Origin of the sequence: Bacillus sp. lyk4-R2A-2, assembly GCF_030209735.1 — a bacterium.
Taxonomy (GTDB): domain Bacteria; phylum Bacillota; class Bacilli; order Bacillales; family Bacillaceae; genus Bacillus; species Bacillus pumilus.
In genome coordinates this window covers 401,699-800,664 of record NZ_JARVRK010000004.1, presented here as the reverse complement: position 1 = coordinate 800,664, position 398,966 = coordinate 401,699, and the positions used below count along the sequence as shown (strand labels likewise).

Here is a 398,966-nt window from a genome sequence, read left to right as displayed (position 1 = left end):
TTGAACCCGTTGCTCCCGTCGGGCCAGTTACTCCCGTTGAACCCGTTGCTCCCGTCGGGCCAGTTACTCCCGTTGAACCCGTTGCTCCCGTCGGGCCAGTTACTCCCGTTGAACCCGTTGCTCCCGTCGGGCCAGTTACTCCCGTTGAACCCGTTGCTCCTGTTGGACCCGTTACTCCCGTCGGGCCCGTTGATCCGGTTGGACCTGTTACTCCCGTTGAACCTGTTGATCCTGTTGGGCCAGTTACTCCGGTTAATCCTGTTGATCCTGTTGAACCCGTCGATCCGGTCGGGCCAGTTGATCCGGTTGAACCCGTTGATCCGGTCGGGCCAGTTGATCCCGTTGATCCGGTCGGGCCAGTTACTCCTGTTGGACCCGTTATTCCTCCACACATATTAAGCTGGGCACACATGCCTCTCACTTCTTTCAAACTGTGGAATCTTCAAGACATACACACTAATACTGATAATTGAGAGAAAAAGAAACGACAATACTTCCAGTCGAGGTCCCACCCGTAGCTACAATCCCAATGGAGTTAAGATCACTTAGCGTAATGGATCGACTCTCTCCTGGAGGTACAGTGAAATCTGGAACAGCCGCACCGTTGACCTCTAATGTCACAGTTGGAGCTACAGCCACGATTCCGTTGTTTTCCACCATAATGGTCCCGTTTATGACAAATGGTGTTCCATCCGTCCAGACGACTACTGGATCCGCTGCTGCTGCTAAATCGACTGTGAAGCATACCGCATCATTCACAAAGCCTGTTTGCTCATTACTACACCCGCCTAAAATAGCCATTTTAACCCTCCTTCAACCTATTCTTGATAGACTATGATCTAGTGATCTACGAAGATTGTGCGCTTATCCCAGACTCAAAGCCTTATTTTTTTCCTTTGTACCATGTTCAATTGAATGTCTAAACATGCTTGCACCTTTTCAGTGGTTTGATGATTGAAAATCAACATCATATCTTTTACAGTAATCGATCGACTTTCTCCTTTTTGAACACATATATCGTGACATGATTTTTTCGTTTGAATCGTGATAGAAACCGGCACATCTTGATCATCATGATGATGCAAAATCACTGTTGCTGCATTTGGTAATTTTGTTCCATTTCGCCAGATTTCAACCGAACTGGGCGATGTTGAAAAACCAAGAAGGAGGTGGTGAGGTTCTATGTTCTTTAAAATGATCGCATCATAGACTGGTTGTTCTGCTTCAATCATTCCGCATAAAAAAGAAAGATCAACAAGGATCTTTGAACTGGATCGATATAAAACTTTCTGACAGCACGCCGATCGCATGCAGCATGGAACAAGAAGCTCTAACACCACACAATTTTGTTCTTCATTGATGGAAATCAAGGAAAAATAGCAAGTCTTAAACACACTTTTTTCAAAGAACACCCATGAGTAGAAAGGTTCTCCATCTTCCATGAGTAGCAAAAAAGAAGGACTCATTGAACGCTTGTGAGTAAAGCTTTCATTTTTTGTTTGATTGTTTATCTCTTTCAGTTTACTCATCAACAGGTTTGTCACTTTCCATCAGCCCAATTCAATGCTGTATACAATCCATATGGTCTTTTATCATATGTGTCTTTGACTATTTTGTGCGATTCGCCTATAGATCAGTAAACTAATTATCAGCACAGCTTTTCATTTATCCAGTTTCTTTATATAATATGATCAATAACTTCCGCGCCTCAGTAGCTCTAGAAGGGAAGAGCGCCGTAAAACAAATTGTAGCTAGCGGGTCGCAAGGCAAGGGTTTCAGAAGCACCGAAAAGCACACGAGCTGAGACAGGTGAAATTCCTGTCGGTGAAATTCCGTAGGGAAGCGTGTTGCCCCTAGCCTATGCTTACGAAAGGAGTGCGGGTTCGAATCCCGTCTGAGGCTTATGAGGTCGATGGAATGGGAGGATAAAATATCATGCATGTGTTTGAAGAGTATGTAAGCAACATTGGTAACCCAGAGCTGAAGCAGCGCACGCAAGACATTTTACAATGGATTTTAGACACATTCCCTCAACTAGAACCAAAAATTGCTTGGAATCAGCCCATGTTCACAGACCATGGCACATTTATTATTGGGTTTAGCGTGGCAAAACATCACATTTCTGTCGCACCAGAAGGAAAAGGAATTGATCACTTTTCAGCTGACATTGTACAAGCGGGTTACGATCATGGAAAAAAGATGTTTCGCATGAAGGAAAGCTTACCAGTTGATTATCCTCTCCTAAAGAAAATCATCGAATTTAATATCGAAGACAAAGCGGATTGTACAACGTTTTGGCGAAAATAAAAAGTACCCCGATCTGAGCCATTATCAGATCGGGGCATTTTGCTGCAACATGTTATTTTGTTCTCTTCCTTACAACGTTCTGCTCAAGCCACTCATAACATGACAAGATGGCATTCACGCTCCTTTGACATATCGGCAAATAGACAACTGCAACCGCTATTAAACACGCTATAACAGCCCCTGCTAAGACATCAAAAGGATAATGGACACCTACCCATATCCTAGAAAAACCAACGGCGCACGCTATGATCAGCCAATAAACATGGCGTTTGTGAAAAAGCCAAAAGATCAGACATACAGAAAAAATAAAGATGGTATGATCACTCGGAAAAGAGTTATTCACTTCCTTTTGAATCAAAAGATTGACATGACTCATTTCGGCAAAGGGCTGCTGGTTGGAATAAAAAAATCCTGCAATTTTCCCAATTAACTCTGCCAATATGAAAGTAAGTCCAGCAGATACCACCATCCCCCTATTGGTTTCACTTCGATTTTGAAACCATATGAACAGACACGTGAGCGCTGCTAACAGCACAGTATATTCAGCTAGTCCAATGAATATCGGATTCAAATAACCATGATCGATACTGAGCTGATTCACCCACCTAAATAAATCTTCATTATATCGCTGCATCTCATTTCATTCCTTTTTCCTCGATTTATGATAAGGATAATTGAAATAAGATGACTCTTCCATCGATTGAACGAACAAACCATGGAACCATATGACATGTTTGTCACTTTGCTGTCACTGACATCATTTACTTACTGCTCTATAGAGAGTGATGCTGCCATTCCTTTTTTAGTAAAGCATATTGGTACGTGTTTTCATATTTAGGGGTGCCATCCTCATATGTAGTAAATGAAATAAACTCAAGAAAAAGGCCTTCTCTCCGCATGCCTAATCGCTCACATAATGCCTGCGAACGGACATTATCATCTTCTACATAGGCATAAAGCCGCCTTGCTGCCTTTTCTACAAATAAATAGGACAAAAGCGCCACAGCGCTCTCTCGTGCATATCCCTTTCCTTCATATGCTTCATTGAAATTCCAGCCGATTGAATACGTATCAGGATCCTCTTTTAAATGAAACAACTCACCGATAATCTGCCCACTTTCTTTTAAACAAACCGCTACATATGAATGGTCTTCTTTTCTCTTTTTCACTATAGCCAAAGCTTCTTCTAATGAAGAAATTCGATCAGCGAGGAAACAATTTACTCTTGGATTAGACAAGTACTCAAGCATCCCTGCTGCATCTTCATCGCAAAACGGTCTAAGCATTAAACGATTCGTTTCTAATTGATTCATAAATGACTCCTCACTTTTTTTGCTTTATTTCGTGTTTTCTAGTCTCTTCATATTTTAGATGACATGCACCAGCTTTGACAATCAAGTTATTCTGAAGTGTCTTCAAATAAACGAAACTCATAAAAAGCATTTTGCTATTAAATCATTTGGTCAAAACTGATAAAATAGAACTTATGTTTCTATTTTATGAAAAAGGGGTTACACGATATGATCAAAACAGTGGATGGCAACATTTTAGAGGCAAGTGAAGACATCATCTGTCACCAGGTGAACTGTAAAGGGGTCATGGGCGCTGGATTAGCCAAACAAATCAAAAGCAAATACCCCAATGTGTACAAAGAGTATAAAGAATTATGTACAGAACAAGGAGATGACTTGTTAAGCTCCGTTCAACTCATCACAACTAATGACGGAAAAACAATTGCCAACTTATTTGCTCAAACCGGATACGGAAGAAAAAGAATGCAAACGGACTACGATGCCTTACGCAGCTGCTTACAAAGCCTAAAAGACACAGTAACCCATTCAAATGAAAAGAAAAACCATACTTCCATCGCCATTCCCTACGGGATCGGCTGCGGACTGGCGGGCGGCGATTGGGCGATTGTGGAAGGCATGATTGAAGAGGTATTGGGTGGATGTGAAGTGACGGTTTATCGGTTTAGATAGAGGGAAATGAAAAATGTAATTAGAAGGGGAATTTGTTTTTCGATCTTTTTGCTTTCGTTGATCGGTTTCTTTGACATGCTAATCAACAACAATTGATTCCAATCACAATCAATATTTTTATTTTGTCGTAACATGTGTCTGTTTTGTTATTGAATAAAAGGAGTTATTATTTAATAAGAGCACCATTTCTGCATGAAATGGTGCTCTCAAAAGTTCTCTAGTTTTTATTTCTTTAATCTATCAAAATGAAATTTATAACAGCTTAAAGATTCAAAAGTTACTCCAATGTAGAAAGGTATTTTTCTAAATGTTTTTTACCAGAATTACTTTTAGGTATAATACCTAGATGATTATATTTCCAAATGGTTTTTCTTTCATGAGGGTTTGTATTCGAAAGATCATCATAATTAAATTCTATATTGAAATGTCCCGTTTCATTAAATATCATTGTGAAATTTGTCCAAGGCTCTTGACCACTTTGTTCAAACGCTCTCCTAAGTTCTTGGATACAGTCAACTAATTGATGCCATCTTTCTCTGTATTCATGTTCACTCACTTCAAACAATTCAGTGATCTCATGACTATATATCGGCTGATCATCATTTTCCTCAGGTAAAAAATAAAAGTAAGCAGTCTGTGAACCTTCAACTACCTCACCATATAAATACACCTTTATCCAATTGACAGGTATTGTCTTAACTACAATATCAACTATCTGTTTGTATACATATTCTAGTTCTTCTTCATTCATTATTTTTTCCCTCCATACACATTATCGAATCGTCTGATTTCCCATTCATCATCACCAATTTTATACTTAATATCAAAAGTTTCTGGACGTAGAGAATCAGCTTTATAGTTAGGTGTTATCTTTACTTTAACCTGATCACCATTTTGAAGAGCATCAGCCCATGCATTCTCAAGCTTTTTCCATTCACCTTTATTTAAATTCCCATTCATAGGCACAAGATTATCAATATCCCCAGACCCTTTAAAAATAGTTGCAATCAAGTGACCTCCGTCATCATCTAGTAATCTGTCAGGCTTGCCTGAATTAGATTGGGCGTATTGGTTTCTTTTGACCTCTCCGTATTTTAAATCACTTGCTTCAACTTTGACAATACGTCCGTAGTGATCGGTTGTGTAGGTGTAGCCTTGCTTTGTTGAATAAACGACATTTGGTTTTAATACTTTTTTACGTTTCCATCTCACATAGTGATCTCCGTAACTGACAACAGCCGGTGGTGATTTAGGTGCTGGTAATCGTCTGCCTGTCTTAGAGATTCCGTAGCCTGAATTGTTGTCGAGACGCTTTGCCATGGAGAGGAGTTTATTTTTAAGATTTTCCCCGTCAAAAACGTTATACGGTAGCTTCGGTCCACCAGCCATTTGAAACTTTGGTGAGTACGGCAATAGATTCGGAATAGAGACTCTGTCTAATGATTTTGCTCCTTGTTCAAGCCCTTTCTTCACTGTAGTTTTGGCCGCGGTTGTCCCTGTTTTTGTGATGGCTCCTGCCCCTTTGGAACCAAAGACGATTTCTGCTAGTGAACCAGTCGCATAGGCGAACCAGTGTGAACGAGAATACGCATCACCATCTATGACTTCTTTTTGGAATGAGTCTGAAATTGATTTTCCAATCGCTTTCGATGTTTCAATTGGATGAGAAACAGCCGTAATGACTGATTCTACGGCACCACCAGGGTCTGTCACAAGATCATATATTCCGGTCACTGTATCTTTGGCCACATCATATAGACCAACTGCAGCACCTTTTACACTATCAACGAATACCTCTGATGCTTCTTCCTGCGCTTTGATTTGGAGCAGCTGGCTGTAATACATTTTTTGATCGTAAGAAAGATTTTCATATCCAATTTCGTCTACAATCTCAAAGTATTTCGCTTCTGATATACACGAGGGATCATTGAGCTTTTCTTTCAATTCTTTAATTCTTCGTTTCTCTTTTTCTTCTTTTTTCACTTTTAAATATGCTTTCACCTGTGCATCGATTTTATCATGATTCTTGTACACATCTGTCTCATGAAATGCTTTTGCATCATAATACATGGGCTGAGCGTTCTTACCTTTTCCTGTAGCAGCCATCATTTTTGTATAAAAAGTTTTGAGGTGATTCTCAATCTCTTCTGACTTTGCGTATTCTGTTTTTAGCTCATGATCTATTTTATGTAAAGCATCAATTGTCTCTTTTCTTTTTTTGTTCGCATCGTCTAAATGTTCATTGACCTCTTTACTTGAAAATGTGTGTAATTCAATTAAATCACTGATATCGTCAAAAATAGTGGAAAGAGCTTCTTTTTGTTCCTTGACCATATCTTTATTATTTTGAATGCCTTGCTTCAATTGAGCATCTAGGAAGTGCTCATCAATAAATGTACTCCCGCCTAATGATTCATCATCCAGCTTTCCTTTCACTCCATCTAAAAAAGCCTTTTGCATATCGATAAAATCAAGATAAGTGTCTGTGTATAGTGCAAGATCATTATAAAAAGCTTTGATATTATCTGCACCTTTTCCAGTAAACTCATCACCTAATCCCGATACACCTTTTAATGCTTTTTTCACAAGTTTCATCTCTTCATGAAGCTCATGATAGGCCTTTGACCTCTGTTCGACAGCTAATAGTAAAGATGGAGCATCTAATATTTTCATATAAAAAAGACTCCTTTTATGGAATATTCTTTTACTAGAATACCATAAGGAGCCTGACACTTTAATCCACTTTATCGTTTTTTAACCAATTATCCTCCGTAGTGGTGGATTAAAACCCTATCGCTTTTATGAACCTGCACCTCTAGAGAAAAGTAACACTACCTCATTTTTAGCATCAGCTTGAGTTTGTTGTCCAACAGGCATTCCAAGAATTGTACCTAATAGCAAAGCAGTAGTAATCATCATCATTATTTTTTTCATGATCATATGACCTCCTTTCCTATAAGCGTACAAGATTTTAAAGCCAATTCCAAGAAGTAGTTACTTTCTTCATAAAGATTTAACTTCTTATAAATGGATGCAACATCAGGAGCTAGAGCCTCTATATCAACATATGCTTTTCTTTCTTCCAAAAAACATAGCCCTTTCTTGATATCCTCATAGCTTTCCCGTGGTGTTGTATAACATTTCTCAAGGATATTAAATTTCAAAATAAAGTTTGTGTTTTGCTGTTCTTTAGAAAAGGATTTCCCCTCAGCAACCCAACTTATTGCCTGATCCAACTGATTTGATTTATAGCTTGATCTTGCAAATTCATACGCACATTGTAAGTATGAAACAGGGGCTGACTGTTTTAGATCATCTGCGAAAATTGCTTTGTTAAAATATTCAATGGCTTCTATATGGTGGTCATCCTGAATTTTGAGAAATCCTAAATCATAATAAGCCAACGCTAACAATCTCTTATCATTCTTCTCAATTAGTCTATCAACACACTCCAAAAGCATTTTTTCAGCTTTGTCTAGTCTACCATCATCAATCAAATTCAGTGCCAACAACATATTACAGTTTATGGTCTGTATGCTGTAACCTTCATGACCTTTATAGATATCTTTTGCTGTTTGTAGATGATGGTGAGAAAGGAGCGTGACCTTATTGAAATAGTAGAGTGTGCCAATTTTATAATGGAACTCAGCCTTTTCAATTTCATCATGTACCTTGTCCAATTGTCTCTCAGCTACTCTAAATAGGACTAGAGCTTCTGAATAATTATTCCTTGCACTCTCGTACATACCTTTGAAAAGATAAAAGTAAAACCTTAGCATGTCATCTGTTTTGACTCTTTCGCTTTCTGTTATTGTTGGCTGCCCCACTAAATCTTCCATAAGTACCTTAAATCTATAATCAAGAATATTGAAATAGAGTAAAACATCTTGATTTTCTTCCATTTCGCCTAACATCTCTTGAATCTCATCCCTCAACTCTACTGCTTGTGAAACTTCCCTCTTTTTAATATGTAAATACCATTTGTTGAGAGTGTTTGCTACATCTACAGAGGAAATCAAACCCGACATCCCATTACCCCCTTGCTCTCATTTCCTTTGTATAATTTTAACACGATATTTACAACATATGTAAAGTCAAGGTGGTCATTTTAAAAGTTTTCGGTATCCCGCAAAATGCAAAAATACTAAATCTATAATAGGTATGTTTTATGAGAGTGCATTAAACTAGAAGCGACATGGCGGTAAAGAGTTAAACATAAGTATACTGTAACACAAGAAGTAACAGAGCTTTCTAAAGATGGATTTAGTACAAAAAAGAAGCGCAAGTTGATGCTTAAAACATGAAGAATTGCTTAGAAGTGATATTGAAGTTGATGGCGTAGAAACAACTTTAAAACATTTTCTTCCGGAACACTAATTCTCTTTGTAAATCTAGATTTACACCTCTTTTTCTTCTTTTTTGAATATAATTTGACCAAAATAAAAACCCCCTGAAGCCAATGGCTCCAAGGGATTTCCTGATTAATACTGAGACATATACTGATCGCGTTCCCATGGGTGTACTTGGGTGCGGAACATATCCCACTCGATTTCTTTTGATTCGATGAAGTGCTCGAATAAGTGATCGCCTAGTGCGTTGACCATGACTTCGTTTGATTTCAGCAGCTCAAGTGCTTCTGCAAGTGTTGCAGGCAGATCAGCGATGCCGTTTTCAAGGCGCTCTTCTTTGTCCATGACATAGATGTTTCTGTCAATTGGTGCTGGTGCGTCTAGTTTGTTTTTGATTCCGTCAAGACCTGCTGCAAGTAATACGCTTAATGCAAGGTATGGGTTTGCAGATGGGTCTACGCTGCGCACTTCTACACGTGTGCTGATGCCGCGTGATGCAGGGATACGGATCAGTGGGCTGCGGTTTTGTGCACTCCATGCCACATAGCAAGGTGCTTCATAACCAGGTACAAGACGCTTGTAAGAGTTCACCGTTGGGTTTGTGACCGCTGTAAAGCTAGTTGCATGCTTGACGATACCTGCGATAAAGTGTCTAGCCGTCTCGCTTAATTGTAAATCTGCTTTTTCATCAAAGAATGCGTTTTTGCCATTTTTGAATAATGATAGGTTACAGTGCATACCAGATCCGTTTACACCAAACAATGGTTTTGGCATGAATGTCGCATGAAGACCATGCTTTCTCGCGATCGTTTTGACAACGAGTTTGAACGTTTGAATGTCATCACAAGAACGGATGGCGCCTGCATATTTGAAGTCAATTTCATGCTGTCCAGGTGCTACTTCGTGGTGAGACGCTTCAATTTCAAAGCCCATTTCTTCAAGCTCAAGCACGATATCACGGCGGCAGTTTTCGCCTAGATCTGTTGGTGCAAGGTCAAAGTATCCACCTTTATCGTTTAATTCAAGCGTTGGCTCGCCTTTTTCATCTAATTTAAATAAGAAGAATTCTGGCTCAGGTCCAAGGTTGAAATCACTAAATCCTAGGTCTTCCATTTCCTTTAAGACACGCTTTAAGTTATTACGTGGGTCTCCATCAAATGGCGTCCCGTCCGGCTTGTAAATGTCACAAATAAAGCGTGCAACTTTACCTTTTTCTGCTGTCCAAGGGAATATAACAAATGTGTTGAGATCTGGGTATAGATACATATCTGATTCTTCAATACGTACGAAACCTTCAATAGATGAACCGTCAAACATACATTTGTTATCGAGAGCTTTTTCTAACTGGCTCACAGGAATTTCAACATTTTTAATCGTTCCGAGAATGTCTGTAAATTGCAGACGGATGTACTTTACATTTTCCTCATTTACTAATTTTACGATATCTTCTCTTGTGTATTTTGCCATTTCGTAAAACTCCTCCCCTACAAAAGGTAAAATTGTATAGCAATGCTTTTGCTAATTGGTTAACGGAAGAACCTTGACATATCCCCCTGCCTAAAGGTCGTTCCTTGTTGGAAACGTCCAGCCTGAATGAGTTCCTTCTTCAGTAGCTTCCTGAGTTCATCATCTGTCAAGTTGTGCTTCGCTGTGGATTTCTCCTCGGTCTTTGCATCAGACGCTGGATGTTCTGCCTCAGCATTGGCAAAAAGTTTTTTGATTCCTGCCATGTTTACACCTTGTTCGATGAGGTTTTTAATTTCTAGTAATTTATCAACATCATGGAAAGAAAATAATCGGCGATTCCCATCACTTCTTGCTGGAAATACTAAACCATTTTCCTCATAATAGCGAATTTGCCTTGCAGATAATTCTGTTAGCTGCATGACAATCCCAATTGGGAATAAAGGCATTGAGCGGCGAATGTTATCACTCATCTCAACTGTCTCCTCCTCTTTGCTTAAATTTATTATATGTCATGTTATATTATGTGTCAACATTATGTTAGGAATATTAACATGGATTTTTTTATCGAGCAGGTATGTCGATGAAACCTTGTTCCAATAAGGCATCTACAGCACTGCAAATCGCATTTTTCACATGGGCATACGTGAGTCCGCCTTGAACGTAGGCTGTATAAGGCGGTCTGATCGGTCCATCGGCTGACAATTCGATACTAGCCCCTTGGACGAAGGTGCCCGCTGCCATAATGACATCATCCTCGTAACCCGGCATATAGCTTGCATGCGGTGTGACGTGACTGTTGATCGGAGATGCATATTGAATCGCCTGACAGAATGCAATCATTTTGTTAGGATCACCAAATTCGACGGATTGAATTAAATCCGTTCTTTTCGCATTCCACGCCGGGTTCGTTTGGAACCCGAGCTTCTCAAGAAAACGAGCCGTGAACACTGCACCTTTTAAGCTTTGCGCCACAACATGCGGTGCTAAGAAAAATCCTTGATACATTTCCTGAAGCGCATAAAGCGAGGCACCCGCTTCACTACCGATGCCCGGAGATGTCATTCGATAAGAGCAAGCTTCTACCCATTTTTCTTTTCCAACGATGTAACCGCCTGTTTTGGCAAGCCCGCCGCCTGGGTTTTTAATAAGGGAACCCGCCATAAGATCCGCTCCCACATGACATGGCTCTTGTAATTCAGTAAATTCACCATAACAGTTGTCCACAAACACAATGATTTCTTCATTGATCTCTTTTACAAATGAAATCATTTGCTCGATTTCTTCTATTGTAAAGGAAGGTCTTGAAGCATAGCCTTTCGAACGCTGAATGCCGATCATTTTTGTTTTAGAGGAGATTGACTCTTTTACTTTGTCATAATCGACGGATCCATCTTGTCTTAAATCAATGGCCTTGTAATCAATCTGGAAGTCTTTTAATGAGCCTGTCCCTTCTTTGCCGCGAATCCCTACAATTTCTTCTAGCGTATCGTATGGTTTTCCCGTCATATAGATCAATTCATCGCCAGGTCTCAGCACACCGAATAATGCAATGGAAATGGCATGTGTGCCGGAAATGATCTGCGGACGCACAAGGCCGCTTTCTCCTCCGAAGACATTCGCATAAATTTTTTCTAGCGTGTCTCTTCCCATATCATCGTAGCCATATCCAGTTGTCGGGTTAAAGTGAGAATCACTGACTCTATGCTTTCGGTAGCTTTCAAGCACCCGCCACTCATTTTGTTCACTCTTTTGATCAATTTGCTGATGCATGTGAAAAATGTCTTGTTCTGTTTCTGCTGCTACTTTTTCTAAAATACTGCCGTGTTTTAATGTATGAAACATCTTGATTTAATTCCTTTCTTACAACATATACTTCTTGATTTGACCTAATATGGTCTGCTCCTCACCGCTAAACCCGGTGATGTCATAAAGTTCTGCTTCTTTTTGAAATTCTAGCGATTCCACGAGCGTTTCTGATTTTAATGCGGAGATGAGCTTTCCTTCATACGCTGGAATCTTCACATGATAGGGCTTTAAAAAGTTTTGTTTCAGTTCTGCCATAATATCCGCTTTTAATCGCTTTACATCTTCTTCGCGCCTCGCACTGATTAATAGATGACGATGCTTTGAAGATGGGATGAAATCCGGTCTGATTTGATCTTCTTTGTTATAAACCGTCAGCATTGGAATACGATCTGCTTCTAATTCCTCTAAAAGCTCATGAACCGTCCGTTCGTGACCTTCGTAATCCTCATTAGAAGAATCAATGACATGAAGCAAATAATCGGCTTCCTTCACTTCTTCAAGAGTGGAACGAAATGCCGCAATGAGTGTTGTTGGGAGGTCTTGGATAAAACCAACGGTGTCTGAAATCAGCACACTATAGCCAGATGCTAATGTCATCTTACGTGTCATTGGATCAAGTGTCGCAAATAGCAGATCTTCTTCATGGCTATCTGCATCTGTTAATTGGTTAAACAAAGTAGATTTTCCGGCATTCGTATACCCAACAATGGCAATTTGGAACACACCATTTTTCTTCCGGCGTTCCCGGTATCTTGTCCGGTGCTCTTTGACTGTAGATAATTGCCCGTTAATTTCGTGAATACGGTTTCGAATATGGCGTCTATCTGTTTCAAGTTTTGTTTCACCTGGACCTCTTGCGCCAATTCCTCCGCCTTGCCTTGAGAGGCTGATCCCTTGTCCGCTTAGTCTCGGCAAGGCATACTGAAGCTGGGCAAGCTCTATTTGCAGCTTCCCCTCTCTTGTCCGGGCTCTTTTTGCAAAGATGTCTAAAATCAATTGTGTCCGATCGATAATTTTCACATCTAAGGCAGTTGCCAAAGCTTTTAGTTGACTTGGAGACAGTTCGTCATTAAAAATAATGACATCACATTCGAATTCCTCGCAAAGCACTTCAAGCTCTTCTACTTTCCCTTTACCGATATATGTTGCGCTGTCTTGTCTATTTCTCTTCTGCGTCATTACGCTGACAGCTTCACCGCCAGCCGTTTTGGTTAAGGAAGCTAATTCTTCCATTGAGTATTGAAAGCGTTCATCCGTGACATGCGGCAATTGACAGCCGACAAGGATCGCTTTTTCTGTCATTTCATGTTCATTCAACGTCAGTTGTTTCCTTTCTGTACTTAAGTTTTCAGTAGTACCATCATACCAAACACACCACACGTATACCACTATTCGGATGGTTTATTTTAGTATCTCTTTATAAAAAGGATACGCCATTTTAAGTAGGCGTATCCTCTTTCATTTGGAGATCGTGACTTTTAATCGTGAGCAAATCTTTTTTATCATAATGATCCACAAGCAGGAGTCTCATCGCTTGGGTACGAATGGCCTTTTCAATCGTGTTTCGCACAAAACGGCCGTTGCTGAATTTTGCAGGACTCGTGGTGCTTTTAATGTGCATTAAGTAATCTCGCAGCTTCCATTCAGCTTCTTGAGTAAATATATATTCTCTGTCAGCCATCATCCGTTTGGCAATGTCCATGAGCTGATCGACGGTATAATCAGGAAAGCTGATATTGATTGGAAATCTCGATTGCAGGCCGGGGTTTAATGATAGAAAATGATCCATTTCCTTGGAGTAGCCAGCAAGAATGAGAATGAATTCGTGTTGTTTGTCCTCCATATGTTTGACTAGGGTATCAATCGCTTCTTTCCCAAAATCCTTTTCGCCTCCGCGGGCAAGAGAATAGGCTTCGTCGATGAACAAAATGCCGCCTAGTGATTTTTTAATTAAATCTCTTGTTTTTTGAGCAGTATGACCAATGTACTCGCCGACTAGATCTCCGCGTTCCGCTTCAATTAAGTGACCTTTTGAGAGGACATTCATTTCAAAGAAAAGCTTCCCGACAAGTCTTGCAACCGTTGTTTTCCCTGTGCCGGGATTCCCTTTGAACATCATATGAAGCGCTTGTTTACCTACCTTTAACCCTTGTTCCTGCCTTTTTTGATTGACAAAGATCCAAGCATAAATCTCTTTTATGTTTCGTTTCATTTCATCCATACCGACAAGGCTGTTCATTTCACGCTCTATTTCCCGTAAGATGCTGTGTTTTGCCTCATTTTTCTGCAAGGCTTCTAGGTATTCTGCCTCTGAATCTGCATCAACCAATACTTGTTTTTGTCCGTTAAGTATAATATTGATTTGGCCGTTGTTTTTATATGTGACAGCTCGCTCCAACGTATTCACCTCTCGCTCTTCTCTCTTTATTCTATTCGGGTGGAGCTGTAATCGTGACAATCGCCCGCTTAAGCCCAAGTTTGCTGTCAAAATGACCCGAGATTCCGAATATTGTAGGGATTTCTGCGGTTTCCCAGGAAATGATGTGCTATTTCCATTGTATTCATCCCATTTAGGCGGACAAACCAACAATTTGTTTTTTCTTAGAAAAATGTAGCTTTCTCATCACAAATTGTGCAGAAAAGAGTCTCAATGATTTCCGCATTTTGTACAGGCAATTTTTCTATTTTCTCATAAAATAAAGACGAGGTGATGAATAGATGGTGAAAATTTTTATTGATCCTGGCCATGGAGGAACAGATTCTGGAGCTGCTGCTAATGGACTTTTGGAGAAAAATATCACACTGCAAATCGCGATTTTATTGAGAGATATGTTGATTAGTGATTATGATGACGTTTCCGTCCGCTTAAGTCGTTCTATTGATCAATCCGTTACTTTGGCCCAGCGTACAAATGCGGCAAACAGCTGGGGAGCTGACTATTTCGTGTCTATTCATATTAATGCAGGCGGGGGCACAGGTTTTGAAAGCTATGTGTATCCTGGCGTTTCAGCACCAACCACCACGTATCGCAATGCCCTTCATGATGAAATTGTTCGCTCGGTGGATTTTGCCAACCGCGGCAAGAAAACAGCGAACTTCCACGTTCTTCGAGAAACTTCTATGCCCGCTATTTTAACAGAGAATGGTTTCATCGATACGACAGCTGATGCAAATAAGCTCCGCAACGCAACCTTCCTTCAAGGCATCGCTCGCGCTCATGCCACTGGATTAGAGAAAGCCTTTCAGCTGAAAAAAAAAGCTAGTAATCTTTATAAAGTTCAGGCTGGAGCTTTCAAGGTGAAAGCCAATGCAGATGAATTAGCAGCCACGCTGAAATCCAAAGGCTTTGACGCCTTCGTTGTATTAGAGGGCGGCATGTTCCGAGTGCAAGCCGGGGCTTTTCGTACAAAGCAAAATGCGGATGACCTCGTCGCAAGATTGAAACAGGCCGGTCATGACGCATTCGTTTTCCAATAACTGAAGCTTGTTATAACGAAATAAACCGGCTCAAGTCTGCTGCTGAGCCGGTTTATGATTGATTCCTTTATGCTAAAATGTTCACGACAAATTGAGACCACGTTTCAAGTCGATCGAAGTATTCAGGCTTTTTCAAATCGGATGCTTTCATCCATTTTCCTGAGATTTGATCTGTTTCTTTCACTTCTACATGAGCGCCTGGAGATAATTCAAGCGCCGATAACAGTCCAATGTGCACACGGCCGACACTGTTGTCATCATCATTAATTAAACCAAGGGTTTTCATCTCAAGTTTGTCTTCTTCTTGAATAGAAAGTTCCTCGTCTAGTTCACGATCCGTATTTTCTTTTAGAATTTCAGCAAAGTTTTTGCCTTCGATGAAATTCATGTGACCACCAAAGCCAAGAGATAACTTATGATGCAATCGAGTCTCTCCCCCGCCTTGAAGCCTTTCATATACATACACTTCGTCCTCACGCTTAATCACGACATAAGGAATCGGCTGCTTGAAGTCAGGATTTTCTTCCGCATCGCCTCTGCGCATCTGCTTGAAGTGCTCTTCGATTTCTTTCATAATGGTGTTGATTGTTTTCTCTTCACTATTCACACCATTAAACGCAAGCGTTTCGTTTTGGAATACGCGTGTGCGCGGTGCAACTAGTATGATTTCATCCATTTTTCCCATGTTCGGTAACCTCCAGTATGTAACGCATTATATGAAATGGCAAAAAGCCAAAACGAGTGATGCGTTTTGACTTTTACGCCTTACTTATGATTCATCTCCAAAGAAGAAGTCGTCATCTTTTAACGGCTCAACCGTTGCTTTTTTGTAGCCGTTCCCTTTCATTGAGAAGAAGTCATGCGATTTTGTTTTTGTATTGAGTCCGTTCAATACAATTGGATTGATCTCTTCTTCTTCAAAGTAAGGGGCAAATCCAAGGTTCATTAACGCTTTATTGGCATTGTAACGAATGAACTTTTTCACATCATGCGATAAATTGACTTGGTCATATATATCTTCCGTGTAATGAAGTTCATTTTCATAAAGCTCGTTCAAGAGGTCAATCGAGAAATCATATAGCTCTTTTTGCACGTCAGGTGTTTGTTTGTTGTAAATTTCTTGTGCTAATAATCCAACATATACACCGTGAATCGCTTCATCACGCAAAATCAAGTTGATGATTTCACCACTTTGCATGAGCTTTCCTTGTCCATAGAAATAAAGCGGGTAGTAAAAACCACTGTAAAATAGGAAGCTTTCTAAATAAACAGAAGCAACCATTGCTTTAAAGAGGGAAATCGGATCGTCCTTTTGAATCGAACGGTATAAACTGACAATCATATCTGCTTTCTTTTGCAAGAATTTATTCTTTTTGACCCATTCAAACACTTCACTGATCGTTTCAGTTGGTGCGAGTGTCATGAAGATATTTGAGTATGATTTCGCATGTACCGCATTTTCCATCATCGCCATAAAGTTTAATACCGCTTTACGCTGATGGCCTTCTACATGTTCAGCCACAATCGGCATCCCTGTATTTCCTTGTTCTGTATCAAGTAAAGTCAATCCAGCAAGTACCTTCATGTACGTATCTCGCTCTTTTTCACCTAGATATTTCCATGTTAAGAGGTCCCCGTTTAAGGAAATCTCTTCAGGAAGCCAGAACTGCTTCACATTTTGGTTGTAAAACATTTGTGTAAAATCATCTTCGTGTTTTGACCAGTTGGCTGCATCATAAATTTTTGTCACGTTAAACTCTCCTTTAATCAAACAACACAAGAAAGACAGCCTTCCTGCCCTGTATCCTTCGTTCTTGCATAATAAAGTGTCTTAATGCCTTTATGGTGTGCATACAGATCGATGCGGTTTAGGTCACGCGTTGTCATCGTATCTTTCAGGAATAGTGTAAAGCTGATTCCTTGATCGACGTGCTGCTGAATCGTTGCGATCATATCGACCACTTTAAACATATCCATATCGTACGCTTCTTTATAGAAGAACCAGTTTTGCGCTGAAAGACCTGGCATTGGGTAATACGTTTTGCTGTTGCCGTATGTTCTTTCTTCGATACGTTCCATAATTGGCATAACAGAGGCTGTTGCCGATTGCACATAAGAAATGGAACCTGTTGGTGCAATACATAAACGGTAGCTATGGTACATGCCATTTTCCGCTACAAAGTCTTTGAGTGCTGCCCAGTCTTCTTTTGTTGGAATGTGCATGCCTTCAAATAATGCTGCTGCTTTTTCTGTTTTTGGTGTGAAATCATTCTCCACGTATTTATTGAAGTACTCGCCCGTTGCGTAGCCAGAGCCTTCATAACGATGGAATGTTTCTCCTTTTTCTTTTGCAAGCTCACTTGAACGTTTAATTGAATAGTAGTTCACCATCATAAAGAACGTATTCGCGAAATCTCTTGCTTCTTCACTTTCATAGGCCATTTGGTTTTGAGCCAAATACCCGTGAAGGTTCATCGCACCAAGTCCGATTGATTTCATCGCTTTGTTCGCTTTTCGAACAGCCGGTGCGTTGCGAATATCTGTTGTTTCAGATACAAGCGTGAGTGAGTCTGTTGCTAGTTTGACCGTTTTTTCGATCGATTTGTTTTTCATGACATTCATGATATTTAATGAACCAAGGTTACAAGAAATATCAAGACCAATTTCATCTTCTTGATCATAGTCCGCGTAAGAAGAGACCTCTGAAGCTTGAAGCACTTCTGAGCAAAGGTTTGAGAATTTCACTCGTGAAATATGGTTTAATGCATGCTCTCTATTCACATTATCTTGGAACATGATATATGGATAGCCAGATTCTGAGCGAAGAACAGCCAATTTTTCAAGAAGCTTTCTCGGATTGACTTTTTCTTTTTTGATTTTCGGGTTTTCTACAAGCTCATCATACATTTCTTCCATGTCCATCTCATCAAGATGCTGTCCATATTCTTTATAGACTGTGTGCGGATAGAAGGTGTAAGCTGTTTTATCTTCTCTGGCAAGCTCAATAAATTTATCCGGGATGACGACACCGATGGACAATGTTTTCACACGCACATCTTCATCTGCAGAGATTTTTTTTGTATCTAAGAAATCATTAATATCTCTGTGGAAAATATTAAGGTAGGCACTACCTGATCCTTGTCTTTGTCCCATTTGATCTGCATATCTGAATGCATTATCAAGAAGCTTCATCACGCCGACGACACCTTTTGTCGCGTTTTCAACATCTTTAATTGCTTCGCCTTTTGCACGAAGCTTTGACAAGTTCAAGCTGACGCCGCCGCCTAATTTTGAAAGCTGCATTGAAATATCAATCGCTCTTGAAATATCGTTTAATGAGTCATTCACTTCAAGCAAGAAGCAGCTCACAAGCTCACCGCGTCTTTTACGTCCAGCGTTTAAGAATGTTGGTGTACTTGGCTGGTATTCCTGATTGATCATCAGTTCTACAAACTCAAGGGCTTTTTCTTTATCTCCGCCCGCAAAGAAAAGCGCTACAACTGAAATGCGGTCTTCATAGCGTTCAAGGATTTTCTTTTTATCATTTGTTTTCAGTGCATAGTCGTTGTAAAACTTAAACGCACTCATGAATGATGGGAATCTAAATTTCTTCGCATATGCAGCTTCGAATACCTCTTTAATATCTGCCATGCTGTATTGTCTTAAAAATTCTTCCTCATAGTAGTCGTTTTCTATTAAGTAATCAATCTTCTCTTCTAAGTTGTGAAAGAAGACTGTGTTTTGATTAATATAATCTACGAAATAACTATGTACAGCTTCTTTGTCCTTATCGAACTGAAACTTTCCTTCTTTTTGAATCATAATCTCGTTATTTAATTGTATCCACTTTGGAACCTGATTTTGTGACAATTCTTTCTACCTCCTGTGTAAACAATTCAACATCCCTTTTTGTTCCGCTTAGTTCAAAGGTGTGCAAAATAGGAACTTGATATTGTTTAGAAATCGTATCGGCGCTTTTGGCAAAATTATCTCCCCATACTTTGTTTCCACTCACCGCTACACCTAGTAAAAGGTGAGCATTTTTCTCTAAAAAGGATTGAGTAGTACTAGGGACTTGTCCAAATCCTGTCGTAAAGGTGACGAGAATAAACGGCGTATCCAAAAACTCTTCTCCAGTCAATTTTCGTTTGTCTGTAAAAGGGGTCTTGTCCAAAAAGCGTTGAACATTTCCTGTTTTTGAATCAAATACGATTTGAATCAATTCCATCACGACCTAGTTTTTAGTATTGTTGATCATTTCGTTATTCACTATATATAGTATACTATGTTTTTTCAAAACACAACATATAGATGTTCGAAACGAAAAAAATCAACCAACCCGGCCGAACATTCATAGCCGAACTCGTACGTTCAAATAAATAGAGCAGAACAGGATCTAAAAATAGACTGCTCTACTCTCTATTCAACTGAAACCGAAATCTATCATAACACGAAAAAAAATCGCTTAGTAGACTAGACTTTTTGTTTTATTTTTTGTAGGCATCGCACTGTAAATCTTCTGACACTTCTGTAATTTCCACTTCAACACCTAATTCTTTTAGCACCGCTTCAAGCGCAGAGACGATTGAAGCTTCTCTGACTAATTCTTTCCCATTTACAGAAACGCTTGTTCCATATTCAAAACAGGAGTCGTCTTCACAAGTTTGTTCCCAATGATTAATTTTAATTTTGTGTGTCATGAACTCATCCTTTTCTGTCTAGATGTCTGATGCATGATTATAGTGTAGCGACTTCACATTCATTTGTAAATTTACGTGCTTACTCTTCTACAGAATCGTCATCATCATCATAATCTTCGTCCCACTCATCTATGTATTTTGTTTTAATAAGGGTCAGTTCTCCCTCTTTTTCATCAAACCGGTACACATGTACTTCATCATCTTTCACAACAGCAAAGTGATTATTTTTTAGTGCAACAGCTGATTGTAATAGGCCATCTATATGTCCATGATCATCTTGATTAGAATAGTTATGCCAGCTTTCCTGTCTTGATTCAATGTTTGAAATGGCACATGATCCAAATAAGACAACAATCCCAATCAATAGAAGGATCACTCTAATCCTTCTTAATTCAAGCTCTGCATTTTCCATATCGCTTCCCTCACCTTTCTTCATATCCAATAAGGGATTATACGCAAAATAGACAGAAAGGTTTCACGGCATGCAAAATAGCCCCTCTGCACTGACAAAAAACGTAGCGGGTTCCGGCCGGTTTATTCGCAGATGCATGGGGCTATTAGGTCGAACATATCCTATTCTAATTCTAGATTTACATTCTTTTGAGGTGCAAATGTAGAAATGGCGTGTTTATAAATAAGCTGCTGCTTCCCTTCTGTTTCAAGCAGCACCGTGAAATTGTCAAAGCCTTTCACTTGACCGCGAAGCTGAAAGCCATTCAGTAAGAATACTGTAACAAATGTATTGTCTTTACGAATTTGATTCAAAAATTGGTCCTGAATATTAATCGGTTTCATGTTTCGTCCTCCTTGATTCTGATAACTACAGTTTCGCTTTAAGTCCAAGCTTTCCTGCTATATATGCGAAAATTTCCTCTTTTTTGTCTGAAAAGTGGCAAGGCGGTGTCATGTCGAACCAAGTGACATCCATTTTATTACGGAACCACGTGAACTGACGCTTCGCATATCTACGGGAATTTTGCTTTAATTGCTGGATAGCTTCATCAAGTGAGCAGTCACCTTGAAAATACGCATACAACTCTTTATAACCAATCGCTTGAACCGATTGACAATCCTTCAAGCCAGATTGATAAAGTGCGCTCACTTCCTCAATTAAGCCTTCATCTATCATCATATCAATTCTTTGGTGAATGCGCTCGTACAAAAGCTCTCGATCCATTTTCAGCCCAATGAAAGCTGTATCATAAAGAGGAACTTCTTGATGACCATTTTGCATCTCCGACATTTTCTGACCTGTTGTATGGATCACTTCCAGCGCCCGGATCACGCGGCGGACATTATTCGGATGAATGGCTTTTGCAGCATCAGGGTCTACTGCCTTTAGCTTTTCGTGCAGCTGAAGGGAGCCATGCTGCTGTTCAAACAGCGCCATTTCTTCTCTAAAAGCAGGGTCACTTTTCTCATCGGTAAATGTGTAATCATATAAAACAGATTGGATATACAAACCTGTTCCGCCGACGATCATGGGTGTTTTCCCTCTAGCGGCAATCTCTTTGATTTTCATACGGACTAGTTGCTGAAATTCAGCTGTAGAAAAGGATTCGTCCGGCTCTTTAATATCAATTAAGTGGTGCGGGACACCATCCATTTCTTCAGGGGTGATTTTAGCTGTTCCAATGTCCATTCCTTTATAAATCTGCATAGAATCACCACTGATAATTTCTCCATTAAATGCTTTGGCTATATGTATGCTCAGTTTTGTTTTGCCGACAGCCGTCGGTCCTACTAATACAATCACTGGTTGTTTCGTTTTTTTCATAACATCACTCTCTTTTACAAACTGCCTACAGTATAGCATAACTTCTCTTTCTCTCCTATATAATGCCCATCACCAGCCGAGTGGTTCATTTCCGACCACTTCATATGTTTTTCCTTTAAAACAATGGGTATGCGTTGGCCTCTCTTGATCTGGACTATAGACGACACCTCCGTATCGGATGGGGACAGGATCTGTATAAGCAGAATACGTGACCTCCTGGATTTCGTGATAATGTGTGCCATCGGCTCTTGGGATAGCAGGTCCTGTGATGCCATAGTATCTGTGAAAATGGCCTCTTTCAAAAGAGGTGACCCCGCGATAGTAATGCGTATGCTTGTCAGTACTGCTTCCATTTACAGGCTGAGAGATCCCTTCAATTAAATGATAATGCTCTTCTGTTATATCCGTTCGTGCTTTATAGGCATGAGCATGCGGCGGACAATTTGCCCAATCAGATGGATACAGGCCCATTTTTGACATTCCTCCTTATATTAGGCGGTCACCCAAACACATGTAGGCCATTTGAATACACTGATGTCAGTTACAGTGATTTTATGTGAGAGGAGCCTTTTTTTATGAATTATTTTGAATCACCACCGTTTATTCAAGAAGACATGAGAAGACCTTTTGGATTTGGACGCCCTGGGTTTGGTTTTGGAGGCCCAGGATTTGGGTTTGGAAGACCTGGATTTGGTTTTGGGAGACCTGGATTTTTTGGAGCTCCATTTTTAGGTGGTTTTACCGGAGGACTACTTGCTGGGTCCCTGCTTGCTCCAGGCTATGGCTATGGGTACCCTTATCCGCCTCCGTACCCGCCATATGGACCATACCCTTATTATTAAACATGTCTTTTAAGTGAAAACAACCTTTCATAAAATGAATCGATTGACACACTAGTTTTTCATGGGTTAACATTTACTTTACCGACCGTTCAGTAAAGTAGGTGTTTTTTTTATGTCTAAAACCAAAAAAGAGCAAATTTTTGAGGCAGCTGCTCGTACGATTTTAAAAGAAGGATTAAGTCAGCTTACCCTTCAACATGTAGCAGAGCATGCACATATGACCAAGGCCGGCCTGCTTTATCATTTTTCAAGCAAGGAAGAGCTCATCCAAAAAATGAATGAGCACGCGATTGTCTGCTTTCGTCAGCAGCTTGAGTCGTATCAGGAAACATACAAAAACGAAAAGGCTCCTTATGTACGTGCATATATTTTGGCGACATTAAATGATCTTGATATGCAAAACACGACCCAGTTATGTACAAGTATGCTGGCCACCATGTCATTTGATGAAGCGTTATTGAACCCTTGGCGTGATTTTTATGCAGAGTTCAAAGCGAAAGCAGCTGAGGAAATCAATGACCCTGCATTGAGCCAGCTGATCCGCCTTTCATGTGATGGAATATGGTTTTCAGAAATGTTTCAGCTTGAACCGCTGAACCGAGAGGAAAAAACCCTTTTACTTCATCGGATTTTACACCTATTAGAGGAGGGATAATCATGATCCTCGGATATCTTTTTCTAGCTGTGGCTATTTTTTCAGAAGCCATTGGCGCCGTGATGTTAAAATTCTCAAATGGCTTTACTCGCTTTAAGCCTAGCGCTGTCGTTGTTGCTGGGTATACACTTGCCTTTTATATGCTGTCATTGACACTGAATATCATTCCGCTTAGCATGTCTTACGCAACATGGTCTGGGGTTGGTACAGTCCTCACGGCTATTTTTGGCGTGCTTTTTTTCAAAGAAACCTTGAACCAAAGAGCAATCATTGGGATGGCGATGCTTGTCTCAGGAGTCGTACTTTTAAATATGTCATAAAGGATGTGAGAGATCATGAAAGGAATGCTCTATTTAACAGGGGCTATTTTGACAGAGGTTTTTGGCAGTACGATGCTGAAGCTTTCCCAAGGTTTTTCGCAACTGCTGCCGAGTATTGGGGTCCTGATCGGATTTGGGTGTGCCTTTACCTTCCTCAGTCTGGCACTTAAAACGATTGACCTTTCGTCTGCTTATGCAACATGGTCTGGCGTTGGAACAGCACTCACTGCTCTTATCGGACTCGTGCTGTTTAACGAAACCATTCACATAAAAGGCTTCATCGGTCTTGCACTAGTGATATGCGGCGTGATTGTCTTGAACCTGTCAAAAAAACAAAAGGAAGAAAACAAAGAACAAATCGATCAAACCGAATGGACGTCATAAAAAAAGTCATTTTCTCCATTTCATTAAGAGAAAATGACTTTTTGTTTTTACCCGCCGACTTGAATGGTTTCTTCTAAGGAAATGTCCACATTTCCTTGAACAGCTCTTGAGATCATACATGAGCTTTCGGCTTTGTGCGCGAGCTTGCGGGCCAGCTCAATATCTTGCGGAGAAGCAGAGGCTTTGAGGATGATGACAGGCCGGTGAATGATTTTTTCATATGTAAACACACCATTTGTCACATCTACGACAGCCTCAGAACTCATTGTGAGATCCTCTTTTTCTAATTGGCTCCGCTCCATCATAGCGGCAAGTGTAATAATATAACACGTAGCCGCTGCACCTAAGAGCATCTCATCTGGATTTGTTCCGATGCCGGGACCGTCCATTTCTTTTGGAATTGAAATCTTCGTTTTTAACTGTTCGCATGAGATTGTACCCACATCGTTACGCAGGCCAGGCCAGCTTGCCTGAAGATGAAAATGATGACGCGCCATATTCGTCTCTCCTTTTGTTATCACTTTTTATAGTGTAACAAGAATTCACGCTGCTTGTCTTAACATGTGCACCATCTTTATGTATATTCCTCATCCAGCACTGTCCGAATCGCCCTGACATACCGGTAGAACGTCTCGTTTTTTGTACTCGACCGCCGCCGAAAGTCAAAACTGTCAAATAAAGCTTCACGCTGACTTCTACTAATCTCTAACTGTACACTTTGCCCTGTTTTAGTAAGATTATTAATATTATGATTGCTTGTTCCGCTCAGGGTTGCGTGTGCGACAGCCAGTTCAGCAGAAAATCCGTTCCGCTCTAATGAGTTCACTATTTTTTCTGCACGGTCGTAATCTGTTCCGCCAACGAGCGTATGGTCAATGCCTTCCTCACCTTTGTATCCATGCACTGCTAAGATATAATCGTGTGCTTTTGCCTGCGCGACGCCGACTGGCTCATCAAAGTTTGTACTTGTCACATGAAGTTCTGACGCATTCTCTCTTAAACCTTCAAACAAATACGTAGAGAAATCATTATCGAAAAAATGGACGATCTCACTCACGCCGCCTTCAATTCTCCCACCATGGGGTGACATCACAAGAAGACGGCTTCCAGGCACTGGGTTGGCTGTAATTTGATAGCTGCTTGTTGATTCGTTTTCTTCCAGTTCTTTAAAATTGCGATAAATATCATTTGAACCGCTTTCGTCTTCCCCACCTGATGACAATGGCTCATCATGTTCCTGTGCTTGCATTGTATAATAAACGCCCCATCCGATCGCAAGCAGGAGAAGCAAAGCAAAAAACTTCTTCATTCCCGTTCTCCTTTAACAGATTTCTAAGCCGTTTCTATGATTTATATTGAATCATCATTTCTTTTCATTTTTTCCACTTTTTCTCTTCAAATTTGATCATAACACTCTAGATCATGAGATTCCTCAAAAATAAGATAATTGCATTTATATACACAGAAACGCCTCTCGTCTTTGAAAACAGAGTTAGAATAGTATGACAGACAAACGAAGTTATGTTTAAAATGACCTAGTTCTATCCAGTCTGTTTTCTTTAATTCGGCTTGTTTTTATATGGATTTGATTTTTTTCCTCTGTGACAAGTCACATTTGTATGAGCATTGACCCTGTCTAACCCCTCCTTTTTTTCTGCAAAATCGTTTGTTTCACCGGTTCTCTAAGAAGAACTCTCCCACCTATCATCGGCTGATTCTACATGTTTTCCACCTTTTTCTATTATTTTACAAAATGTAAGCGCTTTTCTTTTTCATCAGAAATGAGTAAGCCGCCAATATGAAGAAAAGAAGGGACAAGAATCCGAACAAAGCAGCTCTCATTCTCATAACGTAAGAGTGTACAAGAATGGATAGCTAGAATGGAGGGCATCACATGTTTGGATTTTCTATGGTGCAAATGGTCAGGACACATGCTAGTAAACTAGATCAGCCTTTAAGAGAGACCGTCCTTCACCTTTATAAACCTTTTAAATGGACGCCATGCTTTCTTCATCGTTTCTTTGAAGGAAGATTAAAGAAGAGAAAGAAGCTTCGTGTAATTATTGAATTTAAGGAAGACGCGGTCGAAGCAGGGATTCAAAGCACAAAACAACTCATGAAAAAAAGTAGAAAAACAAATATCAAACGGCACTTTTCACATATCGACTGCTGCGCTGCAGACATAACACCGGCCGCTTTAGAGGAGCTGTTAGCAAATGGTGAGCATATTCGTAAAATTTATTTAGACCGGAAAGTTCATGCACTTCTGGATGTGGCCACACAAGCTAGTCACGCGGATGAAGTCTTCCGAAACGGTACATCCTTAACTGGGGAAGGCATTACGGTCGCTGTCATTGATACAGGAATTTATCCGCATGAAGATTTAGAAGGAAGAATTCGCGATTTTGTGGACTTAGTCAAGCAAAAAACAAAGCCTTATGATGATAACGGGCATGGTACTCACTGCGCTGGAGATGTAGCTGGAGACGGATCGGCCTCAGATGGCTTGTACAAAGGACCTGCTCCAAAAGCTCATTTAATTGGCGTAAAAGTGTTAAATAAACAAGGGGCTGGATCGCTTTCTACTATTATAGAAGGGGTTGAATGGTGCATCCAGTTCAATGAAGATCACCCTGATGATCCGATTCATATTATGAGTATGTCACTAGGCGGAGATGCTCAGCGTTATGATGACGAACAGGACGATCCGATGGTGCGTGCTGTCAATGCTGCTTGGGATCAAGGCATTGTAGTATGCGTCGCAGCCGGAAACTCTGGTCCTAACAGTCAAACGATTGCGAGCCCTGCCGTCAGTCAAAAAGTGATTACGGTTGGCGCTTTTGATGACCGGAATACACCAGAATCAAACGATGATATCGTGGCACCATTTTCAAGCAGAGGTCCTACTGTTTATGGTGAGACAAAGCCTGATATCCTTGCACCAGGAGTAAACATCGTCTCTCTCAGATCACCAAGATCCTTTCTAGATAAACTCGACAAATCAAGCAGAGTCGATGATGATTACACGACGTTATCTGGCACATCTATGGCAACACCGATTTGCGCTGGTATTTGTGCTCTTCTATTAGAGCATTCACCAGATTTAACGCCCGATGAGGTCAAAACCCTGTTAAAAGAAAATACAAGCAAGTGGTCTGGGGATGATCCGATGATTTACGGGGCAGGTGCCATTGACGCAGAAAAAGCCATCAAAGAATAAATAAAAAAGCCCTTTACGTTGATTCGTAAAGGGTGTTGTTTTTGTCTGTTATTACGTGTGAAGTCTTTCATCTACTTGATCAGCTGACATGTTATGCTTCGTTCTCATACATCTCATCTCCTTTTTGAATGTGCGTACGCGCTTCGATCACAATCTCAAAAAAAGTGGAGGATTCCTTGTACATGTCGCGTTCCTTATAATAATTAGCCGCATCAAGTGCTAATTCCTCTAAATCAGCAAACATTTTTTTGCTTCGCAGTCCAAATAGTGCCGATCTTAATTGCTCACAGCTGTCTTTTTCTATATAAAGCGCCTGTAAAAATTGAAATTTCAACTGATAAATTTCATCTTCCAATAAACAAGCCTCGTTCATTCCTTTACGTATAGCCTCACCCGCCCGCTCGATATCTCCGAGTTTAAACCAGGTAAGAGCAAGTGAAAATAATGATTTGATCATCGTGGATGCTTGATCTTTTTGATAAAGGGAAATGGCTTGTTCAAAAAAGACTGTCGCTGTATGGTACGTTCCCATACTATAATGACAAGCTCCTAAGTTATTAAGAGCCATCGCTTTAAAATAAGATGTGCACTCTTTCCGCTCCATCGCTTCACAAACCTTTAACGCTTTTTCTAAGTAAGGAAGCGCTTTTTGGTGCTGACTCACATCAATACAATTACCTGCCATGACAAAATCACATTGAATGCTTCTTTTTCCATAAAGCTGATGTTTCTTATAAATGTCTCTCGCCTTTTTAGCATAATGCATGGAGAAATAAGTTTGTTTCATATGATAGTATACTTCAGCGATTTTATAGTAAAATTCCGCTTTTTCAATCTCATCTGTCACTAAGATCAGTTGATGTTCCGCATGCTTGTAATAGGAAATGGCCTCGATGTATCGGCGCTGGATAAACGCATACATTCCATGAAAAAAATGAAAGTAATAGCCAAGTAAGCCTGTCATCTCATCTTCTCCATCTTCCATTTCTTTCGGAAAAGAAACGGCTTGAAGTGTTTCACTCCCTGCATGGACTGGCGTTAAATGCTGAAGCATCAGTTGATGGCGAAAATCCATTAGAGAATAATATAGAAGCAAATCTTGATCCTCTTCCATCTCATGAATTTCTTCTTCAACAAGGCGCTTCATATCGTTTGCTTGTTCGACTTCAAATTTGCAAATATGCGTGTACCATTGATTGATCTTTACACCTACTTCGGAAGATGGTATTTTATGTGCCATCCACTTCAGCCCCATTCTATCATATCAAACTGATAACTATTATTTTACATAATTTATGTTTTTAAGGCAAATTGTAATTTATTGCATGATTTATGTTCATTTCGCATATTTCTATCTTTTTTACCAAGTTTAAATGGAGTACTTTTACCCATCAAAACGATTTTACTACGAAGTTGGGTCAAATTCTCTTAATACTTCTTTTAAAGCACGGATATAACGTCTGAATGCTTTTTTCTTTCCTTTTCTCGTATCAAAATGGTCGAAAAAAGATTCTCTCTGCGCCGTACTAATTTCTAGCTGAACGCTTTCACCACTTGCATTTCGATTATTAATATTTTTAGGATCTGTTCCTGAAAGCCGTTCGCCTTCTTGCACCATTTCTGCAGAAAATCCTCGATCTTTTAACTCTCGTACAACTGCTCTTTTCATTTTTTCGTTTGTCCCGCCAACTAGCGTGTGCTTTTTATCACTTTTATAGCCGTGGATGGAAATGGAGAAGGGATACGTTTTAATCATTTGGACCAATATCGGTTCATCAAACTTGGTGCTTGTAATATGCAAATCACGATTGTTGTCTTGTTTCGTTCCTTCAAACAAATACGTCGAGTATCTTTGTTGAAATGCTTCTACAATTTCACTTGTTCCTGGTTCAATTTCCCCTCCATGAGGAGAAAAGACGAGTAAATCACTTCCGCCCTTTTCGTGAAATTCTATTTCATACCCTTTTCTTTCATGCCGAATAAGCTGTTTAAAACTGTCGTATCGATCCCCTTTTTTTCGCTCTTTTTGATACTTTTCTACCTCTTCTTGATGTTGCTTTTGCTCTTTTTTTTCTTGAACAGAATGGCTGCATTTCACCATTAAAAGAGCACATAGGATCAGAAAGATGAATCCACATATCAGTAGCCTTTTCATTTCACCGCTCCTTTTCATTCTCTTAGGTGTCATCTTATCGCATTATTTTACTATCAATGGCTAACAGAATTCAAAGGTTGTCCGGCTCATTTAAATGAATCAGGAGAACTTTCCTGTTTTTTTATGCCGCTCTAGGTATTTCTGACTTCTTTGAATCATTCGCTGCTTGAATAAAAAACTGCATCGTATGACCTTATTTTAGCTTTAGTTAAAATCACCTACAAAAATGGACATGTTTTTCTGATTTCAAACAAAAAAGCCGCAAACAAAAGGGATGCCCTTCTGTTTACAGCCAATTATTGTATATCCATCATTAAATTCTTAGTTCATTCTCTAAAGCTGAAAGGACTTCATCTTGTGAAAGCCCTTGTGCAAGAGAAATTTCACTCACTAACATGCCTCTAGCATCTTCAAGCATCTTCTTTTCACTTGAATTTAATGCTTTCTTCTGATTTCGTCTCATCAGATCTTTGACAACGTCTGCACCGTCTTCGATCGCACCTGTTTTTAGCTTTTTCATATTTTCATCATATCTTTGCTTCCAAGTAAGCGTGTCGTCGTTTGTTTCTTCTGCAAAATTGTTCATCACAACTTTCAGCGTTGCTTGATCTGCTACCTGACGAATACCTAGTTGATTGATTCTGCCTCTTGGGATCATCATCTGCATATTCGGCATTTGAATCAGAAAATATTCCTCCGTCTTACCTAAAATCTCTTTTTCTTCCATTCCTTCAATCACACCGGCACCATGCATAGGATAAACAATTTTATCACCTATTTGAAACAAATCCGCCACCTCCGAAAGTATTCACAATTTGATTATAACACATTTCATCGTTGGATAAAAATTTATATTTTATCATGTTATTTTAGCACTAGTCAATTCTTTTCATTTGAATTTTTGAGAAAAAGCCTTTTTTTACAGAAGATGCGCCACCATCCAGTCCCCTTGTCTTATTCGTGCATATACTAGCATTGAGTCACATTTAGGAGGGATGACAATGTGCAAATGCAAGTGCAAACATTCCCACTCAAACTGTTATAAAAAGCATGACGATCATTGCCATGAGGACCCATGTAAAGAAAAAAAGTTTCATCATAAAAAAGATGATTGGTTTGAGAGCGATTTCTGGGATACTTCTAGAAGCTACGATCCCTATTATTACCCTAAAAGTGTCTGCAGCAGTTGTAAGAAGCGTCGTAGAAGAAGACATGGCTTCTCATATTAGCACCTGACGCTTTCAACTGCTTTTTGTTTTCCCGGCTGAAAAGCCGGTTTTTTTCATATGGATAGGCTCATGAAACGGATCATGCTCATAGGATATGGCAACCTGACATAAAGGATGAGATATCAAATGAACAATATGAATAGCCAAATGAATTATCATCACGAAGGAAATCCGTACCATACGTTTGAGAATGTGTATACAGCCAATCATGAGCATGTGGTCGCGCCAAACATGCATGATCATATGAATATGCCAAACCATTATCATACCGGTAAAAAGGATAAGTACAGCGGACATTATCCGCATCATCATTCAGCCTATCCGCCTTTTCCAAATCAGCATGACCCCTTTTCGCATGTTCCAATGAAGGATCACCATCATCATGGCCACTATGGTGGATATGGAATGATGCCATATCATCCATACGGATATCAAGATATGCATATGATGATGCCGAATCAGCAAATGCCAGGCTTTGGTTACGGAATGAACCAACCAAATGCGCATTTTCCCCGTTATTACTAAACAAAATGACAAAATAAGGGTATAATATACCATTTAATACCATGTAGGGATATGGTAACATTATAGGTAAATAATGGGTGTAATCATCTATTATTTACCTATATTCAACAAGGGGGAAGGAAGAAATGAAAAAAACATGGACGATGATCATGATGGGGATGCTCACATTGGTTATGGCGCTGTCAGTACCGCTTTCTGCATCTGCTGAAGGAGCCAAAACAGAGGAAAGCAAAGCATCAACCAATGCAAAACCAGCTGCCCTTTACGCAAAAATTACAGGTACAAGTAAGCAGGAATGGTCTTTTTCTGACATTGAACTAACGTACAGCCCAAATTCTATTCTAAGTCTTGGTGCGGTTGAGTTCACACTGCCAAAGGGTTTCCAAGCAACAACTAAAGACATTATGAACGGTAAAGCATTAAAAGACAGCTACATTTTGAACAACGGACAAACCGTCCGTATTCCGCTTAGATTGGATTTACTTGGAATTTCCAAATATACATTAAAGCTTTCACATAAAGTACTCCCTGCCGCAGGTACATATACGTTCCGCGCAGAAAATCGAGCAATTAGCATCGGTTCCACATTTTATGCAGAAGATACGATTGATATTAATACACGACCAGTTGTGGTCACACCGCCAGATCCGTGTGGATGCTAAATAAAAAAGCGCTCTAATAAGAGCGCTCCAAATGACAAAGGGCAAAATGATGTTTATTTTAGCCCTTTGTCTTCTTTTCAGTGTGATAGAAACCTTTGTAGCTTAGGAAGGACGAGTTCTGGCGCGGCTTAGCGGATTAGACATTCGTGAGCACCAGCTCGCGCAATAGTTTGTCTACACGCTGAGGTGCCTTAATAAGAGCGCTTTTTTTATTTGATCACATGACCCGTTTAAACATTTTCTCCATTTCATATGTCGAGTGATGAATGATGATCGGCCGGCCGTGCGGACAAGTGAAAGGGTCCTTTGTCTGCCTGAGTTCATCTAATAGGGCTTTGATTTCATCATTTCGCAAATGACGATTTGCTTTGATAGAGCCTTTGCAGCTCATCATGATTGCCGCTTCTTCTCTTAATTTTTTGATATCTACACGCTTCTCATCCAGCACTTGCTCAATAATCTCTTCGATCAGTTCAGCCTCTTCTCCTTTTGGAAACCACTGCGGATGCGACCGTACAATGTAGCTTCCTGAACCAAAAGGCTCTAAGAAGACACCCACTTTCGTTAGTATCTCTTTATGCTCTTCAATAATCAGCATATCGTTTTTCGAGTAATGGAATGTTAATGGGACGAGCATTTCTTGCACTTCCTGTTTGATCTCTCCTACCTTCTCACGATAATACTCATACTTGATTCGCTCCTGGGCCGCATGCTGATCAATAATATAAAGCCCACGTTCATTTTGAGCCAAAATATATGTGCCGTGCATTTGTCCGATGGGATACATCACAGGGACGCGTTCGTTTTCTGAAATGGCTTCTGCAGCATCTTCTCTTAGTTCTGACTCTTCATATTCTAGTGAAGCGGCGGATTCCTCTAACTGAACTCGCTCAGATGAGGCTTCTTCATAAACTACTGGTGATGATGGTTCCGTCTTCTCTTGATTAGGCATTCCGTATGCTTCGGTATGGCTTGTCTCATATAAGACCGATTCGAGCGGCTCCGGCTGATAGGATAGCGGCGTTTCCACCTCGCTTGTGTTTCCTTTTTTCGCATCAAAGGTTAAGGATTGCTGCTCATTTTTGATCGCTGGCATTGGTGCTTTTTTTGGCACCGAAGCACTTGGAATGAGCTGCTGCTTTTGAAATACGTCCTTAATTCCTTGCTTAATTAACTCATGAAGTTCCTGCTCTTTACTAAGTCTCACTTCAAGCTTCGAAGGATGAACGTTCACATCCACTAAAATGGGGTCCATCTTCATCTCTATAAATGTAATCGGGTGGCGGCCAATCGGTAGCAGCGTGTGATACCCTTCATGGACCGCTTTCACGAGCGGAAAATGCTTAACATATCTGCCGTTTACAACAGAAGACATATAATTCCGTGATGCCCTTGTCACTTCTGGCAAGGAGATATATCCTTTCACTTCAAAATCAAGTGATTGCACGTGAAGCGGCACCATTTTTTTCGCAACAGCTGTTCCGTAAATGGCCGCAAGCACATGCCGCACATCCCCGTTTCCATTCGTCTGAAGCAGGACTTTTCCTTGATGACGCAAGCGAATCGATACTTCTGGGTGAGCCAGCGCAATTCGATTGACGACATCTGATATATTGCCAAGCTCCGTATGAACGGTTTTCATGTATTTTAGGCGGGCCGGTGTATTGTAAAATAAGTTGGTAACGACGATCTCGGTACCGCGGCGACTAGAGGTTTTTTTCTCTGAAATGATCTTTCCGCCTTGCAGCACCAGGTGCGTTCCAGCTCCTTCACCAGTACTTGTTTTCATTTCTAGATGAGAGACAGATGCGATACTTGGCAGCGCCTCTCCCCTGAAACCGAGCGTTCTGACACGGAACAGGTCATTTTCATCTTTGATTTTACTCGTTGCATGGCGCTGAAAGGCGAGCTTACAATCTTCAGCATCGATTCCAACACCATTATCAATCATTCTAATAGAAGAAAGACCTGCTTCTTCTACATCGATTTCAATCACTGTACTACTTGCATCGATTGCATTTTCCATAAGCTCTTTTACGACAGAAGCTGGACGTTCGACTACTTCACCTGCAGCAATTTTATTGGATAGGTCATCGGATAACTGAATAATCTTTGCCATTTTGCTCACCTCACCTTACATTATAATTTCTTTTGCAATTCATATAGCTTAGTCATCGCTTCGAGCGGAGTCATATCCATTAGATTGAATGACTTTAATTCCTCGATCACCGCTTGATCTTTCTGTTTTAGAACTGGTTTGGTTTGCGGTTTTTCTTCTACTTCAAAGAAAGAAAGCTGCTGCTTTTCCTCTGCCTTTTCTGTTTTTGGAGCTGCAGATACGTGCGGGGTCACTTCATGTGATCCGCTCTCAAGCTCCGTCAAAATGGTCTGGGCCCTATCGATGATCGCATCAGGCAATTCAGCAAGCTGCGCTACATGAATACCATAGCTTTTATCAGCTGCACCCTCTTTGATTTGATGTAAGAAAACGACCGTGCCCTCATGCTCTTCAGCACGTACATGGACATTTTTCAGCTCGCTTAATTGAGATTCAAGAACTGTCAGCTCGTGATAATGTGTGGAAAAAAGCGTTTTGGCACCAATATGATCGTGAACAAATTCAATGATCGCCTGCGCAAGAGCCATTCCATCATAGGTGCTTGTCCCGCGTCCAATTTCATCAAATAAAATCAAGCTGTTTTTCGTTGCATGCACCATCGCATTTTTTGCTTCGAGCATCTCTACCATAAAAGTACTCTGACCAGAAATCAAATCATCTGCCGCCCCAATGCGTGTAAAGATTTGGTCAAAGATCGGAAGAGTCGCCTTCGATGCCGGCACAAAGCAGCCAATTTGCGCAAGAATGGAGATAAGCGCCATTTGTCTCATATACGTACTTTTCCCTGACATATTTGGTCCAGTAATGAGTAAGGTTTGCCGGCCATTTCCCATATGGCAGTCATTTGGTACATACTCCTGGTGATCCATCACTTTTTCAACGACTGGGTGACGACCATCTATGACATCTACCTCATCCTCTGAGAATTCTGGACGGATATAACGGCGTTTTTCACTGACAGTCGCAAAGCATTGAAGCGCATCCAGCTCACTCATTTGTTTTGCAAGCAGCTGTAATCTAGGAATATAACCTTTCACTTGCTCCCTGAGAGCTGTAAATAGTTCATATTCCAATTCGTTGATATTTGATTCTGCTTCAAGTATCAGTGCTTCTTTTTCTTTTAATTCAGGTGTGATATACCGCTCTGCATTGGCAAGCGTTTGTTTTCTTTCATAACGGCCTTCCTCCAGCAGATGTGTATTTGCGCGTGTCACTTCGATATAATAACCAAACACTTTATTAAACCCGACTTTTAAGGAGCGAATGCCGGTATATTCTCTTTCCTGCTGTTCAAGACGTGCAATCCAGTCCTTTCCGTTTCGGCTGGCATCACGGTATTCATCTAATTTTGCATTGTAGCCATCTTTAATCAAATTGCCTTCTTTTATCGTCATCGGCGGATTTTCATAAAGTGCATCTTCTAATAAATTAAGCAAGTCACCACAAGGATCAATCGCATTCGCTCTTGATTTTGCCATTTCCTCTGGCAGTGAGTGCACAAGCTCTTTAATGGCTGGTACTTGTTTTAAGGATTCCTTTAACTGAATGAGATCACGGGCATTTACGTTGCCAAATGCGACGCGGCCCGCTAAACGTTCGAGATCATATACTTGCTTTAACCGTTCACGCAGATCCTCTCGTTCAAAGAGATGGTCCATAAGAATTTGCACCATTTCCTGGCGTTCTTTAATGTGCGAAAGCCGAATTAACGGCCGGTCGATCCATTGCTTGAGCAGCCTTCCACCCATCGCTGTTTTTGTTTCATCTAACAGCCATAACAAAGAGCCCTTCTTGCTTTTTGAGCGGATCGTCTCTGTTAATTCAAGATTTCGTTTTGAGTAAAGATCAATTTTCATTGTTTGTTCGAGCTCAAACACTTGAACTTGCTGAAGGTGATCGAGACTTCTTTTTTGCGTTCTTCTTAAATAAGCATATAATGTCAAAAAGGCCGATCTTAGTTGCTCGCTCAGGCGGGACACGAGCCGCTCAGCTTCATCGATCAATTCATCACTATCTTCGTATGAAATGGTCGCTTGGCACCGATCCTTTAAGGTCTTGACTGTTTCCTCATCCAGCTGCTTTGACACCACAATTTCTTTTGCACCGACAGAATAAATTTCAGACACGACTTCATCTAATCGATCAATGAAAGCCGCCATGTTTTCACCAGTAGATAAATCGGAAAGTGCAAGTCCATATCCATTTTCAAACTTTGTCACAGAGGCAATGAAGTTGTTTTCATTTTCACTTAAGCCTTTACCATCCATCACCGTACCTGGTGTAATGAGTTGAACGACTTCTCTTTTGACTACACCTTTTGCCGTTTTAGGATCTTCCACCTGCTCACAAATCGCGACCTTGTAGCCTTTTGAAATCAATTGTTCTATGTATGCAGAAGCAGAATGATAAGGAACACCGCACATTGGTATGCTCCCGCCATCTCTGCTTGTTAGCGTGATTTCTAATTCTTGTGACGCTTCTTTTGCGTCATCAAAAAACATTTCATAAAAATCGCCTAAGCGAAAAAATAAAAAGGCATCTTGGTACTCTGCCTTGATTTTTAAATATTGCTGTATCATGGGCGTATAACTTGCCATATTTCTAATCCCTCACTATATTACATTCGAATTCATACCATCTTTCATTATAGCATATAAAATCACCTTTTTTCTCCTAGATAGGACACAAAAAAACTAGGGGGATATGCGCCCTAGTCATCAATTACTCTTCTGGATCACCCGCTAGAAATTCTGGATGAATATCCTCTAACTCCTCATCCACCTCTTCTTCCCACTCATGATCATCTTTTTCTTTCCAGCTTGAATTGACCTCTACAACAATTTTTGTTTCTCCTACCACTTCAGCAATGAATTCACGCTCTGCCTGAACGATAATTTTATTGCCGTTTGGAGAAATGGTCACTTCTAGACAATTCGGCTGCTGCAGCACTTTTGCAATCACTTCGTGCTCATCATCAAGGAAATTTTTATCTTTATATCTTAGTTTGATGATGTCTACATATTTCACCCGTTCTGTGACAACTTCTGTTTTTGTGTTATCAGCGTAAGAATACCATACGTTAATATCAAAGGTTCCTTCAATCTCAACAGTTTTACCGACCTTTTCAGCATCATACTTATGATTAATGATCCAACCACCTAGGATGCTGGTTGGTTTTTGCGATGGAGAAATGGTGTGTGTGCTTTGGGTGAATTTCCTCCCTTTTGCAACCACCGCTTTTGTAATAATTTCTCTGTATTCAGACATTCCGGCATGCCTCCTTGTTCTTGATCGTTTTATCTTATGCTGGGCATTCGTCTAGTGTGTCACGATTTTGAACTTCATGTTCAATTAAATTCATTTCTGTTTCAGTGTATGCATGGTTGCCCATAAACTTGCCTTGAAAATTGGAAAAGTTGGAGAGTGAGAGATTGGGGTTGACTGTAATGGTGTAATTTGATGTAATAAAGTTAGTAGCCCTTCTTTATATAGGGAGGGATTTTTGTGAAAGAGTTTCATATTATAATAAATATTTTTGGATTAAGCATTGAGTTTCAATTTAAATCTTCTAATCTGTAAAATCAATTCATTTTTAGTTTATAACGTATCACTATAATATTTTGAATAAATAAATCAATACATTTTTTACGAAATACAGGGCTACTGCATCAACATTTTGTTGTTGATGCAGTAGCAAAATACAAATTACATATATTCTATATAATAAAAACCCCGCATTTGCGGGGTTTTCTCATTTAATGGAGCAACTTGGTGATGAGTTTTTCACTTTTGAACCGGTTTCTCCTAATAAGAGGTCACCGCCGGTTGAAAGAATGATTTCATCTGTTACTTGATTAGAAATCGTATGCGCTACGAGCTGAAGCAGGGAATTGACTTCCACTTGTGATTCTTTGAATTCTTGAATCACTGGGATTTCATCCAGTTCTTCTTGCAGGGCATCGATTTTTTCTTCCACTTGCTTTAAGGCTTCATGTTTGCCGTAATGCTTTAAATTCACAGCTTGTTTTTGAAGCGCCTTAATTTGGTTAATAATCGTTGAAATTTTTGTATTTTCATTGATTTGCGCTTCTGCTTTCTTGAAGAAATCAACTTCTTCTGTTTCAGAAATCATTTTAGCGAGCTCTCTTGCGCGCTCGACAATCTCTTTTTTTGAATAAAGCGTCATTTTAATTCACCTCGATAGCTTCTCCAACCATTTCTCCGTCAAGAGACCAAGTTTTGGCTTGTGTGATTTTCACTTTGACGATGTTGCCAATCGCTTCTTTTGGTGCTTTAAAATTCACAAGCTTGCTTTTACTTGTATATCCGGCTAGGATTTCAGGGTTGTTTTTACTTTCACCCTCTACTAATACTTCGACAGTCTGCCCTTCATATTCCTTCATTTTTTTCGCAGAAATTTCATTCACGAGGGCATTCAGGCGCTGCAGACGTTCTTTTTTCACATGCATTGGCACGTTGTCTTGCATTTTCGCTGCTGGTGTTCCTTCTCTTGGAGAGTAAATGAACGTATAAGCAGCGTCAAACTCAACCTCGCGATAGAGGGAAAGTGTTTCTTCAAACTGCTCATCTGTCTCATTTGGGAACCCGACAATAATATCCGTTGTTAATGAAGCATTTGGCATCGCTTCTTTGATTTTGCGCACAAGATCAAGGTAACGCTCACGGTCATATTTTCTCGCCATAAGCTTCAAGACAGAAGAACTGCCGGATTGAACTGGCAAATGAATATGATCGAGAAGGTTCCCACCCTTAGCAAGCACTTCAATTAAGTGATCGTCAAAGTCACGCGGGTGGCTTGTTGTAAAACGGATACGCGGAATATCGATTTTACGTAGCTCATCCATCAAGTGTCCAAGACCATATTCCATGTCTTCAAAATCTTTTCCATACGCATTCACGTTTTGACCAAGAAGGGTAATTTCCTTATATCCTTCTGCCGCTAAACGTCTGACCTCTTGAATAATTTCGTCAGGGCGGCGACTTCTTTCCTTACCGCGCGTGTAAGGGACGATACAGTATGTACAGAATTTATCACAACCGTACATAATATTCACCCAGCCCTTAATTTTTCCTTGGCGGGCTCTCGGAAGGTTTTCAATGACATCGCCTTCTTTTGACCAAACCTCGATGACCATTTCTTTTGAAAGATAGCATTCAGATAACAGCTCTGGCAGGCGGTGAATGTTATGTGTACCGAAAATCAAATCAACAAATGGATGTTTCTTCAAAATACGGTTGACGACAGATTCCTCTTGAGACATACATCCGCAGACACCTAAAATTAAATCTGGCTTTTCACGCTTTAATGCTTTTAAATGACCAAGCTCTCCGAACACTTTGTTTTCCGCATTCTCACGAATTGCACAAGTGTTTAATAAGATGACATTTGCATCCTCCGTTGAGTTTGTCGGTTCATAACCAAGCGCCATAAAAATACCAGCCATCACTTCTGTGTCATGCTCATTCATTTGACAGCCATATGTGCGAATATAAAACTTGCGCCCGTTTCCTAACCCTTGAAAACGCTCGTCAATTTGAAATTGATTGTATTCGACTTCTTCTTTACCCCGTTTTTTTGCATCTTTTAAGGAAGGCGGAATGTACACAGCTTCAAAATACTGGCTATAGTCCTTCTCGGATTTTTTGTCCGATGAACTTACTTGTCCGCTCGCTTTTCTCTGCTCTTCATTCATGAATTTGTACTCCTTTCAAACCAAGCTCCACCCTACAGTATAGACTATTTTGTGATGAATTGAAAATAAATTCATATACAGTTTTTCTATAAAAAATGGCTATTCAGCAAGAAGGTCACAGCCAATCTCTTTATTAAAAAAAGAGAGCCTGCGCTCTCTCAATCAAGTATGTTCAGTTTTTTTGCTTCTTCTTCGATGATCGTCAGTGCACGGTCCAGTTCTTCTTTTGTGTGCTCTGCTGTGATGATGGCTCTAATTCTCGCTTTTCCTTTTGCTACAGTTGGGAAAGCGATGCCCTGGGCAAACACGCCTCGGTCTATTAAAGCCTTTGAAAAGCGGAACGTAAGAGCTTCGTCTCCAATCATGATTGGAATAATTGGTGTTTCTGTCGGAGCAACTTGAAATCCAAGGCTGACGACTTTTTCTTTGAAATAGGCGGCGTTTTCCCAGAGCGTGCTAATTCGCTCTGGTTCGTCTATCAGCACTTCAATCGCTTCTTCACACGCTCTAGTCACAGCTGGCGGATGTGAGGTGCTGAATAAAAACGGTCTTGCTTTATGCTTTAAATAATCAATTAAAACGGCTGATCCCGCTACATAGCCGCCGAGCACTCCGACAGCCTTACTAAGTGTCCCAACCTGAATATGCACTCTGCCGTCGAGTTTAAAATGGTTGACTGTCCCGCGGCCATTTTCACCAAGCACGCCCGAGGCATGTGCATCGTCTACCATCACAAATGCATCATATGCTTCTGCGAGCCTGACAATCTCAGGAAGTGGCGCAATATCTCCATCCATCGAGAACACACCGTCTGTGACGATGAGACGAACGCGGTAATTCATAGATTTCTTTAAAATTTTCTCAAGCTCTTCCATATTGGAATGACCATATACTTTTTTATCTGCTTTTGTTAACCGAATGCCGTCAATGATTGAGGCATGATTCAGTTCATCTGAAATCACAATATCATCTTTTGTCAGGATACTTGATAAGACCCCTTGATTGGTCGTAAAGCCTGATTGGAATACAAGGGCTGCCTCGGTCTTTTTAAATGCAGCGAGCTTTTTTTCAAGACGTTCGTGCATCGTCATTGTGCCAGCGATCGTTCGTACCGACCCCGTACCAGCACCGAATTGATCAATGGCCTCTTTTGCCGCTTTCATCAGCCTTGGATGTGAGGTGAGGCCTAAGTAGTTATTTGAGGAGAGCTGTATGACAGGTTGTTCATTTAATGTCACAGTGGATGATTGTTTTGAGTCAATCTCTTTCAATGTTTGGTGAGTGCCTTGCTGCTTCATTGTTTCCAGTTCATCTTGTAAATACGTGAATTCTTTCATCATTTCTTCCCCCTTTGATTTGATGGCATCATCAGTACGACCTTTCCGCACATCCCATTTCTCATGAGTTCAAATCCCTTTTCGAACTGTTCAAATGGTAGTGTATGGGTGACAACTGGCTTGACATCGATGGTATTTGTTCTTAATAACTCAGATACTTGACGCCACGTTTCAAACATTTTTCTCCCCGTGATCCCTTGCACGGTTAATCCCCTAAAAACAATTTGATTCGTAATGTCAATTGTCACTGGTCGTTCTGGCAAGCTTAGTATATTGATTTTCCCTCCATTTGCACAAGCTTCGAGAGCTTGATTAATGGCAACTGGATGTCCTGACATCTCGCATATCACATCTGCCCCCTCCATCCGCGTGAACTGCTTAATCACCTCAACAGGATCACCTTTTCCAATATCCACGATATGGTCTGCTCCCATTTCCCGGGCAAGATTCAGCCTGTATTCGTTTTGATCGACAGCAAACACTTGGACAGCACCGGAAGCATTCGCGACGGCGATCGCCATTAAACCGATTGGTCCGCAGCCAAAAATCGCCACTGACTTACCTGAAACAGGTGTGTGCAGCACTGTATGAACCGCATTGCCAAGCGGCTCTTGAATAGACGCAAGCTCTACTGGCATTTGAGCTGGATTGTGCCACACATTTTGTTCAGGTACTTTGACATATTCAGCAAAACAGCCGTCAATGTCTACTCCTAAAATTTTCGTTTCATTGCACAAGTGCTGTTGACCTGTTAAACACATAGAGCACTGATTACATACAACATGTGTCTCTGCCGATACAAAATCCCCTACTTTTGCACGTGAGACTTGCTTCCCCGTCTTGACAACTTCCCCTGTAAATTCATGTCCAAAAATGTAGGGCGCTTTAACTCTTCCCTTTGCCCAGTCATCCCAATTGTAAATATGCACGTCTGTTCCGCATATCGAAGTGGCTTTCACCTGAATCAATACTTCGTGATCTTTGATTTCTGGAATCGGCATCTCCATCAGCACCGCTCCGTAAGCGCTTTCTTTTTTAACAATTGCTTTCATCTTTCCACACATGACGTACAACCCCTTTGTTAAAAAACTTCTCCCAATGAGATTTTAACACGTCTTATTTTCGTCGTAAATACCATTGTCTACTGCAAAAAGACAAATGAACACTCCACATATTTTTTTGGATATTTTTCTAAAAAAAAAAGCAAATCCCCATAGAAAAGGAGATTTACTTTTTGATTCACCGTCTTTTTGAAACGGCAATATATAAGGCTGGCACAATTAATAGTGTCAAAATTGTTGAGAAAAAGACACCCGATACAATGCAGATTGCCAGCGGCTTAAAGAGCGGATCATTACTTAATGCTACAGGCATTAGGGCAACAAGTGCCGTAAATGCTGTTAGTAAAATTGGCCTAATCCTTGCTCTTCCCGCTTCAATGACAGCTGTCTGTTGATCGAATCCCTGCTTACGCCGCTGCTCAATAAACTCGAACAAGACAACCGCATTTCGGACCACGATACCAGCTAATGAGACAATTCCCATTGTTGCCATAAAGCTGAACGGCGTTTGTGTGACAAATAGTCCGATAACAGCTCCAGATATCGCTAAGTAAACCGTTCCTAGAACTAATAGTGGAAGCATCAATGAATTGAACTGGAAAGCGATGGTCACATAAATGAGAAGCAAGACAACCCCAAATAAGAGACTAATTTCAATAAAGAACTTGGTTTGATCTTCATTTTCTCCGCCTTGAGAAATAGCTAGATCCTTCGCTGCATCTGTTTTTCCTACTTGATCGACGACTTCTTTCATGTCGTCTTTAAACGACTCTGACGTGCCAGGGTACGCCTTCAGCGTAATGGTCGGAATTCCATTTTCATGTGGAATGCTTTCGTACTGCTCTGTTTCTTTTTCTTTTACATATCGGCTAAGTGGCTCGAGTGAAGGCATACCGCCTTCATTTGAATTCACAGGCACTTTTATTTTGTTTAGCTTTAATCCATTTTGATGTGTACCTACATCCTGTTTGACCACTAAATCGATATCTTTTGTTCCTTGTTTAAAGCTGCCTAATGGCATGCCTTCTGTCACAAGACCGAGCTGTCTGCTGACAAGCTGAGCGCTGAGGCCATCCTCTGCCATTCGGTCACGGTTTAGTTCAAAGGAGATCGTTTTTACCGGCTGATTGACATCGTCAGTGATCAAGCTCGCTCCTTTTTCTTTCATTTCACTTGTGAGCGTTTCTTTAACATCAATGAGCTTTGCAAAAGAGTCACCCGCAATGGTTACTGTCACAGGTGCACCAGTTGGAGGTCCTTGAACAATGGTTTTCATAAAGATATCAGCATCTTTAAATTTCTTACGCAATGGCTCTGTCATACGATCGATCAATTGTTTACTCGTCATCTGATCATTGTCTACTCTCACGACAACCTGGCCAGTATGATCACTTGCATTTGAGATACTTTCATTAAACAGGTTCGGTACACCGCCGCCTGCAAAGATCGCCGTCTCTTCAATGCCTTTCTGCTGTTTCATCTCTTGTTCTATTTTCTCTAATGTTTCATTTGTTTTGTCTAATGTTGTTTCACTTGGAAGTGTGACAGTGACAACCACTTCTTTCTTATTCGCTGCAGGGAAAAATTCAAATGGTGTGACGAAAATTAGTAAAAAGGCAAGCGTTGCAACAAGCAAACCACTTAAACCAATAAGCAGCGGACGCTTCACAATATTCGTCAGCACACGGTCTGCATAAAAATCAGCTAATTTTTTTAACGGTTTGCCTAGGAATCCTGGCTCTTTTTGAATTTTCTTGTTCTGTCTTTTTCGGTTCACAGTATATTGATAGACTGGCACTAGTGTCAGAGAAATTACCATAGACGCAAGTACAGTCGTTACGAGGACAGACGGTAATGCTCGTATAAATGAACCGTTTGCACCTGATAGGAAAACAAGTGGCAAGAAAGCAAACACAACCGCAAGTGTTGAGGTCAAAATAGACCCTGCAACTTCTTTGACCCCTGCAATCGTTCCTTTCAGCGGACTTTCATATTTTTTCATCTGCCTTAAAATATTATCGTTGACGACAATGGCATCATCGACAAGTATTCCTAGGGCAATGATAAATCCGATAATCGATATCTGATTGAGGTCCACTTGTAAAAATGGCAGCGGAATCGTTCCGATTGTGATTGATAATGGGATGGCAAGTGAAACGATGAACGCACCGCCAATGGTCAGACCAAGTGTGGTGACAACAATAACAGCGATGACCGCAACAATGGCTTCTTTTATCAAATCATTAAAAATGGCATCCACTTCACTTTTTTGTGAATAGTAGTTTACCCACTCGACACCACTTGGAAGCTGCTTCTCTTTCTCAATAACATGACTGACTTTGTCATACATTTTAGGAATATCAAGCCCTGGTTTGATATTGACTGTAAATGAATAGGCAGGCTTTCCGTTATACGATACAATGTCACTTTTCTCTTTTTCTACTTCTTTTAAGCTGCCAAGCTGACTGATTGTGACCGGTTCACGGTTCGTTTTGGAGAAAAGCTCAAGCTTTTTCACTTGATTCAAACGGTCGTAGGCATCGATGGACAGCTTAACCTTCTCGCCGCCTGTCCGAATGTCGCCTAGTGGAGATGTGTCAAATTCCTGATTGATGGCATTTGTGACATCCGTTACACTTAACCCTTCATCCTCCAGTTTACTTGAATCTAAGTTTAATACCGCTTGTTTGTCATTGAATCCTTTGATGACGACACTGTCTACCCCATTGATGTCCTCAACCTTTTCCTTCAACGCACGCAGCGATTCCTGACTTTTTGCTAAGTCTGCTGATTGACTTGCCACAGCCATATAAGAACCAACCGGCACGCTGCCAAACTCATCCTTTACATCAGGCTCCATCACTCCATCAGGAAAGGACGACGCAGCACTTGTGGTTTCGTTCTTAATTTGACTTGCCACCTTTTGAAAGTCGGCTTGATCATCAATTTCAAGCACAATATTTGAAAACCCAATGGCAGAAACAGAGCTCGTTTTCTCTACACCATTGATATCAGATATGGCTGATTCGAGCTTATTGGTTACATCACTTTCCACCTGTTTTGCATCCGCACCTGGGAACACGGTGGAAATCGTGATGATATTCGCTTGGAATTCTGGCAGTTCTCGCTTAGGAAGCTGCGTAAATAAATAGCCGCCAGCAATGAGAACAATAAAAAATAAAATAAAAACAAGCTTTCCTCTTTTCAAAAAAGCTTCAATCATTATTTCACCTACTTAAATATTTATTTTTGATGAAGTATTTTTAACTTAATCTTAATTTATCATCATGGTGAAAAAATGCAAGCTCTAATATGTCATTTTTATCTATTTCATGAACTGAATATGTTATATAAGAAATGTATAGTGGTAAACAAAAACAACCTGCTTACATGATGTAAGCAGGTTGAAAATAATAAAATTAGAATTATCGTGGCTCAACAATCAATTTGATGGCTGTTCTTTCTTCTCCATCGATAAGAATGTCAGTAAAGGCTGGAATGCATATCAAATCCACTCCACTTGGTGCAACAAATCCCCTTGCTATGGCTACAGCCTTGACCGCCTGATTCAGCGCTCCAGCGCCGATTGCTTGTATTTCCGCTGCACCGCGTTCACGTAAAACGCCTGCTAATGCTCCTGCTACTGAATTCGGATTTGACTTTGCTGACACTTTTAAAATTTCCATTTCTGCTCCCCCTTAAATTTACAATGGATAAGTGAGTGTTCATTAGAACAATCTTTGTTAGATGATGCTATTTTTTGAAAATCCATCCCCAAAATGTTTTTCAAAAATAGCAGGCTACCTACCATTTTTACTATATTCACGATAGAGGGCGCATATTCCTTCTTTCTGATTAATATTTTTCTGAAATAAATATGTGAACATTTATTCAAAGAAAATATGGTCATCATTTATCAAAATTCGATCAATTTTGACAGCTTTTTTCGACTGTTCGTCAATTTCTACGATTACTGCACTTAATGTCGTGCGTCCTTCCGCAATCTCAAAACGGACTGGAAGACTCGTTTTGAATCGTTTAATAATCGTCTCCCGATCAACACCTAAAATGCCATCATAAGGTCCTGTCATTCCCACATCTGAAATATACGCAGTTCCTTTTGGCAAAACGCGATTATCTGCTGTTTGAACATGTGTATGCGTTCCAACGACACATGATGCACGGCCGTCTGTATACCAGCCCATCGCTAGCTTTTCACTTGTGGCTTCACCATGAAAATCAATAAAAATGAACGGTGTACGTTTAGATGCTTCCGCAATTAACTCGTCTACTTTTTGAAATGGGCAGTCAAGTGGGGGTAAAAAAGTACGTCCTTGCAGGTTGATGACGGCTAATTCTTTCCCTTGTTTTTTGATAAACGTCAGACCTTTACCAGGTGTACCTTCTGGGAAGTTCGCCGGACGAACCATGTTGGCTGCGTCATCGATGAAATCAAAAATGTCTCTTTTATCCCATGTATGGTTGCCCATTGTGAGCACGTCAGCTCCTGCTTGCAGCAGTTCATGATAGATTTTTTCAGTGATCCCTTTTCCATGAGCAGCATTTTCTCCATTGACAATGGTAAAGTGGGGCTGATATTTCTTCTTTAGCTTTGGCAAGTATTCTTTCAGTGTGTCTCGTCCAGGTGAACCGACAATATCTCCAACAAATAATATTTTCATGCGCTTTGAACCCTTTCTCTTATAAATTGACTTCTTATCAGTGTTGCATATTTACACAAAAAAATAAAGCGGCGCTAAGCGCACCGCTCTATTTTGCATACTCTACTGCGCGAGTTTCTCGAATGACCGTCACTTTAATGTGACCAGGGTAATCGAGCTCGTCCTCAATCCGCTTACGAATATCCCTTGCTAGACGGTGAGCTTCAAGATCATTAATTGAATCCGGCTTCACCATAATACGTACTTCACGTCCAGCCTGTATCGCAAACGATTTTTCAACACCTTCATAAGATTCAGAGATATCTTCTAATTTCTCAAGTCTCCGAATGTAATTTTCAAGCGTCTCACTTCGTGCACCAGGGCGTGCTGCAGATAATGCATCTGCTGCCGCAACAAGAACAGCGATAATAGATGTCGGTTCTTGGTCACCGTGGTGAGAGGCAATACTGTTGATGACAACAGGATGCTCTTTATATTTCGTCGCAAGCTCAACGCCAATTTCTACGTGGCTTCCTTCTACTTCATGATCAATGGCTTTTCCAATGTCATGCAGAAGACCTGCTCGTTTTGCAAGCTTTGCATCTTCTCCAAGCTCTGAAGCCATGAGACCTGCAAGATGTGCAACCTCAATTGAATGCTTCAGGACATTTTGTCCATAACTTGTACGGAATTTTAAGCGACCGAGAATCTTGATGAGATCCGGATGCAGACCGTGAACTCCGACTTCGAATGTCGTTTGCTCACCCATCTCACGGATATAATCATCGACTTCACGGCGTGATTTTTCCACCATTTCTTCAATTCGTGCAGGATGAATGCGGCCATCCTGGACTAGCTTGTCCAGAGCTATCCTCGCTGTTTCACGTCTAATCGGATCAAAGCCCGATAGGATAACAGCTTCAGGTGTATCATCTATGATCAAGTCAATACCTGTTAACGTTTCTAACGTACGGATATTTCGTCCTTCACGTCCGATAATACGACCTTTCATCTCATCATTTGGAAGATTGACTACAGATACCGTCGTTTCAGCTACATGATCAGCTGCACAACGCTGTAACGCAAGTGAAAGAATATTTTTCGCCTTTTTATCAGCCTCTTCTTTCGCTCGGTTTTCAGATTCTTTCGTCATGACTGCAATGTCGTGGGAAAGCTCATTTTCAACTTGATCCAGAATGATTTGTTTCGCTTCATCTCGAGTTAAACTTGAAATACGTTCCAACTCGGCTTTCTGCAAACGAATCATATCATCCACTTTGCTTTCCATCTCTTCAATATGTTGTTGTCGTTCATTCAGAGAATGATCTCTCTTCTCCAACAGGGACTCCCGTTTATCTAAAGATTCATCTTTGCGATCAAGATTTTCCTCTTTTTGAAGTAAACGGTTTTCTTGTCTTTGAAGCTCATTACGTCTTTCACGAACTTCTTGCTCCGCCTCTACACGAAAGGAATGAATTTCATCCTTCGCTTCCAAGAGCGCTTCTTTCTTCAATGCTTCCGCATCACGCTTTGCATCCTCAACAATTTGTTCGGCCATGTTTCTTGCGCCGGATATTTTTGCTTCTGCAATGGTTTTACGAACAAAGTAGCCAACAACTAAACAGATTAGGCTCAGCAAAATGGAGATGATCGTAAACATCGTAGGCGACATATTTTCACCTCCTCTTGCTATGAACTTGGTTTTACAAATAAAGTGTCGGCATGTACATTGTTTTGTGTCTCAACATACAGGGCCTTCACAGGGAATGAGATCCTCACTGCCCTTGTCAAGTTTAAATTAGTTATCAATCATGTTAAGAAAAACAAGTGATACATTTCCATTGTAATTGTGTCGGAAATACTTGTCAAGCTTGCTATCTTAACGTTTGCAAAAGCAGATCAGAATTATTCTTGATTCAGCAGCTGATATATTATATTGTTCACTTGGCCCAGTTTCGTGTTATTTTGAATGTTTGACAACAATACAACAATGGTTTGTCCAGATTTGCTAAAGCTGTTCAAAATGTTGAAACCCGGCATGACACCATGGTTTGAATAGCTGCCGGGAGCAACATAAAATCCCATTCCGTATGTGGAGCTGCTTCCTGGCGTAAACATCTTTTTATAGCTCTTCTGCGAATACAGTTTGCCGTCTATCAGTGCTTGGTCAAATTTGCACATATCTATAGCACTCATATAAATATCTCCAGCACCATACAGCTGAGATAGATCAGGCATATACGGTGTAATCATTCTGCCGCCTTTCAGTTTATACCCTACAGCAGGATAAGGGTTTTTTTCATATGTTTTGTAAAAACCTGCATGCGTCATTCCTGCCGGTTTAAAAATATGATTCGTTATATATTGTTCATAGGACTCACCGCTTACTTTAGCAACAATATAAGCAAGAACAGAATAGTTGGAATCCTTGTATTCCCATACGCCCGGCTGACGATTAATTCCCTGACGTTCTATATCTTTTATTAAATTGTCCGGAGTAATTGCGCCGTTTCCTTCAATATGTCCGTTTATTCCCGATGTATGTGTAAGCAGATTTTTCAAGGTAATCTTTTGTCCGTTAGGGAAATGAGGTAAATACATGCTTACCGGATCACTTGTCTGAAGTTTCCCCTTTTCCTCAAGCTGCAAAATAGCGGTTGCTATCAGCGCTTTTTGTGACGAACCGACATAAAAAGATGTCAATGGATTATTTTGAATTTTTTGTTTACGGTCTGCATAACCAAAACCTTTATTTGTTACGATTTCTCCATTTTTAACCATCATGGCTGTTCCGCTGAAACCGATCTCATTTAAATAGCTGCTGATATTTTGATTGCGGTCTACTGTTTTGATTTGTTCCTCTGATTTTTTGACGGTTTTCTTTTTGACTTCTTTTTTCTGGCTAGTACTTGAAGCTGCTGCAGTTTGTTGAAACGGGTTGTTCTCTTCACTATTTCGATGAAGCACATTCCACATCGTTAAGTAAATCATCGCTGCTAAAAAAACAAGCACAAGTTTTCCCCTCTGATTTGGTTTTCTCTGTCTGCGTTTTGCAGTTCTACTGCGGGTTGGGCTTGTCATTACCTTTTCCTCCCAAAATAAATCCCATTTTATATTTTAGACGGATGAAGTACTGAAAAAGTTGTCGAAAGTTTTTTGCAAAATAAAAAAGGCTGAGTTTTTTCACCCAGCCTTTTGTATCATTTCATACTGATTTTATTTTTATTCTAATTCTTCTAGCGCCTCTTCAGCTTCCTGCTGCGCTACTCCGTTATTATCCAAGCCGTAATGTTCGCGAATTTGCTCCTGAATCATTAGCATGATATCTTTGTTTTCTTTCAGGAACTGTTTCGCATTTTCGCGGCCTTGTCCAAGACGTTCCTCTTGGTAAGAATACCAAGCACCGCTCTTTTGTACGATATCTAGTTCGCTTCCAAGGTCGATGATTTCGCCCTCTTTTGAAATTCCTTCACCGTACATAATGTCTACTTCTGCAATACGGAATGGCGGTGCTACTTTGTTTTTCACTACTTTAATTCTCGTTTTATTCCCCATAATGTCATTGCCCTGCTTCAGCTGTTCAGCACGGCGCACTTCTAAACGAACAGATGAATAGAACTTCAGCGCACGTCCACCTGGCGTTGTTTCAGGGTTACCGAACATGACCCCAACTTTTTCACGAATTTGGTTAATAAAGATGGCAATGGTTTTTGATTTATTAATGGCACCAGATAGTTTACGAAGTGCTTGGGACATCAAACGTGCTTGTAGACCAACGTGTGAATCACCCATGTCTCCTTCAATCTCTGCTTTTGGTACAAGAGCAGCTACTGAGTCAATAACAACAATGTCAACTGCACCACTGCGGACAAGAGCTTCTGCAATTTCAAGTGCTTGTTCTCCTGTATCAGGCTGAGAAAGTAACAACTCATCAATATTGACACCTAGTTTTTGAGCGTAAACTGGATCGAGCGCATGCTCTGCATCAATAAATGCAGCTTGTCCTCCCTGCTGCTGAACCTCGGCAATGGCATGAAGTGCTACTGTCGTTTTACCAGAACTCTCTGGACCATATACTTCAATAATACGGCCACGAGGATATCCACCTATTCCTAGTGCAGTATCAAGTGCTAACGAACCACTCGGTACTGTTGAAATACGTGTATCTGTTCGCTCTCCTAGTTTCATAATAGAGCCTTTACCAAACTGTTTTTCTATTTGTTTAAGAGCCATATCTAAGGCTGCTTGACGATCACTCATTCTATTGTTTCCTCCTTTATCAATTCCACTATCTATACTATACCTTGTTTCACGTCATTTGCCAAGAAAAAAACGAACACATATTCGATTTTTTCTTGGCAGATTTTTAAGAAAAGAGTGATTTCTATTAGAAAAAACACTCTTTTATAAAGGAGTAAACCTAACAAAAAACAAAATTAACTTTCTTTTAATAAATTGAGCAAGTGATGCAGTCCGTATTTCACAGCGCGCTTTCGAATGCCCGACCGGCTTCCTGTAAACATCCATTCAAACACGTCTGTATGGTCTTTCGTAGATAGCCCGATGAACACTTTTCCGACAGGCTGTCCCTCGTGGGTATCAGGGCCTGCTACACCCGTAAAGCTAATGCCAATATCACTTCCCGTAAGCTTTCTAGCACCTTCAGCAAGCTCTAAAGCACACTCTTTGCTAACAGCACCATGAGAAGACAATGTTTCCTCACGGCAGCCAAGCACCTGCTGTTTGACTTGGTTTGTATAACAAACGATACTGCCGCTTAAAATCGACGATGCACCTTCAAGATCTGTCAGCCATTCAGAAAACATTCCGCCTGTCAGGCTCTCAGCCGCTGCCACTGTTTTCCCGTGTTCGTGCAGAGCCTTGGAGGCTTCACGGACAAGTGATGTATCACCATACCCGTAGAAGTACTCTCCTACACGCGCTAAAATTTTCGCTTCCGTCTCTTTTAACAGACGCTCCGTTTCTTTTTCATCCTTATGCTTAGCCGTGAGCCTAAGTGTCACTTCACCGTCAGATGCGAGAGGTGCAATCGTTGGGTTGGTTTGAGCATCAATTAAATCTTCTAGGTCTGTTTCAAGCTGTGATTCACCGATTCCGAAAAAGCGAAGAACAACAGACACGATTTTTTCCTTCAAATCCAGTTTCTCAGATATCAGCGGCTTCGCCTCGTTCTCAAACATTGGATGCAGTTCACTTGGCGGACCAGGAAGAAGCATATAAAACGTATCGTTTTCTTGAATAAACATACCTGGAGCCATTCCAAACCGGTTCACGAGCACATCAGATCCTTCTAGGACGAGTGCCTGCTTCCGGTTATTCGGTGACATGTCTCGTCCAGTCTTTCGAAAGTATTCTTGAATGGATTCAAATGCTTCTTCATTTAGCACGAGCTCTTTTCCAAGCGTACTCGCGATGGTTTCTTTTGTTAAATCATCTTTCGTTGGTCCAAGACCACCTGAGAAGATAATAAAATTCGATCTTTCCTGCGCCACTTGAATGGCCCTTTTTAAACGCTCTGGATTGTCACCAACTGCTGTATGGTAATAAACATTCACACCAATTTCAGCCAGCTGTTTGCTGATGAATTGTGCATTCGTATTCGTAATTTGCCCTAGCAAAAGTTCGGAACCGACTGCAATAATTTCTGCTTTTCTCTCTGACTTCAAAGCGTACACGTCCTTTTTAGTTAGCATTCTTTAAAGCTTCCCAGTTTTTCACAAAGTAATCCCAGCCTGACACAACAGTGAAGAACACTGCTACCCACATCGCAAGGTCACCAAACGGGAATGATACAAGTTCGAACGGCAGGTTATGCAATAGAAGAGCTGAAATCGCAATGATTTGCGCCCATGTTTTCACTTTTCCAAGCATATTAGCTGCTACCACTTCACCGCCTCCAGCTAGTACAAGCCTTAGACCAGTTACAGCAAATTCACGGCTAATGATCACAATCGCCATCCATGCCGGCGTGAGGTTGTACTGAACAAGTATAATTAAAGCAGCTGAAACAAGCAATTTATCTGCAAGCGGATCTAAAAATTTACCAAAATTCGTCACTAAGTTCAGTTTACGCGCATAGTACCCATCAATCCAGTCCGTTGTCGAAGCAACAATAAACAGGATTGCTCCAACAAGATGTGTCACTTCGATGCTGACGTGACCAAAACGCGCAACGCCCCAATCTAAAGGTGCAAGCATAATAATCATAAAAACAGGGATCAAGGCGATCCTAGAAAGAGTTATTTTATTCGGTAAGTTAAACATGAATTTCAATCCTCCAATAAGCCATTTTTTTATGTATATATAATAGTAGGAACAAAAGAAAAGTCATCTACTTGCTTAAGATGACTTTTCCTTTCCTTTATTCACAATCACAATGTTTTGTGTCATGGTGTTCTTAGGGTCTAATTCGTACTTAAGCGTCTCGTCATTCACCTTAATATCAATTCCAGTCGCATTGCCTAGACGGATATCGACCTGAGAGAGCTCAGACAAGTCTGTTTTAAACGATTCGCCATCTTTAAGTTCACCCATTTTCAGCACTTTTCCAGATTCGTCTCTGACGCGCAGCCAAGAAGCTTTTGTAGCAGAAATGGTTAACTCCATCTCATCTGCGCCTGACACTTCATACGTTGTCGTTGAGCCTTCTGTATTCGCTGCCTTCAAAGAGACCGTTTCATCGTCTTTGGATGAATCCTTTGATGAGTCATCTTTTTTAGATGATTTTTCTTGATCATCTGACGAAGCTTTTTCTTTTTTCTTTTGATCCTTGGCAAGAGATGAATCCTCAGATACTTCATACTTAGATTCTGACTGCTGAGGAGCCGTCTGGTTGTTCTTCTGTCCGCTATCATGATTGACCGCCTGCACGATGACATAAATGATCGCGATGACCACAAGGACGCCTCCAATAATCAAGATGGTCGGCAGCAGCTCAAGCACCTTCGAGGCAGGCTTAGGCAGCTCTCTTTGCGGCTTAATATTTGATAATTTATCAGATACTTCATCGTTATATGTGCTCGGCACATCTTTACGAAATTCTTCGAACAATTGTTCAGGATTTAGTCCAACGGCTTCGGCATATTGTTTAATAAATGCTCTGACGTAAAATTTACCTGGAATAATATCATAGTTTCCTTGTTCGATTGCTAGCAAGTAGCGCTTTTGGATTTTGGTCACCGTCTGAAGATCCTCCAGCGACATCCCTTTTTCCTCTCTGGCCTCAATGAGCCGTTTTCCCAATTCAGTCAAAACAAACACCTACCATTACCATATTAAAAATCGAAGCCAGAAAAACCAGAATGATCAAACACTTGTGGTTCTTCAGCGTGCTCATATGTAATCTCTTCGTCTGCACTATTACGCAATTCAATGATATAGTCGAAATCATCCATTGTATATTCTGAATTTTGAATAAAGATGTCTGGATGCTCAACTACTTTTGTTGCCGGCAGTCTCATAATTTCTCTTAAAAGCTGCAAGTGCTTCTCAGAACCTCTTCGCGTCGACACAATCCCATCAATAATAAAGACGTTATCTGGGCTGTATTCATCCGCAATCAGCTGACTTCGGATCGTCTGTTTCAAAAGAGTCGACGATACAAATAGCCATCTCTTGCTGGCACATACACTTGAAGCCACAATTGATTCTGTTTTTCCGACACGCGGCATCCCGCGAATCCCAATCAATTTATGTCCTTCTTTTTTAAATAGTTCTGCCATAAAATCAACAAGAAGACCAAGCTCGTCCCTTTCAAATCGGAACGTCTTTTTGTCATCTGCATCACGCTGAATATATCTGCCGTGACGAACCGCTAAGCGGTCACGAAGTTTTGGCTGTCTTAATTTCGTTACTTTTATCGTTTCCATTGTATTTAAAATTGATTCAAGGCGCTTAATTTGATCTGTATGGTCACAGCGCAAAAGCATTCCGCGTCTTGATACATCAACACCATTAATTGTCACAATATTAATTGAAAGCATCCCCATTAGAGATGAAATGTCTCCTAAAAGTCCGGGACGGTTTACCTGTATCTCATATTCAAAATACCATTCGAGCTTTGCCAAATGATATTACCCCCTTCATTGTGGCAAATTTTTACCTTCCTATATCATAAAGCATTTTCACATTTTTAGAAAGCACAATGTTGTGAAACAGTTAAAATAAAAAGAGAGGCACAAACGACCCCTCTTTTTGTTTAGTGCGAGCTATTATTTTCAACCAGTTTGACCATCATATTGGCAATTGCGCGCTGCTCATCTTCTGATGCAACGCTCCAAAGGTCAGCAAGTACTCTTTCTTGCTCGTTCTTTGCTTCAACTTCGTTAGCTAAATATCCGCCAATTTCATACGCAAGGTTATTGATGGTATCATCTTTTAAGCCTTTATCCTGCGCATGATTTAAGCGGTCACCTAAAAAGTTTTTCCAATGGTCCCAGTTCTCAAGTACTGACATGTCGATTCCTCCATTCGAAAAGATGAATTACAGCCATAGCTTTTGTCATGGAGTTACGAATTATACACGTTATTTAACAGTACCAGCCTCCATTAACGGATAAAATTTGACCTGTCATATAACTTGACTGCTTTGAGGCGAGAAACCAAATGACAGCTGCAATTTCCTCAGGTGATGCAAGCCGGCCAAGCGGGATTTCTTCCTCCAGCATGTCAATATCTTCTTGTGTGAAGCTTTTCATCATGTCTGTATGGACAGCACCTGGCGAAACAGCATTTGCTCTAATTCCACTTGGGGCAAGCTCTTTTGCCAGACCTTTAATAAACGCATTTTGCGCCCCCTTTACCATGCTATACAGCACTTCACACGATGCACCTGTTTCTCCCCATATTGAGCTTACCGCAACAATATGACCTGCTTTTTTTTGAATCATGGCTGGCAATAGGTGCTGGGTGAGCTCATATGGACTTGTGACATGAAGCTGCACCATACTGGCTAATACGTCTTTTTCTGTATCTGTCACTAATCCGACATGACTCTTACCGCTATTTAATACAAGAATATCTGGACATACAGGCAGACGGCTGACGAGCTCATCTGCTCCGCCCGTTTTAGCTAAATCCGCTTGAACGACATGCGTCTGAATATGACATGTTTCTTCCAGCTCAGCGGCAAGCTGCACGGCTGTCTGTTCATTTTTGTGATAATGGAGTATCACATGGCAGCCTTCCTGGGCAAGCTTTTTTGCCGCAGCCTGCCCAATCCCGCCACTGGCACCTGTTATCAGCGCCCAACGACTCATCACATGGATTCCTACTTTCTATTTGAAATATCTATTCTTTTCGTTTAAATGGGAACCAGTTCGCTGATCCGAACAATTTCACCATCACAGGTACGAACAATGGTAGCACAACGAGTGCGTACAGCAAAAGTCCTGTGAGAACAAGTGTTGCAATCTGCAGGAGAGACAGCACTCCTGAAGGAAGCATGGCTGCAAATGTTCCTGCCAAAATAACAGCAGCAGACATAATGACAGAGCCCATATTCTTCATTGATTCGGTCATCGCAAACTGAATGTCTTTTGTTTTGTATTCATTGAACCTCTCCATTAAGAAAATCGAATAATCGACTCCGAGCGCCATTAATATGACAAATCCAAAGAATGGAACCGCCCAGTTAATGCCCGGATATCCGAAGAAATGAGTGAAAATAAATTCTGTCATTCCGATAGCTGTAAAGTAAGTCAAAATAAGTGAACCTACCAAGTACAGCGGCATCACAAGCGAACGGAACAGGATCACAAGGATGAGGAAAATACCGATCATCATGTAAAGAACCGTCTTATTGAAATCTTGGTCTGAAAGCTGTTTTAAATCAGCATTCATACTTGATACACCTGAAACGCCGAATGATGCATCTTTTAAATTCGTTTCAGGAAGTGCCCGCTCGACAGAAGCTTCTACTTGTTTGATCGTCGACATGGCTTCGTTGCCATATGGATTTTTTTCTAAAATGACATCAATCTTTGTCATCTTGCGGTCATCCGACATGTATGAATCAAACACTTGCTTGAATGCTTTGTTTTTCAGCACGTCTTTTGGGATAAACCAGCCGGCCATGTCTTGATCTGGTGCATTTTTCAGTTCGTCTAAGTAGTCACCTGCACCCATTAATCCGCTTGAAATTTTCTCTAAGCCATCGACGCTTTTGTTCAGCCCATCTGTCAGTTTGGTCAGGTTATCACCAAAGCCGCCAATCTTTTCTTTCATTTGTTTTTGACCATCAATCACTTGCCCGGCACCATTAGCAAGCTTTGGCATATTATCAGCTATTTGCCCTTGACCTTTAGACGTTTTATCCAATCCAGTTTCAATTGCATCTAAGCCAGCAACGAGTTCATCGATTTGACTCGTCAAAACTTTTTGCTGCTCTTTAGCTTTTGCGATAAAGGCATCCGCTGCTTCAAGCTGTTTTCTAGCTTCTTTCGCTTGTTTGGCATAGCTGTCTGCCTGTTTTGCGCCTTCTTGCAAGGTCGTAGAAAGTTCATTATATGAAGCTTTGATGGCTTGATACGATTGATTTTCTTTCACTTGCGGAATTTGTTTTTCAAGTGTACTAAATTGTTTATTTGCTTGTGTGATTAATGCTTTTACATCCGCTGCGGCAGAGGAGGACGTATCCACCTGCGCCAATGCTGCCTTTAATTCTTTGGAAATGCTTTTATATAGCGACACTTGCTGATTTACTTGTGCGACTTGAGTCGTTAATTCTTTTTTCGCACCTTTAATTTTTTCTTTAATCTGTGCAACACCGTTTTTGTTTTGATCGATTCCGCCTTGTAAATCTCTTAACGATTTTTCGATGTTTTGAATGCCTGTTTTCACTGATTCTGTACCAGAAATCAATTTGTTAATGCCTTTTCCAGATGATTTGATTTGCGGCGTTTGATCCTCAATGGATTGACTCATTGTCGTCAGTGCATCTTGGATTTTTTTCAAGCCTTCATTACTTTTATCAAGTCCGGTATTTAGTTCTTTTGCTTGTGATTTCACGTATAGATCACTCAGCCCTTTACCGACAGGACGTGTCGCACTTCTCACTTTACTTACGCCATCTGTTTGTTCAATTGCACGGCTGAGTTTTTCAACAGCAATCAGCCCTTTATTGTTGTCTAACAGATCAGCTGATTTCACGACAATCGTTGCAGGTAGAGCTTCTCCTGGTCCAAATTTGTCAGAAATCGTATTGAATGCATTGACTGATTCATATTTATTACCGATTTCATCTAAGCTGTTATAAGAAAGCGTTCCTTTATACATGAGAATGGGCGGAAGCGTAATGATTCCTACGATTAATAAACTGAAAAGTGGTTTTTTAAATGAAAAGCGTCCTGCTGTTTCCCACATTTTTGACTGCGGATGCGCAATATCACCTTTAATCGGCCAAAATAACACTTTTCCTAAAACCGCCATAAAGAACGGAACAATCGTGAGAAGCGCCACAATGAGCACAGCGACACCAACTGCTACGGCAACAGCCGATTTATAGAGCTGAAACTGTGCCAGGCCAATACATGTAAAACCGATGAGCACAGCAATTCCGCTGAATAAAACAGTCTTTCCTGCTGTTTTATACGTAATGAGAATTGCCTCAATTTTATCTTTACCGTGTGCGATTTCTTCTTTAAAGCGGCTGAGAAGTAGAATGCAGTAGTCCGTTCCTATTCCAAACATGATCGCGACCATGAAAATTTGGGTAAAGGTCGAGAGCGGGAAGTCGAGATATTTAACTAAATAAGCCACGATGGATTGACTCACCAAGTAAGACAAAGCTACTGCGACTAATGGAACGAAAGGCGCCACAGCTGATCTAAAGACAAGGACAAGAACGATAAGAATAAACCCAATCGTAATGAACTCAGTTTTCTTCAGACCTTCTTGCGAGCTTGTGATCACGTCATCATCAATTAACGGCTGTCCTGTCATTTCATATGTTAGATTTAAGCTCTTCAGCTTTTCATTGACTCTTTCTTTAAAATCGGAAGCTTTGATTTTGTTTGAGTCATATGTAACTGGAACAAGGAGCGTCGTGCGATCTTTAGAAAGCATCTGTTTTTTGATATCTTTATTGGCGTCAAAATAAGAAGTGATGTCCTCGACATGTAGATCTTGGTCCTTTTCTAAAATCTCCATTGCCTTTTTTAAAGATGTTTCTCTTTCTTTGACGATGTTCTTTTCTTGAAAGACAATGACAATTGATTTTTCTGTATCACCGTTTTCAGACATTTTCTTTAATAACTGATTTGCATATGAGGACGGATAGCCGTCTGGTACTGAAATTTGCCCTTTTTCTTTTGTTAATTGCGCCATATTAGGGGCGGTGATGAGTAACACTGCCGCTAATACGATCCATAAAATCGTGATCAGCCATCTACCCTTTATGATTGCTCTCATTAGTACTTTGTGCCTCCTCTTCGATGATTACTTGATAGATCTTTTCATATGTTTGAATAAATGATTCCATTTCTTTTTCTTCCAGCTTTTCAAAATAAGATCGAACGAGATCCTGAAGCTGCTTTTCCATTCGGCTGACCACATCTTTGCCCTCTGGCGTGACGTAAAGGTGAACATTTCTTCGATCGGCTTTATCGTGCTCACGGACAATATAGTTTTTTGTAAAAAGACGATTGGTCATGGAGGTTACCGCACTTTTATTCACATTGCATACATTTGCAAGGTCAGTAGACGTACATCCAGGATGTAAATTGATGTATCGAAGCGAGTAATACTGATCAAGCGTCAGCTCTTTATCAAGCTTTTCCGTGATCATACTCGATACCTTTTTTTCCATCATAAGATAGACGTCTGCATATCTCTGAATGAGCTGTGCAATTTTATTTTGTTCCATACGCTGCTCCTTTTTTAGTTTAAGTGTTTAACTATTAAAGAGTTTAACTAATGAACAAAATGATTGTCAATGAAAATCCATACAAATCACAGGCTTTTATTCATTAGAGACAAAAAAGACAAACTCATTTATCTGAGTTTGTCTCTCTTTATTTATTTGGTTTTCGGGACGACTTTGAAAACGGACATCCGTTCTTCATCAATTTCTTCCTCTAAAATTTGCTGAATGTCGGTTAATTGGATCTGTTCCAGCATAGTCACGACATCAAATAAGCTCATGTCTAAAAATGCATATCGGGTAAATTGGTTTGCAATGTATTCAGGAGAGTTCATCGCTTTTAAAAAGCTTCCGATTTTCTTCTTACGCGCGAGCTCAATTTTCTCTTCTGAGATCAAGTTCTTTGCTTGAAGAAGGGTTTCTTTTAATACTTTCGCCAGTTGATCAGGATCATTTGTGTCTCCGCCAACTGACGTGAAGCCAAAGCCGCCTTCTTCCGTATAATCGTAGCTGAAGGTCTCATCAATTAAACCTTTTTCATACATTTGTTCATATTGTAAGGAGCTTTTACCAAACAGTGTCTCTAAAATGAGATTCATTCCGAGCTCATGTTTTAGCAGCTCATTTCCTTTTTTATGAGGATTCTTTGTTTTCAAACCGAACATACATTTCGAGCCTTGTACGTTCATTGGAAGTTCGTATTCTTTTCGGTACACACCTTCAGGCTCATTGATGTCTTTTCGTTTGATCTCTGGCTGGTCTGTAAATGGCTTTTTCGCCTGATTTGCTCGAACTTGATCTAATATTTGCTTCGGATCAACGGGACCGACAACAAATAGAAGCATATTGCTCGGGTGATAGAACGTTTCATAGCATTCATACAAATGATCTTTTGTAATCGGAGCAATGCTTTCTACTGTTCCAGCTATATCAATTCTCACGGGGTGCTCTTGATATAGATTTTCAATCAGACCGAAGAATAAACGCCAGTCCGGATTGTCATCATACATGTTAATCTCTTGACCAATGATGCCCTTTTCTTTTTCGACCGTTTTTTCAGTAAAATAAGGTTCCTGAACAAAATCAATGAGTGTCTCAAGATTTTGTTCGACATTTGAGGTGCTTGAGAATAAGTAAGCTGTTCTCGTAAATGTCGTAAAAGCATTTGCGGATGCTCCTTGTTTACTAAATGTATGAAATACGTCTCCGTCTTCTTTTTCAAACAGTTTATGCTCTAAGAAATGGGCAATTCCGTCAGGCACTCGAATCATGTCTTCTTTGCCAAGCGGCACAAATTCGTTATCGACAGAGCCATATTTGGTTGTAAAGGTCGCATAGGTTTTGTTAAACCCTTGCTTTGGGAGCACATAGACGTCAAGTCCGCTCTCCATTTTTTCGTGATAGACCGTTTCTTGCAGCTGGTCGAATTGAATTGTTTTCACTGTCATGAAGCACCCTCCGTTCCTTTAAGAAAATAGGTCGTATCCCATTCGATTTTCTGACCCACTTTGATGATGTCCTCTTTTGTCACTCGGTCAAGTGCTTCTAAAAAGGAATCAAGCGTTTCCCCTGTTGGCACAACGGCATGCTGATACAGGTATTCCGCTGTCCCATAAGATGTATCGATCGTTTCAAGCAGCTGATTTTTGACGACAGCTTTTGTTTGGTCAATCGCTTCATCTGAAAAATCACCTTTTTGCATCGCTTCAAATTGTTCTTTAATGATGTCTACTGCCTGCTGATAGTTGCCGACTTCAATTCCTGACATGACCATCATCAAGCCTTTAAAGCTCTCAAGTCTAGACACAGCGTAGTACGCAAGACTTGCTTTTTCCCGAACATTGATGAATAGCTTCGAGTGTGAGAAGCCGCCGAATATGCCATTAAACAAATGCAAAGCCGGATAATCGTCATCTGCAATCGTCGTATGCGTGCGAAAGCCGATATTCAGTTTGCCTTGCTTTACGTCTTCTTCGTCGATGACTTCTTTTGCTTCTCTTTGCGTGCTTGCTGATTCAGCGTGTTGTTTGACCGGTTCTCTATTACTTGTTTTGAAGTATTGAGAGACCATTTGGCTGATGTCTTGTTCGTCTACATCTCCCACAACATAAAGATCAAGCTGATTTGTTTGAAGCGCATGCTTATATGCTTCAAACAGCGAATGAGCTGTGATCGTTTCGATATCTTCCATTTCTCCATTGACGTGCAGTGCATACGGTTCACCTTTGCACATTTCCTGCACAAGCCTTAAGTTCGAGTAACGCATTTTATCATCATACACTGCTTGAATTCGCTGTTTTAAAGTGCGTTTTTCTTGATCTACATATAATTGACTAAACGCTCCATTTTCAACATACGGATGGAATAGTAGATCAGATAGTAAGGCAATCCCTTTTTCTAGTAAAGGGGTTTGATCCTTTAAATATTTCTCATTCGCCATTTCCAGGCGGAAGGTAATGATGTGATTCTCCCCTTTTTTCGCCATGTCTGCTGAAACCGTAGCACCATAAAGCTCATCAAAATAAGCACGCAATTCTCCTGTTTTCGGCATTTTCTCTGTTCCTCTTAACAGCACATGCGGGAAAAGTGAACGCATGGTGACGTCATCTTTCGATAGAGGCGCAAGCATTTTAAAAAGGATTGTGACCGTTTTAAATTTTTCTGTTTTGACAATATGAGTATGAAGACCAGGTGTGTCTAGTGTCTTCTCTTGTAAGTACGTCATGAGAAACCTCCTTTGTTCATCCTATTTATTATGTATTAGAACATAGCTGATATATACGTAAAACAGCCATTTAATAGACATTATATCAATCAGAGGAAAGGATAGGAAATAAAAACGCCTCTGCTATAAGCAGAGACGCCGGTCGTTATTTCATTCTAAAAGGCCACCAATTCCATTTACCGAAAATACGAACCATGACCGGGATGAAGAGCGGTAATACAACAAAAGCATATAATAAAAGCCCAATGAGTATGACCGTTGCAATTTCAACAAGTGATAATACACCGGACGGCAGCATAGCAGCAAAGGTCCCCGCTAATATCGCGACTGCTGAAATAATGACGGAACCCATATTTCTCATCGCTGATATCATTGATGCTTGCACATGCTCTCCCTTCCATTCATTAAAGCGATCCATTAAGAAGATCGAATAATCAATGCCAAGGGTGACAAGAATGACAAAGCTGAAAAATGGGACAGCCCAGCTGAGACCGTCGTAGCCAAAAAATGTTTTAAAGATCCATTCTGTTAAACCGACGGATGTAAAATACGTTAAAATGAGTGAAAGTGTTAAGTATATCGGCATGACGATTGACCGTAATAATATAATTAAAATGATAAAGATGCCAACTAGCATGAAAATGACCGTTCGAATAAAGTCACCGTCAGATGTTTCTTTTAAATCTACATTTAAACTTGAGATACCAGACACACCGTAATTTGCATTCTTTAACCCGCTGACAGGTAAATATTGATCAAGGGTGTCCTCAATTTTCGCAACGCCTTTCATCGCTTCATTGCTGTATGGATTCACATTTAAAATAACTTCAAAGGTTGTTAATTTACGATCAGGAGACATATACGTATGAAAGATTTGCTTAAATTCAGGGCGTTTCAGCACTTCTTCTGGAATAAACCAGCCTGTTATTTCTTCATCTGGCGCTTTCTGAAGCTGCTTTAAATAGCCGTCCGCCTCTGTGAAGCCGCTTTTGACCTGCTCAAGCCCTTCAATACTTTCATCTAAACCATCTGTTAACAATGTGAGTTTTGATGAAAGCTGGCTAAATCCTTTTTTGATGGCTTTTTGACCGTCTGTCAGCTGGTCTGCGCCATCTTCAATTTTAGGCATTTCTTTAATCAATTGTTTTTGACCCTCATTTGTTTGATCAAGACCGGCATAAATTTGATCCAGTCCTTCCATGAGCGCTTGTACTTGACGTTTTACTTCTTTTTGCTTGCTTGATAGGCTTTGAATCACTGAATCTGCTTTCTTGATCTTTTCTTTAAAGACAGAGGCTTCCTCTTCATACAGACTCATTTGGTCCCCTGCTTGATCAAGCATTCCTTTTGTGTCTTTGAATACTTTCTTTATTTCTTTATATTCATCCATATCTTTTACTTCTGGAAGCCGTTTTTCAAGTGCTTCAAACGATACATTTTCATACGAACTTTTTACTTTTTTAATGGTGGTTATTAGCTGCTGATTTGATTTCGCATGACGTTCCAGCGTACTCACCATTCGTTTAAGCTCTTGAATCATCGCTTCACTGCTTCGATATTCTTGCTCTAATTCCTTTTTTGCTTCTTTGATTTTACTTCGAATGGTTCCGACGCCATCTTTACTGCGCCTCACCCCATCTTCTAAAGAGATCAGGGACACCCTTACTTCTCCAATGCCGCTTTTGATCGCTTTTGTTCCATCAATCAGCTGATCAATGCCTTTAGCGGATTCTTGAATTTTTGGTTTTTGTTTAAGAAGGGCAAGATTTGTTTCGGTCAAACCATCTGAAATTTTTCCGATTCCTTCATGGCCTTTTCCTAGTTCTCCGCCCAGCTCTTTTGCTTGAGAGGTGACGTAAAGCTGACTTAGCCCGTCCCCAACAGGCCGAGTGACACTGCGAACTGTTTTTACTTCGTCAATGTCATTTAATTTACGGGTCAGTTTTTCAATTATGACAATCTTTTCTTGGTTATCTAACTTATTGTCACTTTCAACAAGTACATTCAGGGGCAGCGCTTCCCCAAAGCCAAATTGCTCTGATATCGTATTAAATGCAGACACTGATTCATACTTTGTCCCAATCTCATTTAAGCTGTTATAAGAAAGAGTCCCGTCGTACATCAGAATAGGAGGCACCGTAATGAGTGCAACTAAACCTAGGCTGATCAGCGGCCTTTTAAATGAAAAACGCCCAGCCCATTCCCACATTTTACTTTGCGGGTGGCGAATGTTTTCTCTTTTAGATGGCCAGAAAAGGGATTTTCCAAAAACAGACATAAAAAAGGGAACGATGGTGACAAGGGCGATCAGCAGGATACCAACTCCAACAGCAACACTAACGGCTGATTGATACAATTGAAATTTGGCAAACCCAATGCTTGAGAAGCCGACTAACACGGCTAAGCCACTGAAAAGGACCGTTTTCCCTGCACATTTATATGTGATGATAATCGACTCTTTGACATCACGACCTTGACCGATTTCTTCTTTAAAACGGCTTAACAGCAAAATACAATAATCTGTTCCTATACCGAACATAATCGCTACCATAAAAATCTGAGTAAAATTAGATAGAGGAAATTGCATATATTCTACTAGAAAAGCCACAATACACCGGCTGACAGCATAAGAAATGCCGATCGTAATGAGCGGAACAACAGGTGCCAAAATCGATCTGAAAACAATGATTAAAATAAAGAAAATAAAAATGATCGTTATAAGTTCAGTTTTCTTCAGACCTTGTTGAGAGCTTTGAATGACATCTGAATCCACAAATTTTTGTCCCGTCATTTCATATGAAACATGATAGGGCTTTAAAACTTCCTCAATTTGTTCTTTAAGCTTCACAGCTTTTGTTTCGTAGTGGTCGAATTTGAATGGAACAAGAAGTGTACTTTTATCCTTTGATAAAAGTTGTCTTTGAATGTCCGGATCTACATGAAAATACGAAGTAATTCCGTCAACGTGGAGGTCTGGAGCATGTGTCATGAGTGCAGATAAAGCCTTTTTTAATTCCTGCTCTTTCTTTGGGAACAGATGTTGTTCGGAGAATACAATGACACCCGTATCTTTTTTCCCGTTTTGATCTGTGAGCTTATCCAATAAGTGAAGTGCCTCAGCTGTTGGTGTCCCCTCCGGAACCTTTAATTGCCCTTTTTCTCTTGTTAATTCCTCTAAATTGGGCGCAGTAATAAACAGAATCACAGCTGTTATCATCCACACCACTAATACAATCCATCTTGCTTTAATTATTTGCAACATAGCTGCTTCAAGCTCCTTCTAGTTCATCAATCAATTTGCTATATTTGAGCGTGTCTGAAGTGCTGACTGCGTCTCCTTCAACGTGCTAATGGCAGGATGACCTATTCAATTGTCTTTTCGTGTTGAAGAAACACACATTCATCATCACCACGCGAACTCAATTTCCGCCTAAAGAAGGACAGAAAATGAATGTTTTTGAACACCTCCCGTTTGGAATAATTTAAAAGATATTACTATACATTAGTTTAACTATCAAAATTTTACATGTCAATTTATAAAAAAGAAAAAAGATGGCAAAATACCGTCTTTTTTCTAGATTAAACCGTTTTTAATTGTTCACTTTCATCCTCTTCATCTGGCTGGATGAAGAAGATGACCAAAAATAGAGAAATAAGACTGCAAATGGTTGAGAGAATAAAAACGATGGAGTCCCCTTTATCCATGAGATAAGCGTAAATCGGAGGTCCTAAAGCGACACCGATAAAACGCATACTGCTGTAAAACGACGTAATGGTTCCGCACTGCTCTTTTTCAATTCCTTCTGTGATCAAGGCATCAAGTGCAGGCAGGACAATACCGATGCCAACACCGCCAATGCTTAAGCAGATAAACAATACATAAAAGCTGTGATTCCACCATAAAAGCATATAGGAAAGTGATAGCAAGGCCATGCCTACGATTAAAAAGATTCTCATTTTCCCTTTTTCTTTTCCAATTGTTTTCCCAGCAACGTATGAGCTGATGGATAGAAAAAGGAGCGGAATGCTAAGCAGGAGCCCTTTTTTGACACCCTTAATTTGATAAGCTGCCTCCAGGTTATCAGATAAGTAAAAAAGCACACCAAAAAGAAGAAACATAATAAAACCGCCAATTGCAAAAATGGCATACAGCCAGCGTCCCTCATGCTTAAATATGGTCTTTGTTGATTGTAAAAATTCTTTGAATGAAGGCGGGTCCTCCTCTTTTTTCGCGGATTCTACCATGAACAGTACCATGAGAAAGCTGATGATTGAGAAGAACGGAATAAACCAAAATGGCACAAACCAAAACCATGAAGCCAAAAGCGCCCCAATAATCGGGCTCAATACCTTTCCAGCTGTGTTAGAGGTTTCAATGGCGCCTAGTCCCGCACTGACTTCTTCATCATCATGAAACAAATCTCCAATAAACGGCATCACGACAGGTGCTGCCCCGGCTGAGCCAACACCTTGAAGGACCCTGCCAAATAGAATCCACATGTACGGTTCTTTCATGATCGTTGAGGCAACTGCTGCCACAGCCCCTCCAAGTCCTGCGATTAACAGACACGGCAGGAGTACCTTTTTTCGCCCGATTCGATCTGATAAATAGCCGGCGATCGGAATACATAAGATCGCGACAACGGAGTATACCGTAATAATGAGGGAGACTTGAAAGGAAGTAATGGAAAGTGTCTTTTCTATCTGTGGCAATACGGGAATGAGCATCGAGTTCCCAAGTGTCATGATTAAAGGCACTGATGATAATGCAATAATATTCTTTTTACTGACTGTTTTCTCGCCCAACATCATTCACCCAATTCTATATACTGTTACGTATTAGTGTGGCAAGTTTTACGGGTATTATGTATGGGCAAACAAAAAGCAACCGCTTATGAAAGCGACTGCTCGTTAAAATCGTTTACGTATCACATGAAAGCTGAATTTATCCGCTCGAAAATAATTAAGCGAGTATAAGACCGGCTGATCATCCTGATCATAGTGCATTTGTTTCAGTAGTAATAATGCTGTTTCAGGGTCACATTCTAGTATCGGTGAAACCTGATCGTGGTAGCCGATTGGTTCAATGTCAGCAACTGCATATTTTATCCCGCTATGTGGTTCTCTTCCAAACAGCTCAAAAAGAGACTCTTCTTCATGTGTAAAAGAAGCGGGAAGATGCTTGACCGGAATTTTATCTAAACAGTAAACCACGGGCTGTCCATCTGCCGTCCGAACGCGCTCCATTGAAAAAATCTCATCAGATTCATCACACTGAAAACGAATCACATCATTCTCTGTTGGTTCCCCTTCTTGGGAGGATAAAAAAATGGTACCAGGCGTCATATTGACCTGCTCTATCATTTTCGTGACACTTGCCAGCTGTTCTATGCCTGTTGAAAAGAGTGGTCTTGTGTTGACGAACGTACCCACACCATGCCTTCTAATTAAATATTTCTCTTCTTCTAATATACGAAGGGCTTCACGCAGTGTCGCTCTGCTCACGCCTAAAAGCTTTGAGAGCTCAAACTCAGAAGGCAGCTTTTCTTTTTCGGCATATACGCCTGATTGTATATCTTCTTTAATACGGTCAATCACTTTCAAATATAAATGGCGATTGTCTGTTTTGGTCGACATGTTTTCCCTCCGTCTAATCAATGCAAATGATAAGATGAGAAATCTCTATTCCGAGATAAGTTGAACATAACTATATCATGTTTTTGCAAATAAATAAATAGTCTGACTTCCAGTTAACATAATCATACTATCGTTCACTTCTTTTTTAGAAAGCTCTCTTCGATTTATGAAGAGAGCTCATCATATTGTTCTTTTGAAAGCAGGACTTCTCTCGGTTTACTTCCTTCATAAGGACCGACAACGCCTCGCTCTTCCATTGCGTCAATCAGGCGGGCGGCCCGGGTATAGCCGATGCGGAATCTTCTTTGAAGCATAGAGACAGAAGCCGTCTGCATGCCGATGATGAGTTCCACTGCTTCATCATATAAATCGTCATCCACAGCTGTAAGCTGATCCTGCGTTTCTTCAGTTGGAATCATTTCTTCTTGATATTGCGCTTTTTGCTGAGTGATCACATGGTCAACGACATGCTCTACTTCTTCATCTGATAAAAAGGCGCCCTGCACACGAACCGGTTTGTTTGCTCCAACTGGCAGAAACAGCATATCCCCTCTGCCGAGCAGTTTTTCTGCACCCCCCATATCAAGGATCGTCCTTGAATCGGTTTGCGAAGACACGCTAAAGGCGATGCGAGATGGGATGTTGGCTTTAATGACACCTGTAATGACATCGACAGAAGGTCTTTGTGTGGCAATAATTAAATGAATCCCGGCTGCACGAGCCATTTGCGAAAGTCTTGTAATAGAATCTTCCACATCTGAGGAAGCGACCATCATTAAATCTGCAAGCTCGTCTACAATGACGACAATATAAGGAAGTTCTGGCTGTTTCGCCTCTTCTGATTGATTCATTCGTTTAATGTAATCATTGTACCCTTCAATATTTCTTGTCCCCGTATGAGAAAATAATTCATAGCGGCGTTCCATTTCACTGACGACTTTTTTCAGTGCCTGTGAGGCTTTCTTAGGGTCCGTTACAACGGGAGCGAGCAGATGCGGAATGCCATTATACACATTTAGTTCAACCATTTTCGGATCAATCATCATCATTTTCACTTCATGAGGTTTCGCTCTCATGAGAATACTTGTGATAATGCCATTGATACACACACTTTTTCCGCTTCCTGTCGATCCTGCTACAAGTAAATGCGGCATTTTGTTCATTTCAGCGAGCACGGCTTCACCCGAAATATTGCGGCCTAGTCCAATCAGCAGCTTCGCATTTGGACGGTCATTTTGCTTCGATTCTAATACCTCTTTTAAAGAAACCATCGCAATTTCTGCATTAGGAACCTCAATACCGATGGCTGATTTCCCAGGAATCGGCGCCTCAATCCGAATATCTTTTGCGGCGAGAGCAAGAGCTAAGTCATCACTTAGATTGACGATCTTACTTACCTTCACGCCAACATCTGGATAGACCTCATATTTGGTAACAGCCGGTCCTAAGTGAACCTGTGTGACTTTTGCTTTGACGCCGAAGCTTTGAAACGTTTTTTCAAGCTTTCTTGCATTTTCATATATATTCTTCTTGTCTGTTTGCTGTCCTGAGTGCTGCGGCTCTGCCAAAATATCCAGTGACGGCAATTCGTAATCTTTGTTTTCAAGTTCCGTAAACGTCATCGGCGGCGCCTCTTTTGGTTCATCAGCTGAATCTGATGGAGCCGGCGTACTTTGCACAGATTCTTGAAGAGGCGAAGTCTCTTTTGCCGCCTGCTCTTTTTGAACGAGCGGGGTGAGAATGTCATCTCTGTCAGCAAAGCTTGAGATAATCGGCTGACTATTGTCAGGCACTGGCGCTTCCTCTTCCATTATGATCTGATCATCTTCGTCCTCTTCCTGAATACGAGACCGTTTTTTCTTTTGGGCCGTTTTCTGAGAGGGAGCGCTCTTTTTCGCCTGCCTGATTCCTTTCATATCTTCAACAAACGCTTTCCACTGCTTCACCATAAATTGCGAGACAGGCAGCGTCACTTTTTTCACCATTTCTTGAAGAGATCGATTTGTAATCAGCACAATTCCAATCAGCATCAGAACGATTGCCATGATTTGAGAGCCTGCTTGTGCAAATAAGAAATAAGAAGCAGCAAATAATACGGCACCGATCATGCCGCCTCCTAAATCAGGCGACCCCGTCTCACCTTTCATGTCCATCAAGAAAAGCTCAAATGTATTTCTGATCACACTTTGAGAGCCTATCGCACCCGCAGATGAAAGGTGCTGAAAGAGCTTCACATGAGACAAAAGCAAGATACTCGCAATGATGCAGTATAGACCTGCTTTTCTTCTTGTCAACATATCTGGGATTTGTTTTTTCCAGAAGATGGTCACGCCAAAAAGAAATAATCCGATAAGGCAGAGAATGAACCATTCACCTGCAAAGAATCGGAATAAATGTACGAAGGTTTGTCCAACGACGCCTAGCTGTAAAATGGCGATGATCGCTATGGCAATACAGACTAACCCATTTAATTCATATTTCAGTTTCAGCTGTTTATTTTGTTTTTTTCTCGTTTTCCGTTTTCTCTTTTTAGCCATACTCATCACCTTACTACGAAAGAAAATATAACCTACCGAAAGATCAGAAAGAAAGCAGCCTGGTTTTGGCTGCATCTTGTTGTAAGTTTTCCCTTTATTATAGCATAGAATCATTCATATGAGTCGGTTTGATTGGAGCCTAATTGTAACTTCAATCGCTTGCCTGGTGCAAGCTCTTGATTCAAAAAGTCCATTGGATTGGTGCTCATGACCTGAACGATTTCTGCTTCATCCTCTTTCATTTCAACCATAACTGGCACGCCTTGGATGTTTACCTGCTGAAGTTTGCGGTCTCCTTGTTCCTCTGCGTAAATGGCTTCATATGGCATAGGTGTGTATAAAATCATTGGATCAGCCCCTCGTTTTGAGATGCTCTTTCTCCAATCAGCTCGTTCAACTTTTTAATCGCTTGTCCTACACCGCCTACTTCATTCATGAGACCGTATTCTGCCGCTTCATGACCAACAACATTTGTTCCAATGTCTCTTGTCAAATTGCCTTTTGAGAACATGAGCTCTTTGAACTTCTCTTCTGTAATATTGGAGTGGCTTGTCACAAAGTTAATGACTCTTTCCTGCATTTTATCTAAGTATTCAAAGGTTTGCGGGACACCGATCACAAGACCAGTTAAACGCACAGGATGAATGGTCATCGTGGCTGTTTCCGCAATATAGGAATAGTCACACGATACAGCAATCGGGACACCAATGGAGTGGCCGCCGCCAAGTACAATCGATACAGTCGGTTTTGATAAAGACGCAAGCATTTCTGCAATCGCTAGTCCCGCTTCAACATCGCCGCCTACTGTATTTAAGATGATCAAAAGCCCTTCAATCTTTGGGTTTTGCTCTACTGCTACGATTTGCGGTATGACATGCTCGTATTTGGTTGTTTTATTTTGTGGTGGAAGCTGCATGTGCCCTTCAATTTGTCCAATAATGGTGAGGCAATGGATATTTGTATCTTGCGGCAGCTGTGGTATGGCTGTTTCACCAAGCTGCTGTATTTTGCTCATAATGCTGTCTTTTTCTTCTGGCTTTCGCTCAGGCTGCTGTTCATTTTTTTCGTCCATTTGTCTCCATCCTTTCCTCAAACTCTCCTCCTATTATGAACAAGAAGGCCATATTCAATCCGCATTCCTCGCACCACATCAAAAAAGCCCAAAGAGCTTATGCTCCTTGGGCTTTCTCATCATACTTCCATAATAATTGGAATGATCATCGGCTTACGTTTTGTTTTTTCATATAGGAATTGATTGAGTACGTCACGCATGGATTGTTTCAATGTTGACCATTCAACAATTGAGTTTTCCGTTTGCTCTTTGACAATCCCTTTGACCATTTCTGTCGCTTTCACAATCAGCTCTTCAGATTCTCTGACATACACAAATCCTCTTGTGATGATTTCAGGTCCAGAAATTAATTGTTTCTTTTGTTTATCGAGCGTAATGACGACAATTAAGATACCATCTTGAGACAATAGGCGTCTATCGCGTAACACAATGTTCCCGATATCACCAACGCCAAGACCATCGATCAAAATATTGCCTTGGTGAACTTTTTCACCAATCTTGACGTTCTGTCCTCTAAACTCCACAACATCCCCTTTATCAATCAAGAAAATGTCACTTCGTTTCATTCCCACTTCTTCAGCAACACGAGAATGTGCTTTTTGCATACGATATTCGCCATTCACCGGAATTAAATACTTCGGTTTTAGTAAGTTCAGCATGAGCTTTAACTCTTCTTGGCAGCCATGTCCAGAAACATGCACACGTTTTTGTGCAAAAATGACTTGTGCGCCGCTTCTTGTAAGGAAATCCACTGTTTTTGAATAGGTAAGTTCTTGTCCAGGAAGAGGTGTAGATGCAATCACAACCGTGTCATCTTTTTCAATATGAAGCTGTTTGTGATTTTGTTTCGCCATTTTTGTTAACGCAGCAAGAGGTTCTCCGTGGCTTCCAGCTGTCAGGACGACCACATCGTTTTTCGCCATTTTCTTCACTTCTTGAACTGGTACAAATAATTCTTCGTCTGCTGTGACATAACCAAGTTTGATCGCCAGCTGAAGAGTCGTCATCATATTCTTTCCTGCTACGGCAAGCTTACGGCCATTTTGATTTGTTGCATTAATGATCTGCTGCACTCGGTTAATGTTAGATGAAGATACAGCCACAATGACACGATTTTCAGCATTGTACATCGCATTTGAGATTTCGTCTTGGACGAGCGCCTCAGAAGGTGTATAGCCTGGTTTTTCAGCATTGGCACTGTCTGAAAGAAGTGCTAAAACGCCATTGTTTCCAATTTTCGCAATCTCTCCGATGTCACAGGCTTGGTTAAGCGCTGGGGTTTGATCAAATTTAAAATCACCTGTGCATACGATTGAACCAAGAGAGGTTTTGAAGCTGATCCCAACTGAATCAGGGATGCTGTGATTCGTTCTAAAGAATGATACCTTTGTTGTTTCAAACGTAATGACTGATTTTGCATGTACCTCACGCAAGTCAGCTTTTTGATTGAAGCCATACTGTTTTAATTTTTCTCGAAGTAACGCAAGAGTCAGCTTCGTTCCGTAAACTGGTACAGACAATTTGCTTAAGCAATGGAATACGCCTCCGATTGCTTCATCATGTCCGTGGGTAAGAAAAATTGCTTTCACCCGATCAGCACGTTCTGTTAAATAAGAGATATCAGGAATGACAACGTCAATGCCTAGCATTTCGTTTTCTGGATGCATCAAGCCTGCATCTACCACATATATGTCCGAATCAATTTCAATGACATATAAGTTTTTCCCGATTTCTCCAACGCCTCCAAGTGCAATAATTCTTACGTTCTCTGTATTTTTCTTTTTCAAAATTCTTATCCTCCTAGTCTCAAGCCCGTCCATCATCGCTTAATGCTATTATAACTGAATCTAATTTTAGAAAACAAGATGAAGTCACATTTTAAGAAAGTGTTTATGTATAAAAAACGGTCATACTCAGGGACATCTGAGAATGACCGCTTACGAAATCTTTTGTTTTGATCAGCTGTTTAAGACGCTGCTTAAATCCAGTCTCTCTTCTTCTGACAAAGGTAGAAGCGGAAGACGAACCGATCCGACATCTAGTCCTTTCAGCTGAAGAGCTGTTTTGACAGGCGTTGGATTTGGCGCTGAGAATAGCTGTTTCATGATTGGAAGCAGCTTTTGATGGATCAATGCGGCATTGGCCGTTTGACCTGAAGCATAGCTTTTCAGCATTTGCTGCATATCAAGCCCTACGATATGAGACGCCACAGAGACTACTCCTTTTGCACCAACAGATACAGCTGGAAGTGTTAAGCTGTCGTCACCTGAATAGACATCGAAATCCTCTGGTGTTTCTGCAATAATTTTTGTCATGGCATCAAGATCACCACTTGCTTCTTTGATTGCGACAATGTTAGGTATTTGCGCAAGCTTAATGGTTGTTTCTGGGGCTAATGACGCAGCCGTTCTCCCTGGTACATTGTAAAGCATGACAGGAAGAGATGTAGACTCGGCAATGGCTTTAAAGTGTGCATACATGCCTTCCTGTGATGGCTTGTTGTAGTAAGGTACGACAAGCATCACTGCATCAACGCCCGCTTCTTCTGCTTTTTTCGTTAGTTTGATAGACGCATTTGTATTATTACTGCCTGTTCCTGCAATGATTTTACAACGACCATTTGCTAATTTTACCGATTGCTGAAAAAGAGCGACTTTTTCCTCAGTCGATAAAGTTGGCGATTCGCCTGTTGTCCCTGCAACGACTAATGAGTCACTGCCGTTTTTTAACAAGTAATCAATGAGAATTGATAGCTTTTGGAAATCAATGTTGCCCTTTTTATCAAAAGGTGTAATCATAGCTGTTGCGATATTTCCGAAATTCATTTTTTTCACCTCATCATGATTCAATCACATTTATCTTGAAAGTTCAAACACTTCGTGCAGGGCATTGACAGCCGCTCTCATGTTTTCTTCGTTCACTAGCACCCAAATGGTCGTATGGCTGTCAGCCGATTGTAAAATCGGAATGTTTTGCTCGGATAGAGCCGATACAATTTTTGATGTGACACCTGGTACACCCATGATGCCTGCGCCAACAGCTGATACTTTCGCACAATTTGTTGTGACAATTGGCGTATAACCAAGATCTTTTAGGATCGAGGTTGCCTTTTCAGTCATTGCACCTGTCACGGTATACACAATCTCACTCGGTGTAATATTGAAGAAATCGACACTGATTTGTGCATTAGCCATTGCTTTAAAGACCTCTGTTTGGACGCTGTATTGCCCTTCTTTTGCCGGGACTTTGATTTGCGTCACATCATTGACATGTGCAATACCCGTAATGAGGCGGTCGTACACATCATGGCTCATTTTATCTGAGTAGTGTGACGTGACGAGTGTGCCCTCTTCATCAGAGTATGTTGAACGGACCCTCATTGGTACTTTTGCTTGCATCGCAATTTCGACAGCTCTCGGGTGAATGACTTTTGCTCCTTGATATGCAAGGTTGCAAATTTCTGTATATGTCACGACTCTGAGCGGCTTTGCATTTTCAACAATGCGGGGATCTGCCGTCATGACGCCTTCTACATCTGTAAAAATATCAATAAAGTCTGCCTGTAATGCAGCACCTAAAGCAGCTGCGGACGTATCACTGCCGCCTCGTCCAATTGTGGTCACGTCTCCATTTTTCGCGGCTCCTTGGAACCCAGCAACAACGACAACATCATGTTCAGATAGTGCCGCCTCGAGACGTTCGCACTTCATATCAATAATTTTCGCACTCGTATGTTCCTTATCTGTCACAAAGCCAGCCTGTGCGCCTGTCATCGCTACAGCTTTTAGCCCGTTTTCATTCAGCATGCTTGAAAACACAACAGCTGAAATATTCTCTCCGCAGGAAACGAGCAAGTCTTTTTCTCGATTTGTCATATGCTGCGCGCTGCCGTAAAGCAGACCAAGCAGCGTATCTGTCGCATAAGGATCGCCTTTTCGTCCCATTGCGGATACGACGACAACCGACTTATAGCCTTTCTCTTTTGCCGATAAGATATGTGCAAGTGCCCTTTTTCTACCTTGATCATCTTTGACAGATGTACCGCCAAATTTTTGGACAATTATTTTCACTGTTTTCACTCCAAGTTCATTCTGACGTAACAGAAGAGAGCAGGCGAAAGATGCCTAACTCTCTTCTGTTCGTCCTCATCATCCATTGAATGTTAAACTAATTTTAATGCTTTTAAGCTTTCTGCAATTTGAACGGAGTTCCATGCAGCGCCTTTTAGCAGGTTATCAGATACAATCCACATATGGAACCCGTTTGGACGGTCCAAATCTTTCCGAATGCGGCCGACAAATACGTCGTTTTTCCCAACAGCATCTGCAGGCATTGGATAAATTTGCTGAGACGGATCATCTTGCAGTGTAATGCCTGGAGCATCTTTTAGAATGGACTTGACGTCTTCAACTGTTGCGTCGTTTGATTCTAGTTCGACGTAAACAGATTCTGAATGTCCTGTTTCAATTGGAAGTCTCACACATGTTGCCGCTACTTCCAGCTCTGGCATATGCATGATTTTTTTCGTTTCGTTGATCATTTTCATTTCTTCAAATGTATAGCCATTGTCTTGGAATTTATCAATTTGCGGAATCGCATTAAATGCAATTTGATAAGGCATGACTTCCGGCTTCACATCTTCTTTATTTAAAATGGCTTGTGATTGGCTATATAGCTCGTCAATGGCTTCATGTCCTGCACCTGATACGGCTTGGTAAGTGGACACGATGACTTTTTTCATGCCATACGCCTGACGAAGCGGTTCTAATGCCGCTACCATTTGAATCGTTGAACAGTTAGGGTTTGCAATGATTCCTTTATGGTCATGCAAGTCTTTTTCGTTTACCTCTGGTACGACAAGAGGGATGTTTTCGTCCATACGGAAAGCACTTGTGTTGTCTACAACAATCGCACCTCGTTTGACTGCTTCAGGAGCTAGCGCCTTGGAAACATTTCCTCCAGCACTGAATAATGCAATACTTACTCCTTCAAAGCTTTCAGGTGTTGCTTCCTGTACAGTATACTCTTGACCTCTGAATGTCACTTTTGTTCCAGCAGAACGTTTTGAGGATAGTAGAGTCAGTGTATCCATTTCAAAATCTCTGTCAGCTAGTGTTTTTAACATTTGTTGACCGACAGCTCCAGTCGCTCCAACTACAGCTACATGCAATCCTCTTCCCATCAGTAAAACTCCTTCCGACCCATCCATGATTCTTTTCTTTCGGATGGCCATCCTATGACTTTTTACATTTTATTTTACCATAGAAAAGCAAGGCTTGAAGCATCTTTTTTGAATCTTTCATGATTTTCTAGTGAATCTATTATTCGCTTGGTCCAATTAAAATTGGCTGAATTTGTCTATGCTGAAGTGCCTCTTCTACTGTTTGAGAAAGCAAATCCATGTTCGCGACCATGGAGGTCGGTTTTTTAAATGGATCATCCTGGCCAAATGGAATAAAGAAAATATTTTTTGTCGACATCAGCCTCATCAGATTTGTACCATTTAAGCCTAGCGCATCATTTGTTGAAATTCCTAAAACGACAGGACGATGATTTCGAATGGTTGCTTTTGCAGCCATTAAAACAGGGCTGTCTGTCATGGCATTTGCGAATTTCGCCATCGAGTTCCCTGTTAATGGAGCAATGACCATACAATCAAGTGGCAGCTTAGGCCCGAGCGGCTCTGCTTTCACGATTGAGTCAATCGCCTTAAAGCCAGTCAGCTTCTCGATCCGCTCAATCCAGTCCGCCCCATCTCCGAATCTTGTATTCGTGTTCTGGACCGTATATGACACCACTGGACGCACTTCTGCTCCTTCTTTTACAAGTGCTTCGATCTGCGGATAAACAGCTTCGTACGTACAGTGGGAACCAGTTAAGCCAAAGCCGATTCTTTTCCCTTTTAATGTTGTCATGATTCCATCCCCCTTTTTTCCTCTGCAAGTTCACATAAGAGCCCAGAAAGCACTTTTGCAATGATTTGCCCCGCTGTCTTTGGTGCGACAATCCCCGGGAGTCCTGGTGCAAGAAGCGCCTTCACCCCGTGTTTTTGTGCAAAGTCAAAGTCTGTTCCTCCTGGGCGGGAGGCGATATCCAAAATGAGTGTCTTTGGTGTCATGCTGACGATGACAGATGAATCTAATACAAGGCTTGGAATGGTATTGATGATGATATCTACATCGGTTACTTCTTCTTTTAACCGGTCCATTGAAAATGGATCGAGTCCCATTTCAAATGCCCGCGCTAAATGCGCTGTATCTGCTGCCCCTACTTTTACATCCGCACCGAGTGCCCGAAATGTGCGGGCAATGGTGAGTCCTGTTCTTCCGAGTCCAAGAACAGCGACACGTGATCCATGAATCGTATAATCCGTTTGCTGAATGGCCATCATGATAATCCCTTCAACTGTTGGAATAGAGTTATATATGGCAATATCATCTCGCTCAAACAGCTTCACAAGTTTTCGGTTCACCTGCTTTGCCAGATTGTCTAAGTACGTATTAGAAATACCTGAGTACAGGGTACAATGGGCAGGGGTTCTTTCTAAATAAGTTGCTTCTAGTAACACCTGTTCATTTGAGAAAACTGTCGCGACAACACCTTCATCCGTTGCCCCTGATACTGGCAGGATCATACTGTCTACCTGTTCGAATGGAAGTTCTGACATTTTTAGCTTTTCAGCCCCAATAAATCCGTGATCCAGCTGATCAAATCCAACCAAAAACACTTTGGCATGCTGCTGTGACAGCTTGCGAATAATTTCAAGCTGCCTTGCATCTCCCCCGATCACCGCAACCGTTAAACCGCTCAACATACTGACCGTTCACCTTCTTTATTTAAAAAAGTCTGTAATATTTTCTGAATCTCCCTTTTAGCATATGAGGAGAGGATTCAGCCTGTGAACAAATCGAAGAGAGAAAAGAAAAAGAGCACCCATTTATGATGGATGCTCTTTTTCCCCGGGCGGCTGAAGTGCTTCAGGCACATCGAGAATGATCATATCTGATCCTATTTTTTGAATGTGATTCCACGGGACGCGGATGTCATTTCCTTGCTTTCGAAAGCCAAACCACTTCACGGAAGGTATGATGAGTGCTGTGATTTGACCGTTCTGTTCATTGATTTCAAGGTCGGTTTGTCCAAGCACGCCAAGCCGCTCCGCTCTTTTGATATCGACGATCTCTTTTCCTGACAGCTCACTTAGCCTCAAAATCGCATCACTTCCCTTCCGTATCATATATGCAGCCACAAGAAGAAATAGACCGTCCCGCTTTTGCAAGTTATGCATGATGCCAATTTGAATACCAAGCTGGTTTCAGTTGATGAAAGTGATCATGGTCTGCCAGCATTCTCTCCACTCGGTTCACCATATCTTGTACATGTTCAGTGTCATAAGAAAGCGTCCAAACAATAGAAGAAAAGCAGCTCATTGCTGTATAGATAGAAAAAAGAAGCCAAAAATCGTCTGTGGCCTGCGTATTTACATAGTGATCCAGTTGCCCTGCTGAAAACGGAATACTATTTTCTCGGCTAAATAAGGACAATTTATAAAAATCATGAACCGGATCACCCCAGTCAGATTGATCAAAATCAATGACGCCGGCATACTTACCTTCTTGTATGATGATATTCCCCAAATGAAAATCATCATGCTGGAATTGATTAGGTCTCGCCTTTACCGCATCAGCATGTGATTTGATAAAATCTAATACGAATTGCTCTTTCGTAAAGGTCACTCCACTTGATTGATAGGCATGTACATACCGTTCATGTTTCGCCATGACTCTCTCATCCCATGGCGCGACATGAGAAGGTGCGGGACATGTATGCATGAAATTCAGCTCTCTGCCTGCCCGTCTTCCGATTTCATACTGCTCTTCATTTGTAAGCAGACGGATGGATGCTCTAGCGTTCTCTCCTTCAATAAAAGAGAAAATACGATAGGTACAGTTAAGTTCAGGATTCATTCCAACCTCCATGACTTCAGAACATAGAAGCCCTCGATTTTTAAACTTTTGCTGAACTGAAGCTTTTCTTTTAAAATTAGTATATGTTTTGAGATTTGATAGCTTGAGCACCAGCTTTTCACTTGAGGATGTTGTGACGAGGTAAGTACGGTTTCCAGAAAAGCCAGATGTCATCGGCTGAAAGGAGATGGCTTGTGTCAGAAGCGGAGAGAGGAGTTTCAGTTTTTCACGTTCCATGTAAGCAGTGCCCCTTTCTACTTGATATACAATAAACGGCAGACCTCATAAGAAGCCTGCCGTGTTGTTTACATTATGATGGCTGATCACCCGTAGGACTAATAAGCGAGAGCGCATAATCCTCAGTAAAGATTCGTTTTGATAAGTTATTCACACCGTCTAAAGTGACTTTATTGATTTCTTCAATAATTTCATCAAGTGTACGATGTTTGCCAAGGAGCAGTTCATTTTTACCGTTTCGGCTCATCTTACTGTTTGTGCTTTCAAGACTGAGCATTAGGTTCCCTTTCATTTGCTCCTTAGAGTTTTCAAGCTCTTTTTGTGTAATTCCCTCACGCTTTAAGACGTCTAGCGTTTGTAAGATGGTTTCAGAGAGCAGGTTTAACTGCTTCGCTCCAGTCCCGCCATAAATCGTCAGCATGCCGTTATCTGCAAATGAACTGTGATAGCTGAAAACAGAATAGGCGAGTCCTTTGTCTTCTCTTACATCCTGGAACAAGCGGCTGCTCATGCTTCCGCCAAGAACATTATTTAAGACGATTAAGTCATAGATGCCTTTGTCTCCAGCTGGGAGGCCATTAAAGCCCATGCATAGATGCGCTTGCTCTGTTTCCTTTTTGCGTGTGAGCTTGTCATAGTGAAATTGCGGCGCTTCTACAGGCTGTTTTTTTCCTTTCGTTTCATACGAACCGAACAACTTTTCAACTTCACTAATGAATGTGTCATCCACATTCCCTGCAACAGAGATAACGACGCGGTCCGGCGTGTAGAATTCATCCATATAAGCTCTAAGAGAGTCACCGTTAAAGGTAGAAAGTGTTTCTTCTGTTCCTAAAATCGGGAACCCTAAAGAATGATCACCATAAATCGCTTTGCTCAACAGATCGTGAACGATATCATCAGGTGTATCCTCATACATTTTGATTTCTTCATATACTACATTTTTTTCTTTTTTCAGCTCTTCTTCATCAAAAGCAGAGTGGAAGAACATGTCGCTTAATACATCGAGGGCGTAGCCGGCATGTGAATCAAGCACCTTTGCATAGTAGCAAGTGTATTCTTTTGACGTAAAGGCATTTACTTGACCACCGATGCGGTCAAAGGATTCTGCGATATCACGTGCAGATCTCGTCTTTGTCCCTTTAAAGAACATATGCTCTAAAAAGTGTGAGATTCCGTTAATTTCTGGTGTCTCATGTCTAGAACCCGTTCCAATCCAGACGCCAATTGCGACAGATCTTACAGTGGGATTGTTTTCAAGTACAATTCTTACTCCGTTTTGGCATGTATACGTTTTGACCAAGTTTTGCTCCTCCTATTCAACAAACAGATCGGATCACGGATGTCTTTTTTCACTTAGGAGGTCAGAAACCGTTCCTAATTCATATCCTCTTTCCTTGATTTGAGTGATAAGTGCGTCAAGACTTTTCGCCGTCGAATCTGTTGGATGCATTAATATCATCGCCCCATTGTGAATTTTTCCAAGCACCCGTTTTTGTAGTACGTTTGGTGACGGTTTTTGCCAGTCAATGGTGTCTACCGTCCACATAATGGTTTCCATTCCTTCTTTTGCGGCAAGCTTCACTGTTTCTTCTTTAAAGCTACCGCTTGGAGGGGCGAACCACTTCGGTTTTTTTCCAAGGGATTCTTCAATTTGACGATTTGTTTTGGTAATCTGCTCTAATGCTCGTTCTCTTGTCAGTGTGCGCATATCTGGGTGATTGTATGAATGGTTTCCAATTTCATGACCATCTGCCACGATCTTTTTAGCAAGATCCGTGCTTTTTTTCACCCATTTGCCCTCTAAGAAAAAGGTCGCCTTGACCTGATGCTTTTCCAGTGTCTTTAACATCTTGATTAAATGCTCGTCACCCCAAGCCACGTTGATGAGGAAAGCATTCATTTTTTTATCTGGATGTCCCTTGTAAATGGGTTCAGCACCAAGTTCATGTAAATGAATAGAAGGTTTTGTTTCATTGAAAACAAGCAGCTTTTCATCAAATGACCCTTGTTTTTTCATTTTTTCATAAGAGGCATCGATATTGACCGTCTGTCCATTTAGACCAGGCATCTTTTTCCACACTTTATCAATCTTAGCATTTTGCGCCTTCACTTCATAGTCAGAAGACTTCGATTCAATCTCTTGATATAAAATATCTTTTGAAACAGATGCAACCTCAGCATGCTCTTTCATTGATTCAATATATGTAACAGCAGCCGGCTGCTTCATCGTTTGATATGACACGAGCAGTAAAAATACAAACACAATGAATGGTAACGTTTTTTTCAATGGTTGTCCCTCCCCTTTACCACAAATTATGATGGGGAGAAACAAGCTAGAACTATTGTTAGCGCAAGAAAAGAAAGAAGCCTGGTACGGATACCTGGCTTCTAACATATTTCATTAAGACTGTTTTTCTTCTTTTTCCTTTTCTTCACGTAAAACAGCTTTGCGAGAAAGGTTCACACGGCCTTGTTTATCGATTTCAGTGACTTTGACAAGTAATTCATCGCCAATCTTCACGACATCTTCTACTTTGCCTACACGATCAAGCGCAAGCTCAGAAATATGAACAAGTCCATCTTTGCCGCTGAAGATTTCAAGGAAAGCACCGAATTTTTCAATGCGTTTTACTTTACCTAAGTAAAGTTGTCCTACTTCAACTTCTCTCACAAGATCTTCAATGATTTTCTTCGCTTTTTGGTTCATGTCTTCTTCTGTAGAAGAGATAAAGATTGTACCATCTTGTTCAATATCGATTTTCACACCGGTATCTTCAATGATTTTATTGATTTGTTTACCGCTTGGTCCAATGACATCGCGAATTTTATCAGGATTGATTTTCATCGTTAAGATTTTTGGTGCATAACGAGACAACTCTCCTCTAGAAGCAGGAATCGTTGACAGCATGCTATCTAAGATTTCCATTCTTCCTTTTTTCGCTTGTTGGAGCGCTTCTTCCAAGATGTCTTTTGATAGACCATCGATTTTGATATCCATTTGAAGTGCTGTTACACCTTTTGATGTACCTGCAACTTTAAAGTCCATATCACCAAGTGCATCTTCCATTCCTTGAATGTCTGTCAGCACTGTGTAGTATTCACCGGATTTCACAAGTCCCATTGCAATCCCTGCAACTGGTGCTTTAATTGGAACACCCGCATCCATCATCGCAAGTGTGCTTGCACAAATACTTGCTTGTGAAGTAGATCCGTTTGATTCTAGTACCTCAGACACAAGGCGAACCGTATAAGGGAAATCTTTTTCAGATGGGATCACTGGTTCTAATGCCCGTTCACCTAGCGCTCCATGTCCGATTTCACGGCGGCCTGGGCCACGCATTGGACCTGTCTCACCAACACTGAATTGAGGGAAGTTGTAATGGTGCATGAAGCGTTTTGATTCTTCAACGCCTAGACCGTCAAGAATTTGCACATCGCCAAGTGCACCTAATGTACAAATACTGAGCGCCTGTGTTTGTCCTCTTGTAAATAGACCTGAACCGTGCGTTCTTGGTAGAAGTCCTACTTCTGAAGAAAGTGGACGGATTTGATCTACACCACGTCCATCTGGACGTACTTTCTCTTCAGTGATCAGACGACGAACTTCATTTTTGACAAGCTTGTTTAATACGTCTTTCGCTTGTTTAATTGTCGCTTCGTCGCGATCTTCTTCTGCAAATTTCTCAACCACAGCTTTTTTCACTGCACTGATTGCATCTTCACGTGCATGCTTCTCATGTACTTGAATCGCTTTCAGCAGGTCTGTTTCAGCAAGTGCTTTTACTTCGTCTGCTAACGTTTGATCTACTTCATATAGAGGAATATCGATTTTTGCTTTACCGACTGCTTTGACAATTTCCTCTTGGAATTCGATTAAACGTTTGATCTCTTGGTGACCATACATGATAGCTTCAAGCATTGTTTCTTCTGGTACTTCATCAGCACCAGCTTCGACCATGTTGATCGCATCTTTTGTTCCAGCGACTACAAGGTTGATGTCACTTTGTTCAAGCTGTTCTACATTGGGATTGATGATAAACTTTCCATCAACTCGTCCTACTGTAACGCCAGCGATTGGTCCCTCAAATGGAATGTCAGACACACATAATGCTAAAGATGAGCCAAACATTGCAGCCATTTCAGATGAACAATCTTGATCCACACTCATGACGATACTAATAACTTGTACTTCGTTTCTAAATCCATCAGCAAATAATGGACGGATTGGTCTATCAATTAAGCGGCTCGCAAGGATCGCTTTTTCACTTGGACGGCCTTCTCTTTTAATGAAGCCACCAGGAATTTTACCTACTGCGTATAATCTTTCTTCGTAGTTCACAGTGAGCGGGAAGAAATCAAGTGGTTTTGGTTCTTTAGAAGCTGTTGCTGAGCTAAGCACAGCTGTATCTCCGTAGCGTACGAGGACCGCTCCGTTTGCTTGCTTTGCAAGCTGGCCAGTTTCAACTGTCAGTTGACGTCCAGCCCAGTCTATGGTGAAGACATGTTTCTCTTGTCCCATTCTGAGAAAAACTCCTCTCTTATCTTGAAATTTTAGTTAATTCTTATTATGAACAAAATGATTTTCACATATCAATGTGAAAGGTGTATGTAGAAGGGTTTTTGCCATTCTTTCAACATTTTAACCATAAAATATTAGTGATTATACGATAAAAAAGCGGGAATCCTCCCGCTTTTTACGATTATCGACGTAAGCCTAGTTTGTTAATTAACTCACGGTAACGAGTTACGTCTTTATTACGTAGATACGTAAGAAGATTACGACGTCTACCTACCATTTTCAAAAGACCGCGACGTGAGTGGTGATCTTTCTTATGAGTACGTAAATGCTCGTTCAAGTTGTTAATTGATTCTGTTAGGACAGCGATCTGAACTTCTGGAGATCCAGTATCAGATTCGTGTGTTTTGAACTCACTAATTAATTGAGTTTTACGCTCTTGAGTAATAGCCATCCTGTTTCACCTCCAAATCATGTTAGCCCCATCTACCTCGCAACCGTCGGTGAAGTCGGCCTGCCAAGTAAGTGGTTTTAAAGCTACAGGAATAATCATACTAAAAATATGCTGAATTTGCAAATGGTAGAGCTGTTTTTCTATGAATTTTTTGTTTGCTTTCGCTGATGTTGAAAAAACTGAATCGCTTCTTCTTTATCTTGACTGATTTGAGCCGTTAACTCCTGGATTCCGTTAAATTTTTGCTCACTGCGAATGCGCTTGAACCACTGTAATTTAATCGGTTCACCATATATTTCTTCGTTAAAACCAAAGAGGTTTACTTCAATGGCAGGCTGATCAGGACGTTTTTCATAAAAGGTTGGTTTATAGCCAACATTACAAACACCGTCATACACTTTACCTTTCACTTCTGCTCTTACTGCATAAACTCCTGTTGGCGGAATGATATACTCAGCAGATAAACCGACATTCGCAGTCGGAAAGCCGATCGTCCGTCCTCGTTTATCACCATGAATGACAATACCGCGCAGCTGATACGGTTTTCCTAAAAGCTCACTCACATATTCAACATCCCCATTTTTCAATGCAGAGCGTATGAGTGTTGAGCTGACTTTTCGGTCTTGATTGGACAACTTAGGAACGATGGTGGCCGTGATACGCCCTTTTCCGTACTCATCGAAGGTTTCCATTGTGCCTGCACCAAAACGGCCAAACGTAAAATCAAAACCAGCTACTGCGTGCTTCACATTCAGCTCATCTAAATATTGATCGACAAACTCTTGAGGAGATAGCGCTGCAAAGCTTTCGCTGAACTGCACAATGTATAAATAGTCAGCGCCCAGTTGTTCGATGAAATCAATTTTATCCTCAAGCGGTGTAATTAAGTCCTTGGGTTCACGTGCTTTTTGCAAAACATGTGATGGGTGCGGATGAAAGGTCATGACCGCTAAAGCCAATCCTTCTTTTCTCGCAATGCTTTTTGCTGCGTCAATCACTTTTTGATGTCCAAGGTGAACACCGTCAAAATACCCTAAAGCCATAACAGACGGGTCTTGATCCTTTTGATTCAATGTATGTGGGTGTGAAATATGTATAGTCTTCACGAGATGGTCACCTTTTCTTTAAGATTGCTTGTCCTGAGATAAGATCTTCGCCGGCTTCATCAGATTCTGTTTGGTCGGGTGCTTCATATATATCGCCATACACCGGCCTGAAGGAGCAAAGACAGCGACACGATCTTCCTCTGCGAAATGAGCGAATTCATCAGGCATGGGCAGGACTGCACCGTTTTCCACTTTACTTGCTAATGTATCATTTATCTCCCATTTCGGCAAATGATTGAGCGCGCGCTCGATCGAGACAAGGTGCTCATCTACTGTGCCTTCTTCGCTTATATCTCGCAGCTCATCAAGGGTGATGCACTCATCTAGTGTAAAATCACCTGATCCTGTGCGAATGAGATGTGACATATGAGCTGGAAATCCTAATTTCTTTCCAATATCAACTGCTAAGGTTCTGACATACGTTCCTTTTGAACATAAAACGGTGAATCTAAATGATACTTTTCCATTTTCAAATAAAGCAGGTGTTGTCCGCTCGATACGGTGAATCGTAATCTCGCGGCTCGGCCGCTCAATTTCAATGCCTTCTCTTGCATATTCGTAGAGTTTTTTTCCGCCAATTTTCACAGCCGAAAACATAGGAGGAATTTGTTCAATGGTTCCTTGAAACTGTTTCAGCACAGCATCAATGTCTTCTTCTGAGATGGGGTTTTGCACCTTTTTTTCTTCTACGATCTCACCTGTTTGGTCTTCTGTTGTTGTAGAAAATCCAATCGTGATTTCTGCATCATACGTTTTCGATTTATCTGTTAAGTATTCGACAATCTTCGTTGCTCTTCCGATACAAATGGGCAGAACACCTGATACCTCGGGGTCGAGGGTGCCTGTATGTCCGACTTTTTTTGTATGTAAGAGCTTTCTCACTTTGAACACACAGTCGTGAGAGGTCATCCCTCTTTCTTTATGTAATAAAAGAACACCATTTACCATCTGCGCTCTCTCCTTTCGTAAACGATGAAAAAGGACAGACGATCATCGCCTATCCTTATTTCAACGTCTTATTCGTGATCTTTTGTGTTTAGTTCAGCAATTAGGCTTTCAATTCGGTTTCCGTAATCCACGGATTCATCGAATTCAAAGTGCAGTTCTGGTGTTTTGCGAAGTCTAATTCGATTGCCAATTTCAGAGCGGATATACCCTTTAGCCTTAGCAAGGCCTTTTAAGGTTTCCTCTCTTTTCTTCTCGTCACCGAGAACAGAAATGTAGACTTTGGCAATTTGCAAATCACCGGTTACTTCGACATCGGTTACAGTCAAAAAGCCGATTCTTGGATCTTTTAGCTTTCTGCCTAGGATATCGCCTAATTCTTTTTTCATCTGCTCACCCACGCGGGTTGCTCTCATACTCATGATCATATCACCTCTAATTAAAACCACTCAGTTTTCGTGATCGTTCGTTCAATTTCAGGAAAAGAATCAATAAAGCTTAAAACACGCTGCAATTCCTTTTCCACTTGAACCCGAGATGAGGAAATCACGGCGATTCCAATTGATGTACGCTGCCATGTGTCCTGGTAATCCATTTCAGCCATGGTTACATTGAATTTATGGCGCGTTCTTGTCAAAATACGCTGAAGAACCGCACGTTTTTCCTTCAGTGAGGAGGCATCATAAATGATGCACTCACATTCGGTATAACCGATCATTTTCTTTCGATTTCTTGCATAACAAATGATTCCAGAACATCGCCTTCACGGATATCATTGTATTTCTTAATGGTAATACCACATTCATAACCTTGTGAAACTTCTTTCACGTCATCTTTGAATCGTTTTAATACGTCGACTTCGCCTTCAAAAATAACGACGCCGTCACGGATTAAGCGGATACCACTATCTCTTGTGATCGTTCCTTCAGTAACATAGCCACCAGCAATTGTACCGATTTTAGATACTTTGAACGTTTGACGAACTTCAACTTGACCAATGACTTTTTCTTCATATTCAGGGTCAAGCATTCCTTTCATCGCCGCTTCAATTTCATCGATGACTTTATAAATAATGCGGTGTAAGCGGATATCTACGTTTTCTGTTTCAGCTGTGCTCTTCGCGTTTCCATCAGGACGTACGTTAAATCCGATCACGATCGCATTAGAAGCACTTGCTAAAATAATATCAGATTCTGTAATCGCTCCAACACCCGTATGGATGATTTTCACTTTTACGCCTTCCACTTCAATTTTTTGAAGAGCGGCCGTCAGTGCTTCAGCAGAACCTTGTACGTCTGCTTTCACGATCAAGTTGATATCTTTCACTTCACCTTGTTTGATTTGCTCAAATAGGTCATCTAGAGATAATTTCGCTTTGTCTGAACGCTGTTCATCAAGCTGTTTCGAAGCACGCGCCTCACCTACTTGACGAGCTGTTTTTTCATCTTTGAATACGAGGAACTGATCCCCTGCATTTGGTACATCGTTTAAACCAGTGATTTCAACAGGTGTAGATGGTCCTGCTGTTTTCACGCGGCGTCCGATGTCATTGACCATTGCACGAACGCGCCCAAATGTATTTCCAACAACGATTGGGTCACCTACTTGAAGCGTACCAGTTTGAACAAGAAGGGTTGCAACTGACCCTCTTCCTTTATCAAGCTCAGCCTCGATAACAGTCCCTTTTGCCGCACGATTTGGGTTGGCTTTCAGTTCTCCAACTTCGCTGACAAGAAGGATCATTTCGATCAATTCGTCAATGCCTTCACCTGTTTTTGCAGATAGAGGAACGAAGATCGTTTCGCCGCCCCAAGCTTCTGGTACTAGACCATGCTCCGTTAATTCCTGCATCACACGGTCAGGGTTCGCTGTTGGTTTGTCAATTTTGTTGACAGCAACAATGATTGGCACTTCTGCTGCTTTCGCATGGTTAATAGCTTCTACCGTTTGCGGCATCACACCATCATCTGCTGCCACGACTAGAATGGTTGTATCCGTTACCTCGGCACCACGTGCACGCATCATTGTAAAGGCTGCGTGTCCAGGTGTATCAAGGAACGTGATTTTCTTGCCGTTTTCTTCAATTTGGTATGCACCGATATGCTGCGTGATTCCACCAGCTTCGCCTTCAACGACTTTCGTCTTACGAATGCTGTCAAGAAGCGTTGTTTTCCCGTGGTCAACGTGTCCCATGATCGTCACAACTGGAGGGCGTACTTGCATATCTTCTTCTTTATCTTCCACTTCATACTTTTCAAGTTCAGTTTCTTCTAAAATAATGACTTCCTCTACTGGAACGCCATATTCAGAAGCGATTAGTTCAACTGTATCTTTATCCAGCTCTTGGTTAATGGTTGCCATTACACCAAGCATCATCAGCTTTTTGATAATTTCAGCTGTTTCTTTTCCAAGCTCTTCAGCCAGCTGGCCGACTGTCATTGAATTTGTAAATTCAATTTTTTCAGGAAGCTCTTTCTTAGGCTTCACAGGTCTAGCTTGTTGATGCTGCGATTTGTTATTCCCACCGCGTTTATTTTTGTTTTTGTTTTGGTTGTTGTTTTTTTTGTTTTTATTAAATTGATTATTCTGCACGTCATTCTTCTTTCTATCATTGTTTTTGTTAGATGATTGTTTTTTTTGTTCTGCGGGTTTCTCGTTAGTTGTCTCTTTTGCTTTGGCTTTTTTATAGATAGCGTCTAGCTTTTTCACAGTGTCGTCTTCAAGCGTCGCCATGTGGTTGTTCACTTCCACATTCATATCCTTAAGCGCTGCTATAATATCTTTACTTGAAACATCTATGGCTTTTGCGTATTCATATACTCTCACTTTAGCCATTCGTTCACCCCCAAATAAATTAATCGAGCAAGCTTATAAGCTTCTTAGCGAAGCCTTGGTCAGTGACAGCGACAACTACGCGAGCTTCTTTCCCAATAGAACGTCCGAGAACGGAACGGTCTTCAATTTTTCTAACCGGAACATTATAAAATTTGCATTTGTCAGATACCTTTTTCTCTGTGTTCGGTGAGGCATCTGCTGCAAGAAGAACCAGCTTAGCACGCGCATGTCTAACTTCTTTGATCACAAGATCTTCTCCTGACACGACTTTACGAGCTCGATTTGCTAGACCAAGCAAAGGATACCACTTAGAATCAGTCATTTGGTTTTTTCACCTTTTCAGCTAGTTCTAGTAATTCTTCAAATATGTGTTCGTCAATCTGTGTCTGAAATTGCTGCTGTAAACTGCGTTTGTTCTTTGCCGCAAGAATGGTTTCTTTATCGAGAGAAAGGTAAGCTCCGCGTCCGTTCTTTTTTCCAGTTGCGTCAACAGACACTTCACCTTCTTTAGAACGAACAACACGGATCAGTTCTTTCTTTGGTTTCATTTCTCCCGTCACGACACATTTTCTAAGCGGGATTTTTTTTCGGCTATTCACCTTTTACATCACCTCTTATTCGTCAGATTCCTCAGCTACTGGTTCAGCCTCTAAGAAAAGAGATTCAGAGTCTTCAGTTCTTGGGAAAATACCGAGTTCCCTTGCATCTGTTTCGCTTTTAATGTCAATTTTCCAGCTAGTCAGCTTTGCTGCAAGACGAGCATTTTGACCTCTTTTACCAATGGCTAACGACAGCTGATAATCAGGGACAATGACTGTTGTCGCCTTATCTTCTTCATTCACAATAACATCAAGTACTTTTGATGGACTTAATGCATTGGCAACAAATTCAACCGGGTCATTAGACCAATGGACAATGTCAATTTTTTCGCCTTTTAGCTCGTTGACAATTGCTTGTACACGCTGGCCTTTTGGTCCAACACAAGAACCAACTGGGTCAACATCAGGATCATCCGTACGAACAGAGATTTTAGAACGGTCCCCAGCTTCTCTAGCAACCGATTTAAGCTCTACAGTACCATCATAAATTTCTGGCACTTCAATTTCAAATAAACGCTTTAAAAGACCTGGATGTGTTCTAGACACATAAATTTGTGGTCCTTTTGTTGTTTTTTCGACTTTTGTAATAAACACCTTAATGCGGTCATGTGGTTTGTAGTCCTCATTTGGCATTTGTTCGTTGACCGGAAGAAGGGCTTCGATTTTGCCAAGTGACACGTAAATGAATTTACTGTCAATTCGCTGAACGATTCCCGTCATAATGTCTTCCTCGCGATCGATAAACTCAGTGTAGATCACACCTCGCTCTGCTTCTCTCACTCGCTGCGTCACCACTTGTTTCGCAGTTTGAGCTGCAATGCGTCCGAAATCTTTTGGCGTGACTTCAATTTCAACGACGTCACCTACCATGTAATTCGGGTTCATATTGGCTGCATCATCTACAGAGATTTCAAGGCGAGAATCATACACTTCATCTACAACATCTTTTCTTGCAAATACGCGAATTGTTCCCGTTTCGCGGTTTAAATCAACACGAACATTTTGCGCTTGATTAAAGTTACGCTTATATGCAGAAATGAGTGCAGCTTCTATCGCTTCAATAATAATTTCTTTACTAATACCCTTCTCTTTCTCGAGAACAGTCAGGGCATCTAACAACTCACTACTCATTTTTATGGTTCCCCCTTATATCAATGAAAAGGTTAATTGAACGAAACTGCTAATCTTGCGTTAGCTATTTTTTCGTATGGAATATTGATCTCTTTCTTTCTTGTCTTGATCTTCACTGTCACTGTTGCAATCTCACCATCAAAGCTTGTAAGCTCACCTTCAAATGCTTTTTCACCATCAATTGGTTCATATGTTTTCATGAAAACATTTTTTCCAAGTGCTTTTTCAAAATCAGCTTTTTTCTTTAATGGGCGCTCCGCTCCAGGAGAGGACACTTCAAGAAAGTAGTTTTGGCTAATCGGATCTGCCTCATCAAGCTTTTCGCTCAAGGCTTCGCTCACTTTGGCACATTCTTCGATATCGACGCCTTTATCAGAGTCAATAAACACGCGAAGGAACCAGTTTTGACCCTCTTTGACAAATTCAACATCAACGAGTTCAAGCTGTAAGCCATCTAAAATTGGCTGTACCATTTCGCTTACGACATCCACTACTTTTTTGCTCATTCTCTTCCTCCTTGTGCTTTCGATAAACGCTCTTATCAATCATTCTGCATAAAAACCCTGCTTTATGTGAGCAGGGGGAGCAGAAAACGGATGAATAATGTCGAGACAAAAATTGCCTGTTCAATACAAAAGAGCGGGTTTCCCCACTCTTGTCTCGGTAATCGTTAGCATTTCCATAAAAACTATACCATATCCAATTTTTTTATGCAAATGAAGTTCTTCCTTATAACAGGTACTCGTAAATCGTTTACTTTAAACCAATCATACCCCTCTCTTCCTTTATTATATATGCCAATATGAACAGAACGGGCTGGTGATAATCGCAGTTGTATACTATGGGCGAAGAACAGAACTCCCTATGAAAAATGATCTCCATCTGCACTAAATCATTTCTATGTCGAAAAAGCATTTTGTATTAAACAGAATGGTTGATATTTAATATAGAAGAAAAGAGTGTAAATGTTAAAGAAATAAGCAGGCTTCCATTTTAATCGCTTTGCCTTTGCTCCCTCATTTCAAAGAAAACCCTTCCAACTTGTTTCTAGCGAATAAAATTGAGAAAAAATTCACATCGAACTCCATGGAGAGTAGGCGGAATACTGTACTGATAACCTTAACATTACACATAAAGAAAGGACCATGTTTAGATGGAGTTATTTAGCCAGAATTTTTAATAAGCCACGCATGTAAAAGTACAGGTACTTTCTGCGTTGAACTGCTATATTGATCTGGAGCCTGTCTTAACGTTTGTTGTAAATTTCCATTTCCTATTAACGATAAAAATTCCATACTAAATGGGCTAAATCCTCCAATTATAGAAGTACCAATCTTATACATCATATCTTCTCTCGGTTTGGTAATATAGGTGAGTAACTGTTCAAACTCAGATAATGTCAACGAGGCATGATATTGATCATATATATACAGTTCTTCTTCTTTGCTCTGAACTGAACTCAATCCACTTTCTATACTATCTCGATTTAAATCAACAATATAAATCATAGATTCATTTGATAAATAAGGAAGTAACTGTTCTAATAATTCGATCGGATTTTCAAATAGCCCAAAACACAGATGTATTAAAATCACATCATAAATTTTAGCATGTGATGAAAAATTTTTTATATCTGTACAAATAAAATTGGCTTTTATATTTAATTTATTTGCAAAATGTATGGCTTCTTCAGATGAATCAATCCCAGTCAAATCAGCTAGAGGTAATTGCTTAGATATATACTCAAGCATCTGACCTTGTCCACATCCTATATCTAAAATAGAGACAGGTGTTTTTTTGAATGTTAGTTGATAATAAGAAATGAAAGTTTCAGCTGATAGAAATCGAGTAAATGGTGTTTCTCTATTATCATAATTTGAACTTATTTTTCTTTTATCTGGATCCAAAAACCATGACTGAGCCAGTGCTCTTTTTACTTCAAGCTCTTTGATTTTTTCTTGTATCATCACAGGGTTTACCACCTTTATAAAAGCCTCACCAGTCAGTTTCAGATAATACGGGAGGTTTCGTTTTGAATTCCTTTACTTTGAGAGGGTGAAAAAAATGAATGAATAAATTATGAGAAATATGAAATGCTATCGCTGCTAAAATCCCAAATGCAAAGTATGAAATAACTGTAATTAATGTAAAAAGAGACATATAAGCAGTTGACTTAGCACCGCCTAATGGTATATGCAGCAATATAAATCCTATCGAACTTACACAGATTGATATTGCAATAGATTCCCATAAATTCATTAATAAAGCCGGAAGAATAAAGCGCCAAATTACTTCTTCTGATAGAGCAGTCAATGGAAGAAAAACGATTGAATCAACATTGACAGCATATCTACCTTTAAATACAATCACTTTGTTTTTTATTTTCCATAGCACTGATGGTAAAAGTACTCCTAACAAAAAGAAAAATAAAATACCAAATACATTTTTACTATTCGAGACTTCAACAAAGAGTTCTTGAGAAAGCGCCCCACAGCATATAGAAGCTCCGATAATGGTGAGTCCATCATAGCTCCTCTGAGGTGTGATATATGTTGTTAGCCTTCGATTGGCTGTTGATTTATCTCTCATGATTTTGACAACCATTTTAGAACTTAAGGGACCCAAAAAGTGAATGAGGATCCCTAAAGCTGCTATCATTGAAATCATTTATTTAAGTACCCGCAATCAATGTATAAATCGGGGCATCATCTACCCCATTAAATCCACCGATCAATTCCATCAACTCATCATCGATAAACCCTCCGAACGGTCGACTATTAATCTTCTGTGCAGTAGATAGCATGATCATATTTTGCATGACATGTCCTGCCTCCATAAAAACAAAGCGATAAGAACGATGTCCATACTTAAATCGAGAACGCCAAAAATTAGCTGAAATGACTATAGCAAATGCAAAATCTTGAACTGATTCTTCTTGTAACATTATTTTCTCAAATTCTTTTTCGGAGTAATCACCCATTTTAGTCAATCCTCTTCTATACGGATCGAAATGATAAACACCTTTGTCTAAAGTATCCACTTTGTTGGCTACAATATATAGATCTAGAGGATAGAGCGCACCACCAGATGGTATAGGACGTCTAGGTCCTTCTTTACGCTCTACCAATCCATAACTCTTCTGTAAAACTGTTGAGAGTTGTTCTAATGAAACACTCCCCCCGCTAAAATAATCTGCACTTCTTCGTCCCTTAATGACATCGTCTAAAGATATATTTGTATTTAATGGTTTAGGTAGTGAAATTAATGGTAGGTCATCAAATCTTTTACTTGCATGTGTAGCAATCTTTTGCAAAGTTTGAGATCGAAGCAGTCCTGCAACACCAGGTGCGTCCCATGCCATTGAACCTCTATAGATTTTTGTTGCTTCAAACCAATTTTCAGAAGGATCATCAAACCGTAATGCTTCGTTTCCATACACAACATCAGCCAAATTAGTAGCATGTCTTTCAATACTATTCATATATTTAATCACCTTTCTACGATATTAAGGAAATGGATGCGGAATTGGATTCAGTTCTTCTAATTTAAAAGGTTTATCTACTAAACCTAATTGATAAGAATGTTTTAAAATTCGTTCTCCACCCAACATTCTACCTCTATATAGAACGTCAATCGGTTTATATCCAGGAATAATTGATTTTACGACATATGCACCAGCATCTTTTATATCAGGACTGGTTAAATCAAAAGTTGCTACATGATATCCTTGTTTTGATAAATGACTGACGAGACTAGTCCATAAGATATCTGGAGAACCATCATCAAACGGTGTATAATCATTAACATCCACTAATTTCTTACTCGCAGTTAAAAAATCAGCTTCTTTCACAATAGCTGTTCCAGCATAGAGTTTAATATGATCTTCAAAACTATTTATATCACGATGATAATCTACATCTACTAGCGCATTCCCTAATCGTTGTTCTGTTTTTACCCAAGTTCTTGTATACATTCCCTCTATTGCAGCTTTCTCACATGCTCTTTCAATTGAATGAGCAGAGGCAGCGCCAATAGCAAATGGAGCTAAATCTGTATGAGGATTTCTTATCACTGCCAAAATAGTAGGTACACCAGAAAAAACGGTCATATCTACTAAATGCAAATCAAGAGATGTAGGTTTAATATATCGTTCATAGAAATGTTTTAATCTAGGTGAAGTATTAATATCGATCTGCGGTAAACTTAACTTATTGTACCAAGTAAGCATAAATGCATCTCTTTCAATTGTTTCAAATAAACCTGAGATTGCCGCTTCTTGATATGTAATACCACATGCTAGTCCATTACTAGTTGCATGACCAATATTTGGGTCTCCTGGCCACTCAGTATAGTTTGCAATATGAATTAATTGAGCAGGCGTCCAAACTTCTTCATTATTTTCAGCAATATGACCTTTTCTCCACCATAATTTTGTATCTTCATTCCATACATTATGAGGAAAATTCGGATCTTCATATTGGGTGACAGCATACATTTCCCACTTATCAAAGCCAATTACTGATTTGTTTTCATTGATTAAGTCCTTTTGTGTTCCAAAACAAACTACATCAGAGTTTAAAGGTAAATAAGCTGCACTATATCTTTCTACCGTTTCACCTATAGCTGCTAATCTGGCTGCTGCTGGATTAGCAGACCCTCCCCCATTATAAGAATTAGATGGTACTCCAAATAAAATATTGCTGTCTGTACCATGCGCTCCATATGAATGACCCCATATATCATCAACGTCTCTGAGTTTTCTATACTCTCTACGGACTATCCCAACATAAGGATCCGCCAATTGGTCAAGTATCTCCCATGACTCTTCTAATGTTGTCCATTTATTAACCATAATTAATTTTTCACCTCACCATGAAACCAAACTTGAGGAAAACCGGTATCTGCAGCTGGAGAACACTTAGGGCATCTTGGTACTCTATAAACACGATGATTATGAACAGATACTCCCTTATCATCTAAATTAATTGTTGTAAATCCACCTGGTGTTGCACTTGGTGCGTAATCTTTTAAAGTGAGCCATTCTAGAATTAAATTACTTGCAATCCCGATTTGAACTAAATTAATCGGCATATGATAAACCGGCTTCTTTTCAGGATTTACAGGTTTGATTTTCATTAAGTCTGAACGCAGTACTTCGTCAGAAAAGTTCGCTGATTTTCGAAGGTTATAACAATGTAAACAAGCTGATTGATGTGGTATGAAAAATGGACCTACCCAAGATGTCTGTCCATCATATGGCACAATGCTTAACCAAGGTATATGGTCTTCTAATGCTAGGTCATTTATTTCTTCCAAAATCGGATCTAAATGAGATTTACCAATAGCAACCCTGATATTTGGTTGCTTAGTTATTTCTCCCTTAAGCACTACATGTAGCCCTGCCTCTTGCAAATGACGAATGAATTCTACAGCAACTGGATTGTGATCCTGCGCAATCACTTCAACAATCCCTGTTTTTAAACGATCTAGTATATCTTCAACCAATACTTGGCCACCGGCTCTTTCATAAGACAAAAGCGCGGTCAAATCAAAGTTCATATCAGTCTTAACACATATTCCATTCGCAACTAAAAATTCGAGGACATGTTTTAATTGATCACTCTCAATTTCAAAATTCTCCTCTAGCTCTTTAATTGAAACCCCATTATCTTTCGTGAGATGATTAGAAATTTCTTGAATAAATTCAATAATTCCTTCACCTTCAATTTTGGTGACAGTTTGCGCTTTTAAACCAATCAAACTGTCTTCTAATTTACCCAGCGTAACGTGTGGTGCTAATTTATATCTCGTGCTTTCTTGTTCTTTGACAAACATACATTATTCCTCCTTTAAGAATAACTAATTTGTATTTTTAAATAATTGTGCACTTGTTGGGGGATGACCAATTATTTGTTCTAGCGTTTTCGTAAATGGCTGTAATTGTTTTGAAGAAGAATATTCCTGAAATCCGACTAACCATTCTAATACATCTAAAGGCATATTATTTTGGGATAAAATTGTTATAACCTCTTCTTTACTTTTACAATATAATTCAATTTTCATGTCTAAATCCTTTTCAAAGATATCCTTAAGCCTACTCATACTTACTAACTCTGGCCCTGTTAAATCATATGCTTTTCCAGCGCGACTTCTAACATCTTTTTTAGGGATCAAACATGCCTTTATAACATCTATTGTATTAATCCAATTAACTCCCTCGGAAGAAAATGCAGTTATTAATTTTCCAGTAGCACCTGCCCATCCTCTATAAAGTTCTATATTGATATCAAGCGGTGAAGTCCTATAAAGTATACTATTCTGATAAATTTTCAATAAGTCACTTTCAAGAGAACCTAGTTCATCCTCGACATTATGCCTTCTATTAGATAAAAGAATTGTTTCCGTTTGAAAATCAGTATTATTTATAAAGAATTTTTTGTCATAACTGACCGCTCCGCCCAAATCAATAACTTGAACAGGGTAGTCGTCATAATCAACTTTCATCTTCTCTAAATAGACTTTTATTGGTTCTCTAATACCGACATAATGAATACTCATAAACAGCACTTCCCTCTTTTCTCTTTCTTATCTCTAAGTTAGATAAAATGATTAAACTTTTAACAGAAATAGTAATCTTCTTTTTGAGTTCTTCATAACATAGTTAACCTCGACTTTTTTCATACATTTACTTAACTTAATATCTAAATACCCAAAATAATTGATCCAAATTAACATCATCCCTCAATTAAAAAATAACATCTAGACCATATAATGACTTTAAATACATAAAATTTTAATTATAGTATTATTTTCCATGGTCATATTAAACCACACTTTTTTGGTGTTATCAATGTACTTTTCAGAAAATATAAAACTTTCACACTTAATTATTGACAAATAAAGACTTATGAACCATCATATGTAATATATCAACTACATAATCTATGTTGATAAATTTTATTTAAGGAGGTTTAAAGATGACTAAAATTACAATTCCAACTGCTTTGTCTGCTAAGGTACATGGGGAAGGTCAACATTTATTTGAACCAATGGCTGCGCGCTGCACTTGCACAACAATCATCTCAAGTTCTTCAACTTTCTAATCAACTTTAGGTTTTTTCGTAATATATATGATTGAAAAAACCTCCCACACACTTAGCGAAGCAGATTAGTTAGGTGTGTGGTCATCTTTTATTTGGAAAAATAGAAATTTTCCACACTCCTTAACGAAAACCTTGCATTTAACTCGCTTTTGTAAAGCTCCCTCTTATAATTAAACTAATTCTTGTACTTCAATTTAAATTCTCAACACAACTATTTCTCTTACATATATTTGAATTTCAACCCAAAGACACGGTGATCATGATACTAATGGGGTAATCTAGAGATAGAGGATAAAACAAAAAAGGCTATTGAGATTTTTCTCAACAGCCTACTACATTAACTATCGATTACTTTCACACCGCTTAAATCAGCCCCTTCTCCTTCTAAGATATGATAGGTCATTTTATCCATTGTCACTCCAATAAAATTTAATTTTTTAAACGTACATGATTTGAAATTAACATTTATTAATTTAGAATTCTCAAAAGAGATGTTTTTAAAATAACAATTTTCAAATGAAACATTTATTAAAGTTGATTCATCAATACGAACATTGGGTAAATGACAGCCATATAAAGATGAATTCGTTATCTCACAATGTTCAAAATGAGATTGAGTCAAATCACTCTTTTCAAAAGTTGATGTGGAAATTTTAGAATTGCTAACATTCATTTTTCTCAGATAACACCCATTAAATTCTGAATGGTTCATCACTTTTTGTACGATCGATAGCCCTTTAAAATCGCACAACTTATACTTAACATTTATAAAAGTCAACCAATCTAAATCAGCATTAACAAATATTTTTTTCACATGCTCTACTCGGTTATGATCATCAATATCTAATGTATTGACATCAATGCTTATTTCACCTGATTTCAGCTTTTCAATAAGCATATCCTGAACTTCTTCATCTTTTGTTCCAGCATTTTTCAGTTTTAATTTAACTTTTCCAAGCATCTCTAATAATTCTTTTTTCTTTTCTTCATATGTTTTGTCTTTTTTATATGGCCGAAAACAACTTTCAACATATAATTCTAACTTTTCACTTAACATTGCCCCACTCCTTTTATATAAAAAGACGGCTTACAAGTATTGATTTTTCGGTCAACGTTCTAGAAATAGACTAATTGAAGTTTAGATAAATCATTAAAATTTAAGTTAGTTTATGTGCATAACATTCAGCTGAAATTTTATAGCCTAGCCTCTGGCTCTCTTTATATATTTTTTATAACCAACCAACGAAAGAATAAATCCTAACAGTGTATAACCTATAAGGACTACTGTTACTAAGATCAAATTCTCCCCCCCGGGTAGTGTTGATACTGATTGCACTAAGCCTTGATGTGCCCAATACTGTGGGAAGAGCATTCCAATTATTTTTAAATAACTAGGTAATTGATCAAATGGAGTCCATAAACCACAAGCAACCGCTGTCCCTAAAGCAATCATGTTCGTCATCACTAAACCTGTATTCTCAGTTTTAGCAAATGCGGCGATGGCTACTCCCCATGAAGTGACTTGCATTGATAATAGGACAACTACTAAGAAATACGAGCTGTATTGTGTGATTTCAATACCATATAAGTAAACACCCAAAATGGTTAACAACAAAACTTGAAATAAAATGATGACAAAGAACGGAACACACTTTCCAAGAAAAAAATTATGCGGCTGTAAGGGAGTACTTGCCAGCCTTGCCACAATTCCTTTCTCTCGATCTTTTACAAAGCTAATTACAATTGAAATAATAACAAATGTGGAAAAAAACACACTCATTCCTGTAACCGATTGAGAAGCAACTAATGTTTTTTGTGCTTGTGAACTACCTGATGTAAATAATTCTATTAAAAGAATAATTGAAGCAACTGGCAACAAAATGGTCCAGAACAACAAAGATCGATCTTTCACTTGTTTTATGGATTCGATGCGGACTAATGGCCACATAAAAATCACTCCCGTTATATTAATTTAATTCGCTTTCTTATATCGCTTTAAAATAATCACATTTTTTAATTATTTTACCATTTATAGATGTATTTAATTATAATTAGTCAAATAATCTTAACTAACCTACTTATTATTTTAAATTGGAGGTTCACACAAGGTAATTCTGTTCGTTTGATGTATGCCTCTTAACTATGTCAATCACTCTTATAAGTTATATGAATTAAAATACGAGAGTGGTTTTCATTCATAAAGACATTTTTATTGGAATTGATCACGTAAATCTGTTCCTGTTAATTGAAAAAATACATCTTCGAGTCTAGGTCTGTACAAAGATAATTGTTGGGGAACCAATGATTCTTTTTTACTCAGTTTAGCCAAATCTTCTAAAGTTTCTAAGGGTTTTGTTGTTTTAACTAACACACCGCCTTGATAAGTTACAAAGTCATACCCGAGACTAGTTAATGTTTTATTAGGAATCATAGAATCAAAAAAGACAGATGTTTCTGCATAACGATTCAAAAGTTCACCTATTTTTCCTTCTTCAACAATTTTTCCTTTATCAATGAAAGCCACATAATCACATAAACTCTCTATTTCCTCCATATAATGACTAACATAGATAATAGTTCTTCCCTCTTCCTTCAATTTGTTGATTATGTCAAAAATATAGCGTCTTGATTGAGGATCTACCCCCACTGTCGGTTCATCTAAAAGAATTAACTCAGGGGCGTGCATGAGAGCGCAGCCAATATTCAAACGGCGTTTCATTCCTCCTGAAAAATGTTCAACTATATCATTTGCTCTTTCCCACAACCCTACATCTTTTAGTGTTTTTTCTACTCTTTCATCTAATTTCTTCCCTTTTAAACCATAGATCTGTCCAAAAAACTCCATATTTACTTTAGCTGTTAATTTTTCCTCCAAGCTGATGTCTTGGGGGATGTAGCCTAGCGCACTTTTAGACTCACCAACATGCTCAACTTTGCCTTCATAAGATTTAATTATATGAGATATAATTTTCATTAAGGTTGATTTACCAGAGCCATTTGGACCTATTAATCCATAACAAACTCCTTCTGGAATCGTTAATGTAATACTTCTTAACGCTTGGGAAGCTCCGTATTTTTTACTGACGTTTTCTATTTTCAACATTCGGCACCCTTTCCTTTCATCTCATTTATTTTTTAAAATGGCTTCAATAACACTCAAATATTCTTTGTAAGCGTGCTCTCCTAAATCTGTTATACTAACTATTGTTTTTGGTTTTTTATCCACAAAGGTCTTTGTAATTAGCACATAGCCAGCTTCTTCTAATTTTTTTAAATGCGAGCCCAAATTCCCGTCTGTTACAGATAAAGAACCTTTTAAGAAGGTAAAATCACATGTTTCATAAATCATTAATAAACTCATAATCCCTAACCGGACTTTTGGATGGATTAAATCATTTAAACTATTGACATTACTCATTTCCTTGTCCTTTTCTTTTTAAAATCACACCAGTTAATAACAAACTTCCTCCACCAATAAAAGCAAAAATAATGTTCATTAAACTAGGAAATAATAAAAATGTAGTTACACCTAAAACACTTAACCAGAACCCCATAATAAAAATCTCTTTAGCTAGAACAATACCTAAAAGTAAATACATTATGGATACCAATAAAACAATATAAAAGGGTAAATTATCTACTGTATATGGTAATAAACCAACACATATTAAAAAAATAAAGATACCTAAAATGATTCCAAGGCCAAGCCATGTGTATTGCAATTGAGTTCTTAAAAACAAGGGCATTGGTATCATTTTCCTTTGTTTAAAATATGTAGTTAAAGTGATAACCCAGCCCACAATACCTAAAACAAGCCAAAAGACACCTATAGTTATTGGATTAGCAAAAAGTAAAGGTATTGAATACCCCATTATCCAAATAAGGCCCCAAATGATAAAATAAATACTTGTTTGTTTACAATACTCTGTTTTATAGTTTGTAATCGTCTTGATATGAGATAAATTCTCTAATATTTCTGAATTATTCGATTTTTCATTCGGCATAAATAAACTCCTCTTCCACAAAGAACTCTGTACTACAGAGTATAGAATTAAATTTCCATTTAGTCAAGTTATTGGAAATGTTTTTTACAAATTAAGATAAAAAATAAAAATAACCACCTCCTTTTTTATGGGGAACGAAATCTCATAAATACCTTCTGTCACTTGATCCTTTCTGAAAACTTGGTTTAAGCAATATAAACAGCAAATGAAGTTCCTTATTCAGCAAGCATTCGCCATCAGTTCTTTTCGTTCATTCTTTTCGCATGTTCACTGATAAGGGCTGCCTCCCTGCTCCCTTTTATGATGCGGAAACCGTCATAATCGGGATAGAGAGAATCATCGTCTTGAATGCTTGTTAAAATCCAAAATTGACTACCAGCCCCTCCGAGCCGCTCAACCTCTGACAGCCAGCTTTGGTATACGTCAGGACGTGCTGATTGATTTTGATAGCCAAACTCTTCTAACACAACTGGTTTTCCGATTGTCTTCCCGCGGGTGATATGGTCTTCGATCCATTTCACTCCCCAAGCAGCAGACTTGTTCCAATGATCTGGGTACAGATGGTAGGTTCCATAATCGATATTAGAGAGAGCTGTCAAACGGTCCCAATCGACGCCTTCTCCGCCTCTGTAAAACCAATCTTCATGGCCTGGTATGCGAAAAAATCCTTCATCTCCTACTGCAACAAGATGGTGACGATCCAGCGATTTGACCCATGTACTCATTTCATCTGCCCATTTGACTAGTATATTACCCGTTGGATCTGACTGCACACGCGGCTCATTGGCTAGTTCCCAAGTCATAATAGCTGGATCGTCCTTATATTGAACACCTGTGTACGTATTCGTTCTTTCTAAAACATAACGCACATAATTTTTGTAAGCATGTTGAATACGAGGATCTGTATAAAAGGCATCATGTGATCCTGCATTGAACCACTTTACGTATTGATTCATCCCGCCAAAGTCATCCCAATTGTTCACTAGTGGGATGACAAGTTTTATTCCTTCCTGCCCCGCTTTATAAATCGCATAATCTAGTTTTTGAAAACCCGATTCTTCATAGACCCCTGGACTAGATTGTAAAACGGAGTTTTCTTGAGGGGCTCCGTCGTGAAATCCCCAAATACGTAAGACCTTTAAATTCATTGCTTTCATATCATCGAACACTGCATCTACCATCTTTTTAGATTTGTAATGGAAATAGTAATTATTTGTACCAGCAAAGTAAAATGGTTGATTGTTCAACGTAAATTGTGTGCCAGACGTCTGTACATAAGCGGCGGCTTTAATCGTCAGTGAAAACCATCCGGCCCATATAGCGACCACAAGTATGAAGAAGGACACTCTTTGAGTCCACTTTTTCATTTACATTCTCCTCACAATCTATCCTTCTTCAGGTATGATCACATCTAGCCGAAGTGGTGTTTGTTCATTTGAATCAAGTTCAATTGTCTGCTGTTTCAACAGTTTACTTTCTTTACCGATTCGAATCTCATATGTCCCGTGAAATGCTCGACATGTCACATTGCCATTAGCATCTGTTTTTTCAACTCTTTGTGTCGTCCACTCATTTAGAAGCTTTTCGTAACGTCTACCTGCTTCATTTAAAGACCAATCGTAATTCACGATGGCCGCATGCTCACCTCTCCAATGGGCACCTGCCCAAAATCCCCACATTAGCACTCCTTTTACGGCTGGATGACTAAATGCGACGCGATATAAAGCCTCTAGGTTATCCGCTCTTCTATTAGCGTCAGGGTGAACAGAGTCGTACTCTGTAACCCATATAGGAAGTCCAAGCTCAGCAAGCACATCGAGCCTCTCTTTTACAACGGCTGGATCGACCCGTTCTTCAAAATGCCCTTGTACACCAATCGCCTCAATAGGTGCGCCTAACTGACGAAGTTCATTGATATGTGCTTTATAAGCATGGTGCTCACCATATGAGATCACATTATAATCATTCACAAACAATCGTGCTTGAGGGTCAATTTTTTTCGTTTCTTCATACATCCATTTCCAAATATTTTTCCCGAAGCGGTCTTTAAAAAATGAACCATGCATCATTTCATTGTTTACATCCCAGTGACGGAATCTTCCTTTAAAGTGATTGCCCGCATGCTCAAGCCGGTTTTTCATGGCTTCATACACTTCGTGATTCGGTAGTGACCTCAGCCAGCTTGGATTGGCGTCCTCTACCTCCCAAAATAAAGCGTGCCCCCTTACTGGAAGTTGATGTTTATCTGCAAAATTCAGCATCGCATCTGCTTTTTCGTAGGTGATTCTCCCTCTTTCCGGCTCATTTGCATACCATTTTGCCTCATTTTCAAAAACAGCCCAATTAAAATGCTTCACAAAAAAATCGGCATATTGTTGATTAAATAACACTTGGTCATTCATCGCTGAACCAAATGCAAATTCATGCCTAATTTGCTTCAACTCAACCTCTATTCCTGCTATTGGCTTTTTATCGTGATTTGTGACGTTTATTTCAAGATCTCTTTGTCTATGCTCTGAGATTCGATCATTCGCCTCTTTTTTCCACATCAGATTGATCTGCTCATTTTCGCCCTTGTTTATTGATTGATGAAGAAAACTTCTTTCTTTGACCATGTAAAAACACCCTTATCTTCACTGTATTTATATTTCTTAAACAAACTGCCGGCTCAAAGAAACCGGCAGCTTAAATTTCACCTGCTAGTTGATTAGACGATGATATTCTGCGTAGGCAGTGGCCATATCCACTTGTGACCAAAAACGGTGATAGGTGAAAACCGGTGCCCCATTCTCCCATTTGCCTGTTGCTTCATTATATGAAGACTGATATTTACTCTCGAGTGAAGACCATGCTGGATCTTGTTTAATGTTTGGACGAAGATCAGCAAAACTCGTATAGACCCCATTACCTCCTCGCTGCGGATCAGAAGGAATAGTGCTTGATCCAGGAATCTGATTCCCTTGACCAAAGGTCCCGCTCCAACCATTTGGGAAATACACTTCTTTTTTAAAGAAGCGGTCATAGTCCTCTCTGTCTTCCTCTGTCACAATGCCCACGCCATCATTGTAATTCCACGCCACCTCAAGGAGCTGTGCGGCTGCATCTTTCGCTTTTACGCCAAGCGCTGTATAATCCCCTGTTTCTAGCTTAGTAGCAGCAGCAAAGAATGTTAAAGCCTTGACGAGACTCCCTAGTACGCCCGTATCCTGAGTTGGATCTTTTGTGACAGCTGTTAGGTTTGGATTTCCTGTTGCAGACTGGAATCCATTCCACGTGTCAGGCTGTCCGCTCCAAGCAATATTTCCAGGAAGCCAAAACTCGCCAGGTGCACTCGTTGTAGCAACAGCAGCATTTGTTCCTCCTAGAATTCTTTGTCCTTGGTCATCTAAGAAATACCCCTCTTCATCCGACACAGGACGGCTGCCGATAAAAATGTAATCTAATGCATAGTCGACCCATTTTGTGATACAAGATTTCGCCATTTGGACATTTTCAGAAGTTTTGTCTCCATCTTTCACAAAAATATAATAAAGCTCTGCTACGCGTTCCATCGGCCATGCCTGCATCCCGAACCAGTTATTAGAAGGTGGATCATGGTAAACAGGTGCATCCTCGTATGCCATATCGTAAAAAGTACTTCTTCCCGCCGGATATGCACTATAGTCTCCATTCCAGCTATTGGTTGCGCCTCCTGCTATCGCTCCCTCTTTTGATTGCAGCCATACATAAAATTCAAGCTGCCTTTTTAATGTTTTTTCCCAATCGCTTGCACCGGTAGCGGAAGATGGCTTTAAACCACCTTTGTCTGAGGACAAAGCATAAGCGGCGACAGGGTTTTGATACCCTTGGTGGCAGTGGCTCGCTCCGATACGCCATGACCAGTTTGCATAGTCGCCAAGTCCTCCGCCCCAAGAGGTATACCACGCCATTAAGTAATGACAGGCACCCTTTCCGTTTCCAGGGTACGGATTCCCTTGCTTGCCGCTTCCAATCGTTTGAAAATACTTATCGTACATACCGTAACGGAGAAAATCACCCATTTTTTTCGCTTTATCAAGATAGGTTGAATTATTGTAGCCGAGTTCCTTTGCCCAATACATCGCTTGTATTGCACGCGCATCAGCATCCGTCGCATTGGTATAGCGCCACTGAGCAGCTGGTGCTTGGTTTTCTTTTGTGAACAAGCTCATAAAGCCTTCATTTGGCTTCCCAAAAGATTGATCATCTTGTGATGGATGTGGGATCGCCTCCCATACAGATTCCTGCGGCCCGCGCTGGAACGTGTTTACATATGCGGCTGTATGTGATGGATTGAGTAAGTTCCCATATTTATACCAGTTATCGACATCAAGCAGCCAGTGCATTAAATACGTTTCATTCGTTCCATAGGTTGATTTCAATTCACCATCAATCGGATCTTGACCAGCAGGACGAGCTCCGCTCAGCTGACTAGGATATTGATCTGGATATGGTTTTTCCGCTGCGTATGTGGCTGGGCTAGAAGGATTGTAGGCGCTCATATGCGGCTGCTCATCATTTCCATCTTCATTTACTGGGATGATGTACTTCTCCATATTGTCCCAGGCTGCCTCTAATTTGCTCCAATCCCCTGTGTAATGTCCGTACAACACCTCTAGCCACAGCCAATAGCTATACGCTTCTGACGTTGTCATATGCCCATAATCAGGCGCTTCGCAAATAAGCGTCTCAATTGAATGATACGGAATTCCTTCTGATGAAAAATATCCATTCCCATCACTTTTAATTTGATGATAAAGCGTTAAAAACCGTTCTTTGTTTGACAAATCCTTCACCCTTTCAAAAAATCTTGATTTTTATTTGTCTGGAAGTGTACCAAATACTAAAGCACCATCATCAAAAACAGGAATTCTCGTTGTTTTTTGCATATTGGATGTTAAGCCTTGAAAGGAATAATCATTTGAGGCATCCCATATATTCGACCCATTTGGTGCAGATAATCGAAATTGTATTTCCTTCTTATGCTCTGATTCTCCTCCAGGAAAAATCGCTACGCCTGTAAAATCAATTTCTGCATAATACACGTGAGCTGATGCGTCATATACCTTGAGCGGAGATAAGGAAGCGCCTTCATTGTAGGCGGCTGTCACTTGAATATCTTTTTCAGTGAATCCCTTTGCAAAGACCTCACTCAGATTGACGTAATATCTAAAGGAGAGCGTTTGACTACGTCTCGCCGGCCATCCGGACCGGTTGTATAGAACCGCCTTTACTTGAGTAGATGTTGCATCGTTATTCATCACTGCTGCCTCTACAAAAAACTCATCCTCTGGTTGTTCTTGAGGCGGGAAATTGGGCAGCTTTGATTGCCCTTTTCCAAACAGCTGCACCATTTTGGCTATATTTCCTGTAAAAGCGGCATTATAGTCCGTCGCCACCTCGTTTGATACATAATCAGAGATGTCATCGTCATATTGATCCTGTGCATTTGGTCCGCCAACGAGCGCCCCATAAAGAGTGTGACGATGATTCGAAGGATTTGTCAGCTGATTAGACCATGAACCGTGTGCAGTTCGGTGGTGTGGATGCTTCGGCGGGTTCTGGCCAAACCCAACGACATAGCTTCTATTAAGCGGATTATCACCAAGCATATAGTGAGTTTGGTTGATCGCAAACGTTTGGTATCGATTCTTTTTTTCTTCATCTGACACCCAATCAGCGTAAACAAAGGCTAAAAATGCTGCATTTGCTGTATAACGAAGCGAGCCCCATTGATCAAGCCATGCCAAACCGCCAGGCGTATAAGTGATTCTTTCGACTTTTCCATTTTGAACAAAACCTGTGGTCCAGTAATCAAGATTACGCTCTGTCGATTCTATAAATCGATTCTCTTTCGTGATTCTGGCGAGTAAGATTTGCGAAGCAAAAAAAGTATTGTCCCAGGACATGGTAAACGTATAATCCCAATCCTTCGGCCATTCCTCTACTGCTTTTAATGCTTGATTTAAATAGGTTTCTTCATTTGTTGCCAAGTACAGCCAGATTCCGCCCCAAATGAGTTCATCAATATAGCCGCTCCATGAGTTGTAAAACGGCTGAGCGTTTGTGACACAATCTGTATACTCGCCGCGATACCTGTCCGCAAATGCATACAGCTGTTTCGCGTGCGTCAGAAGCTTTGCTGCATAAGGGGCATCTGTCTCTTTAAAAATGATAGAGCCCGCTGCTAAAGCTGCCGCAGTTTGTGCGGCCACTTCTGTTCCTGGACAATTTTCATCAATTTTAAAAGCTGGCCGGCTCATCGGCATCACTTCTGCCGGTCCCCACCAAGCATGATCAGCGTTCCCATCACCTACCTGCGCCCAAAACTCGTTCGGACCTGTATGAGCTTTCAAAAAATAATCTGTTGCCCACCTGATTTGATCGAGGATGTCATCAAGCAGTTCTGCCTCTTCATAGGCTTCTCGGTATTCATATACTGTCCATGCAAGCACAGCTGCTGAGTACGCCATTGGAAGTCCAAATTTCACATGATCACCTGCGTCATACCAGCCGCCAGTTAAGTCATGCCCTACATCCTTCCCGTCCTCTAGTCCAGAATCTCCCCGCCAGTTGAGACGGCTGCTTTTAGGCAGTTTTCCAGACCGCTGCGCTTCATAAAACAACAAGGATTTTTGAAGAACCTCTACATAGTTATACGATGCCATTTCTGTATGACTCACCCCTTCTATTTAGTCAAACATGAATAGACAAGCCACCTCCTTTGATTCAGAACGTGATTTGAACAGCTTTGAAAAGAATCAAATATGTTTCAAAAATAAGCATAGTAAACAGCAATCAGCTTTGCGCTCATCGAAGTTTTTTTCTCTTGATTCTTTCTGTGACTGTACCCAGAATGATCATATGTCGATTGAGAACATTTCAGACGGCGAAATTCTCTTTTTTGCTCTATTTGGGTAGAAAGAATGACATACAATCTCTTCTTTTAAAACATCACGCTAAATCAAGGTATATGAATGAATTAGAAAATGATTCCATTTGGTGGAAATTCTTTATTAGTTAACATAATAATATTATTGTATATATAAAAAAGAAACGCCCCTTTAAGGGCGCTCTTCATTGATCGCATTAAAACAAAGAAAGCTGGTTTTGATCAGGAAGTGCTTCTAAGCAGCCTTGACGATCTAAATATTCTAGAATCGTTTTCGACACTTTTCCGCGTTTTTGTAAATCCTCTTTTGAAAGGAATTCCCCATCTTGACGTGCGCGAACAATATTTAACGCAACGTTCGTTCCGAGTCCAGGGATTGAGTTGAATGGCGGAATTAATCCATCTCCATCAATGATAAACTCTGTTGCACTTGATCGATAGAGATCCACTTTTTTGAAATGGTAGCCTCTTTCACACATTTCAAGGGCAAGCTCTAGTACAGTTAATAGGTTCTTTTCTTTCGGTGAAGCATCTAAACCTTTTGAGTTAATATCGTCCATGACCGCTCGAATCGCATTCGATCCTTTTGTCATTGTTTCAATATCAAAGTCATCTGCACGAACGGTAAAATAAGCCGCATAGTATAAAAGTGCATGATGCACCTTAAAGTAGGCAATCCGTACAGCCATTAATACGTAAGCAGCTGCGTGGGCCTTAGGGAACATGTATTTGATCTTTTTACAAGAATCAATATACCAGTTCGGTACATTATTATTCTTCATTTCTTCTTCCCATTCAGGGGGAAGTCCTTTTCCTTTACGAACAGACTCCATGATTTTAAAGGCAAGTGACGGCTCTAAGCCCTGATAGATGAGATAGACCATAATATCGTCACGGCACCCAATCACTTCACTTAGTTCACACGTTTTATTGTGAATGAGCTCTTGCGCGTTCCCTAGCCATACATCCGTCCCGTGTGATAATCCAGAGATCTGAACAAGCTCTGAGAAGGTTGTTGGTTTTGTATCCTCAAGCATTTGCCGAACAAACCTTGTCCCAAACTCTGGAATACCGAGTGTACCTGTTTTACAGCCAATTTGCTCCTCTGTTACACCAAGAGGCTCTGTTCCTTGGAAAATTTTCATCACTTCTGGATCATCTGTTGGAATCGTCTTTGGATCAATTCCGCTTAAATCCTGAAGCATACGAATAACCGTAGGATCATCGTGCCCTAATATATCAAGTTTGAGCAAGTTGTCATGGATTGAGTGGAAATCAAAATGCGTCGTTTTCCAATCAGAACCTGTCGCATCTGCTGGAAATTGAATAGGTGAGAAATCGTAAATGTCCATATAATCCGGCACTACAATAATACCGCCTGGATGCTGGCCCGTTGTCCGTTTTACCCCTGTACAGCCTTGTACAAGCCGGTCGATTTCTGCGCCCCTCATATGAAGATTATGATCTCCAGCGTAGCCTTTCACGTAACCATATGCTGTTTTTTCTGCAACAGTACCAATCGTACCTGCTCGGTATACATACTCTTCACCGAACAGCTCTTTCGTATAGTTATGGGCAATCGGCTGATATTCACCTGAGAAGTTCAAGTCGATATCAGGGACTTTGTCTCCTTTAAAACCTAAGAACGTTTCAAACGGAATATCATGCCCGTCTTTTTTGTACGGCGTGCCACATTCCGGGCAGTCCTTGTCAGGAAGGTCAAAGCCTGAACCAACAGATCCGTCGTTAAAGAACTCGGAATGCTTACAGCTTGGACATACATAATGCGGCGCAAGCGGGTTCACTTCGGTAATCTCTGTTAAAGTTGCAACAAGAGATGAGCCGACAGATCCCCTTGAACCAACAAGATATCCGTCATCAAGTGATTTCTTTACAAGCTTATGAGAGATTAAGTAAATAACGGCGAATCCATGCCCGATAATACTTTTTAATTCTTTCTCAATACGGTCTTCTACGATTTTCGGCAAATCATCTCCATAGATGCTGCGCGCCATTTGATAGCTCATTTCCCGTACTTCTTCATCTGCACCTTCAATTTTTGGTGTGTATAGGTCATCTTTGATTGGTTTAATGCTTTCGACCATCTCAGAGACTTTTTTCGTATTCGTCACGACGATCTCTTTCGCTTTTTCCTCTCCTAGAAAGGAGAATGCTTCAAGCATTTCATCTGTCGTTCTAAAATGAACTTTTGGCAGTTCATGACGATTCAGCGGATTTGCTCCACCTTGTGATGAAATTAAGATTTTACGATAAATTTTGTCTTCTGGATGCAGATAATGCACATTTCCGGTTGCTACGACTGGTTTATTCAGCTTTTCGCCAAGCTTCACAATGTTTGTGATGATTTCTTTTAACGCACGTTCATCTCGAACAAGCTCCAGCTGTAGCAGATGCTGATACACTTCTGGCGGATGAACTTCTAAATAGTCATAAAATGCTGCAATGTCTTCAACCTCATCAGGTGATTTTTGCATCATCCCTTCAAACACTTCACCCTTATCACAGGCAGACCCAATAATTAAACCTTCTCGATATTTCTCAAGCTGTGAGCGCGGAATGCGCGGCACTCGGTAGAAATAATGAATATGAGAAAGAGAAACAAGCTTGAATAAATTTTTCAGCCCTGTCTCATTTTGTGCGATCAGAATGGCATGGTAAGGACGTGAGCGCTGGTAAGCATTAGACTGACCCATGTTTTCATTCAATTGATCGTGATAGGCAATATCCTTTTCAGCCGCATCTTTTAGCATTTTCAGCATGAGGTAGCCTGTCGCCTCTGCATCGTAAATGGCCCGGTGATGCTGCGTCAGTTCTATATCGAACTTTTTACAAAGTGTGTTCAGCCGGTGATTCTTAAATTCAGGGTAAAGGAATCGGCCAAGTTCCAGTGTATCAATCACAGGGTTTGACGCTTTATCTGTTTTTAACAGGCGTTTGTACGCTGTATTTAAAAAGCCCATATCAAAGCTTGCATTGTGCGCAACAAGGATATCTTGTCCAATCCATTCTTTGAAATCCCGTACGACATCGACGACATCTGGAGCATCTCTGACCATATCATCCGTGATACCTGTTAATTCGATCGTTGTCGCTGATAGTGGGTGATGAGGATTTGCAAATGCCTCAAAACGGTCAATGATTTCTCCGCCCTTTATTTTCACTGCTGCCAGCTCAATAATCGTGTCATACACAGCTGAAAGTCCAGTTGTCTCTACGTCAAATACAACATATGTTGCATCCTCTAACAAACGGTGCTCTGGATTATAGGCAATAGGTACTCCGTCGTCAACCAAGTTGATTTCCACACCATACATCATTTTGATGTCATGCTTTTTACTTGCTGCATAGGCATCTGGGAAGGATTGTACAACCGCATGATCCGTCAGAGCAATCGCTTCATGTCCCCATTTTTTTGCTTGTTCCACCAACTTGCCAATGCCAGTAACAGCATCCATTTGACTCATTGGGGAATGCAAATGAAGTTCGACACGCTTTTCACCCTCAGGTGCCGTATCCTCTTTCAGCTGAGGTTTCATTTCATTGACGTCATTGGCAATCATGACAAGGTCTCTGACAAACGTATCGTTTTGAATGCTTCCTCTTGCTTTGACCCACATGCCTTTTTTCAATGATTTCATCAGCTGGGCATCTTCTTTTTCTCTTGCAAACATTTTAATTAAAATACTGTTTGTATAATCTGTAATTTTAAAGATACAAAGCGTTCTGCCGCTTTTCAGCTCACGCGTTTCTGCATCGAATACGTAGCCCTGGACGGTGATTCTTCTTTCCTCATCCATAATACTATCAAGCGTACGAATTTCTTCATTGTCTTTAATTTGATAGCCAATCATGAGTGGGCCAGACGGACCTTCTTCCTGCTCCTCACTTTCCTTCTTCTCCATCTCAGTGAGGGCTTGCATCGCTCTTTCTTGATCTTCTGCAAGCTTTTGTTCTCTGAACTTCTGAATCTCTTGATCTGATACAAAAATTTCTGTATCAAATTGCAATTCTGGAAAGCCTACTTGTTTAAAAGCAGCCTGGAGCATTGGACTGTACTTCTTCTTGATGGCCAAAGCCTCTGTTTCGCTTTTCGTTTTGATGATGATTTTATGTCCAGACAGCGATGGTTTTTGCTGCTGAAGCAAGCTGATAATTGGAGGAGAAATTCCTTGAAGCTCTTCCACACAATGTGACCAATACGATTGAACGAGCTCTTCAGAGATGCTCGAATCATTGACTTCAATCGTGCAAGTGACTTGTGCAATATGAGAAAATGCATTTGTCAGCCTGCTGAGAAACATTGCATATACCTTGTAAGGCAAAAGCGCCTTAAATTTAAAAAGGAAATGCCACGTTTTCGCCGCCTTATGCACCGTCAATTTGACGATTTCTCCTTCTTCAAAGTAACGACTGAGGTCATCATCTGTCATTTGAATCTGATTGAGTAATATATGAAATTGCCGCCGTGTGATCGGTAATTGTTCATCCAAGACAGGACCCTCCTTTTGTCAATCAGAAAGGTACCTCTTTTCTACAGGAGGTACCTTCATTTTTTTGTTCGTTTTTTATGCTTGGCGTATAAAAGAAATCAGCTCATCAACAGATACTTCGTGTGATTCCCCTGATTTTCTAAACTTCACTTCAACAATGCCTTCTTCTGAACGTTTTCCGCAGCTAATGCGAATTGGCAGCCCAATTAAATCACTGTCTGCAAATTTCACGCCTGCTCGCTCCTGACGGTCATCGAAAAGTACGTCAAAGCCCTCATCTTCTAAGCGCTCGTATAACGTTTCAGCTAGCTCTTTTTGAGCATCGTTTTTCATATTTAATGCAAGGAGATGAAGGTCATATGGCGCAACAGCTTCCGGCCAAATGATTCCTTTCTCATCGTGATGCTGTTCAACAATCGCTGAAAGCGTTCTAGAGATACCGATACCATAGCAGCCCATAATCATTGGCTGCGCTCGACCATTCTCATCAAGGTACGTCGCATCCATTGACTCAGAATAACGAGTGCCTAGTTTAAAGACTTGTCCTACTTCAATCCCTTTAGCAAACTGGATTGTGCCTTCTCCATCTGGAGAAACGTCGCCTTCTTGGATCAAACGGAGATCTGTGAATTCTTTCACTGACACATCACGCGCAGGATTGACATTGATATAGTGATAATCCGCTTCGTTTGCACCTGCAACAGCATTTGTCATGCCTTTAACCGCAAGGTCTGCATAAATATCGACTTCTGCTTCCAGCTTCACTGGACCAACAAATCCAGGCTCTGTTCCAATGACTTCTAGTACTTCTTCGCGAGTAGCAAGCTCTACAAGCTGTGCTCCTACCAAGTTTTTCACTTTCACATCATTTACTTCATGGTCGCCTCTCGTCAGGATGAGAACATACGCATCATCTGCTTTAAACAAAACAGACTTGATACAAAGAGAAGGATCAACTTCTAAAAATCCAGCGATGTCTTGAATCGTTTTTGCTTGCGGTGTATGGACTTTTTCAAGTTCTTTGAAGTCCGCAGGATTTGCTTCTTCTCCTTGATATACAGCTTCAGCCATTTCAATGTTCGCAGCATAGGAAGATGTATCAGAGTATGCGATTGTATCTTCTCCTACTTCTGACAGTGCCATAAACTCATGTGTATCTTTTCCTCCCATTGCACCAGAATCTGCAATAACTGGTCTAAAATTAAGACCTACTTTTGAGAATACATTGGAGTAAGCTGTAAACATCTTGTTGTAAGTGTCATCAAGGCTTTCTGGTGAAGAATGGAATGAGTACGCATCCTTCATAATAAATTCACGTCCGCGCAGTAGCCCAAAACGCGGTCTCTGTTCGTCGCGGAATTTTGATTGAATTTGATAAAGAGTTAAAGGAAGCTTCTTATACGATTTCACTTCGCTGCGTACAAGTGATGTAATCACTTCTTCGTGCGTTGGGCCAAGTGCAAACTCACGGCCATGACGATCTTTCATACGCATCAATTCTGGACCGTATGTATACCATCTTCCTGACTCTTGCCACATTTCTGCCTGCTGCAGCACTGGCATTAACAGCTCAGCTGCTCCCGCCTTTTCCATCTCCTTGCGAACGATGGATTGAATATGCTGGATGACTTTATGAGCAAGCGGCAGATAATGATAGATTCCGCTTGTGTTTTGTCTAATGAACCCAGCTCTTACTAAGAGCTGGTGACTTTTTGCCTCAGCATCTGCTGGCACCTCTCGAAGAGTTGGTATGAAAGTCAGGGATTGTCTCATGTCGTTACACCTCATTTATGAAATAGGACTTCTCACAAAAACTCTTGTTTCCCGTAATGAGAAACAAGAGACATTGGTTTTATAAAAATAATCGCTGGATGTCATTCCACGTAACCACTAGCATTAACAGCATGAGGAATGCAACACCGATAAAGACAACAAGTGCTTCTTTCTCACGATTAATTGGTTTACCGCGAATGGCTTCAACAAACAAGAATAGTAAACGTCCTCCGTCTAGTGCAGGAATCGGCAATAAATTCACGATACCTAAGTTAATACTAAGGAACGCCGCAAACTGCATTAATGTTAACACACCTTGCTTAGCTACTTCTCCTGTCATGTCATAGATCCCAACAGGACCTGCTAACATATCTAGTGAAAATTGCCCTGTGACAATCTTTTGTAAGTTCGTTAAAATCAGACCTGCTGTTGAAATCACAGTCGTTCCTGAGGATGAAATAACCTTCAGAAATCCATTTTCCGTTGGCGGATAAGATCCGAAACGGCCAATGTTTTTTCCGTCTGCTTTCACAGCTTCTGGTACAACCTGCACAGTGCTTTCTTTGCCGTCTCGGTCAATGACGACATTCATTTTTTTCTCAGGGTTCTTTTGAACGGTTTGAACGACATCTGTCCAAGAATTCATTTTATCCCCGTTAATGGACACGATGTGGTCTCCCTGCATGAGTCCAGCTTCTGCCGCTCGGCCGTCTTTCGTCAGCTTGCCGAGTACAGGATCATCAACGGTGACCCCTTGAATAAACCCTAAAGCAACTAAAATCACATACGCCAAGATAAAGTTCATAATCGGTCCAGCTGCGATCGCTTTAATACGCTGCCATACCGTTTTTGATCCAAATTGACGATTGTACGGTGCGATTTGAATCTCTTCACCATCTGCAATATAAAAGCTTGTTTGACTTACATTGTAGCCAGTCAAAATATCTTCATTTCCAGCTTCATATCCTGAGATTCTCATGGCATGATCTAAATCAATCTGCTCAACTTCGATGACAAGTGCATCAGGATATTTTTCTTTATCATTTAAAATGATTTTTTCTACTTCATTTTGCTCATTGAATAAGAGCCCCACTGTATGACCTGGTTTAATTTCAATGACTTCAGGGTCCTCTCCTGCCATTTTAACAAATCCGCCAATAGGGAGAAGTCTAATGGTATAAACGGTTTCTTTTCGTTTAAAGGAGAAAATCTTCGGCCCAAAACCAATTGCGAACTCACGGCATAAAATCCCCGCTCGCTGCGCCATAATTAAATGGCCAAGCTCGTGGAAAAAAACGAGCGTTCCAAAAATAATAATAAACGCAATCACTGTATTCACGAACATACCACCTTATGTGAGGATTGATTGAACAAAGTCTCGTGTATCTTTGTCCACTTCATGGATATCTTGCAAACTAGGCGTTGAAATCACATGATGTCTGTTTAGTGCCTTTTCAATCAATTCTTCAATTTGCAGGAATGTTACTTTGCCTTTCAGAAATGCATCGACTGCCATTTCATTTGCTGCATTGAGCACAGCAGGCATTGTCCCTCCTATTTTACCTGATTCATAAGCAAAATGTAAGCAGCGATACCTGTCAAAATCCGCTTTTTGGAAATTCAATTGTCCAATCTCCCAAAGGTTCAATGATTTTGCTTCTGGTAATGGCGCCCTGTCAGGGTATGTGAGTGCATATTGAATGGGCACTCTCATGTCAGGTGTCCCTAACTGAGCCATGACGCTTTTGTCGTGAAATTCCACCATCGAATGGATAATGCTCTCTTTATGTAACAGCACATCAATTTGTTCATACGGTATATCAAACAACCAATGTGCCTCAATCACCTCGAGCCCTTTATTCATCATCGTCGCTGAATCAATGGTAATTTTCGCTCCCATCGACCAGTTTGGGTGGTTCAGCGCTTCTTCAACCGTAACACCTTCAAGTTCAGTTCGTTTTTTATCTCGGAAACTACCACCTGAGGCTGTCACGATTAAGCGTTCAATGTTTTTAGCTTGTTCACCTTGCAGGCATTGAAAAATAGCGGAATGCTCACTATCGACAGGAAGTAAAGGTACATCATATCTTTTCGCGTACTCTTTTACTATATGACCAGCTGTCACAAGTGTTTCCTTATTTGCGAGTGCAATCGTCTTTTTTTGTTCAATGGCCTTTAATGTTGGAACAAGCCCGACACTTCCGACAAGGGCATTGACCACAACGTCCACTGCTTCATAGGTCGCTGCTTCGATGTTGGCTTCATCACCAGCAGCCATCTTGACATCGTATTCAAATGAATGACCTTTTAGCGTGTGATAGGCCTCTTCACTTAAGCATCCGACAAATTCAGGCTGAAACTGTTCAATGATTGGTATGGCTTTGTCTACATTTCGGCCAAACGTCATGGCTTTTAGCTTAAATTTGTCTGGGTGCTGCCTCATCACATCTAATGTTTGTTCTCCAATTGATCCTGTTGCGCCTAATAGCGAAATATATCTCAAATTGCCACTCCTTCTCTCGTTCAATAAGTTTCTATGAGGTTAGCTGGCAAACGTTGCAAGCAATAAATATAAAAACGGCAGAACGAATAAAAAGCTGTCAAACCTGTCCAAAATCCCGCCATGTCCAGGGAGAATTGTCCCTGAATCCTTCACGTGGTAATGACGCTTTAAAGCAGATTCCACAAGGTCGCCAAGCTGTCCAAAGATACTGAGCAAAAGCGTAATAAACATAACGAGCAGATATGATGGCAAAAATCCTGTAACCGCCTGAAACACAAATGACAACACGACCGCTGTGACGATTCCGCCGATAAATCCTTCTACTGTTTTGTTTGGGCTGATCTCTGGCCAGAGCTTTCGTTTCCCCATCGATTTCCCAATAAAATAGGCACCTGAGTCAGTGGACCAAATAATCACTGCTGCGAAGAAGATCGCACTCATGCCATATAAGCCTCTAATTTGAATAAAATAATAGAAACTGACACCAATATATAATGTCGCTAATATTACAAAAGCAACCTCATCGAATGTGAAAGAGTTTTTGCTCAACACTGTATAAGTTAAAAGAATTAAGACTGCAAATAAAGCAATCTGCATTTTTGATGCGTCTACGTTCGGGAAGAAGCTATTCTCTCCGCCCATTAAAAGCCAAAGCAATATTAAGCTGACAATACCAGGAAAGCTAAAAATCGATATCTTTTTCATTCTTAGAAGCTCAAAGAGAGCGACACTTCCCATTAAGTAAATCAGCAGGGTAAATGGCATCTGTCCATATATAACTGCAAGTAAAAAGACTGCAGCTGCCAAAACACCCGTCAAAATTCTTTGTTTCATCTGCACCACCCTCTAAATTCCACCGAACCTCCGGCCGCGGCGCTGGTATTCTCCGATAGCGCCTATAAGATGCTCATCAGAAAAGTCAGGCCAAAGCACATCCGTAAAGACAAATTCGCTGTACGCAATTTGCCAAAGCATGAAGTTGCTTAATCTAATTTCTCCACTTGTGCGAATAAGCAAATCCGGATCTTGAAGAGATTCTGTCATTAAATAAGCTGAAAACATCTCTTCTGTGATGTCTTCTGCTTGAAGCTTACCTTCTTTGACTTTTTCAGAAATTTGTCTGCATGCGGAGACGATTTCTGTGCGCCCTCCATAGTTGAGCGCAAAATTCAAAATGAGCCCGTCGTTATTCGTCGTACTCTTTACTGCGTTCTCCACCGCTCTTTTCGTATGCTGCGGGAGGCCGTCTGGATCACCTGTTAAGCGAACACGGACATTTTCCTCGATGAGCTCGGGCAGGTAGATGTTTAAAAATTCTTCAGGAAGTTTCATTAAAAAGTCTACTTCTAGTTTTGGACGCTTCCAATTTTCTGTAGAGAAAGCATACAAAGTCAGCACTTTGACATTCAGCTCATTTGCAAGCTTTGTCATGCGCTTGACGACTTTCATTCCTTCATGATGTCCTGCTACCCGCGGAAGAGCACGTTTTTTTGCCCATCTTCCGTTCCCATCCATGATAATGGCGATATGTTCAGGAATTTCTCCATTTAATATGTCTTCTTTTGTCAGACTTTCTAAGTTGGAAGCTGCAGTTTGCTGATTCTTCCAATTTTTGAGTATATTGAGCATGAGATTCCTCCATCACCCAAAAAGGTTGCGTTTCCGCTAATAATATAGTCACCAACAGTATTAACAAAAAAACCCCCTGTAAACATGAAGAGGGTCTTTTCACTATTATCTATTGTACATAGTTTTTTCTTAAACTTCCATGATTTCTTTTTCTTTATCTTTCGTCACGTCATCAATTTTAGCGACATATTCATCTGTCAATTTTTGAACATCCTCTGTTGATGATCTTAATTCATCTTCAGTGATCTCACCATTTTTCTCGAGCTTTTTCAACTCATCGTTTGCATCACGACGAACATTACGAACAGCTACTTTTGCTTCTTCTGAATATTTTCTTACCACTTTCACAAGCTCTTTACGTCTTTCTTCTGTTAGTGCAGGAATTGCAATACGGATCACATTTCCGTCACTTGTTGGCGTGATGCCAAGATCAGACTTTTGGATCGATTTTTCGATATCACCGATAGCTGTTTTATCATAAGGTGTGATAATCAGCATACGTGCTTCTGGCACTGTGATTGACGCGATTTGGTTAAGTGGTGTTTGTGCACCGTAATAATCAACCGTCACTTTATCAAGCAATGAAGCATTTGCTCTGCCCGCACGAACAGTTGCAAGTTCACGTCCGTATGCTTGAACGGCTTTTTCCATTTTTTCTTTCGTTTGGTTCAATACTTCTTTTGACACGTTATTTCCCCCTCACAATCGTTCCAATTGATTCGCCATTTACGGCACGTTTAATATTTCCTTCTTCCATAATAGAGAATACGATTAATGGAATGTCATTGTCCATACATAATGAGGACGCAGTAGAATCCATTACTGCAAGCCCTTCTTTTAGCACATCAAGATATGAAAGCTTGTCATATTTTACTGCATCCGCATCTGTACGAGGATCAGCACTGTAGACACCGTCTACATTATTTTTCGCCATTAAAATGACATCTGCTTCAATTTCTGCTGCACGAAGTGCTGCCGTTGTATCTGTAGAGAAATAAGGGTTACCAGTACCTGCAGCAAAAATTACGACACGTTTCTTCTCAAGATGACGGATCGCTTTTCTTCTTATGTATGGTTCTGCAACCTGTCTCATTTCGATAGAGGTTTGTACCCTAGACTGAATGCCAAGCGTTTCTAGGCTGTCTTGTAGCGCGAGTGAATTCATCACTGTTGCCAGCATGCCCATGTAGTCTGCTGTTGCACGGTCCATTCCTAAGTCACTACCTGTCTTACCGCGCCAAAGGTTTCCTCCGCCTACAACAACTGCAACCTCAACATCTAGCTCTGCAATTTCTTTTACTTGCTTTGCAATTGAATGAATGACAGTTGGGTTAATTCCATTTCCAGCATCACCTGCTAGTGCTTCGCCACTTAGCTTCAGTACAATGCGATTATATTTCGGTTTGCTCATGATAACCTCCAAGTGTAAACTATACCGTCTCTTATTATGCGTAAGAAACTGCCTTTTGTAAATCAATATCCTCTAAAAAATAGGGAACACAGTGCTTGTGCTCCCTAAAAAAGCCCCAGAGAGCTTTTCAAACATTATTTTTTCACTTGGCTCATCACTTCTTCAGCAAAGTTGTCTTGACGCTTCTCGATGCCTTCGCCCACTTCATAGCGAACATAAGTTTGAACGCTTGCGTTTTTCGCAGCTACTACTTGTTTCACTTTTTCATCTGGGTTTTTAACGAAAGCTTGGTCAAGTAAGCAAATTTCTTCGAAGAATTTGTTTAGACGGCCTTCTACCATTTTAGCTACGATGTTTTCAGGTTTTCCTTCTTGAAGCGCTTGCTGCGTTAATACTTCGCGCTCACGGTTTGCTTCTTCTTCTGACACTTGGTCACGAGAAATGTATTTAGGGTTTACAGCAGCAACGTGCATTGCGATGTCTCTTGCAAGCTCTTCGTCAGTTGTTCCGTTAAGAACAGCTAACACACCGATGCGTCCGCCCATGTGTAAGTAAGAACCGAATGCTGCGTTATCTTCTTTCGTGATAACAGAGAAACGACGTAGAGTGATTTTCTCTCCGATTTTCGCAATCGCAGATGTGATATGCTCTTCAACTGTTGAACCGTTTTCCATTTTAGAAGCATGAGCTTCTTCAATTGTTGCAGGTTTAGCAGCAAGCAAATGATCAGCAAGTTCGTTAAGAAGTGATTGGAACCCTTCGTTTTTCGAAACGAAATCAGTCTCAGAGTTCACTTCTAGAATCACGCCTGTGTTGCCGTCAGTTTTGATAAGAGTTAATCCTTCTGCAGCAATACGGTCTGCTTTTTTCGCAGCTTTTGCAATTCCTTTTTCTCTTAGAAGATCGATTGCTTTGTCGATGTCACCATCAGTTTCTGTTAACGCTTTTTTACAGTCCATCATACCTGCACCAGTTTTTTGACGCAGTTCTTTAACTAATTGAGCAGTAATAGCCATTTTACATTTCCTCCTTCTATGTTAAAACACGGATTACTAGGTGAAAAAAAGGTGATAAAAGGCATTTCCCTCTTATCACCTTTTGAATAGGTTACGCAGTTGTTGTTTCAGTTTCTGTCGTTTCTTCTACAACAGCTTCTTCTTCGCCTTGTTTAGACTCAAGAATCGCATCTGCCATTTTAGCAGTTAGAAGTTTTACAGCACGGATTGCATCATCGTTTGCAGGGATCACAACATCAATTTCGTCTGGATCACAGTTTGTGTCAACGATACCGATGATTGGGATATTCAATTTACGAGCTTCTGCAACTGCAATACGCTCTTTACGAGGGTCGATAATGAAAAGTGCATCCGGAAGACCTTTCATGTCTTTGATTCCGCCTAGGAATTTTTCAAGACGTTCTAATTCTTTTTTCAGCTGAACGACTTCTTTCTTAGGAAGAACATCGAATGTACCGTTTTCTTGCATTTTTTCAATATCTTTTAAACGTTTGATACGTTTTTGGATTGTTTCAAAGTTTGTCAAAGTTCCACCAAGCCAGCGTTGGTTCACATAGAACATACCAGAACGGATTGCTTCTTCTTTCACTGAATCTTGTGCTTGCTTTTTCGTACCAACGAAAAGGATTTTTCCTCCGTCAGCAGCAAGGTTTTTCGTGAAGTTGTAAGCTTCCTCTACTTTTTTCACCGTTTTTTGAAGATCGATGATGTAGATACCGTTACGCTCTGTAAAGATGTAACGCTTCATTTTTGGGTTCCAGCGGCGCGTTTGGTGACCGAAGTGAACACCAGCTTCTAGCAATTGTTTCATAGAAATAACTGACATGTTGTTGCCTCCTAATATAATGGTTTTTTTTCCTCCGCTCAAGTCATGTTCACATAAAACTGCGCCACGGCAGCACCTTCATATGAATCATTAAGCGTGTGTATTTAACACCAAGAAATAATATAACACATGATGGACTGACAATCAAGAATCCTTTACAGCTTTCCGCTAAATTTTAATAAAAGCTCGATTTCTGTCTTGCCCGTTTTCAGTTCTTTCGCTATTTCTTCTAGCGAATGCCCTTGGTCATATAAGGTCTTCACTTGGTCCTCGAATGTTTCTTCTACTTCACTTTCAGAAGACGCAAAAGCGTCTGATTCAAGATGTGGAACGGGTTCGTTTACCTTCTCTTCCTGCACTTCGACTTCGCTAAGGAGAGCCGACAAGTGCTCTGGTACTGGATCTTCACTTTCTACCGATTGCTGGGATTCAATTGGTGTTTGTGGCTGCTTTGGTGTCTGAAAATCTGTTTTCAGCTCTTCAGCAGAAAAATCAGGGGAAGCGGCTGCCACTTTTGATAGTTTGTCATTCTCTTCTTTGACTTCCATCAAAAATGCAGCCAGGGTATTTTCCGTTTCTTCTAGAAGTTCTCGCTGCTTTTGTTCAGTTGCCTTCAGCGAATTCATTCTCGTATATAAAATGATCACAAAATAAATAAGTGCAGCATGAAGCATGAAGCTAATCAGCCATAACATATTTTTTCACTCACTAACTCTTTAAGATTGAATGGCTTTATCAAGCAGATGCTTAAGCTTGAACAATGCCTTTGAATGAATTTGCGAAATGCGTGAGGTCGATAAATTGAGCACGTGACCGATTTCCGTTAACGTCAGTTCCTCTTTATAGAAAAGACTGATCACGAGCTTTTCTTTTTCAGATAGCTCGGTCATTTTTTCAGCAAGCTGTTCTATTAATTCATCTTTCAGCATCTTCTCTTCAGGTGTCACAGTTTTCTCGTCGCGAATCATGACTTGGACGTTTTCACCGTCTTCTTGATCATGCAGCTTCTCGTCGATTGAAAGCAGATTTGCAAAGAAACCTTCATTCATTGTTGTGACAACATCCTGTTCACTCATGCCAAGTTCCTCTGCCACTTCTGTCGGCGTCACATTTCGTAAATAGCGTTGTTCAAGCTTTTCAATAGCCGCTTCTACTTTTTTTGTTTTTTCTCTTGATGTACGAGGCAGCCAGTCCTCTTTACGAAGACCGTCGATGATGGCCCCGCGGATTCTGAAGGATGCATATGTATCAAACTTCAGATCTCTTCCGGGGTCGAATTTTTCAAGGGCATCATATAAACCGAGCATCCCTAGACTGATCAAGTCTTCTTTATGCACTGACTTCGGGAGACCGATGGAAATTCTTCCAACATGATATGTGACGAGCGGCATATAGCGGCGCATAAGATCATCTCCAGCAGCTGGGTCCTTCCACTCTTTCCATCTAGCCCATAGCGCCTGATCTTCGTAATTTAAGGATTGCATCTTTCTCCCCCTATACTTCCTTAGTTATATCTTCATAATGCCTTGCTTCACAGTGCGGATCTCAAGCTCTGTCGTAAGCGGGTCAAATTCAATCGTACGACCATTGTTCCCGCCCGTATCCTCACTAATGATCGGGATGCGATAAAGAGACAGATGTTCTTTAACAGCTGATACGTTTCTAGGTCCAATTCTCATCAGATCATTGGTTGACTTAAACTTAAACATTTCTGCGCCACCAGCAAGTTTTGCCTTTAGCGCATGTTTGCGCGCTCCTTCTTTAAGGAGCAGATCAATTGTATGCTTGACACCTGTATCTGCATATTTAGCCAAGTTCTCCACTGCCCCTTTTGCAAGGGATGAGTCTGGAAGCATGACATGGACAAGACCTGCCAGTTTTTTTTCTTGATCAAACAGAACAAGCCCTACACAAGAACCAAGTCCGGATGTCCGAATGCGGTCCGGTGTTTTCACAAGCTGAACATCCGCTATACCAACCTTTACAACTGCCGGAATCTGAACGTTCATTAAAGGTTACCTAATGCTTTGAATAGTTTTTCAAACGATTCAAAGTCTGGTAATAGAAACATATTTCCTTTCAGCTCTTGCTTATTTTGATCATCAAAAATTGATGTATCAATCACAATTGCCTGATCACCTAGAGGACTGAATTGCATTAACCCTTCGCTAATGACAGCCCCGAACATATCGAGCGTAACATCTGGAACACTTGGGTGAAGCTGCAATTTTGTTAAATCGGCAAGGGCTGATAAATAAGAGCCTGCTAAAATATTTCCCAGCTCGTGTAGTGCTGACGTCCCCATCACATGCTCGTGAATGGTATCAATATCAAATGCTGGATCTCGTACAAGCTCTCTTACAAATTGCTCAGCTTGCTCAAAGGGCATAATGAAAAAGATAGAGCCAGATAAATCTCCTTCCATTCGCAGGAAAATGCTTGCAACTGGGAGGTCTGCACCGCCAAAGAAATCCATTAATTCTTCAAACGAGAGAACCTTGACAAACGGAACAGCCATATCTATTTTGCGATCCAAAAGGCTGGCAAGAGCAGACGCGGCGTGGCCTGCTCCAATATTCCCAACCTCTCTTAATACATCCAGCTGTTCATCTTTTATTTCATTGAAAATGCTCATTTCACATCCTCCTTAATGAACAGGTGCATCTTGAACGCTCTTGTCGAGGACAGCACCAGGGTGAATGATATTAAATAGACGCTGATCATGCTTAATGATACCTGTTACCCATGATTGTCCTTCTTTTTCAGCTGACTCAGGAGAAGATTCTACTTCTTCTTGATGGACTGTAATGACATCATTCGCTTCATCAACAATCCAGCCGACTTCAATGTCACCAACTTGTACAATAATCATTCTTGTTTCATCTGTAATTTCATTGTCACTTGATCCAAGTCTCACTCTAAGATCGATGACAGGCGTCACGACACCGCGCAGATTAATAACACCGCATATATAAGGGGCAACGCCAGGGACTCTTGTCGGCTGCTGCCATTTTTCAATGGACTTTACTTCTGATACTGAAATGGCGTATTCTTTTTTGTTTACGATAAACACAATCATCTTTTCGCCAGTTTTGATATCTGTACTCATTTCAGACCGCTCCTCTATTGTTTTTTACTTGATCAGTGCATTACAGTCAACGATGAGTGCAACTTGACCGTCGCCTAGGATTGTTGCGCCTGAGATCGCAAACACGTTTGGCAGGTAATCTCCTAGTGATTTCAATACAACCTCTTGCTGACCAATAAATGAATCGACCACAAATGCTGTCAGCTTATCTCCTTTACGAACAACGATGATGTGCAGTTCTTCCTCTAATTCATTCGCATTTGGTACGTGGAATTGTTTCTTCAAGTACACGACCGGTACGATAAATCCGCGGAAATCAATTACTTCGCGATCATGCGTTTGAAGGATGTCGCTTTTCTTAATGACAGCCGTTTCAATAATAGAAGAAATCGGAATCGCAAATGTTTCCTCTTCCAGTTTTACAAGAAGTACAGAAATAATCGATAATGTAAGCGGAAGCTGGATCGAGAATAGTGAGCCCTGTCCTTCTGTTGAGTTGATGCTTACAGATCCGCCTAGTGATTCCAGCTTGTTTTTCACGACGTCAAGACCTACACCGCGGCCTGAGATGTCAGATATCTCATCAGCTGTAGAGAATCCTGCTGCAAAGATCAATGAATCAATTTGATGATCTTCAATGGTTTCCGCTTCTCTTTCTGTAATAACCCCGCGCTCTAATGCTTTTTCAAGCACTTTCTTACGGTTAATTCCGCCGCCATCATCTTCTACTTCAATGAAGACGTGGTTTCCGCTATGATACGCCTTTAATAGAACGGTTCCTTTTTCTGGCTTGCCTTTTTTCACACGTTCTTCTGGCGATTCAATTCCGTGATCTAGACTGTTTCTAAGTAAGTGTAGGAGCGGATCTCCAATCTCGTCGATGACTGTTCGATCAAGCTCAGTATCAGCACCTTCAATGATCAGTTCAATTTTTTTATTGAGCTCTTTCGTCAATTGACGGATCATACGTGGGAACCTGTTAAACACCGTTTCTACAGGAACCATTCTCATGTTCAGGATGATCGATTGCAGATCGCCTGAAATACGTGTCATTCTTTCGACCGTATCAGTGAGTTCGTTATTTTCAAGCTCTTTGGCAATCTGTTCTAAACGGCCTCTGTCAATCACCAGTTCTTCAAATAGATTCATAAGAGAGTCTAGACGATCGATGTTGACACGAATCGTTTTTGTTCCTCCTGCAGCTGAACCGTTATTGCTATTTGCTTTTGGTGCATCGTTTGCTGGTGCTTTCGCAGCAGGCACGGAGACTTCTTCTTTTTTCTGTTCAGGTTTTGCTTCTTGTTTTTCAGCTGGATTCGCTTCTTCAAATGCAGAAACTTCCGAGATCTCAACTTGTTCAACTTCTGAGATCGTCATCACGATTTTTTTCACTTCGTCCATCGGTTGTTTAGATAAATAAGAAATACTGAATTCAGATTCGAAATCTTCTGATTCTAAAAGTTCTGCATTTGGAACTGTTTTGACGACCTCGCCTGCTTCGTTCAGTCTTTCAAAGATCATATAGACACGAACGGCTTTTAATAGGCATGCGTCACTTAATGTTACATTGAGTTCATAGCATTTAAAGCCTTGTTCCCTCGCTTCATCAAGCACTGTTCGTTCAAATTCGTTATAGTCTAAGTCATTAGCAGCAGCCGCTGATACAGCCGCTGTTTCAACACTAGGAGCTGCCTCAGCATGGCTTCCTGTCACATCTAGCTTTTTACTAATCTCTGTGACATCGCGTTTCCCATCTCCGCCTTCTGCAATTGATTGAACCATTGCTTCAAGGTGATCAAGTGCTTCAAACATTGTGTCCATTGACTCAGGTGTGACAATCATTTGTTCATTTCGAATGGCATCAAACATGTTTTCTAAATGATGTGTTAGCTGAGCCATATCAGCGTAGCCCATCGTTGCACTCATGCCTTTCAATGTGTGAGCCGCTCTGAATATATCATTCACTAGCTGCAAGTCGGTTGGGTTCTTTTCTAAATCAAGAAGTTTTTCATTACAAGTTTGTAAGTGTTCTCTGCTTTCATCTAAAAAGATATCTAAGTATTGGTTTACATCCAACGTGTTCACGCCCTCTCTTTTTTCATGGAGCTTATAATTGCATGTGCGATGTCATCCACATGCCTTGTTTCATGTGCAAGGCCTGCTTTAATGACTGATTTAGGCATTCCGAAAACAACACATGATTCTTCTTTTTCTGCAATGACTTTTGTATGACCGCTTGCGACCATTTTTTTGACACCTTCTGTGCCGTCACTACCCATGCCTGTCATAATGACAGCAATTTTCTCGTAACCCTTTATATGACTGATGGATTCAAATAAATAGTTAACAGAAGGTTTGTGCCGGCTTTCCGTGTCCTCTGGAGATAGCCTGATGACTAAGGATGCCCCTTGTTCATGAAGTGACATATTCATTCCACCAGGCGCTATGTAAGCCACTCCATTTTTAGCGATGTCTCCATCTTGTGCTTCTTTAATCGAAATTTGAGATAAATGGTCTAACCTAGTAGCAAGTGATGCTGTAAATCCTGCCGGCATATGCTGCACAATCAAAATAGGTGCTTCTATGTCCTTAGGCAGCTTCGTGACAACTCGTTGAAGTGCCCTTGGCCCTCCCGTTGATGTTCCGATTGAAATAATCTTTCGGAGTGAGCCACTTTTTACGGCTTGCGGGCGAGGTGTAGCCACTGGAATTGGCGGCTTCATCACCGGCTTTGGAGAAACCTGTACTTCAGTGCGTTTCCTTGACAGCCCTGCCGCAAGCACCCGCTCTACAATTTGGCCTCTTACTTTGTGTAAATCGAGCGAAATACTTCCTGAAGGCTTTGTCACAAAGTCAAAAGCACCAAGTTCTAAGCAATGGATGGTTAAATCTTTCCCTTGCTTTGTCTGGCTTGACACCATAATCACGGCAAGGTCGTGTTCAGCCAGAATTTGTTTTAATGCTTCTGTTCCATTTAAAACAGGCATTTCCACATCTAATGTGACGACATCTGGATTCAGTTCCTTGATCCGTTTTAAGGCATCTTCCCCATTTCGCGCCGTTCCGACGACTTCTATTTCTTGCTCGGCACTTAGGAAATCACTAATGAGCTTTCGCATAAAGGCCGAGTCATCTACTACAAGCACTCTAATCATGAGTCCACCTTCCTCCTTTTAAAAAAAGAGGACAACTTATCTATAAACGTATGCTGCTCTCTCTGTGCCTCTCTTATCTGCTGTTGATAAAGTGTTTCTGCCAGCATCTTGATCGTTTTACTCAGCCGTGAATGTGGCTGCTTCATATAAAATGGAATTTGTTCAGCCACCGCTTTTGGAACCGCAGGATCATCCGGCACAGCACCAGCAAATACTAGTTTTCTGTGTAAAAATGATGTGACCACTCCTGCTAATTTCCGGTAGGTTTCTGACCCTTCTGACGGGGTTTTACACCGGTTGACAATGATTTGCACAGATTGTTCGAACTGATGAATCGCTAAGTGTTTAATTGCGCTGTAGGCATCCATGATTGATGTTGGTTCTGGCGTTGTCACAACCACAACTTCTCCTGCTGATAAAACAAAAGGCAGTTGATCTTTAGACAAGCCAGCCCCCATATCAAAGAAGATACAATCAAAGTCGTGCATCATTCTTTCCATTTCCTCTAGAAAGAACGACCATTGATCTTTATCTAAAGAAAACAGCTGTTCAAGTCCGCTGCCACCAGAAATGTAATAAAGGTTGTTCGTTCCTTGGGTCATAGCTGCTTGGAAGGATTTCTTCCTGACAAGAACATCTAATATAGAGCTAGTCGAAGTTTTTCCTAGTAAAATATCAATATTGCCCATACCAAAATCAAGGTCGATGACTAACACTCGCTTCCCTGCATTTGCGATAGACAGTGCCATATTCAGCGTCAAATTCGATTTTCCAACCCCACCTTTACCGCTCATGACAGCAATGGTTTTTGCCTGTCCGCTTATACCAAGAGGAGCTGGTGCGATCGTTTGATTCTGCTGAACGAGCTTTCTTAAACCTTCTGCTTGGTCGGGCTTCATCATTGTAAGACCATCCTTGTTAATTCAAGAGGAGAGCCCTCAAGAATATCCTCAGGAACATTTTGACCATTTGTTAAAAAGCCAAGTCCAATTTGAGAGTCTGCAATGATTTGAAAGATGGTTCCCATCGTGTCTGTTTCATCTACCTTTGTAAAAATGAATTGATCGATTGGAACGTGTTCAAAGCGTTTAACCATGGCTTTCATGTCCTGATACTTCGAGGTCGCACTCATCACTAGGAAACTTTGAATGCTTTCATTAAATGGAATGATGTCTGTCAGCTCTTTGATATACGCTTCTTCTTTAAAGTTACGACCCGCTGTGTCTACGAAAATATGATCATACTCTTTAAACGTCTCTTGAGCTTTTACAAAATCCTCTCTCGAATAACAAACCTCAAGCGGTGCATTGAGCAGTTCCGCATATGTTTTCAGTTGTTCGATCGCTGCAATTCGGTACGTATCTGTTGTAATAAAAGCGATTTTCTTTTGCTTCTGAATGGCCGTTTTGGCAGCGAGCTTTGCAATCGTTGTTGTTTTACCAGCTCCAGTTGAACCAAACAGCACAATGTATTTTGAACGAATCATCGGCTCATCAGAGGTGTGAGCCGGCAGCATATCTGTCAGCTGTTGTTCAAGTTCTTTTTGAATTTGATCTTCCTTGACAGCACCCTTCGTTAAAAGACCTTTGAGGCATTCGTCTCGAATGACATCATCAAGACCTTGATCCTTCAGTTTTTGATCGATTGCCATGAGAGGATCAGGCAGAATACCAGCATGCCGCTCATTCCTCGCATATTCTAAAGGCTGAGCTTGAGAAGGTACTGTTTTCACTGCCTCAGGAGCAAGAGACGGCTCTTCAGGCCGGTGTTGAATCTGCTCCTTTTTCGGAAATACTGGAAGAGGAGGCGCAGGGTGTCCACCTTTACCCGCTCTTTCTTCAAAATCTTGATCCAGCACTGCAATCACTTCAACCATTTGCTGTTTCTTTAAACCGAACAGCTTTCGTTTCACAACGGTTTTGGAATTTAAAATGACGGCATCCTTTCCAAGCTGCTGCCTAATTTGAATCGTTGCCTCCTGCATTGAATTCGCTGTGATTTTTTTCATTTTCATTAGATATCCACCACTCCGATGCTCTGTACTTCCACATTTGCTTCTAGTTCGTTATAAGATAGTACCGGTAAATCCGGGAAATATCTTTCTAACAGCTGCTTGACGTACATTCTTATAGGAGGTGAGCACAATAGAACCGGCGTTTCCTGACGAAGCGAAAGCTGTTCAATTTCTCTCGCCACTGATTGAATCACACTTTCAGAGGATTCTGGATCTAACGATAAGTAGTTGCCATGCTCTGTCTGCTGTACGCTGTCAGCAATCACCTTTTCCACTCGGCCTGAGCATGTCACGACTTTGAGCGATTCATTTTCTCTCGCATATTGTGCAGTAATCTGTCTTGCCAGCGCCTGTCTGACATACTCTGTTAACAAATCTGTATCCGTCGTTAATTTTCCGTAGTCTGCAAGCGTCTCAAAAATGGTGACAAGATTTCGAATAGAAACCTTTTCTTTCAGCAGTTTTGCCAACACTTTTTGAATATCACCAACTGCTAGTGGGTTTGGCGTCACCTCATCCACTAAGACAGGATAACTTTCTTTTAGATGATCGATTAATTGCTTCGTTTCTTGGCGCCCGAGCAGTTCGTGTGTGTTTTGTCTAATTTTCTCTGTGATGTGAGTAGACACAACCGATGCAGGATCTACAACCGTATAGCCAAGCATCTCAGCCTGATCTTTTTCTGCTTCTGAAATCCATTTAGCCGGAAGACCAAAGGATGGCTCAATTGTTTCAATCCCTTCAATCGGATCATCATCAGGCGTTGGAGACATCGCTAAGTAATGATCAAGCAGCAGCTCCCCTTTTGCCACTTCGTTCCCTTTTATTTTAAGTCGATACTCATTTGGGTTAAGTGCAATGTTGTCTCGAATTCGGACAACTGGAATCACAAGACCGAGTTCGAGGGCAAGCTGCCTTCGTATCATCACAATTCGGTCTAACAGGTCCCCGCCTTGATTTGCATCAGCGAGCGGGATGAGGCCGTAGCCAAATTCAAATTCAATGGCATCCATTTGCAGGAGATGAATAACGCTTTCTGGACTTTTCATCTCTTCTACCTCTGCCTGTTCCTCCAGTACCTCTTCAATTTCTTCTTGGTCTTGTTTGTTTTTCGACATCATGTATGCGCCAAGTGCAATTAAACCTGCGATCGGTCCTGTCAAAAGTATGCCGATTGGTGTAAACAGCCCAAGAAGGAAGATCGTGCCTGCTGTGACATAAAGCATAGCTGGGAATGCAAAGAGCTGACCTGTAATGTCTGATCCAAGGTTTCCGTTAGAAGCTGCTCTCGTAACAACAATCCCTGTCGCCGTTGAAATGAGGAGTGCCGGAATTTGAGAAACAATTCCGTCCCCTACTGTTAACAGGGTAAAGTGGGAAGCTGATTCTTGAATCGACATGCCTTGCTGAAGCATCCCAATAATAATTCCAAATATAATATTGATGATAACGATGATAATACCAGCGATGGCGTCCCCTTTAACGAACTTACTGGCACCGTCCATCGCTCCATAAAAGTCTGCTTCCCTCGCTACTTTTTCACGGCGGTTTCTTGCTTCACTTTCTGTCAGCATCCCTGCATTTAAATCAGCGTCAATACTCATTTGTTTACCTGGCATCGCATCAAGTGTAAATCTTGCCGCAACCTCTGATACACGCTCAGCCCCTTTAGTAATAACAATAAACTGAATGATGATCAGAATAAGGAAAACAACGAGACCAACGATGATATTTCCTCCAACAACAAATGAACCAAACGTTTCTACAACCTTTCCAGCATCTCCTGTTGAAAGAATAGAACGTGTTGTAGAGATGTTAAGCCCTAAACGAAACAGTGTTAAGAGCAAAAGCAATGATGGAAAAATTGAAAATTCCAGTGGTTCTTGCATGTTCATAGTGGTGAGAAGCACGATAAGCGCAAGAGAAATATTAATAATGATTAAAATACTTAATAGCATTGGCGGAAACGGTATGACCAGCATCGCCACAATTAAAATAACACTGAATATAACAGATAAATCTCTTGCTGACATGCCTGTTCTCTCCTTTTAAAACCAAAAATTCATAAAATCTTTTGTTTCGTTTTATAGACGTAAGCTAAAATTTCTGCGATCGCCTTAAAGTATTCCTCTGGGACCGCTTGGTCGATGTCGACCTGATCATATAGTGCCCGAGCGAGCGGCCGGTTTTCTACGGTCATGATATCGTGCTCTTTCGCAATCGTTCTAATTTTCAAAGCTAAAATATCTGTTCCCTTTGCCACAACAAAGGGCGCGTCCATCTTTTCTTCGTCATATTTCAAAGCAATTGCATAGTGGGTTGGGTTTGTAATGATGACGTCCGCTTTTGGGACTTCCTGCATCATCCGTCTCATGGCCATTTCCCGCTGGCGCTGTTTAATCTTAGATTTTATGAGCGGGTCACCCTCTGATTTTTTATACTCATCTTTGATGTCTTGTTTGGACATCCGTAAGTTTTTTTCATAATCAAATTTCTGATACATATAATCAAGCCCTGCTAAGATCATGAGAGCACCTGCTGCATATAGCCCCATAATCAAGGTCATATTTGCGACGAAATGAAGGGTTTCCTCTGCTGTTAATAAAGGAAGCCTCAGGATTTCGTCAAAGTGCATCCAAAGTGCAATAAATGTCGCAAAACCAATTAAACCAATTTTCAAAATGGATTTTAATAGCTCTACGAGGGCTCGAATACTGTATATCCGTTTAAACCCTTTAATAGGATCTAGCTTTTCTAATTTCGGTTTGATGATTTCTGTTGAAAAGAGAAAGCCAACTTGTAAATAGTTACTGATAACGCCTGCCAGCATACCAACACCAAGGATTGGCATGAGAAGGAGCCCTGTTTCATGAAGCAATTCCACAAATAGTTGATGAATATTAGATGTGCTAACCTTCATTAGCATCGTTGTTGAATAAAAACGTTCAATGAGCGCAATAATACGCTCTTTCATAAAAGGCCCAATAAAAAAGAATGATAAAAAGATTAATAGAAATGAGATGGCTGTATTGACGTCGGTACTTTTGGCAACCTGACCTTTTTTACGTGAATCTTGTCTCTTTTTCGGCGTTGCTTTTTCTGTTTTTTCACCTGCGAAAAATTGCAAGTCTAGTCTAAGTCTTGTCATCATGACGAACCACCGACCAATGCTAAGAAATTCCTCATGGTGAGTACAATCGTATCAAATGTATTTTGGACAACCCCGAAGATGACGCCCATACAGATGATGATCATAATAAAACTCACACCCATTTTAATAGGAAGTCCGACAACAAAAACGTTCATCTGTGGAACTGTTCGTGCCACAATGCCCAGTGCCAAATCGACCAAAAACAAGCTGGCAACGACCGGTGCTGAGATTTGAAAGGCAATGATGAACATTTGGTTGAAGCTCTTTGCAATAAAATAAGCAAAGGATTCACTGCCGAAATTCAGTGCGTACTGATCAACTGCAATATATTGAAAGCTGTAATAGATTCCATCAAGCAGCAGGTGGTGTGCATTGGTTGCCAGCATCAATAGCAATGTGACCGTATAAAAAAACTGCCCCATCAGCGGCGTTTGCGCCCCTGTTTGCGGATCAATCACATTGGCGATCGCAAAGCCCATTTGAAAATCAATAAATGAGCCGGCAATTTGAACAGCGGACACCATGATATATGCAATCAAACCAAGCAGAAGTCCGACCATTGCTTCTTTCACCGCAAGCATCATATAAAGACCGTCTATGTCGAGTGCTGGCGGTTCCTTAATCGTGCTAAAACTAATCACGGCTAAAAACAGAGAGAATCCAACTCTGTGTACAGCTGGGATCGTTCTATGCGCTAAAAGCGGTACTGTCACAAAAAAAGCGGTGATCCGAATAAAAACTAATAGAAAAGCAGGGAATAATTCTATGATTGACATCGCTCGTTAACCTGCAAATCGATCTAAATTCGAGAACAGCTCTGTCGTAAAGGACACAATGGTTGACAGCATCCATGGACCAAACACAACAAGCCCGATAAGAACTGCAACAATTTTAGGAATGAACGCAAGCGTCTGTTCTTGAATTTGGGTTGTCGCCTGAAACACACTGACAATCAGTCCCACAATAAGAGCGAGCGCTAGAAGCGGCCCACTGACAAGCAATACCACATACACTGATCTTTCAGCCATCGTAATGACAAATTCTGAACTCATGTTTTAAGCACCTACTCTAAAAGCTTTGCAGCAAAGATTTAACAATCAAATACCATCCATCGACTAAAACAAATAACAATATTTTAAAAGGGAGCGATATCATAACCGGCGGAAGCATCATCATCCCCATTGACATCAGAACACTTGCGACCACCATGTCAATAATTAAAAAGGGAATAAAGATCATGAAACCAATTTGAAATGCCGTCTTTAATTCTGAAATCGCAAAAGCGGGTACCATCGCCGTTAACGGAATATCTTTTATCGATTCAGGTGTATCGATTTTTGCGTAACTAAGAAATAAAGCCAAATCCTTCTGTCTCGTATGTTTACTCATAAATTCTTTAATGGGCACTTCGGCTTTTTCATATGCCTGATTGAGCGTAATGTCATCATTTAAAAGCGGCGTGAGTGCCTCTTTATTAATCTCTGAGAACGTGGGTGCCATGATAAAAAATGTGAGAAACAATGCAAGCCCTACAAGCACTTGGTTTGGCGGCATTGAGTTGGTTGCAAGTGACGTTCTAACGAATGAAAGTACAATCACAATTCGTGTAAAACACGTCATTAAAATGAGAATGCCTGGTGCAACCGAAAATACGGTTAAAAGTAAAAGAAGACGGACAGACGTGCTAATATTCCCTGCACCGCTGGAATTAAATAAATCGATAAACTCATTCATTTTGTTTCGGGCCTTTCTTTCTGACTTCTGATTGGGTCTTTTTCAATTCGGCTAGCTGCGCCTTCAAATTGGCTGAAAAAGAAGAAGTGGTTGGCTGATCCTGTTTCTTTATCTGAGATGTGAATTTTTGAACGATTTTTGGTAAATCTGTTTTACTTTCCATCGCTTCTTCATATTGTTTCACGATCGCTTCACATTCTTGTTCATCATCAATTTCTTTTAGCAGCTGGATTGAGTCCGCTACTCCGACAACTAATACTCGTTTGCCCACTTTGATAAGCTGGACTGAACGGTTTTGGCCAACCGTCGTTCCGCCAATATTTTCAACATAGCGAAATGGTTTAAGTAAGCGGTTTTGCTTACCAACAAATCTCACCAATCCATAAATAAGCAGGATGACAAAAAGTAAGGCACCAATCATTTTGACAAAATCCATAATGGAGACAGAAGAAGAGGGAACTTCTTCTGCCGGATTCGTTTGATTGTCAGTGGTTGTCTTTTCTGTATCCTTTTTGCTGCCTTTCTCTTCTTTGAGCCAGTCATTCACTGTGCCATTTTCAGGATCTTTCGTTTCAGCAAACAGTGAGGCAGGCTGTATCGTTAAGAAAAGCATAAAACTGATCATTGCTATACATACCAAACGTTTTTTCAACAAGTCTTACACCCTTTTTTAGCCTAACGTTTTATTAATTGCTTCAAGTACACGGTCTGCCTGGAACGGCTTCACGATAAAGTCTTTTGCACCTGCTTGGATCGCGTCAATAACCATTGACTGCTGGCCCATTGCTGAACACATGATGATTTTTGCAGAAGCGTCGATTTGTTTAATTTCTTTTAATGCTGTGATCCCGTCCATTTCTGGCATTGTGATATCCATTGTGACAAGATCAGGAGATGTTTCTTTAAATTTTTCAACTGCTTGAGCGCCGTTTTCTGCTTCTCCTACTACATCAAATCCGTTTTTTACAAGAATATCCTTTATCATCATTCTCATGAATGCTGCATCATCTACGATTAATACCTTAGTAGCCATTTACTTATTCTCTCCCTGTATGTTTGTTTATTTTAAATTAGAAAGTCTTTCTGACTGACTTAAAATATCAGTCACACGAACACCAAAGTTCTCATCAATGACAACGACTTCCCCTTTGGCGACGATTCGTTTGTTCACTAGAATGTCTACTGGCTCACCAGCAAGTTTGTCCAGTTCAATGATACTTCCTGCTGAAAGCTCAAGGACTTCTTTGACACTTCGCTGAGTTCTTCCAAGTTCCACCGTAATGGAAAGCGGAATGTCCATCAGCATATCAAGATTTCCAAGCTGGCTTGTTGTATGCTGAGGCTCACTGAACGCTTCAAATTCAACTGGTGCCACATTTACAGGTGCTGCCGGCTTTGGCTTCGCCTGTCTTTTCGGCGGAGCAGCTTGCTGCGCTGGTGCAGACTGCGTTTGAGGTGCTGCCTGCTGAGGTTCAGGTGTGCTCACTTGCGTGTCTTGAACCGGCTCTTCCTCCTGCGCTGGGTCTGTTAATTCTGCGATTAAATCTTTCGCAAATGTAATAGGATAAAGCTGCATAATATTTGAATCAATGAGCTCTCCTATTTTTAATCTGAAGGACACTTTGACAAGCATTTCTTCAGCTGGGATCCGGTCTGTTCCTTCTCCTTCTTTCACATCAAGTAATTCGACGCGAGGCGGAGAAATATCAATCTTTTTATTAAAGACCGTCGACATGGATGTCGCAGCAGAACCCATCATTTGGTTCATCGCTTCTTGCACTGCACTTAAGTGAATCTCGCTTAAAGAAGGGTCAGCATTTGTCCCGTCTCCGCCCATCATTAAGTCCGCAATGACTGCTGCATCTGTTTGCTGGACGACAAGCAGGTTACTTGCGCTGAAGCCTTCCGTATAATTCACTTCAATCGCGACATACGGATGAGGAAATTCCTCATTCAGCATACTTTTTTGAATCACTGTAACAGTTGGAGTGGTAATCTCCACTTTTTGATTTAATAGGGTTGAAAGTGCTGTAGCAGAACTGCCGAATGAAATATTTCCAATTTCTCCAATGGCATCTTGCTCCATTGCAGAAAGGATTGTTTCAGGCTCTATATCGTCATTGCTGCCTCCTTTAAGGAGCGCATCGATTTCGTCTTGTGATAATTTACTTCCGTTATTCTCCATCTTCTTCACCTCTTATGTCGTGATCTAGAATTTGAATCGCCTGTTTCCGATTCACGCGGCCGGCCTGTCCCAAGAATTTCGGTTTATTTCCGACCATAACAGTAAGAGGCGCATTTACTGGTTTGTCCAAGGCAATACAATCACCAATTTCCAAATTCAAAAACTCTTCCACCGTCATTTCCGATTCCCCTAGCTCTGCGACTACCGGTATCTTTGCCGTCATAATCCGTTTTTCAATAGCCTTTGTTTCTTGTTGTTTTGGTTCATTTCGTTCAGACTGCATCCAGTAGTGTACAGACAGCTTTGGAATAATAGGCTCTAATACAACATGAGGAATACATAGGTTAATAACCCCGCTTACCTCACCAATTTGTGTATTAAGAGAAATGACGACAACTGTTTCGTTTGGTGACACCATTTGAACAAACTGGGGATTTACCTCGAAATCTGCCATTTCAGGCTCGATGTCGGTTATGGACTGCCACGCTTCTCTGTAATTTTCCAAAGCTCCCTCAAACATGTTTGAGATAATCTTTGTTTCGATTTCTGTAAGTGATTCTGTCTTATTATGACTAATGCCTATCCCGCCCATCAGCCTGTCCATCATGGCATAGCCGATTGTCGGGTTCACTTCAAGCATAATTCTTCCTTCAAGCGGGCTGACATAAAATAAGTTTAATAATGTCATATTAGGAATCGAACGAATAAATTCTTCGTATGGTACTTGGTCAACCGAGCTGACAGTAATTTGAATATATGATCTTAGCTGAGCTGAAAAGTGTGTGGTGAGCAGTCTAGCGAAGTTATCGTGAATCCTTGTTAAACTTCGAATCTGGTCTTTCGAAAAGCGAAGTGCACGTTTAAAATCATACACCTTTACTTTTTTCGTCGTTTCTTCTTTTTTCAGCTCTTCTGCATCCATTTCGCCTGTAGATATGGCGGATAATAATGCATCGATCTCATTCTGGGAAAGCACTTCTCCTGACATTTCTTCACCTCCATCGTGTCAATTAATCGCCTCTATTGCAGATTAAAGGAGGTTATATATACTTCTTTCACCTTGCCATCTTGCAAATAGTTATTCACTTTGTTTTTAACTAGTGTTTTAAAATGTTCTCTGCCTTTTTTGCCATCAAGTTCATCTGCATTCGTGTCTGATAAAATGTCAATTACGGCGTCTTTCACTTGAAAACTTCTTTTCTCGAGCTCTTCTTTTGCTTTTTCAGAGTCTGTTTCAATATTCAATACAAGTTTGACCGCATTTCCTTCAGACTTTAAATTGGTGATAATCTCAGGAATTTCAACAGAAGCTTTTACGACTTCATCTGCTGTTGGCTCTTTTTCAGCTTTTGCTTCTTCTGAACCATTCAACAGAAAAATGATGCCTGCTCCTATTCCGCCGATGGCAATAATCATGATTAGCATTACTACGACTAATTTCTTCTTCATTCAAATTCCTCTATTCCTTGATTCAATGAAATGACTTGGATTTTTCTGTAGAAAGAAATGATTTTCTCTTGAAGCTGCTCTTCATTTTCTTTCACAACGAATTTCTTTCCATTGGCTAATGTAATGGTCGTGTCTGGAAAGCTTTCGATTTGCTCGATATGGAGAGCGTTCAGCATAAATCCTTTGCCATTCAATCTTGTCACTTCAATCATATTAAGCAGAGAAGCGATCATCCGCTCCCCCTACCTCCTATCGTTTCAGATTCACAAGCTCTTGCAGGATTTCATCAGATGTTGTGATCGTCTTTGCATTCGATTGGAATCCACGCTGCGCGATAATCATTTCGGTAAACTCGTCTGTTAAATCAACATTTGACATTTCAAGTCGACCTGTTTGAATGATGCCCGTTCCTTGTTCACCAGGAACGATAGGATTACTTGGTGCACCTGAGCTTAACGTTTGGCGGTATAGGTTCTCACCAACTTTGTCTAATCCTGCTGCGTTACTGAAAGATACGAGTGAAACCTGTCCAACATTTCTAGATACGTTGTTTTCAACAACAGATATTGTTCCATCTGGACCAACACTTACACTTGAAATGCCATCTGGAATCGTTATCTTTTGTCCATTCATTCCAAGCACGTAATTTCCGTCAGAAGTGGTTAAACTTCCCTCTGAATCCCGAGTAAAGTTCCCTGCTCTGGTATAAAGAACTTCTCCTTGTTTTTCAATACGGAAAAATCCATCTCCATTGATGTAGAAATCATAATCTCTATCCGTATTTTGAGAAGCTCCTGCTGACATGATTTTATCAATAGAAGATAAAGATGATCCTAAACCAACTTGTTTTGAGTTGATTGAACCAGAGTTGTTCGTCGGTCCACCAGAACTTGAAATGGTTTGGCTGACCATATCTTTAAAAGTGATACGGCTTTTTTTGTATCCGTGTGTATTGACGTTGGCTACGTTATTGGCTACAACATCTAATTTTGTTTGGAAGTTTTTCATTCCACTAATTCCTGAGTAAAGTGAGCGTAACATTTATTTTCCTCCTCGAATTACTTCGTTTTTTCTCCAACTGCTGTAACATCCCAAGGGCTGATTTTCGTTCCATCTTCTAAATATAGGAAGTATTCATTGTTTATGTTTTTAACAGACTTCACAGTGCCTGATATCTCTTTATCATCCAGTTTGCCCGATACTTCTTTACCAATCCAGCCTACATACGTCGTAAACGGATCTTGGTGTGCAACAAATGTAGACATGAGCTGATTCAGCTTGGTGATCGAATCGTTCATATTGGTTTGCTGTTCTAAAGATGAAAATGTTGCAAGCTGTGTGACAAACTCACGGTCATCTAGTGGGTTTGTCGGATCTTGGTTTTGAAGCTGCGTGAGCAAAATTTTCAAGAATTGATCTTTGCCGAGCGTATCTGTTTTCTTTTCTGCTTTTGAAGAAGTGTCTGTTTGTGCGACTGTTCTATTCGTAGCATCAACTGTTGCCATTAGATTTCCTCCTCTTCTTCATCTGACCCAACAAGAGCATCCAGTACATCTTGGAATTCTGCTTCCTGTTCATCAGGCTTTTGGAAATTCTGCCCTTTTGACTGTTGCTGCTTGTTTTCTTCGTTAAATTGTCCAAATAACGGCTGCTCATTTGATTGAAGCGGTATATGGAAACGGTCCACTTGAACCGACATATTCGGAAGCGCCTGCTTGAGCTGCGGAAGGTGATGCTCTAGCAGTTCTTTTGCTGCCTGTGTCGAAGCTGTAATTTTACTCGCATACATACCATTTTGCTTCGTCAGCTGAATCGTGATAAATCCGAGATTTTCTGGATTTAACCGAACTGTAAAGCGCCCACTTGAGTTGCCAAATGGCGTGAATTTCATTTGCTTCCACGTATTTAGAATTTGCTGATCAACCGTTCCCGGCTTTTCATCAGTTGTTTGTGTCTGCTGAACAGGAGCTGCTGATTGCAGTTGAAAAAACTGCTTATGACCTGGCAACAGCGTATGAGTGATTGTTTTTTCAGAAGCAGGTGCAGCAGTGCTTTGTCCTTTGACAACTTCCTTTTTGATGAGCCATTCAAGAGAGTTAGCCCCTTTTGCAGGAGTAGCAAGAGTAGATTCTTGTCTTGGAGAGACCAATTCTTTTAACTCTCCTAAAGCAATCTTCAACTCTTTGTCTGACCCTTTTGCATTTGCCATCATATGGTCGATTAACTGATTAAAGTGTTTCAGCTCACTTTGAGACATCGAATTCAGCTTTGGTGCTGAACCCTGCGAGAAAAACTGCTCTTTTACTTGCTGAATCAGTTTCTCATCTACTCCATTTTTTGAAAGAAAGTGAATGAAGTCTTGACCCTTTGCTTCAATATCTTGCACTAGCTTTGCATCAAAGCTGAGCGGCTGTTGATTGAGTAGTTGATATATGAAAAAGTGGACTTGTATGAGCTGCTCACTATGTTCAGAAGCTGACTTATCCGTTTGATCACCGTAAATGGATGATTCCATTTTTTGAAATAGCTCTTCTAGTGACTTGAGATCAGACGAATCAAGCGTTTGACCTTGAAGTGTTTGAAGCGCGCTAAGAAGGTCTCCGTTGATGCCTTCTTCAGGCGATTGCATCCATTTTTCAATGATTTGCATCGCATCATTGATGGAAAGAGTGGCACCCGCTGTCTCAGCATTCACAAGGCCGCTTTGTGCGCCTGCCCCGCTAAGTAATTGTTTAAACAACCCGCTTGCAGATGCCGCGCCGCTCCCCTTTGGTCCCGAGAGACCTTGAGACGATTGCTGTAAGGCTCCAATATCCAATAGCTTCACTTATTGTCCACCCCCATTTTCACTTTCTTTTTTAGAAAGCTCTTTCGTAAACGTAGCTGCCTTCTGAGGTGTTAGTTTTGCTAATATGTCTGTTAGTTTATTTTTGCTCAGCTCTTCGAGGATCTTCAATGCCTCTTTATCACTTAATTCTGATAAAATTTTGGCGGATTTCCCTGCGTCCATGCTTTCATAGATACTGGCAATCTTCCCTTTCGGTTTCTGGTTAGAGGCTGCTGCCCCATCAGAAGTTGTCCCTGATGCATTATTACCTGATGCATCGCTTGATGAGCTGCTATTTGATGAACTGTCATCCGCTGACTTATCATTCGCATCATTTTCAGATGTTTTTTCAAGTGAACTGATTTTTTGATTCAGTCTTTTAATCTCTTCATCACTTGTTTTTAAGTCTTTTTGTGCAATTTCAAGTTCATTCTTTTGCTCTTTAATGGTCTTTTTCAGTTCCTTCAATTCTGCATCGCTTTGATTATTATGTGAAGATGACGTTTTTGAGGTGTCATCTGAACCAACCAAACTACTGACGCCCGGAATGTTTTGGAGCGGTTTCTTCAGATCAAAACCTGCCATATAAAGGATTGTGCCAGTCACTAACACAAGCACAATCAATGGGATGATGACAATAAACAAGATCCATTGAAATTTACCGCCGCTTGATTCTTTCGTTTTTTCCTTCTTAGGCATTCATCTCGACTCCTAATGTCCTTGAAACATGAATTGGCTGATAGAGATATCATCCATTTCTTTCATTTCAATGGCCTTATGTTCAAGGGAAAACTTTTCATATTGCTTTTCTTTCATTTTTTCAAACTTTTTAAACTCGATGTTTTTTTCAGTTAAATCAGATTGTTTTTCATTCATTTGATGGCGTTTCATGATCACAAGCTGCTGATAATGCTGAATGGTGTTATCTAAATTGGTCACAAATTGCTGATAATGACGCATTTCTTGAACACTCATACCACTTCTCAGCTTTTCTTCTTTGCTTTTTTCCATTAATTCTTTTTTACTCATATTTTCATAGAGCTTTTCAGCGACTTGCTCAAATGCCGAAACGGATTGTTGGTACGCTGCGAGTGACTTGTCTTTTTCACTTTCTTTCAGTTCTAAGAGCTTTTGAAATTTGTATTGATATCTCACTGTTTTTGTCAATCCTCTCTATTCATCAAACCGAGCAATACATTCACACTGTCGTCAATAGATACAGCCTCTTCTACATCCTGCTTCAAAAATGAAATCAGATGAGGATAAGCCTGCATGGCATCATCAATGTCTTTCGAGGAGCCTTTTTTATATGCTCCAATGTTAATGAGGTCCTCAGCGTTTTGATAAGTGGATAAAAGCTGGCGGAACCGGTTGGCCGCCTCCTTGTGATCATGACTTGCGATATTGCTCATAACACGGCTGATACTTTTCAGAATATTGACAGCAGGAAATTGTCCTTTGTTGGCTAAAGCACGATCAAGTACAATGTGGCCATCTAAGATTCCCCTGACTGTATCAGCGATTGGCTCATTCATATCGTCACCATCAACAAGCACTGTGTAAAACGCTGTGATAGAACCAAGCTGATTCGTTCCAGTTCGTTCAAGTAATTTTGGCAGTATAGCGAACACCGAAGGCGTATATCCTTTTGTCGTTGGCGGTTCACCAGTTGCAAGACCGATTTCCCTTTGCGCCATAGCGACCCGTGTAACAGAGTCCATCATGAACATGACATTTTTGCCTCTGTCTCTAAAATATTCTGCAATAGCTGTTGCTGTATAAGCAGCCTTCATTCTCGTCAGTGCAGGCTGGTCCGAAGTTGCGACGACAACAATCGATCGCTTTAGTCCCTCGGTACCTAAATCCTTTTCAATAAACTCACGAACTTCCCGGCCACGCTCTCCAACAAGGGCAATGACATTGAGGTCTGCTTCTGTCTGCTTAGCAATCATCCCCATTAAGGTGCTTTTTCCAACACCACTTCCGGCAAAAATACCGATCCGCTGACCAGTGCCGACTGTAAGCAGACTGTCGATCACTCTGACACCAACGCCCATTTTTTCACGAATAGGCGGTCTGTCCATCGGGTTTGGAGGTGACTGATCTGTCGAAACAGGTGCAAGTCCCTTTGGAAGCATACTGCCGTCCAGCGGTTCACCGAAGGCATCAACAACTTCGCCAATTAACCCAGTCCCAACTTTGACCTTCAGCGACTCACCTGTCGCTTCAACTAGACTTCCTGGTGAAATATTGGATGCTTCTACATAAGGCATGAGCAGAATATGTTCATCTCTAAACCCTACGACCTCTGCTTTTATTGGATCGTGCTTACGCCCCTTTTTATGAATGAGACACACGTCTCCGATAGAACTTTCCGGCCCCTTAGATTCAATCATCAGTCCAACAACTCGATTGACTTTACCAAATCGTTTATAAGGATCTGCGGTTTCAATCGTTTCTTTTAACACATCGATGTTCATTTGTGATCACCTGAATCAATGACTTCTAGTAGCTTTTCTTTCAACTGATTCATTTGTGTATCAACACTCGCTTCCACTTTTCCAAAGCTTGTTTCTACGTAACAAGTCCCTTTTGGCGCTTTTTCATCCGAGTAAATGGCAAGGTGTGTATCCTTTTGAAGGATTCTGATTAATTCGTCTTTATACTCCATCACATGATCGTAATGTTCAGGGTCAACATAGATGGAAATATCGTCATATTCTTTCACTTCAGAAATGACCTGCTTCACGAGAGCCAAAAATTGATCTTTCGTGTCCTCAGCCGAGTACCAAACACGTTTGGCGAGTTCAAAAGCCAGTTCCACAATTTTTTCTGCGGAGCTTTCAATTTTTTCTTCGTAATCCTGCTTGGCAAGACTGACAATGTCATTTGCTTGATCAAGAATTGATCGGTACTGACTCATCGCATCTGCTTCACCCTTTTGGAAGCCATCTTGATAACCTGCTTGTTTCGCTTCTTCAATAAGCTGCATTCTTTCTTCTTCAAAATCAGCGCGGCGCTGATTGATTTCAGCCATTGTTTTTTCAAGCTCACTATTTGCTTGTTCTACTATACGGCTTGCTTGATCTTCAGCATCACTTAGTACAAGCTGCGACACTTCTGTTTCATTGACAAGCTCTTCTTCATGATGTTCTTTTTTGAACTCCACTTGCTGCAAAGGAATCGTTTGCCGGCCTTGCTCAGGAATAACAGATGTTTCATGTTTGATAATCCTAGACAATGATATCGTCTCCTCCGCCTCGAGCTATGACGATTTCTCCAGCTTCCTCGAGTCGTCTTACGATGCTGACAATACGGGTTTGTGCTTCCTCGACATCTCTAAGCCGGACAGGTCCCATAAACTCCATTTCTTCTTTGAACGTTTCGACCATTCTCTGTGACATGTTGCGGAAGACAATTTCTTTGACCTCTTCGCTTGCCACTTTGAGTGCAAGCAATAAGTCATCATTTTCAACATCTCTGATCACGCGCTGAATCGCTCTGCTGTCAAGAGTGACAATATCCTCAAAGACAAACATACGTTTCTTAATTTCATCAGCAAGCTCAGGATCTTGAATTTCAAGAGTGTCTAAAATGGTCTTCTCGGTCGCACGGTCTACACCATTTAGTACTTCTACAACCGCTTCGACTCCGCCCGTTTGCGTATAGTCTTGCGTAAAGGTTGAAGAAAGTTTTTGTTCAAGAATGCGTTCCACTTCATTGATGATCTCTGGAGATGTGCGATCCATTAAAGCAATACGTCTCGCAACCTCTGTTTGTACTTCCTCACCTAATTCAGATAAAATCTGCCCTGCTTGAACTGGATCTAAGTAGGAAAGGATGAGCGCAATGGTTTGTGGATGCTCATGCTGGATAAAGTTTAAGATTTGTTCTGGGTCAGCCTTTCGAGCAAAATCAAACGGTTTCACTTGAAGTGAGGATGTTAATCGGTTTAAGATACTATCCGCTTTGTCCTCACCAAGCGCTTTTTCAAGCACTTGTCTTGCGTACATAAGACCGCCTTGTGATATGTAGTCCTGCGCGATGGCGATGCTGTGAAATTCTTCAATGATTTCATCTTTTTTAGCAGTATCTACACTTCGTACATTGGAAATTTCCAGTGTTAATTTTTCTATTTCGTCTTCAGACAGATGTTTGTATACAGATGCTGACACCTCTAGCCCTAAGGAAATCATTAGGATTGCTGCTTTTTGTCTGCCTGTTAGTCGATTTGAATCTTTTCTCGACATGTGTATTCCTCCTAATCCTCGGACAGCCAGCTGCGTAGCAATTTAGCAAAGTCTTCTGGTTTATCTTTTGCCATTTTTTCAAGCTGATTTTTCCTCACCATTTCTTCTGTTTCTGGTTCAGTGTCGATATCAGGAACATGAATTGGTGTATGTTCATCAAACTCAAACTCTTCTTCCTCTTCTTTTCTGCGTTTACGCACAAGAAGAATAATGAGAGCGATAATTGCAAGTAGTAGCACACCGCCTACAATATAAACCCAAATTGGAATATTGTTTGATGGGTTTTCTGCTGCAGTTTGCTGTTTACCGTCTAATTTTGATACAGATAAAACAATTTTGTTATCTAAGTCCGCTTGAGTGAGCGCTTGACCATTTGTGTATTCTTTATCAATTGACGTGCTAATGATCGTTGAAAGAATCTTTTTAATATCATCTTGTCTTTCAGCTGTTAAAGAGTTCACATCGTTTGCAGTTGGTGGTTCGACCAATGCTTGAATGCCAACATCTCTAATTTTATAAGGGCTCTCTTTGATATCTTTATGAATGCGGTTGACTTCATAGTTGATACGATCTTCGCTCTTTTCGTAATCTCCGCTACCATTCGCTCCATCGGCGCCTTGATAGTTTGTGACATCATCGTCGCCTGTTCCAGCGGTTCCACCAGCTGCTGCACCATTTCCTGAATAAGTTTCAGCAATCTTTTCAGCGCTGACAGCGATGCCTTGCATGTTTTCTTTATCAACTGGTTCTACAAGGTCTTCTTTTCTTTTCTCTTCAGTAAAATCAATGTCTGTTGTGACCGATACAGCGACTTTTTCTTGACCCATCATTGTTCCGAGCAGCTGTTGAATTTTTCTTTGAAGGTTCTTTTCGATTTCTTCTTTTTTCTGCTGCTGTGCATCCATTCCACTTGCATAGGAATCGGAACTGCTGTTTAAGTCGTAGTAGTTGGAATCTTGGTCCATAATGACAATGTTTTCTGTCTTTAAATTCGGTACACTTTTTGAAATAAGATGATAAAGGCCTTTTACTTGCTGCGGCGCGAGCGTGTAGCCACGTTCAACTTGCAGCACAATGGATGCTGATGCATTACTTTGCTCTTCTCCAACAAAAACGGAATCTTTTGGCAGGTTAATCATAACTTTTGAATCTTTGATCCCATCAATCGTGTTGATTAGATTGGATAGTTCTGTCTGAGTTGCGTCTACTTTCAGAACATCAAATTCATTATCTGTTAAACCGAAGCCGGAATTATTCGCAAAGAAGGAGTAATCAATATTCCCTGTCTTAGGGAGACCCTCAGATGCGAGTGTTACTTTTAAAGAGTCGGCCTGCTTTTCTGGAACGAGAATCGTTGTTCCATTATTCGCAAGTTCCGATTTAACGTTTTTGCCATCTAGTTCCTGTTTGATTTGCCCAGCTTCTGCCTCAGACAAATCTCTAAACAATGGAACCATTTTTTCAGAAGAAGCAAAGATGCTAACAACCGTAATAATGATTGCTAGGGCAGCAACGCCGCCAATCATAAGTATTTTTTGTAATTTTGATCGATTTCGCCAAAACTCAACTGTTTTTGTTCTTAATTGCATTAAAGTACGATTCATCTTAACCCCCGGTCATTCCATTCAGTCTTTTTTTGTCCGTCAGCACCTCCTACATCTGCATTCTCATAATCTCTTGGTACGCTTCGACCGCTTTATTTCGAAACTCCGTTGCAGCTGTGAGTGTCACACTCGCTTTTTGCGAGGCAATCATGACTTCATCGAGATTGACATCTTTTCCTTGTGCAAGTGCATTTGTATACTGGTCTGATTTAAGCTGTGATTGATTTAATGCCTCAATGGAATTCTTCAGCACATCAGAGAAATTCGTTTGACTTTTAGGTGCAGCCGCATGAACGGACGATGCATTTGTCAATTCACTTGCTTGCTGAGCAGCTTGAAGCTGGAAAGGAGATATTGCGTTAACCAATTCTTTTCACCTTACTTTCCTATTTCTAAAGCTTTCATCAACATGCTTTTATTCGCATTTAGCGCGGTCACGTTTGCTTCATATGACCTTGAGCTGCTGATGAGGTCAACCATTTCCTTTAATGGATCAACATTAGGTGTTTGAACATATCCATTTTCATTGGCATCGGGATTTGTAGGATCATATTGAAGGTTGAATGGAGTTTCGTCTTCTGTAATCTTCGTTGCTTTCACGCCGTTTCCTAATTTACCGCTCGAATTCATGCTTGAGTTTAATATAGATGAAAACGATTCACCTGACGGCTGTAATGTGACGAGCTTACGTCTATAAGGCTCCCAGTTGCCATCAACCTGTTTCGCTCTTGTTGTATCCATATTTGCAAGGTTAGAGGATACAACGTCCATTCTGAGCCTCTGTGCTGTTAATGCAGAGGCCGAAGCGTTAACGCCTGAAAAAATTGACATCACTTACCTCCTGTCAAAACTGTTTTAAGAGAATTGAATTTTCCACTCATTCTTTCAACCAACGCATTATACTGAATTTGGTTTTTAGCGAGTTCACTCATCTCTTGATCAATATCGACATTATTTCCGTTTTCTTGATATGAAGTACGGTTGCTCGAAACAACTGAATAATTAGACCCTGTTTTAGAAAAATCAATGTGACCTTGGTATGTTTTTTTAGCATCTAACTTGATCGACGCATCGTTTAGCATATCATGAAATGCGACGTTTTTCGACTTGTAGTTCGGTGTGTCTATATTCGCGATATTATTGCTTATGACTTTTTGCTTAACATTCGCTCTGCCCAAGGCATTCTCAAGGTTGCTTATCGTTCCAGAAAATATATCCAAAACCATATACCTCCAATCATATGTATTTCATTCCATTTAATCATGTCGAGATTTGTAAAACCATATGTTCATTGTAAGAAATAATAGGATTAAAGTCTATGATGTATATGTAAAAAAAACTCGTAATATATATCTATTTTACGAATAGGTATAAAGACCTAGATTCAAAGAACTAAGAATTGTAAGGGTTTTCTTGGAAAAAAGAATGTCATTTTTCGGACAAATCCTCTTTTTTTATAAAAAAAAACCCTTTTCAGCTTGTATTTCTGCTGAAAAGGGTTTTTGATTAATGAGATTTTAAATTTTCAAGTTCAATTAAAAATTTGTTGTTTAACACTTTGATATACGTTCCCTTCATTCCAAGAGAACGAGATTCGATGACGCCTGCACTTTCTAACTTACGTAAGGCGTTCACGATTACTGAACGAGTGATTCCTACACGGTCAGCAATTTTACTTGCCACTAGAAGCCCTTCGTTGCCATCAAGTTCTTCAAAGATGTGCTCAATGGCTTCAAGCTCACTATATGAAAGAGAACTAATCGCCATTTGGACAACAGCTTTACTTCTTGCTTCTTCTTCGATTTCCTCTGATTTCTCACGAAGGATCTCCATTCCAACAACTGTTGCACCGTATTCAGCAAGAATTAAATCATCATCTTTGAATGTATCTTGCAAACGAGACAGGATTAACGTCCCTAAACGATCTCCTCCTCCGATAATTGGAACAATGGTTGTCAAACCTGATTCAAATAAATCACGGTTCTCAATCGGGAAAGCTGTATACTCACTGTTAATGTCAAGATTTGAAGATGTTTCAGGGATGTTAAATAGACTCTTTGTATATTCTTCAGGGAACTGACGGTCTTCAAGCATTTTTTTCATACGCGGATTTTCAATCTGCTGGTTGATCGAGTAGCCTAGAAGCTTCCCTCTTCTGCTTAATACGAAAATGTTTGAATCAATGACATCTCTCAACGTTTCTGCCATTTCCTTAAAATTAACTGGTTTCCCCGCTGCATCTTGCAGCATTGAGTTAATAATCCTTGTTTTTTGTAGTAACGCCATATTAATGATCCTCCTAGATTACTTTATTCATTTGTTAAAGTATAAATTGACTTAAGTCTTTGTTATTCGCAATCTTTCCCAGCTTCTCTTCTACATACTGAGGAGTAATGGTCACTGTCCCTAGTGTAATATCAGGCGCCTCAAATGAAAGCTCTTCAAGCAGCTTTTCAAGTATGGTATGAAGCCTTCTTGCACCGATGTTATCTGTCTCCTGATTGACATGATAAGCCACTTCGGCAATCTTATGAATAGCATCGTCAGAAAATTCAAGAGATATACCTTCTGTTTCAAGTAAAGCTTTATATTGCTTTAATAATGCATTATCTGGTTCCGTTAAGATTTTCACAAAGTCTTCGATACTTAATTTATCTAATTCTACACGAATTGGGAAGCGCCCTTGAAGCTCTGGAATCAAATCTGATGGTTTTGCCATATGAAATGCACCTGCTGCTACAAAAAGCACATGGTCTGTTTTCACTGCCCCATATTTCGTCATCACAGTTGAACCTTCTACAATCGGTAAAATATCACGTTGAACCCCTTCACGAGAAACATCTGCAGATGATGCACCACCGCTTTTAGCGATTTTATCGATTTCGTCGATAAAAATAATTCCTTGCTGCTCTGCTTTATAGACAGCTTCTTGACTGACTTCATCCATGTCAATCAGTTTTGAAGCTTCCTCAGCTGTTAACGCCTTTCTTGCTTCTCTGACGGTCAGCTTTCTGCGTTTTTTCTTTTTAGGCATGAGATTGCCGAGCGCATCCTGCATGTTCATGCCCATTTGCTCCATACCCGAGCCCTGAAGCATATCAAACATGGATGGCTGCTGCTCTTCGACTTCGATCGTGACGTAATGATCTTCAAGTTCGCCCATAGCCAGTTGATGAGCGATTCGCTTTCTTGTCGATTCAAGTTCAACTTCTTCACTTGATTGATCTCGATCACGGTCATCTTCATCAGAACCACCAAACAGCATCTCAAAAGGATTTTTCACAGACTGGCTTTTTTTCTTGCCAGGAACAAGTAAATGAACAAGACGTTTATTTGCTTGTTTTTCTGCTTCTTCTTGAACGTCTTTCATCTTTTCTTCTTTGACAATTCGGATCGCTGTCTCAACTAGATCTCTGACCATCGATTCTACATCACGGCCGACGTAACCAACTTCAGTAAACTTCGTCGCTTCCACTTTAATAAAAGGCGCACCAGAAATTTTTGCAATTCTGCGGGCAATCTCTGTTTTCCCCACACCTGTTGGGCCGATCATTAAAATGTTTTTCGGAACGACTTCATCCTTTAGCTTATCATGTAAAAGGCTTCTTCTGTAACGGTTTCTTAAAGCCACCGCCACTGCTTTTTTCGCATCAAGCTGACCAATAATGTATTGATCAAGCTTTTCAACTATCTCTCTTGGGGTGAACGGCTTTTTCTCCATACGTCTCATGTCCTTTCTATTCAAGCTCTTCTAAAGTGATTTGATCGTTCGTGTAGACACAGATTTCTCCAGCGGTTTCAAGAGCTGCCTTTGCAATATCTCTTGCTGTGAGATGATCACCTGCATGTGTTTTGAGTGCTCTCCCGGCGCTAAGCGCATAATTGCCGCCTGAGCCGATGGCCAAAATACCGTCATCTGGTTCGATGACCTCTCCTGTCCCAGAGACAAGCAGGATGCTGTCTTTGTTCATAACGATCAGCATGGCCTCAAGCTGTCTAAGCATCTTGTCACTACGCCATTCTTTTGCTAGTTCTACGGCTGCCCGCTTTAAGTTACCACCATATTCTTCAAGCTTCGTTTCAAACTTTTCAAAGAGTGTAAATGCATCTGCTACTGAACCTGCAAAACCTGCAAGCACCTTGCCTCCGAAAAGACGGCGCACTTTTTTTGCTGTGTGTTTCATCACCACAGCCTGCCCGAAAGTGACTTGACCGTCTCCAGCCATCGCACTTTTTCCTTTGTGTTGAACGGCAAAGATGGTTGTTGCATGAAATGATGACATGAAAAAACCTCCTTTTAGGATCGTTTAAAAGCCCTTGGGTGATGAGACATGTACGTTTTCCTTAAAGAATCTTTTGATACATGCGTGTACACCTGAGTTGATGATAAATTCGAATGACCAAGAAGTTCTTGAACACTTCTCAAATCTGCCCCCTCATTTAAGAGGTGTGTGGCAAAGGTGTGCCTTAACATGTGAGGATGGATATGTAATGTGCCTGACGCCTTTTTCATTAGTTCAGTGAGAATGAATCGAACGCCTCTGTCTGTAAGAGGCGCCCCGCGCTGATTCAAAAACACATATGCATCAGCACGATCATTCCCCTTCGCTTTCAGCTTTAGCCTTCCATCCTCTAAATAAGTGATGAGCGCTTCATGAGCATATGAACCAAAAGGAACATACCGCTGCTTGCTGCCTTTTCCATGAACAAGCACTGTATCCATCGATAAATCAAGATCAGATTCTTTTAATGAACATAACTCACTGACCCTCATACCTGTTGCATAAAGAAGTTCTAAAATCGCTTGGTTTCTTTGCCCAAGCGGTGTGCTGACATCAGAAACTGTAAAAAGCTCTTTTAGTTCCTCTTCATACAAAAATGAAGGAATTCGCTTATCCTGCTTTGGTAAGCTAACGAGTAAAAAAGGATTTTCTTTCACAAGCTGTTCTCTTAATAGAAATTTATAAAAGCTGCGAAGCGCAGAGACTTTCTTACTAATCGTTCTTCTTGTCAGGCCTTTTTCATAAGCTTCTGTTAAATAAATTCTCGTATCTTGATAGGATACCTCTTCAAAACCGTCTATTCCTTGAACGTTCATAAATCTGACAAACTCTTCAATCGCTTCTGTATATCCTGAGATGGTTAAAGCAGAATAGTTTTTTTCAATTTGCAGATATTCAATGAATAAGTGGACAAGACGCTGTTTATTCGTCATTTTTACACCTCTTTAAGGCTTTTAAATGGTATCACATATCTTGCTTTCCGTGCAATGATTTACTACAGAGATTTCGAAATAGTTTGAATAGTTTCGATTGCGCGCTTAGCGTACTCCGCATAACGCTCTTGTTTGTTTTTAATGCGAACACCAAGATCTTTCAACAAACCAAAATTCGCATTCATTGGCTGGAAGCTTTTCTTGTTTGTCGATGTGATGTAATAAGCCATGCTGCCGATCGCTGTTTCCTCCGGAAGTGTCACAAGCTCTTCTCCTTTGACAAAACGAGCGGCGTTAATTCCAGCCACTAGTCCGGAAGCTGCGGACTCGACATAGCCTTCAACGCCTGTCATTTGTCCGGCAAAGAATAGATCTTCTCTATTTTTAAACTGATACGTTGGTTTTAAAAGACTTGGTGAGTTAATGAATGTATTGCGGTGCATCACGCCATAACGAACAATCTCTGCTTCTTCAAGACCTGGAATCAAGCGGAATACTTCCTTTTGGTCGCCCCACTTCAGATGTGTCTGGAAGCCGACGATGTTATATAAAGTGCCTGCTGCATCATCTTGTCTTAATTGAACAACAGCATAAGGTCTTTTTCCTGTTTTCGGATCTTCAAGTCCTACTGGCTTCATCGGACCAAACAACATCGTTTTCTTTCCTCTTTTCGCCATGACTTCAATTGGCATACAGCCTTCAAAGAAGATTTCTTTTTCGAACTCTTTTAATGGCACAGTTTCAGCAGAAATAAGCGCGTCGTAAAAACGATCGAATTCTTCTTCTGTCATTGGACAGTTTAAATAAGCAGCTTCTCCTTTGTCATAACGTGATTTCAAGTACACCTTATCCATATCAATGCTATCTTTCTCTAGGATAGGAGCCGCTGCATCGTAGAAGTACAGATATTCTTCACCAGTTAACGATTTTAATTCTTTTGAAAGTGCTTCAGATGTAAGTGGGCCTGTCGCAATAATTGTTGGACCTTCTGGAATGCTTTGCACTTCTTCTTGAAAAACTGTCACATTCGGGTGATTTTTTACGCGATCAGTAACGTTTGCTGCAAATTCATGACGATCTACTGCAAGCGCTCCGCCAGCAGGAACTGAGCTTTCATCTGCAGCTGCGATAATCGCTGAATCTAAATGACGCATTTCTTCCTTTAATACACCGACCGCATTTGTCAAAGCGTTGGCACGCAGTGAATTGCTGCATACAAGCTCTGCAAATTTATCTGTGTGGTGAGCTGGCGTTTGTTTGACAGGTCTCATTTCATACAAGTTGACTTTAATTCCGCGTTTAGCAATTTGCCATGCCGCTTCACTTCCAGCTAAACCTGCTCCGATCACATTTACAAATTGACTCATTGTACAACTCTCCTATTTCGTAAGTTCTGTTTGATGACATAAAAAAGCAGGTGAACAAGGCTGCTCACCGCTATTTTTGTTGTTCCTCTTTATAATCACAGTTCACACATTGAACTTGCATGCCTTTTTTCAGCTTTTTCTCTACAAGCATATTTTCGCATTTTGGACACTTTCTTTCAATCGGTTTGTCCCAAGAGACGAATTCACACTCTGGAAAACGATCACAGCCATAAAAAATGCGGCGCTTCTTAGATTTTCGTTCAACAATGTTTCCTTCATGACATGTCGGGCATTTCACACCAATATCTTTCACAATTGGTTTTGTGTTACGGCAGTCAGGAAAGTTAGAGCAAGCCATGAACTTACCGTATCGACCCATTTTGTACACCATCGGATGTCCACACTCTTCACAGTCAACTCCGGCGTATTCAGGCTCAATCTCAACTTCTTGCATTTCTGCTTCCGCTTTTTCGACCCGTTTTGCAAAGTCTTGATAGAAGCTGTCGATAATACGAACCCATTCGATCGTACCTTCTTCAACGCTATCAAGTTCTTTTTCCATTTTCGCTGTGAATTCCACGTTAATGATTTCAGGGAAGAATTCAATGATTAAGTTGAGAACAATTTCCCCAAGCTCTGTTGGGATAAACCGTTTATTATCAAGTGCGACATAGCCGCGCTTTTGAATCGTATCTAATGTTGGTGCATACGTAGACGGACGGCCTATACCTAGCTCTTCAAGCGTTTTGACAAGTCTTGCCTCAGTGTAGCGCGGAGGCGGCTGCGTGAAGTGCTGTTCAGGTTCGATATCTTTTGAAAGAACCGTATCACCTTCTTTAAGATCAGGCAGCATTTTGTCCTTTTCTTCTAACTGGTCGTCTTTCCCTTCTACATATACCTTCATGAATCCAGGGAATTTCACTTTGCTTCCGTTAGCACGGAATGTAAGCCCGTTATTATCAAGGTCCACACTCATTGTATCAAGAACAGCCGGCGCCATTTGGCTTGCGACGAATCGTTCCCAAATCAATTTATACAGACGAAGTTGATCTCGGCTTAAAACATGTTTGACATCTGCTGGTTTTCTTAGCGTAGATGTCGGTCTGATGGCTTCGTGAGCATCTTGTGCATTTTCATTCTTTTTAGCAGTTCGTTTTGTTGTATTTAAGAAATTCTTACCGTACGTCTGATCAATGAAAGCAGATACTTCTTCAATCGCCGTATTGGAAATACGTGTTGAGTCCGTTCTCATGTATGTAATGAGTCCGACTGTACCTTCTTTACCAAGATCAATTCCTTCATATAATTGCTGTGCAATCATCATCGTCTTTTTCGCACGGAAGTTTAATTTTCTCGCAGCTTCCTGCTGTAAAGTAGATGTTGTAAACGGAACAGCAGGGTTGCGTTTACGCTCTTTTTTCGTCACTTTCTCTACAGAGAATTTGCTCCCTTTTAGTTTCGAAAGGATTTCTTTTACATCTTCTTTTGTTTTCAGTGGATGCTTTTTGCCATTGACACCAAAGAAGCTCGCTTCGAAGCTTTCTTTTCCTTTTAGGAATGTACCGTCAATTGTCCAGTATTCTTCTGGTTTAAATTCATTAATTTCATTCTCGCGATCAATAATCAGGCGGAGTGCAACTGATTGAACACGACCAGCACTTAAGCCCTTTTTCACTTTCTTCCATAAAATCGGACTAATTTTATACCCAACGAGACGATCTAAGATCCGTCTTGCCTGCTGTGCATCAACTAAATCCATATTGATCATGCGTGGATGCTTAAAGGAATCTTTAATAGCATCTTTTGTAATCTCGTTAAAGACAACGCGGCAGTCAGAAGAGAGGTCAAGGTCAAGACTATGCGCTAAATGCCAAGCAATCGCTTCTCCCTCTCTATCGGGGTCAGCTGCGAGATAGACTTTCTTTACTTTTTTCGCAGCTGTTTTTAATTCTTTTAATACGGGGCCTTTCCCGCGAATTGTAATATACCTCGGTTCGAAGTCATGCTCAGTGTCAACACCAAGCTGACTTTTCGGTAAATCTCTTATGTGCCCCATTGAAGCCTTTACTTTATACTTTTTACCTAAATAACGCTCAATCGTTTTCGCCTTGGCTGGCGACTCAACGATGACTAAATAATCAGCCATACTCAAAATCCCCCTTAAGAGGTGTTCTCTCTTTATACATTTCACAATTCATATTTATGTTAATTGCACCTATCTAACAGGCAATCATGAAAAATTCTTTATGATGAACATCATTATAAACACGAAAAACAAAGTGTAAACTTAAATCCTCACTATTATTAAATATTCCTATGTCTTTTGTCAAACGATATTTTTATGAGAGTTCAGTATATTGAACGCTGCGGAAGGAGAATTCCTCTAAAATATCCTTCGTTGAATGAACAAGCTTTGCTCCCTGCTGTATAAGTCTGGCTGGACCTGTGGAATTAGGATCAAAGATTGATCCTGCAACCGCAAATACCTCTTTGCCTTGCTCAAGTGCTTGATAGGCGGTAATGAGTGAACCGCTCTTTTCTTTGCACTGAATCACGATGGTTCCACTTGTGAGCGCACTAATTAAACGATTCCTCAAAGGGAAATGCCACTTTTCTGGTTTGACATAAGGCGGATGCTCGGATAAAAGCAAATGATGCTCGCCCATGTATTCAGCCATTTGCACATGATCCTTTGGGTATAAATGCTGAAACCCGCCTGCTATAATACCGATCGTTTTCCCTTTATTCCTAATGCACTCTTTATGTGCAAATCCATCAATGCCTTTTGCTAAGCCACTGACAATCGTCCAATCTTCCTTTACAAGCTCACCAACAATTTTCTTCACACATGCTTCTCCATAAGACGATGGAACTCGTGTGCCTACTACACCTAAACTTTTTTCTTCATTTAAATACGATATGTTTCCTTTTAGAAATAACACAGGGGGAGGATCATAAATATGTTTTAGTGTGCTGGGATATAAGGGTGATGTGATGGGAATCATGTGAATGTTTTGCTTTAAATAGGCTTGAACGATGTGTTGAAAAATGGGGAATTCTTTTTCTTCGGCTTGTTTTAAGCGGGTAAAGTCGATTGTTTGTAATGATCGATCCTGTTTGAAATGATGTGTTTCTTCATTTATATATAGCTCAGGATCGACTTTCCACCATTTTGTTAACAAAGAGGGTGAGATGAGGCCTTTTAAGCGGTGAAAAATCATTCTTTCGGACACGTTGTACATACCATTCCTCCTGTTTAAGATAGAAAGAAGAAGACTTGTCAAAGAACAAGTCTTCTTGTGTCATTAATGCGTTTTACAAGCTTCAAAGAGATTCTTCTCTTTTAGTACTTTAATCAAAGTTTCTCCCATGACAGATGGTGTCTCTGCCACTTCAATTCCACATTCACGCATTGTTTTTACTTTTTCATCAGCTGTTCCTTTACCACCAGAAATAATGGCACCAGCATGTCCCATGCGTTTTCCTGGAGGCGCCGTTTTACCGCCAATAAAGCCAACAACTGGCTTTGTCATATTTGCTTTTACCCATTCAGCTGCTTCTTCTTCAGCCGTACCGCCAATTTCACCGATCATAATGACAGCATGTGTATCAGGGTCTTCATTGAATGCTTTTAATACATCAATAAAGTTTGTCCCATTGACAGGGTCTCCGCCGATTCCTACAGCTGTCGATTGACCAACGCCAGCTTCTGAAAGCTGATGTACCGCTTCATATGTAAGCGTTCCAGAACGAGAAACAACCCCCACATGACCTTTTTTATGAATGTAGCCTGGCATGATCCCAATCTTACATTCTTCAGGTGTAATGACACCTGGGCAGTTAGGGCCAACAAGTCTTGTCTTTTTCCCTTCCATATACCGTTTTACTTTGACCATGTCAAGTACTGGAATATGTTCTGTAATACAAATGACTAGATCGACTTCTGCATCAACAGCCTCTAAAATGGCATCTGCTGCAAATGGTGCTGGTACATAGATAACAGAAGCATTTGCTCCAGTTGTTTGAACAGCTTCAGATACTGTATTAAATACAGGAACTCCTTCTACTTCAGTTCCACCTTTTCCAGGTGTGACACCGCCAACAATATTTGTTCCGTACTCAATCATTTGTTTTGTATGGAACAATGCGGTTGAACCGGTAATCCCCTGAACAATTACTCTCGTATTTTTATTAATAAATACACTCATTTAGGTTCCCTGCCTTTCTGCTCTACTTGACTAAAGATACAATCTTTTCTGCCCCGTCAGCCATAGACTCAGCAGAAGTGATATTTAAGCCTGAATCGCTCAGGATTTTCTTCCCTAATTCAACGTTTGTTCCTTCAAGACGTACAACGAGTGGTAATGTTAAGCCGACTTGTTTCGTCGCTTCAACGACACCTTCTGCAATGACATCACATTTCATGATGCCGCCAAAAATGTTCACGAAAATCCCTTTTACATTTTGATCAGATAAGATGATTTTAAATGCTTCCGTTACTTTTTCAGCTGTTGCACCGCCGCCAACATCCAGGAAGTTTGCAGGGTCCCCGCCGTAATGCTTGATGATATCCATTGTAGACATCGCAAGACCTGCACCATTGACCATACAGCCAATATTTCCATCTAGAGAAATGTAGCTTAGATCATATTTAGATGCTTCAATTTCTTTTGGATCCTCTTCATCAAGGTCACGGTATTCTAATATATCTTTTTGTCTATATAAGGCATTGCTATCAAAGTTTAATTTCGCATCAAGTGCCATGACTTTTCCATCGCCTGTTACAACAAGTGGATTAATCTCAGCAATTGAACAATCTTTTTCAACGAACGCATTGTAAAGACTTGTCATAAACTTAACAGCTTGGCCAACTAATTTTGTTGGAATATTAATTTTAAACGCTACTTCTCTCGCCTGATAGCCTTGCAATCCAATCGCTGGGTCGATGACCACTTTGACGATTTTTTCTGGCGTTTTTTCTGCTACTTCTTCAATTTCAGTACCGCCTTCTTCAGAAGCCATCAATACAATTCTTGATGTCGCTCTGTCCAAAACAAGTCCAACGTAGTACTCCTTTTGAATATCGCAGCCTTCTTCAATAAGTAAGCGTTTTATTTCGCGCCCCTCAGGCCCAGTTTGATGTGTGACAAGTGTTTTGCCGAGCAATTCCTCTGCAAACCCTTTCACTTCATCTTTTGTTTTTGCAATTTTTACCCCGCCTGCTTTACCACGGCCGCCTGCATGAATCTGTGCTTTTACGACATATACAGAGCTTTCTAGCTCTTCTGATGCTTTCACTGCTTCATCAGGTGTAAATGCTACTTTACCATTTGGAACTGAAACCCCATATTTTCTTAGGATTTCTTTTCCTTGGTACTCATGGATATTCATTTCCCATCCTCCCAACATATGTAGAAACAAAAATTATAAAATAGACTGCGCTTTCATTTTAAAGAATAAAAAAGAGAATGTCTAGGGTTCTATGTAAAATCGTAAAATCCTTCTAAACATTCAAACTTTTATTTTATTAAAAATATAAATTTTTCATTCAAAACACTTATTTTACCTTATTTTTTCATTTTTTGATCTAACCTATAGATAAATGAAAATATTTCTGCTACAGTATCGTATAACGCTTCAGGGATCTCCTCATCCAGCGTTAAGTGGCGCATGAGTTCGACTAAATTACGGTCTTCTTGGATAGGAACTCCCGACTTTTTTGCTTCTTCAATGATATGGTCTGCCACATAGCCGCTCCCTGTCGCGACGACTTTTGGCGCCTTTTGTTTTTCTTCATCATAATGTAGAGCGACCGCCCTTCTAAGCGGTTTTGAATCCTTCATACTCGTAAGTCCAGCCCTTTCTCGCTGATTTTATGAAAGTGTTCATCTAGAAAGTGAGACGGATCTACTGGCTCTTGTCTCTTCTTTGCTGTAATTCCCGTAAGGCTGTATCCTAAGGCATTTAAATTCTCCCGAACTGCTGGAATCATTGGATTAATGGCTCCTTGAAGTTCATGACCGGTTTCAACTGTAATTGACATGACCTTTTGCTGAATTGTACAGTCGATTAATGTTTCTTCGAGGTTTTCCATGTTTAAGTAAAACATAAGGCGACACTGAGAAATGTCAATAGAGCCATCTTTTTTCTTATGTCCTTTTAGAATAAAGGTTAAATCTTGAACACTATGTTTTGAAAAGAGCGGATAAGAGACCATCATTTGGCTGATGGTTTGGTTCTCCTGCTGCACAAATAACTGCCCGTTCAATCTATGAAACAATTGATCGACTTCTTTTTTTACGGGCTCTGGTAAATCAGACTGTCTCACATCATTTAAGACGAGCTTTAATTGGTGAAGCTCCTGATTTTTTACATCCTGGTTGCCTTTTTCGAGTAGTTTCAGCATACCGATTTCGTCACGTACACCTATTGCCTTTTTCATCGTCATGAGTAAATCGAGCACATCGGTTTTATTGCTTAATGCGGGTTCCGTCTGCTGCACCACCTGAGCCAATGCTTTTGCCTCTATTTTTGACAGGAATGGAAATTCTTTTTGAAGCACAGATGCTTTTGCGTCAGGCTGAGATCCAGCCTGCTGAAGCCCTTGCAGCAATGACGTGAGCTGTTTTAAGCTAGGTTCTTGCTGCCCATCTGCGCCTTGTTTTATTAAACTTGTAAGTATCCGCTCAATTTGCTGAGGCGGGATGTGCAGCTCTTTTGGACTTGTTGACTGCTGCACGTTAGATTGAAGAACTTGGGTCGTCTGACGCTCTTGAGCGATTGGAGTTTGGCTATTTTCTTTTGGTTGAGTCAGATTGGGCTGAGGCGTTACAGGTAGACTTCCTCCTTGCTTCGTCGCCCCTTCTCTCGCTGCTAGAAGGACCGATAAGAGCTTTTCTGCATGGACAGACGTCTCAGCATCTATGACTGATCGAACGGCTTGTGTAAGCGCCTGTGTGGCGTCTGAGTGCTTCGGGAGCTGTGTTAAGCGTTCTAGCAGCGCTGTCATATCCTGATGAAGAGCAGAGGATGATTTCACAGCTAAAATGGATTGAAGCACTCCTTCCTGGATCGGCAAGTCTTTCTTTAAAGCAAATAGAAGTGCCTGGAGACCTTTTTTCACATCAGCTCCTTGAAGCTGTTCGATCCACTTCACTGCCGTTTTTAACTCTGTTTCGTTGATAACCGATTTTTCTTTTAAAAAAGCTGTGGCTGTTAGAATGTTTTCAAGTCCGCTTTTCAGAGAGAGACCTTCTAATAGTTTGGCAGCGGCATCCTTTAATGTCTTAGGATCTTGATCAAATTGCTGGACTGGCCTTAGTTTATTGAGGCTGTCTCCACCCTCTTGTTCAAATTGGAACCAATAAAATGCGTCTGCTTTGAGCTGAGCCGCTAGCTGTGCTTTTATTTTTGTTGAGCCTATTTGAACAAGGGCTGTATCATCTCCAAGCATTTTCAGTACTTTACCGAGAATCAGCCGATGCACATTTTCCTTTCCTTCGGTGTTTAATGGCACAGATTCTGCCGCACTTAACCGGCTATTCAGTGCTGTATGTATGTCCTCAACTCTTGTCATCACAGGCAGCCTCCTTAGGTCAAAAATTTATGAGATAACGGATTTCACTGGTGCAAACGATAATCGATGGATTGGGGCAGCTCCATGTGTTTGAATGGCAGCCAAATGCTCTTTTGTTCCGTACCCTTTATGTTTTTCAAATTGATACTCAGGGTACTTACGCCCGTATTCTTCCATCATCTGATCTCTTGTCACCTTTGCAATACATGCACCTGCTGCGATGGATGCACTTTTTGCATCTCCTTTGATGATATTCTCCTGGTGAATAGGAAGTGGGAGCGTCATGGCATCTATGAGTAGATAATCAGGTGTATGAGTTAACTGCTCCACCGCTCTCACCATCGCCAGTCTTGATGCCTCGTAAATATTGATTTCATCAATTGTAGCCGCATCAACAATGCCGATACCGATATCAAGTGCTTCTTTTTGGATCAGGTCATAATATGCCAATCTTTTTTTCTCAGATAATTGCTTTGAGTCGTTTAAACCGAGCAGGACTGTATCTTCCTTTAATATGACAGCTGCTGCTACAACGGGGCCTGCCAGCGGTCCTCTTCCTGCTTCATCTATTCCAGCAATACATGTGTATCCCTGCGCCTTAGCATTGTTTTCAAATTGCAGCATCTCATTCCATGCTACATGAAGTTGCTGCTGCTTTTCTCTCTCTTTGTGCCACTTCTCTATCAGTTTTTGGACACTTTTTCTCTTATCATCTTTTACAAGCTCATGAATGTATGACTCGTCTTGCGAATGCTTTTCTATCAGTTCTTTTATTTGTTTCACTGTGTACATAGGCTTTTCGTCAGCCTCCTTCTTTATATCGGCAGTTTTCCGCAAAAAATAAAGACCCGCATGAGCTGCGTGTCTTTTAGCTTTCAGGCTTCTCAAAAGTGAGGGGACCAAATTTTTCTGTTCGAATATCCCGAATAATGATTTCGGTGGTTTTGTCGTAATTAATCAATCCACCGCTCATGAGACAGCCGCGCTTTGTACCTATTGCATCAAACAGCTCAGCCGTATCTTCAGGGATCTCCGTTAGGTCATAGCGTTTTTTTAATCTCTCTGGATAGTTTTCTTCTAGAAAGCGAAGTCCATATACAGCGACATCCTGTAAGTTGATGATAGAATCTTTGATCGCTCCAGTTACCGCTAGCCTAAGTCCTACTTTCTCATCTTCAAACTTCGGCCAGAGGATTCCAGGTGTATCGAGCAGTTCCAATTCTTTCCCTACCTTCACCCATTGCTGTGAGGTGGTAATACCAGGACGGTCTCCTGTTTTGGCAATGTTCTTTTTCGCTAAACGATTGATTAAGGTCGATTTCCCGACGTTGGGAATCCCGATAATCAGCGCCCGGATTGCACGTGGTTTAACACCTTTTGCTTTCATGCGGTCGAATTTTTCTTTTAAGATTTCTTTTGAAGTTGTGATGATCTGATTTAACCCTTGTCCATCGACAGAGTTAATAGCAAGTGACCGAACGCCTTGCTGCTCAAAGTGCGCCTGCCACTCCTTTGTCACACGAGGATCCGCTTTATCTGCTTTGTTTAATAGCATGATTTTGGGTTTATTCTGAAGGATTTCTTCGATCATTGGGTTTCTAGAGGACATCGGAATTCTAGCATCAGTTAATTCAAATACGATGTCGATGAGCTTTAATTTTTCTGTGACTTCACGTCTTGCTTTTGCCATATGGCCTGGAAACCATTGAATCGTCATATGTGCACCTTCTCTTCTATCGATTATCTCTATACATTGTACAAAAAAAGAGCCTGTTACAGGTAACAAGCTCTTTCCTTTGATATCATTATCGTCTGATTTCTTTGATACGAGCCGCTTTACCGCGAAGTTCACGTAGGTAGTAAAGTTTCGCACGACGTACCTTACCGTGACGTACAACTTCGATGTTAGCGATTTTTGGTGTGTGTACAGGGAATGTACGCTCAACGCCTACACCGTAAGAAATCTTACGAACTGTGAAAGTTTCGCTGATTCCACCACCACGACGCTTAATTACAACACCTTCAAAGATCTGGATACGCTCACGAGTACCCTCGACAACTTTAACGTGTACACGTAAAGTGTCACCAGGACGGAACGCAGGAAGATCAGTGCGTAATTGTTCTTTTGTGATTTCTTCAATCAAATGTTGCATCGTTTTCAACTCCTTCCAACAGATGCTCATGTCCTCTTTCTTCATTGCAGCGGAACATCGTTTTCAAACTTGAATCGGCAAGCCGTCCAAGTCACAAGTAGTATCATACCATACCTCTATGCAGTGTGCAATACAATCTAGTCATTATGAAGCTGCCAAAGCCATCTTTTTTCTTCATCTGTTAACGTTTTGCATGAATCGATCAAATCTGGCCTTCTTGTATAGGTTCGCTTCAAGGATTCTTTGCGCCGCCACTCTTCAATTTTGGCATGATTTCCAGAGAGGAGCACTTCCGGCACTTTTAGTCCTTTATAATCGGCTGGCCTTGTATAGTGAGGATGCTCTAGCAAACCTGTACTAAATGAATCTTCAATGTGAGACGCTTCTTTTCCAAGCACATGAGGCAAAAGCCTGACCACACTGTCTGCAATCATCATCGCTGGCAGCTCTCCGCCTGTGAGAACGAAATCTCCGATTGAGATTTCATCTGTGACAAGATGCTCCCTGATGCGCTCATCGTAGCCTTCATAATGGCCGCAAATGAACATAAGGTGTTCTTCTTTTGCAAGTTCCTCTGCCTTCTTTTGTGTATATCTTTCTCCTTGAGGACAGACAAGAATAATTCGGGGCTTCTTGCTTGCTTTCTTCGTTAAATCTTCTACCGCATCGAATACGGGCTGTGCTTTCAGTACCATACCAGCACCGCCGCCATACGGATAGTCATCTACTGTTTTATGCTTATGATCCGAATACTCTCTAAAATTGACAACATTGAATGAGACGGCTTCTTTCTCCTGTGCCTTTTTTAAGATCGATGAGTGGAGCACACCTTCGAACATTTCAGGAAAAAGTGTTAAGAAGTCGATTTTCATTCGTCAATGAGTCCTTCCATCACTTCAATGTGTATGGTTTTGGATGAGATATCGATCTTTTTGACGACAGATGGGATATAAGGAATCAGGGCATCTTTTTTGCCTTTTCTTCCGACCACCCAGACATCATTTGCCCCTGGTGTTAAAATCTCTTTGATTTGGCCGACAAGCTGATCCTCTTCATCGTATACTTCACAGCCAATGATTTGGTGGAAATAAAATTCTCCTTCATCTAAAGAGACGAGATGTTCTTTTTCTACTTTTAAGATTGATTCTTTCAATAGCTCTGCTTCATTTAATGAGCTAATTTCTTCAAATGTGAGCAAATCAAACTGTTTGTGCTGCCTATGTGATGCGACAGTGGCTTTCAGCGGCTCCCCTTGACCTTGCTTAAAAATATAGAGGACGCTTCCTTTTTTGTAACGCTCTTCTGGGAAATCTGTCTTTGACACGACGCGTACTTCTCCGCGCACTCCGTGTGTATTGACAATCTTTCCAACATTCAACCATTCTTGTTCCATGTTCTCAATCACCCCTGACGTATTTCCACAATGGTGCCGTCTTTCACGACGATGACATTGTCTTGCATCTTGTCATCCCATTTATCACCTATTTTCACTTCAACCAGCGCATCCACTTCTGTCTCTTTCATTTCACTTCCAAGCGGCAAAATATGCAGCTGCTCTACTTGAAAGTCAATTTGCTGGATCTTCTCCTGCCGTTTATCGATGGCTTTTTGAAATTGAGGGATGGCTTCTTGCTGATGTGGTTCTTTTTCATGTTTTTTCAGTTGAAAATATAGTTGGTTGCATTCACGTTCTAGTCTTTCTTTTTTCTCCAAAAAAGTCGTTAACAGTTTGTCCTTACTGCTTTCAGTTAATACTTGCATGACGGTGACATGTTGAATGATCTGCATCTTCCTTTTTGTCCCCCTATCCGAAGGCATTTGTCCTCTACAGTATAACGAAAAATAGATTTAAACGTGTAAAAAAAGGGGAGGTCCTAAGCCCTCTCCCTTTTTAGTCAGCAATCTCAAGTTGAACTTTCTTAGAAGACTCTGCACTTGCTGCAAACATGACTGTTCGTATCGCTTTCGCTGTACGTCCCTGCTTTCCGATCACCTTTCCGGTATCTTCAGCATTGACAGACAGTGTGTAAATCACTTGCTCATCTTTTTCTAATGAAGATACGTGAATATCTTCTGGGAAATCAACAAGTGGCTCGACGATGGACACAATCAATTCTTCCAAGGACAGCTCATTCATTATTTGCTGTTTTTCGCATTATGAAATTTTTCAAGAATTCCTTGGCTTGAGAAAAGGTTGCGAACTGTATCAGATGGTTTCGCACCATTTTGAAGCCATTTAAGAGCTAATTCTTCGTTGATTTTCACCTCAGCTGGTGATAACACTGGATTGTATGTTCCAACTGTTTCGATGAAACGACCATCACGTGGTGAACGAGAATCTGCTACTACAATACGATAGAAAGGAGATCTTTTTGATCCCATACGTTTTAAACGAATTTTTACTGCCATTTTACTAGCACCTCCGAAAATATTTCAACAAGATAGTATATTAACAATGATAAAAGGGTTTGTAAAGTGTTTTTTCTTAACAACGGTTTTATCATGTATAACCAATTACATAAATGGTAATTTAAAGCCTTTTTTCTTTCCTTTGGACATGTTGGTCATTTGCTTCATCATCTTTTTCATTTCGTCAAATTGCTTTAAGAGGCGATTGACTTCCTGTACAGATGTTCCGCTTCCTTTTGCAATCCGTTTTCTTCGGCTTGCATTGATGACCTCTGGCTGTTCTTTTTCCTCGGTCGTCATTGATTTAATGATCGCTTCGATGTGATTGAGCTGCTTTTCGTCTACTTGGACGTTTTTGAGCCCTTTCATTTTACCGGCTCCCGGCATCATTTGGATCAATTCATCAAGTGGACCCATGTTACGAACTTGGCCAAGCTGCTCGAGGAAATCATCGAGTGTAAAGCTCATGGTCCGCATTTTTTGTTCAAGCTCTTTCGCTTTATCTTGGTCCACGTTTGCCTGTGCTTTTTCAATCAGTGTAAGCACATCTCCCATGCCAAGAATTCTTGATGCCATCCGTTCTGGGTGGAATGGTTCAATCGCGTCAAGCTTTTCACCTAGCGCGGCGAATTTAATCGGCGTATTAGTGACAGCTCGAATGGAAAGTGCTGCACCGCCTCGTGTATCCCCGTCTAGTTTCGTTAAAACGACACCTGTTAAACCTAGCTGTTCATTAAAGCTTTTCGCTACATTGACAGCATCTTGACCTGTCATAGAGTCAACAACAAGGAAAATTTCTTCTGGACTCGCTACTTCTTTTACTTTCTGAAGTTCATCCATCAATTCTTCATCAATATGAAGGCGTCCTGCTGTATCTAAAATGACATAATCATGGTGTTCTTCTTTCGCTTTTTCGATTGCCTGTTTGGCAATCTCGACAGGACTGACTTGATCACCTAATGAAAACACAGGCATATCAAGCTGTTTCCCTAGCGTTTCAAGCTGCTGGATCGCTGCTGGTCTGTAAATATCTGCAGCCACCATCATCGGCTTGCGATTATGTTTTTTGCGAAGTAAATTGGCAAGCTTCCCAGTTGTGGTGGTTTTACCTGCCCCTTGAAGACCAACCATCATAATGACCGTCGGAGATTTTTTCGCTACAGCGATTTTACTCTCTTCTCCGCCCATTAATTCAGTGAGTTCTTCTTTTACAACTTTAATGACCTGTTGCCCAGGGGTAAGGCTTTTCATGACCTCTTGTCCAACTGCCCGCTCACTTACTTTTTTCACAAAGTCTTTGACTACTTTAAAATTGACGTCAGCTTCAAGAAGGGCAAGGCGTACCTCGCGCATCATTTCCTTTACATCTTGTTCTGACACTTTTCCTTTGCCGCGGATTTTTGAAATCGTCTGCTGCAGTCGGTCGGCTAATCCTTCAAATGCCATACTGTGCCGCCTCCTAATCTAATTTCTCAAGCGATTCAATTAAAGCTTCTGCTTCTTCCATCTGAGCGGAATCTGCTACGAGCTCACTCATTTTTTTGAGAAGTTCTTTACGCTCTTTAAATTTCTTAAACAAGAGCAGCTTTTCTTCATATTGTTCAAGCATCGCTTCAGTCCGTTTAATATTATCATAAACAGCCTGTCTTGATACTTCATATTCATCCGCAATTTCACCGAGGGAAAAATCGTCTAGGTAGTAAAGCGACATGTAGCTCTTTTGCTTTGCGGTTAACAACGATTGATAGAAGTCAAACAAGTAGTTCATTCTCGTTGTTTTTTCAAGCGTCATGGGCTCTCTCCCCTTTGTTAAGTTCATTCCCTTTACATCAACTAAGTTTACACGGTTCTCTACTGTGTGTCAAGTTTTTATCTTGTCACTGCATGAAGCGGCGTATAAATAAAAATGCCAGCAATTTTTGCCGGCATTTTTGTTAGTCCTCTTGATCAATCACGTCTGAGAATAATCCATACACATACGATTCTGCATCGAATTCTTGCAGATCGTCTACCTTTTCACCTAAACCGACGAGCTTCACGGGGATGTTTAACTCATTTCGAATTGCAAGGACAATCCCGCCTTTTGCAGTGCCGTCAAGCTTTGTTAAAGCAATTCCTGTCACATTCGTCGCTTTAGAAAATTCCTTCGCTTGTGCCATCGCATTTTGACCCGTTGTTGCATCAAGAGCGAGCAGCACTTCATGCGGTGCATCTGGAACCTCGCGTTCAATGACTCTCTTGACCTTCTCCAGTTCTTTCATCAAGTTGACTTTGTTTTGTAGTCTTCCTGCTGTATCACAGATAAGGACATCCGCATTTTTCGCTTTTGCTGATTGAACGGCATCATAGATCACCGCTGCTGGGTCAGAGCCAGCCGTCTGTTTGACAACAGGGACACCTGAACGCTCTCCCCATACTTCAAGCTGCTCTATCGCACCGGCACGGAATGTATCACCTGCTGCCAAAATGACGGATTTCCCATCATTTTTCAGCTTATTTGCAAGTTTGCCGATCGTCGTTGTTTTCCCAACGCCATTGACACCGACAAATAAAATGATATTTAATCGCCCGTCTTCAATATTCAGCGCAGAGATTTGTTCCTCTCCGCTATTGTAGATTTCAACCAGTTTTTCAGAGATGACCGATTGTACTTCACTTGGGTCTTGAATGTTTCTTAGTTTCACTTCTTTTTTCAGCTCATCAATCAGTTCCATCACCGTTGTGAAACCGACATCCGCGCCGATCAGAACTTCTTCTAATTCTTCAAAAAAGTCTTCATCAACTTTACGGTAGCGTGAAATGAGTTCATTTACTCTTCCTTGAAAGGAGTTTCTTGTTTTTTCAAGTCCATCCTTAAACTTTTCTGATACTGAATCGGTTTGCTGCGTAAATTTTTCTTTTAATTTCTTAAAAAAGCTCATTTGGTTCAAAAACCTCCTTTAATTACTGGACAAGCTCTTTCGTTTCTTCTAGTTTGACAGATACAAGCTTAGAAACACCTGACTCCTGCATCGTAACACCGTAGAGCACATCTGCTTCTTCCATTGTTCCTTTGCGGTGCGTAATGACTATGAATTGTGTTTCTTCGCTGTATTTTTTTAAATATTGTGCAAAGCGGAAAACATTGGCTTCATCAAGCGCCGCTTCTACCTCATCTAACACGCAGAATGGAACAGGTCTGACTTTTAAAATAGAGAATAGTAAAGCGATCGCTGTCAATGCTCTCTCACCGCCTGAAAGAAGGCTTAAGTTTTGCAGCTTTTTCCCTGGCGGCTGCGCGACAATATCAACGCCAGAGTTTAGTAAATCGTTTGGATCTGTCAGCTTAAGATCTGCTTTCCCGCCGCCAAATAATGCTTGGAAAACTGATTCAAAATGCCCGCGAATTTGCGAGAATGTTTCAGAGAAGCGCTTTGTCATCTCTTGATCCATTTCTTCGATCACTTGGAATAATGTATTTTTCGCTTCTGTCAGATCATTTCGCTGTTCTGTTAAGAAAAGGTAGCGTTCATTTACTCGTTCATACTCATCAATGCTGCCTAAGTTCACTGTTCCTAGCTCTTCAATGGCTAATTTGATCAGCTTCACTCGTTTTCTTGCTTCATCTGGCGATAACGTCAGATGATACATCTCTTTTGCCCCTTCAAACGAAAGAGCATACTCTTCGTTCAAATAAGCGATGAGGTTGTCGAGCTCAACCTCCATACGGCCAAGCTTAATTTCTTCATCTTTTAAGCTTGTGGTGAGCTGCTTGTAAAGGCGTTTTTGTTCTTTCAGTTCACGTTCAGCAAATTCTAACGTTTCAGAAAGAGCAAGACGCTGTTTGCGCCGCTCTGAAATGAGCGCGGTTGTTTTGTTTTTATTTTCAAGCTTCTCTTTCGCCGCTTCTTCCAGCTGTTCTGCTCCGCTTGAGCTAGATGTCATTTCACTTGTTAAGAGTGACAGATCTTCTTTTGTTTCCGTCAGCGTTTGTTCAGCCTCTTCTAATTCGGCCATTAAGCTCGAAAGCTTTTCTTGTTCATTCGCTAAGGACTGCTCTTTTTTGGCAAGCGAGATTTTCAGCTCTGTTAATTCGGCAGAAATGGTTTCTTTCGTTGAGCTTTGGGTCTGCTTACGCTTTGTTAATGTATTGATCTCTTGATCAAGGGTGGTCAATTTCTCCCCTATAGAAACTTCAAGAGCTGCCTGCTTTTTGTCCTTATCTGTAAGTTCAGTAGAACGCAGCTGCAATTCTTCTTTTTCTTGGTCATAGAGTTCAAGGTGAGCATTAATATTTTTTTCTGCTACTTGCAGTTCGTATAGCTTCCCTTTGAGCTTTTGCTGCTGTTCTCGAAGCGTTTCTCCCCGCTGACGCAGTTCGTTTAATTGACTTTCGTTTGCTGCAATCAATTGCTTCGTTTCTTTTGTTTCCTTTTCAAGGATCGTCGTTTTTTCTTCCATTTCAACAAGCTGCTTTGTTAATGTTTCGATTTCACGGTTTCTTGAAAGAAGGGAGTTGTTCTTTTTCTTAACACCGCCACCAGTCATTGAACCGCCGGGGTTCACAACATCTCCATCGAGGGTCACGATGCGATAACGATGACCAAGTATTTTTGCCAGTTCATTGGCGCCTTTTAAGTCTCTAACGATCAGAACCGTTCCAAGCAAGTTCTGTATGACCTTTTGATACTTTTCTTCAAAGGAAACAAGGTGACTTGCTACACCGATAAATGCAGCGTGCTGCTCGGCTGTTTGGACGTCTCTATGCTGAATGGTTCGTTCTTTGATCACATTCATTGGCAGGAAGGTTGCTCGTCCAAAGGAGTGCTGCTTTAAGTATGCAATTGCTTGTCGCGCTGCGGCTTCGTTTTCTGTGACGACGTGCTGCGTTGCTGCGCCTAACGCGATTTCAATCGCTGTCTCATGCTGCTGATCTGTTTGAATCAGCTCTGCAATGGCACCGTGAATACCGCCTAACCGTTCTTTTGCCTTTAAGACCTCTTTTACTCCTTGGAAAAAGCCTGAGAAGTCTTCCTGCATGGATTCTAGCATCTCTTTTTTTGACTTTGCCTGCTGCACATATTGATAGGCTTGGTAAAGAGCCGTTTCTTTTTTCTCGTATTGACGTTTCATTTGCTCAAGTTTTTGCTCCGCTTCTCTAAAACGCTTGACCTGAGCCAGAATGTCTTCTTCTAGGGCTGAAAGCTGCTGCTCAGCCTCTGTTTTCTTCTCTTTGACAGACACACGTTCTTCAATGTGTTTTTGGTTGTTTTGCGTGAGCCGATCTAGCTGCATGGCCGCTTGGCGCTGCTGTTCTTCTAATAATTTGCGTTCGTTGCGGATGGAAGCCTGTTCATTGAGCAGATCAAAATAATCGCTTTTCAGCTGTTCAATTTGACCTTCCACATCTTCAGTATGAAGCGACAGTTGATGCTGCTTTGTTTTCACTTCATCTTTTAGCTGCTGCACTTCTTTTTGAAGGCTGTCCCGCGCGATTTTCTGCTGCTGAATCTTTTCGGTTAGCTGCGCCTGCTTTTCAGTTAAACGAATGAGCGTTTCTTCTAGCTGCCCTTGGTTTGCGGCTGCATTTTTCTTCCGTTCTTTTAGTACTTCTTTTTTACCTTCAAGCTTTTCTAATTCCTCACTTGTGAAAAGAAGAACTTCTTGCAGGTCATTAATTGATTCGTCAAGTGCTTGAATTCGGTCTCTTGACTCTTCAATTTTAGCTTCTTTTGCTTGAATATCTGTGGATTGCTTCATTTCATCTTGTTTGAAGCGCTCGACAGCTTCACCAAGTGTTGTCCATTTTTCATGAAGTGCTTCGATGTCATGGACAGTTAAGGCGATTTCGACATTTTCAAGCTCTTCTTTTTTTTGCAAATAGTCCTTTGCAATAGATGCCTGCATTCTTAATGGTTCTACTTGATCTTCTAGTTCATGCAGAATATCTTCTACTCGGTTTAAGTTGTCCTGCGTTTCAAACAGTTTATTCTCGGCTTTTTTCTTTCTTGTTTTATATTTCAAAACACCAGCCGCTTCTTCAAAGATGCTTCTTCTCTCTTCTGCCTTACTAGATAGAATTTCCTCTACCTTTCCTTGGCTGATGATCGAAAAAGCTTCCTTTCCAAGACCTGAATCCATGAAAAGATCAATAATATCTTTTAAGCGGACAGATTGATTGTTTATGAGAAATTCACTTTCTCCTGAACGATAGACTCTTCTTGTCACACTGACTTCGTGAAAATCGATCGGTAAAAAGTGATCTTCGTTATCTAATGTTAAAGTCACTTCTGCTAGGTTGACTCTTTTTCTTGAGTCGCTTCCTGCAAAAATGATGTCTTCCATTTTTCCTCCGCGGAGGCTTTTCGCTGATTGTTCTCCAAGTACCCAGCGGATGGCATCGGTAATATTACTTTTGCCGCTTCCGTTTGGTCCAACAACAGCGGTGACCCCTTTGACAAAGTCCACGGTCACTCGCTGTGCAAAAGATTTGAATCCTATCACGTCTAAACGTTTGAGGAACATGAGAGTGATCCTCCTTATGTATTTAAAGTACTATTATCTTACCATATGAAGTGAAAAAAGATGATGGAAAACAGAGTGAAATCCCCCTGAATGACGAGGGGGATTTTATTGGTTCATATGATGTTTCTGCAATTTAGCAAGTGCTTCCTGTGCAGCATGCTGTTCTGCTTCTTTTTTACTGCGGCCATTTCCAATTCCAAGCACTTCTCCGCGAAGGGAGACATTTGCTTCAAATTCCCGGTTGTGTGCTGGTCCTTTTTCATGCAGGATGTGGTATTCAAGTACACCTTTTCCATCGCGCTGAACGAATTCTTGCAGCTGGCTTTTAAAGTCCATGACATGCGAGAACGCTCCATCATTAATTTTCGGATAAACATAGGCTTCTAGGAATCGCTCCACTGGCTTAAGCCCTTGATCTAAATAAAGTGCCCCGATAAACGCCTCGAATACGTCCGCTAAAAGTGCTGGGCGTTTTCTCCCGCCTGTCATTTCTTCGCCTTTTCCTAAAAGAACAAGGTCTCCGAAGGACAGCTCATGTGCCAGAGACACAAGTGACGGTTCACATACGATCGCTGCTCTTAGTTTTGTTAAATCTCCCTCGCTCATCGCAGGGTATTTCGCAAATAAGAATTGAGAGATGGTCAATTCTAAAACAGCATCTCCTAGAAATTCAAGTCTTTCATTATCCTCGTATGGCTTTTTCCGGTGTTCATTCACATAAGAGGAATGCGTAAAGGCTTGATATAGAAGTTTTTCATTTTGAAAGTGTACAGAAATACGCTGCTGGAATTCTCTAAATTGCTCTAGTTTTTTGCTCTGTTTCTGTTTGTCTTTATATTGTTTTGGCATAGCAACCTCCAGGTAGGCTTAATCGCCTTTAAGGATACTGATTATATGGAGTCTCTCTTTCTACATGCAAGGAAACTTTGCTCCTTAGCATCTGAAAAAGGCTGACAATTGATCAGCTGAATATGTTGAAACTAACATAAATTTTGAAAGTCCCGTCATGAAAACAGACGGGACTTTGTTACGCTTATTGCTGGCTATTTATGTAGTTCACAGCGTCACCGACTGTTGCAATTTTTTCAGCATCTTCGTCAGAAATTTCCATATCGAACTCATCTTCAAGTTCCATAACTAGCTCAACTACATCAAGGGAATCAGCGCCTAAATCTTCTTTAAATGAAGCTTCCATTTTCACGTCAGCCTCATCAACGCCAAGGCGGTCTACAATAATTTTTGATACACGCTCTAATACGTCTGCCATTGCCTTTCACCTCCCCTCAAAGTATTATAGTTGATTCGTTTTTAAAAAACTAGAGAAAACCTAATGAAATTTTGATATTTCTTAGGACATGACCATTCCGCCATCTACTTGGATGGTTTGGCCTGTAATATAACCTGCTCCTTCTGAAGCTAAAAAGACAACAACGTTGCTAATATCTTCAGGTGCACCAAAGCGTGCAAGCGGGATCTGCTTAAGCATTTCAGTTTGTACATTCTCATCAAGCTTGTCTGTCATATCTGTAGAAATAAAGCCTGGTGCTACTGCATTGACTGTAATATGACGAGTTGCCAGCTCTTTTGCTGTTGTTTTCGTTAATCCGATGACACCAGCTTTTGCTGCAACATAGTTTGCTTGTCCAGGATTTCCACATACGCCAACTACTGAAGCCAAGTTGATGATTCTTCCGCTGCGCTGTTTCATCATTTGACGTGTCACGGCTTTTGTACAGTTAAAGACACCTTTTAAGTTTATGTTAATGACGTCATCCCATTCATTTTCTTTCATTCTCATGAGCAGATTATCCTTTGTGATCCCTGCATTATTGACAAGAATGTCAATTGAGCCAAATGTGTCAATCGCTTGTTTCATGAGCGATTGTACTTCTTCAGCATTTGAAACATCAGCTTTAACGGCAAATGCCTGCTGGCCAAGTGCTTTGATTTCGTCTACGACTTCATTTGCTTTTGCTTCGTTTCCAGAATAGTTGACGACAACATTTGCACCATTCTTTGCTAAATCGATCGCAATAGAACGGCCAATCCCGCGTGATGCACCTGTTACAACGGCTGTTTTATTTGTAAGCATCAAGAATCCTCCTTCAATGTTTCAATGGCTGCTTCAATTGTTTCCTGATCTGAAACTGAAATAGTTGTCAGGCGGCGATTGACCTTTTTCACAAGACCTGAAAGCACTTTGCCTGGGCCAATTTCAATAAACGTTGTCACGCCTAAATCAATCAGACGTTCTACACTTTCTTCAAATCGAACAGGAGAATACAATTGTTCAATGAGCTTTGTTTCAATAGCATCACGAGATGTAACGATGTCTGCTGTGACATTTGAGATCACTGGTGTTTTGGCATCTGTAATGCTTAGCTTTGACAGAACATCTGTGAATTTTTCAGCGGCTGGTTTCATTAAGGCAGAATGGAAAGGTCCACTCACTTCAAGGGCAATCGCACGTTTTGCGCCTTTTTCTTTCGCTTTCTCTGAAGCGAGTTCAACCCCTTTTGCTGTACCAGAGATCACGATTTGACCAGGACAGTTTAAGTTAGCGAGTTCTACAAGATGACCACTCTCTGTCACTTCTTTTGTCACTTCTAAAAGCGCAGCTTGATCTAAGCCAAGGATCGCTGCCATAGCGCCTTCTCCTGCTGGAACAGCTTCGTTCATTAATTCGCCGCGCTTTCTCACTGCATAGACAGCATCTTGAAACGAAAGTGCGCCTGCCGCAACGAGGGCCGTATATTCACCAAGGCTATGTCCTGCTGCGTAATCTGCTTTGATTCCGCTCTCTTCAAATTTCTTTAAGATGGCGATACTTGTCGTTAAAAGAGCTGGCTGCGCGTTATAAGTGAGCGTCAGCTCTTCTGCATCTCCTTCAAAAATCATTGAAGATAAGTCAAAACCGAGGGTCTTGTCTGCTTCTTCAAATACAGCTTTAGATACTGCTTCTTGGTCAAATAAATCTTTTCCCATGCCAATTTTTTGAGAGCCTTGGCCAGGGAATAAAAATGCAATTTTAGTCATGCTGCTATACCTCCATTAAGACTCGTTCGTGGTTTCTTTTTGGACTTCTTGATGAATGATGGCTGAAACGTCTTTTTCTACGATATCACGTGCCTGACGAATGGCATGAAAAATGGCGTTTTCATCAGAGGAACCGTGCGCTTTAATGACAGGTGCCTTTAAACCAAATAAAGCGGCACCGCCATATTCGGAGTAATCCATTTTAGACTTCATCTGCATCAATTTCGGCTTCATCATGCCAGCCGCTATTTTTGCTGTGAAGCTGGATGTTAATGTTTCTTTCAGCATTTTAAAGACAGAAAGAGCTGTGCCTTCAATCGTTTTCAGGGCGATATTTCCTGTGAAACCATCTGTGACAACGACATCAGCTACACCTTCTAGTAAATCACGAGACTCCACATTTCCTACGAAATTCAAATTTGATGCTTTCAATAATTCAAAGGTTTTTTTTGTGAGATCGTTGCCTTTTTTATCTTCTGTTCCTACATTTAACAATCCTACACGCGGATTGCTCTTTGGAAAAACACGCTCTGCGTAGATTGAACCCATCATCGCATATTGCACAAGGTGTTCTGGTTTGGCATCAACGTTTGCGCCGACATCTAGTAATAAAAACCCACTGCCATCAAGTGTTGGCAGTGTTGGAGCAAGTGCCGGTCTATCGATGCCATCAATTCTTCCTACGATAAACAGTCCTGCTGTCATGAGTGCGCCAGTGTTTCCTGCTGAAATACAAGCATCTGCTCGTCCTTCGGATACTTCTTGCGCCATTTTCACCATAGATGAATCCTTTTTACGTCTAACTGCACGCACTGGTTCATCTGTCGGTTCAATGACTTCTTTTGCATCTAAAATCGTGATGCGCTCGTTATTTGTTATGTATGGTTTGATTTTATTTTCATCGCCGACAAGTGTAATCTCGATATCTGAAAATGCCGTTAAGCTTTTTTGCACACCGTCAATAATGGCTTTAGGGGCATGGTCTCCCCCCATTGCATCGACTGCAATTCTCATATTACGTGCCACCTTTTACTTTTGTTTTGAGCGATACATGACGAAGTCACCTGAGAAGACAACTTCCTCACCGACATAGCTGTTTACTTCAACTACAGTTCTGCCTTTTTCTTTATCATGCGAGGCTACTTTGGCTTTTGAGACAACTCGTTCGCCTTGTTTAACCTGCCTTGTAAATTTAATATTCGCTTTTGCTGTTAAAGCCAGTTCATCGTCAATGACCGCTACTGCAAGCGAATTTGCCTGGGCGAAGAGATGATGTCCCCTGGCAATTTGGTTTCGGCTAAATACATGCTCTTTTCTCACTTCTAAAATGGAAATGGCTTGATCATCAAGCTCTACATCAATCATTTCTCCAATCACTTCATCCAGCGGAAGTGACTTCACTTCATCCTCTAATGTCTTTTCGGCCACATGCTTAATTCTTTCGCGTAATTCAGGAATTGACAGTTCCAAACGATCAAGACGAACCGTTTGAATGCTTACACCGAATTTACTTGCCAATTCTTCATCAGTAATGAACGGAGTCGAGCTGATCGTTTGCTGGAGAAGCTTTTGACGTTCTTTTTTATTTAGTTTCATATGCAGACACCATCCGTACATTTATGACTAGGTACTAATAGTAGTATATAATCTCATAGATGATAAATCAATCCTTGTTTCAAAAAGACAAGAAAATTCCTCCAGCGCTTGATCAGCTTAATTTATCTCCGCCCAGCACCCCGCTGTCTACAAGTGTTTGCCGAAGTTCTTTGTATTCGGAATCTGTCCAAAATGCATCTGATTGCACAAGTTCTGCCGCATCTTTTCTAGCGGTTTCCAGTGCTCTGTAGTCATGAACCATATCTGCTACTTTAAATTCAGGCATTCCGCTTTGTTTTTTACCGAAGAAATCACCGGGTCCTCTTAGCTCTAAGTCCTTTTCAGACAGCTCAAAGCCGTCGGTTGTTTCGGACATAATCCTCATCCGCTCTTTCCCGGTTTCCGATTTTGGATCCGCCATTAAAACACAAAATGATTGATGCTCTCCGCGTCCAACCCGGCCTCTGAGCTGATGAAGCTGAGACAGTCCGAAGCGGTCTGCATCGTAAATGACCATGATGGTCGCATTCGGCACGTTGACACCCACTTCAACGACTGTGGTTGAAACGAGAATTTGTACTTCATTTGCTGTAAAGTCTCTCATCACCTGATCTTTTTCATCACTCGCCAGTTTCCCGTGCATTAAGCCGATCGACCACTTACCGCGGTATGCCTCTGTCAGCATGCTGTGGACATCAATCGCATTTTGGACATCCAGCTTGTCCGATTCTTCTATGAGTGGACAAATAATATATGCCTGTCTTCCTTTTTTTAGCTCTTTATCTACAAATGCAAGAATCCTCTCAAGCATGTCATGCTTGACCCAATACGTTTCGATCTGTTTTCTGCCGGCTGGTAATTCATCAATGACGGAAACGTCCATTTCTCCAAAAACAGTGATCGCAAGTGTGCGCGGAATAGGTGTGGCAGTCATGAATAAGACATCTGGGTCCTGCCCTTTACTTCTTAGTTTTTTCCTTTGCTCGACGCCAAACCGGTGCTGCTCATCTGTGATCACAAGACCGAGCTGCTGAAATTCGACTTCGTCTTGGATGAGCGCATGCGTTCCGACTAATATATCAATCTCGCCCTCTTTTAGACGTTCTAGCAATTCTCTGCGGCGCTTTCCTTTCACAGAGCTTGTTAGTAGAGCGATATTTAGTCCCCATTTTTCAAACAGCTGATAAAGGGAATCTGCATGCTGCTCTGCCAAAATCTCTGTTGGAACCATTAATGCACCTTGATAGCCGGATAAATGAGCGGCATATAGTGCAATAGCTGCAACAGCAGTTTTCCCTGAACCTACATCCCCTTGCAGCAGACGGTTCATCCGGTACGGGGACGCCATATCAGACATAATTTCATCAAGCACTCTTGATTGTGCCTTTGTAAGCGGAAATGGCAGACTGTGAACAAACTCAAAAACAGCGTCTTTAGAAAACGGATGCTGGATGCCCGATGTTTTTTCTCGTTCTTTCTTTCTGATGGCCTGCATCTTCAGCTGGAAAATAAGAAATTCCTCGTACACAAAGCGGCGTCTTGCTTGCTTGAGCGAGTCTCTTGTTTCTGGCAGATGGATGGTTTTTAATGCTTCCTGATAGGACATGAGTTTATAGGTAGAGACAAGCTGCTTTGGCAGTGGATCTTCAGCTTTATCTACATAAAGTGACAGGGCTTGTTTGACAAAACGCCTCATCATTTTCACGGTTACATTTTCTTTTACTGAATAAACAGGCTCTATACTGCCATCTTGCTCGTGCGTCCCTTTTTTAAATTCCTGCACCATGATCGATTGACGGTTTTTATCCCATTTGCCAGTGACGGATACCGTATCACCTAACACAAGGCTTCGTTTTAAATAAGGACGATTGAAGCAAATTGCTGTGATGAGAAAACGCCCGACAAGCAGCCTGAATGTCAGCCTGCTTCGTTTTTTTCCATAATAGGTGAGGACGGGCTCACTGTGCACTTTTCCTTCAACTGTGACACGTTCGTCATGCTTTACTTCTTCTAAGTTACGAAGCTCATAGTCGTCATATCGATAAGGAAAGTAGCCAAGTAAATCGGCTACTGTGTGAATTCCAAGTTCATTGAGTGTTTTTTCGGTTTCTTCTCCAATCCCCTTAAGGACTGAGACATTATCTTGCAGTTTCTGTATCACGAGATGGGGTCACACCTCCGAAAATCTTCTTTTCAAGCTCTCTTGCTGTCGGTGTCGCAGCAAGTCCGCCTTGTGCTGTTTCGCGAAGTGCCGTTGGCATGGTTTGACCGATTTTATACATCGCATCAATGACTTCATCACATGGGATACGGCTTGTGATGCCGGCAAGTGCCATATCTGCTGCAATCATCGCATTTGATGCACCCATGGCGTTTCGTTTTACGCACGGTACCTCAACAAGTCCAGCTACTGGGTCACAAACAAGTCCAAGCATATTTTTCAGTGTAATCGCCATTGCTTCAGCAGATTGCTGAGGTGTACCGCCTGCCATTTCGACAATGGCTGCTGCCGCCATCCCTGATGCTGAGCCTACCTCAGCCTGACAGCCGCCTGCTGCACCAGAGATGCTCGCATTATTGGCCACAACAAAACCAAATGCGCCAGAAGTGAATAGGAATCTGACCATTTGTTCCTTTGTTGGCTTTAATGTTTGTTTTACTGCAAATAACGTACCTGGCACAACACCTGCTGAGCCTGCTGTAGGCGTTGCACAGATCGTCCCCATTGCGGCATTGACTTCATTTGTTGCCACTGCCTTACTAACAGCATCTAATATCGTATGACCAGACAATGTTTTGCCTGATGCGATATACGCTTGAAGTTTGACCGCATCTCCGCCTGTTAAACCGGATAATGATTTCACACCTTTTAGCCCGTTTTCTACGGCTTGTTCCATCACTTCTAAGTTGCGGTACATCTGGGAGAAAATATCTTCACGTGATTTCCCTGTTACTTCCATTTCTTGCGTAATCATGATTTCTGAAATGGAGGTATTCCGTTCTTCTGTTAGCTGCACGAGTTCTTTGACGTTTTTAAACATCATTCATAACCTCCTTGTTGTTACTCTGCAATTTGTGTGACTTGAATAATGTTTGGCAGTGTTTCAAGCTCTGATAAGGCAGCTGGGTCAATATTTTGATCCACTTCGATGGTCATCAGAGCCTCTTGCCCGACATCTTTACGCGCCACTTCCATATGACCGATGTTGATGGCGAATTTCGCTAACACGTTGGCGACTGCCGCAATCGTGCCGTAGCGATCGTTATGAACCACAAGAATGGCAGGATGATTTCCTGAAAGTCTGAGCTCAAAGCCATTCAGTTCAGTAATTTCGATTTTACCACCGCCGATGGAAATCCCGATTAATTCAAGGCTTCCGTTCGCATCTGATATCTCTACTTTTGCTGTATTCGGATGCGCTGGTACCGCATCTTCTTCTTTAAATTCAATGTCGATCCCTTTGCTTTTTGCAATATCGATCGCTGTTTTGATGCGTTCATCAAATGTATCAAAGTCAAGAACGCCGCCGATCATGGCGACATCTGTACCATGTCCTTTATACGTATCTTTAAAAGAGCCATAAAATGAAACGACAATTCGCTTCGGTTCTCTTCCAAATAAGCTGCGAGCCACTCTTCCTATTCGAGCCGCACCCGCTGTGTGCGAACTTGATGGACCAATCATGACGGGTCCAATAATATCAAACACACTTCTAAATTTCATAGGTCTTCCCCTCTCATAACCACTCACATATTGGTTTGGTTCTTTCTTTAGACTAATGGATTCAATCGTTTCCCGCAACTCATTTCACCGTTGAATCGTTAGTAAAAAATTGCAAAAGAAGAAGAAGGGCTTTATTTGCCCTTCTTTCGTTATTCGACAGCCAAAATATATGAATAAAGCGGCTGTTTTCCATCGTGGACTTCAACTTCTATATCTTCAAATGTTTCTTCAATAAAGGCTTCTAACTCATCCATCTCTTCAGATGATGCATCTTCCCCTTTAATGATCGTAACAATCTCATCATCTTCTGTCACCATTTTGGTCAAAAGTTCTTTTGCTGCATCTAATTGATTTTTCGCAGTTAAGGTGATTTTTCCGTTAAAGAGACCCATATAATCTCCTTTGGCAATGTCGATTCCATCAATTTGGGTATCTCTCACCGCAAAGGTAATTTGGCCGCTTTTCACGTGGTCAATCGCTTCTAGCATCGCCGCTTCGTTGTCTACATTTGAAGCTGCTTCATTGAGAGAAAGAAGTGCCGACATTCCTTGAGGAACGGTCTTCGTTGGAATGACAACAACCTCACGACTTGAGACAGTTGCCGCCTGTTTCGCTGCCATGACAATATTAGAATTATTAGGTAAGATAAAGACGGTTTCGGCATGTACGCTTTCAATTGCTGTGACAATGTCTTCTGTACTTGGGTTCATCGTCTGTCCGCCTTCAATGACGACGGAAGCTCCGATACTTTTAAACAAGTCAGCAATTCCTTCTCCCATTGCGACACTGACGACTCCAAAGCGCTGTTTTTCAGCAGCAGGTGCCTTTGGTGCAGCGGGCGCATGTTCTTTTTCTTCGTTCACAATCGAGCTATGCTGCTCTCTCATGTTTTCAATTTTCATATTGATCAGGCTGCCGTAGCGCTGTGCATAGGATAAGACATCTCCAGGCTGCTCTGCATGAATATGAACTTTCGCCAGCGTTTCATCAGATACCACAAGAAGTGAATCTCCGAATTCGCTTAAGTCTTCTCTGAAGGCATTCTCATCAAAGGACTGTTTCTCTTCTTCAAATTTCACCATAAATTCAGTACAATAACCAAATTCAATATCTTCAGTGTTCATATGGCTTTGTGCACTTTTATGATGCTCTGCACTGACAAGTTCTTTTAACGTTGGCAAAGAGGCCGCTTTCAGATGGAGGTCCTCTCCTCTTAATGAAGCAAGGAAACCTTCATATACGCAGAGAAGTCCCTTACCTCCACTATCGACAACGCCTACTTCTTTTAAAACAGGAAGTAGATCTGGCGTTCGATCAAGTGATGCTCTCGCTTCCTCAATCGTTAACTCAAGAACGCGGTCAATGTCATTTTCGGTTGCTGAAACAGCAACCGCTTTCTTTGCTGCATCCTTTGCGACCGTTAAGATGGTCCCTTCAATCGGTTTCATCACGGCTTTATAGGCTGTATCAACACCGGCCTGCAAGGCAAGGGCAAATTCTTTGGCGTCAATCGTCTCTTTTTGTTCTATATTTTTACTGAAACCTCTAAAGAGCTGTGATAGGATGACGCCTGAGTTTCCTCTTGCGCCCATCAATAGCCCTTTTGACAAGGCCACGCCGACCTTCCCAATATGATCGGTATTTGTTTCTTCAACTGCTTTTGCCCCTGAAGTCATTGACAAATTCATATTTGTCCCCGTGTCTCCATCTGGCACTGGAAAAACATTTAACGCATCCACAATTTGTGCGTTTTGAGAAAGATGGTGAGCACCTGCAAGAATCATTTTTGCAAATGAGCGGCCATCAAGATTTCTAATAGACAATATATTTCCTCCTTACTACGGGTTCGTAACTCTTACTCCTTGTACATAAATGTTGACCGAATCAACAGAAAGTCCAACTGTGTGAGAAATCGTATATTTGACTTTCGTTTGAACATTATGTGCGACTTCTGATATTTTTGTACCGTAGCTGACGATGATGTACATATCAATATGAATGCGGTCTTCTTTTTGACGCACAAGAACACCCCGGCTGAAGTTCTCTTTACGGAGAATATCCGTCAAGCCGTCCTTGATTTGATTTTTGGACGCCATCCCAACAATACCATAGCAATCGATCGCAGCGCCTCCTGCCACCATTGCAATGACTTCATTTGATATATCAATTTGTCCGTATTTCGTTCTAAGTTCAATGGACACATTGGTTCCCCCTTTTTGAGAAATTGCCCTGAGTTATCACTATTTTACTATAAGACCCTTCTTTTTAAAAGAAATCATTCAATCCGACCCAATCCTACTTATACTATAGCCTTGATTTTTTATCAAGATGTCAAGGTATTTTTCTTGAAAGAGGAGTAAACAATCCTTGCAAACCCCTTGAAGCTGTGGTAAATTATTAAAGTATCTTGAGGCATCTCTAAGTACGTATATGAAGAATATGATGATGTTTTCGCAGTTAGGAGGGAAACAAATGGCACGTAAATGCGTTATTACAGGCAGAAAAACAAAAGCTGGGAACAATCGTTCTCACGCAATGAACTCTACAAAACGTACATGGGGCGCGAACCTTCAAAAAGTTCGTATTCTAGTGGACGGTAAGCCTAAAAGAGTATATGTATCAGCTCGAGCTTTGAAATCTGGTAAAGTTGAGCGTGTATAAGCAAGAGTAAACGCCTGCTACAATAACTTGTAGCAGGCGTTTTTATGTGGAAATAAAGGAGATTACTCATTAATCTTTCTTAAATGAACCAAGCATCGCACGGACAATGCCGCCAAGAAATCTAGGCAGTTTGATTGTATAAAATTTCATTTTGTCCCCCTCCTAAAAGTACCGCTTGCAGCACAATTGAGCTTAATCAGCCATCCACATTGATAGGTTGGTCAATCTTTGCTTCTTACCATTATTAATATGCCTTCATGAAAAGAAAAAGTACCATTTGAGTGGATGAGTTCGTTACTAATACATAGTGTGGAACCAGGCTCAATATGACAATTTTTCAGAGGATATTTGAAACCTTTTAACGTCAGCTTTTCAACCGGTGTTCCAAAGGGTAAAAACGATACATATTTTTTATCCTGATCTTCTTTTATTTCGTATGTACCAGGTTCAAACATTTGAATGATATTTTGTTTGTCTACAAGGGTGATATTCTGCTTGTGCTGAATCCCTTTGTAAAGAAGATGGATATTTCCTAGAAAATGATCCGCCCTTCCTCCTGTAATACCATAGATGTAAATATGTGCTGGATGCTGACTTAGTGCCCAGTTCAGTGCAAGCTCTAAATCGGTTTCATCCTTTTCAGCTTGAAATACATTCACAGCAGGCAATTTCTCTTTCAGCTCCCGAAGCTCTTTTTCTGTCACACTGTCAAAATCACCAAAGGCTTTGGCAGGGGTAATACCGTGCTCTAGTAAGAAGAGGGTTCCACGGTCTACGCCAATCCAGAGAACATCCTCCTGTGATGCTTCACGTTCAAGTGGCGGGATGTATTCAAAAGGACCGCCGGCTACGATATGTATGTGCATGATACACGCTCCTCTCCATGTAAAAAGAACCAAAGATCACAATGACTTTGGTTCCTTCCTTTACGCTTCTCGAATTGCCTGGATCGCTGCTGCGCGGTTTTCTTTACCATATACCGCAGAGCCCGCTACTAGTAAATTAGCGCCTGCTTCTTTGCAGCTCTTTGCAGTCTCTACATTGACACCGCCGTCTATTTCTATTAGTAAATCGGTTAAGCCCTTTTGTTCACTCAGTGCTTTTACTTCTTTTACCTTCGTGAGGACAGATGGAATAAATGCCTGTCCCCCAAAACCAGGGTTCACTGTCATGAATAACACAAGGTCCACATCTTCTAATACATGCTCAATGTGAGAAACAGGTGTGTGCGGATTCAAGACGACCCCTGCTTTTACACCTTGTTCTTTCATATGTTGTATTGTTCGGTGTAAGTGCGGACAAGCTTCCACATGAACAGAGATAATATCAGCGCCTGCTTTTGCGAATGCAGAAATATACCGATCTGGCTGCTCAATCATTAAGTGAACATCAAGCGGAAGACGCGTATGTGGTCTGATCGCTTCAACGACATTTGGCCCAAATGTCATATTCGGAACAAAATGACCGTCCATGACATCGATGTGAATGTAGTCTGCACCGCCTTGTTCCACATCACGGATATCTTTCTCCAAATTGGCAAAATCTGCTGATAAAATGGAAGGGGCAATATAAACCATGATTTAGTACCTCGGCTTTCTGTCTTTGATTTCAGTTAAAAACTCTAAATAATGCTGATAGCGATATTCTTTGATTTGATCATGCTCGACCGCATCTTTTATCGCACAGCCAGGCTCTTTCACATGCAGGCAGCCTCGAAATTTGCAATCTGCACTCCGGTCTCTAATGTCTAAAAAGTATAGACCTAGATCTTCTGCTTCGATGCCAGTAAATTCGAGCGAGCTAAAGCCCGGAGTATCTGCAATGAGCCCGTCTGCTGTTCGAATGAGTTCGACATGTCTTGTCGTATGCTTTCCTCGTCCGAGATGGGATGAGATATCATCTGTTTTCAGCGCCAATTCAGGACTCATCGCATTTAAAAGGGAGGACTTGCCTACACCAGACTGACCGGCAAATACCGTGATTTTATTGTGAAAATGCGGGGTCAGCTTCTCAATGCCATCTCCTTCAATCGTAGAGGTTAAATGAACCTCATAACCAATTTGCCGATAGTCGTCTGCATATGCCTTGATGGTTTCACGCTCTTCGTCTGTTTTCAATAAGTCAATTTTAGTGATACAGATAATCGGCTCAATATGATTGGCTTCTACAAGCACTAAAAATCTGTCTAAAAGTGAGGTGCTAAAGGCTGGTTCTGCCGCTGAGAAAACAAGTACCGCTTGATCAACGTTACTAATAGGCGGACGAACAAGTTCGTTTGTCCGTTCTTTTACTTCTAATAAGTAGCCTTCTTTATCATTGTCTGCTTGATACACGACGTAATCGCCAACAAGAGGTGTAATTTTGTTTTTTCGAAAGATGCCTCTCGCTCTGCACTGAACTACTTTTCCACTCTCTTGCGACTCATCCAGCACATAGTAGAATCCGCTTATTGCTTTAATAATTTTGCCCTCAGGCATAAAGTCCCTCCTTTATTCATCATCAGGGTATTCGATCGTTTTCGAGCTGACGACTTTATCATCAACCGTCACTTGATAATATCCTTTTTGACCTGGTTCAATCTTAAATTTAATGGTCCGTTCAGTCGGCGCAGTGATTTTAAAGCTTTCGTATGAATCAGAGATGCTATGCTCCGCATCATCAATGGAAATTTGGACATTCATCTCCTGCCCTTCCGCTTCTGGTTCATAAGGGATTTCAATCTTTTCAGTTACCGTTTTAGCTGGTTTTTCCTTCGGTCCAAGAGAGAATGTAATCTTGACCGTATCACCTGGTTTAACAGCCGTTCCTGCTCCTGGTTCCTGCTTCATGACCTCGCCTTTTGGCACATCGTCAGAATGCGCTTCTTTTTCATCAAGCTTTAAGCCGTTATCCTCTAAATAATTCGATGCCGCTTGCTTACTATACGTCGTTAAATCACGTAATGTAATATCGGCAGGACCTATGCTGACAGTCAACGTGACTTCTTCATCTGCTGCTACAAGCTCAGTATTCGCTGAAGGACTCTGTTCCATGACAATCCCAGACTCGGTGTCATTATCATTCACTTCCTCCACAACGACCTGTTTAAACCCTTTTTTCTCTAATATTTCTTTTGCTTTATCGACCTTTTCGCCTGTAACATCAGGTAATTCGGTCTTTTCCTTGCCAGTACTTTCGTAAAGCTGAATCTCTGTTCCTTCTTTGACCTTTGTGCCGATTTTCGGGTCTGTTTTGACGACGAGACCTTTTTCAATTTTCTCATCAGCGATCTCTATTGACTCCGAAGCGACGGTAAACCCAGCTTTCTTTAAGGTATCTTCTGCTTTTTCAACCGTCATGCCAGATACATCTGTGACTTCCACATCTTTTGGAAAAAGCAGCCCTGGAAACACAGTGATGGCTAAAATTGACGCAGCAGTCAATATAAATAAGATGGATGCCACAATCCATGGCCATTTTTTTCGTTTCTTTTTCGGCTTTTGTTTCTCTTTTTTCTTCGGTTTTTGAGCCGGATGGACGGCTGTTTTTTCATTGTCTTGATCGATTTGATGATCTTGAATGATTGGGATCGCTTTCGTTGCTTCATGGTCTTCTTCAATAACAAAGCGTTTTTCTTTTAATCTGGCTGGATCGAAAGCGGTTTTTAAGTCTTTTTGCATTTCAGATGCATCTTCATATCGATAAAATGGATCTTTGGCCATCGCCTTTAAAATGATGTTTTCCACGCTTTGTGGAACAGAAGGATTCCATCTTCTCACAGATGGCGGCTCTGATTGCAAATGCTTCAGCGCAACACTGACAGCCGATTCTCCTTCAAATGGCATGCGTCCTGAGATGAGTTCATAGAGCACAATCCCAAGTGAATAGATGTCTGATTTTTTCGTTGCAAGACCCCCGCGTGCTTGTTCTGGAGACAAGTAGTGCACGGAGCCTAGGACAGAATTTGTATGGGTAATGGTCGCTGAGCTGAGTGCCATGGCAATCCCAAAATCAGTGACTTTGATGTTCCCCATATTGTCTATTAATATATTGTGAGGCTTAATGTCTCGGTGGACGAGCTGTTTCGCATGGGCTTCTTCCATCGCCGCAACGACTTGCTCCATGATGCGAACGGCTTCTTTCGGATGAAGCGGGCCATTGGCGTGTATGTATTCTTTCAGCGTCATCCCTTCGACATATTCCATGACAATATAATAAATGTCATCTTCTTCCCCAACATCGTAGATGCTGACAATATTCGAATGATCTAAGCTTGCAGCTGACTGCGCTTCCCGCCGGAAACGTCTAATAAAATCATCATCGCTCGCAAAGTCAAACCGCAAAATTTTAATCGCTACTTCGCGATCTAAAATCATATCCTCCGCCAAATAGACGTTGGCCATTCCGCCTCCGCCTATGACGCGAAGAATCTGATAACGGCCGCTGATCCTTTTTCCGATCAACACTTGCTGTCACCCTCCTCTGGCTGGGAGGAGATTTCTAACAGTACTGCTGTAATGTTATCTTCACCGCCGTTGTCATTCGCTGTTTGTATTAACTCTGTTACTTTTTCCTCTGGCGCGGTCGTTTGCGTTAATATATGAGTCAAATTCTCTTCTTCTACTTTATTCGATAGACCATCTGAGCAAAGCAGGATTTGATCTCCTGGGTCCACTTCAAAAGTACGTGCATCAATTTGAACATGTTTATCTGTTCCTAATGCTTTCGTGAGCACATTTTTTCTTGGATGATATTCTGCATCCGCTTTTGAAATTTCACCTGTTTTCACAAGCTCATTCACGAGTGAATGATCATCTGTTAATTGGGTCAGCGCTCCTTCTCTTAGCAGGTAGCAGCGGCTGTCTCCAATATGCGCAATTGTGACCGTTTGCAAATGAACGAGCGCGCATACAATAGTCGTCCCCATTCCTTGGCACTCCTCATTGTTTTGCGCATGTTCATAAACTTGGTCATTAATGTCACTGATTTTTGAGATTAACCAGCTTTCTTGATCGGCTGGCTTTTCTGGAATTGAAGATGTTTCTTCCCAGTATTCTTTTAAAGAAGAGACTGCCATCTTGCTGGCGACATCACCAGCAAGATGACCTCCCATGCCGTCTGCTACAACAGCGAGAAGTGAATCTTCTTTTGCTTCAAAAATACCTGCATCATCTTCATTATGCTGACGGACTTTTCCTGTATCGGTAAGAAAGGCTGCCCTTATCAACATTCGTCACCTCGTCTCTTCCTGACGCTCCTTCGCTCTTAGCTGACCGCAAGCAGCATCAATGTCATGGCCTTGCTCTCGTCTAATCGTTACGTTTACGCCTCGTTCTTTTAGCGTTTTTTCAAATAGGAAGATTTGTTCTCTAGGTGTTCTCACATAATCTCTCTCTGGTACATAGTTCACCGGAATGAGGTTCACGTGGCACTTGATTCCTTTTAATAGGTCTGCAAGTTCTTCTGCATGGTGAACTTGATCATTTACTCCGCCAAACAGGCCGTATTCAAAGCTGACACGTCTACCCGTCTTTTGAATGTAGTATTCGATGGCTTCCATTAATTTTGGCAGCTTATATGCCTTATTGATCGGCATTAGGCGGCTTCTGATCTCTGTGTTCGGTGCGTGCAATGACACAGCAAAGTTGATTTGCATTTGCTCATCAGCGAATTGATAGATCTTTGGAATGATTCCGCTTGTCGAAACCGTAATATGGCGTGCACCAATATTTAAGCCATGATCATGGTTGATGATTTTAAGGAAAGCAAGCATTTCTTCAAAGTTATCAAACGGTTCGCCAATTCCCATGATGACAACAGAGCTGACTCTCTCGTCTGTTTCGTCAAGTGCCTGCTGTACTTTTAATACTTGTGCAACGATTTCTCCGGCTTCAAGGTTTCGTTTTAAACCGCCGAGTGTAGATGCACAGAATGTACAGCCAATTCTACAGCCAACCTGTGTTGTCACACAGACAGAGTTTCCATATTCATGACGCATAAGCACTGTTTCAATTGTATAACCATCATGCAGTTCAAATAAAAACTTGATCGTTCCGTCTTGAGACGTTTGTTTGATCACGGTTTTTAATGTTGTGATTGTAAATTGATCTTTTAATTTTTCTCTTAAATCTTTGGAGAGGTTAGACATTTCATCAAAGGATGTCACACGTTTCTCATAAAGCCACTCAAAAATTTGAGCTGCGCGGAAAGGCTTTTCGTCTTGTTCTTTTAACCATTCTTTCATTTCGTGAAGCTCAAATGAATAGATCGACGGCATATCTGTTTTCAGTTCTTTTCTTACTTTTTGTTCTGTCATTTTTTATCCCTTCTTTCTCATGCTGCAAATAAAGAAACCATCTGTTCCGAAATAATGAGGAAGAATTTGCACACTTCCGTTTTGAACAAACGGAGCAACCTGCTCAGGCAGCCGTTCATTAAGAGATAGATCGGGTTCGAAGTCTTGGTGTTCTTGTAAAAACGCATGAATCACTTGTTGATTTTCTGTTGGGTCCATTGTACATGTACTATATACAAGGGTTCCGCCAGGCTTTAAAAGCGGAGCTGTTTCTTTTAAGATTGCCTGCTGAATTGAAGCAAGCCTTGCTGAGTCTTCTGGAGACTTTGTATATTTCATATCTGGTTTTCGTCTAATGACGCCAAAACCAGAACACGGCGCATCAATCAGAATCCGGTCAAATGAAGCTTCGCTGTAATCGTCTTTTGCCTTCCTTGCATCAAGCGCTTTTGCTTCAATCTGAGTAAGGTTCAGGCGTTTTGCTGCTTGTTTGATGAGTTTCACTTTATGTTCGTGCAAATCAAGTGAAACAATTTGTCCTTCGTCGTTCATACGCTCTGCGATATGTGTTGATTTTCCGCCTGGAGCCGCACAGGCGTCAAGCACAGCTTCTCCCGGCTGAGGGTCTAGTGCTCTTGCGACAAGCATTGAGCTTTCATCTTGAATGGTCACATAGCCTTCTTGAAAAGAAGGAGTTGAAACGATAGACCCTTTCATCAGCTTAAGTGCATCTTCAGATAAGTCGCCAAGCTCCGTTTCAATTCCGGCATCCAGCAGTTCTTGCTGCAGTGCTGTGCGCTCCGTTTTCATTCGATTGACACGAAGGGTTTGCTTTGGCGGTACTAAATGAATGCGGCACATGCTTTCTGCCGCTTCAAATCCGTACGACTGAACCCATTCCTGCACGAGCCATAATGGGTGGCTTGTCTCAATCGAAAGCCGCTTGACTGGATCTTTGATGTCATCAAAAGCCGGAACGCCTTCTCTTTGCACGGATCGAAGAACGCCGTTCACAAGTGAAGAAATGCCCTTGTGCCCTCTCTTTTTCGTTAGCTCAACCGCTTCATGGATGGCTGCACGATCTGGAATCTTTTCAAGGTACACCATTTGATAAAGAGACATCCGCAAAAGCTGCATGACCCACGGAGCCACCTTTTGCGGTTTTTTCACAAATGGTGCCAGCATATAATCTAATGCCAGCTTGTTTTGCAGTGTACCGTACACAAGCTCTGTTAAGAGCGGTTTGTCCTGATCTGCCAAGTCTTTGTCTTTCATAACTGACTGCAAAAGCAAATTACTGTAAGCTTGGTTTTGTTCGAGTTTGATTAAAGCGTCCAGCGCTACTTCTCTTACATTACTTTTCTTCATTCATTAACCCTAATTTCTGTCCCATTTCGATATTTGCGCCTCTTAAGAAGTCTTCGCCGCTCATCTTTTTCTTACCAGCTGGCTGTACACCTGTTAATAAAAGGCCTTGTTTATTCCCAGTTCCAATGACTGGACCTTCTTTTTGAAGCTCAATCACTTTCCCAGGTTCTTCTTGCGCTTCGAGTGGAACTTTTTTCGCTTCCCATACTTTTAGATGAGCCCCGTTCCATTCAGTATAGGCAACTGGCCACGGATTTAAGCCGCGAACTTGGTTGTAAAGCTCTTCTCCGGTCTTTGTCCAGTCTAACCTTTCCTGCTCTCGCTTTATATTAGGTGCATAAGTTGCCGCTTCTTCATTTTGCGGAATTGGAGAAATAGATCCGCTCAGAACATTCGGCACAGTATCTTTCAATAGTGCGGCGCCTGCTACACTTAATTTATCATGTAATGTACCGACATTGTCTAATTCGTCGATTTCCACTTCTACTTTACTGATCATGTCTCCTGCATCAAGTCGTTCCACCATGTACATGATCGTGACGCCTGTTTTCTTTTTGCCTTGAAGGATCGCATAATGGATCGGCGCGCCCCCTCTTAGTTCTGGCAGCAGCGAGGCATGTACATTGATACAGCCGAACTGAGGTTCATCTAGTAATCGTTTTGGTAGAATTTGTCCAAATGCCGCCGTGACAATTAAATCTGGCTTTAAGGCAAGCACTTTATCAATTTCTTCATCAAGGCGTACCTTTTCAGGCTGCAAGACCGGAATGCCGTGCTTTAAGGCTTCTACTTTCACAGGAGGCGGCGTGAGTACTCGTTTTCTGCCTTTCGGGCGATCTGGCTGCGTGACGACCCCGACAACTTCGTATCCTTCTGTTATAAGTGTCTGCAGCACAGGTACTGAGAAATCAGGGGTTCCCATAAATACAATACGTGCCATTTTCTTCACCCTTCCATTTCCGCAAGTTCTTTTTCTGTATAGGTTTGAATGATTTTCGACGTAAATAATATGCCGTCTAAATGATCAATTTCGTGCAATAAGGCTCTTGCTAAAAATCCTTCTGCTTCTATTGTAAATGGTTTGCCTTTCTTATCAAAGGCTTTTACCTTCACATAGCTCGGTCTTTCTACTGTGCCGTATAAAGATGGAAAGCTCAGGCAGCCTTCAATATCTGTTTGACTTCCTTTCACTTCAAGAACCTCGGGATTCACTAAATCAATTCTGCCCGTTTCTTCTCCGATATCGACAACAGCAATTCTTTGTGAAATGCCGATTTGTGGTGCTGCTAGTCCGACTCCATCTAGCTCAAGCATTGTATCATACATATCATCAAGCAGTTTTTTGAGCTTTTTATCGAACGTATCGACAGGCTCTGCCTTTTGTTCGAGTACTTCTGCCGGATGCATGACTATTGGTTTGACTGCCACTTAAAGCCCTCCGTTTTACATCATCATATATGGATTCATATCTATTGAAATCATCAATTGTTTTTGTTCCATTTCCTTTTGATAATGATCTTGTATTTTCCGTAGTAAACTTGCCAGTTCATTTTCCCTTTTGTATTTTATCACGCATTGATATCGATATCTATCTTTGATCTTAGCGATTGGTGATGCAGCCGGACCAAGAATTCTTGTATTCGGGGCACAGTTCATTTTTAGGAACTGAACAATTTGATCCGTGACATGCGCTGCCTTCGTCACTTCCTCATGTGATACTGTCACCATCGCCAAAAAGTAATACGGCGGATAGGACTGGTGGCGGCGATGCAGCATCTCCTGTTCATAAAAGGCTTCGTAGTCATGCTGCTGCGTTAATTCAATACTATAGTGAGAAGGCGTATACGATTGAATGATCACAGAGCCCGCTTTTTCATGTCGTCCTGCCCTGCCGCTGACCTGCGTGAGAAGCTGAAATGTTTTTTCACTTGAACGGAAATCAGGGATATGAAGAGACGTATCCGCACTTAGAACACCAACAAGTGTGACATCTGGGAAATCTAGCCCTTTTGCAATCATCTGCGTCCCGAGCAAAATATCTGCTTCTTTATTGCCAAAAGATGTGAGGAGCTTTTCATGAGCACCTTTACGAGACGTTGTATCTACATCCATTCGGATGACTCTTGCCTCTGGCAGTACTTTTGTCAGCTCTTCTTCTACACGCTGTGTACCCGTACCAAAATAGCGAATATGCTCACTATGGCATTCTGGACATTCAGCTGGCACCGGTGCCTCGTGACCGCAATAATGGCATTTCAGCCGTTTTTGATAGCGGTGATAGGTGAGAGAAATTTCGCAATGAGGACATTGCTCCACATATCCGCAATCACGGCACATCACAAAGGATGAATAGCCTCTTTTATTCAGAAATAAGACGGCTTGTTCTTTTCTTTCAAGCACTTCCTTTAATCTGAGCATTAAATCTTCTGAAAACATGGACCTGTTGCCATTTCTCAATTCTTCTCTCATATCAATTAACGAAACGTGCGGCAGCTGCTGCTGGTTGACTCGGTTTTTGAGCGTCAGCAATGTAAACACGCCTTTTTTGGCACGCGCGTAGGTTTCAAGTGAAGGAGTTGCACTACCTAAAACAACTGGGCATCGATGCCTTTTGGCTCGTTCAATGGCGACGTCCTTGGCATGATAACGAGGCATTTCCTCTTGTTTATAAGAAGATTCATGCTCTTCATCTATGATAATCATGCCTAGATTTTCAAATGGTGCGAAAACAGCCGATCTCGCGCCCACGACAAGTTTGACTTCCTTGCGGTGGATTTTCCGCCATTCATCATATTTTTCCCCTGTCGATAATCCGCTATGAAGTACAGCCACATTTGAACCGAATCGTTCTTTAAACCGCTGAACCATTTGAGGGGTTAACGAGATTTCTGGAACGAGGACGATCGCTTCTTTTCCTTTTTGTAGGGCATGATCAATCGTCTGCAAGTATATTTCCGTTTTACCGCTTCCTGTCACCCCGTGCAGCAGAAAGGTTTCATGCCGGTCATCACTGACTGCTTGATGTATATGTTTTGCCGCTTCTGCTTGTTCTGGCATAAGGTCAAGTGAAGAAGAAGGTGTAAATGCCCGGTCACGATAAGGATCCCGGTAGACCTCTTCATAGCTTTCTGTTAGCAGCCCTTCTTGAATAAAGGTTTTAAGCGTTTGAGAACTCGCGCCTGTTTGCTGCTGCAAGTCTTTCGCTAAAAAGGTCGTCTCACTCGCTTGAAGCAAAAAGGAGAGCAGAGCCTTTTGTTTCACCGCATTTTTTTTCAGCTGCTGCTTTTTTTCTTCAAGCTTATCTTTTGATGCAGCTAGTTGGAGCGTGCGCACTTTTTTCTTTCCAGATTTTTGCGAGACGTGATACCTTACCTCTAGATGACCTTTTTGGACATGCTTTTGAATCTGTTTTAGTTGTTCGGCTGGGATGTCAGCGTAAAGAATGCTATCTCGCTGACCGAAAAGCTCTTTCAATGACTGCGGAAGTTCTTCATCTGACAGCACTTGAATTTCTTTTTCATACTTCGCCTTCATGGCTGCAGGCAGCATCGATTGAAGTGCCGTAATGTGATAGGACAATGTTTTTTCCGTCAGCCAGTGGGAAAGCTCCAATAGCTCATCTGTCAGAACAGGTGATAAATCAAATAAATCGACAATGTCCTTTATGCTTCCTGTTTTTACGTCTGTTTCTTCTTTGACTTTTGTCACAAACCCTTGAATCTTCCTAGGGCCAAAGGGAACGACCACCCTCATTCCCGCTTTGACGAGATCTTTGAATCGATCTGGTACACGGTAATCGAATGGCCGGTCAATGGCTTTCGTTGTGACATCTACGATAACTTCAGCAATCATGCTCGATCACGCTCTTTTGGCAACAGCTGTTTTGCCTCCTTTAAGATTTCAAAAGCGAGGTCTTTTTTGCTCATCATCGGCAGTTCTGTTGTTGTACCATCTGCTTTGATGATTGCTGCTACATTTGTGTCTGTGCCAAAGCCTGCACCTTCTTTTGTGACATTATTGGCCACAATCATATCTAAATGCTTGGATTCGATTTTCTTTTTCGCATAATATTCTACATCCTGCGTTTCAGCTGCAAAACCGACAAGCACTTGATGCTCTTTTCTTTTCCCCAGCTCTTTTAAAATATCTTTTGTCCGGGTGAATTCAATCTCTAAGGCGCTGTCCTGTTTTTTCATTTTATGAGGATATGAGGTCACAGGGGTATAGTCGGCGACTGCTGCTGATTTAATGACAAGGTCCGCTTCCTCGTACACAGCTAATGCGGCTTGATACATGTCCTCTGCCGATTCAACGTGCACCACATGTACATGATTAGGTGCAGTTAAAGATACAGGTCCTGAAATAAGCGTGACATCTGCCCCCATTTGCTGCGCAGCCTCTGCAATTGCATAGCCCATTTTTCCAGACGATCGATTTGTAAAGAAACGCACAGGATCGATGACTTCTCGTGTAGGACCTGCTGTCACCACGACTTTTTTACCTGAAAGCGGTAAGTTTTTTGGCTCTTCAAAAAATGCACGGATGTGCTCAACTATTTTTTCAGGCTCCTCTAATCGCCCTTTTCCAATATAGCCACAGGCTAAATAACCTTCACTCGGTTCAATAAACCGGTAGCCGTCCTCATATAATGTGCGAATGTTCCGCTTTACAGCCGGGTGATCATACATATGCACATTCATAGCTGGTGCGATCCATACAGGAGCAGTTGAAGCAAGTAAGGTCGTCGTGAGCATATCATCTGCAAGCCCTGCCGACATTTTACCAATCGTATGTGCTGTTGCAGGGGCAACTAGAATGAGATCCGCCCAGTCAGCTACGTCAATATGCGCAATGACTTTTGGATTGTTTTCTTTAAATGTATCCACATACACCTCGTGTCGAGACAGAGCTTGGAAGGTAAGCGGAGACACAAACTCACGAGCAGATTCCGTCATAATCACTCTTACATTTGCGCCCGCCTGTACGAGTTTACTAGTAAGTGCAGCTGCTTTATATACGGCGATTCCTCCGCTGACGCCGAGCAAAATATTTTTTGACTGTAACATTTGTTTGTCCCCCTTAACGGCCTTTTTCACAAATTCGTCTACAATTCAAAAAAGTCAAAACCAATCATAGTTTTGACTTTTTTGAACGTATCGTATCTGCATAGCAGAAGCGATGTGTTATTCTTGATCCTCTTTTTCAAATGTCAAAAGACCGGCATCGATTTCTTCAAGTGCTTTACCTACAAATTTGTAAGATTTCGTATTTTCGATTTGCTGATCTTGGTGGATCTGCATTTCACGTGCACGGCGTGCAGATACTGTCACAAGTGTGTATTTTGAATCTAGTTTGTTCATCAATGAGTCAATTGAAGGATCTAACATAGTTTATTCTACCCCCAGCATTTTTTTATATCTTGGTGCGACTCTGTCTCTGCGCAGGTGTTCTGCAAGGACGATCGCTTTGATTCTTTCACAAGCAAGCTCGACATCATCGTTTTCCACGACATAGTCGTAAGCATCCATCATTTCAATCTCTTCTTTTGCAGCAGCCATTCGATTTCGAATGAGCTCCTCAGACTCTGTACCACGTGTAATGATGCGGTTCTGAAGTTCTGAAAGACTAGGCGGTGCAAGGAAAATAAAAAGACCTTCTGGGAATGCTTCTCTTACTTGAAGTGCACCTTGCACTTCGATTTCAAGGAAAACATCTTTTCCTTCGCTTAATGTCTGTTCTACATAGTCAACAGGTGTGCCGTAGTAATTCCCGACATACTCTGCCCATTCTAACAGCTTTTTGTTTTCAATCATATGTTCAAATTCTTCCCTGGATTTAAAGAAATAATCGACACCATTTCTTTCTCCTTCACGCGGTTTACGTGTTGTCACAGAAATTGAGTATTCAAATTTCGTATCTTCCTGGGAGAAAATGGCTTGTCTGACCGTTCCTTTTCCAACTCCCGAAGGTCCAGAGAGAACGATTAAAAGTCCTCTTTCTTTCATAATGGCGTATTACCCCTGCCCTTCATCTATGATTTCTTCTTTTACAGAAAGTCTTTGCGCGACAGTCTCAGGCTGAACGGCAGATAAGATGACATGGTCACTGTCCATAATGACAACAGCACGGGTTCTTCTTCCGTATGTAGCATCTATGAGCATGCCTCGATCTCTTGCATCTTGTATCATTCGTTTAATCGGTGCTGATTCCGGACTGACGATCGAAATCATCCGATTCGCTGAAATGATGTTTCCAAATCCGATATTGATCAACTTTATGGTCATCTTCTAACGTCCCCCTGTATTATAAACGTCTCTAGTCTCGCCGAAAGAGACGTACTGTAAACAGCATACACAATGACTATTCTATATTCTGCACTTGTTCTTTTATTTTTTCAATAGCACTTTTCATTTCAACCACCAGCTTAGTTAAATGATGATGGTTCGCTTTTGAGCCAATGGTGTTCACTTCACGGTTGAGCTCCTGTACAAGAAAATCAAGTTTTCTGCCAGCAGCACCGCCTTGCATCAAGATTTGCTGGAATTGCTGAAAGTGACTTTTCAATCTCGTAATCTCTTCTGTAATGTCACAGCGGTCAGCAAAGATCGCAGCCTCTGTTGTCAATCTGCTTTCGTCAAGCGCCTCTCCGATCCATTCTTGCAATCGCTGATTGAGCCTGTCTTTATACTGACTCACAACCTCGGGTGCAAAGACTTTGATTTCTTCTGTATAGGCCTCTAATTCAGAAAGCCTCAGCTCACAGTCTTTTTGAAGTGATGTTCCCTCCTGCTCTCTCATGAAGCAAAGCTCCTTGACAGCCGTTTCACAAGCTTCCATCAGCAATTGCTCTAATTGCTCATTTCGGCTAGCCGATTCTTCTACTTGAACGGCATGCTCCAGCCCCAGTAAGTCATGTGCATGCTGAATGCCTGAAATGTGATAGCGTTTCTCGAGATCTTTTGCGGCTTTCATGTATTCATCAAGCAGCGGCCAGTCGATCTGCAAGGACCGGCTTGCTAGTTTACCGCCTTCAATCGTAACAAACAGCTCAATTCTACCGCGCTGCACGTGACGAAGAATGATTTTTTTTAATGTGTCTTCGAAATATAAAAGCGGCCTCGGCAAACGGGCATGAACCTCTTTAAAACGGTGATTGACCGATTTTAGCTCAACTGACACTGTCAGTTCTCCATCCGTTTTACTCGCTTGGCCGAATCCCGTCATACTGCGTATCATGTCAAAACACCCAATTCTTTCATATTAATAAAATGAAAAAGGTAATAGCAGACACTATTACCTCAAAATTATACCATAACGAATTATTTTTTTCTTGTCAAAAGTGATCCTGCCAGTAAAAAAGTTGGCAGTGCAGACATACCGATGATCAGCAGCCAATCAATTGGTGCAATCGCCACCGTTTTGAAAATCGGCTGAAGCGGCGGATAATAAATGACCACAAACATCAGTAAAAGTGATGACAAAACCGCACCGATTAAGTAGAGATTCCCGAATGGATTGCGTTCAAAGATGGATCGTTCACTGCGGCAGTCAAATACATGAATGAGCTGCGCCAACACAAGCGTACTAAATGCAACAGTCTGTGCATATGGCAGGTTGTTTGGATCACGGTGATACACAAACATAAATGCTAAAAGGGTCGCAAGTCCAATGAGGAACCCTCTAGATACAACCTTCCAGCCGAGCCCTCTAGCAAAAATCCCCTCTTTCATATTCCTCGGCTTCCTTTTCATGACATCGCCTTCTGGCTTATCCATACCAAGCGCCATCGCCGGGAGACCATCTGTGACGAGGTTGACCCATAAAATTTGAATAGGAACGAGAGGAAGCGGAAGCGCTAGAAGCATCGCAAACAGCATAACCAAAATTTCTCCCACATTTGATGCGAGCAAATAGCGAACAAACTTACGAATGTTTTCATAAATATTTCGGCCTTCTTTAATGGCCGATTTAATGGTCGCAAAGTTGTCATCAAGTAAAATAAGAGAGGACGCTTCCTTGGCTACGTCTGTTCCAGTGATGCCCATGGAGATACCGATATCTGCTTGCTTAATTGCAGGCGCATCATTGACCCCGTCACCTGTCATCGCTACAATATGTCCATTTTTTTGATAGGCCTTCACAATTCTCAGCTTATGCTCCGGTGATACCCGTGCAAAGACGTATACATTTTCAGCCGTTTGCTCAAGCTCTTTGTCACTCAGCTGATCCAGCGCTTTTCCGTCGAGCACCTTTCCTTGCTTTGGTAAAAGGCTCAAGTCTTTTGCGATCGCTTTGGCTGTTTCCACGTGATCCCCTGTAATCATGACTGTTTTTATGCCCGCATCTCTGCACTCTTTAATCGCTCGTCTCACTTCAGGACGAGGCGGGTCGATCATGCCCTCTAGTCCGATAAATGTTAAATCAGTTTCAGCCTGCTGGACAGTGGTGATTGTTTCGGTCAGACCAATTTTTTTATACGCAATGGCAATCGTTCTCAGCGCTTGTCTTGCTAAACCTTGAATCGCAGCCTCTGTTTCTTGCCTGTGAGTGGCTGAAAATGAAGCTGTGCGTCCGCCGTGCATGATATGGCTTGAACGGTTCATCAGGACATCCGGCGCACCTTTTGCAATGACGTACCGCTCTTTTTGATTCGTTTCGACGACGACTGACATCATCTTTCTTTCTGAATCAAAAGGAAACTCTTCTACCACGTGAAATCCGGCTTCGATGAATTGCTCTGTAAAACCCGCTTTACGTGCTGCGGTGAGAAGTGCCCCCTCTGTCGGATCACCATCAAGCCTCATTTCGCCATCTTTTTCAACGATGGTCGATGTATTACAAAGCGCCCCATATAATAACACCTTTTGCAGACTTGGATGTTTGTCTACATGGACAAGTTCTCCGTTCAAGGTGAAATCACCAGATGGCTCATAGCCCGTACCAGAAATATTCCACGTTTTGCCCTCTGCCCATACATGGGTCACAGTCATTTTATTTTGCGTCATGGTTCCTGTTTTATCTGAGCAAATGATCGACGCGCAGCCAAGAGTCTCCACCGCCGGGAGCTTTCTGACAATCGATTTTTGTTTGATCATCCGCTGCACTCCTAAGGAAAGTGCGACGGTAACAATTGCCGGCAGGCCTTCGGGAATGGCAGCAACCGCAAGTGATACTCCCGCCAGGAACATATGATACAAATCATGTCCTTGCACAACGCCAAGAACCACAACGAGCACCGTTAAAAATAAAGCAGCCACAATGAGGATTTTCCCCAGCTGTTCGAGACGTCTTTGCAGTGGTGTTTCCATATTCCCTGCAGCATCCAGCATACCGGCAATTTGTCCCATCGCTGTATTCATTCCTGTACCAATGACAACGCCCACGCCGCTTCCTCTAGTGACAAGCGTCCCCATAAAGGCCATGTTCGTCAAATCTCCAAGCGAGACATGATTGCTAGAAAGCGGACTTGCGTGTTTGACTGCTGGGATGGATTCGCCAGTGAGAGCAGACTCCTCGATTTCCAGACTCTTTGTTTCTAGTAATCTAATATCTGCCCCAATCCGGTCTCCGCTTGAAAATTTCACAATATCCCCTGGCACGAGATGTTTAGACGGGATCTTGATCCATTCATGATTTCTCCTTGCATACACATGTGGGGTTGATAATTCCTTTAGTGCTTGAAGGGATTTTTCCGCCCGGCGTTCTTGATAAAAGCCGAGCACTCCATTAATCAGAACAATCGCTACAATGGCTACTGCATCAATGTATTCGCCTAGAAAAGCAGAAATGATCGTTGCTGCAAGCAAGATTAACACCATAAAGTCTTTAAATTGCGCTAAAAAAATGATCAGAGCTGACGCCTTTTTCCCTTCCTGCAATTCATTTGGCCCGTGTTTTTCAAGCCGTTTTTGTACATCTTTTTCTGACAGTCCATCACCTATCGATGTATTCATTGTTTTTAATAAATCGGTTTGGTTCAGTTCATGCCAATTCATTTGACCTCGTCCACTCCTCTTTTGTTCTCTCTCATATGCAGTGTTCTATAAGCCAGTTTATTCAGACTCGTCCTAAATCATGCTATAATAATAAGACTGCCTAAAGAACGAGAAATGGAAGGTTCTTTCAGTAGATTTGTGTGAAAGAAGAGGGTGTATCCAACATGTCATTTGACGGCATTTTTACATATGGTATGACAAATGAATTGCAAGAGACATTAACTGGCGGAAGAATTTCAAAAATTCATCAGCCATATAAGCACGAGCTGATTTTTCATATCCGGGCAAACGGAAAGAATCATAAGCTCCTTTTATCCGCTCACCCGAGCTACGCTAGAGTGCAGCTCACAGAGCAGCAATATGACAATCCAAGCGAACCTCCAATGTTTTGTATGCTCCTTAGAAAGCATCTTGAGGGCGGATTCATTGAGCGTTTTGAACAAATTGGATTTGACCGTGTGATCGTACTTCATGTACGAAGCCGCAATGAAATTGGCGACGAACAGACGCGAAAGCTCTACATTGAAATCATGGGAAGGCATAGTAATTTGATTCTTGTCGAAGATGATACGCAGCAGATCATCGATGGCTTGAAGCATCTTTCTCCATCTGTAAACAGCTATCGAACAGTGCTTCCTGGGCACGAATACCTTCTGCCGCCTGCGCAGCAAAAATTAAATCCGTTTGCAGTAACGAAGGACGATATTTTAAAGCATTTACGCTTTCAAGAAGGAATGATCACAAAGCAAATTGTCGATACATTCTCTGGGGTTTCTCCGCTGTTTGCAAAGGAAGCTGTTCACAGGGCCGGTCTTGCCAATCAGGAAACAATTCCAAATACATTGCTCGACATGTTCCAGCTGATTCGCATGCATTCCTTTACCCCGCAGCTGACAAGAAAAGATGGGAAGGAGTATTTCTATTTATTAGAACTGCAGCATGTCCAAGGCGAAATGAAGACATTCGACTCTCTCAGCCAGCTGCTTGACCGCTTTTATTTCGGCAAAGCTGAGAGAGACAGAGTGAAACAACAAGCGTCTGACCTTGAACGGTTTGTCATAAATGAAAAAAAGAAAAATGAAAACAAGCTCAAAAAACTGAACAGAACCCTTGAAGAATCTCAAAATGCCCATAAATACCAGCTCTATGGCGAATTGCTAACAGCCAATTTATATGCCATCAAAAAAGGGGATAAAGAAGCGACTGTCATCAATTATTACGATGAAGATGGCGGAGAGATCACAATACCGCTCAAAACAAACAAAACCCCTTCTGAAAATGCGCAAGCATATTTCACAAAATATCAAAAGGCAAAAAATGCAGTAGAAGCGGTCAATGAGCAAATTGAGCGGACACATAAAGAGATTGCTTATTTTGATGAGTTGATTCAGCAGCTGTCCTCTGCCTCACCGAAGGATTTAGAGGAAATGAGAGAAGAGCTTGTTGAAGGGAAATATTTACGCGCCAAACAAAAGCGCAACGCCAAAAAGAAAAAAACGGCGGCCATTCAGCTTGAAACGTATGAATCGTCTCAAGGGATTCCGATATTAGTCGGAAAAAACAACAAACAAAACGAGTATTTAACCACAAAGGCGGCTGCCCGTGACGATATTTGGCTGCACACGAAGGATGTTCCTGGATCACATGTCGTCATCCGTCATCAAACGCCTGATGAACAGACGCTGCTTGAAGCGGCTCAAATCGCTGCCTACTTCTCGAAGGCAAAGGAGTCGAGCTCCGTTCCTGTCGATTACACGAAAATCCGGCATGTGAAAAAACCAAATGGAGCCAAGCCCGGATTTGTGACGTATGATCAACAGCAAACATTATTTGTCACACCTGACGAAGATGTGGTTCTAAAGCTGCGAAAATAATAAAAGCCGATAAAATCCTTTCAAGAGATTTTATCGGCTTTTTCTTTGTTGTTTTTTTCTTTCGATATAGAGAGCATCAAGTGCATCTACATCCTCTTGTTCAAGCAATGCCTCAATTTCCGCAGCCAGCTGTTTTGTCAGGGCTGGGCTTGCACCGCTTGTAGAGACTGAAATCGTCACTTTCCCTGCTTTGACCACCTTTGGCACGATCACATTGCCAAGCTCTGATTGGCTCACACAATTCACAAGCTGGTGAGGCCGTGCTGTTTGTGCAATCCATTCATTTACTGCCGGATCATTTGTAGCAGCGACAATGAAAAAAGCATCCTCTACATCTTGAGCTTCCACTTTCTTTTCTTTCCAATTCAGGTTGTATGTATCAATGAGACGCGCCATCTCTTTAGAAATATCAGGACTCACGATGGTAATATGGCAAGGCTCTATGCATAGCACCTCTGCCCTTCTTGCGGCTATTTTTCCACCGCCGGCGATGAGCACTTGTTGATTGGTTAAATCAAGATGGACTGGAAGCATGGCTTTCTCCTTGGAAATGAAACGCATCGTCTTTGTTTAAAATGGTTTCTTGCACGCGTTCAATATAAGCTGCTTTTACATGCGGATGAAAGCCAATATACCGGCATACCCGGACGTCTTTCAGCCTCTCTCTCGCCTGAGCCGCTTCATTTTCAATCTCTTTCATTAAAATACCCGTAAACAACAAGTAAGGAACGAGATAAACAGGCGCATCATCATCTGCTGTTAATTGCGCAAGAACATCTCGGTAATTTGGCTCACATGCTGTAATAAAACATGGCAAGACCTCAGCAAGAGGAAGCAGGCGCCGGACATCGTCCGCAATGCCAAACACATCTCGCTTCACATCTGGATCAGAGCTTCCGCGGCCAATTAAAAGAATCCGTGCTTTCCCGCCTTGATATCCTGCTTCTTCAATTCTTGCAGCAACTGCTTTTGTCACTTCTTGATTGACCCCAATTGGTTTCCCGTATGTGACCTTCACTTGCGGGTATCGTTTTTGAACTTTCTCAATCTCAACTGGAATATCCGATTTAGCATGCATAGCAGTTAAAAGGAGGAGCGGGACGATCGCAATGTGTGTAGCTCCTTTGTTCACACAGGCTTCAAAGCCTTCCTCTATAGAAGGGGCTGTTAGTTCTAAAAAACAAATTTCTTGTATATCGGCTTCTACTAATGGCATACAGCTTTTCATAAAAGAAATGGCTTTATCTTGTGCTTCTTTTACCCTGCTTCCATGCCCAACATAAAGTACAGCTTGTTTCATGTGACTCCTCCTTCTTACTTGTTTTGTTCAGACGAAAAGACACGATCAATGCACGTGTCTTTTCTCTAACATTCTCAATTCTCAATGAGAGCCGGTTCAAACCAGTTCAGCTTTTGGTGAAAATGAACGACATCTCCAACAACTATTAAGCTTGGATGCTCGATGCCTTCTTTTTCAACGGTTTCAGACAGTGTCTTAACAGTGCAGCAAGTCGTCTTTTGCCTCGTCGTGGTTCCCCAGTGTATAAACGCTGCTGGCGTTTCTGGATCACGTCCATTTTTTATAAGAAGCTGCTGCACTCTTTCTACGTTTTTGACGCCCATGTAAATCACAAGGGTATCAATCCCTGTAGCCAGTGCCTCCCACTTTTCTTCAAAATGCTCATCCTTTTGATAGTGACCCGTGACAAACGCAACATTCGAGCTGAATTCACGGTGCGTCACAGGAATGCCTGCATAAGCAGCTGCTGCAATACCAGAGGTAATCCCCGGGACAACTTCATATGGAATTCCGTGCTCAGCTAAGCATTCGATTTCTTCACCGCCGCGGCCAAATACAAAGGGGTCGCCGCCTTTCAGACGGACGACAACATTCCCTTCCTTTGCATGAGTGACAAGGGCTTCATTGATGGCTTCCTGTCTCATCGTATGATGATTCGGGAGCTTGCCGCAATAGATTAATTCCGCCTCGGGTTTGGCGTGGGCGAGTATTTCTTGATTGACAAGACGATCATATAAAATGACATCTGCCTGCTGTATTGCCTTAAGGGCTTTTAATGTAATTAAGTCTGGATCCCCAGGTCCAGCCCCCACAATGTATACTTTCCCCATCGTGCTTTTCTCCCCCTGCCATCAGGCGATTATTTCGCTTTTCCCTTTACATAATCAACAAGACGCTGTTTGGACTCTTCACGCGATAATTCACCTGTATCTAGAACAAGCTCAGGTGCAGCTGGCTCTTCATACGGCGAATCAATCCCGGTAAAAAATGGAATTTCGCCATTTCTAGCTTTTTTATATAACCCCTTTGGGTCACGCTCTTCGCATACGTTCAGATCACATTTCACAAACACTTCGTGAAATTCTCCCGCTTCAACTAACTGTCTAACAATGCGGCGGTCATCTTGAAATGGTGAAATAAAAGCCGTGATGACAATCGTTCCTTGCTCAACAAATAATTTCGCCACTTCTCCGATACGTCGGATGTTCTCTTTTCTGTCATCATCTGAAAACCCTAAATCTTTATTCAGACCATGCCGCACATTATCGCCATCAAGAACAGTGACTTGATAACCTTGTTCAAACAGCTCTCTAGCCGCTGCATTTGCGATTGTAGATTTACCTGATCCACTTAGACCTGTGAGCCAAATAATGCCGCTTTTATGATTGTTTTTTTGTTGATATTCTTTTTTTGTAATAGATGAATCATGCCACACGATATGTTCGTTGCTCATGTCATACCCTCCCATTAAGATACCGTCGTTTTTAATCCTTCGATTAATGTTTCAATGACTTCTTTTCGGCTGAACGTGCTTGGCGGTAATTCTCCGTTTCTCAGCATCGTTCGAACCTTTGTACCTGAAAGAATGACATGCTCGCTTTTATCGTGAGGACATGTTTTTGGTGTTGCCATTGCTTCACATGTATTACAGTAGAAGCTATGTTCAAATTTTAACGGGGTAATGCCAATTTCTTCGCTTGTAAATTGTTCAAATAACTCCTGCGCCTCGTATGTGCCGTAATAATCACCAACACCTGCATGATCTCTTCCCACAATAAAGTGAGTACAGCCGTAATTTTTACGAACAAGCGCGTGAAAGATTGCTTCCTTTGGTCCAGCATAACGCATTGCCGCAGGAAAAACACCTAAAAAGACGCGATCCTTTGGGTAATAACCGTTCAATAACACTTGATAGCTTTTCATTCTCACGTCTGCCGGAATATCGTCTGATTTTGTTTCACCGACAAGTGGATTTAAAAACAAACCATCGACGGTTTCAAGTGCTGTCTTTTGAATATATTCATGGGCACGGTGAACAGGGTTTCTCGTTTGGAAACCAACAATCGTTTTCCAGCCGTTCTCTTTAAAATGACGTCTTGTTTCTTCCGGCTCATACGTAAATTGAGGGAATGGTTTTTCGCTTCGTTTCGTCAGTGTAATTTTACCACCAATATACGTATCACCGCGTTCAAATAATTTTTTCACGCCTGGATGATTGCGGTCATCAGTTTTATACACATTCACCGCTTCTTTTTCCTTATCTGGTGTGTAATGATCCTCTACTTCAATCACGCCATATACAGTTCCATTATAAGATAGACGCACAATCTCGCCTCGATGGATTTTCGCTGCCTTTTCCTTTGTCACTGGCAGTGTAATAGGAAGAGACCAAACGACACCACTTGCTAGCCGCATACTGCTCACAACCGCTTCATAATCAGCTTTTGTTAAAAACCCTTCAATCGGACTATACCCGCCAATTGCTATGAGTTCAAGGTCTGCAAAAGAGATAGCATCTAGTTCAATTTCCTTTGCAGCCGTGCTGAGGTCATACTCTTCATTTACTCGATTAATTAATACGCCACCATGTGGTGTTAAACTCATTTGTTCATCTTCCTCTCAATGTTCATATTTATTAGATGTAAATAGTCGGATTTGTCGTTAAATCCCGCCGCCCTGTTCATGAATCGAGCTGCTTTCATTTTTGACTGCCTTCATCAGACTTAGCGCACCAAGTGAGGCAAGCAGTACACTCATCATGATAAAGATAGAGTAATAGTCCCCTTTTAAGAAAAGACTCACTAGCAAATACGATAGACTAAGTGATAAAAAGGGCGATACTACCCACACTTTCAGCATTTTTTTCACCACATGTTTATGAAAAATATTAGGTCCGCCTTTTGCCATGCCAAGCCCAATGATAGACGAGGAGGTGATTTGGGTAAGTGGAACTGGCAGCCCAAAAATAGAGCTGACGATGACAAGTCCAGCACCGGTACCGGAAAGCAATATCCCTTCGCCCGTTTGATAGCGGGTAATTTTCTTTCCGTTTGTTTCTAGTACTCTTCTACCAAGCAAGAGGGCTCCAATGGCGACGAAGATTCCGCCGTAAAGTGTTCCTTGCCCAACTGACAAAACGCCCGCGGCAACAAGTGGACCGACTGCATTTGCCACATTGTTCATACCTGCCGAAAATGCTTCTAAAAATCCACTAAGGATTAAAACAATGGATAAAATAAATGTTCCTTTTTTAGACAGCTTACGTTTAGGGAACATTCTGATGATTTTGACTACAACAAAGGTAAAAAGAAAGGCGACAAGCGGAATGATGACCCAAAATGCCACAATGACTAAAATGGATTTCACATACAATACTTTATATGCGACCGCGACACCAACTACAGCTCCTACTGTCACCTCACTCGTTGATAAAGGGATGGCCATCAGATTCGCTATAAAGAGTGATAATGCAGCAGAACCAATAATAATACAAACAATTTCAAGTGTAATGACGGATTCAGGCATAATTCCAGAGCTAATCGTTTTGACAACCTCACCACCGCCAATAACTGAACCTGCTAAAATCCCAACTGCACATACACTGAGTGCATAGATCGGCTTTCGAATCGCACCTGATCCGTACGCGATACCCATCGAAGCTGCTGCACCACTCGCGCCAATGTTTAGAGCGAAAAATAAACTAAATAAAATTGCGGCAATTTCCATACACTATGCTCCCTTACTCATGTAATCCGCACTCAGTCTTAGCTGTGCCTGACCATCTGCCAGACCGCAGATCCTCGGCAGTAAATGCTGGCTGTGTACACGGGGCACACCCGATACTTGGATATCCCTGATCATGTAGCGGATTATAAGTAAGTTCCTCTCTAGATGCATATCTCCATATGTCCTTCCACGTCCAGTGGATAAGCGGACATACTTTCACTGATTTGAATTTTTCATCCTTATTTAAAAAGTTCGTCCCTGCTCGCTTAGGAGACTGCTCTCTCCTTAAGCCAGAAAGCCATGCCGGATAGCCAGATAGCGCTTCTTGCAAAGGAATGACCTTACGCATATGACAGCAGCTTTGAGGATCTGTTTTCCATAGTTGATCACCATGCTGCTCGTTTTGCTCCTCAACCGTCAGCTCAGGGGTTTTCAGCACAATATCTAAACCCGGGTATCTTTCCTTTACCGCATCAATTGTGTCGTACGTTTCCTTAAAATGCAGACCTGTATCTAAAAAGACAATTCTTGCATCCTTTTTTACTTTCGCAATCAAATCAATGAGGACGATGCCTTCAATACCAAAACTGCATGCATAAACGAGCTGATCACCATAATGACCGTATGCCCATTTCAGCACAGATAAGGCCCCTTTATACAAATCATCTTCTTGAAATGTAATGGACGGCTCTTGCCAATTTTCATAAGTTAACATTGTTTCTCCCCTTCCGGAGTATCACTACTCTCCGCACTACGTCAACTGAATTTTTTCTGTCTTCTTCCACTTGGATCACTTGACCGTCCTGAACAATCAGTGTAACTAAACTGAATTCATATCCCCAATCAGTTTCTGCATAGGCTTCAATTAAGTCTTCATCCTGCTTTTGCTTCACTTCCCCCTCACCGTTAAAATAAAAAAACTTCCTTTCAGTCCGAAAGAAAGATGAGGAAGCTCACGATTTCCTTATCTTTCAAAATAGAATCATTTTGCAGGAAGTAGCACCTTGCAAATCGCAGGTTGCCGGGCTTCATCGGGCCAGTCCCTCCACCTCTCTGGATAAGTGTTTTAATTTGTCTTAAATATTAACACAATTCAAACAAAAGTCAACCCGACTTTATTGATAGGATTAGTTTTTATTTAAATTTGAGTCTATTTTACTATTTTTAACCAAATAAAAAAGCTGTGCGGGGAGGCGCAGCTTCATATTGTATTCAGCGTGATAGAAAACCTTTGCAGTCCTGACAAAGAATGCGAGGGTTTGTCTACACGAAGCTATTTAGACGGTTTCTTCCATCCAAGATTCAGAGGAAGGATCTTGTCTCCAGCGTTTCAATTTATTCATAGCAGAAGGCTCAATCGCTTTCAGCTCAAGTGCCACGTCTGTCAGGGTGTCATAGTCTGTTAGGGTGACATATGGAATGTTTTTCTCTTGGAATGCTGCCGCAGCTTTTGGCAGACCGTATGTGAAGATCGCGGCAACGCCTAGTACGTCACAGCCCGCTTCTTGAAGAGCAGCGACCACTTCAAGCACACTGCCTCCTGTTGAAATCAGATCTTCTACAACGACCACCTTTTGGCCCTTTGATACGGCACCTTCAATTTGATTTCCTTTTCCATGTGCTTTTGGCTTACTTCTGACATAGCACATCGGGACGTTTAGACGATCTGCTGCTAATGCCGCATGCGGGATGCCTGCTGTTGCAGTACCAGCAATCACCTCCGCTCCCTCAAAATGAGTGAGAATCAACTCTTTAAGACCTTCAGCAATGTCGTGTCTAACTTCTGGATAGGACAAGGTGAGACGGTTGTCACAATAGATCGGTGATTTGATACCGCTTGCCCATGTAAACGGTTCGTCTGGTTTCAATGAGACCGCTTTGATTTGTAATAGGTGTTTAGCAATTTTTGTTTTCATCTGGCAGTCACTCCCACTCTTTCAAAATTTGATGATAGGCTTCCAATGGTTTTTCAGCTTTTGTGATTGACCTTCCGACAACAATTTGTGAAACACCTTGCTCTTTTGCATAAGCAGGGGTTGCCACACGCTTTTGATCATCGGTTTGATCATTTAGTAAACGAATCCCTGGCGTAACAGTGAGGAAGTCAGGTGAGATGTGCTCATGAAGGGCTTTGGATTCATGAACAGAGCAAACAACACCGTCTAGTCCACTTTCATGTGCCAATTGACCGTACCGGATGACAGTCTCTTGCAGCGGACGGTCTATGAGTAATTCGCTTCTCATCATGTCTTCAGATGTACTCGTCAGCTGAGTCACTGCAATAATGCCCGGACGTTTTTGCCCAGCAGGCGTTCCGCTTTCAAGCCCTTCTAACGCAGCTTGCATCATCTGTTTCCCGCCAGCAGCATGTACATTGACTAGATCAACGCCAAGTGCGGCAAGCCGGTTCATTGCTTTTTGCACCGTTGTTGGAATGTCATGTAATTTGAGGTCGAGGAAAATGTGGCAATTTTTTTCTTTAAGTGCGTCAAGGATGGCAGGTCCTTCTTGGTAAAACAGCTCCATGCCGACCTTCACAAATAATGGTGTCCCTTCAAAGGGTTCTAAAAAGGCAAGCGCCTCCTGCCCTGATGGAAAATCAAGCGCGATGATGGGCAAGTGCTTCATGTTTCCAGCTCCTTCCGATACATTCCTCTACAGATGAATACCCATAGGCTGCTAATACATTTGGCAGTTCTTCTATGATTTCTGGGCAAATAAATGGGTTTACAAAATTGGCTGTGCCAACAGCTACTGCACTCGCACCTGCTAGTAAAAATTCAAGTACATCTTCAGCATTTTGCACTCCGCCCATTCCGATAATCGGGATAGAAACCGCTTGACTGACCTCATGTACCATGCGCACAGCGACAGGTTTGACCGCAGGGCCTGATAATCCGCCTGTTTTATTGGCAAGAATCGGTTTCCCCGTTTTTAAATCTAAACGCATACCGATTAACGTGTTAATCATCGTGAGTCCATCCGCTCCAGCAGATTCAATCGCTTGAGCAATCTCCACGATATTAGCTACGTTAGGAGACAGTTTGACATAGACAGGAACGGAGGACACGTCCTTCACCGCTTTTGTCAATGCTGCTGCCATTTGAGGATCTGTACCAAAGGCAATTCCGCCTGTTTTGACATTCGGACACGAGATATTCAGTTCAAGGGCATGGACATTTTTTGCTTGGCTGATCTGCTTCGCTACTTCAACATAATCATCGACCTGTGAGCCAGCGACGTTTGCAATAATAGGCGTATCAAACTGCTCAAGCCAAGGCAATTCATTTTCCAGCACGCCTTTTAGGCCAGGATTTTGAAGACCGATGGCATTGAGCATCCCGGCACCTGTCTCCGCTACCCTTGGTGTCGGGTTGCCAAATCTCGGCTCTAAGGTTGTGGCTTTGATCATGATACCGCCAAGCACGGATAAGTCGTATAATGAAGCAAATTCTCTCCCGAATCCAAAGCAGCCTGATGCAGGGATAATCGGATTCTTTAAAGATAAGCCGGGTAACTCAACGTTTAGCATGACAACGCCACCTCCTCTGCTTTAAATACAGGTCCGTCCAGACAGACTTTGACGTAAGCTTTTTCGTGCTGATCGGTATGACAGACACATGCAAAGCAAGCACCAATTCCGCAGCCCATTCGTTCTTCCATTGAAATGTAGACAGGCTTATCGGGGTAAGAGTCTTTTAGTGCTTTTAACATAGGGGTCGGCCCGCAGGAAAGCATGACATCAAAGCTCAAATCATTCTCTTCAATGACACTTGTCACGAAGCCCTTTGCGCCATATGTCCCATCAACTGTTGCGATAAATGTATCTCCGAGTGCTTGGAATTTCTCCTCGTAAAATACATCCTTTTTCGATTGAAAGCCAAGGACATGCTTGACGATGACGCCTTTTTTCGTTAAACGTTTGGACAGCTCATATAAAGGCGGTACTCCAATTCCACCACCGACTAGTAACGCTGTCTGACCTGGCTGAACAACTGAAGGATCGTACCCGTTGCCAAGCGGCCCTAAGACATCGATGGATTCCCCATCCCGCCTTTGGGAAAGAAGCTTTGTGCCCTCTCCCTCTGCGCGATAGATGATGGTTGCTTCTTGCTTCTCGGCATGAATATTGGCAATACTGATCGGTCTTCTCAGCAGCGGTGTCATGGACTCGCTGACCTTGATATGAAGAAATTGTCCAGCCGTTTGAAAGGAGTCCACAAGGTCACCTTTTAATGTCATTTCGTAAATATGATCAGCGATCTCTCGATTTGAGACGACCGTCAAGTATGCTTTTTTCATATCGTTACTGTCACCTCAGCATTCGTTTTCACTTCTGGCATTTCGTCCGCTCTAAATGTCATGCTTTCTAGTACTCTTAAAATCGCTTCTGCTGTATCTAGCGACGTTAAGCAAGCTACGCCATTTTCAACAGCTTCACGTCTGATTCTAAAGCCGTCTCTTGCCGGCTGTTTTCCTTTTGTCAGAGTGTTGATGACAAATTGGGCTTCCCCGTTTCGAATGACATCGAGAAGGTTTTTGCCTTCTTCTCCTATTTTGCCGACAACACTTGATGGGATGGAGGCTTGTTTTAAGTAATTCGCTGTTCCTTCTGTCGCTAAAATATGGTAGCCGATTGAATGGAATCTTCTCGCAATCTCCAGTCCTTCTTCTTTATCCTTATCAGCAACTGTCAGAAGAACTGTCCCGTCTTTAGGAATTTGAATGCCTGATGCAATTAATCCTTTGTAGAGAGCTTTTTCAATTGTGACATCTTTCCCCATGACTTCACCTGTCGATTTCATTTCAGGTCCGAGTGTAATATCGACTCTTCTTAGTTTTGCAAAAGAGAAGACTGGAACTTTGACGTACACCCCTTCTTGTTCTGTGTGAAGTCCTTCTTCGTAGCCATAGTTTTTGAGTTTTTCTCCTAAAATGACTTTTGTCGCCAGGTTGGCCATCGGGATGCCTGTGATTTTACTTAAGAAAGGAACAGTCCGGCTTGAACGCGGGTTCACTTCAAGTACGAACACTTCACCTTTTGAGAGAACAAATTGAATGTTTAGCAGCCCAATAATGTTGAGTCCTTTTGCAAGCTTGATCGTGTATTCTGCGATCTTCGCTTTGATCTCTTCAGACAATGTTTGCGGCGGGTAAACCGCAATCGAGTCACCAGAGTGAACCCCGGCTCTTTCAATGTGTTCCATAATGCCAGGGATCACGACAGTTTCGCCATCAGACACGGCATCTACTTCGATTTCTTTTCCTGTTAAATATTTGTCAATTAAGACTGGGTGCTGCGGATTGACTTTCACTGCATTCTCCATGTAGTGAAGAAGCTCGGCTTCTTGATAAACAATTTCCATCGCACGACCGCCTAATACATAGGAAGGACGGACAAGGACTGGGTAGCCGATCTGATTGGCAATCGCTACAGCTTGAGGCACAGAAGTAGCTGTTTTTCCTTTAGGCTGCGGCACGCCGAGTGCTTCTAATGTTTGTTCAAACTTGTCCCTGTTTTCAGCTCGGTCTAGGTCTTCAAGAGAAGTGCCGAGAATCTTCACCCCTCTATTTGATAATTCATCTGCTAGGTTGATTGCTGTTTGACCGCCGAACTGGACAACGACTCCTTCAGGTTGCTCTAGATCGATGATGTGCATCACATCTTCTACAGTGAGTGGTTCAAAGTAGAGCTTGTCCGAAATACTAAAGTCTGTTGAGACCGTTTCAGGGTTGTTGTTAATAATGATTGCTTCATACCCTGCTTGTTTAATTGCCCACACAGAATGAACGGTCGCATAATCAAATTCTACTCCTTGACCGATTCTGATAGGACCTGAGCCTAATACGATGACGCTTTTCTTGTCTGTACGTTCTGATTCATTTTCATCTTCATATGTGCTGTAGAAATATGGCGTCTCGGATTCAAATTCAGCCGCACAAGTATCTACCATTTTGTAAACAGGTACGATGCTTGCTTCTTGTCTTAGCGTATAGACATCCGCTTCATTCATATTCCACTCGCGGCTAATATAGATGTCTGAGAAGCCTTTTTCTTTCGCTTCTTTTAATACGTCTGTATTGCCTTTGTTTTCTTTTAATGTCTTTTCAAAAGCGATGATGCCTTCCAGTTTATGAAGGAAGAAGTAATCAATTTTTGAGAACTCATGTATTTGTTCAACCGTATAGCCTCTTCTAAGTGCCTCGGCGATATAGAATAATCGTTCGTCTCCCGCCTTGATAATCCGCTTTTCAAGCACTTCGTTTGTGATATCTGCTTCATCTTTTAATTCAATGTGGTGCACATCCGCTTCAAGTGAACGAACAGCCTTTAGAAGAGACTCTTCTAATGTACGACCGATCGCCATCACTTCACCCGTTGCTTTCATTTGCGTACCAAGACGTCTGTTGGCCGATTCGAATTTATCAAACGGCCAGCGCGGAATTTTAGACACAATATAGTCAAGTGCCGGTTCGAAGGCGGCATAGGTTTTACCTGTGACTGGGTTCATCATTTCATCAAGCGTTAAGCCGACAGCAATTTTCGCTGCAAGTTTGGCAATTGGATAACCAGTTGCTTTCGACGCAAGTGCAGAAGAGCGACTCACGCGCGGATTTACTTCGATGATATAGTATTGAAAGCTGTCTGGGTCAATTGCCAGCTGTACGTTACATCCGCCTTCAATCCCAAGTGCCCGGATCAGCTTGAGCGACACATTGCGAAGCAGCTGATATTCACGGTCACTTAACGTTTGGCTTGGCGCCACAACGATACTGTCTCCTGTGTGGATACCGACTGGATCAAAGTTTTCCATGTTACAAACAACAATCGCATGATCACCGCTATCACGCATGACTTCATATTCAATTTCTTTAAAGCCTGCAATACTTTTTTCAAGTAAGCATTGTGTGACTGGGCTTAGCTTCAAACCGTTTTCGACGATTTCCTTCAGCTCTTGCTCGTTTGTACAAATTCCGCCGCCTGTTCCGCCTAATGTATAAGCTGGTCTCACAATGACAGGGAAACCAATTTGATTCGTAAACGCCATCGCTTCTTCTAGGTTATGGATGATTTCACTTTCTGGTACAGGCTCATTTAGTTCATTCATCAAATTACGGAATAGATCTCTGTCCTCTGCTTTTTGAATAGCTGAAAGTTTTGTTCCTAATACTTCAACACCACATTCAGCTAATACGCCAAGGTCTGATAATTCAACAGCAAGGTTAAGTCCAGTTTGTCCGCCAAGTGTTGGCAAGATCGCATCAGGACGTTCTTTTCGAATGATTCGTGTTAAGAATTCTGGTGTCAGTGGTTCGATGTATACCTTATCGGCCATTTCTGTATCTGTCATGATGGTCGCTGGATTGGAATTCACAAGAACGACTTCATAGCCTTCTTCTTTCAGTGCTAAGCAAGCCTGTGTGCCTGCATAGTCAAACTCCGCTGCCTGACCAATGATGATTGGACCTGAACCGATAACTAAAATCTTTTTGATGTCTACGCGTTTTGGCATACTTCTTCCCCTTCTTTCTCAGTTGTATGAATCATGTCCATGAACTGGTCGAATAAGTAGTTCGCATCTTCTGGACCTGGTGATGCTTCTGGGTGGTACTGGACAGTGAATGCTGGTGCTTCTTTATGTTTTAAGCCTTCAATTGTATTGTCGTTTAGTGCGATGTGTGTGACTTCGAGCACGTCCTCGTTAATGGCACTAACTGTGTAGCCGTGGTTTTGAGCTGTCAGGGTGACCTTGCCGGTTGCTAGTTCTTTCACTGGGTGATTCGATCCTCTGTGACCGAATTTCATTTTTTCAGTACTTGCGCCGCATGCAAGCGCGAATAATTGATGTCCAAGGCAAATGCCAAAGAGTGGAACTTTTCCAATCAATTGCTGAATCATCTCGACTGCTTCTGGTACATCCACAGGATCCCCAGGGCCGTTTGAAAGCATGATTCCATCAGGCTTTAACTGCAGTACTTCATCTGCCGTGATATTGTACGGCACCACAATGACATCACAGTCCCGTTTATTGAGCTCGCGCAAAATGCCGTGCTTCATGCCGAAATCGACAAGGACAATTCTTTTTCCTCTTCCTGGGCTTGGATACGCATTTTTCACAGAAACTTGACTCACTTGATCTGTTGGCAGCTGCATTGTTTGAAGGCGGCGCACCACGTCTTCTACTTCTTCATCCGGTCCTGCAAATGCCCCTCTTAATGTGCCTGCACTTCGAATCATTCTCGTCAGCTTTCGTGTATCGATTCCGCTAAGCCCTGGAATGTTTTTCATTTTCAAATACTCATCGAGCGAGTATGCAGAGCGCCAGTTTGAGGGCTTTTCACAAAGTTCCTTCACAATCAGCCCTTTGACAAACGGTGTGATCGATTCAAAATCATCACGATTAATGCCGTAGTTGCCGATAAGCGGGTAAGTGAGTGTGACAATTTGTCCGCAGTATGATGGATCAGACAAAATTTCTTGATAGCCTGTCATCCCTGTATTAAAGACGACTTCTCCGACTGATGATTCTAAGTTGCCAAAGCCTGTTCCTTCGAATACTGTTCCGTTTTCTAGCACTAAGCGTCTCTTCATTTTACTAGTCTCCCCTCTTCATACACGACTTTCCCAGATGCAAGTGTCATGACCGGCCATCCTGATACAGTCAATTTGTCAAACGGTGTATTTTGTCCTTTTGATAAGAAGCTCTTTTTATCGATTGCCATTTCTTTGTTTAGATCAATGAGTGTAATATCAGCTGTTTGTCCTTCTTCCAGCTTTCCATAAGGAAGGGAGAAGGCTTCTGCTGGCTTGATCGTCATATAATCAACGAGTTTTTTTAATGTCCATTCGCCTGTTTTGACAAATCGCGTGTAAAGAAGCGGGAACGCTGTTTCAAGCCCGACTATTCCAAAAGGTGCGCGCTGCATCGTTTCGTTCTTTTCTTCTTCTGTATGCGGTGCATGGTCTGTTGCGATGAAATCAATCGTTCCATCTAACAGTCCCTCGATTAGTGCCTCGCGATCCTCTTTTCCTCTAAGAGGCGGGTTCATTTTATAGTTCGTATCAAGCCCTGGGATGTCTGCATCACATAGGAGCAGGTGATGCGGTGACACCTCTGCCGTCACACGGATGCCTGCTTTTTTTGCATCGCGAACGACTCGCACAGATTCTTTCGTACTGATATGACATACATGATAATGACAGTTCGCTGCTTCTGCTAAAAGAACATCTCTTGCAATATGCACCGATTCACAAATGGACGGTATTCCGTTTAATTCATTCGCTTTTGAAAATTCTCCTTCATGAACGCATCCTCCGTAAATGAGCGAGTTATCCTCACAGTGCGCGACAATGGCTTGATCAAGACTTGCTGCCTTTTTCATCGCTTCGTACATCATTCCTGCTGTTTGGATGCCGACTCCGTCATCTGTGAAAGCGAAGGCGCCTGCTTCTTTTAGTGCTGCAAAGTCTGTCATCTCTTCCCCAATTTGTCTAGTTGTGATGGAGGCGTATGGCAGTACTCTGACAGAAGAGGTCTCTTCGATTCGATTCATGAGCCATTCCATTTGCTCTTTTGTATCTGGAACTGGGCGTGTATTCGGCATCGCTGCAATCGTCGTATAGCCGCCTCTTGCTGCTGCTTTAGAGCCTGTTTCAATCGTTTCCTTTTTCTCTCCGCCTGGCTCTCTTAAATGTACATGCAGATCAATTAAGCCTGGTGAAACAAATAGCCCTTTAGCATCAATGACCTCTTCTCCGTCTTCTCTTTCTAAGTGACCAATCGCTTGAATCACTTTTCCTTCTACCCTAATATCCTGCTGCACTTTTTCACCTGTGCTTGTTAAGATAAAACCGTTTTTAATGAGATACGACATAGACAGAATCTCTCCCTTTTTGATGTAGTCTGCTATTTTGAAAAGCTCTTTTTAATACCGCCATTCGGACATAAACGCCATTTTCCATTTGCTTGAAAATTCGTGACTGCTTTGATTCCACTAAAGAATCATCTATCTCCACACCTCTGTTTACTGGTGCTGGATGCATGATAATGGCTCGTTCTTTCATGTTGTTTGCCCTGTTTACTGTTAATCCATAAGTCGATAAGTAATCTTCATTACCCATTTTTTTAGCGTGCCGTTCATGCTGGATTCTAAGCAGCATCACCACATCAGATTGTCTAATGGCTTCGTCTACTTGGACATACGTTCCGTGAGGATTTTGCTCATCTTGGAAGGAAGCAGGTCCTGAGAAAAGGACTGTCGCTCCGAGCCTTGAGAGTACTTCCGCATTCGACCTTGCCACCCTGCTGTGCTTGATGTCTCCATGAATCGAAATCGTTAAGCCCTCAAAGCCGCCAAACTCTTCATAGATGGTCATTAGGTCAAGCAGTGATTGGGTCGGGTGCTGCCCGCAGCCATCTCCAGCATTGATGATGGGAATCCCAACCTTCCCGATCAGTTCGTTGTAATATTCATCGGTGCTGTCTCTGATCACACAAGCTTTCACGCCGATGGATTCGAGCGTTTTTACCGTATCGTAAAGAGTTTCGCCTTTTTGAACAGAGGTGCTTGCCGCATCTAAGCTTAGTACATTCATCCCCAGCTTCTTTTCGGCGACTTCGAAGCTAAATCGTGTTCTTGTGCTTGGTTCAAAAAAGAGATTTGCTACAAATTCTCCCGCTAAACCAAGCTCTTGCTTCCCCTTTTTGAGAGTCGTTGCTTCTTCAATCAGCTGTAAAATCTCTTCTTTAGACAAGCTGCTCATTGTCGATAAATCATTCATTTTTTCTTCCCCCTCTAGTTTTTCATCACTTTCAGGTTCAAAAAAACCCTAAGCCTCGGCAGCTTAGGGTTCTCCAAAAGAAGCAGCGGCACGTTCGTGCATTCTGCTCATTTTAGAACCCTTGTCAGCCTCACTGGACTTCTTTTAAAAGGTTTTCTGTATTCGATTCATTTGACTCGTCATCCTCCGCTTTTTGCTGCGGCAGGATCAGGTTCAACAGGACACCCGTGATGGCAGCAAGTGCCATTCCAGATAGTGTGAGGTTGATTTGTTTCACCTCAATGAATGCCCCGCCAATTCCGATGACTAAGATGACTGATGCGATAATGAGATTACGCTTTTCTTCAAAATTCACTTTATGATCAATCAGGATTCTCAGGCCGCTTGAGGCAATGATCCCAAAGAGCAAGAATGAAACGCCTCCCATGACCGCGGACGGCACTGTACTGATTAATGCTGAGATTTTTCCGACAAAGCCGAAGCAGATTGCAAACACTGCTGCTCCGCCGATGACGAAGATACTGAACACTCTTGTGATGGCAAGGACGCCGATGTTCTCTCCATACGTTGTTGTCGGCGGTCCACCAATGAGTGAAGCGAAGATTGTCGCCGCACTGTCTCCTAAAATGGAGCGGTGAAGACCAGGTTTTTTAATGAAATCTTGCCCTACAACTTTACTTAACACCACTTGGTGGCCGATGTGCTCAGACATTGTCACAAAGGCAACCGGCACCATTACGGTGAGAATGCTTAAAGTCATAGCCGGTGTGTAGTCCACAAATGGTACAACGAAGTCTGGTACAGCAAACCATTTTGCATCAATGACCGGCTGGAAGTTCACAATGCCTTGTGATAAGGCAAAGAGATAGCCACTGATAATGCCAATTAATACTGGGATCAAGCTAAGAAATCCTCTTAGGAAAATCATGCTGATAATCGTGACAGCCAGTGTGAAGCCGGCGACCATTAGGTGCTTCAGGCTGTAATCAAGCTCGGTTGCATTCGGATCAGCATACATCGCCATGTTGACAGCTGTTCCAGCGAGTCCGAGTCCGATGACCATAATGACCGGCCCTACGACGACCGGCGGTAGAAGTTTCATCAGCCAGCCTGTGCCGAGCCATTTAATAAATAGTGCAATGAGTGCATAAGCGACACCCGCCATGAAGGCACCCACCATGGCGGCTCCAGGGCCGCCTGTGGCTTTCACATTCAGTATGGGGGCGATAAAGGCAAAGGACGATCCAAGATACGCTGGAATTTGGCCTCTTGTGATGATTAAGTAAACTATGGTTCCAACACCACTTGAGATGAGCGCGACCGCTGGACTCATATCGATGATTTTTGGTACTAGAATGGTTGCACCAAACATGGCAAACAAATGCTGAAGGCTAAGTGACAGCCATGTGAACGGTTTTGGGATATCTCGAATGCCTAAATTGGCTTTTTGCTGACTCATGATTTTCCTCCTAGATGTGTCCTTTTTCATTAAAAAAGCCTCTTTGCGAGTATGCGCAAAGAGGCCTAGAAAAACCGTACACGTCATGTTTGCCGTGCTTGGTATCTCTGTTATTGCCCTCTTTGCAAACTCTCTGGAATGCATTTAAAAAGGTTATTTTTCATATATAGCGACAAGGTCGTTTTGATCTACTTCATTCAGTTGAACCATAACTGTCTCTGCTTTTGATGTCGGAATGTTCTTCCCGATATAATCCGCTCGAATCGGTAGCTCCCGGTGTCCCCGGTCGACGAGAACAGCAAGCTGAATGGAAGATGGTCTTCCTACATCCACAAGGGCATCCATGGCTGCTCTGACGGTTCTGCCTGTAAACAGGACATCGTCAACGACAATCAGTGTTTTGTCATTAATGTCAGCTGGAATGTCTGCACCCTTCACAAGCGGGTCTTGGTTCTCTGTCTTTTTTGTCAGGTCATCACGGTATAGCGTAATATCAAGTTCACCCACTATGACTGGATTTCCTTCAATTTGCTCGATGCGCTCTGCAAGGCGCTTTGCAAGATGAATACCTCTAGTCTTGATCCCCGCAAGGATGACATCTTTCATCCCTTTGTTGCGCTCAATCATTTCATGTGCAATTCGGGTAAGCGCTCGTCTGATCGCTTGTTCATCAAGAATGACTGCTTTTTGTTCCATCTTTTACACCTCTTTTTGACAAATAAAAAGCCCCTTCTGCAAAGGGCAGAGAGGGGCGTTCATTTGTGCATACACGTGCACAAATTGATCCGTTATCCTTCTCAGCCTCTCTGGACTGTTTTAAAGAATCTTCATTTCTTCGTTCATTATTTCAAAAAAAGAACGGCCTGTCAATCGTTATTTCTTAATGAATCGATAAAAGCTTGCATATCAGCAGGAACTGGTGCTGTGAACTCGATATATTCGCCTGTTCTTGGATGATCAAATCCTAATACACCTGCATGAAGCAGCTGACCATTGAAATCGACTGTCTTTCTCGGTCCATATTTCGGATCTCCTGCAAGCGGATAGCCGATATATTTCATATGAACACGAATTTGGTGTGTTCTTCCTGTTTCAAGTCGGCACTCCACCACCGTGAAATCCTGAAAGCGTTCAATCACATCAAAGTGAGTGACTGCTTGTTTTGCACTTTCTTTTGTGACCGTCATGCTTTGGCGGTCTTTTTTGTCTCTGCCAATTGGGGCATCAATTGTGCCTGTATCATGCTGAATGATGCCATGGACAACGGCCGTATATTTTCTTGTGACAGTTTTAGCCACAAGCTGATTGACGAGTGATTCATGCGCCATATCGTTTTTTGCGACCATTAACAGCCCAGATGTGTCTTTATCAATACGATGGACAATTCCAGGACGCATCACACCATTAATCCCTGATAAGTCCGTGCAATGTGCCATCAGGCCATTTACAAGCGTTCCTGACACGTGACCTGGTGCTGGATGAACGACCATTCCTCGTGGTTTATTCACCACTAGCACATCTGCATCCTCATAATAAATATCAAGATCCATTGGTTCTGCTTCTACATCTAGTACTTCTGGTTCTGGAATCTCGACTTTAATCTGATCTCCAGCTTGTACTTTGTAATTGGCTTTCACTTGTTTCCCGTTTACTTCGATCAGCCCATCCTTTACCCACTGCTGGACCTGGGTTCTTGACCATTCTGGTTCTGTCGAGCTTAGAAATTTATCAAGCCGTTCACTCGTTTGTTCTTCTGAAACGGCAATATTTACTTGATTCATGTAGTTGACTCCTTCGTTTTCTTTCCATCTAACAGCATTTGAATGAAGAGCAGAATAACCCCTACACATAGAGAAGAATCTGCAATATTAAAGATTGGGTAGTGATAATTCCCAAAGACGAAATGAGCAAAATCTACCACTTCCTGACGGAAAACGCGGTCGATAAAATTTCCAATCGCTCCGCCAAGCATTAAGGCCAGCGCAACTCCAAGCAGCTTGTCCTTTTGTCCATGCTTTTGCAAATAATAAACAATTCCCGCAATAACAACGAGTGTGATCACATAGAAAAACCACATTTGTCCTTGGAGAATTCCCCATGCGGCGCCTGAATTTCGGTGAGACGTGATATAAAAGAAACCATCAATCACTGGATAAGAATCTCCGGGCATCATATTTTTGACAATGAGCCATTTTGTTAATTGATCTAAACAAATCATCACGAATGCGATTATGTAATAGAACACACACGTTCCTCCATCTTCATACTTTGATCTTTATGCATTTTATCAAGAAAACAGGAAGGAGTAAAGAAACTTTAGTTGACAGACAAAAACCTCCCTACATATGGAAGGCTTCAAAATGAGAATCATCTGATTCATGAGGATAAGGAGTGAATGCTTTTTTCTCGTATTGCTTATGATATAAAAAGTCGTCAGCCGTGCGGGCGGTAGGAAGAATACTCATTTGTTCAAGCGGAATGACATCACCTGTCGCCTCACATATACCAAAGGTTCCTTGCTCAATTTTTGCAATAGCGAGAGACACATCTTGCAGCTCTTCTTTGATGTGATAAAGAAGCGTGGCCGTTTGGACCTCGTTCATTGAGACATGCTCAGCGGGTGAACGAAATGATGCGTATTCAAACAGTTTAGCTTGCAGCTCTTCTTTCATTTGAAGGAGTTCCGTGTAAATCGTCTCTAGATCGCCATTCATGTCGCTATTTCAACTCCTGCCCTGTCGTGATAATCATATTGTTGCCCCGGCTGTCCACTTTAAAGCCATAAGATTTTTCCTTTCGTTCTAAACGCTGTCATTTCCGCAAAAAAGAAAACACCCCGCATATGGCGGGGCGCTAATTGGTCATATCACACTGTTAATTCTGGTAATATTTTTCCACGATTTCAGCATTTTTCAGTGACAATGTTGGGTATTTCGGATTTGCACCAACATCTTTTGAAATAATACGAGAACGTTCGCATAGTTCTCCTTCTGCTTTTTGAACCAAAATTCTTCCTGAAGTGTATTCAGGTGCTGATGTGTCAGCATTTTGCTCATCTTCTACCGTTAATTCAGAGATGATAAAGAGCTGCTTCACATCTTCTTTAATGGATGCAAGAAGGTTTTTCACTTCTTCTGTCGCATAAAGGGTCACACTTGCTTCAAGAGAACGTCCGATGACTTTCTCATTACGCGCAATTTCGAGCGCTTTTAGCACATCGTCACGCACTTCCATAAAGCGGTCAAACTTCGCTTCTGTCGCTTCCGCTTGAGAAACAGCCACACCTTCTGGCATATCTGTTAACTGAACACTTGGCTCTTCAACAAAGCTTAAGTGGCTCCATAATTCATCTGCTGTATGCGGAAGAATTGGTGCAGTCAGCTTCACTAATGCCATTAATGTTTCGTAGAAGACCGTCTGCATGCTACGGCGGTCTGGATGATCCGCATGCTCAATGTACACGACATCCTTTGCAAAGTCGAGATAGAAAGAGCTTAGCTCAATTGTACAGAAATTGTGAATCGCATGATACACGACCGCAAATTCGTAATCATCATAAGCCTTTTTAACTTTATCAATCAATTTGTTTAATTTGATCAAGATATATTGATCCACTTCGCGAAGCTCTTCTACAGGTACTGCATGGACTGCTGGATCAAAGTCAAATAGGTTACCGTGCAGGAAGCGGAACGTGTTACGGATTTTACGATAGACCTCTGCTACTTGTTTTAAGATATCATCAGACACCGGGTGATCGGCTTGATAGTTGACAGAAGATACCCAAAGTCTTAGAATCTCCGCCCCAAGCTGCTTCGCTACCTTTGTTGGGTCAATTGTATTGCCTAATGATTTACTCATCTTGCGTCCTTCTTTATCAAGCGTAAAGCCGTGGCTGAGAACACCTTTATACGGTGCTTTTCCAGTGACTGCAACTGCTGTTGATAAGGAAGAGTTAAACCAGCCGCGATATTGGTCAGAGCCTTCAAGGTAAAGGTCTGCCGGACGAACAAGATCATCTCTTTCTTCTAAAACAGCTTGGTGAGAAGAACCGGAATCAAACCATACATCCATGATATCCTGCTCTTTTGTGAATTCACCGTTCGGGCTACCTGGATGTGTAAAGCCTTCTGGCAAGAGCTCTTTCGCTTCTTTTTCAAACCAAATATTGGAGCCATGTTCTCTAAATAATTGAGAGACATGCTGAATTGTTTCATCTGTGATGATTGGCTCACCATTTTCGGCATAAAAGACCGGAATTGGAACGCCCCATACACGCTGTCTTGAAATGCACCAGTCACCTCTGTCACGCACCATATTGAATAGGCGCGTTTCGCCCCATGCTGGCACCCATTTCGTTTCTTTAATATTGTCTAATAGCGCTTCTCTGAAATCTTTAATCGAAGCAAACCACTGAGCGGTTGCACGATAAATCGTTGGTTTTTTCGTTCTCCAGTCATGCGGGTAGGAGTGCGTGATAAAGTCGAGCTTTTTCAGCGCACCTTTTGCTTCAAGCTGTTCTGTGATAGCTTTATTGGCATCCTCGTAAAATAGACCTTCAAAACCAGGTGCTTCGTCTGTCATGACACCTTTTTCATCTACTGGACATAGCACATCAAGACCGTATTTCATACTCACATTAAAGTCATCTTCCCCGTGACCTGGTGCTGTGTGAACACAGCCTGTACCTGCATCCGTTGTCACGTGGTCACCAAGCATCACAAGGGAATCTCTACCATAGATCGGATGCTCTGCAACGACGTTATCTAATTCTTTTCCTTTTAATGTTTTCACGACTTCATACTCTTCAAAGCCAAGCGTTTTTGCCACTTGTTCAACAAGCTCAGATGCGACAACATATCGCTCAGCACCTACTTGAAGAACACTGTACTCTAGGTTTGGATGAACACAAATACCAAGGTTTGCAGGAAGTGTCCAAGGTGTTGTTGTCCAGATGATGAATTGTTCGCCGTTTTCAAGTACGCCTTTTCCATCTTTCACTTTAAATGAAACGTAAATGGATGGTGAACGTTTGTCTTTATATTCAATTTCCGCTTCAGCAAGAGCTGACTCACTTGAAGGAGACCAGTTAACAGGCTTTAGTCCTTTGTAAATATAGCCTCTCTTCGCCATTTCTCCGAAGACAAGAATTTGCTGCGCTTCATACTCAGGCTTTAACGTGACATATGGATTGTCCCAGTCTGCTCTGACGCCTAATCGCTTAAATTGATTGCGCTGACCCTCGATTTGCTTCCATGCATACTCCTCGCATAGTTTGCGGAATTCAGCTGTCGACATTTCTTTACGTTTGACTTTTTTATTTTTAGTGAGTGCTGTTTCAATTGGTAAGCCGTGTGTATCCCAGCCCGGTACGTACGGTGCGTGGAACCCATTCATTGATTTAAAACGGACAATAAAATCTTTTAGGATTTTATTGAGTGCGTGCCCCATATGAATGTCACCATTCGCATATGGAGGTCCATCATGCAAAATAAAGGTCGGGCGTCCTTTTGTCCGCTCTAAAACCATTTGATAGATGTCTTTTTCTGCCCACTCCTCTTGGATTTCAGGCTCTTTGTTCGGCAAGTTCCCTCTCATTGGGAATTCTGTTTTCGGCATTAATAAGGTGTCTTTGTAGTTCATACCCATTCCTCCATATGCAAATTCTGATTAAAAAACAATAAAAAAAGCCCTCTCATCCCATAAGGGACGAGAAGGCTTGTCTCGCGGTACCACCCTTTTAGACAAGCGCTATTTAAACAGCCGCTTATCCACTCTAAAATCGTAACGTGATCAGACGCCTTTTCTTACTGGTCATTTCAGAAAAGGAACTAAAGGGGTGATCTCATTGCAGCGTCTCGTAATGTCAGGCTTCCACCATCCCTGATTCGCTTTATTACGCATATGACAACTGCGAGTGTCCCTTTCAAACGTTTATCTCTTGTTAATTTATGATGGTATTATATGCAACTTGTACACGTCATGTCAAGATGATGCGCTTATTCTTTTTCGTCAAAGACAGCGTCAACTTCATATTCCAGTAAATGATCCCAATCGTCATTTTTTAGAAGATCAAGCTGAGCTTCGATGAGCATTTGGAAGCGAGTTCTAAAGACCTTCGACTGCTTCTTCAGCTCTTCGATTTCCATCGCAATCTTTCTTGATTTAGATAGCGCTTCGTTAATAATACGATCGGCATTTTTCTCCGCTTCACGAATAATCAATTTCGCTTCTTTATCAGAATGACGTTTGACGTCTTCTGCTGCTTCCTGCGCCACAAGAATTGATTTGTTTAATGTCTCTTCAATTGTTGCAAAATGACCTAATCTTTCGTCAAGCTCGTTTACTTTTTCTTCGAGTTCATTCTTTTTGCGAAGCACGATTTCGTAATCTTTACGTACTTGGCTTAAAAACTCGTTTACTTCATCTTCGTCATAGCCGCGAAAGCTTTTTGTGAACGTTTTATTATGAATATCATTAGGTGTTAATGGCAACCTCGCCACCTCCAGATTCAAGTTCGTTATGTCAGAAGCTCAAATGTTACTTTAAATTTATCTTTTTTGGTCTTCCCATCAATCGTTTTGAGGCTAAAGCGGCCAAATCCCCTAACAGAGAGCTGATCGCCTTCGCCGATTGTAAAGGAAGGGTCCTCAGTGACTTTCCAGTTAACTTTGACAAGCCCATTTTTGACCAAAAGCTGTGCCTTTTGCCGAGACTGACGGCTGATTGCAGCACATACCGCATCAAGCCGCAGTGAAGAAATCGTATCTTCCTTGATGTCAGTCTTGCTCTTAACCGGCTTTAAATCTGCCTGCGTGATTTCCTCTAATGAAACGGAGGCTCTGCCGACATGCGTCAGCTGCGCCCGAACAAAATCGGCGACATCACTCGTACAAATAAACTGCACATCTTCCTCTGAAAATAACAAATCTCCAAATTTTTGACGCTTCAAGCCTGTCCCAATCAGTGAACCAAGGAGCTTCGGGTGTTCTAACGAAATAAACTTTTTCGCATAGTTCACCTGAAAATAAGAGAGCTCAGCATCCTGAGTAGCCGGTTGTAAATATTCAGGATAAATGAGAGCTCTTTTGCGCTCCGCTCCCTCATAACCGCCAAAAAACATGATCCCAAGCTCATCAGCATGCTGGATGATGGACTCGGTAATAAACTGCTCACGCGGATCAAGAAAGTCTGTTAATTTCATTCGATACTGGTCGAGTGCGATTTTTTTCCAGCCTAACACTTGGTCGACAAATGGCTGTTCGTCTTTTCTAAAATGTTGATAAATATCGCTCATTTTGTTCCCCTCTTATGTAAAAGAGCCTGGCAGCGCCAAGCCCGGCAGCCTGTCTACATGAAGCGTGCAATCATATTGTAAAGACCAGTTAGTCCATATGTTGATGCAAAACGAATCACAAGCAATGCCACAATTGGCGAGATGTCAATCATGCCAATTGGCGGAATAATTTTACGAAATGGTTCTAAATATGGTTCGCAAATATTTGTCAGAAAACGCCCAATTGATGTTTCTCTTGCAGATGGCACCCATGACATAAAGATGTAAATAATAATCGCGAATGAGTAAATCGTTAATACCGTTTCTAAAATACTAAAAATGAAATTTAGAATCACTATGATTTACCACCTCTGAGGTTCTTCCTCTGTCAAAAGTTCTGATATTGTGCCAGATACATCCACATTATCAGGTGTGCAGAGGAATATATTCGAGCCAATACGCTGGATGTCTCCACCGATTGCATAAACAGTTCCGCTTAAGAAGTCGATGATTCGCTTTGCTTGATCGTGCTGAATGCGCTGCAAATTGACGACGACTGCACGTCTGTTTTTAATATGGTCTGCAATCTCCTGCGCTTCTGCATAAACACGCGGCTCACTTAACACCACTTTAGAGGATTTCTGCACGCTTTGCAAGCTGACGACATTTTGTTTTCCTGTCTGCGGACGCTCTTGAAACGCCGCTTTGTCCTTTGTTCCTTTTTCTTCTTGGACTGGTTCTCTTTCTTCATCAATATATTCGTACTCATACTCTTCATCGTCGAGAGTGAAAAAGCTTTTAAACTTATTTTTTATGCTCATGTCACGCACCTCCTGTTTCATTTCCAACAAGTGAAGAGCCAATCCGAACGAATGTCGCACCTTCTTCAATTGCGATTTCAAAATCATTTGACATGCCCATCGATAAATGCTGACAAGGTGCATTTACTTGGTTAAGATGTTTTACTTCTTCTTGAAGGTTTTTTAATGTTTTAAAGCAGTTTCGTATCACAGTGTGATCATCTGTAAATGGAGCCATCGTCATCAGTCCAGCAATTTCAATGTGTTTGAAATCAGCGAGCTGCTTGACAAATGGGATCACGTCTTCACTTTGTAAGCCATGTTTTGACTCCTCCAGCGATGTGTTCACCTGTACAAAACAGCGAACCGTGTGATCTGCTCTTTTTTCAATTTCATTCGCAAGAGAGATCCTGTCGAGCGAATGTAAGTAGTCAATGCTCTGAATGACAGATTTTACTTTTCGTGTTTGTAAACTGCCGATGAAGTGCCAGCTAATGCTTTCATCGGTTATAGCCGCTTGTTTTTCAAGTAACCCTTGGTCACGATTTTCACCAAAATGCAAAATTCCTGCTTCCTTGGCTTCTTGTGCTCGTTCAATTGAGACATATTTTGTGACAGCGACGACTGATATATCGTCTGGGTTCCGGCCGGCTCTTTTACATGCTTCGTTTATTTGTTCATTTATTTGTCTGAGATTCTCTCGTACATTCAATTGCTCTTATGCCTCCTTAAACCCGACAAAAGACATCATACGTCCTGTTTTTCCTTGATCACGCCGGTGTGAGAAGAATAGCTGATCATTACAGCTTGTGCACATCGAACTGACATGTATGTTTTCTTCTTTCATCCCTGCATGTAGCAATACGTTTTTGTTTAATGTTTTTAAGTCTAATTTATATTGTCCTTGTGATATCTCGGAATACACATCCTCTGTAGAAAAGGGAAGCTGTTTCACTTGATTCAAGACCACATCATCAACTATGTAGCAACAGCTGCCAATGGATGGTCCAATGACGACTTGTATTTGATCGGTCTTAGCACCTTCTTGGTTGACCCATAAATCTACCATCTTTGCACCAATTTGTTTGACGGTTCCTTTCCATCCGGCATGGGCTGTTCCGATGAGGCCCTGTTGCGGAGCTAGAAAATAAAGCGGAACACAATCGGCGAAACAAAGAGCGAGCATGATGTTCGGTTCAGACGTATATAAGCCGTCTGTTCCAGGCAGTGCCTCATGATAATGAAGACTTCCTCTTCCTCTTTGCTCCTTGGTGACTTTCTTGATGCGGTCCTCGTGTGTTTGGTCTGCAAACACCCAATCAGAGAGCGGCACAGCAGTAGCATCTGCTATGACTTGACGATTCATTTGGACACTAGAAGCATCATCTCCTACATGGAGTCCAGTGTTCAATGATTGATATGGAGAAAGGCTGAAGCCGCCATTTTTTGTCGTAAATCCGGCTAATACCTCTTTACCAGAACATGTCATGTTCGTCCAATCATGAATCATCATTGCATAAGGTGATTTCTGCTGAAAGGGGTCATAATTGTGTGTCAAAGCTGCCTCCCACCTTTCATTCATCTCTCTTTATATCGCTCCTATTTTACCACAAGACATGCGTAGACAGTTAGTGGGATTCATTAAATATTACACTCAAATGTGCCCTTTCTACAGGTTTTTTTGCAAATTGATATGAAAACGTAATCTTTTTACCCGAAAAAGACATTGTTTGCTGAGAATGGAGAGCTTATGTTAAGGATCATTAAATGATTCATTGAGGAGTTATACGAATTTTAAGAAGACAATCGGACAAGTATCACATCTTCGCCAATTTTTACTATATTTCGCCACGGGACAATCATTTCCTCTTCTTTTCCGAAAAATCCCATCATTTTACCTGTACCGCCGATAATGATTGCTTGTATTTTACCACTCGTAACATTGATATCAATGTCCCCAATGGTGCCTAGTTTTTTTCCGCTGGACACATCGACAACATCCTTGATTTGGAATTCAGAAATACTGATCATCTGTCCTTCCCCGCCTTTCGTTTTCTACTATAATATGTATGATGGAAAAGCAGGGACGCAGACCAATAGTTTCTTTTATCTACAATTTACTTAAATGAGGACGGCCATTTCTCCACATCACATCTACCGGACATTCAAAGAAGGAAGAAAGCAAGTCGCTTGTCATCATCTCTTTTGTTTTCCCTTGATCAAAAACAGTCCCATCTTTTAATAATAAGGTGTGCTGAAAAACAGGCAAAATCTCTTCTGCATGATGGGTCGTGTAAAGCAAAGTAGGCGCATCAGGCTTTGAAGCAATGAATGAGATGGTCTCCAGCACCTGTTCTCTTGCTAAAAAATCAAGACCTGTCACAGGCTCATCTAAAATCAGGAGCTTGGGATCATTCATTAAAGCCCTCGCAATCAGGACTTTCTGCTTTTCTCCTTGCGAGAGTGTTTCATATGTCCGGTTTGCATATTTGAACGAACCAAATGCTTTTAATAGATCAATGGCTTTCTCCCTTATCTCATCTGTCGGGGTTTCATAAAGCCCGATAGAGGCAAATGCCCCGCTGAGAACAATTTCAAATGCATTGTCGTCTCTGTGCAGTTTCTTTTCAAGTCCCGCAGAAATGAGGCCAATTTTCTTCCTGAGCTTTTCGCCAAGAGCCTCCTCGCCAAAGATATGTCCCAGCACGGTCATCTCACCTGATGTAGGGAAATAATATGAGCAGAGCATATTTAATAAAGCGGTTTTCCCCGCACCATTTAAACCGTAAAGCACCCAGTGCTCCTCTTTGTTCACATGCCAGTCAACAGACTGAAGCAGCCATTTTCCATTTCGTTTTAATGAAACATTCTTCAATTCAAGTGACACCATCATTTCCCCCTGAGTAAAAATTCTGAATAAACAAATAATGAATGTTTACAGCATATCGCAATTGCTCTTTCTGGTAAACCTCACATAAAAAAAGCTGCTCCTTTTACGGAACAGCTTTTCTTCATAGCTACGAAATTTCAATTCGTACGCCTTCTTTTATATCAGGAAACGTGTGCGGGGATGCAAAGACAGCTCCCGGTAATACATCATCAAACGGCTCTTGGAAGTAGATCGAAATATGGCCGAGTTCTTTAAAGTTGTCATTTGCTTTATTGCCGAGGGCTGTGATCGTGTACGTTTGATCGCCCACTTGAATGGTACCGCCCAGTTTCAACGGCTCTTCTTCTAAATGTTCGAACTCATGAATGACGGACATATCTCTTAATTCCTGCGGCGCTGCGGGTCCAAATAAAACAATCAGCTTATCTTCTTTAAATTGCGGGACTAAGATCCCGATTTCTTTTACGACAGATTGTGTGACCATGTATATCGATTCCTCCTTTAATACGTTTAATACATACCGAAGCTGGCAGCGTATGCGATCACAACAGATAGAACCCCTGTAATGAGACGGCTATACAAAACAGCTGGTACTCCATATTGTACCGTTTCCGGCTTCGCTTCACCAAGTGACAGACCCACTGGAATGAAATCACACCCTACTTGACCGTTGATGGCAAATAGTGCAGGAAGTGCAAATTGAGGCGGGATATTTCCTAGTGCAATTTGACTACCAATGAGAACACCGATTACTTGTGCAATGACTGCACCAGGTCCTAAGACAGGTGATAGGAATGGCAATGTACAGACCACAACGAGCAGTAAGAGTCCCCATATAGATCCTGCCAATGGTGATAGAAAATGGGCAATCAAGTCACCAATTTTTGTATAATTGATAATTCCAATTAACATACTGACAAATGCCATGAATGGAATAATGTTTTTCAAAAGCATATCAACGGAATCACGGCCAGCCTGGTAGAACGTACCGGTAACTTTCCCAATTCCTCTTGAGAACCTCATCAGGAAATTACCTTTTTCCTGACGCTCGAGATTTTCCTCTTTCAGTTTTGAATAGGTTTCTTTGAAATTCTCCTTGTCAATCGGCTCACTGTTTTCCTGACCTTCTACTTTTTCCTCACCACTTGATGCATCCGCAAAGGAAATATCTTTTTCTGTGACGCCTGATACGAAGATATCCTCTGTAATATGTTTTGCAAGCGGTCCAGAAGGAGAGGATGCCAAAACGTCTACAGTTGGAATGCGCTTCATTGGATAAAGTCCGATTCGTGCGGTTCCTCCGCAGTCAATGACAACACACATCATTTCATCTTCTGGTATCGAGTTTTTAAAGCCGTCACATGCTTCTGTCCCTGTCATTTCTGCAATTTTACGTGCAACTGGGTGAATGCCTCCCCCTGTAATGGAAACAACCTTTCTTTTTTTACCGGTTGGTTCAAGCTCCAAGCCTTCTCCCCATCCGCCAGCACCTTTTGCAACAAATACTTTGTGGTTTGTCATGTCTAACCCTCCCCTATTGTGAATTCGCTTTCATTTTTCCTGCTAAGTACTTTGTAATCCATTCAGTAATAATACCGCGAAGTAAAATGACGACGATCCCGACTAAGAAGTACCGTACAGCAAGCTCTGACATTGAGTATCCTGCTTCTTTAATACCGTTCGCAATCCCTAAGTAGACAAACAGTTCTCCTGCGTTGGCATACGGAAACAGTGATGTCACCGGATGAACAAATGAAACAGCTGAATCATAGAATGCTGGTTTTTGTTTTTCGGGTAAGAAGCGGCCAAACGTATAAGCCATCGGGTTTGTCAAAATAAGAACGGATAAGATCGGCATTAACGTGTAGCGCAAAATGGTATATTTCGCAGCAAACTGAATCGCTCTATTCACTCGCTCTTCTCCAATAAACTTCATGACAGCATAAGTGAAAGTAAGTAACACAACAAGCGTTGGAACGATACCTGTAACAAGACCCATGAATTGCTTTCCGCCGGCTTCAAACATTCCGATAAAGTGCTCTCCAAACCATTGAATCCATTCCATGTTTCATCTCCCCTTTCTTTAGTTCACATTTGTTATATTTTTTTTCGAAATCGAGACAAGTGCCTGTTCAGCCGCCATGGAAAGTGCGTGCATGACAGCTGGCCCCTTTTTGCGTTTTTTCAACGTCTGCTTCATCATATGGTGCTCGTCTAACACAGCCCCTACATGCTTTCCTTCATATGAAGGGACTTCTTTAAATTTAGATAAGATCGACACACCGCCAAGCACATGGCATTTTTGAATGATATACGATTCATCTACAATGATGAGCGCAATGGCTCCAGGGCCAACTTTGCGCCGCTCCATTCCTGAAAATAAGTGATAGCCCTGCTTCCCTCTGTAATCATCAATAAGTGAATCCATGCTCTTGCGGTAGTACTTGATTTGAATAAAAGATAACCCGTACTGCACAATGAGAATGATACAAAGTACGATCGCTAATTTTTCCACAGCTTCACGTCCTTATGATTGAAATAAATGATCTTGTAATGAACGCAGCTTCCAGACCGTTGTGTTTGAATCAAGTTCTACATCATCATGAGTCAGGAATTGTCCTAATTTGATGTCTTTTTTCGCTACGACTTTTCCGCTAATTAAACCAATTGGAATGTGGCCGTTCATTTTCATGTCTTGATGTGTTTCAAGAACACCTCTTACAGAGTATCCGCCAATCCCGTCAAGTGATTCTCCAGCTTTGATATCTCTTTTTGCCACAGCGACTGTTTCTGATACTGGTACACCAATTGGGTGAATGGATGAATCATGCTGTAAGACCGCTTTTGCGATGGTAACAGGTGTTTCAAGACTCGCTAAGTGGAAAGGACGGTAAAGTGTGTAGTGTGGGCCTTTTCCAACTTTTAAGTAGCGCAGCTCTTCATCTACAGGCTCAAGGTCACTCTTCACGATGACAAATACACCTGGTGCAAGTCCATTTACATATTCAACGACTCCGAAGTTATCGAGCACGCCGCCTTGCTGTTTTTGATTCAATTTATCTGCTACATTTTCTAAATTCGCTTCGACTCCGTGCATACCGACTTTATCTGGCAGAAGCCCTGTCGCGTTACTTAATAAGTTCATTTCCGCCATTGTTTTTGTTCCGTCCTGGAATGCAGCCAGCATATGTGAACTCATATGTTTACTATCTGCTTCTGCTTGACACGTATCTGGATTTGCTTCTGGGAAGAATGGGTTGTTCTTTCCTTTCCCTGCAACGAGTACCTCAAGACCCATTGTTTTCGCAAATTCATATAATTCTAGTGTTGCTGCTGGTTCGTCTCCAGCTGATCCTGAGTAAACAAGTCCTGCATTTGTGAATAACTTATGCATGACCAACCCGATGGTAATATCAACTTCTACATTTAAAAGAACGAGATGTTTTTTTGAATTAAGCGCTTCCAAAGAAATGTTTGCTCCGACCTCTGGGACACCTGTTGCATCTACGACAACTTCTACGGAATCTGATTGAATCACTTCTCTGTAATCATTTGTGACAACCATTTGATGCGGCTTTGCATGCTGCTTGTAAAAATTCGCTGCCTTCTCTGCTGCACTAAGGTGAATGTCACAAACACCAGCAACAATCATGCCTGGAATTTTAGAAATTTGTGAAATGAGTCCAAAGCCCATTTGGCCTGCTCCAATAATCCCTACTTTGATTGGATCTCCACTGCGTTCTCGAGCTAACAATTGTTGATAGATTGACATCTAAATCATCCTTTCAGGTTTTCTTGCTTCTCAATAGATTGCTAGAAATATAATCTGAAACTTTTAACAAATGTTATAAAAATTAACAAAAATCTGTTTCTTGTAACATTTGTTATTTTGTTTATCATTTGTTATGAACTTAGTTTATATGATGTGTCAACTTTGTGTCAAGCTAAAATCGATAAAATTTTCAATCTTTTTGAGTCTAAAGACTCAAAAAAACTACCTAATGATATTAGGTAGTTACTTTAATAAGGCATCTCCAGTTCGTTCATCGGTAATTAATACATGAATTAATCCACCTGCTAATGCCGCCCGAATTGCTTCAATTTTCTCTTCGCCACCAGCGACACCTATGACAAGTGGAATTTCTTTTAGCTTTTGGGGGCTTATGCCCATCACCCGGTCGTTCCATGGGTGGGGATATACTTCCCCTTGATGATCAATAAAGTTATAGCAAATGTCACCTGCTACATCCTTTGCTTGAAGGATGTCCTCTTCACCGCTTGTCATATAAGATTTCACCATCGTTGAATGCTGCGGAACACCACCAATTCCGACAACCGCGATATTTGATGATTCTCCTAGTTCAATCACTTTTTTGATTGACGGCTGCCGGATCAGTACATCTTTCGCTTCTTTCGTATCAAGCATGACAGGTACATGTAAAAACTCACATTTAGATTTGAGCGCCTCTGTGCATCTCGCAATAATATAGTTGGCGTGGATATCGACATCTTCATTTCCCACACCTCCGACAAGCGGAACAAATGTCACGGATGGATAGTGCTGAACAGACGTAACCGCTTTCGCCATCTCATGCAGCGTTGTCCCAGAGGAAAACCCAATAACTTGTCCATCCTTCATCACTTTTAATAAAAAGCTTGCCGCCGCGGCACCGATTCGGCTTTTGGTTGTGTCTTTGCTGAGTGTTTCCACACAGACGACTTCTCGGAGCCCATATTTACGTTCTATTTTTCTTTCTAACGATCCATACTGTTGGTTGACTTCATCATGAATAATGATTTCCACGATTCCTGCTTCACGTGCTTTTGCCAAATATTTCGATATGAGCGAACGGCTAACCCCAACCGCTTCTGCGATGTTAGATTGAGTGGCGCCTTCTTCATAATACATATGCGCAACCTTAATGAGCAGCCTTCTTTCATCATGGAATGTCATAATAACCCTTCTTTCCGCTTAAGTGTTCCCTAACAAATGCTATCTAAAATAACATTTGTTAAAAACAGATTAAATGAAAAAAATAACAGAGTCAATACTAGAGGAGTGTTCTCTCATAAGAATGAAAAAAGCCGCACATGAAGCGGCGGCTTTAAAAGATGTTTTTATTCATTTGTTTGATGGCTGCTTTTTCAAGCCTAGAGACTTGTGCCTGAGAAATCCCGATCTCTTCGGCAACTTCCATTTGCGTTTTTCCCTGGAAGAAGCGTTTGCGAAGAATCATTTTTTCCCTGTCGTTCAACCTACGCATGCCCTCTTTTAAGGCCAATTCTTCCACCCATTGTGTGTCTTTGTTCCGTTCATCACTAATTTGATCCATCACATAAATCGGATCTCCTCCGTCATTATAGATCGGTTCAAACAAAGATACAGGATCTTGAATTGCATCTAGGGCAAAGACAATTTCCTCATGAGGCACTTCCAGCACTTTGGCAATGTCTTCTGCTGTTGGCTCCTTGCTTGTCTCACTAATCAGCCTCTCACGGACCTGAAGTGCCTTATAGGCAATATCTCTTAGCGAGCGAGACACCCGAATCGGGTTGTTATCACGCAAGTATCGACGGATTTCTCCTATGATCATAGGAACCGCATAAGTTGAAAATCTGACATTGTGGCTTAAATCAAAATTATCAATTGATTTCATTAATCCGATACAGCCTACTTGGAAGAGATCGTCGACATATTCGCCTCTGTTGTTAAAACGCTGAATCACACTTAAAACCAACCGTAAATTGCCATTGACTAGCTTTTCTCTTGCTGTATCGTCACCCTCATCTTGCAGCTGTCTGAACAATTTTCTCATCTCGTCGTTTTTCAGAACAGGCAACTTGGAGGTGTCGACTCCGCAGATTTCCACTTTATTTCTGGACACTTTTTTCCCTCCCTACAGGAGCTGTTGTACAAAGTTCAGTATCTCCTTGGGATGGAAAAATATGCACGAGCGATGACGAGAATCATGAAAAAAAAGGTTGTTTCCTTTGACAGTGCAGGGACAGAGCTTTTTTAAAAAAATTTTTAGACCATTTTATTAAATTCTTTTTGTAATCGTTTAATAATTCTTTTTTCAAGCCTCGAAATATAAGACTGTGAAATCCCAAGCATGTCAGCGACATCTTTTTGGGTTTTTTCCTCACCACCAATTAAGCCAAATCTTAGTTCCATGATCTGCTTTTCGCGGTCATTTAATTGCTCGAGCGCTTTTTTCAGCAATTTTTTATCCACATTTGCTTCAATATCGCGTGTGATAATATCATCATCTGTTCCAAGTACGTCTGATAAAAGCAGTTCATTTCCGTCCCAATCAATGTTGAGCGGCTCATCAAACGAAACTTCTGACCGGATTTTATTATTTCGACGTAAGTACATCAAAATCTCATTTTCAATACATCTCGAAGCATATGTTGCAAGCTTGATCTTTTTTTCTGGGTTAAATGTATTGACTGCTTTGATCAGACCAATGGTTCCGATACTGATTAAATCCTCAATATTAATACCTGTGTTTTCAAATTTTCTTGCGATGTAAACGACTAAACGCAAATTTCTTTCAATCAGAATCGCTCTTGCGGTTTGATCTCCCTTTGGTAATTTGACAAGCAGCTCCTGCTCTTCATCCTTTGATAATGGAGGCGGGAGCGCTTCACTTCCACCAATATAATAAATTTCATCACTCTTTAGACCTAGCTTCATGAGGAGTTTATACCAGTAGTAAGTGAGTTTAAATTTTAATTTTTTCATCTTCTTCTCCCTTCTAAATGTCAAGTTGACCTCGTAAGATAAAAGACATCACCAAAAACTACGACACCCCCTGGATGATTTTCCCGTCTAACATATCTGGATGAATGATGGATTGAAATTCCTGATCTGCCGATAAACCGCTGAGACTCAACCCAACAAAACACTTAGCTGGCTGAATCATATGCGTCTTTGAATAAATGAAGACTGTATCTGGTTTTAGGCATAGTAGAAAGCCGTGATCATGACCGACCGCTCGATATGGAACAAGTCTTAATCGATCAAGAAGAGGAAATTGATCATCGATCTTTTGCATGACTTCAACAGGATGAGACTGTTTCATGAGCTCTATAAATGGCTCTCCGCAAATGGCCGTTAGCTGGTCGGCCTGAACGATCATGACAGGTGTTTTTGTCATAGGATCATACAGCTGGTTGCCAGAATCGACGAGTCCCTTTAAACGGATGGTCTCTCCATGAATGTGTATTTCCACAAGCACTTGTTCATCAACCTGTCTTTTTTTCGTACCCACCTCGCCTAATCTTTTCTTTGAAAACAGCCAAATTGCAGGAAACCCAGTTAAAACAAAAAGCCAGCTAATCGGATCACCAAAGCCATCATTTTGAGAAATCAGCAGGCCATCTTGAATCACTGTATTGGTTTGCAAAAATGAATGAACCCCAATCATGCCTCCTCCCATCAAAAATGTTACAAAGTAAAAAGCAAACAGATTTTGAAAAAAGGAACGAAATCTTTGAAAACCAAAGGTTGCAAGAACAATGAAGACAGAAAAAAGTAGTTTGCCTAAAGGGTGTGACACAACCATTGCAAATGGTGTAAAGAGCAAGAGAACAATGCTCGATCCAATGAGAGCTCCTAACATATATCGCCTTTTTTTTACTTGTCGTTTGAGAATAAATGCAGTGAGTAAGAGAAGCAATAGATCAAAACAAAAGTTTAACAGCCAAATCACATCTAAATAAATGACCACCTTCTGCTCCTTTCATCTGAAACAAAGAATCAAAAGCAGTACTTGCACTTGTTTGTACCAGTATAAAACAGTCATGAGATGGAAGTCTGTCAATTCTTGTTGGGGATGATAGAGAACTTTTGGTGGATTGTTATTGTTTTTGTCGAGGAATGAGAGAGAGTATTCTTCTGGACAAGCCTTCAAACAATTGTTGAAAGAAAAAAGACACGCTCCAAGAAGTCGTGTCTTTTGTTTAAGTTACTTTTCATTGATGTTTAATGTGCCTGAAGCTTTTTGTCTTGTGACATTTCCATAATCATCTCGTACAATTACTTCAATGACCGCACCTTTTGCTTTGGCGGTAGAAGTAGCAGTCCAGTAGCCTTCATACGTTCCGCTCGATACTTCGCGAAGCGGCAGCTCTGTAGTATTTTGAAGCTTTGATCTCGCATTTGTCAGCGGCATGTGAATGACAAACGTTGCGTCTAGCTTTTCTCTGCTGTGAAATGAAATTTTAACAGACTCCCCTGATGCCAGATGGACATTCTCTGCTGGAGTCAGCTTAGAAATCTCAGGTGCCTCGTATTGGACATCGATATTGATTTTTTTAGTTGTTTTGTTTCCTGCTGCATCTTTCGCTGTGACTTTGATCATATTTTTCCCGTTCTCAAGCAGTATTCTTACGGAATACTTCCCTTCTTTTATGGTTGCCTTTTTTCCATTTACGGTGACTTGATCAAGATGATCATCTGTCACCTTTCCTTCTACAGTGAGCGATTCTTTATTCGTCTTTTCCCCTTTTTTCGGTGTATCGATAGTGAGCGCTGGCGCTGTTTGATCAATGATTACCTTTACTGGTGTAGATCGTTTTGTTGCACCTTTATCCGTAACAGTTGCAGCCGTGAATACATGCTCTCCACTTGAAACTGTGACCTTTTCTTTGAAGGCGCCTGACTGATCTGCTTTCACTTTGGCAATCTCTTCGTCGTTTTGATAGATCGCTACATCAAGCCCAGGAGAGGCTTTGCCTTCAATCTCCAGTTCATCTTTGTTCGTAATGACGCCTGCCTTTGGAGATGTAATCTCTGGCACATCTGCTTCATAGTCAACAAGCGCACGAATCATATAATTTCCCTCTTCTTTTGGAGAAGGAGAAAATGCACCGCTTGTCAGCTGCCAGCTTCTTTCAGCATTTGGTCCATCTTCATCAGTTGCAAGCCCTGGAGATTCCGTATTCTTTTTCGTTTGAATATAGACAAGATAGAAATCTCCATCCACCGTAATGGCTTGATCTTCTAAATCTACTTTTGTCCATTCCCCATTACGCAGCGCTTTTGCTTTTAGAGGTCCTGCCATTTTCTCCCCTGGAGCTCCGTTCTTCCCAGAAGCGTCATACACTTCAACTGCAAATTCATTCCCTCCAGGAGCTGGCCACTCTGATGACCAGAAACGGAAAAGCCCTCCTGTGAGTTGCGCTTGTTTCTTCCCCTTTTCTAATGAAAACTTCACAGCCCAGCCATTGCCAGGATCATAGAAGGCTCTCGCATTTTCAGCTGTTCCATCATCGTAGCCAATTTCCCCAGCAAAGCCGATGAATGGCTCTAGCTGAATGTTTTTTCCAACTGGCTTTTCTGTCACATCTACTGTAAAAGAATATCCTTTAAATCCTTTGGCAAATACTTTGACGGTATAGACACCGCTCAATGCCTCTAGAGAAAATTCGCCAGATTCATTTGTTTTCACCGGCTTAATTTTCGCATCCTCTACAAGATAAACCGTGGCATCCTTTATCTTTTCACCCGTTGTTTCGTTGGCAATTGTGCCAGATATCGTTCGTTTCTTTAGTGGCTGTAAGGCGAAATTCGCCTCTGCCGTTTTATTTGAAGAAATATGGACGGTTTGTGTGCGTGATTCAAATCCGTAAGCTTCCGCTTTCACTGTGAATTTTCCTGCACTGTGAGGAAGCTGATATCTCCCTGTCGCTTCATCTGTGTACGTTGACTTGCCGCTTTCAAGAACACTAATTTCCGCTTTCATTGGAAGAGCTTTGATGGACGGAGCAGCTAGATTTTTTTCCTTTTTCAATTCTTTTATGTTCGCAGGCTTCTTATGTGGGTGTACCGCCTTATCTTTTTGAGTCAAGGCTTGATCTGTTATTTTCATATCATCTAAATGAACATCTTCGTTTGTCACCTGTCCTTCAATCATGCCAATTCCATCTGTTAATGCCGTAATCGCCTCTCTTGCATCAACTAAACCTGCCCCATAGCCATTGTTTGGGGATTCCGGGAATTGCTGATCAGTTAACGGCTTCGCTGTATCAATCAGAATTTGTTCAATCTCTTCAACAGAAAGATCTGACTGTGCTTGGCGAAGAAGAGCCACAACAGCTGAAACATGCGGACCAGCCATCGACGTCCCATTCCAGCCATCCTCATACCCTTTCCCAGGAATGGATGAACGAATGTTTACCCCTGGGGCGGCAATGTCTGGTTTCATGCCACCATATGGAGACGGACCTTGCAGCGAGAAAGACCCCAATTTGTTATCTTGATCCGTAGCACCCGTTGCAAAGACCTCTTGATAGTTCGCAGGATTCGCAATAGATCCTTCACCACCAGGGTTGAATAAATCGGTATTGCCAGCTGAAAACTCTGGGAAGATGTCCGCCGCTCTCCAAGTATTGACGACATCTTTATACCAATCATCTAGGCCAGGTCCACCTCCCCAAGAATTATTGACAACATCTGGTGCCTTTTCTGGATGCGGGTTGCCGGCCTCATCTTTTGGTGCTAAAATCCACTCACCTGCGTCAAGCAGATCAGCATCTGTCCCACCATCTTCTGAGAAAGCTTTCACCGCAATCCATTTTGCGCCCGGTGCGACACCGATTTGATTCTTTCCATCTGGCTCAGAGCCAACCATCGTTCCCGTTACATGTGTACCATGCTCTAAATCATCATATGGCGCTTCAGATCCTGTCGTAGCATCGTACCAATTGAATTCATGATTTGGTTCATTCGGATGTGCTGGATCAAATCCGCGGTATTTTTCCTTTAAAGCAGGATGATCCCATTCCACTCCTGTATCAATACTTGCCACAACTGTACCAGTACCGTCATAACCTAAAGCCCACACTTCTGGAGCATGAACTTGAGAAATGTTCCACTCGACTCCACCTACTGCTTTCATTTGTTTTTTCTGCTTCGTCTTCAAATCAACCGGCCGGTGAATTTGACGGGTTTCATTTGGCAGCACTTGATCTACTTCTGGGAAGGCAGCCACCTTTTCCATGACTTCTTTCGTTCCCGTCACCGCTAAACCATTCACAATATAGTACGAATGAATCTCCTTCACTTGCTTTTTCTTTTGTTCCTTTTGTAAATACGTAAGGAGCGCTTCCTGCGTCTTTTCAGACGTTGCTCTTAATTCGGATACGACAGCTGATCTTTTTGTGTATTGCGTTTTAGCCGCTGTTAATTTCTGTTTTTTGGCTTTGATCACCGCTTCCTTCGCCACATTTTGCGTATTTGTTTGCTCTTTCATTTTGATTAAAAAAGTCACCTGATCATCCTGCTGAAACTGTTTCATTAATCTAGATGAGATCTTTGCTTTTGTAGTCTTAGAGGAGACAGCTTCCTCCTGATATGAGGTAGAAGTCGATGTTGCTTGAACCGTCCCAAAGCTTGTCATCGTTAAAGTACCAATCACCAAAAGACTCATCAAACGATAGCCGGCGGTCTTGCGAAACTTCAATTTCAATCAAATCCCTCCTCCTCAAATGTCCAAACAGAGTATAGGTCCCACTCCTTTCCTTCTGTTGTTCATGACAAGATTCATGGTGTTCTATTTAATGTAGTCAAATAAAGTTCATCATTTTGTCGTTTTTTGTAAGAGGGAGTAAAAATGATTCTTTTTTCTTAAACACCATAAGTCAAATTACATATGGAAATTGAAGTAGCTTTCACGTATTTATGACTTTTTGATTAGAAACCCTTATAAGTTGAGACATAAAAAAACCCCTTCCAATGGAAGGGGTTAAGCTATACTCGATTAGCGTTTATTGCGGTTGCGTAAGAACGTTGGAATGTCTAGCGTATCATCACTTGATTGTGTATTTTGTCTTGGCTGAGATGATGGCTGTTGATGTTCTTCACGTTTTACTTCACGTTTTTGAGGAATGGATTGATTTTGCTTTAATCCTTGTCCTAATGGGTTTCTTTGTGATTTTGTCACTTCTGGTTCTTGCTCAATAAATCCAGTAGCGATCACAGTAACCACAATTTCATCCTTCAAGTTATCATTGATGACAGACCCGAAAATCATGTTTACATCTTCGTCAGATGCAGAAGCCACAATATCCGCCGCTTCTTGCACTTCATAAAGACTTAGGTTCGTTCCACCCGTAATGTTCATGATAACACCTTGAGCACCATCGATTGCTGTTTCTAGAAGTGGTGAGGAAATGGCTTTCTTCGCGGCTTCCGCAGCACGGTTTTCACCTGTTGCGACACCAATACCCATAAGAGCTGAACCTTTATTGGACATGATGGTTTTCACGTCAGCAAAGTCAAGGTTAATCAGACCTGGTGTTGCAATTAAATCTGAAATCCCTTGAACACCTTGTCTAAGCACGTTATCTGCCGCGCGGAATGCTTCCAGCATTGGCGTGTTTTTATCAACAATTTCAAGCAAGCGATCGTTTGGAATCACGATTAATGTGTCAACGGCTTCTTTCATAGAAGCAATTCCTTCAACTGCTTGAAGCTGACGCTTTCTTCCTTCAAATGTGAAAGGACGAGTCACAACTCCAACTGTCAATGCACCAGAATCTTTTGCGATTTTTGCAATGACAGGTGCAGCACCCGTACCAGTTCCACCGCCCATACCAGCTGTAACGAAGACCATGTCTGCGCCTTTTAATACTTCTTCAATCTGCTCTTTGCTTTCCTCAGCAGCTTTTTTACCGACTTCAGGATTCGCACCTGCTCCAAGCCCTCTTGTCAGCTTAGCACCGATTTGCATTTTAGTTTCTGCTTTTGATAGATTTAACGCCTGTGCATCAGTATTGACTGCAATAAAATCGACACCTTGTACGTCATTTTCAATCATTCGGTTGACAGCGTTATTCCCGCCGCCACCTACTCCGATTACTTTAATTGATGCTAGGCCGTCTATATTTGTTTCAAACTCCAACATGCTGAATCCTCCTAATCCGTCGAAAATCTAATTCTATTCCCAGAACATATTAAATAGTTTTTTCATTTTGCCCGGTTTTTTATTTGTCTCTTGTTGTGCTTGTTGTGCTTTTTGTTTTACTTTCGGTCTTGGCTGCGCTTCTTTCACTTGTGGTGCAGAAGAAACCGGCTCCATGGATGCGCCTACTTCATGAAACGCCTCATCTGGCATTTGGAATCCAACTTGTCTGCCCTGAATCTTTGCATTGCGATAAGCAAAGTGGATCAGACCCACTCCTGTCATATATTGAGGCTCTCTCACCCCGATATAATTCGGACTTGCAATCCTGACATTGTTTTGCAAGACTGTTTGTGCAAGAGAAAGGATACCTGGAATGGCTGCCTGTCCACCTGTTAGAACGAATCCACCAGGCAAATCATGGACACCCATATTTCTTAATTCCTCTGCCACAAAGAGCAGGATTTCTTCCAGCCGCGCTTCAATAATGTTAGCCGCATCAATTTGTGTATACGTTTGTTTTTGATCGGTACCGATCACAGAAACTTCAAATGTCTCCTCAGTCGATGCCTCATCATAAAACGCATGCCCAAATTGTTTTTTGATTCGTTCAGCTTCTTCAGTGGAAGTTCTAAGTCCTATAGACAAATCTTTTGTTATGTTCTCTCCGCCCAAAGGGATACTGTGAGTAGAATAGAGATGCCCGTTTTCAAATACGGAAATCGTTGTAGATCCGCCGCCAATATCGACAAGAGCTACCCCAAGATTTTTTTCATCTTTCGATAATGCTGCCGAGCCCGATGCGAGTGGCTGCAAGCATATATCCAGTATTTCAATTCCAGCTCTTTCTACACATCGGAGCCAGTTATGTAGAATCGTTTTAGAACCTGTAATTAACGATCCTTCCACCTCTAGCCGAACACCAAGCATTTTTTTCGGATCTGTGATCTCATCTCTTCCGTCGACGATAAATTGTCTCGGAATCACGTCTACGACGAGATGTTCTTGAGGAATAGATACTACTTGTGCAGCATCTAAGACACGTCTCACATCTTCAGCATGTATTTCTTTGTTTTCACTAGATACTGCGACTACGCCGCTCGTATTCTGAATATGAATGTGGTTTCCGTTAATTCCGACAATCGCCTTTTGTAAAGGAAAACCTACCATTCTCTCAGCCTGTTCAAATGCTTGTCTAATAGAATGAACTGTCTCATCTATATCAACAATCGATCCTTTTTTTAACCCCTCTGAAGGGACATTTCCAACACCTATAATGTTAAGCGAATCATCCGCCATTTCTCCGACGATGACTTTTATATTGGATGTACCGATGTCAAGGCTGACGTAAATTTCATTGTTGTTCATTCTATGGCACCTCCTCACATATCAATACTTTCTATTCTATTATTTGCTGAACAACAATACAATGAATGTGTTTTTACAAGTGTGTAACAAAACTTAAAAAATCAACATTTTTTATTAGGATTACTGAAAATATTCGTTACATCATATGTATATCCTTTTTTATGACTCACTTTTTTTCTTTTTTTCTCTAGAAATTGTCCATTTTGTTAGGAGAATTCTTCTAATAACTGCTATATTTTGAAACAATCTAACGCCGAATGCAAACATTCCGACTAAGTATAAGTCTACACCAAGATGGACGCCCAGAAAAGCTAAACTTATTGCCAGTATAATATTAAAGAAGAAGCCTGATACAAACACTAGTTCATCGTATGCCCCTTGCAGATGTGCCCGGATTCCACCAATCAATGTATCAAGCGCAGCAAGTACAGCGAGGGAAAGATAATTAGAATACTCATTCGGTATCGTAAAATTAGTTAAGAAACCGATCGCAACTCCTATGATTAAGCCAAGTACAGGAAGCCACATTAAGATTTTCCCTCCTTTACATCATCAAGAGGCTTCAATTCGTTTACTTGAATTGCACCATCATATGCTTTTAAGTGGATTTTTTTCTTCGGCTGGCTCATACTCAAGCTGAAGTTTTCCTGAGCAAACAAATCACCAATATCTGATACATTTAAACGGCTGTATAATTTGTCGGCCTGCTCACTAATCATTTTAATGGTGACTTCATCACTATCTAAGCTGTAGCCATCCATTTTTGTCGTGCCATTAATATCTCGAATCACACTTGTATTAATGACACGGCGATCATTGATGGAAATATGTTTTGCCCCAAACATATTGGCTTCATTCATTAACTTTTTCAGAAGATCAGGTGGGATATTTTTCACTTCTTCTCCAGTAAGGTCCTTGGAAAAAAGCTGAGATATTTCAATTTCAATACCCTCCCCTTCCACTTCCGTAAAACCAGCCTTTTCTTTTAAATCCTTTAATGTTTTTGTTAATTGTGCTTCTTTTGATCGATCTCCTTGATGACCATATTTTTTTAGCATCTCGTCGTATTTATCAATTTCTTTGAGCAAATCCAATTCCTTACTTTTAGATGCAGATAAATCCTCTCTCAGTTCCCACACATCACGAGTATCACGAACTTTGGGCTTTTGTAAGGAATTAAATTGGATGGAGACCATGATGCCAAATATGATCATTAAAGCTGTTAAACTAAGTAAAGGCTTCTTTTTCCTCAACACCACTCACCTTTTCACTTTTAATCTTTGTTTCTTAAAAGAGGGTTCATACGAATATCCGTTTTCTCGATCGTCATTGAAATGTGATCACTTGTCAGCTGATCGACCACTCCCCCTGCAATATTTAAAGCAGGTATTAACACAGCTGGATCACCAATAGCAGATATGACAAATGGTGCTGGATGCTGAACACCATCTACTGTGACAACTGGACCGTTACAATGTATGTATGATTGGTGTGTGATTCTTTGCCCATTAATAGATACAGCAGAAGCCCCTGATATAAATAGTTCGTTTATCACATGAAAAATGTGGCTCTCATGCACAATGTAATTATTAACATTTTGTCCACTTGGGATATAAGATGCATCTTCAAGAGACACTTTTACCCCTTTTCCTTTTACACCGATCTCTCCTGTAAACATTCTGTATTTCTCAACATCTTCCAGCACATTAAAATACTGCTCTTTTTCATTTTTCAAATTGGACTCCGTTGCTTGTACCTTTGATTGAAGACTATATAATTCTTTTTCGAGTTTCTGATTCGCCTTTTCTTGCGTTGTGAGCTGACTTTTCAGAGAGTATTCTTTTTTCCATTGCTCTGTTCGAATGACATCTGCCTGATGCTGCTTTGTATATTGGTATGAAAAAGAAATCAGAAAACCAAGAACAAGCATGACAATCGAGAATATAACTGTTTTGCCTCTCAACGCTCATCTTCCTTTTTCTTAGATTTAAACGCTTCGAAATACGTAGCGACTTCCATATGGATTGTGCCTTTTTCAGATGATGAAAGTTCTTTTACAATGGCTGGATAGGTTTTCATTTTATCACCGAATGTTTTAATTGATGCAATCACAGTGTTTCCGTCATTCATATAAAATTTAACTAGCCACTTGTTTGAATTGGTCGGCACATAATATATTTCTGAGATGAGTTCCTGAATAGAGGCTGGCAGTTGATTTAAAGATTTAACAGTTTGCTTCAGCTTCTCCTTATTGTCCCAATCGACAAAAATAGGTCCTGCATGACTCGGTGTCACTTCTTCTGGTAAAGCGGTCCCATTTTCAAGAAGCTCATAATATAGATTTCCCTTTTGAAGATACGCAATATTTGCATATTCTTTGACAGCAATACTCACTTTATTTGGGAAATGCTTTTTGATACTGACACTTTTAATCAATTTATTTTGTTTCAAATGATCTGCTGTTAAATCTTTATTTAAATTCCAAAACTCTGTTTCGCCTTCTTTAATTTGTGAAAGTTTAACAAGCTGTTTTGTTGAGACATGCTCGTTACCTGTGATGGTTAAAGAAGAAATTTTGCTGATAGGTGTCTGCAAATAAATAATAATTAAAACCATGATAAAAAACAGTAGTATAAAAGAGATCAGTCTCCGATTCGCTTTTTGCTTCCTTTGTTCTTTAATTTTAGGAATTCGCTCTTCTATATTGACGATCTTTTCATTTTCATGATCAGGCCGCATATATACTCTTCACCTCATTCAAAGCTGCTTGTCCACACCTTTGGGTCATCATTTTGATGAGAAAACAAACGGCATTCTTTCATGCCGTTTGTTTTCCTCAGATGCCATCATTCATAAAAACTAGCTGTTAATTTTCTTCACCGATAATTTCTACTTCTGTATGCATCTCTACGTTGTAGTCTTCTTTAATTTTCTTTTGGATGAACTGAATTAAGTCCAGCACGTCTTGAGCAGTCGCTCCACCAGCGTTGACAATAAAGTTGCCGTGCATATCAGAAATTCTAGCTCCGCCGATTTGGTATCCTTTTAAATTCGCTTTTTCTACAAGCTGTCCTGCATATTCAGGCAGCGGATTTCGAAAAATACTGCCAGCACATGGCCGGTTATAAGGCTGAGTTTCTTTACGATAATCTTTATTTTGCTGCATCTTCTTTGTGATTTTTTCGCGGTCATCCTGCTTGAGCTTAAACACAGCTTCTAGAACAATGCCAGGTCGTTCCTTTTGTAGGACTGACGTTCGATAGCTAAAATTCATTTGTTCATTTGTGAGCCACTCGATGCTTCCATCTTCAAATAAGATTCTGGCTTTCACAAGAATCTTACTGATATCAGATCCATGTGCACCTGCGTTCATATAAACAGCGCCTCCAATAGATCCCGGAATACCAGCTGCGAATTCCAGTCCTGAAAGCCCCTGTTTACTAAGTGATGTCGCGAGCCTTACGACAGAGTAGCCGCCGCCTACTGTAATTTCTTCATCATTTACAGTTAGGTGATCCAGTCCAGCACCTAGCTTTAGGACAACTCCTCGAATTCCCTTATCCAGGACAAGTAAATTAGATCCTCTTCCAATGACCGTCCAATTCGTATGGTGTTTTTTCACATGATCCATGATCGTTTTCACTGCATCGATATCTTTTGGGATGATCAAAAGATCTGCTGGTCCGCCTATTTTCATTGTTGTATGATTTGCAAGCGGCTCATTTTCAAGTACTTTACCAACTTGCGCTTCTAATAATTCATTCTTCAAGTTCTCCATATTACCCTCCGCCTTACCTAATATCATTCCATCATGTAGTTGTAATTTCTTTTAACACATTATATAAACGTGTAGCCGCATCTGGTACTCCGAGTTCTTTCGTTAAACGGCTCATTTGGTTGAGTTTTTCTTCATTACCAGCAATTTCATCAATGGCATGCAGCAAACGATCTCCTGAAAGCTCTGATTCTCTTAAAACAATCGCAGCATCATGTTTTTCAAGTGATCTTGCATTGATTTCCTGATGATTTGCCGTCACGTATGGGCTCGGAATAAAAATGGTTGGGATTCCAAGAGCCGTTACTTCAGCAATTGTTGTAGCTCCTGCTCTTGCAACAATCACATCGATCGATTTCAGGTACTCTGGCATTTGATGCAAGAAAGGTTTGGTGATCATATTAGGTGCTGCACCTTTTTCCTTTAGTTCATTCAACACTTTTTCATAATGAACCTCACCTGTGATATATAAAAGCTGGTAGTTTTTAGCCTTTAAATCATCTTGCATTTCGATCACTGCTCTATTGATAGGAGCAGCACCTCGACTCCCGCCGAAAATAAGAACCGTTTTTTTCTTTTCATCGAGCCCGAATTCTTTAAGAGATTTCCCCTCTTTTATAGAGACGACTTCAGAGGCTCTAGGGTTTCCCGTAAATACAACCTTTTCAGAAGGAAAATGTGCCTTTGCCTCATCAAAGCATATGGCTACCCTATTAACATATCTCGCTAGGAACTTATTTGTAATACCAGGCAGGCTGTTTTGTTCGTGTATAATGGTCGGGATCTTCAGCTTAGAAGCCGCATAAACAACAGGCCCACACACATAACCGCCTGTTCCAATAACCGCATCAGGCTTGAATTCTTTTAAGTAAGATTTGCTTTTTTGAACGCCTTTTAAAAATCTCATCACCGTTTTGACGTTATCAAAGGAAAGCTTTCGTTTAAAACCTGAAATTTCTATTGCCTTGAAAGGGATATTTTCTCTTTCTACAATTTTCTTTTCAAGTCCATTTTCAGTACCGATATATAAAAATTCCACATCAGGATGCAGTCTTTTCACTTCTTTAATAAAGGCTAAGGCCGGATAAATATGTCCGCCTGTTCCGCCTCCACTGATTACTATACGCATTATACCATTTCCCCTCAATTTTTTTCTGCTCTGAACAAAGTATAAACCCTGTTTTAAACAACAGGGCTCCATTAAAACCTGTAAAGAAGAGTCAAAATAAACGTTTTCGAAACAAAAACTGTCATTTTCACTCTTCAAATCATTTTTTTATACTTTTGCAAAATAAACGTCAACATGGTTTCATTAGCTTCAGCACGCTAATATCTTGCGTACCTGCTGACATTAAGAAGTACGCCAATCGCCATCAGCATTAATGTCAATGATGAGCCGCCATAACTAAGGAATGGGAGCGTGATACCTGTCACAGGAATAAGTCCAGTGACAACTGCGATGTTAATCATTACTTGAATGGCAACCATTGAAATAATACCAACTGCTAGGAAACTCCCATATAAGTCTGGGGCTCCAAGTGCTATTCGTATGCCTCTCCATAATAGAACACTAAAGAGGAGTAAAATGAGTGATCCCCCTATAAAGCCAAGCTCTTCAGACAATATCGCAAAGATGAAGTCCGTTTGGGGCTCAGGTAAATAGAAGAATTTTTGTCTACTTTGACCAAGTCCCATTCCGAACAGACCACCTGGACCAACAGCGTATAAGGACTGAATAATTTGAAACCCACTGCCTAGTGGATCTTCCCAAGGATTTAAATAAGATGTAATTCGTTTTATTCGGTAGGGTGCTGATAAGACAAGTGCAGCAAACCCGCTGAGCCCTATAAGACCGAGAAATATAAAGTGAGCAATTCTCGCACCTGAAACAAATATCATAATAATACAGGTTCCAACCATCACCGTTCCTGTTCCCAGATCCGGTTGAAGCATGATGATGGCAAATGCAGAAAATACAATGCCTAAAGCTGGGGCAAAACCTTTTCGAAAGGATGTGATATTTTTTTGCTTTTCAGATAAGAATTTTGCAAGAAACGCAATCATCGCAAGCTTCATAAATTCAGAGGGCTGAATACTAAACGCACCGACACCGATCCAGCTTCTTGATCCATTTCTCTCCATACCGATACCAGGAATAAGTACAAGCAGCAAAAGGAGAAAACAAACAGCAATCAATATCTTTGACCAAGTCCGCCACGTCCAATAATCGACTCGCATAATGAAAAACATTGCGATAACTCCGATTCCGGCAAACAAAAGCTGTCTTTTTGCAAAATAAAACGAATCATCAAATTTATACGATGCCCACACTGCACTAGCGCTATACACCATAATTAAACCAATCGTCAATAAAAGTAACGTAATGACAACAAGCAAAAAATCCGGAGAAGTTTTCTTATTCGTCAAGAGACCGACACCCCAAGCATAATTTCATTTGGGCTGTCAGTCATATGAGAGACAAGCCCTTATTTAAGCATATGCACGGCGTTTACAAACATGTCTCCACGTTCTTCAAATGTTTTATGTTGATCCCAGCTTGCACAAGCCGGAGATAATAAAATCACGTCTTCTTCTTCAGATATGTTAAACGCCGCAGGTACTGCTTGTTCAACATTATCGACATGTTTTACGTGATGTATTCCAAGCTCTTCACCAAGCTTCACAAACTTAGGTGCAGTCTCACCAAATGTGATAATTCCTTTTACATGTTTCATAAAAGGTTTCAACTCATCAAATTCATTGCCTCGATCAAGTCCACCTGCTAATAAAATAGTCGGTTGTTCGAAGGCTGACAATGCTTTAGTTGTTGCCAGTATATTGGTCGCCTTGCTATCGTTATAAAATTTCCGACTCTGAATTGTATCTACAAATTGCAGACGATGCTTCACTCCACCAAATGTTGTGAGTACGCGTGTGATCGCTTCATTTGAGCAGCCTGCATTTTTTACAACACAAATAGCTGCCAGAATGTTTTCTTGATTATGCTCACCAGGAAGGACAACATCCTTTACATCAATGATATGTTCATTCATGTAGTAAATTGCACCATGTTGAATAAACGCACCATGTTCTACTGGCTCTTTCACTGAGAAAAACACTTTTTTTGCTTTTGAACCTTCTGCTAGTTTTACAACGGAAGGATCATCTAGGTTAATTACAGCGATGTCATCTTCTTGTTGATGTGCGAATACTTTCTGCTTTGCTTTTTCATATTCTTCACGAGTGTGGTGATAGTCTAAATGTGCATCAAAAATATTTAATATTAAGCTGATTTTAGGTCTAAATTCAACTGTTCCCATTAACTGAAAAGAAGACAGTTCCGTTACGATCCACTCATCGCCAGCTGCATTTGCAGCGACTTCACTGGCAACTGTTCCAATATTACCTGCCACTAATGTTTTTTGGCTGTCTTTTTTCAGCATTTCATAAATCAATGTCGTGGTAGTGGTTTTTCCATTCGATCCAGTAATCCCAATAAAAGGAGATGGGGTTAAATGATATGCTAATTCTATTTCCGTCCAAACTGGAATTTGGCGGCGAAGTGCTTCTTGAACCATCACATTTTCATATGGAATTCCTGGATTTTTAATTAAAATTGTAATGTCTTTATCTTCGAATATACGAAGAGGATGACTGCCACAAACGACATCAATCCCCTTTTCAGAAAGTAGCTGAGCAGGTTTATTTTCTTCAAACGGTTTTTGATCATTTACCGTCACATTTACTCCATGTTCATGAAGAATTGAAGCTGCCGCATATCCGCTTTTAGCAAGACCTAATACTAGTACATGTTCGTTTTTTAACATTTGCATCTTATTCAATTATAACCACACCTCGATGTAAATTCCTAAAACAGCAAGTAATAAACCAGCTGTCCAGAAGGTGACAACTACTCTCCACTCTGACCAACCAACTAACTCATAGTGGTGGTGAAGCGGACTCATCTTAAAGATTCTTTTGCCGGTTGTTTTAAAGGAGATGACTTGAAGAATAACAGATAACGTCTCAACAACAAATACTCCACCAATAATGACAAGTAAAATTTCAAGCTTCGTTAAAATCGCAATTGCTACAATGGCTCCGCCTAATGCTAGAGAACCTGTATCACCCATAAATACTTTTGCAGGATGTGCGTTAAACACAAGGAAGCCAAGAACGGCTCCTGCAACAGCTACTGAAAAGATCGCTACATCATACTGGGATTGATTCCAAGCCAGTATAGCAAATGCTCCGAAAGCAATAGCAGCGGTTCCAGATAAGAGGCCATCCAGTCCATCTGTTAAGTTTACGGCATTAGAACCTCCGACAAGCATGAAAACAACAAGGATAAAGTAAGCCCATCCTAAATCAAAGCTGACGTCTGTTCCTGGAATGCGAATCGTCGTTGCAAACTGATAATAATGGAAAACTGCATAAAAGATCACAGCGATCACAATTTGACCGATTAATTTCTGTTTCGATGTTAATCCAAGATTTCGTTTCATCGCTACTTTAATATAATCATCTAAAAATCCTAATAGGCCGTAACCAAGTGTGACAAATAACAGTAAAAACATTTCTGGACTAATCTCAGAAAATTTGTTGATCATCACAATTGTTGTAATAGTGATAGAAAAGATAATCATGATGCCGCCCATTGTCGGCGTCCCAGATTTCTTTTGATGGGACTGCGGGCCCTCTTCTCTAATACTTTGACCAAATTTTAGTCTTCTTAAAAACGGTATAAAAATCGGGGATAAAAGAACACTGATTAAAAATCCCATTATGATTGTAAACAATATCACCTGTTCAAGCATCGTTCTTTACTCCTTCCGAATTTCCAAAGCCGTTTTCCATCAGAAAATTGCATTCATTATTATGGTATTCATTCGCGTTCTTCGTATGTTGTTTTTGTACAAAATGCTTCATTTCATTACACTCTTTTCATCATTTTAAGATTTGTTTAGATCTAAAATAGCGTCAATAGCAACCTTTGCATCATCAAAGTCATAGACTTGATCGTCAATAATTTGATAGGTCTCATGGCCTTTACCGGCTATTAAGACTGTATCGCCTTTTTTCGCATTGGCAATGGCAAAGAAGATCGCTTGTTTCCGATTCACAAAGCTATGATAATATGCGTCTGGTACCCCGTTTTCCATATCTTTTAAAATGGCTGAAGGATCTTCGCTTCTTGGGTTGTCTGATGTAAATATAGGTTCATCTGCATATTTCACAGCGATTTGAGCCATTTGAGGACGCTTTGTTTTATCACGGTCGCCGCCGCAGCCAATCACGCAGAAAATTTTGCCCTCTGTTAATTCTTTACATGTTGTGAGGACATTTTCTAAACTATCAGGTGTATGTGCGTAATCGACGATGACAGGGAAGTCTTGATCGCAGTTTACAAGCTCAAATCTGCCCTTGACTCCTTCCAGCTCTTCAATCGCACTCACGATCGTCTCAAATGTTAAGCCAGATACGATCCCAACTGATACAGCTGCGAGGATATTATACACATTGAACTTTCCGACGAGGGCAACCGTCACTTTCTTGATGCCGATTGGAGTGACCAAATCAAATTGAGTTCCCTTCGGCATGATTTGAATATTTTTTGCCATGACATCTGCTTTTCGCTCTAGGGCATACGTCATGACTTCAGCAGCTGTGACTTTTTCAAAATAACTCGAAGCCTCATCATCTGCATTTAAAATCGCATGCTTCGGTTTATTGTGATGAAAGGCACTTCCGAGCTGAGAAAACAGCAAGCTTTTCGCATGTTTATATTCTTCCATTGTGTTGTGGTAGTCAAGATGGTCCTGCGTAAGATTTGTGAAAACAGCAATATCATAATCACATCCATGCACCCTGCCAAGATGGAGGGCATGTGATGATACTTCCATGATGGCTGTGTCTACATCTTGATCAAGCATCTGTTTAAACGTTTTTTGAAGTGTGACACTTTCAGGTGTGGTGTTTTTCACGTCGAGAATGTCATCATTCACCTTCATATACATCGTACCGATTAAGCCTGTTTTCTTCTCGGCTTTTCTCATCATTTGTTCGATCATATGTGTTGTTGAGGTTTTTCCGTTTGTGCCTGTGATCCCGATGAGATTCAGCTTATGAGTGGGCTGGTCATAAAACGCATCAGCTATTCTTGCAAGTGCTCTTTGAGAGTGTTTCACAATAATGACTGGTACCTCTGTTATGTTAAGAGGGTGTTCTGCTACAATGGCAGCAGCCCCGCTTTTCACCGCTTTTTCAGCATAATCGTGTCCATCTACTGTATAGCCTTTTATACAGACAAAAAGGCTTCCCTTTTTCACCTCTCTTGAATCCATTTCAATGGAAGTGATATCAGGATTTTCGTTTATCAATTCGTTGTTTTCACTTTTAAAGTATGTAAGCAGTTCTTGTAATTTCATTTTCATATCAAACCTCTCAAATTCGTTCACGTGCATGTCTTGTGAAAAAAACACACAGTCTATATTTTATCGTAAAAAAAAGGATACATCCAGCGTATTCCTTAAGTTTCTGTTGGAAAAAACACACTTTGGACTCTTTTTTTCAAACTGGCCTTCTCTTTCAACAAAAAGAGGCAGCCAAATGAGTGCGGCTACCCTCTGTTCATTCTTTATTATTCATCGTTTAAGTATAATCTGATCGTGGAGCCTTCTTTGACCTTTGTCCCAGCAGCAGGTGATTGCTTCACTACTTTACTGCCAGTTCCTGAGGCATCGATCTTTAGGTTGATCAAGAGGGATTCAAGATCTGAAACAGATCCTCCTACAAGATTCGGTACTTCAATGGTTTTTGTGTCCAGCCACTGATACTTCTTTTCAATTTGGCCTTTTCTTTTTTTCACACCCATCTCAGGCAGGCTATCCCGCATAATATGACCAACAATTGGTGCGGCAACGGTACCACCAAATTGAATGGTGCCTTTTGGGTTATCCACAGCTACATAGACTACGATACTTGGGTCATCTGCAGGCGCAAATCCGATAAACGACACAATGTGGTTATTCTCCATATACTTTCCGTCCTTTACCTTCTGTGCTGTTCCTGTTTTTCCGCCAACCCGATACCCTTCAACAAATGCATTTCGGCCAGTTCCTTGAGCGACTACACTTTCAAGTGCATACCTGATTTCTTTAGATGTCTCTGCTGAAATCACTTTCTTTTTGGCAATCGGTGATTGCTTTTTCACAACCTCTTTTGTGATTGGATCTATCCATTCTTTTGCAATATAAGGCGTGTAAAGTGTCCCGCCATTTACTGCAGCTGCTACTGCAGCTACTTGCTGAATTGGCGTAACAGATACGCCTTGACCAAAGGCGGTGGTCGCCTGCTCTACAGGACCTACACGATCAAGCGGGAACAAAATTCCCCGTCCTTCTCCTTGAAGGTCAATTCCGGTTTTTTGGCCAAATCCGAAATTTTTGATATAAGAAAATAATTTTTCTTTACCAAGACGGTCTCCTAGCTCTACAAAGCCGGGGTTACAGGAATTTTGAACTACTTCCAAGAATGACTGTGATCCGTGCCCGCCTTTTTTCCAGCACCTGAGTCTTGCACCATCAACTGTCACAGATCCGCTGTCAAAAAATGAATCGCGTTTTAAATTCACTTTCTTCTCTTCTAATGCTGCTGCAAGTGTAATAATTTTAAATGTCGAACCCGGCTCATATGTGCTCCACACCGGAAGATTTCGGTTAAACACTTTTGAGTCAACTGATTGATAGTCAGCTGGATCAAAATCTGGTCTGCTTGACATTCCTAGCACTTCACCATTTTTCGGATTCATCGCAATCGCAATCATACCATCTGGATTATACTTTGCCTGCGCGTTGTCTAATTCCCGTTCTATGATGGTTTGTACTTTTGCATCGACTGTTAATTTCATATCAAGACCATCTTTAGGCGGTGTATAATCGTCTGCTTCATCTGGCATTTTCTGCCCTTTTGCATCAGAATAAAACTTCACAGACCCTTTTTCGCCTTTTAGGTCATCGTCATAGTAGGCTTCAAGTCCAAGTAAGCCTTGATTATCGATTCCAGCAAAGCCGAGTACATGTGAAAGAAAGCTGCCAAACGGATAATGTCTGATGCTGTCTTCTGCTACATACACGCCTTCTAAATCAAGCTCTCTTACTTCTTTTGCTTTTTCATGTGATACCTTTCTGCCCTCAGGAGAAATTCGTTCAATTGATGTTTTTTTCGTGACGTGCTTGTACGCTTTTTCTTCAGACATATTCAGCACAGCTGCCAATTTCTTGCTTGTTTCTGCGGGATCTTTAATTTGCCGAGGGACGACCAAAATAGATGGAGCACTTTTGTTCGTCGCAAGCTCTACCCCATTCCGGTCCAAAATATCTCCTCGTTCTGGTTCGAATGGGAGGTTTCGGCTCCATGAATCTTTTGCTAAGCTTGTCAGCTTCTCACCCATAATAAACTGCACATACCCTAATCTAGTATCTATGATGAAAAAAATGATCACCCCAAACAGCAGCACGAAAAGCAATCGTTTTCTCACTGTTACACTCGACACTCGCACGCCCGGTTCACTCCTTACATATGGCTTGTTTTCATCATATGCAGGCCCGTCCTTTTGTAGAACGCACCGTGATATTCTGCTGGAGCAAAAGAAAAAACCTAGCAAGTGATTTGCTAGGTTTACAGTTAATTTGGGCTTTTAAATGTCACAGTGACGACTTTGTCTGAAATCTCCGCTCCACTTTTGACACTTTGTTTCACAGCATAGCCTTGTCCATTTGTTTCTATATGCACACCGGCAATCGAAGCATATTGAAGGACTTCTCTTCTGGACCAGCCTGTCATATCAGGCATCTTAATGGTTTTCCCTGCTGTTTTCAAGAAGACTTTCTGGCTTTCAGAGAATTCAGAGCCCGCACTCGGCCACTGGCGTTTAATGGACAGACCGTCGCCGATGACAACAGGTGTTAAGTGTTTATTTTTGACTTCTGTTTCAGCCTGCTTCACTTCTAAATCCAGGAATGAAGGCATCGTTTCTTGTTTCACTTTTTGTTCGCCTGATTTCTTATTGTCTGTTTTTGTTGGTGCAATATTTAAATATAGCAAACTATTTTTCATGACAGGGTTAAAGATTTGAGAAACCGGAGCTGACCCCGTTTCTGTTTCAGACAGCTGCGGCTGCTGGACAGCCACATAAACAAGTAGCTTCGGATCATCTTTTGGCGCCATTCCCATAAATGAAAAGACGTAATCGTTTCTTCCTTGGAGGTAACCGCCGGCACCGCCAATTTGTCCCGTTCCTGTTTTTCCAGCAACGTCGAAGCCTTTGATTTGATAAGGCTGACCTGTTCCAATTTTCGAGGAAACAACCTCACCTAAAATGTCACGAACTTGCTTCGCTGTATCAGATGAAATCGGTTTTCCTGCCGCTGTTGGTTCGTGCTGCAAAATCGTTTTGTTTGTGTTCGGGTCTGTAATATGGTCAATGACATATGGCTTCATCATTGTTCCGCCGTTTGCTATCGCAGTGGCTGCTTCGATTTGTTGAATCGGTGTGATGGCTGATGCTTGACCATAAGCTGTCGATGCTTTGTCATATTCATATCTATAATTGATTTTACTAGACGCTTCGTTCGGCAAGTCAATCCCCGTTTTGTCATAGAAATGGAACTTCTGCAAATATTGTTCGTAGCGTGTGAAGCCTAGTTTTTCTTTTGCCAGCTTTGCAAAGGCCACATTTGACGAGCGAAGAACTCCTTGATGAAAGTCAATTTTCCCCCAGCCATTTCCGTTGTTGTGGTCTCGGACAAGTCCGCCGCCTACTTTATAAGTACCAGATTGATATTTGTCATTGCCTTGGTAGACCCCTTCTTGGATCGCCGCAGCGAGGGTAAAGATCTTCATCGTTGAACCTGGTTCAAACGCATATGAAATCACATCATTGTTATAATTCGTAATGTCTAGTTCATTTAAATTAAAGCTTGGCCGTTGCCCCATCGCGAGAACCTTCCCAGTTTTCGGATCAACGACTGTGGCAATGATTTTCTTCGGCTTATACTTTTTGGCAACCTGCGTCATACTTTCTTCAAGAAACGCTTGAATTTTCTGATCGATGGTCAGCGTGACATTTTTCCCGTCTTTCGGGGCGACAATGTCTTCTTTACTATTCGGTAAAGCCCATCCGCTTCTGTCACTGTTATATGTCACATAGCCGTCTTTTTCTTTTAAAAATTTGTTCAGTGCCTTCTCAAGTCCCATTGCACCTGACATGTCCTTTGTCGCCTCATTTAATCTGGCATAACCGATTAGGTTAGAAGCAAACATGCCGTTAGGATAATATCGCTTCGTGTCTTTTTCAAAAGCAACACCTGGAAGCTTTAGCTTTTCAATTTTTTCCTTCGTTGAAAAACTAATATCCTTCCCCGCTTTACCAAACTCCACTTGGAATGCATCTTTTGTATTGAGACGCTTTAAAATTTCGCTTTCACTCATATCGATGACTTTCGAGAGCTCTTTTGCCGTCTTTTCTTTATCGACGACATGCATTGGATGCTTAGGGTCCACTGTCATTTTCTTGCTCATGACCGCAATGAGCTTATACACAGATGTATCCTCAGCGATCACATTTCCATTCCGGTCTAAAATAGATCCTCTTTTTGCTTCAAGTGTTTTCTTCGATTGATATTGTTCATTTGCCTTGGCAGCTAATACTTGTCCATCAACCGTTCCTGTAATTTGAATATAGATAAAACGTGCTAGGATGATAAAGAAAAACAGGGCGAAGCAAATACTCGCAATTGCCGCGCCTCTGTTCATCATTTTATTCTTTTTAGGCATCGCCATGTTAATCGACCTTCTTAACATCTTTCGAAATAGTTAAGCCTGCTTTTTTTGCGGCATCAATGATTCTTTCTGGTTCACTCAGCAAGTCTTTTTCCTTTTGTAGCTCAGTGATCTTCTTCGATTCTAAAGATACTTGCTGTTCTAGCTTCTGCACTTCGATATTGGCGTGATAGACAGCAAAGGCTTTAGAAATGATGAGAATCGAGCTGCACATAAGAGCCATGACAAACATGACAAGTAAGATTTTTTCACCAAGTGTGATAGAACCTCTTCTTTTAATGACAACCGATTGGCCTTGCTGCTCTGTTTGAAGTTGCTTCACTTCTCTTTGATAAGCCAAATTACTCATAAGAAACCTCCTTTTTATCATCATCTATGGTGTCGTTTTACTTTTTTTCTGCAATTCGGAGCTTCGCTGAACGGGCACGGTTGTTATGTTCCAGCTCTTGTTCTGATGCAACGATCGGTTTTCTCGTGATCAGCTTCAGCTTTGGTTCAAGTCCTTCTGGAATCACTGGTAGTCCGTGCGGAAGTTCTGGAAGAGAAGACATTTCTCTAAATGTACTTTTACAAATCCGGTCTTCAAGTGAATGGAATGTAATGACAGAAATTCTCCCCTTCGGATTGAGTAACTCTATTGCTTGTTCTAGTGCTTCTTCAAATACTTTCAATTCATCATTTACGGCAATTCGGATCGCTTGAAACACTCTTTTCGCTGGATGTCCGCCAGTTCGTCTTGCAGGTGCCGGAATTCCTTCTTTGATAATGTCAACAAGCTCACCCGTTGTTTCAATTGGCGCTTTTTTTCTTGCTTCTTCAATTTTGCGTGCGATTTGCTTGCTGAACTTTTCTTCCCCATATTTGTAGAAAATCCGAACTAGATCTTCAAATGGCCATTCATTCACCACTTTTTTTGCCGACAATGCGGCTGATTGATCCATTCGCATGTCAAGAGGTGCATCATGGTGATAACTAAAGCCTCTCTCTGGTGTGTCGAGCTGAGGAGATGATACCCCAAGGTCAAAAATCACACCGTCTACGCTTGTAATACCTTGTTCATTCAGACGTTCTTTTAAATATCGGAAGTTGCTTTTTATGAAAAGAATGTTCGCTTTAGAATCCGCGAGCTTCTCTCGTGCATGATCCAGTGCAGCATCGTCTTGGTCAAATCCAATCAATGTTCCTTTTTCTGATAATTGAGATAGTAAATATGAGCTATGACCTGCTCCGCCTAGCGTGCAGTCCACATATGTACCGTCTTCTTTTACGTTTAAACCGTCAACTGTTTCTTTTAATAATACTGTCTCATGTTGAAACATGATGTTATGGTCCCACCTTTTTCAAATAGAAATGAATGTGTAGAAAGCTTGCTGCACAAGGGATTATTATATATCAAATCCAATCATGTTTTCAGCAATTTCAGCAAAAGAATCTTCTTGCTCTTCTGTATATTGTTCCCAGATCGACTTACTCCACAACTCAATTCGATTTGAAACGCCGATGACCACACATTCTTTTTCGAGTTTTGCATATTGGAGTAGGTTTGATGCGATGTTAATACGCCCCTGCTTGTCCAGATCGCATTCGACTGCGCCAGAGAAGAAGAACCGGGTAAACGCACGTGCATCTTTTTTCGTTAGCGGTAGTGCTTTGAGTTTCTCTTCGATTAGTTTCCACTCACTCATAGGGTAGCCAAATAAACATTGATCAAGCCCTCTCGTCAGCACAAACTGTTCTCCGAGACCGTCTCTAAATTTAGCAGGGATGATCATGCGCCCTTTTGTATCAATCGTATGTTGGTATTCACCCATGAACATGATAATCAGAGCCCCACTTTCTCACCCATACTCTCCACTATCCACCACTTCTCTCCACAAAACTTATTCTACACTGTTTCTACATAAAAAAAAACCCTGAACTAGTCAGGGTTCATTAAAACTTTATTTCAAAGTTTGACAATTTGTTGCTTGTTTTGAAATGAAAATGGCATATTTTTGAATGTTTTGAAGAATTCTGGACCATATTTGTTTAAAAAGTACATGATATTCCAAATTCTTTCTTGCGGAGCATCTAGTGGTTTTAAACTATTTTCAATCCGTTCAAAGTCCCGAAGGATATATCCTTCCTTCTCTTCCACACGCTGCGCAACCTTTTGATAAACAAATTGAAGCTGGTCTTCAATAAATTTGGCATTTTTATCTAGCAGCTGCTCGAAGTTTGGTTCAATCTCCAGTGCTTCTTGTCTCATCACGTCATGAGCATTTGCTAATTCACGTTTGGCGTGTTGAACCGCTTGAACAAAGCTGTCTGGAAGACTTTGCTGAAAGTGCGCTTCTTTCTTTTCTTTCACTCCATTTGTCAGCACTTCTTCTACCGACAGTTCTCTAACTGGCAGTTTCTTGTCGATGTGCCTTTCAAGAAGGGTTACATGCAGTCTTGGAAGAACAGGCGCCATCTTTAATTTAAAATGCTCAAAGATTCCTTTCAGCTCTCCCCAATAGTTAACCTCACCGTGTCCTGCCATAAAGGCAAGTGTCGGGAGAAGGGTTTCCTGCATCAAGGGACGCGTCACCACATTGTTGCTAAAACGTTCTGGGTGCTCCTCCACTTCCTGCAAAAGCTCTTCCTTCGTCCACGTAAGCCCCACTTCTGATATAGAAAACCGGCCGTTCTCTTTTTCAATCAGGAAACGTTCCTCATCATATTCGTAAAACAGATTCGCCTGATTGTCACCAGCTTCAATAATTGGCTGATATCCTGCTCGTTTCATAGCAGCCTGCGATTCATTTAAGCGAGCAGTAACTGCATCATTTGTCTCGACAATGTGCTTGAATAACGCACGCTCGAGTGGTTTGACACCTAAGTCACCCGAATTAAATAAAAGCAGTCCATCCTCTTCAAAGAGGTCACATACAATCCATTCAAAGAAATCAGTAAACGTTTGTGATTTGCGTAAACATCGAAGAAGCTGATCAAGCAAGTCATTGGTGTATGCAGATTCTTCATACGTTGAAAACACATCACGGAGCCATGTCTCGGTTTTTTCTTGATCAAGCGGGATTCTTTTCGCAGCCGCTTTTTTGACGTTATGTAATGACAGCTTTTGTTTCACTGGCCCTTTTTCGCCAGATGTGTACACAAAATTAATTTCATCTACGTCATGATCCTCACCGGCTACCCAAAAGACCGGAATCACCGGGACGCCAAGCTCTGTTTCTTTTTCTTTTGCAAACTGAATGATGGATATGATTTTATGTATGGTATAAAGCGGTCCTGTTAATAGACCAGCCTGCTGTCCTCCGACCACCATGACACTCCGTTCATCACGGATCTTTTCAATGTTCTGGCGCATCGCTTTCGATTCAAACTTTGCGTGGTACGCGCTCATATAATCCGCTAAAGCCTCGCGCGGGAAGCTCATTTCCATGAGATCGTCGTATCTCTTTTTCCATGTGTGCTCAGAATGTATATCATAATCAAAAAAAGTCGTCATCTCTTTTTTTTCTTCTATATAATCACGTATGAATAAATTCTGACTTCGGATGGAAAGTTCAGTCAATTGCATGTTTAGAACTTCCTTTCTTCAATAAATAGTTAGTTTCCCGAAAAAAGTATAGCATGTAAATGAGCTCACTCAAAAGATTTTGTTTGCTTTTTTTCCAATACTTCCAAGCTTCGATCAAAGAAAGTGAGATGTGGCGCCGCAACGCTGTGAGCTTGAGCCTTTTTTAAAAGATAGCCAAGGATGGCTTTTCTTTCGGTTTGGCGGCCTTTCACTATATCTTGAAGCATAGACGACTGATTCTCAGCCGTTTTCTCACAAACAGAGACTACATAAGACCAGAGCCGCTCTTTTTCATGTAAGCCCAAGATGGAAACTGCTTCTTCGAATGCACATTTCATCATGTATTCATATGAAGGGTTTGCGATCAATTCCCCGTTTCTCACATGCAGCAAAGCCGTGAGTGGATTAATACAGACATTGACAAGCAGTTTTTCCTCCAGCACCTTTTTCCATTCATCCGTATAGATCATCTGAAAATGAGATGATGTCTCATTCAATGCTTTTTTTATATCAGCTGCTTCTTCATGCTGAAATGCCCCCCACTTAATGACACCGATACCTGTATGGTTCACTGCATGATCTGACATCTTCATAGCTCCGTGCTCTACCACACCTATGTATAATGAATGTCCCGTTTTCCAATTCTCCAAATCTAATAAGTGAGCCATTCCGTTCTGTAAGAATAAGATACGATGAGGAGGTAATGTCGATAGTTCACCAAGCACATCTTGCAAGTGATGATATTTCACTGTCACGATGAGCAAATCAAATTCTCCTGTTATTCCTGTCTGTGCATGAACAGCCGCCTGGCATGTTTCTCCTTTTACTGTTCGCTCAATGCCTACTGCTCGAATCTCTTCTGCCTGTTCGTTTCTTCTTGTAAAGACTGTGACGTCATGATGCTGCGTTAAATAACTAGCACAAAGCAGACCAATCGCACCGCCGCCAATGATTCCAATATTCAACTGCCGCACATCCCTTTTTCGTTTACTTCATGATATCAACTATTTTAACAGGTTCATGTCGTGATGCAAAAAGCAGATGGCGCGCTACGATTGAATTTTTTTAATTTAAAAACTATAATAATAAGTGTAAAAACTTTTTGAGGCGGGTGGGATGAAAACGCCTTCAATGACATCACTGTCGACATTATGTGTGTAAGGGGGAAGATCATATGGCACAAGTAAAACGACTTCTAATTAATTACAAAACGTTAGAGGAATTTAAACAATTTAAGGAATACGGCATACAAGAGCTATCCATGCTCGAAGACCTTGAAAGCAATATGATTGAAAATGACAGCAACTCTCCATTTTATGGGGTTTATTTTGGAGATAAGCTAGTGGCACGTATGAGCCTTTATCAAGTGGACGGCTCAACGACAACGTATTTTAACCACAACCATGATTATTTAGAGCTGTGGAAGCTGGAAGTGCTTCCTGGGTATCAGCGCAAAGGGTACGGCGAAGCACTTGTTGAATTCGCTAAATCGTTCGGATTGCCAATTCGGACCAATCCGCGCGTCAAATCTGCTGGTTTTTGGGATAAAATGGGCTTTGAAGCAGTCAAATATGATATGGAGCGCGATAAGGGTGAAAATCCACTCATCTGGGAGCCCGCACATATTCAAAAAAATACAGGTGAATCCGCTTAAAGGCTGATCACAAAACGCCCCTCCTTTCTCTGTGAGGGGCGTCTCTTTATTTAGCATATTCTTTTAAGCTGATATTCTGTTTGACTCTTTCAACAATACCTATGAGTGCCCGGTAATCTTCTTCTGTCATTTTTAATTGCCGCTTTAAGTGTTCATTTTCTTCTGTAAGTGACTTCAATTGATGCTGTGCATCTGCCAGTTCTTCGCGTAAATGAGTAGGTCCATCAGGTTCTTTTTCAAGCTGCTCTAAAAACTGAATCACTTCTCGAAGGGTCAATTCAGCCTGATTTGAAGTAGTCTTCTCTTCTATGGTTAACGCATGCTGTGGTAAACCAGAGGAATGAATACCTATTTTTTTGCGCAATTCTTTCCGCTGTTTTTTTGCCAGCTCTATGCCTGCCTGATATTGTTTTCTAACGTATGAGTTCCACCTGAAACCACATGCTGCCGCTGTTCTTGACAATGCTTTCCCGACTTCCTCAAATGCGGAAAGCTGCGTTCCTCCGTCTCGAATGTGCCTTAAGACAACTTCTGCTAAAAGTAAATCTTCATCCTGTGTCCATGCGTCCTGCCTTGTAATCGTCAATTGATCATCCCCCCTGAATCTGAATACCACATCATATGCGCCTACTAGAGTAGATAGACTATTTGCAGGGGAGAAACCTAAAAAATAGACAAATAAAAAAACGCAAGGGAAGAATTCCCTCACGTTTTTTTATCAAGCATTAGTTGCTTTTTACGTCTTTGCCTTTGTATGTTCCGCAAGATTTGCAGACACGATGAGAAATTTTCATTTCACCGCATTCTGGGCAAGCTACCATACCAGGTACTTGTAGTTTGAAATGCGTACGACGCAATCTTTTTTTCATTTTAGAAGTTCTTCTAAAAGGTACAGCCATTATTCCCACCTCCTTAAAGAGTTAAGTTAAGATTCATTATTTTCTTCTAAGAGCTTCTTCAAGCCTTCCAGACGCGGATCAATTCGGTTTTGATGTGCATCTTCCGAAATGACCGCCCAGTCATTCCCTTCTTGTGGTGCAGCACCTTTTACGTCCGTTTGGTCGCAAAAGATTTGCATCGGCACTTCAAGAAGAATTTCTTCCTTGACTAAAGGCGTTAAGTCGATGATGTCGTCTTCTACAATAGAAACGTCTTCATCTTCTATGTCGTCTGTCTTATGAAGTACAAATAGTTCTTTCGTTGAAATCGCAAATGGATAATTTACATCAACAAGCGTTCTTGAACAAGGCAATGTCATTTCACCTGTGATGGTTAAATCAAATGCGACTTGCTTTGATTCGATCACTCCAGTCCCTTTCACCTCTACCAGTGAAATGCGACGTATATCTGAATGAAGGCTAGTAAGTTCATTTAAGTCAACCGTCTCATGAAAATCGAAGCTGTTTTTAGCTTTTTGATGTAACTGATAAACTGTCCATTTCAATTGTATCACCTCTAAGAGCAACAAACATGATTATAGCTTTCCTCATGTTATTTGTCAATATTTTTTCTTTACAGTCCTTTGTGATGTCAGAGCGTTGTTTGACATCAGTTCTCGGAATGCCTACACTGAAAAAAATGGGCTTCATTTTTCCCTTATGCTACTGTAGCATAGACCATTTAACCATAGCAAGAAAGGCGGAACATCTATTGAAAGCAACAGGAGTCGTTGTCGAGTATAATCCATTTCATTATGGACATGCCTATCATGTTCGTCAGGCGAAAACACATACCTCCTCAGATGTTGCCATTGCCGTCATGAGCGGTTCCTTCCTCCAGCGCGGTGAGCCTGCCATCGTCTCAAAATGGGCGCGGACAAAAATGGCACTGCAAAACGGTGTAGACATTGTATGTGAGCTTCCATACATATACGCAGTGCAAAAGGCAGAAACCTTTGCAAACGGTGCTGTGGCGATTCTAGATGCTTTAAAATGCCGCTCCCTTTTTTTCGGCAGCGAGGATGGTGACATCAAAGCATTCGAGCGAACAGCTCGTGCTTGGCATGAGAAAAAAGAAGAAATTGACCTTTTCACAAAAGGAAAAGTAAAAGAGGGCCTTAGTTATCCAGCTGCTGCTGCTGCTGCGTTTCAAGAGGTGATTGATCCTAAGCACTTACTGGATCTGTCTCTGCCCAATAATATTTTAGGTTTCCATTATGTCAAAGCCATCTTGGAGAGATCCCCTCACATGCAGCCCTTTACCTCTCAAAGGATTTCATCTGGTTATCATGATGATAAACTACCTGAAAATCAGAAAATCGCAAGCGCAACAAGTATACGAAAAGCGTTAAAAGATCATGGTACATTTGAAACAGTCGCCCCTTATCTCCCAGAAGCTACGCTTAAGCAATTACATGACTATCATTCTTCATATGGTCTTCTACATACACAAGAAGCCTACTTTAGCTTCTTAAAACACGTTTTTCACACAATGGATACGGCAGAACTAGAAGGCATCTATGAAATCGAAGAAGGCATCGAACACCGCATGCAAAAGGCGATTACACATGCGTCCTCCTACGAGGAATATCTATCACTTGTGAAAACAAAACGCTATACGTGGACGAGGCTGCAACGGATGAACACACATCTCTTAATGAGGGTGAAAAAGAGTGCCATGCATGAGCTGCTGAAAGAGAAAAAAGCGCCTTATATTCGTTTACTTGGTATGTCAAAGAAAGGGCAGCAATACTTATCTCTTGTGAAAAAAGAATTGGACGTGCCGCTCGTCAGTAAGCTGTCTGCCTTTTCACATCCCGCACTTAATCTTGATATTCGCGCATCCCGCGTCTTCAGCCTGCCCGTTAGTGAGCCGATGCAAACGAACTTAACGGGAGCGGAATTTAAAACCTCACCGATCCGATATGATGAAGAGACTGGTCTCTTCCAGTCTTAGCAAAAAAAGCAGCCTTGCGGAAGGCTGCTCCAAATTGTTGACACAGGGCGAAAATGATCTTTATTTTAGCCTTTGTCTTCTTTTCAGCATAATAGAAAACCTTTGCAATCCTGACAAAGAATGCAAAGGTTTGTCTACATGCTGAGAGCAGCCTTTATGAAGGCTGCTCTTTTTTGATTAAGATGCTTTCTCTTTTAATTTGTTTAAATAGTTCAGGGCATCTTGCATTGTATCTACAGGCACAATTTTCATATCACTTTTAATATCTTTCGCTGTTTTGACAGCATTTCTATAGTCTGAATTTGGATCACCTTTATCATTCGGTGCAAAGAATATATCTTTTCCTGCTTTATCTGCCGCCACGACCTTTTGATCGATTCCGCCAATTGGACCGACCGTTCCATCGGCGTCAATCGTTCCCGTTCCTGCAATCGCATAGCCATGTGTTTCGTCTTCTTTTGTCAGCTGGTTATAAATTTCAAGTGACATCATAAGACCTGCTGATGGGCCGCCGATATTTTCGATATCCACCTTAATAGAAGGTGAGACTTTCACATTTCGGTCTGTAAATAATGATACGCCAATTCCAACTCGATTCGGCTCTTCTTTAAATGGTTTTAACGTCACTTTCTCCGTCATGTCTTTGCCATTTCGTTCAAGGACAAAACGGACAGATGTACCTGCTTTTTTGCTGCTGATATACGAAACCATTTTATCAGCAGAATCATAGGTCTTGCCATCAACGCTTTTGATTCGGTCGCCCACTTCAATTTTGCCGTAAGCAGGCATTCCTTTCATCACGTAGCTTGCATATACGCCGTTAAACGTGTAATCTACTTTTTTACCTGCTTTTGTATATGCTGCAATCATGGCATTTTCTTGCGAGCTTTTCATCAGCTGAAGCTGCCGTTTCATATAATCTTGATCCGACTCCCCGTCCGCTTTAATATTTTCTTCTGGGACGATTTCATCATATTTATTCATTTTCGCAAGCAAATACGTATACGGATTGGCTGGACCTACTTTAATTGTCATAAGAGAGAAGCTGCCCTTCTCGCCATATCCGCCGTCTACTTGAATGTGGGGAGCAATCTCGGTTGCATCACCCGGCTTTGTCACGTAATATGGCAGTTTGACAAAGGTTAAGCCACATAATACAAGGATAACGACAAAAAAGCTGAGCCAGCGAATATTTAATTTTTTCATTCGATTAACACTCCCATTTATCAATGACATCTTTCAGTGTACCTGTTAGTTGATCTGTGGCAAGCTCACCTGCTTCAATCATCTCCTGCACCTGCACGAACGCACTCGAGCTAAATGTTTCAAGCCTCGGCCGGATCATGACATCAGCGTGAATGGTTTGATGACGGACCAATTCATTTTGAAGGATGTCCAAACTTTGCATAATCACATCCGATAATCTCGTCGCCTTTTCCGTTTTTTTCACTCTTGATACATCAGAGGCGATAATGAGGTCTGCGCCCATATCTTTTAAAACAGACACAGGAATGCGGTCCACAACCGCTCCATCCACTAGCTGTCTGCCGCCCATTTCATGAGGAACAAACACGCCCGGAATGCTGATGCTTGCTCTGACTGCTTGTGAGACAGACCCTTTTTTAAACACGACCTTCTCCCCTGTCTCGAGGTCACAGGCAACCACTGCAAGGGGCATTTTTAATTCTTCGAATTTTTTCCCATATGTAAACGTGTGAATCAGCTGCAAAATTCGATTTCCTTTTAAAAGACCGATTTTTGGCAGTGTATAGTCAGCATAATACTTTTTTCTGAAGACAAGTGCAAGTTTTTTCATTTTTTCTACGTCCTGTCCTGCCGCATAAAAGCTCCCAACAAGTGCGCCAATACTGCTGCCAGCAATCATATCTACCTGAATACCTTGTTTCTCAAGACTAGATAAAACTCCGATATGTGCCATTCCCCTCGCACCCCCAGAGCCTAACGCAAGCCCGATGACTGGTCGCCTCATGAAAATCCACCCTCCTCTTTTCTATGCATATATACGAATCTATTGGTCTAAACATGCCCCTTCTGCTCGTATAGTAATAGAAGACAGGCTCGGCTAGTTTCTTTCTTTTTTGATCACGAGCTCGCCAATAGATCATAACGGCAAGGGGCGAAATCTCCATGAAAAAATGGAACACTCTGTTCATCGCTGCTTTTTTTATCTTTTTAACAGCAACTGTGATTACACATCCACAAGCCTCTTTGCAAGCGTCTAAAAATGGACTTGCAATGTGGTGGGAGGTTGTATTTCCATCATTGCTTCCTTTTTTTATTTTGTCCGAGCTATTAATTAGTTTCGGGATTGTCAGATTTGTCGGGGTATTATTAGAGCCATTTATGCGCCCCATCTTTCGAGTGCCTGGTGTAGGCGGATTTGTCCTAGCGATGGGAATGGCATCAGGCTTTCCTTCTGGTGCGAAATTAACCACAAGACTCAGGCAGGAAGGACAACTGACACAAATCGAAGCAGAGCGCCTCGTTTCTTTTACAAATTCATCGAACCCATTGTTTATTTTCGGTGCGGTGGCTGTTGGTTTTTTTCATCATCCAGCTTTAGGAATTGTTTTGGCCTGCGCACATTATTTAGGGAATCTCGCTGTTGGGGTGACGATGCGAGGATATAAAGCGCGGCATGATGCACATCTGAGAAGCCGTAAGCAAATTTTATTCCCACCGTTTCAAGAGGCATTCAGCGCACTTCATACAGCAAGACTCGCAGAGAAAAGACCGCTCGGCCAAATTTTAAGTGATGCGGTCATGTCATCAGTCCAAACACTCTTTATGATTGGCGGCTTTATTATCTTATTTTCTGTGTTTAGCAAAATGCTGTCAGTTGTTCAGGTGACGGACCTCTTATCCATAGGGGTCGGATATATGCTCCAAACGATGCATCTTCCGCCAGAATTAGATCTTGCGATGATTGCCGGTTTATTTGAAATCACATTAGGAAGTCAGCTGACAGGGTCACAGGAAGTCACCCTTCTTGCTAAAACGATTGTCGTCAGCTTTATATTAGGATTCAGCGGGTTTTCTGTTCAAGCTCAGGTCGCTGGCATTCTGGCGGCAACAGATATACGCTTTAAACCGTTTTTCTTCGCTCGTTTGCTTCACGGGATTTATGCAGCTGTTTTTGCCTTCTTATTGTTCAAGCCTCTTTATGTCTCTCGATCTGACATGGCTCTCCCAGCAGGTGCCTTTGAAGCAAGCCAGCAGGTCGTCATGTACAGCAGTGTGCTTTGGAATCAGCTTGTGACAGCTGGCCCTTTGATCACGCTATGCAGCTTGATCTTGTATACGGCGCTATACTATCAGAAATTAAAAAAAGGATGAGTGCACGGTGCACTCATCCTTTAAATTTTTCTATCAGCGCTTCTTCTACCTCTTTTGGCACAAGGTCTTTGACTGAACCATCATATTTCGCTACTTCTTTGACAATGCTTGAGCTTAAGAAGGAATACTGATTGTTGGTCATCATGAAAAACGTTTCAATGTCATCGTTTAACACTTTATTCATTGATGTGCCCTGCATTTCATATTCAAAGTCTGTCACAGCTCTTAATCCGCGTAAAATGACTTTGGCTTCTTTTTGTTTCGCATAATCAACAAGCAGACCGTGAAAGGATTCGACTTTGATATTTGGCAGATCCTTCGTCGCTTGGCGAATGAGCTCACACCGTTCTTCAACGGTAAATAACGGTTTCTTGGATGAGTTATTTAGTACACATACATACACTTCATCAAAGATCTTTGCACCTCTTTTGATGATATCCAAATGGCCCAATGTGACTGGATCGAAGCTACCCGGACAAACGGCTATGTTCCCCATGCTTTAATTTCCCCGCTTTCTATAGATCGTAATACCAGTCAACCCGTACAGTTCCTGTCTTGATATGTAAAGCTGTCCAGCTTCCTCTGGCAGTATAACGTCCTTATCATGCTCACACACGATCACGCCGTCATCTGTTAATAAGGCATGCTCGTCAATCATGTCAAGAAGTGCTTTTAGCTGTTGATCTTTGTAAGGCGGATCAAGAAAGATCGCTTGAAAGGATTCCTCTCGTTTCACAACGGCTGCAAGTGCACGCTTTGCCTCGTTTCGAAACACTTCACTTTGATCAATCAGCTCCAATTGATTGAGGTTTCCTTTGATCGTTTGAATCGCCTTCATATCTCGATCAACGAATATGCAATGATCGAATCCTCTAGAAAGCGCTTCAATCCCTAAACCACCGCTTCCCGCAAATAAATCAAGGGCCCATCCGCCATCAAAATACGGGCCGATCATATTAAATATCGATTCTTTTACTTTATCTGTCGTCGGTCTTGTTGATTGACCTGGTACCGCTTTAAGTGTGCGGCCTTTTCTCGTTCCAGAGATGACTCTCATTTTTCCACCACTTTTTCTGCTTGCTTCTATTGGTTATTGTGTATGACAAAAAATCCAACATTATCTTACCACAACACTCCGCAGGGGACAATGCGCGGACTTTCATTCATTTACTATGTATAGATCAAGGAAAGCGGGGTCATACTACTTATAACAGCATCTGATGTGGTGCTGTTGCCAACCGCGGAGAAGACTTACGTTTCCCCATAAGTTCTTCCTCCGGTTTCTCCTCTCCCTTTGCCTTCTCCTTAATGATTCATTAAGAATAGAAGGACCCCGCGGGTGATGCCGCGGGGGTTTTTTTGTGTCTTTAAAAGCCCACTTTATAATCATACTCTTTTGCTTTGTCCAATTTGGATTCGTACTCTAATTTAATAAAGGGTTTATATGAAGGCTCAACACGTTTCACAAATGGCAATGAGCTGAGCTTAGCCATATGGCGCTCGAGATCATTCATATCACAATAGATCACTGCATATTTCATTTTCCGTGAAATATAGTGAACATTTCCAAATTTTCTTAGCGCCTTTGACTGCTTTAACGAATGCAGCCAAACGACCATCCCTTGACGTTTGGTTTCCATCTTTTCACCTGCCGCTTTTTCAATTCTTTTCAGTCATTATGTAAAAGACGAGACATTCAAGTCTCGTCAAGATACTTTACAGCCACAGCTGCCACCAGATCCACAGCCACCGCCGCATGATGATAGACCATCAAAATATGGGTTCCCTGTTGGAACTTTGATATATGCTGATACAGCTTGACCGATTTCAATACTAATCTCATCTAAGATGGATTGAATCGCTGTTTCTGCTTTTTTGAAATCAACCACTGTATCGTGAAGATCTAACTTTCTTTTGACCTCACGCATTTCCTTTGAGATCGTTCTATAGTCCGGATGGTATTTGCCGAACCGCTGCACATCCTCATATTGCTCTTTTACTTTTGTAAAATGGGCAATAATTTGTTGGGCTTCTTCGTCTTGCTGGAGACGCTTAAAGCAGTTGCGGTAATGTTCAGCCTCCTCCGACTGAAGAATCATGGCAGCCAATTGATTCGCTTCCTCTTGGAGCTCCACAGATTCGATTGTCGCATACATAAATGATGCACCTCCAATTCATAGTTTACCACGAAACCTATGGATCAGAAAATGCTTTTACGTCACAAATACATCCCATGTCTCTCTTTTCTGCCTATATTCTGGATGACGAGAATTGAGCACAACGGTCATTTTATGCTTTCCTTTTGAGAGATGCTTGACCACAAATGCAGCAGTATATTCATTGCCTGCACGTTTTCCGTCTACATACACTGTAAAATATCCCGCCTTCTCATCCTTTTTTAGTCGCGTAGGCTCAAGATGAAAATCTTGCAGTGTACTTTCTATATAAACAGAAGACCCCTGCACTTTGTATTTTAAAAAGCCTTGCTGCTTCATTTCGCTTTGGGCTTGCTGCATCACATGTACAGCTGGATCTTGCTTTATGACTTGCTTCTCTTCATGTTGACTTTGACACCCGGTGACAAGAAAAAGCAATGCGCATATTGACAGCATCCATTTCATCATCTGATTCTCCTTTCATCTACTTTTATAGGATGCTCAGGAAATAGACATCTTAATCAACTCAAAAAAGCCTCATCCGGCTCCATTTTGATTGCGCATTGCTTGGAACATTTGAATCATCATTTCAGCCATTTGGACACTGTTACTCAACTGACTCACACGATGAGGAATGGTTTTTTCGTAAAAATTCATTTTATCTAATTCAAAGGACGATAGCTTATCAGGATGTCGAGTCAGCTGTCTGTACCAGAGAGGACGCTGTCTGATGAATTTGATTCGATCCTCTTCGGCCATGACAAACTCCAGTACTTCTTTCCGCACCAAAAGCATCCCCTTTCACTTAATCTTTCCTGAAGGAGAATGGGTGCTGACTGCCTCCAGATGAACCTTTCTTTGAGCCATTTGATGAAAATTGTCCGAGTAAGCTTTGTAAAGAGGAAATAGACTGGCTCATTTTGTTGATTTGTTCATTCATTTGATCAGCGTCCATTTTTTTCACAGCAGAAACCATTTTAGACATAAAATCGGCTTTTCCCGCTTCACTTGGCTTAGAGTCTTTTTCTTCTTTCACGTCTCCAGATTGCGTTTGCCGGTAAGGAGACCACATCTCATCTTCCTCACCAAACATGACCCAATTTTCGTATACACTTTGCCAGCTTTTTTCTTGCGTTTGCACTTCTTGAATTAACTTCGGATGGCGTCTGACGAATTGTTTAAATTCATCAATGGATGTTTGTTTTTGCTTGTTTGTCATATCCTCACCCCCCATACAAATGCCTACTATACTATATACATCAGCAGTTATTTTGGTGAGCCTCTTTTTCAATCAAAAAAACAGCTGCGATGGTGCAGCTGCTTTCGTTTAAGATGTTTTTTTAATGAAGTTTTGGGTGTAGTATTTTTCTTTCACACCGACGCCAAGGTGTGTGTAATCTTTATTTAATAACGCCTTTCTATGACCTTCACTATTGAGCCAGCCTTCTACCGCTGCAGGTCCATCTACATAATTATAGGCAATGTTTTCACCTGCGAGCTGAAATGCCACCTCGCCTCTTTCTAATCGGTCTTTCAGCGTACCGTATTTTTTAGATTCATGGGAGAAATAATGATTCTCTTTCATGTCCTCACTATGCATGAATGCCACTTCAGAGGTTTCATCATCCCACTTTAAGATCGGCAGTTTGTACTTATGACGAATAATATTGGTCATATCAAAAATTTGTTTTTGACTGGAAGCTTCGATCTCTTTCCATTTTTCACCCGATATTGCCTCTGGTTCTATCAATTGACCACGATAGACGACTTCGTATGGCTTTTGTTTCACAAATGTATCTGCGTTAAACGCCCTGATGCTTGAAAGGGTGCTTTCAAACTTATCCATGTAAAGCTGAACATATACATCATCGTCCACTTTCACGGTAGGTCTTGTATTCATATCATCTTCTGAGAATTCAAAGCGGTATGAATTTTGTTCATCCTCTACATGAATGTAAGGTGCAATTTGTGTTTTTTTAAATACCTCACTTGTGGCTTGACCGATTTTAAACGGTTCAACATTGAGCCCGTCTCCTGTTGCAAACAATGTCACCACTTTACTATCCTTTACCCCTACTTGAATATAGTGCTTCTTCGATTGATTGTATATCCACCAGTCATAATCATATGCAGAAGGATCAATGCGATCTGGTTCTCCCAGCTGTTTAAGCACTTCGTTTGAAGATTTCCCCATAAAGGACATGAGCCCCTTTTTAGGGATGTTGATCGGCTTATCGCTAGATGTTTCTTCATTAGACACCTTCGGTTCATTGCTGTTTTCTTTTTCTGGTGAAGATCCATATTGAATAAACAGAACGTACGTTCCAGATATAATCAGGAGGATGAGGAGTGTTTTGAGCACAGTTTTCAAATAAACACCTCCGTTAAATTGGCAAGGTACAAAAAGTACCTTCTACTGTCATTTAAACAAAACTCGCTCTATTTATCAACGACAATACAGCCTATTTAACACGAATTTAAAATATGCCCCTCTTAATGAAGAAATCCTTGCCCATGATCTTGATCCTGCTGAGAGATTTCTGTCAGTGCATCTCCTGCGCGATCATTCGATAAATCTTCGACGGATAAATCTCCAAGAGCGACAATCCCTGTTAATGCACCGTTCTTCACAACAGGAATGCGGCGAAGCTGGTGCTCTGACATCAGCCGGACAATTTCTTCAAGCGTTGCATCTTCTTCTGCTGTCAGTACTTCCTTCGTCATCAGCGAGCCTACTTCCTGTGAGTTTGGCTTTTTTTCTGCAATGCCTCTGAGTACAAGGTCACGGTCTGTCACGATACCAACGAGCTGATCTCCGTTAACCACGGGAATGGCACCAATGTCTGCGTCTCTCATTTTGACTGCGGCTTCATACGTATTGTCATCTTGCTGACATGTCACTACTTTTTTTGTCATAATATCTTTAATTTTTTTCGTTTTCACGTTGATTCCTCCATCTGTTATTTTCTTTATTACTGTAACCAGGTTATAAAAGAACATACCTTTCACAGTTGAAAGTTTAACGCTTTCATACTATGATTGTCAGTAAAGGGAATTTTTATAAGGAGGGGTTTTGGGTGAAGTTTGAAGGTACGGGGATTGAAAAGGTAGCAGCTGACTTAAATAAATTAGATTTCATCATGGAAAGTGAAGGATTTGTACGAGCCGATCAATGGGATTATGAGCGTGTGACGTACGACAGAAAGTTTAACATGGTAGAGGGAACCTTTTATTTACGCATTTCCGGCTACGCCACCGAAGGAGATGTAGGTTCAAAAAGAGCACACATACAGCTTCTTACACCTTTACTTGGAAAACATTATTATCCGCACGGTGTTGAATACGGCGAAGGCGAAGATTTCCCTAAGTCTCTCATCCAATCAAGCAAAAAAACGCTTGAACAGCTGAAAGAAAAACTAGAAGCAATGACTGCAGAAGCATAAACGAAAGCACAGCCATCCGGCTGTGCTTTTTTCATTCATATTTCGGAATCAGGGCATCTGGTACGGCATCTTTCGCTCTTTCTTTTCTTGCCCAGTCAAAGAAGACAACAGCAAGGATCGAGCCGTACACAATCTCCTGAATAATTTTCATCAAAATCGCGCCTAGCTGCTGGTCTTCTAGCAGCGGCAAGGTATGGAACATTTCAGGACCTGTGAGCGCAAGACCTGCCAGCGTATCACTCGGTACGCATAGATGCAGCGCCTGTATCCAAGCACCAGCATCAGAATAGGTTGCATAGATCGGTGCCTCACTAAACATGATGAGTGCACACGCAGGAGTCATTAATATCCCGTCTGCCATGATATAACCAAGCTTTAAAATGCCTGTAATCTGAGGCTGACTTTGGACTTTATGAACGAGCGGCCACCACATGAAAAAGGCAGCGATAAAAATGACCACTGTCATCAGCGCATGATAAAACGGATCTGTTTTCACAAAGTCAAACACAAGCGGAATATGGTACATCGAAAACAAGCCGTTAAACCCAAGCAATGCAATTAAAGGCTTGGAAAACACACGAAACATCTGCTGAATGCCTGGTGTTTGTATGATCCGCTCCCAAATGGCCGCAGGTAATCCTGTAATAAGGAGAGGCGGAATGACTAAATAGAGCACTGCCATTTGCGCCATATGTGCACTAAACATAATATGCCCCATTAAATCAATTGGGCTTCCTTTTACGGCGTATAACAGAACAAGCCCCGTCAGAAACAACGTTTTCTCTTTTACCGTCGCACGATGCTTCCCCTTTGTCACAAGAAGCAGATAAAGAGCAGCTGCTATGACAATACTAGTCAAATAGTAAGGGCTCCATAATGCCCGAAATCCGAATATTTCTAAGTTCTCCATTGCTGCGCCTCCTTCAAGGGCAAAGCGGGCTTACCACCAAATAATGGTCAAAAAGGCTAATACGGTAATAAACGCGACAAACACACCTGAGTAAAGAAACAATGCGGGTGTTTCATGCCCTTTTTGGTTCATGTGCATAAAATAATAAAGCTGAAAAGCCACCTGAATAACTGCAAGCAGTAAAATAAATGGTACTGCGAACCAGTTTCCTACGTCTTCAGAAGCGATTGTTAAAAAGGCAACAAAGGTTAATCCAATCATCAAGCCGAAAGAAATGAGCTGATGCTTCATTTCTTCGGCATTTTTCTTTTTACGGTATACAAGATCGACTTTAGACTGATTTGTGTTTTTATTTCCCATTCTTATCCCACCATTCCCATTAAATATACAACGGTAAAGATGAAGACCCACACAACATCAATGAAGTGCCAATACAGACTTGCCACATAATATTTCGGCGCATTGTATAAATCGAGTCCGCGTCTCATATTTCGAATCATAAGAGCGGTAATCCAGCAAAGTCCAAAGGCGACGTGAGCCCCGTGAGTTCCTACAAGTGTATAGAAGGAGGAACCAAGAGCTGAGCTGGTAATGGTAAAATCATACGCATGCACATAATGATAGAATTCATAAATCTCAACCCCTAAAAATGAAGCACCTAATAGCACAGTCACACCAAGCCAAAGCTGCATCTTTTTAAAGGCAAAGTTTTTCATATGATACATTGCATACACACTCGTTAAACTGCTCGTTAGTAGTAGCATCGTGGCAATAAAGACAAGCGTGAGATCAAACATATCAGTTGTTTTTGCTCCGCCTGCATTAGAGTTTTTCAGCGCCAAATACGTGGCAAAGAGCGATGCAAACAGAACGGTTTCTCCCCCAAGAAACAACCAGAACCCGACGAACTTATTCTTTCCTTCTAACGTGGCTTTCTCAGGAGAAGCCGGAAAAGTTTCTGCTGTCATTTTTTGTGGTTCCATTATGCTTTCACCCCTTTATCATCGTCATCGGTCAAATCTTCTTTGTGAATATGGTACCCATGATCGTCTTTAAGAGAGCGAACCAGCATGGTCGCAAATGTAATGCCAAGACCAATGAGAATCACTGGAAGCCCCCAGCTATGCTCTTGACGATACATGAAGCCAAACGCTGACACAAATAGACCGAATGAGATAATGACAGGTAAGATGGAATTATTCGGCATGTGAATATCATCGAGCGGTTCAGATGCTGTCATTCCTTTTTTACCATCCATTTTTTCAATCCATAATGGATCTAGTCCTCTGACAAGCGGAAGCTGTTTAAAGTTATATTCTGGCGGAGGTGAAGACACTGCCCATTCAAGCGTTCTTCCATCTCCCCAAGGATCGCCCGATACACGCTCCCCTTTTGCTGTCGTCCAGATGATATTAATCAGCATGATGACAACAGCTACAAACATGAACAGTGCCCCAATCGTACTGACCAAGTTCCCAAGGTCTAGCCCCTGACCCGGCAAGAATGTAAAGACTCGGCGCGGCATGCCCCAAAGACCGAGAAAATGCTGGATAAAGAAGGTTAAATGGAAACCGACGAAAAACAGCACAAAGCCAATTTTCCCAAGCTTCTCATTCAGTATTTTTCCAAACATCTTCGGCCACCAGTAATGCACACCAGCTAAAATACCGAATACAACCCCGCCGATAATGACGTAGTGGAAATGCGCCACAACAAAGTACGTATCATGGAACTGATAATCTGCTGCAGCTGCTGCAAGCATGACTCCGGTTACCCCGCCAAGTAAAAACGACGGTATAAAGGCAACGGAATACAGCATTGGCGTTGTAAACTTCACATTACCGCCCCATATGGTGAGCAGCCAGTTAAATACTTTAATTCCTGTCGGCACCGCAATCGCCATTGTGGCTACAGCAAAGATGGCATTGGCAATCGGACCAAGTCCAGTTGTGAACATGTGATGCGCCCACACCATGAATCCAAGGAAACCAATCAATACAGTCGCAAACACCATCGACGAATACCCAAACAGCCTTTTTCTTGCAAACACTGGAATGATTTCAGAAAATATTCCGAATGCTGGCAGGATTAAGATATAAACTTCTGGGTGTCCGAAAATCCAGAACAAATGCTCCCAGATGATTGTATTTCCGCCGAGCTCTGGATTAAAAAAGCTCGTATCAAACATTCTATCAAGCATCAGCATCGCAAGCCCTGCAGTAAGCGGCGGGAATGCGAATAAAATCAGTGCTGAGGCGACAAATGTCGTCCAAGTAAAGAGCGGCATTCTCATATACGTCATACCAGGCGTTCTCATATTAATAATCGTTGCAAGAAAGTTGATTCCGGCAATTAGCGTACCAATACCCGCTATCTGCAACCCTAAAATATAGAAATCCATGCCGTGTCCTTCTGAATTCAGCGTGAGCGAAGCGTATGCAGTCCAGCCTGCATCAGGTGCCCCGCCCATAAACCATCCAAGATTTAAGAAAATTCCTCCGAAAAAGAACAGCCAAAAACCAAGTGAATTCACAAATGGAAACGCTACGTCACGTGCACCAATTTGAATAGGTACAACCGCATTCATTAATGCAAATAAAAGCGGCATTGCTGCAAGGAAAATCATCGTTGTTCCATGCATCGTCATGACTTCATTGTAAAACCCTGCACTTACAAAATCATTTTCTGGGATGGCTAGCTGAATACGGATTATCATCGCTTCCAGGCCGCCAATTAAAAAGAAAAATCCCCCTGCCACTAAATATAGTATGGCAATTTTTTTGTGGTCAACCGTCGTCAAGTAATCCCATAAGACAGCGCCAAACCCCCGCTTTTTAGCTATAGTACTCACCATGAAATCCCCCTCTTATCTCCCATTTGCCCCTTTTCATATAGATGTTTTAACTTTACACAGACTGTGTCTGACAGATGGCTACTTCTTGGTTGTAGAGACATATTCGGGAGCTCTTAACAAAAACTTCACATCGATTACATACCCTCTTACACATTCCTATTAGAAATTACTCGATTTTAAGTCCTTTTAAATACTCATAAAGTGCATCTGCTTCTGAGTCATTTAATTTAGGGTACGTCCCTGTCATTTTATTTCCTGGTTTAAAGCTCTCTGGATCTTTCAGCCATGCTTTCACGTTTTCTTTGTTCATGTCTTTAATTCCAGCTACTTTCGTTCGCTCTCCGAAGGTTGCAAGGTTTGGTGCTGTCCTTGCTGCTTCCGGCCGTTCGTCCCCAGGCTCTACTGCGTGACAGCTCAAGCAGTTTTTCTCTTTAAATAATTTTTCACCTTCAAGGGCAAGATCTTTTGTGGATGTAGGCTTCTTGTAATCAGCCATTTTTTTCGTCCATCCTAAAAACTCATCTTGAGAAAGCGTTTTAACTTTAAAGTCCATTAAAGCATGCGAGGGACCGCAAAGCTCCGCACATTTCCCGTAGAAATATTCTCCTGCATCTTTCGTTCGTTTTGAATCAAAGGTTAAATAAAACTTGTTTTCATTGTCTGTGTTTGTATCAATTTTACCGCCAGCCGATGGAACCCAAAAAGAGTGTTTCACATCAGATGCTTTCAGCTTGAAGTAGACCTTTTGATCTGTCGGTACAATCAATTCCTGACTCGTGACAATCCCATAATCAGGGTATTCGAATTCCCACCAATATAAACTGGCTCTTACATTGACAACAAGTGTCTTTTCAGGATCTCGTTTTTTCTTATCCATAGCGCTTGTATCCCCAAGCTCAAGCGTGTATGCCACAACAGGCACAACGAGAATAATGAGGAGAAGAATCGGAATCGCTGTCCACGTAATTTCTAGGTTACGGTTCCCTTCCACCTGCTTTGGAATCGTATCTTCTCCAACTTTAGAACGTTTGAATTTAATGATGACGTAAAAGAAAATGATCGATACAACAATGACGACAAGAACCATAATGAGTGTACTCAGTACCGTTAGGAAAAATTGTTTATCTGCTACTTCCCCAACTGGTTTGAGTGTTGATAAGTATGGTTCACCACAGCCCGCCAAAACGAGCGTCAATAAGAGAAACAGTGAATAAACACGCCATTTTCTTATCATAATTTGTCCCAACCCCTTTAGCTTGATCTCCTTTGCCTTTCGCTTTTTACCTCTTATTTATAAAATCACTTTTCACCCATCCATAACCCCCGCCTCTTATAAAAGCACTTACATTTCCTGTTTTCATAAAAAAATGATGTTTTTACTCAAAATACCATCTATGTATAAACAGAAAGCCGCCTAAATAGAACTGAATATCAGGCGGCTTTCATAGTTGTTAGAAAATGTTGTGTTATAAGATATAGCCTTGTTTTGATGTGATCAAAGTGTATTTTACTCTAGAATAGTGTAATAATAATCATCGCGACGAAAAAGATGGTTAAGTAGTTTAATGAATAAACGAACATGAGCGTTGACCACTTCATGACGTCTTTCATTTTAAAGCCCATAAGGCCAATGACGAGCCATCCAATATTCAGCAATGTGCCAAGTGCGACAATCGGCCATCCTAATCCACCTAAGAAAAATGGAAGCGGGAGAAGACATGCTGTCCAAATGATGATTTGGCGCTTCGTGACTTCAAAGCCATAAACGACTGGCAGCATTGGAATACCTGCCTTACGGTAATCTTCCGTTTTCTTAATCGCAAGTGACAGGAAGTGCGGGATTTGCCAAATGAACATAATCATAAACAAAACCCAAGCCGTTGTGTCGATTGTACCTGTGACAGCTGTCCAGCCGATTAATGGCGGCACCGCACCAGATACACTTCCAATAACGGTATTAATGGTGTAATGGCGTTTAGACCACATGGTGTAAAGAACCGCATAAGTAAAGACTCCGATAAATCCAATCACTGCTGATGTGATAGTTGTCATCAGAAGCATGATGAGTCCAAGTACAACAAGCAAAATACCAAATGCATACGCTTGCCCCGGCTGAATCTTACCTGTAACCGTCGGTCTTGTTTTTGTTCTTTCCATTAATATATCAATATCACGGTCAAACGCATTATTAATGGCGCATGAACCGGCAATAATAAGAGAAGAACCAATCATTGTTAACAGCACAATATCAAGATTCCCAAGGAAACTCATCCCTGTAAAATAAAAAGCAAGCCACATTCCAGTAAATGTTGTAATGAAGTTGGAATTGACGATGCCCATTTTAATCAGAGCAAGAAAATCTTTCCAAGCTGTTGTTTCTTCTATTTGTCCATGAATAGCTGCTTCCGCGGCTGTTTTGGAATTTGCCAATGTGTATAACCTCCCTTGCCCAAACCTTCAAACAAACAATGAAACGTAAATTCGTTACAACTCTATCATACAAGATAAACAGCTGTAAAAAAACATCCTATTAAATAATAAACGACAATCTCGAAGTTATTTGTGAACTTTTAGTGAATTTATTAGGATTTATCTGTGTTTCAGAAGGCGGTGCAAAATGAAATATTCTCTCCTCTATTTCTATCAGACTGTGAAAGAAAGATCAAGCACTCTAAATCTGTAAACTTTGTGAACTAACATATCATTTTTTTGTGAACTTTGGTCATTATGAATTGCAACAGAACACGCATTTGGCTTAAACTTGAGAGCATGTGAGGTTTTTCAATTAGATCAGAAGTTTTTTAGAGAAGGTGAAATAATTTGATGAAATTTGCTTTAAGGTTATTGAGCGTGATCACAACATTTGTGATGCTGATCGTTTTGATTGGCGGTGCGCTTGTGACGAAAACCGGCTCGGGTCTTGGCTGCGGCAGGCAGTGGCCCCTTTGTCACGGTCGTTTCTTCCCTGAAATGAACCCTGCTTCCATCATCGAATGGAGTCACCGCATGTCAACAGGGGTTTCAACCATTCTTGTCTTGGCACTGGCGGTCTTATGCTGGAAAAAGATTAGTCCAGTATTTCGTGAAACCAAATTTTTGGTCATCATGTCGATTATATTCTTACTGCTACAAGCGCTGTTAGGGGCTCTTGCCGTCGTGTTTGGTTCCAACGCACTTGTCATGGCACTGCACTTCGGTATTTCACTCATTTCTTTTGCTTCAGTGTTATTGCTTGCGCTTCTTGTATTTGAGGCAACCCGATCTGAAACAAAGCTTGTGAAGCCGCTTCATATCGGCAAAAAAATGCAGTTTCATATTTATGGTTTGATCACCTATACGTATATCGTGGTGTACACGGGTGCTTATGTGAGGCATACAAAGTCAAGCCTTGCTTGCTCTGTTTTCCCGTTTTGTTCAAAAGACGGTGCACTTCCAGCATACTTTAATCAGTGGGTGCAAATGTCTCACCGAGCAGCAGCACTTCTTTTATTCGTCTGGATATTTGTTGCGATGTTTCATGCCATGAAACATTATAAAGAACAGAAGCAGCTGTATTATGGATGGATCATTTCAGCCATTCTCATTACACTTCAAGCGATTTCAGGTGTGATGTCTGTGTATTCTCAGCTCGCACTAGGTTATGCGCTGGCTCATTCATTCTTTATTTCCTGTTTGTTTGGAGTACTCTGTTACTTCTGCCTACTCATTGCCCGGTTTAAATATGAAAGCAAAGAACCATTCAAATAAGAATTTGTATCCCCCTTTCTTGCGGAATGGGGGATTTGTTTTATTGTTGTTTTGCTTCTTCAAATAGCGAAATGGCTTTTTTGCGTCTTTCCTGGTGGTCAACTGCCGGCAGCGGGTATGTATCACCTAGCACACAGCCCGATTTCAATTGCTCATCAATCGGCATTTTACTTGGTTCATGAATCCATTTTTCATCGACACGCTCTAGCTCTGGTACATATTTTCTAATCAATTCCCCGCTCGGATCAAATCGCTTTGACTGAGTGGTCGGGTTGAAAATACGGAAGTACGGCACCGCATCTGTTCCGACGGAGGCTGCCCATTGAAATCCTCCGATATTTGACGCCTCATCATAATCCACAAGTTTTTTTGCAAAATACGATTCGCCCTTTCTCCAATCAATCAAATAATCCTTTGTTAAAAATGAAGCTGTAACCATCCGCAAGCGGTTATGCATCCAGCCCTCCTCATTTAACTGTCTCATCCCTGCATCAACGAGCGGAAAGCCTGTTTCTCCTTTACACCAAGCTTCAAACAGCGTCTCATCTTCATTCCATTCCATTCCTTGAAACGCCGAATTGATTTCTTTTTCTTTCATCTCAGGATAATGCGCATAAATCATATGATAAAAATCACGCCATGCCAGCTCTTTGATAAAAGTCTCTCTGCCCTCGTCTTCATAGAGTGCTTCTTCATATATCGCATGAAAGATTGTTCGAATCGAAATAGTGCCTGTTTTTAAGAACCGCGACAGCTTGCTCGTTCCAAAAACAGACGGAATATCTCGTTTCTCATGGTAACGCGTTAATCTTTTTTGAATAAATTGATGAAGCGTGTTCATCGCTTTGTCTGAGCCGATTTGATCAAACTTCCTTGAGCAGCCCTTTATCAATTCTCGCAGTTTATCATTTCCTTTTTGCGAAAGTGGCTCATCACAAATCGTATGCTCGCTGCTAAAAAATGATTTGTCAACTTTTATCACAGGCTGCTTTTCTTGCTTACGCCATGATTGATAGTATGGGGTAAACACTTGATAATGTGACCCATCTGCTTTTAAAATATCTCGCGCCCCGTGAAGGTGTGTATCTTGCCATGTTGACACATGAATGCCCTTCTTTTCTAAAAAATCGGTTACTTGCTTGTCACGCCTTTGACCGATACCCACCTCATCTTCGTTAAAAAAGACGGCTTTGATGTCATACACTTCCATGACCTGCTGAAAGGCGCGCAGGACATCATCATGGAGAAGGTGAACATACACTTGAGATTCTCTCGCTTCCTTAACGAAATGCGCCAAGTTTTGAAAGAAATGTTCGTTATTTATATCCATTTCCATTTCAGTAAAGAATGGATCTAGATGATAAAGAGCCAATAATTTGTACTCGTGTTTTTTTGCATAAGTGATCGCTTTTGACAAGGCGATATGATCATCCAATCGCATATCTCGGCGAAACCAAATCACGACAATTTCCAACTTTCTTCACCTCACTCTATAGTGTAATCACTCTCGCAGGCTGCTGCACATTTTAATGCGCTCAAAAAAAGACACATCACGATGGATGTGTCTCAGATTGTAGACAAAGGGCTAAAATGATTTTTATTTTAGCCCTTTGTCTTCTTTTCAGCGTGATAGAAAACCTTTGCAGTCTAGGAAGGGCGAGCACCGGAGCGGAGCGAATTTGACATTCGTGAGCACCGAAGCGCAGACCTGACAAAGAATGCGAGGGTTTGTCTACACGCTGAAACACATCACGATGGATGTGTCTCACTTATTATTCAGGCTTTAAAACAATCAGCAGATCTCCGGTTTGAATCGGTTCTCCATTTGTCACATGTATTTCATCTACGACCGCAGTGAATGGGGCTTGTACAGTCGTCTCCATTTTCATGGCTTCATTGATCATCAAATGCTCACCTTGCGAGATTTTCTGTCCTTTTTCCACGAGCACTTTGATGACAGTGCCTGGCATTGATGCGGCAATGTGATTTGGATTTGAACGGTCCGCCTTCATTTTTTCTTGAACGGATGATTTGATGCTTTCATCCTTAATCACGACTTCACGCGGCTGTCCATTTAGCTCAAAGTAAAGAACTCTTGTGGCATCTGGATTCGGTTCTCCAATTGACACGAGTTTAACAATGAGGGTTTTTCCTTTTTCGATTTCTACCTCAATCTCTTCACCAAGCCTCATCCCGTAGAAGAACGTTGGTGTGTCAAGAACAGAGATGTCTCCGTAGCTTTCTGCTGTTTGGGCAAATTCAGAAAAGACTTTTGGATATAAGGCATACGCAATCGCGTCTTGCTCTGTCAGCGTCAGGTCATGAGATTCTTTGAACTGCTGCTGAATAGCTTCAAAGTCAACTGGCTTCAGCTTTTCACCAGGTCTAACAGTGAGCGGTTCTTCTCCTTTTAAAATCAGCTTTTGCAATTTTTCAGGGAACCCGCCATGCGGCTGGCCTAAATAGCCTTTAAATAGCTCCACAACAGAATCAGGGAAGTCTAAAGTTGCTCCTTTTTCATAGACATCTTCCTCTGTTAAATCATTTTGCACCATATAAAGTGCCATGTCTCCGACTACTTTAGAGGAAGGTGTCACCTTCACAATATCACCAAACATGTCATTCACACGTCTGTACATTTCTTTTACTTCGTTCCAGCGGTCGCCAAGTCCGACACCTTTCGCCTGTTGCTGCAAGTTACTATACTGTCCGCCAGGCATTTCATGCTCATAAATTTCTGTATGAGGTGAATTCATGCCACTTTCGAATTCACGGTAGTATTTTCTAACAGAATCCCAGTATTGAGAAAGGTGTTCGACAGATTGGACGTTCATGTCTGGCTTTCTTTCATGCCCATCTAAAGCATAGTACAGTGAGCTTGCGCTTGGCTGCGATGTGAGTCCTGCCATAGAGCTGACGGCCATATCGACAATATCAACACCTGCATCAATTGCCCTTGCATAGGTGAACAGTCCATTTCCACTCGTGTCATGTGTATGAAGATGGATAGGGATTGTGAGTTCATCTTTTAAAGCAGAGACTAACTCATAAGCTGCCTGCGGCTTTAATAATCCCGCCATATCTTTAATACCTAAAATATGTGCACCGGCAGATTCAAGCTCTTTCGCAAGAGATACATAGTACTTAAGATCATATTTCGGACGAGATGGATCGAGAATGTCCCCCGTATAACAAATGGCTGCCTCTGCCACTTTGCCTGATTCACGAACAGAATCAATGGCAAGTGTCATGCCTTTGACCCAGTTTAAGCTATCGAAAATACGGAACACGTCAATGCCTGCCTCGGCAGATTCCTTTACAAATGCTTTAATCACATTATCCGCATAGTTTGTATATCCGACAGCGTTTGATGATCTTAAAAGCATTTGGAACAACGTGTTTGGCACTTCTTGGCGAAGCTCTTTTAATCGCTGCCAAGGATCTTCTTTTAAGAAACGGTACGCAACATCAAATGTAGCACCGCCCCACATTTCCATACTAAACAGCTCTGGCCATAAACCTGCTGTCGGCTGGGCTACTTTCTTTAAATCATGAGTTCTGAAGCGGGTCGCAAGCAGAGACTGATGCGCGTCCCTAAAGGTTGTATCTGTTAAAAGGACGCTCTTTTGTTCTTTCACCCAATTGGCAAGGCCCTCAGGTCCATGCGCATCTAACAATTGTTTAGCCCCAGATGGCATCTCTTGCTTGAGAGGAAGCTTCGGTACAACAGGCTTATCAAAATGAGGCTTCTTTTTCTCCGCAATACCAGGGAATCCATTAATGGTCACGTTACCAATATAAGTCAGCATCTTCGTTCCACGGTCTTTTTGTTTAGGGAAATTAAATAGCTCTGGCGTTGAATCGATAAACGACGTATCGTATTCCCCTTTTAGAAACTTCTCATGCTTTGCCACGTTTTCAAGAAACGGAATGTTTGTTTTAATTCCGCGAATCCTGAATTCCTGTAAGTTTCGAACCATTTTAGCAGCCGCTTGGTCAAATGTGAGCGCCCATGTGGACAGCTTGACCAATAGTGAATCGTAATAAGGTGTAATGACTGCACCTTGAAAGCTGTTCCCTGTATCAAGTCGTACACCAAATCCCCCGCCTGAACGGTAGGCCATAATTTTCCCTGTGTCTGGCATAAAATCATTTAAAGGATCTTCTGTTGTAACCCTTGATTGAATGGCAAAACCATGTGTGAAAATATCTTCTTGCTTTGGTATACCGACTTCCTTGCTGTGAAGGTCATAGCCCTTTGCGACAAGAATTTGGGTTTGGACGATATCGACACCAGTGATCATTTCAGTGATCGTGTGTTCTACCTGTACCCTTGGATTGACTTCAATAAAGTAAAACTCTCCATTTGCAACAAGGAATTCTACAGTTCCTGCATTGATATATGATACATTCCGAGCCAGCTGAACAGCCGCTTCGCAAATGTCTTCACGCAGTTGATCTGTAAGAGACACACTTGGCGCCACTTCAATAACTTTTTGATGCCGCCTTTGAACAGAGCAGTCACGCTCATATAAATGAATGATATTGCCGTGATTGTCACCAATCACCTGCACCTCAATGTGTTTCGGATTTTCAATCAGTTTTTCAACGTATACTTCGTCATTTCCAAAAGCCGCTTTTGCCTCTGACTTCGCACGGTCATAGGCTTCCTTCAGCTCCTCTTTCGTTCTGACAATCCGCATACCCCGGCCGCCGCCGCCTAGTGAAGCTTTAATAATAAATGGGTAACCGTATTCTTCACCGAATTTTTCGACTTCTTCGGCCGAGTCAACTGGTCCGTCACTTCCTGGAATGACTGGAATTCCAGCTTTTTTCGCTTCTTCTCTTGCCTTTACTTTATCTCCAAACATATCTAAATGTTGAGAAGTTGGGCCGATAAATTGAATGCCTTCCTCTTCGCATCGTCTTGCAAAATGAATGTTTTCAGATAAAAATCCGTATCCTGGATGAATCGCATCCACGTCATTTCGTTTTGCAATTTCGATGATCCCCTCGATATCAAGGTAGGCATCAATCGGCTTTTTCCCTTCTCCAACTAGATATGCTTCATCGGCTTTATAGCGATGATAAGAGCCCGAGTCTTCTTTGGAATAAATGGCTACTGTACGTAAATTGAGCTCCGTACAGGCCCTGAAGACTCTGATAGCAATTTCCCCTCTGTTTGCAACTAGAACCTTTTGAATTGTTCTCTGTGACATTTCTCACTCCTCCATATCCCTTAAAATTTTATATGTACTCTATAATAAAGGAAGAAATGAAAACTGTACACTTTTGTTTTCTAAAGATTCAAAGTTTTCTGCAATCCATTTTTTTGAACTGATGGCTTGCTCATTGATTTTTTCTTTTTGTAACGCTCTTTATATTCAGTAAACATGCTGATATTCAGCAATATTCCCATACAACCGCTCAGTAAAATGATGGACGATCCCCCGTAGCTAATAAACGGAAGAGTGACCCCAGTAATCGGAATCAGACCTGAAACACCGCCTAAATTAATGCATGTTTGGATCGCAATCATGGAGGAAATTCCTATTGCAAGCAAACTTCCAAATGGATCTTCACACTTTCTTGCAATATAAAAACCTTTCACGACGATGAAGCCAAGGAGAGCGAGTACAAAAAATACGCCGAAAAAGCCAAGCTCTTCTGAAATGATTGCCATGATAAAATCTGTGTGCGGCTCTGGAAGATACCCGTACTTTTGAACGCTTTCTCCTAGACCCAGTCCAAAAAAGCCGCCTGATCCAATGGCGTAATAGGAATTAATCAATTGATGTCCAGTATCCCCTGCATCTTTAAAGGGATCTTGGAAACTCTCAAAACGCCCAAGGCGATTTTGCGTGAATATTTTATCCCAGAACAGAATAATAAATGGGGTTACGATGACCATCACGGCACTAAATAACGCCAGCAGCTTCGCAAGTGTTTTCCCGCTAAACCCTGAGCATAAAATCATCGCAAGAGCAATCATGCCAATGATAAAGGCTGTCCCATAGTCTGGCTGCAAAATGATAAATCCGCATAAGATCGAAACAATCACGATTGGAGGTGTGACTCCTCGTAAAATATGATCAATATAATGCTGCTTTTTTGCATACACAGCAGCAAGATAGATAATAACGACTATCTTCACAAATTCCGCAGGCTGAAGACTGAATGGGCCTACTTTAATCCAGCTTCTTGCGTTCCCTGCAATATGACCGCCAAAGTACACATAGATGAGGGAAAAAACGGATAGCAGCAGCATACCGATTTGAAATTTCTTATTTGAAAACAGCTGATATGGAACTAATGCTGTAAAGAGCAAGATGACCGCTCCAACGATCATAAATAAAAGCTGTTTCTTAAAAAAATTATCTGGCGCGGCATCGTATCTAATCACAGATGTAATCATACTTGAGCTATACACCATGACCAAACCGAATGCGCTAATTAAAATAATGGCGAACAATAATGAGTAGTCATACGATTTTAGCATTCTCTTTAACATATAATCCTCTTCCTAACGTCTGTTTCTACTGCTTGATATCCTCTTAGCTGTTTTTATTCTACTACATTTTCTCTGTTTGATCTCGTTTTACCTCTTTTATATTGTTCGTCATTCGTGAAAGAATCAAGTCCGTTTGACATGAAACAATGAAAAGAAAATAGAGGACAAAAAAACTCAAACTTATGTTAAGGAAGTTTGAGTTTTCAATCTTTATTTTTTTGTGAACGCATCATGAAGTGCGGAAAGCTCTCTCTCAAGTTTATCGAGTAGTTTCTTACCTTCATGTTGATCAACTAATCCAAGCCGGACAGCAAAATCAATTTCTCTCGATAATCCGAACATTTGAGTATCTAAAACCTCTTCATAAAGAGGACATTGCGGCATCGTTAAGTTGTCCATTTGCACTTGGATCAATTTTAAAATTTTATCTGCATCCAATTTTAATAAAGACAGTGCTTTTTGCCGATGATCGACTAAAATTTCTGACGCCAAAAGTATCCCTCCGTTCCCCAGGCGAGTACCTAATTCTTCTATTTATCATAAAGCGAAACGCCCAAAATTGCAAGCAGATTTGTACAGTTCGCTTTGTAAAAATAAAAAGAAGCCCTCCTTCATTAAAAGATACTCATCTCGTATTTTTCACTCATCAGCTCAAGCAGCTTAATCCCAGCAATACTATTCCCTTTTTCATCCAGAGCCGGACCGAAGATACCGATTCCAAAATCATATGGTGCAGCTCCCATAATCCCGCCTGAGACACCGCTTTTTGCAGGAATTCCGATGTTAATGGCAAATTCTCCGCTCGCATTGTACATGCCGCACGTCACCATAAAGGTTTTACAAATTCTAGCGACATCTTTCGAAAGAATTTGCTTCCCCGTTTCTGGATGTCTGCCGTCTAATGAAAAAACACAAGCAATTTTCGCCAAATCCAAGCTGCTCATCATGATGGCACATTGTTTCGTATAGACGTCCATGACTTCCTCTACGTTCCCTCTAATAATATGATATTGCTTCATATAATAGCACATCGCCCGGTTAATCATGGATGTCTCAAATTCGGAGGCTGCTGTTTCCTTGCAGTATGTAATGCTTTTGTCATTTGCAAGCTCTCTAATGAAGCCAAGCAACCGGCCCAGCTGATCTTGCGGAGTCGCTCCTCTGATTAAACTCGTGACTGCGAGCGCCCCTGCATTAATCATTGGATTCAGCGGTTTATTCGGACTCGCTGTTTCCAGTTTGATCATTGAATTAAACGGGTCACCTGTTGGTTCTTGTCCAACAAATTGAAAGACTTTTTTTGGCCCTTCTTCTGAGAGCACAAGCGCCAGTGCTAATACTTTTGAAATGCTTTGAAGGGTAAATCGTTTATCTACATCTCCAGCTGAGTGGCACGTATTACTCACATGATACACTGCCACAGATAAATCCGTCTGATCCGCTTTGCCGAGAGCGGGGATATAGGATGCTACTTGACCATCTTTGGCCACTTTTTTTGCTTCTTCTACAAATCGCTGAAGCTCTTCATTGTCGCGACATGCCATGCTCATACACTCCCTATCTTTCATGTATGATTAGTGTGTACAAGGTGCAGCATGTTTATGAAAGTGACAAAGCGGGAGAAAACTTCTATAATTTATGTTGGAAAGGGGTTGTCTTGAACATGAGTATCATTCAAATCAAGGGGAACGTACAGTACAAGATCACCATTGATCCAAGTGTATGGATTTTTGATGACCGCAAATTTTTAATGGATTCATTCTTTGAAAAAAATGCAGCAAGTGAAGAGAAACAGCTAGACCAGGAGCTTGACCAAGAGCGAGTTATAAGAGAAGGTCAAACTCTTCCACCTACGTTAAAAACAGAGAAGAAGTACGAAAAGGAAAGACTCGTCACAGGCAGCTTCGGGATGAAGCTTGGCGATATGCTAAAAAATGCTGAGCCGCTTGAACATGCGGATACATGCGAATTTGTCACAGAGACAGGTACAATTGCTGTGCCGCTTTCTCAGGCAATGGAAAGCATTGCTCATTTCAGCCAACATGGTAAGCCAATCACAGAAGAAGGACCCATCCACGTCTATTTCGCGGATCAGTCCAACCTCACTCAGCCGATAAAAGGTGTCAAAGAGCTGATCATTACATAAGAACAGAGGGTCTGGACTATAGCAAATCAGCGGCAAGCTGTGCAAGTCCAGACCTTTCTCCTTTGACAAGCTTGACATGTCCAGATATTTGCTGCCCTTTGAACCGTTCAATCACATACGTAAGCCCATTATTTAAGCTGTCTAAATAAGGGTGATCAATCTGCTCTGGATCTCCCATGAGCACAATTTTACTTCCCTCTCCGACTCGCGTTAATAATGTTTTCACCTCGTGCTTTGTTAAATTCTGCGCCTCATCAATGATAATAAATTGATCAGGTATACTTCTTCCCCGAATATACGTCAATGCTTCGACTTGAATAGATCCAATTCCCGCCAAAATCGCATCAAGCTCGCCCGGCTTTTTTGTATTAAATAAAAACTCTAGGTTGTCATAGATCGGCTGCATCCATGGTCTGAGCTTTTCTTCCTTTTCTCCAGGCAAATATCCTATATCTTTCCCGACAGGCACGATGGAGCGCGCCACGATCAACTTTTTAAACATACCGAGGTCCTCTGTCTGCATTAATCCGGCAGCAAGTGCAAGCAATGTTTTACCAGTCCCCGCTTTTCCAATCAGTGTCACGAGCGGAATGTCACGGCGCAAAAGCAGCTCGAGTGCCATCGTCTGCTGGACATTCTTTGGACGGATTCCCCAAATATGCTCTTGATCATAAACGAGACGTTTTACATGCTCTGCCTTTTGATCAAGCATTCCTAAAGCAGAACCACCTTCATTTCCCTTCATGATGACAAATTGATGAGGGTTGAATGGTGCGCTTGTGACCTCTTTTATTGGTAATTGATTTTGCTTATAAAATGTATTCAATTGCTCAGTCGGAATGTAGAGCTCATGATAGCCATTATCGATGTCCTCATTTTGCAAAACACGGTCACTTAAGAAGTCTTCTGCTTGAAGCCCTATAGCATCCGCCTTTACCCGCACTAACACATCCTTGCTGACCAAAATAACAGGTCTGCCATGAGGCTTTGTTTCTTCCTCTAAGCTTAAATTTTTCGCGACTGCCAAAATTCGATTATCGTTCGTTTTTTCAATAAAAATTTCTTGAAGCTCATGAAAAGAGCGGTGATTCAGTTCAATGCGTAGCGTCCCTTTTGACTCTAGTGTAATTTTTTCATGCAGTTTCCCTTTCGATCTTAAACCGTCGATTAGGCGTGAGACGCGCCGGGCATTTTGTCCAACCTCGTCCATATATCTCTTTTTTGAGTCTACTTCTTCTAACACAACGGCTGGTATGACGACCTCGTTGTCTTCAAATGAAAAGATTGAATTCGGATCCTGTAATAACACATTTGTGTCTAATACATAAATTTTACTCAGGTCCTTCGCCTCCTGATCGGGGTTTCATTCATCCTTGTCTTTCCCAAAACGATTGTTAAAATATATGTTTTCATGAATAAAGTTAGAAGGTTAATTCAACAATAAAATAAATCATGCAGTTTGTGAAGGAGGGAATACAGATGCGACTATTTTTGACATTATTCATGATTCAAGCCATCATTCTGTTGGGCGCTTGTCAGCAGCAGGAAAAGCCAGAGGCACTAGACAAGCAAGATGGACGCCAGCACGTAGTACGGGTGTCAGACTCAACGAAGAAAAAGACCAATCAAGCCCGGTCATCTACAGATGTTGCGCAGCATCTTGTCAAAGTGACAGAGCACGTAGCAGATGTCAATGATGCAACGGCGATCGTCATCGGCCGCTATGCTGTTGTTGGTATTGATGTAAAAGATGATTTAGATAGAAGCAAAGTAGAAAACATTAAATATTCAGTTGCAAAAGCACTGAAAAATGATCCAGAAGGTGCGAATGCTGTTGTGGTCGCTGATCCGGATACAGTCAGCCGGTTAAAAGAAATGGGCAAAGAAATACAAGCAGGCCGCCCTGTCAGTGGGATTATGGATGAACTAGCCGCCATTGTCGGCCGCGTGATGCCAGAGATGCCGAGAAATGAAATTGATCGCCACGAAACAGATCCGACAAATGAGCCGAATGATCAGCTCAAACAAAATGATCAAAAGCAGTTAGACGAACATCAAAACGATCAATCAAACCATCATATGAATCAGAAGAAATAAAGAGAACGGCTTATATCTCCTGTGATATAAGCCGTTTTCTACGCTGATTTTAAGTAGCTGGAAAACATGCTATAATAAATGCAATAAGTGAGGTGAAAAGGATGAGAGTGAAGTGCTCAATATGTGAGAAGCTTGAAACCATTGATGATGATACACTCGTTGCTAAGCGGTTAAGAAATCGACCGATTCATACATATATGTGCGATGACTGTCAGGAACGTATTAAAGTAAAGACAGAAGCACGCATCAAGACTGGCAGATTCTCTCTTTATCAAGATCCTGCGACGAAAGAGAAAAAGAAGAAAAAAGGAAAAAAAGAACAAAAGACATAAAAAAAGACCTGACACATGTTCAGGTCTTTTTTTACGTATTCACTGTTCCTTCTTTTTTCGCACGATGCAGCCGTATTTTATAAATAATCAAAATGGCAGCTGCCACAACTAGGCCTTCCGCTACTGGCAGGAAGATTCCTAGAAATGTGAGAAACGTGCAGCCAAAAATCAAAAACAAGTAAATCACGAGCGCTTTTAAAATCGGTAAACGTCTAGCAAAGCCGAGCTTAAAAACAATAATCGCTAAAACAAGGATGGTGCCATATAGGAGCCACATCCCTGTTTGCGGATTTTCATCGACACGAAACAGCATCGCGAAAAAGGATAGATTTTCACTTACTTCCTGATCATTCAAAAAGATTCCCTCCCCTTATCTTTCAGGGTTCTATCTCTTTAATTCTTCATGGAATTAAGATAATCCTGCTAGCTTTTTCTTCTTCGCTGATTTCTCACGTTCGTTTTTATCTAAAATTTTCTTTCTTAAACGAATTGATTCAGGTGTAACCTCACAGTATTCGTCCTCATTCAAGTACTCAAGAGATTCCTCAAGTGACATAATACGTGGTTTTTTCATGCTAACCGTTTGATCTTTCGTCGCTGAACGCACGTTTGTTTGTTGTTTCATACGGCTTACGTTGACAACAAGATCGTTCTCACGGTTATGCTCACCAACAATCATTCCTTGGTATACTTCAACACCCGGCTCAACGAAGATCACACCGCGCTCTTCAACGCCTTGGATTCCGTAAGCAGTCGCTTTACCTGTTTCCATTGAAACAAGAACTCCTTGACGGCGTCCGCCGACTTGACCAGACTGCATTGGCTGGTAGCTGTCAAACGTATGGTTCAAAATACCAAAACCACGAGTTAATGAAAGAAATTCAGTTGTATATCCGATTAAACCACGTGAAGGCACTGTAAAGATCAGGCGAACTTGACCATTACCATTATTGATCATGTCAATCATTTCACCTTTTCGTGCGCCCATTGATTCCATGATAGAGCCAGTGTGCTCTTCTGGTACATCAATTTGAACGCGTTCAACAGGCTCACATCGAACACCGTCAACTTCTTTTACAATAACTTCTGGCTTCGATACTTGTAATTCAAATCCTTCACGTCTCATATTCTCAATAAGAATGGATAAGTGAAGCTCTCCGCGTCCAGATACAACCCACGCATCAGGTGAAGCAGTTGGATCTACACGAAGACTGACGTCTGTTTGAAGCTGCTGCTCTAAGCGCTCTTCAATTTTACGTGATGTTACGTATTTCCCTTCACGGCCTGCAAATGGGCTGTTGTTAACAACAAACGTCATTTGAAGTGTCGGCTCATCAATACGAAGGATTGGCAAAGCCTCTTGGTGTTCAACCGGACAAACCGTTTCACCTACGTTGATGTCTTCCATTCCAGAAACAGCAACAAGATCTCCTGCTTTCGCTTCGTTGATTTCCACTCGTTTTAACCCTTGGAAACCAAAAATCTTCGTCACACGGAATTGTTTCACACTGCCGTCAACTTTCATTAAGGCTACTTGCTGTCCTACTTGCATTGTTCCTCTGAATACACGGCCGATCCCAATTCTTCCAACATAATCATTGTAATCAAGTAGTGCCACTTGGAATTGAAGCGGCTCTTCATGGTTATCAACTGGGCAAGGGATATGGTTAACAATGGCTTCAAACAAAGATTCCATGTTTTCATCTTGCTTGCTCGCATCGTTACTTGCTGTACCATTGATTGCTGATGCATAGACAACTGGGAATTCAAGCTGTTCTTCTGTTGCATCCAATTCAATGAACAAGTCGATTACTTCATCGACTACTTCAGCCGGACGAGCAAAGTCGCGGTCAATTTTGTTGACAACAACGATTGGTGTTAAGTTTTGCTCAAGTGCTTTTTTCAGCACAAAGCGTGTTTGAGGCATACAGCCTTCATAAGCATCCACAACGAGAAGTACACCATCTACCATTTTCATGATACGCTCAACCTCACCACCGAAATCGGCGTGTCCTGGTGTATCTAAAATATTAATGCGTGTATCTTTATAATGGATCGCAGTATTTTTAGCTAAAATCGTAATACCGCGCTCTCGCTCTAAATCATTTGAATCCATGGCTCTCTCAGCGATATTTTCATTCGCACGGAAAGTACCAGCTTGATGGAGCAATTGGTCAACAAGCGTCGTTTTACCATGGTCAACGTGGGCAATAATTGCGATGTTGCGAAGATCTTTTCGAAGTTTCACATTTTCATCTCCTAAAATAATTAGATAACTTTCATATTATATCACAATCCCCTTTAAATGCCGATCGTTTTTCTGTAAACTTATATTAACTCTAAAAAAAAGGGATGGAGACAAATGAAACAAATCAAATGGCTTCTATTATTATGTGCATTACTTGCGGTTGTCAGTATGGCGTTTATTGGGGTAACTCTTGCAGAAAAAAACGTGCTGGGTATTTGTTTAAGTATTGTGTTTGCCATGATTTTCATGGGTACAGGATTTACATTAAAAAGAAAATTAAACGTGCAATCATAAAATTTCTCAAAAGCCTTTTACATTCTATATGTAGAAGGCTTTTATTTTGGGTAAAAACAAGACCAACCACCTATGAAAGGTCGTGTATAAAGACAGAACATATCATTTAGGCTTAGCAAAAGTAAGCCATCTGAACCTCTCCATCTTTCGACAATAACGTTTATAGTTCTCCAAAATCAAACAGAAAGTTACAATTTTCCTATTCTTCCACAAAGTTTCTCGTGATATGCTGTTCTTGCAACAAAATTTAACAGAAAAGGGAGAGAAAAGAAGCATGAAGAAGATTTTGAGCAAATCGCTCAGCTCTGTTGTATTTTTCGCTTTAGCTATTATTCTTACTTTCACAACAGTAGCTCCTGGGCAAGCAAGCGCTGCAACTTTCAAAGGGATTCCTTTCGAGCAGCAGCAAGTCATTAAAGAATTATTGGAGAAAAACGAGCGTGTCATCAACATTCTCATCAACTCATTTGTTGAGGAAGACAACAACTACACATTTGATGTGAAAAAAGCTGTTGAGCTCGGACTAACTGAAGAAGAAGCGGCGACTGCTGAGAAATTCTTAGATCGCGCAGCTGTTCTGACAATCGTTTTCAGTGAAAGCATCACTAAAAACGAAAAAGGAAAATTGGTTTTTGATGCAGCGAAAGCTGTTGAACTTGGTCTTACAAAAGAAGAAGCAGCTAAATTTGAAAAACTGTTGAAATCAGTGATCAGAATTGCTGACCTTGCTGGTGATGCACTTGTTCTAGACAAAAAAGGTAATGTTGTCATTGATTCAAAAATCGCAAAAGGTATTGGATTCAGCTCTACTGAATTACTTGTTTTTAACCAAATGCTGAAGAAAATTCCTCAAGAGCAATTAAAATCGGTCTATGATGCCATTCAAATTGCTAAAGAAAAATTAAGCTAAGCTCGAAAACCCCCACCTGGATCGCCCAGATGGGGGTTTTTTATTTCAGCCAATAAAGAATGATCATCATGACATACCCTAAACCAAACACGATGCTTGCTCGGTATATTAACTTGCCATAATAGCGCTTCTCGAACTTTCTTTTTTCTTCCTTTTCATCTATATATGGCATGAGATCAGGTGTCTGGATAAGAATGATTGGTTCTCTCATCTCTTGATAAAGTTGCCGGCAGCTCTCACAGGTTTGTAGATGCTCGGCTATTATTTTATTGGTACCCGCACTTGTGTCTCCCTCTATATAAAGGGGTAACAATTCTTCGATCAAATAACAGCTCATGTATTGAACTCCTCACAATGTAGCATTCGCTTCAGCTCTAATCTCGCTCGATGAAGGGTTGTTTTGACTTTAGATAAAGTCCAATTCAAAATTTCAGCTACTTCTTCATATGACAATTCCTGAATATCTCTTAAAATAAGGACCTCTCGGTATGAATCCTTCAGCTGATTGATATGATGCCACAGCCTTTGAATGTCAGCTTGTGTTTCGATGTGGTCCTCTGGTGTCAAAAAGGACTGCTGCTCTAAGTAATCAACCTCTTCTACATTCGTAAATGTCCATTTGATTTTTCGGCGATAGTCATTCACAAATGTATGATAAGCAATGGTATAAAGCCATGTTTTCACACTAGAATGTCCTTTAAAAGATGATAAACCATGTAGAGCCTTCATAAATACATCTTGCGCAAGATCCTTGGCCGTTTCCATATTCCCTGTCCGCCGATATAGATATTTGGTGATTTCCTGAAAATATTCTTCATAGATTTTTTCAATTTGATCAGCTGTTCTGGACATTAGAAATAAAACCACACAGTCATCCAAATCGATAAGACAATGAAAAAGAAGTATAACGAGTAAATAAACCCCTTCATGCGTTTTAACTCATTATAGTCATTCTGATCTTCAATCAGTGCTGAACCTTGTTTATTCCCTATGACAACATGCTGAAATTGCTGCTCATGTGACTTCATCCAGCTGTATGCTTCGTCACCCAGCTCCCCTTCTTGATACAGTTCATATAAGTCTTGAAAGATGGCTTGTTTTTCTTTATCTGTCAAAACGGTGCACCTCTTTTGTTCGTCCATTTACTTCATAAATTTTACGCTCATTTGATCCAAAGGTTTGAATAATGACTAGCCATGAATTGTCCATGTCCCCTTCTTTGTTGATCATTCTAACTGGTTTTATTTGTTTTTTATAAATCATAGATGGTTTCTCATTTTTTAATACTTGTTGATAGACTTCATCACGATCTTTATACGATACAACATCCGGTATAGAGGACACTGGTTCCAGCCTCAGTTCAATTCCATCATGATCTCTAAACACACGCAGTAGATGAGAGGATCGATTAAATGTATACTGTTTGGTTTCATTAGTACCTGTCTTTTTCTTCACGTCTTCTGGCTTTTTCTCTATGAGCTTTAACAAATCTTCATCGCTGACGTTCTCTTTTTTCTGTTGAAGAAGCGTTTTTGACAACTTGAAGCTGATGATATCTTTTGTTGAGCCATTAAACAGAAACTCCGATTGATCTTTTGTTGTGACCCTCACTTCATGCTGCCAATCAAAATAAAATTCATCAATGCCTGTGATTTGATAAGCTGGCGACTTTAGGTTTAAATGTTTATAAATACTGTTGATCCTATTTTTTATCTCCATTTCTGTTAAATGGATTCCGTCTATATCCTTTAATTGAAAGATGGCGTTTACGTATTGCGCTTGTCGAAGCGTCCCTTTTTTCCAGGTGGCAAACGCTAAACTGTCCTCTTCATTCTGAGACATTTTTGGCAGAAGAAGAACGTCCGTCTCTCCGTCCTCTTTTTTTACAGCTAATTGAATGCGCTGTAGATCGATTGACCGCCCGCTTCTTTCAAAAAATTCAATGGTTTTTTTTCTATATTCTTTATCGGTTAGTTCCTTTCCCTCTAAACGACCTCGATAAGAATAACCGCTTAATTCGCCTGTAAACGCAGAAATATTCACTTCATACTGATCATCTGCAAACACGTAATGATAAGGGATAGGCTGAAGACTAGCATTTAAATACAGCGATTGATCCTCTGGGACAAATTTTGAAGCGAATGCTTTTGCACTTACTGCTGATAAAGGGCGATATTCTTCTGAAAATGTATCTACCAGTTCCGTTTTGGTGAATTGGAACATGGTATGAGGAATATTGACAATCGGATTGAGTAATAGCAGAAAAAAGACAGCTATACAACCAGCGCCCCACTTCCTTAATCTCACCTTGTCCCGTAGTAAAGCAGATAACAAATAAATCGTCATAAAGCTTCCTGCTGCTGCTACTAAAATGACAATCGATTTAAATGTAGATTGAAGCTCATACTTCGAAATAGAAGGATAAAATATATAAAGCAAGGCTGCAAAAATCAAACCATAGAATAAAAGCAATTCCTTCCACTTCCAGTGCCAAAACAAGCGAAAGAAAAGGTGCAGCAGTAAAGCGGCAAAGCAAGCCATAGCCAAAATGGTGATCATATCTCTCCATACTAGCCCCGTATCACCGCTAAGAAAGAACTTTTTGCTTTCAGCAAACACAATAAACACTGTTTGACATAAAGGCAGAAGTAATACAGATAAATCAAAAGCAAAAAACATACCTTTATTTTTTAAATAAGGAAGAGTAATAACATAGTACAGTGATGCAAGCAAGACATACCCATAGATGAGAAATTGCATGAAATCCGTCAGCACTTCAAATGTTTCAATCGTATACTGTCTAGCTAGGACTTGGTGGCTCATTTCAAGTGTCATTCCGCCAAGCAGGACTACTCTTAATACAAGCCCAGCATAAAATACATAACCACTTTTCTTTTCTTTCCATATAGGAAGTGTAATAAAAAGAACAAATAGTCCAAGTACACACCATTGAATGATGCGGATACTGTACTCGTTTAAAATAAAATACCTTTCAAAATGGAGGGATAAATCACTAAACAAATCTAACATTAAAACACAATCCTTTACATCAAATTAAGGCCTCGTTCGTATAGACATTTCTCTTTCCAAAAAGTTTCATCAAATACAAAAAATCACTTCATTCTCATGAAGTGATTTGGTTTATTTTTTATTTTCACTGCCTTTTATGTAATCGTGCAAGATTTTTTCACAAACGGATCGATTTCCGGCGACGATACTGTTTTTGTCTAGAAACGTTAGGCGTTCTCCGTGTATATTTGAGTAGACTGCCCCTACTTCATCCAAAAGCACACAGCCTGCTGCATAATCCCACGGCGCAAGCCTTAACGTGACGTATGCGTCACTTCTGCCGCTTGCGATATAAGCGAGCTCAAGTGCAGCTGATCCAATCGTTCTCGTCCCTCTCACATCACGCACAAGGCGGGCGAACGGTTTAGCATCAAAATAAGGGCTTTCGATCGCCCAGGTCGGGTTAATGCCAACAATGGCTTTTTCAATCGCTACATCTTTTAATGGAGGAAGCAGGGTATCATTCATATAAGCCCCTTCTCCTTTGATCGCATGGTAAAGCTCGTCATGAATGACGTCATAAATGAGACCGATTTTCCCAATGCCATTTTCAAATATCCCGATTGAAATGGCAAAGTTGCGTTTTTGATGGACAAAGTTCATTGTGCCATCGATTGGATCAATGATCCACACGACTCCATCCAGTGAGGTCACTTCTTCCCCTTGTCCCTCTTCACCTAAAATATGATGATCTGAAAATGTCGATTGTATCTTTTCAATGAAAAAACGTTCTGTTTCTTTATCGATATTTGTGACAAGATCATTTGGATTTGATTTTGTTTCAATTGATAGACCTTCCTGCATGGACGCTTTAATACGGCTTCCTGCTTCTTTTACCCAAAGCTTTGCAAGACGGTCAATTTCCACCCAGTTTGTCATCAGACTGTAAACCTCTTTTCTATGTAATACCTATTTGTAATAGCATACTGATATTATGTGCGTAAAAGCAAGAAAAAAGCAGCTTCATACAAAAACGAACCGATGAATTGGTTCGTTTTTACCTCACCTTGTTTTACCCTTTAAGCTGCTCCCATTCTTTTCTTAGGCGCTCAAGCTTTCGTTTGCTGCGTTCGATTTGGATGTCATCTTTTTGCTCGATGGCTTCATGAAGCGTAGAAAGCTCATAGTCCACCTCTAATCTCCACACAGCGATGCGATTCTTCTTCTCCTGTCTATACCCCTGCTTCACGATTTGCTTCATTTGGTCAACGCCCCTTCCAGAGAATGATTCATTCCTTGTCAGTTTTCATTGATAAAAAATTCAATCGATAAGAGAATTGGTTCTTGCTTATATCGTATGAAGCGATCGCATAACCGCAACGACATTCTGAAAATTGTGTTTTTACCTATTTGTTATGTACCACAAAATTGTTGTTTTTAAACGCTGCCCTACTTCCTCTACAATCTTTGACATGACGGTGCATCTTTTTTTGAGCTTAACCCAAGCTATGATAAAATATGATCAGCGAAAGAATACAGGAGGCATACTATGAGTGAAATGCGTTTTAGAGATGAAGATTTTGAGACATTTACAGTTGACGGTTTAGATGAACGAATGACCGTATTAAAAGAAAGAGTCCGTCCAAAGCTTGAGGCACTTGGAGAACACTTTGCACCACTTCTTTCTTCTATTACAGGAGACGAAATGTTTGTACACGTCGCAAAGCATGCTAGAAGATCAGTCAATCCGCCAAATGATACGTGGGTTGCTTTTGCAAACAGCAAGCGTGGGTATAAAAAACTCCCTCATTTTCAAATTGGGCTTTGGAAAACACATGTCTTTGTATGGTTTGCTCTCATTTATGAATCTCCTGTGAAAGGCGAATATGGTCAGTTATTCGAAAAAGAACTAGATACCATTCAGAAGAAAATACCGCAAGATTTTGTTTGGTCTAAAGATCATATGAAACCAGATGTCATGCGTCACAGCGAGCTCGATGCAGAACAGCTAAAAACGCTGTTTGAACGTGTGCAAACGGTGAAAAAAGCCGAGCTCCTTTGCGGCATTCAGCTGCCTAGAGAAGAAGTCGTTCAAATGAATAATGAAGAATTTTTATCAAAAATCGAAGATGCCTTCCGCACGTTGACTTATCTATACCGCTTTACACAAAAACAATCTGTATAAAAAAACGAGCCCACCAAGGCTCGTTTTTTCTTACATACGTATAATGGCGGACTCTTCTGCTTCTCTTGCCGTTTTCACTGTACGATAAGGAGAATACCCGCTTTCCTTTTCAAACGCTGCACAATGCGTCTTTTCTTCTGCTTTTGATGGCACAATCTCTTTAAAGCGTTTATAAGTATCTAATAACTCCTGCTTCGCTATTCCTTTTTCATAGGCTTTTTCAACAGCTTGAAAAAACGAAATAACCGCAATCTTTTCCTCTGTCGTCCAGTCGACGTCCATTGGATATTGATATTCCATTTACTTGTCCCTCACTTTAACACTCATTTCTTATTTGAACTTTTATTATAGCATCTGTTCGATCAGAAACCGATTGATTTTATGCTTTACATTCCGATCAGTTCATAATATAATTCTTTTGTTTTATGCAATGAAATCTGTCGTTATTGGCACAATAATAGCAGGTATTTCGACGAAGGTGGGAAAGCAATTGTCACAACATGATACACCCTTATACACTGGACTAAAAAAACACGCAGCAACCAATCCAGTTCAATTTCACATTCCTGGCCATAAAAAAGGAGCCGGAATGGACCCTGAATTTAGAGCATTCATTGGCGACAATGCATTAAGCATTGATCTCATTAATATAGAACCTCTTGATGATTTACACTCACCTCGAGGAATGATAAAAGAAGCACAAGATCTAGCTGCTGAAGCCTTCGGTGCTGACCATACGTTTTTCTGTATCCAAGGAACAAGCGGCGCCATCATGACAATGGTGATGACCGTATGCGGACCTGGAGATAAAATCATCGTTCCGCGTAACGTCCATAAATCGATTATGTCCGCGATTGTATTTTCTGGCGCAGTTCCTGTTTTTATTCACCCAGAAATAGACAAAGAGCTTGGCATCTCTCACGGCATTACACCAGAATCAGCGAAAAAGGCACTCACGGAGCACCCAGATGCAAAAGGTCTGCTTGTGATTAATCCGACGTATTTTGGCGTTTCAGCAGACTTAAAATCGATTGTAGACATTGCCCATTCATTTCATGTGCCTGTCCTTGTCGATGAAGCACACGGCGTGCATATTCATTTTCACGATAAGCTCCCGCTATCTGCCATGCAGGCAGGTGCCGACATGGCAGCAACAAGTGTCCACAAACTCGGCGGTTCCCTGACCCAAAGCTCTATTTTAAATATGAAGGAAGGGCTTATCTCAAAAGATCGCGTGCAATCGATTTTAAGCATGCTGACAACAACGTCTACTTCTTATTTGCTCTTGGCGTCACTTGATGTCGCTCGAAAGCGATTAGCCACTGAAGGAAAGGCACTAGCAGATGAAGCCATCCGTTTAGCTGAATCAGCGAGAAACCGTTTGAATCAAATTGATGGCATTACGTGTATTGGCAAGGAAATACTCAGTTCAGCTTCTACGTATGATTATGATCCAACGAAATTAATTATTTCAATTAAAGACCTTGGCCTAAATGGCCATGATGTCGAAAAATGGTTGAGAGAAAGCTACCGGATTGAAGTGGAGCTTTCTGACCTTTACAACATTTTATGTATTGTGACCCCTGGTGATTCTGATGAAACAATCGATACGCTTATAATGGCTATGAAAGACATTGCCGCAACCTCTACAAGTGAGAGCGGCACACAAGCGGTAACTGAAGTCCTGCTTCCTGAGATTCCATCGCTTGCCATGACGCCGCGTGATGCCTTTTACGCCACAACAGAAGTGGTTCCGTTTAAAGAAGCAACAGGCCGCATCATCGCAGAGTTTGTTATGGTGTACCCGCCAGGCATACCTATTTTTATACCAGGAGAGATTATCACAGAAGAAAATATCTCCTATATCTTTAAAAACATTGAAATTGGTCTCCCTGTCCAAGGACCAGAAGATTCAACGCTAGAGATGATCCGCGTGATTAAAGAACAGAAACCAATTTTATAAAAAAGAAACATGCAGCCCCAAATGGAGCTGCATGCTTTTTTATTTATTCAGAGGCTTCATCACAGCAATGACAGTGACCACACGTTCCGTATAGTGTTGTCACTTTTTCATTTTCAAATTGATCAATGGTCTCATTGCAATCTTGACAAATAATTGTACCCACGTACATTCCCCTTTTCTTCATTCAATATTTGAAAGCGTTTAATCTATTTCATACTCCTATAATATGATGTCACATTTAAGTTGTCAACGGTTAATTGTATGACACATTTAATTATTTTTTATGAATATGTGCTATTTCCTCATCATATTGAGGGAACGTTTCAATTGTATTTTGCTTCATATCAATTCTGTAACAATTGAGTAACAATCGAAAATTGTCAAAAAGGACATGATACACTAGAGTGACTAACAGGTAACCAGCTCCTAAAAATGTTGGGACAACCCCAAAGGATTTTGAGGTGAATAGATTGAATTTTATGAGGACACTTCTCATTATATTCCCCATGCTCTTTGTACTTAGTTCATGCTCATTTGCGTATATCATACCGAATCAGACAGACCAAGTCAGTCATATTCAAAAACCAAGAATTCTCTTTTTTACAGATGCAGAAAATCTTGATAAAGAAAGTCCTTATTATGATGCAGTCCTCGATTTAAAGAATGAATACCCGAAGGAAATGTCAAAGATGATTGTGAAAGAAGATCGTAAAGGCTGGAAAAATGAAGTAGACGAATTACCGGCTATTTTACTTGTAAATAATGAAAAAGTCATTGTGAAGGTTGAAGGAAATGTCAGCAGCAAAGAGGATATTTTATCGCCTTTATGCCACGCTTTAGACCGCGTGAATACAAATTAATGGTCTCACCTTGCACTTATATAATCCATATGAAAAAGCCCCTCATGAAATGAGGGGTTTTTCTCATGCAGCGCTCAAAAAAACCCTCTCCAACTAGGAGAGGGTTTTTATAGGTTCATTATTTTACGATATGGATTGGGCTTCCAATTGCTACTTCAGCCGTTTCCATTGTAATTTCACCTAAAGTTGGGTGAGCGTGAATTGTCATTGCGATATCTTCAGCAGTCACTCCAGCTTCGATTGCAAGGCTAAGCTCTGAAATCATATCAGAAGCGCCAACACCTGCGATTTGTGCACCAATCACAAGACCATCCTCTTTACGAGTGATCATTTTCATGAAGCCATCAGTTGCGTCAAGAGAAAGTGCACGTCCGTTTGCTGCGAATGGGAATTTCGCTGCAACGATGTCGATTCCTTCTTCTTTTGCTTCTGCTTCAGTGTATCCAACAGTTGCAAGTTCTGGCTCAGAGAATACAACAGCAGGAATACCAAGGTAATCAATTTCAGCTGGCTCTCCAGCGATTGCTTCAGCTGCAATTTTACCTTCGTAAGAAGCTTTGTGTGCAAGTGGTGGTCCATCAACGATGTCACCAATTGCATAGATGTTAGATACGCTTGTACGGCATTGTTTGTCTGTTTTGACAACTCCGCGGTCAGTCAATTCAACACCAACTTGCTCAAGACCAAGCTCATCTGTGTTTGGACGACGACCAACAGTAACAAGTACGTAATCAGCATCAACTGTTTTTTCTTCACCTTTTACTTCGAAAGTAACAGTGACACCATCAGATTTTTCTTCAACGCCTTTTGCAAGAGCGTTTGTATGGATTTCAACGTTTCCTTTTTTCTTCAGGTTACGTTTAACCAATGAGCTCATTTGCTTTTCGAAACCTGGAAGGATTTCGTCTCCACCTTCAAGGATGACAACTTCTGTTCCAAAGTTTGCATAAGCAGTACCAAGCTCAGTACCGATATATCCACCACCGATAACAACTAACTTCTTAGGTACTTCTTTAAGCGCTAAAGCACCAGTTGAGTTGATCACGCGGTCTGTGTATTTAAAAGTAGGCAATTCAATTGGACGAGATCCAGTAGCAAGAATTGCATTTTTGAAAGTGTACGTCTGTGCTGAATTTTCATCCATTACACGTACAGAGTTGCTGTCTACGAAATAAGCTTCACCTTTAACGATGTCTACTTTATTTCCTTTAAGAAGACCTTGAACTCCACCTGTTAATTTGTTTACAACAGAAGCTTTCCACTCTTGAACTTTTGTGAAATCAACTGTTACGTTTTCAGCTTTGATACCCATGTCTTCAGAATGCTTAGCATTTTCGAAACGATGGCCAGCATTGATTAATGCTTTTGAAGGAATACAACCAACGTTTAGACATACACCGCCAAGTGTTCCTTTTTCAACGATTGTTACTTTTTGTCCAAGCTGTGCAGCACGAATAGCAGCTACATATCCGCCAGGACCTGCACCGATGACAAGAGTATCTGTTTCGATTGGGAAATCTCCTACTACCATGACATTACGCCTCCATTAAAATTAATTGTGGATCATTCAATAAACGCTTGATGTGGTTAAGGGCATTTTGCGCAGTAGCTCCGTCGATCATACGGTGGTCAAAGCTTAGGGAAAGAGCTAAGACTGGAGCTGCAACGATTTCGCCATCACGAACAACCGCTTTTTCAGCGATACGGCCAATACCAAGGATCGCTACTTCTGGGTGGTTGATGACTGGAGTAAACCATTGTCCACCAGCAGAACCGATGTTTGTGATTGTGCAAGATGCACCTTTCATTTCAGCTGGAGCCAATTTACCATCACGTGCTTTTGTTGCAAGCTCGTTGATTTCGTTAGACACTTCAAAAACAGCTTTGCGATCTGCATTTTTCACAACTGGAACGAGCAGGCCTTTTTCAGTATCAGCTGCAATTCCGATGTTGTAGTAATGCTTTTGAACAACTTCATCTGTTTTATCATCGATAGAAGTGTTAAGTACTGGGTACTTTTTCAAAGCAGAAGTAAGAGCTTTTACAACGTAAGGCAAGTAAGTTAACTTGATTCCTTGATCAGCTGCAACTTGTTTGAATTGTTTACGATGTGCAACAAGGTTCGTTACATCAACTTCATCCATTAATGTTACGTGAGGAGCTGTATGCTTAGAGTTTACCATTGCTTTCGCGATTGCTTTGCGGATTCCGCTCATTTTCTCGCGAGTTTCTGGGAATTCCCCTTCAAGAACTGGAGCTGCTGCCGCTTTAGGAGCTGCTTCTTCTTTCGCACTTTCAGCTGCTTGAGGTGCTGCTTCTTGAGCTGCAGAACCACCATTAACGAAGCTGTCGATATCTTCTTTTAACACACGTCCGTTTTTACCAGAACCTGCAACTTTGTAAATTTCAATGCCTTTTTCGCGAGCATATTTACGTACAGATGGCATAGCGATAACGCGTTTGTTTGGATCAGCATCTACTTGCTCTTGTGCGCCTGCACCAGTTGCTGCTGCCGCTTCTTCTTGTGCCACTTCTTTCTTCTCCGGCTCGTTACCAGCTTCAGCAGTACCTTGTACTTGAGCTTCAGTTTTTGCTTCGCCTTCTTCTTCGCTGCCTTTAAATTGAAGATTTTCGTAACCAGGTGCATCAAACGTAATGATTGTTTGTCCTACAGTTGCAACTGTTCCCTCTTCAACTTTTAATTCTAATACTTTTCCTTTAACAGGTGAAGGAATTTCTACAACTGCTTTATCGTTTTGTACCTCTGCTAAAACGTCATCTTCATTAATTTCGTCGTTTGGTTTTACAAACCACTTAACGATCTCACCTTCGTGGATACCTTCTCCGATGTCCGGAAGTTTAAATTCAAATGCCACTGTTTTTCGCCTCCTAGATTTTGTTGAATCCTTGTTGTGTATGTTTACACGGTCTTGTAATTGATAAAGGGGAAGAGAAATAAATTCTTTTCCCCTCAGTCATTTAATTAAAATTCAAGAACTTTCTTAGCTGTTTCAAGCACGTCTTTATGGTTTGGAAGCCATACGGTCTCAGCTTGAGAGAAAGCAAATACAGTATCAGGTGCAGCTACACGAAGTACTGGTGCTTCTAGGCTAAGGATTGCTCTGTCATTGATTTCAGCTACTACGTTTGCAGCAATACCAGCTTGTTTTTGTGCTTCTTGAACAACGATCGCACGACCTGTTTTTTCAACAGAAGCGATGATTGTTTCAATATCAAGCGGGCTTACTGTACGAAGGTCGATCACTTCAGCAGAAACGCCTTCTTTTTCAAGCTCTTCAGCAGCTTTAAGTGATTCGTGAACCATTGCACCGTAAGTGATGATTGAAAGGTCAGAACCTTCACGTTTCACGTCAGCTTTACCGATTTCAATTGTGTACTCTTCTTCAGGAACTTCCTGACGGAAAGAGCGATAAAGTTTCATATGCTCAAGGAATACAACCGGATCATTGTCGCGGATTGCAGAAATTAATAGTCCTTTTGCATCGTAAGGTGTTGAAGGAATGACCACCTTGATACCAGGCTGTTGTGCGATAAGACCTTCTAAGCTATCAGCGTGAAGCTCAGGTGTGTGAACTCCCCCGCCGAATGGAGAACGGATTGTCACTGGAGAATGCCAGCGTCCGCCAGAACGGTAACGCATACGAGCCATTTGTCCAGAAACAGAATCTAATACTTCGTAAACGAATCCGAAGAATTGAATTTCCATTACTGGGCGGAATTCTTGTAGTCCAAGGCCAATTGCAAGACCGCCAATACCAGATTCAGCAAGTGGTGTATCGAATACACGATCCTCACCAAACTCTTTTTGCAATCCTTCAGTCGCACGGAATACGCCGCCGTTTTTACCAACGTCTTCTCCGAAAACGAGAACGTTTTCGTCATTTTTCAGTTCTGTGCGTAACGCATCAGTGATCGCTTGAATCATTGTCATTTGCGCCATGGCTTACTTCGACTCCTTCTGTTTGTAAATTTCAAGCTGTTCAACTAAGTTGAATGGTTTCACATCGTACATATTTTCAATCAAGTCAGTGACTTTTTGCTTAGGCTGTTCGTCAGCTTCTTTGATCGCTTGTTTGATTTGTTCTTTTGCATCTTCGATGACTTTATTCTCTTCTTCTTCAGACCATAGGCCTTTGTTTTCCAAGAATTTGCGGTAGCGTACCAATGGATCTTTTTGCTCCCACTCGTTTTCATCTTCTTTTGTACGATATCTTGTTGGATCGTCACCAGCCATTGTATGTGGGCCGTAACGGAATGTAAGAGTTTCGATTAATGTTGGACCTTCGCCATTTACAGCACGCTCACGAGCTTCAGCAGTTGCTGCATATACAGCTAATGCATCCATACCGTCAACTTGTACGCCTACGATACCAGCTGCAGCCGCTTTTTGTGCAATTGTTTGCGCAGCAGATTGCTTCTCAACAGGAGTAGAGATCGCATATCTGTTGTTTTGGACAACAAAAATCGCTGGCGCTTTGTAAGCCCCTGCAAAGTTAATACCTTCGTAGAAATCACCTTGTGAAGCTCCGCCATCACCAGTGTAAGTGATTGCAACAGCATTTTTACCGCGCTTTTTCAAACCAAGAGCTACACCAGCAGCTTGAATGATTTGTGCACCGATAATGATTTGTGGTGAAAGTGCATTCAGATCTTCAGGCATTTGGTTACCAACAAAGTGTCCACGAGAGAACAAGAACGCTTTTGTTAATGGAAGGCCATGCCAGATTAATTGTGGTACATCACGATATCCTGGAAGAATGAAATCTTCTTTCTCAAGTGCAAAGTGAGTTGCAAGCTGAGAAGCCTCTTGTCCAGCTGTTGGCGCATAGAAGCCAAGACGTCCTTGACGGTTCAATGAAATTGAACGTTGATCTAATACTCGTGTAAACACCATACGGCGCATTAATTCTTTTAATTGGTCATCTGAGAGATCTGGCATTGCCGCTTCGTTTACGACTTCGCCTTTTTCGTTTAAAATTTGAAACGTTTCAAACTGCTTTTTGATGGCATCAAATTGCTTTTTGCTATCAACAATTGCTTTTTTTGTTTTTGCAGCCATTCTAAAGTCACCTCTTCCTTTCTTTTAACAGTCAATTTGTCGTGAATCCATTTATACATACAGATATAGGATAACCCAAAATACACATATGACTCCTGTATTTAATAGCCACTAGGATCGTTGTCGAAACATAAGATGATCGCTCGTTTTTGAGTTCTTCTAACTGTATTAACGATAGTTCACAAATAACTAATACAACTTCTGTTAACAAGGACTAGTTTACAACAAGAAAAATAGTCCGTCAATTGATTTAACGGCTTTATTTAAATAAATGTATTCGCTTTACTTTTTATGGTGAGCTGTATCAATCTGTTTAACAAACACATCGAACTGTACTAGTATAGTGTGTACTACTGTACTACAATAGAAAATGTTTGTTTTTGTCGAAAAATAAAAAAAGAGCTGTTTTTTCAGCTCTTTTTGGACTCTTGATCTGCCACTTTAGACAAAGCCTGTTTATGCTCATTCAATTGCTTTGTATATTGATTGAACTTTTTACCTTCTTTTCTGACTTTGCTATAAGAACGGTTCACCGTCTTCAGCTTGGATTTTAGCTCTTTATATCCTAAGTCCTTTTTCTTTAAAGATTGATATAAATGCTGATCTTGTTTCAACGCCTTTTGATATTCCTTGTAAAGCTGGTCATACGACGCATATCTTTTCTCAAGCGATTTGACCGTTTCATCTGCTTCTTCTTTTAAATTCGTATCTTGTATACGTCCCGCAGATTCCTTGACCGTTTTCAATTCTTTTTTCGATTCATCCATGCTGTCTTTTTCTGTTTTCAAATGTTCTTCTCGTTTCGCAGCAGATGCTAACGCCTGATCAGAAAGGCTTTTCACTGTTTTAGTGTGATCCTTTGTGGTTTGAATCATTTTTTTATAGAGCTGCTGCTCTTTTTTCTCATAGCTTTGCAGTGCGCCTTGCTCTTTTTCAAAGGATGCCTCTTTTTCGCTCATTTTCGTCATCGCATCTTGCATATCATGAAATGGACTTTGACCTCCGCACCCCGCCAGCAAAAGGGTACATATCCCCGCTAAAGCAGCACCTGCTTTCATGCTTCTTCTTATCTGTCTCATCACAAGGTTCCCCCTTTACATCTCCACATACCACTATAATTTTTATAGGCGTTTGTGACAAGGAAAGAGGTCATTTTGAGGAGCCGAAGAAGATTTTTTTCAAGTGATAGGCGCATGACTATACAAATAGTGCATTCATACATAGTTTATATTACACGCTTCGCCTTCACTTATGAGAGGCCGAGTGTATTTCCAAAGGAGGTCAAAAGTATGTCTAATTATAGTCATGGAAGTATGTATGGTGGATACGGCGGTTACGGGTATGGATACGGTGGTGGATATGGCGGTGGCTGTTGTTACCCAAGTTATGGCGGTGGCTACGGATACGGCGGTGGACGGACATTCGCTTTAATCGTTGTCCTTTTCATCCTATTAATCATCGTTGGCGCAGCATTCTTAGGCGGCGGTGGCGGCTGCTGCTAATGGCTGTTTAAGCCTCTGACCGGTCTCATAGGACCGGTCTTCTTTATTTCATTGCATATGTTGTGTATCATTTTATATACTTTACATACAAAGGAAATAGGAGTGAAGATTTGTGATTACCATGGAAGATATCGTACGGGACGGACATCCCGTCTTAAGACAAACAGCTGAAGCGGTCGAGCTCCCGCCGACAGAAGAGGACAAACAGCATTTAGCTGACATGATTGAATTCGTTAAAAATAGTCAGGATGCTGACATGGCTGAAAAGTATGGACTCAGACCCGGTGTTGGACTCGCGGCTCCGCAAATTAATGTCAGTAAACGAATGATCGCTGTTCACTGTGAGGATGAAGATGGAGTGGAATACAGCTATGCCCTTTTCAACCCGCGCATTGTCAGTCATTCCGTCAAAAGAGCTTATTTAACGACTGGTGAAGGCTGCTTATCTGTTGATGAAGCCATTCCTGGATTTGTCCCTCGATATCAAAAGATCAGGGTGAAGGGTACAACGCTTGAAGGAGAAGACATTGATATTCGCCTAAAAGGGTTTCCGGCCATTGTGTTTCAGCATGAAATCGACCATTTAAACGGCATTATGTTTTATGATCATATTCAAAAGGATCAGCCATTCGCTGAGCCTGACAACTCTGTTGCGATCGGCAGATCATAAAATAAAAAGAAGACCCAATAACCTAAGGGTCTTCTTTTTTTATTCTTCAATCAGGCCTAAATGAGTCACTGCATGGAATATGCCGTCTTCATCTACTGGCTTTGTCACAAAATCAGCCAAATCTTTTAGTTCATTCACAGCATTTCCCATGGCGACGCCTGTACCAGCAAACGAAATCATCTCTCGATCGTTCAGACCGTCTCCAAAGGCAACGGTATCCTTTTGCTCGTAAGGCAGTCTTTCGATAACTCGTTTAATGCCTTCAGCCTTCGATCCGCCTTTTGGCAAGACATCTGTTGACAGCTCGTGCCATCTGACAAGATCAATTTCTTCGCGGAACGCCTCGTATTGGACTTCCTCTTCTGCCTTACAGAATAACAGCATTTGAAAAATCTCGTTTTCTTTAAAGTAAGATAAATCATGTTCAGGATGCTCTGTTTTTAAAGTCCCAATCCCCTCATGGATAAACGGATGATTTGGCACAGAAGCCTTCATCGTTTTTTCCCCCATGAAAACAAGCGGATGATCATGATGATCCGCTGTTTCATAAATTTGCTCCATTAGCTCCAGTTTAAGCGGATTGCCGTAAATGACTTCTCCCTCATACATGACATACTGACCGTTATAAGCTATAAAGGAGTCAAGCCCCAATTCCTCTAAAATAGGCTTAATTAAAAAAGGCGAACGCCCAGATGCAATGAAGAGATGATGGCCTTTTTCTTTTAATAAACGAACCGCTCGCTTCGTTGATTCAGGTATTTTTTTATCATGATCATATAAAGTACCGTCGATATCAAAGAAGATGACTTTTTTATTCATATCCCGTCTCCTGTCTCTTGTTATGTATACCCACTCCCTTTCATCATACAGAAAGATTTCTGCTTTCGAAACCACTTCCTATGAAAACGCCTATTTCCCACATATAACCATGTAACATTCAATGGAAACGTCATATAATACAAGTATAAAGAGAGAACGGAATACAAGGTCTAATCTAACTTCAATTCGAAAGGAGGCGACCTGCGATGCTTCGTCGTCTGCGCAAGAAAATTAGAAGACAATGGAAGGACATGCTTCGTAAAAAATCGATCGCTTAAAAGGATCTTCCGCACATTTGCTGAAGGTCCTTTTTTCTCAGAGACTTTTCTTATGCGCGTTTTTTTAATATAATAGAAATAGCGAGTGTAACATACGGTATTTAAGGAGAGATTTGGATGATATATAAGGTATTTTTTCAGGCAAGTACTACTGAGGTACCTGTAAGAGAACACACAGATTCACTATACGTTGAAGCAGTTTCTGAAAGAGACGTACGTGATAAGTTGAAAAAACATAGCTACAACATTGAATTCATTCAGCCTGTAGACGGTGCTTTTTTAGACTATGAACGAGAAAGTGAAAATTTTAAAGTATTGGAGCTATGAGAGGAATGAAATTTGTAAAAAACGATCAGGCGGCAGTTTTTGCGCTCGGCGGTTTAGGCGAGATCGGTAAAAACACGTATGGCGTTCAATTTCAAGATGAAATCATTTTAATTGATGCTGGTATTAAGTTCCCTGAAGATGAGCTTCTTGGAATTGACTACGTCATCCCTGACTATACGTACTTAGTTAAAAACGAAGATAAAATCAAAGGTCTTTTCATCACTCATGGACATGAAGACCACATCGGCGGTATCCCTTACCTTCTCAAGCAAGTGAATATTCCAGTTTACGGCGGCAAACTCGCAATCGGCCTACTTCGTAATAAATTGGAAGAGCACGGTCTCTTGAGACAAACAAAACTTCACATTTATGAAGAAGAAGATACCATTAAATTCAGAAAAACAGCTGTGTCTTTCTTTAGAACTACACACAGTATTCCAGATTCTTATGGAATTGTCGTGAAGACACCTCCTGGTAACATCGTACATACAGGTGATTTCAAGTTTGACTTTACGCCTGTTGGCGAACCTGCCAACTTAACAAAAATGGCTGAAATCGGGAAAGAAGGCGTTCTATGTCTTTTATCCGATAGTACAAACAGTGAAATTCCAGAATTTACGATGTCTGAAAGACGCGTAGGCGAAAGCATTGATGACATCTTTAGAAAAGTCGACGGACGTATTATCTTTGCTACGTTTGCTTCAAACATTCACAGACTTCAGCAAGTGATCGAGTCCGCTGTTGCCAACGGCCGAAAAGTTGCGGTGTTTGGACGAAGTATGGAGTCTGCCATTGATATTGGACAAGATCTTGGCTACATTAAATGTCCAAAAAACACGTTCATTGAACATAATGAAATCAACCGTCTACCAGCAAACAAAGTGACTATTCTTTGTACTGGGAGCCAAGGTGAGCCGATGGCTGCTCTTTCTCGTATTGCAAACGGCACTCACCGCCAGATTTCGATTAATCCTGGAGACACTGTTGTCTTCTCTTCTTCACCGATTCCAGGTAACAATATTAGCGTAAGCCGCACCATTAACCAGCTGTACCGTGCTGGCGCTGAGGTTATTCATGGCTCACTTAATAATATTCATACATCTGGTCATGGCGGACAAGAAGAACAAAAGCTGATGCTCCGTTTAATTAAACCAAAATTCTTTATGCCGATTCACGGTGAATACCGCATGCAAAAAACGCATATTAAACTTGCGAATGATTGCGGAATTCCTGAGGAAAACTGCTTTATCATGGATAACGGTGAAGTACTTGCACTAAAAGGTGACGAAGCAAGTGTCGCTGGCAAAATTCCATCAGGTAACGTGTATATCGACGGAAGCGGAATTGGCGATATCGGGAATATCGTCTTAAGAGACCGCCGCATTCTTTCTGAAGAAGGTCTTGTCATTGTGGTCGTCAGCATGGACATGAAAGAATTCAAAATCTCTGCTGGTCCTGATCTCATCTCAAGAGGCTTTGTCTACATGAGAGAATCTGGAGACCTCATCAACGACGCACAAGATCTCATTTCAAAGCATCTTGAAAAAGTAATGGAACGTAAGACAACTCAGTGGTCGGAAATTAAGAACGAAATTACGGACACACTTGCTCCTTTCCTTTACGAAAAAACAAGACGCCGCCCAATGATCTTACCGATTATTATGGAAGTGTAATCACAAAAAGAGACACGAGCCGACTGGCTGTGTCTCTTTTTTTCATCAGTATTGAAAAAAGCCGCATATATAACATGCGGTTTCTCACTTTTTATGATTGAATTGGGAGGTGCTGGAAGTTTCTGACATCAAACAAGCCCTTTGTCGTCATTTTCACATCAGGAATGACTGGAAGTGCCAAGAAGGACAGCGTCAAAAACGGATTAAAGTCTAAGGTAAAACCTGTTTCTTTAAGCGCTTCATGAAGTGTATGAAGGCTTTCATTGACGAGATGTGCCGGCTGATCTGACAATAAACCAGAGATCGGTAATGGCAGCGTATGAAGAGAACGCCCTTCTTTAACAACAGTCAAACCGCCGCCTGCTTCTTTTAACGCCTCAATCGCTTTGATGATATCAGCATCATTTGTGCCAACTGCAATTAAGTTATGGGAATCATGTGCAACCGTTGTTGCAATCGCGCCCTGTTTGATGCCGAAGCCGCTGACAATCCCTACGCCTATTTCAGATAAACCTTGATGACGTTCAACAAGCACCATTTTCAATACATCTCTGCCTGTATCACTTGTAAATTGTCCGTTCATTTCTGAAGGAGAGACTTGTTCTAACTTTGTTTCAAGCTGATTCGGAATAATACGGATCACATTCATATGTTGATCGCCCGTGATAGGTAGTGCAATGTCTTCCTCTTGAACATCTACTGCATGAACAGATTGTAATAATGCTGGGCTTGGTGCGATCTTTTCGACACTCGGCTTGTACTCTCCGTTCTGTGCAACCAATTCACCTGCGATAAATACGCTTGTAATGTCTACATGATGAAAGTCCGAGACAAGCATAAAATCAGCATCATAGCCTGGTGCAATGGCTCCCTTTGTTTTAAGACCAAAACACTCTGCGGCATTTAAGCTTCCCATTTGATAGGCTAAAAATGGATCTAAGCCTTCTTTTATGGACATCCGTACTTGCTCATCAATACTTCCCTGTGCCATTAAATCATCCAAATGTTTATCATCTGTGCAAAAGAAAAAGCGTCTCGCATTCTTTTCATTGACAGCGGGTAAAACATTTTTCACGTTTTTGGCAACAGATCCTTCTCTCAGCATCACATACATGCCCCTTTTCACACGCTCAAGGGCTTCCTGTGCAGTTGTCACCTCATGGTCTGTTTGGATATTGGCCGTCCGGTAGACGTTGATTAAACGATCTGTTAAGCCTGCTAAATGGCCATCAATCAGTTTATTCTCGTTTTGGGCATCAAGCAGCTTTTGAAGCATATCTTCTTCTGCCTGCTCCACACCGACATAGTCCATCACCTCAGCAAGACCAAGCACTTCCTTTTCTTGATAAAGAGGCTTTAAATCTTTCGCTTTTAACGTAGCACCTGATCGTTCAAAACTGACTGCCGGTACACAGGATGGCAGCATGAAATAAATATGTAAGGCAGCTTTTCTCGCTTCTTCCAGCATAAATTGGATGCCTGTTATACCTGACACATTGGCGATTTCATGCGGATCTGTTACGACAGTTGTCACACCGCGCGGAACGACAGCTTTGGAGAATTCAGCAGGGGTAACCATAGAAGACTCGATATGAACGTGGCCATCAATAAAACCAGGCACAAGCATTTGACCTGCTGCATCAAGCTCCTGTTCCCCCTCGTACTCCCCTATCCCGACTATTTGTCCATTTTCAACAGCGACATCTGCGTCTATCCATTCCTGGTTAAACACATCCATGACTTTCGCATGTTTAATCACGAGGGCTGCTTTTTTTCTCTTTGCTGCTACCTCAATTTGATGTCTGAAAAGCTCCTTATCCAACGACACTGCCTCCTCCAAGTAAACAATATAATGTTTCTTATCGTAAACGAATCTGTTTGTCCAGTCAATGACATTTAGAGAAAATCAACCATATCAAAACACTGATTTTTATTTCTGAATAGTGATAATTGCACGAAAAATAAGATGATTCATTTTTGCGGTTATACATGAACAAAGCAACCCTTTTCAGTGTCAATTTCCGTCTCAATGTCCACCTGTCATGAACACATTCATGTAAAAAAAACACCCCGTCATCGGAGTGCTTAATAATCGTTTTGCATTTCTCGTTTTTCAAAGCGTCCTATATCGGCTACTGCCCCAATGACAATGAGGATATCTTCTTTTTGAATCATTTCATCTGCCAGCGGGGAAACAATGACTTCTTTTCCGCGCTTAATGGCCACAATGTTGATGCCGTATTTTGCCCGTATATCAAGATCTAAAAGAGAATGTCCCGCCAGCCTGCTGTTTGCCACAATCTCAATCAGGCTGTACTCATCTGACAGCTCGAGGTAATCAAGCACGTTATTTGAAATGATTTTATGTGCAATCCGTCTGCCCATATCTCGCTCTGGATGAACGATGCGATCCGCTCCAATTTTGTTGAGCACCTTTTCATGGTAGTCATTTTGCGCTTTCACGGTGACCATTTTGACGCCAAGCTCTTTCAGCATAATCGTTGTTAAAATACTTGCCTGAATGTTTTCACCGATTGCAACGATGACATGATCAAAATTGCGAATACCAAGATTTTTTAAAACGTTTTCGTCCGTCGAATCACCAATGACCGCATGTGAGGCAATTTTCGCGTACTCGTTTACTCGATCTTCATTCATATCCATCGCCATGACTTCAAGTCCTTCTTCGCTCAGCGCCTTGCAAATACTTCCGCCAAAGCGTCCAAGACCAATGACTGCATATTCCTTTTTCATGTTCAGACTCCTTTTATCTCACTTACCATGCATTTTACTACGGTTTGATTAATGAATCCATATGGGAACGAATTTTTTTGCGGAACGCTTCACTTAAGTAAAGGTCTGCTCCTTTTTCGATTTCACTGCGATAATGAGCTGGCGGAGCGATTTCTTCGCTCTTTTGAAGCACAAGAAAGGTTAAACAGTCCTCATAAATTTGATCACCTATTTTGACATCGACAAAAGCTGGACGATATGTGCCTTCATATACTCCCTCTCGTTTATACAAATAACGAATGGCATCAAAAGGAACTTCATATAATACACCCTCTGTTTCGCCGCCGTCTTCTACCATATCAGCTCTTGATCCATCTGGCCTCACCAATGTAAATCTCGTAGTAAAACCGTTTAGTACACCACCGCCGATGATTTGTCTGAAGTGATGATCGACTTCTGCGAGCTTAAATCTAGCATCATCCATACAGGAGCCATAGGCAAAATAATAAAAGGATGATGGCTGCTCATGCCACAGTTTATAAGCTTTCCAGCACCCTCTCTTTATTTCTTTCAGTGCTGATGCCTTCTGCTCTGGCAAAATGTATGTCATGGCTGCTACCTGACCTTGATCCGTCATGACATTGATTTCCTGCTTGTCATACCCTTCCTCTAGTGCGTCTATCTTATTCAACGTGTCAGCGGTTACCTCGTACAATTCCCCGTATACAGTGCCTTTTTCTGCGGGAACACACGCTGGATATCCTTGACCTGTATCGTAGATTCTTCCATTCATCCAAGCAGATTTAGCTATTAGTCTGCTTGGATGAATGTACGCTTCGTGGTGCTCTTCATGCTGCAAAAGCGTCCCATATACAAATAAAGCTTTCATCGTCATGACTTCACGTCCTCTCAACTTGCTGCTGTCTGCTTTTTTGACACACAGGCAAATAAATATGAAAAGCTGTGCCTTTTCCAAGCTCACTAGACACGTCCATTCTTCCGTGATGATCTTTTAAAATTGTCGCACAGATGGTCAGACCAAGCCCTGTCCCTTCTTTTTTCGTGGAAAAGAAAGGGTCATATATTTTTTGAATATCTTCTTCAGACATCCCTTTTCCTTCATCTTGAATGGTAATCTTCCATTCATTCAATACTTTTTCTGTAGATATGTATATGCTGCCACCTTCAGGCATTGCCTCAATCGCATTTTTGATTAAATTAATGAACAGCTGCTTCATTTGGTTAGCGTCTGCTAGGATTGCACCGGCATCCTGCCTTTTAAATGGCTGCTTGAGATCAATATTTGAAAGAACGGCATTTGTTTTTAATAAAGTAATCACTTGTTCTAGAAGCTCATGAAGCTGGACTTCTTGAAAATGGACCGCTTGAGGCTTAGCCAATACAAGCAGCTCACTTAAAACAAAATCAATCCGTTTAATTTCAGAGAAGATAATGTCAAAATAATCGGTTCTTTCAGGATATTGTGTCTTCATCAGCTGTAAAAAACCATTTACTGATGTCAGTGGATTTCTGACTTCATGGGCGATTCCAGCGGCTATTTGTCCAGCGACGGCCAGCTTTTGCGCCTGCATTTGCAATTGCTGATTGGATCTTTCAAGCTCAAGCTTTGCCTGCTTTTGTTTTGTAATATCAGCTACTGTTCCAATTCCTCCGGTAAACTGGTGATGCTCATCAAAATAGAGCTTGTAATGAACGTCTCCCCATACCTTCTTTCCCTCTTTATGGAGAAGCTGCAGTTCTACCCGCCCCGCATCCTTATGCTCCTTGATCACAGATAACAAATGCTGCACCACGCGTTCCTCTTGATCAAAGTACTGATTGTACATGGTGCCTAGACATTCATCAATGTCATAGCCTGTCATTTGTGTCCATGCTTGATTTAAAAAAATAATTTCACCTTTTTCGTTTGTTTCAAAGACGATTTCTTGCAAGTTATCTGTAATTCGATTCAGCCGCTCTGTCAGTTCCTGTGCTTCTTTCTCTCTCGTATTTAAGTCTGACACAAATAGATTTAAGCGGTCTACATAGCCTGAGACAACCCAGATCCCTGTTAGAACAAGGACTGTAAAGGCTAGATCGAGCGGCCAATTAATTTGATAGCCGCCTAGATAATAAAAGAAATCCCAGCTTAATATTAAAATAAATGCAAGAACAGATAACACGATCCGCACTTGATATGTTTTGTTCAAATAATTCCACCTGCCGCCCTGAGATTCTTTGTCAATTGTACCATTTTCCACTTATTTTTTGAGGGAGATGGGGCATTTTTAAGGAACTTTTTCAGAAAAAAAGCCTGTTCTCCGCACAAAGGAAGAGAGCAGGCTTTTTTCATTACTGCTGAAGAGCTTCTTGCAGCTCTTTTAAGAGTAGTTCTGCGCCTTCAGCGCTTAATGTAATTTGACCATTTCCATAATCATGGTTCTCTGATGTAATCTCACCAGTCATGAGGCAAACACCCTCTGGCTTGTATTTTTTCAAGACGATTTTCTCCCCATCTATAAAAAATTCCATACTGTCTTTAATGGCAATATCAAGTGCTCTTCTTAATTCGATTGGCATCACAATACGCCCTAGTTCGTCTACTTTTCTTACGACTCCGATAGATTTCAATTTCGTTCCCTCTTTCTTTCATTAGCTCAAGATCAATCTGTTTTTCACCAATTGATATATCGTAGACGTAAGAGATTCTCAAAAGGTTTCTCCTCTATAAAAATTTTTTTCATAAAAGAAAAAACAAAGGGAAAATTTATTGTGATTGTCAAAATGATACTTGAATTTTACAAGTTCATTTCAAGGTCATCACAAACCCCCACAAATGACCTCAACCCTCTGAACTTTTAAATGTAAAATTGTTTAAAACAGCAAAAATAGAGATTGGGTGAAAACATGTTTCAAAATGCCGAAATTGGAATTGATTTAGGAACAGCTAACATATTGGTTTATAGTAAAAATAAGGGAATTATTTTAAATGAACCGTCCGTCGTGGCAGTCGATACAGAAACAAAAACTGTACTTGCCGTCGGAACAGAAGCAAAAGAAATGATTGGGAAAACACCTGGGAAAATTGTGGCGATCCGTCCGATGAAAGACGGTGTCATCGCTGATTATGATATGACAACAGATTTACTCAAACAAATCATGAAAAAAGCAGGAAAAAATATCGGGTTTACCTTCAGAAAACCAACGGTCGTCGTATGTACACCTTCTGGTTCAACAGCTGTTGAGCGTCGTGCCATCAGTGATGCTGTGAAAAACTGCGGAGCAAAGCACGTGCATTTAATAGAAGAACCTGTTGCAGCCGCAATCGGCGCTGATCTCCCAGTAGATGAGCCTGTTGCAAACGTCGTAGTTGATATTGGCGGAGGAACAACGGAAGTTGCCATCATTTCGTTTGGCGGCGTTGTCTCTTGTCATTCCATTCGAATTGGCGGAGATCAGCTGGATGAAGATATCATTACGTTTGTCCGAAAGAAATATAACCTATTAATCGGCGAGCGGACAGCTGAGCAAGTTAAAATGGAAATTGGTTATTGTCTCATTGAGCATGAGCCTGAATCATTAGAAGTACGTGGACGTGATCTGGTGACAGGTCTTCCAAAAACGATCACACTTGAATCTCATGAAATTCAAGGTGCCATGCGAGAGTCACTTCTTCATATTTTAGAGGCGATTCGTGCCACATTAGAGGACAGCCCTCCAGAGCTTAGTGGTGACATCGTAGACCGCGGCGTGATCTTAACCGGCGGTGGCGCTTTGTTAAACGGGATTCAAGAATGGCTCTCACAGGAGATTGTCGTTCCAGTTCATATTGCAGCAAATCCACTTGAATCTGTCGCAATCGGAACAGGTCGTTCACTAGAAGTCATTCATAAATTGCAAAAAACATTAAAATAATCTTCTTGTTCTACTTCTTTTTTTATCATTTCGATCATATCGTGAGGAATGGATAAACGTGAAGGAGGAAGAACATGTTGCTTGATTTAGGTAAACGGGTCGTTGTCACAGTCATTTTAACGGGTATTATATTAGGAGGAATGAGCCTGTCGTTTTCACATATGCCCCCTTCTAATGCACAGCCTGTGAAACAACTGAACCGCTAAAAAAGCCGCATGAAAGCGGCTTTTTTATTTTGGCTTTTCGCGTGCTCCCCATTTTCCTTTTCGGTCTTAAATCTGATATGATGAACATGACTAAAGGAGGGTTTTTATGAATTCATTTGAAAAACAATTAGATCAATATGCGAAGACCATCGTTGAAGTCGGTGTGAATGTTCAAAAGGAACAAGAAGTCGTCGTATCTGCATCTACTGAATCTGCAGACCTTGTTCGTCTTGTCGCGAAACATGCATATGAGCGCGGGGCGAAAAACGTACATATCCGCTGGAGTGATGGTGTTCTTGCTCGTTTAAAGTATGAACATGCACCGCAGGATGTGTTTGAGCAATTCCCAGAATGGGAAGCACAGATGATGGAAACCATCGCAAAACGCGGCGGCGCTTTTATCACGATCTTGTCAGAAAGCCCTGACCTTCTGCGAGGCATTGATTCGAAAAAAATCGCTGCACAGCAAAAAGCCGCTGGATCCGCCCTTCATACATATCGCCAATATGTTCAATCAGACAAAGTGGCTTGGACGGTCGTAGGCGCTGCATCAAAAGATTGGGCGAAAAAGATTTTCCCTGACCAGACAGATGAAGAAGCTGTCGCTTTATTATGGGATCAAATCTTTAAAGTCGCTCGCGCTGATCAAGCAGATCCTGTGGAGGCTTGGAAAAAGCACGATGAGTTGCTAAATGAAAAGGTCAAAATCCTAAATGAGCGCCACTACCACAAGCTTCATTATGATGCTCCTGGCACTGATTTAACGATTGAGCTCCCTGAGCAGCACATTTGGGTAGGTGCCGGCAGCGTGAGTGAGCGCGGCGTCTCTTTCATGGCCAACATGCCAACAGAAGAAGTCTTTACCGTACCTAAAAAAGATGGTGTAAATGGGACTGTCTCAAGCACAAAACCACTCAGCTATGCAGGAAATATCATTGATGAGTTTACTTTAACATTTGAAAATGGCCGAATTGTCGATGTGAAAGCGAAGGAAGGCGAAGACATTTTAACTTCGCTCGTTGAAACAGATGAAGGCTCTCATTATCTAGGTGAGGTTGCTCTCGTACCAGATGATTCACCAATCTCAAACTCGAACATTCTCTATTACAATACCCTTTATGATGAAAACGCATCGAATCACCTTGCCATCGGCAGCGGGTATGCGTTCAATATCGAAGGCGGAAAAGAGATGAATCGTGAAGAATTGGATGCAGCTGGTGTAAACAACAGTATCACACACGTCGATTTCATGATTGGTTCAAAGGAAATGAATATTGACGGTATTACAAAAGACGGAAAACGTGAACCGATCTTCCGTAATGGAAACTGGGCGATTTAACCAAAAAAAGACATCCACTTGTGGATGTCTTTTCTTATTTACGCATAAAGCTCAACGAGTCTCTTTTGAATCTCTTGATCTGATAAGAACTCATCATATGTTGTTTGTTTATCGACGATGCCATTTGGCGTCACTTCGATAATACGGTTTGCCACTGTTTCAACAAACTGATGGTCATGAGATGAGAAGAGCATAGCTCCTTTAAAGCTCATTAAACCGTTATTCAGCGCCGTAATGGACTCTAGGTCTAAGTGGTTCGTCGGCTCATCTAGAAGCAGTACATTCGCTCCTGACAGCATCATTTTCGATAACATACAACGAACCTTTTCTCCTCCTGATAAGACGCTTGCTTTTTTCTTAACTTCTTCCCCAGAGAAAAGCATACGTCCTAAGAATCCGCGTAAGAAGCTTTCGCTTTGATCATTAGGAGAATACTGGCGAAGCCAATCTACTAGATCGACATCGTTCCCTTCAAAGTATTCACTATTGTCTTTCGGGAAAAAGGCTTGAGATGTTGTGACACCCCATTTATATGTCCCGCTGTCTGGCTCCATCTCACCAGCAAGAATTTTAAATAAAGTAGACACAGCAAGCTCATTACGGCTTAGGAACGCAATTTTATCCTCGCGATTCATAATAAAGCTGACGTTATCAAGTACTTTCACACCGTCAATTGTTTTTGATAGACCTTCTACTTGAAGGACATCATTTCCAATTTCGCGCTCTGGCGCAAAATGGACATACGGATATTTACGTGAAGATGGCTTAATATCGTCTAAAGAGATTTTATCAAGCAATTTCTTTCTTGACGTCGCTTGCTTCGATTTAGAAGCATTCGCGCTGAACCGGGCAACGAACTCTTGAAGCTGCTTAATTTGCTCTTCTTTTTTCTTATTTGCATCTTGGCTGAGTTTCAGCGCTAGCTGGCTGGACTCATACCAGAAATCATAGTTTCCGACATATACTTGAATTTTTCCGAAGTCTAGGTCCGCAATATGTGTACACACTTTATTTAAGAAGTGACGGTCATGCGAAACGACGATGACGGTGTTTTCAAAATTAATAAGGAACTCTTCCAGCCACTGGATGGCTTGTAAGTCCAAGTGGTTCGTTGGCTCATCCAGAAGAAGGACGTCAGGCTTACCAAATAAAGCTTGGGCTAGTAGTACTTTAACCTTTTCAGAACCACCAAGCTCAGACATTTTCTTCGATTGAAGGCTCTCTGGAATGCCAAGACCTTTTAGTAAGATCGCAGCTTCACTTTCTGCTTCCCAGCCGTTTAACTCAGCGAACTCACCTTCAAGCTCTGCTGCACGAATCCCGTCTTCATCTGAGAAATCAGGTTTCATATAGATCGCATCTTTCTCCTGCATCACATCATATAAACGTTTGTGACCCATCATGACGACTTTTAATACTTCAAATTCTTCGTATTCAAAGTGGTTCTGTTTTAAGATCGCTAAACGCTCACCAGGGCTCATATGAACATCGCCCGTCTGAGCCTCAATTTCACCTGAAAGAATCTTTAGAAACGTTGATTTACCAGCTCCATTGGCACCAATTAAACCGTAGCAGTTGCCAGGAGTGAATTTAATATTTACTTCTTCAAATAGTTTACGATCAGCAAAACGCAAACTAACATTATTTACTGCAATCATTTATTAATCCTCCATCACTCATTCATCATTATGAAGTATAACATGAATAACGTTTGATAGAAACGTCTCTCACTAAGAACGAAGGCAAATTGTCCAATATGGTATAATAAGTGGGAATGATTTATTGAAGGAGTTCGTGCGATTTGAGATTACTTACACTGATGGAATACTGTTTATTGATTTTCTTTATGGGTATTTATTTATCTGCAACAGGCTTTAATGCGAGGGATTTTGGCCTTTATATTGGGCTTGTGCTTATTTACACACTGGTACACATCTTTTCGAAACGCTTTTTACAAAAGCGAGGGAAAGAAAATCATAAGATCGGATTGTTTCGGTCCGTTTTAGCCATTACTGGGTCTGTCTTCGCTTCTGTGTTGGCCATTGTGCTCATTGTTACAGTGCTCACGCCAAATTAAAAACGACCCTTCTTTTAAGGGTCGCCCGTTCAAGCACTTTTCTCACGCACCTGAGAAGGGTGCTTTTATTTTGTTTGCCGAATGTCGCCAAATGGGAAGAAAACAAATTCTGATGTCCCGACAACCCGATCCTTTTGAATGAGTCCAAGTCCATTTCTGCTGTCCATGGAGTTGAGTCTGTTGTCCCCCATCACAAAGTAATCGTTTTTCGGTACTTTCACTGGACCAAAATCCCCTGTCAAATGCACTTCATACTCTTTCGCATGTGCCTTGTTCTCTTTTAAATAAGGCTCATCTACTTTTTTACCATTAATGTAAAGCGTATCATCCTTCATTTCAATCGTGTCTCCCGGAAGACCGATCAATCGTTTTACATAATGAATTTTCTGGCCATCTTTTCCATTAATAATCACGATGTCACCTCGTTTGACACCACCTAGATAGTTAATGGTTTTGTTGACAAACAGCTTTTCTCCATCATGAAGGGTCGGTTCCATCGACTCTCCTTCCACCACATACGGCTCAAATATAAACGTACGGATGAGCAAGACGAGCGCAAGTGCAATTAAAATGGCTTTGATCCATTCAAACAGTGAACTTTTCTTCTCTGTTTTGGCTTGCTTTGCATCAGATTGAATATCATTTTCGTTTTGTTTGTTTTCTTCGTTCAAAATACTGCTTCCTCCTAAGACTTTCTGCTAAAAGACTTGAAACGTGAATTGAATAACTTTACTTTATCACATGTCATTTAAAAATTCACAAGACAACCATTCAATTAGATATTTTTTCCTAATTTGTTCATAATTAAACAAAAGAAGCACCGCTGTTCACGATGCTTCTCTTCTACTTTACGCTTCTAGTTTCACTGGTTTTTTCAAAATACCAAGTAAAATCGCTGTTACAACGGCACCGATTAAGATGCTGATGATATAAAGTATCGGATGATTTGTTACCCAGAAAACGAATAGTCCGCCGTGCGGTGCAGGAAGCGTGACTCTAAAGAATTCCGTTAATCCGCCAGCCACAGCTGCTCCAATGACAGCTGAAGGAATCACTCGTAGAGGATCAGCCGCTGCAAACGGGATCGCCCCTTCAGTGATGAAGGCCGCTCCCATGAAGTAGCATGTAATCCCTGCTTCTCGGTCACGTTTTGAGAATTTATTTCTAAAAATTGTTGTAGCAAGTGCAATACCTAATGGTGGTACCATTCCGCCTGCCATAATGGCAGCGTGTGGTGCATAGTTTCCAGCAGCAATCATCGCAAGACCAAATGTGTAAGCCGCTTTGTTAATTGGCCCACCCATATCAATCGCCATCATACCTGCCAAAATAATGCCCATTAAGACAAGGTTTCCAGTACCTAAAGTTTCAAGCCAATGAGTTAATCCGTCCATCACCATTTTTACTGGTGTGTTCACAACGTAATGCATAATGATACCTGTGAAGAAAATACCGAACAATGGATAGAGCAGAACCGGTTTAATTCCGTCGAGTGACTGCGGTACGAATGTGAATACTTTTTTAAGTAACACAACGACATAACCAGCAAGGAAACCGGCAATGAGTCCGCCTAAGAATCCAGCACCTGCTGCCGATGCCATAAATCCACCGACCATACCTGGCGCAAAACCTGGACGATCTGCAATACTCATCGCAATAAATCCGGCTAATACAGCCACGATTAAGGCAAGTGCATTATCTCCACCAATTCCTTTTAAAACAGCTGCAAATGAATTAAATGAAGGGTCATTAGGGTCAGCCGATTTAATACCCCAGAAGAATGAAATTGCAACAAGGATACCGCCTCCGACAACAAATGGAAGCATGTTGCTTACACCGCTCATTAAGTGCTTGTAGAAACCACTTCTCCCTTTGCCAGATGACTCATGTTCGTCTTTTGAAGAACTACCGCCAGAGCCTTTATAGATCGGCGCATCTTGATTGACTGCTTTTTCAATCAATTCCTGCGGACGACGGATTCCTGCTGTCACAGGTACTTCAATGACATGTTTGCCTTTAAAGCGTTCCATTTCAACTTGCTTGTCGGCTGCCACAATGATGGCTGGTGCTTCTTCGATTTCTTTTGCGGTAAGAGCGTGTTTAATACCACCAGAACCGTTTGTTTCGACTTTAATGTCAACGCCCATTTCTTTCGCTTTTTCTTTCAAAGCATCTGCTGCCATAAATGTATGTGCAATACCTGTTGGGCAAGCTGTTACTGCTAAAATCTTAGCTGGTTTACCTGATGCAGCCGGCTCCTCTTGAACTTCCTCTTCTTCTTCATCGTCGTCCTTATCATGCGTATTGATGATATCGATGATTTCATCTTCAGTAGCCGCTTCAAGAAGCTGCTTTCTGATTTCTTCACGCATCAGAAGTGTTGATAAACGAGAAAGTGCTTCTAAGTGCGTGTTGTTTGCGCCTTCAGTTGCTGCAATCATAAAGACAAGATGACTCGGCTGCGCGTCCAGTGATTCATAATCTACACCAGCTACCGAGCGGCCAAATGCAATGGCAGGCTCTTTGACACTTGCTGTTTTAGCGTGAGGGATAGCAATTCCTTCACCAATACCAGTAGAGCTCTGTTTTTCACGGTTAATCACTGCTTCTTTGTAGCCCTCTTTATCATTTAACTTGCCTGCTGTATCTAAAACAGTGACTAATTCTTCAATGACTGCTTCTTTCTGCTGGCTGTCTAATTGAAGCTTAATGGTCTGCTTTGTGAGTAGTTCTGTTATTTTCATGGTGACTCCTCCTTTAAATGCGTGTGACTTTTACTTGTGGTAATAGTGTGTCAACAAGCTCTTTTGTCCCAAGCTCTTCAGAAAATGCTGTAGCACTGCCTGATGTGACGCCAAGCTTAAATGATTCTTCAATCGAAAGGCCTTTCGAAACGCCGGCTAAAAATCCTGCAACGACTGAATCCCCTGCACCAACCGAATTAACAAGCGTACCCTTTGGAACATTTGACTGATAAATCCCTTCCTTACTGAATAAGAGAGCGCCATTACCAGCCATGGATACGATAACATGTTCAGCACCTTGCTCTAACAGCTTCTTCCCATAAGGAATGGCTTCTTCCGCAGTAGAGATGCTTGTCTCAAACATTTCACCTAGTTCATGATGGTTTGGCTTCATTAAGAACGGTTTCAAGCCTGCTGCTTTTTTTAGGGCTTCCCCGGAAATATCAAGGACCACTCTAACGCCTTGCTTTTCGCACACCTCAGCAATACGTTCATATGTGTTATGAGGCAATGAAGAAGGAATACTGCCAGCTAACACAACGACATCTCCTTCAATCAATGAAGTAAATTGAGACAGAAACGACTCAAATTGTACTTCAGTAATGGATGGGCCGAGTCCGTTGATTTCGGTTTCTTCACCTGTTTTTAGTTTCACATTAATTCGTGTATCTTCTGACACCTCGTGAAAGGCTGTTTGTAATTGTTCGTTTTGTAAAAAGTCTTGAATATATTTGCCTGTAAATCCACCAATGAATCCAAGTGCTTTTGATTCAACACCGTGACGTTTTAAAAGCCTTGAGACATTGATCCCTTTTCCGCCCGGATATTTTTTGTCATAGGTTGAACGATTCAAACCGCCGACTGCGAAATCCTCCACGTGTACGATGTAATCAACTGATGGGTTTAAAGTAACTGTATAAATCATGTTTTCACTACCTTTATAACCGTTTTTTCATGGTAATTATCGAATGAATCCTCTTTTGCGTCGTTTGTGATAATGGTGGCTTCCTGTAAACTAGCAAAGGTTGAAAACGATATTTCGCCAAATTTAGAGGCATCTGTTAAGATATAGGTTTTTTTCGCCTGCTTCATGGCCCTTTTTTTCATGAGCGCTTCCTCTGGATCAGGTGTTGTAAACCCCGCCTCGGGATGAATGCCGTTCGTCCCAACAAAGCTTTTGTCAAAACGGTAATTTTCCATCGCCGTTAAGGCTGCGGCTCCGACCATGGCTCCTGTTCGATGTTTCACTGATCCGCCTATCAGGTAAAAAGAAATGCCTTTTCTCATGAGTGCTTCAATGTGCATAACACCATTTGTCACCACAACAATATCTTGATCTGGATCGATATATTCAATCATTTGCTGTGTGGTCGTACCAGCGTCTAAATAAATACAATCGCCTTGTTTTAAAAGTGAAGCAGCTGCCTCTGCAACCAATGACTTTTCTTGAAGGTTTTTGGCAGATTTCTCAAATACATCTGGTTCAAGACGGATACTTGATATCTTGGCTGCTCCCCCATGAACTCTTTTAAGAAATCCTTTTTCTTCAAGGGCTGATAAATCTCTTCTAATAGTAGATTCAGACGCATCCGTCATAATCGTTAAGTCCTGTATTTTGATGACATCATTTTCTTCTAAACAGTCGATAATGAGTTGATGTCTTTCCGGTGTTAACATGAAAACACCCCCTTTTGAAAACGTATTCATTTCGCGCGCACCTTTATTGTAATCGCTTTTTTCAACATTATCAATACAAAACAATCAAATACATTCAATAACTATCAAAATCTTTCACCATGGTCATCTTACCTTTATATGTACCATTTGTAAACTGAAAAATATGTGACATTAAGATGAAAGTCATGATCTTAGCATTTCTATCATTTTTCATTTCATTCAATAGAACTAAAAAAAGCTTTTATGCGATGTGCATAAAAGCTTTTGATGTTTGATTACAGCGGAATTCACACTGTTTGTATGTCTTTGTTCTTCTCAGAATTATTCATATCTAAGAGAATCAATCGGATCTAGTCTTGCTGCTTTATTCGCAGGAATTAACCCAAAAACAATCCCAATAAGCATACTAAACAGCACACCTACACAAATGATTTGCCAAGATACTAAGGACGGCCAGCCGGCAATGAGTGATACTAACGAGGCACCGCCTATACCTAGTGCAATCCCCATCAACCCGCCGATCAAGGTTAAGACGACAGACTCAATTAAAAATTGAACGAGTATTTGAGCCCTCGTTGCTCCAATCGCTTTTCGAATACCGATTTCCCTTGTCCTCTCTGTCACAGAAACAAGCATGATATTCATCACACCGATACCGCCGACAAGTAAAGAAATTCCAGCTATTGACCCAATGATTGTTGTCATAACAGACGTGATTTGACCGATGCCTTCTGCGATTTCTTCCATGTTGATCATTTCATAAGCATCTTCTGTATGATGGTTTTCATTTAATAATGCAGCCGCACTCTTTCCTACTTCCTTCATTTGATCAGCATGTGCGACTTGAATTGACAACTTATCGTATTCATTGATCCCAAATGTGGAGGTGAGCATGGCAAATGGGACATATATTTCATTCATATCGAATGAGAGCATTCCTTTTTGTTTGGCTAAAACACCGATGACTTCAACCGGCTGTCCGTTCATCCAAATCATTTCGCCCAATGCCTTCTGTCCATTAAATAATTCTTTTTGTAAGCCTTCAGAGATGAGGGCGGCTCTTCTGCCGCTTCTAAAGTCAATATCTCTTAAATTCTGCCCTTCTGCTATTTGTAATGAATGTACATTTGTATACCCTTCATTTATACCGTTAACTGTCGCATCCACTGTCGTATCTTGAAATCTCAGCTGCATTCCTTGCGCAGTCGAAGAGGCAACCTGATTCACCCCATTGATTGTCTTAATGCTTTTTATGTCTTCCTCAGTAAATGTGGCGTCGAATAAAGCGTTGGGATTTGCATTTAACTCTTCGTCAGAAGGCGTATATGTCATATCAACGGTATTGTTTGGACCTGAAATCGACCCTTTTAGCATTTGCTCGCCGCCTTGACCGATAGCCACGACCGCAATGACTGATCCAACACCAATAATAATCCCAAGCATCGTTAAAATAGAACGTAATTTATGAGCTAAAACAGAATTCATCGCTATTTTGATATTTTCAAAGAGTTTCATTCATAGCGTCCCCTTGTGTCAATCTATCTTCAACGAGTCGTCCATCTCTTACAACGACCGTCCGATTTGTATACGCAGCTATTTCTTCTTCATGGGTGACAAGTACAATCGTTGTCCCTTCCTCATTCAGCTTAGTAAACTGTTCCATGATTGAGAAGCTTGTTTTTGAGTCAAGAGCGCCTGTCGGTTCATCTGCTAAGATAAGCTGCGGCTTATTGACAATTGCACGGGCTATTGCCACTCTTTGCTTTTGCCCTCCCGACAATTCACTTGGCATATGTTTCATTCGGTCTGTCAAACCAACCTTTTCAAGTGCCATCTCTGCACGTTCTTTTCTTTCCTTTTGACTGATACCAGCGTAAATCATCGGAAGCTCAACATTACGCCTCGCATTTAACCTCGGCAGCAGGTGAAATTGCTGAAAGACAAATCCAATGAATTGATTTCGAATCACTGCGAGGTCTTGATCCTTTGCTGCTGACAGCTCTCTTCCTTGAAAATGATATTGTCCTGTAGTTGGCCGGTCTAAACAGCCAATGATATTCATTAACGTCGATTTTCCAGAGCCGGACGGGCCCATAATAGACATATACTCGCCTTTTTCGATGACAAGATCGACCTCACTTAATACATCAAATGATTCCTCGGCAACCTCATAGCTTTTTGTCACGTTTGAAAGCTGAATCATTCAGCATTCACTTCCATTCCGTCATACATGTCATCTGATGGATGAGAAATGATTTGATCCTCTGCTATGATACCTTTTGTCACTTCAAGATCATGACCTGACGTTTCCCCTAGCTCTACTTTTACTTTTTTAAGTACATTCTTTTTGACAACATAAACGTATTGTCCATCATCCTCTTTTTTTACAGCTGATTCAGGAATCGTTAGGGCTTGACGCTTATCTGTTTCAATTTCCATGATCATTTTAAAACCAGGTTTTGCTTCAGGTTTTTTTCCTTTTATTTCGATTTCAACTGGATATTGCACCGTTTGATCACCTGCAGTTGTTTCGGATGCTGCCTGAGCAGGTACAACCCCCACTTTTTTCACGACCCCTTGCCAGCTCTTTCCGCGAATGACATCAGACGTTATCTTTACTTTTTGTTTCTTTTTCACTTTTATGGCGTCATATTCAGAAATCAATCCTCTTACAATCATTTTTTTCTCATTGCCAATATGAATGATCGCCTGTCTCTCTTCTGGCTTTCCTGCCCCTTCTTCTTGCTCAATGGAAATGACTGTACCGGCAATTTTACTATGTACGATTAAATCTTCTATTTGTGCTTTTACTTTTTCTTGGCTGATCTCTGCTTGTTTTTGTTCTAATTCAGCCGCTTTCAGCTCTAGTTCAAGCTGGTCTCGCTCGGTTTTAGGATTGGCAGCGGAGTCGCCTCCTTGTTTTTTATCTAATTCGCTCAATCTATTTTGTAATTGTTCGCGTTTTAACGTACTGGATTCAGCCGCAAGAGCTTGCTGCTCTTCTTCAAGTTCCAGCTCCCTATTTTCATATGTAAGAAGCGGCGTTCCAGGCTTTACCTTTTCTCCTTCTTTCACAGAAATCCTCTTCAAATGTCCCTTTTCCTCTTCTGCATAAATGAACTGCTCTTCAGAGAATGAAAGTGTCCCTGGCGTCATGACCGTAGTGGTGATTTCTTTTTGCGTAGGTTTTACTGTTTTAATAGCTGCTGTCGAAGTAGGCTTTGATTGATTTTTCGCAATGTTAAAGCCAATAAATAGACCGATAACAATAATAAAAATGGATCCGATGATGATTTTCTTTCTCATAAAGACATTCTACCCCCAGCTTACTGATATGGTGATTGCAGTTCCTACATATTGAAAAATGATAGATAAGAGATAAAAGACTCCTATAATGGTCCAAGCGATTCTTGGCGATATATGGCCTACTTTCATCAATAAAAAGCCTGTTAAAACAAGGTTCCAGATCACAAATAGATCAATATTGGCAAGCACAGCATGCCATGGACCAGACGTTTGAATGAGTGCATTTAATGAGGTGATTGTGATGTTTTTTGGCACATGGAACAGAATGATGGACAGATGAGAAATAATCGTACCAACGATCGTAACTGGTGTAATAAACAGGACCGCTGAAAACAGCTGCTGAAACGATGCATCACCCTTTGCTAAAAAAACGATGAACTTATATATTGCAGCATTAACCACAAGCCCGAGAAGTAGACCAATTAGCGTCACCACATAAACGACCGATACCGGCAAGCTTAAATCTGCCCACATTCCTTCATTCACCAGCTCTGACAAATAAGTCACAATCACTGTTAAAAAAAGTACGCAGGATAAAGGCCACCAAACCACCGGATTTTCCCATACTCTTTTCAGGTGCTCCGAAGGCCTTGTGCTCACTCCAATGATCGTAGGCTTTTGCATATTTTCTTTCATCAAATGTCATCCTCTCTATGTCATGCAAGTATGCAAACGCACATGCTCTCTCTTATTCTTTCTATTTTATCAAAAGATTGCCAATAAGTGATGGGTGATTTGATTTTCTTATTTTCATTGAGGGAAAAATTATCTATTATCATGAATGAAATCCTCCAAATGACACCATGACTAGACCATATTCATATCAAGAAATAAAGGTTTTTCTGACCTAAAAACATTTTATCAAAAAAAAAACCATGTCTTTCGGAATAAATATCCTTTTCCTTTGAATTCGGTTGGTCTTTGTGAGACACAACAATTTTTTGTTAAAATAATCCTAGTAATTTCAACAAATCCCGGCTTTATAGGACTATGATTGGTTTCTTTTATAGAACAAATGAGCCTTTAGTAACAATACTTTCATATTAAAAAATTAAAAATATCATGATTTTACTTGATCAAAAGTTATTTTTTCATATAATGTAAAATAGAGGTAGGTTAAATGATAGTGGAAATGGAGTCAAGTGAATGTTAAGAGAAAAATTGAAAACGCAATTGATTTTACTTTATGAAAAGGAACAAGAAGCATGGCAATACTTTCGAAAGGAAAGAGAACTGATTTATCATGAGCTCAAATTACTTGATATGAAAGAAAGCAGACCCTCTAATGACAAAATATACTACGCTGCCAGATGTGTAGATATTATTAAAGAGAAAAAGGGTAGCATTGTGAGCACAAAAGAATTAAAAGAACAGCTTCAAGCCCAGACAGATTTCAACGTGAGACGAATTAGTGAATTGTATGATCTGATTCAGCAGCTCGATCCTCACATTTCTAAAGCACGAAGGGGATGTTTTATTTACGAAGATCACACCCAAATACCTCTACAATCTTTTCACACATAAAAAATTGGTTACAGCCGCTGGCCATAACCAAATCCTCTAATATCTATTATCCACCGCTTACAGGAGGAATGAATGCAACAGTGTCCCCGCTACGCACTTCAGCGTTTCCCCTCGTATATCGTTCGTTGACTGCAACCATCACATTTTGTGCAGCATCAACACCATATACCTCCTGTAATTCTAATTTAATCTCATCAACCGTTGTTTGATCTTTTTGAATGATGATTTGTTGTTTACCGGCCTTCTCAGCAAGGCCGGCGAACAATAATACACTAATCAAGCTGATCACCTTCTTTCTTTGCAAGTTGAAGCTCGCTAGGTTTCCCCTCTGGATATGAAACTTTTTCAAGCTGATCACCTATCCAGGCTTCCCCGTCTTCCCAATATTCTTTTTTCCAAATCGGAACGATTTCCTTAATTCGCTCAATGGCATATTCGTTCGCTTCGTATGCAGCCTTCCTATGAGGAGATGAAACGGCTATCGCAACAGCAATATCCGTTATATCAAGTGTCCCGATCCGGTGCACAATGGCTGCTTCAGTATCAGGCCACCGATTTTTGATTTCTTGTCCAATTTGACTTAGCATGCTTTCAGCCATTGGTATGTAAGCTTCGTAAGTTAAGCGCAGCGTTTTCTTACCGTTTGTCCACTCTCTGACCGTCCCGATAAACGTCGTAATGGCCCCTGCCTTCCGCCTTGTCACATGCTGAATCAATTCATTCACATCAATCGGCACTTTTGTTATTTTAAAAAGTTCACTCAAATAGAGCCACCTCCCTTCAATAAGTTATAACAAAATGTATTCGCATCCTTTTCAAAGGCTGAAAACACTGGAAAAGAGTAATTTTTGGCTAACTGAAACTCTTGAGAAAAATAAATAGCTGCTTGTATATTGGAAAGTGTTGAAAGATCAATGAGCTCCTCTTCATTCTTCACACAAACGATTTTGCGGTATGGTGCCTGTTTATACCCTTCTATCAAGACCGCGTCTAATGGAAGATACTTACACATGTTGAGCAATTGCTTTAACGTGATGTGCTGCATTGAAAAGTGAAATTCACCCTCTCCTTCTACGCCAGCGGCAAATGCACCTGCCCCGACATATCGATCGGTGTCTTTTTCTTTCAAAAGACGATCTGGTTTACCGCCATGTCCATGGTGTTTAAAACAGCCTAGCTTCAGCTCATCAAGTACAGCCAGCTGACAGAGCTTTTCAATCAACGACGTCTTTCCGCTGTTTTGATAACCGACCACCTGTAATATACTTAATGTGTCATCCAGCATGGGGAACCCTCGCCTTCGTGCTGAAACAGCAGAACATGCACCTGATCACCAGCCTTAAAACCTCTTGTTCCACCTGGCAGCACGATGAAACAGTTCGCCTCTGCTATTGAGGTCACGGCACTTGATTTATCGAGACCTGTTGGGGTCACACTGAGCTGACTGCCCGTGAACTCAAGTGCCGCTCTGACAAATCGAGTAAACGGATTGGCTTTTGGGAAATCGTGTGTCAGCTTCGCCTCAGCAAAATCGGGTAACGGCTGTTTCTTGAAAGACCATTTATAGACCATCGGTTTCACAAATAATTCAAAGCCAACAAAACAGGCAGCAGGATTTCCTGACAGGCCAAACAGCAGTTGACCATTTGGCATTGCAGCAACCGTCGTTACACTGCCGGGTCTCATGGCCACTTTATTAAATAGCACCTGAGCTCCCAGCTTTTCATAAATTGCGGGGAGAAAGTCAAAATCACCTACTGAAACTCCGCCTGTTGTAATTAAGAAGTCTACCTTGCTTAAGGCTGCTTTGACTGCATGATAGCTTTTGTCAAAATCATCGGACACACCGCCTAAATCAAGCGGCTCTCCCCCAGCCTTAAGGATCTGGGCATAAACCATGCTAAGGTTACTGTTTCTAATCTTCCCGTCCACCATCGCATCACTCACTTGAAGAAGCTCTGTACCTGTTGAGATGATGCCGATCACTGGCTTTTTGACAACTGGAACTACCGCATATCCGAATGTCGCCAATAAGGCCGTAACGCCCGGAGTTACTTTGGTTCCTTTTTTGAGCATCACATTCCCTTCAAGTACCTCTTCTCCTTGACGAGAAATATTGTCCCCTTTTTTCAGCGGTCTTTTAAGTGACATGTATGATTTCCCATCTTTTTCAAAGGTTTTAGTCAGCTCAAGCATGATGACGACATTTGCTCCATTCGGGATTTTTGCTCCTGTCATGATACGAATGGCTTGAAAGGGACCGATGGTTTTTGCTGAGACCACTCCTGCCCCAATATGATCAATGACCTCAAATTCAACCGGATGCTCGCTTGACGCTTCTTTTGTATCTTCTGCCCGAAGTGCAAAACCATCATACGGGGACCGATCAAATGCAGGCACATCATGATCTGCCAAAATATCTTCTGCAATGAACCTTTCAAGGCTATTTCTTAAAGGCATCCATTCTGCTTCTCCATGCTTTTCATATTGATGGACTTTTTGAATGGCTTCTTGTACTGGAATTGGCTGACGTCTTTCCATCACACTTCACTCCTATATCCCTAGCAGTTTTGCTAGTAATGAATTGGCTGCTTTTTCATCATTTGTCCCATGGATTAATGCACGTCCACCTTTGAAAAAGACGATACGATAAGATTCATAGCGGACATGGATTAAGAAGTCATTCACTTCTACCTCACAAATGGATGACAGCCGCTCTTTCACATGCTGAAATGATAGATTAGCTAGATCCTTAGATACAACTTGGACTGTATCCCGCCCGCAAAGAATCGTCGTTTTTTTACGCTGATCGTGTAAATAAGGATAGGTTCTATCTTTGCCGCAAGATGGACAGTCCTTCTGCTTAGTAAGAGACAAATCCATTTTAAACGATGTCGCCTGCCAAAGATCAAATGTGACAAATTTCCGTTCGATTTGATCTTCATGTCCTGTTAAATACTTTAGCGCCTCTGTTTGCTGATAAGCAGAAACCATCTGAACTGCTGGAGATATAATCCCCGCTGTATCACACGTCAAACCGCCAACAGGCAGTTCTGTAAAGACACACGATAAACACGGCGTTTTATCTGGCAAAATGGTCATATACATCCCCTGGCTGCTCACACAAGCACCATATATCCACGGCGTCTTCGTTTCCTGCGATAAATCATTCATGACCATTCTCGTCTCAAAATTATCCGTCGCATCAATGACAATATTTGCGCTGTGAAATAACGGTCTTAACAGCTCAACCCCTGCATCTTCAATCAGGGCGTGTATGGTCACTTCATGATTGATCTCTAGGAGACGTTTTTTTGCCGCAGCTGCTTTTGGCACATGTGCCTTTGCGTCATGTTCTGTATACAGCTGCTGCCGCTGTAAATTTGAAAATTCTACATAATCACGATCAACAATCGTCAACGTGCCGATCCCAGACCGGACAAGCCCTTCCGCAGAGGCCGTTCCAAGTGCACCCGCTCCAACAATTAGAACATGACTGTCAGCAAGCGCACGCTGACCCTTTTCCCCAACCGGAGGGAACAAGATTTGTCTTGAATATCGATCATTCAATGCTGTTCTCTCCTCACCATTTTTTATGTATCATATCATACCGTTTTCAGGTAAATCGCTTCTTTTATTGATATTTCGGAATTCTTTTGGTGTTACGTTCAGTTCCTCTTCTGAGACGATACGCACCTTAAGCCTTTGAAGTAACTCTTTGATGGCTAATTGATTCTCTTTTAAACACGCATCAATGGACGGCAGACAGCGGCGGTGATAAAGTGCAAATAAAGGCTGTAATCTGCCCTGAACAAGCGGGATAATAGCATCTACGTGCTCGCTACAATAGGACGATAATACTTCAGCGGTCTCCCTCCGCACGAAAGGCATGTCACATGCCGTCACTAAATACCATGCTGCTTCTTGCTTTTGCATCGCTGTATACATGCCGGCAAGCGGCCCACATCCGCGCACCTGTTCATCATCCAACCACACATCTCGTTCACCTCTTTCTTTAAAAAAGGTCAGAAGTGATGGATGGCTGATGATGACCATCTGTCCTTTCAAAAGCTGCTTTTTCACATGCTCATATAGTGGTTTTCCTTGATACATATACCTTGCCTTTGGCTCTCCAAAACGTCTGGATGCTCCTCCAGCTAAAATGACATTGACTACGTCCATCCACTCACCCTCCTTTGATATGGTTGTTCTAATCACTCTCATCTCGCATACTTTATTGGTAACATGAATAAGGAGGGTCTATCGATGAACAGGCGCCATGCTTCTCCCCTATTCCATGACCTATCTCAAGAGAATTTATACTTAAAAGCGGAAACAGCCAAATATCAACAAATGATCTCTGATTTACAGTCCTCATATACGTATTCTAAAAACAAGAAGTTAACTCAAGAATATCACGAGATGAAAAAGGATTACACGCAATTAAAGCAACAATTGGATGAAATGACCATTGATCAAGATCATGCAGCCTCAAAAATACAGGATCTTTCCTACAGCAAATCTGAATTATTACATAAAATAGTCCTTCTTCATGAAATGCTCCAAAAAGAAACCTTTCATAGAAGGAAAGAAACGGAAGAAAAACACCGGCTGCATTTAAAAGTCATCAAATATAAAGAAATCTCTCAACAATTAAATGAACGGGTGCAAGATCAAGATAAACGGCTTGCAAAAGAGGAGAAAAAAGGAAATACTTTATCCGCTGTGATTGAGAAACTGCAGCAAACATTAGGTGATAAAAACGCAGAGCTCAATCTATTACAGGAAGGCGTAAAACACCTGCAGGAGCGTTTTTATGAAACACAAGAGAAATTACTGCAAATTGAAAAAGCAAAGGAAGCGATTTTTTATGAAACGCTCACAAGCTATCAAAAGCAGTTAGCCGAAAGTGAGGAATGGATCGCATCTCATTTTGCTGATATTGACCAGTCAGCTCAAACAAATTCACAGCCATTCTCTCGAGACAGCCTCCTGCAAACAACGGAAGAAATCGAACCCATCTTGAAAAAGTTGAATGAACAAGTTCAAACGCTACAAGCACAAGTCGATGCGGTGCAGCAAAATGGAGATGTCATGACAGTAAAGATTGAAGGCTTCAAAAAGCAGCGTGATCACCTGTCAAAGGAACGAAAAATTGTCTATACTGTTGATCAAAAAAAGTAATTCTCGCAATAAAAAAACTGCTGGCTTTTTTCGTCAGCAGTTTCTTTTTTATTTATTCGTCTTCTGTTTGAATATCGCCTTCTAAAATATACTGTCCGCGATATGGCTTTTTCACTTCAGGATACATTTTAATTAAGCTTTGCATAAACGTTGTCATATTTGGAATTTCAAGACCGCTCTCTTTTTCAATTTCTTTTTGAAGTTCAGAGCTTTTAATCGCTGCATTATGACGCTTTAACGTTTTAATCGCAGCTTCACGAAGCTTAGCTGCCTTTGAACCAGGGCGAGCTGTGCCTCTTCTGCGTCTTGTAGATCCTTCAGGAATACCTACAGGTGCACCGTTTAGCTGTCCTGTTCCTAAAGTTGATACAGCATTTGATTGTGATTGTGCAGGCGGCTGGTAGCTTCTCATTTCTTGTGCAGCCAGTTCAGCTAATACAGGCAGTGAATCCGTTTTTCTTTCTGTACGCACTTCTTTTTTTGTATCTGACACTAGACCTGTTCCATGACGGTCTAATTCTCTTAATTTTGCATAAATCGTATCTCGCTCAATTTGATATTCACGGATGACCTTTACTTCTGCTTCGTTTAATTGTTCCAATCGTAATCGTAACGCTTCCCTCTCATTAAACAATGGATTTCCCCCTCATCATATAAAAAATATTCTATAGTAAATATTAGATTAGAAAACTAATTTTATCAACTATTTTTTTATCATTTTACAGTTTGTTATCAGATAGGTATTTTCAACTAAAATTTTGCCAAAGAGGAACAATCGGCATCCATTTCATTGCCACTAAAGGCTTTTGACAAACCTTAAAATATTGTAAAAAATTTGAATAAACACTTATACTACTTGATTTACATCGTTATTTACCAAACTGAAATTTCTTTTGTGCAAAAATGTTCTGAATAGTAAAAAGTTAAAATCTTTACATTTTCATTTCAAAACAAAAATGTAAATAGGTCTTTAGGTCTTTTTGTTTCAGGAATATTTTTTAATAAACTCCCTCAATTTCTCTTTTCTTAGGAAGGCGCAGTCCATTCCGTGCAATAGGTCGCCTATTTTTGTCCATGAAAAAACCCCCATTTATGGGGGGAAGCCTATTCTGCAGCCTTTTCAGACTCAGAAAGCACTCGATTGACACGTTTCTCAAGCATTTTCATTCCGCTTCCGCCAGCTTGGAAGTGGCGCAGAGCACCTGTTTTATCAAATACATAATATGCTGGTACATATTCATTTTCAAAGGCTTCTGTTAACTTATGATCACTATCCACAAAAATTGGCTGCGTGATTTCATGCTCTTTCGCAACTTCCTTGATCTTATCCAGATCTAGGTCATCCTCTGATCGCGGCATATGAACGGCTATCACGTTTAGTTGATCCTTGTATTCATCACGGAATTGATTGACTTGAGGCATTGCCTCTTTACAAAGATGACAGCTGACTGACCAGAAATGAATCAATGTTGGTTTGTCACCAATTAGATCTTCTTTTGTTACTTCTCCATTTAACCATTCTTTTGCACCAGTTAGTTCTGGCATTGGTTGACGTAATTTCATTATGAAGCGCCTCCATCCATTGTATGTGTCGAAACAAAAAGGTCTAACATTAGTTAGACCCTCCTGTTTCTTCAGCTATCAATTAAAGTGTTTTTTGACCAGGCTTCCAGTTCGCTGGGCAAAGTCCACCAGTTTGTAATGCTTGAAGAACACGTAATGTCTCATCTACATCACGACCGATATTGTTGTGGAATACTGTTTGATATTGAAGTTCGCCTTCAGGATTGATAATGAATAGACCGCGAAGTGCAATTCCTTCTTCTTCAATTAAAACGCCGTATTCTCTAGATACTGTGTGGTTTGTGTCAGCAGCTAGCGGATATTTCAATTCGCCTAGACCATTGTCTTTACGGTCTGTGTTGATCCAAGCAAGATGCGTATGGATTGTATCAGTAGATACACCAATGATTTCAGCATCTAAATCTTCGAACTCATCATAACGATCGCTCATTGCTGTAATTTCAGTTGGGCAAACAAATGTGAAATCCATCGGATAGAAGAAAAGAACTGTCCATTTGTCATTCTTCATGTTTTCTTCTAAACTTACTTTACCAAATTCCTTGTTAGCAAGTACTGCTTCCATTTCAAAACGTGGAGCTTGTTTTCCTACAAAACGCTCTGCCATATGTAAATCCCTCCAAAAATAATATCTTTATACAGACTTCTAAGCTGTATATAAAATGAGAATCAAAAGTTGAAATTCTCATTTAGTTAATAACTTCACAATTACAATTATAATACTTAAGCGGTTTTTAGTCAATATTAATTAATAATAAATTTAATTAACGATTTGTCACAATCTCTTGCTTCACTTAACAAAAGTTTAACATGTCTTGCAGAAGGGAACAAATGATTAGCTTCTCTATTAGAGCATACATAGAAAGGTTTTGAAGATCATGAAAGCATTTGAACAAATAGATTGGGTTTCCATTATCCTCAATAGCAGTATGATTTTGCTAAAACTAATCGCTATTTTTGTGATTTATTTTATCATCAGAGCCATCGGAAATAAGATGATTAAGCGTGCCTATTCCACTTTCTCTGAAAGGCATGACGTCTCTTTATCAAGAGCTCAGACGCTGCAAAGTCTCACGCTAAATATTTTCGCCTACATATTGATTTTTATTTTAGTTGTCATGATCCTCGACTTATTTCATTATAACCCGACCGCTTTGCTAGCTGGCGCAGGCGTTGTGGGGCTTGCAATCGGTTTTGGCGCTCAAGGACTAGTGAGTGATATTGTGACAGGATTCTTTATATTATTAGAGAAACAATTCGATGTGGGAGAATACATAACAGTTGCTGGCTTTGATGGGATCGTAGAACAAATTGGACTTAGAACCACGCAGCTTCGAAGCTTTGACGGCACCCTTCATTTTATTCCAAATCGAAGCATATTGAACGTGAGCAATCATTCAAGAGGGACTATGCAGGCACTCGTTGATATCGAGCTATCTCCAGAAGAGAATGTGGATCAAATGATCACAGCCCTTCAAGCTGCGTGTGATGAGGTACGAAAAGACATTCCTCAAATTATCGAAGGCCCTCAAGTTGTCGGCGTGGAGGCGTTCGGATCCTCTTCCCTTGTACTGCGCATCATTGCAAAAACTGAAACAATGGAGCAATGGCGGGTAGAACGAATCTTGCGCAAAAAAATGAAAGAAGTACTCGATATAGAAAAAGAGCAAAAAGAACCGGGATGATCATCTACCGGTTCTTTTTCTTGTTTGTTTTATTGAACACGCTGTTCTACTTCTTGACAAATTTCATCAGCCGTCATACCAGACGCGGTAATCACAGATGCCTTTGTCGTTGTGTCTGAAATGCCAAGAACATTTGAATCTAGCCCTGTGACTACATAGCAGTCACACTGATCCATTTGCTGTTCATTTTGAATACGTACGACGTCATACCCTTTTTGCTTCAGTAGTTCTTCTACATCGGATAAAGATGGTTCTACACCAATTCTTGTCATAATCAAGAACACCTCCTGTTCATAAGGTGTACAGGAGGTAGCTTGATTATTCATTCACCTGCTTGCTTTTTGAAATAAGCCGTCATAACGTTTACTGCGGTTTCTATCGCTTTTTCATCAGGCATAAGTTTTGCATGATGCAGGCCATATTCTGAATCGACCCCTAACCAAAACATGAATCCAGGGTATTTTTTCAGCATGTAGCCAAAATCTTCTCCTGTCATGGCTTCTCTGCATTCAATCACATTCGCAAGCCCTTCTCCGGCGACATATGACATAAATTCCTCTGTCAGTTCCTTTGAATTATCCACTTCGTAATAAGATGAAGGGTATCGCACGGTTGCCTTGCATTCGTAGCCAATTTCAATCCCTTTTGCTAGTGCTTCAATTCGCTTTCTCACTTTTTCCATAGATTCTGGTGAAAGTGTACGAATGGTGCCATCAAGCTTTGCATGCTGTGCAATGATATTTTGAGCCGTTCCCCCGGTAATCGTGCCAATCGTGATGACCGCACTATCAAGAGGATCGACATTACGAGAAATAACCGATTGCAACTGACCTACAAGTGCGCTCGCTGCCACAACCATATCATTCGCTAAATGAGGGTAAGCAGCGTGTCCGCCTTTTCCTTCAAGATCTATCACAAGCTCACTCGTATTGGCAAAAAGCAGCCCTGGCTTTGTGGCTATCGTTCCGACAGGATATTCAGGTGCAATATGCAGTGCTGTAATAAAATCTGGCGTCCACTTTTTCAGCACATCACTTGTAAGCATCGGTTCAGCTCCGCCTGGACCTTCTTCTGCCGGCTGGAACATAAATAATAGATCTTCTTTGATTGGCTCATGAACGAAATGATCAATGATCCCAAGTGCGATGGTCATATGAAGGTCATGTCCACACGCATGCATCTTCCCTTCATGTACTGATTGAAATGGATACCCTGTGTCCTCAGGAATTGACAGACCGTCCATATCTGCACGATACGCAAATACGCGCTCAGGATTTGTTCCCTTTACTTTGACAAAAAGTCCAGTTCGCCATGTTTCTATCTCAACTTGATCTTTTGAATAAGCACTAAGATGATTGATGAGGTACGCTTGTGTTTTGAATTCCTTAAAACCAAGCTCAGGGATTTGATGTAAATCTCTTCGAATGGATATCAATTGCTCACGATTTAACAAGTGAACTCGCTTCCTTTCCTCTATACGAATAAGACGTGGATATATCATCCACGTCTATGTCTTCAGCTGCGAATTGTATGAATTAAAGCTGACGCAGTTCTTGTTTAATTTCTGTTTTACCTTTTGTTTTTTCATCAATGTCTTTGATTTTCTTTGCAGGTGTACCTGCTACAACTGTGTAAGGCTCTACATCGTTCACAACGATCGCACCAGCAGCTACGACTGCACCTTTACCAATTGTTACACCTTCTAGAACTACAGCGTTCGCACCGATGACAACATCATCTTCTACGACAACTGGTTTAGCAGATGGTGGCTCAATGACACCTGCAAGAACAGATCCAGCACCGATATGACAGTTCTTACCTACTGTCGCACGGCCGCCAAGCACCACGTTCATATCAATCATCGTACCTTCGCCGATCACAGAGCCGATATTAATAGAAGCCCCCATCATGATTACTGCATTATCACCGATTTCAACTTGGTCACGAATGATCGCACCTGGCTCAATACGTGCTTTAATGTTCTTTAAATCTAACATCGGGATTGCAGAGTTGCGGCGGTCATTTTCCACGACAACATCTTCAATTTTGTCTTTGTTCGTTTCTAGCGCTTCTTGAATGTCGCTCCACTCACCGAAAACAACTCCGGTGTTTCCTGTGATGAACGTTTTTGCATGTTCACCAAACTCAATACCTTCTAAATCACCTTTGATGTAGACTTTGACAGGTGTTGATTTTGTACTATTTTGAATAAATGAAATAATTTCATTAGCGTCCATTTGTTTCATGTATGTATGTCCTCCTCTTAATTTATACTTCATTACTGTACCAAAGGAGAGTTTTAATGACAAGTGAAAGGGTTGACTCTTCAATGGAAAATAAAACAAGCGGGACTGATTACCCCGCTTCCTGCTGGTGAAGATGAACAAATTGTTTGCCAAAAGAAATCAATTTCTCTTCTTCTTCTCCTTCTGGATTTAGCTCGATCTTGACGGATGGCAGGACAATGTCACCGCCAAGTTCCTTCACTTTTTCTTCGATTAGGTCAACAGCTCCGCAAAAATGCTCATAAGATGTATCCCCGGAACCGAATACAGCAAATGCTTTTCCCGTTAAATCAAGCTCTTCCATTTCTTCATATAAATCAATAAAATCATCAGGAAGGTCACCATCTCCCCATGTGTACGCACCTAACATAATGTGCGTGTAATCATTGAGAAGCTCTGCATCAATATCCATCGCTTCATGACGGTCCACGCCGGCTCCTGCTTCTGTGATTCCTTTTTCAATTAGATCTGCCATCGCTTCTGTATTCCCAGACATCGTGGCATACACGAGTAAAACCTTTTCTGTCACTTTTTCTTCCTCCTTATCAATGAATCAATGCCGGCTCCTCATATGGTCTTACAAACTTGCTCTCATATAAACCAGCACAGAAAAAGTTTTCATTTTGATTGGCTACACGAAAACCGTGTCCTTTGATCGTATCAAACCATTTGAGCTCTTTTTGCTCAATATCAAGCTGATACACTTTAGAAAACCCGTGTTCGTCTTGTGAAGTCGTCACATACACAATGCCATTATCCTCTGACACATCCAAAAATGATTCCTCTCTAGCAAAGGCTTGTGATTGAATATCATGCAGCATATTGGTATGTAAATCTAAAATTTGAACAGATCCCTTTTTGCCTTTTTTTGATCCCAATGCGCAAACAAGCAGATGCTCCTGACAGAGCAGCATAGAAGCTGTCATCCGGTGCTCCTCTCTGTTTAGGAGGAAAACCTGTTCACTCTCCAAGTCATACACCCATATTCCTCCGTGAACATCATGAATCTGTGTTCCAATATAAAGGTGATCACCTGCAGCACATAAGGAACGAATGACAGGCGGGTGGTTCACATGAGCAAATGGCTTCATAATTTCCCAGGAAATCCCGAAATCATTTGACACATAAATACTATGTTTTCCATGTGCACACACAAACCCATCTTTGCGTCCTGTAATAGACCAAACGACTGCATTTGTTGGAAATGATGATAGCGCCCATGTATGACCTTCATCTCCTGATCTAATCACTGTGCCATTTTCACCAACACCGAATAAATAAGGTCCAATATAGCTGATGGCATGAATTTTATGCTTGAGCTTAAACAGTTGCTGCCACCCGCTCTCCACACTGTAGTGAAAAATACCTTCACGTTTTACAGCGACAAAGTATCCACCGTTTTTAGATGCAGCAACAGCTGTCGCTCCTTTATGAAACATGGTTTTCAACTCGTTTCTCAGATAGCGCCGCCCACGTTAAAAAGCTTGTCGCAAATTCCTGACAGCACGCCACATCCTCATCGGTATCAGGCGCAAGCTCCATTTTCAATGTTTCAGGAAACACAGATGCACCGGTTGATTTGAGCATGTCATGAAATGTATGGACAGCCTCACAAAACTTCGGGTAGCTGTAATCTCCAGATCCGAACACAGCTGCTTTGATGTCACTTAGTTCAAGCGTGGAGACCTCTTCATAAAAGTCCTCAGCTTCATAAGGTAAATCACCATCACCCCATGTATAAGAACCGATGAACACATAATCGTATGAAGAAAGATCCTCTGCGCTTGTATCATCAAATTCCAACATCTCTGTATCGATCCCTATTCCTTCTAGTGTTTGCTTTATGATCGCTGCCATATCTTCTGTATTACCAGACATACTCGCAAATGTAATTAGTGCTTTCATCTATCGGTCACCTCATCTAAATGATAATCATTTTCAATTATTATATGTACACTTTAAATGATAATGATTTTCATTGTCAAATGATTTCATAAAAAAGCTTTGACCAATCAATACGATAACCCAATGAAAAACCCGCTCATTCCAATTGGAAGGCGGGTTTTTCATATCGAAGAGATCATCGGTTTCTCATTCGTTCGTTTCATCTATTTGAATAAAATATGGACCATAAGCCGTTTCATGCGTCATCACAAATGTCCATTTTTCATTCCAATCCATCACATACATATCGTTATAATCCATATGATTAGATTGATATGGTAAATCATTGATTAAAAGAGAGCTGGCATTTTCGAAAAGATACGCCTCGTCAACAAATTGATAAAAAACAGTACACTTATCCTTTGATTGTTGAAGAAATGCGTCTATCGCTTCAGCATTTTCAAGGCATGTAACCATTCCAAAACTGCATAAATGCCATAAAAAATCATCTATTGATATCTCGTTTTGTTCTTTCATTGAAAGATGACTAGCAAAACGTTCACGCCACCTCACGCGCAAATGATCTCCCCATTCTGGTTTGTTCATTTTGATTAATTGATTGTTTTTCATAAGATCGAAGTCTCCTCTATGATTCGCTCCATCTATCTGTTGCTTTGATATGCGTGCAATAAGTAAATGATCATTCACCTAAAAAAGCACCTTCCTCTTCCAAGAAGGTACTTACACCGCATCACTTTCAAGCATTTCTTTGACCACACCAACAAATGCTTGCACTTGTTTTAATTGAAAAGAAGCTTCATAGCCTAGCAGCCATGTGTCACGTCCGATTTGCTCTCCATTCACGTCAACAAGCGGTGTTTTATGAACACTTTTTTCGTGGTCGTATAAGGTGACCGAAGGCAAAATGGCGTAGCCGATGCCATGGTAGGCCATTTGTTTACACGTCTCAATCTGGTCCACTAGAATCGTCTGCTTTGGAGACACTTTGAATTTTTGATGCCACCAGTGCTGGATTTCCTGATAATACGTGCTGTCGCTTTTAAATTGAATAAACGGGCGTTCTGTCTCGATTAACTCGTCCACGTCTTTGATAACGGAATCGACTAAATATAAATGATCTGTCATCAAATATTCCTTTGTTCCCTTCCAATCAGGGTTTCCGCGAATGATCCCAATGTGCACGTGGTCCTCGTATAAGCTTTTGAGCATTTCACTACTCCAGCCGGTCACAAGTGATACCTTCGCATTTGGGTACTTTTCGACATATCGCTTTAACACTTTCGGCAGCCAGTGCTGTCCAATAATGGATGCAACCGCAAGCTTTAGTGTACCGTGAATTTCCCCTTCAAGTTCATCGATTCTCTCTCTCACTCGATCTTGCTCAACCGTCACCTCTTTTGCAAATTGAATGATCTGTTCACCTGCCGAAGTCACGGTGAGCCCTTTCTGAGAACGAAAAAAGATTTTGGTTCCCCACTCTTTTTCAATCGTCTGCAATCTTTGGGATAAAGCAGGCTGAGAGACAAAGAGCCGCTCCGAAGCCTTTCTCATATTCAATTCTTCACTTAGCACAACAAGCATATGTAACTCCTGAAGCTGCATGGGCGTCCCCTTTCTCTCTATAAGTTTTTCTTATTCTATATGGTCATTATATAAATTATAGCTTATGAAGGCAAAAAAAATAAGCTGGGTTTCAGCTCATTTTTTCGCGGCATGAATCACTTCATTTAAGCGCTTTAATACAACACGTCGTGTAAATATTCCTTCAAAGACTTGCTCCTCATTTACGACACAAACAAATCCATTATTCGTTACAGCGTGAACGCCTTTTAGCACAGGATCCGTCGTTTTAAGCCTTGGGATATCAGTAAGCATAACCTCTTCTACCTTCAGTTGGTCCAGCTTTTCGAATTCAATTCGTTCTAAACCAAAGATCTTATCCATGATCATATTCGTTCCAATTAACCCATGCAGGTGATAAGAAGGATCTAATACCGGGATGGCTGTATATCCTGTTTTTGTAAGGACCAATAGAGCATGCTCAAGGTTATTTCCAATTTGAACATGTGCCACTTTATCTGCATCAATCATATGCTCGGCTACTGTTGACTCAAGCAATTGAGTTGGTTCTATCTCTATCATGTTTCTTCGACCCCTTTTCTCTCAATCATCAATCATACATTCCCCTTTACCATTAAGCATAAACTAAAACGAAATTTGTCGAAAGATTTTTTCTGCATAAAAAAGATACTCAGCTCCCGAGTATCTAATAGAATGTTCAATCAATATTAATTCTCAAACCTTACTCTGTCATACAATGTGATCAACTGCTTATACGTATTGTCATCGACATTTTTTGTTCCACATTCTATATCATTGATCTCACTGCTTAGTAATTCGACAGCATATTCCTGATTCAGCAATACGTTTAATAATAGCTTTTTCTCTTCTTCATTAAAACGATTTTCGATGACGCTCATCCAACATCAGGCCCCCTGTTTCATATATGCTTTTATATTGATTAGCAGGCTTTTGAATGTCTGCTTCCTCTCTATACAGCTAGAATAAGGAACTAGAATCGAATCGTCAACCGCACGTTTCGACAAGGTTTGGAGAAAAATGACGGAATTTATTTTGTGTATCGATTGGCATAGCAAAATGCTGCGTATGAGTCGGGTTTTATTTTAGCTTCAATTCCCATAGCTGTGATCATTCCGGTCATTTCCTGGATCAGATCTTTTGTACTTCCTTTTTTGCCAATATCCAGATGTGCTTCAAAACGGAGGTCTGCCCCTTCCTCAGCAAACGGAAGAAGCAAATCCATCAGTTCTGTTAAAGGCCCCTCAAGGATGTCTGCACATACCTTTTGGCTAAACGCTGTCTCTAATGAAATTTTTTCTCTAAGGCTTTGCACAGGTCTGCTGATCACTTGTTGCGTGAGGCAGCCCCAAGCCCCTTTGCCAATCCGGTGGAGATGAATTGCAGTCATAAATCTTGTGACATTTTGATTGACCTGAGAGTCCGTACCAATTGATAACACATAGGCGGATCTAGGGTCTTTTCGAATAAAGTCTTTCATTCTCATGACGACATCAGAAAACGCTAAATGATCTTCAGAAAGATTGTAGTAAAAAGAATCACTCACAGAAAGGAACTCCTTTTTAATGGTCTCTTATCCGAAATATGCGCTGAATGATCATCTTCCATTTGTACACTGCGCCAATCATGACACATGTATATTGCCGCAAATAAACGAAGGAATCCTTAGAAAAAACATTTCATACGATTCAGCTTAGGATTGTAAAAGCTCAAAAATCTCAATCGAAATCATATCAATGTTGTCAAATGGGAAAGTATTTGGCTTATCCCCTTGTTGAAAAACAGTCAATTCAAACGTTTGATTCTTTTCGAAATACTTAACACTACAGATTTTCTCACCGTTCACTTCGAAATAACGCTGTGCCGGTTCGTTTGCAGCTTCTGCTGTCTCTTGAAGACTTTGCAGCCTTGTAATGATACCCATTAATTGTGACATTCTAAAAAAAGACTCCTTTCAAAAAAACAACTCAAGATGAACCCGTATTGATTATACACAAGTCCTACAAAGCATCATACCATAAAGTGTTCTCAGATGATATTTTTCCTCTTGAATTCAAAAAAAGAAAAAGAATCTGTTTTTTTAGTTTGAGTCTTTTTTCTAATCTCATGCACCATGTTTTTATAAACCCGCAGACCTCATCAGACGTTTGGCAATTTCGTCAAAATCCTCTTTGGAAATGCCTGGGGCAAACTCTTCCGGTAATTCTCTATAATCTGGCACAGGTGCTCCTTGCGGGGTGCCCTCAATCACTGTGAGCGGTTTTCCATCAATCGGATGACTGCCTTTCCAAATCTTATTAATGTCCTTGTAATCCGTATCACTAAATGTATACAGCTTTGTATGAACATTTTGATCTTCAAATTTCCTCGCTGAATCAAAGTATTTGTTGTCGAGGTTTGGGATTGGCAGCATCTTTCCTACATCTACACCTGTGGCTACCTCAAGCGCCTTTGCATATGCCACAACATGCACTCCGCCCCTGACGAGTAAATAACCGATCATCTCTCTTGCTGTAGGATGATCTGTCATTTCATATACGCGCATTTTGTGCGTACGTGCTCCGCATTCTAGGAAGAAATTATGAAGGAGGTCAAGAATCAGGTTTCCGCTTGAGAACACATTCTCCCCGGTCCAAGGTTTTGCCATGGAATCAAACGGATAGCCTGTTTGAGCCGTTTGAATAAAATGCTGTGTATTTCGTTTATCGACAGCCGCTTTCATCGGTGTCGTATCTGGATCTCCGCCATGAGTGGTCCCTGTAATCATGAGATTCACAGCTGTGGTCACAAGTTCTACATGACCGAATTCTTCAGCCGTAATGCTGGATACGAGGTCATAAAACGGTTTGAGTTTTCGTTTTCCTCGAAAGTTAAAGGATTGAAACATGTAATTATTTAATGTGGACATTTCGCCGAATTTTCCGCCGAGTAATTCTTGCACAGCAGCAGCACCATTTGCATCTGGGTGATCTGGTCTTGGCAAATCAATCAGCAGCCGCTTGTCACGTTTGATCATGACATTCCCTCCTACCGTCTAACTGTCATCACTTAAGATGTATGGAAGGATTGGGCTGTCCTATGCATGAGGCGAAGATGAAAAGCACAAAAAAAACTTGGCGGGGGTAGCGCCAAGTTTTTTGGATCTTGATCTGATAGAGGGGTTGGGGAACAGAGAGTAGCTTCTCTCTATAACTAAATGATAATGATTATCAGTTTCATTGTCAACCATTTTTTATTTCTTTTTTTCAATCAAAAAAAGCAGCCCAAAAGGCTACTTAAATTGTTAATAAATGGCTAATATAATCTTCACACTGTGATTTTAAATTAATCCATCTTGCTCATATAAATAGGCATACGGAAGATCTATAAATAAATACATATCTCCCTCTAACGGGTAAGAAAACGTACGTATCCTCTCACCAGTTTCTAAATCGCTGTAAATATCACTGAAAAATCCTTTCCCGCTCATTCTCATTTGGAGAATATTTGCTAGGAAATAAGGACGCCAGCTCCAGTTTTTCTCGATATATTCAGGCTGGAACAACCATTCTTTTTCTTTTTTAAACACATTTCCAGTGATTTGAAAGCCTTCTTCATTACACATATAAATCCGAAAGCTGCAATCCGTTAATTCTAATGCCAGCTTTTGGATGAGTTCATCATTTGTAGTGCATGATTTTTTTAAGGTCGTGACAGCTTGGTGAATTCGCTTATAAAATGTTTCAGAATGTTCGTAGACAGTTTGTAGTTTCTTTTTCTCATGCGCAATAAATTGCTGGAATTCTTCCCTCAGCTGATCTTTTCGTTTATTGCGGTCAATTAATTCCGCCGCCGGCTCGTGAAGATAGAACCCTTGAAAGTATCTGCCGCCATTTCTCCAAGCATATTGCAGCTGAAAATTTGCTTCAATGTCTTCATAAATTAAAGCCGCCCCTATTTTTCTCGCAAGCAATGAAATGCTGTACAAGACATATTCATAGGAAGGAGAAGGAGCCGATGCTCTTAATGCGTGTAAATCTATTTTTAATAGATCGGGTGAGAGCAAGGCAATCCGGTCAAGATTGCTGCTTTCTTTTCCGATATTCGAAATGGCGATTTTAATACCATATGTACGAAAATACGTTAACGTATGGTAAAGCTGTTCAATATCGCCGCTAAACGTATGCTCTGTAAATTCGATAACAAACCGATTAAGCTGAATGCCCCTTGCTTCATATTGCTTCAAGAGTTCTAAAAAGCTTTCACCATGATCAAGCATCAGGATATTGGCATCATGATTAATAAAAATGAGCAAATCATCATCTGCTGTTGTGAAAAGATCGAGTGCTTGCGTCAGTACTTTATGATCTACTTCCACTTTATATTCGTCAGGAATAGATGAATCCGTAAAGAAGGAGCCTAGGCTAACTGTTTCAGACTCGAGCTTCATTCTTCCTAAAACCTCATAGCCTATCACTTTTTGCTCTTCCGCACTGAATATCGCTTGATAGTGCGGGAAAACATCTTCAATATTCGTTAAAATATCCAATGGATCGACCATTTTCATCACCTGCTTCTCTCTTTGTGTGATTATAACACATCAAAAGCAGGTCTTACATCGTCATTCAAAATGGGGATTGGTTGAGCCATTGCCCCCCATCCATTGTGATACAATCTCCATTTATATAAGACGCTTGTTCAGATAATAAAAAGCTTGCAAGCTTTGCAATTTCCTCTGGTGTACCAAGTCTGCCAAGTGGAACACTATCTACTGTTCTTTGCGCTGCCTCTTCCGACTCCCATAGTTTATCCGCACCGCCTGTTCTCTCGATTGGACCTGGCGCGATGGCATTAACGCGAATTCGATATTGCTTACCCCATTCCACTGCAAGCGTTCGAGTGAGAGATAAAACACCGGCCTTTGCTGCCGCTGAATGCGCCACACCTACACCAGCACCCCATGCATAGGTTGCCACCATATTGACCATACTTCCCCTTTTCCTTTGACGAATCCAGTAATTGCCCACTGCATGACTGCAAAAAAATGTTCCATTTAATACAATATCAATGACAGCCTTCCAGCCGTTAGGAGATAGTTTTTCTGCTGGAACTAAAAAGTTTCCTGCAGCATTGTTAATCAGAGCGTCCACATCTCCAAATGTATCTACCGCAAACTTGACCATTTGATCGGCATCCTCTGGGTTTCGTACATCCATTTGGAAGTAAGCGATCGAGCCGCCATTTTGTTTTATTTCATTTGCTACCTTTTCTAACGTTTCTTCTGTTCTTCCAGTAATCACGACATTCCAGCCTTCATGTGCCAAATGGACAGCCATCGCCTTCCCCATTCCGCTTGATCCCCCTGTGACAATCACTGTTTGTTTCGTCATTTGTTCTCCCCCTCTGTGGTTTTGAATGACTATTCATTCATTATTTTCTATCATATCATGATTGACCCTAGATGCACCATATGGGAGATTCTTTAAATATGATGCTATACTTAATTTTATTTATAAAGGAGTCTTATATGAAGCAACTTTCTCGGAGACAGTTTTTAAAAGGAGCAGCTGGCGCGAGCATTCTCGGTTTTTTAGCTACAACATGTGGATACGGATATGCCAGATACATCGAACCACGCATGATCGATACCGTGTCAATGACCATTCGAGATGCTCAGCTTCCAGCTTCATTTGACCAGTTTAAAATTGCTCAATTTAGTGATGTTCATTTAAGTGATACATTTCCTGCGAAGGAATTAGAATCCGTCGTCCAGCAAATCAACGCTGAGTCTCCAGACCTCATTGTGTTCACAGGTGATCTCGTTGATTTTCAAGCATCAATTGAAGAGCATGAAAAAGCGAAAGCCTATTTGACTGAGCTCCATGCCCCGTTTGGTAAGCTCGCGATATGCGGTAATCATGACTACGGACCATTTGGCATTGATCTTTATGAGAATACGATGAAAGATTGCGGCTTTACAATATGTAAAAATGATGTGTTTCCATTAGAAAAAGAAGGGGCGCATATTCAGATTGCTACAATGGATGACCTGATGATGAGTGTGCCGGATTATGACCTGATTAAGCGAGAAGTATCATCTGATTTATTTACCTTGCTGCTCGTACATGAGCCTGATGCAGCATTGGAGCTGGATACAACCCCCATTAACTTGCAGCTTTCTGGACATACCCATGGCGGACAGGTGCAGCTTCCTTTCTACGGACCCATTCTCACAGCACCTTTTGGCCATACATATGTGGAAGGTTTATACGGAAGTTATCAGCACCGAATCTATGTCAACCGCGGACTTGGGACAACAAGACTGCCGCTTCGATTTTTAGCCAAACCTGAATTAACCTTTTTCACCCTCTCTTCTCGCATTTAGACAGAAGCCAAACCGCTTCTTTTTGCATATAGATAATCAAAGATCTTTCTCATGACAAATGTTAGGAGAAACCTTCCTTAGCCTGATTCCGTCCATATATAGATTGAGTGACAGGCATCATGGCTTCTTTTATTTGAGCAAAAGGAGTGTCCTTTGGTGCTGCGATATACGGTAAAACGCGGAGAAACGCTTGCTTCTATAGCGCTTGATTTTCGAACAACAACAGAAGCTTTAAAGGCTGCAAACCCTTCACTGCAAGGCCGAGAGCCGTTACAAAATGAGGTCATTATCATTCCTGGTCTGCCCGATCCTAATACGATCCCTTACCGCATCTCTGTTTCGATTTCAAGCAAACGTCTCGTTTTGTTTTCTGGATCAGAGCTGATTCGGTCGTATCCGATTGCAACAGGAAGAATTTTAAATATGACACCGACAGGTTCTTATTATATTGTGAACAGACAGCCAAACCCAGGAGGTCCCTTTGGCGCCTATTGGCTAAGCCTCTCGAAAGTTCATTACGGCATCCACGGTACGAATAACCCGTCTTCAATTGGTAAAGCTGTGTCTAGGGGATGCATTCGTATGTATAATCAGAATGTCATCGAACTTGCTTCGATCGTTCCAAATGGAACACCTGTGACCATTAGCCAGTAGGAGAAATCAATTGTATGAATGCTTAAAATTTTATATGATATAAAGTGGGATCTTCAGGTTAAGGAGCGTATTTATGGATATTTTTAAAAACAGAAATTTTGTTCGTCTCTTTTTTGCAGCACTTGCTTCGCAAATGGGGACAACAGTAGGCAATATGGCGTTTGCCTTTTATTTGCTCGATCATTTTAGTCATCAGCCCGCCTACGCCACATTAGCAGAGCTCATGTATTCACTTCCAACGATCTTTGTCTTTTTTATGGTCGGTGTCGTAGCAGATCGTTTTGATCGTAAAAAAGTCGCAGAGAATTGCGATTGGATACGAGCTGGGCTGACGATTGTTTTATTCATTGTTATTTATTTCAATTCACTACCTCTTATTTTCTTGATCTTGTTTATACGAAGTGCCATTACGAAGTTCTTCTATCCAGCTGAAGCCTCTCTCGTTCAGGCGATTTTAAATAAAGATCAATATGCAAAAGCCGCTGGCTTAAATCAAATGCTGTTTAGTTTATTCATGGTATTTGGTGTTGGAATCGGTGCGATTATGTATAAGACAATTGGACTTCACGGTGCCATTACCATTGATTTGATCAGTTTTATTGTGTCAGGCATCCTGATTCGTACATGTAACATTCCAATTGAAGCACGTCAGCCAAATGGACAAGCAGGCTGGAGAGGCATGACCATTAAAACGTCTCTAAAAGATTTTAAAGAAGGCATTCTTTACATTATAAAAAATAAATTATTGGCTTCTTTAATTTTCGGCTTTTTTGTTTTTGGTTTAGTCAATGGCGCATTTGCTGTACTTCCGATGTTTACAATGAAATATGGTCTTTCACCGGATCATTTTGAACTGCATACATCCTTCTTTACAATCGCGATCGGTGCAGGCCTGCTTGTTGGCAGCTTAATGGGCTCTGTTCTCGCTAAAAAAGTAAAGATGCAATATCTCATGTCACTTCCAATTTTGGTTGCAGGCATTCTGATTTTTGTACTTGGTTCCACCCACACACTATGGTTGTTTTATGTCACATCGTTTGTCATTGGTACATGTATTGGCCCAGTCAACATTGTCATTGGCGGCTGGCTGCCGAGAATCGTCCACCCTCGTCTGATGGGACGTGTGTCAGGCTGGGTTGATCCACTTACCATGTTTGCTCAATCCATGACATTAGGTTTGATTGCGGTACTATTTCCAAAACTCATTACAAACGTTTCTTATATTTATTACGGAATGGGCGTTATTATTTTACTCGTTTTCCTTTTTTACTTCTTTACACTGCCAAAGTTCAGCAGAGAAGCTGACGACTTAGACGTGCAGCGTGAACTAAAAGGTCAGGGAGCGCAATAAATGAAGCAAAAAGGACTTTCTTCTATAGAAAGTCCTTTTTGCATGGCTGAAACACAAACGGCACTTATTTTTTCTGCTCATCGAAATGATTGGAAGCAAAGGATGAATCGAACGATCATCTATCACGTACACAATGCCTCCAACGACAAGTGCGACCAATAAAGGAGTTAACATATCTTTCAATCTAAACACAGTCCTGTCTGTTCTCATTAACTTTGATCTTATAACATATTTTTCTTTTTATGAAATAAAAGGAATGTGTATAAAATTGCAATATTTTTAATAAAAAATCTTTACATCTTTGGAAGTTTTATAGTAGTATAGTCAGGTTGGAGGTGAGGGGTATGCTAAAAAGTTATTATTTTATTCATACAAAAGATGATCAAGGTCAATATGTTGTACATACAGAAGATTGTGCATTTTTAGGTGATGCTTCAAGCCGTAAATTGATTGGTCTGCACATGAGTGGTGAGAGCGCCATTGATGAAGCTAAACAAATGACGAATGAAACTGATTTTAATGGTTGCTTCTACTGCGCTTATTCAAGTCATAAGAAATAGACCATGTGATTAAACCATATGTTCGGGCATGTTGTCTGGCATATGGTAAATTTTCAGGCGCAACATGAATACAAATTGAGAAACTACCCATTTATTTAAATAGGTAGTTATCACGAACTAATAGTTCACTTCATATATATTTCACCCAGTCAATTCTTCTTGCAATGAAAATCTCTCTTTGAACACCCTTCCTTCTCATTTTTTTGGCTGATATAATGCCATGAATAAAATCATGTATACAATACAAGCTGTCCCAGCCCATTGAAAAAAACCAAATGGCTCCTTTAACCAAAAAACAGTCGTGACAACTGCCGCAAGGGGCTCGACACTTCCAATTAAGCTTGACTCTTTCGGTGATAAATATTGCAAGCTTTCTATGTAAAACCAAAAAGCGATCATTGTACCAAATATGATAACAAACAATAAATAAACATACGCTTCAACAGGTAAATGCGAAAGATTTATCTTCCATGGCGGATGGACTAAGCTAAGGGCGGCTCCCCCAATCAGCATCGCCCAGCCAACAACGACTAAAGAATCAAATTCTTTTAACAGATTGATTGGATATAGCGTATAAAACGAAAGCGCTACAGCAGACAGTATTCCCCAAACCACTGCGACAAATGGAACGGTTAATGTTGAAACAGAACCATTCGTCAATAAGAGAAACATGCCCATGAACGCCAATGACACCGTCAGCATATCTCTTTTGGTAAAAGTAGATTGGCGGCGAAGTACTAAATACATGATAATCATAACAGGGGCCGTATACTGCAGAAGCGTCGCCACAGCTGCATTCCCAAGTTGAATGGATGCCATATAAGTATATTGAACAGCTAGCATGCCCATTACTCCAAATATAAGGACTTGCATAGCCGTCCTCTTCTTTTTCCACACACCAATTAGTTGCGCTCGTTCTTTTGTCATGAAATGAACAAATAAAAGCAGTCCACCTGAAATAAGCAGCCTGACAGTCACAAGCCAATTGACATAAATCCCATATTGCTGAAACAATTTTTGTGAAACAGTTCCTCCTACTCCCCAACAGATGGCACCAATCAGCACAAGCAAAATTCCCTTATTTCTATCCATTTCGTTCTCCTCAACTCTCAAACAATCATGATAATATAGTTGATAGTAGTTCACTTTGTTACATATTGATATATCAATTGAACATAAAAATAAAAGAATATTGAGGAGAGCCATGAACAACCATCATTTTCTTATTGACTACAATTTGAAAGAATTAACGGAGCATTCTACTACGACCTGGTCTATCGCTCTTTATCATACGAAAATTTGTGATCATAGAAGCGGCCACATCCCTCTTCACTGGCATGATGAATTTCAATTTGTTTTTATTTTAGAGGGTGAAGCTGAATTTCACATCAATGAAGAGACGATATGTTTGAAGGAAGGAGATGGCGTATTCATCAATAGTGGCTGCCTGCATATGGCAAAAGATGCAAATGGGACAACTTGTACATATCTTTGTCTAAACGTTTCCCCACATTTCATCACAGCCAATGAATTATTTACCACTTTCGTTCATCCTTATATGCATGCGAGTCAGACACCTTATATTTTATTGAACCGAAAAGACCACTGGCCAAATCATATCTATCAATGTATTCAAACCATTCAGCGATTAATTGATGAAACTCCAGCATATTATGAGCTTGAACTCAATATTCAACTCATCACCATGTGGAAATGTTTATTACAAAATGGCTTTCAAATAAAATATGATGCACGGCAGCATGATAAAAATGAACGGATGAAACCTATGCTGAATTGGATTCACCAGCATTATCACGAAAAGGTGCTTCTTCAAGATATCGCTCGAGCAGGTCAGCTAAGCCGATCTGAATGCTGCAGATACTTCAAAGATATTCTAAAGAAGACACCTCTTCATTATGTGAATGAATATAGAGTTCAACAAAGTCTCATCCTGCTTCAAGAAACAGACTTCAATATAACCGAAATTGCTTACAAAGTCGGCTTCAACAGCACAAGTTATTTTATTAGTATGTTTAAAAGAATAAAAAATACGACACCTTTAGCATATAGAAAATTAAAAGCGCCGCATTCTTTGTAACTGAAACAGATTGAAGAAAAATCATGATGGATAGATACTAGTGTCTTTGCACACCATTCTGTCATTTTTATATACAAACACGTTTTAGAACCGTCATGAATGGCTATTGTAAATAAGAACAATGGAAATCCTATCGCTTTTTAAAATAAGTCTATTTGCAATTTACTAATAAAAACGTATAATTTATACTAAGCACAGGAAGACGAAAGACAAAGGAGAGAAAAAATGGACGATTATGCTCATACTAAAGACATAGAACCTACAGCAGAAAACATCGCAAAAGCCATTTATACTGTTAACCGCCATGCTAAAACCGCACCAAATCCCAAGTTTCTTTATCTTTTGAAAAAACGTGCGCTGCAAAAACTATTGCAAGAAGGTAAAGGAAGAAAAGTGGGCCTACATTTCTCTAACAATCCCAAATATAGTCAACAACAGTCCGACGTGCTGATTGAAATTGGAGATTATTATTTTCACCTGCCACCAACCAAAGAAGACTTCGAATTTTTGCCACACTTAGGAAATTTAAATCAATCATATCGCAATCCGAAAGCGAATATGTCATTAAACCGAGCAAAGCAACTGCTTCAAACGTATGTCGGTTTAAAAGAAAAACCTACCGCCACAAAACAAAAATCACATTATACAAAGCCCGTCTTCAAACGACTCGGGGAAAGTTATTTTTAAACAAAAAACCACTCATGACGAGTGGTTTTTCCTTTAGATTATAAAGTGATCGACTTTTTCAATCAGCTGATGAATTTCTGGTTTACTAATTTGATCATCTGCACCAATTGTTTCCCCTTTATGGCGCAAATCTTCAGTGATTAACGAAGAGAAGATAAGAATCGGTATGGAACTTGTTAAAGGATTTTCCTTCAACAGTTTCGTTAATCGGTGACCATCCATTTTTGGCATTTCAATATCTGTAATAATCATATCAATTTCTTCTGTCACAGTAATTCCTTTGCTAACAAGGTCCATGACGTGGTCATATGCCTGTTTCCCGTCTTCAAAGGTCACAATGTTTTTATAGCCTGCTTCGGTTAATTCATTTGTTAATAAACGCATGAGAAGCGGAGAGTCTTCAACGACATAAAGCTTCTTCCCTGTTCTTCTCTCGTCTTTCTCACCGTCAAACATATGATACGTTTCTACTCCAGAAGCGGATTCAATATCATAAATGATTTTCTCATAATCTGGAAGGAAAACCATTTTCTCATCAAGCTTAATGATACCGGTTAAATGACGTTCCATCCCTTGATTGAGTGCAGTTGGCTTTTCAATCTCTTCCCAGCTGACGCGGTGAATTTGTGATACCGTTCCTGTATGGAACACAAATTTCCGTTGGTTGAATTCAGTCACAATATATTTCTCTTGTTCTGACTGATCTGACTCGACATTAAAAAAGGAAAATAGATTGATGACTGGTAAAATCTCGCCTCGTAAACTAATCATCCCTTCTACATCTTGATGAGAGTGCGGTACTGCCGTCACCTCAACCGGCTGGATGATTTCTCTTACTTTCATGACGTTAATGCCGAATTGATTTGAACCAATTTCAAACTTCACAATTTCCAATTCATTGGTACCAGAGTCAAGTAAAATTTCTTGTTTGTTTAAAGCCACGGAAATCCCTCTATTCTTCAATATTAGATTGTACTTTTTATATCGGCAGCATAGGTAAAAAGTTGACGTTTCTTTACGCTTTCTCTCGTACGAATTGATGAATCACAAGTCCTATCGCTGCAAGAATAAGTAAAGACCCTAGCGCAAGGCGGCTTGCGAGGTTTCCGTGCTCTGCAAACAGCAGAGTGACTGACCCATAAATGATGGGTCCAATAATGGAAGACACCTTCCCTGAGAATGCGAAGAGACCAAAAAACTGTCCTCTCTTTTCCTTCGGTGTCAGCTCAATAATCAATATTCGTGATGCCCCCCAGCTTGCGCCGAGTGAAATACCGAATAAACTGCCAGCCACCCAGAAGACCCATTCCGTTGTGGCTGTGACAGCCAGAATCAGGGCAACGATCAAAATCACATACACGACTGTAATCGAGCGCTTTGCCCCAATCGCTTTTGTGATATATCCAAATAAAAAGGAGCCAATGATACTTGAAATGGTCGACACAAGATAAAGCAGAATAAATTGTCCAGCAGTAAAGCCAATGATGATTTTGGCATACACCGCCATCATCGCAATCGCTGTCTGTAGGGCATCATTCATAAAAAAGAAAGCAATCATAAAGATAAAAGCCGGCTTGTAATGTTTCATCTCTTTAAACGTGCGAATAATTTCTTTATACCCGCTGAAAAATGACGCCTTTTTCTCTGGCTGCGGCAGTGGATGAGGGTCTTTTACAAAAAAGAGAAATGGCAGGAAAAAGAGAAAGAATAATAGTGCTGTCGGAATAAATGCTTCATGAAATTGGTCATTGCCAACAAGTAAATAAACTGTGAGACCGACAAGCGTCCCTAAATAACCAACGGCAATGCCAAATCCAGAAATAAGCGGTATTTCATCCTTTGTCCCAAGATCGGGCAGGATGGTGTCATAAAACACTAGGCTCGAGTGATAGAAGAATTTTGCAATCACAAACAAGGTGACCACTACTAATAAAGAGACAGGCAGCCCAAACCATTCGCTTGAGAAATCAATCCCAGCAAAGATCCCCATCAAAAATGTACAAGCTATACATATTAGAGTAAACACTGTGATATAGCGCTTCTTTTTTCCTGTACGATCGATCAGGACTCCGTATAATGGTGTGAAAATGACGAGAAAAAAACTGGCTAGTGCGTTTGCATAAGAAATAAATGTACTAGCGATCTGATCCATTCTCGCACTGTCTCCGATTGTTTCCTGCAAGTAGAACGGGAAGAAAATGGTGATCATATTCGATGAAAATATCGTATTTGCAAAGTCATACAATGCCCAGGCCAAAATGGGTGCTGTCAAAAACAGACCGAAGCCTGCCCCTTTTTTCTGCATGGGCTTTTTCCCTGTTTTCAATCGTTTGTCTCCCTTCCCTGCCTGATTTTTCACTATCATTCTATTTTATGTCATACGTCCCTCTTCCATACAAGCAATCTATACAAAAAGCACCTCTTACGATTGAGCAGAGGTGCTTTTTTTCATTATTTCTTCACAACAATGGTACTTGCAATTAAATCGTGAAGTGCTTGTTTTTTCTCTGTGAAAAAGGCAATGATGTAGCCAATATATAAGATTGGAGACAAAAAGCCTTTTGCAAAGAAGCGACCTGTTGCACGGCCGAATGTCACTTTTTCGCCCGTTACTCTTGTCACTTTAATCCCAAGAGCCATCTTACCAAGCGTTCCTTGCAGTTTTGATGATTCCATGATGGCGTAATAAAGCCATGTCACCACAATACCGATCAAGATCGCTCCTATATAGAAAAAGATAAGTCCCATAATCACTGCCCATTCCTCATCTGTCATAACAGTTGTTGAATAGTAATAGCTGTCGTCATCCATCATCAATGCTGCCTCTGGACTTGAGACAAAAAAGAGTGTTGCCAAAATAAACATGATAAAAGAATATGGTACGCCGATGATGATACCATCCAAAAGGTGTGCAAGAAAACGATAGCCTACGCCTGCTAGCTCAGGATGTTTCTTTTCTTGAATGTGTGGTTCTGTTATGTTTGTTTCCATCCTATTTCTCCTTTATTATGTATGTTTTCTATAAATTTCTTATAATCATTCGTTATTATATCTTATGAATATCGCAAGATCAATGTAACTTTACACTTTTACATATATTTTAGATCAGTTCGTCCTCAATGATTTATGTGAATAAATACTGAAAATTTGTGAAAATCATGGTACTTCTAGTTCTTTTACCTCCTGATTTTTTAACATTTTGTGATATTTTCGTCTTGTTTCCATTCTGCTGTTGACAATGGTTCTTCACATGGTACAATAGTCAAGGATTTTTTAAAGAAAGGTGTTCATGATGGGAACTGTCGTACTATTAAATAACAATGAAATGACTGTGATTGAAGATATTTGCGAAGCTGATTTTTTAGACATGAAGCATGATTTGTCAAATGATGACGCAGCTTATATCTCTTGGTATGAAGATTACGATACTGCTTATGGATATTGATTTCATTTCATAGATGAAGCGTAAAAAAAAGGCGATACAACCTAAGTTGGTTGATCGCCTTTTTACGTTTGCGTGCTTCTTTCACTTTCAGGTTCTACATGAATAAAGATTTGTGCATGCGGAAATTCTTGCTGAATCTTCTCTTCAATTCGATCACATAATTGATGAACATCTTCTATCGTTGTCTTGCCATCTACAATCAAATGAAAATCAATATATTCCTCTGCACCGGATCGTCTTGTTCGAAAGTCATGATATTCGATGAACTCTTGACTGAATCCTTGAATGATTGCTTCGATCGATTGTTCTTCCTCGGGCGTTAGCCGGGCGTCTACGAGCGGCGGGAAGGCTTCTTTCATGAGTTTAAATGCTTCACGCATAATAAAGAGAGCAAGTATCATTCCAATGATCGGATCTAAGAAATACCAGTCGGTTAATGCGACAAGCAATAAACTGAATGCGACCCCTAATGACGTATACACATCTGTTAACAGGTGCAATGCATTCGATTTCATGGCGACAGAATGTACTCGCTCTGCCTCTTTGTTCACAGCCTTCGATACGATAAAATTGATGAGCGCGCCTATCAGCATCACCACAATGCCAAGTACAGGCAGCTTGACTGGCTCTGGATGCATTAATTTGTGAACACATTCGTAGATGATCCAAATGCCCGCAACGAAAATCAGTAAGGTCTCAATCGTTCCAGAAATATTTTCGACTTTTCCATGTCCATAAGGATGTTTAGAATCTGCTGGCTTTCTTGAAATACGAACAGAGATAAATGCAATAAAAGATGCCATTAAATCGAGAAAAGAATGAATGGCTTCTGATAAAACAGCAACAGATCCAGTGAGCAGACCTACAATGATTTTTAAGATGACAACAAATGTGTTACTCATCACGGATAGAAACGCTATTTTTGATGTCTTCGCTGATTGTTCCATTTATCGTCCTCCTTTAGGAGATCGTATGTCTATGAAAGCAATTCCCATGACCCTGATTCTCACGTTCTTTCAGTTTACACCGTTTTGCCGATTTCTAATCATGTTATCGCAGCCTGTATTTTCTCGTGAGGTTACGCTATAATAAATGTTGCTCTTTCTTCAATATATCACTCATGCTGTGATGAATAGGAGAATAGACTACAGATAATGATATCCAATGCCTTTCGCAGGTGACATTTATGCAGTGAATGGTAAAATAGGATAAAAACATAAATTTTTAAGGTGATGAGAAATGGAGCATTTGCTGAATCCAAGAGTAAAGGATATTGAAATTTCAGGCATTCGAACATTTTCAAATCTCGTATCGTCATATGAGGATGTCGTATCTTTGACGATAGGCCAGCCCGATTTTTATACGCCGCATCATGTCAAAACAGCTGCAAAAGCAGCCATTGACGAGAATTTCACTTCGTACACTCATAATGCTGGTTTCCTAGAGCTAAGACAAGCAATCCAGCACTACATCAAGAAGAAAGTCAACCTTGATTATGATGCAGAGTCAGAGATCATTGTGACGACAGGTGCAAGTCAAGCGATTGATGCTGCGTTTCGAACCATTTTGTCAGAGGGTGATGAAGTGATTTTACCTGGACCTGTCTACCCTGGCTATGAACCAATCATTCGAATGTGCGGGGGGAAGCCCGTACATATCGACACAACGAATGCTGGCTTTAAATTAAATGCCAAGCTGATTGAGGATGCATTAACGGAAAAAACAAAGTGTGTTGTGCTTCCTTATCCTTCAAATCCAACTGGTGTCACGCTTTCAGAAGAAGAATTGAAAGAGATTGCCCAGCTCCTTGAAGGAAAAGACATCTTTATTTTATCCGATGAAATCTATAGCGAGCTGACATTTGACCGGCCGCATCATTCAATCGCTTCTTTCTTAAAGGAACAGACCATTGTGATTAACGGACTGTCTAAGTCTCATAGCATGACTGGTTGGAGAATTGGCTTTTTATTTGCTTCAGCTCCAATTGCTAAACATGTATTAAAAGTACATCAATATAACGTGTCTTGTGCCTCGGCTGTCTCACAAAAGGCGGCACTTGAAGCTGTGACAAATGGTGTGGATGATGCACTCATCATGAGAGAGCAATATAAGAAAAGGCTCGATTATGTATATGATCGGCTCATTTCTATGGGGCTTCCGGTCATTAAGCCTTCTGGCGCTTTTTATATTTTTCCATCCATTGAATCGTTTGGGATGAGTTCCTTTGATTTTTGTATGGAGCTGTTAGAAAGTACAAGACTTGCTGTCGTACCAGGGTCTGCTTTCTCTCCACTCGGCGAGGGGTATGTGCGTCTATCCTATGCTTATTCACTTGAAACACTGAAAGAAGGACTTGACCGCCTAGAACAATTCGTTCTTGAAAAGCGTTCTATTCATTTAACAGACTGAAACAACGGCTCTCCTGCCGTTGTTTTTATTTTGCAGGAAACATGATGTGAAATACGGTGCCCTTTTCGGGATGACTATCCACACGGATCGTCCCGTTGTGATTTTCTAAAATATTAAATGTCACCATAAGGCCAAGTCCAGTCCCTTTTTCCTTTGTCGTTAAAAAGGGCTCTCCTATTCGCTTCATGACCGATTCAGGAATGCCAACCCCTTCATCACGAATGGTGACGTGAATTCCATCTCTTTCTGCTTTGGCCGTAATGTCAACCTGCCCTCCGTCCGGCATGGATTCTACGGCATTTTTGATTAAATTGATAAACACCTGCTTGAGCTGATTTTGATCCCCGTTCATCAGGAGATCCTCTTCTATTTCACTCGTATTCATTAAAATGCCATTTAAGTTCGCTTGTGTTTCTAATAAAGCCGTGACTTCGCTGATGATTTTTTTCAAATCAAGTGTCTGCATCGATGCCGTTTGCTGCGGTTTTGCCAGCATGAGCAGCTCGCTTAAGATAATTTCTATCCGGCTCAGTTCAGAGAAAACAATCTCGAAATATTGATCCCGATCTTTCGTTTTCGGTTTAATGAGCTGCAAAAAGCCTTTGATGGCAGTCAATGGGTTCCTGATCTCATGTGCAATGCCCGCAGCCAATTGGCCTGCGATCGATAATTTTTCAGATCGGAGCATGAGCTCTTCTGTCTGCTTACGTTCGGATATATCTCTTAAAATAATTTGAACGGCTGTTTCTCCAAAAAATGTAGTTGGGATACACACCATTTCTGTATAGATCAGCTTGTGCTTAAATGTATGACAGCTCATCGTGACAATCTCAGAATCTGATGCTCTTTCAATAATACGTGATATGCTCTTTTTCACTTTTGGCTGGTCACAGGAATGGATTTGATGGAAAATATCTTTTCCTATTAATTTATCGTAATGCTCGGCTTCAAATAATTTAATGCCTGATTCATTCATAAACACCCATTTGTGATCGTGAATGACCGCAATCGTATCAATGGAGTTTTGGATGAGCAGCTGATACCGCTCCCGGCTTTTTTGCAGAACGGTTTGGAATTTCTTACGGGATGAGATGTCTACTAACAGCAAAAGCTCTGCCCGCTGATTTTGATAGATCGTTGGTGATGACTTCACTTCGATATGAATGCTGCTTCCATCTTTCCGCTTCCAAATCTGTTCAATCATTCCGACTGGAAGACCTTGTTGCAGCCTTGTAATTCGGCTTCTCACAATGTCATGGTACTCCTCAGCAATAAAGTCAAATGCAGTTTTGCCGATCATGTCATCTCTTGTACATACCCCCATTAATTGAAGCATCGCATCATTCGCATAAACAATTTCCCCTAAAATCGTAATACATAACGGATTTGGCAGCATGGCAATCAATTGTTCAGCTTCACTGACATGTTGGAAAGCCGGCAGACTGCCTAACGACTGTTCTGACACTTCTGATGTTGTTTGAAATGCTGCTTTTTGCGGTTCAGCGTCCAGCACCCTCATTTTTAGGATCATTTCTCTACTTAATTCACTGTCTAACTCATCACAAGCAACAAAATCAATACTAGCTTCAATCCATACAGCTGTTAGATCACTTCTAAGCAGCCTAAAGTGGGAAATCTCTAGCATGTGCTGATTGTAGAAATAACTCTCGACGAGAAATTGATCTTCGGTATGAACAAAGTCTTTCAAAAAACACCCTAGTAAATCCTTTTGTTCATAGAGCAAAAGCTGCTTACAGTTAGAAGAAATGTAGAGAAAGCGGCCATTAGAAGAAAGAACGGCATGTAAATCGATATTCGAATAAAGCTGATTCGAATCTTTCATTTTTTGTTCCATCGTCGTCCGACCCTCCTTTTCATTTTTTAGGGTTGTCCTTAGATTGATGTATAAAAAAGATTCGCTAGAAAACCCGTATTTTCCTTCCGTCATCGAGGGAAACGTCCATATTTTCAGCAAAAAAGAGCACATTCTCTTGATGTGCTCTCTGCTGTTTACTGCTTTTCGTATTTCTTTTGTAATTCAACGTACTTATCAATAATTTTACTTGGAATGGTTTTAATGACGGAATCTTTGTCTGAAACATAAGGGGTCACGACACTAAAAGCCACTTTTGGATTGGACGATGGATAATATCCCCCAAAGGTTAAATTGTAAGTGGGGTTTCCCCACCAGTTGCGGTTGGCACCATAGTAAAAGGTTTGGGCCGTCCCTGTTTTTCCTGAGACATCATGCTGACCAAAGCGGCCTGCGGCAGTACCGCCGGTCGATGTGACCATTTTCAGTCCCATTTTGACGCGGTCAATATCTGCTTTCGAGTTGTTAATCGTGTTCAATACCTTCGGCTCATATTTTTTCACGACTGGGCCTACTTCATCCTTCTTTGTTGGAAGGTGAACGCTTTTCACCACTCTTGGTTGAACGCGATTTCCTCCATTGGCGATCGTTGACATGTACTGGGCAACTTGAAGCGGTGTATACGTGTCATACTGGCCAATTGCTTCATCGAGCAAAAGTCCGCCGACCGTCTTCGGATGTGTCTGCATCCCGCTTGATTCCTGCGGCAAATCGATCCCTGTTTTCACGCCAAGACCGAATTGCGCATAGTAGTTTCTCATTTTTTGTAGGTGCTCAGGTCTTGCCGGTAACGGACCATCCTTTTGATAAATGATGCCCGCCATTCTCATCGCTACTTGGAACATGTAGACGTTGGAACTTTTTTGGAGAGCCTGAAGATCATTGACCCATCCAAGAACTTTGTATGACCGTTTCGGCTTTCCACCACTTCCTGCAAAGTAGAGCGGTGTATCCATATAGGATTGGTTGTGCGACATTCCGTCCTGATAACCGCCAAGTACTGTGGCTCCTTTGACAACAGAGCCCATTTCGTACTGGGTCGTAAATGTTCCGATGGCATAATCAGTGACGTCTCTGCCGTCCATTTTCTTGCCAGACATCGCGAGAACATCCCCAGTGTTAGGGTCCATCATCACGACAAATGCGCGATCCATCATATAGTTTCTCGCACTAGCGGATCTAAGCTCTGATTCGACGATCTTGTCGACTTCCTTTTGCAGCTCCATATCAAATGTCAGTGCAAGATCAAGTCCTCTTCGTCCCTCTGTCCGCTTGATTTCATCGAGCAGCTTCCCGCCAACCTGAGTATATTGAACGGTCGCTTTCTCCGGGTTCAGAAAATCCTCGTATTGATACTCTAAATAACTCTTCCCTACTCGGTCATTACGTGAGTAGCCTCTTGCCATATAGTAATCTTCACGCTCTTTTATAATCCCTTGCTCTGGTGTGGTCACACCGCCAAGTACATTATAAAGGGTCTTCTCATACGGATATTTTCTTGTCCAATCATTGATGACATTCACACCAGGCAGTTCATCAAGATGCTCTGATACAAGTGAAATCTCTTCATAGGTCAAACTCACAGATGATGCCTGCTTTGACTCTTTTGTTTCATCGAGTAAAGCAACTTTTTCGTCCCCTTTTTTCTCTTCATTTGGGTCCATTGCTTTCACGATTTGAGGCTCAAAGGCATATCCGCCTGTAAATCGACGATAGATCGCTGCAACTGCTTTTTCCTCTGCATTTTTTTCGATCGCCTTGACCTCTTCCTTAGGCACGCGCTCTACTTGAAGCGGATAGACATCTTTTGCTTTAAGATTCTTTTGCTCTGCTTTTGAAATGAGCTTATCCGCTTCTTTCGGATGGCTTGCCAGCCAAAAATCTCGAATGTCACGCTCTCTCAAAAAATCAGTATCCATTTTTATATAAGTCGCAAGTTTTCTTGCTACCTTAATCTTATCCTTCGCTTTTACACCGCTTTCTGATGTATAAACGATGGCAGGTACACTTTCATTATCAACGACGACTCTTCCTCTCGCGTCATACATTTTTCCTCTTGGTGACGGGTATGATGCTGTTTTGACCTCTGTTCGGTTAGCCTGCTTTTTATAATCCTCACCATTGACGATTTGCAGTACACCAAGCTTGATCACAAGCACAGCAAACAAACTAAAGACAGCGAAGAAAAAGAGATTAATCCTCCAGGCGTTCCGGCGCTTGAATTTTTTCTGCTCGGCACCACCTTGATGCTGTTTCTCTCCCACTTATGTAGCTCCTCTCATCCTTTCAATCTTTTACAATTACCACTCATTATTGTAACACTTTTGTAATAGTTGTTACAGCGAAACAAGCGAAAAAAAGCTGTCAATCCCTATTATGCAAAAAAATATACTAACACTTTAAAATATTGGTATGTTTATGTCGTTTTCATTAAATGGAAGAATTCCCTATCCTTTGATATGAGGCGGGTTTTTTTGTGACTTTAACAAAAATGACAAACAGGCATTGTCAATGGAGGATGCTGGTACGTTTATAACAAAAAGTCCATGTTATGATTTTCTGTGAGAAAACAAAACAAAGATTTTAGGAGGAGTTACAATATGAAGAAGAAATCATTCTTTTTTTCAGCGCTAACGGCTGCTGCACTCATCACGTTCACTGGGGGACATTCAGCTGATGCGAAGGAGCTTAACCTGAAACAAGTAATACATGTACAGCATCAAACCATTGATCTTCATACATTAGCTACAAAATTACATATCTCTTCAGATGTAAACAAGCTAAGCAAGTCGAATCAAAAAGAGATCGAAGCTCTTTTAAACAAGCTGATCAAAAGCGGTCAACCTGTTACTGGCACGAAAGTGGTAAAAGAAGTAAACAAAGCAAAAAATGAACAAAAACAAGAATCAGTGAAAAAACCTACTGCTTCTAAACCAAGTGCGCCAGCAAAACAAAATACAAACAACAATACAAAAACTGATCAAAAAGACACAACGACAGCAAAAGCAGACAGCAGCTTGAATGCATTTGAAAAAGAAGTCGTTGAGCTTACAAACAAAGAGCGTGCAAAGCAAGGATTAAAAGCACTTTCTGTTGATTCAAAACTAAGCAAATCTGCTCGCGCAAAATCTCAAGATATGAAAGATAAAAACTATTTCTCTCATACAAGCCCAACTTACGGATCTCCATTTGATCAAATGAAGAAATTCGGGATCACTTACAAAACAGCAGGTGAAAACATTGCCCAAGGTCAAAGATCTCCACAAGAAGTGGTGACTGCTTGGATGAACAGTGAAGGTCATAGAGCCAATATCTTAAACAAAAACTATACACATATCGGTGTTGGTTATGTGAAATCTGGCAACTACTGGACGCAGCAATTCATCGGAAAATAAGTTATCTAAAAAGCCTGTCCCAAAGTAGGACAGGCTTTTTTATTTCACCCATAATTTATATATACTTTGTGTGCCGCTATTTTCTTCGCCCTGTTCGCGCAGCTTCTCATAAAGTGACTTCGCAAGTGAGAGCCCAGGCATCTCTTCTCCCATCAGCTCTGCTTCTTCAAGTGCAATGCCCATATCTTTAATAAAATGCTTCACGTAGAACCCTGGCTCGAAATCACCTTTCAGCATTCTTGGTGCAAGGTTTGACAAGGACCAGCTTCCTGCCGCACCCGTTGTGATGCTTTTGAGCACGTGCTCTGGATCAAGTCCTGATTTTTCGGCATAGGCCATAGCCTCTGCGACACCTACCATGCCTGCTGCAATCGCAATTTGGTTACACATTTTGGTATGCTGGCCGCTTCCTGCAGGTCCTTGATATTGAATGTTTTCGCCCATTTTCTCAAATAAGGGCAAACACGCTTCATAGGCTGATTTTTCTCCACCAATCATGATCGCAAGCGTTGCATTTTTTGCGCCTACGTCTCCGCCAGAAACTGGTGCATCTAATGCAAACAGCCCTTTTTCTTTCGCTTTCACTTCAATTTCTTTTGCCAGCTGAGGCTTCGATGTCGTCATATCTATCAGATAAGTACCAGGCGTAGCATGTGCCACAAGCCCCTCTTCACCTAAATAGATTTCTTCTACATCTGATGGATATCCTACCATTGTGATGACAGCATCTGCATGTTGTGCAATTTCCTTCACTTCCGGCTTCCATGATGCGCCTTTTTGAATGAGTGCATCTGCTTTCGCTTTTGTTCTTGTATAAACGAGAACTTCATAACCTGCATCCATTAAATGTTCAGCCATACTGCGTCCCATTACACCAATTCCAATAAAACCAACTGTTTTGATTTGTGTCATCACTTGTTCCTCCTTAAAGAGACTTTGTCAATCCACCATCAATGATAAGTGTTTGACCTGTCATATATGTATTGGCTTCAGATAAAAGAAAGGCTGCATATGCTGCAAATTCCTCTGGCTGTCCATAACGGCCAAGCGGAATCATACGTTCAGCCTGTGCTTTGATTTCTTCAACCGTTTGGTGCTCTGCCTGCGCGCGGTGCTTGTCGAGCTGTTTGACGCGGTCTGTTTCAATTTTCCCTGGGGCTAACGTATTAATCAAAATCCCATCCTTAGCAAGCTCCTGAGCGGCTGTTTTTGTCCAGCCGGCAATAGCCGGTCTAAAAGTATTTGACAGCATCAAGCCTGGGATCGGTTCTTTTACTGACATAGACGCAATGTTTAACACGCGTGCACCGCGTTTTTTCAAATAAGGCAAGGCCTCTTTTAATAATCGAATATAGCTGAGTAAATGAAGCTGAAATGATTCCATCCAGTCTTCATCTGTTAAGGTTTCAAGCGTCCCTGTTTTAGGCCCGCCTGTATTGTTCACAAGAATGTCTACACACTTCTCATCACCAGCTGCCGCTTGAACTAGCGCCTTGATTTGCTGCGCGTCAGACACATCACATACTTGATAAGTCAGCTTTCCTTTTACAAGCGGAGATAATTCTTTCACCGTTTCTGTCAGCGTGTGCTCATGTCTTCCTGAAAGCATCACATCTGCTCCCTCTTTTGCTAGAGCAAAGGCAATCGCTTTTCCGATACCTTGACTACTTGCAGCGACCAATGCTTTTTTTCCAGATAAATTGACATTCATGTCAACACCTCCTTTGCTTTATTTTATCATACAAAAAGAACCTTGCTCACGTCGCAAGGTTCCTTTCCGCTTCTTTACAGCTTAAACCGATCTACTGCCTGACGTAATGCATTGCTTGATTCGTTCAGCATTTCAGTCGAGGTTTTCGTTCTTTCTAAAACTTGGACTTGTTCATCTGTAGACGCATGCACTTCCTCAGCTGAAGCCGCCGATTCTTCTGAAATTGCAGCAATGCTTTGAATGGAGTCACTCATCTTCTGCTGTTCTTCTGTCATTTCATTGATCTGTGTATGAATGCTGTCGATTGTACCGACAAGTGCCTGCATTTCCATTGTGATGCTGCTCAGTGCCTCACCTGTTGCATTAATGGCGTCACCTTGTTCCTCATTCATCTTACTTGCTGCTGTCATCGCTTCAGCCGCCTTCTTCGATTCATTTTGAATGAGTTTGACGGTTTCACTAATGTGTTTTGTTGATTGCGCAGATTGTTCAGCAAGCTTTCTGACTTCTTCTGCAACAACAGCAAATCCTCGTCCGCTTTCTCCAGCTCTCGCTGCTTCAATGCTTGCATTCAGTGCAAGTAAATTCGTTTGATCCGAGATTTGAGAGATGGCTGTCACCACGTTTTCGATATTTTTCGTTTTATGCTCAAGGTCAAGCAGCATTTGCTCTACCTTTTTCGATTCTTCGTTCGCTTGTGTTGATTTTTGAACGAGCACACCAAGTGCATCAAGCCCTTTATAGCTTGCATCCTCAGATGATTTTGAGTTGGTTTGCATTTGTGAGGCAAGCTCACCCATATGGCGCACTTTCTCATACAATTGCTCTGATTTCTCATTAATTGTTTCTGCATCTGATGCCTGCTTAGATGCCCCTGTTGCCACCTCTTGAATGGCGGTTGCAATCTGTTCGCTCGACAGCAAGGTTTCATTTGAAATTTGTGTGACTTCATCCGTTGATGTCACTACTTGGTCTGAAGCCCCTTTCACTTTTTCAATTAACTCTCTAATGTCCTCTATCATTTGATTAAAGCTTTTCGTGAGGAGACCAATTTCATCTTTGGACTTCACTTCAAGCGTACTTGTTAAATCGCCTTCTGACACTTTACGCACATGCCCTGTTAGACGCTTGATTGGCGTTGTAATGCTTCTTGCCAATAAGAAGCTGAGGATCATCGCAAGAATAATAGCAATGACGGATATAATGATACTTGTCTGATTCATTTGTTCTGTAATCCAAAGCAGTTTCTTTTTCTCAAAGCTAACACCAACCGTCCAATCGGCTTCTTTGATTTTAGATATAACCGTCAGTTCTTTGCTGTCATCAATACCTGAATTGTCGATTGCTTTTTTCACAGAAGCAACTTTTGATATGTTTTTTCCTTGCTCTTTTGGATGCGCCAAAATCGTTCCTTTGCCATCAACTAAGAAAGCGGTACCCATATAAGGGATCTTTTGTTCCTTTACATAGGATTGTATGGAAGACAGCTTCAGATCAAGTCCAGCGACTCCAACAACCTTTCCATCTCGGACAATTGCTTTAGTGGCTGAGACAACCGTTTCTTTCGTTGCTTCATCGATATATGGATTGGTCCAAACGACCTGATCAGGCTTTTCAGCTGCTTGGACAAACCAATTTTGTTTAGATGGATCATACCCCTCGCCAAGATCGAACTCTGGGAAAGAGAACATTTTGCCATCACTAGTTCCAATATAGGCAAACGAAATAAGTTTATCCTGTTCCTGCATGTTTTTTAGTTCATCTTTTTCAAAAGCTAATGTTTGTTTTGTTTGTTTTTGCGCAAAATTTTCAGCCAGTGAACTTGTTGCCAGTTTATTAATTGTATTGGCGTAATTATCAAGCTTTTCTGTAATGATGTCTTTCATGCTTTCGGTCATTGCTGCTGTGGTGGTTTTTGCATCTCGTTCAATAAGTGGTGTTAATACTACGTTAGAACCAACTTGAACTGCCACGACGGTTAAAATTAAAATAACTGAGATAAAAACAGCTATTCTTACTTGAAGTTTCTTAAACATCTCATCACCCCTACGTTTCTTATTTTGTATATCGGCAAAATTAGTACCGCATTCAATAGTTGCAAGAAAATTTAAATAGAAAAAACAAGCCCTAAAGGCTTGCTTTAAGTGAAATATTCAATTTTCGCAGACGGAAAGTACCGATCAATATATGATTCTAAAGTCTTCCTTAACTCTTGTTCCTCATCTTTTTGATAGATATATTTCCCAATCCCATATCTACCCCACTTGTATCTTCTTTTTTCTTCATCTAATTCTAATTTTGATTTCGGATAGTTTTTTTGGATGACACGCTTCGCTGGTTTTGTAAAACGATGCTGGATCATTTCAAAGGTGATATCGTGCCTCACATCTTCAGGAAGGGCTGCATCTAGCTTTTCAAAAAGAACTTTATACCCTTCCTGCCAGCCTTCATGAATGTAAATTGGGGCAATAATAAAGCCAAGAGGATAGCCTGCCTTTGCGACCTTGACAGCCGCTTCAATCCGCTGATCAAGCGGTGATGTTCCAGGTTCGAAATATTTAATGACATAATCCGCATTGATGCTAAAGCGGAATCTTGTCCGGCCATTATGCTTTGCATCAAGTAAATGATCGACATGATGAAATTTGGTCACAAAGCGAAGCTTACCAAGATCAGTTTGGCCGAAGTATTCAATCGCTTTCTTTAGTGTATGTGTCAAATGGTCAATTCCTACAATATCTGACGTACAAGAAGCTTCGAATCTCGTGATATCCGGCGCACGCTCATTCATGTACTGCTCCGCCTGATCTAATATTTCTTCAACATTCACATATGTTCGAATGTATGGCTTACTTCCCATCGTCGTTTGCAGGTAGCAATAATGGCAATGCCCCATACAGCCTGTTGCAAATGGGATCGCATACTCCGCAGATGGTTTAGACGTATCAAACTTCAACGTTTTCCTCACACCAATGACAAGCGTTGATTTCGCATTACGATACTTTTGTAAGTCATTTTTACCCGGAATATTTCTTACTTGGTTATGTGAAGTCGTTTCTCTTATTTCAATACCCATCCCCTCGAACTTTTCCTTCAGCTCTCGTCCTAACGGGTACTCTAACGCCCGTGGTTCAATGTACACAAGCTGGGGCACAAAAGGTTTGATCATATTTAGCACATCCTTACCTTATAGGTTTTCATACCGTTACTTTAACCGTGCAGGATGGCTTTTATCCTTTCTAAAATCTCCCTTATTCAAATAAATCTTGATAAAGAGCTTCTGCTTCTTCATATGTCGGAAAGACCGCATCATCTGGAGCTAAAGGATGGTACGTTTCAAGTAAGAATAGGGCAAGCTCCTCTTCGTTGTATGGATGTGAAACGATTTCTGCTTCTTTGATTTGTGCTACGTTTGCTGCATGTGGATTTCGATAAATCACATATACTTGATCACCCGGTTTATAGTCTGAGAAAGGCAATCTGGTCACCTCCATTTTTCTTATAGAATGCCCTTCTCTCTGACGGATATGACCCAATATGATAAAATTCGACAAAAAAACCAGACAGGGTTACTGTCTGGTTTGAATTCACTTAGTTATGTTGAAACGTTTTCTTCACGAAATCAACCACTTCTTCTGTCGTGCTAAGTGATAAAATATGCTCTTTAAATGATGCCGCTTCTTCCTTAGAAAGCTTGCTTAGCTGAGTTCTTGCTGGAAGAATAGATGTTGCACTCATTGAGAATTCATCTAATCCTAATCCAAGAAGAAGAGGAATTGCGATTTCATCTCCTGCCATCTCTCCGCACATGCCAACCCATTTACCTTCTTTATGCGCTGCTTCAATAACAAGCGTAATCAGACGTAAAATCGCTGGATTGTAAGGCTGGTAAAGATAAGACACTCGTTCGTTCATTCGATCAGCAGCCATTGTGTATTGAATCAAGTCATTCGTTCCAATACTGAAGAAATCCACTTCTTTTGCAAATTGGTCTGCAATGACAGCTGTTGATGGAATTTCTACCATTATACCGATTTCAATGGAATCGGATACGTCTGTACCAGCGGCAACCAATGCTTCTTTTTCTTCAAGTAAAATGGCTTTTGCTTCTCTAAATTCTGATAACGTCGCGATCATAGGGAACATGATTTTCAAGTTTCCATATGTACTTGCACGAAGTAAGGCGCGTAGCTGTGTTCTGAAAATCTCCTGTTCTTCGAGGCAAAGGCGGATCGCTCTAAAGCCAAGAAACGGGTTCATTTCTTTTGGAAGCTGCAAGTAAGGGAGTTCTTTATCGCCACCAATATCTAGTGTGCGGACAACCACTGCTTTGCCTTCCATTTTCTCTAAAACAGTTTTATACGCATCGAACTGCTCTTCTTCTGTAGGAAGCTGATCTCTGCCCATGTATAAAAATTCTGTACGGTACAATCCGACTGCTTCGCCGCCATTTTCAAGCACACCTTTTACATCTTCAGGTGTTCCGATATTTGCAGCTAGCTCTACGTGAACGCCGTCTTTTGTGACCGTTGGCTGGTCAACCAGTTTCGCCCATTCCGCTTTTTTAGCTAAATAGTCTTCATGCTTTTTTTGATACGCTTTCACTTCATCTTCAGAAGGCTGAATGATGACGTCTCCGCTAATACCATCAACAATGATCAGATCACCATTTTTCACCGTTTTTGTTGCTTCTTTTGTTCCAACAACAGCTGGAATCTCCATTGATCTTGCCATAATCGCTGAGTGAGAAGTACGACCGCCGATATCTGTCGCAAACCCTTTGACGAATTGTCTGTTCAGCTGAGCAGTATCAGAAGGAGTTAAATCTTCAGCAATGATGACCACTTCTTCAGAAATCATGCTTGGATTCGGAATGTCAACGCCTAGCAAATGTCCAATTACACGTTTTGTTACGTCGCGAATATCCGCTGCACGTTCCTTCATGTATTCGTTGTCCATTGCTTCGAACATCGTAACAAACATTGTCGCTGTTTCTTTTAAAGCAAATTCAGCATTTACTTTATCAGAGTTGATTTTATCCTTTACTGGGTTTAGCAGCTCTGGATCACTTAACACAAGAAGGTGTGCAGAAAAGATATCTGCTTTGTCTTGGCCAAGCTCCTTTAGCGCATGTTCTTTAATTGCTTCAAGTTCTTGTTTAGAAACATGAATTGCTTCTTCAAAACGCTTCACTTCTGTCTCTGGATCGTTGATGTCTTTTTGGTGAACTGTTAAATCTGGTTCTTCCAGACGATATGCTTTTGCAATCGCAACGCCTGATGAAGCACCGATTCCTTTCAGTTGTTGCATTACTCGCCTAGGCCTTCACTTTTCATTGTGTCTTTAAGCGCAGCAAGTGCATCATTTTCATCAGAACCAGAAGCAGAGATTGTGATTGTAGCACCTTTCGCAATTCCTAGAGACATTACACCCATAATAGATTTCAGGTTCACTGTTTTACCATTATATTCTAAGTTGATATCAGCATCATATTTACTAGCAGTTTGTACAAGTACTGTTGCAGGACGTGCGTGAATTCCAGAATCTGCAGTTACTTTGAATGTTTGTTGAGCCATTTTTATCAATCTCCTTTTTATACAATTAATACATCCACAATATTATATCATACTGCCGAGCTTGTCATCTAACAAGAACGGCAGTTATGAAAATTATTTTGAAATTTTCATGATGTTTTCTTGACCAGCTTTGATTTCACCGGCTTCTTGAAGGTCAATAAATTGTCCTTCACTTAAGTTGGTAAATACAATTGGTGTCATTAAAGATGGTACTTCAGACTTAATTTTATCAATATCAACCTCTAAGAGTTTTTGACCGATTTCTACTTGATCTCCCTCTTGTACAAATGCTTCAAATCCTTCTCCTTTGAGGCTGACCGTATCAATACCGAAGTGGATCAAAATTTCAAGTCCACCGTCAGATTGTAGGCCAATTGCGTGTTTCGTTGGGAATACATTTAAGATCTTCCCTTTCACCGGTGAAACCACCATTCCATCTGTTGGCAAGATGGCGAAACCGTCACCCATCATTTTCCCTGAGAATACTTGATCTGGTACATCTGTAATCGGATGAAGCTCCCCTGTAATTGGTGATGCAAAGATTTCTTCACCTAGTTCGTTTTGAAGCGGTTTTGCAATGACCTCTTCGACCTGCTGGCTGACTTCTTCTTTTGCAGAAGGGTCTTTCGCTGGACGAGGCGTCCGGCCTGCAATGATGTCCTGCATTTGTGTTTTTAAATTATCAGAGCGAGGACCGAAGATGGCCTGGATGTTGTTCCCAACTTCGAGAACTCCTGAAGCACCAAGCTTTTTCAAGCGGTCCTTGTCCACTTTCTTCTGATCATTAACAGTGACACGTAAACGCGTAATACAAGCATCAAGGTGTTTAATGTTTTCTTGGTCACCCATTGCTTCAAGAATTTCATAAGGTAAGTCATTACCCTTTTCAGACTTAGCACTATCTGCACCGTCAGCTGCTTCATCCTCGCGGCCTGGCGTTTTCAGATTAAATTTGCGAATGGCGAATCTAAATCCGAAGTAATAAATAGCAGCAAGTGCGAGACCAACTGGAATCACAAGCCACCAAGCGGTTCTGTTTGGCAAGATACCGAATAAGAAGAAATCGATTAATCCTCCTGAGAAGGTCATACCGATTTTCACGTTTAGAATATCCATTATCATAAAGGATAATCCAGCAAATACACAGTGGATTGCAAATAACACTGGTGCAACAAACAAGAATGAGAATTCAAGTGGTTCAGTAATCCCTGTTAGGAAAGAAGTCAGAGCTGCTGATCCCATAATTCCTGCGACAAGCTTTTTATTCTTTGGTTTTGCTTCATGGTAAATCGCAAGTGCTGCTGCTGGGAGACCAAACATCATGAACGGATATTTCCCTGTCATGAATGTACCAGCTGTCAGCTGAACACCATCTTTGATTTGCGCCATGAAGATACGCTGATCACCACGGATAATATCTCCTGATAAGCTCTTATAGCTAAAGAACTCATACCAGAATGGCGCGTAGAATATGTGGTGCAGACCAAACGGAATTAATGAGCGTTCAATGACACCGAATACAAAGGCAGCAAGCGGCTCATTCGCTGCAAGCAGTCCTGTTGAAAATGAGTTCAGTGCACCTTGGATTGGCGGCCAAATGACTAGCATCAAAAGCCCTAAAATAAGTGCTGAAATAGATGTAACAATTGGAACAAAACGCTTACCGGCAAAGAAGCCAAGATATTGCGGAAGCTCAATTTTGTAAAATTTATTAAACATATAAGCTGCTAATACCCCGACAATAATCCCGCCAAAAACTCCGGTAGACAAGGTCGGTATGCCGAGCATATTAACATATGCTGGGTGGCTTTCCTTAAAGAACTTAGCCAATTTGATTGAATCGGATGGAATGGATCCGTTGGCCATTAATACGGCACTCATCGTTACGTTCATGACAAGATAACCGATAATTGCGGCAATCCCTGCCACACCGTCTCCATTAGCAAGACCGATGGCAACCCCTACAGCAAATAAGAGCGGAAGATTCGAGAAGACAATGTTCCCCGCATTTTCCATGACGCTTGCAACAAGCTGAATTGTATCATTGCTTAAAAATTGAGCCACATCGATCAGCTGCGGATTTTGCATCGCATTCCCAAGTGCTAGTAAAATACCAGCAGCAGGAAGGATCGCAACTGGAAGCATAAGTGCTCGTCCAATTTTTTGCAACACACCAAAAAGTGATTTAAACACTAGTTGAACCTCCTTTTATTTTCGCTTACAACATACAAGCGGGACGCTCCCTGACATACATTTCATAGTTAACCGTTTACATTTCACTTTCAAACACAAAAAAAGGCATGGTGATATAAGGTTGCGCAAATAACAGGATCTTATCCTGTATTTACCTTAAGTCACTCATGCCTGATCGAATCAGTTACACGTTTCAAGGAAACTATGAAATTTTATTTGTCAATCTGTACAGATGAAGGGTTAGGTAGACAGCCTCTGCATCTTGTACAGGCTTTTTCAATGCATGTTGTAATATTTTGATCATTTTCCAAGCAGTATTGTAGCATAAAGGATATTCATTTTTCAATAGATGAAGCAATTTTTCTGGCTCCTCTAAAGATTCTTCCCGTTTAATACGCTCAATCGAAAACGTAATATGGCGCAATAAGCGTAAATAATGAATACTTTCTCTGTCTACTTTCATATGAAATGAATCTTCTATGACTTGGACCATTTGCGTGATGAGCTGCGAATGACGGTTCACCTCAGATAATGGCCGATTCGTTAAAGCTGAGTGAATATGGAGCGCAATAAAGCCAATCTCTCCTTCTGGCAGCTTTGTTTCGACATCAGGACGCTCGTTAATGAGCTCAACGACTTCCTTTGCGACCTCGTATTCTTTCGGATACAACGACTTCGTCTCAAGCATAAAGGGATTGGTGATATCATATCCTTGCTGCACCCGCTTAAAACTAAAGGCAATATGGTCAGTCAGGGCAATATGAATATGCTCATTCAAACGGTGTCCCATTTTTTCTCGTATATGATAAATGACGTCATTGGCAAGCTCGATCATGTTCTCATCAATGTGGTGAAGCAGTTGTTTATATTCTGTTTGTTCCTTTGTATTTTTAAGGACAAACATTTTTTCAAATGTATCTTGATCGAGAACATCACCCGATTTTTTCCCGAAGCCGATTCCTTTCCCAATCAGAACTACTTCGCCCAAAGAAGGGTGTCTTGCAATGATGACATTATTATTTAACGCTTTATCAACGGTGAAGGATTCCATGAACATCCCCACCTCCTTCTTATTCAATCCCTCTTATCGTACAAAACAGATGAAACGTGCGTCAACGATTGTTTTTGAAAACGGTGGTTGATCGCTCGATCAGGCGAAATGGCAGCATTCTTTTCTCTGGCATCTCTCCCTTTATGGCCCGATCGAACAAGTCAAACGCTTCCTGACCCATTCGTTTCAGCGGAATATCAATGCTGGAAATCCCCAAAGCCTCACTTAATTGGTTAAATTGAAAGCTCAGTATGGCTGGAGTTTCTTCTGCTTTTATATGATGACGCTGCGCCTCTAATAAAAAGCCTGCTGATACGTCATCATTTGTGATGAATAATGCTGTGGGGCGATTCTTCATCTCCTGCCACTCTGTAAATAATTGTTTTCCATCAAAAAGTGTTAGTTTCCCTTCGATGATCCATTCTTCATCAATCTCCTGCCCGAGCGATTTCATCATTTCTTGATAAGCCTGAAGGCGCGACTCGCTATTCGCTCCTTCTGTTCTGGCGAGAACAATCGCAATTCGTTGATGGCCGCATGCTGCCAAATGATGCAGGCCTTCCTTAAATGCTTGATCATGTGCAATTGTCACTGTTGAGCATGTATCATGCGGCGTGGGATGACAAAATATAATCGGCCCAGATTCCTGCCACTTTAAAATATGCCCATCACTTAACGCATTTGAACAAAATATTAAACCATCCACACGGCGTTCTTTTAAACTCATTAACGCTTCTTTTTCTTTTAATGGATCATACCCCGTTTGAAATAAAGCAAAATGCATACCGTGCGCCTGTGCTTTTTCTGCAATACCTGTGACAAGGCCGCTGAAATAAGAGTGTTCAATCGTCGGAAGAACGATGCCAAGCATATTTGAATAGCCCTTTGCTAAATGGACAGCTTGAATGTTTCTCGTATATTTGAGCTCTTTCATCGCATGTAGAACACGTTCTCGTTTTTCCTCTTTGACATAAGGATGATCATTCAACACACGTGATACAGTTGTCACAGATACGCCCGCTCTTTTCGCAATCTCCCTTATGTTTGCCATTTTTTCTCCTACTTTCTCTTGCTATGGTAAGCGTTTCATACTTTAAGATGTATGTGAGCTGAACAAATCACTGGATGGAAAGGGGAATTCAAGATGGGTTTCATCATATGGATTATATTATGTATGACTGTTTTGTTTTCTGCTCGTTTTGCACTACATCCTTTAGGAAAAGAACATAAAATCAAACCGTTTGAATCAATTGATGATTTTTTTGTTGATAAGGATCGAAAAGAGTGACAAAAAATCACGATGACACTTCCAAGACATGGACGTTCATCGTGATTTTTTTATTACTTGATGATCGTCAGCTCTTTCGGATAATTGGTTAAAGTGACTGGACCGTCTGCTGTGATCAATACATCATCTTCAATTCTGACGCCGCCGACTCCTGGGACGTAGACCCCAGGTTCGATCGTATACACCATGCCTTCTTGGAGAAGATCATCATTTGCCTGGCTCATCGAAGGAAACTCATGAACAGACACCCCTAGACCATGCCCAAGGCGGTGAGGGAAATAGTCCCCATATCCAGCTTCTGTGATCAGCCCGCGTGCTTTTAAGTCCAGGTCCCCAATTCTCACACCCGGCTTACTCATTTCTAGTGCTGCCATTTCTGCGTTCAGGACGGTTTGATAGATGTCCTTTTGCTGATCAGAAGCTTCCTGATAGATGAATGTTCTTGTAATGTCTGAGCAGTACCCATCAACAATGACTCCAAGGTCAAATAACACAAAGTCGCCTTTTTTTAAGGCTGCCTGTCCTGGATTTCCGTGAGGCTCTCCTGATTTTTCGCCAAAGAGAACCATCGTCGAAAAGGACATGCCTTGAATGCCTTTTTTCTTTAGCTCATATTCAATGACAGCGAGCACTTCTGTTTCGGTGACTCCTTCTTTTAAGGCGTTCACCCCAATTTTTACCCCTTCATCTGCCAATTGAGCTGCTTTTTTCAGTGTAGCAATTTCAGATTCATCTTTAATCAGCCTCAGCTGATTGAGCTCTTCTTCTGCCCGGACAAAAGTTTCTGCCCCAGTGGCAGCTTGAAGCTGTTCTGCTCTTTGAAGCGGAATCGACTCTTTTTCAATTGCAAGTCGAGTTGCTCTTACACCGCGTTTTTCTACTGCTGACTGAATGAAATCAAATGGATTCTCATGGTCTTCATAACCAATGATATCGCCTGACCACCCAGCATTTTTCGCCTGCTCGACTTCCATTTTAGGCAAAATAAAAAATGGATCTGCCTCTTGAAACACAAACAGCCCCATTACTCTTTCATGCGGCTCTGTGAAGTATCCAGATAGATAAAACACATTTTCCTTTGTATGTATAAATGCACCTTGAATGTCTTTTTCCTTTAGCCAAGAAGACAAGCTCTTCATTCGGTTCATCGTGATCCTCCTCACACGTTTTACTACTGATCTATTGTATCAGTTTTTGCTTTATTTCGCACAAAAGCGCACTGGCAGAAGCCAAGTGCGCTATGATGATTTGCTTAAGATGCACGAAGCAGACGCAGTCCATTTAAAATGACCAAAATCGTACTTCCTTCATGCCCGATGACGCCAAAAGGCAAATCAAGCACTTGTAAGAAATTCGCACAAATTAACAAACAAATCACCGTTAATGAGAAAATAATATTTTGCTTAATAATTCGGTTCATCTTTCTTGAAAGACGGATCATCTTCGTTAAGTTATTTAAATTATTCTTCATTAAGATCAGATCTGCTGTTTCTAAAGCCACGTCTGTGCCTCCGCCCATCGCAACCCCCACATCTGCTGTGGCGAGTGCCGGTGCATCATTGATTCCGTCTCCTACCATGATGATGGAATTACCGTGTTTTTTAAGTTGATTGACCTCATGTACCTTTTCATCTGGAAGGCACCCAGCAACAACCTTTTGGATGCCGGCTTCCTGCGCAATGGCTTCAGCCGTTTTTTGCTGATCTCCTGTCAGCATGACGGTTTGGATGCCTAAATCATTCAGCTCTTGAATCATTTTTTTCGCTTCAGGTCTAATTTGATCTTTAAGGCCAAGGCACCCAACGACTTCTTGATCCTTTTGAACATACACCACTGTATATCCTTTTTCAGAAAGATGCTCTCCTGTCTCTTCAATCTCGCGGTCCATTGAAGCCTTGCCAGCAAAGTCTTTCTTCCCAATCCGCCACGTTTCTCCATTCAATTGTGCCTTTACACCAAAACCAGAGGTTTCTTCAATGGTGACATGAGCTGATCTTTCTATTTGTTGCTCTTGTGCCATATCAGAGATCGCTTTCGCTAATGGATGGTTTGATTGACTTTCAATTTGATAAAGCGCCTGATAAAAGGCCGCTTCCTCTTGTCCTTTAGCGATCACCACCTGCTCCACAGCTGGCTTTCCGCTTGTAATCGTCCCCGTTTTGTCAAAAGCAATCATGCTGCTAGTGCCTAGCTTTTCTAAAAAGACGCTCCCTTTAACAAGCATTCCGTTTCTTGCGCCGTTTGAGATCAGTGACAAAGCAGCTGGCATAATGGATGCAACAAGCGCACAAGGTGATGCAACAACCATAAACACCATGGCCCGGTAGAAGGTTTCACTCATACTCCAGCCTAGTACAAAATGAGGCAGAACCATTAAAATCGCGACGGTGATCAGTACACCTTTTACATACGCACCTTCGAATTTTTCAATAAATGCCTGGCTTGGTGACACACTTTCTTGAGCCGATTCGACAAGTTTAATAATTTTATGGAAAAGCGTTTCTTCATTATGTTTGGTCACTTCTACTGTTAAGGAACCATTTAAGTTCACTGTTCCCGCAAACACATCTTCGCCTTGCCCTTTTTCCTGGGGCACAGACTCGCCCGTAAGCGCAGATTCATCCACACTTGTTCTTCCGCTTAAAATCACACCATCTGCTGCAATACGTTCCCCAGCTTTGATCATGATACGGTCACCTGGTGTTAATGATGAAGCAGAGACTTGAATGGTCGTACCATTTTCTTCAATTAAAGTCGCTTCATCTGGTGCGATGCTCATTAAAGCTGTTAAATCCTTCTTGCTTTTATTTGATGTATACGTTTCAAGCGCACCACTAAGTGAGAAAATAAAAATTAAGATCGCGCCCTCTGCCCAATATCCAATGATTGCTGAGCCTATAGCTGCAAAAATCATTAAAAGTTCAACATTCAAGCTTTTAGACGAAATGGTTTCTTCAATTCCTTCCTTCGCTTTTGCAAAACCTCCAATTATAAACGCAAGGATAAATAAAGGAATACTCCACATGCTCTCATCCTTTAACATCCATCCAACCAAAATGAGAATCCCTGAGATACCCGCTGCTATTAATTCTCCGTGCTGTGTCCATTGATGAAGGGACCATTTCGATTCCTTTTGATTTGTTGTTTGATAAAGTGCTGTATTCTCATTCATGATTGTTTTCTCCTCTCTAATTGATAATGGTTTTCACATCATCAATTGTTGCCCGTTTCCTTTTTTCATCTATATTTTCTGCTATTTCAAGCTTTTTATAGGTCTGTTATTCATTATAACAGGTTCTGACCGATTTTCAATTAATAATTATTATAATTTCTTTTTGATAATAATTATCATTATTGATGTAGATCCTTTCATCTCTTCTGAGCACAGTTTATTCAGATGAAAAGCAATTGAACACAAAAAAGAACCAAAGGAAGAATGATCCTTGGTTCTTGAAATCATGTTTCGTTCTAAAAATCCGTCCACTCCTTGATTTGTTTTTTCGTCAGTGGACCTACATGATTTTTCACAATTTCCCCTTTTTCATTTATCAAAAAGCTGGTTGGAATGGTGATGATTTGGTATCTCTTCATCATTTCCCCTCGCTCATCTAGTATGACCGGGAATGTAAACTTTCTGTCTTTCACAAATTGGGCAACCGCATGTTTACTTTGTTCAGCCCCTAGTAAATTCACCGTTAAGATATCAACATCACTCTGATTTTCTTTCACGATCTGGTCAAATACGGGCAGCTCCATTTTGCAGGACGGGCACCATGTTGTCCAAAAATGCAAAATGGTCTTTTTTCCTTTCGCCGGAATCATCTGCGTTTCACCAGTTAATGCACGAGCCTCTATCCTTGGCGCCATAACGGGCTCTTTCGCTTCAGCCTCGCTGCCTATGAGTAATAGAAGCAGGGTCATTATAAGAAGACTGGCGGGTAGATATTTACGATTCATCAGGATCTTCCTTCCCAGTTTTCTTATAGCTTGCCCGCTCGACGAAGAGGACATTCAAGCTTTTTTCATTCTAAGAAACATGGAAACGCCGAGCTCCTTACAAATCGTCGCATAATGCAGTGCAGTCAAGAGGAGCATGCCCGTATTCATCCCTAATATAACCCCCATCATATTCAAGCTTTCAATTGACCCGAGAAAATACACCATTGAAAACGAGACGACATGCACCCATATATTATGTAGGAACACATCTTTAATGAGCCCCATACCGATTAAGCACGCTTGAAATGGCATCACAAACAGGTGGCATAAAAAGTACGGCCAAAGCAGCTGTAAGTAGACAGCAGCTTGCGGTGAATCAAAAAAGAGCTGTGTAAGCGGATAAGCAAAATAATACATCACCATCACTGCCGGTACCCCGTACCCAAACGTAATGATTATTGCCTGCCTGACACGTTTTTTCACAAGGGCATACTGACCTAAAGCATAGGCTTCAGATACACTCGGAATCATCACAATCATGATGGAATGAGCGATAAATGCAGGGAAAAAACCGATCGACATCGCGACACCAGCCAGCATGCCGTAATGATCAACAGCAAGTGATCCAGAGATGCCTGCAGCAATAAGGGCACCTTTGATTAAAAACGGTTCTATCGCATTTGCGATCGCATGAAAAATCCGCATGCCCGTTGTTGGAATGGAGACAGCTAATAGGCGCTTTCTCACGTCAATTCCTCTTAATTCAACAGACCTGACATTGACAGCATTTTTCGCCATGACGTATTGGGAGTATAAATAAATAAAGACGACAAGATCACTCGCGACAATGACACCGATGGCAATGAGTACCGCTGTTTCAATATCAAACGAATACCAATGGAAGAACAAAAACAGGCAGATAAGCTGGATCGTTTTCTTCAGCATATTGGCAAGAGCGATCCTGCCCATTTGCTGCTTTCCCATAAAATAGCCGCGTGCAATCGAGGTAAACGCAATAATTGGAATAAGAGACAGCACAAGCCCTTTCATGAGCGGATGATACGACTGAAACACTGGAATGAACGGCAGGACAATCGCAGCGATCCCCGTTGTTGTACATGTCACCACAAGCGTCATTTTAAACGCATGGCGGAGCATACTTTTATGGAGCCGCTCATGCGATTCTGCAATGAATTTAGAAATGGAGACTGGCAGCTCTAAGCTGGCAATCACGAGGACCAGCATGATGATTGGAAGGATACTCATATATAGACCCATTCCATGTTCTCCAAGCTCTCTCGCTAAAATCATATTGACTAAAAACTCTATACACTCCGCAATGAAAGCTGCGACAGATAGCAGAATGACCCCTTTTACAAATCGATTCATGTAGCCTCCCCTTTATCTAAAGCAAATTCTTTTCACATTCTATGAGACAAGTCCTGAAAATATTTTGATAAATGAAGACAAAAAAAAGAGCGATCTGATTGATCGCTTCATTTCTTTATACAGCAAATACGTGACGACCGATACGTTCTACAATTTTGCGAGAACGAATCCAGTTATCTGTTGCCGTTTTGGGATTATAAAAATAAATGGCCTTTGTTGTTCTGTCATGTTCTTTCACTACTTGCTTCACAGCTTTAACAGAATCTTGATCTGCTTTATCATGAATACTTCCATTCGATACTGGCTGGAAAGCATTTCGCTGATAAATAACACCTTTGACACTGTCAGGAAAAGAGCGATGCTCCACCCTGTTTAAGACGACGCTTGCCACAGCTTTTTTACCTGCGTAAGATTCACCTTTCGCTTCAGCATGTACCAATCGTGAGAGCAGTTCCATTTCCTCATTAGAATAGCGTTTGGCGCTTTCCTCGTTCGTCGTTTCTGATTTTACTCTTTTCTTTTGCTTCGGTTTTGAAGACATTTTTTCTGAAGACGTACTTAGCATTTTGACTTTCGGCTGACGCTTCTCCTCTGAAAATGCTGGGATGACTTGATCGTGTTCATCTTGATCTATATATGAAAGCTCATGCTTAACAGGTGCTTGTGAAATTTTGTGACTTAATGTGCCTTGCTGCTCTTGTATGTTGTCCATCTTCATGGCTGCGATTAGCATAAGGATGACAAAAAGAGCGGTATGAATTTTCATCATTCGCCTCATTCCTCCTTTAATTAAAGTAGGCGGTAAGATACTTGTCCACTCTAACAAGAGCTCCTTCTATTTTCACGCACAAAGATTTGCATGCCTAACCAAATTCCGTCATTAAATGGCATGTCCTAGTTGAATTGCGTATCAACTGGAATTGTTAGCGCTTAAAAAGACCCCTTTTCCGCCTATAATCATCCTTATGCTCCTGATTATGGGTTATTACATTTTCTTTTCAGATGTATCAAGCTCGTTTGAAGTGTGACAAAAGAACTAAAATAAAAAAGCTTTCTCTCATTCATGAGAAAAAGCTTTAGCTTCTTGCTTCTGTAAGATATTCAAAAATAACATCTCCACCATGTTTCGCAATCCCGCGAAAATACTTAAAATCATCTTGATTCACCAAGATCGAACGAAACGTTAAAAAATCATCTTTTTGAATGGTCACTTGCTTTTCTGTCCCATTTCGTAACGATTCAAGTATTGTGAGGATTTGTTCTTCCGTCAAATAAACCGCTCCTTTACAGCCATCATCAAATATTAAATATATCATCCGTTAGGAAAGCATACAACGAAAACGAAACAAAAACGTCTTTATCCTTTACATTGGTATGAAAATATTGCAAAATACTTTTTAATAGGGAATGAAATCTGTTTTTAAAGGAGAGGGATCGGTTGAAGATTGCAAAAATTGGAAATGTGATCGAATTTAGAAATGGTTTAACAGGTGTAGTTGAAAAAGTGAATGAAAACTCTGTCATTGTGGATGTCACCATTATGGACAACTATAGAGATTTAGAACTGGATTCACTAACAGTCGTTAATCATAAAAACTATAAAATCATCAAAGACTCCGTACATTAATTTGCAATCCTCAATTCAGACTATCGATACATACGTAAATACGAAGCAAAGCTGTTCATTTATTTGTTGAAAAGGTGAATAGTATTTCAGACAACTTTCTATTTTTATAAAGTGATGAGATGCAGTATTAGCTCTAGACAGGAGAAACTAAAATGCAAAATTCAAATGATATCATTGTGCGTTTTGGGAATATGGAAGACGCTGAAACTACTTTAGACATACAGTCATCAGTGATTGCTGAATCAGATTATTTACTTACAACGCCTGAAGAAAACAAAAAAACCCTTTTAGAACACAAGGCTTGGATACAAAAAAGAATAGAGAACGAAAACGAAACGTACATAGTTGCTCAAAAAGACGGAAAAGTCATTGGGTTTATAGCATTTGAAAATGGATCAAATAGAAAAAGAACTGCCCACGCAGGTTCATTTGGTTTGATGGTTCATAAGAGCTTTAGAGGTTTAGGCGTAGGGGAAATGTTGCTAACAGCGTTATTAAATTGGGCAGAAATGAATCCTTCGATCGAAAAGGTTAGTTTAGCCGTATTCTCTACAAATCAAAAGGCCATTTCTTTGTACAAAAAGATGGGATTCAGAGAAGAAGGTCGTAAAATAAAAGAATTTAAAATAAGTGAACATGAATACTGGGACGATGTTTTAATGTATAAACTTGTTTAATACCATAAAAATAGATGCAGAAATAAGGACATAACATAAATTGATTCATCAATTTGTTATGTCCTTTTCTTATTATTTCACCTGTACTAGTGTCAGTCTTTTTGCGTATGAAAGGTTTGCATTTCCGCTTTCGTTTTGTACATGTCAACTTCCTCTGGGGTGATAACGCCTTTATCGATTAAAAGTGCAATCACTCCAAGCAATGTGGAGGCACTCCATTTATATCGTTCTTTGTTTTGATGTTCAAGCATTTGAAGCTCTTCTTTTAGCTCCCTCAGCAGCTTCTCTGTCTTTTCTTCTTTGTTTGCCAACTCAAACGCCTCCGTTATTCGTTCATTGCCTCTATTTTATCTCAAAGCAAATAAGATAAGCAAAAAACACAAATCATCTTTACAAACATACGTTCTGTCATGTATAATAAATTTACGAGCTGGTAGCCCCCAGCCGTCCTAGCAAGTTCTATTCCCATTTTTATGAGGAGAGCGACATGACTCTTCTCTTTTTTTATCACTTCAATCTAATTCATCCCATTCAAACCCATAAAAAAAGACATGTCATTAGGCATGTCTTTTCCTTTATTAGCGATTATCAATCGTTTCAGGATACATATCATGATTCATCATGCGATATGAAGCCATTTCTTCATATTTGGTACCAGGTTTTCCGTAGTTCGTGTACGGGTCAATTGAAATACCGCCTCTTGGTGTAAATTTGCCCCATACTTCAATGTATCTTGGGTCCATCAATTCAATGAGATCGTTCATAATAATATTCATACAATCCTCATGAAAATCACCATGGTTACGGAAGCTGAACAAATACAATTTTAATGATTTACTTTCAACCATGATTTCATTTGGGATATAGCTGATATAAACTGTCGCAAAATCCGGCTGACCTGTTTGCGGACAAAGTGACGTAAATTCTGGGCAGTTGAATTTCACAAAATAATCTCTATTTGTATGTTTATTCGGAAATGTTTCAAGCACTTGTGGTGCATAATCAAACAAATAATTGGTTCCTTGATTTCCTAGTAAAGTGACACCTTCTAATTCTTCTGGTTTTCTTGTCGTCATGTCGTCTCTTCCTTTCTATACGCCTCGTTTATTGCCCCATAATAATGTGTGCAGCTGCGGCAGCACTCTTACGCGATTTAAGTCTGGGTCTTGCGCTACTTGATCGACAAGCGCTTCATACTTCTTTAATAAGTGCGTCAATAAGTACGCATCATCACCTGTTGTCGTGTCATCATTTCCTACCTGCAAATAAAAAGGAAGCTCTGGATATTTCGCATGAACATCCTTTGCATAGGCTAGATCATGATCGTCAAAAATCACGACCTTTAGGCTTGCATGCTGCAATCTATTTCCGTTTTTCAGCTCATCTATGATACGTGTGAGTTTCGCGAAATCTGTTTTCATATTTGAGCTTGGTGGCTTCGGAGAAATGGTTAAATCATCAATTTTCAAAAACCAGTCCTGATACATTGTCCCTTGTGTTTCAAGCGCTGTATCAATTCCTTCTTCGTGTAACAAATCAATAAGTGATTCCATTTGCTTTAAAAGCGCAGGGTTTCCCCCTGAAATGGTGACATGAGAAAAAGCCTGTCCGCCTATTCTTTTTAATTCCTTGACAATGTCCTCTGCGTGAAGCCACTGAATGTCATGCTTTGCTGATCCATCCCAAGTAAAGGCGGAATCACACCAGCTGCAAGAGTAGTCACAGCCAGCCGTTCTGACAAACATGGTTTTTTGTCCAATGACCATCCCTTCTCCTTGAATGGTCGGACCAAAGATTTCTAATACAGGAATTGCTTTAGCCATTGTGTTCAACTCGTTTCGGCCGGTAAATGCAGTAGCTTGTTGGTGTCTCCCTAACAAAGACCTGAACACATACTGGTTTATTTGCTAAAGTCGATAAATATGCTGCGACTTTGTCATGCACTGTCTTTGCCACAACCTCTGTAGTAGGCATCGCGTATGGATCGGTTGATGAGAATTCCTCATGATCATTGAGTAGCGTGTGATCATACTGTCCATGAATAAGTTTTTTCAGTGTACTAAAATTGACAAGGAAACCCGATTCATCTAGGTCATCTCCAGCAATGGTTATATTGATGGTGTACGTGTGACCATGTACACGGCTGCAAGCACCTGCATCCTCTCTTGGGATGAAATGGGCAGCTGATATATGCATATCCTTGTTCAATTCAAATGAGTATGGATGATTCGTTTGTGGATAGATTTGAGAAAGCATTTATTTTGCCTCCTTCATTTCCATATAAGTGTCATAGCCCTTTTTCCGAAGCTTACACGCAGGACATTCCCCGCAGCCATCAGACATGATGCCATTATAGCAAGTGAGCGTTTCATTTTTCACAAAATCTAATGCATTCAGCTCGTCTGCCAGCTTCCATGTTTCTGCTTTATTGAGCCACATGAGTGGTGTATGGATGACAAATGGTTTTTCCATCGCCAAATTCACTGTGACATTACAAGACTTTACAAACTCGTCACGGCAATCTGGATAGCCGCTAAAGTCTGTTTCACATACACCTGTGATAATATGTCTTGCACCGATCTGATACGCAAGAATAGAAGCGAAAGATAAGAATACTAAGTTTCGTCCTGGTACAAATGTGGAAGGCAGCTCTCCTTCTTTTTCCTCAATGTCAATGTCATCTCTTGTTAAAGCATTTGGTGCCAGCTGATTCAAAAGAGACATATCTAATAGATGGTTCTTCACACCTAACTTGTCAGCAATTCTTTTGGCGACATCAATTTCTTCTTGATGACGCTGATTATAATGAAAGGTCACGGTTTCTACCTCTTCGAATTGTTGAAGTGCCCATAATAAACATGTCGTACTGTCTTGTCCCCCGCTAAAGACAACGACTGCTTTTTCATTTTTCATCTTCTGTTCTCCTCCTTTTGCAGATCTATACACTCGTACAAAGCTGCATCTGAAAGGCTCATGAAAACCCCTATTTTTCTCAAAAGAAAAGACACCTTTACATGTGTATGAGGTGTCCCAGCCATAAAAAATAAAAAATGCCACATCCAAGGATACGGCAAGTCCTTAGTTTTTTATAGAGGGTTTTGCTAGAACCTCTCCCGTTTACACGGATTTTTGTTCAATTTTCACAGAGGATAGTGTACCACATATTTTCCATGCAGGCTATCCTTTCTTTACTTATCATGTGATGCAGGCACTTTTTTTAGAAAAAGAAAGAGGATAAAAAAGATGCTCACATAGCCAAAAATAGGATAAACTGTTGATATCAATGTACCGTAACCAATTTTACTAATCACATAGCAGCATAAGAGAATAAGGGATATTGTCAAGACACTGTTCATTCGTATATACGCTCTCACTTGTCTCTCAAGTCCATATAAATTGCCTATGACGGATGTAAAGACTTCGCCGAAGATCACAAATAAATAAATGAGGTGAATGGAATTTGCTACTTGATACACGACCTGAGCCATTGGAATATCAAACGCCTCCAGCATATCTAATGAAGAAAGAGATAAAAAGCATACAAATAAAATAATTGTCAGCATGACGCCCCCAAGCACAGCTCCCTTTTTAATCACCGCTTCAGAGGTCATTTCATTTGCGACGGGCACTAACACTGCTTGAGAAAGTGCCAAATTAAAAGCACCATATGAGATAGCTGATAAAATCCACTCTCCCTCACCCATTTGCAGCGCAAGAACATAACTTTCACTACTGCTAAAAACGAATGAATCAAGAAACACAATCATTGAAAAGAAAATAAGCATTGGGACGACGAGAACATTGACACCAAATAATCCTTTTGATCCTTTCAAAAGCACAATCACGCTCAGAATGATCGTCAAAAAGATCCCATATTCCTTCGATATGCCAAGCTGCTCTTCAAATATAGCACCTGCGCCAGAAATCATCACTGAAGTGACGCCTAATAAAATAAAAAACATGACGACATTAATATACCTGCTTGCAGCTGCGCCAAATAGAAACCGGTTCATATCTTG

Annotated in this window: 402 protein-coding genes, 1 pseudogene, 2 riboswitches and 1 other annotated feature (1 of these 406 cut by a window edge); of the genes and pseudogenes, 49 read left to right on the top strand and 354 right to left on the bottom strand. The window is 41.1% G+C overall.

Annotated elements, in window-relative coordinates:
• The 3 genes and pseudogenes from QRN39_RS18460 to QRN39_RS06825 all read right to left on the bottom strand — a co-directional run.
• Nucleotides 1-421: pseudogene (locus QRN39_RS18460) on the bottom strand (BclA C-terminal domain-containing protein); the annotation flags it as partial.
• A gap of 35 nt (nucleotides 422-456) precedes the next feature.
• A complete protein-coding gene (locus QRN39_RS06830) occupies nucleotides 457-801 on the bottom strand; it encodes a DUF3992 domain-containing protein (protein ID WP_034660755.1) in 345 nt (114 codons plus the stop codon).
• Nucleotides 802-875: 74 nt separating this feature from the next.
• Nucleotides 876-1,529 carry a CotZ-related putative spore coat protein gene (locus QRN39_RS06825; RefSeq protein ID WP_212046737.1) on the bottom strand — a complete coding sequence of 218 codons (654 nt, stop codon included), beginning with the start codon at nucleotides 1,527-1,529 and terminating at the stop codon, nucleotides 876-878.
• 406 nt (nucleotides 1,530-1,935) lie between these two features.
• Between QRN39_RS06825 and QRN39_RS06820 the strand changes: the two genes are divergently transcribed.
• Nucleotides 1,936-2,307 carry an iron chaperone gene (locus QRN39_RS06820; protein WP_284906580.1) on the top strand — a complete coding sequence of 124 codons (372 nt, stop codon included), beginning with the start codon at nucleotides 1,936-1,938 and terminating at the stop codon, nucleotides 2,305-2,307.
• Nucleotides 2,308-2,359: 52 nt separating this feature from the next.
• On the opposite strand, the gene QRN39_RS06815 is transcribed toward QRN39_RS06820, so the two are convergent.
• Both QRN39_RS06815 and QRN39_RS06810 read right to left on the bottom strand, forming a co-directional pair.
• A complete protein-coding gene (locus QRN39_RS06815; protein ID WP_050944921.1) occupies nucleotides 2,360-2,941 on the bottom strand; it encodes an undecaprenyl-diphosphatase in 582 nt (193 codons plus the stop codon).
• 139 nt (nucleotides 2,942-3,080) lie between these two features.
• Complete coding sequence (locus QRN39_RS06810) at nucleotides 3,081-3,620, bottom strand: GNAT family N-acetyltransferase (RefSeq protein WP_284906578.1); 540 nt, start codon at nucleotides 3,618-3,620, stop codon at nucleotides 3,081-3,083.
• Between the two features lie 207 nt (nucleotides 3,621-3,827).
• On the opposite strand from QRN39_RS06810, the gene QRN39_RS06805 reads away from it, so the two are divergent.
• Nucleotides 3,828-4,289: a macro domain-containing protein gene (locus tag QRN39_RS06805; RefSeq protein WP_212046736.1), complete on the top strand. Its 462-nt coding sequence runs from the start codon at nucleotides 3,828-3,830 to the stop codon at nucleotides 4,287-4,289.
• 277 nt (nucleotides 4,290-4,566) lie between these two features.
• Here the strand turns inward: QRN39_RS06805 and QRN39_RS06800 are convergent, their stop codons facing one another.
• From QRN39_RS06800 to spoVK, 9 genes are all read right to left on the bottom strand, one after another.
• A complete protein-coding gene (locus tag QRN39_RS06800; RefSeq protein ID WP_061407903.1) occupies nucleotides 4,567-5,040 on the bottom strand; it encodes an antitoxin YezG family protein in 474 nt (157 codons plus the stop codon).
• Complete coding sequence (locus QRN39_RS06795; protein WP_284906575.1) at nucleotides 5,040-6,962, bottom strand: T7SS effector LXG polymorphic toxin; 1,923 nt, start codon at nucleotides 6,960-6,962, stop codon at nucleotides 5,040-5,042. Before QRN39_RS06795 ends, QRN39_RS06800 begins: the two co-directional genes overlap by 1 nt.
• Nucleotides 6,963-7,088: 126 nt before the next feature.
• Entirely contained in the window at nucleotides 7,089-7,223 is a 135-nt protein-coding gene (locus tag QRN39_RS06790) for a hypothetical protein (RefSeq protein WP_257736826.1), read from the bottom strand.
• 2 nt (nucleotides 7,224-7,225) lie between these two features.
• The gene (locus QRN39_RS06785; RefSeq protein ID WP_137054602.1) at nucleotides 7,226-8,317 is read right to left on the bottom strand and encodes a Rap family tetratricopeptide repeat protein; all 1,092 of its coding nucleotides are present in this window, start codon (nucleotides 8,315-8,317) and stop codon (nucleotides 7,226-7,228) included.
• Nucleotides 8,318-8,770: 453 nt separating this feature from the next.
• Nucleotides 8,771-10,105: a type I glutamate--ammonia ligase gene (gene glnA / locus QRN39_RS06780; RefSeq protein ID WP_003211015.1), complete on the bottom strand. Its 1,335-nt coding sequence runs from the start codon at nucleotides 10,103-10,105 to the stop codon at nucleotides 8,771-8,773.
• 59 nt (nucleotides 10,106-10,164) lie between these two features.
• Nucleotides 10,165-10,575, bottom strand: coding sequence for a MerR family transcriptional regulator (locus QRN39_RS06775; protein WP_212045882.1), 411 nt, complete (start codon nucleotides 10,573-10,575; stop codon nucleotides 10,165-10,167).
• Between the two features lie 91 nt (nucleotides 10,576-10,666).
• Entirely contained in the window at nucleotides 10,667-11,947 is a 1,281-nt protein-coding gene (locus QRN39_RS06770; RefSeq protein ID WP_284906570.1) for a methionine gamma-lyase family protein, read from the bottom strand.
• A gap of 18 nt (nucleotides 11,948-11,965) precedes the next feature.
• Nucleotides 11,966-13,228, bottom strand: coding sequence for a GTPase HflX (gene hflX, locus QRN39_RS06765; protein WP_050944939.1), 1,263 nt, complete (start codon nucleotides 13,226-13,228; stop codon nucleotides 11,966-11,968).
• Nucleotides 13,229-13,349: 121 nt separating this feature from the next.
• The gene (gene spoVK / locus QRN39_RS06760) at nucleotides 13,350-14,309 is read right to left on the bottom strand and encodes a stage V sporulation protein K (RefSeq protein WP_003211912.1); all 960 of its coding nucleotides are present in this window, start codon (nucleotides 14,307-14,309) and stop codon (nucleotides 13,350-13,352) included.
• A gap of 320 nt (nucleotides 14,310-14,629) precedes the next feature.
• Between spoVK and QRN39_RS06755 the strand changes: the two genes are divergently transcribed.
• Entirely contained in the window at nucleotides 14,630-15,388 is a 759-nt protein-coding gene (locus tag QRN39_RS06755) for an N-acetylmuramoyl-L-alanine amidase (protein WP_050944941.1), read from the top strand.
• A gap of 67 nt (nucleotides 15,389-15,455) precedes the next feature.
• Here QRN39_RS06755 and QRN39_RS06750 read toward each other — a convergent pair whose 3' ends face one another.
• The 9 genes from QRN39_RS06750 to QRN39_RS06710 all read right to left on the bottom strand — a co-directional run bounded on the left by QRN39_RS06750 (nucleotide 15,456) and on the right by QRN39_RS06710 (nucleotide 22,336).
• Nucleotides 15,456-16,073 carry a hypothetical protein gene (locus QRN39_RS06750; protein ID WP_050944943.1) on the bottom strand — a complete coding sequence of 206 codons (618 nt, stop codon included), beginning with the start codon at nucleotides 16,071-16,073 and terminating at the stop codon, nucleotides 15,456-15,458.
• Between the two features lie 84 nt (nucleotides 16,074-16,157).
• On the bottom strand, nucleotides 16,158-17,138 hold the full coding sequence (nrdF, locus tag QRN39_RS06745; RefSeq protein WP_003212452.1) for a class 1b ribonucleoside-diphosphate reductase subunit beta: 981 nt from the start codon (nucleotides 17,136-17,138) through the stop codon (nucleotides 16,158-16,160).
• A 17-nt stretch (nucleotides 17,139-17,155) separates the two neighbouring features.
• Nucleotides 17,156-19,258: a class 1b ribonucleoside-diphosphate reductase subunit alpha gene (gene nrdE / locus QRN39_RS06740; RefSeq protein ID WP_003212060.1), complete on the bottom strand. Its 2,103-nt coding sequence runs from the start codon at nucleotides 19,256-19,258 to the stop codon at nucleotides 17,156-17,158.
• Nucleotides 19,218-19,610 carry a class Ib ribonucleoside-diphosphate reductase assembly flavoprotein NrdI gene (nrdI, locus tag QRN39_RS06735; RefSeq protein ID WP_008360380.1) on the bottom strand — a complete coding sequence of 131 codons (393 nt, stop codon included), beginning with the start codon at nucleotides 19,608-19,610 and terminating at the stop codon, nucleotides 19,218-19,220. The genes nrdE and nrdI overlap by 41 nt, the downstream gene beginning before the upstream one ends.
• Nucleotides 19,611-19,875: 265 nt before the next feature.
• Complete coding sequence (locus QRN39_RS06730; protein WP_003212415.1) at nucleotides 19,876-20,088, bottom strand: hypothetical protein; 213 nt, start codon at nucleotides 20,086-20,088, stop codon at nucleotides 19,876-19,878.
• Nucleotides 20,089-20,167: 79 nt separating this feature from the next.
• Nucleotides 20,168-20,500 carry a YmzC family protein gene (locus QRN39_RS06725; RefSeq protein WP_003211073.1) on the bottom strand — a complete coding sequence of 111 codons (333 nt, stop codon included), beginning with the start codon at nucleotides 20,498-20,500 and terminating at the stop codon, nucleotides 20,168-20,170.
• 161 nt (nucleotides 20,501-20,661) lie between these two features.
• Nucleotides 20,662-20,883: an RNA chaperone Hfq gene (hfq, locus tag QRN39_RS06720; RefSeq protein ID WP_003211269.1), complete on the bottom strand. Its 222-nt coding sequence runs from the start codon at nucleotides 20,881-20,883 to the stop codon at nucleotides 20,662-20,664.
• A 25-nt stretch (nucleotides 20,884-20,908) separates the two neighbouring features.
• Nucleotides 20,909-21,865 (bottom strand): tRNA (adenosine(37)-N6)-dimethylallyltransferase MiaA, encoded by a 957-nt coding sequence (miaA, locus tag QRN39_RS06715; RefSeq protein ID WP_226805219.1) that lies wholly within the window; start codon nucleotides 21,863-21,865, stop codon nucleotides 20,909-20,911.
• Nucleotides 21,866-21,934: 69 nt separating this feature from the next.
• Nucleotides 21,935-22,336, bottom strand: coding sequence for a YmaF family protein (locus QRN39_RS06710; protein ID WP_284906600.1), 402 nt, complete (start codon nucleotides 22,334-22,336; stop codon nucleotides 21,935-21,937).
• Between the two features lie 104 nt (nucleotides 22,337-22,440).
• On the opposite strand from QRN39_RS06710, the gene QRN39_RS06705 reads away from it, so the two are divergent.
• The 4 genes from QRN39_RS06705 (at nucleotide 22,441) to erbB (ending at nucleotide 24,066) form a co-directional block, all read left to right on the top strand.
• Nucleotides 22,441-22,707, top strand: a complete 267-nt coding sequence (locus QRN39_RS06705; protein ID WP_050944950.1) for a hypothetical protein — start codon at nucleotides 22,441-22,443, stop codon at nucleotides 22,705-22,707.
• A 112-nt stretch (nucleotides 22,708-22,819) separates the two neighbouring features.
• Entirely contained in the window at nucleotides 22,820-23,362 is a 543-nt protein-coding gene (locus QRN39_RS06700; RefSeq protein WP_050944952.1) for a TetR/AcrR family transcriptional regulator, read from the top strand.
• 2 nt (nucleotides 23,363-23,364) lie between these two features.
• Entirely contained in the window at nucleotides 23,365-23,682 is a 318-nt protein-coding gene (gene erbA, locus QRN39_RS06695) for an SMR family multidrug efflux transporter EbrA (RefSeq protein WP_003211368.1), read from the top strand.
• A 15-nt stretch (nucleotides 23,683-23,697) separates the two neighbouring features.
• Nucleotides 23,698-24,066: an SMR family multidrug efflux transporter EbrB gene (gene erbB, locus QRN39_RS06690; RefSeq protein WP_034662159.1), complete on the top strand. Its 369-nt coding sequence runs from the start codon at nucleotides 23,698-23,700 to the stop codon at nucleotides 24,064-24,066.
• 47 nt (nucleotides 24,067-24,113) lie between these two features.
• On the opposite strand, the gene QRN39_RS06685 is transcribed toward erbB, so the two are convergent.
• Nucleotides 24,114-24,563, bottom strand: a complete 450-nt coding sequence (locus QRN39_RS06685) for an OsmC family protein (RefSeq protein WP_050944954.1) — start codon at nucleotides 24,561-24,563, stop codon at nucleotides 24,114-24,116.
• A gap of 77 nt (nucleotides 24,564-24,640) precedes the next feature.
• On the bottom strand, nucleotides 24,641-25,375 hold the full coding sequence (locus tag QRN39_RS06680; protein ID WP_003211920.1) for a poly-gamma-glutamate hydrolase family protein: 735 nt from the start codon (nucleotides 25,373-25,375) through the stop codon (nucleotides 24,641-24,643).
• Between the two features lie 585 nt (nucleotides 25,376-25,960).
• Between QRN39_RS06680 and QRN39_RS06675 the strand changes: the two genes are divergently transcribed.
• On the top strand, nucleotides 25,961-27,286 hold the full coding sequence (locus tag QRN39_RS06675) for a S8 family peptidase (RefSeq protein ID WP_284906560.1): 1,326 nt from the start codon (nucleotides 25,961-25,963) through the stop codon (nucleotides 27,284-27,286).
• A gap of 91 nt (nucleotides 27,287-27,377) precedes the next feature.
• Here QRN39_RS06675 and QRN39_RS06670 read toward each other — a convergent pair whose 3' ends face one another.
• The 3 genes from QRN39_RS06670 to QRN39_RS06660 all read right to left on the bottom strand — a co-directional run bounded on the left by QRN39_RS06670 (nucleotide 27,378) and on the right by QRN39_RS06660 (nucleotide 30,228).
• A complete protein-coding gene (locus QRN39_RS06670) occupies nucleotides 27,378-28,526 on the bottom strand; it encodes a Rap family tetratricopeptide repeat protein (protein ID WP_003211287.1) in 1,149 nt (382 codons plus the stop codon).
• A 165-nt stretch (nucleotides 28,527-28,691) separates the two neighbouring features.
• Nucleotides 28,692-29,441, bottom strand: a complete 750-nt coding sequence (locus QRN39_RS06665; protein ID WP_253622592.1) for a poly-gamma-glutamate hydrolase family protein — start codon at nucleotides 29,439-29,441, stop codon at nucleotides 28,692-28,694.
• A gap of 313 nt (nucleotides 29,442-29,754) precedes the next feature.
• Nucleotides 29,755-30,228, bottom strand: coding sequence for a CarD family transcriptional regulator (locus tag QRN39_RS06660; RefSeq protein WP_050944959.1), 474 nt, complete (start codon nucleotides 30,226-30,228; stop codon nucleotides 29,755-29,757).
• A 568-nt stretch (nucleotides 30,229-30,796) separates the two neighbouring features.
• Here QRN39_RS06660 and QRN39_RS06655 point away from each other — a divergent pair.
• Entirely contained in the window at nucleotides 30,797-31,195 is a 399-nt protein-coding gene (locus tag QRN39_RS06655) for a hypothetical protein (RefSeq protein ID WP_003211318.1), read from the top strand.
• Between the two features lie 125 nt (nucleotides 31,196-31,320).
• A complete protein-coding gene (bslA, locus tag QRN39_RS06650) occupies nucleotides 31,321-31,857 on the top strand; it encodes a biofilm surface layer hydrophobin BslA (protein ID WP_050944961.1) in 537 nt (178 codons plus the stop codon).
• Nucleotides 31,858-32,074: 217 nt separating this feature from the next.
• On the opposite strand, the gene mutL is transcribed toward bslA, so the two are convergent.
• The 56 genes from mutL to QRN39_RS06370 form a co-directional block, all read right to left on the bottom strand.
• Complete coding sequence (mutL, locus tag QRN39_RS06645; RefSeq protein ID WP_284906557.1) at nucleotides 32,075-33,976, bottom strand: DNA mismatch repair endonuclease MutL; 1,902 nt, start codon at nucleotides 33,974-33,976, stop codon at nucleotides 32,075-32,077.
• A gap of 20 nt (nucleotides 33,977-33,996) precedes the next feature.
• Nucleotides 33,997-36,573: a DNA mismatch repair protein MutS gene (gene mutS / locus QRN39_RS06640; protein WP_212045874.1), complete on the bottom strand. Its 2,577-nt coding sequence runs from the start codon at nucleotides 36,571-36,573 to the stop codon at nucleotides 33,997-33,999.
• Nucleotides 36,574-36,697: 124 nt separating this feature from the next.
• Nucleotides 36,698-37,243 (bottom strand): outer spore coat protein CotE, encoded by a 546-nt coding sequence (gene cotE / locus QRN39_RS06635; protein ID WP_003212450.1) that lies wholly within the window; start codon nucleotides 37,241-37,243, stop codon nucleotides 36,698-36,700.
• Between the two features lie 484 nt (nucleotides 37,244-37,727).
• Nucleotides 37,728-38,162: a regulatory iron-sulfur-containing complex subunit RicA gene (gene ricA, locus QRN39_RS06630; RefSeq protein ID WP_003211238.1), complete on the bottom strand. Its 435-nt coding sequence runs from the start codon at nucleotides 38,160-38,162 to the stop codon at nucleotides 37,728-37,730.
• A gap of 1 nt (nucleotide 38,163) precedes the next feature.
• Entirely contained in the window at nucleotides 38,164-39,690 is a 1,527-nt protein-coding gene (gene miaB / locus QRN39_RS06625) for a tRNA (N6-isopentenyl adenosine(37)-C2)-methylthiotransferase MiaB (RefSeq protein WP_012010025.1), read from the bottom strand.
• 158 nt (nucleotides 39,691-39,848) lie between these two features.
• Complete coding sequence (locus QRN39_RS06620) at nucleotides 39,849-41,030, bottom strand: glycine C-acetyltransferase (protein ID WP_284906553.1); 1,182 nt, start codon at nucleotides 41,028-41,030, stop codon at nucleotides 39,849-39,851.
• Entirely contained in the window at nucleotides 41,027-42,091 is a 1,065-nt protein-coding gene (tdh, locus tag QRN39_RS06615; RefSeq protein ID WP_284906551.1) for an L-threonine 3-dehydrogenase, read from the bottom strand. The genes QRN39_RS06620 and tdh overlap by 4 nt, the downstream gene beginning before the upstream one ends.
• Nucleotides 42,092-42,266: 175 nt before the next feature.
• Complete coding sequence (locus tag QRN39_RS06610; protein ID WP_284906549.1) at nucleotides 42,267-45,311, bottom strand: efflux RND transporter permease subunit; 3,045 nt, start codon at nucleotides 45,309-45,311, stop codon at nucleotides 42,267-42,269.
• A gap of 202 nt (nucleotides 45,312-45,513) precedes the next feature.
• Nucleotides 45,514-45,774, bottom strand: coding sequence for a stage V sporulation protein SpoVS (spoVS, locus tag QRN39_RS06605; RefSeq protein ID WP_003211281.1), 261 nt, complete (start codon nucleotides 45,772-45,774; stop codon nucleotides 45,514-45,516).
• Nucleotides 45,775-45,975: 201 nt separating this feature from the next.
• On the bottom strand, nucleotides 45,976-46,770 hold the full coding sequence (locus QRN39_RS06600; RefSeq protein WP_003212177.1) for a TIGR00282 family metallophosphoesterase: 795 nt from the start codon (nucleotides 46,768-46,770) through the stop codon (nucleotides 45,976-45,978).
• Between the two features lie 88 nt (nucleotides 46,771-46,858).
• Complete coding sequence (gene rny, locus QRN39_RS06595; protein WP_003211958.1) at nucleotides 46,859-48,421, bottom strand: ribonuclease Y; 1,563 nt, start codon at nucleotides 48,419-48,421, stop codon at nucleotides 46,859-46,861.
• Nucleotides 48,422-48,654: 233 nt separating this feature from the next.
• Nucleotides 48,655-49,830 carry a serine hydrolase domain-containing protein gene (locus QRN39_RS06590; protein ID WP_137054611.1) on the bottom strand — a complete coding sequence of 392 codons (1,176 nt, stop codon included), beginning with the start codon at nucleotides 49,828-49,830 and terminating at the stop codon, nucleotides 48,655-48,657.
• Nucleotides 49,831-49,971: 141 nt separating this feature from the next.
• Nucleotides 49,972-51,009 carry a recombinase RecA gene (gene recA / locus QRN39_RS06585; RefSeq protein WP_050944976.1) on the bottom strand — a complete coding sequence of 346 codons (1,038 nt, stop codon included), beginning with the start codon at nucleotides 51,007-51,009 and terminating at the stop codon, nucleotides 49,972-49,974.
• Between the two features lie 176 nt (nucleotides 51,010-51,185).
• The gene (locus tag QRN39_RS06580) at nucleotides 51,186-52,436 is read right to left on the bottom strand and encodes a competence/damage-inducible protein A (RefSeq protein WP_034620034.1); all 1,251 of its coding nucleotides are present in this window, start codon (nucleotides 52,434-52,436) and stop codon (nucleotides 51,186-51,188) included.
• Nucleotides 52,437-52,452: 16 nt separating this feature from the next.
• Entirely contained in the window at nucleotides 52,453-53,034 is a 582-nt protein-coding gene (gene pgsA / locus QRN39_RS06575) for a CDP-diacylglycerol--glycerol-3-phosphate 3-phosphatidyltransferase (RefSeq protein WP_003211136.1), read from the bottom strand.
• Between the two features lie 75 nt (nucleotides 53,035-53,109).
• Nucleotides 53,110-54,021 carry a helix-turn-helix domain-containing protein gene (locus QRN39_RS06570; protein ID WP_003212257.1) on the bottom strand — a complete coding sequence of 304 codons (912 nt, stop codon included), beginning with the start codon at nucleotides 54,019-54,021 and terminating at the stop codon, nucleotides 53,110-53,112.
• A 23-nt stretch (nucleotides 54,022-54,044) separates the two neighbouring features.
• A complete protein-coding gene (locus QRN39_RS06565; RefSeq protein ID WP_003211480.1) occupies nucleotides 54,045-54,836 on the bottom strand; it encodes a DUF3388 domain-containing protein in 792 nt (263 codons plus the stop codon).
• A 131-nt stretch (nucleotides 54,837-54,967) separates the two neighbouring features.
• Entirely contained in the window at nucleotides 54,968-55,225 is a 258-nt protein-coding gene (locus QRN39_RS06560) for a DUF3243 domain-containing protein (RefSeq protein ID WP_003211590.1), read from the bottom strand.
• Between the two features lie 73 nt (nucleotides 55,226-55,298).
• Nucleotides 55,299-56,027 (bottom strand): elongation factor P 5-aminopentanone reductase, encoded by a 729-nt coding sequence (gene ymfI / locus QRN39_RS06555; protein ID WP_268458619.1) that lies wholly within the window; start codon nucleotides 56,025-56,027, stop codon nucleotides 55,299-55,301.
• 31 nt (nucleotides 56,028-56,058) lie between these two features.
• Nucleotides 56,059-59,178, bottom strand: a complete 3,120-nt coding sequence (locus QRN39_RS06550) for an MMPL family transporter (protein ID WP_268458620.1) — start codon at nucleotides 59,176-59,178, stop codon at nucleotides 56,059-56,061.
• A complete protein-coding gene (locus tag QRN39_RS06545) occupies nucleotides 59,156-59,632 on the bottom strand; it encodes a MarR family winged helix-turn-helix transcriptional regulator (protein WP_003212512.1) in 477 nt (158 codons plus the stop codon). Before QRN39_RS06545 ends, QRN39_RS06550 begins: the two co-directional genes overlap by 23 nt.
• A 152-nt stretch (nucleotides 59,633-59,784) precedes the next feature.
• Nucleotides 59,785-61,077, bottom strand: coding sequence for an EF-P 5-aminopentanol modification-associated protein YfmH (gene yfmH, locus QRN39_RS06540; protein WP_106028935.1), 1,293 nt, complete (start codon nucleotides 61,075-61,077; stop codon nucleotides 59,785-59,787).
• Nucleotides 61,074-62,354: an EF-P 5-aminopentanol modification-associated protein YfmF gene (gene yfmF / locus QRN39_RS06535; RefSeq protein ID WP_268458622.1), complete on the bottom strand. Its 1,281-nt coding sequence runs from the start codon at nucleotides 62,352-62,354 to the stop codon at nucleotides 61,074-61,076. The genes yfmH and yfmF overlap by 4 nt, the downstream gene beginning before the upstream one ends.
• A gap of 145 nt (nucleotides 62,355-62,499) precedes the next feature.
• Nucleotides 62,500-65,616: an MMPL family transporter gene (locus tag QRN39_RS06530; RefSeq protein WP_253622599.1), complete on the bottom strand. Its 3,117-nt coding sequence runs from the start codon at nucleotides 65,614-65,616 to the stop codon at nucleotides 62,500-62,502.
• 317 nt (nucleotides 65,617-65,933) lie between these two features.
• Nucleotides 65,934-67,163: a bacillibactin exporter BcbE gene (gene bcbE / locus QRN39_RS06525; RefSeq protein WP_226805337.1), complete on the bottom strand. Its 1,230-nt coding sequence runs from the start codon at nucleotides 67,161-67,163 to the stop codon at nucleotides 65,934-65,936.
• A gap of 102 nt (nucleotides 67,164-67,265) precedes the next feature.
• Nucleotides 67,266-67,991 carry a GntR family transcriptional regulator gene (locus QRN39_RS06520; RefSeq protein ID WP_050944992.1) on the bottom strand — a complete coding sequence of 242 codons (726 nt, stop codon included), beginning with the start codon at nucleotides 67,989-67,991 and terminating at the stop codon, nucleotides 67,266-67,268.
• 164 nt (nucleotides 67,992-68,155) lie between these two features.
• Entirely contained in the window at nucleotides 68,156-70,528 is a 2,373-nt protein-coding gene (locus QRN39_RS06515) for an FtsK/SpoIIIE family DNA translocase (RefSeq protein ID WP_003210839.1), read from the bottom strand.
• Between the two features lie 110 nt (nucleotides 70,529-70,638).
• On the bottom strand, nucleotides 70,639-70,875 hold the full coding sequence (locus tag QRN39_RS06510; RefSeq protein WP_003211099.1) for a YlzJ-like family protein: 237 nt from the start codon (nucleotides 70,873-70,875) through the stop codon (nucleotides 70,639-70,641).
• A complete protein-coding gene (locus tag QRN39_RS06505; protein WP_003212436.1) occupies nucleotides 70,872-71,600 on the bottom strand; it encodes a ClpP family protease in 729 nt (242 codons plus the stop codon). The genes QRN39_RS06510 and QRN39_RS06505 overlap by 4 nt, the downstream gene beginning before the upstream one ends.
• Nucleotides 71,601-71,719: 119 nt before the next feature.
• On the bottom strand, nucleotides 71,720-73,387 hold the full coding sequence (gene rnjB / locus QRN39_RS06500) for a ribonuclease J2 (RefSeq protein ID WP_003212233.1): 1,668 nt from the start codon (nucleotides 73,385-73,387) through the stop codon (nucleotides 71,720-71,722).
• Between the two features lie 171 nt (nucleotides 73,388-73,558).
• Nucleotides 73,559-74,425, bottom strand: a complete 867-nt coding sequence (gene dapA, locus QRN39_RS06495; protein ID WP_003211660.1) for a 4-hydroxy-tetrahydrodipicolinate synthase — start codon at nucleotides 74,423-74,425, stop codon at nucleotides 73,559-73,561.
• A 30-nt stretch (nucleotides 74,426-74,455) separates the two neighbouring features.
• Entirely contained in the window at nucleotides 74,456-75,670 is a 1,215-nt protein-coding gene (gene dapG, locus QRN39_RS06490; RefSeq protein ID WP_012010005.1) for an aspartate kinase, read from the bottom strand.
• A 92-nt stretch (nucleotides 75,671-75,762) separates the two neighbouring features.
• Nucleotides 75,763-76,782: an aspartate-semialdehyde dehydrogenase gene (asd, locus tag QRN39_RS06485; RefSeq protein ID WP_003211715.1), complete on the bottom strand. Its 1,020-nt coding sequence runs from the start codon at nucleotides 76,780-76,782 to the stop codon at nucleotides 75,763-75,765.
• Between the two features lie 139 nt (nucleotides 76,783-76,921).
• Nucleotides 76,922-77,515: a dipicolinate synthase subunit B gene (gene dpaB / locus QRN39_RS06480; protein ID WP_050945000.1), complete on the bottom strand. Its 594-nt coding sequence runs from the start codon at nucleotides 77,513-77,515 to the stop codon at nucleotides 76,922-76,924.
• Nucleotides 77,512-78,414, bottom strand: a complete 903-nt coding sequence (dpaA, locus tag QRN39_RS06475) for a dipicolinic acid synthetase subunit A (RefSeq protein ID WP_003212195.1) — start codon at nucleotides 78,412-78,414, stop codon at nucleotides 77,512-77,514. Before dpaA ends, dpaB begins: the two co-directional genes overlap by 4 nt.
• A gap of 123 nt (nucleotides 78,415-78,537) precedes the next feature.
• The gene (locus tag QRN39_RS06470) at nucleotides 78,538-78,810 is read right to left on the bottom strand and encodes a YlmC/YmxH family sporulation protein (protein ID WP_284906597.1); all 273 of its coding nucleotides are present in this window, start codon (nucleotides 78,808-78,810) and stop codon (nucleotides 78,538-78,540) included.
• Between the two features lie 70 nt (nucleotides 78,811-78,880).
• The gene (locus tag QRN39_RS06465; RefSeq protein ID WP_284906524.1) at nucleotides 78,881-79,804 is read right to left on the bottom strand and encodes an aminoglycoside phosphotransferase family protein; all 924 of its coding nucleotides are present in this window, start codon (nucleotides 79,802-79,804) and stop codon (nucleotides 78,881-78,883) included.
• A gap of 73 nt (nucleotides 79,805-79,877) precedes the next feature.
• On the bottom strand, nucleotides 79,878-81,107 hold the full coding sequence (locus QRN39_RS06460) for a M16 family metallopeptidase (protein WP_050945004.1): 1,230 nt from the start codon (nucleotides 81,105-81,107) through the stop codon (nucleotides 79,878-79,880).
• Nucleotides 81,108-81,140: 33 nt separating this feature from the next.
• Nucleotides 81,141-82,034 (bottom strand): polysaccharide deacetylase family protein, encoded by an 894-nt coding sequence (locus QRN39_RS06455; protein ID WP_240792646.1) that lies wholly within the window; start codon nucleotides 82,032-82,034, stop codon nucleotides 81,141-81,143.
• Nucleotides 82,035-82,208: 174 nt separating this feature from the next.
• Nucleotides 82,209-84,326: a polyribonucleotide nucleotidyltransferase gene (gene pnp / locus QRN39_RS06450; protein ID WP_137054621.1), complete on the bottom strand. Its 2,118-nt coding sequence runs from the start codon at nucleotides 84,324-84,326 to the stop codon at nucleotides 82,209-82,211.
• A 181-nt stretch (nucleotides 84,327-84,507) separates the two neighbouring features.
• The gene (gene rpsO, locus QRN39_RS06445) at nucleotides 84,508-84,777 is read right to left on the bottom strand and encodes a 30S ribosomal protein S15 (RefSeq protein WP_012009997.1); all 270 of its coding nucleotides are present in this window, start codon (nucleotides 84,775-84,777) and stop codon (nucleotides 84,508-84,510) included.
• A gap of 140 nt (nucleotides 84,778-84,917) precedes the next feature.
• A complete protein-coding gene (ribF, locus tag QRN39_RS06440) occupies nucleotides 84,918-85,883 on the bottom strand; it encodes a bifunctional riboflavin kinase/FAD synthetase (protein WP_268458632.1) in 966 nt (321 codons plus the stop codon).
• Between the two features lie 18 nt (nucleotides 85,884-85,901).
• Nucleotides 85,902-86,831 (bottom strand): tRNA pseudouridine(55) synthase TruB, encoded by a 930-nt coding sequence (truB, locus tag QRN39_RS06435; RefSeq protein ID WP_253622604.1) that lies wholly within the window; start codon nucleotides 86,829-86,831, stop codon nucleotides 85,902-85,904.
• Nucleotides 86,832-86,899: 68 nt separating this feature from the next.
• The gene (gene rbfA / locus QRN39_RS06430) at nucleotides 86,900-87,250 is read right to left on the bottom strand and encodes a 30S ribosome-binding factor RbfA (RefSeq protein WP_003210803.1); all 351 of its coding nucleotides are present in this window, start codon (nucleotides 87,248-87,250) and stop codon (nucleotides 86,900-86,902) included.
• A 17-nt stretch (nucleotides 87,251-87,267) separates the two neighbouring features.
• Nucleotides 87,268-87,546: a DUF503 domain-containing protein gene (locus QRN39_RS06425; protein WP_012009994.1), complete on the bottom strand. Its 279-nt coding sequence runs from the start codon at nucleotides 87,544-87,546 to the stop codon at nucleotides 87,268-87,270.
• Nucleotides 87,543-89,663, bottom strand: a complete 2,121-nt coding sequence (gene infB / locus QRN39_RS06420; protein ID WP_003212253.1) for a translation initiation factor IF-2 — start codon at nucleotides 89,661-89,663, stop codon at nucleotides 87,543-87,545. Before infB ends, QRN39_RS06425 begins: the two co-directional genes overlap by 4 nt.
• A gap of 19 nt (nucleotides 89,664-89,682) precedes the next feature.
• Nucleotides 89,683-89,985 (bottom strand): YlxQ family RNA-binding protein, encoded by a 303-nt coding sequence (locus tag QRN39_RS06415; protein ID WP_034619894.1) that lies wholly within the window; start codon nucleotides 89,983-89,985, stop codon nucleotides 89,683-89,685.
• Nucleotides 89,978-90,262 (bottom strand): RNase P modulator RnpM, encoded by a 285-nt coding sequence (gene rnpM / locus QRN39_RS06410; protein ID WP_003210758.1) that lies wholly within the window; start codon nucleotides 90,260-90,262, stop codon nucleotides 89,978-89,980. Before rnpM ends, QRN39_RS06415 begins: the two co-directional genes overlap by 8 nt.
• Before the next feature lie 15 nt (nucleotides 90,263-90,277).
• Nucleotides 90,278-91,393 carry a transcription termination factor NusA gene (gene nusA, locus QRN39_RS06405; protein WP_003211013.1) on the bottom strand — a complete coding sequence of 372 codons (1,116 nt, stop codon included), beginning with the start codon at nucleotides 91,391-91,393 and terminating at the stop codon, nucleotides 90,278-90,280.
• Nucleotides 91,394-91,425: 32 nt separating this feature from the next.
• Complete coding sequence (rimP, locus tag QRN39_RS06400; RefSeq protein WP_003211398.1) at nucleotides 91,426-91,899, bottom strand: ribosome maturation factor RimP; 474 nt, start codon at nucleotides 91,897-91,899, stop codon at nucleotides 91,426-91,428.
• A gap of 657 nt (nucleotides 91,900-92,556) precedes the next feature.
• The gene (locus tag QRN39_RS06395; protein ID WP_284906595.1) at nucleotides 92,557-93,360 is read right to left on the bottom strand and encodes a class I SAM-dependent methyltransferase; all 804 of its coding nucleotides are present in this window, start codon (nucleotides 93,358-93,360) and stop codon (nucleotides 92,557-92,559) included.
• A 28-nt stretch (nucleotides 93,361-93,388) separates the two neighbouring features.
• On the bottom strand, nucleotides 93,389-93,982 hold the full coding sequence (locus QRN39_RS06390; RefSeq protein WP_157733344.1) for a CPBP family intramembrane glutamic endopeptidase: 594 nt from the start codon (nucleotides 93,980-93,982) through the stop codon (nucleotides 93,389-93,391).
• An 82-nt stretch (nucleotides 93,983-94,064) separates the two neighbouring features.
• Nucleotides 94,065-94,874, bottom strand: a complete 810-nt coding sequence (locus tag QRN39_RS06385) for a SagB/ThcOx family dehydrogenase (protein ID WP_050945016.1) — start codon at nucleotides 94,872-94,874, stop codon at nucleotides 94,065-94,067.
• Nucleotides 94,875-94,898: 24 nt separating this feature from the next.
• Nucleotides 94,899-96,245 (bottom strand): YcaO-like family protein, encoded by a 1,347-nt coding sequence (locus QRN39_RS06380; protein WP_003211025.1) that lies wholly within the window; start codon nucleotides 96,243-96,245, stop codon nucleotides 94,899-94,901.
• Nucleotides 96,246-96,247: 2 nt separating this feature from the next.
• Nucleotides 96,248-97,228 (bottom strand): TOMM precursor leader peptide-binding protein, encoded by a 981-nt coding sequence (locus QRN39_RS06375; protein WP_003210769.1) that lies wholly within the window; start codon nucleotides 97,226-97,228, stop codon nucleotides 96,248-96,250.
• A 24-nt stretch (nucleotides 97,229-97,252) separates the two neighbouring features.
• Nucleotides 97,253-97,951 carry a Rossmann-fold NAD(P)-binding domain-containing protein gene (locus tag QRN39_RS06370; RefSeq protein WP_284906516.1) on the bottom strand — a complete coding sequence of 233 codons (699 nt, stop codon included), beginning with the start codon at nucleotides 97,949-97,951 and terminating at the stop codon, nucleotides 97,253-97,255.
• A gap of 419 nt (nucleotides 97,952-98,370) precedes the next feature.
• On the opposite strand from QRN39_RS06370, the gene QRN39_RS06365 reads away from it, so the two are divergent.
• Nucleotides 98,371-98,496 (top strand): plantazolicin family TOMM peptide, encoded by a 126-nt coding sequence (locus tag QRN39_RS06365; RefSeq protein ID WP_003212531.1) that lies wholly within the window; start codon nucleotides 98,371-98,373, stop codon nucleotides 98,494-98,496.
• 337 nt (nucleotides 98,497-98,833) lie between these two features.
• On the opposite strand, the gene QRN39_RS06360 is transcribed toward QRN39_RS06365, so the two are convergent.
• The 85 genes from QRN39_RS06360 to QRN39_RS05940 form a co-directional block, all read right to left on the bottom strand.
• The gene (locus tag QRN39_RS06360; protein WP_050945022.1) at nucleotides 98,834-99,553 is read right to left on the bottom strand and encodes a pentapeptide repeat-containing protein; all 720 of its coding nucleotides are present in this window, start codon (nucleotides 99,551-99,553) and stop codon (nucleotides 98,834-98,836) included.
• Nucleotides 99,554-99,697: 144 nt separating this feature from the next.
• Nucleotides 99,698-100,444, bottom strand: a complete 747-nt coding sequence (locus QRN39_RS06355) for an ABC transporter permease (protein ID WP_003212220.1) — start codon at nucleotides 100,442-100,444, stop codon at nucleotides 99,698-99,700.
• 261 nt (nucleotides 100,445-100,705) lie between these two features.
• On the bottom strand, nucleotides 100,706-101,599 hold the full coding sequence (locus QRN39_RS06350; protein ID WP_003211121.1) for an ABC transporter ATP-binding protein: 894 nt from the start codon (nucleotides 101,597-101,599) through the stop codon (nucleotides 100,706-100,708).
• 21 nt (nucleotides 101,600-101,620) lie between these two features.
• Nucleotides 101,621-101,914 carry a winged helix-turn-helix domain-containing protein gene (locus tag QRN39_RS06345; protein WP_034619900.1) on the bottom strand — a complete coding sequence of 98 codons (294 nt, stop codon included), beginning with the start codon at nucleotides 101,912-101,914 and terminating at the stop codon, nucleotides 101,621-101,623.
• A complete protein-coding gene (locus QRN39_RS06340; protein WP_003211448.1) occupies nucleotides 101,907-102,500 on the bottom strand; it encodes a hypothetical protein in 594 nt (197 codons plus the stop codon). Before QRN39_RS06340 ends, QRN39_RS06345 begins: the two co-directional genes overlap by 8 nt.
• Before the next feature lie 236 nt (nucleotides 102,501-102,736).
• Nucleotides 102,737-103,867, bottom strand: coding sequence for a glycoside hydrolase 5 family protein (locus QRN39_RS06335; RefSeq protein WP_284906510.1), 1,131 nt, complete (start codon nucleotides 103,865-103,867; stop codon nucleotides 102,737-102,739).
• A gap of 18 nt (nucleotides 103,868-103,885) precedes the next feature.
• Nucleotides 103,886-105,115, bottom strand: coding sequence for an endo-1,4-beta-xylanase (locus tag QRN39_RS06330; RefSeq protein WP_003211457.1), 1,230 nt, complete (start codon nucleotides 105,113-105,115; stop codon nucleotides 103,886-103,888).
• Nucleotides 105,116-105,199: 84 nt separating this feature from the next.
• Nucleotides 105,200-107,305 (bottom strand): glycoside hydrolase family 48 protein, encoded by a 2,106-nt coding sequence (locus tag QRN39_RS06325; protein WP_284906507.1) that lies wholly within the window; start codon nucleotides 107,303-107,305, stop codon nucleotides 105,200-105,202.
• 30 nt (nucleotides 107,306-107,335) lie between these two features.
• Nucleotides 107,336-109,186, bottom strand: a complete 1,851-nt coding sequence (locus QRN39_RS06320; RefSeq protein WP_212045891.1) for a glycoside hydrolase family 9 protein — start codon at nucleotides 109,184-109,186, stop codon at nucleotides 107,336-107,338.
• A gap of 421 nt (nucleotides 109,187-109,607) precedes the next feature.
• Entirely contained in the window at nucleotides 109,608-113,861 is a 4,254-nt protein-coding gene (locus QRN39_RS06315; RefSeq protein ID WP_233421743.1) for a PolC-type DNA polymerase III, read from the bottom strand.
• A 135-nt stretch (nucleotides 113,862-113,996) separates the two neighbouring features.
• Nucleotides 113,997-115,694 (bottom strand): proline--tRNA ligase, encoded by a 1,698-nt coding sequence (locus QRN39_RS06310; protein WP_050945032.1) that lies wholly within the window; start codon nucleotides 115,692-115,694, stop codon nucleotides 113,997-113,999.
• A gap of 79 nt (nucleotides 115,695-115,773) precedes the next feature.
• Nucleotides 115,774-117,039: an RIP metalloprotease RseP gene (rseP, locus tag QRN39_RS06305; RefSeq protein ID WP_106055909.1), complete on the bottom strand. Its 1,266-nt coding sequence runs from the start codon at nucleotides 117,037-117,039 to the stop codon at nucleotides 115,774-115,776.
• A 6-nt stretch (nucleotides 117,040-117,045) separates the two neighbouring features.
• The gene (gene dxr / locus QRN39_RS06300; RefSeq protein ID WP_106032950.1) at nucleotides 117,046-118,197 is read right to left on the bottom strand and encodes a 1-deoxy-D-xylulose-5-phosphate reductoisomerase; all 1,152 of its coding nucleotides are present in this window, start codon (nucleotides 118,195-118,197) and stop codon (nucleotides 117,046-117,048) included.
• Nucleotides 118,198-118,236: 39 nt separating this feature from the next.
• On the bottom strand, nucleotides 118,237-119,031 hold the full coding sequence (locus tag QRN39_RS06295; protein WP_044141895.1) for a phosphatidate cytidylyltransferase: 795 nt from the start codon (nucleotides 119,029-119,031) through the stop codon (nucleotides 118,237-118,239).
• A 12-nt stretch (nucleotides 119,032-119,043) separates the two neighbouring features.
• Nucleotides 119,044-119,826 (bottom strand): isoprenyl transferase, encoded by a 783-nt coding sequence (locus QRN39_RS06290; protein WP_003212321.1) that lies wholly within the window; start codon nucleotides 119,824-119,826, stop codon nucleotides 119,044-119,046.
• A gap of 129 nt (nucleotides 119,827-119,955) precedes the next feature.
• Entirely contained in the window at nucleotides 119,956-120,513 is a 558-nt protein-coding gene (frr, locus tag QRN39_RS06285; RefSeq protein WP_003212469.1) for a ribosome recycling factor, read from the bottom strand.
• Nucleotide 120,514: 1 nt separating this feature from the next.
• Nucleotides 120,515-121,237 carry a UMP kinase gene (pyrH, locus tag QRN39_RS06280; RefSeq protein WP_003210919.1) on the bottom strand — a complete coding sequence of 241 codons (723 nt, stop codon included), beginning with the start codon at nucleotides 121,235-121,237 and terminating at the stop codon, nucleotides 120,515-120,517.
• A gap of 134 nt (nucleotides 121,238-121,371) precedes the next feature.
• Nucleotides 121,372-122,253, bottom strand: a complete 882-nt coding sequence (tsf, locus tag QRN39_RS06275; RefSeq protein WP_003211584.1) for a translation elongation factor Ts — start codon at nucleotides 122,251-122,253, stop codon at nucleotides 121,372-121,374.
• A 91-nt stretch (nucleotides 122,254-122,344) separates the two neighbouring features.
• On the bottom strand, nucleotides 122,345-123,079 hold the full coding sequence (gene rpsB, locus QRN39_RS06270) for a 30S ribosomal protein S2 (protein WP_003212093.1): 735 nt from the start codon (nucleotides 123,077-123,079) through the stop codon (nucleotides 122,345-122,347).
• Between the two features lie 155 nt (nucleotides 123,080-123,234).
• A complete protein-coding gene (locus tag QRN39_RS06265) occupies nucleotides 123,235-123,774 on the bottom strand; it encodes a Swarming motility protein SwrB (RefSeq protein WP_050945035.1) in 540 nt (179 codons plus the stop codon).
• A 21-nt stretch (nucleotides 123,775-123,795) separates the two neighbouring features.
• Complete coding sequence (locus tag QRN39_RS06260; protein WP_012009976.1) at nucleotides 123,796-124,563, bottom strand: FliA/WhiG family RNA polymerase sigma factor; 768 nt, start codon at nucleotides 124,561-124,563, stop codon at nucleotides 123,796-123,798.
• 24 nt (nucleotides 124,564-124,587) lie between these two features.
• On the bottom strand, nucleotides 124,588-125,088 hold the full coding sequence (locus QRN39_RS06255; RefSeq protein WP_003212153.1) for a chemotaxis protein CheD: 501 nt from the start codon (nucleotides 125,086-125,088) through the stop codon (nucleotides 124,588-124,590).
• Complete coding sequence (locus tag QRN39_RS06250; protein WP_003211405.1) at nucleotides 125,088-125,714, bottom strand: chemotaxis protein CheC; 627 nt, start codon at nucleotides 125,712-125,714, stop codon at nucleotides 125,088-125,090. The genes QRN39_RS06255 and QRN39_RS06250 overlap by 1 nt, the downstream gene beginning before the upstream one ends.
• Nucleotides 125,715-125,726: 12 nt before the next feature.
• Nucleotides 125,727-126,188, bottom strand: a complete 462-nt coding sequence (locus QRN39_RS06245; RefSeq protein ID WP_003211606.1) for a chemotaxis protein CheW — start codon at nucleotides 126,186-126,188, stop codon at nucleotides 125,727-125,729.
• A gap of 24 nt (nucleotides 126,189-126,212) precedes the next feature.
• Entirely contained in the window at nucleotides 126,213-128,243 is a 2,031-nt protein-coding gene (locus QRN39_RS06240) for a chemotaxis protein CheA (RefSeq protein ID WP_284906496.1), read from the bottom strand.
• A 5-nt stretch (nucleotides 128,244-128,248) separates the two neighbouring features.
• A complete protein-coding gene (locus tag QRN39_RS06235; protein WP_003210900.1) occupies nucleotides 128,249-129,322 on the bottom strand; it encodes a protein-glutamate methylesterase/protein-glutamine glutaminase in 1,074 nt (357 codons plus the stop codon).
• Entirely contained in the window at nucleotides 129,319-130,224 is a 906-nt protein-coding gene (locus QRN39_RS06230) for a MinD/ParA family protein (protein WP_106028951.1), read from the bottom strand. Before QRN39_RS06230 ends, QRN39_RS06235 begins: the two co-directional genes overlap by 4 nt.
• Entirely contained in the window at nucleotides 130,221-131,336 is a 1,116-nt protein-coding gene (gene flhF, locus QRN39_RS06225; RefSeq protein WP_284906493.1) for a flagellar biosynthesis GTPase FlhF, read from the bottom strand. The genes QRN39_RS06230 and flhF overlap by 4 nt, the downstream gene beginning before the upstream one ends.
• Nucleotides 131,336-133,369: a flagellar biosynthesis protein FlhA gene (gene flhA, locus QRN39_RS06220; RefSeq protein WP_003212241.1), complete on the bottom strand. Its 2,034-nt coding sequence runs from the start codon at nucleotides 133,367-133,369 to the stop codon at nucleotides 131,336-131,338. The genes flhF and flhA overlap by 1 nt, the downstream gene beginning before the upstream one ends.
• 29 nt (nucleotides 133,370-133,398) lie before the next feature.
• Entirely contained in the window at nucleotides 133,399-134,487 is a 1,089-nt protein-coding gene (flhB, locus tag QRN39_RS06215) for a flagellar biosynthesis protein FlhB (RefSeq protein ID WP_284906491.1), read from the bottom strand.
• Nucleotides 134,484-135,263 carry a flagellar biosynthetic protein FliR gene (fliR, locus tag QRN39_RS06210; RefSeq protein ID WP_012009967.1) on the bottom strand — a complete coding sequence of 260 codons (780 nt, stop codon included), beginning with the start codon at nucleotides 135,261-135,263 and terminating at the stop codon, nucleotides 134,484-134,486. The genes flhB and fliR overlap by 4 nt, the downstream gene beginning before the upstream one ends.
• Before the next feature lie 6 nt (nucleotides 135,264-135,269).
• Entirely contained in the window at nucleotides 135,270-135,539 is a 270-nt protein-coding gene (fliQ, locus tag QRN39_RS06205; protein WP_003211206.1) for a flagellar biosynthesis protein FliQ, read from the bottom strand.
• A 16-nt stretch (nucleotides 135,540-135,555) separates the two neighbouring features.
• On the bottom strand, nucleotides 135,556-136,221 hold the full coding sequence (fliP, locus tag QRN39_RS06200; RefSeq protein ID WP_003211147.1) for a flagellar type III secretion system pore protein FliP: 666 nt from the start codon (nucleotides 136,219-136,221) through the stop codon (nucleotides 135,556-135,558).
• The gene (fliZ, locus tag QRN39_RS06195; RefSeq protein WP_226805181.1) at nucleotides 136,214-136,873 is read right to left on the bottom strand and encodes a flagella biosynthesis regulatory protein FliZ; all 660 of its coding nucleotides are present in this window, start codon (nucleotides 136,871-136,873) and stop codon (nucleotides 136,214-136,216) included. The genes fliP and fliZ overlap by 8 nt, the downstream gene beginning before the upstream one ends.
• 18 nt (nucleotides 136,874-136,891) lie before the next feature.
• Entirely contained in the window at nucleotides 136,892-137,254 is a 363-nt protein-coding gene (locus QRN39_RS06190; protein ID WP_003212360.1) for a response regulator, read from the bottom strand.
• Between the two features lie 27 nt (nucleotides 137,255-137,281).
• On the bottom strand, nucleotides 137,282-138,406 hold the full coding sequence (fliY, locus tag QRN39_RS06185) for a flagellar motor switch phosphatase FliY (RefSeq protein ID WP_050945045.1): 1,125 nt from the start codon (nucleotides 138,404-138,406) through the stop codon (nucleotides 137,282-137,284).
• Entirely contained in the window at nucleotides 138,396-139,394 is a 999-nt protein-coding gene (gene fliM / locus QRN39_RS06180) for a flagellar motor switch protein FliM (RefSeq protein WP_003212239.1), read from the bottom strand. Before fliM ends, fliY begins: the two co-directional genes overlap by 11 nt.
• 32 nt (nucleotides 139,395-139,426) lie before the next feature.
• Nucleotides 139,427-139,855 carry a flagellar basal body-associated protein FliL gene (gene fliL, locus QRN39_RS06175; protein WP_003212424.1) on the bottom strand — a complete coding sequence of 143 codons (429 nt, stop codon included), beginning with the start codon at nucleotides 139,853-139,855 and terminating at the stop codon, nucleotides 139,427-139,429.
• Nucleotides 139,852-140,067 (bottom strand): swarming motility protein SwrD, encoded by a 216-nt coding sequence (swrD, locus tag QRN39_RS06170; protein WP_034620035.1) that lies wholly within the window; start codon nucleotides 140,065-140,067, stop codon nucleotides 139,852-139,854. The genes fliL and swrD overlap by 4 nt, the downstream gene beginning before the upstream one ends.
• Before the next feature lie 37 nt (nucleotides 140,068-140,104).
• On the bottom strand, nucleotides 140,105-140,896 hold the full coding sequence (gene flgG, locus QRN39_RS06165) for a flagellar basal body rod protein FlgG (protein WP_003211619.1): 792 nt from the start codon (nucleotides 140,894-140,896) through the stop codon (nucleotides 140,105-140,107).
• Between the two features lie 17 nt (nucleotides 140,897-140,913).
• Nucleotides 140,914-141,360 carry a flagellar hook assembly protein FlgD gene (flgD, locus tag QRN39_RS06160; RefSeq protein WP_044141919.1) on the bottom strand — a complete coding sequence of 149 codons (447 nt, stop codon included), beginning with the start codon at nucleotides 141,358-141,360 and terminating at the stop codon, nucleotides 140,914-140,916.
• Entirely contained in the window at nucleotides 141,360-142,682 is a 1,323-nt protein-coding gene (locus QRN39_RS06155; RefSeq protein WP_003210821.1) for a flagellar hook-length control protein FliK, read from the bottom strand. Before QRN39_RS06155 ends, flgD begins: the two co-directional genes overlap by 1 nt.
• Nucleotides 142,683-143,381 carry a MotE family protein gene (locus tag QRN39_RS06150; protein ID WP_284906489.1) on the bottom strand — a complete coding sequence of 233 codons (699 nt, stop codon included), beginning with the start codon at nucleotides 143,379-143,381 and terminating at the stop codon, nucleotides 142,683-142,685.
• Between the two features lie 12 nt (nucleotides 143,382-143,393).
• Entirely contained in the window at nucleotides 143,394-143,837 is a 444-nt protein-coding gene (fliJ, locus tag QRN39_RS06145) for a flagellar export protein FliJ (RefSeq protein WP_034620036.1), read from the bottom strand.
• Between the two features lie 8 nt (nucleotides 143,838-143,845).
• Entirely contained in the window at nucleotides 143,846-145,162 is a 1,317-nt protein-coding gene (gene fliI / locus QRN39_RS06140; RefSeq protein WP_284906488.1) for a flagellar protein export ATPase FliI, read from the bottom strand.
• Nucleotides 145,159-145,923 (bottom strand): flagellar assembly protein FliH, encoded by a 765-nt coding sequence (gene fliH, locus QRN39_RS06135; RefSeq protein ID WP_003212485.1) that lies wholly within the window; start codon nucleotides 145,921-145,923, stop codon nucleotides 145,159-145,161. The genes fliI and fliH overlap by 4 nt, the downstream gene beginning before the upstream one ends.
• On the bottom strand, nucleotides 145,916-146,932 hold the full coding sequence (gene fliG, locus QRN39_RS06130) for a flagellar motor switch protein FliG (protein WP_003210883.1): 1,017 nt from the start codon (nucleotides 146,930-146,932) through the stop codon (nucleotides 145,916-145,918). Before fliG ends, fliH begins: the two co-directional genes overlap by 8 nt.
• An 11-nt stretch (nucleotides 146,933-146,943) precedes the next feature.
• Entirely contained in the window at nucleotides 146,944-148,536 is a 1,593-nt protein-coding gene (gene fliF, locus QRN39_RS06125; protein WP_034619909.1) for a flagellar basal-body MS-ring/collar protein FliF, read from the bottom strand.
• Between the two features lie 49 nt (nucleotides 148,537-148,585).
• On the bottom strand, nucleotides 148,586-148,903 hold the full coding sequence (gene fliE / locus QRN39_RS06120; RefSeq protein ID WP_003212183.1) for a flagellar hook-basal body complex protein FliE: 318 nt from the start codon (nucleotides 148,901-148,903) through the stop codon (nucleotides 148,586-148,588).
• Nucleotides 148,904-148,914: 11 nt separating this feature from the next.
• Complete coding sequence (gene flgC, locus QRN39_RS06115) at nucleotides 148,915-149,367, bottom strand: flagellar basal body rod protein FlgC (RefSeq protein ID WP_012009953.1); 453 nt, start codon at nucleotides 149,365-149,367, stop codon at nucleotides 148,915-148,917.
• The gene (gene flgB / locus QRN39_RS06110; RefSeq protein WP_012009952.1) at nucleotides 149,367-149,756 is read right to left on the bottom strand and encodes a flagellar basal body rod protein FlgB; all 390 of its coding nucleotides are present in this window, start codon (nucleotides 149,754-149,756) and stop codon (nucleotides 149,367-149,369) included. Before flgB ends, flgC begins: the two co-directional genes overlap by 1 nt.
• 286 nt (nucleotides 149,757-150,042) lie before the next feature.
• Nucleotides 150,043-150,822, bottom strand: a complete 780-nt coding sequence (codY, locus tag QRN39_RS06105) for a GTP-sensing pleiotropic transcriptional regulator CodY (RefSeq protein ID WP_003210838.1) — start codon at nucleotides 150,820-150,822, stop codon at nucleotides 150,043-150,045.
• Nucleotides 150,823-150,856: 34 nt separating this feature from the next.
• Nucleotides 150,857-152,257, bottom strand: coding sequence for an HslU--HslV peptidase ATPase subunit (hslU, locus tag QRN39_RS06100; RefSeq protein WP_003211907.1), 1,401 nt, complete (start codon nucleotides 152,255-152,257; stop codon nucleotides 150,857-150,859).
• Nucleotides 152,258-152,273: 16 nt separating this feature from the next.
• Nucleotides 152,274-152,819 carry an ATP-dependent protease subunit HslV gene (gene hslV, locus QRN39_RS06095; RefSeq protein WP_003211247.1) on the bottom strand — a complete coding sequence of 182 codons (546 nt, stop codon included), beginning with the start codon at nucleotides 152,817-152,819 and terminating at the stop codon, nucleotides 152,274-152,276.
• Between the two features lie 14 nt (nucleotides 152,820-152,833).
• The gene (gene xerC, locus QRN39_RS06090; RefSeq protein WP_003211704.1) at nucleotides 152,834-153,751 is read right to left on the bottom strand and encodes a tyrosine recombinase XerC; all 918 of its coding nucleotides are present in this window, start codon (nucleotides 153,749-153,751) and stop codon (nucleotides 152,834-152,836) included.
• Nucleotides 153,752-153,813: 62 nt separating this feature from the next.
• A complete protein-coding gene (trmFO, locus tag QRN39_RS06085; protein ID WP_003212444.1) occupies nucleotides 153,814-155,118 on the bottom strand; it encodes an FADH(2)-oxidizing methylenetetrahydrofolate--tRNA-(uracil(54)-C(5))-methyltransferase TrmFO in 1,305 nt (434 codons plus the stop codon).
• A 70-nt stretch (nucleotides 155,119-155,188) separates the two neighbouring features.
• Nucleotides 155,189-157,264 carry a type I DNA topoisomerase gene (gene topA, locus QRN39_RS06080; RefSeq protein ID WP_003212237.1) on the bottom strand — a complete coding sequence of 692 codons (2,076 nt, stop codon included), beginning with the start codon at nucleotides 157,262-157,264 and terminating at the stop codon, nucleotides 155,189-155,191.
• 193 nt (nucleotides 157,265-157,457) lie between these two features.
• Entirely contained in the window at nucleotides 157,458-158,360 is a 903-nt protein-coding gene (gene dprA, locus QRN39_RS06075; RefSeq protein WP_284906481.1) for a DNA-processing protein DprA, read from the bottom strand.
• Nucleotides 158,361-158,423: 63 nt separating this feature from the next.
• On the bottom strand, nucleotides 158,424-159,326 hold the full coding sequence (gene sucD / locus QRN39_RS06070; protein WP_003212080.1) for a succinate--CoA ligase subunit alpha: 903 nt from the start codon (nucleotides 159,324-159,326) through the stop codon (nucleotides 158,424-158,426).
• Nucleotides 159,327-159,348: 22 nt separating this feature from the next.
• Nucleotides 159,349-160,509: an ADP-forming succinate--CoA ligase subunit beta gene (gene sucC / locus QRN39_RS06065; protein WP_003211841.1), complete on the bottom strand. Its 1,161-nt coding sequence runs from the start codon at nucleotides 160,507-160,509 to the stop codon at nucleotides 159,349-159,351.
• A 176-nt stretch (nucleotides 160,510-160,685) separates the two neighbouring features.
• Nucleotides 160,686-160,961, bottom strand: coding sequence for a FlhB-like flagellar biosynthesis protein (locus QRN39_RS06060; protein ID WP_003211418.1), 276 nt, complete (start codon nucleotides 160,959-160,961; stop codon nucleotides 160,686-160,688).
• Nucleotides 160,958-162,694: a glycosyltransferase gene (locus QRN39_RS06055; protein ID WP_253622621.1), complete on the bottom strand. Its 1,737-nt coding sequence runs from the start codon at nucleotides 162,692-162,694 to the stop codon at nucleotides 160,958-160,960. Before QRN39_RS06055 ends, QRN39_RS06060 begins: the two co-directional genes overlap by 4 nt.
• Nucleotides 162,695-162,721: 27 nt before the next feature.
• Nucleotides 162,722-163,486 (bottom strand): ribonuclease HII, encoded by a 765-nt coding sequence (locus QRN39_RS06050; protein WP_003210902.1) that lies wholly within the window; start codon nucleotides 163,484-163,486, stop codon nucleotides 162,722-162,724.
• Between the two features lie 76 nt (nucleotides 163,487-163,562).
• A complete protein-coding gene (gene ylqF / locus QRN39_RS06045; RefSeq protein WP_050945052.1) occupies nucleotides 163,563-164,411 on the bottom strand; it encodes a ribosome biogenesis GTPase YlqF in 849 nt (282 codons plus the stop codon).
• 88 nt (nucleotides 164,412-164,499) lie between these two features.
• The gene (gene rplS, locus QRN39_RS06040) at nucleotides 164,500-164,847 is read right to left on the bottom strand and encodes a 50S ribosomal protein L19 (protein WP_003212364.1); all 348 of its coding nucleotides are present in this window, start codon (nucleotides 164,845-164,847) and stop codon (nucleotides 164,500-164,502) included.
• 137 nt (nucleotides 164,848-164,984) lie between these two features.
• Entirely contained in the window at nucleotides 164,985-165,719 is a 735-nt protein-coding gene (gene trmD / locus QRN39_RS06035; RefSeq protein ID WP_003211682.1) for a tRNA (guanosine(37)-N1)-methyltransferase TrmD, read from the bottom strand.
• On the bottom strand, nucleotides 165,716-166,240 hold the full coding sequence (gene rimM / locus QRN39_RS06030; protein WP_284906476.1) for a ribosome maturation factor RimM: 525 nt from the start codon (nucleotides 166,238-166,240) through the stop codon (nucleotides 165,716-165,718). Before rimM ends, trmD begins: the two co-directional genes overlap by 4 nt.
• 8 nt (nucleotides 166,241-166,248) lie before the next feature.
• Complete coding sequence (locus tag QRN39_RS06025) at nucleotides 166,249-166,635, bottom strand: YlqD family protein (RefSeq protein WP_050945054.1); 387 nt, start codon at nucleotides 166,633-166,635, stop codon at nucleotides 166,249-166,251.
• Nucleotides 166,636-166,738: 103 nt separating this feature from the next.
• Nucleotides 166,739-166,984, bottom strand: coding sequence for a KH domain-containing protein (locus tag QRN39_RS06020; protein WP_012009937.1), 246 nt, complete (start codon nucleotides 166,982-166,984; stop codon nucleotides 166,739-166,741).
• On the bottom strand, nucleotides 166,984-167,256 hold the full coding sequence (gene rpsP, locus QRN39_RS06015) for a 30S ribosomal protein S16 (RefSeq protein WP_003212139.1): 273 nt from the start codon (nucleotides 167,254-167,256) through the stop codon (nucleotides 166,984-166,986). Before rpsP ends, QRN39_RS06020 begins: the two co-directional genes overlap by 1 nt.
• A gap of 105 nt (nucleotides 167,257-167,361) precedes the next feature.
• The gene (gene ffh, locus QRN39_RS06010; protein ID WP_050945055.1) at nucleotides 167,362-168,702 is read right to left on the bottom strand and encodes a signal recognition particle protein; all 1,341 of its coding nucleotides are present in this window, start codon (nucleotides 168,700-168,702) and stop codon (nucleotides 167,362-167,364) included.
• Nucleotides 168,703-168,715: 13 nt separating this feature from the next.
• Nucleotides 168,716-169,048: a putative DNA-binding protein gene (locus QRN39_RS06005; RefSeq protein WP_003210763.1), complete on the bottom strand. Its 333-nt coding sequence runs from the start codon at nucleotides 169,046-169,048 to the stop codon at nucleotides 168,716-168,718.
• Nucleotides 169,049-169,190: 142 nt separating this feature from the next.
• A complete protein-coding gene (gene ftsY / locus QRN39_RS06000; protein WP_003211188.1) occupies nucleotides 169,191-170,177 on the bottom strand; it encodes a signal recognition particle-docking protein FtsY in 987 nt (328 codons plus the stop codon).
• 22 nt (nucleotides 170,178-170,199) lie between these two features.
• Nucleotides 170,200-173,760, bottom strand: a complete 3,561-nt coding sequence (gene smc, locus QRN39_RS05995) for a chromosome segregation protein SMC (protein ID WP_284906470.1) — start codon at nucleotides 173,758-173,760, stop codon at nucleotides 170,200-170,202.
• Nucleotides 173,761-173,865: 105 nt separating this feature from the next.
• Nucleotides 173,866-174,609 (bottom strand): ribonuclease III, encoded by a 744-nt coding sequence (gene rnc, locus QRN39_RS05990; protein WP_284906468.1) that lies wholly within the window; start codon nucleotides 174,607-174,609, stop codon nucleotides 173,866-173,868.
• A gap of 184 nt (nucleotides 174,610-174,793) precedes the next feature.
• Complete coding sequence (gene acpP, locus QRN39_RS05985; RefSeq protein ID WP_003212028.1) at nucleotides 174,794-175,027, bottom strand: acyl carrier protein; 234 nt, start codon at nucleotides 175,025-175,027, stop codon at nucleotides 174,794-174,796.
• An 81-nt stretch (nucleotides 175,028-175,108) separates the two neighbouring features.
• Nucleotides 175,109-175,852, bottom strand: coding sequence for a 3-oxoacyl-[acyl-carrier-protein] reductase (fabG, locus tag QRN39_RS05980; RefSeq protein WP_050945057.1), 744 nt, complete (start codon nucleotides 175,850-175,852; stop codon nucleotides 175,109-175,111).
• Nucleotides 175,852-176,796, bottom strand: coding sequence for an ACP S-malonyltransferase (gene fabD, locus QRN39_RS05975; protein WP_253622622.1), 945 nt, complete (start codon nucleotides 176,794-176,796; stop codon nucleotides 175,852-175,854). The genes fabG and fabD overlap by 1 nt, the downstream gene beginning before the upstream one ends.
• Before the next feature lie 15 nt (nucleotides 176,797-176,811).
• Nucleotides 176,812-177,810: a phosphate acyltransferase PlsX gene (gene plsX / locus QRN39_RS05970; protein WP_003211133.1), complete on the bottom strand. Its 999-nt coding sequence runs from the start codon at nucleotides 177,808-177,810 to the stop codon at nucleotides 176,812-176,814.
• A gap of 15 nt (nucleotides 177,811-177,825) precedes the next feature.
• Nucleotides 177,826-178,392: a transcription factor FapR gene (gene fapR / locus QRN39_RS05965; protein ID WP_003210820.1), complete on the bottom strand. Its 567-nt coding sequence runs from the start codon at nucleotides 178,390-178,392 to the stop codon at nucleotides 177,826-177,828.
• 112 nt (nucleotides 178,393-178,504) lie between these two features.
• Nucleotides 178,505-180,553 (bottom strand): ATP-dependent DNA helicase RecG, encoded by a 2,049-nt coding sequence (gene recG, locus QRN39_RS05960; RefSeq protein WP_284906463.1) that lies wholly within the window; start codon nucleotides 180,551-180,553, stop codon nucleotides 178,505-178,507.
• Complete coding sequence (gene sdaAA / locus QRN39_RS05955) at nucleotides 180,531-181,433, bottom strand: L-serine ammonia-lyase, iron-sulfur-dependent, subunit alpha (protein ID WP_034620038.1); 903 nt, start codon at nucleotides 181,431-181,433, stop codon at nucleotides 180,531-180,533. Before sdaAA ends, recG begins: the two co-directional genes overlap by 23 nt.
• Before the next feature lie 20 nt (nucleotides 181,434-181,453).
• Nucleotides 181,454-182,116 carry an L-serine ammonia-lyase, iron-sulfur-dependent subunit beta gene (sdaAB, locus tag QRN39_RS05950; RefSeq protein ID WP_003212160.1) on the bottom strand — a complete coding sequence of 221 codons (663 nt, stop codon included), beginning with the start codon at nucleotides 182,114-182,116 and terminating at the stop codon, nucleotides 181,454-181,456.
• 149 nt (nucleotides 182,117-182,265) lie between these two features.
• Nucleotides 182,266-183,939, bottom strand: a complete 1,674-nt coding sequence (locus QRN39_RS05945; RefSeq protein WP_253622623.1) for a DAK2 domain-containing protein — start codon at nucleotides 183,937-183,939, stop codon at nucleotides 182,266-182,268.
• Nucleotides 183,940-183,954: 15 nt separating this feature from the next.
• Nucleotides 183,955-184,317: an Asp23/Gls24 family envelope stress response protein gene (locus QRN39_RS05940; RefSeq protein WP_003211680.1), complete on the bottom strand. Its 363-nt coding sequence runs from the start codon at nucleotides 184,315-184,317 to the stop codon at nucleotides 183,955-183,957.
• Nucleotides 184,318-184,588: 271 nt separating this feature from the next.
• On the opposite strand from QRN39_RS05940, the gene rpmB reads away from it, so the two are divergent.
• Complete coding sequence (gene rpmB / locus QRN39_RS05935; protein WP_003212514.1) at nucleotides 184,589-184,777, top strand: 50S ribosomal protein L28; 189 nt, start codon at nucleotides 184,589-184,591, stop codon at nucleotides 184,775-184,777.
• A 69-nt stretch (nucleotides 184,778-184,846) separates the two neighbouring features.
• Here rpmB and spoVM read toward each other — a convergent pair whose 3' ends face one another.
• The 17 genes from spoVM to QRN39_RS05850 form a co-directional block, all read right to left on the bottom strand.
• Nucleotides 184,847-184,927 (bottom strand): stage V sporulation protein SpoVM, encoded by an 81-nt coding sequence (gene spoVM, locus QRN39_RS05930; protein WP_008354550.1) that lies wholly within the window; start codon nucleotides 184,925-184,927, stop codon nucleotides 184,847-184,849.
• 71 nt (nucleotides 184,928-184,998) lie between these two features.
• Complete coding sequence (locus QRN39_RS05925; protein ID WP_284906458.1) at nucleotides 184,999-185,643, bottom strand: thiamine diphosphokinase; 645 nt, start codon at nucleotides 185,641-185,643, stop codon at nucleotides 184,999-185,001.
• 60 nt (nucleotides 185,644-185,703) lie between these two features.
• A complete protein-coding gene (gene rpe / locus QRN39_RS05920) occupies nucleotides 185,704-186,354 on the bottom strand; it encodes a ribulose-phosphate 3-epimerase (protein ID WP_284906457.1) in 651 nt (216 codons plus the stop codon).
• Between the two features lie 3 nt (nucleotides 186,355-186,357).
• Nucleotides 186,358-187,254 carry a ribosome small subunit-dependent GTPase A gene (rsgA, locus tag QRN39_RS05915; protein WP_284906455.1) on the bottom strand — a complete coding sequence of 299 codons (897 nt, stop codon included), beginning with the start codon at nucleotides 187,252-187,254 and terminating at the stop codon, nucleotides 186,358-186,360.
• Between the two features lie 12 nt (nucleotides 187,255-187,266).
• Nucleotides 187,267-189,222, bottom strand: coding sequence for a Stk1 family PASTA domain-containing Ser/Thr kinase (gene pknB, locus QRN39_RS05910; protein ID WP_003212486.1), 1,956 nt, complete (start codon nucleotides 189,220-189,222; stop codon nucleotides 187,267-187,269).
• A complete protein-coding gene (locus tag QRN39_RS05905) occupies nucleotides 189,216-189,986 on the bottom strand; it encodes a Stp1/IreP family PP2C-type Ser/Thr phosphatase (protein ID WP_284906452.1) in 771 nt (256 codons plus the stop codon). The genes pknB and QRN39_RS05905 overlap by 7 nt, the downstream gene beginning before the upstream one ends.
• 3 nt (nucleotides 189,987-189,989) lie before the next feature.
• The gene (gene rlmN, locus QRN39_RS05900; RefSeq protein ID WP_003212089.1) at nucleotides 189,990-191,072 is read right to left on the bottom strand and encodes a dual-specificity RNA methyltransferase RlmN; all 1,083 of its coding nucleotides are present in this window, start codon (nucleotides 191,070-191,072) and stop codon (nucleotides 189,990-189,992) included.
• 3 nt (nucleotides 191,073-191,075) lie between these two features.
• Nucleotides 191,076-192,419 (bottom strand): 16S rRNA (cytosine(967)-C(5))-methyltransferase RsmB, encoded by a 1,344-nt coding sequence (rsmB, locus tag QRN39_RS05895; protein WP_226805172.1) that lies wholly within the window; start codon nucleotides 192,417-192,419, stop codon nucleotides 191,076-191,078.
• Nucleotides 192,406-193,359, bottom strand: a complete 954-nt coding sequence (gene fmt / locus QRN39_RS05890; RefSeq protein ID WP_050945065.1) for a methionyl-tRNA formyltransferase — start codon at nucleotides 193,357-193,359, stop codon at nucleotides 192,406-192,408. Before fmt ends, rsmB begins: the two co-directional genes overlap by 14 nt.
• Nucleotides 193,360-193,364: 5 nt before the next feature.
• Nucleotides 193,365-193,847 (bottom strand): peptide deformylase, encoded by a 483-nt coding sequence (gene def / locus QRN39_RS05885; RefSeq protein ID WP_050945066.1) that lies wholly within the window; start codon nucleotides 193,845-193,847, stop codon nucleotides 193,365-193,367.
• A gap of 15 nt (nucleotides 193,848-193,862) precedes the next feature.
• Nucleotides 193,863-196,271 (bottom strand): primosomal protein N', encoded by a 2,409-nt coding sequence (gene priA / locus QRN39_RS05880; RefSeq protein WP_284906449.1) that lies wholly within the window; start codon nucleotides 196,269-196,271, stop codon nucleotides 193,863-193,865.
• Nucleotides 196,268-197,485, bottom strand: coding sequence for a bifunctional phosphopantothenoylcysteine decarboxylase/phosphopantothenate--cysteine ligase CoaBC (coaBC, locus tag QRN39_RS05875; RefSeq protein ID WP_284906447.1), 1,218 nt, complete (start codon nucleotides 197,483-197,485; stop codon nucleotides 196,268-196,270). Before coaBC ends, priA begins: the two co-directional genes overlap by 4 nt.
• 117 nt (nucleotides 197,486-197,602) lie before the next feature.
• On the bottom strand, nucleotides 197,603-197,806 hold the full coding sequence (gene rpoZ / locus QRN39_RS05870; protein ID WP_003211647.1) for a DNA-directed RNA polymerase subunit omega: 204 nt from the start codon (nucleotides 197,804-197,806) through the stop codon (nucleotides 197,603-197,605).
• Between the two features lie 3 nt (nucleotides 197,807-197,809).
• Entirely contained in the window at nucleotides 197,810-198,424 is a 615-nt protein-coding gene (gene gmk / locus QRN39_RS05865; protein WP_003212381.1) for a guanylate kinase, read from the bottom strand.
• A gap of 9 nt (nucleotides 198,425-198,433) precedes the next feature.
• On the bottom strand, nucleotides 198,434-198,703 hold the full coding sequence (gene remA / locus QRN39_RS05860; protein ID WP_008344898.1) for an extracellular matrix/biofilm regulator RemA: 270 nt from the start codon (nucleotides 198,701-198,703) through the stop codon (nucleotides 198,434-198,436).
• A gap of 76 nt (nucleotides 198,704-198,779) precedes the next feature.
• Nucleotides 198,780-199,655: a YicC/YloC family endoribonuclease gene (locus QRN39_RS05855; protein WP_003211878.1), complete on the bottom strand. Its 876-nt coding sequence runs from the start codon at nucleotides 199,653-199,655 to the stop codon at nucleotides 198,780-198,782.
• A gap of 83 nt (nucleotides 199,656-199,738) precedes the next feature.
• The gene (locus tag QRN39_RS05850) at nucleotides 199,739-202,414 is read right to left on the bottom strand and encodes a calcium-translocating P-type ATPase, SERCA-type (RefSeq protein WP_284906443.1); all 2,676 of its coding nucleotides are present in this window, start codon (nucleotides 202,412-202,414) and stop codon (nucleotides 199,739-199,741) included.
• Nucleotides 202,415-202,578: 164 nt separating this feature from the next.
• On the opposite strand from QRN39_RS05850, the gene QRN39_RS05845 reads away from it, so the two are divergent.
• The gene (locus QRN39_RS05845) at nucleotides 202,579-204,288 is read left to right on the top strand and encodes an Rqc2 family fibronectin-binding protein (protein ID WP_050945071.1); all 1,710 of its coding nucleotides are present in this window, start codon (nucleotides 202,579-202,581) and stop codon (nucleotides 204,286-204,288) included.
• A gap of 30 nt (nucleotides 204,289-204,318) precedes the next feature.
• Here the strand turns inward: QRN39_RS05845 and QRN39_RS05840 are convergent, their stop codons facing one another.
• From QRN39_RS05840 to QRN39_RS05550, 59 genes are all read right to left on the bottom strand, one after another.
• Nucleotides 204,319-204,822, bottom strand: coding sequence for a precorrin-2 dehydrogenase/sirohydrochlorin ferrochelatase family protein (locus QRN39_RS05840; RefSeq protein WP_050945072.1), 504 nt, complete (start codon nucleotides 204,820-204,822; stop codon nucleotides 204,319-204,321).
• Nucleotides 204,803-205,588: a sirohydrochlorin chelatase gene (locus QRN39_RS05835; RefSeq protein ID WP_284906440.1), complete on the bottom strand. Its 786-nt coding sequence runs from the start codon at nucleotides 205,586-205,588 to the stop codon at nucleotides 204,803-204,805. The genes QRN39_RS05840 and QRN39_RS05835 overlap by 20 nt, the downstream gene beginning before the upstream one ends.
• 74 nt (nucleotides 205,589-205,662) lie before the next feature.
• Nucleotides 205,663-206,418 carry a uroporphyrinogen-III C-methyltransferase gene (cobA, locus tag QRN39_RS05830; RefSeq protein ID WP_212045848.1) on the bottom strand — a complete coding sequence of 252 codons (756 nt, stop codon included), beginning with the start codon at nucleotides 206,416-206,418 and terminating at the stop codon, nucleotides 205,663-205,665.
• 29 nt (nucleotides 206,419-206,447) lie between these two features.
• Nucleotides 206,448-207,041 (bottom strand): adenylyl-sulfate kinase, encoded by a 594-nt coding sequence (gene cysC / locus QRN39_RS05825; protein WP_284906438.1) that lies wholly within the window; start codon nucleotides 207,039-207,041, stop codon nucleotides 206,448-206,450.
• Nucleotides 207,042-207,055: 14 nt separating this feature from the next.
• Nucleotides 207,056-208,192, bottom strand: a complete 1,137-nt coding sequence (gene sat / locus QRN39_RS05820) for a sulfate adenylyltransferase (RefSeq protein ID WP_284906436.1) — start codon at nucleotides 208,190-208,192, stop codon at nucleotides 207,056-207,058.
• A gap of 57 nt (nucleotides 208,193-208,249) precedes the next feature.
• Nucleotides 208,250-209,314 (bottom strand): inorganic phosphate transporter, encoded by a 1,065-nt coding sequence (locus QRN39_RS05815; protein WP_253622630.1) that lies wholly within the window; start codon nucleotides 209,312-209,314, stop codon nucleotides 208,250-208,252.
• A 13-nt stretch (nucleotides 209,315-209,327) separates the two neighbouring features.
• Entirely contained in the window at nucleotides 209,328-210,029 is a 702-nt protein-coding gene (locus QRN39_RS05810) for a phosphoadenylyl-sulfate reductase (protein WP_003211029.1), read from the bottom strand.
• Nucleotides 210,016-210,207: a DUF2292 domain-containing protein gene (locus QRN39_RS05805; protein WP_003211143.1), complete on the bottom strand. Its 192-nt coding sequence runs from the start codon at nucleotides 210,205-210,207 to the stop codon at nucleotides 210,016-210,018. The genes QRN39_RS05810 and QRN39_RS05805 overlap by 14 nt, the downstream gene beginning before the upstream one ends.
• Before the next feature lie 68 nt (nucleotides 210,208-210,275).
• Nucleotides 210,276-210,378: riboswitch (SAM riboswitch) on the bottom strand.
• Between the two features lie 213 nt (nucleotides 210,379-210,591).
• Entirely contained in the window at nucleotides 210,592-211,230 is a 639-nt protein-coding gene (gene pyrE / locus QRN39_RS05800) for an orotate phosphoribosyltransferase (RefSeq protein ID WP_044141967.1), read from the bottom strand.
• A 7-nt stretch (nucleotides 211,231-211,237) separates the two neighbouring features.
• Nucleotides 211,238-211,942 (bottom strand): orotidine-5'-phosphate decarboxylase, encoded by a 705-nt coding sequence (pyrF, locus tag QRN39_RS05795; RefSeq protein WP_106028971.1) that lies wholly within the window; start codon nucleotides 211,940-211,942, stop codon nucleotides 211,238-211,240.
• A complete protein-coding gene (locus tag QRN39_RS05790; RefSeq protein ID WP_284906434.1) occupies nucleotides 211,914-212,846 on the bottom strand; it encodes a dihydroorotate dehydrogenase in 933 nt (310 codons plus the stop codon). The genes pyrF and QRN39_RS05790 overlap by 29 nt, the downstream gene beginning before the upstream one ends.
• Nucleotides 212,840-213,616, bottom strand: coding sequence for a dihydroorotate dehydrogenase electron transfer subunit (locus QRN39_RS05785; protein ID WP_003211895.1), 777 nt, complete (start codon nucleotides 213,614-213,616; stop codon nucleotides 212,840-212,842). Before QRN39_RS05785 ends, QRN39_RS05790 begins: the two co-directional genes overlap by 7 nt.
• Nucleotides 213,613-216,828, bottom strand: coding sequence for a carbamoyl-phosphate synthase (glutamine-hydrolyzing) large subunit (gene carB / locus QRN39_RS05780; protein WP_050945080.1), 3,216 nt, complete (start codon nucleotides 216,826-216,828; stop codon nucleotides 213,613-213,615). Before carB ends, QRN39_RS05785 begins: the two co-directional genes overlap by 4 nt.
• The gene (locus tag QRN39_RS05775; RefSeq protein ID WP_284906431.1) at nucleotides 216,813-217,907 is read right to left on the bottom strand and encodes a carbamoyl phosphate synthase small subunit; all 1,095 of its coding nucleotides are present in this window, start codon (nucleotides 217,905-217,907) and stop codon (nucleotides 216,813-216,815) included. The genes carB and QRN39_RS05775 overlap by 16 nt, the downstream gene beginning before the upstream one ends.
• Entirely contained in the window at nucleotides 217,904-219,190 is a 1,287-nt protein-coding gene (locus QRN39_RS05770) for a dihydroorotase (protein ID WP_106033181.1), read from the bottom strand. The genes QRN39_RS05775 and QRN39_RS05770 overlap by 4 nt, the downstream gene beginning before the upstream one ends.
• Nucleotides 219,174-220,097, bottom strand: a complete 924-nt coding sequence (locus QRN39_RS05765) for an aspartate carbamoyltransferase catalytic subunit (RefSeq protein ID WP_137054656.1) — start codon at nucleotides 220,095-220,097, stop codon at nucleotides 219,174-219,176. Before QRN39_RS05765 ends, QRN39_RS05770 begins: the two co-directional genes overlap by 17 nt.
• A gap of 130 nt (nucleotides 220,098-220,227) precedes the next feature.
• The gene (locus tag QRN39_RS05760; protein WP_284906428.1) at nucleotides 220,228-221,556 is read right to left on the bottom strand and encodes a solute carrier family 23 protein; all 1,329 of its coding nucleotides are present in this window, start codon (nucleotides 221,554-221,556) and stop codon (nucleotides 220,228-220,230) included.
• 153 nt (nucleotides 221,557-221,709) lie between these two features.
• Nucleotides 221,710-222,252 carry a bifunctional pyr operon transcriptional regulator/uracil phosphoribosyltransferase PyrR gene (pyrR, locus tag QRN39_RS05755; protein WP_003211705.1) on the bottom strand — a complete coding sequence of 181 codons (543 nt, stop codon included), beginning with the start codon at nucleotides 222,250-222,252 and terminating at the stop codon, nucleotides 221,710-221,712.
• Between the two features lie 170 nt (nucleotides 222,253-222,422).
• Entirely contained in the window at nucleotides 222,423-223,337 is a 915-nt protein-coding gene (locus tag QRN39_RS05750) for an RluA family pseudouridine synthase (protein WP_284906425.1), read from the bottom strand.
• A complete protein-coding gene (gene lspA, locus QRN39_RS05745) occupies nucleotides 223,334-223,801 on the bottom strand; it encodes a signal peptidase II (RefSeq protein ID WP_003212011.1) in 468 nt (155 codons plus the stop codon). The genes QRN39_RS05750 and lspA overlap by 4 nt, the downstream gene beginning before the upstream one ends.
• A 94-nt stretch (nucleotides 223,802-223,895) precedes the next feature.
• Nucleotides 223,896-224,270 (bottom strand): TraR/DksA family transcriptional regulator, encoded by a 375-nt coding sequence (locus tag QRN39_RS05740; RefSeq protein ID WP_050945086.1) that lies wholly within the window; start codon nucleotides 224,268-224,270, stop codon nucleotides 223,896-223,898.
• 160 nt (nucleotides 224,271-224,430) lie between these two features.
• A complete protein-coding gene (ileS, locus tag QRN39_RS05735) occupies nucleotides 224,431-227,196 on the bottom strand; it encodes an isoleucine--tRNA ligase (RefSeq protein ID WP_284906424.1) in 2,766 nt (921 codons plus the stop codon).
• Between the two features lie 59 nt (nucleotides 227,197-227,255).
• Nucleotides 227,256-227,493: a binding site (T-box leader), on the bottom strand.
• A gap of 59 nt (nucleotides 227,494-227,552) precedes the next feature.
• Nucleotides 227,553-228,047, bottom strand: coding sequence for a DivIVA domain-containing protein (locus QRN39_RS05730; RefSeq protein ID WP_003211323.1), 495 nt, complete (start codon nucleotides 228,045-228,047; stop codon nucleotides 227,553-227,555).
• Nucleotides 228,048-228,073: 26 nt separating this feature from the next.
• Nucleotides 228,074-228,850: a YlmH family RNA-binding protein gene (locus QRN39_RS05725; protein ID WP_226805151.1), complete on the bottom strand. Its 777-nt coding sequence runs from the start codon at nucleotides 228,848-228,850 to the stop codon at nucleotides 228,074-228,076.
• 53 nt (nucleotides 228,851-228,903) lie between these two features.
• Nucleotides 228,904-229,185, bottom strand: coding sequence for a YggT family protein (locus QRN39_RS05720; RefSeq protein ID WP_284906420.1), 282 nt, complete (start codon nucleotides 229,183-229,185; stop codon nucleotides 228,904-228,906).
• A gap of 6 nt (nucleotides 229,186-229,191) precedes the next feature.
• Complete coding sequence (gene sepF, locus QRN39_RS05715; protein WP_003212271.1) at nucleotides 229,192-229,650, bottom strand: cell division protein SepF; 459 nt, start codon at nucleotides 229,648-229,650, stop codon at nucleotides 229,192-229,194.
• Between the two features lies 1 nt (nucleotide 229,651).
• On the bottom strand, nucleotides 229,652-230,341 hold the full coding sequence (locus QRN39_RS05710) for a YggS family pyridoxal phosphate-dependent enzyme (RefSeq protein WP_106028978.1): 690 nt from the start codon (nucleotides 230,339-230,341) through the stop codon (nucleotides 229,652-229,654).
• Nucleotides 230,342-230,347: 6 nt separating this feature from the next.
• Nucleotides 230,348-231,211 (bottom strand): peptidoglycan editing factor PgeF, encoded by an 864-nt coding sequence (gene pgeF / locus QRN39_RS05705; RefSeq protein ID WP_284906418.1) that lies wholly within the window; start codon nucleotides 231,209-231,211, stop codon nucleotides 230,348-230,350.
• Between the two features lie 212 nt (nucleotides 231,212-231,423).
• Nucleotides 231,424-231,660: a YlmC/YmxH family sporulation protein gene (locus QRN39_RS05700; protein ID WP_008344958.1), complete on the bottom strand. Its 237-nt coding sequence runs from the start codon at nucleotides 231,658-231,660 to the stop codon at nucleotides 231,424-231,426.
• Between the two features lie 79 nt (nucleotides 231,661-231,739).
• Nucleotides 231,740-232,516: an ABC transporter ATP-binding protein gene (locus tag QRN39_RS05695; protein WP_284906417.1), complete on the bottom strand. Its 777-nt coding sequence runs from the start codon at nucleotides 232,514-232,516 to the stop codon at nucleotides 231,740-231,742.
• A 130-nt stretch (nucleotides 232,517-232,646) separates the two neighbouring features.
• Nucleotides 232,647-233,003: a PTS glucitol/sorbitol transporter subunit IIA gene (locus QRN39_RS05690; RefSeq protein ID WP_007499733.1), complete on the bottom strand. Its 357-nt coding sequence runs from the start codon at nucleotides 233,001-233,003 to the stop codon at nucleotides 232,647-232,649.
• Between the two features lie 26 nt (nucleotides 233,004-233,029).
• Nucleotides 233,030-234,040, bottom strand: a complete 1,011-nt coding sequence (gene srlE, locus QRN39_RS05685) for a PTS glucitol/sorbitol transporter subunit IIB (RefSeq protein ID WP_050945092.1) — start codon at nucleotides 234,038-234,040, stop codon at nucleotides 233,030-233,032.
• A gap of 13 nt (nucleotides 234,041-234,053) precedes the next feature.
• Nucleotides 234,054-234,584, bottom strand: a complete 531-nt coding sequence (srlA, locus tag QRN39_RS05680) for a PTS glucitol/sorbitol transporter subunit IIC (protein WP_003210918.1) — start codon at nucleotides 234,582-234,584, stop codon at nucleotides 234,054-234,056.
• An 18-nt stretch (nucleotides 234,585-234,602) separates the two neighbouring features.
• Entirely contained in the window at nucleotides 234,603-235,034 is a 432-nt protein-coding gene (locus QRN39_RS05675) for a transcriptional regulator GutM (RefSeq protein ID WP_003212289.1), read from the bottom strand.
• Nucleotides 235,035-235,046: 12 nt separating this feature from the next.
• Nucleotides 235,047-236,291, bottom strand: a complete 1,245-nt coding sequence (locus QRN39_RS05670) for an NAD(P)H-dependent oxidoreductase (RefSeq protein WP_284906413.1) — start codon at nucleotides 236,289-236,291, stop codon at nucleotides 235,047-235,049.
• A gap of 243 nt (nucleotides 236,292-236,534) precedes the next feature.
• Entirely contained in the window at nucleotides 236,535-237,473 is a 939-nt protein-coding gene (locus QRN39_RS05665) for a sugar-binding transcriptional regulator (RefSeq protein ID WP_050945093.1), read from the bottom strand.
• A 151-nt stretch (nucleotides 237,474-237,624) separates the two neighbouring features.
• Nucleotides 237,625-238,404 (bottom strand): RNA polymerase sporulation sigma factor SigG, encoded by a 780-nt coding sequence (gene sigG / locus QRN39_RS05660; protein ID WP_003211879.1) that lies wholly within the window; start codon nucleotides 238,402-238,404, stop codon nucleotides 237,625-237,627.
• Between the two features lie 143 nt (nucleotides 238,405-238,547).
• Complete coding sequence (gene sigE / locus QRN39_RS05655; protein WP_003211142.1) at nucleotides 238,548-239,267, bottom strand: RNA polymerase sporulation sigma factor SigE; 720 nt, start codon at nucleotides 239,265-239,267, stop codon at nucleotides 238,548-238,550.
• A gap of 58 nt (nucleotides 239,268-239,325) precedes the next feature.
• Complete coding sequence (gene spoIIGA, locus QRN39_RS05650; protein WP_003211533.1) at nucleotides 239,326-240,255, bottom strand: sigma-E processing peptidase SpoIIGA; 930 nt, start codon at nucleotides 240,253-240,255, stop codon at nucleotides 239,326-239,328.
• Nucleotides 240,256-240,492: 237 nt separating this feature from the next.
• A complete protein-coding gene (locus QRN39_RS05645; protein WP_284906408.1) occupies nucleotides 240,493-243,996 on the bottom strand; it encodes a S8 family peptidase in 3,504 nt (1,167 codons plus the stop codon).
• A gap of 291 nt (nucleotides 243,997-244,287) precedes the next feature.
• On the bottom strand, nucleotides 244,288-245,433 hold the full coding sequence (ftsZ, locus tag QRN39_RS05640; protein WP_003211613.1) for a cell division protein FtsZ: 1,146 nt from the start codon (nucleotides 245,431-245,433) through the stop codon (nucleotides 244,288-244,290).
• Nucleotides 245,434-245,466: 33 nt separating this feature from the next.
• On the bottom strand, nucleotides 245,467-246,798 hold the full coding sequence (gene ftsA / locus QRN39_RS05635; protein ID WP_003210781.1) for a cell division protein FtsA: 1,332 nt from the start codon (nucleotides 246,796-246,798) through the stop codon (nucleotides 245,467-245,469).
• A gap of 159 nt (nucleotides 246,799-246,957) precedes the next feature.
• Complete coding sequence (locus QRN39_RS05630) at nucleotides 246,958-247,326, bottom strand: small basic family protein (protein ID WP_003210988.1); 369 nt, start codon at nucleotides 247,324-247,326, stop codon at nucleotides 246,958-246,960.
• Nucleotides 247,326-248,051, bottom strand: a complete 726-nt coding sequence (locus QRN39_RS05625; RefSeq protein WP_251191302.1) for a DUF881 domain-containing protein — start codon at nucleotides 248,049-248,051, stop codon at nucleotides 247,326-247,328. Before QRN39_RS05625 ends, QRN39_RS05630 begins: the two co-directional genes overlap by 1 nt.
• Before the next feature lie 20 nt (nucleotides 248,052-248,071).
• On the bottom strand, nucleotides 248,072-248,761 hold the full coding sequence (locus QRN39_RS05620) for a DUF881 domain-containing protein (RefSeq protein WP_003211621.1): 690 nt from the start codon (nucleotides 248,759-248,761) through the stop codon (nucleotides 248,072-248,074).
• Complete coding sequence (locus QRN39_RS05615; RefSeq protein ID WP_050945098.1) at nucleotides 248,758-249,537, bottom strand: cell division protein FtsQ/DivIB; 780 nt, start codon at nucleotides 249,535-249,537, stop codon at nucleotides 248,758-248,760. Before QRN39_RS05615 ends, QRN39_RS05620 begins: the two co-directional genes overlap by 4 nt.
• Nucleotides 249,538-249,664: 127 nt before the next feature.
• Nucleotides 249,665-250,576, bottom strand: a complete 912-nt coding sequence (murB, locus tag QRN39_RS05610; RefSeq protein WP_003212095.1) for a UDP-N-acetylmuramate dehydrogenase — start codon at nucleotides 250,574-250,576, stop codon at nucleotides 249,665-249,667.
• A 31-nt stretch (nucleotides 250,577-250,607) separates the two neighbouring features.
• Nucleotides 250,608-251,702, bottom strand: coding sequence for an undecaprenyldiphospho-muramoylpentapeptide beta-N-acetylglucosaminyltransferase (gene murG, locus QRN39_RS05605; protein ID WP_003212323.1), 1,095 nt, complete (start codon nucleotides 251,700-251,702; stop codon nucleotides 250,608-250,610).
• 197 nt (nucleotides 251,703-251,899) lie between these two features.
• Nucleotides 251,900-253,000: a stage V sporulation protein E gene (gene spoVE / locus QRN39_RS05600; RefSeq protein ID WP_003212197.1), complete on the bottom strand. Its 1,101-nt coding sequence runs from the start codon at nucleotides 252,998-253,000 to the stop codon at nucleotides 251,900-251,902.
• A 59-nt stretch (nucleotides 253,001-253,059) separates the two neighbouring features.
• Nucleotides 253,060-254,406 carry a UDP-N-acetylmuramoyl-L-alanine--D-glutamate ligase gene (gene murD, locus QRN39_RS05595; protein ID WP_417894903.1) on the bottom strand — a complete coding sequence of 449 codons (1,347 nt, stop codon included), beginning with the start codon at nucleotides 254,404-254,406 and terminating at the stop codon, nucleotides 253,060-253,062.
• 9 nt (nucleotides 254,407-254,415) lie between these two features.
• Entirely contained in the window at nucleotides 254,416-255,390 is a 975-nt protein-coding gene (gene mraY / locus QRN39_RS05590) for a phospho-N-acetylmuramoyl-pentapeptide-transferase (protein ID WP_003211854.1), read from the bottom strand.
• A gap of 135 nt (nucleotides 255,391-255,525) precedes the next feature.
• Nucleotides 255,526-257,001, bottom strand: a complete 1,476-nt coding sequence (locus QRN39_RS05585) for a UDP-N-acetylmuramoyl-L-alanyl-D-glutamate--2,6-diaminopimelate ligase (RefSeq protein ID WP_284906594.1) — start codon at nucleotides 256,999-257,001, stop codon at nucleotides 255,526-255,528.
• A gap of 212 nt (nucleotides 257,002-257,213) precedes the next feature.
• On the bottom strand, nucleotides 257,214-259,133 hold the full coding sequence (locus QRN39_RS05580) for a stage V sporulation protein D (RefSeq protein ID WP_012009866.1): 1,920 nt from the start codon (nucleotides 259,131-259,133) through the stop codon (nucleotides 257,214-257,216).
• Nucleotides 259,134-259,258: 125 nt separating this feature from the next.
• Nucleotides 259,259-261,409, bottom strand: coding sequence for a penicillin-binding protein (locus QRN39_RS05575; RefSeq protein ID WP_284906592.1), 2,151 nt, complete (start codon nucleotides 261,407-261,409; stop codon nucleotides 259,259-259,261).
• A gap of 7 nt (nucleotides 261,410-261,416) precedes the next feature.
• Nucleotides 261,417-261,764, bottom strand: coding sequence for a cell division protein FtsL (ftsL, locus tag QRN39_RS05570; protein WP_251191304.1), 348 nt, complete (start codon nucleotides 261,762-261,764; stop codon nucleotides 261,417-261,419).
• Between the two features lie 37 nt (nucleotides 261,765-261,801).
• Complete coding sequence (gene rsmH, locus QRN39_RS05565; protein ID WP_003210993.1) at nucleotides 261,802-262,734, bottom strand: 16S rRNA (cytosine(1402)-N(4))-methyltransferase RsmH; 933 nt, start codon at nucleotides 262,732-262,734, stop codon at nucleotides 261,802-261,804.
• A 66-nt stretch (nucleotides 262,735-262,800) separates the two neighbouring features.
• Nucleotides 262,801-263,232 carry a division/cell wall cluster transcriptional repressor MraZ gene (gene mraZ, locus QRN39_RS05560; RefSeq protein ID WP_003211163.1) on the bottom strand — a complete coding sequence of 144 codons (432 nt, stop codon included), beginning with the start codon at nucleotides 263,230-263,232 and terminating at the stop codon, nucleotides 262,801-262,803.
• Between the two features lie 128 nt (nucleotides 263,233-263,360).
• A complete protein-coding gene (gene bshC, locus QRN39_RS05555) occupies nucleotides 263,361-264,980 on the bottom strand; it encodes a bacillithiol biosynthesis cysteine-adding enzyme BshC (protein WP_251191305.1) in 1,620 nt (539 codons plus the stop codon).
• 65 nt (nucleotides 264,981-265,045) lie between these two features.
• On the bottom strand, nucleotides 265,046-265,945 hold the full coding sequence (locus QRN39_RS05550; protein ID WP_284906401.1) for a 2-dehydropantoate 2-reductase: 900 nt from the start codon (nucleotides 265,943-265,945) through the stop codon (nucleotides 265,046-265,048).
• Nucleotides 265,946-266,154: 209 nt separating this feature from the next.
• Between QRN39_RS05550 and QRN39_RS05545 the strand changes: the two genes are divergently transcribed.
• Complete coding sequence (locus tag QRN39_RS05545; RefSeq protein WP_137054670.1) at nucleotides 266,155-266,634, top strand: N-acetyltransferase; 480 nt, start codon at nucleotides 266,155-266,157, stop codon at nucleotides 266,632-266,634.
• A 46-nt stretch (nucleotides 266,635-266,680) separates the two neighbouring features.
• Here QRN39_RS05545 and gerR read toward each other — a convergent pair whose 3' ends face one another.
• The 3 genes from gerR to QRN39_RS05530 all read right to left on the bottom strand — a co-directional run bounded on the left by gerR (nucleotide 266,681) and on the right by QRN39_RS05530 (nucleotide 268,078).
• Nucleotides 266,681-267,220: a sporulation-specific transcriptional regulator GerR gene (gene gerR, locus QRN39_RS05540; protein WP_050945104.1), complete on the bottom strand. Its 540-nt coding sequence runs from the start codon at nucleotides 267,218-267,220 to the stop codon at nucleotides 266,681-266,683.
• Between the two features lie 139 nt (nucleotides 267,221-267,359).
• Complete coding sequence (gene rpmF, locus QRN39_RS05535) at nucleotides 267,360-267,533, bottom strand: 50S ribosomal protein L32 (RefSeq protein WP_008354700.1); 174 nt, start codon at nucleotides 267,531-267,533, stop codon at nucleotides 267,360-267,362.
• 26 nt (nucleotides 267,534-267,559) lie between these two features.
• The gene (locus tag QRN39_RS05530) at nucleotides 267,560-268,078 is read right to left on the bottom strand and encodes a YceD family protein (RefSeq protein WP_137054671.1); all 519 of its coding nucleotides are present in this window, start codon (nucleotides 268,076-268,078) and stop codon (nucleotides 267,560-267,562) included.
• Between the two features lie 206 nt (nucleotides 268,079-268,284).
• Here QRN39_RS05530 and QRN39_RS05525 point away from each other — a divergent pair, with 206 nt between their 5' ends.
• The gene (locus QRN39_RS05525) at nucleotides 268,285-269,529 is read left to right on the top strand and encodes a nucleotidyltransferase (RefSeq protein ID WP_284906397.1); all 1,245 of its coding nucleotides are present in this window, start codon (nucleotides 268,285-268,287) and stop codon (nucleotides 269,527-269,529) included.
• Nucleotides 269,530-269,706: 177 nt separating this feature from the next.
• Here the strand turns inward: QRN39_RS05525 and QRN39_RS05520 are convergent, their stop codons facing one another.
• Complete coding sequence (locus QRN39_RS05520) at nucleotides 269,707-270,735, bottom strand: SepM family pheromone-processing serine protease (protein WP_050945105.1); 1,029 nt, start codon at nucleotides 270,733-270,735, stop codon at nucleotides 269,707-269,709.
• A gap of 4 nt (nucleotides 270,736-270,739) precedes the next feature.
• The gene (locus QRN39_RS05515) at nucleotides 270,740-271,519 is read right to left on the bottom strand and encodes a patatin-like phospholipase family protein (RefSeq protein ID WP_284906395.1); all 780 of its coding nucleotides are present in this window, start codon (nucleotides 271,517-271,519) and stop codon (nucleotides 270,740-270,742) included.
• Nucleotides 271,520-271,677: 158 nt separating this feature from the next.
• Here QRN39_RS05515 and ylbJ point away from each other — a divergent pair, with 158 nt between their 5' ends.
• Nucleotides 271,678-272,886, top strand: coding sequence for a sporulation integral membrane protein YlbJ (gene ylbJ, locus QRN39_RS05510; RefSeq protein ID WP_284906393.1), 1,209 nt, complete (start codon nucleotides 271,678-271,680; stop codon nucleotides 272,884-272,886).
• Nucleotides 272,887-272,899: 13 nt separating this feature from the next.
• Here ylbJ and coaD read toward each other — a convergent pair whose 3' ends face one another.
• From coaD to QRN39_RS05465, 9 genes are all read right to left on the bottom strand, one after another.
• Nucleotides 272,900-273,382, bottom strand: a complete 483-nt coding sequence (gene coaD, locus QRN39_RS05505; RefSeq protein WP_044142001.1) for a pantetheine-phosphate adenylyltransferase — start codon at nucleotides 273,380-273,382, stop codon at nucleotides 272,900-272,902.
• A gap of 3 nt (nucleotides 273,383-273,385) precedes the next feature.
• Nucleotides 273,386-273,943 carry a 16S rRNA (guanine(966)-N(2))-methyltransferase RsmD gene (gene rsmD, locus QRN39_RS05500; RefSeq protein WP_003211265.1) on the bottom strand — a complete coding sequence of 186 codons (558 nt, stop codon included), beginning with the start codon at nucleotides 273,941-273,943 and terminating at the stop codon, nucleotides 273,386-273,388.
• A 310-nt stretch (nucleotides 273,944-274,253) separates the two neighbouring features.
• Nucleotides 274,254-274,526: a YlbG family protein gene (locus tag QRN39_RS05495; protein WP_003212137.1), complete on the bottom strand. Its 273-nt coding sequence runs from the start codon at nucleotides 274,524-274,526 to the stop codon at nucleotides 274,254-274,256.
• Between the two features lie 66 nt (nucleotides 274,527-274,592).
• Entirely contained in the window at nucleotides 274,593-275,042 is a 450-nt protein-coding gene (gene ricF, locus QRN39_RS05490) for a regulatory iron-sulfur-containing complex subunit RicF (RefSeq protein ID WP_007499807.1), read from the bottom strand.
• A 57-nt stretch (nucleotides 275,043-275,099) separates the two neighbouring features.
• The gene (locus tag QRN39_RS05485; protein ID WP_050945107.1) at nucleotides 275,100-275,507 is read right to left on the bottom strand and encodes a hypothetical protein; all 408 of its coding nucleotides are present in this window, start codon (nucleotides 275,505-275,507) and stop codon (nucleotides 275,100-275,102) included.
• A gap of 72 nt (nucleotides 275,508-275,579) precedes the next feature.
• Nucleotides 275,580-275,828, bottom strand: a complete 249-nt coding sequence (locus QRN39_RS05480) for a YlbE-like family protein (RefSeq protein ID WP_034619936.1) — start codon at nucleotides 275,826-275,828, stop codon at nucleotides 275,580-275,582.
• A 19-nt stretch (nucleotides 275,829-275,847) separates the two neighbouring features.
• Nucleotides 275,848-276,261, bottom strand: coding sequence for a YlbD family protein (locus QRN39_RS05475; protein WP_003212038.1), 414 nt, complete (start codon nucleotides 276,259-276,261; stop codon nucleotides 275,848-275,850).
• 108 nt (nucleotides 276,262-276,369) lie between these two features.
• The gene (locus tag QRN39_RS05470) at nucleotides 276,370-277,413 is read right to left on the bottom strand and encodes a CAP domain-containing protein (protein ID WP_003212349.1); all 1,044 of its coding nucleotides are present in this window, start codon (nucleotides 277,411-277,413) and stop codon (nucleotides 276,370-276,372) included.
• 122 nt (nucleotides 277,414-277,535) lie between these two features.
• Nucleotides 277,536-277,958 carry a CBS domain-containing protein gene (locus tag QRN39_RS05465; protein WP_044142103.1) on the bottom strand — a complete coding sequence of 141 codons (423 nt, stop codon included), beginning with the start codon at nucleotides 277,956-277,958 and terminating at the stop codon, nucleotides 277,536-277,538.
• Nucleotides 277,959-278,119: 161 nt separating this feature from the next.
• Here QRN39_RS05465 and QRN39_RS05460 point away from each other — a divergent pair, with 161 nt between their 5' ends.
• Entirely contained in the window at nucleotides 278,120-278,485 is a 366-nt protein-coding gene (locus QRN39_RS05460) for a YugN family protein (RefSeq protein WP_050945108.1), read from the top strand.
• A gap of 31 nt (nucleotides 278,486-278,516) precedes the next feature.
• Here the strand turns inward: QRN39_RS05460 and ctaG are convergent, their stop codons facing one another.
• The 6 genes from ctaG to cyoE form a co-directional block, all read right to left on the bottom strand.
• The gene (gene ctaG, locus QRN39_RS05455) at nucleotides 278,517-279,395 is read right to left on the bottom strand and encodes a cytochrome c oxidase assembly factor CtaG (protein WP_212045833.1); all 879 of its coding nucleotides are present in this window, start codon (nucleotides 279,393-279,395) and stop codon (nucleotides 278,517-278,519) included.
• Between the two features lie 30 nt (nucleotides 279,396-279,425).
• Nucleotides 279,426-279,755 carry a cytochrome c oxidase subunit IVB gene (gene ctaF, locus QRN39_RS05450; protein ID WP_003211520.1) on the bottom strand — a complete coding sequence of 110 codons (330 nt, stop codon included), beginning with the start codon at nucleotides 279,753-279,755 and terminating at the stop codon, nucleotides 279,426-279,428.
• Nucleotides 279,756-279,757: 2 nt separating this feature from the next.
• On the bottom strand, nucleotides 279,758-280,378 hold the full coding sequence (ctaE, locus tag QRN39_RS05445; RefSeq protein ID WP_003210862.1) for a cytochrome c oxidase subunit III: 621 nt from the start codon (nucleotides 280,376-280,378) through the stop codon (nucleotides 279,758-279,760).
• Nucleotides 280,378-282,249 (bottom strand): cytochrome c oxidase subunit I, encoded by a 1,872-nt coding sequence (gene ctaD / locus QRN39_RS05440; RefSeq protein ID WP_050945109.1) that lies wholly within the window; start codon nucleotides 282,247-282,249, stop codon nucleotides 280,378-280,380. The genes ctaE and ctaD overlap by 1 nt, the downstream gene beginning before the upstream one ends.
• Before the next feature lie 166 nt (nucleotides 282,250-282,415).
• Nucleotides 282,416-283,483, bottom strand: a complete 1,068-nt coding sequence (gene coxB, locus QRN39_RS05435) for a cytochrome c oxidase subunit II (protein ID WP_003212202.1) — start codon at nucleotides 283,481-283,483, stop codon at nucleotides 282,416-282,418.
• Nucleotides 283,484-283,761: 278 nt separating this feature from the next.
• Nucleotides 283,762-284,679 carry a heme o synthase gene (gene cyoE, locus QRN39_RS05430; protein ID WP_003211774.1) on the bottom strand — a complete coding sequence of 306 codons (918 nt, stop codon included), beginning with the start codon at nucleotides 284,677-284,679 and terminating at the stop codon, nucleotides 283,762-283,764.
• 393 nt (nucleotides 284,680-285,072) lie between these two features.
• On the opposite strand from cyoE, the gene QRN39_RS05425 reads away from it, so the two are divergent.
• Entirely contained in the window at nucleotides 285,073-285,996 is a 924-nt protein-coding gene (locus QRN39_RS05425) for a COX15/CtaA family protein (protein ID WP_003210766.1), read from the top strand.
• Nucleotides 285,997-286,036: 40 nt separating this feature from the next.
• Here QRN39_RS05425 and QRN39_RS05420 read toward each other — a convergent pair whose 3' ends face one another.
• The 5 genes from QRN39_RS05420 to glsA form a co-directional block, all read right to left on the bottom strand.
• Nucleotides 286,037-287,470, bottom strand: coding sequence for a cryptochrome/photolyase family protein (locus QRN39_RS05420; protein ID WP_284906383.1), 1,434 nt, complete (start codon nucleotides 287,468-287,470; stop codon nucleotides 286,037-286,039).
• A 298-nt stretch (nucleotides 287,471-287,768) separates the two neighbouring features.
• The gene (pyc, locus tag QRN39_RS05415) at nucleotides 287,769-291,215 is read right to left on the bottom strand and encodes a pyruvate carboxylase (protein ID WP_284906381.1); all 3,447 of its coding nucleotides are present in this window, start codon (nucleotides 291,213-291,215) and stop codon (nucleotides 287,769-287,771) included.
• Between the two features lie 80 nt (nucleotides 291,216-291,295).
• On the bottom strand, nucleotides 291,296-292,507 hold the full coding sequence (gene ftsW / locus QRN39_RS05410) for a putative lipid II flippase FtsW (RefSeq protein ID WP_044142014.1): 1,212 nt from the start codon (nucleotides 292,505-292,507) through the stop codon (nucleotides 291,296-291,298).
• A 210-nt stretch (nucleotides 292,508-292,717) separates the two neighbouring features.
• Nucleotides 292,718-292,999, bottom strand: a complete 282-nt coding sequence (locus tag QRN39_RS05405; RefSeq protein WP_034318078.1) for an Fpa/YlaN family protein — start codon at nucleotides 292,997-292,999, stop codon at nucleotides 292,718-292,720.
• Between the two features lie 122 nt (nucleotides 293,000-293,121).
• Complete coding sequence (gene glsA / locus QRN39_RS05400; RefSeq protein ID WP_284906377.1) at nucleotides 293,122-294,051, bottom strand: glutaminase A; 930 nt, start codon at nucleotides 294,049-294,051, stop codon at nucleotides 293,122-293,124.
• 119 nt (nucleotides 294,052-294,170) lie between these two features.
• On the opposite strand from glsA, the gene QRN39_RS05395 reads away from it, so the two are divergent.
• Entirely contained in the window at nucleotides 294,171-294,653 is a 483-nt protein-coding gene (locus QRN39_RS05395; protein ID WP_050945113.1) for a hypothetical protein, read from the top strand.
• Between the two features lie 16 nt (nucleotides 294,654-294,669).
• On the opposite strand, the gene QRN39_RS05390 is transcribed toward QRN39_RS05395, so the two are convergent.
• Nucleotides 294,670-295,992, bottom strand: coding sequence for a PhoH family protein (locus tag QRN39_RS05390; protein ID WP_034619937.1), 1,323 nt, complete (start codon nucleotides 295,990-295,992; stop codon nucleotides 294,670-294,672).
• Between the two features lie 140 nt (nucleotides 295,993-296,132).
• Between QRN39_RS05390 and QRN39_RS05385 the strand changes: the two genes are divergently transcribed.
• Both QRN39_RS05385 and QRN39_RS05380 read left to right on the top strand, forming a co-directional pair.
• A complete protein-coding gene (locus tag QRN39_RS05385) occupies nucleotides 296,133-296,750 on the top strand; it encodes a YhcN/YlaJ family sporulation lipoprotein (RefSeq protein ID WP_050945115.1) in 618 nt (205 codons plus the stop codon).
• A 101-nt stretch (nucleotides 296,751-296,851) separates the two neighbouring features.
• Nucleotides 296,852-297,082: a YlaI family protein gene (locus QRN39_RS05380; protein ID WP_003210787.1), complete on the top strand. Its 231-nt coding sequence runs from the start codon at nucleotides 296,852-296,854 to the stop codon at nucleotides 297,080-297,082.
• Between the two features lie 31 nt (nucleotides 297,083-297,113).
• Here the strand turns inward: QRN39_RS05380 and QRN39_RS05375 are convergent, their stop codons facing one another.
• Nucleotides 297,114-297,395 carry a YlaH-like family protein gene (locus QRN39_RS05375; protein WP_044334035.1) on the bottom strand — a complete coding sequence of 94 codons (282 nt, stop codon included), beginning with the start codon at nucleotides 297,393-297,395 and terminating at the stop codon, nucleotides 297,114-297,116.
• 96 nt (nucleotides 297,396-297,491) lie between these two features.
• On the bottom strand, nucleotides 297,492-299,330 hold the full coding sequence (typA, locus tag QRN39_RS05370; RefSeq protein WP_003212439.1) for a translational GTPase TypA: 1,839 nt from the start codon (nucleotides 299,328-299,330) through the stop codon (nucleotides 297,492-297,494).
• A 114-nt stretch (nucleotides 299,331-299,444) separates the two neighbouring features.
• Here typA and QRN39_RS05365 point away from each other — a divergent pair, with 114 nt between their 5' ends.
• Nucleotides 299,445-299,624: a DUF5325 family protein gene (locus QRN39_RS05365; RefSeq protein ID WP_003211596.1), complete on the top strand. Its 180-nt coding sequence runs from the start codon at nucleotides 299,445-299,447 to the stop codon at nucleotides 299,622-299,624.
• Between the two features lie 274 nt (nucleotides 299,625-299,898).
• A complete protein-coding gene (locus QRN39_RS05360) occupies nucleotides 299,899-300,534 on the top strand; it encodes a hypothetical protein (RefSeq protein WP_044142020.1) in 636 nt (211 codons plus the stop codon).
• A gap of 40 nt (nucleotides 300,535-300,574) precedes the next feature.
• On the opposite strand, the gene QRN39_RS05355 is transcribed toward QRN39_RS05360, so the two are convergent.
• From QRN39_RS05355 to QRN39_RS05330, 6 genes are all read right to left on the bottom strand, one after another.
• A complete protein-coding gene (locus tag QRN39_RS05355) occupies nucleotides 300,575-300,871 on the bottom strand; it encodes an anti-sigma factor family protein (protein WP_137054679.1) in 297 nt (98 codons plus the stop codon).
• On the bottom strand, nucleotides 300,868-301,386 hold the full coding sequence (locus QRN39_RS05350; RefSeq protein ID WP_205688519.1) for a sigma-70 family RNA polymerase sigma factor: 519 nt from the start codon (nucleotides 301,384-301,386) through the stop codon (nucleotides 300,868-300,870). Before QRN39_RS05350 ends, QRN39_RS05355 begins: the two co-directional genes overlap by 4 nt.
• Nucleotides 301,386-301,649 (bottom strand): hypothetical protein, encoded by a 264-nt coding sequence (locus QRN39_RS05345; protein ID WP_126741232.1) that lies wholly within the window; start codon nucleotides 301,647-301,649, stop codon nucleotides 301,386-301,388. Before QRN39_RS05345 ends, QRN39_RS05350 begins: the two co-directional genes overlap by 1 nt.
• Entirely contained in the window at nucleotides 301,639-303,564 is a 1,926-nt protein-coding gene (locus tag QRN39_RS05340) for a hypothetical protein (RefSeq protein ID WP_137054682.1), read from the bottom strand. The genes QRN39_RS05345 and QRN39_RS05340 overlap by 11 nt, the downstream gene beginning before the upstream one ends.
• Before the next feature lie 111 nt (nucleotides 303,565-303,675).
• A complete protein-coding gene (locus tag QRN39_RS05335) occupies nucleotides 303,676-304,482 on the bottom strand; it encodes an inositol monophosphatase family protein (RefSeq protein ID WP_137054683.1) in 807 nt (268 codons plus the stop codon).
• Nucleotides 304,483-304,615: 133 nt separating this feature from the next.
• A complete protein-coding gene (locus tag QRN39_RS05330) occupies nucleotides 304,616-304,804 on the bottom strand; it encodes a hypothetical protein (protein WP_003211901.1) in 189 nt (62 codons plus the stop codon).
• A gap of 288 nt (nucleotides 304,805-305,092) precedes the next feature.
• Between QRN39_RS05330 and QRN39_RS05325 the strand changes: the two genes are divergently transcribed.
• Nucleotides 305,093-305,728 carry a DUF1054 domain-containing protein gene (locus QRN39_RS05325; RefSeq protein WP_050945117.1) on the top strand — a complete coding sequence of 212 codons (636 nt, stop codon included), beginning with the start codon at nucleotides 305,093-305,095 and terminating at the stop codon, nucleotides 305,726-305,728.
• Between the two features lie 30 nt (nucleotides 305,729-305,758).
• Here the strand turns inward: QRN39_RS05325 and QRN39_RS05320 are convergent, their stop codons facing one another.
• Nucleotides 305,759-306,028 (bottom strand): UPF0223 family protein, encoded by a 270-nt coding sequence (locus QRN39_RS05320; protein WP_050945118.1) that lies wholly within the window; start codon nucleotides 306,026-306,028, stop codon nucleotides 305,759-305,761.
• Between the two features lie 190 nt (nucleotides 306,029-306,218).
• Between QRN39_RS05320 and QRN39_RS05315 the strand changes: the two genes are divergently transcribed.
• The gene (locus tag QRN39_RS05315; RefSeq protein ID WP_106032469.1) at nucleotides 306,219-307,691 is read left to right on the top strand and encodes an aminotransferase class I/II-fold pyridoxal phosphate-dependent enzyme; all 1,473 of its coding nucleotides are present in this window, start codon (nucleotides 306,219-306,221) and stop codon (nucleotides 307,689-307,691) included.
• Between the two features lie 43 nt (nucleotides 307,692-307,734).
• Here QRN39_RS05315 and QRN39_RS05310 read toward each other — a convergent pair whose 3' ends face one another.
• Nucleotides 307,735-307,854 (bottom strand): GapA-binding peptide SR1P, encoded by a 120-nt coding sequence (locus QRN39_RS05310; protein ID WP_003212464.1) that lies wholly within the window; start codon nucleotides 307,852-307,854, stop codon nucleotides 307,735-307,737.
• A 316-nt stretch (nucleotides 307,855-308,170) separates the two neighbouring features.
• Between QRN39_RS05310 and QRN39_RS05305 the strand changes: the two genes are divergently transcribed.
• Nucleotides 308,171-308,551 carry a hypothetical protein gene (locus QRN39_RS05305; RefSeq protein ID WP_223250645.1) on the top strand — a complete coding sequence of 127 codons (381 nt, stop codon included), beginning with the start codon at nucleotides 308,171-308,173 and terminating at the stop codon, nucleotides 308,549-308,551.
• A gap of 118 nt (nucleotides 308,552-308,669) precedes the next feature.
• Here the strand turns inward: QRN39_RS05305 and lpdA are convergent, their stop codons facing one another.
• From lpdA to QRN39_RS05280, 5 genes are all read right to left on the bottom strand, one after another.
• Nucleotides 308,670-310,082, bottom strand: coding sequence for a dihydrolipoyl dehydrogenase (gene lpdA / locus QRN39_RS05300; protein WP_003211097.1), 1,413 nt, complete (start codon nucleotides 310,080-310,082; stop codon nucleotides 308,670-308,672).
• A 4-nt stretch (nucleotides 310,083-310,086) separates the two neighbouring features.
• Complete coding sequence (locus QRN39_RS05295) at nucleotides 310,087-311,427, bottom strand: dihydrolipoamide acetyltransferase family protein (RefSeq protein WP_284906360.1); 1,341 nt, start codon at nucleotides 311,425-311,427, stop codon at nucleotides 310,087-310,089.
• Between the two features lie 107 nt (nucleotides 311,428-311,534).
• The gene (gene pdhB / locus QRN39_RS05290) at nucleotides 311,535-312,512 is read right to left on the bottom strand and encodes a pyruvate dehydrogenase complex E1 component subunit beta (RefSeq protein ID WP_003211433.1); all 978 of its coding nucleotides are present in this window, start codon (nucleotides 312,510-312,512) and stop codon (nucleotides 311,535-311,537) included.
• A 3-nt stretch (nucleotides 312,513-312,515) separates the two neighbouring features.
• Nucleotides 312,516-313,631: a pyruvate dehydrogenase (acetyl-transferring) E1 component subunit alpha gene (gene pdhA / locus QRN39_RS05285; protein WP_003211678.1), complete on the bottom strand. Its 1,116-nt coding sequence runs from the start codon at nucleotides 313,629-313,631 to the stop codon at nucleotides 312,516-312,518.
• 410 nt (nucleotides 313,632-314,041) lie between these two features.
• The gene (locus tag QRN39_RS05280; RefSeq protein WP_268458729.1) at nucleotides 314,042-314,710 is read right to left on the bottom strand and encodes a YkyA family protein; all 669 of its coding nucleotides are present in this window, start codon (nucleotides 314,708-314,710) and stop codon (nucleotides 314,042-314,044) included.
• Nucleotides 314,711-314,944: 234 nt separating this feature from the next.
• Between QRN39_RS05280 and QRN39_RS05275 the strand changes: the two genes are divergently transcribed.
• Together QRN39_RS05275 and def (QRN39_RS05270) are read left to right on the top strand one after the other, a co-directional pair.
• Nucleotides 314,945-315,133, top strand: coding sequence for a YjcZ family sporulation protein (locus QRN39_RS05275; protein WP_041816227.1), 189 nt, complete (start codon nucleotides 314,945-314,947; stop codon nucleotides 315,131-315,133).
• A 112-nt stretch (nucleotides 315,134-315,245) separates the two neighbouring features.
• Complete coding sequence (def, locus tag QRN39_RS05270) at nucleotides 315,246-315,803, top strand: peptide deformylase (RefSeq protein ID WP_137054685.1); 558 nt, start codon at nucleotides 315,246-315,248, stop codon at nucleotides 315,801-315,803.
• A 39-nt stretch (nucleotides 315,804-315,842) separates the two neighbouring features.
• Here def (QRN39_RS05270) and QRN39_RS05265 read toward each other — a convergent pair whose 3' ends face one another.
• Complete coding sequence (locus tag QRN39_RS05265) at nucleotides 315,843-316,622, bottom strand: Cof-type HAD-IIB family hydrolase (protein WP_003211252.1); 780 nt, start codon at nucleotides 316,620-316,622, stop codon at nucleotides 315,843-315,845.
• 395 nt (nucleotides 316,623-317,017) lie between these two features.
• Here QRN39_RS05265 and QRN39_RS05260 point away from each other — a divergent pair, with 395 nt between their 5' ends.
• Both QRN39_RS05260 and rnjA read left to right on the top strand, forming a co-directional pair.
• On the top strand, nucleotides 317,018-317,227 hold the full coding sequence (locus tag QRN39_RS05260; protein WP_003211882.1) for a DNA-dependent RNA polymerase subunit epsilon: 210 nt from the start codon (nucleotides 317,018-317,020) through the stop codon (nucleotides 317,225-317,227).
• Nucleotides 317,228-317,232: 5 nt separating this feature from the next.
• Complete coding sequence (gene rnjA / locus QRN39_RS05255; RefSeq protein ID WP_003212511.1) at nucleotides 317,233-318,900, top strand: ribonuclease J1; 1,668 nt, start codon at nucleotides 317,233-317,235, stop codon at nucleotides 318,898-318,900.
• Between the two features lie 91 nt (nucleotides 318,901-318,991).
• Here the strand turns inward: rnjA and ade are convergent, their stop codons facing one another.
• From ade to QRN39_RS05230, 5 genes are all read right to left on the bottom strand, one after another.
• The gene (gene ade, locus QRN39_RS05250; RefSeq protein ID WP_251191322.1) at nucleotides 318,992-320,722 is read right to left on the bottom strand and encodes an adenine deaminase; all 1,731 of its coding nucleotides are present in this window, start codon (nucleotides 320,720-320,722) and stop codon (nucleotides 318,992-318,994) included.
• A 263-nt stretch (nucleotides 320,723-320,985) separates the two neighbouring features.
• Nucleotides 320,986-321,654 (bottom strand): potassium channel family protein, encoded by a 669-nt coding sequence (locus tag QRN39_RS05245; protein ID WP_003211815.1) that lies wholly within the window; start codon nucleotides 321,652-321,654, stop codon nucleotides 320,986-320,988.
• Between the two features lie 37 nt (nucleotides 321,655-321,691).
• Complete coding sequence (locus QRN39_RS05240; RefSeq protein ID WP_284906348.1) at nucleotides 321,692-322,528, bottom strand: gamma-glutamylcyclotransferase family protein; 837 nt, start codon at nucleotides 322,526-322,528, stop codon at nucleotides 321,692-321,694.
• Between the two features lie 4 nt (nucleotides 322,529-322,532).
• On the bottom strand, nucleotides 322,533-323,843 hold the full coding sequence (locus tag QRN39_RS05235; RefSeq protein WP_003211426.1) for an ATP-binding protein: 1,311 nt from the start codon (nucleotides 323,841-323,843) through the stop codon (nucleotides 322,533-322,535).
• A 142-nt stretch (nucleotides 323,844-323,985) separates the two neighbouring features.
• On the bottom strand, nucleotides 323,986-324,264 hold the full coding sequence (locus tag QRN39_RS05230) for an AbrB/MazE/SpoVT family DNA-binding domain-containing protein (RefSeq protein ID WP_003211634.1): 279 nt from the start codon (nucleotides 324,262-324,264) through the stop codon (nucleotides 323,986-323,988).
• A gap of 276 nt (nucleotides 324,265-324,540) precedes the next feature.
• Here QRN39_RS05230 and mreBH point away from each other — a divergent pair, with 276 nt between their 5' ends.
• The 3 genes from mreBH (at nucleotide 324,541) to QRN39_RS05215 (ending at nucleotide 327,093) form a co-directional block, all read left to right on the top strand.
• Nucleotides 324,541-325,548 (top strand): rod-share determining protein MreBH, encoded by a 1,008-nt coding sequence (gene mreBH / locus QRN39_RS05225; RefSeq protein ID WP_003211642.1) that lies wholly within the window; start codon nucleotides 324,541-324,543, stop codon nucleotides 325,546-325,548.
• Between the two features lie 74 nt (nucleotides 325,549-325,622).
• A complete protein-coding gene (locus QRN39_RS05220; RefSeq protein WP_003210922.1) occupies nucleotides 325,623-325,754 on the top strand; it encodes a protein YkpC in 132 nt (43 codons plus the stop codon).
• Nucleotides 325,755-325,860: 106 nt separating this feature from the next.
• On the top strand, nucleotides 325,861-327,093 hold the full coding sequence (locus QRN39_RS05215) for an aminopeptidase (protein ID WP_284906341.1): 1,233 nt from the start codon (nucleotides 325,861-325,863) through the stop codon (nucleotides 327,091-327,093).
• Nucleotides 327,094-327,131: 38 nt separating this feature from the next.
• Here the strand turns inward: QRN39_RS05215 and QRN39_RS05210 are convergent, their stop codons facing one another.
• Nucleotides 327,132-328,751: an ABC-F family ATP-binding cassette domain-containing protein gene (locus QRN39_RS05210; protein ID WP_050945126.1), complete on the bottom strand. Its 1,620-nt coding sequence runs from the start codon at nucleotides 328,749-328,751 to the stop codon at nucleotides 327,132-327,134.
• A 143-nt stretch (nucleotides 328,752-328,894) separates the two neighbouring features.
• On the opposite strand from QRN39_RS05210, the gene QRN39_RS05205 reads away from it, so the two are divergent.
• A complete protein-coding gene (locus tag QRN39_RS05205; protein ID WP_034619939.1) occupies nucleotides 328,895-329,170 on the top strand; it encodes a hypothetical protein in 276 nt (91 codons plus the stop codon).
• Nucleotides 329,171-329,235: 65 nt separating this feature from the next.
• Here QRN39_RS05205 and lepB read toward each other — a convergent pair whose 3' ends face one another.
• The 8 genes from lepB to yknW form a co-directional block, all read right to left on the bottom strand.
• On the bottom strand, nucleotides 329,236-329,808 hold the full coding sequence (gene lepB, locus QRN39_RS05200; protein WP_223251366.1) for a signal peptidase I: 573 nt from the start codon (nucleotides 329,806-329,808) through the stop codon (nucleotides 329,236-329,238).
• A gap of 210 nt (nucleotides 329,809-330,018) precedes the next feature.
• On the bottom strand, nucleotides 330,019-331,914 hold the full coding sequence (locus QRN39_RS05195; protein WP_212045822.1) for a PTS fructose transporter subunit IIABC: 1,896 nt from the start codon (nucleotides 331,912-331,914) through the stop codon (nucleotides 330,019-330,021).
• 13 nt (nucleotides 331,915-331,927) lie between these two features.
• Nucleotides 331,928-332,839, bottom strand: a complete 912-nt coding sequence (gene pfkB, locus QRN39_RS05190; RefSeq protein WP_212045821.1) for a 1-phosphofructokinase — start codon at nucleotides 332,837-332,839, stop codon at nucleotides 331,928-331,930.
• Nucleotides 332,836-333,591: a DeoR/GlpR family DNA-binding transcription regulator gene (locus tag QRN39_RS05185; RefSeq protein ID WP_050945129.1), complete on the bottom strand. Its 756-nt coding sequence runs from the start codon at nucleotides 333,589-333,591 to the stop codon at nucleotides 332,836-332,838. The genes pfkB and QRN39_RS05185 overlap by 4 nt, the downstream gene beginning before the upstream one ends.
• 321 nt (nucleotides 333,592-333,912) lie before the next feature.
• A complete protein-coding gene (locus tag QRN39_RS05180; RefSeq protein WP_065097196.1) occupies nucleotides 333,913-335,106 on the bottom strand; it encodes an ABC transporter permease in 1,194 nt (397 codons plus the stop codon).
• Complete coding sequence (locus tag QRN39_RS05175; RefSeq protein WP_050945131.1) at nucleotides 335,093-335,794, bottom strand: ABC transporter ATP-binding protein; 702 nt, start codon at nucleotides 335,792-335,794, stop codon at nucleotides 335,093-335,095. Before QRN39_RS05175 ends, QRN39_RS05180 begins: the two co-directional genes overlap by 14 nt.
• A complete protein-coding gene (locus tag QRN39_RS05170; RefSeq protein ID WP_284906333.1) occupies nucleotides 335,791-336,897 on the bottom strand; it encodes an efflux RND transporter periplasmic adaptor subunit in 1,107 nt (368 codons plus the stop codon). The genes QRN39_RS05175 and QRN39_RS05170 overlap by 4 nt, the downstream gene beginning before the upstream one ends.
• A gap of 9 nt (nucleotides 336,898-336,906) precedes the next feature.
• Nucleotides 336,907-337,533 (bottom strand): YknW family membrane protein, encoded by a 627-nt coding sequence (yknW, locus tag QRN39_RS05165; RefSeq protein WP_003211611.1) that lies wholly within the window; start codon nucleotides 337,531-337,533, stop codon nucleotides 336,907-336,909.
• A 510-nt stretch (nucleotides 337,534-338,043) separates the two neighbouring features.
• Between yknW and QRN39_RS05160 the strand changes: the two genes are divergently transcribed.
• Nucleotides 338,044-338,421, top strand: a complete 378-nt coding sequence (locus QRN39_RS05160) for a Rok-like winged helix domain-containing protein (RefSeq protein WP_003211488.1) — start codon at nucleotides 338,044-338,046, stop codon at nucleotides 338,419-338,421.
• A gap of 46 nt (nucleotides 338,422-338,467) precedes the next feature.
• Here the strand turns inward: QRN39_RS05160 and moaD are convergent, their stop codons facing one another.
• From moaD to QRN39_RS05130, 6 genes are read right to left on the bottom strand one after another with little or no spacing between them, the layout of a single operon-like run.
• On the bottom strand, nucleotides 338,468-338,701 hold the full coding sequence (moaD, locus tag QRN39_RS05155) for a molybdopterin converting factor subunit 1 (protein ID WP_044142043.1): 234 nt from the start codon (nucleotides 338,699-338,701) through the stop codon (nucleotides 338,468-338,470).
• Entirely contained in the window at nucleotides 338,694-339,185 is a 492-nt protein-coding gene (locus tag QRN39_RS05150) for a molybdenum cofactor biosynthesis protein MoaE (RefSeq protein ID WP_284906329.1), read from the bottom strand. The genes moaD and QRN39_RS05150 overlap by 8 nt, the downstream gene beginning before the upstream one ends.
• Entirely contained in the window at nucleotides 339,182-339,706 is a 525-nt protein-coding gene (gene mobB, locus QRN39_RS05145; RefSeq protein ID WP_284906327.1) for a molybdopterin-guanine dinucleotide biosynthesis protein B, read from the bottom strand. Before mobB ends, QRN39_RS05150 begins: the two co-directional genes overlap by 4 nt.
• Nucleotides 339,688-340,965 (bottom strand): molybdopterin molybdotransferase MoeA, encoded by a 1,278-nt coding sequence (locus tag QRN39_RS05140; RefSeq protein WP_284906326.1) that lies wholly within the window; start codon nucleotides 340,963-340,965, stop codon nucleotides 339,688-339,690. The genes mobB and QRN39_RS05140 overlap by 19 nt, the downstream gene beginning before the upstream one ends.
• Nucleotides 340,966-340,974: 9 nt before the next feature.
• Nucleotides 340,975-341,991, bottom strand: coding sequence for a thiazole biosynthesis adenylyltransferase ThiF (locus QRN39_RS05135; RefSeq protein ID WP_003211141.1), 1,017 nt, complete (start codon nucleotides 341,989-341,991; stop codon nucleotides 340,975-340,977).
• A gap of 30 nt (nucleotides 341,992-342,021) precedes the next feature.
• A complete protein-coding gene (locus QRN39_RS05130) occupies nucleotides 342,022-342,603 on the bottom strand; it encodes a molybdenum cofactor guanylyltransferase (protein ID WP_284906322.1) in 582 nt (193 codons plus the stop codon).
• Between the two features lie 84 nt (nucleotides 342,604-342,687).
• Here QRN39_RS05130 and QRN39_RS05125 point away from each other — a divergent pair, with 84 nt between their 5' ends.
• Complete coding sequence (locus QRN39_RS05125) at nucleotides 342,688-343,605, top strand: coiled-coil domain-containing protein (RefSeq protein ID WP_050945137.1); 918 nt, start codon at nucleotides 342,688-342,690, stop codon at nucleotides 343,603-343,605.
• Nucleotides 343,606-343,657: 52 nt separating this feature from the next.
• On the opposite strand, the gene rok is transcribed toward QRN39_RS05125, so the two are convergent.
• The 3 genes from rok to ahpA form a co-directional block, all read right to left on the bottom strand.
• Nucleotides 343,658-344,239: a transcriptional regulator Rok gene (rok, locus tag QRN39_RS05120; RefSeq protein WP_003210851.1), complete on the bottom strand. Its 582-nt coding sequence runs from the start codon at nucleotides 344,237-344,239 to the stop codon at nucleotides 343,658-343,660.
• Between the two features lie 470 nt (nucleotides 344,240-344,709).
• Nucleotides 344,710-345,168, bottom strand: a complete 459-nt coding sequence (locus QRN39_RS05115; protein WP_003211884.1) for a TlpA family protein disulfide reductase — start codon at nucleotides 345,166-345,168, stop codon at nucleotides 344,710-344,712.
• Between the two features lie 82 nt (nucleotides 345,169-345,250).
• The gene (gene ahpA / locus QRN39_RS05110; RefSeq protein WP_003211758.1) at nucleotides 345,251-345,793 is read right to left on the bottom strand and encodes a biofilm-specific peroxidase AhpA; all 543 of its coding nucleotides are present in this window, start codon (nucleotides 345,791-345,793) and stop codon (nucleotides 345,251-345,253) included.
• 271 nt (nucleotides 345,794-346,064) lie between these two features.
• On the opposite strand from ahpA, the gene QRN39_RS05105 reads away from it, so the two are divergent.
• Complete coding sequence (locus QRN39_RS05105) at nucleotides 346,065-346,871, top strand: mechanosensitive ion channel family protein (RefSeq protein ID WP_137054698.1); 807 nt, start codon at nucleotides 346,065-346,067, stop codon at nucleotides 346,869-346,871.
• A 29-nt stretch (nucleotides 346,872-346,900) separates the two neighbouring features.
• Here the strand turns inward: QRN39_RS05105 and QRN39_RS05100 are convergent, their stop codons facing one another.
• The 15 genes from QRN39_RS05100 to fadH all read right to left on the bottom strand — a co-directional run bounded on the left by QRN39_RS05100 (nucleotide 346,901) and on the right by fadH (nucleotide 358,029).
• The gene (locus QRN39_RS05100) at nucleotides 346,901-347,143 is read right to left on the bottom strand and encodes a YkuS family protein (RefSeq protein WP_003211408.1); all 243 of its coding nucleotides are present in this window, start codon (nucleotides 347,141-347,143) and stop codon (nucleotides 346,901-346,903) included.
• A 50-nt stretch (nucleotides 347,144-347,193) separates the two neighbouring features.
• Nucleotides 347,194-348,372, bottom strand: a complete 1,179-nt coding sequence (locus tag QRN39_RS05095; protein WP_284906317.1) for an N-acetyldiaminopimelate deacetylase — start codon at nucleotides 348,370-348,372, stop codon at nucleotides 347,194-347,196.
• Between the two features lie 34 nt (nucleotides 348,373-348,406).
• Nucleotides 348,407-349,117, bottom strand: a complete 711-nt coding sequence (dapD, locus tag QRN39_RS05090; protein WP_003212204.1) for a 2,3,4,5-tetrahydropyridine-2,6-dicarboxylate N-acetyltransferase — start codon at nucleotides 349,115-349,117, stop codon at nucleotides 348,407-348,409.
• 109 nt (nucleotides 349,118-349,226) lie between these two features.
• Nucleotides 349,227-349,685: a flavodoxin gene (locus QRN39_RS05085; protein WP_003210879.1), complete on the bottom strand. Its 459-nt coding sequence runs from the start codon at nucleotides 349,683-349,685 to the stop codon at nucleotides 349,227-349,229.
• Nucleotides 349,686-349,701: 16 nt separating this feature from the next.
• A complete protein-coding gene (locus tag QRN39_RS05080; protein ID WP_095117790.1) occupies nucleotides 349,702-350,595 on the bottom strand; it encodes a WD40/YVTN/BNR-like repeat-containing protein in 894 nt (297 codons plus the stop codon).
• Nucleotides 350,585-351,061 carry a flavodoxin gene (locus QRN39_RS05075; RefSeq protein ID WP_003212484.1) on the bottom strand — a complete coding sequence of 159 codons (477 nt, stop codon included), beginning with the start codon at nucleotides 351,059-351,061 and terminating at the stop codon, nucleotides 350,585-350,587. Before QRN39_RS05075 ends, QRN39_RS05080 begins: the two co-directional genes overlap by 11 nt.
• A gap of 186 nt (nucleotides 351,062-351,247) precedes the next feature.
• Nucleotides 351,248-351,670 (bottom strand): DUF4275 family protein, encoded by a 423-nt coding sequence (locus QRN39_RS05070; RefSeq protein ID WP_226805329.1) that lies wholly within the window; start codon nucleotides 351,668-351,670, stop codon nucleotides 351,248-351,250.
• 111 nt (nucleotides 351,671-351,781) lie between these two features.
• On the bottom strand, nucleotides 351,782-352,663 hold the full coding sequence (locus QRN39_RS05065; protein WP_003211236.1) for a LysR family transcriptional regulator: 882 nt from the start codon (nucleotides 352,661-352,663) through the stop codon (nucleotides 351,782-351,784).
• Between the two features lie 96 nt (nucleotides 352,664-352,759).
• Entirely contained in the window at nucleotides 352,760-353,203 is a 444-nt protein-coding gene (gene cbpB, locus QRN39_RS05060; RefSeq protein ID WP_003210874.1) for a cyclic-di-AMP-binding protein CbpB, read from the bottom strand.
• A 146-nt stretch (nucleotides 353,204-353,349) separates the two neighbouring features.
• The gene (gene abbA, locus QRN39_RS05055) at nucleotides 353,350-353,541 is read right to left on the bottom strand and encodes an antirepressor AbbA (RefSeq protein ID WP_003210802.1); all 192 of its coding nucleotides are present in this window, start codon (nucleotides 353,539-353,541) and stop codon (nucleotides 353,350-353,352) included.
• A gap of 149 nt (nucleotides 353,542-353,690) precedes the next feature.
• Complete coding sequence (locus tag QRN39_RS05050) at nucleotides 353,691-354,206, bottom strand: ribonuclease H-like YkuK family protein (RefSeq protein ID WP_003212504.1); 516 nt, start codon at nucleotides 354,204-354,206, stop codon at nucleotides 353,691-353,693.
• 147 nt (nucleotides 354,207-354,353) lie between these two features.
• Nucleotides 354,354-354,596 carry a YkuJ family protein gene (locus QRN39_RS05045; RefSeq protein ID WP_003212254.1) on the bottom strand — a complete coding sequence of 81 codons (243 nt, stop codon included), beginning with the start codon at nucleotides 354,594-354,596 and terminating at the stop codon, nucleotides 354,354-354,356.
• Between the two features lie 183 nt (nucleotides 354,597-354,779).
• Nucleotides 354,780-355,676 (bottom strand): manganese catalase family protein, encoded by an 897-nt coding sequence (locus QRN39_RS05040; RefSeq protein ID WP_003210823.1) that lies wholly within the window; start codon nucleotides 355,674-355,676, stop codon nucleotides 354,780-354,782.
• A 303-nt stretch (nucleotides 355,677-355,979) separates the two neighbouring features.
• A complete protein-coding gene (locus tag QRN39_RS05035) occupies nucleotides 355,980-357,200 on the bottom strand; it encodes an EAL domain-containing protein (RefSeq protein WP_050945469.1) in 1,221 nt (406 codons plus the stop codon).
• Between the two features lie 64 nt (nucleotides 357,201-357,264).
• The gene (fadH, locus tag QRN39_RS05030; RefSeq protein WP_284906314.1) at nucleotides 357,265-358,029 is read right to left on the bottom strand and encodes a 2,4-dienoyl-CoA reductase; all 765 of its coding nucleotides are present in this window, start codon (nucleotides 358,027-358,029) and stop codon (nucleotides 357,265-357,267) included.
• Between the two features lie 137 nt (nucleotides 358,030-358,166).
• Between fadH and QRN39_RS05025 the strand changes: the two genes are divergently transcribed.
• The 5 genes from QRN39_RS05025 to QRN39_RS05005 all read left to right on the top strand — a co-directional run bounded on the left by QRN39_RS05025 (nucleotide 358,167) and on the right by QRN39_RS05005 (nucleotide 361,589).
• Complete coding sequence (locus tag QRN39_RS05025) at nucleotides 358,167-359,024, top strand: metallophosphoesterase (RefSeq protein WP_050945144.1); 858 nt, start codon at nucleotides 358,167-358,169, stop codon at nucleotides 359,022-359,024.
• A gap of 156 nt (nucleotides 359,025-359,180) precedes the next feature.
• A complete protein-coding gene (locus QRN39_RS05020; protein WP_034619946.1) occupies nucleotides 359,181-359,678 on the top strand; it encodes a L,D-transpeptidase family protein in 498 nt (165 codons plus the stop codon).
• Nucleotides 359,679-359,751: 73 nt separating this feature from the next.
• On the top strand, nucleotides 359,752-361,029 hold the full coding sequence (locus tag QRN39_RS05015; protein ID WP_003211422.1) for an MFS transporter: 1,278 nt from the start codon (nucleotides 359,752-359,754) through the stop codon (nucleotides 361,027-361,029).
• Nucleotides 361,030-361,191, top strand: a complete 162-nt coding sequence (locus tag QRN39_RS05010) for a hypothetical protein (protein ID WP_170965988.1) — start codon at nucleotides 361,030-361,032, stop codon at nucleotides 361,189-361,191. It abuts the gene before it with no gap.
• Nucleotides 361,192-361,373: 182 nt separating this feature from the next.
• A complete protein-coding gene (locus QRN39_RS05005; RefSeq protein ID WP_050945147.1) occupies nucleotides 361,374-361,589 on the top strand; it encodes a hypothetical protein in 216 nt (71 codons plus the stop codon).
• Nucleotides 361,590-361,784: 195 nt separating this feature from the next.
• Here QRN39_RS05005 and QRN39_RS05000 read toward each other — a convergent pair whose 3' ends face one another.
• Nucleotides 361,785-362,681 carry a DMT family transporter gene (locus QRN39_RS05000; RefSeq protein ID WP_003211579.1) on the bottom strand — a complete coding sequence of 299 codons (897 nt, stop codon included), beginning with the start codon at nucleotides 362,679-362,681 and terminating at the stop codon, nucleotides 361,785-361,787.
• A gap of 112 nt (nucleotides 362,682-362,793) precedes the next feature.
• Between QRN39_RS05000 and QRN39_RS04995 the strand changes: the two genes are divergently transcribed.
• Nucleotides 362,794-363,687, top strand: coding sequence for an AraC family transcriptional regulator (locus tag QRN39_RS04995; RefSeq protein WP_268458751.1), 894 nt, complete (start codon nucleotides 362,794-362,796; stop codon nucleotides 363,685-363,687).
• Between the two features lie 225 nt (nucleotides 363,688-363,912).
• The gene (locus QRN39_RS04990) at nucleotides 363,913-364,374 is read left to right on the top strand and encodes a YkyB family protein (protein ID WP_012009774.1); all 462 of its coding nucleotides are present in this window, start codon (nucleotides 363,913-363,915) and stop codon (nucleotides 364,372-364,374) included.
• 33 nt (nucleotides 364,375-364,407) lie between these two features.
• On the opposite strand, the gene QRN39_RS04985 is transcribed toward QRN39_RS04990, so the two are convergent.
• From QRN39_RS04985 to QRN39_RS04975, 3 genes are all read right to left on the bottom strand, one after another.
• Nucleotides 364,408-365,316: a chemotaxis protein gene (locus QRN39_RS04985; protein ID WP_003212225.1), complete on the bottom strand. Its 909-nt coding sequence runs from the start codon at nucleotides 365,314-365,316 to the stop codon at nucleotides 364,408-364,410.
• Nucleotides 365,317-365,389: 73 nt separating this feature from the next.
• The gene (locus QRN39_RS04980) at nucleotides 365,390-366,700 is read right to left on the bottom strand and encodes an MFS transporter (RefSeq protein WP_212045811.1); all 1,311 of its coding nucleotides are present in this window, start codon (nucleotides 366,698-366,700) and stop codon (nucleotides 365,390-365,392) included.
• Between the two features lie 125 nt (nucleotides 366,701-366,825).
• On the bottom strand, nucleotides 366,826-367,365 hold the full coding sequence (locus QRN39_RS04975) for an RDD family protein (protein ID WP_044139812.1): 540 nt from the start codon (nucleotides 367,363-367,365) through the stop codon (nucleotides 366,826-366,828).
• A gap of 301 nt (nucleotides 367,366-367,666) precedes the next feature.
• Here QRN39_RS04975 and QRN39_RS04970 point away from each other — a divergent pair, with 301 nt between their 5' ends.
• On the top strand, nucleotides 367,667-367,819 hold the full coding sequence (locus QRN39_RS04970; protein ID WP_170965990.1) for a hypothetical protein: 153 nt from the start codon (nucleotides 367,667-367,669) through the stop codon (nucleotides 367,817-367,819).
• 62 nt (nucleotides 367,820-367,881) lie between these two features.
• Here the strand turns inward: QRN39_RS04970 and QRN39_RS04965 are convergent, their stop codons facing one another.
• Entirely contained in the window at nucleotides 367,882-368,766 is an 885-nt protein-coding gene (locus tag QRN39_RS04965; protein WP_284906313.1) for a cation diffusion facilitator family transporter, read from the bottom strand.
• 292 nt (nucleotides 368,767-369,058) lie between these two features.
• Here QRN39_RS04965 and QRN39_RS04960 point away from each other — a divergent pair, with 292 nt between their 5' ends.
• Nucleotides 369,059-370,228: an aminotransferase A gene (locus QRN39_RS04960; protein WP_003210942.1), complete on the top strand. Its 1,170-nt coding sequence runs from the start codon at nucleotides 369,059-369,061 to the stop codon at nucleotides 370,226-370,228.
• A gap of 25 nt (nucleotides 370,229-370,253) precedes the next feature.
• On the opposite strand, the gene QRN39_RS04955 is transcribed toward QRN39_RS04960, so the two are convergent.
• Nucleotides 370,254-372,083 (bottom strand): PAS domain-containing sensor histidine kinase, encoded by a 1,830-nt coding sequence (locus QRN39_RS04955; RefSeq protein WP_137054703.1) that lies wholly within the window; start codon nucleotides 372,081-372,083, stop codon nucleotides 370,254-370,256.
• 155 nt (nucleotides 372,084-372,238) lie between these two features.
• Entirely contained in the window at nucleotides 372,239-374,365 is a 2,127-nt protein-coding gene (locus QRN39_RS04950) for a peptidoglycan D,D-transpeptidase FtsI family protein (RefSeq protein ID WP_284906312.1), read from the bottom strand.
• Nucleotides 374,366-374,701: 336 nt separating this feature from the next.
• Here QRN39_RS04950 and QRN39_RS04945 point away from each other — a divergent pair, with 336 nt between their 5' ends.
• The gene (locus tag QRN39_RS04945; RefSeq protein ID WP_284906311.1) at nucleotides 374,702-375,496 is read left to right on the top strand and encodes a CAP domain-containing protein; all 795 of its coding nucleotides are present in this window, start codon (nucleotides 374,702-374,704) and stop codon (nucleotides 375,494-375,496) included.
• 39 nt (nucleotides 375,497-375,535) lie between these two features.
• On the opposite strand, the gene QRN39_RS04940 is transcribed toward QRN39_RS04945, so the two are convergent.
• The 16 genes from QRN39_RS04940 to QRN39_RS04865 form a co-directional block, all read right to left on the bottom strand.
• Nucleotides 375,536-376,408, bottom strand: coding sequence for an NAD(P)-dependent oxidoreductase (locus tag QRN39_RS04940; RefSeq protein ID WP_003211880.1), 873 nt, complete (start codon nucleotides 376,406-376,408; stop codon nucleotides 375,536-375,538).
• Between the two features lie 13 nt (nucleotides 376,409-376,421).
• Nucleotides 376,422-377,207, bottom strand: a complete 786-nt coding sequence (locus QRN39_RS04935) for an SDR family oxidoreductase (protein ID WP_268458754.1) — start codon at nucleotides 377,205-377,207, stop codon at nucleotides 376,422-376,424.
• A gap of 74 nt (nucleotides 377,208-377,281) precedes the next feature.
• The gene (locus tag QRN39_RS04930) at nucleotides 377,282-379,243 is read right to left on the bottom strand and encodes a methyl-accepting chemotaxis protein (RefSeq protein WP_226805110.1); all 1,962 of its coding nucleotides are present in this window, start codon (nucleotides 379,241-379,243) and stop codon (nucleotides 377,282-377,284) included.
• A 104-nt stretch (nucleotides 379,244-379,347) separates the two neighbouring features.
• The gene (gene splB / locus QRN39_RS04925; RefSeq protein WP_284906310.1) at nucleotides 379,348-380,376 is read right to left on the bottom strand and encodes a spore photoproduct lyase; all 1,029 of its coding nucleotides are present in this window, start codon (nucleotides 380,374-380,376) and stop codon (nucleotides 379,348-379,350) included.
• An 82-nt stretch (nucleotides 380,377-380,458) separates the two neighbouring features.
• A complete protein-coding gene (locus QRN39_RS04920) occupies nucleotides 380,459-380,701 on the bottom strand; it encodes a transcriptional regulator SplA domain-containing protein (RefSeq protein ID WP_044331928.1) in 243 nt (80 codons plus the stop codon).
• 97 nt (nucleotides 380,702-380,798) lie between these two features.
• Complete coding sequence (gene ptsP, locus QRN39_RS04915) at nucleotides 380,799-382,517, bottom strand: phosphoenolpyruvate--protein phosphotransferase (RefSeq protein WP_050945158.1); 1,719 nt, start codon at nucleotides 382,515-382,517, stop codon at nucleotides 380,799-380,801.
• Nucleotides 382,517-382,783 (bottom strand): phosphocarrier protein HPr, encoded by a 267-nt coding sequence (locus QRN39_RS04910; protein ID WP_003211078.1) that lies wholly within the window; start codon nucleotides 382,781-382,783, stop codon nucleotides 382,517-382,519. The genes ptsP and QRN39_RS04910 overlap by 1 nt, the downstream gene beginning before the upstream one ends.
• A gap of 93 nt (nucleotides 382,784-382,876) precedes the next feature.
• The gene (ptsG, locus tag QRN39_RS04905) at nucleotides 382,877-384,976 is read right to left on the bottom strand and encodes a glucose-specific PTS transporter subunit IIBC (protein WP_284906309.1); all 2,100 of its coding nucleotides are present in this window, start codon (nucleotides 384,974-384,976) and stop codon (nucleotides 382,877-382,879) included.
• A gap of 202 nt (nucleotides 384,977-385,178) precedes the next feature.
• Nucleotides 385,179-386,033, bottom strand: coding sequence for a glucose PTS transporter transcription antiterminator GlcT (gene glcT, locus QRN39_RS04900; protein WP_003212366.1), 855 nt, complete (start codon nucleotides 386,031-386,033; stop codon nucleotides 385,179-385,181).
• 55 nt (nucleotides 386,034-386,088) lie between these two features.
• Complete coding sequence (locus QRN39_RS04895) at nucleotides 386,089-387,078, bottom strand: LacI family DNA-binding transcriptional regulator (RefSeq protein ID WP_284906308.1); 990 nt, start codon at nucleotides 387,076-387,078, stop codon at nucleotides 386,089-386,091.
• A gap of 290 nt (nucleotides 387,079-387,368) precedes the next feature.
• The gene (locus QRN39_RS04890) at nucleotides 387,369-388,463 is read right to left on the bottom strand and encodes a M24 family metallopeptidase (protein ID WP_003211922.1); all 1,095 of its coding nucleotides are present in this window, start codon (nucleotides 388,461-388,463) and stop codon (nucleotides 387,369-387,371) included.
• 104 nt (nucleotides 388,464-388,567) lie between these two features.
• Nucleotides 388,568-390,487, bottom strand: coding sequence for a heavy metal translocating P-type ATPase (locus QRN39_RS04885; protein WP_251190921.1), 1,920 nt, complete (start codon nucleotides 390,485-390,487; stop codon nucleotides 388,568-388,570).
• Nucleotides 390,488-390,783: 296 nt separating this feature from the next.
• Nucleotides 390,784-391,272 (bottom strand): endospore biogenesis thiol-disulfide oxidoreductase StoA, encoded by a 489-nt coding sequence (stoA, locus tag QRN39_RS04880; RefSeq protein WP_284906305.1) that lies wholly within the window; start codon nucleotides 391,270-391,272, stop codon nucleotides 390,784-390,786.
• 54 nt (nucleotides 391,273-391,326) lie between these two features.
• Nucleotides 391,327-392,643 carry a polysaccharide biosynthesis protein gene (locus QRN39_RS04875; RefSeq protein WP_106029806.1) on the bottom strand — a complete coding sequence of 439 codons (1,317 nt, stop codon included), beginning with the start codon at nucleotides 392,641-392,643 and terminating at the stop codon, nucleotides 391,327-391,329.
• Nucleotides 392,644-392,758: 115 nt separating this feature from the next.
• The gene (locus QRN39_RS04870) at nucleotides 392,759-393,412 is read right to left on the bottom strand and encodes a cell wall hydrolase (RefSeq protein ID WP_284906302.1); all 654 of its coding nucleotides are present in this window, start codon (nucleotides 393,410-393,412) and stop codon (nucleotides 392,759-392,761) included.
• Between the two features lie 307 nt (nucleotides 393,413-393,719).
• Nucleotides 393,720-393,914 (bottom strand): hypothetical protein, encoded by a 195-nt coding sequence (locus QRN39_RS04865; protein ID WP_044139794.1) that lies wholly within the window; start codon nucleotides 393,912-393,914, stop codon nucleotides 393,720-393,722.
• 167 nt (nucleotides 393,915-394,081) lie between these two features.
• Here QRN39_RS04865 and QRN39_RS04860 point away from each other — a divergent pair, with 167 nt between their 5' ends.
• Together QRN39_RS04860 and QRN39_RS04855 are read left to right on the top strand one after the other, a co-directional pair.
• Nucleotides 394,082-394,270 (top strand): YkvS family protein, encoded by a 189-nt coding sequence (locus tag QRN39_RS04860; protein ID WP_003211747.1) that lies wholly within the window; start codon nucleotides 394,082-394,084, stop codon nucleotides 394,268-394,270.
• A gap of 152 nt (nucleotides 394,271-394,422) precedes the next feature.
• Nucleotides 394,423-394,947, top strand: a complete 525-nt coding sequence (locus QRN39_RS04855; protein WP_003211151.1) for a GNAT family N-acetyltransferase — start codon at nucleotides 394,423-394,425, stop codon at nucleotides 394,945-394,947.
• Nucleotides 394,948-395,039: 92 nt separating this feature from the next.
• On the opposite strand, the gene QRN39_RS04850 is transcribed toward QRN39_RS04855, so the two are convergent.
• The 6 genes from QRN39_RS04850 to QRN39_RS04825 all read right to left on the bottom strand — a co-directional run.
• Entirely contained in the window at nucleotides 395,040-395,258 is a 219-nt protein-coding gene (locus QRN39_RS04850) for a hypothetical protein (protein WP_284906298.1), read from the bottom strand.
• Nucleotides 395,259-395,525: 267 nt separating this feature from the next.
• Nucleotides 395,526-396,023 carry a preQ(1) synthase gene (gene queF, locus QRN39_RS04845; RefSeq protein WP_003211403.1) on the bottom strand — a complete coding sequence of 166 codons (498 nt, stop codon included), beginning with the start codon at nucleotides 396,021-396,023 and terminating at the stop codon, nucleotides 395,526-395,528.
• Between the two features lie 15 nt (nucleotides 396,024-396,038).
• Nucleotides 396,039-396,770, bottom strand: coding sequence for a 7-carboxy-7-deazaguanine synthase QueE (gene queE, locus QRN39_RS04840; protein ID WP_050945163.1), 732 nt, complete (start codon nucleotides 396,768-396,770; stop codon nucleotides 396,039-396,041).
• Nucleotides 396,763-397,203: a 6-carboxytetrahydropterin synthase QueD gene (queD, locus tag QRN39_RS04835; RefSeq protein ID WP_003211826.1), complete on the bottom strand. Its 441-nt coding sequence runs from the start codon at nucleotides 397,201-397,203 to the stop codon at nucleotides 396,763-396,765. Before queD ends, queE begins: the two co-directional genes overlap by 8 nt.
• Nucleotides 397,204-397,860 carry a 7-cyano-7-deazaguanine synthase QueC gene (queC, locus tag QRN39_RS04830; RefSeq protein WP_003211973.1) on the bottom strand — a complete coding sequence of 219 codons (657 nt, stop codon included), beginning with the start codon at nucleotides 397,858-397,860 and terminating at the stop codon, nucleotides 397,204-397,206.
• A 159-nt stretch (nucleotides 397,861-398,019) separates the two neighbouring features.
• Nucleotides 398,020-398,064: riboswitch (PreQ1 riboswitch) on the bottom strand.
• A 71-nt stretch (nucleotides 398,065-398,135) separates the two neighbouring features.
• On the bottom strand, nucleotides 398,136-398,966 hold the 3' portion of the coding sequence (locus QRN39_RS04825; protein ID WP_050945166.1) for a YkvI family membrane protein. 213 nt of this gene lie beyond the right edge of the window; only the last 831 of its 1,044 coding nucleotides appear in the window; its start codon lies beyond the right edge, outside the window; the stop codon is at nucleotides 398,136-398,138.

Excerpts from the sequence above, each read along its gene's own strand:
- QRN39_RS06830 (WP_034660755.1), bottom strand. The coding sequence starts at position 801 with ATGGCTATTTTAGGCGGGTGTAGTAATGAGCAAACAGGCTTTGTGAAT.
- QRN39_RS06825 (WP_212046737.1), bottom strand. The coding sequence starts at position 1,529 with ATGAGTAAACTGAAAGAGATAAACAATCAAACAAAAAATGAAAGCTTT.
- QRN39_RS06820 (WP_284906580.1), top strand. The coding sequence starts at position 1,936 with ATGCATGTGTTTGAAGAGTATGTAAGCAACATTGGTAACCCAGAGCTG.
- QRN39_RS06815 (WP_050944921.1), bottom strand. The coding sequence starts at position 2,941 with ATGCAGCGATATAATGAAGATTTATTTAGGTGGGTGAATCAGCTCAGT.
- QRN39_RS06810 (WP_284906578.1), bottom strand. The coding sequence starts at position 3,620 with ATGAATCAATTAGAAACGAATCGTTTAATGCTTAGACCGTTTTGCGAT.
- QRN39_RS06805 (WP_212046736.1), top strand. The coding sequence starts at position 3,828 with ATGATCAAAACAGTGGATGGCAACATTTTAGAGGCAAGTGAAGACATC.
- QRN39_RS06800 (WP_061407903.1), bottom strand. The coding sequence starts at position 5,040 with ATGAATGAAGAAGAACTAGAATATGTATACAAACAGATAGTTGATATT.
- QRN39_RS06795 (WP_284906575.1), bottom strand. The coding sequence starts at position 6,962 with ATGAAAATATTAGATGCTCCATCTTTACTATTAGCTGTCGAACAGAGG.
- QRN39_RS06790 (WP_257736826.1), bottom strand. The coding sequence starts at position 7,223 with ATGAAAAAAATAATGATGATGATTACTACTGCTTTGCTATTAGGTACA.
- QRN39_RS06785 (WP_137054602.1), bottom strand. The coding sequence starts at position 8,317 with ATGTCGGGTTTGATTTCCTCTGTAGATGTAGCAAACACTCTCAACAAA.
- glnA (WP_003211015.1), bottom strand. The coding sequence starts at position 10,105 with ATGGCAAAATACACAAGAGAAGATATCGTAAAATTAGTAAATGAGGAA.
- QRN39_RS06775 (WP_212045882.1), bottom strand. The coding sequence starts at position 10,575 with ATGAGTGATAACATTCGCCGCTCAATGCCTTTATTCCCAATTGGGATT.
- QRN39_RS06770 (WP_284906570.1), bottom strand. The coding sequence starts at position 11,947 with ATGTTTCATACATTAAAACACGGCAGTATTTTAGAAAAAGTAGCAGCA.
- QRN39_RS06755 (WP_050944941.1), top strand. The coding sequence starts at position 14,630 with ATGGTGAAAATTTTTATTGATCCTGGCCATGGAGGAACAGATTCTGGA.
- QRN39_RS06750 (WP_050944943.1), bottom strand. The coding sequence starts at position 16,073 with ATGGGAAAAATGGATGAAATCATACTAGTTGCACCGCGCACACGCGTA.
- QRN39_RS06730 (WP_003212415.1), bottom strand. The coding sequence starts at position 20,088 with ATGACACACAAAATTAAAATTAATCATTGGGAACAAACTTGTGAAGAC.
- QRN39_RS06725 (WP_003211073.1), bottom strand. The coding sequence starts at position 20,500 with ATGGAAAATGCAGAGCTTGAATTAAGAAGGATTAGAGTGATCCTTCTA.
- hfq (WP_003211269.1), bottom strand. The coding sequence starts at position 20,883 with ATGAAACCGATTAATATTCAGGACCAATTTTTGAATCAAATTCGTAAA.
- miaA (WP_226805219.1), bottom strand. The coding sequence starts at position 21,865 with ATGAAAAAAACGAAACAACCAGTGATTGTATTAGTAGGACCGACGGCT.
- QRN39_RS06710 (WP_284906600.1), bottom strand. The coding sequence starts at position 22,336 with ATGGGCCTGTATCCATCTGATTGGGCAAATTGTCCGCCGCATGCTCAT.
- QRN39_RS06705 (WP_050944950.1), top strand. The coding sequence starts at position 22,441 with ATGAATTATTTTGAATCACCACCGTTTATTCAAGAAGACATGAGAAGA.
- QRN39_RS06700 (WP_050944952.1), top strand. The coding sequence starts at position 22,820 with ATGTCTAAAACCAAAAAAGAGCAAATTTTTGAGGCAGCTGCTCGTACG.
- erbA (WP_003211368.1), top strand. The coding sequence starts at position 23,365 with ATGATCCTCGGATATCTTTTTCTAGCTGTGGCTATTTTTTCAGAAGCC.
- erbB (WP_034662159.1), top strand. The coding sequence starts at position 23,698 with ATGAAAGGAATGCTCTATTTAACAGGGGCTATTTTGACAGAGGTTTTT.
- QRN39_RS06685 (WP_050944954.1), bottom strand. The coding sequence starts at position 24,563 with ATGGCGCGTCATCATTTTCATCTTCAGGCAAGCTGGCCTGGCCTGCGT.
- QRN39_RS06680 (WP_003211920.1), bottom strand. The coding sequence starts at position 25,375 with ATGAAGAAGTTTTTTGCTTTGCTTCTCCTGCTTGCGATCGGATGGGGC.
- QRN39_RS06675 (WP_284906560.1), top strand. The coding sequence starts at position 25,961 with ATGTTTGGATTTTCTATGGTGCAAATGGTCAGGACACATGCTAGTAAA.
- QRN39_RS06670 (WP_003211287.1), bottom strand. The coding sequence starts at position 28,526 with ATGGCACATAAAATACCATCTTCCGAAGTAGGTGTAAAGATCAATCAA.
- QRN39_RS06665 (WP_253622592.1), bottom strand. The coding sequence starts at position 29,441 with ATGAAAAGGCTACTGATATGTGGATTCATCTTTCTGATCCTATGTGCT.
- QRN39_RS06655 (WP_003211318.1), top strand. The coding sequence starts at position 30,797 with ATGAACAATATGAATAGCCAAATGAATTATCATCACGAAGGAAATCCG.
- bslA (WP_050944961.1), top strand. The coding sequence starts at position 31,321 with ATGAAAAAAACATGGACGATGATCATGATGGGGATGCTCACATTGGTT.
- mutL (WP_284906557.1), bottom strand. The coding sequence starts at position 33,976 with ATGGCAAAGATTATTCAGTTATCCGATGACCTATCCAATAAAATTGCT.
- mutS (WP_212045874.1), bottom strand. The coding sequence starts at position 36,573 with ATGGCAAGTTATACGCCCATGATACAGCAATATTTAAAAATCAAGGCA.
- cotE (WP_003212450.1), bottom strand. The coding sequence starts at position 37,243 with ATGTCTGAATACAGAGAAATTATTACAAAAGCGGTGGTTGCAAAAGGG.
- ricA (WP_003211238.1), bottom strand. The coding sequence starts at position 38,162 with ATGACGCTTTATTCAAAAAAAGAGATTGTCGAGCGCGCAAGAGAGCTC.
- miaB (WP_012010025.1), bottom strand. The coding sequence starts at position 39,690 with ATGAATGAAGAGCAGAGAAAAGCGAGCGGACAAGTAAGTTCATCGGAC.
- QRN39_RS06620 (WP_284906553.1), bottom strand. The coding sequence starts at position 41,030 with ATGATGAAAGAATTCACGTATTTACAAGATGAACTGGAAACAATGAAG.
- tdh (WP_284906551.1), bottom strand. The coding sequence starts at position 42,091 with ATGTGTGGAAAGATGAAAGCAATTGTTAAAAAAGAAAGCGCTTACGGA.
- QRN39_RS06610 (WP_284906549.1), bottom strand. The coding sequence starts at position 45,311 with ATGATTGAAGCTTTTTTGAAAAGAGGAAAGCTTGTTTTTATTTTATTT.
- spoVS (WP_003211281.1), bottom strand. The coding sequence starts at position 45,774 with ATGGAAATTTTAAAAGTGTCAGCAAAGTCAAATCCGAATTCAGTAGCA.
- QRN39_RS06600 (WP_003212177.1), bottom strand. The coding sequence starts at position 46,770 with ATGAAAATATTATTTGTTGGAGATATTGTCGGTTCACCTGGACGAGAC.
- rny (WP_003211958.1), bottom strand. The coding sequence starts at position 48,421 with ATGTCGCCTACGATGTTTACGATCATCTCCATTTTGCTGAGCCTAATC.
- QRN39_RS06590 (WP_137054611.1), bottom strand. The coding sequence starts at position 49,830 with ATGACAAGCCCAACCCGCAGTAGAACTGCAAAACGCAGACAGAGAAAA.
- recA (WP_050944976.1), bottom strand. The coding sequence starts at position 51,009 with ATGAGTGATCGTCAAGCAGCCTTAGATATGGCTCTTAAACAAATAGAA.
- pgsA (WP_003211136.1), bottom strand. The coding sequence starts at position 53,034 with ATGTTTAACTTACCGAATAAAATAACTCTTTCTAGGATCGCCTTGATC.
- QRN39_RS06560 (WP_003211590.1), bottom strand. The coding sequence starts at position 55,225 with ATGTCAGTACTTGAGAACTGGGACCATTGGAAAAACTTTTTAGGTGAC.
- ymfI (WP_268458619.1), bottom strand. The coding sequence starts at position 56,027 with ATGAGTCGTTGGGCGCTGATAACAGGTGCCAGTGGCGGGATTGGGCAG.
- QRN39_RS06550 (WP_268458620.1), bottom strand. The coding sequence starts at position 59,178 with ATGAGAGCAATCATAAAGGGTAGATGGCTGATCACGATTTTATGGATC.
- QRN39_RS06545 (WP_003212512.1), bottom strand. The coding sequence starts at position 59,632 with ATGGAACAAAATAAAATTGCACAGCTCATTCAGAGATATGCAGACGTC.
- yfmH (WP_106028935.1), bottom strand. The coding sequence starts at position 61,077 with ATGACAGTGAAAACAATTCAATTCGACCAGCTGCAAGAAACGGTCTAT.
- yfmF (WP_268458622.1), bottom strand. The coding sequence starts at position 62,354 with ATGACGTACTTACAAGAGAAGACACTAGACACACCTGGTCTTCATACT.
- QRN39_RS06530 (WP_253622599.1), bottom strand. The coding sequence starts at position 65,616 with ATGTTGCAAATAATTAAAGCAAGATGGATTGTATTAGTGGTGTGGATG.
- bcbE (WP_226805337.1), bottom strand. The coding sequence starts at position 67,163 with ATGTTGGGCGAGAAAACAGTCAGTAAAAAGAATATTATTGCATTATCA.
- QRN39_RS06520 (WP_050944992.1), bottom strand. The coding sequence starts at position 67,991 with ATGTCGACCAAAACAGACAATCGCCATTTATATTTGAAAGTGATTGAC.
- QRN39_RS06515 (WP_003210839.1), bottom strand. The coding sequence starts at position 70,528 with ATGGCTAAAAAGAGAAAACGGAAAACGAGAAAAAAACAAAATAAACAG.
- QRN39_RS06510 (WP_003211099.1), bottom strand. The coding sequence starts at position 70,875 with ATGATTTTATACACACCTATGCCATATGAAGCCATTTACGCAGAGGAA.
- QRN39_RS06505 (WP_003212436.1), bottom strand. The coding sequence starts at position 71,600 with ATGGACGAAAAAAATGAACAGCAGCCTGAGCGAAAGCCAGAAGAAAAA.
- dapA (WP_003211660.1), bottom strand. The coding sequence starts at position 74,425 with ATGAATTTCGGAAATATCGCAACAGCTATGATTACACCTTTTGATAAA.
- asd (WP_003211715.1), bottom strand. The coding sequence starts at position 76,782 with ATGGGAAGAGGATTGCATGTAGCTGTAGTTGGAGCGACTGGAGCTGTC.
- dpaB (WP_050945000.1), bottom strand. The coding sequence starts at position 77,515 with ATGACAACATTAAAAGGGAAAAGAATCGGCTTTGGCTTAACTGGTTCC.
- dpaA (WP_003212195.1), bottom strand. The coding sequence starts at position 78,414 with ATGTTGAGCGGTTTAACGGTTGCGGTGATCGGGGGAGATGCAAGGCAG.
- QRN39_RS06465 (WP_284906524.1), bottom strand. The coding sequence starts at position 79,804 with ATGGAACGTGAAAAACTGAAACTCCTCTCTCCGCTTCTGACACAAGCC.
- QRN39_RS06455 (WP_240792646.1), bottom strand. The coding sequence starts at position 82,034 with ATGAAGCAGCCGGCTGCTGTTACATATATTGAATCAATGAAAGAGCAT.
- pnp (WP_137054621.1), bottom strand. The coding sequence starts at position 84,326 with ATGGGACAAGAGAAACATGTCTTCACCATAGACTGGGCTGGACGTCAA.
- rpsO (WP_012009997.1), bottom strand. The coding sequence starts at position 84,777 with ATGGCTATTACTCAAGAGCGTAAAACTCAATTAATTAGTGAGTTCAAA.
- truB (WP_253622604.1), bottom strand. The coding sequence starts at position 86,831 with ATGGTAAATGGTGTTCTTTTATTACATAAAGAAAGAGGGATGACCTCT.
- rbfA (WP_003210803.1), bottom strand. The coding sequence starts at position 87,250 with ATGAGTATGAGAGCAACCCGCGTGGGTGAGCAGATGAAAAAAGAATTA.
- QRN39_RS06425 (WP_012009994.1), bottom strand. The coding sequence starts at position 87,546 with ATGATCGGTTATACCGAATGTGAGTGCATCATTTATGATGCCTCCTCA.
- infB (WP_003212253.1), bottom strand. The coding sequence starts at position 89,663 with ATGGCTAAAGTGAGAGTATATGAATACGCAAAAGCCATAGATGTTTCA.
- QRN39_RS06415 (WP_034619894.1), bottom strand. The coding sequence starts at position 89,985 with ATGACTGATTCTAAGTGGTATCCTTTGCTTGGTCTAGCAAATCGAGCT.
- nusA (WP_003211013.1), bottom strand. The coding sequence starts at position 91,393 with ATGAGTAGTGAGTTGTTAGATGCCCTGACTGTTCTCGAGAAAGAGAAG.
- rimP (WP_003211398.1), bottom strand. The coding sequence starts at position 91,899 with ATGAGCAAAAAAGTAGTGGATGTCGTAAGCGAAATGGTACAGCCAATT.
- QRN39_RS06395 (WP_284906595.1), bottom strand. The coding sequence starts at position 93,360 with ATGATACAAGAAAAAATCAAAGAGCTTGAAGTAAAAAGAGCACTGGCT.
- QRN39_RS06390 (WP_157733344.1), bottom strand. The coding sequence starts at position 93,982 with ATGAGAGATAAATCAACAGCCAATCGAAGGCTAACAACATATATCACA.
- QRN39_RS06385 (WP_050945016.1), bottom strand. The coding sequence starts at position 94,874 with ATGAATAGTATTGAAAGACATGCTACTAATTTGGCTGATGTTGTGTAT.
- QRN39_RS06380 (WP_003211025.1), bottom strand. The coding sequence starts at position 96,245 with ATGGTTAATAAATGGACAACATTAGAAGAGTCATGGGAGATACTTGAC.
- QRN39_RS06375 (WP_003210769.1), bottom strand. The coding sequence starts at position 97,228 with ATGTTTGTCAAAGAACAAGAAAGCACGAGATATAAATTAGCACCACAC.
- QRN39_RS06370 (WP_284906516.1), bottom strand. The coding sequence starts at position 97,951 with ATGAGTATTCATTATGTCGGTATTAGAGAACCAATAAAAGTCTATTTA.
- QRN39_RS06365 (WP_003212531.1), top strand. The coding sequence starts at position 98,371 with ATGACTAAAATTACAATTCCAACTGCTTTGTCTGCTAAGGTACATGGG.
- QRN39_RS06360 (WP_050945022.1), bottom strand. The coding sequence starts at position 99,553 with ATGTTAAGTGAAAAGTTAGAATTATATGTTGAAAGTTGTTTTCGGCCA.
- QRN39_RS06355 (WP_003212220.1), bottom strand. The coding sequence starts at position 100,444 with ATGTGGCCATTAGTCCGCATCGAATCCATAAAACAAGTGAAAGATCGA.
- QRN39_RS06350 (WP_003211121.1), bottom strand. The coding sequence starts at position 101,599 with ATGTTGAAAATAGAAAACGTCAGTAAAAAATACGGAGCTTCCCAAGCG.
- QRN39_RS06345 (WP_034619900.1), bottom strand. The coding sequence starts at position 101,914 with ATGAGTAATGTCAATAGTTTAAATGATTTAATCCATCCAAAAGTCCGG.
- QRN39_RS06340 (WP_003211448.1), bottom strand. The coding sequence starts at position 102,500 with ATGCCGAATGAAAAATCGAATAATTCAGAAATATTAGAGAATTTATCT.
- QRN39_RS06335 (WP_284906510.1), bottom strand. The coding sequence starts at position 103,867 with ATGAAAAAGTGGACTCAAAGAGTGTCCTTCTTCATACTTGTGGTCGCT.
- QRN39_RS06330 (WP_003211457.1), bottom strand. The coding sequence starts at position 105,115 with ATGGTCAAAGAAAGAAGTTTTCTTCATCAATCAATAAACAAGGGCGAA.
- QRN39_RS06320 (WP_212045891.1), bottom strand. The coding sequence starts at position 109,186 with ATGGCATCGTATAACTATGTAGAGGTTCTTCAAAAATCCTTGTTGTTT.
- QRN39_RS06315 (WP_233421743.1), bottom strand. The coding sequence starts at position 113,861 with ATGACAGATGATGACCTCAGTCGTTACTTTGAAGAAGGAGAAATCGTC.
- QRN39_RS06310 (WP_050945032.1), bottom strand. The coding sequence starts at position 115,694 with ATGAGACAATCCCTGACTTTCATACCAACTCTTCGAGAGGTGCCAGCA.
- rseP (WP_106055909.1), bottom strand. The coding sequence starts at position 117,039 with ATGTTCGTGAATACAGTGATTGCGTTTATTATTATTTTTGGAACGCTC.
- QRN39_RS06295 (WP_044141895.1), bottom strand. The coding sequence starts at position 119,031 with ATGAAACAAAGAATTTTGACGGGTGTTTTGGCAGCTGCAGTCTTTTTA.
- QRN39_RS06290 (WP_003212321.1), bottom strand. The coding sequence starts at position 119,826 with ATGCTCAATATACTCAAAAATTGGAAGAATCAGCAAACTGCAGCTTCC.
- pyrH (WP_003210919.1), bottom strand. The coding sequence starts at position 121,237 with ATGAGCAAACCGAAATATAATCGCATTGTACTGAAGCTAAGTGGCGAA.
- tsf (WP_003211584.1), bottom strand. The coding sequence starts at position 122,253 with ATGGCTATTACTGCTCAATTAGTTAAAGAACTGCGTCAAAAAACTGGT.
- rpsB (WP_003212093.1), bottom strand. The coding sequence starts at position 123,079 with ATGTCAGTTATTTCTATGAAACAATTGCTAGAAGCTGGTGTTCACTTC.
- QRN39_RS06265 (WP_050945035.1), bottom strand. The coding sequence starts at position 123,774 with ATGTTATGGCTGATTAGCTTCATGCTTCATGCTGCACTTATTTATTTT.
- QRN39_RS06260 (WP_012009976.1), bottom strand. The coding sequence starts at position 124,563 with ATGCAATCCTTAAATTACGAAGATCAGGCGCTATGGGCTAGATGGAAA.
- QRN39_RS06255 (WP_003212153.1), bottom strand. The coding sequence starts at position 125,088 with ATGAACGTTCAGATTCCGGCAGTTGTAAAGGTTGGTATAGCGGATGTT.
- QRN39_RS06250 (WP_003211405.1), bottom strand. The coding sequence starts at position 125,714 with ATGAGCATTTTCAATGAAATAAAAGATGAACAGCTGGATGTATTAAGA.
- QRN39_RS06245 (WP_003211606.1), bottom strand. The coding sequence starts at position 126,188 with ATGAGTACAGATATCAAAACTGGCGAAAAGATGATTGTGTTTATCGTA.
- QRN39_RS06235 (WP_003210900.1), bottom strand. The coding sequence starts at position 129,322 with ATGATTAGAGTGCTTGTAGTAGATGACTCGGCCTTTATGCGAAAGCTC.
- QRN39_RS06230 (WP_106028951.1), bottom strand. The coding sequence starts at position 130,224 with ATGATGAAGCCCGACCAAGCAGAAGGTTTAAGAAAGCTCGTTCAGCAG.
- flhF (WP_284906493.1), bottom strand. The coding sequence starts at position 131,336 with ATGAAAATGAAAAAAATCACAGCGAATTCAATGCAGGAGGCAACGATT.
- flhA (WP_003212241.1), bottom strand. The coding sequence starts at position 133,369 with ATGTCAGCAAGAGATTTATCTGTTATATTCAGTGTTATTTTAATTGTG.
- flhB (WP_284906491.1), bottom strand. The coding sequence starts at position 134,487 with ATGATGACAAGACTTAGACTAGACTTGCAATTTTTCGCAGGTGAAAAA.
- fliR (WP_012009967.1), bottom strand. The coding sequence starts at position 135,263 with ATGTCAATCATAGAATTATTCCCTGCTTTTCTATTAGTTTTTATTCGG.
- fliQ (WP_003211206.1), bottom strand. The coding sequence starts at position 135,539 with ATGAGTTCAGAATTTGTCATTACGATGGCTGAAAGATCAGTGTATGTG.
- fliP (WP_003211147.1), bottom strand. The coding sequence starts at position 136,221 with ATGAATGAGTTTATCGATTTATTTAATTCCAGCGGTGCAGGGAATATT.
- QRN39_RS06190 (WP_003212360.1), bottom strand. The coding sequence starts at position 137,254 with ATGGCTACTAAGGTATTAATCGTAGATGATGCAGCATTCATGAGAATG.
- fliY (WP_050945045.1), bottom strand. The coding sequence starts at position 138,406 with ATGGAGAATAACGGAAGTAAATTATCACAAGACGAAATCGATGCGCTC.
- fliM (WP_003212239.1), bottom strand. The coding sequence starts at position 139,394 with ATGTCAGGAGAAGTGCTTTCCCAGAATGAGATCGATGCATTATTATCC.
- fliL (WP_003212424.1), bottom strand. The coding sequence starts at position 139,855 with ATGAAGAAGAAATTAGTCGTAGTAATGCTAATCATGATTATTGCCATC.
- swrD (WP_034620035.1), bottom strand. The coding sequence starts at position 140,067 with ATGATTGAAGTGACAAGATTGAATGGCAAAGGATTTATGCTGAACGCT.
- flgG (WP_003211619.1), bottom strand. The coding sequence starts at position 140,896 with ATGTTACGCTCACTTTACTCAGGAATTAGTGGAATGAAAAACTTCCAA.
- flgD (WP_044141919.1), bottom strand. The coding sequence starts at position 141,360 with ATGGCAACAGTTGATGCTACGAATAGAACAGTCGCACAAACAGACACT.
- QRN39_RS06150 (WP_284906489.1), bottom strand. The coding sequence starts at position 143,381 with ATGCCTAAGAAGGAAAAAACGAAAGAATCAAGCGGCGGTAAATTTCAA.
- fliI (WP_284906488.1), bottom strand. The coding sequence starts at position 145,162 with ATGAACATCGATGTGTTAAAAGAAACGATTGAAACCGCAGATCCTTAT.
- fliG (WP_003210883.1), bottom strand. The coding sequence starts at position 146,932 with ATGTCGAGAAAAGATTCAAATCGACTAACAGGCAGACAAAAAGCAGCA.
- fliF (WP_034619909.1), bottom strand. The coding sequence starts at position 148,536 with ATGAATCGTACTTTAATGCAATTAAGAACAAAAACAGTTGAGTTTTGG.
- flgC (WP_012009953.1), bottom strand. The coding sequence starts at position 149,367 with ATGTCAATTTTTTCAGGCGTTAACGCTTCGGCCTCTGCATTAACAGCA.
- codY (WP_003210838.1), bottom strand. The coding sequence starts at position 150,822 with ATGGCGTTACTACAAAAAACAAGGATTATTAACTCAATGCTGCAAGAT.
- hslU (WP_003211907.1), bottom strand. The coding sequence starts at position 152,257 with ATGGAGAAAAAGCCGTTCACCCCAAGAGAGATAGTTGAAAAGCTTGAT.
- hslV (WP_003211247.1), bottom strand. The coding sequence starts at position 152,819 with ATGTCATCATTTCATGCAACAACCATCTTTGCCGTTCAACACAAAGGA.
- xerC (WP_003211704.1), bottom strand. The coding sequence starts at position 153,751 with ATGACGAATAAACAGCGTCTTGTCCACTTATTCATTGAATATCTGCAA.
- trmFO (WP_003212444.1), bottom strand. The coding sequence starts at position 155,118 with ATGAGTCAATTTGTAAATGTGATCGGAGCAGGTTTAGCTGGAAGTGAA.
- topA (WP_003212237.1), bottom strand. The coding sequence starts at position 157,264 with ATGGCTGATTATTTAGTCATCGTTGAGTCGCCAGCCAAGGCGAAAACG.
- dprA (WP_284906481.1), bottom strand. The coding sequence starts at position 158,360 with ATGTACAACGTGTCCGAAAGAATGATTTTTCACCGCTTAAAAGGCCTC.
- sucD (WP_003212080.1), bottom strand. The coding sequence starts at position 159,326 with ATGAGTGTATTTATTAATAAAAATACGAGAGTAATTGTTCAGGGGATT.
- sucC (WP_003211841.1), bottom strand. The coding sequence starts at position 160,509 with ATGAATATCCATGAGTACCAAGGAAAAGAAATCCTAAGAAAATATGGG.
- QRN39_RS06060 (WP_003211418.1), bottom strand. The coding sequence starts at position 160,961 with ATGAAGGATTCAAAACCGCTTAGAAGGGCGGTCGCTCTACATTATGAT.
- QRN39_RS06055 (WP_253622621.1), bottom strand. The coding sequence starts at position 162,694 with ATGACAAGAGTTGAGGACATACATACAGCACTGAATAGCCGGTTAAGT.
- QRN39_RS06050 (WP_003210902.1), bottom strand. The coding sequence starts at position 163,486 with ATGTACACAGTGAAACAAATAAAAGAACTGATAGAAAAGCATTCGCAA.
- ylqF (WP_050945052.1), bottom strand. The coding sequence starts at position 164,411 with ATGACGATTCAATGGTTTCCAGGCCATATGGCAAAAGCAAGACGTGAA.
- rplS (WP_003212364.1), bottom strand. The coding sequence starts at position 164,847 with ATGCAACATTTGATTGAAGAAATCACAAAAGAACAATTACGCACTGAT.
- trmD (WP_003211682.1), bottom strand. The coding sequence starts at position 165,719 with ATGAAAATCGACTTCTTAACACTTTTTCCTGAAATGTTCGAAGGTGTG.
- rimM (WP_284906476.1), bottom strand. The coding sequence starts at position 166,240 with ATGGAACAAGAATGGTTGAATGTTGGAAAGATTGTCAATACACACGGA.
- QRN39_RS06025 (WP_050945054.1), bottom strand. The coding sequence starts at position 166,635 with ATGCAGATCATTCAACATGTCACCGTCATGCAAGTATTAACTGAAAGC.
- QRN39_RS06020 (WP_012009937.1), bottom strand. The coding sequence starts at position 166,984 with ATGAATGAGCTGTCCTTGGAAGAATTGATTGTGTCCATCGTCGAGCCA.
- rpsP (WP_003212139.1), bottom strand. The coding sequence starts at position 167,256 with ATGGCAGTAAAAATTCGTTTAAAACGTATGGGATCAAAAAGATCTCCT.
- ffh (WP_050945055.1), bottom strand. The coding sequence starts at position 168,702 with ATGGCATTTGAAGGATTAGCCGACCGACTGCAGCAGACGATTTCAAAA.
- QRN39_RS06005 (WP_003210763.1), bottom strand. The coding sequence starts at position 169,048 with ATGACGCTTGAAAAAACAACGAGAATGAACTACTTGTTTGACTTCTAT.
- ftsY (WP_003211188.1), bottom strand. The coding sequence starts at position 170,177 with ATGAGCTTTTTTAAGAAATTAAAAGAAAAATTTACGCAGCAAACCGAT.
- smc (WP_284906470.1), bottom strand. The coding sequence starts at position 173,760 with ATGTTCCTCAAACGTTTAGACGTGATAGGATTCAAATCTTTTGCACAG.
- rnc (WP_284906468.1), bottom strand. The coding sequence starts at position 174,609 with ATGCCAAAACAATATAAAGACAAACAGAAACAGAGCAAAAAACTAGAG.
- acpP (WP_003212028.1), bottom strand. The coding sequence starts at position 175,027 with ATGGCAGACGTATTAGAGCGTGTATCAAAAATTATTGTAGACCGCCTT.
- fabG (WP_050945057.1), bottom strand. The coding sequence starts at position 175,852 with ATGCTTACAAATAAAACAGCCGTTGTAACAGGTGCATCACGCGGGATT.
- fabD (WP_253622622.1), bottom strand. The coding sequence starts at position 176,796 with ATGACTAAAATTGCATTTTTATTCCCTGGCCAAGGCTCTCAAAAAATT.
- plsX (WP_003211133.1), bottom strand. The coding sequence starts at position 177,810 with ATGAGAATTGCAGTCGATGCAATGGGGGGAGACCATGCCCCTAAAGCC.
- fapR (WP_003210820.1), bottom strand. The coding sequence starts at position 178,392 with ATGAAACTAAATAAAAAAGAACGTCAAAAGCTTCTCCAGCAAACGATC.
- sdaAA (WP_034620038.1), bottom strand. The coding sequence starts at position 181,433 with ATGTTTAAAAACGTCAAAGAACTCGTGCAGCTAACAGAAGAACGGAAT.
- sdaAB (WP_003212160.1), bottom strand. The coding sequence starts at position 182,116 with ATGAAATTTAGAAGTGTGTTTGATATTATTGGACCCGTCATGATTGGT.
- rpmB (WP_003212514.1), top strand. The coding sequence starts at position 184,589 with ATGGCACGTAAATGCGTTATTACAGGCAGAAAAACAAAAGCTGGGAAC.
- spoVM (WP_008354550.1), bottom strand. The coding sequence starts at position 184,927 with ATGAAATTTTATACAATCAAACTGCCTAGATTTCTTGGCGGCATTGTC.
- QRN39_RS05925 (WP_284906458.1), bottom strand. The coding sequence starts at position 185,643 with ATGCACATACATATCGTAGCCGGCGGTCCTTTTGAATACATCCCGCCA.
- rpe (WP_284906457.1), bottom strand. The coding sequence starts at position 186,354 with ATGGTTTATATTGCCCCTTCCATTTTATCAGCAGATTTTGCCAATTTG.
- rsgA (WP_284906455.1), bottom strand. The coding sequence starts at position 187,254 with ATGCCTGAGGGCAAAATTATTAAAGCAATAAGCGGATTCTACTATGTG.
- QRN39_RS05905 (WP_284906452.1), bottom strand. The coding sequence starts at position 189,986 with ATGTTGATAAGGGCAGCCTTTCTTACCGATACAGGAAAAGTCCGTCAG.
- rlmN (WP_003212089.1), bottom strand. The coding sequence starts at position 191,072 with ATGACAGAACAAAAAGTAAGAAAAGAACTGAAAACAGATATGCCGTCG.
- rsmB (WP_226805172.1), bottom strand. The coding sequence starts at position 192,419 with ATGAAGAAAAGTAATGTAAGAGAAGTAGCGCTGGACGCTTTAATCAAA.
- fmt (WP_050945065.1), bottom strand. The coding sequence starts at position 193,359 with ATGGCACGTATTGTATTTATGGGAACCCCTGATTTCTCAGTACCTGTG.
- priA (WP_284906449.1), bottom strand. The coding sequence starts at position 196,271 with ATGATTGCTGAAGTTATCGTAGATGTCACAACGAAAGCCATTGACCGG.
- coaBC (WP_284906447.1), bottom strand. The coding sequence starts at position 197,485 with ATGTTACAGTCAAAAAATATTTTGCTCGGCGTCAGCGGAGGAATCGCC.
- rpoZ (WP_003211647.1), bottom strand. The coding sequence starts at position 197,806 with ATGTTAGATCCTTCAATTGACTCATTGATGAACAAACTAGATTCAAAA.
- gmk (WP_003212381.1), bottom strand. The coding sequence starts at position 198,424 with ATGAAAGAAAGAGGACTTTTAATCGTTCTCTCTGGACCTTCGGGAGTT.
- remA (WP_008344898.1), bottom strand. The coding sequence starts at position 198,703 with ATGACCATAAAGTTGATCAATATCGGATTTGGAAACATCATTTCAGCG.
- QRN39_RS05855 (WP_003211878.1), bottom strand. The coding sequence starts at position 199,655 with ATGATACGCAGTATGACGGGATTCGGCCAAGCGAGTAAAACGGATGGA.
- QRN39_RS05850 (WP_284906443.1), bottom strand. The coding sequence starts at position 202,414 with ATGAATTGGCATGAACTGAACCAAACCGATTTATTAAAAACAATGAAT.
- QRN39_RS05845 (WP_050945071.1), top strand. The coding sequence starts at position 202,579 with ATGTCATTTGACGGCATTTTTACATATGGTATGACAAATGAATTGCAA.
- QRN39_RS05840 (WP_050945072.1), bottom strand. The coding sequence starts at position 204,822 with ATGCTTCCAGTCCATCTTGATTTAACCAATCAACAAGTGCTCATCGCC.
- QRN39_RS05835 (WP_284906440.1), bottom strand. The coding sequence starts at position 205,588 with ATGAAACAAGCTGTACTTTATGTTGGGCATGGAAGCAGGGTAAAAGAA.
- cobA (WP_212045848.1), bottom strand. The coding sequence starts at position 206,418 with ATGGGGAAAGTATACATTGTGGGGGCTGGACCTGGGGATCCAGACTTA.
- cysC (WP_284906438.1), bottom strand. The coding sequence starts at position 207,041 with ATGAGCAACGAACATATCGTGTGGCATGATTCATCTATTACAAAAAAA.
- sat (WP_284906436.1), bottom strand. The coding sequence starts at position 208,192 with ATGAGTTTAACACCACATGGTGGCGTATTAATTAATCGAGTAAATGAA.
- QRN39_RS05815 (WP_253622630.1), bottom strand. The coding sequence starts at position 209,314 with ATGGAAATTGCCGCAATTTTATTTAGTTTATTTTTCGCTCTAAACATT.
- QRN39_RS05810 (WP_003211029.1), bottom strand. The coding sequence starts at position 210,029 with ATGTTAACTTATGAAAATTGGCAAGAGCCGTCCATTACATTTCAAGAA.
- pyrE (WP_044141967.1), bottom strand. The coding sequence starts at position 211,230 with ATGAAAACAAAAATTGCTAAACACCTATTACAAATCAAAGCGGTCTCA.
- pyrF (WP_106028971.1), bottom strand. The coding sequence starts at position 211,942 with ATGAAGCACTTGCCCATCATCGCGCTTGATTTTCCATCAGGGCAGGAG.
- QRN39_RS05790 (WP_284906434.1), bottom strand. The coding sequence starts at position 212,846 with ATGCTAAACGTTGAGTTACCCGGCTTATCTTTAAAGAATCCGATTATC.
- QRN39_RS05785 (WP_003211895.1), bottom strand. The coding sequence starts at position 213,616 with ATGAAAAAAGCATACTTGACGGTCGTCTCAAATCGAGAGATCGCTGAT.
- carB (WP_050945080.1), bottom strand. The coding sequence starts at position 216,828 with ATGCCAAAACGCGTAGACATCAAAAAGATTTTAGTTATCGGTTCAGGT.
- QRN39_RS05775 (WP_284906431.1), bottom strand. The coding sequence starts at position 217,907 with ATGAAGAGACGCTTAGTGCTAGAAAACGGAACAGTATTCGAAGGAACA.
- QRN39_RS05770 (WP_106033181.1), bottom strand. The coding sequence starts at position 219,190 with ATGTCGTATCTCATTAAAAACGGTTTTATCTTAACAAGCACAGGTGAA.
- QRN39_RS05765 (WP_137054656.1), bottom strand. The coding sequence starts at position 220,097 with ATGAATGATTTATCGACAATGAGCAGCTTGTCTAAAGAAGAGATTTTA.
- QRN39_RS05760 (WP_284906428.1), bottom strand. The coding sequence starts at position 221,556 with ATGAGTCAGCAAAAAGCCAATTTAGGCATTCGAGATATCCCAAAACCG.
- pyrR (WP_003211705.1), bottom strand. The coding sequence starts at position 222,252 with ATGGAACAAAAAGCAGTCATTCTTGATGAACAAGCGATCAGACGAGCG.
- QRN39_RS05750 (WP_284906425.1), bottom strand. The coding sequence starts at position 223,337 with ATGAATCAAGTAAATATTGCCGTTTCAGAAGAACAAACGAGTGAACGG.
- QRN39_RS05740 (WP_050945086.1), bottom strand. The coding sequence starts at position 224,270 with ATGAATGGCGATCTAGAGACGATTTACACGGAACTCCTTCAAATGAAA.
- ileS (WP_284906424.1), bottom strand. The coding sequence starts at position 227,196 with ATGAACTACAAAGACACCTTATTAATGCCGAAAACAGAATTCCCAATG.
- QRN39_RS05725 (WP_226805151.1), bottom strand. The coding sequence starts at position 228,850 with ATGAGCGATATTTATCAACATTTTAGAAAAGACGAACAGCCATTTGTC.
- sepF (WP_003212271.1), bottom strand. The coding sequence starts at position 229,650 with ATGAGCATAAAAAATAAGTTTAAAAGCTTTTTCACTCTCGACGATGAA.
- pgeF (WP_284906418.1), bottom strand. The coding sequence starts at position 231,211 with ATGAATGAAAGGTGGGAGGCAGCTTTGACACACAATTATGACCCCTTT.
- QRN39_RS05700 (WP_008344958.1), bottom strand. The coding sequence starts at position 231,660 with ATGATCAGTATTTCTGAATTCCAAATCAAGGATGTTGTCGATGTGTCC.
- QRN39_RS05690 (WP_007499733.1), bottom strand. The coding sequence starts at position 233,003 with ATGGTCACACAATCTGTCGTAAAAGAAATCGGGATCTTAGTCCCGCAA.
- srlE (WP_050945092.1), bottom strand. The coding sequence starts at position 234,040 with ATGACAAACCACAAAGTATTTGTTGCAAAAGGTGCTGGCGGATGGGGA.
- srlA (WP_003210918.1), bottom strand. The coding sequence starts at position 234,584 with ATGGAATGGATTCAATGGTTTGGAGAGCACTTTATCGGAATGTTTGAA.
- QRN39_RS05670 (WP_284906413.1), bottom strand. The coding sequence starts at position 236,291 with ATGTCAATCTATCAACAATTGTTAGCTCGAGAACGCAGTGGAGATCCA.
- QRN39_RS05665 (WP_050945093.1), bottom strand. The coding sequence starts at position 237,473 with ATGACATTCCATGATGAAAGAAGGCTGCTCATTAAGGTTGCGCATATG.
- sigE (WP_003211142.1), bottom strand. The coding sequence starts at position 239,267 with ATGAAAAAATTAAAATTTAAACTCACTTACTACTGGTATAAACTCCTC.
- ftsZ (WP_003211613.1), bottom strand. The coding sequence starts at position 245,433 with ATGTTGGAGTTTGAAACAAATATAGACGGCCTAGCATCAATTAAAGTA.
- ftsA (WP_003210781.1), bottom strand. The coding sequence starts at position 246,798 with ATGAACAACAATGAAATTTACGTCAGCCTTGACATCGGTACATCCAAT.
- QRN39_RS05630 (WP_003210988.1), bottom strand. The coding sequence starts at position 247,326 with ATGTGGCTTCCTGTACTTGGCTTAATCATAGGAGTTGCGATCGGTTTC.
- QRN39_RS05615 (WP_050945098.1), bottom strand. The coding sequence starts at position 249,537 with ATGCGGCCTGATCATGAAAATGAAAAGATCGTCAATATAGAAGAGCGA.
- murB (WP_003212095.1), bottom strand. The coding sequence starts at position 250,576 with ATGGAGAACTTGAAGAATGAATTATTAGAAGCGCAAGTTGGTAAAGTA.
- murG (WP_003212323.1), bottom strand. The coding sequence starts at position 251,702 with ATGCGTATAGTAATCAGTGGAGGCGGAACAGGCGGACATATTTATCCG.
- murD (WP_417894903.1), bottom strand. The coding sequence starts at position 254,406 with ATGCAAATGTTAAAAAACGAACATGTACTAGTATTAGGTCTTGCTAAA.
- mraY (WP_003211854.1), bottom strand. The coding sequence starts at position 255,390 with ATGCTTGAACAGGTGATATTGTTTACAATCATAATGGGATTTTTAATC.
- QRN39_RS05585 (WP_284906594.1), bottom strand. The coding sequence starts at position 257,001 with ATGAAATTACAAGAACTGCTTACATACTTTAAAAGTGAAAACAACGAA.
- QRN39_RS05575 (WP_284906592.1), bottom strand. The coding sequence starts at position 261,409 with ATGCCTAAAAAGAATAAAATGATGAACAGAGGCGCGGCAATTGCGAGT.
- ftsL (WP_251191304.1), bottom strand. The coding sequence starts at position 261,764 with ATGAGTAATTTGGCTTATCAAAGAGAAGTGAAGCAACTTCAAACAGAG.
- rsmH (WP_003210993.1), bottom strand. The coding sequence starts at position 262,734 with ATGTTTCAACATGAGACAGTATTATTAAAAGAAACAGTTGACGGTTTA.
- mraZ (WP_003211163.1), bottom strand. The coding sequence starts at position 263,232 with ATGTTCATGGGTGAATACCAACATACGATTGATACAAAAGGGCGCATG.
- bshC (WP_251191305.1), bottom strand. The coding sequence starts at position 264,980 with ATGCAATTGACTGAACTTTCCATCCGAAGTCAGAATTTATTCATACGT.
- QRN39_RS05545 (WP_137054670.1), top strand. The coding sequence starts at position 266,155 with ATGGCACAAGTAAAACGACTTCTAATTAATTACAAAACGTTAGAGGAA.
- rpmF (WP_008354700.1), bottom strand. The coding sequence starts at position 267,533 with ATGGCTGTACCTTTTAGAAGAACTTCTAAAATGAAAAAAAGATTGCGT.
- QRN39_RS05520 (WP_050945105.1), bottom strand. The coding sequence starts at position 270,735 with ATGAAAAAATTAAATATTCGCTGGCTCAGCTTTTTTGTCGTTATCCTT.
- QRN39_RS05515 (WP_284906395.1), bottom strand. The coding sequence starts at position 271,519 with ATGAGGCGACCAGTCATCGGGCTTGCGTTAGGCTCTGGGGGTGCGAGG.
- ylbJ (WP_284906393.1), top strand. The coding sequence starts at position 271,678 with ATGAAAAAATGGAACACTCTGTTCATCGCTGCTTTTTTTATCTTTTTA.
- coaD (WP_044142001.1), bottom strand. The coding sequence starts at position 273,382 with ATGGGGAACATAGCCGTTTGTCCGGGTAGCTTCGATCCAGTCACATTG.
- rsmD (WP_003211265.1), bottom strand. The coding sequence starts at position 273,943 with ATGAGAGTCATCTCTGGAACGAGAAAAGGCCGCACACTTAAAGCGGTA.
- QRN39_RS05495 (WP_003212137.1), bottom strand. The coding sequence starts at position 274,526 with ATGGAAACCAAACGTCAAGGGATGGTCGTTTGGCTGCATTCGTTAAAG.
- ricF (WP_007499807.1), bottom strand. The coding sequence starts at position 275,042 with ATGTATGCGACAATCGAATCTGTGGAGCTCCAAGAGGAAGCGAATCAA.
- QRN39_RS05485 (WP_050945107.1), bottom strand. The coding sequence starts at position 275,507 with ATGAAATGGATGCTGTCAATATGCGCATTGCTTTTTCTTGTCACCGGG.
- QRN39_RS05475 (WP_003212038.1), bottom strand. The coding sequence starts at position 276,261 with ATGACAAACAAGCAAAAACAAACATCCATTGATGAATTTAAACAATTC.
- QRN39_RS05465 (WP_044142103.1), bottom strand. The coding sequence starts at position 277,958 with ATGACAAAAAAAGTAGTGACATGTCAGCAAGATGACAATACGTATGAA.
- ctaG (WP_212045833.1), bottom strand. The coding sequence starts at position 279,395 with ATGGAGAACTTAGAAATATTCGGATTTCGGGCATTATGGAGCCCTTAC.
- ctaF (WP_003211520.1), bottom strand. The coding sequence starts at position 279,755 with ATGGGAAATAAAAACACAAATCAGTCTAAAGTCGATCTTGTATACCGT.
- ctaE (WP_003210862.1), bottom strand. The coding sequence starts at position 280,378 with ATGGAACCACAAAAAATGACAGCAGAAACTTTTCCGGCTTCTCCTGAG.
- ctaD (WP_050945109.1), bottom strand. The coding sequence starts at position 282,249 with ATGGTGAGTACTATAGCTAAAAAGCGGGGGTTTGGCGCTGTCTTATGG.
- coxB (WP_003212202.1), bottom strand. The coding sequence starts at position 283,483 with ATGATAAGAAAATGGCGTGTTTATTCACTGTTTCTCTTATTGACGCTC.
- QRN39_RS05425 (WP_003210766.1), top strand. The coding sequence starts at position 285,073 with ATGAAATTTGCTTTAAGGTTATTGAGCGTGATCACAACATTTGTGATG.
- pyc (WP_284906381.1), bottom strand. The coding sequence starts at position 291,215 with ATGTCACAGAGAACAATTCAAAAGGTTCTAGTTGCAAACAGAGGGGAA.
- ftsW (WP_044142014.1), bottom strand. The coding sequence starts at position 292,507 with ATGTTAAAGAGAATGCTAAAATCGTATGACTACTCATTATTGTTCGCC.
- glsA (WP_284906377.1), bottom strand. The coding sequence starts at position 294,051 with ATGGCATGTCGCGACAATGAAGAGCTTCAGCGATTTGTAGAAGAAGCA.
- QRN39_RS05395 (WP_050945113.1), top strand. The coding sequence starts at position 294,171 with ATGAGTATCATTCAAATCAAGGGGAACGTACAGTACAAGATCACCATT.
- QRN39_RS05385 (WP_050945115.1), top strand. The coding sequence starts at position 296,133 with ATGCGACTATTTTTGACATTATTCATGATTCAAGCCATCATTCTGTTG.
- QRN39_RS05380 (WP_003210787.1), top strand. The coding sequence starts at position 296,852 with ATGAGAGTGAAGTGCTCAATATGTGAGAAGCTTGAAACCATTGATGAT.
- QRN39_RS05375 (WP_044334035.1), bottom strand. The coding sequence starts at position 297,395 with ATGCTGTTTCGTGTCGATGAAAATCCGCAAACAGGGATGTGGCTCCTA.
- QRN39_RS05365 (WP_003211596.1), top strand. The coding sequence starts at position 299,445 with ATGAAACAAATCAAATGGCTTCTATTATTATGTGCATTACTTGCGGTT.
- QRN39_RS05360 (WP_044142020.1), top strand. The coding sequence starts at position 299,899 with ATGAAGAAGATTTTGAGCAAATCGCTCAGCTCTGTTGTATTTTTCGCT.
- QRN39_RS05355 (WP_137054679.1), bottom strand. The coding sequence starts at position 300,871 with ATGAGCTGTTATTTGATCGAAGAATTGTTACCCCTTTATATAGAGGGA.
- QRN39_RS05350 (WP_205688519.1), bottom strand. The coding sequence starts at position 301,386 with ATGTCCAGAACAGCTGATCAAATTGAAAAAATCTATGAAGAATATTTT.
- QRN39_RS05340 (WP_137054682.1), bottom strand. The coding sequence starts at position 303,564 with ATGTTAGATTTGTTTAGTGATTTATCCCTCCATTTTGAAAGGTATTTT.
- QRN39_RS05335 (WP_137054683.1), bottom strand. The coding sequence starts at position 304,482 with ATGACAAACTGGGTGGAAATTGACCGTCTTGCAAAGCTTTGGGTAAAA.
- QRN39_RS05330 (WP_003211901.1), bottom strand. The coding sequence starts at position 304,804 with ATGAAGCAAATCGTGAAGCAGGGGTATAGACAGGAGAAGAAGAATCGC.
- QRN39_RS05325 (WP_050945117.1), top strand. The coding sequence starts at position 305,093 with ATGAGTGAAATGCGTTTTAGAGATGAAGATTTTGAGACATTTACAGTT.
- QRN39_RS05320 (WP_050945118.1), bottom strand. The coding sequence starts at position 306,028 with ATGGAATATCAATATCCAATGGACGTCGACTGGACGACAGAGGAAAAG.
- QRN39_RS05305 (WP_223250645.1), top strand. The coding sequence starts at position 308,171 with ATGAGGACACTTCTCATTATATTCCCCATGCTCTTTGTACTTAGTTCA.
- lpdA (WP_003211097.1), bottom strand. The coding sequence starts at position 310,082 with ATGGTAGTAGGAGATTTCCCAATCGAAACAGATACTCTTGTCATCGGT.
- pdhB (WP_003211433.1), bottom strand. The coding sequence starts at position 312,512 with ATGGCGCAAATGACAATGATTCAAGCGATCACTGATGCGTTACGCACA.
- pdhA (WP_003211678.1), bottom strand. The coding sequence starts at position 313,631 with ATGGCTGCAAAAACAAAAAAAGCAATTGTTGATAGCAAAAAGCAATTT.
- QRN39_RS05280 (WP_268458729.1), bottom strand. The coding sequence starts at position 314,710 with ATGAGACAGATAAGAAGAAGCATGAAAGCAGGTGCTGCTTTAGCGGGG.
- QRN39_RS05275 (WP_041816227.1), top strand. The coding sequence starts at position 314,945 with ATGTATGGTGGATACGGCGGTTACGGGTATGGATACGGTGGTGGATAT.
- QRN39_RS05265 (WP_003211252.1), bottom strand. The coding sequence starts at position 316,622 with ATGAATAAAAAAGTCATCTTCTTTGATATCGACGGTACTTTATATGAT.
- QRN39_RS05260 (WP_003211882.1), top strand. The coding sequence starts at position 317,018 with ATGATATATAAGGTATTTTTTCAGGCAAGTACTACTGAGGTACCTGTA.
- rnjA (WP_003212511.1), top strand. The coding sequence starts at position 317,233 with ATGAAATTTGTAAAAAACGATCAGGCGGCAGTTTTTGCGCTCGGCGGT.
- QRN39_RS05245 (WP_003211815.1), bottom strand. The coding sequence starts at position 321,654 with ATGAAAAAGGAATATGCAGTCATTGGTCTTGGACGCTTTGGCGGAAGT.
- QRN39_RS05240 (WP_284906348.1), bottom strand. The coding sequence starts at position 322,528 with ATGACGATGAAAGCTTTATTTGTATATGGGACGCTTTTGCAGCATGAA.
- mreBH (WP_003211642.1), top strand. The coding sequence starts at position 324,541 with ATGTTTCAAAATGCCGAAATTGGAATTGATTTAGGAACAGCTAACATA.
- QRN39_RS05220 (WP_003210922.1), top strand. The coding sequence starts at position 325,623 with ATGTTGCTTGATTTAGGTAAACGGGTCGTTGTCACAGTCATTTTAACG.
- QRN39_RS05215 (WP_284906341.1), top strand. The coding sequence starts at position 325,861 with ATGAATTCATTTGAAAAACAATTAGATCAATATGCGAAGACCATCGTT.
- QRN39_RS05210 (WP_050945126.1), bottom strand. The coding sequence starts at position 328,751 with ATGATTGCAGTAAATAATGTTAGTTTGCGTTTTGCTGATCGTAAACTA.
- QRN39_RS05195 (WP_212045822.1), bottom strand. The coding sequence starts at position 331,914 with ATGAAAATAACAGAACTACTCACAAAGCAGACCATTAAGCTTCAATTA.
- pfkB (WP_212045821.1), bottom strand. The coding sequence starts at position 332,839 with ATGATTTATACAGTTACTTTAAACCCATCAGTTGATTACATCGTACAC.
- QRN39_RS05185 (WP_050945129.1), bottom strand. The coding sequence starts at position 333,591 with ATGTTAACACCGGAAAGACATCAACTCATTATCGACTGTTTAGAAGAA.
- QRN39_RS05180 (WP_065097196.1), bottom strand. The coding sequence starts at position 335,106 with ATGAAACTCTTTGAAAATATCAAAATAGCGATGAATTCTGTTTTAGCT.
- QRN39_RS05175 (WP_050945131.1), bottom strand. The coding sequence starts at position 335,794 with ATGATTCAGCTTTCAAACGTGACAAAAAGCTATGAGGTTGCCGAGGAA.
- QRN39_RS05170 (WP_284906333.1), bottom strand. The coding sequence starts at position 336,897 with ATGAGAAAGAAAATCATCATCGGATCCATTTTTATTATTGTTATCGGT.
- yknW (WP_003211611.1), bottom strand. The coding sequence starts at position 337,533 with ATGAAAGAAAATATGCAAAAGCCTACGATCATTGGAGTGAGCACAAGG.
- QRN39_RS05160 (WP_003211488.1), top strand. The coding sequence starts at position 338,044 with ATGTTAAGAGAAAAATTGAAAACGCAATTGATTTTACTTTATGAAAAG.
- mobB (WP_284906327.1), bottom strand. The coding sequence starts at position 339,706 with ATGCTGGATGACACATTAAGTATATTACAGGTGGTCGGTTATCAAAAC.
- QRN39_RS05130 (WP_284906322.1), bottom strand. The coding sequence starts at position 342,603 with ATGGACGTAGTCAATGTCATTTTAGCTGGAGGAGCATCCAGACGTTTT.
- QRN39_RS05125 (WP_050945137.1), top strand. The coding sequence starts at position 342,688 with ATGAACAGGCGCCATGCTTCTCCCCTATTCCATGACCTATCTCAAGAG.
- QRN39_RS05115 (WP_003211884.1), bottom strand. The coding sequence starts at position 345,168 with ATGAAATTACGTCAACCAATGCCAGAACTAACTGGTGCAAAAGAATGG.
- ahpA (WP_003211758.1), bottom strand. The coding sequence starts at position 345,793 with ATGGCAGAGCGTTTTGTAGGAAAACAAGCTCCACGTTTTGAAATGGAA.
- QRN39_RS05105 (WP_137054698.1), top strand. The coding sequence starts at position 346,065 with ATGAAAGCATTTGAACAAATAGATTGGGTTTCCATTATCCTCAATAGC.
- QRN39_RS05100 (WP_003211408.1), bottom strand. The coding sequence starts at position 347,143 with ATGACAAGAATTGGTGTAGAACCATCTTTATCCGATGTAGAAGAACTA.
- QRN39_RS05095 (WP_284906317.1), bottom strand. The coding sequence starts at position 348,372 with ATGATATATCCACGTCTTATTCGTATAGAGGAAAGGAAGCGAGTTCAC.
- dapD (WP_003212204.1), bottom strand. The coding sequence starts at position 349,117 with ATGAAACAAATGGACGCTAATGAAATTATTTCATTTATTCAAAATAGT.
- QRN39_RS05080 (WP_095117790.1), bottom strand. The coding sequence starts at position 350,595 with ATGTTTCATAAAGGAGCGACAGCTGTTGCTGCATCTAAAAACGGTGGA.
- QRN39_RS05075 (WP_003212484.1), bottom strand. The coding sequence starts at position 351,061 with ATGAAAGCACTAATTACATTTGCGAGTATGTCTGGTAATACAGAAGAT.
- QRN39_RS05070 (WP_226805329.1), bottom strand. The coding sequence starts at position 351,670 with ATGAAAAACAATCAATTAATCAAAATGAACAAACCAGAATGGGGAGAT.
- QRN39_RS05065 (WP_003211236.1), bottom strand. The coding sequence starts at position 352,663 with ATGCAGCTTCAGGAGTTACATATGCTTGTTGTGCTAAGTGAAGAATTG.
- cbpB (WP_003210874.1), bottom strand. The coding sequence starts at position 353,203 with ATGATAGAGATAGAACCAACTCAATTGCTTGAGTCAACAGTAGCCGAG.
- abbA (WP_003210802.1), bottom strand. The coding sequence starts at position 353,541 with ATGAGCGTCATCGAAAATCGTTTTAATGAAGAAGAGAAAAAGCTATTA.
- QRN39_RS05045 (WP_003212254.1), bottom strand. The coding sequence starts at position 354,596 with ATGTCACAATTAATGGGTATCATTACAAGGCTGCAAAGTCTTCAAGAG.
- QRN39_RS05040 (WP_003210823.1), bottom strand. The coding sequence starts at position 355,676 with ATGATCAAACGTGACAAGCGGCTGCTGATTGATTTGCCAAGACCAGAT.
- QRN39_RS05035 (WP_050945469.1), bottom strand. The coding sequence starts at position 357,200 with ATGGTCGATCCATTGGATATTTTAACGAATATTGAAGATGTTTTCCCG.
- fadH (WP_284906314.1), bottom strand. The coding sequence starts at position 358,029 with ATGACGAAACAAACAGTGATTGTCACAGGGGGATCAAGCGGAATGGGG.
- QRN39_RS05025 (WP_050945144.1), top strand. The coding sequence starts at position 358,167 with ATGAAGCAACTTTCTCGGAGACAGTTTTTAAAAGGAGCAGCTGGCGCG.
- QRN39_RS05015 (WP_003211422.1), top strand. The coding sequence starts at position 359,752 with ATGGATATTTTTAAAAACAGAAATTTTGTTCGTCTCTTTTTTGCAGCA.
- QRN39_RS05010 (WP_170965988.1), top strand. The coding sequence starts at position 361,030 with ATGAAGCAAAAAGGACTTTCTTCTATAGAAAGTCCTTTTTGCATGGCT.
- QRN39_RS05005 (WP_050945147.1), top strand. The coding sequence starts at position 361,374 with ATGCTAAAAAGTTATTATTTTATTCATACAAAAGATGATCAAGGTCAA.
- QRN39_RS05000 (WP_003211579.1), bottom strand. The coding sequence starts at position 362,681 with ATGGATAGAAATAAGGGAATTTTGCTTGTGCTGATTGGTGCCATCTGT.
- QRN39_RS04995 (WP_268458751.1), top strand. The coding sequence starts at position 362,794 with ATGAACAACCATCATTTTCTTATTGACTACAATTTGAAAGAATTAACG.
- QRN39_RS04990 (WP_012009774.1), top strand. The coding sequence starts at position 363,913 with ATGGACGATTATGCTCATACTAAAGACATAGAACCTACAGCAGAAAAC.
- QRN39_RS04975 (WP_044139812.1), bottom strand. The coding sequence starts at position 367,365 with ATGGAAACAAACATAACAGAACCACACATTCAAGAAAAGAAACATCCT.
- QRN39_RS04970 (WP_170965990.1), top strand. The coding sequence starts at position 367,667 with ATGGGAACTGTCGTACTATTAAATAACAATGAAATGACTGTGATTGAA.
- QRN39_RS04965 (WP_284906313.1), bottom strand. The coding sequence starts at position 368,766 with ATGGAACAATCAGCGAAGACATCAAAAATAGCGTTTCTATCCGTGATG.
- QRN39_RS04960 (WP_003210942.1), top strand. The coding sequence starts at position 369,059 with ATGGAGCATTTGCTGAATCCAAGAGTAAAGGATATTGAAATTTCAGGC.
- QRN39_RS04955 (WP_137054703.1), bottom strand. The coding sequence starts at position 372,083 with ATGGAACAAAAAATGAAAGATTCGAATCAGCTTTATTCGAATATCGAT.
- QRN39_RS04945 (WP_284906311.1), top strand. The coding sequence starts at position 374,702 with ATGAAGAAGAAATCATTCTTTTTTTCAGCGCTAACGGCTGCTGCACTC.
- QRN39_RS04940 (WP_003211880.1), bottom strand. The coding sequence starts at position 376,408 with ATGACACAAATCAAAACAGTTGGTTTTATTGGAATTGGTGTAATGGGA.
- QRN39_RS04935 (WP_268458754.1), bottom strand. The coding sequence starts at position 377,207 with ATGAATGTCAATTTATCTGGAAAAAAAGCATTGGTCGCTGCAAGTAGT.
- QRN39_RS04930 (WP_226805110.1), bottom strand. The coding sequence starts at position 379,243 with ATGTTTAAGAAACTTCAAGTAAGAATAGCTGTTTTTATCTCAGTTATT.
- splB (WP_284906310.1), bottom strand. The coding sequence starts at position 380,376 with ATGATCAAACCTTTTGTGCCCCAGCTTGTGTACATTGAACCACGGGCG.
- QRN39_RS04920 (WP_044331928.1), bottom strand. The coding sequence starts at position 380,701 with ATGGAGGTGACCAGATTGCCTTTCTCAGACTATAAACCGGGTGATCAA.
- ptsP (WP_050945158.1), bottom strand. The coding sequence starts at position 382,517 with ATGCAACAACTGAAAGGAATCGGTGCTTCATCAGGCGTTGCGATTGCA.
- QRN39_RS04910 (WP_003211078.1), bottom strand. The coding sequence starts at position 382,783 with ATGGCTCAACAAACATTCAAAGTAACTGCAGATTCTGGAATTCACGCA.
- glcT (WP_003212366.1), bottom strand. The coding sequence starts at position 386,033 with ATGTTCATGGAATCCTTCACCGTTGATAAAGCGTTAAATAATAATGTC.
- QRN39_RS04895 (WP_284906308.1), bottom strand. The coding sequence starts at position 387,078 with ATGGCAAACATAAGGGAGATTGCGAAAAGAGCGGGCGTATCTGTGACA.
- QRN39_RS04890 (WP_003211922.1), bottom strand. The coding sequence starts at position 388,463 with ATGAACCGAATGAAGAGCTTGTCTTCTTGGCTAAAGGAAAAAGACATT.
- QRN39_RS04885 (WP_251190921.1), bottom strand. The coding sequence starts at position 390,487 with ATGAATGAGAATACAGCACTTTATCAAACAACAAATCAAAAGGAATCG.
- stoA (WP_284906305.1), bottom strand. The coding sequence starts at position 391,272 with ATGAATCGTAAATATCTACCCGCCAGTCTTCTTATAATGACCCTGCTT.
- QRN39_RS04875 (WP_106029806.1), bottom strand. The coding sequence starts at position 392,643 with ATGAATCGATTTGTAAAAGGGGTCATTCTGCTATCTGTCGCAGCTTTC.
- QRN39_RS04870 (WP_284906302.1), bottom strand. The coding sequence starts at position 393,412 with ATGATGAAAATTCATACCGCTCTTTTTGTCATCCTTATGCTAATCGCA.
- QRN39_RS04855 (WP_003211151.1), top strand. The coding sequence starts at position 394,423 with ATGCAAAATTCAAATGATATCATTGTGCGTTTTGGGAATATGGAAGAC.
- queF (WP_003211403.1), bottom strand. The coding sequence starts at position 396,023 with ATGACGACAAGAAAACCAGAAGAATTAGAAGGTGTCACTTTACTAGGA.
- queE (WP_050945163.1), bottom strand. The coding sequence starts at position 396,770 with ATGGCTAAAGCAATTCCTGTATTAGAAATCTTTGGTCCGACCATTCAA.
- queD (WP_003211826.1), bottom strand. The coding sequence starts at position 397,203 with ATGCTTTCTCAAATCTATCCACAAACGAATCATCCATACTCATTTGAA.
- queC (WP_003211973.1), bottom strand. The coding sequence starts at position 397,860 with ATGAAAAATGAAAAAGCAGTCGTTGTCTTTAGCGGGGGACAAGACAGT.